This is a genomic window from Rhodovastum atsumiense (assembly GCF_937425535.1).
Lineage (GTDB): Bacteria > Pseudomonadota > Alphaproteobacteria > Acetobacterales > Acetobacteraceae > Rhodovastum > Rhodovastum atsumiense.
This window is the reverse complement of the sequence record NZ_OW485601.1, coordinates 912,461-1,367,228: the sequence shown is the minus strand read 5'-3', so window position 1 is coordinate 1,367,228 and position 454,768 is coordinate 912,461. Positions and strand designations below refer to the sequence as shown.

Annotated in this window: 409 protein-coding genes, 10 tRNA genes, 2 other RNA genes, 2 pseudogenes and 1 riboswitch (2 of these 424 cut by a window edge); of the genes and pseudogenes, 232 read left to right on the top strand and 191 right to left on the bottom strand. The window is 69.0% G+C overall.

What is annotated here, in order from left to right:
- A protein-coding gene (locus tag NBY65_RS06060) for a transglutaminase family protein (RefSeq protein WP_150038291.1) crosses the window boundary here: on the top strand, window positions 1-216 show its final stretch. It extends 612 nt beyond the left edge of the window; the window shows 216 of its 828 coding nt (coding positions 613-828); its start codon lies beyond the left edge, outside the window; its stop codon occupies window positions 214-216.
- A 153-nt stretch (window positions 217-369) separates the two neighbouring features.
- Here the strand turns inward: NBY65_RS06060 and NBY65_RS06055 are convergent, their stop codons facing one another.
- Window positions 370-2,043 (bottom strand): calcineurin-like phosphoesterase C-terminal domain-containing protein, encoded by a 1,674-nt coding sequence (locus NBY65_RS06055; RefSeq protein WP_150038293.1) that lies wholly within the window; start codon window positions 2,041-2,043, stop codon window positions 370-372.
- Between the two features lie 274 nt (window positions 2,044-2,317).
- On the opposite strand from NBY65_RS06055, the gene NBY65_RS06050 reads away from it, so the two are divergent.
- From NBY65_RS06050 to NBY65_RS06000, 11 genes are all read left to right on the top strand, one after another.
- Entirely contained in the window at window positions 2,318-3,295 is a 978-nt protein-coding gene (locus NBY65_RS06050) for an NADPH:quinone reductase (RefSeq protein ID WP_150038295.1), read from the top strand.
- 117 nt (window positions 3,296-3,412) lie between these two features.
- Window positions 3,413-3,622, top strand: coding sequence for a hypothetical protein (locus NBY65_RS06045; RefSeq protein WP_150038297.1), 210 nt, complete (start codon window positions 3,413-3,415; stop codon window positions 3,620-3,622).
- Between the two features lie 113 nt (window positions 3,623-3,735).
- Complete coding sequence (locus NBY65_RS06040; protein WP_239002609.1) at window positions 3,736-3,927, top strand: hypothetical protein; 192 nt, start codon at window positions 3,736-3,738, stop codon at window positions 3,925-3,927.
- Window positions 3,928-4,022: 95 nt separating this feature from the next.
- Entirely contained in the window at window positions 4,023-4,316 is a 294-nt protein-coding gene (locus NBY65_RS06035; RefSeq protein ID WP_150038301.1) for a type II toxin-antitoxin system HigB family toxin, read from the top strand.
- Window positions 4,316-4,708 (top strand): helix-turn-helix domain-containing protein, encoded by a 393-nt coding sequence (locus NBY65_RS06030; RefSeq protein WP_150038303.1) that lies wholly within the window; start codon window positions 4,316-4,318, stop codon window positions 4,706-4,708. The genes NBY65_RS06035 and NBY65_RS06030 overlap by 1 nt, the downstream gene beginning before the upstream one ends.
- Before the next feature lie 89 nt (window positions 4,709-4,797).
- On the top strand, window positions 4,798-4,941 hold the full coding sequence (locus NBY65_RS06025) for a hypothetical protein (protein ID WP_162530335.1): 144 nt from the start codon (window positions 4,798-4,800) through the stop codon (window positions 4,939-4,941).
- Between the two features lie 18 nt (window positions 4,942-4,959).
- Window positions 4,960-5,727, top strand: a complete 768-nt coding sequence (locus NBY65_RS06020) for a class I SAM-dependent methyltransferase (RefSeq protein WP_162530336.1) — start codon at window positions 4,960-4,962, stop codon at window positions 5,725-5,727.
- Between the two features lie 826 nt (window positions 5,728-6,553).
- Window positions 6,554-6,988 carry a hypothetical protein gene (locus NBY65_RS06015; RefSeq protein ID WP_150038307.1) on the top strand — a complete coding sequence of 145 codons (435 nt, stop codon included), beginning with the start codon at window positions 6,554-6,556 and terminating at the stop codon, window positions 6,986-6,988.
- 609 nt (window positions 6,989-7,597) lie between these two features.
- Window positions 7,598-7,759 carry a hypothetical protein gene (locus NBY65_RS06010; protein ID WP_162530337.1) on the top strand — a complete coding sequence of 54 codons (162 nt, stop codon included), beginning with the start codon at window positions 7,598-7,600 and terminating at the stop codon, window positions 7,757-7,759.
- Between the two features lie 227 nt (window positions 7,760-7,986).
- A complete protein-coding gene (locus NBY65_RS06005) occupies window positions 7,987-8,148 on the top strand; it encodes a hypothetical protein (protein WP_162530338.1) in 162 nt (53 codons plus the stop codon).
- A 119-nt stretch (window positions 8,149-8,267) separates the two neighbouring features.
- Window positions 8,268-8,339, top strand: a tRNA-Thr gene (locus NBY65_RS06000).
- A 585-nt stretch (window positions 8,340-8,924) separates the two neighbouring features.
- Here the strand turns inward: NBY65_RS06000 and NBY65_RS05995 are convergent.
- A tRNA-Tyr gene (locus NBY65_RS05995) sits at window positions 8,925-9,010 on the bottom strand.
- 432 nt (window positions 9,011-9,442) lie between these two features.
- Between NBY65_RS05995 and NBY65_RS05990 the strand changes: the two genes are divergently transcribed.
- Window positions 9,443-10,378, top strand: a complete 936-nt coding sequence (locus tag NBY65_RS05990) for a TrmH family RNA methyltransferase (RefSeq protein ID WP_408894677.1) — start codon at window positions 9,443-9,445, stop codon at window positions 10,376-10,378.
- 182 nt (window positions 10,379-10,560) lie between these two features.
- On the top strand, window positions 10,561-10,785 hold the full coding sequence (locus tag NBY65_RS05985) for a hypothetical protein (protein WP_150038309.1): 225 nt from the start codon (window positions 10,561-10,563) through the stop codon (window positions 10,783-10,785).
- A gap of 301 nt (window positions 10,786-11,086) precedes the next feature.
- On the opposite strand, the gene NBY65_RS05980 is transcribed toward NBY65_RS05985, so the two are convergent.
- The 4 genes from NBY65_RS05980 to NBY65_RS05965 form a co-directional block, all read right to left on the bottom strand.
- Complete coding sequence (locus tag NBY65_RS05980) at window positions 11,087-11,917, bottom strand: SH3 domain-containing protein (RefSeq protein ID WP_162530339.1); 831 nt, start codon at window positions 11,915-11,917, stop codon at window positions 11,087-11,089.
- 233 nt (window positions 11,918-12,150) lie between these two features.
- Window positions 12,151-12,243: transfer RNA gene (locus NBY65_RS05975), tRNA-Ser, on the bottom strand.
- Window positions 12,244-12,430: 187 nt separating this feature from the next.
- Complete coding sequence (locus NBY65_RS05970) at window positions 12,431-13,201, bottom strand: methyltransferase, TIGR04325 family (RefSeq protein ID WP_162530340.1); 771 nt, start codon at window positions 13,199-13,201, stop codon at window positions 12,431-12,433.
- A 351-nt stretch (window positions 13,202-13,552) separates the two neighbouring features.
- Entirely contained in the window at window positions 13,553-14,572 is a 1,020-nt protein-coding gene (locus NBY65_RS05965; RefSeq protein WP_150038314.1) for a LysR family transcriptional regulator, read from the bottom strand.
- 1,041 nt (window positions 14,573-15,613) lie between these two features.
- On the opposite strand from NBY65_RS05965, the gene NBY65_RS05960 reads away from it, so the two are divergent.
- A complete protein-coding gene (locus tag NBY65_RS05960; RefSeq protein ID WP_239002616.1) occupies window positions 15,614-16,522 on the top strand; it encodes a metallophosphoesterase in 909 nt (302 codons plus the stop codon).
- Window positions 16,523-16,553: 31 nt separating this feature from the next.
- On the opposite strand, the gene NBY65_RS05955 is transcribed toward NBY65_RS05960, so the two are convergent.
- The gene (locus tag NBY65_RS05955; RefSeq protein ID WP_150038316.1) at window positions 16,554-17,045 is read right to left on the bottom strand and encodes a CDP-archaeol synthase; all 492 of its coding nucleotides are present in this window, start codon (window positions 17,043-17,045) and stop codon (window positions 16,554-16,556) included.
- Window positions 17,046-17,166: 121 nt separating this feature from the next.
- Complete coding sequence (locus NBY65_RS05950; RefSeq protein ID WP_408894633.1) at window positions 17,167-18,234, bottom strand: polyprenyl synthetase family protein; 1,068 nt, start codon at window positions 18,232-18,234, stop codon at window positions 17,167-17,169.
- A 142-nt stretch (window positions 18,235-18,376) separates the two neighbouring features.
- Between NBY65_RS05950 and NBY65_RS05945 the strand changes: the two genes are divergently transcribed.
- Window positions 18,377-18,583: a putative signal transducing protein gene (locus NBY65_RS05945; protein ID WP_150038318.1), complete on the top strand. Its 207-nt coding sequence runs from the start codon at window positions 18,377-18,379 to the stop codon at window positions 18,581-18,583.
- Window positions 18,583-19,302, top strand: coding sequence for a tRNA1(Val) (adenine(37)-N6)-methyltransferase (locus NBY65_RS05940; protein ID WP_150038320.1), 720 nt, complete (start codon window positions 18,583-18,585; stop codon window positions 19,300-19,302). Before NBY65_RS05945 ends, NBY65_RS05940 begins: the two co-directional genes overlap by 1 nt.
- A gap of 88 nt (window positions 19,303-19,390) precedes the next feature.
- Here the strand turns inward: NBY65_RS05940 and NBY65_RS05935 are convergent, their stop codons facing one another.
- The 3 genes from NBY65_RS05935 to NBY65_RS05925 all read right to left on the bottom strand — a co-directional run bounded on the left by NBY65_RS05935 (window position 19,391) and on the right by NBY65_RS05925 (window position 20,860).
- Window positions 19,391-19,663 (bottom strand): hypothetical protein, encoded by a 273-nt coding sequence (locus NBY65_RS05935; RefSeq protein ID WP_150038322.1) that lies wholly within the window; start codon window positions 19,661-19,663, stop codon window positions 19,391-19,393.
- Window positions 19,664-19,710: 47 nt separating this feature from the next.
- Complete coding sequence (locus NBY65_RS05930) at window positions 19,711-20,334, bottom strand: SCO family protein (RefSeq protein ID WP_150038324.1); 624 nt, start codon at window positions 20,332-20,334, stop codon at window positions 19,711-19,713.
- Between the two features lie 292 nt (window positions 20,335-20,626).
- Window positions 20,627-20,860, bottom strand: a complete 234-nt coding sequence (locus NBY65_RS05925; RefSeq protein WP_150038326.1) for a hypothetical protein — start codon at window positions 20,858-20,860, stop codon at window positions 20,627-20,629.
- Window positions 20,861-21,208: 348 nt separating this feature from the next.
- Between NBY65_RS05925 and NBY65_RS05920 the strand changes: the two genes are divergently transcribed.
- On the top strand, window positions 21,209-21,673 hold the full coding sequence (locus NBY65_RS05920) for a CreA family protein (protein ID WP_150038328.1): 465 nt from the start codon (window positions 21,209-21,211) through the stop codon (window positions 21,671-21,673).
- Window positions 21,674-21,724: 51 nt separating this feature from the next.
- Here the strand turns inward: NBY65_RS05920 and NBY65_RS05915 are convergent, their stop codons facing one another.
- Window positions 21,725-22,528 carry a Crp/Fnr family transcriptional regulator gene (locus NBY65_RS05915; protein WP_150038330.1) on the bottom strand — a complete coding sequence of 268 codons (804 nt, stop codon included), beginning with the start codon at window positions 22,526-22,528 and terminating at the stop codon, window positions 21,725-21,727.
- Window positions 22,529-23,089: 561 nt separating this feature from the next.
- Here NBY65_RS05915 and NBY65_RS05910 point away from each other — a divergent pair.
- A complete protein-coding gene (locus tag NBY65_RS05910) occupies window positions 23,090-24,151 on the top strand; it encodes a hypothetical protein (protein ID WP_150038332.1) in 1,062 nt (353 codons plus the stop codon).
- 50 nt (window positions 24,152-24,201) lie between these two features.
- Window positions 24,202-24,420, top strand: coding sequence for a hypothetical protein (locus NBY65_RS05905; RefSeq protein ID WP_150038335.1), 219 nt, complete (start codon window positions 24,202-24,204; stop codon window positions 24,418-24,420).
- Here the strand turns inward: NBY65_RS05905 and NBY65_RS05900 are convergent, their stop codons facing one another.
- On the bottom strand, window positions 24,421-25,233 hold the full coding sequence (locus tag NBY65_RS05900; protein ID WP_150038337.1) for an energy transducer TonB: 813 nt from the start codon (window positions 25,231-25,233) through the stop codon (window positions 24,421-24,423). It lies immediately after the preceding gene.
- Window positions 25,234-25,437: 204 nt separating this feature from the next.
- The gene (locus tag NBY65_RS05895; RefSeq protein ID WP_150038339.1) at window positions 25,438-25,857 is read right to left on the bottom strand and encodes a DUF4260 domain-containing protein; all 420 of its coding nucleotides are present in this window, start codon (window positions 25,855-25,857) and stop codon (window positions 25,438-25,440) included.
- 103 nt (window positions 25,858-25,960) lie between these two features.
- On the opposite strand from NBY65_RS05895, the gene NBY65_RS05890 reads away from it, so the two are divergent.
- A complete protein-coding gene (locus NBY65_RS05890) occupies window positions 25,961-26,857 on the top strand; it encodes a LysR family transcriptional regulator (RefSeq protein ID WP_162530341.1) in 897 nt (298 codons plus the stop codon).
- Between the two features lie 187 nt (window positions 26,858-27,044).
- Here NBY65_RS05890 and guaA read toward each other — a convergent pair whose 3' ends face one another.
- The 7 genes from guaA to NBY65_RS05855 form a co-directional block, all read right to left on the bottom strand.
- The gene (gene guaA / locus NBY65_RS05885) at window positions 27,045-28,628 is read right to left on the bottom strand and encodes a glutamine-hydrolyzing GMP synthase (protein WP_150038343.1); all 1,584 of its coding nucleotides are present in this window, start codon (window positions 28,626-28,628) and stop codon (window positions 27,045-27,047) included.
- Between the two features lie 196 nt (window positions 28,629-28,824).
- Window positions 28,825-29,388: a GNAT family N-acetyltransferase gene (locus NBY65_RS05880; RefSeq protein ID WP_150038345.1), complete on the bottom strand. Its 564-nt coding sequence runs from the start codon at window positions 29,386-29,388 to the stop codon at window positions 28,825-28,827.
- On the bottom strand, window positions 29,385-30,680 hold the full coding sequence (locus NBY65_RS05875) for an RsmB/NOP family class I SAM-dependent RNA methyltransferase (protein WP_150038346.1): 1,296 nt from the start codon (window positions 30,678-30,680) through the stop codon (window positions 29,385-29,387). The genes NBY65_RS05880 and NBY65_RS05875 overlap by 4 nt, the downstream gene beginning before the upstream one ends.
- Before the next feature lie 112 nt (window positions 30,681-30,792).
- Window positions 30,793-31,467 carry a haloacid dehalogenase type II gene (locus NBY65_RS05870; RefSeq protein ID WP_150038348.1) on the bottom strand — a complete coding sequence of 225 codons (675 nt, stop codon included), beginning with the start codon at window positions 31,465-31,467 and terminating at the stop codon, window positions 30,793-30,795.
- Window positions 31,467-32,999, bottom strand: a complete 1,533-nt coding sequence (gene guaB, locus NBY65_RS05865) for an IMP dehydrogenase (protein WP_150038351.1) — start codon at window positions 32,997-32,999, stop codon at window positions 31,467-31,469. The genes NBY65_RS05870 and guaB overlap by 1 nt, the downstream gene beginning before the upstream one ends.
- 274 nt (window positions 33,000-33,273) lie before the next feature.
- A complete protein-coding gene (locus NBY65_RS05860) occupies window positions 33,274-33,963 on the bottom strand; it encodes an RlmE family RNA methyltransferase (protein ID WP_150038353.1) in 690 nt (229 codons plus the stop codon).
- Window position 33,964: 1 nt separating this feature from the next.
- On the bottom strand, window positions 33,965-34,975 hold the full coding sequence (locus NBY65_RS05855) for a Ppx/GppA phosphatase family protein (RefSeq protein ID WP_408894637.1): 1,011 nt from the start codon (window positions 34,973-34,975) through the stop codon (window positions 33,965-33,967).
- 220 nt (window positions 34,976-35,195) lie between these two features.
- On the opposite strand from NBY65_RS05855, the gene NBY65_RS05850 reads away from it, so the two are divergent.
- Window positions 35,196-35,269: transfer RNA gene (locus NBY65_RS05850), tRNA-Gln, on the top strand.
- Window positions 35,270-35,387: 118 nt separating this feature from the next.
- A pseudogene (locus NBY65_RS05845) lies at window positions 35,388-35,597 on the top strand (hypothetical protein); the annotation flags it as partial.
- Between the two features lie 519 nt (window positions 35,598-36,116).
- Here NBY65_RS05845 and NBY65_RS05840 read toward each other — a convergent pair.
- The 12 genes from NBY65_RS05840 to NBY65_RS05785 all read right to left on the bottom strand — a co-directional run bounded on the left by NBY65_RS05840 (window position 36,117) and on the right by NBY65_RS05785 (window position 55,247).
- On the bottom strand, window positions 36,117-39,152 hold the full coding sequence (locus NBY65_RS05840; protein ID WP_150038357.1) for an acetoacetate--CoA ligase: 3,036 nt from the start codon (window positions 39,150-39,152) through the stop codon (window positions 36,117-36,119).
- An 849-nt stretch (window positions 39,153-40,001) separates the two neighbouring features.
- Window positions 40,002-41,681, bottom strand: a complete 1,680-nt coding sequence (locus NBY65_RS05835; protein WP_150038359.1) for a GMC oxidoreductase — start codon at window positions 41,679-41,681, stop codon at window positions 40,002-40,004.
- A 123-nt stretch (window positions 41,682-41,804) separates the two neighbouring features.
- Entirely contained in the window at window positions 41,805-43,097 is a 1,293-nt protein-coding gene (locus NBY65_RS05830) for a glycoside hydrolase family 5 protein (RefSeq protein WP_150038361.1), read from the bottom strand.
- Window positions 43,094-44,542 (bottom strand): O-antigen ligase family protein, encoded by a 1,449-nt coding sequence (locus NBY65_RS05825; protein ID WP_150038363.1) that lies wholly within the window; start codon window positions 44,540-44,542, stop codon window positions 43,094-43,096. The genes NBY65_RS05830 and NBY65_RS05825 overlap by 4 nt, the downstream gene beginning before the upstream one ends.
- A 37-nt stretch (window positions 44,543-44,579) precedes the next feature.
- On the bottom strand, window positions 44,580-46,838 hold the full coding sequence (locus NBY65_RS05820) for a GumC family protein (protein WP_162530343.1): 2,259 nt from the start codon (window positions 46,836-46,838) through the stop codon (window positions 44,580-44,582).
- Window positions 46,839-46,923: 85 nt separating this feature from the next.
- Complete coding sequence (locus NBY65_RS05815; protein ID WP_150038367.1) at window positions 46,924-47,631, bottom strand: glycosyltransferase family 32 protein; 708 nt, start codon at window positions 47,629-47,631, stop codon at window positions 46,924-46,926.
- 1 nt (window position 47,632) lies between these two features.
- Complete coding sequence (locus NBY65_RS05810) at window positions 47,633-49,081, bottom strand: lipopolysaccharide biosynthesis protein (protein WP_275266201.1); 1,449 nt, start codon at window positions 49,079-49,081, stop codon at window positions 47,633-47,635.
- A gap of 173 nt (window positions 49,082-49,254) precedes the next feature.
- A complete protein-coding gene (locus tag NBY65_RS05805; RefSeq protein ID WP_150038371.1) occupies window positions 49,255-50,124 on the bottom strand; it encodes a WecB/TagA/CpsF family glycosyltransferase in 870 nt (289 codons plus the stop codon).
- 63 nt (window positions 50,125-50,187) lie between these two features.
- Window positions 50,188-50,766: a sugar transferase gene (locus NBY65_RS05800; protein WP_203330331.1), complete on the bottom strand. Its 579-nt coding sequence runs from the start codon at window positions 50,764-50,766 to the stop codon at window positions 50,188-50,190.
- A gap of 1,433 nt (window positions 50,767-52,199) precedes the next feature.
- Complete coding sequence (locus tag NBY65_RS05795) at window positions 52,200-52,454, bottom strand: hypothetical protein (protein WP_150038375.1); 255 nt, start codon at window positions 52,452-52,454, stop codon at window positions 52,200-52,202.
- Between the two features lie 517 nt (window positions 52,455-52,971).
- Window positions 52,972-54,474, bottom strand: coding sequence for a glucosamine inositolphosphorylceramide transferase family protein (locus NBY65_RS05790; RefSeq protein ID WP_150038377.1), 1,503 nt, complete (start codon window positions 54,472-54,474; stop codon window positions 52,972-52,974).
- 62 nt (window positions 54,475-54,536) lie between these two features.
- Window positions 54,537-55,247 (bottom strand): glycosyltransferase family 32 protein, encoded by a 711-nt coding sequence (locus tag NBY65_RS05785; RefSeq protein ID WP_348539822.1) that lies wholly within the window; start codon window positions 55,245-55,247, stop codon window positions 54,537-54,539.
- Window positions 55,248-56,471: 1,224 nt separating this feature from the next.
- Here NBY65_RS05785 and NBY65_RS05780 point away from each other — a divergent pair.
- Window positions 56,472-56,831: a VanZ family protein gene (locus tag NBY65_RS05780; RefSeq protein ID WP_150038381.1), complete on the top strand. Its 360-nt coding sequence runs from the start codon at window positions 56,472-56,474 to the stop codon at window positions 56,829-56,831.
- A gap of 181 nt (window positions 56,832-57,012) precedes the next feature.
- On the opposite strand, the gene NBY65_RS05775 is transcribed toward NBY65_RS05780, so the two are convergent.
- On the bottom strand, window positions 57,013-57,165 hold the full coding sequence (locus NBY65_RS05775; RefSeq protein WP_162530345.1) for a hypothetical protein: 153 nt from the start codon (window positions 57,163-57,165) through the stop codon (window positions 57,013-57,015).
- Between the two features lie 22 nt (window positions 57,166-57,187).
- On the opposite strand from NBY65_RS05775, the gene NBY65_RS05770 reads away from it, so the two are divergent.
- The 10 genes and pseudogenes from NBY65_RS05770 (at window position 57,188) to NBY65_RS05725 (ending at window position 66,917) form a co-directional block, all read left to right on the top strand.
- The gene (locus NBY65_RS05770) at window positions 57,188-58,531 is read left to right on the top strand and encodes a PAS domain-containing protein (RefSeq protein ID WP_162530346.1); all 1,344 of its coding nucleotides are present in this window, start codon (window positions 57,188-57,190) and stop codon (window positions 58,529-58,531) included.
- Window positions 58,528-59,052: an ATP-binding protein gene (locus tag NBY65_RS05765; protein ID WP_150038385.1), complete on the top strand. Its 525-nt coding sequence runs from the start codon at window positions 58,528-58,530 to the stop codon at window positions 59,050-59,052. The genes NBY65_RS05770 and NBY65_RS05765 overlap by 4 nt, the downstream gene beginning before the upstream one ends.
- Before the next feature lie 96 nt (window positions 59,053-59,148).
- Complete coding sequence (locus tag NBY65_RS05760) at window positions 59,149-59,415, top strand: response regulator (RefSeq protein ID WP_162530348.1); 267 nt, start codon at window positions 59,149-59,151, stop codon at window positions 59,413-59,415.
- Window positions 59,416-59,681: 266 nt separating this feature from the next.
- Entirely contained in the window at window positions 59,682-60,047 is a 366-nt protein-coding gene (locus NBY65_RS05755) for a hypothetical protein (protein ID WP_150038390.1), read from the top strand.
- Window positions 60,048-60,158: 111 nt separating this feature from the next.
- Window positions 60,159-62,345, top strand: a complete 2,187-nt coding sequence (locus NBY65_RS05750; protein WP_150038392.1) for a penicillin acylase family protein — start codon at window positions 60,159-60,161, stop codon at window positions 62,343-62,345.
- A complete protein-coding gene (locus NBY65_RS05745) occupies window positions 62,342-63,865 on the top strand; it encodes a GH3 family domain-containing protein (protein WP_150038394.1) in 1,524 nt (507 codons plus the stop codon). The genes NBY65_RS05750 and NBY65_RS05745 overlap by 4 nt, the downstream gene beginning before the upstream one ends.
- A gap of 106 nt (window positions 63,866-63,971) precedes the next feature.
- Window positions 63,972-64,625 carry an SPW repeat domain-containing protein gene (locus NBY65_RS05740; protein ID WP_250265640.1) on the top strand — a complete coding sequence of 218 codons (654 nt, stop codon included), beginning with the start codon at window positions 63,972-63,974 and terminating at the stop codon, window positions 64,623-64,625.
- Window positions 64,626-64,863: 238 nt separating this feature from the next.
- Window positions 64,864-65,736 (top strand): SDR family oxidoreductase, encoded by an 873-nt coding sequence (locus tag NBY65_RS05735; protein ID WP_150038396.1) that lies wholly within the window; start codon window positions 64,864-64,866, stop codon window positions 65,734-65,736.
- A gap of 133 nt (window positions 65,737-65,869) precedes the next feature.
- A pseudogene (locus NBY65_RS05730) lies at window positions 65,870-66,674 on the top strand (manganese catalase family protein).
- A 45-nt stretch (window positions 66,675-66,719) separates the two neighbouring features.
- Window positions 66,720-66,917 carry a hypothetical protein gene (locus NBY65_RS05725; RefSeq protein WP_150038398.1) on the top strand — a complete coding sequence of 66 codons (198 nt, stop codon included), beginning with the start codon at window positions 66,720-66,722 and terminating at the stop codon, window positions 66,915-66,917.
- Window positions 66,918-66,956: 39 nt separating this feature from the next.
- Here NBY65_RS05725 and NBY65_RS05720 read toward each other — a convergent pair whose 3' ends face one another.
- The gene (locus tag NBY65_RS05720; RefSeq protein WP_239002611.1) at window positions 66,957-67,499 is read right to left on the bottom strand and encodes a class I SAM-dependent methyltransferase; all 543 of its coding nucleotides are present in this window, start codon (window positions 67,497-67,499) and stop codon (window positions 66,957-66,959) included.
- 292 nt (window positions 67,500-67,791) lie between these two features.
- Between NBY65_RS05720 and NBY65_RS05715 the strand changes: the two genes are divergently transcribed.
- Window positions 67,792-69,162 (top strand): PleD family two-component system response regulator, encoded by a 1,371-nt coding sequence (locus NBY65_RS05715; protein WP_150038402.1) that lies wholly within the window; start codon window positions 67,792-67,794, stop codon window positions 69,160-69,162.
- Window positions 69,163-69,319: 157 nt separating this feature from the next.
- On the opposite strand, the gene rpmG is transcribed toward NBY65_RS05715, so the two are convergent.
- The 11 genes from rpmG to gltX all read right to left on the bottom strand — a co-directional run bounded on the left by rpmG (window position 69,320) and on the right by gltX (window position 83,924).
- Window positions 69,320-69,487: a 50S ribosomal protein L33 gene (rpmG, locus tag NBY65_RS05710; RefSeq protein ID WP_150038404.1), complete on the bottom strand. Its 168-nt coding sequence runs from the start codon at window positions 69,485-69,487 to the stop codon at window positions 69,320-69,322.
- 61 nt (window positions 69,488-69,548) lie between these two features.
- Entirely contained in the window at window positions 69,549-71,090 is a 1,542-nt protein-coding gene (locus NBY65_RS05705; protein ID WP_150038406.1) for a S41 family peptidase, read from the bottom strand.
- Entirely contained in the window at window positions 71,087-73,258 is a 2,172-nt protein-coding gene (gene rnr / locus NBY65_RS05700; RefSeq protein ID WP_150038408.1) for a ribonuclease R, read from the bottom strand. Before rnr ends, NBY65_RS05705 begins: the two co-directional genes overlap by 4 nt.
- 174 nt (window positions 73,259-73,432) lie before the next feature.
- Window positions 73,433-76,090 carry a type I DNA topoisomerase gene (gene topA / locus NBY65_RS05695; RefSeq protein WP_150038410.1) on the bottom strand — a complete coding sequence of 886 codons (2,658 nt, stop codon included), beginning with the start codon at window positions 76,088-76,090 and terminating at the stop codon, window positions 73,433-73,435.
- A gap of 39 nt (window positions 76,091-76,129) precedes the next feature.
- Window positions 76,130-77,269 (bottom strand): DNA-processing protein DprA, encoded by a 1,140-nt coding sequence (dprA, locus tag NBY65_RS05690; protein WP_150038412.1) that lies wholly within the window; start codon window positions 77,267-77,269, stop codon window positions 76,130-76,132.
- A 9-nt stretch (window positions 77,270-77,278) separates the two neighbouring features.
- Window positions 77,279-77,863, bottom strand: coding sequence for a glycerol-3-phosphate 1-O-acyltransferase PlsY (gene plsY / locus NBY65_RS05685; RefSeq protein ID WP_150038655.1), 585 nt, complete (start codon window positions 77,861-77,863; stop codon window positions 77,279-77,281).
- Window positions 77,864-77,865: 2 nt separating this feature from the next.
- Window positions 77,866-78,984: a hypothetical protein gene (locus NBY65_RS05680; RefSeq protein WP_150038414.1), complete on the bottom strand. Its 1,119-nt coding sequence runs from the start codon at window positions 78,982-78,984 to the stop codon at window positions 77,866-77,868.
- Window positions 78,981-80,264: a dihydroorotase gene (locus NBY65_RS05675; protein WP_150038416.1), complete on the bottom strand. Its 1,284-nt coding sequence runs from the start codon at window positions 80,262-80,264 to the stop codon at window positions 78,981-78,983. Before NBY65_RS05675 ends, NBY65_RS05680 begins: the two co-directional genes overlap by 4 nt.
- Window positions 80,257-81,192, bottom strand: coding sequence for an aspartate carbamoyltransferase catalytic subunit (locus NBY65_RS05670; RefSeq protein WP_150038418.1), 936 nt, complete (start codon window positions 81,190-81,192; stop codon window positions 80,257-80,259). Before NBY65_RS05670 ends, NBY65_RS05675 begins: the two co-directional genes overlap by 8 nt.
- A 136-nt stretch (window positions 81,193-81,328) precedes the next feature.
- Window positions 81,329-82,243, bottom strand: a complete 915-nt coding sequence (locus NBY65_RS05665; RefSeq protein ID WP_150038420.1) for a hypothetical protein — start codon at window positions 82,241-82,243, stop codon at window positions 81,329-81,331.
- Between the two features lie 286 nt (window positions 82,244-82,529).
- Window positions 82,530-83,924, bottom strand: a complete 1,395-nt coding sequence (gene gltX, locus NBY65_RS05660; RefSeq protein WP_150038422.1) for a glutamate--tRNA ligase — start codon at window positions 83,922-83,924, stop codon at window positions 82,530-82,532.
- 80 nt (window positions 83,925-84,004) lie between these two features.
- Here gltX and NBY65_RS05655 point away from each other — a divergent pair, with 80 nt between their 5' ends.
- Entirely contained in the window at window positions 84,005-86,131 is a 2,127-nt protein-coding gene (locus NBY65_RS05655) for a ComEC/Rec2 family competence protein (RefSeq protein WP_150038424.1), read from the top strand.
- Here the strand turns inward: NBY65_RS05655 and ybaL are convergent.
- From ybaL to NBY65_RS05620, 7 genes are all read right to left on the bottom strand, one after another.
- Entirely contained in the window at window positions 86,064-87,875 is a 1,812-nt protein-coding gene (ybaL, locus tag NBY65_RS05650) for a YbaL family putative K(+) efflux transporter (protein ID WP_150038426.1), read from the bottom strand. The two genes, NBY65_RS05655 and ybaL, sit on opposite strands and share 68 nt — an antisense overlap.
- Window positions 87,876-88,020: 145 nt before the next feature.
- The gene (gene lexA / locus NBY65_RS05645; protein ID WP_150038428.1) at window positions 88,021-88,740 is read right to left on the bottom strand and encodes a transcriptional repressor LexA; all 720 of its coding nucleotides are present in this window, start codon (window positions 88,738-88,740) and stop codon (window positions 88,021-88,023) included.
- A gap of 162 nt (window positions 88,741-88,902) precedes the next feature.
- Window positions 88,903-90,108: a molybdopterin molybdotransferase MoeA gene (locus NBY65_RS05640; RefSeq protein WP_150038657.1), complete on the bottom strand. Its 1,206-nt coding sequence runs from the start codon at window positions 90,106-90,108 to the stop codon at window positions 88,903-88,905.
- Window positions 90,109-90,119: 11 nt separating this feature from the next.
- Complete coding sequence (moaC, locus tag NBY65_RS05635; protein ID WP_150038430.1) at window positions 90,120-90,596, bottom strand: cyclic pyranopterin monophosphate synthase MoaC; 477 nt, start codon at window positions 90,594-90,596, stop codon at window positions 90,120-90,122.
- Window positions 90,593-91,408, bottom strand: coding sequence for an indole-3-glycerol phosphate synthase TrpC (gene trpC, locus NBY65_RS05630; protein ID WP_150038432.1), 816 nt, complete (start codon window positions 91,406-91,408; stop codon window positions 90,593-90,595). Before trpC ends, moaC begins: the two co-directional genes overlap by 4 nt.
- A complete protein-coding gene (gene trpD, locus NBY65_RS05625; protein WP_456311797.1) occupies window positions 91,405-92,409 on the bottom strand; it encodes an anthranilate phosphoribosyltransferase in 1,005 nt (334 codons plus the stop codon). The genes trpC and trpD overlap by 4 nt, the downstream gene beginning before the upstream one ends.
- A 23-nt stretch (window positions 92,410-92,432) precedes the next feature.
- Window positions 92,433-93,035 (bottom strand): anthranilate synthase component II, encoded by a 603-nt coding sequence (locus NBY65_RS05620; protein WP_150038436.1) that lies wholly within the window; start codon window positions 93,033-93,035, stop codon window positions 92,433-92,435.
- Window positions 93,036-93,341: 306 nt separating this feature from the next.
- Between NBY65_RS05620 and NBY65_RS05615 the strand changes: the two genes are divergently transcribed.
- On the top strand, window positions 93,342-94,292 hold the full coding sequence (locus tag NBY65_RS05615) for a divergent polysaccharide deacetylase family protein (RefSeq protein ID WP_162530349.1): 951 nt from the start codon (window positions 93,342-93,344) through the stop codon (window positions 94,290-94,292).
- A 247-nt stretch (window positions 94,293-94,539) separates the two neighbouring features.
- Here the strand turns inward: NBY65_RS05615 and trpE are convergent, their stop codons facing one another.
- Both trpE and NBY65_RS05605 read right to left on the bottom strand, forming a co-directional pair.
- Complete coding sequence (gene trpE / locus NBY65_RS05610; RefSeq protein ID WP_150038440.1) at window positions 94,540-96,054, bottom strand: anthranilate synthase component I; 1,515 nt, start codon at window positions 96,052-96,054, stop codon at window positions 94,540-94,542.
- Window positions 96,055-96,083: 29 nt separating this feature from the next.
- Window positions 96,084-97,979: a peptidylprolyl isomerase gene (locus tag NBY65_RS05605; protein WP_150038442.1), complete on the bottom strand. Its 1,896-nt coding sequence runs from the start codon at window positions 97,977-97,979 to the stop codon at window positions 96,084-96,086.
- A gap of 101 nt (window positions 97,980-98,080) precedes the next feature.
- On the opposite strand from NBY65_RS05605, the gene tpiA reads away from it, so the two are divergent.
- The 5 genes from tpiA (at window position 98,081) to eno (ending at window position 103,769) form a co-directional block, all read left to right on the top strand.
- On the top strand, window positions 98,081-98,818 hold the full coding sequence (gene tpiA / locus NBY65_RS05600) for a triose-phosphate isomerase (protein WP_150038444.1): 738 nt from the start codon (window positions 98,081-98,083) through the stop codon (window positions 98,816-98,818).
- Between the two features lie 146 nt (window positions 98,819-98,964).
- The gene (secG, locus tag NBY65_RS05595; protein WP_150038446.1) at window positions 98,965-99,393 is read left to right on the top strand and encodes a preprotein translocase subunit SecG; all 429 of its coding nucleotides are present in this window, start codon (window positions 98,965-98,967) and stop codon (window positions 99,391-99,393) included.
- A 424-nt stretch (window positions 99,394-99,817) separates the two neighbouring features.
- Complete coding sequence (locus NBY65_RS05590; protein WP_150038448.1) at window positions 99,818-101,464, top strand: CTP synthase; 1,647 nt, start codon at window positions 99,818-99,820, stop codon at window positions 101,462-101,464.
- Between the two features lie 103 nt (window positions 101,465-101,567).
- Window positions 101,568-102,392, top strand: coding sequence for a 3-deoxy-8-phosphooctulonate synthase (gene kdsA / locus NBY65_RS05585; RefSeq protein ID WP_150038450.1), 825 nt, complete (start codon window positions 101,568-101,570; stop codon window positions 102,390-102,392).
- Window positions 102,393-102,491: 99 nt separating this feature from the next.
- Window positions 102,492-103,769, top strand: coding sequence for a phosphopyruvate hydratase (gene eno, locus NBY65_RS05580; RefSeq protein WP_150038452.1), 1,278 nt, complete (start codon window positions 102,492-102,494; stop codon window positions 103,767-103,769).
- A gap of 57 nt (window positions 103,770-103,826) precedes the next feature.
- On the opposite strand, the gene NBY65_RS05575 is transcribed toward eno, so the two are convergent.
- Both NBY65_RS05575 and NBY65_RS05570 read right to left on the bottom strand, forming a co-directional pair.
- Entirely contained in the window at window positions 103,827-104,093 is a 267-nt protein-coding gene (locus NBY65_RS05575) for a hypothetical protein (RefSeq protein ID WP_150038454.1), read from the bottom strand.
- A 37-nt stretch (window positions 104,094-104,130) separates the two neighbouring features.
- Window positions 104,131-104,367 carry a hypothetical protein gene (locus tag NBY65_RS05570; RefSeq protein ID WP_150038456.1) on the bottom strand — a complete coding sequence of 79 codons (237 nt, stop codon included), beginning with the start codon at window positions 104,365-104,367 and terminating at the stop codon, window positions 104,131-104,133.
- Window positions 104,368-104,508: 141 nt separating this feature from the next.
- On the opposite strand from NBY65_RS05570, the gene NBY65_RS05565 reads away from it, so the two are divergent.
- From NBY65_RS05565 to NBY65_RS05510, 12 genes are all read left to right on the top strand, one after another.
- Complete coding sequence (locus tag NBY65_RS05565; protein ID WP_150038458.1) at window positions 104,509-104,838, top strand: FtsB family cell division protein; 330 nt, start codon at window positions 104,509-104,511, stop codon at window positions 104,836-104,838.
- Between the two features lie 403 nt (window positions 104,839-105,241).
- Window positions 105,242-106,249, top strand: a complete 1,008-nt coding sequence (pdhA, locus tag NBY65_RS05560; RefSeq protein ID WP_150038460.1) for a pyruvate dehydrogenase (acetyl-transferring) E1 component subunit alpha — start codon at window positions 105,242-105,244, stop codon at window positions 106,247-106,249.
- Between the two features lie 3 nt (window positions 106,250-106,252).
- Window positions 106,253-107,611 carry a pyruvate dehydrogenase complex E1 component subunit beta gene (locus NBY65_RS05555; RefSeq protein ID WP_150038462.1) on the top strand — a complete coding sequence of 453 codons (1,359 nt, stop codon included), beginning with the start codon at window positions 106,253-106,255 and terminating at the stop codon, window positions 107,609-107,611.
- A 27-nt stretch (window positions 107,612-107,638) separates the two neighbouring features.
- Window positions 107,639-108,940, top strand: a complete 1,302-nt coding sequence (locus NBY65_RS05550) for a pyruvate dehydrogenase complex dihydrolipoamide acetyltransferase (RefSeq protein WP_150038464.1) — start codon at window positions 107,639-107,641, stop codon at window positions 108,938-108,940.
- Complete coding sequence (locus NBY65_RS05545) at window positions 108,937-109,419, top strand: GNAT family N-acetyltransferase (protein WP_150038466.1); 483 nt, start codon at window positions 108,937-108,939, stop codon at window positions 109,417-109,419. Before NBY65_RS05550 ends, NBY65_RS05545 begins: the two co-directional genes overlap by 4 nt.
- Before the next feature lie 100 nt (window positions 109,420-109,519).
- Entirely contained in the window at window positions 109,520-110,917 is a 1,398-nt protein-coding gene (lpdA, locus tag NBY65_RS05540) for a dihydrolipoyl dehydrogenase (RefSeq protein WP_150038468.1), read from the top strand.
- Between the two features lie 148 nt (window positions 110,918-111,065).
- Window positions 111,066-112,040, top strand: a complete 975-nt coding sequence (lipA, locus tag NBY65_RS05535; protein WP_150038470.1) for a lipoyl synthase — start codon at window positions 111,066-111,068, stop codon at window positions 112,038-112,040.
- Window position 112,041: 1 nt separating this feature from the next.
- The gene (locus tag NBY65_RS05530) at window positions 112,042-112,527 is read left to right on the top strand and encodes a type II toxin-antitoxin system RatA family toxin (RefSeq protein WP_150038472.1); all 486 of its coding nucleotides are present in this window, start codon (window positions 112,042-112,044) and stop codon (window positions 112,525-112,527) included.
- A gap of 214 nt (window positions 112,528-112,741) precedes the next feature.
- Window positions 112,742-112,972: a hypothetical protein gene (locus NBY65_RS05525; protein WP_150038474.1), complete on the top strand. Its 231-nt coding sequence runs from the start codon at window positions 112,742-112,744 to the stop codon at window positions 112,970-112,972.
- A gap of 210 nt (window positions 112,973-113,182) precedes the next feature.
- Window positions 113,183-115,417 carry a PAS domain-containing protein gene (locus NBY65_RS05520; protein WP_150038476.1) on the top strand — a complete coding sequence of 745 codons (2,235 nt, stop codon included), beginning with the start codon at window positions 113,183-113,185 and terminating at the stop codon, window positions 115,415-115,417.
- Window positions 115,414-116,109 (top strand): response regulator transcription factor, encoded by a 696-nt coding sequence (locus NBY65_RS05515; protein ID WP_150038478.1) that lies wholly within the window; start codon window positions 115,414-115,416, stop codon window positions 116,107-116,109. Before NBY65_RS05520 ends, NBY65_RS05515 begins: the two co-directional genes overlap by 4 nt.
- Before the next feature lie 110 nt (window positions 116,110-116,219).
- A complete protein-coding gene (locus NBY65_RS05510; protein ID WP_150038480.1) occupies window positions 116,220-116,561 on the top strand; it encodes a hypothetical protein in 342 nt (113 codons plus the stop codon).
- Window positions 116,562-116,590: 29 nt separating this feature from the next.
- Here NBY65_RS05510 and NBY65_RS05505 read toward each other — a convergent pair whose 3' ends face one another.
- Together NBY65_RS05505 and NBY65_RS05500 are read right to left on the bottom strand one after the other, a co-directional pair.
- A complete protein-coding gene (locus tag NBY65_RS05505; protein WP_150038482.1) occupies window positions 116,591-117,607 on the bottom strand; it encodes a glycosyltransferase in 1,017 nt (338 codons plus the stop codon).
- Window positions 117,604-118,497: a glycosyltransferase family 9 protein gene (locus tag NBY65_RS05500; protein WP_150038484.1), complete on the bottom strand. Its 894-nt coding sequence runs from the start codon at window positions 118,495-118,497 to the stop codon at window positions 117,604-117,606. The genes NBY65_RS05505 and NBY65_RS05500 overlap by 4 nt, the downstream gene beginning before the upstream one ends.
- 60 nt (window positions 118,498-118,557) lie before the next feature.
- Here NBY65_RS05500 and asnB point away from each other — a divergent pair, with 60 nt between their 5' ends.
- Window positions 118,558-120,309, top strand: coding sequence for an asparagine synthase (glutamine-hydrolyzing) (gene asnB, locus NBY65_RS05495; protein ID WP_150038486.1), 1,752 nt, complete (start codon window positions 118,558-118,560; stop codon window positions 120,307-120,309).
- Between the two features lie 52 nt (window positions 120,310-120,361).
- Here the strand turns inward: asnB and NBY65_RS05490 are convergent, their stop codons facing one another.
- Complete coding sequence (locus tag NBY65_RS05490; RefSeq protein WP_162530350.1) at window positions 120,362-121,645, bottom strand: O-antigen ligase family protein; 1,284 nt, start codon at window positions 121,643-121,645, stop codon at window positions 120,362-120,364.
- Between the two features lie 128 nt (window positions 121,646-121,773).
- Here NBY65_RS05490 and NBY65_RS05485 point away from each other — a divergent pair, with 128 nt between their 5' ends.
- The 7 genes from NBY65_RS05485 (at window position 121,774) to bcsD (ending at window position 133,329) form a co-directional block, all read left to right on the top strand.
- Complete coding sequence (locus NBY65_RS05485) at window positions 121,774-121,968, top strand: hypothetical protein (RefSeq protein ID WP_150038490.1); 195 nt, start codon at window positions 121,774-121,776, stop codon at window positions 121,966-121,968.
- 383 nt (window positions 121,969-122,351) lie between these two features.
- Entirely contained in the window at window positions 122,352-123,449 is a 1,098-nt protein-coding gene (locus NBY65_RS05480; protein WP_150038492.1) for a glycosyl hydrolase family 8, read from the top strand.
- Window positions 123,446-123,916 (top strand): hypothetical protein, encoded by a 471-nt coding sequence (locus NBY65_RS05475; RefSeq protein WP_150038494.1) that lies wholly within the window; start codon window positions 123,446-123,448, stop codon window positions 123,914-123,916. The genes NBY65_RS05480 and NBY65_RS05475 overlap by 4 nt, the downstream gene beginning before the upstream one ends.
- 53 nt (window positions 123,917-123,969) lie before the next feature.
- Complete coding sequence (locus NBY65_RS05470; protein ID WP_150038496.1) at window positions 123,970-124,779, top strand: cellulose synthase operon protein YhjQ/BcsQ; 810 nt, start codon at window positions 123,970-123,972, stop codon at window positions 124,777-124,779.
- A complete protein-coding gene (gene bcsA / locus NBY65_RS05465) occupies window positions 124,776-129,308 on the top strand; it encodes a UDP-forming cellulose synthase catalytic subunit (RefSeq protein ID WP_150038498.1) in 4,533 nt (1,510 codons plus the stop codon). The genes NBY65_RS05470 and bcsA overlap by 4 nt, the downstream gene beginning before the upstream one ends.
- Window positions 129,309-129,319: 11 nt before the next feature.
- On the top strand, window positions 129,320-132,910 hold the full coding sequence (locus tag NBY65_RS05460; RefSeq protein WP_284347511.1) for a cellulose biosynthesis protein BcsC: 3,591 nt from the start codon (window positions 129,320-129,322) through the stop codon (window positions 132,908-132,910).
- Window positions 132,907-133,329: a cellulose biosynthesis protein BcsD gene (gene bcsD / locus NBY65_RS05455; protein WP_162530351.1), complete on the top strand. Its 423-nt coding sequence runs from the start codon at window positions 132,907-132,909 to the stop codon at window positions 133,327-133,329. Before NBY65_RS05460 ends, bcsD begins: the two co-directional genes overlap by 4 nt.
- 44 nt (window positions 133,330-133,373) lie before the next feature.
- Here bcsD and NBY65_RS05450 read toward each other — a convergent pair whose 3' ends face one another.
- A complete protein-coding gene (locus NBY65_RS05450; RefSeq protein WP_150038504.1) occupies window positions 133,374-133,577 on the bottom strand; it encodes a hypothetical protein in 204 nt (67 codons plus the stop codon).
- Between the two features lie 147 nt (window positions 133,578-133,724).
- Complete coding sequence (locus NBY65_RS05445) at window positions 133,725-134,669, bottom strand: NAD(P)H-dependent flavin oxidoreductase (protein ID WP_150038506.1); 945 nt, start codon at window positions 134,667-134,669, stop codon at window positions 133,725-133,727.
- A gap of 120 nt (window positions 134,670-134,789) precedes the next feature.
- Between NBY65_RS05445 and NBY65_RS05440 the strand changes: the two genes are divergently transcribed.
- The 3 genes from NBY65_RS05440 to NBY65_RS05430 all read left to right on the top strand — a co-directional run bounded on the left by NBY65_RS05440 (window position 134,790) and on the right by NBY65_RS05430 (window position 137,477).
- Window positions 134,790-135,737 carry a 3-hydroxyacyl-CoA dehydrogenase family protein gene (locus NBY65_RS05440; RefSeq protein WP_150038508.1) on the top strand — a complete coding sequence of 316 codons (948 nt, stop codon included), beginning with the start codon at window positions 134,790-134,792 and terminating at the stop codon, window positions 135,735-135,737.
- A 96-nt stretch (window positions 135,738-135,833) separates the two neighbouring features.
- The gene (locus NBY65_RS05435) at window positions 135,834-136,136 is read left to right on the top strand and encodes a YciI family protein (RefSeq protein WP_150038510.1); all 303 of its coding nucleotides are present in this window, start codon (window positions 135,834-135,836) and stop codon (window positions 136,134-136,136) included.
- A gap of 126 nt (window positions 136,137-136,262) precedes the next feature.
- Window positions 136,263-137,477 carry a YeeE/YedE family protein gene (locus tag NBY65_RS05430; RefSeq protein ID WP_150038512.1) on the top strand — a complete coding sequence of 405 codons (1,215 nt, stop codon included), beginning with the start codon at window positions 136,263-136,265 and terminating at the stop codon, window positions 137,475-137,477.
- A gap of 128 nt (window positions 137,478-137,605) precedes the next feature.
- On the opposite strand, the gene NBY65_RS05425 is transcribed toward NBY65_RS05430, so the two are convergent.
- The 3 genes from NBY65_RS05425 to NBY65_RS05415 all read right to left on the bottom strand — a co-directional run bounded on the left by NBY65_RS05425 (window position 137,606) and on the right by NBY65_RS05415 (window position 141,214).
- Complete coding sequence (locus tag NBY65_RS05425; protein WP_162530332.1) at window positions 137,606-138,325, bottom strand: hypothetical protein; 720 nt, start codon at window positions 138,323-138,325, stop codon at window positions 137,606-137,608.
- Between the two features lie 76 nt (window positions 138,326-138,401).
- Complete coding sequence (locus NBY65_RS05420; RefSeq protein WP_150038514.1) at window positions 138,402-139,781, bottom strand: sigma-54-dependent transcriptional regulator; 1,380 nt, start codon at window positions 139,779-139,781, stop codon at window positions 138,402-138,404.
- Window positions 139,766-141,214: a sensor histidine kinase gene (locus NBY65_RS05415; protein ID WP_150038516.1), complete on the bottom strand. Its 1,449-nt coding sequence runs from the start codon at window positions 141,212-141,214 to the stop codon at window positions 139,766-139,768. Before NBY65_RS05415 ends, NBY65_RS05420 begins: the two co-directional genes overlap by 16 nt.
- Window positions 141,215-141,337: 123 nt before the next feature.
- On the opposite strand from NBY65_RS05415, the gene NBY65_RS05410 reads away from it, so the two are divergent.
- The 4 genes from NBY65_RS05410 (at window position 141,338) to NBY65_RS05395 (ending at window position 145,208) form a co-directional block, all read left to right on the top strand.
- Window positions 141,338-142,240 carry a GGDEF domain-containing protein gene (locus NBY65_RS05410; protein ID WP_150038518.1) on the top strand — a complete coding sequence of 301 codons (903 nt, stop codon included), beginning with the start codon at window positions 141,338-141,340 and terminating at the stop codon, window positions 142,238-142,240.
- 81 nt (window positions 142,241-142,321) lie between these two features.
- Window positions 142,322-143,323 (top strand): NAD(P)H-quinone oxidoreductase, encoded by a 1,002-nt coding sequence (locus NBY65_RS05405; protein WP_150038520.1) that lies wholly within the window; start codon window positions 142,322-142,324, stop codon window positions 143,321-143,323.
- Window positions 143,320-144,105, top strand: coding sequence for an alpha/beta fold hydrolase (locus NBY65_RS05400; protein WP_150038522.1), 786 nt, complete (start codon window positions 143,320-143,322; stop codon window positions 144,103-144,105). Before NBY65_RS05405 ends, NBY65_RS05400 begins: the two co-directional genes overlap by 4 nt.
- 221 nt (window positions 144,106-144,326) lie before the next feature.
- Complete coding sequence (locus NBY65_RS05395; protein ID WP_150038524.1) at window positions 144,327-145,208, top strand: alpha/beta fold hydrolase; 882 nt, start codon at window positions 144,327-144,329, stop codon at window positions 145,206-145,208.
- A 27-nt stretch (window positions 145,209-145,235) separates the two neighbouring features.
- Here NBY65_RS05395 and NBY65_RS05390 read toward each other — a convergent pair whose 3' ends face one another.
- On the bottom strand, window positions 145,236-146,873 hold the full coding sequence (locus NBY65_RS05390; RefSeq protein ID WP_150038526.1) for a serine hydrolase domain-containing protein: 1,638 nt from the start codon (window positions 146,871-146,873) through the stop codon (window positions 145,236-145,238).
- A gap of 195 nt (window positions 146,874-147,068) precedes the next feature.
- Here NBY65_RS05390 and NBY65_RS05385 point away from each other — a divergent pair, with 195 nt between their 5' ends.
- From NBY65_RS05385 to NBY65_RS05340, 10 genes are all read left to right on the top strand, one after another.
- A complete protein-coding gene (locus tag NBY65_RS05385; protein ID WP_150038528.1) occupies window positions 147,069-147,947 on the top strand; it encodes a branched-chain amino acid ABC transporter permease in 879 nt (292 codons plus the stop codon).
- Window positions 147,944-148,876, top strand: a complete 933-nt coding sequence (locus NBY65_RS05380; RefSeq protein WP_150038530.1) for a branched-chain amino acid ABC transporter permease — start codon at window positions 147,944-147,946, stop codon at window positions 148,874-148,876. The genes NBY65_RS05385 and NBY65_RS05380 overlap by 4 nt, the downstream gene beginning before the upstream one ends.
- Window positions 148,873-149,616, top strand: coding sequence for an ABC transporter ATP-binding protein (locus NBY65_RS05375; protein ID WP_150038532.1), 744 nt, complete (start codon window positions 148,873-148,875; stop codon window positions 149,614-149,616). The genes NBY65_RS05380 and NBY65_RS05375 overlap by 4 nt, the downstream gene beginning before the upstream one ends.
- The gene (locus NBY65_RS05370) at window positions 149,606-150,334 is read left to right on the top strand and encodes an ABC transporter ATP-binding protein (RefSeq protein ID WP_203330333.1); all 729 of its coding nucleotides are present in this window, start codon (window positions 149,606-149,608) and stop codon (window positions 150,332-150,334) included. Before NBY65_RS05375 ends, NBY65_RS05370 begins: the two co-directional genes overlap by 11 nt.
- 87 nt (window positions 150,335-150,421) lie before the next feature.
- Window positions 150,422-151,570, top strand: coding sequence for an ABC transporter substrate-binding protein (locus NBY65_RS05365; RefSeq protein ID WP_150038537.1), 1,149 nt, complete (start codon window positions 150,422-150,424; stop codon window positions 151,568-151,570).
- A gap of 11 nt (window positions 151,571-151,581) precedes the next feature.
- The gene (locus tag NBY65_RS05360; protein WP_150038538.1) at window positions 151,582-152,427 is read left to right on the top strand and encodes a shikimate dehydrogenase; all 846 of its coding nucleotides are present in this window, start codon (window positions 151,582-151,584) and stop codon (window positions 152,425-152,427) included.
- A gap of 213 nt (window positions 152,428-152,640) precedes the next feature.
- A complete protein-coding gene (locus tag NBY65_RS05355) occupies window positions 152,641-153,855 on the top strand; it encodes a Zn-dependent hydrolase (protein WP_150038540.1) in 1,215 nt (404 codons plus the stop codon).
- 51 nt (window positions 153,856-153,906) lie between these two features.
- On the top strand, window positions 153,907-154,575 hold the full coding sequence (locus NBY65_RS05350; protein WP_150038542.1) for an MBL fold metallo-hydrolase: 669 nt from the start codon (window positions 153,907-153,909) through the stop codon (window positions 154,573-154,575).
- A gap of 37 nt (window positions 154,576-154,612) precedes the next feature.
- A complete protein-coding gene (locus NBY65_RS05345) occupies window positions 154,613-155,125 on the top strand; it encodes a hypothetical protein (RefSeq protein WP_150038544.1) in 513 nt (170 codons plus the stop codon).
- Entirely contained in the window at window positions 155,122-155,601 is a 480-nt protein-coding gene (locus tag NBY65_RS05340) for a hypothetical protein (protein WP_150038546.1), read from the top strand. Before NBY65_RS05345 ends, NBY65_RS05340 begins: the two co-directional genes overlap by 4 nt.
- A 30-nt stretch (window positions 155,602-155,631) precedes the next feature.
- On the opposite strand, the gene NBY65_RS05335 is transcribed toward NBY65_RS05340, so the two are convergent.
- From NBY65_RS05335 to NBY65_RS05325, 3 genes are all read right to left on the bottom strand, one after another.
- Window positions 155,632-155,706 (bottom strand) — tRNA-Val (locus NBY65_RS05335).
- Between the two features lie 243 nt (window positions 155,707-155,949).
- A complete protein-coding gene (locus NBY65_RS05330) occupies window positions 155,950-156,789 on the bottom strand; it encodes an EamA family transporter (RefSeq protein WP_239002612.1) in 840 nt (279 codons plus the stop codon).
- A gap of 23 nt (window positions 156,790-156,812) precedes the next feature.
- Window positions 156,813-157,442, bottom strand: coding sequence for a DNA-3-methyladenine glycosylase family protein (locus NBY65_RS05325; RefSeq protein WP_150038548.1), 630 nt, complete (start codon window positions 157,440-157,442; stop codon window positions 156,813-156,815).
- A 116-nt stretch (window positions 157,443-157,558) separates the two neighbouring features.
- On the opposite strand from NBY65_RS05325, the gene NBY65_RS05320 reads away from it, so the two are divergent.
- From NBY65_RS05320 to NBY65_RS05305, 4 genes are all read left to right on the top strand, one after another.
- Complete coding sequence (locus NBY65_RS05320; protein ID WP_150038550.1) at window positions 157,559-157,771, top strand: hypothetical protein; 213 nt, start codon at window positions 157,559-157,561, stop codon at window positions 157,769-157,771.
- Between the two features lie 72 nt (window positions 157,772-157,843).
- Window positions 157,844-158,536 (top strand): creatininase family protein, encoded by a 693-nt coding sequence (locus NBY65_RS05315; protein ID WP_150038552.1) that lies wholly within the window; start codon window positions 157,844-157,846, stop codon window positions 158,534-158,536.
- A 45-nt stretch (window positions 158,537-158,581) separates the two neighbouring features.
- Window positions 158,582-159,049 (top strand): methyltransferase family protein, encoded by a 468-nt coding sequence (locus NBY65_RS05310; protein ID WP_150038554.1) that lies wholly within the window; start codon window positions 158,582-158,584, stop codon window positions 159,047-159,049.
- Window position 159,050: 1 nt separating this feature from the next.
- Window positions 159,051-160,196: an aminotransferase class V-fold PLP-dependent enzyme gene (locus NBY65_RS05305; RefSeq protein WP_150038556.1), complete on the top strand. Its 1,146-nt coding sequence runs from the start codon at window positions 159,051-159,053 to the stop codon at window positions 160,194-160,196.
- Between the two features lie 95 nt (window positions 160,197-160,291).
- On the opposite strand, the gene mtnA is transcribed toward NBY65_RS05305, so the two are convergent.
- From mtnA to NBY65_RS05290, 3 genes are all read right to left on the bottom strand, one after another.
- Window positions 160,292-161,374, bottom strand: a complete 1,083-nt coding sequence (gene mtnA, locus NBY65_RS05300) for an S-methyl-5-thioribose-1-phosphate isomerase (protein WP_150038558.1) — start codon at window positions 161,372-161,374, stop codon at window positions 160,292-160,294.
- 15 nt (window positions 161,375-161,389) lie between these two features.
- Entirely contained in the window at window positions 161,390-161,902 is a 513-nt protein-coding gene (locus NBY65_RS05295; protein ID WP_150038560.1) for a UPF0262 family protein, read from the bottom strand.
- A 572-nt stretch (window positions 161,903-162,474) separates the two neighbouring features.
- The gene (locus tag NBY65_RS05290) at window positions 162,475-162,969 is read right to left on the bottom strand and encodes a hypothetical protein (RefSeq protein WP_150038562.1); all 495 of its coding nucleotides are present in this window, start codon (window positions 162,967-162,969) and stop codon (window positions 162,475-162,477) included.
- Window positions 162,970-163,822: 853 nt separating this feature from the next.
- Between NBY65_RS05290 and NBY65_RS05285 the strand changes: the two genes are divergently transcribed.
- The 3 genes from NBY65_RS05285 (at window position 163,823) to NBY65_RS05275 (ending at window position 167,520) form a co-directional block, all read left to right on the top strand.
- Entirely contained in the window at window positions 163,823-165,346 is a 1,524-nt protein-coding gene (locus NBY65_RS05285) for an MmgE/PrpD family protein (RefSeq protein ID WP_150038565.1), read from the top strand.
- A gap of 16 nt (window positions 165,347-165,362) precedes the next feature.
- Window positions 165,363-166,517 carry a bifunctional 2-methylcitrate synthase/citrate synthase gene (gene prpC, locus NBY65_RS05280; protein ID WP_150038567.1) on the top strand — a complete coding sequence of 385 codons (1,155 nt, stop codon included), beginning with the start codon at window positions 165,363-165,365 and terminating at the stop codon, window positions 166,515-166,517.
- 544 nt (window positions 166,518-167,061) lie between these two features.
- Entirely contained in the window at window positions 167,062-167,520 is a 459-nt protein-coding gene (locus NBY65_RS05275) for a hypothetical protein (RefSeq protein WP_203330334.1), read from the top strand.
- Window positions 167,521-167,637: 117 nt separating this feature from the next.
- Here the strand turns inward: NBY65_RS05275 and otnC are convergent, their stop codons facing one another.
- The 4 genes from otnC to NBY65_RS05255 are packed head-to-tail and all read right to left on the bottom strand — an operon-like array spanning window position 167,638 to window position 171,489.
- Window positions 167,638-168,273 carry a 3-oxo-tetronate 4-phosphate decarboxylase gene (otnC, locus tag NBY65_RS05270; RefSeq protein WP_150038569.1) on the bottom strand — a complete coding sequence of 212 codons (636 nt, stop codon included), beginning with the start codon at window positions 168,271-168,273 and terminating at the stop codon, window positions 167,638-167,640.
- On the bottom strand, window positions 168,270-169,550 hold the full coding sequence (otnK, locus tag NBY65_RS05265; protein WP_150038571.1) for a 3-oxo-tetronate kinase: 1,281 nt from the start codon (window positions 169,548-169,550) through the stop codon (window positions 168,270-168,272). The genes otnC and otnK overlap by 4 nt, the downstream gene beginning before the upstream one ends.
- 39 nt (window positions 169,551-169,589) lie before the next feature.
- Window positions 169,590-170,444, bottom strand: coding sequence for a class I SAM-dependent methyltransferase (locus tag NBY65_RS05260; RefSeq protein ID WP_150038573.1), 855 nt, complete (start codon window positions 170,442-170,444; stop codon window positions 169,590-169,592).
- A gap of 4 nt (window positions 170,445-170,448) precedes the next feature.
- The gene (locus NBY65_RS05255) at window positions 170,449-171,489 is read right to left on the bottom strand and encodes a glycosyltransferase family 4 protein (RefSeq protein WP_239002613.1); all 1,041 of its coding nucleotides are present in this window, start codon (window positions 171,487-171,489) and stop codon (window positions 170,449-170,451) included.
- A gap of 522 nt (window positions 171,490-172,011) precedes the next feature.
- Here NBY65_RS05255 and NBY65_RS05250 point away from each other — a divergent pair.
- Entirely contained in the window at window positions 172,012-172,779 is a 768-nt protein-coding gene (locus tag NBY65_RS05250; protein ID WP_239002620.1) for a class I SAM-dependent methyltransferase, read from the top strand.
- 99 nt (window positions 172,780-172,878) lie between these two features.
- Here NBY65_RS05250 and NBY65_RS05245 read toward each other — a convergent pair whose 3' ends face one another.
- The 3 genes from NBY65_RS05245 to NBY65_RS05235 are packed head-to-tail and all read right to left on the bottom strand — an operon-like array spanning window position 172,879 to window position 174,724.
- The gene (locus tag NBY65_RS05245) at window positions 172,879-173,280 is read right to left on the bottom strand and encodes a hypothetical protein (RefSeq protein ID WP_150038577.1); all 402 of its coding nucleotides are present in this window, start codon (window positions 173,278-173,280) and stop codon (window positions 172,879-172,881) included.
- On the bottom strand, window positions 173,277-173,600 hold the full coding sequence (locus NBY65_RS05240; RefSeq protein WP_150038579.1) for a rod-binding protein: 324 nt from the start codon (window positions 173,598-173,600) through the stop codon (window positions 173,277-173,279). The genes NBY65_RS05245 and NBY65_RS05240 overlap by 4 nt, the downstream gene beginning before the upstream one ends.
- Window positions 173,600-174,724 carry a flagellar basal body P-ring protein FlgI gene (locus tag NBY65_RS05235; protein ID WP_408894670.1) on the bottom strand — a complete coding sequence of 375 codons (1,125 nt, stop codon included), beginning with the start codon at window positions 174,722-174,724 and terminating at the stop codon, window positions 173,600-173,602. Before NBY65_RS05235 ends, NBY65_RS05240 begins: the two co-directional genes overlap by 1 nt.
- 177 nt (window positions 174,725-174,901) lie before the next feature.
- Here NBY65_RS05235 and NBY65_RS05230 point away from each other — a divergent pair, with 177 nt between their 5' ends.
- Together NBY65_RS05230 and dksA are read left to right on the top strand one after the other, a co-directional pair.
- Window positions 174,902-175,327, top strand: coding sequence for a flagellar assembly protein FliX (locus tag NBY65_RS05230; RefSeq protein ID WP_150038581.1), 426 nt, complete (start codon window positions 174,902-174,904; stop codon window positions 175,325-175,327).
- A 143-nt stretch (window positions 175,328-175,470) separates the two neighbouring features.
- Entirely contained in the window at window positions 175,471-175,884 is a 414-nt protein-coding gene (gene dksA, locus NBY65_RS05225; RefSeq protein ID WP_150038664.1) for an RNA polymerase-binding protein DksA, read from the top strand.
- Between the two features lie 354 nt (window positions 175,885-176,238).
- Here dksA and NBY65_RS05220 read toward each other — a convergent pair whose 3' ends face one another.
- Window positions 176,239-176,607, bottom strand: coding sequence for a MarR family winged helix-turn-helix transcriptional regulator (locus NBY65_RS05220; RefSeq protein WP_150038583.1), 369 nt, complete (start codon window positions 176,605-176,607; stop codon window positions 176,239-176,241).
- Window positions 176,608-177,037: 430 nt separating this feature from the next.
- Window positions 177,038-177,811, bottom strand: coding sequence for a sulfite exporter TauE/SafE family protein (locus tag NBY65_RS05215; protein WP_239002614.1), 774 nt, complete (start codon window positions 177,809-177,811; stop codon window positions 177,038-177,040).
- Between the two features lie 204 nt (window positions 177,812-178,015).
- Between NBY65_RS05215 and NBY65_RS05210 the strand changes: the two genes are divergently transcribed.
- The 12 genes from NBY65_RS05210 (at window position 178,016) to NBY65_RS05145 (ending at window position 192,160) form a co-directional block, all read left to right on the top strand.
- Window positions 178,016-178,219, top strand: a complete 204-nt coding sequence (locus NBY65_RS05210) for a hypothetical protein (RefSeq protein ID WP_150038585.1) — start codon at window positions 178,016-178,018, stop codon at window positions 178,217-178,219.
- Window positions 178,212-179,684, top strand: coding sequence for a cytochrome-c oxidase, cbb3-type subunit I (gene ccoN, locus NBY65_RS05205; protein WP_150038587.1), 1,473 nt, complete (start codon window positions 178,212-178,214; stop codon window positions 179,682-179,684). The genes NBY65_RS05210 and ccoN overlap by 8 nt, the downstream gene beginning before the upstream one ends.
- 6 nt (window positions 179,685-179,690) lie before the next feature.
- Window positions 179,691-180,434, top strand: coding sequence for a cytochrome-c oxidase, cbb3-type subunit II (gene ccoO, locus NBY65_RS05200; protein WP_150038589.1), 744 nt, complete (start codon window positions 179,691-179,693; stop codon window positions 180,432-180,434).
- A gap of 14 nt (window positions 180,435-180,448) precedes the next feature.
- Window positions 180,449-180,601, top strand: a complete 153-nt coding sequence (locus NBY65_RS05195; RefSeq protein ID WP_150038591.1) for a CcoQ/FixQ family Cbb3-type cytochrome c oxidase assembly chaperone — start codon at window positions 180,449-180,451, stop codon at window positions 180,599-180,601.
- Between the two features lie 12 nt (window positions 180,602-180,613).
- On the top strand, window positions 180,614-181,477 hold the full coding sequence (gene ccoP / locus NBY65_RS05190) for a cytochrome-c oxidase, cbb3-type subunit III (RefSeq protein WP_150038593.1): 864 nt from the start codon (window positions 180,614-180,616) through the stop codon (window positions 181,475-181,477).
- 56 nt (window positions 181,478-181,533) lie between these two features.
- Window positions 181,534-183,006: a cytochrome c oxidase accessory protein CcoG gene (gene ccoG, locus NBY65_RS05185; RefSeq protein ID WP_150038595.1), complete on the top strand. Its 1,473-nt coding sequence runs from the start codon at window positions 181,534-181,536 to the stop codon at window positions 183,004-183,006.
- A gap of 22 nt (window positions 183,007-183,028) precedes the next feature.
- Window positions 183,029-183,526, top strand: coding sequence for a FixH family protein (locus NBY65_RS05180; protein WP_150038597.1), 498 nt, complete (start codon window positions 183,029-183,031; stop codon window positions 183,524-183,526).
- Complete coding sequence (locus tag NBY65_RS05175) at window positions 183,523-185,910, top strand: heavy metal translocating P-type ATPase (protein ID WP_250265639.1); 2,388 nt, start codon at window positions 183,523-183,525, stop codon at window positions 185,908-185,910. Before NBY65_RS05180 ends, NBY65_RS05175 begins: the two co-directional genes overlap by 4 nt.
- Window positions 185,907-186,053: a cbb3-type cytochrome oxidase assembly protein CcoS gene (ccoS, locus tag NBY65_RS05170; RefSeq protein WP_150038601.1), complete on the top strand. Its 147-nt coding sequence runs from the start codon at window positions 185,907-185,909 to the stop codon at window positions 186,051-186,053. The genes NBY65_RS05175 and ccoS overlap by 4 nt, the downstream gene beginning before the upstream one ends.
- Before the next feature lie 284 nt (window positions 186,054-186,337).
- Window positions 186,338-188,335: an FAD-dependent oxidoreductase gene (locus NBY65_RS05165; RefSeq protein WP_150038603.1), complete on the top strand. Its 1,998-nt coding sequence runs from the start codon at window positions 186,338-186,340 to the stop codon at window positions 188,333-188,335.
- A gap of 2 nt (window positions 188,336-188,337) precedes the next feature.
- Window positions 188,338-190,185, top strand: a complete 1,848-nt coding sequence (locus NBY65_RS05150; RefSeq protein WP_150038605.1) for a [FeFe] hydrogenase, group A — start codon at window positions 188,338-188,340, stop codon at window positions 190,183-190,185.
- Between the two features lie 202 nt (window positions 190,186-190,387).
- A complete protein-coding gene (locus tag NBY65_RS05145; protein WP_275266198.1) occupies window positions 190,388-192,160 on the top strand; it encodes an ABC transporter transmembrane domain-containing protein in 1,773 nt (590 codons plus the stop codon).
- Window positions 192,161-192,163: 3 nt separating this feature from the next.
- On the opposite strand, the gene NBY65_RS05140 is transcribed toward NBY65_RS05145, so the two are convergent.
- Window positions 192,164-192,874 carry a response regulator transcription factor gene (locus NBY65_RS05140; RefSeq protein ID WP_150038607.1) on the bottom strand — a complete coding sequence of 237 codons (711 nt, stop codon included), beginning with the start codon at window positions 192,872-192,874 and terminating at the stop codon, window positions 192,164-192,166.
- Between the two features lie 608 nt (window positions 192,875-193,482).
- Here NBY65_RS05140 and NBY65_RS05135 point away from each other — a divergent pair.
- Window positions 193,483-195,171 (top strand): methyl-accepting chemotaxis protein, encoded by a 1,689-nt coding sequence (locus tag NBY65_RS05135; RefSeq protein ID WP_150038609.1) that lies wholly within the window; start codon window positions 193,483-193,485, stop codon window positions 195,169-195,171.
- A gap of 189 nt (window positions 195,172-195,360) precedes the next feature.
- Here the strand turns inward: NBY65_RS05135 and NBY65_RS05130 are convergent.
- The 10 genes from NBY65_RS05130 to NBY65_RS05085 form a co-directional block, all read right to left on the bottom strand.
- A tRNA-Phe gene (locus NBY65_RS05130) sits at window positions 195,361-195,436 on the bottom strand.
- 49 nt (window positions 195,437-195,485) lie between these two features.
- Complete coding sequence (locus NBY65_RS05125; protein ID WP_150038611.1) at window positions 195,486-195,704, bottom strand: DNA gyrase inhibitor YacG; 219 nt, start codon at window positions 195,702-195,704, stop codon at window positions 195,486-195,488.
- On the bottom strand, window positions 195,701-196,816 hold the full coding sequence (locus NBY65_RS05120; RefSeq protein ID WP_239002615.1) for a ribonuclease E/G: 1,116 nt from the start codon (window positions 196,814-196,816) through the stop codon (window positions 195,701-195,703). Before NBY65_RS05120 ends, NBY65_RS05125 begins: the two co-directional genes overlap by 4 nt.
- Complete coding sequence (locus NBY65_RS05115; RefSeq protein ID WP_150038613.1) at window positions 196,813-197,382, bottom strand: Maf family protein; 570 nt, start codon at window positions 197,380-197,382, stop codon at window positions 196,813-196,815. Before NBY65_RS05115 ends, NBY65_RS05120 begins: the two co-directional genes overlap by 4 nt.
- Before the next feature lie 19 nt (window positions 197,383-197,401).
- Window positions 197,402-197,620 (bottom strand): translation initiation factor IF-1, encoded by a 219-nt coding sequence (gene infA, locus NBY65_RS05110; protein ID WP_150038615.1) that lies wholly within the window; start codon window positions 197,618-197,620, stop codon window positions 197,402-197,404.
- Between the two features lie 168 nt (window positions 197,621-197,788).
- On the bottom strand, window positions 197,789-199,090 hold the full coding sequence (gene hisD / locus NBY65_RS05105) for a histidinol dehydrogenase (RefSeq protein WP_150038617.1): 1,302 nt from the start codon (window positions 199,088-199,090) through the stop codon (window positions 197,789-197,791).
- Window positions 199,087-199,797 (bottom strand): ATP phosphoribosyltransferase, encoded by a 711-nt coding sequence (gene hisG / locus NBY65_RS05100; protein WP_150038619.1) that lies wholly within the window; start codon window positions 199,795-199,797, stop codon window positions 199,087-199,089. The genes hisD and hisG overlap by 4 nt, the downstream gene beginning before the upstream one ends.
- 40 nt (window positions 199,798-199,837) lie before the next feature.
- Window positions 199,838-201,100, bottom strand: coding sequence for a UDP-N-acetylglucosamine 1-carboxyvinyltransferase (gene murA / locus NBY65_RS05095; protein WP_150038621.1), 1,263 nt, complete (start codon window positions 201,098-201,100; stop codon window positions 199,838-199,840).
- Window positions 201,101-201,119: 19 nt separating this feature from the next.
- Window positions 201,120-201,677, bottom strand: a complete 558-nt coding sequence (dcd, locus tag NBY65_RS05090; protein WP_150038623.1) for a dCTP deaminase — start codon at window positions 201,675-201,677, stop codon at window positions 201,120-201,122.
- A gap of 145 nt (window positions 201,678-201,822) precedes the next feature.
- The gene (locus NBY65_RS05085) at window positions 201,823-202,008 is read right to left on the bottom strand and encodes a hypothetical protein (protein ID WP_150038625.1); all 186 of its coding nucleotides are present in this window, start codon (window positions 202,006-202,008) and stop codon (window positions 201,823-201,825) included.
- Between the two features lie 122 nt (window positions 202,009-202,130).
- On the opposite strand from NBY65_RS05085, the gene NBY65_RS05080 reads away from it, so the two are divergent.
- From NBY65_RS05080 to NBY65_RS05070, 3 genes are all read left to right on the top strand, one after another.
- Window positions 202,131-202,205: transfer RNA gene (locus tag NBY65_RS05080), tRNA-Thr, on the top strand.
- Window positions 202,206-202,410: 205 nt separating this feature from the next.
- Window positions 202,411-202,572, top strand: coding sequence for a hypothetical protein (locus tag NBY65_RS05075; RefSeq protein WP_162530353.1), 162 nt, complete (start codon window positions 202,411-202,413; stop codon window positions 202,570-202,572).
- 383 nt (window positions 202,573-202,955) lie between these two features.
- Entirely contained in the window at window positions 202,956-203,471 is a 516-nt protein-coding gene (locus tag NBY65_RS05070; RefSeq protein ID WP_150038627.1) for a GNAT family N-acetyltransferase, read from the top strand.
- Between the two features lie 91 nt (window positions 203,472-203,562).
- Here NBY65_RS05070 and NBY65_RS05065 read toward each other — a convergent pair whose 3' ends face one another.
- Together NBY65_RS05065 and NBY65_RS05060 are read right to left on the bottom strand one after the other, a co-directional pair.
- A complete protein-coding gene (locus NBY65_RS05065; protein WP_203330335.1) occupies window positions 203,563-204,264 on the bottom strand; it encodes an alpha/beta fold hydrolase in 702 nt (233 codons plus the stop codon).
- A 64-nt stretch (window positions 204,265-204,328) separates the two neighbouring features.
- Entirely contained in the window at window positions 204,329-204,628 is a 300-nt protein-coding gene (locus NBY65_RS05060; protein WP_203330336.1) for an AfsR/SARP family transcriptional regulator, read from the bottom strand.
- Window positions 204,629-204,781: 153 nt separating this feature from the next.
- Between NBY65_RS05060 and NBY65_RS05055 the strand changes: the two genes are divergently transcribed.
- The 9 genes from NBY65_RS05055 (at window position 204,782) to NBY65_RS05015 (ending at window position 215,389) form a co-directional block, all read left to right on the top strand.
- Window positions 204,782-205,195 carry a DUF1127 domain-containing protein gene (locus tag NBY65_RS05055; protein ID WP_150038629.1) on the top strand — a complete coding sequence of 138 codons (414 nt, stop codon included), beginning with the start codon at window positions 204,782-204,784 and terminating at the stop codon, window positions 205,193-205,195.
- 326 nt (window positions 205,196-205,521) lie between these two features.
- Entirely contained in the window at window positions 205,522-206,706 is a 1,185-nt protein-coding gene (locus NBY65_RS05050; RefSeq protein WP_150038631.1) for a phosphoserine transaminase, read from the top strand.
- A gap of 5 nt (window positions 206,707-206,711) precedes the next feature.
- Window positions 206,712-208,298 (top strand): phosphoglycerate dehydrogenase, encoded by a 1,587-nt coding sequence (serA, locus tag NBY65_RS05045; protein WP_150038633.1) that lies wholly within the window; start codon window positions 206,712-206,714, stop codon window positions 208,296-208,298.
- 153 nt (window positions 208,299-208,451) lie between these two features.
- Window positions 208,452-209,057 carry a carbonic anhydrase gene (locus NBY65_RS05040; protein ID WP_150038635.1) on the top strand — a complete coding sequence of 202 codons (606 nt, stop codon included), beginning with the start codon at window positions 208,452-208,454 and terminating at the stop codon, window positions 209,055-209,057.
- Between the two features lie 53 nt (window positions 209,058-209,110).
- Complete coding sequence (locus NBY65_RS05035; protein WP_150038637.1) at window positions 209,111-210,262, top strand: ATP phosphoribosyltransferase regulatory subunit; 1,152 nt, start codon at window positions 209,111-209,113, stop codon at window positions 210,260-210,262.
- Window positions 210,263-210,271: 9 nt separating this feature from the next.
- Window positions 210,272-211,561 (top strand): adenylosuccinate synthase, encoded by a 1,290-nt coding sequence (locus NBY65_RS05030; RefSeq protein WP_150038639.1) that lies wholly within the window; start codon window positions 210,272-210,274, stop codon window positions 211,559-211,561.
- Window positions 211,562-211,790: 229 nt separating this feature from the next.
- On the top strand, window positions 211,791-212,714 hold the full coding sequence (locus NBY65_RS05025; RefSeq protein WP_408895628.1) for an IS110 family RNA-guided transposase: 924 nt from the start codon (window positions 211,791-211,793) through the stop codon (window positions 212,712-212,714).
- 223 nt (window positions 212,715-212,937) lie between these two features.
- Window positions 212,938-214,926 (top strand): protein kinase family protein, encoded by a 1,989-nt coding sequence (locus NBY65_RS05020; RefSeq protein ID WP_150045359.1) that lies wholly within the window; start codon window positions 212,938-212,940, stop codon window positions 214,924-214,926.
- A 10-nt stretch (window positions 214,927-214,936) separates the two neighbouring features.
- Window positions 214,937-215,389: a hypothetical protein gene (locus NBY65_RS05015; protein WP_150045358.1), complete on the top strand. Its 453-nt coding sequence runs from the start codon at window positions 214,937-214,939 to the stop codon at window positions 215,387-215,389.
- Window positions 215,390-215,567: 178 nt separating this feature from the next.
- On the opposite strand, the gene rpoH is transcribed toward NBY65_RS05015, so the two are convergent.
- The gene (gene rpoH, locus NBY65_RS05010) at window positions 215,568-216,389 is read right to left on the bottom strand and encodes an RNA polymerase sigma factor RpoH (protein ID WP_456313386.1); all 822 of its coding nucleotides are present in this window, start codon (window positions 216,387-216,389) and stop codon (window positions 215,568-215,570) included.
- A gap of 332 nt (window positions 216,390-216,721) precedes the next feature.
- Entirely contained in the window at window positions 216,722-217,738 is a 1,017-nt protein-coding gene (locus NBY65_RS05005; RefSeq protein WP_150045357.1) for an RluA family pseudouridine synthase, read from the bottom strand.
- Between the two features lie 45 nt (window positions 217,739-217,783).
- Here NBY65_RS05005 and NBY65_RS05000 point away from each other — a divergent pair, with 45 nt between their 5' ends.
- From NBY65_RS05000 to NBY65_RS04990, 3 genes are all read left to right on the top strand, one after another.
- Window positions 217,784-218,074, top strand: a complete 291-nt coding sequence (locus tag NBY65_RS05000) for a hypothetical protein (RefSeq protein ID WP_150045356.1) — start codon at window positions 217,784-217,786, stop codon at window positions 218,072-218,074.
- Window positions 218,075-218,220: 146 nt separating this feature from the next.
- Window positions 218,221-218,296, top strand: a tRNA-Glu gene (locus NBY65_RS04995).
- A 463-nt stretch (window positions 218,297-218,759) separates the two neighbouring features.
- Entirely contained in the window at window positions 218,760-219,296 is a 537-nt protein-coding gene (locus tag NBY65_RS04990) for a hypothetical protein (protein WP_150045355.1), read from the top strand.
- Between the two features lie 54 nt (window positions 219,297-219,350).
- Here the strand turns inward: NBY65_RS04990 and NBY65_RS04985 are convergent, their stop codons facing one another.
- Window positions 219,351-220,529: a M20 aminoacylase family protein gene (locus tag NBY65_RS04985; RefSeq protein ID WP_150045354.1), complete on the bottom strand. Its 1,179-nt coding sequence runs from the start codon at window positions 220,527-220,529 to the stop codon at window positions 219,351-219,353.
- Between the two features lie 137 nt (window positions 220,530-220,666).
- On the bottom strand, window positions 220,667-221,518 hold the full coding sequence (locus tag NBY65_RS04980) for an SDR family oxidoreductase (RefSeq protein ID WP_150045353.1): 852 nt from the start codon (window positions 221,516-221,518) through the stop codon (window positions 220,667-220,669).
- Between the two features lie 132 nt (window positions 221,519-221,650).
- Between NBY65_RS04980 and rplM the strand changes: the two genes are divergently transcribed.
- The 4 genes from rplM to NBY65_RS04960 all read left to right on the top strand — a co-directional run bounded on the left by rplM (window position 221,651) and on the right by NBY65_RS04960 (window position 224,255).
- Entirely contained in the window at window positions 221,651-222,115 is a 465-nt protein-coding gene (gene rplM / locus NBY65_RS04975; protein WP_150045352.1) for a 50S ribosomal protein L13, read from the top strand.
- A 4-nt stretch (window positions 222,116-222,119) separates the two neighbouring features.
- Window positions 222,120-222,611, top strand: a complete 492-nt coding sequence (rpsI, locus tag NBY65_RS04970) for a 30S ribosomal protein S9 (RefSeq protein ID WP_150045351.1) — start codon at window positions 222,120-222,122, stop codon at window positions 222,609-222,611.
- A 107-nt stretch (window positions 222,612-222,718) separates the two neighbouring features.
- Window positions 222,719-223,669 carry an N-acetyl-gamma-glutamyl-phosphate reductase gene (gene argC / locus NBY65_RS04965; protein WP_150045350.1) on the top strand — a complete coding sequence of 317 codons (951 nt, stop codon included), beginning with the start codon at window positions 222,719-222,721 and terminating at the stop codon, window positions 223,667-223,669.
- Window positions 223,662-224,255, top strand: coding sequence for a hypothetical protein (locus tag NBY65_RS04960; protein ID WP_150045349.1), 594 nt, complete (start codon window positions 223,662-223,664; stop codon window positions 224,253-224,255). Before argC ends, NBY65_RS04960 begins: the two co-directional genes overlap by 8 nt.
- A 184-nt stretch (window positions 224,256-224,439) precedes the next feature.
- Here NBY65_RS04960 and NBY65_RS04955 read toward each other — a convergent pair whose 3' ends face one another.
- Complete coding sequence (locus NBY65_RS04955) at window positions 224,440-226,242, bottom strand: PHA/PHB synthase family protein (RefSeq protein ID WP_150045348.1); 1,803 nt, start codon at window positions 226,240-226,242, stop codon at window positions 224,440-224,442.
- Window positions 226,243-226,490: 248 nt separating this feature from the next.
- Between NBY65_RS04955 and NBY65_RS04950 the strand changes: the two genes are divergently transcribed.
- From NBY65_RS04950 to NBY65_RS04920, 7 genes are all read left to right on the top strand, one after another.
- Window positions 226,491-227,324 carry an OmpA family protein gene (locus NBY65_RS04950; RefSeq protein ID WP_250265638.1) on the top strand — a complete coding sequence of 278 codons (834 nt, stop codon included), beginning with the start codon at window positions 226,491-226,493 and terminating at the stop codon, window positions 227,322-227,324.
- A 190-nt stretch (window positions 227,325-227,514) separates the two neighbouring features.
- Window positions 227,515-228,738: an LL-diaminopimelate aminotransferase gene (locus NBY65_RS04945; RefSeq protein ID WP_150045346.1), complete on the top strand. Its 1,224-nt coding sequence runs from the start codon at window positions 227,515-227,517 to the stop codon at window positions 228,736-228,738.
- Window positions 228,735-230,027 (top strand): homoserine dehydrogenase, encoded by a 1,293-nt coding sequence (locus tag NBY65_RS04940; protein ID WP_150045345.1) that lies wholly within the window; start codon window positions 228,735-228,737, stop codon window positions 230,025-230,027. Before NBY65_RS04945 ends, NBY65_RS04940 begins: the two co-directional genes overlap by 4 nt.
- A gap of 70 nt (window positions 230,028-230,097) precedes the next feature.
- Window positions 230,098-231,093 carry a class II fructose-bisphosphatase gene (gene glpX / locus NBY65_RS04935; protein ID WP_150045344.1) on the top strand — a complete coding sequence of 332 codons (996 nt, stop codon included), beginning with the start codon at window positions 230,098-230,100 and terminating at the stop codon, window positions 231,091-231,093.
- Window positions 231,090-232,883: a single-stranded-DNA-specific exonuclease RecJ gene (gene recJ / locus NBY65_RS04930; RefSeq protein WP_150045343.1), complete on the top strand. Its 1,794-nt coding sequence runs from the start codon at window positions 231,090-231,092 to the stop codon at window positions 232,881-232,883. Before glpX ends, recJ begins: the two co-directional genes overlap by 4 nt.
- A gap of 38 nt (window positions 232,884-232,921) precedes the next feature.
- Window positions 232,922-232,997 (top strand) — tRNA-Glu (locus NBY65_RS04925).
- A 491-nt stretch (window positions 232,998-233,488) separates the two neighbouring features.
- Complete coding sequence (locus NBY65_RS04920; protein WP_250265637.1) at window positions 233,489-236,851, top strand: hypothetical protein; 3,363 nt, start codon at window positions 233,489-233,491, stop codon at window positions 236,849-236,851.
- Window positions 236,852-237,096: 245 nt separating this feature from the next.
- On the opposite strand, the gene pta is transcribed toward NBY65_RS04920, so the two are convergent.
- From pta to NBY65_RS04905, 3 genes are all read right to left on the bottom strand, one after another.
- Window positions 237,097-239,238 carry a phosphate acetyltransferase gene (pta, locus tag NBY65_RS04915; RefSeq protein ID WP_150039474.1) on the bottom strand — a complete coding sequence of 714 codons (2,142 nt, stop codon included), beginning with the start codon at window positions 239,236-239,238 and terminating at the stop codon, window positions 237,097-237,099.
- 1 nt (window position 239,239) lies between these two features.
- A complete protein-coding gene (locus NBY65_RS04910) occupies window positions 239,240-240,472 on the bottom strand; it encodes an acetate/propionate family kinase (protein ID WP_150039473.1) in 1,233 nt (410 codons plus the stop codon).
- A gap of 912 nt (window positions 240,473-241,384) precedes the next feature.
- Window positions 241,385-242,008 (bottom strand): HAD family hydrolase, encoded by a 624-nt coding sequence (locus NBY65_RS04905; protein ID WP_150039472.1) that lies wholly within the window; start codon window positions 242,006-242,008, stop codon window positions 241,385-241,387.
- 440 nt (window positions 242,009-242,448) lie between these two features.
- Here NBY65_RS04905 and NBY65_RS04900 point away from each other — a divergent pair, with 440 nt between their 5' ends.
- The 3 genes from NBY65_RS04900 to NBY65_RS04890 are packed head-to-tail and all read left to right on the top strand — an operon-like array spanning window position 242,449 to window position 244,960.
- Entirely contained in the window at window positions 242,449-243,189 is a 741-nt protein-coding gene (locus tag NBY65_RS04900; RefSeq protein WP_150039471.1) for a TerC family protein, read from the top strand.
- Window positions 243,186-244,058, top strand: coding sequence for a lipid kinase (locus tag NBY65_RS04895; RefSeq protein ID WP_150039470.1), 873 nt, complete (start codon window positions 243,186-243,188; stop codon window positions 244,056-244,058). Before NBY65_RS04900 ends, NBY65_RS04895 begins: the two co-directional genes overlap by 4 nt.
- On the top strand, window positions 244,055-244,960 hold the full coding sequence (locus tag NBY65_RS04890; RefSeq protein ID WP_150039469.1) for a phosphatase PAP2 family protein: 906 nt from the start codon (window positions 244,055-244,057) through the stop codon (window positions 244,958-244,960). Before NBY65_RS04895 ends, NBY65_RS04890 begins: the two co-directional genes overlap by 4 nt.
- Before the next feature lie 92 nt (window positions 244,961-245,052).
- Here NBY65_RS04890 and pufA read toward each other — a convergent pair whose 3' ends face one another.
- The 3 genes from pufA to NBY65_RS04875 all read right to left on the bottom strand — a co-directional run bounded on the left by pufA (window position 245,053) and on the right by NBY65_RS04875 (window position 249,021).
- Window positions 245,053-245,226 carry a light-harvesting antenna LH1, alpha subunit gene (gene pufA / locus NBY65_RS04885; RefSeq protein WP_150039468.1) on the bottom strand — a complete coding sequence of 58 codons (174 nt, stop codon included), beginning with the start codon at window positions 245,224-245,226 and terminating at the stop codon, window positions 245,053-245,055.
- A 23-nt stretch (window positions 245,227-245,249) separates the two neighbouring features.
- On the bottom strand, window positions 245,250-245,387 hold the full coding sequence (gene pufB / locus NBY65_RS04880) for a light-harvesting antenna LH1, beta subunit (RefSeq protein ID WP_150039467.1): 138 nt from the start codon (window positions 245,385-245,387) through the stop codon (window positions 245,250-245,252).
- A 334-nt stretch (window positions 245,388-245,721) separates the two neighbouring features.
- Window positions 245,722-249,021, bottom strand: coding sequence for a YhdP family protein (locus NBY65_RS04875; protein ID WP_150039466.1), 3,300 nt, complete (start codon window positions 249,019-249,021; stop codon window positions 245,722-245,724).
- Window positions 249,022-249,038: 17 nt separating this feature from the next.
- Here NBY65_RS04875 and NBY65_RS04870 point away from each other — a divergent pair, with 17 nt between their 5' ends.
- The 3 genes from NBY65_RS04870 (at window position 249,039) to NBY65_RS04860 (ending at window position 253,889) form a co-directional block, all read left to right on the top strand.
- Window positions 249,039-252,038: a bifunctional [glutamine synthetase] adenylyltransferase/[glutamine synthetase]-adenylyl-L-tyrosine phosphorylase gene (locus NBY65_RS04870; RefSeq protein ID WP_150039465.1), complete on the top strand. Its 3,000-nt coding sequence runs from the start codon at window positions 249,039-249,041 to the stop codon at window positions 252,036-252,038.
- The gene (gene bcp, locus NBY65_RS04865) at window positions 252,035-252,499 is read left to right on the top strand and encodes a thioredoxin-dependent thiol peroxidase (protein ID WP_150039464.1); all 465 of its coding nucleotides are present in this window, start codon (window positions 252,035-252,037) and stop codon (window positions 252,497-252,499) included. The genes NBY65_RS04870 and bcp overlap by 4 nt, the downstream gene beginning before the upstream one ends.
- Window positions 252,500-253,565: 1,066 nt before the next feature.
- Complete coding sequence (locus NBY65_RS04860) at window positions 253,566-253,889, top strand: P-II family nitrogen regulator (protein ID WP_150039463.1); 324 nt, start codon at window positions 253,566-253,568, stop codon at window positions 253,887-253,889.
- A gap of 35 nt (window positions 253,890-253,924) precedes the next feature.
- Here NBY65_RS04860 and NBY65_RS04855 read toward each other — a convergent pair whose 3' ends face one another.
- Together NBY65_RS04855 and NBY65_RS04850 are read right to left on the bottom strand one after the other, a co-directional pair.
- Window positions 253,925-254,884, bottom strand: coding sequence for an aspartyl protease family protein (locus NBY65_RS04855; protein WP_150039462.1), 960 nt, complete (start codon window positions 254,882-254,884; stop codon window positions 253,925-253,927).
- A 68-nt stretch (window positions 254,885-254,952) separates the two neighbouring features.
- Window positions 254,953-255,411, bottom strand: a complete 459-nt coding sequence (locus NBY65_RS04850) for a MarR family winged helix-turn-helix transcriptional regulator (RefSeq protein ID WP_162530429.1) — start codon at window positions 255,409-255,411, stop codon at window positions 254,953-254,955.
- Window positions 255,412-255,780: 369 nt separating this feature from the next.
- On the opposite strand from NBY65_RS04850, the gene NBY65_RS04845 reads away from it, so the two are divergent.
- From NBY65_RS04845 to NBY65_RS04805, 9 genes are all read left to right on the top strand, one after another.
- Window positions 255,781-257,454 carry an FAD-dependent oxidoreductase gene (locus NBY65_RS04845; protein WP_150039460.1) on the top strand — a complete coding sequence of 558 codons (1,674 nt, stop codon included), beginning with the start codon at window positions 255,781-255,783 and terminating at the stop codon, window positions 257,452-257,454.
- On the top strand, window positions 257,451-257,657 hold the full coding sequence (locus NBY65_RS04840; RefSeq protein WP_150039459.1) for a DUF2783 domain-containing protein: 207 nt from the start codon (window positions 257,451-257,453) through the stop codon (window positions 257,655-257,657). Before NBY65_RS04845 ends, NBY65_RS04840 begins: the two co-directional genes overlap by 4 nt.
- 140 nt (window positions 257,658-257,797) lie before the next feature.
- A complete protein-coding gene (locus NBY65_RS04835) occupies window positions 257,798-258,772 on the top strand; it encodes an extracellular catalytic domain type 1 short-chain-length polyhydroxyalkanoate depolymerase (protein WP_150039458.1) in 975 nt (324 codons plus the stop codon).
- Window positions 258,773-258,853: 81 nt separating this feature from the next.
- The gene (locus tag NBY65_RS04830; RefSeq protein WP_150039457.1) at window positions 258,854-260,389 is read left to right on the top strand and encodes an ABC transporter substrate-binding protein; all 1,536 of its coding nucleotides are present in this window, start codon (window positions 258,854-258,856) and stop codon (window positions 260,387-260,389) included.
- 13 nt (window positions 260,390-260,402) lie between these two features.
- Window positions 260,403-261,323, top strand: a complete 921-nt coding sequence (locus tag NBY65_RS04825; RefSeq protein WP_150039456.1) for an ABC transporter permease — start codon at window positions 260,403-260,405, stop codon at window positions 261,321-261,323.
- A 166-nt stretch (window positions 261,324-261,489) separates the two neighbouring features.
- Window positions 261,490-262,320, top strand: coding sequence for an ABC transporter permease (locus NBY65_RS04820; protein WP_150039455.1), 831 nt, complete (start codon window positions 261,490-261,492; stop codon window positions 262,318-262,320).
- 58 nt (window positions 262,321-262,378) lie between these two features.
- Window positions 262,379-263,605 (top strand): cytochrome P450, encoded by a 1,227-nt coding sequence (locus NBY65_RS04815; RefSeq protein WP_150039454.1) that lies wholly within the window; start codon window positions 262,379-262,381, stop codon window positions 263,603-263,605.
- A gap of 315 nt (window positions 263,606-263,920) precedes the next feature.
- Window positions 263,921-265,228, top strand: coding sequence for a fumarylacetoacetase (fahA, locus tag NBY65_RS04810; RefSeq protein WP_150039453.1), 1,308 nt, complete (start codon window positions 263,921-263,923; stop codon window positions 265,226-265,228).
- A gap of 28 nt (window positions 265,229-265,256) precedes the next feature.
- Complete coding sequence (locus tag NBY65_RS04805; RefSeq protein ID WP_150039489.1) at window positions 265,257-266,456, top strand: ABC transporter substrate-binding protein; 1,200 nt, start codon at window positions 265,257-265,259, stop codon at window positions 266,454-266,456.
- A 23-nt stretch (window positions 266,457-266,479) separates the two neighbouring features.
- Here the strand turns inward: NBY65_RS04805 and NBY65_RS04800 are convergent, their stop codons facing one another.
- The 3 genes from NBY65_RS04800 to NBY65_RS04790 form a co-directional block, all read right to left on the bottom strand.
- On the bottom strand, window positions 266,480-269,635 hold the full coding sequence (locus NBY65_RS04800) for an efflux RND transporter permease subunit (RefSeq protein ID WP_150039452.1): 3,156 nt from the start codon (window positions 269,633-269,635) through the stop codon (window positions 266,480-266,482).
- Window positions 269,636-269,641: 6 nt separating this feature from the next.
- Window positions 269,642-270,733: an efflux RND transporter periplasmic adaptor subunit gene (locus tag NBY65_RS04795; protein WP_150039451.1), complete on the bottom strand. Its 1,092-nt coding sequence runs from the start codon at window positions 270,731-270,733 to the stop codon at window positions 269,642-269,644.
- 62 nt (window positions 270,734-270,795) lie between these two features.
- Window positions 270,796-271,404, bottom strand: coding sequence for a TetR/AcrR family transcriptional regulator (locus NBY65_RS04790; RefSeq protein ID WP_162530428.1), 609 nt, complete (start codon window positions 271,402-271,404; stop codon window positions 270,796-270,798).
- A gap of 377 nt (window positions 271,405-271,781) precedes the next feature.
- Between NBY65_RS04790 and NBY65_RS04785 the strand changes: the two genes are divergently transcribed.
- Complete coding sequence (locus NBY65_RS04785) at window positions 271,782-272,921, top strand: mandelate racemase/muconate lactonizing enzyme family protein (RefSeq protein WP_162530427.1); 1,140 nt, start codon at window positions 271,782-271,784, stop codon at window positions 272,919-272,921.
- 49 nt (window positions 272,922-272,970) lie between these two features.
- On the opposite strand, the gene greB is transcribed toward NBY65_RS04785, so the two are convergent.
- On the bottom strand, window positions 272,971-273,498 hold the full coding sequence (greB, locus tag NBY65_RS04780; protein WP_150039448.1) for a transcription elongation factor GreB: 528 nt from the start codon (window positions 273,496-273,498) through the stop codon (window positions 272,971-272,973).
- A 225-nt stretch (window positions 273,499-273,723) separates the two neighbouring features.
- Between greB and NBY65_RS04775 the strand changes: the two genes are divergently transcribed.
- On the top strand, window positions 273,724-276,549 hold the full coding sequence (locus tag NBY65_RS04775; RefSeq protein ID WP_239002686.1) for a phosphoenolpyruvate carboxylase: 2,826 nt from the start codon (window positions 273,724-273,726) through the stop codon (window positions 276,547-276,549).
- Between the two features lie 97 nt (window positions 276,550-276,646).
- On the top strand, window positions 276,647-277,438 hold the full coding sequence (locus tag NBY65_RS04770; RefSeq protein WP_150039447.1) for a DUF2189 domain-containing protein: 792 nt from the start codon (window positions 276,647-276,649) through the stop codon (window positions 277,436-277,438).
- 248 nt (window positions 277,439-277,686) lie between these two features.
- Here the strand turns inward: NBY65_RS04770 and NBY65_RS04765 are convergent, their stop codons facing one another.
- Together NBY65_RS04765 and NBY65_RS04760 are read right to left on the bottom strand one after the other, a co-directional pair.
- Complete coding sequence (locus NBY65_RS04765) at window positions 277,687-278,145, bottom strand: CBS domain-containing protein (RefSeq protein WP_150039446.1); 459 nt, start codon at window positions 278,143-278,145, stop codon at window positions 277,687-277,689.
- Window positions 278,146-278,353: 208 nt separating this feature from the next.
- Entirely contained in the window at window positions 278,354-279,169 is an 816-nt protein-coding gene (locus NBY65_RS04760; RefSeq protein ID WP_150039445.1) for an enoyl-CoA hydratase-related protein, read from the bottom strand.
- A gap of 303 nt (window positions 279,170-279,472) precedes the next feature.
- On the opposite strand from NBY65_RS04760, the gene NBY65_RS04755 reads away from it, so the two are divergent.
- The 7 genes from NBY65_RS04755 (at window position 279,473) to NBY65_RS04725 (ending at window position 284,087) form a co-directional block, all read left to right on the top strand.
- Complete coding sequence (locus tag NBY65_RS04755) at window positions 279,473-279,796, top strand: AtpZ/AtpI family protein (RefSeq protein ID WP_203330383.1); 324 nt, start codon at window positions 279,473-279,475, stop codon at window positions 279,794-279,796.
- 47 nt (window positions 279,797-279,843) lie between these two features.
- On the top strand, window positions 279,844-280,599 hold the full coding sequence (locus tag NBY65_RS04750; RefSeq protein ID WP_150039444.1) for a F0F1 ATP synthase subunit A: 756 nt from the start codon (window positions 279,844-279,846) through the stop codon (window positions 280,597-280,599).
- Between the two features lie 68 nt (window positions 280,600-280,667).
- A complete protein-coding gene (locus NBY65_RS04745) occupies window positions 280,668-280,892 on the top strand; it encodes an ATP synthase subunit C family protein (protein ID WP_150039443.1) in 225 nt (74 codons plus the stop codon).
- 17 nt (window positions 280,893-280,909) lie between these two features.
- The gene (locus NBY65_RS04740) at window positions 280,910-281,494 is read left to right on the top strand and encodes a F0F1 ATP synthase subunit B family protein (RefSeq protein WP_150039442.1); all 585 of its coding nucleotides are present in this window, start codon (window positions 280,910-280,912) and stop codon (window positions 281,492-281,494) included.
- Window positions 281,495-281,505: 11 nt separating this feature from the next.
- The gene (locus NBY65_RS04735; RefSeq protein ID WP_150039441.1) at window positions 281,506-282,015 is read left to right on the top strand and encodes a F0F1 ATP synthase subunit B family protein; all 510 of its coding nucleotides are present in this window, start codon (window positions 281,506-281,508) and stop codon (window positions 282,013-282,015) included.
- 642 nt (window positions 282,016-282,657) lie between these two features.
- On the top strand, window positions 282,658-283,725 hold the full coding sequence (locus NBY65_RS04730; RefSeq protein WP_150039440.1) for an SPOR domain-containing protein: 1,068 nt from the start codon (window positions 282,658-282,660) through the stop codon (window positions 283,723-283,725).
- A gap of 164 nt (window positions 283,726-283,889) precedes the next feature.
- Window positions 283,890-284,087, top strand: a complete 198-nt coding sequence (locus NBY65_RS04725) for a hypothetical protein (RefSeq protein WP_150039439.1) — start codon at window positions 283,890-283,892, stop codon at window positions 284,085-284,087.
- A gap of 86 nt (window positions 284,088-284,173) precedes the next feature.
- Here NBY65_RS04725 and gcvP read toward each other — a convergent pair whose 3' ends face one another.
- From gcvP to NBY65_RS04705, 4 genes are all read right to left on the bottom strand, one after another.
- Window positions 284,174-287,056: an aminomethyl-transferring glycine dehydrogenase gene (gene gcvP / locus NBY65_RS04720; protein ID WP_150039438.1), complete on the bottom strand. Its 2,883-nt coding sequence runs from the start codon at window positions 287,054-287,056 to the stop codon at window positions 284,174-284,176.
- The gene (gcvH, locus tag NBY65_RS04715) at window positions 287,053-287,427 is read right to left on the bottom strand and encodes a glycine cleavage system protein GcvH (RefSeq protein WP_150039437.1); all 375 of its coding nucleotides are present in this window, start codon (window positions 287,425-287,427) and stop codon (window positions 287,053-287,055) included. Before gcvH ends, gcvP begins: the two co-directional genes overlap by 4 nt.
- Before the next feature lie 13 nt (window positions 287,428-287,440).
- Entirely contained in the window at window positions 287,441-288,580 is a 1,140-nt protein-coding gene (gene gcvT / locus NBY65_RS04710; protein ID WP_275266240.1) for a glycine cleavage system aminomethyltransferase GcvT, read from the bottom strand.
- Window positions 288,581-288,773: 193 nt separating this feature from the next.
- Window positions 288,774-288,884: riboswitch (glycine riboswitch) on the bottom strand.
- A 106-nt stretch (window positions 288,885-288,990) separates the two neighbouring features.
- Window positions 288,991-289,536 carry a hypothetical protein gene (locus NBY65_RS04705; protein ID WP_150039436.1) on the bottom strand — a complete coding sequence of 182 codons (546 nt, stop codon included), beginning with the start codon at window positions 289,534-289,536 and terminating at the stop codon, window positions 288,991-288,993.
- A gap of 173 nt (window positions 289,537-289,709) precedes the next feature.
- On the opposite strand from NBY65_RS04705, the gene ispH reads away from it, so the two are divergent.
- The 6 genes from ispH (at window position 289,710) to NBY65_RS04675 (ending at window position 295,777) form a co-directional block, all read left to right on the top strand.
- Window positions 289,710-290,663 (top strand): 4-hydroxy-3-methylbut-2-enyl diphosphate reductase, encoded by a 954-nt coding sequence (gene ispH, locus NBY65_RS04700; protein ID WP_150039435.1) that lies wholly within the window; start codon window positions 289,710-289,712, stop codon window positions 290,661-290,663.
- Window positions 290,664-290,706: 43 nt separating this feature from the next.
- Entirely contained in the window at window positions 290,707-291,666 is a 960-nt protein-coding gene (locus NBY65_RS04695) for a homoserine kinase (RefSeq protein WP_150039434.1), read from the top strand.
- Window positions 291,650-292,129, top strand: a complete 480-nt coding sequence (gene rnhA, locus NBY65_RS04690) for a ribonuclease HI (protein ID WP_408894818.1) — start codon at window positions 291,650-291,652, stop codon at window positions 292,127-292,129. The genes NBY65_RS04695 and rnhA overlap by 17 nt, the downstream gene beginning before the upstream one ends.
- A 493-nt stretch (window positions 292,130-292,622) precedes the next feature.
- Window positions 292,623-293,090 (top strand): MarR family winged helix-turn-helix transcriptional regulator, encoded by a 468-nt coding sequence (locus NBY65_RS04685; protein WP_150039432.1) that lies wholly within the window; start codon window positions 292,623-292,625, stop codon window positions 293,088-293,090.
- On the top strand, window positions 293,090-294,193 hold the full coding sequence (locus NBY65_RS04680) for an HlyD family secretion protein (protein WP_150039431.1): 1,104 nt from the start codon (window positions 293,090-293,092) through the stop codon (window positions 294,191-294,193). Before NBY65_RS04685 ends, NBY65_RS04680 begins: the two co-directional genes overlap by 1 nt.
- 51 nt (window positions 294,194-294,244) lie before the next feature.
- On the top strand, window positions 294,245-295,777 hold the full coding sequence (locus NBY65_RS04675; RefSeq protein WP_150039430.1) for a DHA2 family efflux MFS transporter permease subunit: 1,533 nt from the start codon (window positions 294,245-294,247) through the stop codon (window positions 295,775-295,777).
- Between the two features lie 93 nt (window positions 295,778-295,870).
- Here NBY65_RS04675 and NBY65_RS04670 read toward each other — a convergent pair whose 3' ends face one another.
- Window positions 295,871-296,353 (bottom strand): MmcB family DNA repair protein, encoded by a 483-nt coding sequence (locus tag NBY65_RS04670; RefSeq protein WP_150039429.1) that lies wholly within the window; start codon window positions 296,351-296,353, stop codon window positions 295,871-295,873.
- Between the two features lie 69 nt (window positions 296,354-296,422).
- Between NBY65_RS04670 and NBY65_RS04665 the strand changes: the two genes are divergently transcribed.
- Both NBY65_RS04665 and NBY65_RS04660 read left to right on the top strand, forming a co-directional pair.
- Window positions 296,423-296,872, top strand: a complete 450-nt coding sequence (locus NBY65_RS04665) for an Rrf2 family transcriptional regulator (RefSeq protein ID WP_150039428.1) — start codon at window positions 296,423-296,425, stop codon at window positions 296,870-296,872.
- A 31-nt stretch (window positions 296,873-296,903) separates the two neighbouring features.
- The gene (locus NBY65_RS04660) at window positions 296,904-297,320 is read left to right on the top strand and encodes a metallopeptidase family protein (RefSeq protein ID WP_150039427.1); all 417 of its coding nucleotides are present in this window, start codon (window positions 296,904-296,906) and stop codon (window positions 297,318-297,320) included.
- Here NBY65_RS04660 and NBY65_RS04655 read toward each other — a convergent pair.
- Both NBY65_RS04655 and NBY65_RS04650 read right to left on the bottom strand, forming a co-directional pair.
- Complete coding sequence (locus tag NBY65_RS04655; protein ID WP_150039426.1) at window positions 297,317-297,922, bottom strand: uracil-DNA glycosylase family protein; 606 nt, start codon at window positions 297,920-297,922, stop codon at window positions 297,317-297,319. The genes NBY65_RS04660 and NBY65_RS04655 overlap by 4 nt on opposite strands.
- The gene (locus NBY65_RS04650; RefSeq protein ID WP_162530426.1) at window positions 297,919-298,824 is read right to left on the bottom strand and encodes a LysR substrate-binding domain-containing protein; all 906 of its coding nucleotides are present in this window, start codon (window positions 298,822-298,824) and stop codon (window positions 297,919-297,921) included. The genes NBY65_RS04655 and NBY65_RS04650 overlap by 4 nt, the downstream gene beginning before the upstream one ends.
- 180 nt (window positions 298,825-299,004) lie before the next feature.
- On the opposite strand from NBY65_RS04650, the gene NBY65_RS04645 reads away from it, so the two are divergent.
- Window positions 299,005-299,145: a DUF1127 domain-containing protein gene (locus tag NBY65_RS04645; protein ID WP_239002685.1), complete on the top strand. Its 141-nt coding sequence runs from the start codon at window positions 299,005-299,007 to the stop codon at window positions 299,143-299,145.
- Window positions 299,146-299,256: 111 nt separating this feature from the next.
- Here the strand turns inward: NBY65_RS04645 and NBY65_RS04640 are convergent, their stop codons facing one another.
- From NBY65_RS04640 to NBY65_RS04630, 3 genes are all read right to left on the bottom strand, one after another.
- Window positions 299,257-299,973, bottom strand: coding sequence for an NAD-dependent deacylase (locus NBY65_RS04640; protein ID WP_150039423.1), 717 nt, complete (start codon window positions 299,971-299,973; stop codon window positions 299,257-299,259).
- Complete coding sequence (gene thpR, locus NBY65_RS04635; protein ID WP_150039422.1) at window positions 299,960-300,493, bottom strand: RNA 2',3'-cyclic phosphodiesterase; 534 nt, start codon at window positions 300,491-300,493, stop codon at window positions 299,960-299,962. Before thpR ends, NBY65_RS04640 begins: the two co-directional genes overlap by 14 nt.
- A 134-nt stretch (window positions 300,494-300,627) precedes the next feature.
- Window positions 300,628-301,278, bottom strand: a complete 651-nt coding sequence (locus NBY65_RS04630; RefSeq protein WP_150039421.1) for an arylesterase — start codon at window positions 301,276-301,278, stop codon at window positions 300,628-300,630.
- Between NBY65_RS04630 and NBY65_RS04625 the strand changes: the two genes are divergently transcribed.
- The 3 genes from NBY65_RS04625 (at window position 301,277) to NBY65_RS04615 (ending at window position 305,456) form a co-directional block, all read left to right on the top strand.
- A complete protein-coding gene (locus NBY65_RS04625) occupies window positions 301,277-301,996 on the top strand; it encodes an ABC transporter ATP-binding protein (protein WP_150039420.1) in 720 nt (239 codons plus the stop codon). The two genes, NBY65_RS04630 and NBY65_RS04625, sit on opposite strands and share 2 nt — an antisense overlap.
- Window positions 301,997-302,096: 100 nt before the next feature.
- Window positions 302,097-304,586, top strand: coding sequence for an ABC transporter permease (locus NBY65_RS04620; protein ID WP_239002684.1), 2,490 nt, complete (start codon window positions 302,097-302,099; stop codon window positions 304,584-304,586).
- Window positions 304,587-304,679: 93 nt separating this feature from the next.
- Window positions 304,680-305,456: a Bax inhibitor-1/YccA family protein gene (locus tag NBY65_RS04615; RefSeq protein ID WP_150039418.1), complete on the top strand. Its 777-nt coding sequence runs from the start codon at window positions 304,680-304,682 to the stop codon at window positions 305,454-305,456.
- Window positions 305,457-305,523: 67 nt separating this feature from the next.
- Here NBY65_RS04615 and NBY65_RS04610 read toward each other — a convergent pair whose 3' ends face one another.
- The 4 genes from NBY65_RS04610 to NBY65_RS04595 form a co-directional block, all read right to left on the bottom strand.
- Window positions 305,524-306,099, bottom strand: coding sequence for a CarD family transcriptional regulator (locus tag NBY65_RS04610; protein ID WP_239002683.1), 576 nt, complete (start codon window positions 306,097-306,099; stop codon window positions 305,524-305,526).
- 623 nt (window positions 306,100-306,722) lie between these two features.
- Window positions 306,723-307,055: a ferredoxin FdxA gene (fdxA, locus tag NBY65_RS04605; RefSeq protein WP_150039417.1), complete on the bottom strand. Its 333-nt coding sequence runs from the start codon at window positions 307,053-307,055 to the stop codon at window positions 306,723-306,725.
- A complete protein-coding gene (locus NBY65_RS04600) occupies window positions 307,052-307,453 on the bottom strand; it encodes an RNA-binding S4 domain-containing protein (RefSeq protein ID WP_239002682.1) in 402 nt (133 codons plus the stop codon). Before NBY65_RS04600 ends, fdxA begins: the two co-directional genes overlap by 4 nt.
- A complete protein-coding gene (locus NBY65_RS04595; RefSeq protein ID WP_150039416.1) occupies window positions 307,453-309,972 on the bottom strand; it encodes a helicase-related protein in 2,520 nt (839 codons plus the stop codon). Before NBY65_RS04595 ends, NBY65_RS04600 begins: the two co-directional genes overlap by 1 nt.
- Window positions 309,973-310,153: 181 nt before the next feature.
- Between NBY65_RS04595 and htpG the strand changes: the two genes are divergently transcribed.
- From htpG to NBY65_RS04580, 3 genes are all read left to right on the top strand, one after another.
- Window positions 310,154-312,001: a molecular chaperone HtpG gene (htpG, locus tag NBY65_RS04590; protein ID WP_150039415.1), complete on the top strand. Its 1,848-nt coding sequence runs from the start codon at window positions 310,154-310,156 to the stop codon at window positions 311,999-312,001.
- 211 nt (window positions 312,002-312,212) lie between these two features.
- Entirely contained in the window at window positions 312,213-313,625 is a 1,413-nt protein-coding gene (locus NBY65_RS04585; RefSeq protein ID WP_150039414.1) for a leucyl aminopeptidase family protein, read from the top strand.
- Window positions 313,626-313,794: 169 nt separating this feature from the next.
- Complete coding sequence (locus NBY65_RS04580; RefSeq protein WP_150039413.1) at window positions 313,795-314,190, top strand: MarR family transcriptional regulator; 396 nt, start codon at window positions 313,795-313,797, stop codon at window positions 314,188-314,190.
- Between the two features lie 795 nt (window positions 314,191-314,985).
- On the opposite strand, the gene NBY65_RS04575 is transcribed toward NBY65_RS04580, so the two are convergent.
- Both NBY65_RS04575 and NBY65_RS04570 read right to left on the bottom strand, forming a co-directional pair.
- Window positions 314,986-315,597 (bottom strand): hypothetical protein, encoded by a 612-nt coding sequence (locus NBY65_RS04575; protein WP_150039412.1) that lies wholly within the window; start codon window positions 315,595-315,597, stop codon window positions 314,986-314,988.
- 47 nt (window positions 315,598-315,644) lie between these two features.
- Window positions 315,645-316,700 carry a glycosyltransferase family 4 protein gene (locus tag NBY65_RS04570; RefSeq protein ID WP_150039411.1) on the bottom strand — a complete coding sequence of 352 codons (1,056 nt, stop codon included), beginning with the start codon at window positions 316,698-316,700 and terminating at the stop codon, window positions 315,645-315,647.
- 94 nt (window positions 316,701-316,794) lie between these two features.
- On the opposite strand from NBY65_RS04570, the gene NBY65_RS04565 reads away from it, so the two are divergent.
- Both NBY65_RS04565 and NBY65_RS04560 read left to right on the top strand, forming a co-directional pair.
- Window positions 316,795-318,699: a polysaccharide biosynthesis protein gene (locus NBY65_RS04565; protein ID WP_150039410.1), complete on the top strand. Its 1,905-nt coding sequence runs from the start codon at window positions 316,795-316,797 to the stop codon at window positions 318,697-318,699.
- A 96-nt stretch (window positions 318,700-318,795) separates the two neighbouring features.
- Window positions 318,796-319,932: a DegT/DnrJ/EryC1/StrS family aminotransferase gene (locus tag NBY65_RS04560; protein ID WP_150039409.1), complete on the top strand. Its 1,137-nt coding sequence runs from the start codon at window positions 318,796-318,798 to the stop codon at window positions 319,930-319,932.
- Window positions 319,933-319,934: 2 nt separating this feature from the next.
- On the opposite strand, the gene NBY65_RS04555 is transcribed toward NBY65_RS04560, so the two are convergent.
- Together NBY65_RS04555 and NBY65_RS04550 are read right to left on the bottom strand one after the other, a co-directional pair.
- The gene (locus NBY65_RS04555; protein ID WP_150039408.1) at window positions 319,935-320,834 is read right to left on the bottom strand and encodes an SAM-dependent methyltransferase; all 900 of its coding nucleotides are present in this window, start codon (window positions 320,832-320,834) and stop codon (window positions 319,935-319,937) included.
- Window positions 320,831-321,208 (bottom strand): DUF423 domain-containing protein, encoded by a 378-nt coding sequence (locus tag NBY65_RS04550; RefSeq protein WP_239002681.1) that lies wholly within the window; start codon window positions 321,206-321,208, stop codon window positions 320,831-320,833. The genes NBY65_RS04555 and NBY65_RS04550 overlap by 4 nt, the downstream gene beginning before the upstream one ends.
- A gap of 112 nt (window positions 321,209-321,320) precedes the next feature.
- On the opposite strand from NBY65_RS04550, the gene pip reads away from it, so the two are divergent.
- Window positions 321,321-322,271 (top strand): prolyl aminopeptidase, encoded by a 951-nt coding sequence (gene pip, locus NBY65_RS04545; protein ID WP_150039407.1) that lies wholly within the window; start codon window positions 321,321-321,323, stop codon window positions 322,269-322,271.
- A 137-nt stretch (window positions 322,272-322,408) separates the two neighbouring features.
- On the opposite strand, the gene NBY65_RS04540 is transcribed toward pip, so the two are convergent.
- Genes NBY65_RS04540 through NBY65_RS04530 form a run of 3 tightly spaced genes read right to left on the bottom strand, consistent with a single transcriptional unit; the run spans window position 322,409 to window position 326,223 of the window.
- Window positions 322,409-323,479 carry an ABC transporter ATP-binding protein gene (locus NBY65_RS04540; RefSeq protein ID WP_150039406.1) on the bottom strand — a complete coding sequence of 357 codons (1,071 nt, stop codon included), beginning with the start codon at window positions 323,477-323,479 and terminating at the stop codon, window positions 322,409-322,411.
- Between the two features lie 13 nt (window positions 323,480-323,492).
- Window positions 323,493-325,157: an ABC transporter permease gene (locus NBY65_RS04535; protein WP_150039405.1), complete on the bottom strand. Its 1,665-nt coding sequence runs from the start codon at window positions 325,155-325,157 to the stop codon at window positions 323,493-323,495.
- A gap of 4 nt (window positions 325,158-325,161) precedes the next feature.
- Window positions 325,162-326,223, bottom strand: a complete 1,062-nt coding sequence (locus NBY65_RS04530) for an ABC transporter substrate-binding protein (protein WP_150039404.1) — start codon at window positions 326,221-326,223, stop codon at window positions 325,162-325,164.
- Between the two features lie 177 nt (window positions 326,224-326,400).
- On the opposite strand from NBY65_RS04530, the gene NBY65_RS04525 reads away from it, so the two are divergent.
- The 7 genes from NBY65_RS04525 (at window position 326,401) to NBY65_RS04495 (ending at window position 335,971) form a co-directional block, all read left to right on the top strand.
- The gene (locus NBY65_RS04525) at window positions 326,401-327,639 is read left to right on the top strand and encodes an RsmB/NOP family class I SAM-dependent RNA methyltransferase (protein ID WP_150039403.1); all 1,239 of its coding nucleotides are present in this window, start codon (window positions 326,401-326,403) and stop codon (window positions 327,637-327,639) included.
- Between the two features lie 169 nt (window positions 327,640-327,808).
- Window positions 327,809-329,338, top strand: coding sequence for a heparinase II/III family protein (locus NBY65_RS04520; protein WP_203330388.1), 1,530 nt, complete (start codon window positions 327,809-327,811; stop codon window positions 329,336-329,338).
- Window positions 329,339-329,429: 91 nt separating this feature from the next.
- A complete protein-coding gene (locus tag NBY65_RS04515; protein WP_150039402.1) occupies window positions 329,430-330,530 on the top strand; it encodes a glycosyltransferase family 4 protein in 1,101 nt (366 codons plus the stop codon).
- A 38-nt stretch (window positions 330,531-330,568) separates the two neighbouring features.
- Window positions 330,569-332,143 carry a bifunctional phosphoribosylaminoimidazolecarboxamide formyltransferase/IMP cyclohydrolase gene (purH, locus tag NBY65_RS04510; protein ID WP_150039401.1) on the top strand — a complete coding sequence of 525 codons (1,575 nt, stop codon included), beginning with the start codon at window positions 330,569-330,571 and terminating at the stop codon, window positions 332,141-332,143.
- A gap of 73 nt (window positions 332,144-332,216) precedes the next feature.
- Window positions 332,217-333,479, top strand: coding sequence for a D-amino acid dehydrogenase (locus tag NBY65_RS04505; protein WP_150039400.1), 1,263 nt, complete (start codon window positions 332,217-332,219; stop codon window positions 333,477-333,479).
- Window positions 333,480-333,587: 108 nt separating this feature from the next.
- The gene (gene mbfA, locus NBY65_RS04500) at window positions 333,588-334,544 is read left to right on the top strand and encodes an iron exporter MbfA (RefSeq protein ID WP_150039399.1); all 957 of its coding nucleotides are present in this window, start codon (window positions 333,588-333,590) and stop codon (window positions 334,542-334,544) included.
- Between the two features lie 143 nt (window positions 334,545-334,687).
- Window positions 334,688-335,971: an AmpG family muropeptide MFS transporter gene (locus NBY65_RS04495; RefSeq protein ID WP_239002680.1), complete on the top strand. Its 1,284-nt coding sequence runs from the start codon at window positions 334,688-334,690 to the stop codon at window positions 335,969-335,971.
- 1 nt (window position 335,972) lies between these two features.
- On the opposite strand, the gene trhA (NBY65_RS04490) is transcribed toward NBY65_RS04495, so the two are convergent.
- The 4 genes from trhA (NBY65_RS04490) to pepN form a co-directional block, all read right to left on the bottom strand.
- Window positions 335,973-336,632, bottom strand: a complete 660-nt coding sequence (gene trhA / locus NBY65_RS04490) for a PAQR family membrane homeostasis protein TrhA (protein ID WP_150039398.1) — start codon at window positions 336,630-336,632, stop codon at window positions 335,973-335,975.
- Window positions 336,633-336,767: 135 nt separating this feature from the next.
- Window positions 336,768-337,028, bottom strand: coding sequence for a hypothetical protein (locus tag NBY65_RS04485; RefSeq protein WP_150039397.1), 261 nt, complete (start codon window positions 337,026-337,028; stop codon window positions 336,768-336,770).
- A gap of 565 nt (window positions 337,029-337,593) precedes the next feature.
- On the bottom strand, window positions 337,594-338,262 hold the full coding sequence (gene trhA, locus NBY65_RS04480; RefSeq protein ID WP_150039396.1) for a PAQR family membrane homeostasis protein TrhA: 669 nt from the start codon (window positions 338,260-338,262) through the stop codon (window positions 337,594-337,596).
- A gap of 121 nt (window positions 338,263-338,383) precedes the next feature.
- On the bottom strand, window positions 338,384-341,017 hold the full coding sequence (gene pepN / locus NBY65_RS04475) for an aminopeptidase N (protein ID WP_150039395.1): 2,634 nt from the start codon (window positions 341,015-341,017) through the stop codon (window positions 338,384-338,386).
- 146 nt (window positions 341,018-341,163) lie between these two features.
- Between pepN and NBY65_RS04470 the strand changes: the two genes are divergently transcribed.
- The gene (locus NBY65_RS04470) at window positions 341,164-341,535 is read left to right on the top strand and encodes a hypothetical protein (RefSeq protein WP_150039394.1); all 372 of its coding nucleotides are present in this window, start codon (window positions 341,164-341,166) and stop codon (window positions 341,533-341,535) included.
- A 31-nt stretch (window positions 341,536-341,566) separates the two neighbouring features.
- Here the strand turns inward: NBY65_RS04470 and NBY65_RS04465 are convergent, their stop codons facing one another.
- The 3 genes from NBY65_RS04465 to NBY65_RS04455 form a co-directional block, all read right to left on the bottom strand.
- Window positions 341,567-343,273 carry a GMC family oxidoreductase gene (locus tag NBY65_RS04465; protein WP_150039393.1) on the bottom strand — a complete coding sequence of 569 codons (1,707 nt, stop codon included), beginning with the start codon at window positions 343,271-343,273 and terminating at the stop codon, window positions 341,567-341,569.
- A 273-nt stretch (window positions 343,274-343,546) separates the two neighbouring features.
- Window positions 343,547-344,908: an ATP-binding protein gene (locus NBY65_RS04460; protein WP_150039392.1), complete on the bottom strand. Its 1,362-nt coding sequence runs from the start codon at window positions 344,906-344,908 to the stop codon at window positions 343,547-343,549.
- 12 nt (window positions 344,909-344,920) lie between these two features.
- The gene (locus NBY65_RS04455; RefSeq protein WP_250265636.1) at window positions 344,921-346,066 is read right to left on the bottom strand and encodes a penicillin-binding protein activator; all 1,146 of its coding nucleotides are present in this window, start codon (window positions 346,064-346,066) and stop codon (window positions 344,921-344,923) included.
- 107 nt (window positions 346,067-346,173) lie between these two features.
- On the opposite strand from NBY65_RS04455, the gene rsmI reads away from it, so the two are divergent.
- On the top strand, window positions 346,174-347,097 hold the full coding sequence (rsmI, locus tag NBY65_RS04450) for a 16S rRNA (cytidine(1402)-2'-O)-methyltransferase (protein ID WP_239002679.1): 924 nt from the start codon (window positions 346,174-346,176) through the stop codon (window positions 347,095-347,097).
- A gap of 157 nt (window positions 347,098-347,254) precedes the next feature.
- Here the strand turns inward: rsmI and hemW are convergent, their stop codons facing one another.
- A complete protein-coding gene (hemW, locus tag NBY65_RS04445) occupies window positions 347,255-348,403 on the bottom strand; it encodes a radical SAM family heme chaperone HemW (protein WP_150039389.1) in 1,149 nt (382 codons plus the stop codon).
- A 98-nt stretch (window positions 348,404-348,501) separates the two neighbouring features.
- Between hemW and NBY65_RS04440 the strand changes: the two genes are divergently transcribed.
- Together NBY65_RS04440 and NBY65_RS04435 are read left to right on the top strand one after the other, a co-directional pair.
- Window positions 348,502-348,993, top strand: coding sequence for a YbaK/EbsC family protein (locus NBY65_RS04440; protein WP_150039388.1), 492 nt, complete (start codon window positions 348,502-348,504; stop codon window positions 348,991-348,993).
- The gene (locus NBY65_RS04435) at window positions 348,993-349,430 is read left to right on the top strand and encodes a hypothetical protein (protein WP_150039387.1); all 438 of its coding nucleotides are present in this window, start codon (window positions 348,993-348,995) and stop codon (window positions 349,428-349,430) included. The genes NBY65_RS04440 and NBY65_RS04435 overlap by 1 nt, the downstream gene beginning before the upstream one ends.
- Before the next feature lie 21 nt (window positions 349,431-349,451).
- Here the strand turns inward: NBY65_RS04435 and cowN are convergent, their stop codons facing one another.
- The gene (gene cowN, locus NBY65_RS04430) at window positions 349,452-349,727 is read right to left on the bottom strand and encodes a N(2)-fixation sustaining protein CowN (protein WP_150039386.1); all 276 of its coding nucleotides are present in this window, start codon (window positions 349,725-349,727) and stop codon (window positions 349,452-349,454) included.
- A gap of 31 nt (window positions 349,728-349,758) precedes the next feature.
- Window positions 349,759-350,481 (bottom strand): Crp/Fnr family transcriptional regulator, encoded by a 723-nt coding sequence (locus NBY65_RS04425; RefSeq protein WP_239002678.1) that lies wholly within the window; start codon window positions 350,479-350,481, stop codon window positions 349,759-349,761.
- A gap of 413 nt (window positions 350,482-350,894) precedes the next feature.
- On the opposite strand from NBY65_RS04425, the gene nifV reads away from it, so the two are divergent.
- Window positions 350,895-352,037 (top strand): homocitrate synthase, encoded by a 1,143-nt coding sequence (gene nifV, locus NBY65_RS04420; RefSeq protein WP_150039385.1) that lies wholly within the window; start codon window positions 350,895-350,897, stop codon window positions 352,035-352,037.
- 67 nt (window positions 352,038-352,104) lie between these two features.
- Complete coding sequence (locus tag NBY65_RS04415) at window positions 352,105-352,677, top strand: DUF2478 domain-containing protein (protein WP_150039384.1); 573 nt, start codon at window positions 352,105-352,107, stop codon at window positions 352,675-352,677.
- Between the two features lie 77 nt (window positions 352,678-352,754).
- Here NBY65_RS04415 and NBY65_RS04410 read toward each other — a convergent pair whose 3' ends face one another.
- Window positions 352,755-353,588 carry a hypothetical protein gene (locus tag NBY65_RS04410; RefSeq protein WP_150039383.1) on the bottom strand — a complete coding sequence of 278 codons (834 nt, stop codon included), beginning with the start codon at window positions 353,586-353,588 and terminating at the stop codon, window positions 352,755-352,757.
- Between the two features lie 335 nt (window positions 353,589-353,923).
- Here NBY65_RS04410 and nifA point away from each other — a divergent pair, with 335 nt between their 5' ends.
- The 24 genes from nifA to NBY65_RS04290 all read left to right on the top strand — a co-directional run bounded on the left by nifA (window position 353,924) and on the right by NBY65_RS04290 (window position 375,004).
- Window positions 353,924-355,627, top strand: a complete 1,704-nt coding sequence (gene nifA / locus NBY65_RS04405) for a nif-specific transcriptional activator NifA (protein WP_150039382.1) — start codon at window positions 353,924-353,926, stop codon at window positions 355,625-355,627.
- Window positions 355,628-355,891: 264 nt separating this feature from the next.
- The gene (nifB, locus tag NBY65_RS04400) at window positions 355,892-357,352 is read left to right on the top strand and encodes a nitrogenase cofactor biosynthesis protein NifB (RefSeq protein WP_150039381.1); all 1,461 of its coding nucleotides are present in this window, start codon (window positions 355,892-355,894) and stop codon (window positions 357,350-357,352) included.
- 34 nt (window positions 357,353-357,386) lie between these two features.
- On the top strand, window positions 357,387-357,581 hold the full coding sequence (locus tag NBY65_RS04395) for a 4Fe-4S binding protein (RefSeq protein ID WP_150039380.1): 195 nt from the start codon (window positions 357,387-357,389) through the stop codon (window positions 357,579-357,581).
- A gap of 37 nt (window positions 357,582-357,618) precedes the next feature.
- Window positions 357,619-357,897, top strand: a complete 279-nt coding sequence (locus NBY65_RS04390; protein WP_150039379.1) for a nitrogen fixation protein NifZ — start codon at window positions 357,619-357,621, stop codon at window positions 357,895-357,897.
- A 5-nt stretch (window positions 357,898-357,902) separates the two neighbouring features.
- On the top strand, window positions 357,903-358,109 hold the full coding sequence (gene nifT, locus NBY65_RS04385) for a putative nitrogen fixation protein NifT (RefSeq protein ID WP_456311988.1): 207 nt from the start codon (window positions 357,903-357,905) through the stop codon (window positions 358,107-358,109).
- 4 nt (window positions 358,110-358,113) lie between these two features.
- Window positions 358,114-358,944 (top strand): SIR2 family NAD-dependent protein deacylase, encoded by an 831-nt coding sequence (locus NBY65_RS04380; protein WP_239002677.1) that lies wholly within the window; start codon window positions 358,114-358,116, stop codon window positions 358,942-358,944.
- 363 nt (window positions 358,945-359,307) lie between these two features.
- Complete coding sequence (gene nifH / locus NBY65_RS04375; RefSeq protein WP_150039377.1) at window positions 359,308-360,204, top strand: nitrogenase iron protein; 897 nt, start codon at window positions 359,308-359,310, stop codon at window positions 360,202-360,204.
- A gap of 67 nt (window positions 360,205-360,271) precedes the next feature.
- Complete coding sequence (gene nifD, locus NBY65_RS04370) at window positions 360,272-361,765, top strand: nitrogenase molybdenum-iron protein alpha chain (protein WP_150039376.1); 1,494 nt, start codon at window positions 360,272-360,274, stop codon at window positions 361,763-361,765.
- A 28-nt stretch (window positions 361,766-361,793) separates the two neighbouring features.
- Window positions 361,794-363,329, top strand: a complete 1,536-nt coding sequence (gene nifK, locus NBY65_RS04365; RefSeq protein WP_150039375.1) for a nitrogenase molybdenum-iron protein subunit beta — start codon at window positions 361,794-361,796, stop codon at window positions 363,327-363,329.
- 54 nt (window positions 363,330-363,383) lie between these two features.
- On the top strand, window positions 363,384-364,826 hold the full coding sequence (gene nifE / locus NBY65_RS04360) for a nitrogenase iron-molybdenum cofactor biosynthesis protein NifE (protein ID WP_150039374.1): 1,443 nt from the start codon (window positions 363,384-363,386) through the stop codon (window positions 364,824-364,826).
- A gap of 9 nt (window positions 364,827-364,835) precedes the next feature.
- Window positions 364,836-366,236, top strand: coding sequence for a nitrogenase iron-molybdenum cofactor biosynthesis protein NifN (gene nifN, locus NBY65_RS04355; protein ID WP_150039373.1), 1,401 nt, complete (start codon window positions 364,836-364,838; stop codon window positions 366,234-366,236).
- Window positions 366,208-366,699, top strand: a complete 492-nt coding sequence (gene nifX, locus NBY65_RS04350) for a nitrogen fixation protein NifX (RefSeq protein ID WP_150039372.1) — start codon at window positions 366,208-366,210, stop codon at window positions 366,697-366,699. Before nifN ends, nifX begins: the two co-directional genes overlap by 29 nt.
- Window positions 366,700-366,701: 2 nt before the next feature.
- Complete coding sequence (locus tag NBY65_RS04345; protein ID WP_150039371.1) at window positions 366,702-367,160, top strand: NifX-associated nitrogen fixation protein; 459 nt, start codon at window positions 366,702-366,704, stop codon at window positions 367,158-367,160.
- Between the two features lie 29 nt (window positions 367,161-367,189).
- Window positions 367,190-367,390, top strand: coding sequence for a CCE_0567 family metalloprotein (locus tag NBY65_RS04340; protein WP_150039370.1), 201 nt, complete (start codon window positions 367,190-367,192; stop codon window positions 367,388-367,390).
- Between the two features lie 7 nt (window positions 367,391-367,397).
- A complete protein-coding gene (fdxB, locus tag NBY65_RS04335; protein ID WP_150039369.1) occupies window positions 367,398-367,685 on the top strand; it encodes a ferredoxin III, nif-specific in 288 nt (95 codons plus the stop codon).
- 25 nt (window positions 367,686-367,710) lie between these two features.
- A complete protein-coding gene (locus NBY65_RS04330) occupies window positions 367,711-368,328 on the top strand; it encodes a nitrogen fixation protein NifQ (protein WP_250265635.1) in 618 nt (205 codons plus the stop codon).
- 148 nt (window positions 368,329-368,476) lie between these two features.
- Complete coding sequence (locus NBY65_RS04325; RefSeq protein WP_150039367.1) at window positions 368,477-368,797, top strand: HesB/IscA family protein; 321 nt, start codon at window positions 368,477-368,479, stop codon at window positions 368,795-368,797.
- A 12-nt stretch (window positions 368,798-368,809) separates the two neighbouring features.
- The gene (gene nifU, locus NBY65_RS04320) at window positions 368,810-369,727 is read left to right on the top strand and encodes a Fe-S cluster assembly protein NifU (protein WP_150039366.1); all 918 of its coding nucleotides are present in this window, start codon (window positions 368,810-368,812) and stop codon (window positions 369,725-369,727) included.
- 16 nt (window positions 369,728-369,743) lie between these two features.
- Window positions 369,744-370,946, top strand: coding sequence for a cysteine desulfurase NifS (nifS, locus tag NBY65_RS04315; RefSeq protein ID WP_150039365.1), 1,203 nt, complete (start codon window positions 369,744-369,746; stop codon window positions 370,944-370,946).
- A 7-nt stretch (window positions 370,947-370,953) separates the two neighbouring features.
- Complete coding sequence (nifW, locus tag NBY65_RS04310; protein ID WP_203330382.1) at window positions 370,954-371,286, top strand: nitrogenase stabilizing/protective protein NifW; 333 nt, start codon at window positions 370,954-370,956, stop codon at window positions 371,284-371,286.
- Window positions 371,287-371,404: 118 nt separating this feature from the next.
- Window positions 371,405-372,259 carry an electron transfer flavoprotein subunit beta/FixA family protein gene (locus tag NBY65_RS04305; RefSeq protein ID WP_150039363.1) on the top strand — a complete coding sequence of 285 codons (855 nt, stop codon included), beginning with the start codon at window positions 371,405-371,407 and terminating at the stop codon, window positions 372,257-372,259.
- A gap of 14 nt (window positions 372,260-372,273) precedes the next feature.
- Window positions 372,274-373,371 (top strand): electron transfer flavoprotein subunit alpha/FixB family protein, encoded by a 1,098-nt coding sequence (locus NBY65_RS04300; protein WP_150039362.1) that lies wholly within the window; start codon window positions 372,274-372,276, stop codon window positions 373,369-373,371.
- 11 nt (window positions 373,372-373,382) lie between these two features.
- Entirely contained in the window at window positions 373,383-374,687 is a 1,305-nt protein-coding gene (locus NBY65_RS04295) for an FAD-dependent monooxygenase (protein ID WP_150039361.1), read from the top strand.
- Entirely contained in the window at window positions 374,684-375,004 is a 321-nt protein-coding gene (locus NBY65_RS04290; protein ID WP_150039360.1) for a ferredoxin family protein, read from the top strand. Before NBY65_RS04295 ends, NBY65_RS04290 begins: the two co-directional genes overlap by 4 nt.
- Window positions 375,005-375,090: 86 nt before the next feature.
- Here NBY65_RS04290 and NBY65_RS04285 read toward each other — a convergent pair whose 3' ends face one another.
- Both NBY65_RS04285 and NBY65_RS04280 read right to left on the bottom strand, forming a co-directional pair.
- Window positions 375,091-377,184, bottom strand: coding sequence for a sodium-translocating pyrophosphatase (locus NBY65_RS04285; protein WP_150039359.1), 2,094 nt, complete (start codon window positions 377,182-377,184; stop codon window positions 375,091-375,093).
- Window positions 377,185-377,378: 194 nt separating this feature from the next.
- Window positions 377,379-378,716, bottom strand: a complete 1,338-nt coding sequence (locus tag NBY65_RS04280) for an MFS transporter (protein WP_150039358.1) — start codon at window positions 378,714-378,716, stop codon at window positions 377,379-377,381.
- Between the two features lie 221 nt (window positions 378,717-378,937).
- On the opposite strand from NBY65_RS04280, the gene NBY65_RS04275 reads away from it, so the two are divergent.
- The 7 genes from NBY65_RS04275 to NBY65_RS04245 all read left to right on the top strand — a co-directional run bounded on the left by NBY65_RS04275 (window position 378,938) and on the right by NBY65_RS04245 (window position 384,534).
- A tRNA-Ile gene (locus tag NBY65_RS04275) sits at window positions 378,938-379,011 on the top strand.
- 104 nt (window positions 379,012-379,115) lie between these two features.
- Window positions 379,116-380,795, top strand: coding sequence for an energy-dependent translational throttle protein EttA (gene ettA / locus NBY65_RS04270; protein ID WP_150039357.1), 1,680 nt, complete (start codon window positions 379,116-379,118; stop codon window positions 380,793-380,795).
- Between the two features lie 197 nt (window positions 380,796-380,992).
- Window positions 380,993-381,502: a GNAT family N-acetyltransferase gene (locus NBY65_RS04265; protein ID WP_239002676.1), complete on the top strand. Its 510-nt coding sequence runs from the start codon at window positions 380,993-380,995 to the stop codon at window positions 381,500-381,502.
- Window positions 381,499-381,915, top strand: coding sequence for a DUF3293 domain-containing protein (locus NBY65_RS04260; RefSeq protein WP_162530425.1), 417 nt, complete (start codon window positions 381,499-381,501; stop codon window positions 381,913-381,915). Before NBY65_RS04265 ends, NBY65_RS04260 begins: the two co-directional genes overlap by 4 nt.
- Before the next feature lie 174 nt (window positions 381,916-382,089).
- Window positions 382,090-382,347 (top strand): hypothetical protein, encoded by a 258-nt coding sequence (locus NBY65_RS04255; protein ID WP_150039355.1) that lies wholly within the window; start codon window positions 382,090-382,092, stop codon window positions 382,345-382,347.
- Window positions 382,348-382,492: 145 nt separating this feature from the next.
- Window positions 382,493-383,962, top strand: a complete 1,470-nt coding sequence (locus NBY65_RS04250; RefSeq protein ID WP_150039354.1) for a trypsin-like peptidase domain-containing protein — start codon at window positions 382,493-382,495, stop codon at window positions 383,960-383,962.
- 62 nt (window positions 383,963-384,024) lie between these two features.
- Window positions 384,025-384,534 carry an SET domain-containing protein gene (locus NBY65_RS04245; protein ID WP_162530424.1) on the top strand — a complete coding sequence of 170 codons (510 nt, stop codon included), beginning with the start codon at window positions 384,025-384,027 and terminating at the stop codon, window positions 384,532-384,534.
- Here the strand turns inward: NBY65_RS04245 and NBY65_RS04240 are convergent.
- From NBY65_RS04240 to NBY65_RS04230, 3 genes are read right to left on the bottom strand one after another with little or no spacing between them, the layout of a single operon-like run.
- Entirely contained in the window at window positions 384,425-385,312 is an 888-nt protein-coding gene (locus NBY65_RS04240) for an alpha/beta fold hydrolase (protein ID WP_150039352.1), read from the bottom strand. The two genes, NBY65_RS04245 and NBY65_RS04240, sit on opposite strands and share 110 nt — an antisense overlap.
- Window positions 385,313-385,317: 5 nt before the next feature.
- Window positions 385,318-385,929 (bottom strand): MlaC/ttg2D family ABC transporter substrate-binding protein, encoded by a 612-nt coding sequence (locus NBY65_RS04235; protein ID WP_162530423.1) that lies wholly within the window; start codon window positions 385,927-385,929, stop codon window positions 385,318-385,320.
- A gap of 31 nt (window positions 385,930-385,960) precedes the next feature.
- The gene (locus tag NBY65_RS04230; RefSeq protein ID WP_162530422.1) at window positions 385,961-386,746 is read right to left on the bottom strand and encodes an MlaA family lipoprotein; all 786 of its coding nucleotides are present in this window, start codon (window positions 386,744-386,746) and stop codon (window positions 385,961-385,963) included.
- 264 nt (window positions 386,747-387,010) lie between these two features.
- Between NBY65_RS04230 and metF the strand changes: the two genes are divergently transcribed.
- Genes metF through NBY65_RS04215 form a run of 3 tightly spaced genes read left to right on the top strand, consistent with a single transcriptional unit; the run spans window position 387,011 to window position 391,129 of the window.
- A complete protein-coding gene (gene metF, locus NBY65_RS04225) occupies window positions 387,011-387,946 on the top strand; it encodes a methylenetetrahydrofolate reductase [NAD(P)H] (protein WP_150039349.1) in 936 nt (311 codons plus the stop codon).
- A gap of 40 nt (window positions 387,947-387,986) precedes the next feature.
- Complete coding sequence (locus NBY65_RS04220) at window positions 387,987-390,173, top strand: ATP-dependent helicase (protein ID WP_150039348.1); 2,187 nt, start codon at window positions 387,987-387,989, stop codon at window positions 390,171-390,173.
- Between the two features lie 59 nt (window positions 390,174-390,232).
- Complete coding sequence (locus NBY65_RS04215) at window positions 390,233-391,129, top strand: 50S ribosomal protein L11 methyltransferase (RefSeq protein WP_150039347.1); 897 nt, start codon at window positions 390,233-390,235, stop codon at window positions 391,127-391,129.
- Between the two features lie 109 nt (window positions 391,130-391,238).
- Here NBY65_RS04215 and NBY65_RS04210 read toward each other — a convergent pair whose 3' ends face one another.
- On the bottom strand, window positions 391,239-391,568 hold the full coding sequence (locus tag NBY65_RS04210; RefSeq protein WP_239002675.1) for a DUF1127 domain-containing protein: 330 nt from the start codon (window positions 391,566-391,568) through the stop codon (window positions 391,239-391,241).
- Between the two features lie 212 nt (window positions 391,569-391,780).
- Here NBY65_RS04210 and NBY65_RS04205 point away from each other — a divergent pair, with 212 nt between their 5' ends.
- Window positions 391,781-393,547: an aminopeptidase P family protein gene (locus NBY65_RS04205; protein WP_150039346.1), complete on the top strand. Its 1,767-nt coding sequence runs from the start codon at window positions 391,781-391,783 to the stop codon at window positions 393,545-393,547.
- Between the two features lie 234 nt (window positions 393,548-393,781).
- On the opposite strand, the gene NBY65_RS04200 is transcribed toward NBY65_RS04205, so the two are convergent.
- Both NBY65_RS04200 and ligA read right to left on the bottom strand, forming a co-directional pair.
- On the bottom strand, window positions 393,782-394,552 hold the full coding sequence (locus NBY65_RS04200; protein ID WP_150039345.1) for a response regulator transcription factor: 771 nt from the start codon (window positions 394,550-394,552) through the stop codon (window positions 393,782-393,784).
- Window positions 394,553-394,638: 86 nt separating this feature from the next.
- Complete coding sequence (gene ligA, locus NBY65_RS04195) at window positions 394,639-396,720, bottom strand: NAD-dependent DNA ligase LigA (RefSeq protein ID WP_150039344.1); 2,082 nt, start codon at window positions 396,718-396,720, stop codon at window positions 394,639-394,641.
- Between the two features lie 293 nt (window positions 396,721-397,013).
- Here ligA and NBY65_RS04190 point away from each other — a divergent pair, with 293 nt between their 5' ends.
- On the top strand, window positions 397,014-398,282 hold the full coding sequence (locus NBY65_RS04190; RefSeq protein ID WP_162530421.1) for a sensor domain-containing diguanylate cyclase: 1,269 nt from the start codon (window positions 397,014-397,016) through the stop codon (window positions 398,280-398,282).
- Between the two features lie 25 nt (window positions 398,283-398,307).
- Here NBY65_RS04190 and recN read toward each other — a convergent pair whose 3' ends face one another.
- From recN to NBY65_RS04080, 22 genes are all read right to left on the bottom strand, one after another.
- Window positions 398,308-399,999: a DNA repair protein RecN gene (gene recN, locus NBY65_RS04185; protein WP_150039342.1), complete on the bottom strand. Its 1,692-nt coding sequence runs from the start codon at window positions 399,997-399,999 to the stop codon at window positions 398,308-398,310.
- An 18-nt stretch (window positions 400,000-400,017) separates the two neighbouring features.
- The gene (locus tag NBY65_RS04180; RefSeq protein ID WP_150039341.1) at window positions 400,018-400,920 is read right to left on the bottom strand and encodes an outer membrane protein assembly factor BamD; all 903 of its coding nucleotides are present in this window, start codon (window positions 400,918-400,920) and stop codon (window positions 400,018-400,020) included.
- A 68-nt stretch (window positions 400,921-400,988) separates the two neighbouring features.
- On the bottom strand, window positions 400,989-401,978 hold the full coding sequence (gene lpxC / locus NBY65_RS04175; protein ID WP_150039340.1) for a UDP-3-O-acyl-N-acetylglucosamine deacetylase: 990 nt from the start codon (window positions 401,976-401,978) through the stop codon (window positions 400,989-400,991).
- A gap of 300 nt (window positions 401,979-402,278) precedes the next feature.
- Window positions 402,279-403,862 (bottom strand): cell division protein FtsZ, encoded by a 1,584-nt coding sequence (ftsZ, locus tag NBY65_RS04170; RefSeq protein ID WP_150039339.1) that lies wholly within the window; start codon window positions 403,860-403,862, stop codon window positions 402,279-402,281.
- Window positions 403,863-403,920: 58 nt separating this feature from the next.
- Window positions 403,921-405,222, bottom strand: coding sequence for a cell division protein FtsA (gene ftsA / locus NBY65_RS04165; RefSeq protein ID WP_150039338.1), 1,302 nt, complete (start codon window positions 405,220-405,222; stop codon window positions 403,921-403,923).
- Between the two features lie 25 nt (window positions 405,223-405,247).
- Window positions 405,248-406,135: a cell division protein FtsQ/DivIB gene (locus tag NBY65_RS04160; RefSeq protein WP_239002673.1), complete on the bottom strand. Its 888-nt coding sequence runs from the start codon at window positions 406,133-406,135 to the stop codon at window positions 405,248-405,250.
- Entirely contained in the window at window positions 406,123-407,040 is a 918-nt protein-coding gene (locus NBY65_RS04155) for a D-alanine--D-alanine ligase (protein WP_150039337.1), read from the bottom strand. Before NBY65_RS04155 ends, NBY65_RS04160 begins: the two co-directional genes overlap by 13 nt.
- Entirely contained in the window at window positions 407,037-407,996 is a 960-nt protein-coding gene (gene murB / locus NBY65_RS04150; RefSeq protein ID WP_456311946.1) for a UDP-N-acetylmuramate dehydrogenase, read from the bottom strand. Before murB ends, NBY65_RS04155 begins: the two co-directional genes overlap by 4 nt.
- Window positions 407,993-409,426 (bottom strand): UDP-N-acetylmuramate--L-alanine ligase, encoded by a 1,434-nt coding sequence (gene murC / locus NBY65_RS04145; RefSeq protein ID WP_150039335.1) that lies wholly within the window; start codon window positions 409,424-409,426, stop codon window positions 407,993-407,995. Before murC ends, murB begins: the two co-directional genes overlap by 4 nt.
- Window positions 409,423-410,538, bottom strand: coding sequence for an undecaprenyldiphospho-muramoylpentapeptide beta-N-acetylglucosaminyltransferase (murG, locus tag NBY65_RS04140; RefSeq protein ID WP_150039334.1), 1,116 nt, complete (start codon window positions 410,536-410,538; stop codon window positions 409,423-409,425). The genes murC and murG overlap by 4 nt, the downstream gene beginning before the upstream one ends.
- Complete coding sequence (locus NBY65_RS04135; protein ID WP_150039476.1) at window positions 410,535-411,656, bottom strand: FtsW/RodA/SpoVE family cell cycle protein; 1,122 nt, start codon at window positions 411,654-411,656, stop codon at window positions 410,535-410,537. The genes murG and NBY65_RS04135 overlap by 4 nt, the downstream gene beginning before the upstream one ends.
- Window positions 411,656-413,023, bottom strand: a complete 1,368-nt coding sequence (murD, locus tag NBY65_RS04130) for a UDP-N-acetylmuramoyl-L-alanine--D-glutamate ligase (protein ID WP_150039333.1) — start codon at window positions 413,021-413,023, stop codon at window positions 411,656-411,658. The genes NBY65_RS04135 and murD overlap by 1 nt, the downstream gene beginning before the upstream one ends.
- Entirely contained in the window at window positions 413,020-414,108 is a 1,089-nt protein-coding gene (gene mraY, locus NBY65_RS04125; protein ID WP_150039332.1) for a phospho-N-acetylmuramoyl-pentapeptide-transferase, read from the bottom strand. The genes murD and mraY overlap by 4 nt, the downstream gene beginning before the upstream one ends.
- Window positions 414,108-415,487, bottom strand: a complete 1,380-nt coding sequence (locus NBY65_RS04120; RefSeq protein ID WP_150039331.1) for a UDP-N-acetylmuramoyl-tripeptide--D-alanyl-D-alanine ligase — start codon at window positions 415,485-415,487, stop codon at window positions 414,108-414,110. The genes mraY and NBY65_RS04120 overlap by 1 nt, the downstream gene beginning before the upstream one ends.
- On the bottom strand, window positions 415,488-416,975 hold the full coding sequence (locus NBY65_RS04115) for a UDP-N-acetylmuramoyl-L-alanyl-D-glutamate--2,6-diaminopimelate ligase (RefSeq protein WP_150039330.1): 1,488 nt from the start codon (window positions 416,973-416,975) through the stop codon (window positions 415,488-415,490).
- Between the two features lie 4 nt (window positions 416,976-416,979).
- Entirely contained in the window at window positions 416,980-418,980 is a 2,001-nt protein-coding gene (locus NBY65_RS04110; protein ID WP_250265634.1) for a peptidoglycan D,D-transpeptidase FtsI family protein, read from the bottom strand.
- Window positions 418,977-419,948 carry a cell division protein FtsL gene (ftsL, locus tag NBY65_RS04105; protein ID WP_150039328.1) on the bottom strand — a complete coding sequence of 324 codons (972 nt, stop codon included), beginning with the start codon at window positions 419,946-419,948 and terminating at the stop codon, window positions 418,977-418,979. Before ftsL ends, NBY65_RS04110 begins: the two co-directional genes overlap by 4 nt.
- Entirely contained in the window at window positions 419,945-420,895 is a 951-nt protein-coding gene (gene rsmH, locus NBY65_RS04100) for a 16S rRNA (cytosine(1402)-N(4))-methyltransferase RsmH (RefSeq protein ID WP_150039327.1), read from the bottom strand. The genes ftsL and rsmH overlap by 4 nt, the downstream gene beginning before the upstream one ends.
- Window positions 420,892-421,347, bottom strand: coding sequence for a division/cell wall cluster transcriptional repressor MraZ (mraZ, locus tag NBY65_RS04095; protein WP_150039326.1), 456 nt, complete (start codon window positions 421,345-421,347; stop codon window positions 420,892-420,894). Before mraZ ends, rsmH begins: the two co-directional genes overlap by 4 nt.
- Before the next feature lie 340 nt (window positions 421,348-421,687).
- Window positions 421,688-422,086, bottom strand: an RNA gene (rnpB, locus tag NBY65_RS04090) — RNase P RNA component class A.
- A gap of 85 nt (window positions 422,087-422,171) precedes the next feature.
- Window positions 422,172-422,831 carry an N-acetylmuramoyl-L-alanine amidase gene (locus NBY65_RS04085; protein ID WP_203330385.1) on the bottom strand — a complete coding sequence of 220 codons (660 nt, stop codon included), beginning with the start codon at window positions 422,829-422,831 and terminating at the stop codon, window positions 422,172-422,174.
- Between the two features lie 65 nt (window positions 422,832-422,896).
- Window positions 422,897-423,664 (bottom strand): TerB family tellurite resistance protein, encoded by a 768-nt coding sequence (locus NBY65_RS04080; protein WP_150039325.1) that lies wholly within the window; start codon window positions 423,662-423,664, stop codon window positions 422,897-422,899.
- Window positions 423,665-423,846: 182 nt separating this feature from the next.
- Between NBY65_RS04080 and NBY65_RS04075 the strand changes: the two genes are divergently transcribed.
- Window positions 423,847-427,449: a hydantoinase B/oxoprolinase family protein gene (locus NBY65_RS04075; RefSeq protein ID WP_250265633.1), complete on the top strand. Its 3,603-nt coding sequence runs from the start codon at window positions 423,847-423,849 to the stop codon at window positions 427,447-427,449.
- Entirely contained in the window at window positions 427,449-430,361 is a 2,913-nt protein-coding gene (locus NBY65_RS04070) for an AsmA family protein (RefSeq protein ID WP_162530420.1), read from the top strand. Before NBY65_RS04075 ends, NBY65_RS04070 begins: the two co-directional genes overlap by 1 nt.
- Window positions 430,362-430,485: 124 nt before the next feature.
- Here NBY65_RS04070 and NBY65_RS04065 read toward each other — a convergent pair whose 3' ends face one another.
- The 12 genes from NBY65_RS04065 to NBY65_RS04010 form a co-directional block, all read right to left on the bottom strand.
- Window positions 430,486-431,409, bottom strand: coding sequence for an IS110 family RNA-guided transposase (locus tag NBY65_RS04065; protein ID WP_408895628.1), 924 nt, complete (start codon window positions 431,407-431,409; stop codon window positions 430,486-430,488).
- 235 nt (window positions 431,410-431,644) lie between these two features.
- Complete coding sequence (locus NBY65_RS04060; protein WP_162530744.1) at window positions 431,645-431,806, bottom strand: hypothetical protein; 162 nt, start codon at window positions 431,804-431,806, stop codon at window positions 431,645-431,647.
- Between the two features lie 107 nt (window positions 431,807-431,913).
- On the bottom strand, window positions 431,914-432,129 hold the full coding sequence (locus NBY65_RS04055; protein ID WP_150043116.1) for a ribbon-helix-helix domain-containing protein: 216 nt from the start codon (window positions 432,127-432,129) through the stop codon (window positions 431,914-431,916).
- Window positions 432,129-433,532, bottom strand: coding sequence for a class II fumarate hydratase (locus NBY65_RS04050; RefSeq protein WP_456313011.1), 1,404 nt, complete (start codon window positions 433,530-433,532; stop codon window positions 432,129-432,131). Before NBY65_RS04050 ends, NBY65_RS04055 begins: the two co-directional genes overlap by 1 nt.
- On the bottom strand, window positions 433,529-434,596 hold the full coding sequence (queG, locus tag NBY65_RS04045) for a tRNA epoxyqueuosine(34) reductase QueG (RefSeq protein WP_150043118.1): 1,068 nt from the start codon (window positions 434,594-434,596) through the stop codon (window positions 433,529-433,531). The genes NBY65_RS04050 and queG overlap by 4 nt, the downstream gene beginning before the upstream one ends.
- A complete protein-coding gene (queF, locus tag NBY65_RS04040) occupies window positions 434,583-435,044 on the bottom strand; it encodes a preQ(1) synthase (protein ID WP_150043119.1) in 462 nt (153 codons plus the stop codon). Before queF ends, queG begins: the two co-directional genes overlap by 14 nt.
- Window positions 435,041-436,162 carry a tRNA guanosine(34) transglycosylase Tgt gene (gene tgt, locus NBY65_RS04035; RefSeq protein ID WP_150043120.1) on the bottom strand — a complete coding sequence of 374 codons (1,122 nt, stop codon included), beginning with the start codon at window positions 436,160-436,162 and terminating at the stop codon, window positions 435,041-435,043. The genes queF and tgt overlap by 4 nt, the downstream gene beginning before the upstream one ends.
- The gene (gene queA / locus NBY65_RS04030) at window positions 436,159-437,190 is read right to left on the bottom strand and encodes a tRNA preQ1(34) S-adenosylmethionine ribosyltransferase-isomerase QueA (protein ID WP_150043121.1); all 1,032 of its coding nucleotides are present in this window, start codon (window positions 437,188-437,190) and stop codon (window positions 436,159-436,161) included. Before queA ends, tgt begins: the two co-directional genes overlap by 4 nt.
- Complete coding sequence (locus NBY65_RS04025) at window positions 437,190-437,747, bottom strand: VUT family protein (RefSeq protein ID WP_250265632.1); 558 nt, start codon at window positions 437,745-437,747, stop codon at window positions 437,190-437,192. The genes queA and NBY65_RS04025 overlap by 1 nt, the downstream gene beginning before the upstream one ends.
- A 114-nt stretch (window positions 437,748-437,861) precedes the next feature.
- Window positions 437,862-438,263 (bottom strand): VOC family protein, encoded by a 402-nt coding sequence (locus NBY65_RS04020; protein WP_150043122.1) that lies wholly within the window; start codon window positions 438,261-438,263, stop codon window positions 437,862-437,864.
- A 96-nt stretch (window positions 438,264-438,359) separates the two neighbouring features.
- Entirely contained in the window at window positions 438,360-440,006 is a 1,647-nt protein-coding gene (locus NBY65_RS04015) for a fumarate hydratase (protein WP_150043123.1), read from the bottom strand.
- A 16-nt stretch (window positions 440,007-440,022) separates the two neighbouring features.
- Window positions 440,023-440,562, bottom strand: a complete 540-nt coding sequence (locus NBY65_RS04010; protein ID WP_150043124.1) for an SspB family protein — start codon at window positions 440,560-440,562, stop codon at window positions 440,023-440,025.
- A gap of 172 nt (window positions 440,563-440,734) precedes the next feature.
- On the opposite strand from NBY65_RS04010, the gene NBY65_RS04005 reads away from it, so the two are divergent.
- Complete coding sequence (locus NBY65_RS04005; protein WP_150043125.1) at window positions 440,735-441,142, top strand: YsnF/AvaK domain-containing protein; 408 nt, start codon at window positions 440,735-440,737, stop codon at window positions 441,140-441,142.
- A complete protein-coding gene (locus tag NBY65_RS04000) occupies window positions 441,135-442,169 on the top strand; it encodes a YsnF/AvaK domain-containing protein (RefSeq protein WP_150043126.1) in 1,035 nt (344 codons plus the stop codon). Before NBY65_RS04005 ends, NBY65_RS04000 begins: the two co-directional genes overlap by 8 nt.
- Before the next feature lie 78 nt (window positions 442,170-442,247).
- On the opposite strand, the gene ssrA is transcribed toward NBY65_RS04000, so the two are convergent.
- Window positions 442,248-442,563, bottom strand: a transfer-messenger RNA (tmRNA) gene (gene ssrA, locus NBY65_RS03995).
- Window positions 442,564-442,570: 7 nt separating this feature from the next.
- On the opposite strand from ssrA, the gene thyX reads away from it, so the two are divergent.
- From thyX to NBY65_RS03980, 3 genes are all read left to right on the top strand, one after another.
- Entirely contained in the window at window positions 442,571-443,509 is a 939-nt protein-coding gene (thyX, locus tag NBY65_RS03990) for an FAD-dependent thymidylate synthase (protein ID WP_150043164.1), read from the top strand.
- 241 nt (window positions 443,510-443,750) lie between these two features.
- Complete coding sequence (locus NBY65_RS03985; RefSeq protein WP_162530745.1) at window positions 443,751-443,894, top strand: hypothetical protein; 144 nt, start codon at window positions 443,751-443,753, stop codon at window positions 443,892-443,894.
- A 182-nt stretch (window positions 443,895-444,076) separates the two neighbouring features.
- Window positions 444,077-445,573, top strand: coding sequence for a carotenoid oxygenase family protein (locus tag NBY65_RS03980; RefSeq protein ID WP_150043127.1), 1,497 nt, complete (start codon window positions 444,077-444,079; stop codon window positions 445,571-445,573).
- Window positions 445,574-445,685: 112 nt separating this feature from the next.
- Here NBY65_RS03980 and NBY65_RS03975 read toward each other — a convergent pair whose 3' ends face one another.
- The gene (locus tag NBY65_RS03975; protein ID WP_150043128.1) at window positions 445,686-446,801 is read right to left on the bottom strand and encodes an Mrp/NBP35 family ATP-binding protein; all 1,116 of its coding nucleotides are present in this window, start codon (window positions 446,799-446,801) and stop codon (window positions 445,686-445,688) included.
- A gap of 144 nt (window positions 446,802-446,945) precedes the next feature.
- Between NBY65_RS03975 and hflK the strand changes: the two genes are divergently transcribed.
- The 3 genes from hflK (at window position 446,946) to NBY65_RS03960 (ending at window position 450,713) form a co-directional block, all read left to right on the top strand.
- On the top strand, window positions 446,946-448,205 hold the full coding sequence (gene hflK / locus NBY65_RS03970) for an FtsH protease activity modulator HflK (RefSeq protein ID WP_150043129.1): 1,260 nt from the start codon (window positions 446,946-446,948) through the stop codon (window positions 448,203-448,205).
- Entirely contained in the window at window positions 448,202-449,095 is an 894-nt protein-coding gene (gene hflC / locus NBY65_RS03965) for a protease modulator HflC (protein WP_150043130.1), read from the top strand. The genes hflK and hflC overlap by 4 nt, the downstream gene beginning before the upstream one ends.
- A 76-nt stretch (window positions 449,096-449,171) precedes the next feature.
- Window positions 449,172-450,713: a DegQ family serine endoprotease gene (locus NBY65_RS03960; protein WP_150043131.1), complete on the top strand. Its 1,542-nt coding sequence runs from the start codon at window positions 449,172-449,174 to the stop codon at window positions 450,711-450,713.
- 261 nt (window positions 450,714-450,974) lie between these two features.
- On the opposite strand, the gene NBY65_RS03955 is transcribed toward NBY65_RS03960, so the two are convergent.
- Window positions 450,975-452,189: an MFS transporter gene (locus tag NBY65_RS03955; RefSeq protein ID WP_203330626.1), complete on the bottom strand. Its 1,215-nt coding sequence runs from the start codon at window positions 452,187-452,189 to the stop codon at window positions 450,975-450,977.
- A gap of 222 nt (window positions 452,190-452,411) precedes the next feature.
- Between NBY65_RS03955 and NBY65_RS03950 the strand changes: the two genes are divergently transcribed.
- Complete coding sequence (locus NBY65_RS03950) at window positions 452,412-452,738, top strand: FeoA family protein (RefSeq protein WP_150043133.1); 327 nt, start codon at window positions 452,412-452,414, stop codon at window positions 452,736-452,738.
- Window positions 452,735-454,624: a ferrous iron transport protein B gene (gene feoB, locus NBY65_RS03945; protein ID WP_203330627.1), complete on the top strand. Its 1,890-nt coding sequence runs from the start codon at window positions 452,735-452,737 to the stop codon at window positions 454,622-454,624. The genes NBY65_RS03950 and feoB overlap by 4 nt, the downstream gene beginning before the upstream one ends.
- Here the strand turns inward: feoB and NBY65_RS03940 are convergent.
- A protein-coding gene (locus tag NBY65_RS03940; RefSeq protein ID WP_150043134.1) for a LysR substrate-binding domain-containing protein crosses the window boundary here: on the bottom strand, window positions 454,570-454,768 show its 3' portion. Its footprint extends 779 nt past the window's final position; 199 of the gene's 978 nt are visible here — the last part of the coding sequence; its start codon lies off the right edge, out of view — the gene reads right to left on this strand; the stop codon is at window positions 454,570-454,572. The genes feoB and NBY65_RS03940 overlap by 55 nt on opposite strands.

The following is a 454,768-nucleotide window of genomic DNA, read 5'->3' as shown; positions in this document are numbered from 1 at the left end:
GATGGACGACGCCATCTGCATGCCTGGCCCGAGGTGTTTCTGCCGGGTCTCGGATGGCGTGGTTTCGATCCCACCCATGGCGTCGCGGTGGACGATGGCCACGTCGCCCTGTGCGCGGCCCCGGACCAGGCCGCGACTATGCCGGTCGAAGGCGCTTTCTACGGCAGCGACGTGACATCCACGATTGCCTATCACGTGGAGATCGTGGTCGGCTGAAGCCGCATTGGCGGGGTTTCACCCCGCACCCGACCAGGGCGCTGCCCTGGACCTGCCAAGGGCTTCGCCCTTGGAACCCATTCTTTGCCGCGCAGCGCACCCGGGGTGCAGGAGCCTTGTGGCCCCTGCTGGGTCCAGGGCAAAGCCCTGGCCTTATCCGACCACTTCCAGCACCATCCAGGCAACATGCGGGCGTCCGTACTCGTCGGTCGCCCGCACGGTGATGCGGTGGGTCCCCGCCGGCAGGTCGGTCGGCAGCCGTGCCTGCCACACATGCGTCGACTTCCCGGGTTCGACCCAGGATTTCTTCGTCGCCGCGTTGCGCGTATAGACATCGACGACGAAGGGATCGGTTCGCGGCACGCGGCGCATGGCGCCGAACTCCTGATCCCCCACCGCCATCTCCAGTTTCGAGCGTGGCCCACCGTCGAAGAAATTCACCAGCACCCGCGTGGACGCCACTGTCTCGCGGTCGATCGGTCCGCGCAGCAGCGTACCCTGGTGCGCATCGCGGATCGGACCGCGACGGCCGGCGTGCAACTGGTTGTCGAGCACGATGCGCATCTGGCCCCGGTTCGGGTCGTTCGCCGGCACCAGCCGCGTGGTGTAGCGCGTGCCGTCCACCGACAGCACGTGGAACCCGTTCGGGCTGCCGTCGCTTTCCAGCGCCACCGGAATTCCACGCTCGTCGAACGGCCCGCTCCACCAGCTACCGGAGACGGCGGCCAGCACGTGATGGTGGTGGGTGCCGCCCGAGAACCCGTCCTCTGCCCCCAGATACCAGTGCTCGTTGGTATGGGTGTGGCCGCTGAAGCTGACGCTGTTCGGGTGGGAGGAGATCGTCTCCAGGAAGGTGCGCGCGTCGGTTGCGATCAGTGAGGCGGCGTCGCCCTGCTGTGTCCGCAGCGGGATGTGGAAGGAGAACGCCACCAGGCTTTCGCGCGGCACATGGCCCAGCACGTTGCGGATGAAGGCAAGCTGGCGCTCGCCGAAGCGGCCACGGTATTTCCCCGCGCCGTCCTCGCCTTTCGGATCGGTGCCCAGGTAGTCCACGTCGTCGAGGATGAAGAAGGTTGCCCCGCCGTGCTGGAAGGCGTGCCAGCGGACACCGTAGACGCGCTTGAAGGTTTCTCGCGACAGCGTGTTGTCGGCCGCCTCGTAGTTCATGTCGTGGTTGCCGCAGCAATTGTACCAGGGCACGCCGATGCTGCCGACGATCCGGTTGTAGCGGTCGTAGTAGGAAAGGTCGTCGAACATCACGTCGCCATGGGTGATGCCGAACGCGGCGTCGATGCCGGAGGCCTGCGCCACCACGGCATCGCGGATGAAGCCGACCTCGGCGAGGCTTTCCGGCTGCGGATCGGTGAAGAGCAGGGCGTCGAAGCGGCCGGGTTCCTCCTGCCGGGTCAGCACGAAGTCGATGCTTTCCGGCAGCCGGCCGGTCGGCGCGAGCCCGGCGAAGCGGAATGCCTCGCCGCCGGGCGTGCCGGTGGGGGCGTACGCATAGGCGAAGGCCGGCAGATGCGTCGCCGGGTCGACCGGCAGCTTCCAGCCCGTGGGCTTGATCACGAACACCGACTCGCCAGGCGTGATCGGCAGGCTCCAGCGTCCGGCCGCATCGGTCAGCACGACATCCTGCCCGTTCGAGACCATCACCCCGGCCAGTGGCTGGCGTGTGCCGCCGCTTTCTCCCAGTACCGTTCCGCGCGCCGTCTCCGTCCCGCTGGGGGCCTGCGCCCGTGCGGAGCCGGTGGCGAGAGCGAGGCCGGTGGCGGCCGCGGCAGCCATGGCATGCCGGCGGGTCATCTGCAGCGTATCAAGGGTCATTGCTTTCTCCACGCCTGTCCGGTCGCGCTTAACGCGGTGTGGTTGCGTCCTGATGACAATAGCATTGCAGTTCCTTCACAGGCATCGCCGGAGAAGCCGTTGCGCCACAAGGGTGTGCGGTGGCCCCGCCGGCCCGATGCCGATGGCTGCCGGACCGCAGAGGAAACGGAGCTGCCAACGTCTGGGCGTGTTACCCTCTCGCCCTGTCCCGGTGGGTCATGGGCCGGATCTTGGGCCGAGTGGACCTGGACGGGAGCACAGAGGGAGGCGGACGATGCGCGCAGCCTGGTACGAGCGGACAGGGGCGGCCCGTGAGGTGCTCATCCTGGGCGAGCTGCCGACACCCTCGCCGGGGCCGGGCGAGGTGCTGGTCCGGCTCGTCACGTCGGGCGTGAATCCCTCTGATTGGAAGACGCGTGGCGGCAGCCGGCCCATGGTCGGGCCTCGCGTCATTCCGCACAGCGACGGGGCCGGCACGGTGGAGGCCGTGGGTGAGGGCGTGGACGCGGGCCGCATCGGCGAACGCGTCTGGATCTGGAACGGGCAATGGAAGCGTCCCTTCGGCACGGCCGCCGAGTTCATCGCGCTGCCTGCTGCCCAGGCGGTGCGTCTACCTGAGGCGACCGATTTCGAGGCCGGTGCCTGCCTCGGCATTCCGGCCCTGACCGCCTGGCGCGCGGTGCAGATCGATGGCGGCGTCGCCGGACAATCGGTGCTGGTCGCGGGCGGCGCCGGCGCGGTGGGGCACTACGCCATCCAGATGGCGAAGCTGCTGGGCGCGCGGCAGGTGCTCGCGACGGTGAGTTCGGCCGCGAAGGCGGCGCATGCGCGGGTGGCGGGCGCGGATGAAGTGATCGATTACCGGACGGAAGACGTGGCCTCCCGCGTGGCCATGCTGACAGGCGGCCGCGGCGTCGATCGTGTGGTGGAAGTGGACCTGGCCGCCAACGCGGCGCTGCTGCCGCAGGTGGTGGCGCGGGACGGGTGCTGCGTCTGCTACGGATCCGGCCGACCGGAGGTGGCGCTGCCTTTCGGCCCGATGATCCTGTCCGGCGCGGCGGTGCGCTTTTTCATTGTCTACGAATTGTCGCCGGCCGCGCGCGCCGAGGGGCTCGCCCGGCTCACGCACTGGCTGGAGGAGGGGCGGCTGCAGCACGCGATCGGTCGCGTCCTGCCGCTCTCCGAGATCGTCACGGCGCATGAACTCGTCGAGCGCGGGGAGGTGAGCGGGAACGTGGTGCTGCGTCCGTGACCCCGTGTGGTGGGAAGGGGCAGGGGGATTGGTCGAGAGGGAGGCGGGCGTGATGCGGCTGCTTCTGTCGTTCGCCTGGATTGGAAAGAACCCGCGCTTTCAGGCTATAGCCGGCGAATGACAGAGCCAGAAAACCCGATGGCCAATGCCATCGCCGCCGCAAAAGCGGCCTTCGAGGCCGACGCCGCCGTGCAGGGACTTCCCCCCGGCACGCCCGCGCGCCGCGAACGCATGCGCGAGATCATCCATGCCATTGCAGCGACCTGGGGGGTGGAGCGGGCGGATCTCACGATCGCGCTCACCTACGCCTCGGTTCGCCGCGGCTGAAACGCGGCATTGCTGCCGTCCCGGCGCACCGCGCGCCGCGATCGTAGAGGCGTGATTTTATCACGGAGCGGATTGCCCACCTGTCGGCGCGCTCTCATGCTGTCGGCATGTTCATGGTCTCTGCAGAAGATGCCGCCGCCATCCGGGAAGCCTATGAGAGGTCCGGCGAACTGGCGGCCGCCGCGGAACTGCGTCGCCGGTTCCGCGGGATCACCGATAACGGGAAGGCACGGGACTGCGTGCGGATCATCCTGGGATGGCGGCGCCCGGCCGATGACGGGCGCGAGGACGGGCCGCCGCAATAGCTGCCGGCGCTCACCATCCCGGCCACGGCTTGCGTCCGTTCGCTGCTCCGGAAATTTCCCTTTGTTCCCAAATTGGGAACGGGCTATGTTTTCGTATGCAGGTCATCGCCAGGCGCTTACTGACGCAGTTCTGGGGGCGTCATCGGCAGGCCACCGGGCCGCTCCGGGCCTGGTATGCCATGGTCAGCAAGGCAAGCTGGCAGGGGCCCGCGGATGTGAAGGTGCTGTTTCGCTTCGCCGACTTCGCCCCCGCTGACCGCATCATCTTCGCGATCGACGGCAACAGGTATCGGGTGGTGGCGCGGGTTTCCTATCGCCTGGGGAGCGTGTTCGTCATCTTCGTCGGCACCCGTGCCGAATACGATGCCCTTGATCCAGGAACGGTGTGATGGATATCCGGCCGCTCAAGACGGAAGCCGATTACGACTGGGCCTTGCAGGAGATCGAACGTTGCTTCGCGCATGCGCCCGACCCGGGCACGCCCGAGGCGGCGCGCTGCGAGGTGCTTACCGCGTTGATCGAACACTACGAGGCGCATCGCTGGCCCATCGAGGCGCCCGATCCGGTTGATGCCATCCGCTTCCGCATGGAGCAGGCCGGCTACACCCAGGCCGACCTGGCGGGGGTGCTGGGGTCACGCTCGCGCGCATCGGAGATCCTCTCGCGCAAGCGCGGCCTGACGATGGAGCAGGCCTTCCGGCTCCATCGCGAATGGCACATTCCGGCCGAGGCATTGATCCAGCCTTCCCGGCCTGAATTCTGGCCGCGCTTCCGGGTCTGACCTGCAGGCTGCCAGGAGGGGGCGACGCATATCCGCATCGGCGTCTGCCGTGTTCGTCAGGCGGCTTGCCGGTTCTCCCGGATGTGGCCATGGCCATGCTGCCACGCATGATCATGGGGCCGTTGCAACCATCACTGCCGGAGCGTACGTCGGCGGGGACGCCCGGCAAGATGGGCATTGTGCGGCAGCTTCGGTTGCTGCTGCAACAGAGGGAGCGCCGATCCGGCGCCTGACATCGAAAAGCCATGCAAATGCCGTGGAACCTGGCAGGACAGTTCAGCTTCTCGCATGCTGGATTTTGCCCCGGATGCGAAAAGAACGCGGTGTTCACGGCGACGGATCCCTATTTTCGTGACTTCCTCAAATGCGACCAGTGCGGCTCGATCCCGCGCCACCGGGTGGTCATGCATGTCCTGAGCCAGTTCAGGCCTGACTGGAGAGAGCTTGCGATCCACGAAGGCTCGCCGGGCTGGGACATCGTCAGCCGACGGCTCGCCGGAGAGTGCGCCAGCTATACGGCATCGCAGTATGACGTTTCCGTCCCCCCCGGCACGGTCGTGGAGGTGCCCGGGATGCCCTGTCGGTCGTACCGTGCCGAAAACCTGGAAAGCCAGACCTTTCCTGACGAATCATTCGATGTCGTCATTACCCAGGATGTGTTCGAGCACGTGTTTCATCCGGACAAGGCCATCAGGGAAATCGCCAGGACCCTCAGGCCTGGTGGCATCACCGTGATGACGACTCCCATCATCCGCGGCATCGGCGAAACTTCAAGGCGCCGCGCTGAGATTGTCGATGGCAGGATTCATCATCTGCTGGCGCCGGAATATCATGACAGCCCGATTGGTGAGGGCGGTTCGCTCGTAACCGTGGAGTGGGGATACGATATCGTGTGTTTCCTGCAGCGCCACTCGGGACTGAATTTCATGCTGCTGAAGATCGACAATATCGATCTGGGGCTGAGGGCTGATTACAATGAAGTTCTGATCGGGGTGAAGTCCCCACCTCTGCGGCTTTGATCGTCTGGATCAAGCGGAAGCACCGCATTCCATGGAGGATAACCGGTGTTTTGGCGTTTCCAGGTCGTTGCGCGTGCCGATTTCGATGCGAAGCCCAGCAAGGCACGACGGAAGGCGCGACCGATGCGGCGGACCATGGTCCTGTCGCCGTGGCTGCCAGGGCAAATGCGGTGCTGACGCCCCGGGTAAAGGCATCCGAGGTGGAATTCCGTTCAGCCCCCGCCGCATGTGAGCTGCCAGGTGGTGCCGGTGAGCATGGCAGTCCGGACGATACCCGGGGGAAGCACAGGCCGAAGCCGGCGGAGCCGGTCACAGCCATTGCTTCCGCGGCTGCAGCGGATGGGCGTTCATCGTGAATTCCGGATGATCGGAAATCTTCCCTGGCTGATGGCATGGCCTGTCACAACGGGCGAAACCGCCGGCAGAGAGGGCGTGCTGTGATGACCATTTCCACGCGAAGCCCTTCCGGGCGGCGTCGCCCGTGACGATCGACAGTCACGCCAGGTCGAGCATGGCCTGGTCGCGAAATTCGTAAGGGAATCAATATTGGGGGGCTGGTTGTGACATCACTTTCCAAGGAATGGGATAAGCCTGATAGACTGTATTAACAAAATTGTGGTTTCGCAAAAGTTAGCCTTCGTTTTACAATTGCTACCAAGAGCCGGGGCGTGGTTTCAAAAAAATTGTTATTGGTGAGTGGAGAGAGTTCCACTTGCGCCGCCACGTTCGGCCGAGAGGAAACGCCCTTCCCCTGAAGGGCAGCAGCTACACTCAACTCCTCCATGCTGCATCTTCGTGTTTTGCTGGACAGAACGGAAAGAGCAACATGCCAGATTCTGTAACATCTTCCGGCCCGGCCGAGCCGAACAGCTCTGCGGCCAACTTTTTGGGTGCGCTTTTCAATTTCAGTGCCAATCCGGCCCTGAAAGGCCAGGCGAGCGCATTCCTCAGGACTCAGGCCGATGTGTTGGATACGATTGAGCCGGTCCTGCTCGACTGGTTCCGCCGCCGCCGTGAATCCATTGCGGAAGCCAATCGGTTCGTGGCGGCCTTCGAGCAGTCGGGTAATTCCCCGGACTTGTTCAAGGCACAGCAGGAATGGGCTGCCGGCATCTTCCAACGGCTCGCGGCCGATGTGGCTGCATATCAGTCGACGGTGACACGGCTGTTCGAATCCGCCCGTATCACCGAACCCGCCGCCTCGCAGCCTGCCGAGGCGTCGCGCGGGGCGATCAAGCCGCTGGCTGCCAAAGCCAGCTAAGTAAAATTCTTGATGTTTGCGCGAGCTTCTTCCTCGTTTTTGTAACCGAACGCGCAAACCTGACTTGGGGCATCCTCCGACCGCAATGGGTGCGCGTGTCGGTGCGGGATGCTCGCCGGACTCAGGCCGGAGCATTCTTCGTCCCCGGTGCGGACGGGAAATGCTCCGGTATCCTGGTGTCGCGCTGTGAACCAGATGCAGCGACGGTATGCCTCCAGGTGCATGGGCGTGGCCGGTAAGCTGGGCCTGGTGAAGGCGGTCATGCCAAGGTGATATCGACGATGTTTTCCTCCGTCCGCCGTATCTCGCCCGAGGCGCACTATCGGTTTGTTCCTGTCTTGAGCATGATGGATCTGTGCCCGGTGCGGCTTCCAACACGGCGCAAAATCCGCCGGAAGGGACAGCCGGATCCCCGAACTGTGGTTTTGGGCGGGATAACCGCGGCCGATCGTGACTTTTGCTGATGGCGGCATGAATTCATTTCCGCCCCGATTGCCTGGAGGTTCACGACGCATGCCGGCGTCGATGGTCGCCATCTTCCATCAGCACCAGTGAATTGCCGTCAGGACGAAATGGAGTCAGGCTTTGTCGCCCCGCAGGGAGGCGCAGATGTACTCGACGCTGGTGGTCGTGGTTGCTCTGATGGTGACGGGCGGCTTGGTTGCATGGCTCTTCGATCGCGGTATTCGTGGATTATTCGCAAGACGGCGAGCGGCAGGCCCGGGGCAGAAGGCGCGCCGGGAACCGGTGGTTCCGATCCGGCCGCACTGATGTGATGTCCTGGCAGGGACGGTGCCTTCGCCGCCGAAGAGCCGTGCTACGAAGGAGGCTCCCGACATTGGGGGCATCTCATCCTTGTGGCGGCGCCGGCGCCGTTCCCGATAATCCATTCGATTATCAGGAAAGAAGCCGGGTTCTCTCGGCCTATGGAGCGTGGCAGAAGGGGCGTGCGTCGGATTGGCACAGCGGTCGTGCAGGATCGTGGCCCGGTGGGTGGGGTGAACCTGCCGACGCTGCAAGTCATCCTCGACCACAAGACCATCGCGATGACGATGCGCTCCTCCCGCCTGGCGACCGAGCATCTGCACCGCGCCATGAACAAATACGGGACAATGGCCGGCGGAAATCCCGGTACAGCCGAAGCGGCCAGTGACCGGTGACGCATCGGGAAAGGGGATAATCCTTGTGCGGCGCACGACGCCTTCTCTGATAACTCATTGAATTATCAAAAAAGAAGCCGGGTTCTCTCAGCCTGCAGGGCGTGGTAGAAGGGGTGTGCGCCGGGTTAGCACAGCGGTAGTGCAGCGGTTTTGTAAACCGAAGGTCGGGGGTTCAAATCCCTCACCCGGCATATGCCTGCCCACAGGCATTGGTCCGTCAGGGACTTAAGGATTTCCAAGATCTGGCAAGCAGCCCGGTGCTACACCGGGGCGCCACACTGCCGATGTCCGCTTTCGTAATCTTGTGGTCTGACTGGCATGCAAGAACCACCGCGTGCCGACAGTTGCGGCGATATCGGTTTGACTCTCGCGAGATGGCAGTCGATTGCCGAAACCGGCATGGGGCGGCAGTGGGCACAGCAAGGGGAAATGCCGGTGACATGGGCAGAGTTGGCGCGGTCTCCTGGCGACATCGTCTGAAATCCGCTGCAGGCAGACTTCATTGCCGCCAACCAGGACAACGCGACGGCAATGACCGCCCTCCTGGCAACTGCGGCGATGCGGTGGGCCGGAATGGCGGGGGCAACGAAAGCACGAGGATCCAGCCGAATTGGTCGCCGGCAAAGGGTGTCATGCGTTGAGCGCACTGACGGCGCAGGGCGACGGGCCAAACAGGCCCCGGCACCAGGCAGGGCGCCAAAAAAGCCAGCATATCCGACGCGGAGCCGGACGGCACGCCGACCGCAGGGACCGCAACAAATTTTTGAAAAGGCGGATGGTGGAGGGGGTTGGATTCGAACCAACGTAGGCGTGCGCCAACGGATTTACAGTCCGTCCCCTTTAGCCACTCGGGCACCCCTCCGGTGGAGGCGGGGACTAACCCCTTCCTGGCACTGTTGTCAACGCGGCATCCGCGCGGGCCGCCCCTGCTGTCGCCGGCGGCGCGGAAAGGCTATACCGGTCTGGCATGAAACCTCCCTTTTCCTCCCGCTCGGGATCCCGCGGTGCTGGTGGCGGTCCACGCCGCCCCGGCGGTCCAGGTCGCGGCCCAGGTGCGATCCGCCGGGGCGATTCGCATCCACAAGGCGGCTCCGCCGAGACTCCGCGCCACACCGGCCCGCGCGGCCGCGATGACCGGCCCGGTTCTCAGGAGCGCTCGCAGCGCAATCCTGGCAAACCGCAGCCGCGGCAGGATGTTTCGTTACAAAATCGGGAGGATCGGCGCGCGGGTGGGCAGGAACGCACCGCACGCAATCACGCCGAGGCAGGGCCTCGCCGGTTCGTCGACCGCCCGCTGCGCCCCGAGGAGACGCCGGCACAGGACAGGCCACGCCCCCGGCGTGATTCCCCCCAGGAGCGCACCAACCAGGACCGCGCCAACCAGGAGCGCGCCAATTTCAGGCCTCGTCCCGAAGGCCGTGCCGTCCGGACGCACGCGGACGACCAGGACGATGCGCCGCGGAGCGGGCATCGCGGCCAGGAGCATCGGCCATCCCTGCCGGAAGCGCCACGCGGTGCCGTCTGGCTGTATGGGCTGCATGCCGTTGCGGCGGCGCTTGCCAATCCGGCTCGCAGGATGCGCCGCCTGCTGGTGACCGATGAGGCCGAGGCTGCCTTGGCGGCGCGTCAGCAACAGCCCTGGCCGGTGTCGCCCGAACGGGTGGAGCGCAGCCGCCTTGAACATCTGCTCGGGCGCGATGTGGTGCACCAGGGGGTGGCGCTGCTCAGCGACGCGCTGACACCGCCGACGCTCGCGCAGGCACTCGAACACCCCGGTCCGGTGATCGTGCTCGACCAGGTGGCCGACCCGCGCAATGTCGGTGCGATTCTGCGCAGCGCGGCGGCATTCGGGGCGGCCGCGGTGGTGGTGCAGGAACGCAACGCGCCGGAGGAAACCGGCGCCCTGGCCAAGGCCGCTTCAGGGGCGCTGGAGACCGTGCCATTGCTGCGCGCCGTCAATATCGCGCGCACGCTGGTGGCGCTGAAGGCGGCGGGATGCTGGGTGATCGGGCTTGATGCCGGTGGCCTCCCGTTGTCGGGACCTGCGCTCGCGCAACGCCGCGTGGCCCTGGTGCTGGGCAGCGAAGGCGAGGGGCTGCGGCGGCTGACACGCGACACCTGTGACGAGGTGGTCGGCATTGCCATGCCGGGGGCAACCGGGCGGCTCGACAGCCTGAACGTTTCCGTGGCGGCGGCAGTGGCGCTCTACGAGCTGGCACGGCGCGAATGACCGGTACTCCCGTCCGGGGCGTTGCGGCGATGCCTCGGATGGGACGGCCCTCGTCACGCCCGGCCGATCATAAGCCCGGCCGGGCTTCAACCGCGAATTAACGGATCGCCGGCACAGTCAGCGTGGGACCGCGCGGATGATCCGCGGCGTCAATCGCCAGAATGGCGCTGAGGGTAGCTCCGATGTTTGCCAGCTGGGACCTGCTTTCGGACGATCTCCAGATCGCCCTGTCGCAGGAGGCTTTATGTCGTGCTGTCGATACCGTCGCCGGTCAGGCCGAAGTGCTGGCCCGGGAAATGGAGGCGGGCACGCTCGCTGACCGGGGGGGACCGGATGCACTGCGTCTGCTTGCCGCAATCCTGCGCATCGGCGGCTGTGATGGCCTGGCCGTCAGCGGAACCGCATGAATCCGACGCCCGGCATCGGTCCTGTGCTGCTGCCGCCGCTTTGCCGTGGATGATGCGTGCGATGCCTGCCGCTCCACATGATCCGGCAGCCGCTGGGGGGCAGGGGCGCTGGCTGAGGCAGCAGGACACGATGGGCCGCCCGATGCGCCAGCAAATCGGGCGGCGTGCCCGCCATGGCGATGGCAGGGCGGGCAAAACGCCGGCCCGCGGCGGGAAGGGCGGGATCCGTCCGGCCAGTTGAAATGACCATGCCCTTCCGTGGTGTCCTGGCGCCGTGGCCGGCGTGGGCCACCCGGTGGGGCTACGGAGTCTCGACCAGGCTTGAGTGAACCCAGCCCTCCGCCTCGGTCTCGCCGACCTGAAGCCAGCCGCCGGGGGCTTGCGCGAAGACTTTCAGCACGGCCCCTTTCGGCGCGACACGCACAAGCGGGCTGCCGCCCACCGGGGCGGTGCGGATGTTGCCGGCCTGCCGCATGGTCACATTCGGGCCCGATGCCGCTGTCGAGACCGGTGCTGCTTCCATCGGCCGGCCAGGGCCAGGCACCGGGACGGGCACTGGCACCGGTACCGGCGTCAGGCCGACCGGCCCGGCCACACCGGAACCGGTTCTTGAAGGCTGCGATGGCTGGATCTGATCAGGCAGGTCGCTCGGCAGGGGGGGCAGTGGCGGGATCACCTGGCGGGCTCCGATCTGCCAGGGGCCACCATTTTCACCGCAGCGCGATGTCATTTCGATATAGACACGGGTCGCTTCGGAATTTGATGTGCCGATATACTGCTCGATGTCGAAAGCGGGGGTGCCGGAGTCCGGGCGTCGTGTGTAGGTCACGACCGAAACGAACGGAATGAACGCCTGATCCTGCCGGCCCGATGGGTTGACCTGGCCACATACCGCGACGACCCGGTTGTCCGCCTGCTGATATATCTGCACGCCCCGGAACCGCGCTGTCTCCGGGGTGCGCAGGTTGGAGCGGATTTTCTCCTCCGCCACCCGGCGCGCATGCGCGACCGTGTCCGATGATGGCCCCTGCGCATTGGCCGGCGGACGCGGCTTTTCGTCACACCCACTCAGGAGACCCGCCGTGAGCAGGGCCACTCCCGAGAGAAATGCCGACTTACCGAAATGGCCCATCCGCTCCAGGTCTCCGAACTGACTTCCAGCCGTTGGCTCTATACCCTTTTGGCACATGGAGGATAAATCACCCCATCGGGCGGGAGCCTTGTCGGAACGTGGGGATGTGCCGATTGCATGAAACTGCTCCGCTGCGCGCCGCAGGGGATGCTCCCGCTAGATGGGTATCGCGGGGAATCGGCGGGCGAAGAGTCAAGGAAGCCCATTTCACGGCGTCGAACCTGAATGGAAGATGGCGGAGGGGATGGGATTCGAACCCACGGTACACCTTGACGGTGTACAACGGTTTAGCAAACCGCCGCCTTCAGCCGCTCGGCCACCCCTCCGCCGGGAGCCGCACACCGGGACACAGCCCGACACGACGTTTGCCGCGCCTCTTCTAAGCCCAACCAACAGGCGCGTCAAACGCTCTGAGGGCGTCGGTGGCAGCCATGCGTCGTAAATCCGACCGCAGCCGTACCGGATGCCGCGGACGCGCCGGAAGCAGCAGCGCTGCAAGGAGAGGGCAGGACCTCAGGGGCCGCTTCCGCCGGCTATCGCCGAACCGTCCCGGTGAGTGAGGAAAAATCCCGAATAGGCCCGCACCGAGTGCTCCGGATAACCGGGAATGTCGAGAGAGAGCTCGGGAACCTGCCATCTGTCCACCATCTCGTAGCCAAGCCGCTTGAAATCGCGGATCAGAGTCTGGCGGTTGTAGAGCATGCAGGCCACGCGGAATGCGCCCGCCTCCTGCACGGCCGCAACCGGCGGGCCATCGGTCAGTGGGGTCCGGTTGATCAGGATATGCCTGGGGCGAACCGGCAGCTCGGCCACCATCTCGGGCAACGGATGTTCGAAATAATGCAGTGACCCCGAGGCCAGCAGCAGGTCAGCCCCGCTGGCGTCCATCCAGGTTTCGGAAAACCGAAGCCGGTGCGCGTGACATTCTTTCGCAAGCGCCGCGCCGCGCAGCAAATTCGACGGCAGGTCATGTACCTGCCACTCAAGTTCCTGCGGCAATTCCAGGTATTTCGAGTAGCAATAGAATAAATTGCCGACATTGCCGCCCAGGTCAAAAACCCGGTGGAGCGCCGGCAACAGGGCACGGAGATGAAACAGCGCCGGATAGTCACTTGGACGGGCGGTCTGGCTCAGGTTGAGATGAAGCTCCGCATTGGCGGGGTTGTGATGTCCCTGGTTCGCGTAGGGCGCAACGGCCGCACTTGCCTCATGTAACGAGGCAAAGACCTGATGGTGGCCGACGAGCGCCCGGTAGAGCGGGGCGGTCAGGCGGCGCTGGCGCAAGTGCCGGATCAGGGAAAGACCGCCCCGCGTGCGGCTGAGCCGTCTGACACAGGCGGCGCCAATCCTGAACCGAAGCAAGGTCCATGAGTGATTGGCGACTCTCGCAGCCATGGGGGAATGCACGGGAGCGACTTCGGAGATGCCTGGATTCACTGGCCATTATCCTGGACAAGGCAGCCATTCCCGCCCTGACGCAAGACGATGCCCGGGCTGCGGATCAGTTCGGGGGCGGGATCAGTGCGGGAGAAGAGGGGCACGAAGACCTGATGGCAAGCCGCGACGATCCGCAATGTCGCACGTTCATGGTGTCGCAACACCGAACAGCGGAGCAGCGGGCTTGCGGACGGCCAGTCACGCCGAAGCGCGCAGGGCCACGTGGCTGACCACCTCGGAGACGGGGGATACGAGACCGATATCGGGTGGGTTGAGCAAACGCTCCTGCGCGGCGATCGCCTTGGCGGCCGCATCGATGACCTGGCGGACACGGGCCGAGCTGCGGGTTTCGCGGTGCACGCCGAGCCAGAGCTCCACATGTGGAGCGGGGGTCGGCGGCGTGAGCCGCACCAAAGCGGGATAGATCGTGCTTTCGGCAACGAAGCGGGGCAGGGCGGCGATGCCATAGCCGCTGGCGACGGCGCCCAGCAGGGTCTCGAAGCTGGCCGCCTTCAGGGCGATCGTGGCGCGTCCGGTCATTGCCTGCAGCCAGGCGGCTTCGGTTGGGCCGGACATGGTGTCACCCACGATCAGGCGATGGCCTTCGCAGGCGTCGTCGAAATTGGGATGACCGTGCGCGGCGAGATAACCCGCGCTTGCATACAGGCGAAAGCTGAGACGACCGAGCAGGCGCACGACAAGATCGGGTTGCTCGAACCGGCCGGCGCGGATCGAAAGATCGCACTCCTTGGCTGAAAAGCCCTGCCAGGCGCCGCTTTGCAGCAGTTCGATCGAGATTTTTGGAAAGCGCAGATTGAGGGCGGAGAACGCCGGCACCAGCAGGCGGCTGGCCACGAAATCGGGCGCTGCCACCCGCACGTTTCCTTCAAGCCGGCTGTCGTAACCTTGTACTGCGCGGACAAGCGCCAGGGTCTCGGCTTCGACGCGCTCGACATGCGAGAGGATCGCCTCGCCTGCCTCGGTCGGAACGTAGCCCTCGGTGGTGCGGTGCAGCAGGCGGGCGCCCATGGCCGCTTCCAGAGAGGCAATGCGACGTCCAACCGTGGATTGTGTCACCCGTAGGCTGCGGGCGGCGACCGAGAAACTGCCTGATCGCGCGACGGCAAGAAAGAAGCGAAGGTCGTCCCAGTCGACAAGACTCACCATAAAACCCAACCTTCGGTTTTGTCCGGCGCTGTGATGCGCCTTATCAAACAAGCAAATAAGCCGCTACAGCAAGGGTACAAAGATCTGCTATTTCGATTGTGAGGCGTGGCAAGAACGAAATGAATTCTAGAATCATGAAATCAAAACTCTGTGAAGTTTCCGAATTTATAAGTTAATGTGTTAAAAATATCGCATAGATGGAACTATGTTACTATTCTAACAGTTTCTATAACAATGACATTTATGGAGTTTTGTTGCAAGCAATAAAAATATGCAAGTTATTTTGCTAATGCTTTTAGAAACAATAAACAACAATCTGCAACATTATGTATAAATTTCCATATTAATGACAAATTTATCTAGCATAACTTGAAACTATCATATGGCAGATTTGAACATAAAAGATGCTATTAAGACAATTGCCAGAACAGTAAGAATTATGTGTTCAGTTTAGTTTGAAATCTATCTTCATCTCTGGCGCGATTTTTGTTGATTTTGTTCATGTCCTGATGAGGTGGCCCCTCTCATCAGACCGAATTGCAGCGGCCATGCGTGGTACATCAATCAAGGACCTGTTCGAAGTGCTCCTTCCAACGTCGCGCATTCAACACGGGATGGTTCATACCTGTTGGGTGTCCGGGTAAAAGGCGACACCGCCAAATGTCACGGCGAGCAAAACGTGCCCGGCCTTGTCCGGATGCAGGGCGACGATCCGGTTGGCTCAGGCGCTCTCGGCCGGTGATGATTGCTTGGTGTTGGCGAGGGGATGGGTCTGGGAGTGACACGGATCAGGGGAACAGTGTGGCCGCTGCCGGCCCCGGTCGGCATGGCCGCTTTCATGTGGCGGCATATGCCGATGTGATCTGCATATGCCGCATGCGCCTTCCTCCCGTTCCATCGGATGGCGCGGCGACCGATGGCTCGACCCCCGCGGTCGGCAGGGCTAGCTTGTCTTCTCCTTGCCGGTTCCTGTCCTGCCGCCGTGGCCGGGAGTTCCGGTGGCCAGGTATCCAGTCCCCCCGCATGCAATCACCCGACCTCACTGCCGACGAGAAAGCCAGGCTCGCGTGCCTGGAATCGCGGTTGGGCCGCGTGTACATCCGCCAGCGCCTCGGGCTGGAGCATGATTTCGAGACGCAGGTGTTCCGGCGAGGGACGCATTTCTTCCATCTGGAAAACTGGTATTCCATTCACGGCCTGATCCGGGGGACGTTGCGTCTGCTCGGGTTGCATGACCGCGGCCGGCGCAATGCGCAGCGGATCACGGTGCGTCGGCACGAGATCGCGTTGCCGAACCTGCCGCAGGCATTCGACGGTTGCACGCTGCTGCACCTGTCCGACCTGCATCTGGACATCAACGACACCTTCGTCGACACGTTGCTGGAGGCCATCGCACCGCTGCGATACGATATATGTGTCCTGACCGGCGATTACCGGGCGCGCACCTTCGGCCGTTTCGATCGGGTGCTTGCGGGACTGGTGCGCCTGCGTGCGCAGATCCGCGGCCCCGCTTTCGCCATCCTCGGCAACCATGACACGCTGCGCCTGGTGCCGGCCATGGAGGCGATGGGCTATCGCCTGCTGGTCAACGAGTTCACCTGTATCGCGCGGGGGGATGACCGGCTGTACCTCGCTGGCGTGGACGATGCGCATTTCTACCGGCTGGATAATTTCCACCGCGCCGCGGACGAAATTCCTGCCGATGCTGCTTCGGTGCTGCTGTGCCACACGCCCGAGGCGTATCGCCACGCGGCGCATGCCGGATTCGACCTGATGCTGTGCGGCCATACCCATGGTGGCCAGATCTGCCTGCCGGGTGGCATGCCGGTGCTGACCGACGCCGACAGCCCGCGACGCTTCGCCCGTGGCTTCTGGCGGCATCACGACATGATCGGCTACACCTCCGTGGGGGCAGGCACCTCGATCATCGACGTGCGGCTGAATTGTCCGCCGGAAGTCGCGCTGCATTGCCTGCGCAGCCCCGCAACCAGGCCGGCATAGGTCGGGCCGGCAACCCGTCGCGACCGGCGCATCAGTGCGGCCGATCCCGGATGCGCAGGTGAAACAGCGCCCGCGACAGCACGATCTGCAATGCGACGAACATCAGCGCGACCTCGGCGACATCCAGCCAGCTCAGCCCGAGTCGGAGGCGCAGGAGCAGCAGAGGCAGCAATGCTTCCGGAATCTGGTCGAGCCCGAAGACTTCGCCATGCAGGGGAATGGCGAGGCGGCGTTTCAGGAAGCTGGCGAACAGGTCCCCGGCCATGGCGGCGGCGGCCAGGGCGGCGCCGCTGATCCAGTCGAGCCCAACCGGCAGCGCCGCGACCGCGGTGGCCCCGATTGAGGCCGCCACGCCGCGAAAGGTCTTGGAGGCGCCGAACAAGGACCGTCCGTCCCGCCATCTCAGGCCCCGGTCGATGGGGGCGGCGAAGCGGCCTCCGACCAGCTTGCCGGCCAGGATCGGCGCGCCGTTGGCCACCATCAGCAGGAACAGGACGCTGAGCAGCAACAGGCGGTGATCCATCGCCCTCTCCGGCAGGCATCCATGAACCGGCGCGGCAAGGTCGGACCGGCTGGCGGCCCGGGAGAGGGCGCCGTCCTGTGGAAAGAGGGCGGGGACCGCCGCGGCGCGGCCCCCGCGGGGATTACCGCACGCGGCTTACGGTGTAGTCGGCAACCGCCATCAGGCTGGTCTTGAACGGACTATCGGGGAACAGGGAGAGCTTCGCCTGTGCCTCGGCGGCAAGATGAGCGGCACGATCGAGGGTGATGCGGATGGCATTGTGGTGCGCCATCAGATCCATGGCATGCGAAAGGTCCGCCTCGGTCTGCTGGCATTCCTCGATGGTTCGCTGCCAGAAGCTGCGTTCCTCGGCCGTGCCCTGGGTGTAGGCCACCAGCACCGGCAAGGTGATCTTGCCTTCGCGGAAATCGTCACCGACGGTCTTGCCGAGCTGCGCCTGGTCGGCGGCGTAGTCCAGGGCATCGTCCACCAGCTGGAAGGCGATGCCGATGTTCATCCCGTACTCGGCTAGCGCCATTTCCTCGGACAGGGGGCGATCGGCCACCACCGCCCCGATCTGGCAGGCGGCGGCGAACAGCGCCGCGGTCTTGCCCCGGATCACGTCGAGATAGCGTTCTTCGGAAGTGGACAGGTCGTTCTGGGTGACGAGCTGCAGCACCTCGCCTTCCGAGATGGTGGCGGAGGCGCGCGAGAGGATGCCGAGCACCTTCAGCGAGCCGTCGGCGACCATCAGTTCGAAGGCGCGGGCGAACAGGAAGTCGCCGACCAGGACGCTGGCCTTGTTGCCGAACACCGCGTTGGCGCTGGCCAGGCCGCGCCGCAGCGCGCTTTCATCCACCACGTCGTCATGCAGCAGCGTGGCGGTGTGGATGAACTCGACACAGGCGGCCAGGTTCACGTGGCGCACCCCGCCCGCATACCCGCACATGCGGGCGGCGGCGAGCGTGAGCAACGGGCGCAGCCGCTTGCCGCCGGCCGCCACGATATGGGCGGCGAGCTGCGGGATCAGCGCCACCGGGCTGTCCATGTTGGCGACGATGGTGCGATTGCAGACCTCGAGGTCCTCGCGCACCAGCCCGACGAGCGTGGTGAGCGCGTCCTCGCCGTCCGGCATCGCGGCGGGCAATGCCGACCCGGGCACGGGGGCCGTGGTCAAGGCAGAAGGTGGCAGGCTGGCGACGGCGCCCAACTGGATCTCCCGGCACGGTGACAGGATTGCGCATCCCGAAGAGACCGGCACCATATCGGCGTCACGGAAGCAGGGTCAAGGCAAGCTGATTCAAGGCTTTGCTCCCGTGAGTGTGGCCAGGTGGGCAATGGGTGGGTCGAACATGCGGGTCGTCATCGTCTCCAACGATCTCGTAAGGCTAAGTTTTCTCGGCGCGCTGCTGCGTGATGCGGGAATTGAAAGCGTGCTGCTGGACGGGCATGTGAGTGCGGTCGAAGGCAGTATCGGCGCGATTCCCCGCCGGCTCGCGGTGGCGGCGGAGGACGAGGGCGCAGCCCTGCGCATCCTGCGGGATGCAGGCGAGGCCTGATGGAGGTCACCGAAGGGCATCTGCTCAACCGACGCCTGCGCCATATCCAGCCGCGCCAGGGCCATCGCACCGGACTCGAGCCGGTGCTGCTCGCCGCGGCCGTGCCGGCGCGGCCGGGGGAGCGGGTGCTGGAAGGGGGCACGGGCAGCGGCGCGGGGCTGCTCTGCCTGGCCGCGCGCGTGCCGGACCTTCGCGGCGTCGGGTTGGAACGCTGCCCGGCCACGGCCGCCCTGGCGCGCGCCAATGCCGAGGCCAATGGTTTCGACCAGCTCAGCGTGCTCGCTGGCGACCTCGCCGAATTGCGCCCCGAGGGCGTGTTCGATCATGCCTTCGCCAACCCGCCCTGGCATGGCACTGGCACCGCCTCGCCCGACTCGGCGCGCGAGGCAGCGAAGCGGGCGGCGCCGGGGCTGTTCGGCCTCTGGGCCGCCCGGCTCGCGGCACCGCTGCGCCCGCGCGGCACGCTGACGCTGGTGGTGGCCGCCGCCGCCCTGCCGGCCTGCCTGCAGGCGCTGGCGGTGGCCGGTTGTGGCAGCGCGTCGGTGTTTCCGCTCTGGCCGAAGGCGGGGCGAGAGGCGAAGCTGATGCTGTTGCGTGGCATCAAGGGCGGCCGTGCGCCCTGCCGGCTGCTGCCGGGCCTGGTGCTGCACGAATCGGATGGCCGTTTCACCGCGGCGGCGGAGGCGGTGCTGCGCGATGGCATGGCCCTGGCCTTCTGAGCGGGGATGGACCGGCGGGGAGATTCGTCTTTTTAAGACACAGTCGCATCGCTGGACCGGCCGGTGTTCCGGCCAGGCCGGGGGCGATCTATTCGGTGCCGTCTTCCGGATGGCGCAGATGCCAGAGTCGCTCATGGGCGGCGACGAGGCTTTCGATGCTGCGCCGACGGTTGCCTTCCGGCGTGAACGGGCGACGGGTCAACATGTTCTCGAGGATGTGAAGAAGCTGTTCAGCGACCTCGAGATCGGCCTGGTCGCAGGCATGATGAAACGCGATCAGGATCTTGTCGGACAGGCGCCGGCTGTAGCGGGGCGCGCCACCGGTATTGTTTTCCCGCAGGGACTCGTCACTCTCGCTCACGGTTGCGTCCGTTCCTTACGTAGCCTGCCCGACGTGGTCCGAGGGGGTCAGCCGCCTGCTGTGATTCGCGCCCTGAGGGCTTCAGCCAGTTCCTGCGGTTTCGTTCCCATCCGGAAGAGGGCACGCAGCGTGCCGTCCGGTCCCATGAGATAGATGAACGACGAGTGATCCATCAGGTAGGTGGTCGAGTCCTTGGGGGTCGCCTTGGCGTAATACACCCTGTACGCCTTCGCCGCAGCGGCGATCTGAGCGGGCGTGCCGGTCAGGCCGATCAGCCGTTCATCAAACAGTTGCACGTATTCGGCCAGGTGCGCGGCGGTGTCCCGCTCGGGGTCGACGGTGATGAAGAGAGGCACCACCCTGCTGGCCAGCGGACCGAGTTCGCCGAGCGCGGTGACCATGGTCTGCAGTTCGGTCGGACAGATATCCGGGCAGAAGGTGTAGCCGAAATACACCAGCATCCAGCGTCCGCGGTAATCGGTGTCGGTGACCGGCTTGCCCGTGTGATCAACCAGTTGAAACGGACCACCGACCTGCACGGCCGAGGCCATGGTGCCAGCCGACTGCACGGCACCGTTGATGCCGTCACGGCCAAGCCAAAATGCGCCCCACGCGCCGAGGACGGCCAGGGTCAGGGCGACCGCAATCCAGCGAACGATGCGAAGTGACATGGTGCCTTGATAGCCTCGCACGCAGGCCACGGCAAATAGCATGTACATTTGTACGCGAACGGCCATCTGCCCGGTGCGATGCGAGGGCCCCGGCCATCAGCTTCGCAGGCGGAAGGGGCACCGAGGCGGTGGGCGAGGGCGAACGGTACCTGGGATGTCCATCGGGGTTCCAAGACCCCGGGAAAATGCTCTGATCAGATCGGCTGGCTGAATGACGTCGGAGGGGGCGTGGGACGGATGGCGACCGGCGGCATCCTGGGCCGGTCCTCCCTCCGACCCTCCACGCGGGCGCTCAGCGTTGGACGTGCCAGGATATGTCCTGCCACACCAGCGCGCGGCGGCGGGACAGGCACAGCCGTCGCACCACGATCACCGCGAGCGGAAGGCCGAGAACGCCGGCAAGGGCCACACCGAGTGGCAACACCAGGGCATCCTCCGCGGCGGCGGTACCGAGGCCGCAGAGCAGCCCAAGGGCCCAGACAGCCCACTCGCGATGGCCCATGTCGCGATCCCGTTGCTCGATCATTGGCTCTGTCTCCCTGTCCCATTGCCTGGGTCCCGATGAATGGAACATAAAGAGAACATGAATCCGGCGCAAGCGTCTTCGGCACCGTGGCGGCGCGATCATGCGACCGCGTGCCCCCCCCCGGGGACATGGGCGGGGACATGGTCGGTCGGCGAGCCCGGATCCCGTCGGGGTTCGGGTTTATCATGCCGGGGCACGGGGCGGTGTCGGTCCCGTCTGCCACGCCGTCCTTCGGCGCGTTACAATTCTTGGAGGAACACGAACCCTTCGGGGGCGGGGACGATCAGGCCGCAAAAGCCGCGTGTGCCCGCCCACGCCGCTGCCATCGCGAAAGGAATCGGTCAGACCATGCGCAGACTTTTCCTGCTCTCCAGCCTCGTCATCCTTGCCGCGGGCAGCGCCCGGGCCGAGGAGGTCGGATGCGTTTCCACCACGTTCCGTGGCCTGGGATTGCTGAACGACAAGATCTGTATCGACAGCTTCAAGGATCCCAAGGTGGATGGCGTGGTCTGCCATGTCAGCCGGGCGCGGACCGGGGGGATGAAGGGGGCGGTCGGCCTCGCCGAGGACACCTCGGATGCCGCGATCGCCTGCCGTCAGGTCGGCCCGATTTCGATCAACGGCCGGATCAGCGATGGCGAGGATGTCTTCAAGGAGAACCGGTCCTGGCTGTTCAAGACCCTGCAGGTGGTGCGTTTCTATGACAAGCCGAACAACACGCTGGTTTATTTGAGCTATTCTGACAAGGTCGTGGAAGGCTCGCCCAAGAACTCCATCTCGACGGTGCCGATCATGCCGTGGGCAGGGCGGTAGGCCGGCAAAGGGGCATGCCGCCGGTCGTGCCTTTGACGACGTATTCCGGATTCAGCGCCCTGCCGCCGGCATGACCTCGTCCTGCCCGAGCCAGTGCCGCGGCGGCTGCGCCATGCCGGTGAAGCCGGGGCGGGCAAGGTCCATCCCGGCTTCCGGGCGCAGGCCCTCGTCCAGGAAATAGGCCGGGTCGGTATCGAACTGTGCCACCCTGGCGAAGGCGGCCGGGTCGAGCACCTGTAACCGGTGGCGGATGAAATGCAGGACCTGCTGTTCCCGCAACTGCCGGACCATGCGGTTGACATGGACGGCCGTCAGCCCAGTCGCCTCGGCGATGTGTGACAGCGTCAGCGGGATCTCGATCGCTTCCCCGGGATGAAGCGGGGTGCGTCCGGTCACCCGGTAGAACAGTTCGAACAGCAGGCAGGCGATCCGTTCCCGGGCGGAGCGCCCGGTCGCACTGGCGAAATGGCTGGTGATGCGGCCTTCCCGGCAAGCCATCAGCTCGGTCAGCCGCCGGGCGATGCGCGGGTCGGCCGCGGCGGCGCCGTCGAGCGCCTCGCGCGAGACGATGCAGGCACTGACCGGGCCGAGGCAGCAGGCGGTGTGGCTCATGACGCTGTCCGGGCCCGGACAGGCGCCGAGCAGGCCTCCGCGCAGGGCGACGTCGGGCATGTGTCCCGAGCCGTTTTCCAGCACCACCCGCAGCCCGACCCAGCCATCGAGGACAATGAAGTAGCTCGGGCATTTCTCGCCCTGGACGTAAAGTTCGTGTCCGCCCGGGAAGTGGCGGTGCGCTTTCCTGAGGGCAGCGAATTCCGTGATCTCGTGGGTGCCGAGGCTGGCGCAGAATCCCACGTGCCGCGCCTCGCACGTGCTGCAGACTTCCCACGTCCTTAGGAACGAGCGTGTATCAACCACGACTCTCTCCAGGAAAAAACAAAAACAAACTACAGGTATTTGTGCGTCACTGCAAGATTAACCCTGCAACACAGCAAAGGTAACCTTGCAAATATCATTGAATTCTTCTGAAAAAAGCAGGGGTTGAGCTTGCCTTGTCTCGGAATTTCGTAGGAAATCCTGGTGTAATTCGGGGGAAAGCTCCTTCGTCCGGGGCTGCGAATAACGGAAAGGGCTCGTTGGCGACAATGCGTCCCTGGCCCTGCCCGGTAACGGTAGCCGAATAATCCCTTTCGAACGGAGGCGAAGCGCAGCTCTCGCGCCGAAAGACGACGCCTCGGACTCTGCCATCGTGCCTGTCGGGTGCGGCCGTCCGTGGCGCGAATGCGCACCGGGGCAAGATGATATCTGACATGCAAGAGAGTAAGTTGAAAAGTCGCGGTATCGTGATTTTTGTTGATGCAAAAAATAGAATGTGAGTATACTTCACGGGTTCGTGAGTAATGCATCGAGGCCGCAATGACTATCCAGGTCGCCGTCGTGAATGGCTACGGACTGGCCATGGCCAGCGACCGTCATGTCTTCCGTGGTCCCGATGCCCGCTCGACCGGCCAGGACGTGAAGATCATTCCGCTGCGCGGCGCGATTCCGGCGGCGATGATGGCTTCCGGCCCGTTCGCCGTGTTCGGCCTGCCGGTCTCGCGGCTGGCGCTGCGCATCGAGCGCGCGCTTGCCGCCGCCGCCGAGGGGCCGGAGCAACTGGCCGAGGCGGTGCTGATGGCGCTGCAGCAACCGCTCGAGGGCCCGCCGGCGCAGGATGAAGAGGTTCTGGCCGAGGTTGCCGAGCATGTGCTGGCACGGGCCTGCCATGATGGTCTCACGCCCGGCGAAGGGCTGCAGCGGCTGCTGGCCGAGATCGAGGCCGCCCCGGGCTGCCATGACGCCGAAGCGGTGACGGCCCGCGGCAGTGCTGCCTGGGCCATGGCGCTGCCTGTGCTCGCGGGCCGGCCGAAGCTGGAAGCGGTGCTGCGGGCGGCGCCGGAGTTGTGCGGCCGTGCGGTCACCGGCGCGCTGGCGCGGGACTGGCGGCATGCCGAGCTGTTCCTGACCGTCGGCCTGTGCTGCCCGGTCACCGGCGTGCCGACGTTGCTGGCCCTGCGGCTGTGGCGCGGCATCGGCAACCGGCTGCATTTCGCCTCCCGCCTGGGCGGTCCGTGGGAGACGGCCTGGAAAGCCGGGCGCACCGTCATCATCGCCCAGGGATCGGGACGGGCGATGGTGGAATCGATGATCGACGGGCTTGGGTCCGAGCACTGGGATACGCTGCCGGGCAAATCCCAGGACATGCTGCGTCCGGGGATGGATCGGCGCTGGGATGCCGCCCATAGCCGGCTCAGCGTGTCGAGCCCGCGCGAACTGCTCGCCGTGGCGGCCGGGCTGGTGCGCGGGGCGGAGGTGATCGGCTACCTGACACGCGAGGGCGAGGGCTGCGTGGCCGGGGTCGATGGGCTGATGCTGACGCCGCGGGGAGTGGAGAGCTACGTCCTCGAACCCGGACCGGCGCTGCGCGTCGCCGCCTGAGCGGCAACTCCTTCTCCTTCCCGAAGTTGGGGAAGCCGGAGGAGCCAGCCATGGACATTCCGGTTGAAGGCTATCCATTCTCGATCGAGGCGGTGACGACGTGGTTTCGCGACAGGCGCGGGCGTGATCCCTCGGAGATGGAGCTGAACATGATCCTCGCCGAAATGGCCGCCCGGGAGGCGACGTTTCCGCGCGAGGGACCAAACGTCGATCCCCGCGGCTGGCGCAGCGATCCCGCCGCGCCGTCGGCGACGAGACGCCGGGGGTGATCAGCGCCCCAGCATGTAGGCGATCGGTATCGTCACGCTGACCTGCGGTTGCGGCATCCCGTCCGGGAAGGGGGGCAGCCGCGCGCCCCGCAGCATCGTCATCACGGCATGGTCGAGCACGTCCGCGCCGGTCGCCTGCAGCAACGCGGCTTCCAGCACCGTGCCGTCGCGGCGGATGGTTATCCGCACTGTGGCGCGGCCTTCCTGGCCATTGCGGCGCGCTTCCTCCGGATAGGATTTATGCCGTTGCACCCAGGCCGCGACCGCGGCTGCCCAGATGCCGCTGATGGTTGCCGGCGCGAGGGCGGGGGAGGGGGGCGGCGGCTCTGTCGCGGTGGCTGCATCCGGGCCGGACACGGCGCTGCCCGGGGACATCGGTCGTGACGGCGGTGGTCCCGGTCGCGCCGCGGACGGGGCCGGCATGGGGCGTGGGGAAGGCGAGGGCCTGGGCGGCCGCGCGGGGGGCGGCGCCGGCTGTGCCTGTGGGGGCGCTGCCGGTGGGATCGCCATTGGCTGCGAGGGAGCCGCCAGCCCGGCGGCTCTGTCCGGCGCTTCCGTCGCCGGGCGGGGCGCCGCCTCGGGTGGCTGCCCGCGGGTGGTTGCATCTGCCGCGGCGTCGTCGGGCGGCACGCCATCCGCCACCGCAGGCAGCATGGCGAGTGTCACCGCCATCGGCGCCGGCCATGTGTGCCGCGGCGCGTCGCCCGGAAATGCGATCAGCGCCGCCAGGGTCGCGCCATGCAGCGCCACCGACGTGATCAGCCAACCAACCCGCCGCCCGCACCATGCGGCCCGATCGCTGTCGTCGTCCATTCGGTTGTCCAGGTCATGCACAACACGCCAGATATGCCGTTCAGAAATACACATCCGGACCATTGCGGGATCGGCTGCTGCCGTAATGCCGACGCGGAGGTGGTCCCTTCGACTGCTGGAGCATCCCATAACTCCGGCGGGAAGGACGGGCTGTCCACCATATCATTCCATGATCAAAAGATGGAATGAAGGAAATCGGCGTGTTCAGCTGTGCCGCTTGAGCTGTCCGAGATGGGTTGCGGCGAAGCTGGTCGTATATTTCAGTCCGAAGCCGAGCGCCCGATCGACGCCGATATGGGCGCCCCAGATCAGCGCGATTTGCAGCCACACGATGTTTCCGGCCGCCCAGCCCAGTGCGGCGAGCAAGGAGGGGGCGATATAGGTGTGCGCGAGATTGTAGCCGTGCGCGCCTGTCGCCGGGCCGGCGAGATAGCCGACCATGGAAAGATCGGGCAGCAAGAAGACAGCGGCAAACAGCCCCCACGTGCCGCCGGTTGCGCGGAAGGTCAGGACGGCCGCGACCGCCAGCGCAAGATTCTCAAGGCGCAGCAACACCAGCACACCGCCTGCCGATGCGTGCGAAGCGGCATCTGGTGACAAACGGGTCGAAACCGGTCGGGACATGGGAAATCCTCTGGTCGTGGCAGCACCATGTCCCGCCTCGAACTTGAACGAAATTAATTCATTTGGTTCATTTGCTGTACGAATTTTTATCAAGTGGACCACCATGGACTGGGGCCTCTACCGCAGTTTTCTGGAAATCGCCCGGAGCGGCAGCCTGTCGGCGGCGGCGCGGAGGCTCGCCATCACGCATCCGACAGCCCGTCGCCATTTGGAAGAACTGGAGCAACAGTTAGGAGGCCGGCTGTTCACACGATCGACCCGCGGGTTGATCCCGACGGCGCTCGCCGAACGGATATTGCCGGAGGTCGCCCGGATCGAAGCCTCGATCGGCGCCATTGCGCGTCTGGCGAGCGAGCGCGTGGGCAGCGTGCAGGGAACGGTTCGCCTGGCGGCGAGCGAGGTCATGGGAACCGAGGTGCTGCCCCCGATGCTGGCGCGCCTTCGCACCCTTCATCCCGGCCTGGCGTTCGAACTGATCCTGTCGGACAGCGAAACGGATATCCTCCGGCGCGACGCGGATCTCGCCATACGCATGGTGCGTCCACGGCAGAAAAGCCTTATCGCGCGGCGTGCCGGGACGATCAAAGTCGGCTTCTATGCTCATAAAAGCTGGATCGACCGGCACGGTGCTCCGTCCTCGCTGGAACACCTGCTCGATGCGCCGAACCTCATCGGTCAGGATCGTCGCCGGACCTTGGCTGACGCCCTGGAGATCGACGCGACACGCTTCAGCCGGAGCCTCGTTCTGGCGACCGACAGCGATGTGGCGCAAATCGCGGCCGTACGTGCGGGCCTGGGCGTTGGCATCGTGCAGGAGCCGCTCGCCGGGCGGGAGCCAGACCTCATCCGCGTGCTGCCTGGGCTCCACCACAAGATGGAGGTTTGGCTGGTCACGCATCCCGATCTCAGGTCGTCGGCCCTTGTGCAGGCTGCCATGACGGCGCTCTACGCCGAGCTGAAGCGCTATCTCCGGCCCATGCGCGGCAACACACGAAGCTGAACAACAGCGGGACGCTGGTTGGATGTCATTGTGTGGCAATCACGCGCACCGCCTTCGGGCGGGTCGCGCGTGCGATCATCAGCCGGTGACACTCATGCCGGCTGATGGTGTCGGGAACGGGCAGGATGATCGCCGCACCAACAGCCTGTTCGGGACAAATGGCCCCGAACAGGCTGGCAGGGTCATGTCATTCCCACTCGATGGTGCCGGGCGGCTTGCTGGTGATGTCGTAGGTGACGCGGTTGATGCCGCGCACCTCGTTGACGATGCGGTTGGCGACGCGGGTGAGGAAGCCCATGTCGAAGGGATAGACATCGGCCGTCATGCCGTCGGTGCTGGTGACCGCACGCAGCGCGCAGGCATGGTCGTAGGTCCGCCCGTCGCCCATCACCCCCACCGTGCGCACCGGCAGCAGCACCGCGAAGGCCTGCCAGATCGCGTCGTACAGCCCGGCGCTGCGGATCTCTTCCAGATAGATCGCATCGGCCCGGCGCAGCATCTCCAGCTTCTCGCGCGTGATCGCGCCGGGGATGCGGATGGCGAGCCCGGGGCCGGGGAAGGGGTGGCGGCCGACGATGTCGTCGGGCACGCCGAGCTCACGCCCGAGCGCGCGCACCTCGTCCTTGAACAGCTCGCGCAGCGGTTCCACCAGGCGCATGCGCATGCGCTCGGGCAGGCCGCCGACGTTGTGGTGGCTCTTGATGGTGACGCTCGGTCCGCCGGTGAAGCTGACGCTTTCGATCACGTCGGGGTAGAGCGTGCCCTGGGCCAGGAAATCCGCCCCGCCGAGCTTGTGCGCTTCCTCGTCGAACACGTCGATGAACAGCCGGCCGATGGTCTTGCGCTTGACCTCGGGGTCGGTGACGCCCTCGAGCGCCGAGAGGAACAGGTCGGAGGCGTCGCGGTGCACGAGGCGGATGTTGAAGCGGTCGCGGAAGGTGCGCGCGACCGCCTCGGCCTCGCCCGCGCGCAGCAGGCCGTGATCGACGAAGATGCAGGTGAGCTGCTCGCCGATCGCCTCGTGGATCAGCACCGCGGCGACCGAGGAATCGACGCCGCCGGACAGCCCGCAGATGACCCGGCCGTCGCCGACCTGCTCGCGGATGCGGCGGATCTGGCTGGCGCGGAACCCGGCCATGGTCCAGGTGCCGCTGCAGCCGGCGATCGAATGGGTGAAATTGCGCAGCAATTGCGCCCCGTGCGGGGTGTGCACGACCTCCGGATGGAACTGCACCCCATAGAAACGGCGGTGGTCGTCGGCGATGGCGGCGAAGGGAGCGCCTTCGCTGGTCGCAACCGCACGGAAGCCGGGCGGCAGGCGCGTCACCCGGTCGCCATGGCTCATCCACACCTGCTCGCGCGCGCCAGGCGACCAGATCCCGCGGAACAGCGCGCAGGGTTCCTTGACGTCGAGCCAGGCCCGGCCGAATTCGCGCAGATCGGAGCCCTGCACCTCGCCGCCGAGCTGGGTGCACATGAGCTGCTCGCCGTAGCAGATGCCCAGGATCGGCAGCCCGGCCTCGAATACCTCCTGCGGCGCACGCGGCGCGTTGCCGTCGGTGACGCTGGCGGGGCCACCGGAGAGGATGAACGCGCGCGGGTTGAAGCTGCGGATGCGCGCCGGATCGACGTTATAGGGTACGATCTCGCAATAGACGCCGCTTTCGCGCAGGCGGCGGGCGATCAACTGCGTCACCTGGCTGCCGAAATCCAGGATGAGAACGCGGTCCGCCGTGCTGGTCCCGTCGATCGTGGGGGCGGAGTCGGTCATGAGATGCACCTGTGGGTCACGGTGCGCGGCCTTGCAGCACGGACCGCGTCAAGACGCAAGGATTTGAGCGCAAGGCAGCTACGGGACAACCTCGACATAGCGCCGGGAACCCGCGCACGACCCGTGTTTTCCGGCCCGATCCATTGTCAGGCCAGGCCATGCCGGCCCACCCTCCGCCCCGGGCCAACAGGGGAGATCAGCTTGCCGAGGAGGCCGACTGTTCCAGTTTCTCGATCGAAGGCCACACATACGCCGTCTGCATCAGCGGGATGCCCGCGACCTGGATGGGGGCCTCCGCCGCGACGCGTCCGCCCAGCCTTTCGTAGAACCAGCGGCTGGGGTTGTCGCGCAGCACCCAGACGAAGGCTGAGCGGCAGCCCAGCGACACCAGATGCGCCGCCGCCGCCCGCACCAGCCGTCGCCCGAGCCCGCGATCGCGCCAGTCGTCCAGGACGTAGAGCGTCTCGATCTCGCCTTCGCCGAGCGTGGCGCCACCCTGCCGCGCATGCCCACCGGTGACGAAGCCGATCACCCGGGCCGGCCCCCCCGGCGGGATCGCATCCGTGCCCGAGGCGGTGCCGACATGCACCCCCAGGCCACCGCGGATGGCGGATTCGTAGTACGCGGCCTGCCGGCGGGCCGATAATCCGGCGAGATAGTCGTTGGGCAGGATGCCCGCATAGGCGCTCCGCCAGGCCGCGACGTGCACTGCGCCGATCGCGGCGGCATCAGCCACGCGCGCCCGGCGGACGGCGATCACGCCGTTCGCTCCAGCACGGCGGCGAAGAACCCGTCGGTCCCATGGCTGCGTGGCGTCAGCGCCAGATAAGGACCTGGCCCCGGCGGCGGTCCGGGCAGCGCCCAGGCGTCGGCCAGTGGAACGAGGGTGAAGTCGGAATGAGCGGACAGGAATGCGCGCAACTGTTCCTCGTTCTCCTCGGGCAACACCGAGCAGGTAGCGTAGACCAGCCGGCCGCCCTTGCGAACCAGACCGGCCGCCGTTGCCAGGATGGCGGCCTGTTTCGGGCGCAATTCCGCGAGATCGTTTTCCTGCAATCGCAACCGCGCATCCGGATTGCGGCGCCATGTGCCCGTGCCGGTGCAGGGCGCGTCCACCAGGACGCGATCGATGCTGCCGGCGCGGCGCTTGGCCCATTTGTCGCCCGGTTCGACGAGGTGGCGTTCCACGTTGTGCACGCCCGCCCGGCGCAGCCGCCGCACCGCCCCTTCGAGTCGGTGCGCCGAGACGTCGCAGGCCGTGACGTGGCCGCGGTTGTCCATGCTCATCGCCAGCGCCAGGGTCTTGCCGCCGGCGCCCGCGCACCAGTCGACCACCCGCATGCCCGGGGCGGCGCCGACCATCGCCGCCACCAACTGGCTGCCCTCGTCCTGGATCTCGACCAGCCCCCCCTGGAACGCCGGTCCGGTGGAGACCGGCCGCCGTCCGGCGATGCGCAGTCCCCAGGGCGAAAGGGGGGTCGGCTCCGCCTCGATGCCTTCGGCGGCCAGCGCCTGCCGTGCCGCGTCCCGCGTGCCCTTGAGCAGGTTGACGCGCAGGTCGAGGGGGGCCTCGCCCGCCATCGCCGCCAGTTCGGCGGCAAGGTCGTGGCCGAAGCGTTGCCGCAGATGGGGCAGGATCCAGTCCGGCACTTCCAGCCGCACCGCCTCCGGCATCTCCGGATGGTCGAGGGTGTGGCCTTCCAACGGGTGCAGCACCGCGCTCTCGGCGGCGATGAGCGGGGAGGGGGCGAACTGTCCGCCCGAGAAGCTCTGGGTCACGCCGCTGAAGGTCCAGCCTTCCAGCAGCAGCGAGGCCGCCACCAGCAGTCGCGGCGCCGGTCTCGCCCCGGCGCGGCGCAGCCACCATTCCAGGCGCCTGCGTGCGCGCAGCACGCGCCAGGCGCGGTCTGAGATGGTGCGGCGGTCGCTGCTGCCGATATAGCGGCGGCTGCGGAAGAAATCGTTGGCGACGGCATCGGCCGGCTTGCGCGGCGCCGCCTCGATTTCGGCCACCAGGTCGATGGCGGCGGCGATACGGGCTGCGGGCGTCACCGGGCGGGTACTTCCACGGAAACCGGGTTCCAAGGGCCTTCGGCCCTTGGTGGAGGTCCAGGAGGCAAAGCCTCCTGGCAGGGTCCGGGGCAGCGCCCCGGCACGTATCGTGTCACGTCAGCAATTTCTCCGGCAGCGCCGCAAGGTCGGGCAGTTCACAGACAGTGCCGCGCAGGCCGTACTCGTCGGGCTGGCCCGAGCGGTTGATCCAGAACACATGGAACCCGGCCGCCCGTGCCCCGAACGCGTCCCAGGCGTTGGACGAGGCAAATCCCATCGCCCCGGTGGGGTGGCCAAGCCGCTCGGCGGCAAGCCGATAGACACGGGGATCCGGCTTGAACACCCCGACGCTTTCCACGCTCAGCACGGCATCGAGCGCGCCGTCCAGCCCGGCGGCGCGCACGGCCTCGGCCAGCATGGCGGGGGTGCCGTTGGAGAGGATGGCGCGGCCGAGCCCCTTCGCCCGCAATGCCGCCAGGACCCCGGGCACTTCCGGATAAGCGGAGAGGCTGCGATAGGCTGCCCGCAGATCGGCAAGCAGCGCCGGGTCGTCGATGCCGTGGCGTGCGGCCACGAAATCCAGCGCCCTGTCGGTTGCCTGCGCGAAGTCCTGGTGGTGTGTGGGCCCGGCCAGGCTGCGCACCCAGGTATATTCAAGCTGCTTGCTGCGCCACTCCGCCGACAGTGCCTGCCACTGCGCACCCAGGCGTGGCGCGTGGCGCGCCATCGCCGAGTGCACGTCAAGCAGCGTACCGTAGGCGTCGAAGACGACGGCGCGCAGGCCCATCAGGTCTCCTGCCGGTAGTTCGGTGCCTCGCGGGTGATCGCGACGTCATGCACGTGGCTCTCGCGCAGGCCCGCGCCGGTGATGCGGCGGAAGCGGGCATTGCACTGCAGGTCGCCGACGCTGGCGCTGCCGGTATAGCCCATGCCCGCCCGCAGGCCGCCGACCATCTGGTGCAGCACCACCGAGACGGGGCCCTTGTAGGGCACGCGGCCTTCGATGCCTTCGGGCACCAGTTTCAACGAGTCCTTGATTTCCTGCTGGAAATAGCGGTCGGCCGAGCCGCGGGCCATGGCGCCGATCGATCCCATGCCCCGGTACGACTTGTAGGATCGCCCCTGGTAGAGGAAGACCTCGCCGGGGGCTTCGTCGGTGCCGGCAAGCATGCTGCCCACCATCACCGCGTCGGCGCCGGCGCCGATCGCCTTGACGATGTCGCCCGAGGTGCGGATGCCGCCATCGGCGATCGCGGGCACGTCGTGGGCGCGGCAGGCGGCGGAGGTTTCCAGCACGGCGGTGAACTGCGGCACGCCCACGCCGGCCACCACGCGGGTGGTGCAGATGCTGCCCGGGCCGATGCCGATCTTGATCGCGTCGGCGCCGGCCTCGATCAGGGCCAGCGCGCCTTCCGGCGTGGCGACGTTGCCGGCGACCACCTGCACGGAGTTGGAGAAATGCTTGATCCGCTCGACCGCGGCGAGCACGCCGGCGGAGTGGCCATGCGCGGTGTCGACCACGATCACGTCCACCTCGGCGGCGATCAGCGCGCGGGCGCGTTCGTAGCCGTCCTCGCCCACGCCGGTCGCGGCGGCGACGCGCAGCCGGCCCATCTCGTCCTTGTTGGAGAGCGGGTGGGCCTGCGCCTTGTCCATGTCCTTGACGGTGATCAGCCCGACGCAGCGATAGGCGTCGTCCACCACCAGCAATTTCTCGATGCGGTGCCGGTGCAGCAGGCGGCGGGCCTGCTCGGCGTCGGTGCCGTGGCTGACGGTGATCAGGTTCTCCCGCGTCATCAGCTCGTACACCTTGACCGCCGGGTCGGTGGCGAAGCGCACGTCGCGGTTGGTCAGGATGCCGACCAGCCGGCCGGTGCCGCGCTCGACCACGGGGATGCCGCTGATGCGGTGGTTCTCCATCAGGGCGCGAGCGTCGGCCAGGGTCTGGTCGGGGTGGATGGTGACGGGGTTCACCACCATGCCCGATTCATACTTCTTCACCCGGCGCACCTGGGCGGCCTGTTCCTCGATGTCGAGGTTCTTGTGGATCACGCCGATGCCGCCATGCTGCGCCATGGCGATGGCCATCCCGCCCTCGGTGACGGTGTCCATGGCCGAGGAGACCAGCGGGATGTTCAGGGAGATGTCGCGGGTGAACCGGGTGCGTGTATTGGTCGCCGAGGGCAGCACCTGGGAATAGGCCGGAACGACCAGCACGTCGTCGAAGGCGAGCGCCTCGGCGATTTTCAGGTGTGCCAGTTCCTGGCCATCAGGATGCGCAACGGATACCGCGCCGGAAGGGGAATCGGAGGGGGCCATGGCCGGACCTTTCGCAATGAGCGCCCGGAGATCCATCGGCACGTCCGATGTCGCGTGGGCGCGCGACCTTGGCGCTTCCACATAGACTGCGTGCCCAAGGGGCGCAAGCACACTGGCATGGCGTCTGATCGGGGCGACGACCGACCTGAGCGCATGCCTCCCCGCCCGTGGCGCGGATGCCCGAAGGGGAGCGCCCGGCCCAATCAGGGGTTTCCCTGAGGCCATGCCGCTGCGGCATGGCCTCAGGCGCTGTCCCGGCCCGGGGGGACGCCGTTCAGCCCCTGAAGCCGGTCGCCACCACGTAGAGCTCGCTGCTTTCCTTGCGACTGGCCGCCGGCTTGGCGTGCCGCACGGTCGCGAAGGCCTGTTTCATCGGCGCCAGCAACTGCTTCTCGGCACCGCCCTGGAACACCTTCGCGACGAACCCGCCGCCGGGCGCCAGCACCTGCAGCGCGAAGTCGAGCGCCAGTTCCGCCAGCGCCACGATGCGCAGGTGATCGGTGGCGGCATGTCCGGTGGTGTTGGGAGCCATGTCGGAGAGCACCAGGTCGGCCTGGCCCTCCAGCAGGGTCTGCAGCCGGGCCGGCATTTCCGGGTCGTTGAAGTCGCCGAGCAGGAAGCTGGCCCCGGGTACGGGGTCGATCGGCAGCAGGTCGAGCCCCATCACCGTGCCGGCGCCGCGTTGCACCGCCACCTGGCTCCATCCGCCAGGGGCCGCGCCGAGGTCGAGCACGCGCATGCCCTTGCGGATGAGGTGGAAGCGATCGTCGAGCTCGATCAGCTTGAAGGCCGCGCGCGAGCGCCAGCCCTGGGCCTTGGCCGCGGCGACATAGGGGTCGTTGAGCTGGCGTGCGAGCCAGTGCTGCGAGGCCGGGCTGCGCCCGCGCGCGGTGCGCAGGCGTACGGACAGGCCGCGCTGTCCGCCCCCTGTGGGGGAGGCCCCCTTTCCGGATTGTGCTGTCATGTCAGGCCCTGGCTTTTAAGGTGCCGCGCGGCGGGGGGAAAGGGGAGAGGCCGCCGCGGCAGGGGCGCGGTCCGCGCCCGCGTTCACCGCGGATCAGCCGCAGCAGCATGCCCTCGCGCAGCCCGCGATCGGCCACGACGATCTCGGGTGCCGGCCAGAGCGCATGGATGGCGGCGAAGATGGCGCAGCCGGGCAGCACGAAGTCGGCTCGTTCCGGCCCGACGCAGGGATGCGCGGCCAGCCCGGCGCGGCCGAGCGTGCGCAGCCGGTCGAGCGCGCTGGTGGCGGCGGCGCGCGAAAGCACGGCCCCGTCCACGGCGGGGCGGCTGTAGCGGGGGAGGTCGAGGGCGATGCCGGCGAGGGTGGTGACCGTGCCGGAGGTACCCAGGAAGCGCACCCCGCCCTGGCGGATCTCGTGGCCGATGCAATGCACTGATTCAAAAGGGCGCAGCCGGTCGGCGACATCGTCGACCATGGCGTGAAAGCAGGACGGGTCGTCGGCGCTGCCGGCGAAGCGTTCGGCCAGGGTCACCACGCCCACCGGCAGGGAGACATAGCCGATCAGTTCCGGGCGGCCGGAGTCGGGCAGGCGCACCCAGGCCAGTTCGGTCGAGCCGCCGCCGATGTCGAACAGCAGGGCGCGACGGCCGCCGCTGCGCAGCAGCGGGGAGCAACTTTCCAGCGCGAGTTCCGCTTCTTCCCGGCTGGTGATGACGTCGATGGCAAGTCCGGTTTCCTTGCGCACGCGGTCGAGGAACTCCGCCCCGTTATCGGCGCGGCGGCAGGCCTCGGTGGCGATGGCGCGGACAGCGCGGACGGGGCGGCGTGCGAGGCGGGCAGCGCAGCCATGCAGAGCGGCCATGGCGCGTTCCATCGCGTCGGGGCTGAGGCGGCCGGTACGGTGCAGTCCTTCGCCGAGGCGGACGATGCGGCTGAAGCTGTCGAGGACGCGAAACCCGTCGCCGGCGGGGGCCCCTACCAGGAGCCGGCAATTATTGGTGCCAAGATCCAACGCAGCGAAAACCGGGGAAGGTGTTCGCGCGATGCCAGCCAGGACGTGTGCGGATGTCTCGACCATACGCAGAGGGGCCTTCCGCATGCTCCGTCCCATTGTTCCCGCGCAAACCGCCCCGCTTCAAGCATGATTTCACACCGTTGATGCTCCGCAGGTGGCATTGATGGGGGTTTGACAGGCGCAGGCCGCCCCACTAGATAGGGGCCACCGCCGCCGTTGGGGGATCGTTCAACGGTAGGACAAACGACTCTGACTCGTTTTATCTAGGTTCGAATCCTAGTCCCCCAGCCATTCATGGCGTAACCTCCTGGCATCGCTGGATTTTTCTGGCTCCGGCTCGACTGGAGGCTGAAGCGTGCCTGCCACTGCTCCACAAGCACTCCACATCACGTGATCGGGAGCCTTATACCGGTACCGTCGTAGGCTCCCCCGCCCTCTCAAGGGGGAACTCGTGATGAGCCTTCTGACCCGGCATTTCCGGGAAGCCGAACATCGGGCGGGGCTGTTGGATCAGGCGTGGGAGCGAGCGTTGGCGACGAAGGTGGACATGGCGGACATCAAACAGGTTGTCCGGCTGTATCTCCAGGAGGCCCTTGCTGAGAATCTGCAGACCGCCTGACTGCTCCGTCGGTGGTCCTCCCCCGTATCTGATGAGGTGAGCCTGCGGCGGTTAATCATAATTGGGCAGAACGATCTGTATTCGGAACGTATTGCCTCATTGGAGAATGCTTCCAGCAAAGCAGTGCTTGTTGCGATCTAAACCGTTCCTTCCTCTTCAAGCCCCGTTCGATGCTGCGCCACGATCGCGCCGGGCTCCGGCGGCCAGTTCCCGGCAGTTCGAGGCTTGACCCAACTGGGCTGAGTCCGGCCTGCAGCATCGGCTGAGCAAAGCCTCAAGAGGTCTTCGGGCTGAGGCGGCGGTGGAAGTCGTATGCCACCGCCATGCCAGTCTGCTGTAGGCGCTACGCCATCTGACGTCGCCTACATCTACGCTACCGGTCGCTGCCGGGACCAACACTGTCAGGTCAGTGTCTTCGATCTCACCGATCGGTTGGCCTGCGGCGACCGGCACGTCATCGAGAAAGAGATGGTAGCGATACAAACCCCATGAATCTTTCGTGGTCAGCCAGCTCTGGAATTATGCTCCGGTTGCTTGGAGCTCATGAGAGGCATTCGATGCAACGGATTCTTCCGGAGCAATGGCTCCATCACGCAAGCAGACGTTGATTTCATTCGCAAGGGCGGCAACGTTAGGCTCTGTCATAATAGTCCAGTGCCCGGCCGGGATGTTGATCACACGCAAATCGGCCACACGTTGGCGCCAGGCCGGCAAAGGATCAGCGTAGCGCGGGCGGCGCTCCAGTGCGTAGAAAAGCACAACCTCTCCGGGATAATGCGGGGGGTCATATTTTGCCCATGCCTGGGCGCAGGCCACACGCACCCGGTGCAGGAGCGGCGGTAGTTCCAGTCCCTCTTTACCCGGCGGGCCATCCAGGGCAACGGGTGCCTGGATCAATCCATGCCGGACGCGCTGCCAAATTCTGCCGATTCCACCGGCTGCGTGCATCGCTGCTATTCTGGCGCCGATGTCGAGGAGTCGATCGCGACGGAACCGCCATTTTTCGGCGAATGGCAAAGCACCATCCTGCACGTCGGTGTCGATCAGCCCGACGAACTCCACTGTCTCACCCATCTTCAACAGTTGCAGCGCGATTTCATAGGCCAGCAGCCCGCCCATCGAAAAACCGAGCAGCGAGTAAGGACCCTTTTGCTGCCGGGCGCGAATCAAGGTCACATAATCTTCGGCCATCGCTTCGATGGAATCGCAAGGTGTAGCAGCTGGATTCAATCCGCGGGCCTGGATAGCCTCAATGGGCCTGTCGGACTTCAACCGCGCTACCAAAGGTTGCCATTCGAAGACGTTGCCGGACATGCTGTGCAGCAAGAACAGCGGGCGACCGGAGCCTTCACGCAGGGTCACCATTGGCGAGTCACCCTGCCAGACGATGCCTTCGTCAATCACCCGGGCAAGCGCGGCAATGGTGCTGGCACGCAGCAAGGTCCCGATCGGCACATCATAGCCGAAGACCTTTTCAATTCCCGTACAGACCTGCACGGCAAGCAATGAATCCCCGCCAAGATCGAAAAAGTCATCATTCAGACCGATGTCTTCCAGACCGAAGGCTCGCGACCAGATATCCTGAAGGGCTTCCTCCGTCGTCCGATCGCGACGGTCTTCCGGATTTCCGGCAAAGCTGGGGTGCAGGCGTGAATGGCCAGCGATTGCGTCAAGACACTCTGGATTGCGCAATGCCGCCCGATTGCGTGCCTGCCGCCCGTTGACCGCATCACGTGCCGCCGCTTCCGATGGCTTGCCGCTATGGGTCGTGGGCAGGCTGGCAACATCCAGGATCACCGCGGGGACAAAGGCAGCAGCGATGCGCTGAGCGATATGCCGACGGATCCGAAGCGAGAGATCGCTGGTGAGTGACGCTTCGGGCCGCAGCACGGCAAGGAGAACGATGCGGCTGCCAACCGTGGTATCGGGCATCTCCTGCTCGACGACCATGGTTTCGAGCAACTCGGGAATATCCTGCAGTGCTGAATAGATTTCCGCAGTGCCAAGGCGAAGGCCCCGCACGTTCAGCACGCCGTCACTGCGCCCGTGGAGGCGTGCGGAGCCGTGCGGCGTCAAAGAGATGCGATCACCATGAGTCCAAATGCCTGGATTCTGGCTGAAATAGGCATCATGGAAGCGGCTGCCGTCACTGTCACCGAAAAAGCCGAGCGGGCGCGATGGAAACGGCGTGCGGCAGACCAACTCCCCGACCTCGCCTGGTTCGGCGCCAGCCGCATCCACGGCCAGGGCCAGGCTGCGGCATTGTGCTTCACCGCGCCAGACCGGTAGATTGGGATTGCCCAACACGAAGCAGCCGATGATATCGGTGCCTCCGGAAATTGACTGCAACGGCACACGCTTCACGTGCTGCAGAACCCAATCAAATTGTACGTCGTGCAGAACGGCTCCGGTGCTGAGCACCGCGCGCAGCCTGTTCAACACGTGCCGTTCGATCGGCGACCATTCAGCGGATTGGCAAAGTCTGAGAAATGCAGGACTGGTACCAAAAACGTCGACATCGTGTTCGGCGACGATGCTCCACAGTGTCCTTGGATGGTCGACGGGTCCATCATACAGGACAATGGTGACGCGGCTTGCCAATGCCGTCAGCAGCCAGTTCCACATCATCCATGCGCAGGAAGTCTGGAAAAACATCCGCTCGCCTGCGCGCAGATCGCAATGCAGCCGATGTTCCTTCAAATGCTCAAGCAGGGTCCCTCCGGCGCCATGAATGATGCATTTCGGCGCTCCGGTGGTCCCGGATGAAAACATGATGAACAAAGGATGGTTGAAAGCGAATTTTTCCCAAGCTACGAGTGGTTCGCTGCATGCGATCAGATCAACCAAGCGGTAGACAGGGGAGTTGCCGAGCGATGGCGGTTCACTATCGCCAAGCGCGACCACGGCACGCAGCGACGGCAATCCGGCAACGACATCGGCCAAGGTTTCATTCAGACGGTTCCCCGGGCGTTGCTCGGTGTGAGCAAACAATACCACCGGTGCCAACTGGCCAAAGCGATTGAGTATTGCATGCGCCCCCATATCCGGGGCGGCGGCTGAAAACGTCGCGCCGAGCGTGGCGGCCGCGAGGCAGGCGATGACGGCATCCGCATCGTTGTAGGCAATTGCGACCACGCGGTCGCCAGCACCGACGCCAAGCTCGGAAAGTCCAGCGGCTGCACGTTGCACGCGTTGCCGCAAATCGCCACGGGTGATTCGCTCGGCTGGACGACCGGCATGGCAGGCGATGATGGCGAGGGCAGAATCCTCACCGGCCAACAGATTTTCTGCATAATTCAGTGCAAGTCGAGGGAAAAAGAGCGCATGTTCAATGTCATCTTCTGTGCAGACCGGCTCGGCCTCTCCGGCGATGAGGGGCGCCGACCAGGTGAGGAAGTTGTGCCAGAAGGCGCAGTAATCGTTCACGGCGAACCGATCGAAGTCCTGGTACGTGGCGAACTTCTGCCCGGTCGCCTTACTGCAGTGGCGGATGAAGGCCGTCAACTGCGAAGACCGTACGGCGGATTGGCTGGGGGAATAGCAGGGAACCGACATCGCTCTTGTCCTAAACGTATTGGATCAATCCCCGATAGTGCCGTTCAGAAATGGTCAGAGTGCCACGCGACGGTATCCTGGGGAGCATGCGCAATTTTGTGAAACGGCCGGATCAGACTGCCATTTTCCCAACGCCCAAGGCGTGTATAAAACTTGCCTGGTGTGCCTGCCATGGCTAGGGAACTTGTTGTTGTCTTTGATCTGGACACATCTGCCTTCTCATTTTGCGGAACCTTGTAATCTGCAGGCATATTTACAACAAAATGACATTTTTATATTTTTGCAGGAGCGTATTGAAAAATTCCAAGATGCCATCAGGCTGCATTGCTTGAATGCGGTGTTTAAGGGGCTGGTAGCCTACCGTATTACGATATACCTGATTTGACTCTCATTTGGTCTGCGATGCAGCGACCTCTGCGTTCAAATTCCTTGTTGCCTGCGTGGGTGTCCGTGCGAGATGTCCGATATTGTCGCTTGCATCTGCCATCATGTGTCGGCCTTTTTGGGGGCGGCATCGTCGCAGTTTCACCTGACCTTCCTGCGATGTGTATAAGATGGTGGAATGATTCCAAAGGTGGCGCCCTGGGAAAAATTATTGTTCGATCGTGACGGACTGGCCCGCCGCTGTGGCACGTTGCAGCGCCATCACCATCGCTTGCAGTCGCGTGCGAGGTGATGGAATGAATGATCTGTCCTTTCTGCCGAAGCTGTGGGAAGTTCTGGCAGGCAAAGCGACCGCCTCGGCTTGCCTGAATCAACCGGCGCCATTTCCGTAAACCCAGTACCAATATGGCGAAAGAACGTTCTGACGAGAGGTGCCGCATCAGGTCAGGCTGGCGTTGATTCCGACTACCTCATGGCAGGGGCGTCCTCGAGCAAGAGGCCGGCAGTCTGTGCCGTGGCCGGGGATCTTGACCAATGCGCTCCGCGGGAATGCGTCTTGAGGTGCTCAGCAAGCCTGAGGGCGAGCGCAACGATGGTCAAAGTCGGCATGTCCATGCCGCAGGTCGGAAACACCGAGCTTCCGGCAATATACAAGTTCGTCATGCCATGGACGCGGCAATCAGTGTCCACCACGCCACTGCGTGGATCGGTATGCATGCGGGCCGTGCCCATGTGGTGCCAGCAGCCCTTGAGCGACTCCGGCCAGGTGTCTTTTTCCTGGGGTGCCTCGAGGACTATTTGGCCAGCGCCGGATCTGGCCAATTCCTCACCGAGGATTTCCTGGGTCCGGCGGAAGGTTCGCTTCTCGACGTCTCCAAGACGCCAATCAACCCTGACTTGCGGCAACCCGAGGCGATCCCTCTGGGGCCCAAGCATCACACGACTCTCCGGCAGCGGTGTCGGCTCGACGACGGTTTCCAGTTCAAAGCCGCGGCCAAGAAATGGCAACTTGAAAGAGATGCCTGCTGCGAGCGCGGCGATATGAGGAAGATGGCTGATCATGTTCCAGATTTCGGACGCCCGGCGGTCACGCAACGAAGCGCGTCCCTTAAGCGCACGAAACAGCAGTTGGAGTGCTGCGCGGGTTTCCGGACTGTCACCGACAAAGCACGACTTCACATAGCATCGTGTGTTACCGATGCGCTCGGCTTGCTGCGTCTCCGGTGTCAGGCCGAAGAAGCCGGCCAGCTTGACCCCGCGCGCAGCGATTTTGCCGGCGAAGGTGATGTTGAAGTCGTAGAACATCCGTGTCGCTTCGGGATCACGGAAGACGATTTCTCCAGTGCGCAGCCGCGGGTGATCCATGAAGTAACGCCCGACGAGATCATGCTGGTTGCCGACGCCACAGGGTTGATGTCGATTGGAAGCAAGCAGCAGCCGCGGGGTCTCGATCCCTCCTGTGGCGAGGATATATGTATTGGCTACAGCGCGGAATGATCGGCCGTTCAGGACGCAGACCCGCAGGCCAGTGACTTGCGACCCGTTGCCAGGTGTCTCGATTTCGGTGACATTGGCATTAAGATACAAACTGATATTGCGCGATTGCGCGATCTCGTCCTTGTATTGCAGGCCGAAGCGGGTTGGTGCGCTGAGCTGGGCAACGAGGTTGACGGCCCGCTTACGGTCAAACCGTATGAGCCTGGCCTCAGACCGGTTGACCCAGTTTTCCCAGGTTGATGCCTCATAGTTGAACGGCCCAAGATGCATCATCGCCTGGGCCCGCCGGTAGTAGGGGACAAGGTCGTCCCGTTTTATCGGCCATCCGCTGTTGGGAATCCAATCGCGGACTTCGAAGTCGTGTTCGTCAAGGGGGCGGCAAAACCCTCCCCAGCAGTTTGAGCTTCCGCCCAGATAGCGTGAGCGGGTCTGATCGAGATCTTCATAATAGAGGCCGATATTTTCGCCTTTGTATAAACTTTGGCTTGCCCGGTCGTATTTGATGTCGCCGCCTTCGAGGAGCAGGACCCGGAACGGAGTCCCGTCAAACTCGCGCGCCAAGGTAATCCCTGCGGGTCCAGCGCCTATAATGCAGATATCTGCTTCAAGCGTGGTATTACTGTCTACAGTTCTGGCGTCGCTAATCATGAGGGTGCACTTCCTTGGGCGCAGCGGAGGATTGGAAATTTAATGGCATGCCGATCCATTATTGATTCGATCTGAATGGGCGGTCGGAACGCGCGGTTGCCCACTCAGATGGCTGTCGTTCATTCATGGCTTTCCGGATCGCGGCCGAAAGAGCATCTGGTCGGTAACGGCCAGTTGTTCCGGGCGATATCCGGCAGGTCCCCATGCCACCTGAAGCCCGTTCGGCTCATCGTGTTCCGAGCCAATGAGCCACCAACTGCCTCCGATCGGTTGCTGGTTGCCGACGAAGCGGGGGCCACCTTGTTCACTGTACTTACCGTTCATATAGTCCAGGAGCGTCATGGCCCATGCACGGGAGGTGGAGTTCTTCATTGAACTGCCCATTTCGCCGATCCAAACTGGAGCTATATTGTCTCTCACCAGGAAGCCCCAGGCCGTATTCATGCGCCGTACCGCCTCTGGTCCGGAATCGACACCATAGCCACCGATTTCGGATGGATAGATATGTACGGAGTATACGACTTTATTGGGCTGGCGCAGCTTCACGGGCCTGGAGGGCACATAGCGCAGATCTCCCTCCGGGGCGCCGCGATGATAGTCCAGAAATCCCGCGCAGATGATCAGGACATCCGGATTGACCGCCTGAATCGCGTTGCCGACCGTCTCGTACATCGCGTGGATATCCGTCGGGCCGCCACCGCCCCAATTGATCGGAGGTAGTCCTGGCCGTCCTTCCGTATGGGGCTCGTTCTTCAGATCGAAGCCGATGACGGTAGGATTTCCAGCAAAGGCCTTGGCAACATGCACCCAGGTCTTCAGAAAGCGCTCGGCTGTGACCGATCCGCGCCTGCCTGCTCCGTCCGTCCCGTCGCTGCCTGGTCCCAGATCAAACCACAGGCCATTGGCCTGCTGGCCGCCGCTGCCGTTGCTGTGGTGGTCCAGGATGATTTTCATTCCGATCTGGCCAGCGTAAGCCACGATCTTCTGGAAGATCTCCAGAGTTGTCAGGCCGCGAAGGTCGGAGTTATTTGAAAAATCAATGGTGCCGAGCTCGACCGTGTTGGCCGGGGCGGCGTCGATGTCGAGATCCGAGAATGGGATCCGCATGCAGTTGAACCCGGCTCCCTTGGCCGCGTCGACAATTGTCCGATAGCTGACGGACCAGAGACCGTGCAGAGAATTGCCTCGGGGCCCCCCGGTTCCGTTCCAACCAATGCAGGCGAGGCGCACCGGATTTCCGAATGAATCGACAATTTGGCTGCCCCGTGTGCTGAGAAAGCCTGGCGGAAGCAACCATCCTCCCCGCCCTGCCGGTGCCTGGGCGGCAATGTTGGTTTCAGCGGCGAGGGGGAGGGGGAGAACTGCGGCGATCCCGAGGATTGCCGCTGCGGTCACGAGGGCAGGCAGTGTCTTCATCTTTGAAACTCCCTCGATGATGCGCCCCCTGATCCGAGGCCCGGAAATGCACTGTGGCTTCCTGCTTGACCGGGCAGCATCTGCGAGGCGCCTGGAACTGGGGCGGGAGATGGGGCGGCCCTGATATTGGCGAACGATCGCCTGGTTGATGTAGAAAGTATTTTTATAACCAGAAAAGCAAAAGTCACTGAAAAAAATGATGTGGATCTCAAGAAGAAGGTTTCTGTAAAATTGATAGTGAACAGCAGAATAAGGGTGCCAATGGCCATCTCCAGTGTTGCCCGTTTTGGGGATGCCAGATCGGCTATTAATTTCAATCTGTATATGATGTGGAAAACGACAATGGAAAATAACGTCATCCCGATCAGGCCGGTTTCGACAATAATTGCCACATAACCGCTATGAAAATTATCCAGAACCCAGTTATGGCCAATAAGAAATCTATTGTAGATATCTGCATCTGTCCAAAAGCCGTTCAGGCCATAGCCAAGAAATGGCTTGGTTAGCCAGTATCCCAACGAATATTGCCAGATAAAGGTTCTGCTGGTTAGATCCGTCTGCAATCCGAAGATGTCGATGTAGGCATTGCCTGTGTAGGCCAGCCAAAAAATAGCCAGGTTCGCCAATGCGAGCTCGATGCCAACGACGCTAACCAGCACCGACATGACGATCCGGTATTTTCTCGCAGCAAACAGGCTGCACACCGATATGACAGCAATGACTGCGCCCCCACGTGATCCCGATGCCAGGAGGCAGAGCAGTCCAATCAACAGGGCGGCGCCATTGAACAGCGTCCACTTCCGCGTCAACCGCAGCAGTGAGAGAAAGACCAGGAATGCACAGGAGATGCCAAGGACCTGCTTTTGCGGGAATATGCCATTCCACTGGCCATCATGCTGCCAGTCGTGGGTGACGCCGATGTCGGGGACGAAAACTGCAAGGGCCGCCGACGCAAAAGCGAGCAGCGTCAGGCTGTGCAGCATGCAGTCGAAGAACTCCTCCGTTGTCACCATCAATGCAGCCCGCCACGCACCCAAGGCCACAATGAGGAACGCGGTCGATTTCATGAATCCAGCGGACGGATCGAAACTCCATAACGGTGACACAATGATATAGAGCAGCATGATGCCCGGCCAAAGCAGGCCGCCCGTGCGCTCTTTCGTCCGCAGCGCACCGGGAAACCACGAAAGGGCGATCAGAGCCAACCAGAGCGTCAGCGTCACGGCCTGCTGCATCAACTCCGAGTCAGACGGCATCAGCAACGGATGATAGTTGCCGATTGAAACGGTGGCGATCAGGAACAGGACGGTGCGGATGATGATGCGCAGCGGAGGCGTTTTGCCCGGCGTGCCGGAATTCCATTCCGGCACCATCCGTTGCGGACGGGGCATCTGCACCATCGGGCTGCCGGCAAGAGGAAACGGAGCTTCGTGCTCGCTTTTCACGTCGACGCTCCGCTCTGGCTGGGACGCTGCAGCATTTTCAATGCAGTCGAGGGCGACGGCGATTGTAGTAGTGCATCAATTCGTGTGAATATGCCAAGGAGTCGCCAAGCCCATAGCTTCCGTACTCCGCAGCAGAGACCATCGTCAGTACCGCGCCTGCAAGCGTGGCCCGTGCGCTCTGCAACTGGCTGACCGCGTATGCGACCGCGTCAGGTGCCGTTGAACGCCAACGGGTCAGCAGGACAGTGATCTCGGCAAAGCGAGCGAGATGCCAACTGTCCCCGCCCACGAGAACCGGAGGCGAGTCGATGATGACGAGATCGAATTGCGCGGTGAGCTGATTGAGGAGACCCTCCCATGCTCCCGATCCGAACAGGCGCATCGCTGCGTTCGGAAGCTGCTCGACCGGCAGGACGGAAACCCCCCAGCGCTCGTGCCACACGATGGCCTCGTTGGTGGACGTGCAGCTTCCCTGCAGCAGGTCGGCCAGGTTCGGGTGAGACACCCCTTCAGGGAACGCCATCGAGGTCAAAGCCTGGGATCGCATGTCGGCGTCCACCAGCAGCACGCGCATTCCCTGTTCCGCGGCGGCGCGCGCCAATGCGACGGCCGTCGTGGTCTTTCCTTCTCCGGGCAGGGTCGAAGTCACCAGCAGGCTGCGAGGCTTGGTGGCACCCGTCGGCAGCAAGGTCCGCGCGAGCACAAGAGACACCGACTCCTCGAACATCTGCCGAAGGAACTTGTTGCCTTTTGGCACGTAAGGCAGGAGTCCCAGGGACTGCAGGCCCGTGCCCTGCTCAAGGTCGTCCGGACTCCGGACTCCGGGACGAATGCGCTCAAGCACCAGGGTGGTGAAGGAGGCCGCACCAAACGAGAGGACAAAGCCGATCGGCAGGAACAGGCTCATTTTCGGAAACGACGGTGTGATCGGCGCCGCTGCTTCGGACAGGATCCGCACATTTCCAGCCCGGAACTTTGCCTCCTCGCCGGTTTCCCGCCACCGTGTCATGAAGTTGGCGTACATGTCCTGGTCGGTGGCCGCCTCCCGTTCAAGAGCGCGAAGCTGGGCCATATCGCTGTCGGCAGCTTCCGAACGCGATTTCAGATCGGCAAGGGTCCTGGACAGCGTTGTCTCGGTTGCTCTCGCCACTGCCAGACGGGATAGTGTCGTTTGCCGTAAGCGGTCACGTTCCTTCGCGATGGAGGCGTTGACATCCGCAAGTTGTGCCCTGGCCTGGTCGGCGGCAGCGTTCTCCGTACCGTAGCGGCGGGTGATTTCGGCGTAGCGCGCGGAGATCACAGACGACTGTTCACGCAGGCGGGCAAGCAACTGGTACGCGCCGGTCGGATCGCCAAGTTGCAGTTCGGGCAGGCCGGACGCGCGCATCTGCTCAACGGCGGCTTCCATCTCGGCGCGCTGGGTGCGGGCCCTCAGCAGCTCGGTGCTGACCTGGGAAATCTGCTCCTGGACAATGCTGGCGTCACGACCTTTGATGAGACCATGCTCGGCCCGGTACTTCTCGACGGCGGCTGCCGAGCGTGCAGAACGTTCGCGAAGCTCCGTCAGGCGCTGTGAGATCCATTCATGCGCCTCCCTGGTTCGGCGCGAGCTCCGCTCCACATTTTCAAGCGTATAGTGGTGGACAATCGCATTGACGACCTTGGATGCCGTCTCCGGATTTTGGGATGTGAATGTCACGCGGATCACATGCGACAGCCCGACAGGGGCGACCGCGAGCCTGTCCCGGATCGTGTCCAGGGTATCTTCCAGGATGCTCGCCTCTGAAGGCGGTGCCACATCATCCTTCGGAAGAGGAATTCCCCAGCCGCTCACAACCCTGACAGACCAGTCGACCACCTCAGACAGCATGCTCTTCAGCGCACCCGGCTGGAGATGCGGGTTGAACTCCGGATTCGCGGTGAGATTCAGGTCCTGAACAGTACGAAGCAGGACGACGCGGGAGCCAATGATCTCCACCTCGCTTGCCATCGTCCCGATTTCGATTGGCTGCTCCGGCACAAGCGGTCGCTCAAACCTGATGGTTTCAGGCTGACGGGAATCAACGATGACCGTCGCGGTGGCCTGATACTTCTTGGGCAGGAACGCGACTGTTGCAGTCCATGCCGCGGCGAGGATGACGCTGACCAGGGCGACCAAGCGCCAACGCCTGCGGATCGTCCTCAGGGCGTTGGCGAACAGCGCCCGTTCGATACCGGCGCGGGCAGTGGCGGTGCCCTGGGGAGCGACGTGGCTTACCGACCAATCATCATGGAGCGGAGCTGGAAGATGCCTCATGTCGGCCCTCCGACCGTGGTTGCACCTCCGCATTGCGGGCAACCGGTCCAGCGGCGCGGCACCGGGTCACCACCTGCGATGAATCTCATTGGGCATAGGCTCCCGCCAATCGCTTCCTGAAGGTCTTGGCCATCCGCAAATAGAATGGCAGGCTGGATTCCCATGAACTTTCCCAGAAATGGATGCCCAGCGTCTCTGGTCCCACGGCGGCCTCGGCGTAGGTCTCCCGCCAACTGAAGGGAAAGAACATCTGCTTGGGACAGACGAAGATGTCGCGGACATACACGCCGGTGGAATCGTACTGTTTCAGGCCGCGTTGCCGGAGCAGCCTGGTGACAAGTTTCGGGCCGGTGCGTGTCGGTCGCTCGAGCCCGAAGGGAACCGGCGGCAGGGCCAGGACGTGGTTCAGTGCCTCTTTGATGAACCAATGGTGCCGCTCTGCCCCGAACACGCAATTCGCCACCATGTCCGTCGGATGGCTCTCATGCTGGAAGGCGAAGAAGCAGGTGTGCTCAAGGAGAGGGTCGAGGCTCCCTCGCAGCAGGATGTCCGTATCGAGGTAGATGCCACCATGTTCGTAAATCGCCTGGAGCCTGACGATGTCGGCAATCTTGGACCAACGGCGCCGGCGGTAGGCGGAACGAAGCACAGGCATGGACAGGTCGATGTTATCTTCGTTCCACCGGACCACCTCGTAGTCGGGGTTCGTTGCGTGCCAACTGTCCAGATAACGGCGAAGGCGATCGGGAAGTGGTCCGCCAACCCAGACGTAATGGATCTTTTTCGGAATCATCTCAGACGCTCCGCTTCCGGAGGTTGAACGGGAGGGGAGCTGCACGCAGGGCAAGTTCAAGCATCCGCGTGACGTAGCCGCGCATAAAGATGGTCTCCATGGTTGTAAGATAGGTGGCTGCGCCGAGCAGGAGAGCCAGAAGAAGCGAGGTGACCTTGTCCAGGCCAAGCCAGCCGACGCCTGTCATCGCAATGGCCATGGTGGCACCGGCCAATGAAACTTTGACAGCATCGGTGACAAGTGCCTTCACCTCGAGGCCGCAAACCCGGTGCAACACCACCAGATGCAATGGCACCAGAAGGGTCATGAGGCTGGTCCAGGCAATGCCGACCGCCAGGATGCCGAACTGCGCAGCAACACCAAGGACGAGCACGGTGGTCACGAACCTTGCGGCATTGAGTTTGGCGTGCAGGTCGGGCCGGCCAAGGGCAAAAAGAGCAGGCCCCGTGAAGGCGGACAGTCCGGAGGCCAGTCCGACCAGACACATGACCTCCGTGACCGGGACGGCTGGTTCCCATTTGGTCCCGAAAGCCATGGGCAGCAGGATAGGGACAGTGGCTCCAAGAGCGGTCACGATGGGCATCCAGATCGAATGACCAAGGATGACGATCTCATGGTATTTCCTGCGGAAGTTTGCCAGGTCATTCGCCATGGGGCTCAGGGCCGGCATCACGAGCTGATAGATCGGGATCTGTGTGGCCATCGCGATGGCAGAGAGCAGCCGCAGGGCGAGCGCGTAGTAGGCCACCGCAGTAGTGTCCAGGAACAGGCCAATCACCAGCGTGTCGGCGCGCTCGGTCAGCGAACCGATGAGGCTGGCCGCCATGACGTGACGGCTGAAACCTGCCAGTTCCCGAAAGGCGGGGACCGAAAAGATCAGGCGCGGACGCCATGGGGTCGCGTTCCAAAGCACCAGAAGAGAAATGACACTCTGAACCAGCTGGCAGACCACAAGGGACCACACTCCAAACCCCGCCAGGGCCATTCCGATTGCTGTGATGCCACCCAGCACCCAGGCCGTTATCGATCGGATGGCGAATACCGCCATGTCCATCTCGCGTCGGCACAGCACTGTTTGCACGCTCACGAGTCCCTGGAGAAGGCACAGGAGCGCGAGCCACCATACGACGGGCGCCAGCTCTGGTTCGTGGAAGGCCGCGGCGATCAGCGGTGAGGCCAGTTGCAAGGCCAGGGTGATGGACGCGGAAATGGCGACATTCGTCCAGAACGTCGTGGAGATGTGCTCTTCCTTGAGATCGGTCAGCCGGATCAGCGAATCTGCGAAACCCTGGATCAGCAGGCAGTTCGCGATCGAGATCAGCGACATGCCGATTGCGAAACTGCCATACTGGCTTGGCCCCAAGATGCGGGCCACGACCATGTAAGTCAGAAAGGACAGGATCTGTCCGCCACCGATGTCGAGTGCCATCCATATCGCGGCACGGGCCATACGCTGTCCGACAGCCTGGGGCGGCCTGCGCACTGGCGTGTTGACTTCCGATGCGAGACTGGTGTCTCCTACATGAGAAGCTTCTTGCACGGCAGAGGCATTCATTCCATGTCCGGCCATTTCGATGTATGTCGCCATTCTGTGTTTGAGAAATGAAGGCGCCTCTCGCCGGTCTAGTTCACCAGTGGGCGGTTGGCATTCGGTTCAGTTGCCGGACCCTTCAACTGGCGCCGGAACTTGGCGGCCATGGCCCTGATGACCAGCGCCAGAAACACAGGATAGTCCATGCAGTAGCGCCGCCAGAGCCGCCCTGGCTCGCGATAGAGACGGTACGCCCACCGCAGATTGATGGCGTCCACCCAGGCAGGATAATAACGAAATCCGTCTGCCAACTGATCCAGATAGCCACCGCAGGTGAACCCGCTGCCCGTCCAGCCACTGGCGCGTAAGGCAAGCAGGAATTCTTCCTGGCGCCTGACCCCCATTCCACAGATGACAATGTCGGGGGACAGCTTCCGCAATGCCGCGATGGTGCTTCCAGGGGGCGTGTAGCCATCAAAGGTGCCGACGATGGCAAGATCCGGAAATGTATGACGCAGCACTTCGGCGGCCCGCCTGGCGACGCCAGGCCGGCCGCCCACGAGCGCAATGGTGTTTCCATCACGTTGCGCTGCCTCGAACACAATCGGTGCCAGGGACGTACTATCGAAGCTGACCCTGGCTACCGTAAGGCCATGCAGTCTTCGTACGGCCATGCAGGCGCCGATGCCGTCGGGCATCACAAGATCAAAAGAATCAAGTGTGGTCGCGAGCGTTGGATGCCTTTTCGCTTCCAGCAGGGATGCTGGATTGAGGAACGTGGCGATAAAGGCTACCCTGCCAATGGCGTCCTTCCGAGGAAGGGCATCGAGATAGCCATTTACCGTTTCGGCTGTGTCCAGTGGTACACCCAAGGTGCGGATTCTGGTGACCGTACGACGCGGCAGCTGCGCTTCGTCATCAGGCTCCAAGTTTCTGCTTGGGCTGTCTATCAACATATCCATTGCCAGCTCATCTCCCGCGTATCGCGGCCAGGTCGGGTAACTGGTGTATCGTGACCGGAAAGGTCAGTAGGCATCCGGATCCGCAACCACCAGAAGTGCTGTTCGCCAGAGAATCCAAAAATCAAGGGCAATGGACCAGGTATTGATATAACGAACGTCAAGCTGTACGCGGCGCTCCAGCTGCTCCAGAGTGGTGAGAGCCCCCCTCGCCCCACTCACCTGGGCCAGGCCTGTCATCCCTGGCTTGACGCGATGGCGGGAATGGTAGGTTGGGACGGCCGCTTCAAGCGGCACGCCGGCTACCTTCGTGGCGAGCGCATGTGGGCGGGGCCCGACAAGAGACATCGTGCCGCCCACGACGTTTAACAGCTGCGGCAGCTCGTCAAGGCTTGTCTTCCGGAGAAACCGTCCGACACGCGTGATGCGGTCATCATTCCTGCTTGTTTGCCGATCCGCTCCGATATCGCAAAGATGCGAATACATCGTTCGGAATTTCAGCATCATAAAAATTTCGTTGTCTTTGCCGGCGCGTGGCTGCCGGAACAGCACCGGCCCCGGCGTTTCCAGGCGAATGACGAGGGCAATTATCAGTAATATGGGCGAAATTATAACCAGGATTGCCAATCCAAGCCCAAGGTCCATGGCTCGTTTGAAGGCACGATGGCGCCTTGAGCTCAGGATTTTGCTCTGCCGCGCTGCTCCCCCATCTGCCGCTTCGGTATGGAGTGACATAAGGCCCGGAATGGGGGCTGGCCCATCATGGTGAGTCCGCTGATAGGCAAGTGCCGTGACAGGCACTGCCCGCTTCGCGATGTCAACAGCAGGCCTGAGCACCTTTCTCGCGGGGGCATGGACAGGCCTTGTGGCCTCCCTGCTTTCCAAGGCGATATGGTCGCGCTCTGGGTCGCCGGCTCTGGCTGGAAGTGTTCTCACCAGACGCTCGCGACGAAGCAGCGCGGCGGCCATTGTTCCAAGCAGGCTGCGGCAGTGGGCGGCCGCGGAGCGCAGATGGGGGAATTGGTTCGCATGTGAATGACGATAAGATGGCTGACGAGGGGGCGCGCTTCTGACAGCAAGCAAGGCATTTCGGCCTGGCATGAATCCATCCATTTGGCTCCTTGGGGCGATATGCCGAGCGAGCCGTTACCGGGTGATGCGGACGAACCATCCGTTGCCGAAAATAATGTCGAATTCGGAGCGTTGCGTCGACGTAAAATAGGTGGGCGCGCAAGTTTCGTTACGATAAAAAAATCAGCTATCTATTTTTGATGGCTTGCTGTTTTTTAATGTGGGCGGGGCAGGTTCTATATCAGATTTATACCGATTTGAATGTGTTGAATGAATTTACTGGAGAATTAATGGAAAATCCGAAGCCGGTACAAATCGTGGTGACGATCATTGGCGGCATAAATTTCTTTCAAAATCAATACTTTGTCTTGTTGTTTTGTTAGAGACCATCAACATGATCGCAGTTGTCACAAGCTGGTTGTCGCGCCAGGAGTAAGCGCATTCCGTATCAAAAGATCATTTTCGAAAGAATAACCTGATCCTCCGTCAATCACTCCGTCGGTTACACCTTCCGGGAAATGAGCGCCGACCCGCCCTGAACGGGGAAGGCGGAGCAATGCGGACAATGGTAAAGCATGGCGCCGTATGCACGCTGCAGTGCTGAAATGAGCTGCATGAAAAGGAAAATTGATATATACTTAGTGTAATTCTACTATAAATAATTAAACCTGTTGGCGATTCCCTCGCGAGGAGGCGCGTGACGGGTGTGTAGGAAGGCCCGGTAGTCGAAGCGGCACCACAGGAGCGAACGCAGGGCGTGGTGACAACGATCCGGTTGAATCCGGCCGAAAACGTCTTCCAGCTCGGCTGGGTTGAAGCTGCCGGGAAGAGGGTGGCGGCAGCGATGGTGGAGTGAAATGCTTTGCCGAATTGTCGCCCTGTCTCGCCGGTGCAGCAACGGAGACTGACGCAACCACGGAGGGGATCGCGGATCCGGTATGGATTCTGATTTCGTAATGAAAAACGGTCAGCAGATAGGGGAAGGGCTGCGGTGGAGTTGCGGCACTTCACCCGTGAGCCGGGACGGCCCGATGACCGGGGATGGATGACCGCTTGCCGAACCGCTGGCGGAGGCTGGAGACGATGATGTCCTGCGCGGCGTCGCCGAAGTGGTGATGCAGATGGCGATGAAGGCCGATGGAGAGTGACGGATCGGCGCCGGTGGTGCTGCGCGCGCAGCGGCGCCTGCACAGTTTTCCGCAATGGCTATTGCGCCGCAATCTTGAGCCGCCCCACTGCAGCAGAGCCGCCAGCCGCTCCACGGTGATCTGTCCTGGTGGTACTGCATCAGCACCGAGCGGTACAATTCCGGCTCGAATGCCGCAAATTCCCGCGGGGGCAAGATCTCGGGCAGCGGCGCCACGATCGTTTCGTTTCCCGGAGCCGGCCGGCATTCGTACTGATACCGCATCACTCGCGCAGTGAGCGCCGGATCCTGCATCTGATAGGGCGTCGCTCCTGAGATGCGACCCGCCGGATTCGCCACCCGGATCATCTGGGTTGCAACTGTCATCCATGGCGTCACGGTGTCGCGGTTACGACGTTTGCCATGCAGGCCGGCGCGTTTCGGTCCGGTCGCTGTCCCCATCATTGCCCGGCCTGATCACCGGCCGGCCTTTCAAGCCCTTCAATCGGACAATCTCGTCGCGCAGCGCCAGCGCCAACTGTTACAGGCCGGCTGCCTCGCCTGCGCGGATGGTTCGAGAGGCGTTGGCATAATGGCCGCGAATCATACCTTCATCGCCTGGATGAAAGCCCCAAAGCAGTCGCCGCCCGGGTTTATGCCCCGGTGACTGTTCCGGCCCTGGGGCGTGGGAGCCGGCGCCACAGTCGCTGCAGCACGACCTTGGGGGCGAACACCCACCGTTTCCCATCGATAAGGACGCCTCCAGCACACATTGAAAGCGTGTGCAGGCCATGCGGAAAGGAACCCTTGGGATCGGGCTCGATCCGGGCAACCGGCACTTCCTCGTAGGACAGAGGTGTGCAGGTCACGATGCGGTTAACGACAAGTGCGCCGCCATAAGTTGCAGAACAATCCTGGGCGGGACGATAGAGCGCGTCGCCGACATGAAAAGGCGTGCCACCGCAACGCGAGGACCTTATGTCAATCTTGACCGGATTGGCGCGGCAAGGCCGCCACGGTCCTTCCAGACAATCCGCATACATCAGGCAAAGATTGTCATGCAGGCCGAAAGCAGTGTCGGTATAGGCAATCCAAAATCGTCCATCGTGCCGAAACAGCGTTGCATCCGCCATCGCCACCCCTTCGACAATGACCGCGAACGGCGCAGGGGGTTTTCCTGGTGCAAGCTCGTACAGGATCTGCCGACGTGCGCCTGCCATCTCAGGCAGGCAGAATATCCGATCTCCCTCCTGCCATGTGGACGGATAAGATAAATGGCAGGTTTCACCGAGCATGATCGGTTCGGCGGTGATAATCCGGGTGCCATCGGTGGTCAGGGCCGTCAGGATCCCGCGCCCCGTACGGTGGTTGAACTCTTCACAGAGCACAACGTCGGGGCGTCCTGGCCAGGCAAAGGGATCTGCGAGGAACCCCTGGGACACCGGCATCCGAATCCAGTGGGACGGGCTGACTACCTGGTCGGTCAGCAGCGTTTCAGGTCGCTTGTCCAGGACGGCAATGGCCCATTCCTCGGCCATGAGCCGGTCACGCCACCGCGCGCCTGTTCCGGCCGCCCAGCGACGCAAGCGGGAAGGCCGGCCTGGCCTGGGGCGTGACAACGGCTGCCATGCCCGTCCCGCGCCTGCGGCGAGGCATGCCGGCCCGCGCAAGGCCCTGCCAATCAACCATGCGGAGCAGCGGCCGGCCACATCGAGCAGGTCGCGATAGTGATGCGCCGCCGAGGGAAACGCCTCGGCGAGCACATGCCACGAAAGCCCGCCGTCGCGGCTTTCAATCAGGAACATCGGCAGGAGCGCCGGTCGCCGCCAGCAATGATCGAGAGCGAAAAACGGCGCCAGGAGACAATGCCCGGAGCCATCGACAATTCGCCACAGCCGTCCCTGGTGGCAAGGCGTCAGGCCGTGCAGGTCCAGGATGATGTCATGCATGTTCTCCGCGCCATCCGGGGGGGCGGATTCGTCGGATGCGGTCTCGAACCATTGCAGGGCGGTCCCCGTTGCGGCGCGCCGCCATGAAGCTGCGTCTCTGGGCTGGTGGCCGGTGGCGGCCAGGTGCGCCCACTCGTCCAGCGACCGGCGAATGTGGCAGGCCAGTGGTGATGTCGGATGCAGGCCGACAGCACGGATCAGTGCCACCCGGGAAGGTGATGAGGGGAGGGAGCGTGTGAGCGTTGTCTCGGTATCAGTTTGCCCCATCATCACAGACGCGTCCCCGCGATCTGGTGTTTGATGGCTTTCGCCAGGCGAATATAACGCGGTAAATCTTTTTCCCAGGATTTCTCCCAAAAATGTATCCCTATGGTTTCCTTCCGGACGCAGGCCTCTGTGAACGTTTCTCCCAGGAAAAAGGGGAAGAACACTGGGACAGGACAGAGATAAATGTCCCGGACATAAACGCCATCAGGATGGTATGCCTTGAGACCGTTCTGCAATAACAGGGATGTGATCAGTTTTGGTCCGGTGCGGGTCGGACGCTCAAAGCCAAAAGGCAGGGCCCGGAGTCCAAGAATGCGGTCCAGCGCCTGCCTGATGAACCAGTGGCCAGGCGTCGCGCCAAATACCCCATTCGCAACCCAATCCGTTGGATGATCCACCCGTTGGAATGCGAAGAAACAATTATGCTTGAGCAGCAAGTCGAGGCTGCGGCGAATGGAGAAGTCAGTATCGAGATAGATTCCGCCCTGATCGAGAACCGCCATCAACCGGGCGATATCCGATACCTTCGACCATAGGCGGCGATTATAGGCGTTCTGAATTGCCGGTATGGAGAAATCAATATTTTCTTCATTCCAACGTATGATTTCGTAATCAGGGTTGGTGGCAGACCAGCTATCGATATAACGGCGAATCCTGTCAGGCTCGGGGCTGCCAACCCAGACATAGTGTATTTTTTTTGGTATCATTCTGATCTGACCGTGTTCCAGAGCGTGGTGTTGAAGTAACGATACTCGCTTGGCCGCAGGAGGCGTCAGGCGCCTACACCGGGCAAGCCGACACGCAGACGATTATTGAACATGGCGAGACTTTCACTTTAAGGCGCATAAGGCAGCTACGTGCTTGTCGTGAGATTGGCGATGACGCAGTGCGGAAGAATTTCCGAAGGGGGCTGACCTTTCTGACAAGGCAAAAGCCATGTCAGATGGTCTTCTTTGTCCTTTTTGCTGTCCGTGCCCCGGCCCTCCCGGCACGTCGTATCGATTGCAAATGATGCTTCCTCGGTTTCGCGTACGACCTTATTCTGGCAAATTCACTCCAATTCGATAAAGTCACTTTGACAGGAACGTACCTACCACAGACTGATGTCGCTCAATGTTACGAACGGATACGGGACTCAATGGTATTGCGTCTGCGGGAATGCCGTTGGTCGCTCCGGGTGACCGACGCTTCCTTGCTTTGTGCCTTGGTGACAGCGGGCATTTCAACATCTCGACGATGTTACGCAGTCTCAGCAGTGCCACGCTTGGCTGATGCACTGTCCGTGTCCGGCGATGAACGGCGCGGCCAGCATCGTCATGGTGATACAGACCCGCGGATGCACGAGGTTGATCCGTAACGGGCCGCGTGCGCTCTCGGGCAGGGGGCGGCACATCGAGGCGTCTGCACGGCCCCTCCGGTCAGACGGTGCGTTGCGGCCGAAGCGCCGGAGCCGCAGAGTGCAGACGGCACCGTGCCACCGCGGCGCCTCGTGCGCGCGGGCGCGAACGAAGGAGATCCGGAGCATCATCCGACCGCATGGGGGGCCGTGTCGGATAAGGATGCAGTGGCAGTCGATGAAGCCTGCAAATGCATCCGCGATGCGATCGACCAGGGCGGCATTCATCGGTGCGCAGGATTGCCTGATGACCCGAGGGTTCCACTCCGTTTTTCGGCCTGTGGAATCCGGAAGTTCCCTTGAGCCGACGTCCGATTCGCAGGTCGAGATCCAATGTGAGGTACCATCGGCGCGGCGCCTGCCTGAAAAAGCGAAGAGCGTGCCCGTCACGATGGTGTGGGATCGGGTGTGGCGGAGTTGGCCAGGCCAGGCACGCACGGGATTTTGCTTCCCCCATGGCCAGATGGGCGGCGGGTAGACCCTGGCCTCATCATCGGCATGCAGGTAGACATCACGCTTTCGTTAGAGGTTTGCAATAAAGATGAACGAAATCTGGCTGCTGCGTGGGATCAGGATTGCTGGATGGGCATGCATCGTGGTCATTGCAGTCTTGTCTTTGCTTCCGGCCGAAGAGATGGTCCGCACCAGCCTTGGTGGACTCATCGAGCATGCGTTGGCGTATGCGGGGACGACATTGCTCCTTGGTCTTTCATACCGGCGCCCATTCCGAATTTCTGCCGCAATGGTGGCTTATGCTGCAGTGCTGGAACCGCTGCAGGCCCTGTCACCGGGCCGAAATCCCGCAGTGGCAGACTGGGCTGCCAGTTCGGTGGGCGCCTTGATCGGCGCGGCTTGTGTCACGTTTATCCTGCAACAAATAACCCCACAGCCGCAAAGTTAACCGACCAACCATTTATTTGGCACGTGCTGCATTTTTGCGGTTTCCGGGGTCACGAATCCTCTTCCAAATGCTGCGACTGCGGCGAGGCGCCTTCAGAAGCGGCAAGCAGTCCCCGGGGGGACGCATTCTGGGGAATATTCTGTGATGATCATCAATTTTTGAGTTTCTGCCATCCGGTCGGTCAGTCGGCCCGGCAGAGGTCTGCGGTGTTGCGGTCCGGCATGTCCTTCGCGGTCACCCCGAAGGGCGCGACCGTGGCGAGATAGGCCGGCGCGCCGCGGATCCGGCGGATCTGTTGGTCCACCGCGTCGCGTAAGACGCCATCGGCCTTCATCGTCGATACCGACGGTCTGTTCGTGGCGCTGTCTGACTCGGAGACGCCGGCCGATCCGTGCGTGGGCGCGCCAGCCCCCTCTGTCTTCACCCATGCGCGTCCCGGCCTGGTGCGGGGGCAGGTGGCGGCGGCGGAGCTGGCGGTTGCCGCCGCCACTTCGGTGCTGACCGGGTGGCGGATCTTCGCGGCGGCGCCGGATGGCGTGGTGTTCGGTCCGTTGCGCCGCAACCAGAGGCTCCAGTGGGATGGCGACATCCTCGCATTGCTCGCGGCGACGGCGCTCGGGACGGCGATGCTCCGCATCCATGCGCGCGGCAAGCGGTCCCGGCGGCAGTTGGCGGTGACGCAGGCCACGCACGAGGCAGACCGGCGCTATCGCCTTCTGGCCGAAACCATCCCTCAGATCGTCTGGACCGCACGTCCCGATGGCGGCCTGGACTATCTCAACCCGCAATGGACGGAATTCACCGGCCTGTCGGTGGAGGCCGGGCTGGGGGATGGCTGGGCGACCTGCCTGCATCCGGATGACCGGGGGTGCATCGTTGCCGCCTGGGCCGAAGCGGTGCAGCGCGGCCATGTCTTCAAGGCCGAGTTCCGCGCCCGCAACGCCGCCGGCGCGTATCGCGCCCTCACTGGCCAGGCGAAGCCGTTGCGCGACGAGAGCGGCGGGATTCGCCTGTGGTTCGGCACCGCCACCGACATTTCCGAGATCGTCGCGGCGCGGGAGGTGCTGGCGCGGCAGCATGCGGAACTGGAGCGCCAGGTCGCCGATCGCACCGCCGCCCTGGTGGCCAGCGAGGCCCGTTTCCGCGCCATCTTCGAGAACGTTCCCGACATGGTCTTCGTCGTGCGGGTCGGTGGCGATGGCAAGGTCACCTACGAGGCGGTCAACCCGGCGGTCGAGCGCCTCGCCGGCCGCCCCGCCGCTGACATGCTGGGCCTGCGGGTGCAGGAGAACGTGCTGGCAGGCGAGGCGGGCGAGAGCCAGGTCGCCCGCTACCGTGCCTGTGCCGCCGGCCGCCAGGCCATGCGGTTCGACACCAGCTTTCCTTTTTCGGGCGGCACCCGCATTGCCGAAAGCATTCTGCAGCCGCTTGCCGGTGCGGACACGCAGGCGGTGCGTATCCTGGAGACGGCACAGGACATCACCGAACGGCGCCAACTGGAACGCCAGCTTGCCCAGGCGCAGAAAATGGTAGCGGTCGGCCAGCTGACCGGCGGCGTCGCGCATGATTTCAACAATCTGCTCCTGGTGGTGCTCGGCAGCCTGGAGCAGTTGGAACGCCGGCTCGCGCATGGCCGCGCCCCGGAGGCACCACCGGTGATCGCGCGCGCCAAGCATGCCATCGACCGGGGGCGAAGTTGACGCGCCAGTTGCTGGCCTTCTCGCGCCGGCAATCGCTGCATGCCGAGCGCCTTCTCTTCAGCCGCCTCGTCGGGGACCTGGCCGAGTTGCTGCAACGGGCCGTCGGCGAAAGCATCACGGTGCGCATGGATATCGCCGCAGAGCTGTGGCCGTGCCGGGCCGATCACGCCCAGTTCGAATCGGCGATCCTCAATCTCGTCATCAATGCGCGCGATGCCATGCCGTCCGGGGGGCAGGTGGTCCTCGCCATGGGCAACTGCGACATCGATGTCGCGGCGGGGCAGGCGCTGGAACTTGCGCCGGGGCAGTATGTGCGGGTCAGCGTCCGGGATAACGGCACGGGCATGCCGCCGGAGATCCTGGCGCATGTGTTCGAGCCGTTCTTCACCACCAAGGAGGTCGGCAAGGGGGGCTTGGGCTGGCCCAGGTGCACGGCTTCATGCACCAGTCCGGGGGGGGGCCGTTACCCTGGACAGCACGCCGGGCGTGGGCACCACCGTGTCACTGTATTTCCCCCGTGATCTCTCACCGGACGATGCCACGGAGGTACCCGCCTTCCCCGCAAGGCCGAGCGCCGCGATGTCCCTGCCGGTCGTCAAGGACGATCCCGGGCGCTGGTGGCGCTGCGCTCCGGCGAGCATTTCGATGTCCTCTTCTCCGACGTGGTGCTGCCGAGCGGCGTCAGCGGCATCACCGTGGCCCGGGAAGCGCAACGCCTGCAGCCGGAGCTGCGCATCCTGTTGACCTCTGGCTATGCCCGCGAGGTGCTGGCCGGCCACGGCGCCACCGAGGCCATGGAGGTGTTGTGCAAGCCCTATCACCATCAGCAGTTGCTCGAACGCGTGAACGCGCTTGCCGCCCGGCCTGTCTGCCGCGACGGCTGATTGGGCCCCGGTCGTGACGATCTGCGCGCTTGTGCGGATGTGCATTCATTTCAGCCCTGTGGCCGCGTTGCCGCAACAGGCGGGGAACCGTATGGCAGCGTAAGAAAAGCCAACAAGGATCACGCACGAAATGGCATGAAAGGGGGTGGCCCGGGAGCGGATCACTTGTGCGCGACAAGTCGATGGATCGTGTCCGAAAGTGAAACCGATTCCGGATGCAAACGAATGGTGACGTGAACATCAACCTCTCCTGAAGGCGCCTGCCCGTGCCCCTCGATGCTTCCCCTGCGGTTGCCCCGACTGCGAACGCCACTTTTCCCGACCATGATCTTGCCTTCGCCCATGCCTGGGCCGCGGTCGCGCCTGGTGGCTGGGCCCTGACCGCCGATCCGACCGATGCCGGCGAGTTGATCCGCATCTATCCCCCCGACAGCCAGCTTCCCGGCTTCACGATTCGCCTGGAAGCCGGCGTGGTGGTGACCCGCCGGCACCGTCCGGTGCAGGTGCGTGGCGGTGCGGTGGCGGTCGGCCAACATGCCAGCCTGCCGGAAGCGGTGCTGGCCCTGTGTCCGCTGACGCAGGCCCAGATGGACGAACTGCGACAGGTCATGCGCGACCGCTACGGCGTGTAGCCACCCGCGGGACCGTGGCGTTGCGGGAACCATGCCTGGGCGTGGTTCTTTCAGTCCCGCATCCCGCGCCAGCAGCCGACCGTCGGGAGGCCCACCGCAAGGAGGCATCCCATGCGCAGGCCAAACCTGGCAGGGCTGGCGCTGGTCGCCGGATTGATCTGGCGTGTGGTCCGCGCCGGCCGGCCCCCTCCCGTGACCACCGCCGCGCGCCTGCGCAACATCCCGTGCCAGGGGCTGCCGGTGCGCGAGCCCGTGCGGATCCATTGGGACGAGCATCAGGTTCCTGGCATCGAAGCCGCGAACGAGCCTGATCTCGCGGTCGGGCTGGGGGTCGTGCACGCGCATCTGCGGCTGGCGCAGATGGAGCTCATGCGCCGGCTCGCCACCGGGCGGGTTGCCGAGGTGATCGGCCGGGCCGGCATCGAACTGGACCACGCGCTGCGGCTGATGCGCCTCGATCGGGCGGTGCCCGGCATCGCGGCGATGCTGCTGCGCTCGACCCGGGTCTGGGCGGAAGGCTTCGTTGCCGGCGTCAATCACCATATCGCCCATGCTCCGGCCCTGCCGCCGGAATTCCGCCTGCTCGGCCTGACGCCGGGGCCCTGGACGCTCGCGGACCTGCTCGCAGTCGGCCGGCTGGCCGCGACCGATGTGTCCTGGCTGGTCTTTGCCCGGCTGCTGCACGGGCAGGCGAGGCTGTCGGGGGCTGAGTGGGAGACGCTCTGGCCGCTGATGCAGCAAGGCGACACGCTGCCCTGGCCGGCGCGGGAGGCCGAGGCGGTGCTGACGCTGGTCCGCGGCAGCAATTCCGCCGCCGTACCCGCTCGCCGCGGCCGTGATGGCGCGGGGATGATCGCGTCCGACCCGCATCTGGCGATCACCCTGCCGCCGCTATGGCTGATCGCCGGGCTGCATGCGCCGGGCCTTGATGTGGTCGGCCTGATGATCCCCGGTCTGCCGGTGGTGGCGCTGGGGCGCAATCGCTGGATCGCCTGGGGCGGGACCAACCTGCATGCCGCCAGCAGCGAACTCGTGGACGTTGCGGCCGAGCCCATGACCGTGCGGCAGGAGGTGATCCGGGTGAAGGGAGGCCGTCCGGTCACGCTGACGCTGCGGGAGACCCGGTTCGGCCCGGTGGTCAGCGACGGCATCCTGTTGTCCTCCCGTCGTCCCCTGGCGCTGCGCTGGGTCGGGCACCGGCCGAGCGACGAAATGACCGCGATGCTGGGGGTCATGCGGGCCCGCGATTTCGCGGGGTTCCGCACCGCCCTGGAGGGGTTCGCCGTTCCCGGCCAGACCATGCTGGCGGTGGAGGCGGGACCGTCCGGGCGGGCCGGGCGCGTCATTGCCGCCCATCTGCCGCGCCGCGCCGACGCGCCCCTGGCCGGGCCGGTCTGCCCGCCGCACCTGGCCTGGACGCTGGACGATCTGGTGCCGGGGACCGCCTTCGCCGGCGTCGGCGATATCCCGGTGGTTTCGGCCAATGACCGTCCCGAAGCGACCTCCGTGCCGGTTGGCTTCTTCTTCTCCCCGCCCGATCGGGTCCGGCGCCTGCGGTCCTTGCTGGAAGCGGCGGATCCGGTCACGCCGGAAGCGATGCGCGCCTTGCAGCAGGATGTGCGCCAGCCCGCGGCGCTCGGGCTGCGCGATGCCCTGTTGCCGCGGATCCCGCCGCCTTCGCCGCAGGACGCGGAAGCCCTGCGGGTGCTTGCCGCCTGGGACGGAGCCTATGACGCCTCCTCCCGCGGGGCGCTGGTGTTCGAGGTCTTCGTGGCGGCGCTCGCTCACCGGCTGGTTCCGGCCGAAAGCCTGGCCCTGCTCACGGCGATCTGGAGCGGGCGGGCGCTGATCGCGCGGCGGATCGCACAGGCCCCGCCTCGGGCGCTCGGTGCGGCCTTGCATGCGGCGGCCCGGGCGCTGCGCCGGCATGGCACCTGGGGGGCGGTGCACCGGCTGGCGTTGCGGCATCCGCTGGCGTCCCTGCCGCTGGTCGGCGGCCGCTACGCCGTGCCCGATTTTGCCGCCGCGGGCGGCAATGACACGCTGAACAAGACCGGGCACGGGCTGGTGCGCGGACGTCACCGGGTGACGTTCGGCGCCTGCGCCCGCCACGTCTCCGACCTTGCGGATCCGAATGCCAACGGCTTCGTGCTGCTGGGCGGGCAGGATGGCTGGCTTGGCTCCGCCAATGCCGCCGATCAGGTGCCGCTCTGGCGGGCGGGGTGCTATATTACCGTGCCGCTGCAGCCCGAGGCGGCACGTGCCTGGCCGCATCACACCCGGCTGCTGCCGCCATGATCGACGCCACCCCCTTGCTGCGCGCCTTCGCCGCCCGTCGCCGCGCGGTACTGGCGGGCATGGATCCGCTGCGGGCCCAGCGCGCCACGCTCGCGCGGCTGTTGCGCCGCGCCGCCGGCACCCGCTTCGGCCGCGATCACGACTTCGCCGAGATCCGCACGGTCGCGGACTACCAGGCACGCGTGAAGCTGCGCCGCTACGAGGCGTTCTGGCGCGAGTACTGGCAGCCCGCCTTTCCCGTGCTCCGTGACGTCACCTGGCCCGGCCTGATTCCCTGCTTTGCCCAGAGCAGCGGCACCACCGGCGGCCCGACCAAGCACATTCCCGTCAGTGCCGCGATGATGCGGTCCAATACCGGGGCGGCATTCGACTGCATGGCGTTCCATCTCGCCGCCCGGCCGGGGTCACGGGTGTTCGGCGGGCGGAATTTCCTGCTCGGCGGCAGCGTCGCGCTGGAACGGCTCGCCCCCGGGGTGCGGGCGGGGGATCTCAGCGGCATCGCTGCCGACCGCATGCCCGGGTGGGCCCGTGCCCGTGCCTTTCCGCCGCGCGAGCTGGCGCTGATCGGCGACTGGGAGGCGAAGGTGGCGGCGCTTGCCCCTGGCTCGCTGGCGCAGGACATCCGCAGCATCTCGGGCACGCCGAGCTGGATGCTGCTGTTCTTCGAGCAACTCGCGGCGTTGCGCCCGGGGCGTCCGCGCCGGCTGGTGGAGTACTGGCCGGATCTTGAATTGCTGGTGCATGGCGGCGTCGCCTTCACGCCCTATCGCGACGCCATGGCCGCCTGGCTGGAGGGCAGCCACGCCGAGACGCGCGAGGTGTACCCGGCCAGCGAGGGCTTCATCGCCGTCGCCGATCGCGGGCCGGGCGAAGGGCTGCGCCTGATGACGGACCGGGGGCTGTTCTTCGAATTCGTGCGGCCGGACGCGCTCGACCGGCCCGATCCGGACCGGCGCTGGCTGGGCACGGCGGAGCCGGGGGTGGAGTACGCCCTGGTGCTCACCACCAATGCCGGGCTGTGGTCCTATGTGCTCGGCGACACCGTGGTGCTGACGGACCGTGATCCACCCCGCCTGCTGGTGACCGGCCGTACGGCTTTCACCCTCTCGGCCTTTGGCGAGCACCTGATCGCGCAGGAGCTGGATGCGGCGGTCACCGAAGCCGCCCGGGCCTTCGCCGCGGGGGTGGCGGATTATGCCGCCGGCCCGCTGTTCCCGACTGCCGGCCAGCCGCGGGGTGGACACCTGTTCGTGGTGGAGCTGGCATCGCTGGTGCCGGACGACGCGGTCCCCTTCGCCAGGGTGCTCGACGCGGCGCTGGCACGGCTGAATGCCGATTACGCCGATCACCGGCGTGGTGATTTCGGCATGCTGCCGCCGCAGGTCCGGCTGGTGCCGCCCGGGACCTTTGCCGCCTGGATGCGCCGGCGCGGCAGGCTTGGCGGGCAGAACAAGGTGCCGCGGGTGATCAACGACCCGGCGCTGCTCGCCGATCTACGGGGGTTCATCGGGGAACGGTAGGCGCCTGCGCAGGGCCGCGTGGCGGTGCATGGCACCCCATGCCGGCGCGATGCGTTCTGGGCGGTGGCGCGACTGAGGCGCCCAGGCACGGCCGGAGGAGTGCAACATGCAACGGATTCCCACCCGCATCCATGGAATGCTCGACTACGCCCTCGGCATTCTGCTGCTGGCGTCCCCCTACCTGTTCGGCTTCGCCGACGGCGGTGCCGCGGAATGGGTGCCCACCCTCGTTGGCATTGTCATCATCGTCCAGAGCCTGATGACCGATTACGAGCGCGGAATAGCGCGCATCCTGCCCATGCCGGTGCATCTGGGCATGGATGCCGTGGCCGGGGTGTTCCTGGCGGCCTCGCCCTGGCTGTTCGGCTTCGCCGAGCAGGTGTGGCTGCCGCATCTGCTGCTCGGGCTTGTGGCAGCCGGGATCGCGGCTACGACGCGCATTGTGCCGGATGACCGCGCAGCGGACAGCACGCCACTGGTCCGCATGGCATCCATGGCCGAGACGCTCGGCAAGCCGCCGGCGGACCATCCGCGGTCGAGCGATCTGCGGCCGGCCACGGCCCTGCATGCCGGGAAGGCGGAGAATGCCGACCAGCTCCGTCGGGCGATCGACAGCGGCGCGACCCGTGACAAGGTGGCCGTGGTGGACCCGGCGGCAGCCCCCCTGGGCACGGACGCGGAATCCGGCGCGCCGCACGACGAGGAGGGACTGAAGCTCGCCCGCAGCCAGGGACAGTCCTCGGCGCCGCCGCCGAGCTAAGCATGCAGGAGCGCGGGGGACTGCCGGACGGGTCATCCCCGCGCATCCCGGTTCATCAGGCGGCAAATCCGCAGCAGACAAGAGGATGTCTGCCGATTCGCGTGGTTTCGTGATCGGCGCGCCGCCGGCACGTCCCGGAACCACCGGGGGGGCAAGCCTGTATCCCTTCCTGGCGCCCGCCATCGCAGGCATTGCGGGGCCGCTGCGCCAGATCCCAGCCCCAACCGGGAAAACCGCCATGACCCAGGATCCGCAACTGGCCCATCCCCAGCCGCCTTTCCCGAAGCAGCAGCAGGCTCCTTCCGGCCGGACGGAAGAGATGCAACCGACGCCCGACCATGGCGAACACAGCTACAAGGGATCAGGACGGCTCGCGGGCAAGGCCGCCATCATCACCGGCGGCGACAGCGGCATCGGCCGGGCGGTGGCGATCGCCTTCGCCCGCGAGGGCGCCGATGTCCTGATCTCGTATCTCGAGCAGCACGAGGATGCCCGCGAAACCGCGCGCTGGGTGGAGCAGGCCGGGCGGCGCGTCGAGCTGATCGCCGGTGACATTGCCGATCAGGGTCATTGCCGTGGCATCGTGGAGCGGGCGCTGCAGGCCTTCGGGCGTCTCGACATCCTGGTCAACAACGCGGCGATGCAGCGCACCCACCAGGCTCTCGAGGAGATCAGCGCGGAGGAATGGGACCATACCTTCCGCATCAACATCTATGCGATATTCTATCTGTGCCAGGCGGCCGTGCCGCACATGCCGCCGGGTAGCGCGATCGTGAACACCACGTCCATCAACGCCAAGACCCCATCGCCACAATTGCTGGCCTATGCCACCACCAAGGGCGCCATCGCCAATTTCACCGCGGGGCTGGCGCAACTGATCGCCGGGCGCGGCATTCGCGTGAACTGCGTGGCGCCGGGCCCGATCTGGACGCCGCTCATTCCGTCCACCATGCCGGTGGAAAAGGTCGCGAACTTCGGCAAGGACACGCCGCTCGGCCGTGCGGGACAGCCGGCGGAACTTGCCCCCGCCTATGTCCTGCTGGCATCCGGCGAAGCCAGCTACATCACCGGTGCCTTGCTGCCGGTGACGGGCGGGCGGCCGATGCTGTAGCGGTCCGGTCTATCCCGGACCCGCGCACGATGCCGGGAACATAGAACTGCCGGAAGTCGATCCTGTTTGCTGCTCGGTGGCACCGTCCGCCGATGCACGGGCACGGCAAAAACAAAAAGACCCAGGATCATTCATGTATTTTCACGACCGGCGCCTGCAATGTCCCGTCCGCGTGGACACCCCGGATCCGCTGTTCGCCAGGCAACTGCAGCAGGCCATCGGCGGGATCGAGGGCGAGATCCGCGTCTGCCTGCAGTACTTCTTCCAGGCCTGGGGCGCCCGCGGGCCGACGAACAAATACCGCGACATGCTGCTGCATACCGCGACCGAGGAGATCGGGCACGTCGAGATGCTGGCGACCGCCGTCGCGCTGAATCTCGAGAATGCGCCGACGACCTTGCAGGAAAGCGCGGCGGGCGCCAGGTCCCTCGTCGGCGCCGTGCTCGGCGGTGGCGAACGGCCGCGCCATATGGTGGAAGGCATGCGTCTATGCCAGCGGCAACCTCGCCGCTGACATGTTCGCCAACGTCACGGCGGAGGCAACCGGCCGCCTGCTGGCGGTGCGCCTCTACAATGCGACCCATGATGCCGGCATGCGGGACATGCTGAGCTTCCTGATCGCGCGCGACACCATGCACCAGCAGCAATGGCTGGCGGTGGTGGAGGAACCGGGCGGTCCCGGTGCCCTGCCGATCCCCAACAGCTTCGACCAGAGCAAGGAAAAGCAGGAATTCAGCTATGTCTTCCTGGGTACCGGCAAGGACGGCACGCCACCGCCCTCCGGCCGCTTCACCGAAGGCGCGTCGCTGGATGGCCGCGGACACTTCAGCGTCCGCCAGAATGTCGCGCTCGGCGCGGAACCGGTGCTGGGGCCGGCCCGCCCGGACAGCGGGGCGCAGGTCGAGCAGATCGACACCACCGCGTCGCCGCCGGCGTAGCGATCGGTCACGCCGCCAGGGCTTTTCCTCAAGGGAAGCACAGCCATGTCCAGGACCGACTCTCGATCCGGCAACGACACCCCATCCACCCCGGCCACCAGCCCCGCCTCAAGCGAAATGGACAGGGCGCATGAAGCGGCCGGTGATGGTGTCCTTCCCGGCTCGGTGCCGGCCGGTCTCACGGTGAAGGAACTCGAGGACCGGGCACGTGCGCCGGCGAAGGATGTTCCTGCGACCGACTGACCGCAATCCCGGCCGCGCTGGCCGGCGGGGCAGGCGGCCTCAGCCGGCCGGGGTGTAGCGCCACACGCTCGCGGGCGGGAAATTCAGCGGGGTCCAGGCTTCACGTCTGGCCTCCAGTCCGTGCCGGCTGGCCGGCAGGGGCGAGGTGACACAGTAGCTGTAGTGCAGGAAGCCGCGGCCGGGGGCGACCGCCGTCATCGCGTCGATGAAACGGCGTTGCTCGGCCAGTGGCAGCAGCACCAGCGGAATGCCGCAGATGACCGTGCCGACGTGTCCGTGCCAGTGTGCGGGCAGCAGGTCGGGCAGGGCGCGGGCATCGCCTTCGATCACCGTCGCGCCCGGCAGCACACGGCGCAGGTGGTTCGCCATGTCCGGCACGATCTCCACCACGACCAGTTTTTCGGCCCGCAGGCCGGAGGCGAGCAGCGCCCGGCTGACCACGCCCGTTCCGGCACCGAGTTCCACGACCACCTCGTCAGCGGTGCAACGCACCTGGGCGGCGACGCGCCGGCACAATGCCGGGGCGGATGGAATCACCGACCCCATCTGCAGCGGATTGGCCAGCCAGCGCCGCAAGAACATGCCAGTATTGTTTGTGACAGTTCTGTGACGGTATTCAGCGGTTTCTGCCGCCATGGTTCTCACGTTCGGCATATCCCTCATGGAACACTGCACTTCGCTGTTGGGGATTATCATTACGTCCCGGAACTGCTACAGCATGGCATGCGGGGCCGCAAGGCGGCGCCGTTCCGCCAGGAAACCGGCCGTCATCCGGCGTCTCGCCGGAGCCGCGAGCCCTTGCTTTCGTGCTTCGCCTGCAACCTGATATGGTCGCCGGTCGACACCCATTGCCCCCGAAGGTCGATTCGGCGCGATGACTGCACGCATCCTCATCGTCGACGACGTGCCGCTGAACCGGTGGCTGCTAGAGGCGAAGTTGTCCGCCGAATATTACCAGGTGGCGACTGCCGCGGATGGGGCGGAGGCGCTGCGCCTTGCGCGGGCCTGGCAGCCGGATCTGGTGCTGCTCGATGTCATGATGCCGGAAATGGACGGCTACGAGACCTGTCGCCGGCTGAAGGACGATATCAGCACCGTTCACATTCCGGTGGTGATGGTCACGGCCCTCGGGGCGCCGGAGGAACGGCTGCGTGGCCTTGAGGCAGGGGCGGATGATTTCCTCACCAAGCCGGTCGAGTACGACACGCTGCTCGCGCGGGTGAAGTCGCTGGTGCGGCTGAAGCGCCTGCTCGACGAATGGCGGTTGCGCGGCGAGACCGCGCGCGTGCTCGGACTGGTTGACGATACGATGGCGCAGCCCGCGATCGCCGGTGCCCGCGCGCTGGTGGTGGATGATTGGGATCCGGGCGCGCAGATCGTGCAGGATGCGTTGTCGCGGGAGGGGGTCCTGGCGGGCCGCGCCGCGTCGGAAGCCGAGGCCCTGGCGCTCGTCGCGACCGTTCCGTTCGATCTGGTCGTGCTCAGCCTGTCGATGACGGAGCAGGATCCGCTGCGCCTGGCCTCGCGTCTGCGCGCCACCGATGCCACCCAGGACATTCCGCTGCTGCTGGTCGCCGAACCCGAACAGAAGGGGCGCCTGCTGCGCGGCTTCGATCTCGGTGCCAATGACTGGGTGCTGCGCCCGATCGACGGAAACGAGTTGCGGGCGCGGGCGCGCAACCAGATCCGCCGCAAATTCTACCAGGACCGGTTACGCGCCGATCTCGGCCATGCGCTGGAAATGGCCCTGACCGACCCGCTGACCGGCTTCTACAACCAGCGTTACCTGCTGCCGCACCTGCGCGGGTTGCTGGCCTCGTACCATGCCGGCGGGCTGGCGGTCATGATGGTGGATGTGGACCATTTCAAGCAGATCAATGACCGCTTCGGCCACGCCGTTGGCGATCGCGCCCTGAGGGAGGTGGCGGACACGCTGCGCAGCCGTACCCGCGTGTTCGACAGCATCGCCCGTTACGGTGGCGAGGAGTTCGTGGTGGTGATGCCGGGGGCCGGCCCGCAGGAGGCGATGGTGGCGGCCGAACGACTGCGCCTGTCCGTCGAGGAACTGGCGTTCCAGCCGGAACGGGGCGTGGTCCATTCCCTGACCGTCAGCATCGGCGTTGCCTTCAGCCACGCCGGTGTCCAAAGCGCGGAGCTGCTGCTGCAGGCGGCCGACCAAGCGATGTACCGCGCCAAGAATGGCGGCCGCAACCGGGTGGAAACCGCAGGAACGGAGTGGTGCTGACCGGGAACGGTCCGCCCTGGCCTGTTACCATCCCGGCGAGAGGGAGGGGGCCGATCGTTCCGCGAGTGGTCAACGCAACGCAAAAACGCGCCCGGCCGTCACCGGCGGGCGGGCGAGTCTGCAGATGAGAGCGGCCGGCCTGACTGGCCGGCCGGGCTCACTTGATCTTGGCTTCCTTGAACAGGACGTGCTTGCGCGCGACCGGATCGTATTTGCGGAACTCGAGCTTGCCCGTCTGGGCGCGCGCGTTCTTCTTCGTGACGTAGAAGTACCCGGTGTCGGCGGTCGACACCAGCTTGATCTGGACAGTGTTCGTCTTCGCCATGGCAGATAACCCCTCGAAGGACGGGCCTCATGGCGCAACAGGCGTGGCGCGTCAAGCGGCTTTAGGGTCCGGCCTGGGGCCTGGCCGGGGGCGGGCCGATCAGCGCCGCGCCATAGGCGCTCGGGGTTTCGATCAGGAACCGTGCGGCGGAGAGGTCGGCATCGCGGCCCTCGGCGGCCGGGCAGGCATTGCGGATCTCCAGGATTTCCGGGGCGGGCAGCGGCGCGCGGGCGGCGCGGTGGCGGTGCAGGGGCCGCGCCATCATCTGCCGGCCTTGCGCCAGTTCCGCCAGTTGCTGGTCCAGCGCTTCCCCGCCCAGGCTGGTACAGACCTGCGGCAGCACGCCCAGCCCCTGGATCGGCCAGCCCAGCGGGGCCAGCACGCGGCTCCAGGTCACCAGCAACTCGCCGCCATCGGGCAACGGCGCGATCGTCTGCACCAGGCCCTTGCCGAGGGTGGAACTGCCCACCACCACCGCCCGCCTCTGGTCGGCCAGCGCCGCCGCCAGGATTTCGGCGGCACTCGCCGAGCGTCCGTCAACCATCACCACCACCGGCACGCCTGACGCGAGATCCGGCCCATCGGCGCGGAATTCATGATCGGCGTCGGGATCCCGGCCGAGGGTCATCGTCACCACGCCCTCGGGGATCAGCGTGTCGGCCGCCGCCACGGCCTGCCGCAGCAGCCCGCCCCGGTTGCCGCGCAGGTCGACCACCACGCCGCGCGGCGGGCGATTGGCGGCCAGGCCGCGCTCCAGCTCATGGGCGAGGCGCAGGCCGGTGTCGCCGGCGAAGGCGGAGATGCGCAGCACCAGCAGCTCGCCGATGCGGGTGGGCACCACCGTTTCCGGCGGCACCAGGGCGCGTTCCAGATCGACGCGGCGGCGGCGCCCGTCATGGCCGCGCAGCAGCAGGCTCACCCGGGTGCCTTCCGGCCCGTTCAGCAAGGCCGTCACCGCGTCCGGGCTGGCCGCGTTCGTGTTCTGGCCATCCACCGCCAGGATGCGGTCTCCCGGCCGCACCCCGGCCCGTGCCGCGGGGCCGTCGGTGGCCACGTCCTGCACGACGATCTGGCGGTTGCGGCGCGCCAACTGCACGCCGATGCCGGCGCGGCCGGTGCGCCGGGCCCGTTCCGCGTCCGCCTCTGCCGGGGCGGCGTAGCGGGAATAGGGGTCGAGATGGTTGAACAACTCGTCGAAGAAGCTGCGGATGATGCCCTGGGTGCCGGCCTGGCGCACCGCCTCGGAGCGGTCCCAGGCGGCCCGTACCATCTGGGCCACCGCTTCGCCCCAGCCCTCCGCGTCGTCATCGGGGGGCGAGGGGCGCAGCAACAGGCCCTGGCCGTCACTGGCCAGCCTGAGCGTGTTGTCGCGCAGCTCGGCCGACAGCCGCGGATCAAGCGAGGTCAGGCCGCGCAGTCCCCAGACCGCCAGTTGGCTGACCGGCACCGGATCGAGCGTGCGTGGCGCGATGAAGTCCAGCGCCGTGGCCGAGACCTGGGCCACAAGTCCCGCATTCAGCCCCTGGCCGGGCAGGAACGGCTCGGCCAGGGCGGCCGGGCCGCCGAACAGCAGGGGCAGCAGCAGCAGCCAGGCGGTTCTCACCTTCGCCGTGGCCGTCCCCTTTCGCGCGCCGCCCCCGGCCCGGCGCCCTGCAGCACATGGAACACCAGCCCGCCGGTCACCGGGCTCGCTTCGCTCAGCATCACGTCCACCTCCTGGGCCAGGCGGAACTCGATGCGTGTCCGTCGTCCCGAGAGGGTCTGCGTCGCTTCGTCATGAAACCAGAAATCATCGGGCAGCGTGGAAACCGGCACGAGTCCGCTCGCGCCACTGTCCGCAACTGTGACGAAAAGACCGAACCGGGTCACGCCGGAAATGCGCGCGGCGAACACCGTGCCGACCTTGTCGGCCATGAAGGCGGCCAGATAGCGGTCGATGGCGTCGCGTTCGGCCAGGGCTGCCCGGCGTTCGGTTGCAGTGATATGCTCGGCGGTGTCGGCCAGTTGCGCCGGCTCGTCGTCGTCGAGCCCGCCCGGCCCGAGCCGCAGCCCGCGCACCAGGGCGCGGTGCACCAGCAGGTCGGCATAGCGGCGGATCGGGCTGGTGAAATGGGCGTAGCGGGCCAGTGCCAGACCGAAATGACCGATATTCTCCGTTGCATAGGCGGCCTGGGACTGGCTGCGCAGCATCACCTCGTTGATCAACGCCGCCTGCTCGCTGCCGCCGACCTGGCGCAGCACCCGGTCGAGGTCGCGCGGATGCAACTGGTTGCCGGGTGGCAGGGAGATATCCAGCGTGCGCAGGAAGCTCCGCAGCGCCTCCAGCTTCTCTTCCGAGGGCGGGGCATGCACGCGGTAGACGCATGGCTGGTGCAGCCGCTCCAGTTCCTCGGCGGCGGCGACATTGGCCAGCACCATGAATTCCTCGATCAGCCGGTGGCTGTCCAGCCGCGGCCGCGGCGTGACCGAGACCACCCGGCCGGCATCGTCGAGCACCACCTTGCGCTCGGGCAGGTCGAGGTCGAGCGTGCCGCGCGCTTCCCGCGCCGCCAGCAACAGCCGGTAGGCGGCATACAGCGCCGGAACCGGCAGGCCGAGGTCCCGGCCGGAGTCCCGCGCTTCCTGGACCTCGGTATAGGTCAGGCGGGCGGCGCTGCGCATCAGGCCGCGGCCGAAGCGATGCGACTGCTTCCGCCCGGCGGCGTCGATGCGCATCTCGACGAACAGGCAGCCGCGATCCTCGTTCGGGCGCAGGCTGCACCAGCCGTTGGACAGCGCCTCCGGCAGCATCGGCACGACGCGGTCGGGGAAATAGCAGGAATTGCCGCGCAGACGGGCGGCGCGGTCGAGCGGTGAGCCCGGCCACACGTAATGCGCGACATCGGCGATCGCCACCAGCAGGCGGAAGCCCTCGCCATCCGGTTCAGCGAACACCGCGTCGTCGAAATCGCGCGCATCCTCGCCGTCGATCGTCACCAGCGGCACGTCGCGCAGGTCGGTGCGCCCGTCCGCGCCGACGCTCCGGGCCTTCTCCGCCTGTTCCAGGGCGGCGGCGGGGAAGTCGTTCGGGATCTCGTGGGTGTGGATGACGATCAGGCTGACCGACCGCGCGTCGCCCACATTGCCCAGGCGCTCGACCACCCGGGCGGGCTTCAGGCCATAGCCGGTCGAGGGCAGGGGGGTCGCCAGCACGATCTCGCCGGGCTGCGCCGCGCCGTCCTCGCCCGGTGGAACCCGCCATTCCGCGCGGGAGCGTCGGTCGGTGGGCACAATGCGCCCGCCGCCCTGCGGAGTCGGCTGGTAGACCCCGAGCACGCGGCCCGGCTCGTCGGTCAGGCGCCGGAGCGTGCGGCCTTCGTATTTGTTGCCGACGATCTGGCGCAGCCGTGCCAGCACGCGCTCGCCCGGGGCCAGCGCCGGAACGCCGCGCGGCTCGGGGCGCATCAGGATCATCGGCGGCGGGCCATCGCCCTCCCACTCGACCGGCCGGGCGATGGGGTCGCCATCCGGATCGGTGCCGGTGACCTGCACCACCATCGCCTCGGGCAGACGGCCGGGGGCGCGGAACCGGCGGTGGCCGGCAGGCGCGACCTCGCCCTCGCGGGCGAGGTCCTTCAGCAGATCACGCAACTCCACGCGCTGGGAGGCGTCCAGGCCGAATTCGCGGGCGATCTCCCGCTTGCCGACACGGCCGGGGGATTCGCGGATGAAACGACGGATCGCCTCGCGGCTGGGCAGGGCCGGGGGCGGGGCGTTGGGCTTGCGGGCCATGTCAGGCAGTGGCGGGGCGTTGCCCCGCGCCCCACCAGGGCTCCGCCCTGGACCTGCCAAGGGCTTCGCCCTTGGAACCCATGATTTCTGTGCCGCGCAGCGCGAGTGGGGTGCAGGGGTCCCCTGACCCCTGCCGGGTCCAGGGCAGAGCCCTGGCCTTCCTTAAAAAATCCCTCATCCAGCCTTTCGCGCCGCCGCCTTCGGCTTCGCCGCGGCTTTCTTCGGTGCCGCCGCTTTCTTCGGCGCGGCCTTCTTCGGCGCCTCCGGCGCGGCGGCCTCTTTCTTCGGCGCCGCCTTGCGTGCCTTGGCGCCGCGCGGCTTCAGCAGCTTGCCCTTCTCGGCCAGCAGTGCCACCGCCTGTTCCAGGGTGACGTCGTCCATCGCGACGTCGCGCGGCAGCGTCGCTACCTTGTTGCCGTGCTGCGCGTACGGCCCGAACCGTCCCTTGCGCACCAGCACCGGCTCGCGGTCGGACGGGTGCGGGCCGAGCGTGCGCACGCTCGCCAGCTTGCGTGCCAGCAGGTCGACCGCCCGGTTCAGCCCGACTGCCAGCACGTCGTCGTCGCGGTCGAGCGAGGCGAACACCCCGCCCATCTTCACGTAGGGCCCGAACCGCCCGAGGCCCGCCTCGATCGGCTCGTTCGTCTCCGGATGGATGCCGACGATGCGCGGCAGCGACAGCAGCGCCACCGCCTGTTCCAGGGTGATGCTGTCGCCGTCCACCCCGCGCGGCAGGCTGGTGCGCCGGGGCTTGACCTTGCTGCCCTCGACCTGCTCGCCCTGCTGCACGTAGACGCCGTAGGGGCCGCGGCGGACGGTGATTTCCTCGCCGGTGTCGGGATGCGGCCCGAGCACCCGCATGCCTTCCTTCAGCGTGTCGCCCGCGTCCTCGCCGCTGTCGATGGCGAGCCGCCGCGTGTACTGGCAGTTCGGGTAGTTCGAGCAGCCGATGAAGCTGCCATGCCGGCCCAGCTTGAGCCCGAGCCGCCCCTCGTTGCAGGCCGGGCAGGTGCGCGGGTCGGTGCCGTCCTCGCGCGCGGGGAAGAAATGCGGCCCCAGGTCGCGGTCCAGCGCCGAGATCACGTCGCTGATCTTCAGGTCCCGGGTCTGCTCCACCGCGCGGGAGAATTCCTCCCAGAAGGCGCGCATGATGGCACGCCAGTCGGCCTTGCCGTCGGAGATTTCGTCGAGCTGCTCCTCCAGCCCGGCGGTGAAGCCGGTATCGACGTAGCGCTCGAAGAAGCTGGTCAGGAAGGCCGTGACCAGTCGCCCGCGGTCCTCGGGGATGAAGCGCTTGCGGTCCAGCCGGACATATTTGCGGTCCTGCAGCACCGACAGGATCGAGGCATAGGTCGAGGGCCGGCCGATGCCCAGCTCCTCCAGCTTCTTGACCAGGCTCGCTTCCGAATAGCGCGGCGGCGGCTGGGTGAAGTGCTGCTCGGCGCTGGCTTTGTCGTGGCCGAGCCGGTCGCGCTCGGCCATCGGCGGCAGCATGCGGCCTTCCTCGTCGGCGCCCGCCTCGCCCGGGGCGTCGTCCTGGTCCTCGCGGTAGAGCTTGAGGAAGCCGTCGAAGGCCATGATCGAGCCGGTGGCGCGCAGGCGCGGGCCGTTCGGCTTCGCATCGGCGGCATCGACGCTGACCTGGTCGAACTCGGCGGACTGCATCTGGCTGGCGACGGCGCGCTTCCAGATCAGCTCATACAGGCGGAACTGCTCGGCGTTGAGGTAGGCGGCCACGCTCTGCGGCACGCGGCCGATCTCGGTCGGGCGGATCGCCTCGTGGGCTTCCTGGGCGTTCTTGGCGCGGCTGGTGTATTCGCGCGGGGCGGCCGGCACGTAGGTGGGGCCGTACTCGGCCTGCACATGCTCGCGGATGCTCAGCATCGCCTCGCGGGCCATCTGCACGCCGTCGGTTCGCATATACGTGATCAGGCCGACGGTATCGCCCTCGATGTCGACGCCCTCGTACAGTTGCTGGGCGAGCCGCATCGTCTGCTGCGCGCCAAAGCCCAGCTTGCGCGAGGCTTCCTGCTGCAGGGTCGAGGTGGTGAAGGGCGGGGGCGGGTTGCGCTTGACCCGCTTCCGCTCGATCGTGGCGACCGAGAAGCTGCCGGCCTCGACCGCCGCCTTGGCGCGCAGCCCGGCGGCCTCGTTGGGCAGGTCGAACTGCTCGAGCTTGCGCCCGTCCAGATGGGTCAGCCGGGCGGTGAAGCTGGCGCCCTCGGGGGTGGTGAACACCGCCTCGACGGTCCAGTACTCGCGCGGGCGGAACGACTCGATCTCGGCTTCGCGCTCGCAGATCAGGCGCAGCGCCACCGACTGCACCCGTCCGGCGCTGCGGCTGCCCGGCAGCTTGCGCCAGAGCACCGGCGAGAGGGTGAAGCCGACCAGGTAGTCCAGCGCGCGGCGGGCCAGATAGGCCTCGATCAGCGGCAGGTCGAGGTCGCGCGGGTGCTCGATCGCGTGGCGGATGGCGTTGCGCGTGATCTCGTTGAAGGTGATGCGGCGGACCGCCACGCCGTTCAGGGCGCGCTTCTCGTCCAGCATCGCCCGCACGTGCCAGGAGATGGCCTCGCCCTCGCGATCCGGGTCGGTGGCGAGATAGAGCGTGCTGGCGCCCTTGAGTGCCTTGGCGATGGCCGCGACCTGCCGGGCGCCGCGATCATCGGCCTCCCAGTCCATGGCGAAGTCCTGATCGGGACGCACGCTGCCGTCCTTGGGGGGAAGGTCGCGTACATGCCCCAGGCTCGCCAGCACGGTGTATTTGCTGCCGAGGTACTTGTTGATGGTCTTCGCCTTCGCAGGCGATTCGACGACGACGACGTCCGTCATGCTGTCCTGATCTTTGGGTCGGCGACGTTCGGGCCGCGCCTAATGACCGGGTTCGGCGAGCAATGCAACCATGTTCCCCGGGAAGGTCTGCAACCGGCCGGCGACTTCCAGTTCCAGCAGGGCCCCGAGCACGGCAGCCGGCGAAAAGTGGGAGCGGCGGATCAGCTCGTCAACCGATGTCGGCGAAGGGCCCAGCAGATCAGCCAGTTGCGCCCTGGCAAGGGCGACCTCGGCGGAGTCGCCGGGGGGCGTGGCAACGGGTTCGGGCGGGGGTTCGCGCAACCTGTCCGGGCAGGAAAATCCTGGCAGCAGGCCGAGTCCCTCGCCCGGTGCGCAGGGCAGATCGGCAAGCACGTCGGACGCGGTCTCCACCAGCCGGGCCCCCTGGCGGATCAGGCCGTTGGCGCCACGGCAGCGCGGGTCGAGCGGCGAGCCCGGCACGGCGAACACCTCCCGCCCGGCCTCCAGCCCGCGGCGCGCCGTCACCAGGGCGCCGGAGCGCTGCGCGGCCTCCACCACCACGACCCCGAGGGCCAGGCCGGCGATGACGCGGTTGCGGCGGATGAACAGCCGCCCCAGCGGGGCGGTGCCGGGGGGAGCCTCGCTGACCACGGCGCCGCCGGCGGCGATGCGGGCCTGCAGCCCGGCATGCTCGGGCGGGTAGGGGACGTCGATGCCCCCGGCGACGCAGGCCACCGTCCGCCCGCCACGCAGCGCCCCCGCATGCGCGGCGGCGTCGATGCCACGGGCGAGGCCGGAGACCACCACCAGCCCCTCCCGGGCCATCTCCTCGGCCATGGTCTCGGCGATGCGCTGGCCGTTCGCCGAGGCGTTGCGGCTGCCGACGATGGCGATCCCACGGCCGGTCAGGGCGGTCGGATGGCCCTGCACGGCGATCACCGGCGGGGCGTCCTCCAGCAGGGCCAGCAGCGGCGGATAGGCGGGGCTGCCGAGGAAGATCAGGGTGGCGCGGGCGCGGGCGGCCAGGTCGAACTCACGCTCGGCCTCGGCGCGGCTGGGCACGGTGGGCGGGGTGGGGCGCCCGCCGTTGCGGGCGAGCCCCGGCACGGCCTCGAGCGCCGCTGCCGCGCTGCCGAAGCGGCGCAGCAGCCGGCGATAGAGGATGGGGCCAACGCCTTCGGTCCGCGCGAGACGAAGACGGTCGAGGTCTTCGTTCATGCCAGGGGCCTACTTGCCCTGGCCGATCCGCGGCTCGGTGCCGGCGAGCAGGCGGCGGATATTGGCGTGGTGGCGGGCGATGATCAGGCCGGAACTGGCGAGCACCAGCAGTTCGACCGGCCAGGGGTCGCCGGCGAGCAGGCCGATCACCGGGGCGGCGGCGCAGGCGGCGAGCGCGCCGGCCGAGGAGATGCGGGTGGCGAAGGCGGTGCCGGCCCAGACCAGCACGGCCCCGAGCCCCGCTACCGGCGCCGCGGCCAGCAGCACGCCCGCGCCGGTGGCGACCCCCTTGCCGCCCTTGAACTTCAGCCAGACCGGGAACAGGTGCCCGAGCACGGCGGCCAGCCCCGCGACCAGGATCCCCGCCTCGCCGGCGAGCGCGCCCCCGGCCAGCACGGCCACGGCGCCTTTGAAGGCATCCAGCGCCAGCGTCGCCGCGGCCAGGCCCTTGCGGCCGGTACGCAGCACGTTGGTGGCGCCGATATTGCCCGAGCCGATGGCACGGATGTCGCCAAGCCCGGCTGTGCTGGTCAGCACCAGGCCGAACGGGATGGACCCCAGCAGGTAACCCAGGGCCGCGACGGGAAGGAGCATGATCATAGCGGAGCCGTTCCTGATGATCGGGCCAGGCCGAAGGCCGCGCCGGCTTCCGGCTCGCGGGCCGAGCCCAGGCGGGCGGCGATCACGGTTGCGGCCGGGCCGACGAAGAGAGGGGCGGCATGCATGACGATCCGGCCGACCTGGAAGAACTGGGTCAGCACCAACGCGACCACGACCAGGGCCGGGATGACCATCAGGTCCGCGGCCACGATGCGGCGTCGGTGGCCTGGGGCTCCCGGGAAGCGATGGCCGAGCAGCGCCAGCCCGGCCAGCACCAGCAGCGGCAGCACATTGAGCACCAGGCCGCGCCCGCTGGCCCAGGCAGCGAGATTGGTCCGTATCGTGGCGAAATATCCTGCCGTATCAAGCTGATACTCGTTGCCTGGCAGATGCACCAGCATGACCATGGCCAGATAGAGGCCGCCTGCCAGCAGCGTTGCCAGCCAGGCCCGGCCCAGGCGCTGTCGTTCGCTGGCGGAGACGATGCAACGCAGGCTCAACCAAACAGCGAATACGATGATGATTTTTTCATTGGTCAGAGGGGCCAGCAACATCACCGCCGCGAACCAGCCCGGACGTGGCAGCAGCCACAGCAGCAGGGCGATGACCAGGATGGCCAGCGGGTCGAGCGCGAAGAACTGGCTGTACCAGCACAGGACGAACAGCAGCAGGCCGGCCAGCGCCGCCGTCGCCGGCGGCAATCCCTCGCGCGTGCGCGCCGTGGCGAAGGCGACGAATCCGGCCAGGATCATTGCCAGGTAGGAAACGAAGGCCAGGGCCTCGGTCGCCCGCAGGCTCGGCAGCGGCAGGTCGGGGGGCAGGTTGGTCAGCGGCAGGCTGGGCAACAGGTAATAGAACGGCGCCGCCACCAGCACGGAGAGCAGGCGGTAGCCATAGGGGGATTCCGGCATGGCGCCGCCCGGCTCGCCCAGCAGCGCCAGCAGGAACGGCGCATAGTCGTCGCGGGGGACGGTGCCGAACGCCATCAGGCGGAAGATCACGAAGTAGAACGGCGACAGCGCCACGGCCACCAGCGCGAACAGGGCGATGCGGCGGGCCAGCACCACGGCGGTGCCGGGGCCATGGCTCGCCGTATGGTCCGGACTGGGGGTCACGCGGTGGCTCCGAACACGCGGCGTCCCGCTTTCCAGGTTCCGATCACCTGCCCTTCCAGCGCGCGGTTGTCGAAGGGCGTGTTCTGCGCCTTGCCGGGCAGGGCGCCGGCCTGGACCCGCCAGACATGCTCGGGATGGAACAGGCAGAGATCCGCCGCCGCGCCCTTGGCCAGCGTGCCGGCGCCGACCCCGAGCAGGCGCGCCGGCCCGACGGTGAGCAGCGCGACCGCCTCGGCGAGCCCCAGCGCCCCGCCATGCACCTGGGCCAGCGTCACCGCCAGCAGCGTCACCAGCCCCGCGCCGCCGGCGGAGGCCTGGGCGAAGGGCAGGCGCTTGTCGTCGGCGTCGCGCGGCTGGTGGTCGGAGGCGATCGCGTCGATGGTGCCATCGGCCAACGCCGCCACCACTGCCCGCCGGTCGGCCTCCGCCCGCAGCGGCGGCGAGAGCTTGGCATAGCTGCGGAAATTGCCGATCGCCCCTTCGTTCAGGTCGAAATAGGGCGGGGCGGTATCGCAGGTGACGCGCAGCCCCTCGTCCTTGGCCCGGCGGATCAGCGCCAGCGCCTCGGCGGTCGAGACATGGGCGAAATGCACCGCGCCCCCGGTCATGCGCGCAAGCCGGATGTCGCGCGCCACCATGATCGCCTCGGCCTCGGCCGGGATCGCCGGCAGGCCGAGCCGGGTCGCCAGTTCCCCGCGCGTGGCGGCGCCGCCGGCGGCGAGCGAGGGCTCTTCCGGGTGCTGCACGATCATCGCGCCGAAGCCGCGCGCGTAGGTCAGCGCCAGCGCCATCTGCCGGGCGCCGCCGATGGCGCGGGCGCCGTCGGTGAAGGCGATCGCCCCGGCCTCGTGCAGCAGGCCGAGCTCGGCCATTTCCTCGCCGCGACAGCCCTTGGTCACGGCCCCGTAGGGCAGGATGGTCAGGCTGCCGGTGGCGGCGCCGCGGGCCAGCAGCAGATGGACCAGCGCCGGGTCGTCGATCGCCGGCTGGGTGTCGGGCAGGGCCGCGAGCGTGGTGATGCCGCCCGCCGCCGCCGCCTCGGCGGCCGAGGCGATGGTCTCGCGGTATTCGAAGCCCGGCTCGCCGAGGGCGGCGCGCATGTCGACCAGGCCGGGGCAGAGCACCGCCCCGTCGCCCTCGATCACGGTGACGCCGTCGGGCCGGCCGAGCCCGGTGCCGAGATCGGCGATCAGCCCGTCGCGGATCAGCAATTCGCCGGCCTGGTCGAGCCCGGCAGCGGGATCGAGCAGGCGGACGCCGGTGATGAGCGTGTCAGTCATTGCGTGCCGCCCGGCGGGAGAGGGTGTCCAGCACCGCCATGCGGACGGCGACCCCCATTTCCACCTGTTCCTTGATGACGCTGCGGTGCGGGTCGTCGGCGACCTCGCTGTCGATTTCCACGCCCCGGTTCATCGGGCCGGGATGCATGACCAGCGCGTCCGGCTTGGCCCAGGCGAGCTTGGCGGCGTCGATGCCCCAGAAGCGGAAATACTCGCGCGCGCTCGGCACCAGGCCGCGCGCCATGCGCTCGCGCTGCAGGCGCAGCATCATGACGATGTCGGCGCCATCCAGCCCCGCCTTCATGTCGTGGAAGACGGTCACGCCGAGTCGCTCGACCTCGGCCGGCAGCAGCGTCGGCGGGCCGATCAGCCGTACCCGGCTGCCCATGGTGGTGAGCAGGTGGATGTTCGACCGCGCCACCCGGCTGTGCAGCACGTCGCCGCAGATGGCGACGGTCAGGCTTTCCAGCCGCCCCTTGCGCCGGCGGATGGTCAGCGCGTCCAGCAGCGCCTGGGTCGGGTGCTCGTGCGTGCCGTCGCCGGCATTGATGACCGCGGCGTCCACCTTCTGCGCCAGCAGCGCCGGCGCGCCGGACTGGTCGTGGCGCACCACCAGCAGGTCGCAATGCATGGCGTTCAGCGTGGCGGCGGTGTCCAGCAGCGTCTCGCCCTTGTTCACGCTGCTGGTCGAGACCGACATGTTGATCACGTCGGCGCCGAGTCGCTTCCCGGCCAGTTCGAAGCTCGTGCGCGTGCGCGTCGAATCCTCGAAGAACAGGTTGATCAGGGTGCGGCCACGCAGCAGGTCCCGCTGGGTCTTGCCGGAGCGGTTGAGCAGCACGTAGCTCTCGGCGAGATCCAGCATGGCGCCGATCTGGGGCGGATGCAGGCCCTCGATTTGCAGCAGGTGGGGGATGGGGGGAAGCAAGGCAGGAATCCCGGCGACGTTCGGCGCCGGACGTTACAGGCGAGTTTGCGTGGATGCCAGCGCCTGCGGATGCGGGGAATGACGGGGATGGCCCGCCATGCCGGGGCGGCAGGGCGCAGCGCCCCGCCTGGTGCGCTTATGCGCGCAGGGTAATCGTGGTGGCGTCGACCAGGCTGGTGCCGGTGCTCAGTTGGCTGTGCGTCAGTTGGAAGGCGTCGGCGGCGTAGCTGCCGGCGAAGCGCAGCCGCCCGGCGGTGGCGCCGTTCTCGGTCAGGGTCAGCACGCCGTTGGCGAAGCGGGCCGCGGTGATGTTGTGGCCGAGCAGGTCGATGTGATCCTGCGCGTGGAACACCGAGGTGGCGGAGAAGCCGCTGATCAGGCCGTGGAAGTCCCGCAGGTTGCCGATCCGCAGGTCGTCGCCGCCGAGGAAGCGGATGGTCTGCCCGCTGCCGACCGCGCCCGTCGTGGTCAGGTTGGGGGTGGCGACGAAGCCGTGCAGCGGGGTGGCCTGCTGGAAGCGGATGGTGCCGGTGCCGATGACGGAGGCGTCGATGGTCGCATGGCCGCCGACATCGATGACCCCGTTATTGGCCAGCCGCGCGCCCGTAGCGGCGGCGTGGACGGTGATGTCGCCCATCCGGCCGCTGGTGATGGTGCCGCGATTGGTGAACTGCCCGCCAGCCGCGGCAATGTCGATGCGCAACTGGCCAGCGCGCTGGAAATCCGTGCTGTCGGCGCGGATGGTGCCGAGATTGGTGTTCTGCCCGCTCGCCCGGAGGGTGCCGGCGAACACGTACTGGGTCGGCACGTAGCTGTAGTTGGTGGCGCCGACGCTGGTGTTGCGCGCCAGGGTCACGCCGGAGATAGCGAGCGTGGGCGGCGCCGTCTCCGTGCCGACGAGCTGCACCGTGGTGCCGGACAGCGTGGTGTTGCGGAAGGTCACGGTGCCACTGGACACCACCAGCGTGCCATCCGGGCGTGTTTGTGCCGTGGTGTGGGCCATCGCCGTGGTGAGTGCGGTCTGGCCGCCGGTGCGGGGCTGTACGGGCATCGTGGTATCTCCTAAAGATAGAAATGCTCGACAGACAAATGCTGGCAGATTGATCCCAAAATATGAACCGTTAATCACCTCCAAGAACCGGTAAGGTGATCAAGAAAATGCGAGAGTTTTGCTTAAAGTTTTATTTTGGAATTTAAATAAGAATTTGAACTGAAATACAGGTTGAGGCGAATGCGTCGTGTTTTCTACCGGCGCAATGCGTTTTTGTTAAAAACGACATCGCCCGACACGTCGGTAGACGTGTCGGGCGATCAGGCGGCGATGAAAAAGCGAGGGATCAGGCCGCGGCGGCGGCGATCCGCGCCAGCGCTTCCTCGCGGCCGAGGGCGGTCAGCACCGCGTCGATCCCCGGGCTGACGGTGCTGCCGGTCAGTGCCGCGCGCAGCGGCTGCGCCACCGCGCCGAGCTTGCGCCCGCTGCGCTCGGCATAGGCGCGCAGCGCCGCGTCGATCGCGGCGGTTGAGAAATCGGTGTCGGCGAGGGCGGCGCCGACCTCGCGCAGCATCAGGCGGTTCTCGGCCGAGAGCAGGGCGGCCGCCTTCGGCTCCAGCGGCAGCGGCAAGGGGCGGGCGAGGAAGGCGGCGGCATCGGCCAGCTCGACCAACGTGCGCGCCCGTTCCTTCAGATGCGGCATCAGGGCGGCAACCCGGTGCGCGGCATCGGTGCCCAGCGCGAGGTCGGTGCGCCGGGCGAGCAGCCGCAGCACCTCGGCGGTCAGCCGCTCATCCGCCGCGGCGCGGATCCAGACCCCGTTCACATGCTGCAGCTTGGCATAGTCCATCCGGCTCGCCGCGCGGCCGACGCCGTCGATGTCGAACAGCCGGATGGCGTCCTCGCGGGAGACGATCTCCACGTCGCCATGCCCCCAGCCGAGCCGCAGCAGGTAGTTGCACAGCGCTTCCGGCAGGTAGCCCATCTCGCGGAATTCGGTGACCGACTGCGCGCCGTGCCGCTTCGACAGCTTGGCGCCATCGGCGCCGTGGATCAGCGGTACATGGCCGAAGCGCGGCCGCTCCCAGCCCATCGCGTCATAGATCTGCGCCTGGCGGAAGGTGTTGGTCAGGTGGTCGTCGCCGCGGATGACATGGGTGATGCCCATGTCATGGTCGTCCACCACCACCGCGTGCTGGTAGGTCGGCGTGCCGTCGCTGCGCAGGATGATCATGTCATCGAGCTCGGCATTGGCGACCCGCACCTCGCCCTGCACCAGGTCGTGCACCACGGTCTCGCCTTCGCGGGGCGCGCGCAGGCGGATGGCGAAGGGGGCGCCCGGCGGGGCCTCGGCGGGGTCGCGGTCACGCCAGGGGCTGACGATGCGGCCGCGGCCCTCGGCCTTGGCCTGCTCGCGCATGGCTTCCAGCTCGGCGGCGGTGAGATAGCAGCGATAGGCCCGGCCCTTCGCCAGCAATTCCTGCGCGACCTCGGCGTGGCGCGCCTGCCGGGTGGACTGGAACACCGGCGGCTCGTCGGCCTCCAGGCCGAGCCAGGCCAGACCTTCGAGGATCACGTCGACCGCCTGCTGCGTGCTGCGCTCGCGGTCGGTGTCCTCGATGCGCAGCAGGAAGGTGCCGCCATGGTGACGTGCGTACAGATAGTTGAACAGCGCGGTGCGGGCACCACCGATGTGCAGCAGGCCGGTGGGCGAGGGGGCGAAGCGGGTACGGACGGTCATGACGGCATCCACGGCTGAGGCGGCGCTTCTAGCATGGGGATGCATGACGGGAAGAGCAGGGCCGGCGTAGCGTATCGGCCATGCAACGAGTCGCCATCGCAACCGCGCGGGCCTGGCATGAGGCGCTTGGCGCGGCGCGGCAGCGCCTCGCGTCCTGGGCGGAGGCCGAGTCCGGGCGGTTCGCCCTGTGGCTGCCGGTGCTGATGCTCGCGGGGGCGGTGACGTTCTTCAGCCTGCGGGCCGAGCCGCCACGCTGGCTCGCCCCGGCGCTGCTGGCCGGTGGCGGCGCGCTGCTGTGGGGCGGGCGGCGGTCGCTGGATGCGCGCGCAGCGGGGGCCGCGGCCCTGGCCGCTGCCCTCGGCTTCGGCGCCGCGCAGTTCGCCACCTGGCGGGCCGTGCCGCTCGCCGACGTGCCGACCCGTGCCAGCATGGCCGAAGGCACCGTCCAGGCGGTCGAGCCGCTGCCGCAGGGCCGGCGGGTGACCCTGGAGGGGGTGACCCTCGATGGTGTGGCGTTCCCACGAACCGTCCGTCTGCGTTTGCGCGCCGATGATACCGGGCCGGTCGAGGCGGGGGACCGCCTGCGCGTACGGGCGCTGCTCCTGCGCCCGGCCGCTCCCGCCTATCCCGGGGGCTGGGACCTGCAGCGTGACGCTTTTTTCAGTGGCCTCGGTGCCTTTGGCAACGCCCTTGGGCCGATGGTGCGGCTCTCCCGCCCGGGCGCCACCGGTGTGTCGGGCCGCATCGAAGCCTTGCGCGAGGCGATCAACGCCCGCCTGATGGCCGCCTTGCCCGGCAGCCCCGGTCCGATCGCGGTTGCCATGCTGACCGGCAGCATGAGCGGTATCACCGAGGCGGATCGCCTCGCCTTCCGTGATTCCGGGCTGTTCCATCTCCTGTCGATCTCGGGCCTGCACATCGCCACCGTGGTGGCGATTTTCTTCGGTGTGGCGCGGCTTGGCCTGGCGCTGTCGGAATGGGTGGCGCTGCACTGGCCGATCAAGCAGGTGGCGGCGCTGGCCGCGCTCGCGGGGGCCGGTTTCTACACCGTGCTGAGCGGCGTGCAGGTGCCGGTGCTGCGCTGCCTTGCCATGGCGGCCCTGGTCACGCTGGGCCTGCTGGTCGGGCGCCGCGCGCTCACGTTGCGGGGGCTCGGCTTCGCCATGGCGCTGCTGGTGCTCGCCGTGCCCAGCCAGGTCATGGGGCCTTCCTTCCAGATGAGCTTCGCCGCGGTGCTGGCGCTGATCGCGGGCTTCGAGAAGCTGCGGCCGGCCTTCCTGCGGCTGCGCGGCGAAGGCAGCCGGGGCCGCCGCGCCCTGGCCTATGTCGTCGGGCTGATGGCCAGTTCGATGCTGGCGGGATCGGCCTCGGCACCGTTCGCCGCCTACCATTTCGGACAGGCGCAGGTGTACCAGGTGGCGGCGAACCTGATCGCGGTGCCGCTGACCGAGATGGTGGTGATGCCGCTGGGGGTGGCCGGCCTGTTCCTGATGCCCTTCGGCGCCGAGGCACTGGCGCTGGTGCCGATGGGCTGGGGGCTGGAGGCGGTGCTGTGGGTGGGGCGCGCCGTGGCCGCCTGGCCGGGGGCCACCATCCGCGTGCCGCACATGCCGTCCTGGGGGCTCGCGCTGTTTGCCTTCGGCCTGGTCTGGATGGGGCTGTGGCGGACGCGGATCTGGCTGGCGGGGGGGCTGGCGGTGGCGCTCGGCCTTGCCTCCCCGGCCTTCGAGCGCCCGCCGGACCTGCTGCTTTCGGCCGACGGGCGGATGATCGGGCTGCGTGCCGAGGACGGCATGTTCGTGCAGCCGTGGAATGGCCCGCGCATCACCCAGGAGGCATGGCAGGGGCTGTGGCAGGCGCGGCTGGCCGGGCCGCTCGGCTGCGGGCTGGCCCCCTGCTGGCTGCGGGCCCGGCCGGACGGGCCCGCAGCCGTGCTGGTGCGTGGCGAACCGCCGGCGACGGTCTGCGCCGCCGCCGTGGTGGTCTCGCTCGAACCGGTGCGGCTCGGCTGCCGTGTCCCGGTGGTGGACCGCTTCTCCGTCTGGCGCGAGGGCGCCCACGCCATCTGGCTCGATCCGGGCGGCGCGCGCGTGCTCTCGGACCGGCAGTACCGGGGCGAGCGGATCTGGATGCCGCGGCCTACGACGCGATCGCGGCTGCCGCCGGGACTGGTGCCGGCGCTGCCGGAGGAACTGCCAGAGGAGTGACCGCGCCGCGGTGGAGCACGGCGGTGATCATGCCGCGGGCGATCTCCCGCTCACCCATGATGGCGTGGGTGGCGCCATGGGAGGTCAGGTGCTCGACCTCGGCATCCGAATGGGCGCGGGCGAGGATGAGCAGGTCGGCGCGGATGGCGCGGGCCTGCTCGGCCGCCTGGCCGGCTTCGAAGGCTTCGGGGATGGTAACGCAAAGTACGCGGGCGGTGGGGAGGTCGAGCGCCTGCAGCACCCGCGCATCGGCGGCATTGCCCACGATCACCCGCAGGCCGGCGGCGCGTGCGGCCTCGGCCCCGTCCGGTTCGGATTCCACCACCACCACGTCGACTCCGGCCCTGGCGAAGGCTTCGCAGACCAGGCGGCCGACGCGCCCGTAGCCGATCACCGCCGCATGGTCGCGCAGGCCGACCGGGGCGATCTCCGGTGCGGTGGGCGGCGTCGGGGGCAGGGCACTGGCCGGCGCCGTGGCCGGGCGTCGCGGCTCGGCCTGGGTCCGCGCCTCGGGCAGGCGCGGGGCTTCCGGCACGCGGCGGCGTTCGGCCAGGGCGAAGGCCAGCGGGTTGATCAGGATCGAGAGAATGGCCGCGGCCAGGATCAGGTCGCGCCCTTCCGGCGGCAGCAATCCGATCCCGACGCCGAGCCCGGCCAGGATGAACGAGAACTCGCCGATCTGCGCGAGGCTCGCCGAGATGGTCAGGGCGGTGCCGTGCGGATGGCCGAACAAGCGGACGATGGCGTACGCCGCGAGCGACTTGCCCAGCACGATGATGCCGAGGGTGACCAGCAGCGGGACCGGCTGGTTGAGCAGGATGGCCGGGTCGAACAGCATGCCGACCGAGACGAAGAACAGCACCGCGAAGGCGTCGCGCAGCGGCAACGATTCCTGGGCGGCGCGATGGCTGAGCTCGGACTCGCTCAGCACCATGCCGGCGAAGAAGGCCCCGAGCGCGAAGGAGACCCCGAACAGCGCCGCCGCGCCGAAGGCGATGCCGAGCGCGATCGCCAGCACGCCGAGCCGGAACAGCTCGCGCGAGCCGGTATGGGCGATCATGTGCAGCAAAGCGGGGATCAGCCGGCGCCCGACCACCAGCATCAGCGCCGCGAACAGCACCACCTTGCCCAGGGTGATCAGCACCACGCCGGCGGTGCCGGAGCCCAGGGCCCCGGCGATCCAGGCGGCCAGCCCGGTGGTGCGCGGCGCCTCGCCCGCGAGCAGGCCGGGCAGGGTCGGCAGCAGCACCAGCGCCAGCACCATGGCGATATCCTCGACGATCAGCCAGCCGACGGCGATGCGGCCGCGCCCGGTGTCGAGGATGCGGTACTCCTGCAGCGCGCGCAGCAGCACCACGGTGCTGGCGACCGAGAGCGCGAGGCCGAAGATGAAGCCCGCGGCGAGCGACCAGCCCAGCCAGGCCGACAGCCCCATGCCCAGCACCGTTGCGCAGGCGATCTGCACAACCGCGCCGGGCACGGCGATGGCGCCCACCGAAATCAGGTCCTTGAGCGAGAAATGCAGCCCGACGCCGAACATCAGCAGAATGATGCCGAGTTCGGACAGTTCGTTGGCGAGGCCGAGATCGGCGACGTAGCCCGGGGTGAACGGGCCGATGGCAAGCCCGGCCAGCAGGTAGCCCACGATCGGCGACACCCGCAGCCGCTGCGCGATCACGCCAAGTGCGGCAGCCCCGACAAGGGCGGTGACGATGGTCGCGATGAGTGGGGTCTGATGTTCCATGTTGCTCCGCCGGCCAGGGACTTCGGAAAGGCCCTGCTGATGAAGGGCCGGCGGGGGGCAACGTCAATAAGGACCAGGGTGGTAAAGTGTTGCCACGGCCGGGTTTTTGGCCACCGGCGCGGTGACGGTGGCCCGGCCGTGCCGGTCAGTAGCGCCGGAACAGCGCCACCAGGCGCCCCTGCAGCTTCACCCGGTCGGACGGGAAGATCCGCGTCTCGTAGGCGGCATTCGCCGGCTCGAGCGCGATCGAGTTGCCGCGCCGGCGCAGTCGCTTGAGCGTCACTTCCTGGTCGTCGATCAGCGCCACCACGATCTGCCCGGTCTCGGCGATGTCGCCGCGGCGGATGATGACGGTGTCGCCATCGAGGATGCCGGCCTCGACCATCGAATCCCCCGACACGTCGAGGGCGAAATGTTCGCCGCTGCCGAGCAGCGCCATCGGCACCTCGATCTGCGGGCCGTCGTCGCGCAGGGCCTCGATGGGCGAGCCCGCGGCGATGCGGCCGAGCACCGGCAGGGCCACCGCGCCCGCCTCGCTGGCCGCCCGCACGCCAACAAGGCGCTGGGTGAAGTCGCCGCGGATGACGTTCGGGGCGAATCCGGGATCGGTGCGCGGCGCTTCCAGCGACACCATCGTCCGCGGCGTCAGCGCTTCCGGCAGGCGCACCACCTCCAGGGCCCGGGCCCGGTGGTGGCGGCGGCGCAGGAAGCCACGCTCCTCAAGCGCCGAAATCAGCCGGTGGATGCCGGATTTCGACTTGAGCTGCAACGCTTCCTTCATTTCCTCGAAGCTAGGTGAAAAGCCGGTCGTCTTGAGGTGGCGATCGATGAAGATCAGCAGTTCGTGCTGCTTGCGAGTCAACATGACGGAACTCCCCTGGCGTCTGTTCCACCGGTCGGGGAGTGGAACAAATCAGCAACTGGGGCGATGTTCTAGATAAGTTCCCCTCGTTCCGTCAAGCCCGAGATCGCAACCTTTTCATGACGAGCTTTCCGATCGTCGCGCCTCGCTCACAAACCCGGCGTCTCACAGGCCCAGCGTGTCGAGGCGGATCACCTGGACGGTGGCCCCGGCGGGCAAAGCGGGGGCCTGCGGTTCGCGCAGGATCAGGGCATCGGCCTGGGCCAGCAGGCGCAGCATCGACGAATCCTGGGCCGGGAAGGCGGTCACGACCAGCGTGCCGTCGGGCTCCGTCGCCAGGGTGGCGCGCAGGTGGTCGAAGCGCCGGTCATTGGCCGGCAGCGCCGCGCCCAGCACCGCCTGGGTGACCGGCAGGGGCGCGCCCTCCAGCCCGGCCAGGCGCTGCACCGCGGGCAGCAGGAACACGATGCCGCAGACCATGGCGGAGACGGGGTTGCCGGGCAGGCCGATCATCGGCACCTCGCCCAGCCGGCCATGGATCAGCGGCTTGCCCGGACGGATCGCCACCGTCCAGAAATCGATCTCGAGCCCGCGTTCGCCCAGGGCGGAGCGCACCAGGTCATGGTCGCCGACACTGGCGCCGCCGCTGGTGACCAGCAGGTCCATCCCCCGTGCCGCATCCGCCGCCGCCGCCAGCGTCGCCCGGTCGTCCGGGGCGATCGGCAACACCACCGGCTCGCCCCCGGCGGCGCGCACCAGGGCGGCGAGGGCATGGGCGTTGGAAGAAACGATGCCGCCGGGCGGGATCGGGTCGCCGGGCAGCGCGATCTCGTCGCCGGTCGCCAGGATGGCCACGCGCGGGCGGCGATGCACCTGCAGCCAGGGATGGTTCCCGGCAGCAAGCAGGCCGATGTCGCGCGCGCCGAGCCGCCGGCCGGCCGGCACCAGCACCTGGTCCGTGGCGAAATCCTGCCCGGCCTGGCGGATCCAGCGTCCCGCCTGCACCGCCTCGCGCAGCGTGACGGTGTCGCCCTCGGCGGTGGCGTCTTCCTGCAGCAGGATGGCGTCGGCGCCTTCGGGGATCACGCTGCCGGTGAACAGCCGCACCGCCTCGCCGGGCCCGACCCGCCCGTCCCAGGGATGGCCGGCGGGGGCACGGCCGACCACCCGCAGCGTCGTGCCCTGGGTTCCGTCGGCGGCCCGCAGCGCATAGCCGTCCATGGCCGAGAGCGCGCGCGGCGGCTGCGTCAGGCGGGCGAGGACGGGGGCGGCGGTGACGCGCTGCCAGCCTTCGGCGAGCGGCACCACCTCGGCGGGGGTGGCGCGCAGCGGCGCCAGGATGCGGGCGCGGGCCTCGGCGACCGAGAGCATCGTCATGCGGATCAGTCCTGTCGGAACGTACCCGATTTGCCGCCGGACTTGGCGACCACGCGCAGGCCTTCGATGCGCATGCCGCGATCGACCGCCTTGCACATGTCATAGACGGTCAGTGCCGTCACGCTCGCCGCGGTCAGCGCCTCCATCTCGACGCCGGTGCGGCCGGTGGTCTTCACCGTCGCCGAGATCTCCACGCTGTCCTCGCCCTCCGGGGTCAGCTCGACCCGCACCGAGGTGATCGGCAGGGGATGGCAGAGCGGGATCAGGTCGGCGGTGCGTTTGGCCCCCATGATGCCGGCGAGCCGTGCCGTGCCGAGCACATCGCCCTTGCTGGCAGTGCCACCGCGGATCATGGCCAGCGTCTCCGGGCGCATCACCACGCGCACCCGCGCGGTGGCCTCGCGTTCGGTTTCCGCCTTGCCGCCCACGTCCACCATGATGGCGCGGCCGGCCTCGTCGAAATGGGTGAACTGCTCGCTCACGCCGTCAGCCCCAGCAGCTTGCGGGTGGCGGCGGTGAGGTCGTCCTGGCGCATCAGGTGCTCGCCCACCAGGAATCCTCCCACTCCCATGTCGCACAGGCGCCGCAGGTCGTCATGCTCGCGCAGGCCGCTCTCGGCGATCACGAAGCGGTCGGGTGGCACGTGCGGCACCAGCTCGATCGTGGTCTCGAGGTCGGTCTTGAGGGTCTTGAGGTTGCGGTTGTTGATGCCGATCAGCTTGGTCTGCAGCCCGAGCGCGCGGTCCAGCTCGCGGCGGTCATGCACCTCGGCCAGCACGTCCATGTCGAGGTCGCGGGCGATGCCTTCCAGTTCCACCGCCTGCTCGTCGGTCAGTGCCGCCAGGATCAGCAGGATGCAGTCGGCGCCGATGGCCCGGCTCTCGTAGACCTGCCAGGGGTCGAGGATGAAGTCCTTGCGCAGCACCGGCAGCCGCACCGCGGCGCGGGCGGCGATCAGGTCGTCCTTGCTGCCCTGGAAGAACGGGCCATCGGTCAGCACCGAGAGGCAGGTGGCCCCGCCTTCCTGGTAGGCCCGCGCGAGCTCCGGCGGGTCGAATTCCGGGCGGATCAGGCCGCCGGAGGGGGAGGCCTTCTTGATCTCGGCGATCAGGCTGTAGCGGCCGGCGGCGGCGGTCTGCATCAGAGCGCTGCCGAAGCCGCGCGGCGGGCGCACGGCGGTGGCGCGGCCGCGCATCGTCTCCAGGTTGGTCAGCGCCTTGCGGCGCGCCACTTCCGCGCGGGTTTCGGCGCAGATTCGGCCGAGCGCGTCGGTTTCGGTATCGGGGGCAGTCATGCCGTCTCCCGTCGCAGGGTTTCGAGCGCTTCCAGGGCGGCGCCGCTATCAAGGGCGGAGGCGGCGAGGGAGGCGCCTTCCCGCAGGTCGCCGACCCGTCCGGCCACGATCAGCGCGGCCGCGGCATTCAGCAGCACCGTGTCGCGGTAAGCCCCGGGGGCGCCCCGCAACAACGCGCCGAGCGCCGCGGCGTTCACCGTGGCATCCCCTCCCTGGATGGCGCTGATCGGGGCGCGTTCGAGGCCGGCATCCTCGGGCAGCACGGTGAAGCTGCGAATGGCGCCGTCCTTCAGTTCCACCACCCGGTTCTCGCCGGCGATGGTCAGCTCGTCGAGGCCCTGGCCATGCACCAGCCAGCACGCCTCGGTGCCGAGGGAGGCCAGCGCCTCGACCATCGGACGGGCCCAGCCCGGATCGAACACGCCGGTGAGCTGGCGCGTGACCCCGGCCGGATTGGCCATCGGCCCGAGCAGGTTGAACAACGTGCGGGTGCCGAGCTCGACGCGCGGGCCGGCGGCATGGCGCAGCGCCGCGTGATGGCGCGGCGCGAACAGGAAGGCGCAGTTGGCGGTGCGCAGGATGGCGGGCAGGCGCTCGACCGGCACATCCACGTTCACGCCGAGCGCGCCCAGCACGTCGGCCCCGCCGGTGCGCGAGGACAGCGCCCGGTTGCCGTGCTTGGCCACCGGCACGCCCAGCCCGGCCAGGACGAAGGTCACGGCGGTGGAGACGTTCAGCGTGCCGGCGCCGTCGCCGCCGGTGCCGCAGACATCGATGGCGCCGGGGGGCGCCTCGACGCGGACCATGCGCGCGCGCATGGCCCGCACGGCGCCGGTCATTTCGGGGACGGTTTCCCCGCGCACCCGCATGGCCATGAGGATGCCGGCGATCTGGGCCGGCGTGGCCTCGCCGGACATGATGACGCCGAAGGTGGCCTCGGCGTCATCGGCCGAAAGCGTCTCGCCCGCGGCGAGGCGGGCGATGACGGCTTTGAGGTTGATGGACAAGGTGGGCTCCGATGGACTCAGGCGGCGCGCGCCGATCCCGGCACGTTGCTGCCGCGCGCGATCGCGAGGAAGTTGCCGAGAATGCGGTGGCCGTGCTGGCTGGCGATGCTTTCGGGGTGGAACTGCACGCCGAAGATCGGCAGGCTGCGATGGCGCAGGCCCATGATCAGTCCGTCGGCGGTGCGTGCGGTTTCCACCAGGTCCGGGGGGAGGGTGTCGCGCCTGACGATCAGGCTGTGATAGCGCGTCGCCTCGAACGGGCTTGGCAGGCCCGAAAAGATGTCGGTGCCATCGTGCAGCACCGGCGAGAGCTTGCCATGCATCGGCACTGGCGCGCGGACCACCTCGCCACCGAAGACCTGGCCGATCGACTGGTGGCCGAGGCAGACGCCGAGGATCGGGATGCGGCCGGCGGCGGCGGCGATCAGATCGAGGCAGATGCCGGCCTCGTTGGGGGTGCAGGGGCCGGGCGAAAGCACGATGGCTTCCGGCGCCAGCGCCAGCGCCTCTTCGACGGTGAGGGCATCGTTGCGCCGGACGTCACAGCTGGCGCCCACATCGCCCAGGAAATGAACGAGGTTGAAGGTGAAGCTGTCGTAGTTGTCGATCAACAGGATCATGGCAACATCCTGCGCGGCGGGGGTACATGAAGGTCCGACGGCCCGCGCGGCCGGGTGGGGCCCGCATGGTGCCTTGATGGCACGGGTATCGCCGAGGCAGAAGCGGAAAAATCACGCACCGCACCGCCGCGCGCGGTGGATCCGCCGTGACGCGGCCCGTCCCGCCTGCCGCCGGTTCCGCCCCGTTCGGGCCAATTTCGATTGACTTTCCGGAACTTGCGGGGCATCCGCAGATCAGCCCCAGCGGACGTTGAAATGCCGAAATCGGAATTCCACCTCCCTGCCGCGTCGCCTCGGACGGTCCGGGTGGTGAAGGTCTTGTCGGCCGTGCTGGTCCTCGGCCTTGGGGGGGCGGCGATCCCCTTCTTCCTCGGCGGCGATCCCGCCCCGCCGGTCCCCGCGCCAGCCCCGCTTGCAGTGGCCCCGGTCCGGCCGGGCGCCGCCATCATCCCAGCCGGCATCGCCGTGCCGTCCCCCGCCGCCGGGCAGCCACAACCGTCCACCACCGGCAAGCTGCCGGTCTGGCAGCGCCTGGGCGTGCCCGCGACCCCCGCCGAGGGCCGCCCGACCATCGCCATCATGATCGACGACATGGGCGTCAACCGTGTGCAGTCCGACCGGGCGGTGCGGCTGCCGGCCCCGCTGACCCTGTCCTGGCTGCCCTACGCGGCCAACGTGACCGACCAGGCGGCGATCGGCGCCGCCAACGGCCACGAAACCATGCTGCACATGCCCATGGAACCGCTCGGCCGCACCGATCCGGGGCCGAACGCCCTGCGCACCTGGCTGCCGGCGGAAACCAACCTCGCCAATCTCCGCACCGCGCTGGACAAGCTGCCGAATGCCGTCGGGCTGAACCAGCACGAGGGCAGCGTCGCCTCGCTCTCGGTGCCGCTGATGGACATGGTCATGGGCGAACTGAAGGCGCGCGACCTGCTGTTCGTCGACAGCCTGACCATCCCGCACAGCGTGGCGCTGCGCCGCGCCGAGGCGGCCGGAGTGGCGGCGATCCCGCGCAACGTGTTCCTCGACAACAGCCCGGACCCGAACGCGATCCGCGCCCAGATCGCCGAACTGGAAGCGGTCGCGCGCCGCAAGGGCTACGCGATCGCCATCGGCCATCCCCGCCAGACCACCATCGACGTGCTGGAGAAATACCTGCCGACCCTGGCTTCGCGCGGCTTCGTGCTGTGGCCGGTCAGCGCCACGCTGGCGACACGGCGGAATGTCGTGATGCTCCAGCAGCCGGAGGAATAGCCGGGGCGCTGCCCCGGACCCGCCAGGAGGCTCCGCCTCCTGGACCTCCGCCAAGGGCCAGAGGCCCTTGGATCCCATTCCTTATGTAGGGCGGACGTAGTCCGCCATCGCAAGCCAACGACCGTGCAGCGCCTGGTGATGGCGGATGACGCTGCGCTTATCCGCCCTACGCTTGCTGTGCCGCGCAGCGCTTATGGGGTGCAGGGGCCTTGTGGCCCCTGCCGGGTCAAGGGCAGAGCCCTTGCCTTCAGCCGCCCTTGCCGGCGGCGAAGCGGACCGCTTCCTCCGCCGCCCGCAGCAGCGACTGTGCCTTCTGCCGCGTCTCCTCGTATTCCGCCGCCGGGTCGGAATCCGCGACGATGCCGGCGCCGGCCTGGATGTGCATGGTCCCGTCCTTCACCACGGCGGTACGCAGGCCGATGCAGGTATCCATGGTGCCGTTGGCGGCGAAGTAGCCGATGCAGCCGGCGTAGATGCCGCGCCGTGTCGGTTCCAGCTCCTCGATGATCTCCATCGCCCGCACCTTCGGCGCGCCGGTCAGCGTGCCGGCCGGGAAGCCGGCCACCAGGGCGTCGACCGCGTCCAGCCCGTCCCGCAGCGTGCCCTGCACGTCGGACATGATGTGCATGACGTGGCTGAAGCGCTGGATGGCGAAGCTTTCGGTGACGCGCACCGTGCCGATCTCCGACACCCGCCCGACATCGTTGCGGCCGAGGTCGAGCAGCATCAGGTGCTCGGCGCGCTCCTTCGGGTCGGCGAGCAGTTCCTTTTCCAGGATCTGGTCCTCGGCATGGGTGGCGCCGCGCCGGCGCGTGCCGGCGAGCGGGCGGATGGTGACGACGTTGTCGCGCAGCCGCACCATGATCTCGGGGCTGCTGCCGACCACGGCGAAGCCGCCGAAGTCGAGGAAGAACAGGAACGGCGCCGGGCTGATCCGCCGCAGCGCGCGATACAGCGCGAAGGGCGGCAGAGCGAAGGGCACCGAGAAGCGCTGGCTCGGCACGATCTGGAAGGCGTCACCTGCACGGATGTACTCCTTCGCCTTCTCCACCGCCGCCATGAAGCCGTCGCGGGTGAAGTTGGAGGAGGGCTCGGGCAGCGGCGGCAGGGCGACCGGCGGGGCGGCGAGCGGCAGCGGCCGTGCCAGCGCCGCCTCGGCCTGGTCGAGCCGCGCCTGCGCGGCGGCCCAGGCGGCCTCGGCGGTCTCGCCCGTATGCGGATAGACCGGCGCGGCGAGGGTCAGCAGGTCGGTGACGGTGTCGAAGATGGCGAACAGCGTCGGCCGGGCGAGCAGCGCTTCCGGCACGTCGATGCTCGGCTGGTTCTTCTCCGGCAGGCGTTCCATCAGCCGGACCATGTCGTAGCCGAGATAGCCGATCAGCCCGCCGCACATCGGCGGCAGGTTGTCCGGCACCTCCATCCGCGTCTCGGCCAGCACCGCGCGCAGGCTGTCGAGCGCGGGGCGGTCATCGACGGCGAAGGCGTAGGGGGCGGAGAGGGCGTGGCGGTTGAGCTCCGCCCGGCCGCCGCGGCAGCGCCAGATCAGGTCGGGCTCGAGCCCGATGATGGAATAGCGCCCGCGGCTGGCGCCGCCTTCCACGCTTTCCAGCAGGAATGTGTTGGGCTTGCCATGCGCGAGCTTGAGAAAGGCGGCGACCGGCGTGTCCAGGTCGGCAACGGCGCGTCGCCAGACCAGATGGCCGTGCCCCCGCTCATAGTCCTGCCGGAAGGCGGCGAAACCGGGGGCGGGCGCGGCATCCATGGATTGAGGCTCCTGGTTGGGACGTCGGATCACTCGGGTTGGGCGACGGAATCGAGCATGGCGCGGTTGACGCGGGGGGCCGCGCGGTCACGCAGGGCGGTGGCGAACACCGCCTCCATGTCATTGCCGATCGAACGGGCCAGGGCGTCGCGCACCTGGCCGTAGCCGATCGGATCGTCCTTGGGATCGGGGCTGGTGATTTCGCGCAGCACCGCCACGACGAAGCCGTCCGGGGTCTCGGCCATGGTCGGCTCGCCGGCTTTGATGCTGAACAGTGGCATCACCAGTTGTGTCGGCACGCCCTCGGCGGGGCTGGCGCGGCCGACCGGCGGCAGATGGCGGATGGTCAGGCCGGGGGCGGCGGCTTCCAGCGACTGGCCCCCCTTCACCGCGGCGAGGATCTTCGCCGCCGCTTCTTCCTGGGTGCGGCGCACGGTATCGCGGGTCCAGTCGGTGCGCACGGCGTCCTGCACCTCGGCCAGCGGCTTCGGGGCGGGCGGGGTGATGCCGTCGACCTCGACCGCATAGAAGGTCTGGGCGCCGTCCGGCGCCTGCGTCAGCCGCGCCGGATCGCCCTGCTTCATCTGGAACGCCGCCTGCACGATCGCCGCGCGCAGCGCGTCGGGGCCGGGGATCGGCACGGGCACGCCCTCGGCGGTGTTGCCCTGGGCGTCGAGCGTGCCGGTCAGGGCGGCGAGGCCGAGATCGGCGGGCAGCGCCTCCAGCGTGACGCCGCCGGAGAGCAGGTCGTCCACCTTGTTGGCCCGGTCGTAGATCAGGTCGGCGGCCTTGTCGGCGGCGACGCGGGCGCGCAGGTCCTCGCGCGCGTCCTCGAAGCTGCGGCTCGTGGCGGGGGTGATCTTCGTCACCTTCAGCGCGTACCAGCCAAGCGCGGTCTTCACCGGCGGCCCGACCACGTCCGGGGTGGCGGTGAACACGGCCTCGGCCAGTTCAGGAGCGGGGATTTCCGCGCGGGTCGCATCGGTCAGTTCGACCGGCGAGCCACCCTTCTTGCTGGCCTCGGCCTGGATGGCGGCCCAGTCCGCCCCGGCCAGCCACTGCGCGGCGATCGCCGCGGCGCCGGCCTCGTCGGGCAGCAGCGCGATCTCGGCGCTGCGCTTCTCCGGCGCCTCGAAGCCGGCACGGGCCTGTTCCCAGACGGCGCGCAGGTCGTCGTCGGAAACCTGCACGTCCTTGGCCACCGTCTCCGGGGAGAGCACCACCACCTTGATGTGGCGCAGTTCCGGGGTGGAATACTGGTCCTTGTGGTTCTCGTACCAGCGGGTGAGCTGGGCCTCGGTCGGGGCGTCCGGGGCGGGCGCGGCGGCGAAGGGCAGGTCGACCGCGTCGGCGGTTCGCTTTTCCTGCTGGAAGGCGTGCACCTCGCGGGTCAGCACATCCGGCGAAACCGCGCCGGCGCGCACCGCCTCCAGCAACTGGCGCTGCAGGATGTCGAGGCGCAGCAAGGCGAGAAAACGCGGCTCGCTCAGGTTGTTGTTGCGCAATGCCTGCTCGAACATCGAACGGTCGAACTTGCCATCGCTGCCGCGAAAGGCGGGGATGGTGAAAACCGCCTGGCGCAGCGCCTCGTCGGGCACGGCGAGGCCCAGCGTCCCGGCGGCGTCGGTCAGCGCGGCCTGGGTGATGAGGCGGGCCAGCGTCTGCTCGGCGATGCCGCGGCGGATTTCCGGGGTGGTCTCGGTGCGGCCGCCGAACATGCGCTGCACCTGGGCGAGCTGGCGCCGGTAGGCGTCCTGCAACTCCGTGATTTCGATGCGACGGCCGGCGACGGTCGCGACCGCGGTGTCACGGCCGACGGTGTTGATCATGTCCCCCACGCCCCAGATCACGAAGATCCCGACGAGGAAGAAGAAGAACAGGCGTGCCGGCCAGGTGCTCAGGCCGCGGCGAAACGTTGCGAGCATACGGGAATCCCAGCGAGAAGCGCCGCACCATAGGTCCGCGACCCTTGGTTTGCCAGCCTCCCTGCGGTAGTAACGAGGGGAACAAAGGGAAGGGGAGAGGAATGCGCCAGCTCATTGCCGGCAACTGGAAGATGAACGGCCTGGTTGCCGATTCACTGTCGCTTGCCCGCGCGGTGGCCGACGCTGCGCCCGGCCTGGCCTGCGACCTGCTGGTCTGCCCACCTGCCACCGTGATCCGTCCGGTGGCCGAGGCGCTGGCGGGCAGCGTGGTGGCGGTGGGGGGGCAGGATTGCCACACCCACGCGAATGGCGCCCATACCGGGGACGTTTCGGCTGCGATGCTGCGCGATGCCGGGGCGGCCTGGGTAATCCTGGGCCATTCCGAGCGGCGCACCGACCATGGCGAGACCGATACGCTGGTCCGGGCCAAGGTGGCGGCGGCGGTCGGGGCGGGGCTCACGCCCATCGTCTGCGTGGGCGAACTGGAGGCCGAGCGGCTGGCCGGGCGCGAGCAGGAGGTGGTCGGCCGGCAGATCCGCGGCTCGCTGCCGGAGGATTTCGCCGGGGTGGTGGCCTATGAGCCGGTCTGGGCGATCGGCACCGGGCGCACGCCCACCGAGGCCGACGTGGCCGCCATGCACGGTTTCATCCGTGCCGAGCTGGTCGCGCACCTGGGCGAGCGGGGGCAGTCGGTGCGCATCCTTTACGGTGGGTCGGTGAAGCCGTCCAACGCGGCCGCGCTGATGGCGGTGCCGGAGGTGGGCGGGGCGCTGGTGGGCGGCGCGAGCCTGGTGGCCGCCGATTTCCTCGCCATCGCCAGGGCGACCCACGGGGGCTAGGGCCGGGCGGGCCGGCGCCCTCCTCCGGGGGCGGCGCCGGTCCCTCAACCGCCTGACGATATGACCTGCGGGGCGCCGATATCGCCCATGCTTTCCTTCCGGCGCCATTGCCGCTAGAAGGCGCCGCCGCCTTTCCGGGGACCACCATGACCACCGTGCTGCTGCTGATCCATCTGTTCGTCACCATCGCGCTCATCGGCGTGGTGCTGATCCAGCGCAGCGAGGGCGGAGGGCTCGGGGTAGGCACCTCGCAGGGCATGGGCGCGTTCATGAGCGGACGCGGCACGGCCAACCTGCTGACCCGCACCACCGCCATCCTGGCGACCATCTTCTTCGTTCTCTCGCTGGTGCTGGCGCTGCTGAACAAGGGCACCACGGTGCGCCGGTCGATCCTCGACACGCCGCCGGCCACGGCGCCCGCCCCGGGCGGCGCCCCCGCGCTGCCGGCCCCCGGCACCGCCCCGGCAACCCCCGGCGCCACCGCTCCCGCCCCGGCGACCCCCGGCGCGCCGGCTCCGGCCCCCGTCGCCCCCGCGACCAAGGCACCGGCCGGGCCCGCCGTCCCGACCAACTGACATTCGCCTCTCCCGTCCCGGACTGCCGGGGCGGCGGCAGGATTCGTAACGAAACCGAATCGGCGTCGGATACGGATATTCGCAGGCGTATCCGGCGTTTTACGGAGGCAGGGAGCCGGTTTCGCCGGCTCCATGTCGTTTTGTAACGGCGGCGTGGCGACGCATCGGGGCTCGCGGACTCGTGACGAGCGGGGGAGCCGCCGCGTGGCGCCGCACGGCCCGGCCAGCCGCCGCTTTCGCCGTCACCTCGCAAAGCATGGAGTTCCGCCGTTTGCCGGCCTGTTCATCGCGCGCCTTCCGCAATGATCCCGCCAGGGGCATCGCCCTGCTGACATACCCGTGCACGGCGCGCACGCCTCCCATCCAAGCCCAACCGCAACGCGCGGTTTCCGTCGACTCGATGGCACCGGTATACTGACCTCCCATGACCCGGTTCGTCTTCATCACCGGCGGCGTGGTTTCCTCGCTTGGCAAAGGTATCGCATCGGCCGCCCTCGGCGCGCTGCTGCAAGCCCGTGGATACTCCGTTCGCCTGCGCAAACTCGATCCTTATCTCAACGTCGACCCGGGCACGATGAGCCCGCTGCAGCACGGCGAGGTGTTCGTAACCGATGACGGGGCGGAAACCGACCTCGACCTCGGTCATTACGAGCGCTTCACCGGCGTGCACGCCAAGCGGTCGGACAACGCCACCACCGGACGCATCTACTCCGAGGTGATCGCGCGCGAGCGTCGCGGCGATTATCTCGGCGCGACCGTGCAGGTGATTCCGCACATCACCGATGCCATCAAGGAGGCGATCACCCGCGACGCCTTCGACGATGCGGGCAATCCGGTCGATTTCGCCCTGATCGAGATCGGCGGCACCGTCGGTGACATCGAAAGCCTGCCGTTCCTGGAAGCCATCCGCCAGCTCGGCAACGAACTCGGCCCGCAGGGGGTGATGTTCGTGCACCTGACCCTGGTGCCCTACATCCCCTCGGCCGGCGAGTTGAAGACCAAGCCCACCCAGCATTCGGTCAAGGAATTGCTGAACGTGGGCATCCAGGCGAACATGCTGATCTGCCGCTGCGACCGGCCCATCCCGGCGAACGAGCGGCGCAAGATCGCGCTGTTCTGCAACCTTCGTCCCGAAGCGGTGATCGCCGCGCTCGACGTCGACACCATCTACCAGGTGCCGATCAGCTACCATGCCGAGGGCATCGACCGGGAAGTGCTGCGGCATTTCGGCCTGCCCTTCGACACCGAGCCCGATGTCTCGCGCTGGCAGCGCATCGTCGACACCGTCCGTGCGCCGGAAGGCGAGGTGAAGATCGCGGTCGTCGGCAAGTACACGAACCTGCTCGACAGCTACAAATCCCTCGCCGAGGCACTCGCGCATGGCGGCATCGCCAATCGCGTGCGGGTGAAGCTCGACTGGATGGACAGCCAGATCTTCGAGAAGCCCGATGCGGTGGCGCGGCTGGAAGGGGTGCACGGCATCCTGGTTCCCGGCGGCTTCGGCGAGCGCGGCACCGAGGGCAAGATCGAGGCGGTGCGTTTTGCCCGCGAGCACCGCGTGCCGTTCCTGGGCATCTGCTTCGGCATGCAGATGGCGGTGATCGAGTGTGCCCGTCACCTCGCCGGCTTCCCGCACGCTTCCTCCACCGAGTTCGGTCCCTGTGACGAGCCGGTGGTCGGGTTGCTGACCGAATGGGCGCGCGGCAACCAGATCGAGCGCCGCGCCGCCGATACGGACCTGGGCGGCACGATGCGGCTCGGCGCCTATCCCGCCGTGCTCGCGCCGGGTTCGCTGGTAAGCCGCACCTATGGTGACGCCACCGAGATCTTCGAGCGCCATCGTCACCGCTACGAGGTGAACGTGCGCTACCGGGAATACCTCGAGGCGGCGGGCCTGCGTTTCTCCGGTATGTCGCCGGATGCGGTATTGCCGGAGATCGTCGAGTATCCGTCGCATCCCTGGTTCATCGGCGTGCAGTTCCACCCGGAACTGAAATCCAAGCCCTTCGACCCGCACCCGCTGTTCCGAGGCTTCATCGCCGCCGCCGTACGACAGGCAAGGCTCGTCTAAGAAGAATGGGTTCCAAGGGCCTTCGGCCCTTGGTGGAGGTCCAGGAGGCAAAGCCTCCTGGCGGGGGCGGGGCAGCGCCCCGCCAACTCAGCAGGAGTCGCGTATGTCCCGCATTGTCCGCGTCGGTGGCATCGAGATCGGCAATGACCTGCCGTTCGTGCTGATTGCCGGCCCCTGCCAGATCGAAAGCCTCGACCATGCCATGGAGGTGGCTGCCGCGCTGGACGAGATCTGCGGCGGGCTGGGCATTTCCTGGATCTACAAAAGCAGCTTCGACAAGGCGAACCGCACCAGTGCCGCGGCCGCGCGGGGCGTCGGCAGTGCCCGTGGCCTGGACATCCTGGCCCAGGTGCGGGCGCGCTATCGCTGTCCGGTGCTGACGGATGTGCACGAGGCGTCGCAATGCGCGCCGGTGGCCGAGGTGGTGGATGTGCTGCAGATCCCGGCCTTCCTCTGCCGCCAGACCGACCTGTTGATCGCTGCCGGCCGGACCGGGCGGCCGGTCAACGTCAAGAAGGGGCAATTCCTCGCGCCCTGGGACATGGCCAACGTCGCCGCCAAGATCGCGTCCACCGGCAACGAGAACATCCTGCTGTGCGAGCGCGGCACGAGCTTCGGCTACAACACGCTCGTCAGCGATTTCCGTGCCCTGCCGATCATGGCGCGCACCGGCTACCCGGTGGTGTTCGATGCGACGCATTCGGTGCAGCAGCCGGGCGGGCAGGGCACTGCCTCGGGCGGCCAGCGGGAATTCGCGCCGGTGCTCGCGCGGGCTGCGCTGGCGGTCGGGGTGGCGGCGCTGTTCATCGAGACGCACGAGGATCCCGATCATGCGCCGAGCGACGGGCCGAACATGATCCCGTTGCGCGACATGGCGTCGCTGCTTGTCCGGCTGCAGGCATTCGATCGCGTGGCCAAGAGCGGCTGAGCGGGGAACGACGGGCGGCGGCGCACGCGCGAGCGTTGGCAGGCGCCCCGCCCCGGTGCTACCCACCCGGCGCCCGCAACAACGCAGGGACGGAGCACCATGAGCGCCATCGCCGACATCACCGCACGCGAAATCCTCGACTCCCGCGGCAATCCGACCGTGGAGGTTGACGTCCTGCTCGAGAGCGGGGCGAGCGGCCGTGCGGCCGTGCCTTCCGGCGCCTCCACCGGCGCGCACGAAGCCGTGGAACTGCGCGACGGCGACAAGGACCGCTTCGGCGGCAAGGGCGTCCGCCAGGCGGTCGCCAACATCGAAGGCGAGATCATCGAGGCGATCGGCGGCATCGACGCCTCCGAGCAGATCGCCATCGACACCGCGATGATCGAGCTCGACGGCACCCCCAACAAGGCGCGACTCGGGGCGAATGCCATCCTCGCGGTTTCGCTCGCGGTGGCGAAGGCGGCGGCGGCCGAGCTGCAGGTTCCGCTGTATCGCTATGTCGGCGGCGTGTTCGCGCGCACCCTGCCGGTGCCGATGATGAACATCGTCAATGGCGGGCAGCATGCCGACAATCCGATCGACATCCAGGAGTTCATGATCCAGCCGCTGTCGGCCGGGACGGTGGCGGATGCGGTGCGGATGGGCGCCGAGATCTTCGCGGCGCTGAAGAAGCAACTGCACGATGCCGGCCACAACACCAATGTCGGCGACGAGGGCGGGTTCGCCCCCAACCTGAAGTCGGCCGAGGAGGCGCTGGCCTTCATCACCCGTGCCTGCGAGAAGGCCGGCTATCGTCCGGGCGAGGACGTGACCTTCGCGCTGGATTGCGCCTCCACCGAGTTCTTCAAGGACGGCCGTTACGTGCTGGAAGGTGAGGGCCGCAACTTCGACGCCGAGGGCATGGTCCGCTACCTCGCCGATCTGGCGGATCGCTTCCCGATCGCCTCGATCGAGGATGGGTGCGCCGAGGACGACTGGGAAGGGTGGAAGCTGCTGACCGACACGCTCGGCGACCGCCTGCAACTGGTCGGCGACGACCTGTTCGTCACCAATCCGGAGCGGCTTGCCCGCGGCATCGAGGCCGGCACCGCCAACGCGATCCTGGTGAAGGTGAACCAGATCGGCACGCTGACCGAGACGCTGGAGGCGGTGGAGATGGCGCACCGCGCCGGCTATGCCGCGGTGATGAGCCACCGGTCCGGCGAGACCGAGGACTCCACCATCGCCGACCTCGCGGTTGCCACCAATTGCGGCCAGATCAAGACCGGCAGCCTGGCCCGCAGCGACCGCACGGCGAAGTACAACCAGCTGATCCGCATCGAGGAACTGCTGGGCGACGCGGCGCGCTACGCCGGCCGGTCGATCCTGCGCGGCTGACGACCTGCCGCGGCTGCGACGGCCCAGGTCGTCGCAGCCGCGGTATCTGCCCCTGCCTTACCAGCCACGGCCGTAATAGGGCGGTGGCGGCGGGCGATGCCAGTGCCGGGGCGGCCCGTAATACCCGTAATGGGGCGGCGGCCGGTAATAGGGACCATAGTGGGGCCCCCAGTGTGGCGGGGGCGGCGGTGGGCGCCACCCGTAATGCGGCGGCGGCGGCCCGCGCCAGCCTCCCCATTGCGCCTGGGCGGGGCCCGGAGCCACCGCGATCGCCACGGTGGCGAGCACGCCGAGCACGGCGGCGACGATGCGGTGCCGGATCATTGGGATCCTTCCTGCACGAGATGGATGAAACGGTCGGTCAACGCATCGGGTAGGGCGGCCTGGACGGCGGTACCTGGGCGTAGGGGTGGGCCGGCGGACGCCAGTGCTGCGAGCGCCAATGCGGCGGCGGCGGTGGCGGGGGACGGTGCCAGTGATGATGGCGCGGCGGCTCCCGCCACTGGTAGCGCTGGGCCTGGGCGGTGCCGGGAGTGGCCGCGACAGCCAGGACGGCGAGGGCGCCGAGCAGCGCGGCAATGATGGGGCGGGTAACCATTGGGATCCTCTTGCTTCACGGCGCGACCGGCCGCTGATGGGAGTCAACGGTTCGGTTGTGGCAAAACACAGGCAGGATCTTGCCGATTCTGTTGCACGATGCTGTATTGTCCGACCGTCCTCTGCAGCGGGAGCGCGCGGCGTGTTGGTCTTGCGTGAAATCAGGCGACGGGTCCGCGCGGCGGTGCCGCCCTTCGTGTTTCTGGCGATCGCCGGCTATTTCGTCTGGAACGCCACCCAGGGGGATCGCGGGCTGCGCGCCTATGCGCTGCGGCAGGAAGACCTCAAGGCAGCCCTGGCCGATCTCGCCCGCGCCGAATCGGATCTGGCGACCTGGGAGCGGCGGGTGCAGGGATTGCGCTCCAATCGCCTCGACCGCGACGCCCTGGATGAACGGGCGCGGCAGATGCTGAACCTGTCCGATCCGACCGACGTGGTCATGCCGTACGGGCAGGGCAAGCGACTCTTCTGACGTATCGGGCCGCGTCGGCGGGAGCAGTCAGCTGACGTAGGGCGGACGTAGTCCGCCAACGCAAGCCGGCCATCTTTTTGCAGGGTGGGGCGAAGCGTTGCGATGGCGGATGGTGCTGCGCTTATCCGCCCTACGCGTGCTGGCCTGTGTACGGCGGCGCCGCTCGCAACGCTGCTGCGAATGTATGCCTGTGCGCGCAATCTCCTTGCCGATCCCCGGGGGGTGTCCGCAATCCCGGTATCGCTGCGCGGGCGCAAGGCTGCGTCCCTCAAACGGTTAACCATTATTCGGTTAATCGACGTTATTGCATTGCACAAAAAGGATATTCCAGAGGTCGTCCGCTTGCCGGATCGTGATCGGGTCGCTAGGTGTCGCTGGCAGCGAACCGGCGGGGGAAAAAGCCATGGCGCAGGCAGCCGAGGCGAAGAAGCGCGGCAAGGGACGCGGCGGATTTTCGAAGGAGGAGCTGTTGCGGGCCTACCGCGACATGCTGCTGATCCGCCGCTTTGAGGAGAAGGCCGGCCAGCTCTATGGCATGGGCCTGATCGGTGGCTTCTGCCATCTCTATATCGGCCAGGAAGCCGTGGTGGTCGGGTTGCAGATGGCGCTCAAGCCAGGCGACCAGGTCATCACCTCCTATCGCGATCACGGCCACATGCTGGCGACCGGCATGGAAGCGCGCGGGGTGATGGCGGAGCTGACCGGGCGATCGGGCGGCTATTCCCGCGGCAAGGGCGGGTCGATGCACATGTTCAGCAAGGAGAAGGCGTTCTTCGGCGGGCACGGCATCGTCGGCGCGCAGGTCTCGATCGGCACCGGTCTCGCTTTCTCCAATTGGTACCGTGGCAACGACAATGTCTGCCTGACCTATTTCGGCGAAGGCGCCTCCAACCAGGGCCAGGTCTATGAGAGCTTCAATCTCGCGGCGCTGATGAAGCTGCCGGTGATCTTCGTCATCGAGAACAACAAGTACGGAATGGGCACCAGCGTCGAGCGGGCCTCCGCCTCGCGAGATCTCTCGAAGAACGGCTCGCCCTGGGGCATTCCCGGCGCGCAGGTCGACGGGATGGATGTCGAGGCGGTGCACGAGGCCGGCCTCGCCGCGGTCGCGCATTGCCGCACCGGCAAGGGCCCGTTCCTGCTGGAGATGAAGACCTACCGTTATCGCGGCCATTCCATGTCCGACCCGGCGAAGTACCGCACCCGCGAGGAAGTGCAGAAGATGCGCAGCGAGCGCGACTGCATTGAAGGCGCGCGCACGAAGCTGCTCGGGCTGGGCGTGGAGGAGACGGAGATCAAGGCCATCGACGAGGAGGTGAAGCGGATCGTGCAGGACTCGGCCGATTTCGCCCAGTCGAGTCCGGAGCCCGATCCGAAGGAGCTGTGGACCGACGTGTTGGTGGAGGGCTGAGCGATGTCGACGCAGATCCTGATGCCGGCGCTGTCGCCGACCATGACCGAAGGCAAGCTGGCGCGCTGGCTCAAGAAGGTCGGCGACGAGGTGCGGGCGGGCGACGTGATCGCCGAGATCGAGACCGACAAGGCCACCATGGAAGTCGAGGCGGTCGACGAGGGCAAGATCGCCCGCATCCTGGTGGACGAAGGCACCGAGGGGGTGGCGGTGAACACCCCGATTGCGGTGCTCGGCGCCGATGGCGAGGACGCCGCCGCCGCCGCTCCGCCGCCGCCGCGGCAGGAGACACCGGCCGCGCCGCCGCCGGCCGCACGCGCCGAGGCGGCACCGCAGCATCCGCCGGCGAGCGCCGTGGCGCCCGCGCCGGAGAAGGACTGGGGTCCGACGCAATCGATCACCGTGCGCGAGGCGTTGCGCGACGCCATGGCGGCCGAGCTGCGCGCCGATGAGCGCGTCTTCCTGATGGGCGAGGAGGTCGCCCAGTACCAGGGCGCCTACAAGATCAGCCAGGGCCTGCTCGACGAGTTCGGCCCCCGGCGCGTCATCGACACGCCGATCACCGAGCACGGCTTCACCGGCCTGGCCGTGGGCGCCGCGATGAACGGGCTGCGGCCGATCGTCGAGTTCATGACCTTCAACTTCGCCATGCAGGCGATCGACCAGATCATCAACTCGGCGGCCAAGACGCTGTACATGTCGGGCGGGCAGATGGGCTGCCCGATCGTCTTCCGTGGCCCCAACGGCGCGGCCAGCCGCGTCGGCGCGCAGCACAGCCAGTGCTATGCAAGCTGGTACGCGCACTGCCCCGGCCTGAAGGTGGTGGCGCCGTGGTCGGCGGCGGATGCGAAGGGGCTGCTGCGCGCGGCCATTCGCGATCCGAATCCGGTGATCTTCCTGGAAAACGAGATCCTCTACGGCCAGCATTTCGACTGCCCGACCGATCCGGATTTCGTGCTGCCGATCGGCCGCGCCAAGGTCGAGCGCACGGGCAGCGACGTCACCCTGGTCGCCTTCTCCATCATGGTGGGGGTGGCCATGCAGGCGGCGGAAGCACTGGCCGAACAGGGCATCTCGGCCGAGGTGATCAACCTGCGCTCGCTGCGTCCGCTCGACATCGACACGGTGGCGGCGAGCGTGAAGAAGACCAGCCGCATCGTCACGGTCGAGGAAGGCTGGCCCTTCGCGGGGATCGGCGCGGAGGTGAACATGCAGGTGATCGAGCACTGCTTCGACTGGCTGGACGCGCCGCCCGCGCGCGTGGCCGGGGCGGACGTGCCGCTGCCTTATGCCGCCAATCTCGAGAAACTCGCGCTGCCGCAACCCGGATGGGTGGTGGATGCCGTGAAGAAGATGTTCTGATCGGGCGCGAGAAGGAGAGGGACCCGGATGGCCACCAATATCCTGATGCCGGCACTCAGCCCGACCATGACCGAGGGCACGCTGGCGCGCTGGCTGAAGAAGGAAGGCGACAGCATCAAGGCCGGCGACGTCATCGCCGAGATCGAGACCGACAAGGCCACCATGGAGGTCGAGGCGGTCGACGAGGGCGTGCTCGGCCGGATCCTGGTTGGTGACGGCACTGCCGGGGTCAAGGTGAACGATCCCATCGCCGTCCTGGTCGAGGCCGGCGAGGAGGTGCCCGCCGCCGGCGCGGCGCCGGCGAAACCTTCCGCACCCAGTCCGGATGTGGCGAAGCCCGAGGCGACGACGCCGGCTTCCGTGGCCGCGCCCGTGCCGGCGCCGCAGCGCAACGGCCATGATGCGAACCAGCGGGTGTTCGCCTCGCCGCTGGCGCGGCGGATGGCGAAGCAGGCAGGGATCGACCTGTCGCGCCTGACGGGCTCGGGCCCGAACGGACGCATCGTCCGCGCCGACATCGAGGCCGCGAGCAAGGGCGGTGTGCCGGCAGCCGCACCGCAGGCCGCGCCCGCCACTGCGGCGGTGCCTGAAGCGGCACCGGCCGCGAAGCCGGCGGCGCCGGTCCTCACCGCGCCGCACCGGCTGGTGCCGCACAGCACCATGCGCAAGGTCATCGCCCGGCGGCTGACCGAGGCCAAGCAGACCGTCCCGCATTTCTACGTTTCCATGGACATCACCCTCGATGCGTTGCTGAAGCTGCGCGCCGAGCTGAATGCCAAAAGCGCCAAGGACGGGCCTGCCGCCTTCAAGCTGTCGGTGAACGACCTGCTGATCAAGGCGGCGGCGATCACGCTGCGCCGCATCCCGCGGGTGAACGCCGCCTGGACCGATGACGGCGTCGCGCTGTTCGACGATGTCGACATCTCGGTGGCGGTGTCGATCCCGGACGGGCTGATCACGCCGATCATCCGCCGCGCCGACCAGAAGGGGCTCGCCGCCATCAGCACCGAGATGAAGGATCTCGGCGCACGGGCGAAGGCCGGCAAGTTGAAGCCCGAGGAGTTCCAGGGCGGCGGCTTCTCGATCTCCAACATGGGGATGTACGGCGTCAGCGAATTCGCTGCCATCATCAACCCGCCGCAGGCCGCGATCCTGGCGGTTGCCGCGGGCGAGCAGCGGCCGGTGGTGCGCGACGGGCAGCTTGCCATCGCCACCGTCATGACCTGCACGCTCAGCGTCGATCACCGGGTGGTGGATGGCGCGCTCGGGGCGGAGTGGCTGGCGGAGTTCCGGCGCGTGGTCGAGGATCCGCTGAGCCTGATGCTGTGAGCGATACGATCGTCCTGCGCGCGGCGGTGCCCGGCGACGAGGCACTGGTCGCGCGCTTCGTCCGGGATCTCGCCGAGTATGAGCACCTCACCCACGAGGTGCTCGGCACCGAGGCGGATTACCGGCGGGCGCTGTTCGGCACGCCGCAGCGACTCTGGGCGTTGTTCGCCTGTCGTGGCGACGAACCGGTCGGCTTCGCGCTGTGGTTCTACACCTTCTCCACCTTCGCCGGGCGGCCCAGCCTCTATGTCGAGGATGTGTTCGTGCGGCCGGAGCAGCGCGGTCGGGGCATCGGCCGGATGATCTTCCGCCATCTGGCCGGGCTGGCGCTGCAGGAAGGCTGCGCGCGCATGGAATGGACGGTGCTGGACTGGAACGCGCCGGCCATCGGCTTCTATCGCGCGATCGGCGCCCGTCCGCGGGATGAGTGGACGATCCAGCGCCTGGACGGCGAGGCGTTGCGGGCCTTCGCGCAGTAGCGCCAGGCCCGCCTGATTTCATCGGAGGCGCCGGGGCGCGCCGGACCTCCCCTCCGGCGGAGGGGAAACAGGCCCTCCGCGGAGGGCGACAGGGGGACCAATGGCCGAGCAATCCTTCGATCTGGTCGTGGTGGGCGGCGGGCCCGGCGGGTACGTGGCGGCCATCCGCGCGGCCCAGCTCGGCATGAAGACCGCCTGCGTCGAGCGCGCGCATCTGGGCGGCATCTGCCTGAACTGGGGCTGCATCCCCACCAAGGCGCTGCTGCGCTCCTCCGAGATCAATCACCTGCTGCACCATCTCGATGAGTTCGGCTTCGCCGCCGACAATGTCCGCTTCGACCTCGCCGCGGTGGTGAAGCGCTCGCGGGGGGTGGCGAAGCAGCTCTCCTCCGGCGTCGCGCACCTGCTGAAGAAGAACAAGGTCACCGTCATCGACGGCCAGGGCCGGCTGGCCGGCAAGGGCACGCTGGCGGTGGAGAAGGACGGCAAGCCGGTCGCCACGCTGAAGGCGCCGCATATCGTGCTCGCCACCGGGGCGCGGGCCCGCCAGCTTCCCGGGCTGGAGGCCGACGGCAAGCTGATCTGGACCTACAAGGAAGCGATGGTGCCCACCGCCCTGCCGAAATCCCTGCTGGTGGTCGGCTCGGGCGCGATCGGCATCGAGTTCGCGAGCTTCTATCGCAACCTGGGCAGCGAGGTGACGGTGGTGGAAGTGCTCGACCGCATCCTGCCGGTCGAGGACGCCGAGATCTCTGCCTTCGCCCGCAAGGCGTTCGAGAAGCAGGGAATGAAGATCCTGACCTCGGCCAGCGTGAAGGCGGCGAAGAAGCAGGCCGACAGCGTGACCGTCACCATCGAGGCGGGCGGCAAGACCAGCGAGATCACCGTGGACCGGGTGATCTCGGCGGTCGGCATCGTCGGCAACGTGGAGAATCTGGGCCTTGAGGGCACCGGGGTGGTGGTGGACCGCACCCATGTCGTGATCGACGCCTATTGCCGCACCGGCGAGCCGGGCGTCTATGCGATCGGCGACCTCGCCGGCCCGCCCTGGCTTGCCCACAAGGCCAGCCACGAGGGCGTGGTCTGCGTCGAGGCGATCGCCGGCCTTGATCCGCATCCGCTCGACGCGGCCAATATTCCCGGCTGCACCTATTGCCGGCCGCAGGTCGCTTCGGTCGGGCTGACCGAGGCCCGCGCCCGCGAGGCCGGCCGCGAGGTGCGGGTAGGAAAATTTCCCTTCATCGGCAACGGCAAGGCCATTGCCATGGGCGAGCCGGACGGCCTGGTGAAGACCGTGTTCGATGCGAAAACCGGCGAGCTGCTGGGCGCGCACATGGTCGGGGCCGAGGTCACGGAAATGATCCAGGGCTATGCCATCGCCCGCACGCTGGAGACGACCGAGGCCGACCTGATGCACACCGTGTTCCCGCATCCGACGGTCAGCGAGACCATGCACGAGGCGGTGCTTGACGCGTACGGCCGCGCCATCCACTTCTAGTGCTGTGGCCGCGGCGGAAACTGCCGTCGCGGTCCCGCACGAGTTCCAGGTCCGGCGTTCCGATCGACCCGGTGGGCGGGCGCACCCGCCGCGGTCGGGTGCCGGGGCCGGACGGATCGCCCGCGACGCCGACACCAAGGACCTTCGCATGCCCACCCGCCTCGTGATCGACCACAGTGCCGGCACTCCCGCCCTGCGCCACCCCGAGAAGGCCCATCGGCCGGACAACCCGATCCAGCGCAAGCCCGCCTGGATCCGGGTGAAGGCGCCGACCCATCCGGTCTACAATGAGACGCGCGACCTGATGCGCGGCAACCGGCTGCACACGGTCTGCGAGGAGGCGGCCTGCCCGAACATCGGCGAGTGCTGGAGCCAGCGCCACGCCACCATGATGATCATGGGGGACACCTGTACCCGCGCCTGCAGCTTCTGCAACGTGCGCACCGGCCAGCCCGGCCCGCTCGATGCCGGGGAGCCGCAGCGCGTGGCCGATGCGGTGGCCCGGCTCGGGCTGCGGCATGTGGTGATCACCTCGGTCGATCGTGACGACCTCGAGGATGGCGGGGCGGCGCATTTCGCCGCGGTGATCCGCGCCGTCCGCGCCGCCGCCCCGGACACCACCATCGAGGTGCTGACCCCCGACTTCCTGCGCAAGCCCGGCGCGGTCGAGGTGGTGGTCGAGGCTCGCCCCGACGTGTTCAATCACAACCTGGAGACGGTGCCGCGGCTTTATCCTTCGATCCGGCCCGGCGCCCGTTACTTCCAGTCGCTGCGCCTGCTCGACACGGTGAAGCGGCTGGATCCGACCATCTTCACCAAGTCCGGCCTGATGGTCGGGCTGGGGGAGGGGAAGGCCGAGATCCTGCAGGTGATGGACGACCTGCGCGTCGCGGACGTGGACTTCCTGACGCTGGGGCAGTATCTGCAACCGACAGTGAAACATGCTGCCGTGGCCGAGTTCGTGACCCCCGACGCTTTCGCCGAGTATGCAAGCCTGGCCCGGGCAAAGGGCTTCCTGCTGGTGTCGGCGACGCCGCTGACCCGCAGTTCCTATCATGCCGATGCCGATTTCGCGGCGTTGCGGGCCGCGCGCGAGGCGAAGTCAGGCCGGACCGCGGCCTGACATGCCGACGCACGCGGAATCCCGGATCATCCCGTATCGGCAGGAACAGCTTTATGACCTGGTGGCGGATGTCGAACGCTACCCGCAGTTCCTGCCATGGTGTGTGGGCGCCCGTCTGCGGGTGAACACCGCGACTGAGCAGCTCGCCGACATGACCATCGGCTTCGGCCCGTTTCGCGAGAGCTTCACCAGTCGCAACGCCTTGAAACGGCCTGATTTCATTTGTGTCCGATACGAACGCGGACCGTTCCATTATCTCAACAACAAATGGACCTTCGCGCCGGATCCGCGCGGCTGCAGGGTCGATTTCTGGGTGGATTTCGAGTTCCGCAGCCGCATCCTGCAGGCCGCCATCGGCGTGGTTTTCACCGAGGCGACGCGGCGGATGGTGAACGCCTTCCTCAAGCGGGCCCGGGACGTCTACGGCCCGCCGGTCTCCGGTTCCCCCGCCGTTCCCACGACGACGCCGAAACCATCCCGCGCCTGACCCGTCCGGCCACGCCGCCGGTTTTCGCGTCGACAGCCAGGGTCAGGGCAAGGGCCGGAGACGCCCCGGTTTCGCCCTCGCGGCCCGGGTCATCGCCCTGCCGCGTAATTCGCGTTCACGCATCTGTTCCCGCCACGCCCCTGCCAGCGCCGCAGATCTGCCGCAAGCTCCGGCCAAAGTGGTTTCCGGACACTCACCAGCAGGAGCTCCCGGCATGCATCGTCGCACGCCCCCCGATGATGTCCGACGCATCCTTGCCGAACTGACCGAGGTTCCACCCGAGGCCACCGCCGCCGAGCGACAGGAGGCGCTGCAATGGTGCCTGCGGACCCTGATCCTGCCGCCCGAGAGCCGGGCGGCGCTGGAAGCGCGGCTCGCCGCCCTGCGCGCCCCGCCCCAGGAGGCCGGTGCCCTGCAACGCGGGCCGGAGGCACGCCGCCGGTGAGGCCGGCGCCGCCGCGCCAGCCAGGGGCGAGTACATTAGCGTGGCCATGGCCGAGGGTGGTTCCCTCGTCCGTCCACGCATGAGATAATCCCCTTAGGACCATTTGCTGTCCTGGAGAACGTCATTCTCGGCTCGGCCCCCCCCTGGCGTCCGCTGGACATGACCGGTCGATCCATGGGTGGGTCGGCCAGCGCTCGCGTACATATCAGCGTGAGCCTGCGGAGCTGCCTGCTTGGCCTGGCGCTTGCCATCCTCCTGCCCGCCGCCCTGATCAGCTTCGTCGATCTGGCCGACGACGTCGCAATGCAGCGGGCCGAACAGGAACGTGGCCTCGAAGCCGCCGCAAGGGGAGTGGCGCTGACCATCGACCGTGACATTGCCGGTCTGGCGCTGGCGCTGGCGGCGCTGGGGCCCGGTCCCGATCTGGAGGGGCCCGATCGCCAGGCCGCCTATCGTGCGCGGGCCGCCGATCTGGCGCGTTCGATCGATGCCCGCCTGGTGTTGCGGGGGCCCAACGGCACCGCGCGGGTGCAGGCCCGCCCGGCGAGTGCGCCGGCCGAGGCGCCGCTCTGCACCGCCGCCGATGCCGCACCGGGCGGGACGGGCGGGACGGGCGACATGCCGGCCTCGCTGCGGGCCGGGCTGGTCAACGTGACGGCACGGAATGCCGTGCAGTCCGCCGCCGCGCTGGCCGTCCCGGTGCTGCGCGACGGCAGCATCGTCGGCGTGATCGATACCCTGCTGACCGAACCCCGGCTGCTGCAGATGATCGAGCGCCAGGGCCTGGCGGCGGATGTCGCGGTCGATGTGCTCGATGCGGCCGGAACTGTGGCGGCGCGTCGCCCGGTCGCGGATGGGCCGGACCTGGGACACCCGCTGGGGCTGCTGGCCGCCGCCAATGGCCGTGTCACCGGCCATGCGGAGGGGGCCGCCGCGGACGGCACCCCCATGGTGCATGCCTTCGCGCGCATCGCCGTCGCCCCGGACTGGCTCGTAGTGGTCAGCCAGAAGCTGCCGGACACCCGCGTCATCTGGTCGCAGCCGCTGCTGCACCACGCCGGCGCCTTCGCGCTGGTCGCGGCCTTCGCCGTCTGCCTGGCGCTCTGGCTGGCGGCGCGGCTGGTGCAGCCGATCACCCTGCTCGGCACCCGGGCCCAGGCGATCACCGCCGGCATCGATCCGCCGGCCGCGACGCGGCCGTTTCTCGTGGCCGAGCTCGAGGCCCTGCGCGCGGCCCAGCTCCGCGCCGAATCGATGCTGCGCCGCCGCCAGGAAACCGAGCGGATCGCCCTGCGGGAGGCCCGCACCGGCGCCGAGCTGCTCGCCTCGGTGGTCAACGGGACGGCGGATATCATTCATGTGACCGATCGCACCGGCCGCTACGTGCTGGTCAACCGCGCCGGCCTCGCCGCACACGGCATGGGCGAGGACGAGTGGCGGGTGCTCGGGCGGCATCCCGCCGAGCTGTTCCCCGCCGAGCTGGCCGCGCAGATGGAACAGGCGGATCGCGAGGTGCTGGCCACGGCCACCCCGGTGACCATCGAGGCACCGTGGACGCCCGCCGATGGCGGGCAGCGCAGTTTCTCGATCACCAAATCGCCCTGGCGCGGTCCGCGCGGCGAGGTGAGCGGCGTCGTTTCGGTGATGCGCGACGTGGCCGACCAGCGTGCCGCCGAGGCGCGGTTGCGCGCTGCCCAGGCCGAATTGCTGCGGGTCACCCGGCTCTCGGCGATGGGGGCGATGGCCAGCGGGCTCGCGCACGAGCTGAACCAGCCGCTGGCCGCGGCCAGCAACTTCATGGCGGCGATCCGGCGGATGCTCGCGCATGGCACGCCCTCGGCCGAGCTGCAGGAGACGGTGCCGGCGGCGCTGGGCGAGGCCGGCACCCAGGTGCAGCGCGCCGGCGAGATCGTCCGGCGCCTGCGCGAGTTCGTCAGCCGGGGCGAGGCGGAACTGCGGCTGGTCGAGCTGGGCGAACTGCTCGGCGAGGCCGAGGACCTGGTGCATGCCAGCGCCATTCTCGGCCCCATCCGGCTGGTGGTGCACCGGCCCGATGGCCCGCTCTGGGCCATGGCCGACCGCACCCAGATCCAGCAGGTCCTGCTCAATCTCGTCCGCAACGCCGCCGAGGCGATCCGGGGACAGCCGGAGGCCGGGGGCGGTGACAAGGCCGGGGGAAGCATCGTGCTTTCCGCCGCCACCGCGGCGCAGGGTGAGGTCGAGATCGCTGTCGTCGACAATGGCCCCGGCCTGCCGGTGGAAGTGCGCGCCCGCCTGTTCGAACCCTTCGTCAGCACCAAGCCCGATGGCATGGGCATTGGACTGGCGATCTGCAGCACCATCATCGAGGGCCATGGCGGCCGCCTCTGCGCAGAGACCGGGCCGGACGGCACCGTGTTCCGCATCGTGCTGCCGCCCGCCCGTCAGCCTGGAGCAATCGGATGAGCAGATCACAAGGAGAATCGGGGGGGGCTCCGGCCGGCGCCGACACCGTGGCGGGTGACGCCGGCAAGCCCGCCTATGTGGTGCACGTGGTGGACGACGACGAGGCAGTGCGGCGCTCGCTCGCCCTGCTGCTCACCTCGTTCGGCTATGTCAGCACGACCTACGCTTCGGCCGAGGCGCTGCTGGCCGCGGCCGACCGACTCGCGCCGGGCTGCCTGATCGTGGATGTGCGCATGCCCGGCATGGACGGGCTGGCCTTGCAGGCCGAGCTCGCCGCGCGTGGCGTGCCGCATCCGGTGATCGTGGTGACCGGCCATGCCGACGTGCCGCTGGCGGTGCGCGCCATGAAGGCCGGGGCGGTCGACCTGATCGAGAAACCCTATTCGGGGGAGGACATCATGCGGGCGGTGCGCGCGGCGCTCACCCGCATGGAGGACGTGCGCCAGCAGCAATCGACCGCCGAGGCCGCCTCTGCCCGGATCGCGGCGCTGACCCCGCGCGAACACGACGTCCTGCTGCTGCTGGTCGAGGGGCGGCCCAACAAGGCGATCGCACACGAACTGGGGATCAGTCCACGCACCGTGGAGATCCATCGCGCCAACGTCATGGAAAAGCTGGCCTGCCACAGCCTCGCCGAAGTGGTTCGCATCGCGCTGGCTGCAGGTATCGTCCCGAAAGTTCCCCTTGGGTGATAACTTCCGCGTGAAGATACAAATGTTTGCCTTTGCCGCCCCCGGCACGCGTGCAACAGTTTGGAACTATCAACCATAAGGCGTTGTGCCTGTGGCCGAGGGACCAGACCGTGCTTCAGGATGTGCAATTCCCGCCGGTGACGGCTGACGCGGCTGCGGTGGCACCGGCAGCGGCCGGTTCGCCGGAGGCGGCGGGAAGCGAGATGCTGGCGATGACGGTGCTGGCGGCCCTGACCGAGATGGCGCTGCGCAGCCGTCACGGCCAGGCCGATGTGGAGGCGGCGTTGCGCCGTGCCCGGATTACCAGTGAACCGGCCCGCGTCGCCGCGGCGATTGATCTGCTGCAGCAACGCGGGATGGTGTCGAAGATCATCGAACTCAGTGACGGTGGCGTCCTGCTGACGGTGACCGGCCTGGCCTTGCAGCGCACGCGGTTGCGGCACCGCGGCTGATCACGGCGACGTCCGGCGGGCTCGCGGTATCAGTTTCCGACCTCCGCCAGGAAGCGCTGCCAACGTGCGACCACCGGGGTGAGCGCGAACTCCGCCTCGAAACGCGCCCGTCCGGTTTGCGCCAGGGCCGCGCGCCGGGCCGGGCTTTCCAGCAGGGCGCCGATCGCCTCGGCCAGGGCCAGCGGGTCCTCGCTGCCGACCAGCAGCCCGTCCTCGCCATCGCGCACCAGTTCGGCCGGGCCCGCCGCCGCGGCGGCCACCAGCGGGCAGCCGGCCGACCAGGCCTCGATCACCATGTTGCCGAGCGGCTCGATGCGGCTCGAGCAGACGAACAGGTCGGCGGCCTTGAGCAATGCCCCGGCATCGTGGCGCCAGCCCAGGAAGCGCACGCGCTGGGCCACGCCCTCGCGCCGGGCCAGGGTCTGCAGCGCCCGCAGTTCCGGCCCCTCGCCGGCGATGGCCAGCACCGCGCCGGGCACATGCGGCAGCGCCCGGATGGCGACGTCGAATCCCTTGTCGGTGTGCAGCCGCCCGAGCCCGAGCAGCAGCGGCCGCCCGGACGGGAGGTCCGCGGCCGGGGGTGTCGCGGCGAAATCGGTGACGAAATTCGGCAGGTAATGGGTGCGCGCCTCGGTCCAGCCCTGGCGGCGCAGCCAGGCCACGATGCCGCGGGTGTTGCCGACCAGGTGATCGCAGCGCCGGTAGTAGCGCAGATCGTAATACCCCCCCAGCCGTCCCACCGACACCCAGTCGCCGCGCGGCGTGTGCAGGTTGGCGCGGTTCATCCAGCTCACCACCACGCGCGGGGCGAAGCCGCGCAGGGCGCGGCCGAGGCGCAGCCGGGTCAGCAGATCCAGCGGGGTGCCGAAAGGGAATTGCGCCGGCTCCAGCCCGCCCGCGCGCAGCCGGGCCGCCCGGACGGTGTCGGTGCGGATGACCGGCAGCACCTGATCGCCGGCGGCATGCAGGGCGAGGCACAGCCGCTCGAAGAACAGCTCGGCGCCGCCGTTGCGGGCGCCGGCCATGACGTGGGCCACGCGGGTCATGCCGGGACCGCCGTGGCGATCAGGCTTTGCGCCGCCGTCAGCGCGGCGGCAACGGACAGGTCTTGCATGGCGGGACCTTGCGCGCGTGCGATCGCGGTATGGCGGCCGGCGGGGCTGTATTCCTCGGCCGGGGTGGGGCCGAACAGGCCGAGTGTCGGGGTCCCCGCGGCCGCGGCCAGGTGCATCAGGCCGGAATCGTTGCCCACGAACAGCCCGCTTCCGGTCAGCACCGCGGCCGCTTCCGGCAAGGACAGGCGGCCGCACAGGTCGACCGCGTCGGGCAGGGCGGCCAGCACCGGCGCCGCCAGCGCGCGTTCCTGCTCGCCCGGCCCGGCCAGGATCACCGGGCGGGCACCGCGCAGCGGGCCGTCGGCACTGAGCGCGCGATGCAGCGCCACGAAACGGTCCGCCGGCCAGACCTTGCCGGTCCAGTTGGCGGTCGGGCCCAGCGCGACCAGCGGTCCCGGCGGCAGCAGGGCGGCGGCGCGGGCCCGGTCCTCGGGGGCGGTCCAGGTGACCGGCAAGGGCGGCGGGTCGAGCCCCAGGATCGCGCCAAGCTGCGCGATCTTGTGCCCGGGCGAGCGCCGCATCACCGCGCGCCGGCGGGTCGGCACCATCCAGGACAGGCCGGAGCCACGGATGTCCACCACCAGGTCCCAGACCCGGCTGGCGGCATGGGCCCAGAGCGGCAGCCAGTGCCGGCCCCAGGGTCGTTTCTCCATCACGATCAGGCGTTCGAGCCTGGGCATGCGGATGAACACGCCCTCGGCCACCGGACCGCAGGCGACGGTGAAGCGGGCCTCCGGGCAGGTCCGCAGCAGGTGATCGAGCAGTCCGGTCGAGAGTACCGCGTCGCCGATCCGGTTGGACGTCACGAACAGGATTCGCATGAATGCCGGCGATAGCACGTTGCTGGCGCGCGTGCGCGGGGCGTTGTAAGCCCCGTTGCCATGTGCGGAATCGCGGGCGTGATGACGCGGGATGGGGCCGGGCCCGATTCCGTGCTGCTGGACCGGCTGGAACAGGCCCTGGCCCATCGTGGCCCGGACGGGCGCGGGCGGTTGCTGCGCGACGGGGTGGCCTTGTTGCACAACCGGCTCGCCATCATCGACCTGCAGACCGGCGACCAGCCCTTGTTCGCGCCCGGCGGGGCGGCGCTGGTGGCCAACGGGGAAATCTACAACAACATCGAATTGCGGGCGGCCATGGCCGGCACGCCGTTCCGCACCCGGTCCGACTGCGAGCCGGCCGTGTTCCTCTACGAGCGCGATGGCATCGGCTTCGCCGAGGCGCTGCGCGGCATGTACGCGATCGCCATCCACGATCCGCGCCGGCGGCGGCTGGTGCTGGCGCGCGATCCGTTCGGCATCAAGCCGTTATATTACCTGCAGACCTCGTTGCTGTTCGCCTTCGCCTCGGAGCCGCAGGCGCTGTGCGCGGCGGGACTGGTGCCGGCCACGGTCGATCCGCTGCGCCGGGCCGAGCTGCTGCAGCTCAAGTTCACCACCGGTGCCGACACCATCTTTCCGGGGGTGCGGCGGGTGCTGCCGGGCGAGACGCTGGTGATCGAGGGCGGGGAGGTGGTGGAACGCCGCCGGCGCGCCGCGCTGCCCGATGGCCCCCCGGTCGCGATCGGCCGCGGCGCCGCCCTCGCGGAGCTGGAGCGGGTGTTGCTGGACAGCACCGCGGTGCATCTGCGCTCGGACGTGCCGTATGGGCTGTTCCTGTCCGGCGGGATCGATTCCTCGGCGTTGCTGGCGCTGATGACGCGCGCCGCGGGGACGCGCATCCGCGTCCTGACCTGTGGCTGGGAGGGGGGGGGCGCGGTCGACGAAAGCCGCGAGGCCGAGCGGCTGGCGACCGCGATGGGCGCCGAATGCCATCGGCTGGAAATGAGCCGGCGCGACTTCACGGCCTTCGCGCCGCGGATCGCGGCGGCGATCGATGATCCGACGGCGGATGCGGCGGTGTTGCCGACCTGGATGCTCGGGCGGGCGGCGCGGGCGGATGGGTTGAAGGTGACGCTGTGCGGAGAGGGCGCGGACGAGTTGTTCGGCGGCTATTCCCGCTATCGCAAGCGGCGGGCGCCGCTGCGCTGGCTGACCCGGCCGCCGCGTACGAAGGGCCTGTTCGGCGAGGCGCGGGAACTGGCCGGCTGGCGGGAAGGGCTGGTGGAGGCGGAAGCGGCCGCCGGGACGGGGGACCGGTCGCCGCTGCAGGTGACGCAGGCGATCGACATTGCGGAATGGCTGCCCAACGACCTGCTGGGCAAGCTGGATCGTTGCCTGATGGTGCATGGGGTGGAAGGCCGCACGCCGTTCCTGGATCCGGTGGTGGCCGGCTTCGCTTTCCGGTTGCCCGATTCCCGGAAGGGGGGCCTGCGCTTCGGCAAGGTGCTGCTGCGCGCCTGGCTGGCCCGCGCCTTCCCCGAAGCGGGGGCCTGGGCGCGCAAGAAGGGATTCAAGCCGCCGGTCGGTGCGTGGATGGCGGCTGATGCGGCGATGCTGGGTGAACTGGTGGCGGCGCAGCCGGGGATCGCCGAAGTGGTGCCAGCGGAACGGGTGCGGGCCGCGTTCGCTTCGGCTGAGGCTGCGCCGCAGCCGGCCTGGAGTCTGTTGTTCTATGCGCTCTGGCACAGCCGCCACGTGCTCGGCATTGATCCCGGCGGTGATATCGGTGAGGTACTGTCGGCTGCTCGTTAGGCTTTGCCGCGCAGCGCGAATGGGATCCAAGGGCCTTGTGGCCCTTGGCGGGTCAAGGGCGGAGCCCTTGCCTTTTTTCTGATGCTTTCCCGGCGGCCCGTGCCTCGGCGAGTCCCAGCCCCAGCATGACGTACATGAACCCCATCAGTTCGGTCGCATAGAAGCTGCTGGTCGAGGCGATCGGCCACAGTTCCAGCAGCACGCCCACGAACAGGCCGACGCGCAACGGCGCCGGATCGGGGCCGAGGCGGCGCAGCATCCCGATCAACCAGGCCGTCACCAGTGCGCAGAACAGCGCCAGCCCCGGCAGCCCCGCATCAGTCACCATCTGCAGGTAATGATTATGCGGATGGATGTTGCAGGGAGCGGTGCCGCCGCCGTCCGCGGCATTCTGTGTCGCCGCCGACCATCCTTTCCAGGTCCGTGGATCCGGGCAGGCGTTGCGGAACCCGTCGAAGCCCTGTCCGAACAGCGGGTGCTGGCTGGCGATGACGACGGCGCGTGCGGCGATCAGGCCGTACTCGCTGTCGGGAAAGGTCTGCATCTGGTACGAGAATTTCGTCACCAGCCGGTACCAGGTCGGTGGCGAGATCACCGCGGTGGCGCCGAGCAGTGCGGTGCCGGCGACCAGGCAGACCAGCACCACCGGCCTCAGCCGCCGCAGCAGCAGCCCGGAGACCAGTAGGCCGAGCAGGGTCAGCATCAGCGGCATGCGCTGCCCGATCAGCACGATGGTGCCGACCCCCGCGACGGCCAGTGCTCCGCCGGCGATGGCCCGGCCGCGCCCTTCTCCGAGCAGGCGCATGACCGGTGGCAGGATCGCCGGGAACAGCAGGCGCGAGAGCGGTGCGCCGGCGCGCGGCTTCTGGAACGGGCCGGACAGCGAGCCGTCGGCATAGCGTGGCCAGCCCCAGAGATTCCGTCCCGCCACGAACTGCAGCAGGGCGTTGGCGGCGATGTAGAGCGCCGCCGCGCTCAGCACGCCCTGCAGCCAGCGCCGTGGCGCCGGCTCGACCAGCAGCCACTGTTCCAGCGCCGCCACCAGCAGCAGGAAGCGCACGGCCGCGAGGGCCTGGGCAAAACTGTGCCAGCCGCCGATGCCGAGTCCCGGCAGCGAGCAGATCACCAGCCAGAGCCACCAGATGGCGCCGATCGGCACCCAGCCGCGTCGCAGCCAGCCCCAGTCCCGCTGCCGGGCGCAGTGGCCGAGGAAGGCGAGGTCGAGCAAGGCGATGCCGATCTCGGCGCCGGCCCTGGCGTGCATGAACAGCAGCGGCAGCAGCAGCAGGATGGCCAGTGCGGCCCGCGCGAGGGCGCGTTCGCTGGAAAAGGGCATCCGGGCTCCACCGAAAGTTGCCGGAAGGGGCATATCCGGGCCGGGCGGGAGAGGCAAATCGGCCGGCAACCATTACCGCCACGCCCGCGTTTTGGTAAGAATTGCCTTGTTCGGAAGGGAGTCTCGTCATGGAAACGCCCGTTTCGTCACATGATCCGATCCAGACCGCCCGGTCACTGCTGGATCGCTACGGCCTGCGGGCCTCGGCGTTTGCGCAGGAGCGGGCCGCGGAGGCGCAGGCCGCCGGACAGGCCGCACAATACGACCACTGGTGCAGTGTCGCCGCCGCCGTCGCCGAGCTGGGACGGACCAAGCCGCACTAAGCAACAGCGACGTCGTCGCCGCGCTGAAACGGACCGGTCCCCAGGCGGGGGCCGGTCCGTATTTTGTTGCATTCCCCTCTGGCCTGCACTGCGGTGGGTGCATGGGTGGAAAGTGCCACGGCCGTCCAGGCAGGGCTGAAGCCGTTCCGGAAGGCGCAGAAGTCGCGCGGTAAATCTCGTGTATAAGTTGAAAAACCTATCTTCATTCCCGTGTGTTCATTGCAGAAATCACGCATTAGTTGCTTATCTTCGTGGGATCATGGTAGTCTTTGGCATCATAAATATGTGAATTTGCGTAAATTTGTGCTGTGCGTCGCTTCGTGGCGGGGAAGTGGGGCGGCCTGCTGCGGAATGACGTCCGCTTCTGAAATGGCTGGTGAGGCATGCAGCAAACCGAGGTTCTTCCTGACACCCGTCGTGTCCCTGGCCCGGGGCGGCGCAGGGTCCTGACGCGGGCCGTCGCGTCGCTGGTGGCGCCGGTCATCCTGCCGTGCCGGTCGCAGGCGGCGGAGGCAGACGACCTGGCGGAATGGAACCGGTTCCGATCCCGTTTCCTCAGCCGGGACGGACGCATCCTGGATACCGGCAACGACGGCGTCTCGCATTCCGAGGGCCAGGGCTGGGGATTGTTCCTGGCGGCCACCCTGGGGGACCGGGGGGCCTTCGATCGCATTCTCGGCTGGACCACCCGGGCGTTGCGCCGGCGGGATGACGCCCTGCATGCCTGGCGTTATGTGCCGCAGGCCGATGTGAAGGTGGCCGATCCGAACAACGCCACCGATGGCGACCTGTTCATCGCCGCCGCCCTGGCACGGGCGGCCCGGCGCTGGGGCAATCCGGCGCATGCCGAGGCGGCCACGGCGATCGCGCGCGACGTACTGCGGCTGCTGGTCTCTGAGGTGGATGGGCGCAGCGTGCTGCTGCCCGGCCTGAGCGGCTTCGAGACCCCGGCATCGGTTGTGGTGAATCCATCCTATTACGCATTCCCGGCCCTGGCCGAGCTGGCCTTGCTGGTGCCTTCGCCGCGCTGGGCGCAACTGCGCCGGGATGCGGTGGCATTGCTGCAGGCCGGGCGGTTCGGCCGTTGGCGGCTGCCGCCGGACTGGCTGCAGGTGCCGCGCACGGCGGAGACTGGGCTGGTCCCGGCGCCGGGATGGCCGGCACGGTTTTCCTTCGATGCGATCCGGGTGCCGCTCTATCTCGCCTGGGGGGGCGTGGAGGCGCCGGAGTTGATGGCGTCCTTCGGCGCCTACTGGTCGTCGTTCCCGGCCGGGGCCCCGGCCTGGATCGACCTGACCAATGATGCGACTGCCCCGTACGGCGCCAATCCCGGCATGGCGGCGATCGCGCAACTGGTCATGACCACCGATCGCACGCCCGATGGCGCGGCCGCTCTGCCGCGGATCGCCGCGACGCAGGACTATTACGGTGCAGCCCTGGTGATGCTCTCCCGCATCGCCTGGCGGGAGAGTGCGACGTGACGGGCGCGCGGGACGCAGATATCGGGCGGGCGCTGTCATCGATCGACGCGCCGGCGATGCCGTACCGAAGCTTTGCCCACAACCGGGTGCGCCTGGAGCCACAGGCGGTGCCAGCCGATCCAGACCCTTCGCTGCGGTTTCCATTGCTGAGGGAAGCATTACCGGAATTCAGGCTGACGACGCCCCTCCCGCAGGGCGAGGCGGACGTCGTGGCGGCCGCCCCGGCGCCGGCCGCATCCGTATCGGCGCCGGCGACCCAGGGCACCGCTTCCCCCCCGGCTGTCGCCGCGCCGCCACCGGCCGCTTCCCCGGTGCCCACGCCGTCGCCTCCGCCCTCGCCCGCAACCGGGCCCGCCGCCGCCACGGGAACCCTGACGCCGCTGGATCACGTGTTCCGCGTGTTGCGCGGCCAGGCCGCGCCGGCCACGGCGGAAGCCGGGCTGCACGACCTGTTCCGACGCCTTTAGGATCCGATGCGGTCCGATCCCACCCTGGCCGTCGCGGGCGCCGGAGCACCGGCATGCCGCTGATCTGTTTCGCCTCCCCGAAAGGTGGCGTGGGCAAGACCACGCTCGCGGCCAACGTCGCCTGCGAACTGGTGCGGACGGGGCGGGAAGTGGTGGCGATCGACATCGACCCGCAGAATGCGTTGCGGCTGACCTTCGGCGTGCCGCTCGACGATGCCATGGCCTTTACCAGCCGGCTGGCGGCACGGCCGGACTGGCGACGCTGCGCGCGGATGACGGCCCCGGGCGTGTGCCTGCTCGCGCACGGGCCGTGCAGCCATGGCGCCGCCCTGGCGCTGGCGGCCGCCATCGCCGCTGATCCCGGACTGCTCGTGGATCCGCTGCGGGAAATGCTGGTAGCGCATCCGCAGTTGCACGTGGTCGTGGACACCATGTCGGGCCCGACCCCGCAACTCGGCGCGGTGACGAAGCTCGCCGACCTGACGGTGGCGGTGCTGCTGGCGGATGCCGCCTCGGCCGCGTTGATCCCGGCGATCGAGCGAGGGGACCTGTTGGGGGGGCAGGCGCCGGAGCGCGTGGTGTTCGCGTTGAACCAGTTCGATCCGCGCCCCCGGCTCGCGCCCGCGATTGCCGAGGTGATGTCGCGGCAGCTCGGCGACAGGCTGCTCGGGTGCGTCTATCGCGACGAGAACGTGGGAGAGGCGATCGCGGCGCAGCTTCCGGTGGCGGAGTACGCCCCGGGCGCGAAGGCGGCGCAGGATCTCGCGCAACTGGCGGCGGCGATTGCCGGGCGGCTGTCGGTGCCGGCCACGACACCAGGGCAGGGGGCGGAGGCGGCCTCCCTTGGGGGAGTGCCGGCATGACCCCTGCGCCCGAGCGCCCGATCCTCGCGGGCGGCGGCCGCGTGAGCTGGCCGGAATGGGTCATGCTCGGTCTGCTCGGGCCGGTTGGCCTGGTGCTGCTGTGGACGACGGCGACGGTGGCGCTCGATCCGGAGCATCAGGCGGCCCTCGCCGGGGGCACCATGCTGCTGTTCCTGCTGTGCAACCGCGTGGCGGGGCGGCCGATGACGCTGTTCCTGATGGTGCTCTCGGCGGCGATGTCGCTGCGCTACATCCTGTGGCGCTTCACCGAGACGCTGGAGTTCACCACCACGCTGCAATGGCTGCTCGGGGCCGGCCTGGCGACCGCCGAGCTCTACGCCATCCTGGTGCTGGCGCTCGGCTACATGCAGATGATCTGGCCGCTGGAGCGCAAGCCGGTGCCGCTGCCGGACGATCCGGCGCAATGGCCGACGGTCGATGTCTACATCCCCACCTACAACGAGGACCTTTCGGTGGTGCGGGCCACCGTGCTGGCGGCCATGAACATGGACTGGCCGCGCGAGAAGATGCAGGTCTGGATCCTCGATGACGGGCGGCGGCGGGACTTCCGCGATTTTGCCGAAGAGTGCGGCTGCGGCTACATCATCCGCCCCGACAACAGCCATGCCAAGGCGGGCAACCTCAATCACGCGATGCGGCTGACCGATGGCGCGTTCATCGCCATCTTCGACTGCGACCACGTGCCGACCCGCGCCTTCCTGCAACTGACCATGGGCTGGATGCTGCGCGATCCGGGGCTCGCCCTGATCCAGACGCCGCATTACTTCTATTCGCCCGATCCGTTCCAGCGCAACCTTGCCGCCGGCACGCGCGTCCCCGCCGAGAGCAACCTGTTCTACGGCATCATCCAGGACGGCAACGATTTCTGGGATGCCACGTTCTTCTGCGGCTCCTGCGCGGTGATGCGCCGCGCCGCGCTGGACAGCGTCGGCGGGGTGGCGGTCGAGACGGTGACCGAGGATGCCCATACCGCGCTGAAGATGCACCGGCGCGGCTGGCGCTCGGCCTATCTGCGCATCCCGCTCGCGGCCGGGCTCGCCACCGAGCGGCTGATCCTGCATATCGGCCAGCGCATGCGCTGGGCGCGCGGCAACCTGCAGATCCTGCGCATCGACAACCCGCTGTTCGGGCCGGGGCTGAGCCTGGGCCAGCGGCTTTGCTATTTCAGCGCGACGATCCACTGGCTGTTTGCCCTGCCGCGGCTGGTGTTCCTGACCGCGCCGCTGGCCTTCCTGCTGCTGGGCCAGAGCATCATTGCCGCCTCGCCGCTGGCCATCGTGGCCTATGCGTTGCCGCACATCTTCCATTCGGTGGCGACCAGCGCGCGCATCCAGGGACGCTGGCGGCATTCCTACTGGAGCGAAATCTACGAGACCGTGCTGGCGCTGTTCCTGGTGCGGGTGACGCTGCAGACCCTGCTGTCGCCGCGCAAGGGCAAGTTCAACGTCACCGACAAGGGAGGGCTGCTCGGCAGCGGCTATTTCGACATGCGGGCGGTGTACCCGAACCTGCTGCTGGCGCTGGTGCTCGCGGCCGGGCTGGCGCGCGGCCTCTGGGGGTTGCTGTTCGGGCATCCCGACACGCTCGCGTTCCAGGCGCTGCTGCTGAACTCGATCTGGGTGAGCTTCAGCCTGGTGGTGGTCATGGCGGCGCTGGCGGTCGGGCGGGAGACGCGGCAGATCCGTCGCAACGCCCGTGTGCGCGCCCGGCTGCCGGTGACGCTGCTGCTGCCGGATGGCCGTGCCGCGCAGGGCCATTCCTACAATCTCTCGCTCAGCGGCGGGGCCATGCGCATGGACATGGTCGATGACGTGCCGGCGGGCACGCCGGTCGATCTCGAGTTCAGCGTGGGCGCGGAGCGGATCCTGATCCCCGCCACGGCGCAGCGGTGGGACAACCAGACGCTGCAGGTGTTCTGGCGCATCGACGACATCGCCGTGGAAAGCCGCATCGTGCAGGTCGTGTTCGGCCGGGCCGATGCGTGGCTCGAATGGGATCGCTACGAGAAGGACCGGCCGCTGCTCAGCCTGTGGCGCGTGCTGGTGAGCATCCGCGGGCTGTTCCGCCCGCGCGGGCAGTTCCTCGCGCCGTCGGATCCGCCGCCCCCGCCCCCGGCGCTCGCCCGGTCAGGGGCGGGCGGCACGCTGAGCCGGCAGAGCTACATGCTGCCCCCGCGTGGCCGTCCTGCCCTGCGCCGGGCCATCACCGTGGCGTTGCTGGTGGCATTGCCGTCGGTGGCCCGGGCGCAGCCGCAGCCGCCTGTGACTGCACCGGTGATCCGACCCTATGCGGCGCCGGTGCCGGCCCTGCCATCGCCGTTTCCCGCCGCGCCGCCGCCTGTCGCAGCCACGGCCTTGCCGCCGCTCGGGCCCGACATGCGGCGGGTGGTGCTGAGCCTGCACGATCTCGGCGTGGAGCAGCCGATGATGATGCGCGGCACCAGCGCGCTGCAGGGGGTGCTGTTTGGCATCCGTGGCGACGAGGTGGTGACCGATGCGCGGCTGTCGCTGGCCGGCGCGACCTCGCCCGCGCTGGTCCCGGAGCAGTCCGCGATCACCGTGACGCTGAACGAACAATATGTCGGCACCATCCAGCCCGATCGCGACCGCCCGCAGTTCGGGCCGGTGGAAATGGTCGTCAACCCGGTCTTCTTCCAGGATCGCAACCGGCTGAACTTCCGCTTCGCCGGTCGCACCGCGGCGCCCTGCGACGATCCGCTGAGCGGGCTGCTGTGGGCGATCGTGTCGGATCGCGCCACGCTGACGCTGACCCTGGCGCGGCTGCCGGCGCAACGCGATCTCGCGCGCCTGCCGCTGCCCTTCTTCGACCGCAACCTGCGCACGAAGCTGGTGCTGCCCTTCGTGGTGGCGGAAGGCGCGTCCAACGAGACGTTGCAGGCCGCGGCCATCGTTGCGTCCTGGCTTGGCGTGCTCGCCGATTATCGCGGCACCTCCTTTCCCGTGGGCACCGAGGCCCCGGCCGAAGGCAACGCCATCCTGGTCACCACCCCGCGTGATGCCAATGGACAGGGCGGCGGGCTGGCGCTGCCCCCGCTCAACGGACCGACGCTCGCCTTGCTGCCCAATCCCAACGACCCGCTCGGGACGCTGCTGGTGGTGGCCGGCCGCACCGGGGCGGAGACGATGGCGGCGGCGAGCGCGCTCGCCCTCGGCGGCCCGTTCCTGGGCGGATCCATCGCGACGGTGCAGCCGCCGGCGACGGCACCGCGCCTGCCCTTCGATGCCCCGCGCTGGCTGCCGACCGACCGTCCGGTGCGGTTCGGCGAACTGGTGGAGGCCACCGAGCTGCAGGGCACCGGCTACGCGCCCGGCACCTTCCGGGTGCCGTTCCGCGTCCCGCCGGATCTCTATACGTGGCGCCGCCGTCCGTTCCGGGCGGACATCGCCTTCCGCGCCCCACCCGGGCCGGTGGTGGACCTTGCCGTCTCGCGCCTGGATGTGTCGATCAACGGGCTCTATCTGCGCAGCTTTCCGCTGGCATCGCGCGCCGGCCCGTGGGACTGGGGCCTGCGGCAGCTTGGCTTCGGCGTGCCGCAGCTCGGCGGCATCGCCGCGATCCCGCCCTGGATGGTGTTCGGCAGCAACCAGCTCGAACTGTCCTTCGATGCGCGGCCGCTGCGGCGCGGCGAGTGCGTGGCGATCCCCGATGAGCTGCGCCTGGCGGTGGATGCCGACAGCACGCTCGACCTGTCGAACGCCTATCATTTCGCCTCCCTGCCGGACCTGGCGGCCTTCGCCGGCGCGGGCTTCCCGTTCACCCGCATGGCGGATCTGGCGGAGACGGTGGTGATCCTGCCGGACCAGCCGGGCACGGTCGAGGTCTCGGCCTTCCTGGGATTGATGGGGCGGATGGGGACCGTCACCGGTCTCCCGGCGCTGCGCCTGAGCGTGCTGCGCCCCGCCGGGGCGGCGGCGGTGGCGGGCAAGGACGTGCTGATGCTGGGGACGCTGTCGCACATGGCGGCGGCGGCCGGGATGCTGCAGGCGAGCCCGTTCCGGCTGGACGGCGGCAGCCTGCAGGTGACGCTGCCCGATGCGCTGCCGGGACTGCGGCGGCTGTTCGGCGACCCCACCGGGGACGCGCGCCGTGCCGCGGCGACCGCGCTCGCCACCCCGCTTGGCAGCGGCAAGGCGGTGATGCTGGGGGCGGCCGCGCCCGCGGGCGGCGGACGGTCGCTGGTGGCGCTGCTGGCCGGCGAGCCGCAGGGCGTCGACGCCATGGTGCAGGCGCTGGCCGATCCCAGGATGCTGGCCGGGATCCAGGGGGACCTTTCCTTGCTCTCGGCGGGGCAGGTCACCTCGTGGCGTGCCGGCCCGGGCTACACGGTGGGCGAGTTGCCGCCCTGGCTGTGGCCCGACTGGCTGCTGCGCGACAGTCCCGCCTGGCTGCTCGGGCTGACACTGGCCGCCGCGGCGGTGCTGAGCTTCGTGCTGCTGCGCGTGCTGCTGTGGAGTGCCGCGCGTCGGCTGCGCCGGCGGGCAGGGTAGGTGCCATGGCGATGGTTCGACGCATCCTGCCGGTGGCGCTGGCGATCCTGACTGCGGCACCGCCCGCGGCGGCGCAGACGGAACGCCCGGCGGCGGCCCGGGTGCTGCTGGACCAGGCGTCCTATTGGCTGCAGCAGGCCCAGTACGAACCGGCGCAGCGCGCGCTGGACCAGTTGTTGCGGCTGGAGCCACGCAGCCCCGACGCCCTGGCGTTGCAGGCACAATTGCAGGCGGCGCGGGGCAATCGCCGCGCGGCCCTGGAAAGCCTGGCGGCCCTGCGCGAGGCGCGGCCGGACGACCCGCGCCTGGCCACGATCGAGCAAACCCTGCGCGTCGGCACGATCGACCCGGCCGCGCTCGAGGAGGCGCGCCGGCTCGGGCGCGAGGGACGCGCGGCGGAGGCGGTGGCGCGCTACCAGCGCCTGTTCCAGGGGCCGCCGCCGGGTCCGCTCGCGGTCGAGTACTACCAGACCCTGGCCGGCACCGATGGCGGCTGGGAGCAGGCCCGCGATGGCCTGGCCCGCCTCGCGGCCAATCCGCAGGATCGGCGGGCGCAACTGGCCTATGCCGAGCTGCTGACCTACCGGCCGCAGACGCGTCAGGACGGCATCGGCCGGCTGGCGGGGCTGGCGCAGGATCCGGCCACCGCGGCCCGGGCGCAGCGGGCCTGGCGACAGGCGCTGGAATGGCTGCCCCTCGATGCCTCCGCCATCCCCGCCTACGAGGCGTACCTGGCGCGGCGGGCCGATGACGCGATCGCGCAACGGCTGCAGACCGCGCGCAACCCGCCGCTCAGCGCGGCGGACGTGGCGGGGAAGCAACGTCAGGCGGGCTTCGCGGCGCTGGAAGCCGGCAGGCTGCAGGAGGCGGAGGCGGCTTTCCGCGCCGTGCTGGCCGCGAATGAAAACGACGCCGACGCGCTCGGCGGCCTGGGGTTGGTGCGGTTGCGGCAGAACCAGACGGCGTCCGGCCGCGACCTGCTGGCACGAGCGATCGCCGCTGATCCGGCGCACAGGTCCCGCTGGGACGGCGCGCTCGCCGGGGCCGGCGTGGGCGACGAATACGAACGCGCCGGCAGCCTGATGCGGCGCGGCCGGCTGGCCGAGGCCGAGCAGGTGCTGCGTGGCCTGATCGCGCGTGGCGGCAATACCGCGGGGGCGCAGGCCATGCTGGCCGATGTGCTGGCCCGCCGTGGCGACCTGGCCGGGGCGGAGGCCCTGCTCGACCGGGCCGGCGCCGCCGGCAGCCCGGCCGCCGGGCGGGTCCGGGCGGAGGGGTTGCGCCAGCGCGCCGCGACGCTGTCGGATCCGGCGCAGAAGGTCGGGCTGCTGCGGGCCGCCGCCGCGGCGGCTCCGGCCGATCCCTGGATCCGGCTGGATCTCGCGCGGGCGCTCACCGCGTCGGGGCAGAAGGCGGAGGCGCGCGCCGAAATGGCGGGGCTCGCCGAGGGACGTGCCTCGGCCGAGGCGCTGCGGGCCGCGGCGCTGTTCGCGATCGAGGACGACCGGCCGGAGGATGCCGTGGCGCTGGCGACGCGCCTGTCGCCGGCGGCGCGCGGGCCGGAGTTGCAGGCGCTGCTGGCGCAGGCCCAGGCACGGGCCGAGATCCGCGATGCCGTGGCGCTGGGCGCGACCAGCCGGATGGCGGCACGGCAGAAGCTGCTGGCGCTGGCGGCGGCGCCCGATCCGGATGGCGGGCGCGGCGTCGCCATCGCGCGCGGCTTCATGGCGTTGCACGATCCGGCCGGCGCGCGCGAGGCCCTGGCGATCGCCCAGGCGGGCACGCGCACGCCCACGCCGGCGCAGCGCCTTGCCTATGCCGGCGCGCTGCTCTCGGCCGGTGACGATGCCGGCGCGCGGGCGTTGCTGGCCTCGCTGCCGGCCACGGGCGCGCTGACCCCGGCCCAGCAACAGGCGTTGCAGGGGCTGCGCAACGGCCTTGCCGTACGGGCCGCCGATGCGCTGGGCACGCAGGGCCGGCCGGCCGACGCCTATGACCAGTTGGCGCCGGCGCTGGCGGCGTCCCCCGATGATCCGGGGCTGAACCTGGCGCTGGCGCGGCTGTACCGGGGCACCGACGATGCAAGGCGGGCGCTCGAGATCAGCCTCGCGGTGCTGGCGCGCGATCCCGCCGACATGGCGACGCGGCGCGCGGCGGTGCAGGCCGCGATCGCCGCGCGCGACTGGGAGCGGGCCGAAGCCCTGGCGCGCGAAGGCACGCAGGTGGCGCCGAACGATCCGGTGGCATGGCTGGCCGCGGCCGAGCTGGCGCGGGCCCGTGGCAATGCGCGGCGGGCATTGCAGGATCTGCGCACCGCCCGCAGCCTGCGCGAGCAGCAGGTCGGTATCGATGGCGCGGGCGGCCTGTCGCGCGCACTGCCGTCGGGCTTTCCCCCGGCGGTGCCGGCGGCCAATCCCTTCCGCGCCGGCGCGACGGTGGTGGCAAGCGCCACGCCAGGGGCGGGCGACGCGACGCTCGGGGAGATTGACGGCCAGATCGGCACACTTCGCCAGGAGCTGGCGCCGAAGCTCTCGCTCGGGCCATCATTGCGCGTGCGCAGTGGTTCGGCGGGCCTCGACCGGCTCAGCGAGACCACCGTGCCGCTGGAAATGCTGGTCATGCCGCTCGGACGGGGGCGGGCGAGCATCGGTGCCACGCCGACCTTCCTCGATGCCGGGCAACTGGCGTCGGGCACGACGAGCCAGGCGCAGTTCGGCACGGCGGCCTTCGGATCCAAGCCGCTGGCTCCCAGCCAGCATGCCGAGGGCGTCGGGTTGAGCGCCGCCTACGAACTCGGCTGGCTGAAGGCCGATATCGGCAGCACCCCGCTCGGCTTCCCGCTGCAGGCCCTGGTCGGCGGGGTGGAAGTGTCGCCGGCCCTCAATGAGAGGATGCGGTTGCGCCTGCGCGGCGAGCGGCGGGCGGTGACCGATTCGGTGCTGTCCTATGCCGGGACGCACGACACCACCAACAACACGCTCTGGGGGGGGGTGACCCGGCTCGGCGGGCATGCGCAGATGGAGCTGAGCCTCGGGGATGCGCTGCTGTACGGCGGTGGCGGCGGCGCGCGGCTGACCGGCCGGGGGGTCGCGCCCAATACCATGCTCGAATTCGGCGCGGGCGGCTCCACGGCGGTGTGGCGCCAGGGCGGCGAGGAAGTGCGGCTGGGGCTCGATCTGGTCTATTTCGGCTATGGCAGGAACCTGCGTTATTTCTCGCTCGGGCAGGGCGGGTATTTCAGCCCGCAGAGCTACATGGCGGCGATGGTGCCGGTTACTTACACCTCGCGCGGCGAGGGGCTGACCTGGTCGGTGGGCGGCGCGGTCGGCTACCAGACCTATCGCGAATCCGCCTCGCCGGTATTTCCGAACGATGCCCGTCTGCAATGGACTTTGCAGAACCAGGCTGCGTCGGACACGGTGACGACCTATCCCGGCCGCAGCGCCTCGGGCCTGGCGGGCAATCTGCGCGGCAATATCGAATATCGCATCAGTCCGTCGCTTACCCTCGGCGGTCGGGCAGGCTATCAGGCCACCGGCAACTGGAACGAGTTCGCGGCCTCGTTGTACGCGCGCTACATCTTCAATGGAGACACATGGTGAGCCTGTTTCTGCGGGCATTCGCGGCTGAGATCGACGCGCAGGCCGGGGTGGCCGGACGGGATGCGCTGTTGCGCACGGTGGGGCGGAAGATGGCGCAACTGGCGCCGCTGGCGCCGGTGAGTTCGCTGGAGGCGCTGGAGGCGGAAATGAACGGGGTGCTGGCCGGCATCCGCTGGGGACGCACGCGGGTGACGCTGCACGAGGCAGAGCGCGCGGTGATCTTCACCCATGCCGGGCTGCCCGGCGTGGGCGGGGCCGGGGAGCCGCCGGGGATGTGGCTGGCCGCCGCGCTGGAGGGCCTGTACGAGACCTGGATGGGGTCGCAACCGGGGGCCGATCCCGCCATGAAGGCGCGGCGGGTCACCGGCGGCACCGCCGATGGGCTGGTGATCCGCTACACGCGCGGGTCGGCCGGATAGCCGCAGCGAGGCCAGGGCGGCCGCTCTGGCCTCGCTGCGTCCTTTCAGTAATGGCGACGATGCCGCGGGTGATGGCGGTGATGCGGGCGGTGCCAGCGCGCCTGCTCGATGGCTGTTTCCGTGCCGGTCGTTGCCGCTTCGATCGTGGCGGCGGCGACGGGCGCGCGCGCCGCGGCGGCCGCCGGCGTGGCATGGGTCGCAAAGGCGAGCATGGCGCTGGCGAAGATGCCAGCCATGAGAATACGCATGATGGGGCCTTCAGGATTGGGACTGCGGGGCCGGTCGTGAACCGGCCCCGCGCCGACCATAGCCGCTGATTCGGCAGCCTGGTCAACGTCGTCGCCATCCGGGCAGACACGCAGCAAACTCGTAACGGCAGCGTGCCAGAAATCCGATCAGGGCGCCAAGCGCAGCCGGGCCGCCGCGTATTCGCGCCGCAGCCGTGCCACCAGTTCCGCCGCCGGCACGACCGCCTTGATGGCACCGATGCCCTGGCCCGAGCCCCAGATGTCCTTCCAGGCCTTCGCCGCGCCGAAATCCATCCGCGACGGGTCCGATCCCGGCAGGGTGTCGGGGTCGAGTCCGGCCTGGATCAGGCTCGGCTTCAGGTAGTTGCCGTGTACGCCGGTGATCAGGTCAGTGTAGACGATATCCGCCGCGTTGCCCGCCACGACCATCTGCTTGTAGGCGTCCACGGCCCGCGCCTCGGTGGTGGCGATGAAGGCCGATCCGACATAGGCGAGGTCGGCCCCCAACGCCTGGGCCGCCAGCACCGCCCCGCCGGTGGCGATGGCGCCGGCCAGCACCAGCGGCCCGTCGAACCAGTCCCGGATTTCCTGCACCAGCGCGAAGGGCGAGGTGGTGCCGGCATGGCCACCGGCGCCGGCGGCCACCGCGATCAGCCCGTCCGCGCCTTTCTCGATCGCCTTGCGGGCGAAGCGGTCGCTGATGACGTCGTGCAGCACGATGCCGCCATAGGAATGCGCGGCCTGGTACACCTCCTCGCGGGCGCCGAGCGAGGTGATCATGATCGGCACGCGGTGCGCGACGCAGATCTCTAGGTCCTGCTGCAGCCGCGCATTGGAGCGGTGCACGATCTGGTTCACCGCGAAGGGCGCGGCCTTGCGGTCCGGATATTTCGCGTCGTGCTCGGCCAGTTCGCCGGTGATGCGGCGCAGCCATTCGTCCAGCATCTCCGGTGGGCGCGCGTTCAGGGCGGGGAAGCTGCCGACGATGCCGGCCTTGCATTGCGCGATCACCAGTTCCGGGCCGGAGACGATGAACATCGGCGAGCCGATCACCGGCAGCGGCAGGCCCTGCAGGATGGGGGGAAGCGCCATGTCGTGGATTCCTGGACTGTGTTGTTGGGCCATGGGGCGAGGCAGTTGACGTCGCATCTTCCGCATCGCCAAACTGCGGTCAAACCGCCCGGAACGGGCATGTCCAGGGGAGAAACGTGCATGCAGGTCGCCGTGATCGGGGCGGGCCATATGGGCCACGCCCTTGCCCTTGTCTTCGCGCTGGGCGGCCATGCCGTCCGCCTCACCGATACCAGTGCCGAGGTGCTGGCCCGGGCCGGGGCGCTGATGGAAGCCGCGCTGGCGACGCTGCGCGAGGCCGGGGAGGTGGATGCGGCCTGGACCGCCGCGCGGCTGCATGCGGTGGTCACGCGCTGCCCGACGCTCGCGGAGGCGGTCTCCGGCGCGGAGCTGATCGTCGAGGCGATCGTCGAAAAACCCGAAGCCAAGCGCGAGCTGTTCGCCGAAATCGACCTGGCCGCGCGCGATGACGCCATCATCGCGAGCAACACCAGCTATCTCGACATCTTCCCGTTGGTGCCGCGGCGGCGGCTGCCGCGCACGCTGATCGCGCACTGGTACACGCCGCCCTATCTGGTGGATCTCTGCGACATCGTCGGCGGCGACGGCACCGACCCCGCCGTGGTCGCCACGGTTCGCGACCTCGTCGCCGCCATGGGCAAGGTGCCGGTGGTGATGCGGCGCTTCATTCCCGGCTACATCGCCAACCGCATCCAGTCGGCGATCGCGCTGGAAGTGAACCACCTGCTCGACGAGGGCTACGCCACGCCGAGCGAGATCGACGATGCGATCATCCACGGCCTCGCCCTGCGCATGCCCGTGCTCGGCCATCTCGCCAAGACCGACTTCACCGGGCTGGTGCTGGCCCGGGCCGCGCTCGCCAACGGCACCTACGCGCCGCCGCCGGCCCGCGGGCGCAGCGAAACGCTCGACCTGCTGGTGGAGCAGGGCCGCACCGGCGTGATGTCCGGCCGCGGCTATTTCGACTGGGGCGGCCGGACGCCGGCGGAACTGTTGCGCGATCGCGATCGCAGGTTACTCGCGCTCCGGCAGGCGCTGCGTGCGATCGGGCCGTTGCGGGGCGACTGAGGCCTGTCCCCGGGATCGGCTCTGTTGCACGGCCCGACACCGTGCGAATGTCTGTCATTCCACGTTGCCACCGGGGCGTGGCGGGAGGTTGATGCGATGCCGCAATACGTCGTCATTGCCTGGGACGGCACCGATGCCGGGGCGCCGGCGCGCCGGTTGGCCGCGCGTCCGGCGCATCTCGACAATGTCGCGCCGATGGTCGAGGCCGGCCGGCTCAAGATCGGCGGTGCGATCGTCGACGAGGCGGGGGGGATGATCGGCTCGGTCTGCATCCTCGACGTCGCCAGCCGGGAGGAACTGGATCACTGGCTCGCCACCGATCCCTATGTCACCGGCAAGGTCTGGCAGAAGATCGAGGTGCATCCCATGCGCATCGCCGTTCAGGCCCGGCACGGATAGGGGGGCGGACAGCCCGGCGGATTCCGCCGGGCAGGAATTCCACGCACAAAAATTGTATTACATAGCCAATTCGTTGAATTAATTCCCGGCCGGCCTCATGTGCCGCTCTCGAACACGGAGCAGCGCATGTCAGGCAGTGTCTTTCCCTCCCGGATCCTCGCGATCCCCTCGGCCCAGCCACTCGTCGCCGCGGCGGCGGTCCTCGGCTTCGCCGCCCTGTCCCTGGCCATCGCCCAGGTCGCGACGCCGCGCATGGTCGCCTTGCTGCTGATCGGTGGCCTGCTCGGCATGGCGCTGTACCATGCCTCGTTCGGCTTCACCTCGGCCTATCGCGGCTTTCTCGCCGAGCGTCGCAGCGCCGGATTGCGCGCGCAGTTCGTCATGCTGGCGCTGGCGACGCTGCTGTTCTTCCCCGTGCTCGCGCAGGGCAGCCTGTTCGGTCAGCCCGTCATCGGCAACGTGGCGCCGCTCGGCCCCTCGGTCGTGATCGGCGCCTTCCTGTTCGGCGTGGGCATGCAACTCGGTGCGGGCTGTGCGTCCGGGACCCTGTTCACGGTGGGGGGCGGCAACCTGCGCATGGTGGTCACGCTCGCCTTCTTCATCCTGGGCTCGGTGGTCGGCGTCGCGCATATCGGCTGGTGGCAGGCTTTGCCCGGATTGCCGGCGGTTTCCCTGGTGAGCGCGTTCGGCTGGCCGGTGGCGCTGGCCGTCAATCTCGCCGTGTTCGCCGCCCTGTTCCTGCTGGTGCAGGCTGCGGAATATCGCCGCCATGGAACCGTCGCACCGATCGGCGGGACCATGTCGGCGCGCCGCTTCCTGGTCGGGCCCTGGCCGATCCTGCTCGGTGGCATCGCGCTGGCGCTGCTGAACTTCGCCACCCTGGCTGTTGCCGGCAAGCCCTGGGGCATTACCTCGGCCTTCGGCATCTGGGGGGCGAAGCTGCTGGCACCGCTCGGTCTCGACGTGTCGCACTGGGGATCCTGGGCCGAGCCGGCCTATCAGCGGGCGTTGTCGCGCCCGGTGCTGGCGGACGTCACGTCGGTGATGGATTTCGGCATCATGCTGGGGGCGCTGCTCGCGGCGGGCCTGGCCGGCCGGTTCGCGCCGAGCCTGCGCATTCCCGCCCGCCACCTGCTGGCCTCGGTGATCGGCGGGCTGCTGATGGGGTACGGCGCGCGGCTCGCCTATGGCTGCAACATCGGCGCCTTCTTCAGCGGCATTGCTTCCGGCAGCCTGCATGGCTGGCTGTGGATCGCCCTGGCGATCGCGGGCAGCGCGGTGGGGATCCGTCTGCGGCCGGTCTTCGGCATGGACCCGCCACGCCGCAACGCCGCCTGCTGAGGCAGGGGCGCCCTGGGGGGCAGGATTCCCCAGGGCGCCTGCCGTTCCGGAACGTTTCCCGACTGACCGTGTGCGGTCAGAACGCTCCGGACGGAGGGGGGCCGATCCGGCGTGCCGCGGTCAGAGGCTCACGGCCGCGGCGGGGGCGGCGCATCGGCCGGGCCCATCGGCCCCGGGCCGCCAGGTCCGCCCATCATCGGGCCATGCGGGCGGTCATGCGGGCCGGGACCGGGACGCGGCCCGGCGACCGGCTGGGTATGCTCCTTGTCCGCGCCGATCGCCTGGGCGGAGACCACCGTCCCGAGCGGGGTGGTGCCGCCGACGCCGCGGGCGAACAGCGTCTTGCCCGGCTCCAGCAATGCCGTCAGGCGCTGCGCTTCCGGCGGCGGCAGGCGCACGATCGCGCCGTTCTCGAGCAGCACGCCGTCCACGTCGCCGCGCGGCGTGTGCAACTGCGCCTTCACCTGGCCTTCCACCTCGATGGGGGTGGTGCCGTGCGGGCTACGCCAGCCCTCGACCGTGGTGCCGGTCGCGTCGTTCGTGACCGAGCCGGCCATGATCATCGGCACGGCCTTGGCCTTCAGGCCGTGGATGGTCACCGCATCGCCGGGCTTGACCGTGAACACCAGCGCGTCGGAGAGGCGGGGCGCTACATGCACTTCGGTGCCGTCGGCCAGCAGGAACCCGTTCACGTCGCCGCGCGGCCCGAGCAGATACTGCGCCACCTTGCCTTTCACCGCGGGCAATTGCGCCGGATCGTACACTGGCCCTCGCTGTGCCCAGGCCCCCGCGCTGGTGGCGGCGATCAGCAGGCTGGCCGCGAGCAACGTTGTTCTCAGCTTCGGCATCGTCTTCTCCGTCGGGGCCAGGATGGCCCGTTGCATGCCTCACCGCAACCCGCGTGCCAACGCATAATATATTGATTTATCTATATTTTTCTTCGGTTTCGGCAGGCGTTCCGTCCGGAGTTCCGACGCCATCTGTCCGTATTCCGGACGGATCCAGCCCGAGGCGCCGCATCTTTTCGTACAGCAACTGGCGATGGATCCCCAGCCGCCGCGCTGCCTCGGCACGGTTGCCGCCGCAGGAGGCCAGTGCCCGCCGGATCATCTCCGCTTCCAGCCTGGCCACCGCGCCCGGCAGGTCGCCGGCCAGCCAGTCGGGGGCGGCGGCCTCGGTGCCGTCGAGGAAGCCGAAATCGGCGGCGGTCAGCACCGGCAGCGGGGCCAGCACGGCGGCCCGCTCGATGGCGTTGCGCAACTCGCGCACGTTGCCCGGCCAGGGATAGGCCAGCAGCCGGGCGGCCGCCTCCGCCGAGAGCCGCTTCGCCGATCCGGCGAGGGCGAGGAAATGCTCGGCGAGCGGCAGGATGTCGGAGAGCCGTTCGCGCAGCGGCGGCAGTTGCACCGGCACCACGCCGATGCGGTAGAACAGGTCCTCGCGGAACGATCCCTTGGCCACCATCGTCCTCAGGTCGCGATGCGTCGCCGCCAGGATGCGCACATCGACCGGCACGGGCCGCCCGCCCACCGGCACCACCACCCGGTCCTGCAGCACGCGCAGCAGCTTGGCCTGCATCGCCAGGTCCATGTCGCCGATCTCGTCGAGGAACAGCGTGCCGCCATCGGCGTCGCGGAAGCTGCCGGCGCGGTCGGCGGTGGCGCCGGTGAAGGCGCCGCGGGCATGGCCGAACAACTGGCTTTCCAGCAACGTGGCCGGGATGGCGGCGCAGTTGAGCGCGACGAAGGCCCGCCCGGAGCGCCGCCCGTGCCGGTGGATGGCGCGCGCGACCACTTCCTTGCCGGTGCCGGTCTCGCCGGTGATCAGCACCGTCGCCTCGCTGTCGGCGAGCCGCCCGATCGCCTTCTGCACCTCCCGCATCGGCGCCGAGGAGCCCACCAGCTCGTCGGCCTCCGCCGGCGGCGGGGCCGGCCGCGCCGGGGCAGGGGGCGGCAGCATGCGCGCGACCAGCCCGGCCAGGTCGGCGCGGCCCACCGGCTTGGCGAGATGGTCCACCGCCCCCAGCCGCATGGCCTCGATGGTGTTGGCTGCGGTCGGCACCGCCGTCAGCACGGCGACCGCCGGGGGGGCGGGCAGGGCCCGGATGCGGCGCAGCACCTCGATGCCGTCGAGCCCGGGCATGCGCAGGTCGAGCAGCACCGCGTCGATCCCGCCCGCCCGGATGCGGTCAAGCCCTGCCATCCCGTCCGCCGCCTGCTCCGGCTCGTGGCCGAGATCGCCAAGCGTCTCGGCGATGCTTTCGCGCAGGGCGTCGTCGTCGTCGATGATCAGGATGCGGGACATGACGGTTCCAGGGTGTGCGGTTCCGGGGCGGGCAGTTCCAGCAGGAAGGTGGCGCCGCGCCCCTCGCCGCCCGGATCGGCCAGGAGCAGCGTGCCACCTTGCGCCTCGGCCAGCTCGCGGGCGATCGCGAGCCCGAGCCCGGTGCCGTCGGCGCGCCCGGTGACGAAGGGTTCGAACAGGGTGGCCCGCAGCGCCGCCGGCACGCCCGGTCCGTCATCGGCAACCGTGATCCGCGTCATCCTTCCGCTCACCTCCCCGTGCAACCGCACCGTGGCCCCCGCGGGCGAAAGCTGCCGCGCATTCGCCAGCAGCGAATCGAGCGCCCGCCGCGTCAGCGCCGGGTCGAGCACCGCCCGTGTCCCGGCCGGCGCCATCGCCGCCACCCGCGGGTGATCGGCCGCGCAGGCCGCCAGGAACCCGGGCAGGTCCACTGCTTCCGGCGCTGGCGTGCGCCGCTGCGTCATGGCCAGCAATTCCCCGATCAGCCGGTCGAGCCGGGCGATCTGCGCCAGGATCGCCTCCAGCGCCGCCCGTCGGCGCGCCTCGTCGCCCGCCAGCGCGTTCTCCGCCTTCAGCCGCATCGCCGCGATCGGGTTGCGGATCTCGTGTGCCACCCCCGCCGCCACGCGTCCCAGCGCCGCCAGCCGCTCCGACAACGCCACCCGCGCCGCCAGTTCCTCCGAGCGCTGCCGCGCCTCGGCCAGCCGCGTCCGGGCGAGATCGAGGGCGGCGACGATGCGGTCCAGCTCGCGTTCGCCGGTGGGGGCGAGCCGCGGCAGCTCGCCGCTTTCCGGCGCGGCCAGCGCCGCCGCGATGCCGCGCACATGCCGCGCCCAGGTCCGTTGCAGCCAGGTGATCAGCGCCGCCATCGCCAGCATCAGCGCGAGCAGGACCGCCAGCCCCGCCTGCAGCACCCGCGGCCCTTCGGCCTCCGGCACCGTGACGGCGACATAGGCCACCAGGTTCGCCACCGGCCCGGCCAGCGGGCAGGCCGCGATCCCGACCGGGCCGAGCAGGCTGTCCTGCCGGCGCAGGGCCTGACGCTCCTCGCTCACGGCTTCACCGACCGTGGCGAGCACCGCGGCATCCGGCGGGCCCAGGGCCGTGCCACGGCGCGCCAGCATGCCTTCGCCCTCCCGCCAGATGCCGGCCTCGAGCGCCGGGCTGAGCGGCACCGCCCCGGCGAGCAGGGCGGAGAGATCGTGCCGGAACGAGGCATCCCCTTCCGGAGGCGCCGGTCCGGCCCAGCCCGCGGCGTAGAAACCCCAGCGGTCGTCGATCACGTCGCAGATCCGCGTCGCCACCGCCTCGGCCCGCGCCGCCTGGGCCATCGCCGAGGCGCGGTACAGCGAGACCAGCATGGCGCCGACCGCCAGCGAGGCGGCGAGCGACAGGGCCCAGAGCAAGGCGAGGCGGGAGCGCAGCGAACGCATCCGGCGATCTAAGCCGAGCCGGCCCCGCGCCGCCATATCGGGCGGAGGCCGGATGACGCATGAAGGTGGCGGGACCCCCCGCACAAGCTCGTTGCGGTTGCAGTCCGATGATTGCAATTTGTCATGCAACTGATTGAGGTCGGCATGCTCGACGAGGATCTTGCCTATCTGGCGACGCGCTTCGTGGTGGCGGCCCTGGCGGTGCTGGCGGCCGGCACCACGCTGGCCTATGTGCTGCGGATACGGCGGCAGGGTCGGCCGGTCGGGGTGGCTTTGTCCGGCAGCACGATCCTCGGGATCGCCGCCGGCATGTCGATCCATGACGCACTCGACACGGTGCGGTTGCTGCCGTCCACGCCGGTCGCCCTGAACAGTTGGATGTGGCTGTCCTGCTTCGACTTCCTGCTGCCGTTCTGGGGCTTCCTGCTGGTACGCGCCTGGCGCGCCCGCGACCGGGCCGAGGCGGAACTGGCGGAACTGGCGATGACGGATCCGCTCACGGGCGTGCTCAATCGCCGTGGCCTGATGACGCGCAGCGTGGTCGAGCTGATCCGGCAGCGTCGCCTGGGCGGTGCCGCCACGGTGGTGACGTTCGACCTCGATCGCTTCAAGGCGATCAATGACCGGCATGGCCATGACGCGGGCGACCGGGTGCTGTGCCGCTTCGCCGCCGTGCTCGCGAGCGGGCTGCGCGCGGGCGATCTGCTGGCGCGCACCGGCGGCGAGGAATTCGCGCTGCTGCTCGCGGGCAGCGATGCGGCCCAGGCGGCGGCCATCGTCGAACGGCTGCGCGAGCGTGTACGGGCCGAGGTGGCGCATCCTGCCGGTGTGGGAGGCGTGATTACCGCCAGCGCGGGCATCGCCGGGGTGGACGTGGCCGCCGCGCCTGAGATGGCGCTGGTCGGGGCGCTCGGTGCGGCCGACCGGGCGCTCTACCAGGCCAAGCATGACGGCCGCGACCGGGCCGTGCTGGCCGCGCCGCTGCCGGATGTCGCCGTCGCGGTGGCCTGTCCCTCCATGCCTTGACGCACACGCCTTGACGCACATGCCTTGACGGGGGCGCCCCGGCGGCGAAGCTTCGGCCGCATCGCTGATGGAGGCGTCCGCATGCCTGTCCCTGCCACCATGACCTTCATCGAGGCCGCCGGATCGGGCGGACCGGAGGTGCTGCGCCCGGCCACCGGCCCGGTGCCGCAGCCCAGGGCCGACGAGGTGCTGATCCGGGTGATGGCGGCCGGCGTCAACCGTCCCGACGTGCAGCAACGCCGCGGCGCCTATCCGCCGCCCCCCGGCGCGAGCCCGATCCTCGGCCTGGAGATCGCCGGCGAGGTGGTCGCCACCGGTGCCGAAGTGACGCAGTACCGCCCGGGCGACCGGGTCTGCGCGCTTGCCAATGGCGGCGGCTATGCCGAGTACTGCACGGCGCCGGCCGCGCAGACGCTGCCCTGGCCCGCCGGGTTCGACGCGCTGCGCGCCGCCGCCCTGCCGGAAACCTATTTCACCGTCTGGGCCAACGTGTTCATGCTGGGCCGGCTGGCGCCCGGGGAATCGCTGCTGGTGCATGGCGGCACCTCGGGCATCGGCGTGACCGCGATCCAGCTCGCCCGCGCCTTCGGCGCTACCGTCTATGCCACTGCCGGCTCGGACGAGAAGGTCGCCGCCTGCGAGCGGCTCGGTGCCGTCGGCATCAATTACCGCAGCGCCGACTTCCTGGCGGAGATCCAGCGCCTGACCGACAGGCGGGGCGTGGACGTGGTGCTCGACATGGTCGGTGCCAGCTATTTCCCGCGCAACCTGCGCTGCCTCGCCACCGACGGGCGGCTGGTGATCATCGCCTTCCTCGGCGGCTCGAAGCTTGAGGCGCTGGACCTGATGCCGATCATGACGCGGCGGCTGACCGTGACCGGATCGACCATGCGCCCGCGCAGCACCGCGCAGAAGGGGGCGATCGCGGCGGCACTGCGCGAACGCGTCTGGCCGCTGCTGGAAGCCGGGCAATGCGGCCCGGTGATCCACCAGGTCTTCCCGCTGGCCGAGGCGGCGGCGGCGCATGCGCTGATGGAGAGCAGTGCCCATATCGGCAAGATCATGCTGACCGTCGCCGCATGATCCTGCACGCCGCCGAGTCCGGCGAGGGACCGCCGCTGGTGCTGCTGCACGGCCTGTTCGGGCAGGCCGCGAATTTTGGCACGGTGCAGCGCCTGCTGGCGGCGAAGGCGCGGGTGATCGCGCTCGACCTGCGCAACCATGGTGCCAGCCCGCATGCGCCCGGCATGTCCTATGCCGAGATGGCGGCCGACGTGCTGGAGACGCTGCGGGCGCGCGACGCGTTGCCCTGCACCCTGGCCGGGCATTCCATGGGCGGCAAGGTGGCGATGCGGACGGCGCTGCAGGCGCCGGAGGCGATTTCGCGCCTGCTGGTCTCCGACATCGCGCCGGTGCGCTATCCGCCGGCCTTCCGTTCCTATGCCGAGGCGATGGCGGCGATTCCGTTGCGTCCGGGCCTGAGCCGTGCCGAGGCCGACGCGGCGCTCGCCGCCGTGGTGGAGGCACCGGGCGTGCGCGCCTTCCTGCTGCAGAACCTGCGCTTCGGTGTGACCCCCGCTTGGCGCATCGACCTCGCCGCGATCACCGTTGCCCTGTCCGGGATCGAGGACTGGCCGCCCGCCGAGGGCTTGTCCTATCCGGGGCCGGCCCTGTTCGTCTCGGGCGCGCGTTCCGACTACATCCGCCCGGAGCACCGCCCGGCGATCCGCGCGCTGTTCCCGGCTGCCCGCTTCCTGGCCGTCAAGGCGGCGGGGCACTGGGTCCATGCGGACAATCCGACCGGGTTCGCGGCCGTGATGGAGGCGTTTCTGCACGTGGGTCCCACGGCCAGCACGCAAGGATAGCCGGCTTCCCGGTCCGGTGCGGGACTATCGCGAAGGGCGATCAGGTAACGCTTGTCACGCGCCATGATCTCTGCGTGCATGGTTGGTGTGGCCGTCGTCCTTCCGGATTGAATGTCCGGTCGGTGCAACGGCGCCGGAGGGCCTGCGTCATCCTGGCCATGCCGCCGAGGCCCGCAGTGACGTGACGTCCTGGCCTATGTTCGCACGACCGGGGAGGACGAATGTTTTTCGAAGGGTTCACGCTGACCGAGAGTCCCGTTGATGGCGGCCGTATCCGGGTGCGCCATGGCGGGTCCGGTCCGCCGCTGCTGCTGCTGCACGGCAATCCGCAGACCCACGCCATGTGGCACAAGGTGGCACCGGTGCTGGCGCGGCGCTTCAGCGTGGTCTGCCCGGACCTGCGTGGCTATGGCGGCAGTTTCAGGCCGCCGGCGACCCCTGACCATGCGCCCTACGCCAAGCGGGCCATGGCCGCGGACATGGTCGCGCTGATGCAGGCGCTCGGGCATGACCGTTTCCTGCTGGCCGGGCATGATCGCGGGGCCCGGGTCGCGCACCGGCTCGCGCTCGACCACGCCGATCGCGTCGAGAAACTGGCAGTGCTCGACATCGTGCCGACGCTCGAGCATTTCGAGCGCGCCAACATGGACTTCGCGCTGGGCTACTATCACTGGTTCTGGCTCGCCCAGCCCGCTCCCTTCCCCGAGGATCTGATCAGCCGCGACCCCGAACTGTGGTGGCGCCATCATACCAGCCGCGAACCGAAGCAAGACGGCTTCTTCGCCCCCGAGGCGCTGGCCGACTACATGGCGGCGATCCACGATCCCGCGATGATCCGCGGCATGTGCGAGGACTATCGGGCCGCCGCCACGATCGACCTCGAGCACGACCGCGCCAGCCGCACCGCCGGCATCCGGATCCGCTGCCCGCTGCTGGTGCTGTGGGGCGACCACGGCAAAATCGGCCAGTGGTACGATCCGCTGGCGATCTGGCGCGGCTACGGCACCGGCGCGGTGGCCGGCGAGCCGGTGCCCGCGGGCCACTATCTCGCCGAGGAAGCGCCGGAAGCGGTGCTGGCAGCCTTCGAACGCTTCTTCGGTTGATCCGGCGGCATCGGCAGGGGGGCGCGATCAGGCCCGCGCCCCATCCTCCTGCCGCGGATAGCACAGCCGTCGCGCACGGTTGCCGGCCACGCACAATCCGCTGACCCGCCCGCCGGCGCGCAGCACGCGCACATCCAGCCACATCCGGAACAGCAGGCCGGGCATCCAGATGCGGATGATGTCGCCATCGACGGGTTCCACCAGCCAGGGACCGCGGCGGCTGGCCAGCGGGCCGCTGACCCGCAGCTCCGCGCTCCGGCCCGTGCCGGTGCCCGTCTCGGTGATGGTCCAGGTGGCGCCGATCTCGGCATTGGCGTAGCTGCCGGCGAGCCCCTCCGGCAGCGTGGGCGGCGGCACGGCGCGGCAATAGGTGGCACGCACCCCGGCATCCAGTTCCACCGCCAGCGCGCCGTCGGCGGCCAGCGCGCAGGTGAAGTCGCGGGCGGCGCGGCTGGCTTCCAGCCGGCCATCCTCGGTCGCGCGGAGGCGGAACGGCACGCCATGGGTGCTGCCCATCGGGTGCCCCGCCGCGTCGAGGCTGATATCGACGGTGGCGGCGTTGTCGCGGTCGACCCAGCGCCCGACCAGTTCTTCCAGCGCGGGGCGCGGCGGCAGGGCGTGCACCGGATGCACCTCGGGCATGCCGTCGAGCACCGCGTCCAGCACGTCATGCGCGAGATGATACGGATCCGAGGCCCCCTGGTTGGTCACGCAGATCACCGTGACCTCGCGCTCGGGTGCGCGCAGATATTCGGTGCGGTAGCCCGGCCACAGCCCGCCATGACCGACCGTGCGCACGCCGCGATGGTGGCGCACCAGCAGGCCGCGGGCATAGGGATTCACGCCGCCGCCGCTGAACTCGATCTGCCGCGTCAGCGCGGTCTCCAGCTCCGGGCCGCCGACGCGATGGGTGGTGAAGTTGCGGTCCCACAGCGCCAGGTCCTCGACGCAGGATACCAGCCCGCCTTCGCCGCCGAGCGGGAAGGCATGCGCCGCGCGCACGAAGCCGCCGCCCTGGCGTGGCAGGTAGCCGGTGGCCAGGCCCGGCGCCGGATCCTGCAGGCTTGGCGTCAGCCGCGTGCGGTTCATACCGAGTGGCGCGAAGATCCGGCGTTCGAGGAACGATCCCAGGCTTTCGCCGGCGACCCGCTCGACGATCATCCCGAGCAGGAGGAAGCCGGTGTTGCTGTAGAGATAGCGGCTGCCGGGGGCGAAGTTCAGCGTGCGCTGGCGGCAGATGCCGGCCAGCAGTTCCTCGGGCGTGACCGGCATGTCGAGATCGGTGCCGCCCTGGCGCATGATCTCCAGCATGTCGCGGATGCCGCTGACATTGTGCATCAGGTGGGCGAGCGTGATGCGCGCGGCGAAATCCGGCAGTTCCGGCAGGTAGTGGCGCGCTTCCTGGTCGATGTCGAGCCGGCCTTCCTGTGCCAGCATCAGCACGGCGGCACAGGTGAAGTGCTTGCTGACCGAGGCGATGCGGAACGTTGTCGCGGGGCCGACCGGAACCTCCAGTTCCAGGCTGGCGAGCCCGGCGCAGCGATGCACCGCCAGTTCGCCTTCGTACAGCACGCCGACCGCGACCCCCGGCGATCCCGGTGCTTCCCAGGGACGAACCAGCTGGTCGACGCGACGGCGCAGCAAGGCTGTGTCGAGGTCGTTCATGACTTGTTTCCTCCCTGTCGTCCTACGGGCGGCTGCAACCTACCGATGCCGGCGCCTGTCCGCCAGCCGGGCGAAGATGTTGCACAAGCCGTTCAAGGCGCGCGGCAGGGTCGCCGGCGCGTGACCCTCGCGGCAAGTTGACCCGTCGCGACGGCGTACCTATACGGTCGCAGCCTCGGGAAACGACAGGCAAACGTGACCGACTTCCTGCAACTCGTCGTCTCCGGCACGGCAACCGGAGCATGCTACGCGCTGGCGGCGCTGGCTTTCACCCTGCTCTGGCAGGCTTCCGGAACGATCAATTTCGCGCTCGGCGAAATGGTCATGCTTCCGGCCTTCCTGATGCTGTTCTGCCTCCGCACCCTCGACCTGCCCTTGGCACCGGCATTCCTGCTGACCTGCATTGCATCGATGCTGGTGCTGGGCTGGGGCTTCAAGAAGGCGGTGGCTGATCCGCTGATCCGCCACGGGGTCGTTCCGCTGGTGATCGCCACGCTCGGTTTGTCGACCGCGCTGAAACAGACGGTGCGGGCCGGCTATTCCGCCGACGTGTTCACCTTTCCCTCGATCTTTCCGGACACGCTGCTCTCGATCGGCGGGGCGAAGCTGTCGGTGGCGGAACTGGGCACGCTGCTGGTGGCCGGGGGCGTGGTGCTGGCGCTGCAGCTATTCCTCTCGCGCACCCTCACCGGACGGTCGATGCAGGCGGTGGCGCAGAACCGCGACGCCGCCGCGGTGCTCGGCATCAATGTCGAGCGCATGGTGCTCTATGCCTTCCTTGTCACCGCGCTGCTCGCCGCGACCAGCGCGCTGCTGATCGCCCCGACCAGTCTCGCCAAGTTCGACATGGGCGACACGCTGGGGCTGAAGGCGTTCTATGCCGCCATCATCGGCGGCTTCAACCAGAGCCGTGGCGCGCTGCTCGGCGGCGTGCTGGTGGGGGTGCTGGAGAACCTGGTCGGCGCGTACATCTCTCCCGGCTACAAGGACGGCGTGGCGCTGGCCCTGTTCCTGGCGGTGATCCTGTTCCGCCCGCAGGGTTTGCTGGGTACCGCGGAGGAACGCCGGGTATGACGCGCTGGCGCTGGGCGGCGCTGGCCGCCGCAATCGTGGCGTTGTGGCTGCTGCCCTACGGGTTGAAGCAGTACGGCATCTATCTGCTGACAAGTTGGTGCGTCTGGACGATCGCCGGGCTGGGGCTGAACCTGACGGTCGGCTATGCCGGCCAGATCTCGCTGGCGCAGGCCGCCTTCCTCGGCATCGGCGCCTATGCCAATGCCCTGCTGCTGCAGGCCGGGGTGGCGTTCTTCGCCGCCTTGCCGGTCTCCGCGCTGATCTGCTTCGGGGTCGGCCTGGCCCTGGGCTTCCCGGCGCTGCGGGTGCGGCACCATTATCTCGCCTTCGCCACGCTCGGCTTCAACGTGCTGGTGTTCCTGCTGGCGCGCAACGAGGACTGGCTGACCGGCGGCAGCCTCGGCCTCAACAACATTCCCCGCCCGACGCTGCTGGGCTGGCGCTTCACCACCGCGCTCGATTTCTACCACGTCACGCTGGTCGCGCTGCTGGTGGTGGCCGGGCTGATGGCGCTGCTGCTGCGCTCGCCCTGGGGCCGTGCCTTCGCCGCCCTGCGCGACAATCCGATCCGCGCCGAGAGCGTGGGCATCGACACCACCTTCTACACGCTGATGGCCTTCGCCATCGGTGCGGCCTGCGGCGGCGTGGCCGGCGCCTTCTTCGCCTCGATGGTCCGCTTCATCGATCCCACGCCGTTCGGGCTGGCCAATTCGCTCGCCATGCTGCTGATGGTGGTGGTGGGCGGGCAGGGCCGCTTCTTCGGTCCGGCGCTCGGAGCCGTGGTGGTCGTGCTGCTGCCGGAGTGGCTGCGCTTTGCCGCCGACTGGTACCTTGCCCTGTTCGGCTTCCTGGTCGTGGCCATGATGATCTGGCTGCCGGGCGGGCTGCTGTCGCTGCCCGGACGCTTCACCCGTGGGGCGCGCCGATGAGCGCGTTGCTGGCCGTGCGCGACCTGCGCCGGAACTACGGCGCCATCCGCGCCGTCGACGGCGTCAGCTTCACCGTCGCCCCGGGCGAGATCCTGGGCGTGATCGGTCCCAACGGCAGCGGCAAGACCACGCTGTTCAACGCCATTCTCGGCCAGGTGCGGCCGAGCGCGGGGCAGGTGCTGTTCGATGGCCGCGACGTCACCGGGTTCGGGCCGGTGCGGCTGGCGCGGCTGGGCATCGGCCGGACCTTCCAGACCCTGCAGGTCTTCGCCAGCCTCTCGGTCCGCGACAACCTGATCGCCGCGGCGCAGGAATTCGCGGGCTCTCCCGGCCGGCGCCTGTTCGCCCGGCCCGATGCCGGGCTCGCGGCGCGGGCAGAGGAAATGATCGAGCTGTTCCGCCTCGGCCATGTCGCCCACCGCCCGGCCGGCACGTTGTCCTATGGCCAGCAGAAGCTGGTCGACATCGCCATGGCGTTCATGCCGGCGCCGCGGCTGGTGCTGCTCGACGAGCCCTGCGCCGGCGTCAACCCGACGCTGATCGCGCAACTGGCCGATCTGTTGCGCCGGCTCAACCGTGAGCATCGCGCCAGCTTCGTGCTGATCGAGCACAACATGGATTTCGTAATGACCCTGTGCGAGCGGGTGATCTGCCTCGCCCAGGGCCGTCTGCTCGCCGATGGCAGCCCGGCGCAGGTGCAGTCCGACCGGGCGGTGCTGGAGGCCTATCTTGGCGCCTGACCTGATCCGCTTCGAGGATGTCTCGGCCGGCTATGGCGCGCTCACCATCCTCGACCACCTGAGCGCCACGGTGCGCGCGGGCGAGATCACCCTGCTGATCGGGCCCAACGGCGCCGGCAAGTCGACGGTGCTGAAGACCTTCTTCGGCCTGGTGAAGCCGAGCGCGGGCCGCATCCTTTTCCAGGACGAGGAGGTGGGCGGCCTGTCCCCGGCCGCGCTGCTGCGCCGTGGCATCGCCTTCGTCCCGCAGGGGCGCAACCTGTTCCCTTCGCTCAGCGTGGCGCACAACCTGGAACTCGGCGCGGTGACATTGCCGCGGGCGCTGCGGGCCGAGCGCTGCGCCGAGGCGCTCGCCCGCTTCCCCGGTTTCGCCGAGCGGATCCGCAACCAGGCTTCCACGTTGTCCGGGGGCGAGCAGAAGCAGCTCGAAATCGCGCGCGCCCTGCTGCTGCGGCCCGAGGTGCTGCTGATCGACGAGCCGTCGATCGGGCTGTCGCCGATCGTCAGTCGCGACGTGTTCCGCCTGCTGCGCAGCCTCGCCGATGCCGGCACCACCGTGCTGATGGTCGAGCAGAACGTGCGCAGCGCCCTGGCCATCGCCGACCGGGTGCTGCTGCTGGAAGGTGGGCGCGTGGTGCTGGACAGCCCCGCCGCGGCGCTGCTGGATGATCCCGACCTCAACCGCGTCTTCCTCGGCCGGGCCGTCGGCGCCGGCTGACCTCGTTGGCTTCGCGCGGTGTCCGTGCGAAGCATCGCAATTGCGATAAAAGCCACGCCTGCGGGCGTGGCCAGAAGGAGGCAGGCCATGATCGAGCGCAGGACCATGCTGGTGCTGGGCAGTGCCTTCGCGGCAGGTGCCGCGGGGCGCCGCGCGGCGGCGGCGGACGAGGTGAAGCTGTTCCTGAACATCGAGCTTTCGGGTGTCGGCGTCGCCTCCGGCAGCATGTTCCAGCGCGGGGTGGATCTCGCGGTGCGGGAGATCAATGCGGCAGGCGGCATCCTCGGGCGCCGGATCGCGCTGACCACGCAGGACAACCAGAGCCAGCCGCAGATCGCCAAGGCGGTGGCGATGCGCGCGGTGGACCAGGAACCCTATGCGATGCTCGGCCCGGTCTATTCGGGCAGCATCAACGTCACCCTCCCGCTGATCGAGGAAGCGGAGATTCCGACCTTCGTCGCCGGCGAGGCGGCGATGCTGACGCAGCAGGGCGCGCGCTACCTGTTCCGCACCTCGTTCAACCAGGCCGTGGCGATGCCCAAGCTCGCCGCTCACCTGCAGAAATCCGGTGTGCGGTCGGTGGCGGTGGTGTGGATCGCCAACGATCTCGGCAAGGGTGGCCGTGACGCGATGGTGAAGGAACTGCAGGCGCGCGGCATCAAGGTGGCGGCCGACATCTCCACTGATCCTGGCCAAATGGACTATTCCGCCGCGGTCGTCACCGCCGCCCGCGCGCCGGCCGACGCGCTGTTCGTCTATCTTAATGAAGAAGAGAGCGCGCGCTTCCTGATCGCGCTGCGCAAGATCGGCTATGATCGGCCCGTCTATGGCGAATCCACTCTGGTCGGCCAGCGCGTGCTCGACCTTGCCGGCCCGGCGGCGAATGGGGTGAGAGGACATGTCGGGCTCAGCGTGGATGCCCCAAGCCCGCTGGTGCAGGCTTTCGGTGCCCGGTTCCGCGAGGCGTGGGGCGTCACCAGCGACCATAACGGCCTCAAGGGCTATATCGGCGTGCAACTGATTAAGGTGGTGACCGAGCGCGTGGGCAGCTTCGATCGCCAACGCTTCGCCCGAACCCTGCACGGTGCCAGTTTCTCCGCCAGCCAGTATCCCGGCCTGCTGATGGACGTCGCCTATGACGACAAGGGCGATCTCGATCGCGAAAGCTACCTGGTCGAGGTGCGGGACGGGCGGCAGGTGATCACCGAAGTGCTGCCGCCGCTCGGCCGGGTCTGAGGGGACGGTCGATGAGCGATCCGAAGCCGTTCCGTGCCGCCGGCCTGATCGGCTGGCCGGTGCACCAGTCCCGTTCGCCGATGCTGCACCAGTGGTGGCTGCGCCAGTACGGCATCGCTGGTACTTATATCCCGATGCCGGTGCGGCCGGGCGAGGTGGAGACCGCGTTGCGTGGCCTCGCGGCGCTGGGCTTCGCCGGCTGCAACGTCACCCTGCCGCACAAGGAAGCGGCCGCGCGCGCCGTCGACCGCGTCGATGCCGTCGGCCGGCGCATGGGCGCGATCAATCTGGTGGTGGTGGAAGCCGACGGCTCGCTCAGCGGCTATAACAAGGATGGGTACGGTTTCCTCGAAAGCCTGCGCGAGGCCAAGGCGGACTGGCGCGCCGAGTCCGGCCCGGCGGTGGTGCTCGGCGCGGGGGGCGGCGCCCGCAGCGTGGTCGTCAGCCTGCTTGACTCCGGCGCACCCGAAGTGCGCCTGCTCAACCGCACCCGCGCGCGCGCCGAGGAACTCGCGGCGGCGTTCGGCGGCGCGGTGCACGTGGTGGACTGGGATGAACGCGAGGCCGCGCTTGCCGGTGCTGCGCTGCTGGTCAACACCACGAAGCTTGGCATGATCGGCGAGGCACCGCTCGACCTGCGGCTCGATGAGCTGCCGCAATCGGCACTGGTCTGCGACATCGTCTACAATCCGCTGCAGACGCCCCTGCTGGCGGCGGCACGGGCACGCGGCAATCCGGCAGTGGGCGGGCTCGGGATGTTGCTGCACCAGGCACGCCCCGCCTTCGAGGTATGGTTCGGCGTGGCACCGGAGATCTCGCCGGAACTGCGGGCCGCGGTGGAGGCGACGATCGTTTAAGGCAAGGGCTCCGCCCTTGACCCGCCAAGGGCCACAAGGCCCTTGGATCCCAGTCTCGCTGCGCGGCACAGAGTATCGGGTTCCAAGGGCGAAGCCCTTGGTCGGTCCAGGGCGAAGCCCTGGTGGGGCGCGGGGCAACGCCCCGCTTCTCCGGCTCGACGCGTGACCTGGGAGCGGGCAGCATCGCACTCCTGATTTCTCCGGAGCGACCCCATGCCCCTTTCTCCCCCAGCCATCGACGGCGCCCGCCTGCTTGCGGATCTGCACCGGTTGCGGGCGTTCGGGGCGTACCGCACGGGCGTGCACCGTCCGACCTTCTCGCCCGTGGACATGGAAGCCCGGCACTGGCTGGCCGGGCGGATGCGCGAAGCCGGACTGGCCGTGGAGATCGACGGCATCGGCAACGTCATCGGCCGCGCGTCCGGCGACGGGCCACGCCTGCTGCTCGGCAGCCATATCGAGACGCAGCCGCAGGCCGGCTGGCTCGATGGCGCGCTCGGCGTCATCATCGGCCTCGAGATCGCCCGTGCCCTCGGCGGCGGTGTCGATGTCGCCGCCTGGGCCGACGAGGAAGGCCATTACGGCAGCTTCCTCGGCAGCCGGTCTTTCATCGGCGACGTCACCGAGGCCGACATCGATGCCGCGCGCAATCGCTACGACGGCATCCCGCTGCGCGAGGCGCTGGCCGCCGCCGGGCTTGCCGGCCGTCCCCGTGCTGCCGTCGAACCCGGACGGTACCTCGGCTATCTCGAGGCGCATATCGAGCAGGGCGACGAGCTGGAAGCGAAGGGACTGCGCATCGGCGTGGTCACCAGCATCGTCGGCATCTGGCAATACCGCGTCACCTTCGAAGGCCAGCAGAACCATGCCGGCACCACCCGCATGGCGATCCGTCGCGATGCCGGGGCGGCGCTGGTGCGGCTGGCCGCCGCGATCGAGCGTGACTTTCCCGGGATCTGCGATCCCCGCTCGGTCTGGACGGTCGGGCGCATCACGCTCGATCCGGGGGCGGCCAGCATCATTCCCGGCGGCGCGGAGATGCTGTTCCAGTTCCGCGACGCCGATCCCGAGGTGCTGGCCCGGTTGGAACGCCGGCTGCAGGAGCTGGTCGCCGACGCCAATGCCGGTCCCTGCCGCGCCGTCCTGCACACGATCTCGCGCTCGATCCCCAAGGTGATGGAGCCGCGCTTCCAGGACGCGCTGGAAGGCGCGGCCACGCGGCTGGCACCCGCCCTGCACCAGCGCATGCCGAGCGGCGCCGGGCACGACGCGCAGCAACTCGCCCGGGTGATGCCGGCGGGGATGCTGTTCGTTCCCTCGATCGGCGGCATCAGCCATCACTGGTCCGAGGACACGGCCGAGCCCGATATCGTGCTCGGCTGCCAGGTGATGGCGCATGCCGTGGCGGACTTGCTTGACGCTGGCTAGAGCAAGGCCGGCCGGCTAGGAGAGGGGGGATCGCAAGCGAAGGATCCCCCCATGCCCGGCTTCCGCATCGCCATCGTCCCGGTCACCGCCTTCCAGCAGAACTGCACCGTTTTGTTCGAGGAAGCGTCGCGGCGCGCCGTGGTGTTCGATCCGGGCGGGGAGCCCGGCCGCATCCTGGATCTGCTGTCCGGTCAAGGCCTGCAGGTCGAGCGCATCCTGCTCACCCACGGCCATCTCGACCACGCCGGTGGCGCGGCCGCGCTCAAGGGTGCGCTGGCCGCGCAGCCGGGTGCCGACGAGAAGCCGCCCGTCGAGATTTGGGGGCCGCACGAGGCGGATCGCCCCCTGCTCGAATCGATCGAGACGCAGCAGCAGATGTTCGGCCTCACCGGCATGGCCAACGTCACGCCCGACCGGTGGCTGGCCGATGGGGACGTGGTGGAATTCGGGTCGCTGCGCTTCGACGTCCTGCACTGTCCCGGCCACTCGCCCGGCAGCGTGGTCTATGTCGAGAAGACCGCGCGCGTCGCCCTGGTCGGCGATGTGCTGTTCCGCGGCTCGATCGGGCGCACCGATTTCCCGTATGGCGATCATGCGACGCTGATCGCCTCGATCCGGGAAAAGCTGCTCCCGCTTGGCGACGACATTTCCTTCATCAGCGGCCACGGCCAGGGCTCGACCTTCGGGGAAGAACGCCGCGGCAACCCGTTCCTGCAATAGCTCCGGAACCGATGCGCCGGCCCCGCGTCATTCCGGCATGATGCGGGGCGGGATCATCCTGCTGTTGCTGGCCTGCATGGCCCTGCCGGGGTGTCGCGCGCTGCTGACCGAAGGTACCGCGGATGCCGCGGGCATCGCCGGCGCGGGCATTGCCGGGGCGGTGACCGATGACGCGACGCTCGGCGCGGCGATCGGCCTGGGGGTCCGCTCGGTGGCCGATGCGGGCCTGGGATATGTCCAGCGCAAGGTGCATGCCGCCGCGCAGCAGCGGATTGCCACGGCGGCGGGGGCCCTGAAGCCGGGGGATGTCGGCGTCTGGTCGATCGCGCACGATATCCCGATCGAGGACGATGAACGCGGCCAGGTCACGGTCGCCCGGGATTTCGGCGGACCCGGCTTCGCCTGCCGCGAGATCGTCTTCTCGGTCGATGGCGGCACGGCGGCGAAGCCGAGCCGCGCTTTCTATACGGCGACGGTCTGCCGTGACGGCGAGACCTGGCGCTGGGCCACCGCCGAACCAGCGACCGAGCGCTGGGGCGCCTTGCAGTGAGGCTGGCCGGGCCGGCTGCCCTGCTGCTCCTGCTGGCCGGCTGCAACACGGTTGCCGATATCTCGGCCCTGGTCGGCGGCGGCGCGGCGGGGGCGGCGACGGCCAATCCGGCGGTGGGCTATATCGTCGGCATCTCTACCCGGGCGGCGCTGGGGGTGGGGCTGAAATACGGCTCCCGACGCTGGCACCGGGACGAGCAGGACGCGATCGCGCAGGCTGCCGCCGACCTGCCGGAGGGAGGCAGCGGCCCCTGGCAAGTACACCAGGGCATCCCCTTCGCCGGCGCGCACGGCGAGGTGCGGGTGGTACGCGCGATCATGACGCCGCTGGCGGCCTGCCGGGAAATCGTCTTCGCGGCGGCCGCGGACCCGTCGACGCCGCCGACATGGTTCAGCACCACGATCTGTCGCCAGGAGCAGGGCTGGAAATGGGCGCTGGCGGAACCTGCGGTGCCACGCTGGGGCGCGCTGCAGTGACCGAGGCGTCGGAGGAGGGAAGGGGAAGGATGGTGGGCGATAGTGGGATTGAACCACTGACCTCCCCCGTGTCAGGGGGGCGCTCTCCCGCTGAGCTAATCGCCCATCCGCGACCGCCGTGTAGGACAGGAACGGCCCGGCGGCAAGCCCGTCCCGCAACGCCCACCGTGATCGCGCTTCCGAGGAAAACGCCGGCACGATGACGCGCCATCCGGTGGATGTCCGCATTTCCTAGGGTTTCGCGGCCGTCCGTGCAACCCGAAATCGGCATCGCGACCGGGCTTCGGTGCAAGGCAGCCGTGCCCACCGCCTCCCTTGCCTGCGGCCGGCATCCGGTGCTCGGGCGTGTCAGGCCAGACGCAGCAACGCCGCGCCGGCGGCGATCGTGCCCGCGGCCAGCCAGCGCCGCCGGCCCGGCCGCTCGCCCAGCACCAGCCGGGCCAGCACCAGGCCGAACAGCATCGCCGTCTCCCGCAGCGCCGCTACCGGGGCCATCGGTGCCCGCGTCATCGCCCACAGCGCCAGGCCGTAGCTGCCGATCGTGCAGCCCCCGCCGCCGAGCGCCCGCAGCATCGCCCGCGGCGAGGGGCGCCAGCGCAGCAGGCCGACCGGCCCCAGCAGCATCACCAGGCTCGGGCCGGCGGCGAGCAGGAACAGCCACAAGGTATAGGCCAGCGCATGGCCCGAGCGCCGGACGCCCATGCCGTCGGCCAGGGTGTAGGCGGCGATGATGGCCGCGTTCGCCAAAGCGAGCCGTACCGCCGCGTGTTCGGTGACGGCGGCGGCCCCCCGGGCCATCAGCAGCACGCCCGCGGAGACCGCCAGCACCCCAATCCATCCCAGCGGTGGCAGCGCCTCGCCCAGCAGCAGCCATGCCGCCAGTGCCGTCAGCGCCGGCGCAGCCCCGCGCATCAGCGGATAGGCCAGGGTCACGCTTGCGCGATCGTACGCCGCCGCGACCAGGGCGAAATACCCGACATTCAGGACCGCCGACACCGCCAGGAACGGCCATGCGCCCGCCTGTGGCAGGGGCAGGAACGGCAGCATGGCGGCGGACAGCACCGCCGCCCCCGCGACCACGAGGGCGGTTTCCTGCCGCCGGTCGCGCGCGGCCCGCACGCCCACGTTCCAGGCCGCGTGCAGCGCGCCGCCGAGCAGCACCGCCAGCAGCACGGAGGGCGGCAACATTCCGCCGGCGTCCACCGTCCCGCTCACGTCGTGACCGGCCGGCCCTTCGCCGCGTCCGAGGCCCGCCACAGGTACCAGGCGGCAAAGCTGCGGAACGGTGCCCAGCTTTCCCCGATCGCCGCCAGCGCCTTCGGCTTCGGCGCCTCCGCCAGCCCGTGCAGCACGCGGTAGCCGTCGCGCACGCCGTAATCGTCCACCGGCAGCACATCCGGCCGCCCGAGCGTGAAGATCAGCAGCATCTCCACGGTCCAGCGCCCGACGCCGCGGATCGTGGTCAGGCGTTCGATCAGCGCGGCGTCGCTCAGCCGGACGGCACTGCGCCGGTTCGGCACGACACCCGCTTCGGCCTTGGCCGCGATGTCACGGATCGCGGCGATCTTCGCCGCGGAAAAGCCGACGCCCCGCAGCGTCGCCTCGCTGGTGGCCAGCACCATCGCCGGGGTCGGGAAGGGCATGTCGGGATACAGCGCCACGAAGCGGGCGAGGATGCTGCGCGCCGCCATGCCGTGCAACTGCTGGAAGGCGATCGCCCGGACCAGCGCCTCGTAGGGCTCCTGGCGCCTCTGCACGGTCAGGCGGCATCGCCCGACGCGCTCGATCAGCCCGGCCATGGCCGGATCACAGGAACGCAGGTGCTGGGTGGCCGCGCGCATGCCGACAGCCTCTCACCCGAACGGCACCCGCACCAGTCCGATTTCGCGCCTCCCTGGCTTGCCTCGTCCCCCCTGACCCGCGCTAAAACCCTGTTGGGGACAGCAGGACGGCAGCAATGCCCGGCACGGATCGACTCGGGTTCAACCGGGACGAGGAGCAGCAGGAAGCCGACCGGCAGACCAGCAGCCTCGCGGGTCTGGCCGTGGCCCTGCTCATCGTGGTGGTCAGCCTGCTCGTGGTGCAGCGCCTCGCCACCAAGGCCGCCATCGAGGACTGCCTGATCGCCGGCCGGGCCAATTGCGACCTCATGCTGACCGGGGAGAGGTGACGGCGCGGCTGCGGCCTTCCCTGCAGCCGATGCTCTGTGGCAGCGTGACGGTGCCTTTACGGGGGGTCACCAATGCGCGTCGCCAACATGGACTGGCGGATGATCGACGACTGGGTGCGGCAGGACGACCGTGCCGTCCTGCCCCTCGGCAGCACCGAGCAGCATGCCGGCCTGTCGCTGCTGACGGATGCGATCCTGTCCGAGCGTCTTGCCTTCGAAGCGGCCGATCCGCTCGGCGTGCCGGTGTTTCCGGTGGTGCCGTTCGGGGTCGCGCCGCATTTCCAGGCCTTCCCCGGCAGCATCACGCTGCGGGTGGAGACGCTGTGCGCGGTGGTGCGCGACGTGCTCGACAGCCTCAAGCGCTCCGGTTTCCGCCGCATCCTGATCGTCAGCGGCCATATCGGCAACGCCGCCGCGTCCTGCCTGGCGCAGGAATGGATGATGGACAATCCCGACTGTCGCGTGCGCTTCCACGACTGGCGCCGGGCTCCGCGCACCCTGGCCCAGTTGCAGGCCACCGACCCCGTCGGCAGCCATGGCAGCTGGGCCGAGAACTTCCCCTGGACCCGCCTGGACAGCACGCCCGCCGACGAGGCCAAGGATACGGTCGATTTCGACCGGCTGGGGACGCTGCCGCCCTTCGAGGTCCGCACCCTGCTCGAGGACGGCAGCTTCGGTGGCCGCACCCAGCGCGCCGACGAGGAGATGCTGGCGATCTGGCGCATCGCCGTGCAGGAGACGCGTGAGATGCTCGACGCCTGGTGAGCGGTCCGGCCGGGATCGCCAGGAAACCCCGGGCAGGAGAAACCCATGTCCTCGCGTGCCGATACGGCCGGCGTCATCGCGCCGCCCCCTCTTATCATGGCCGCCGCGCTGCTGGGCGGCTGGCTGCTGGGCCTGGTCCTGCCGGTGCCCTCGCTGCCGCGGCCGCTGGCCGGCTGGATCGGGAGCGGCGCCATCCTGCTGGCCTTCGCCCTTGCCGGCGCGGCGGTGCTGACGATGCGTCGTGCCGGCACCCATGTCGACCCGTATCACCCGAGCACCGCCCTGGTGCGCAGCGGGCCGTTCGCTGTCAGCCGCAATCCGATCTACCTCGCCCTGATCCTGCTGAGCCTCGGGATCGCGGTGCTGCTCGACCTGGCCTGGGGCGTGCTGCTGCTGATTCCCGCCGTGCTGGTCCTGCGCTTCGGCGTGATTGCCCGTGAGGAAGCCTACCTGGAACGGATCTTCGGCGACGCCTATCGCGACTACCGCAGCGCCGTGCGCCGCTGGATCTGACATGACCGCGCCTGCGCCCGGTTCGGCGTGCCGGGAGGCGTTCGCGCTCGATCCCGGATTCCTCACGGTCAATCACGGTTCCTTCGGCGCCACGCCGCGCGCGGTGCTGGCCGCCCAGGATCATTGGCGCGCCCGCATGGAGGCACAGCCGACCCGCTTCATGTCGCGGGTCCTGCCGGGGGCGCTGCGCCACGCCGCCGCCCGTCTCGCCGGCTTCCTCGGGGCACGGGCGGATGACATCGTCTTCACCGAGAACGCCACCACCGCCGTCAACGCGGTGTTGCGTTCCGTGCCGCTGCGGCCGATGGACGAGATCGTGGTCCTCGACCATGTCTATGGCGCGGTGGGCAAGGCGGTCGATCATGTTGCGCGCACGGCCGGCGCGCGCGTCGTCAGGGCGCGACTGCCATTTCCCGATCCGACCGAAGCCGGGGTGCTCGCGGCCCTGGCGGCGGCGCTGACGGGGCGCACGCGGCTGGCCGTGCTCGATCACATCACCTCGGCCAGTGCGCTGGTATTGCCGGTCGCGGCCATGGTGTCGCTGTGCCACGCCCACGGGGTGCCGGTCCTGGTGGACGGCGCCCATGCTCCCGGCCAGGTCCCGCTTGATCTGACGGCGCTCGGTGCGGACTGGTACACCGGCAATTGCCACAAATGGCTGTTCGCCCCGAAAGGCGCCGCGTTTCTCTGGGCGGCGTCCGGGCGCCAGGCGGGCCTGCATCCGCTCGCCATCTCGCATGGGTATGGCCAGGGCTTCCTGGCCGAGTTCGACTGGACGGGCACGCGCGATCCCAGTGCTGCGCTTGCCGTGCCGGATGGTATCGATTTCCATGCGGCGCTTGGTGGCGAGGCGCTGATGGCGCGCAATGCCGCGCTTGCCTGCGAGGCGACCGAGTTGCTTGCGGCCCGGTTCGGCGCGGCCCGTGGTGCCGGGGATGGCTTCATGGCGGCCATGGGGGTGGTGCGATTGCCCGTCGAAGCCAGCATGGCGCGGGCCGCAGCCTTGCGTGAGGCATTGTTGGATGCCGGCACTGACGCGCCGGTGCATGTGCTCGGCGATGCTGTGTGGCTACGCCTGTCAGCCCAGGCCTACAACGACTCCGCCGATTACGAGCGGCTTGCGGAGGTGGTGAAGAAGGTGCTGTAGCCGCCGGCTTTTCCTGCCGCGCAGCGCTTATGGGGTGCAGGGGCCATGTGGCCCCTGCCGGGTCGAGGGCGGAGCCCTCGCCTTCCTTTTCCTGCTTACGTCCGTTCCGGAAACAGCGACAGCAAGCCATCGGTGGTTGCCGGGCAGCATCCCCGTTCGGTGATCAGCCCGGTGACCAGGCGGGCCGGGGTCACGTCGAAAGCCGGGTTGGCTGCCTCGGATGGCGTGACCCGGACGGTGGCGATGGTGCCGTCGGCCATGCGGCCGGTGACATCGGTGACTTCGGCGCCGCTGCGTTCCTCGATCGGGATTTCCGCGAGGCCGTCGGCGACGGTCCAGTCGATCGTCGAGGACGGGCAGGCGACCCAGAACGGCACGTCGTTGTCGCGTGCCGCCAGCGCCTTCAGATAGGTGCCGATCTTGTTGGCGACGTCGCCCTGGCGCGTGACCCGGTCGGTGCCGACGATGACCAGGTCCACCTCGCCGTGCTGCATCAGGTGGCCGCCGGCGTTATCGGCGACGACGGTGTGCGGCACGCCGTGGCTGCGCAGCTCCCATGCGGTGAGCGCCGCGCCCTGGTTGCGCGGGCGGGTCTCGTCCACCCAGACATGCAGGTCGATGCCGCGTTCATGCGCCATATAGATGGGGGCCAGCGCGGTGCCCCAGTCGACGGTGGCGAGCCAGCCGGCGTTGCAATGGGTCAGCACGTTCACGCGGCGGCCCTGGCCGGCCTTCGCCGCGATCAGCTCGACGCCGTGCCGCCCGATCGCCTCGCACTGGGCGGCGTCCTCGTCGGCGATGCGGCCGGCTTCCGCGTAGGCGGCGGCCACCCGGTCGGCGGGGGCGGTGTCGCGCAGCCGGGCCAGCATCCGCGCGATCGCCCAGCGCAGGTTGATGGCGGTTGGCCGTGTCTCCCCGAGCATGGCGCAGTCGCGTTCCATGGCCTCGGTCGAGGCGTCCGCGCGCAGGGCAAGGCAGACGCCGTAGGCGGCGACAGCCCCGATCAGGGGGGCGCCGCGCACCTGCATGGAGCGGATGGCGTGGGCGGCCTCGTCCACCGTGGTGAGGCGAAGCACCTCCAGCCGCCAGGGGAGCCTGGTCTGGTCGAAGATGCGGACGGACCAGCCGTCCTCGGGGTCCACCCAGACACTGCGGTACGGGGTGCCGTCGATCTTCATGGGTCTCTCGTGCCTTCAGATGCGCTGGTGCAGCACGCAGAGCAGGGTGAACAGCCGCCGGGCGGTGGCGAAATCCATCTCCACCTTGCCCGCGAGCCGCTCGACCATGAGCTGCGCGCCCTCGTTGTGCAATCCGCGGCGTCCCATGTCGATGGCCTGGATGCGGGCCTCGCGGCCTTCTTCGATGGCCATGATGTGGCTGTCGACGAGCAGCTGGTAATCCTTGATCAGGCTGCGGAAGGGGCCGAGCGCCAGCACGATGGCGGTCAGCGGGCTGTCGTCGGTCCGGCGGATGTCGAAGACCAGCCGCCCTTCCTGGATCGACAGGCGCAGGGCGTAGGGCCCGGGATCGCGGGCCGCCTGGCCACCCTTGGGGGCGAAGCGGTTCTCGGCCTCCAGGTCGGCCACCGCCTGGGCGCGGTCGGCTTCCAGGATCGGCGAGAGCCGGGTGAGCGCCTCTCCGTCGAGGGTGACGCGAACCAGCCGGGGTGCCGCGGGGGGGATCCGGGCCTGCGCGGTCTGGGCCATGCCTACCGCCCGTCCGGCAGCGGGCGCACGGCGGCGCTCGGGCTTGGGGGCATCGGCAGGGGACGGGGGTTTCGGAGGCCGTCTGGCAGTGGGCATGAGAGGGGCGTCACGAACAGGGGGGCTTTCCTGCTTCACTGCGGCTAACTTGGTCGCCCGTGCGCACGCGATCAAGCATTGCCACAGGTCGCGTATCCTGATCGGGAACGGGGCGGCCAGCAAGAGCCGGCGGCACCGCGATCGGGATGTGGCGCTTCCGAGGGTAACGGTTCGCTGGGCGATCAGTGCGGCATCGGTCCGGGCGGCCACCCTGGCGCCGGCGGCGTCCGGCGCCAGGGTGGCCGAAACCCGAAACAGAGTGCGCCAAGGTTGCTCCTGCCTTGACCGGAGGGGCATCGGGGGCGCTGTCCGCGGACGCAACGGCGCATCTTTGCGCGGCGATGCGACGGTTTTCCCACGGGCGGGGCTGCCTGCCTGCGTAACGGATTACGACCGGGCCGGCCGCGCATCCGGCGCCCGCGGGAAATGATGATCATGTGCACCGATCGGCACGTCTGCCGCCCAGGGGGGCGGGCTTATTTTTCCGCCGGGTCGGCACCCGCGGGCGCGGCGGGGTGGGCGATGTTCATCTGCATGGACTGTTGCGGCTCGCAGCGGAAGCGCAGCGTGATGGCGGTGGGACCGGTGATCGCCTGCTGGATCGCCGAGCCGTTTGCCACCACGCCAACCGGCGTCAGCGCAAGTCCGCGCGTGCGGCAGAACGTGGCGGCACGGTCCAGCGCCGCGCGGCTGGCGGCATCGGAGCCGCCGCGCAGCGGCGAGGCGGGCTCGGTGAGCTGGTGATTGTCGGATTCGGGCAGATCGGTGATGTCGCCGGCGGTGCCTGCGCAACTTGTCAGGGCCAGGACGAGGCCGGGAAGCAGCCGGCGCAGCTGGTGCTTCCGCGCGGCTTGTATCGGTTTCATGAGCATTGCGGCGCGACGACCATCGTCACCGATGCAGGCCGTCGCTGCATCGGATGGCGCGCCTCCGGTGGTCCGGTATCGGTGCGTATCGGATGATGCGGTCATGCGGAATCCTGAAAACGCCACGGTTCTTGTTGCTGATGAAGCGACCCTGTGGGCCGCGGCATGCCGGCGCGCGCAGGACCACGCGATCCACGATGCATCTGTTCGCTCTCCGGCTGGCTGGCGTTCCCGCCCGTCATGCGGCGGGAACGCCACAGACACAGCCTGTGCAGTCCGGTCGGCGCAACACCATGACGATATTCCGCTGCCGTTCTCGCGCAGGAGTGAACGCCGGTCCTGCGCAGCCGACGCGATTCTCCGATCGGTTCCGGCGGGACGCCAGCATGGCATCGCGGCGCAACTTCGCTTTTCCGGAGAGGGCGAATCCGAACTTCTCCCGTGCTGCGTCTTCGCGTGCGCCAGCGAGGGGGCGACATCCGCCGTGCAATGACGTCCTCCGGCTGTTGCCTGCGACATTCCGGCGGTCGGTGCGTCGTGCTGCGGCTTGCCGCGGGCAGGGTCCGGCAAGGTTGGCGCAGGCAGCGATCATCTTGCGGGTGTCGCCGCTTCGCGCAGGTTGCCGGCGGCATCGTCATCGTCACGCCGTCCAGGTGGCGAGGTGGACGGAAACGGCCGTCGCCCGTCCCGTGTTGCCGGGCATGGTTGCACGGCCCTGACTCGCAGGATCACGACATTGCCCGGTAAAGCGGGTTGGGGTGCTGTCGACATCTATATAGTGTGCGCCCGCCGAAAGATTCCTGCGTGCACGCATTCGCGGCCGGCTTGCCGTTGCAACCTCGGGACACTACGAAGGGCCGCGTCCCGCGGAGACACCCGGGAACCCACGTTAGACCGCGCGCACCGGAACGCCTTTGCCCCTGCGTCTCCCCGCCGCGCTGCCCGACAGGAGTGACGCATGAAGCTGCACGACGTGAAGGTGTACCCGTCCAGGGACAGGCTGGCGCGTCAGGATCAGCTGGCCTGGAAGATCGCCGGCGTCGCCGTGGACAAGGTCGCGGTCCAGAAGGACGTGGCCGAGATGATCATCAACCGCGTCATCGACAACGCCGCGGTCGCGATCGCGGCCATCAACCGCCGACCCGTCGTCTCTGCCCGGGACATGGCGCTGGGGCATCCTCGCAAGGATGGCGCCACGGTGTTCGGCGTGGCTTCAGGCAAGCGCGTGAGCCCGGAATGGGCGGCCTGGGCGAACGGCACCGCGGTGCGCGAGCTCGACATGCACGACACTTTCCTTGCCGCCGACTATTCGCATCCGGCCGACAACATCCCGCCGATCCTGGCGGTGGCCCAGGCGATGGGACGGTCGGGCAGGGACCTGGTGCGCGGCATCGCCACCGGCTACGAGATTCACATCGACCTGGTGCGCGCGATCTGCCTGCACGAGCACAAGATCGACCACATCGCGCATCTTTGCCCCGCCCAGGCCGCCGGCATCGGCGCGCTGCTCGGCCTGAAGCAGGAGGTGATCTACCAGGCGGTGCAGCAGGCGCTGCATGTCAGCATCACCACCCGCCAGTCGCGCAAGGGCGAGATCAGCTCCTGGAAGGCCTACGCCCCCGCCCATGCCGGCAAGCTCGCCGTCGAGGCGGTCGATCGCGCGATGCGCGGCGAGGGTGCGCCGAGCCCGATCTACGAGGGTGAGGATTCCGTCATCGCCTGGATCCTCTCGGGGCGCACCGCCCGCGACAAGGGGCTGGCGGAGGCGGTCTACACCGTGCCGCTGCCCGAGCCGGGCGAACCCAGGCGCGCCATCCTGGACAGCTACACCAAGGAGCACAGCGGCGAGTACCAGAGCCAGGCGCTGATCGACCTGGCGTTCCGGATGCGCGAGCAGATCCCGGACCTGGGCATGATCGAGAAGATCGTCCTGCACACCAGCCACCACACCCACTACGTGATCGGCAGCGGTGCCAACGACCCGCAGAAGATGGATCCCAAGGCCAGCCGCGAGACGCTGGACCACTCCATCATGTACATTTTTGCGGTGGCGCTGCAGGACGGCAGGTGGCACCACGTCGACAGCTACGCGCCGAAGCGGGCCGCCCGCAAGGACACGGTCGAGCTCTGGCACAGGATCGAGACCAAGGAAGACCCGGAGTGGACGCGCCGTTACCACTCCAGGGACCCCAACGAACTGGCCTTCGGCGGTCGTGTGGAGGTGTTCCTGAAGGACGGCACCCGGCTGGTGGACGAGCTGGCCGTGGCCAACGCCCACCCGCTCGGGGCCCGGCCGTTCGGGCGCGAGGACTACATCCGCAAGTTCCGCATCCTGACCGATGGCATCATCTCCGCACGTGAGGCGAACCGCTTCATCGAGGTGGTGCAAGACCTGCCGCGGCTGGGTGCGGGTGACCTGCATCTGCTGAACGTGGCCCTGCCGGCCGGCACGCTCGATGCCGGCAAGCCGGGCATCTTCTGACCAAGGAGGGAGACGCATGAACGAGACGGCAATCACCACCGGCCCCAAGCCGAAGAAGTCCGTGGCGCTGTCCGGCGTGCCCGCCGGCAACACGGCGTTGTGCACTGTCGGGCGCACCGGGAACGACCTGAGCTACCGTGGCTACGACATCCTCGATATCGCCGAGGTGTGCGAGTTCGAGGAGATCGCCCATCTGCTGATCCATGGCTGGCTGCCCAACGTGGCCGAGCTGCGGGCCTACAAGAAGAAGCTGAAGGCCGCGCGGGGCCTGCCGGCCGCGGTGCAGGACGCGCTGCGGACGCTGCCCGCCTCGGCGCATCCGATGGATGTGATGCGCACCGGCGTCTCCGTGCTGGGCTGCGTGCTGCCCGAGAAGGAGGACCACAACGTCCCGGGCTCCCGCGACATCGCCGACCGGCTGATCGCCTGCCTCGGCTCGATGTTGCTCTACTGGTATCACTGGTCGCACAACGGCCGGGAGATCGACGTCGAGACCGACGACGACAGCATCGGCGGGCATTTCCTGCACCTGCTGCACGGGGCACCGCCCCAGGCCGATTGGGTGCGGGCGATGCACACCTCGCTGAACCTCTATGCCGAGCATGAGTTCAACGCCTCCACCTTTACCTGCCGGGTGGTGGCGGGCACGGGCAGCGACCTCTACTCGGCGGTCTGCGGCGGCATCAGCGCGCTGCGCGGGCCCAAGCATGGTGGCGCCAACGAGTTCTCCTTCGAAATCCAGAAGCGCTACGCCTCTCCCGACGAGGCCGAGGCGGACATCCTCCGGCGCATGGAGGCGAAGGAGGTCATCATCGGCTTCGGCCATCCCGTCTACACGATCGCCGATCCGCGCAACCAGGTGATCAAGGGCGTGGCCAGGCGCCTGTCCGAAGCCTCCGGGTCGGTGAAGATGTTCGCCGTCGCCGAGCGCATCGAGCAGGTGATGATGCAGGCGAAGCGCATGTTCCCGAATCTCGACTGGTACAGCGCGGTCTCCTATCACGAGCTTGGCGTGCCGACGGCGATGTTCACCCCGCTGTTCGTGATCTCGCGCACCACCGGCTGGTGCGCGCACGTGATCGAGCAGCGCCTCGACGGCAAGATCATCCGCCCGACTGCGAATTATGTGGGACCGGATCACGTGCCGTTCGTGCCGCTCGCCCAGCGCTGAGACGCATAGCGCAGGCGCTCTCCTTGCGTGCGCCACGGCAGTGATGTCGTGGCGCATGTTTTTTTTCAGCAGTGGCGCCAAGTAACGGTCGGTTTTCATTGACATGCGCGCGCGAGACGCGGATAGCGGAATCAGCGCGCGCTTGACCGATTCGCGAACCGACAAGCAAGACTCGGCAGGCACGTGCGACAGGGAAGGTACGGGCGATGGGCCGTCGACTAGTCCGTGCAGAGCGCAGCCGAACGCGCCGCAATGCCGGAGAGAAACGTGCCCTGAACGTACCGGAGGCATCGATGCGCACGCCATCCGCATGGGCAGTGCTCGCGACCGAAGGGGGCGCATCGAAGCCGGCGGTACACCGGGGCGTATGCAAGGTCGCCATGCGGCGGACGCAATCGCGTCGCAGCGTGGATGCCGGGCACTTGCGGATATTCCGGTCCGTCGCCGTCCTGCCAAGCGGCGCCTGGGCGTTCGGAACCGGCTGCGCAAGCGGTCGTTCGGGTCGCCGGCGTCCCCCACCACGGCAATGAAGGAGTTCCTCGAGGTGACCATCGACGTCAAAGAAACCCGCCCGAGCGCAATGGCGCTGGCGGTGCGGGCCGCCACCAAGAAGGCCGCGGCCAAGAAGGCCGCCCCGAAGAAGGCGGTGAAGAAGGCTGCGCCGAAGAAGGCCACCACGAAGGCGGCCGCCGCCAAGTCGGCGACCAAGACCGCCCCGAAGAAGGCCGTCGCGAAGAAGGCTGTGGCCAAGAAGACCACGACCCGCGCGGCCGCGCCGAAGAAGGCGGCCCCGAAGAAGGCGGCGCCGAAGAAGGTCGCGCCGAAGAAGGCGGCGCCGAAGAAGGCGGTGGCCAAGAAGGCCACGACCCGCGCAGCCGCGCCGAAGAAGGCAGCCCCGAAGAAGGCCGCCGCCAAGCGCGCCAGCGCGCCGCGCCGCAAGAAGGCCGAAGCCGCGGCCCCGCCGCCCGTCGAAAGCCCGGCGCCCTCCGACACCAATTCCTGACCCTCGGCGGATGACGCGAATGAAAGGCGCCCCGGCCCCGGGGCGCCTTTTCTTGTCTCTGCCTGCTTTTGTTTCCGCCTGCCCGGGCCGTGCCGCCTGCGTCCCTGTGGGGCGGCGTCAGCCGAAGGTGGCGAGCAACTCGTCCACCTGTGCCGGCGTCAGCAGGCGTGGCGAGGCGCCGCGCAGCAGCAGGAACAGCCTGGCGGCTTCTTCCAGTTCCTCCGCGGCATGCACGGCGTCCAGCAACGTCCTGCCGGACACCACCGGTCCATGGTTGGCCAGCAGCACCGCCGGCGCGGCGCGGGCAGCGTCGCGGATGGCCGGCGCCATCGCCGCATCCCCGGGCCGGTAATACGGCAGCAGCGGCAGCGATCGTCCGACCCGCATGACGAAGTAGGGGGTGAGCGGCGGAATGGCCGTGGCGGCGTCCAGGTCGGGCAGGCAGGCCACCGCGGTGGCCATGGTGGAGTGCAGGTGCACCACGGCCCCGCAGGCCGCTCCGCGCGCCTCGTAGAAGGCGCGGTGCATGAACACTTCCTTCGATGGCCTGTCCCCCCCGACATGCCGGAAGGCGGCATCCAGCCGCGCGATCCGCTCCGGCTGCAGCCGCCCGAGCGAGGAATTGGTCGGGGTGATCAGGTAGCCGTCGTCGATGCGCGCACTGATGTTGCCGGCGCTGCCCACCGAATAGCCGCGGCGGAACAACGAAGCGGCGAGCTCGACCAGCAGCGCGCTGGTTTCCTCCGCGTTCATGCCGGCTGCTCCCCGGCCGGGGCGAAGGCCTTCAGGAAGAAATCGGGCGCACCGAAATTGCCGCTCTTGAGGGCGAGCCGCAGGGGAACCGCGCCGCCTTCGGCATAGGTCCAGGGCACGCCGGGGTCGATCTCCGGCCCGATGCGCAGGGACCGCAGACCGAGCCGCGTCACCACGGCGCCCGCGGTCTCGCCGCCTGCTACCACCAGCCGGCGCACGCCCCGCTCCACCAGGCCCTGGGCGATGCCGGCGATCGCGTGCTCGACCAGCGCGCCGGCGGCATCGCGGCCAAGCCGTGCCTGCAGCGCCGCCACGCGCTCGGGCGGGGCGGAGGCGGCGATCACCACCGGCCGGTCCCCCAGTTTCGTCGCCGCCCAGTCCATGGCCTGCCGCACCAGCGCGGCCGCGTCCGGGGTGGCCAGGGGATCAAGCTCAAGCGTCGGCACCTGCCCGCGCGCCATGCCGATCTGCAGCAGCGTCGTGCGCGAGCAGGATCCCGCGACCACCGCCGCCGCGCCGTCGGCTGTGGGCAGGGCAGCGGGATCGGCGATCGCCGCCAGCAGGCCGCGGGCGCGGAAGGTCTCCGGCAGGCCGAGGGCCACGCCGGAGCCGCCGGTGACAAGGGCATGCGCCGCCGCCGCTTCGCCGATTGCGCGCAGATGCGCATCGGTCACGGCATCGACGATTGCCCAACGCCGTCCTTGTTCCTTCAGCGCCGTCATGGCGCGCCGGATCGCCGCCGCCCCTTGCTCGACGATCGCGAAGGGTACCAGCCCGACCGTCCCGCGCGACTGCCGGCCGAGCACGCGCACCAGGTTGGCATCCGTCATCGGCGTGAGCGGATGCTTCTCCATGCCGCTCTCGTTCAGCAGGGCCGTGCCGACGAACAGATGCCCCTGGTAGACGGTGCGGCCGTTGGTGGGGAAGGCCGGGCAGGCCAGCGCGAAGCCGCTGCCCAGGGCGTCGATCAGCGCATCGCCCACCGGCCCGATATTGCCGTCCTCGGTGCTGTCGAAGGTCGAGCAGTACTTGAAGAAGAACTGCCGGCAACCGGCGTGGCGCAGCCATGCCAGTGCCGCCAGGCTGTCGGCGACCGCCTGTTCCACCGGGGCCGTGCGCGACTTCAGCGCGACGACGATCGCATCCGCATCGGGGACCGTGCTGCCCTCTGCCGGCACGCCGATGAGCTGGACCGTGCGCATGCCGTTGCGCACGAGCATGGAGGCGAGGTCGGTCGCTCCGGTGAAGTCGTCGGCGATGCAGCCGAGCAAGGGCATGATCGGTGTCCTCCCGCGCCGGTGCGCCGACAGGTCGGATCAGCGCGGCGGCAGGGCAAGACTGTCGCGGTGGCCGCTGCAAATGGCAAGACGCGCCGCGAGCGCCTGACGGATGCGTGCACGCCGCCATGCTTCGATCGCGTCGGACCGTATCGGCTGCCAGGCCGCGGCATCCTCGGCACAGGCTTCCACCACGGCCCGCAGCGTCGCGGGCGCGGTGCGCGGGACATGCCAGTCGGTCGGTGCCGATGTCACGGCAAAGCCGCGTGCCGACAGCACCCGCCACAGCGTCATGCCGGCCCGTGCGCCGAGGGCCGGTCCCAGTCCGCTGTCCTGGGCCTGCGCGCGCCACAGCCCGGCCCGCAGCACGGCATCCGCGGGATGAAGCGGCAGGAACGACATCGGTCCCCGCGCCATCAGGCACGCCAGCAACGGTGTGCGCAGGAGGCTGGCGAGGCGTTCGATCCAGCCGCGCGACGCCCGATCGAGCAGCGCGCTGCAGACCACGGCATCCACGCGGGTGAACGGAAGGGCCGGCAGGTCGGCAAGATCACCGATCAACGCTTCCACCCGCCAGGCACCGCGTGGCGTGTGCACCAGCAGCGCCCGCCCGGGCCGGGTGACGGTCCATTCGCGCGCGTCCGCCCAGGCCTCGATCGCGTCGAAGGCGGCCTCGATGCGATCCGCCTCGTCGTCCACGAGCGTCCATGCCTGGGCCCGCCCGAGCATCGGCGCGAGCCAGCGGAACAGGGCGCCCGTGCCCGCGCCGAGGTCCAGCAGACGTGGCCGTGCCGGCAACGAGGCCGCCAGCCGTGCCGCCAGCAGCGGACTTCGTGCCGCCGCATCCAGCGGCTCCCGCAAGGCGAGCCATTCCGGAGTGAAGTGCGCAGTCATTGCCTCACGGGGCGATGGCGGTGGCGAAGGCGCGGCTCTGCGCGGTCCAGTCGGGCAGGGCGCGGCCTACCTCCCAGGCGGTGGCGGCGACGGTGTGGCGGAGCCGGACATCGAAGATCAGGCGGCGCAGCGACTTCGACAACGTGGCCTCGTCTTCCACGGCGCACACCACGCCGCTCTGCGGCGTCACCCGCTGGCCAGCAGCCCCGCCCGCGGTGATGGCAACGGGCAGGCCGCGGCGCAGGGCTTCGGCGATCGCCATGCCATGGCCGTCGCGGCGCGTCGCCAGCGCGAACAGATCCGCCCCCTGCCACAGCGCTTCCAGGGCCTCGGCGCCGGGCTCGCCGGCGAAGCTGACCCGTGCGGCGATGCCAAGCTGTTCGGCGAGTGCCGCCAGCGCGCGTGCATGGGCCGGGTCCTGCCCGGTGGCGCCGACGATGGTCAGGCGCCACTCCAGGTCAGGCAGACGGGACAGCGCGCGCAGCAGCACATCATGGCCCTTGCGCGGAACCAGGGCGCCCACCGAGAGGATCTCGCAGCCTGGCCCGCCGGAGCCGGTGCTGCGGGCGGCGTCGGGCGTGCCGGGCACCACCACGTGCAGCCGCGCCGCATCGATCCCGAACCCGGCGGGCAGACGATCGGCGATGGCCTCGCTGGTGACGACCACGCGGGCGAAGCGGGGCAGCAGGTCGCGCGCGGCGTCCTGCAGTCGCGCCCGTGTCGCGGTGTCGTCTTCGGCCGGAGGCGCGGTGGGATGATGGAGCAGCGCCACGGCGTGGCGCCCGGGCAGCGCCTCGGCGCGGGCATGGAAGGCGGGGAGGCAGCGCCCATCGATCACCGGCAGCACGTCCGCGGCCAGCCCATCCCAGGCCGCCATGGCCGAGGCGATGGCGGCGGCATCGGGCAAGGGGTGGCAACCGGCCAGCTCGATCACCTGCACGTCGTGGCCGAGCGCGCGCAGTCCGGCGATGATGGCACGGTCATAGGCATGACCGCCCGATGCGGTCTGCAAGGCGCCGGGAAGCAGCATGGCAAGGCGCATCATGCGATCGGCCCCGCATCGGCAACGCGTCGGCCGGACGCGGCAGCGGTGAGGCCGCAGGTGATCATGACGGGGTACGCCCGGTCGGGCTTGCGATGCGGCATTCCCGCGGCTGGGGTTCTGGAAGGTGATGACATCGCGGTCCGCCGGAAGGCCCTTTTGAATCGTGTCTGTGACTCCAGAAGTGCGTCATGGGGGGCATTCGTCAACAGGCCAGGCGTTCGTCATGCGGATCCTGTCCATGGCTGGTGATGGCATTCCACGCAAGGCACTGCGGAACCATGACCGGGACGCCGGGGGATCTCGCCATCGGCCGCCCCATGCCACGAGCGGCATGTTCGCCTGCATCGGCCTGGCAGATGAGTATTTGCTGCGGCTTTGATTGTCTTCTTGTCGTGGCTTGCCGGGAATGCCTGTAAAAACACAAATTTTTGATACTGCTATATATTGCAGAATAAATATAATATTGATATGGCATTATCCTGTTGATTCGCCTGAAAGAATATCGGTAGAATATTGAAGATAATGGATTGTTTGCTACAAGATCCAGCTTTGAATACATCAGCGGCCGGATATATGGAACTGGCATGGAATGAACGCGCCCGGCAGCCGGCGTTCGTCGACGCTGATGCCGGCAACCGGGATGGCGAAGAGGCATGGCTTTTCGCGCAGGGCGAGCAACGCGCCCGGATGGTGATCGATCCCGTGCTCGAGGCCTATGACATTGCGGCGCGGCAGTGCCTTGCCCTCGATCATGGCTGCGGACATGGCTGCCTCACGCGTGCCCTGGCCCGGCGGTTCGATGAGGTGGTCGGGATAGATGTCTCCCCGGGGCTGATTGCGCAGGCGCGACATCTGAATCGCACGATCGGGAATGCCGGCTTCGTCGCGGCTGACGGCGCATCGGTCCCGGCCGTGAACGGGTGCGTGCATTTCCTGTTTTCGGACCAGGCATTCCGGCACATGCCGTCATTGGTGGCGATCCAGGCAAATCTCCGCGATCTGGCACGGGTTCTCGTCGCCGATGGATATGGCCTGATCCGCTTCGCGGTGCTGCGGGACAGTGCGGCGCCGGTCCCGGTGCCACCGGAGATATCTGCTGCGCCCCGGCCGAAGTCGCAGATGCGGACGAGCCATCCCGACTGGCGCTGTGTCGAGCCGCTGGGCAAGGACGAGATCGCACGGCTGTGTCGTGGGGCGGGATTCGATGTCCTCGAATTCCGGGATGATCCGACCGATCCCGGCGATCGCGGTCCCTTGGCCGTCCTGCGGCGTGGTCCGGACCCTGCCTGACCTGCTTGCGCGGGCCTGCAGTTCCGTCGTGCGGCCGGCGACGATGCGCCGGCACGATCGCGACGGCTGAACGGATGTCGTCCTGCCTTTACCCCGGGCCTAGACCGCGGCCGAGATGGCCAGCGGTGCTGCCGTGCGTGCGCCGGCAACGATGCCCGATGCACGATAGCTGCCCGTGGTGGCGTGCTGGATCCGTGCGGCCTGTGCGACCACCTCGATCACCCGCGCCTGTGCGGTGATGCCACGCCCGAGCAGCCGGCGGTTTTCGATGGCAAGCCCCCGCAGCCGGGTCGTGAGGTCGGCGATGGTCCTGCGCAACTCCGGCGGCAGGTCGGTGTCCTGTCGGGCGCAGGCCTGGGCCGCGTTGAAGGCGGTGATGGCCCGACGTTTCTCCGGCAGCAGCGCCGCGGCCCGTGCCAGATCAAGCAGCATCAGCGCCTGGTTCTCGCGTTCCAGCGTTCCGGCAAGAGCGGTCGCCGCCTCGATCAGATTGCGGATCATGCCGGGTCCTCCTGGCTGTCGGGTGATTGCAGGTTCTCCTGCAGGTGCAGCATCTGGCGCCAGATCGGGACGGCGAGGCCGAACCCACCCGAGCTTGCCATGCGCTGCGCGATCCCCTCGATCAGGAACGGCTTCCAGGCGGTTTCGCCGACGCCGCCACCGAACATGCCGTTCGCGGTGTCCACCGTGTCGAACATCGGCTCGATCAGGCGTGCGATCGCCATCGCCTCGAAGTCCTGGGCCGCACGCCAGGCGCGCGCCGCCTGCGGGGTGGCGAGATCGGTCGCGCCGGGCGCGCCGAGGGTAGGAAAGGAGCTCATCAGCGCACCTGCAATTCCGCCTGCAGGGCACCGGCCGCCTTGATCGCCTGCAGGATGGTGATCATGTCGCGCGGCCCCATGCCGAGCGCGTTCAGCCCGCCAACCAGGTCGCGCAGGGTGATGTTGGCGGGCAGGATGCCAAGGCGCTTGTCCTGGCCGTCATCGGCCTGGATGGTGGTGCGCGGCACCACCACCGTGCTGCCGCCCGAAAGTGGGCCGGGCTGGCTGACTTCCGGCGTCTCCGTCACGCGGATGGTCAGGTTGCCCTGCGCGATGGCGACGGTGCTGACGCGGACATTGGCCCCCATCACGATCGTGCCGCTGGCCTCGTCGATGACGACGATGGCCGGACTGTCCGGCTCCACCCGCAGGTCTTCGATGCGGCCCAGCGCATCCACCACGTCCCGGCCGCCGAGGCTGAGGGCCACGCTGCGCGGATCGGTTGCGCGGGCGATGCCGCCGCCCAGCGCCCGGTTGATCGCATCGGCGATGCGGCGTGCCGTGGTGAGATCGGGGTTGCGCAGGCCCAGCCGCAATTCCGGCCGGCTGCCCAGGCGATAGCCGATTTCCCGTTCGACGCTGGCGCCGTTGGCGATGCGGCCGGCGGTCGGCACGCCCCGTGTCACCGAGGCGGCGATGCCGCGCGCCGCAATGGCGCCGGTGGCGAGGGCGCCCTGCGCGACCGCGTAGACCTCGCCGTCGGCGGCGAGCAGCGGCGTGACCAGCAGCGTTCCGCCGGTCAGGTCCTTGGCATCGCCGAGCGCCGAGACCGCGACATCGATCCGGCTTCCAGGCCGGGCAAAGGCGGGCAGGGCGGCGGTGACCATCACCGCGGCAACATTCTTGGTGCGCAGCCGCGCTTCCTGGTCGCGCGTGTTGACACCCAGCCGTTCCAGCATGCCGATCAGCGATTGCCGGGTGAACACCGCGGCATCGAGCCGGTCGCCGGTGCCGTTCAGCCCGACCACCAGGCCGTAGCCGACCAACTGGTTCTCGCGCACGCCCTCGACATCGGCGATGTCCTTGATGCGCACCTGCGCCGCCGCCGGGGCGGTGGCCAGGGACAGCAGGCTGGCAGCCAGGATGAGAAGGCGCAGCAGGGAGACGGAGGAGGTTTCAGGCAAGGTACATTCCCTCGGACCGGCAAGGGTCGGTTTACGCGGAAGATGTAAAGGAATGACTGCCGGCTCCCCGGATGGTTGGTCCCGTTCCCTTGCGCCGCGGCGTGGGACGCGGGGGAACCCCCCGGCAGGTCCTGCCGGTGGCGGCGCGGCCCGGTCTGGTGAGGCAAGGAACTGCAGATGGTATCAATCGAAGGCATCGGTACGGCTGCCCCCGTGCGCCCGGCGGCGCGATCCTCTTCCCGCCGGGAGGGGTTCCGCATTGCCGGCGGCCTGGCGGAGCCGGCGGCCGATCTCGGCGGCACCGCCGGGATCGCCCTCGAAACCATGCTGGCGTTGCAGGAGGCCGAGGGCGCGGCGAGCCGGGACCGGCAGGCCAGGCGCCACGCCCAGGACATCCTGGCGGAACTGGCCGCGCTGCAACGGGGCCTGCTCGGGGCCGGCCAGGGCGGCGGGCCCGATCCCGGCGCCCTGCGGCGACTCGCGGCGCTGGCCGGCCAGGTGCCGCTGGCGGCCGATCCCGCGCTGCGTGACATCGTGGCCGCAGTGACGCTGCGGGCGCGCGTGGAGCTGGCCCGTCGTCACGCCAACGTCATTAGCGCCTGACATCGTTATCACGGACGCATCGGCATGTCCTCTTGGCGGTCCTGACCCGCGTGGTTATAAGCCGCCCGACTCACGCCGAGGTTGCGCTTCCGCCTTGAGCGCGACCCGGAGGCCGAGAAACGCCCCAGGAACCTGCGCCGATGATGGTCACCCTGCCTCCTGACTACCGCCCGTCGGATGACGAGGAGTTCATGAATCCTCTGCAGGTCGAGTATTTCCGCCAGAAATTATTGAGATGGCGGGCAGACCTGCTGCGCGAGGCCGATGGCACGCTGGCCAGCCTCTCCCAGGGTGGGATCCACGAAGCCGACATCACCGATCGTGCCAGTGTCGAAACGGACCGTGCGCTGGAGCTGCGCACCCGCGATCGTGCCCGCAAGCTGATCGCCAAGATCGACCAGGCACTCGCCCGCGTCGAGAACGGAAGCTATGGCTTCTGCGAGGAAACCGGCGAGCCGATCGGCCTCAAGCGGCTCGAGGCGCGGCCGATCGCCACCCTGTCGATCGAGGCGCAGGAACGGCACGAGCGCATGGAACGGGTGCACCGCGACGATTGATCCGGGGGAACGGCGGTGATGACGATGGCATCACCGCCGACGGTTGCCAGCCCGCGTGGTCCCGGCAGGGCGAGGGGGCGAAGCCTCCACAGGCGTTCGGATAAGCCTTTTGGCGGGGCTTCGCCCCGCACCCGACCAGGGCTTCGCCCTGGACCGACCAAGGGCTTCGCCCTTGGAACCCATGATTTTCTGTACCGCGCAGCGCGAATGGGCTTGGGCCGCGCAGCGGACCAAGGGGCCTTGTGGCCCTTGGCAGGTCCAGGGCGGAGCCCTGGCCTTCCGCGGGGCTGCAACAGCGCCGCGGAAGGGGCAGCTATCTTGTCCGGAACGCCTGGTTCCGGCAGCCGTGTGGGCTCAGGCGGCCTGCTCGGAAGAGCCCGCGGAGTTCTTCATCGCGATCTGGCTGATCGACTTCAGCTCGTTCATCAGGGCGATGCCGGCCGGCGTGCTGTCCACCAGCACGCTGCGACGGTCGGTCGGATCGGGCCGCCGCTTGGCCAGGTCCAGTTCACCGAGCTTGTCGAGCGCCCGCGTGATGACGGATTTGGAGACGTTCAACTCCGCCGCGAGGCCGCGGACGGTATGGTCCCCATCCTTCAGGTAGCAGGTCAGGTAGACGCCCAGTTGGTGCGTCGAGAGCGCCGGTCCGTCCTTGCGGACCAGCGCGACGATGATCTCGCGAAGGATTCCCACGGCAAGGTCGGGGGAGAGTTTTTGGGCCATGGGGCGGCATGTCCTTTCGTTCGGCAAAGCGGCGATCGCAGGGCCCCTGCCGCCACTTGGGGCGAGCCCTGCCGACGCCAGGTTCGGCAAAATGGAGCGGAGGAGGGGATCGCATTCGGTGCGATACCCGGACGGCTCCGGAGTCAGCGTGCGCGTCGTGCGCCGCAAGTCACGCGCTGTTTCGTCATGATTTGTCGAGCGGTTGCAACAATCTGATCCGGGGACGGCCCGGTGGCGCCCTTGAAGCGCAGGCCGGTGCACCTGTCCAGATACCGGTTTCATGTTTTCATGTGCCCGGGAGAGGGGGGTGTCGAAAAATCGTGATTTTTCAATCGATGCGATTCTGCGACTACGCAACTCGACTGATATGGGATGGGATCGGGAACGATACGTAATCACCGCAATTCCGGGGTGCGGGGCGGCGGCCGGGTCAGGCCAGGGCGGCGAAGCGTTGCCAGGCCAGCACGCCGAGGATGATGGCGTTGAGCAACATCACCACCGGGGCTGCGGCGGTGATGCCGCGGCGCCAGGCATATCCCGCCGCCTGGCCGGCGATGCCGACGGCCAGCAGACTCGGAACGGTGCCGACTCCGAAGGCCAGCATGGCCAGCGCGCCGCCCGCGGCATTGCCCGCCGCCGCCGCCGCCGCGAGGGCTGCGTACAGGAAGCCGCAGGGCAGGAAGCCGAGCGCCACGCCCAGCAGGTAGCCTCCGAGTGGCCGGGTCCGGTCGATGCCTGATGTCAGGCGGGCGATGCCGCGCACCCAGGCCGCCGGGGCCCGGTCGCTTGCCGGGATCAGCGGCCGCAGCCGGGGAACAAGGCGGCCGGCGGCATGGCCGAGGAACAGCAGCGCCCCGAGCAGCAGCAGCAGCGCGGGCAGCATGCCGAGCGGCGCCGCGCTGGCGAGGATGTCGCCGGAGGTCGCCGCCAGCATTCCCAGGGCGGCATAGGTGCTCAGGCGTCCCAGATGGTAGGGCAGCAGCAAGGCGCTCGACAGCCGTGCGGATTCGCATAATCTTGCCGCCGGAATGCGTGCGAGCCGGTCGGACACCTGTCCGAGCACGAAGGGCCCGCACATCGGCGCGCAGTGCATGACACTGCCGGCCGCGCCTGCCGTCAGCAGGCCAAGCAACAAGGCTGTCCCGGTGCCGACGCTGCCGTCGGCGCTGCAGAGTGTGACGAGCGCAAGTATATATTGTTTCAATGCTATATTTCTTCTGAAACTATTTTATCGGCCAACTGTATTTTGCAATACGATCAGACTGATCCGTTTATGTCTGCTTGCTGTTGATCTGTGTCAATGCCACTTGTATGGGCGGGGCGCAGCTTGCCATGGGGTCGGCTGTCCATGGCCGCGCCCTAAACGGTGCGTTACAATCGCACGGTCAAACACAATGTGGGGTATGTAATGAGTTTCGGCGATATCGTTGTGGGTGTATCCGTGGCGTTGCTGGGGCTCCTTGGCCTGTTGCTGGTTTCGGGTGCGCTTGACTCGGGAATGTATGTTTTCGGATTGTCGCTGTTCGGCTTTGCGGTTTTATTCGATTTCGGCCTGATCAAGAAGTATTTCGACCTGAAAGAGGCGGCGGCCAAGGCGGGTGTCCATGGCTGACACGGCACTTGCGGACGTGGCGGTCCGCCCGGTGGTTTACAACGAGGATGTCATCAAGAAGTTCACCATTGCCTCCATGTTCTGGGCGGTGGTGGCATTCCTGGCCGGCGTCTACATTGCCACCGAACTGTGCTGGCCCGGTTTCAATCTGGGTCTGTCCTTCCTCAATTTTGGCCGGCTGCGGCCGGTGCACACGTCTGCGGCCATTTTTGCCTTCGGCGGCAATGCGCTGTTCGCGACCTCTCTTTACGTGGTCCAGCGCACCTGCCGGGCCCGGCTGGTCGGCCCCGATGCGCTGCACGATTTCATCTTCTGGGGCTACCAGTTCTTCATCGTGATGGCGGCCCTCAGCTACGTCATGGGCTATTCGCGCGGCCAGGAATACTCCGAGCCCGAATGGCACATTACGCTCTTCCTGGTGCTGGTCTGGGTGCTCTACGCCGCCGTCTACATCGGCACCCTGCTGAAGCGGCAGGAACCGCACATCTACGTCGCCAACTGGTTCTACCTGGCATTCATCCTGACCGTGGCGATCCTGGTGCTGGTCAACAACGCCGCGCTGCCGGTCTCGTTCTTCGCCGCCAAGGGCTATGTCGCCTATTCCGGCGTGCAGAACGCCATGGTGCAATGGTGGTACGGCCACAACGCGGTCGGCTTCTTCCTGACCGCCGCCTTCCTCGGCATGATGTACTACTTCATTCCGAAGCAGGCCAACCGGCCGGTCTATTCCTACCGGCTCTCCATCGTGCATTTCTGGTCGCTGATCTTCCTGTACATGTGGGCGGGTCCGCACCACCTGCACTACACCTCGCTGCCCGACTGGACGCAGACGCTCGGCATGGCGTTCTCCGTCATGCTGTGGATGCCCTCCTGGGGCGGCATGATCAACGGCCTGATGACGCTCTCGGGCGCCTGGGACAAGCTGCGCACCGACCCCGCTTTGCGCTTCTCGGTGACCGCGGTCGGCTTCTACGGCATGTCCACCTTCGAAGGCCCGCTGATGTCGATCCGCGAGGTCAACTCGCTCAGCCACTACACCGACTGGACCGTCGGCCACGTGCATTCCGGCGCGCTCGGCTGGGTGGCGTTCATCAGCTTCGGTGCCATCTATTATCTGGTGCCGGCGCTGTGGAAGCGCAGCAGCCTCTATTCCACCAAGCTGGTGGCCTGGCACTACTGGGTCGCGACCCTGGGCATCGTCTTCTACATCAGCGCGATGTGGGTGGCGGGCATCATGCAGGGCCTGATGTGGCGCGCCTATGACCGGTTCGGCTTCCTGCAGTACTCGTTCTCGGAATCGGTCAACGCCGTGCACCCCTACTACGTGATCCGCATGCTCGGCGGCCTGATGTTCCTGATCGGCGGCCTGATCATGTGCTACAACCTGATCAAGACCGTGCGCAGCCCGTCCACCGAACCCCGTGGGGCGGTCCTGCCGGCCGGCCTCGCCGTGGCAGGGGAGTGAGCCACCATGGCAACATCCGGCCTCCGTCGCTTCCTGATCCCGCACGCGCTGATCGAGAAGAATACTTTCCTGTTGCTGGTGCTCACGGTCATCGTGGTCGCCATTGGCGGCATCGTCGAGATCGTGCCGCTCTTCACCATCGAAACCACGGTCGAGCACGTGAAAGGCGTGCGGCCGTACTCGCCGCTGGAACTCGCCGGCCGCAACATCTATGTCCGCGAGGGCTGCTACGTCTGCCATAGCCAGCAGATCCGCACCCTCAAGGACGAGGTCGAGCGCTACGGCCATTACAGCCTCGCCGCCGAGAGCATGTATGATCGGCCGTTCCAGTGGGGCAGCAAGCGCATCGGCCCCGACCTCGCCCGCGTCGGCGGCAAATACTCCAACGACTGGCACTACGGGCACCTGAAGAACCCGCAGGCGCTGGTGCCGGAAAGCCTGATGCCGCGCTACGCCTTCCTCGCCGACGCGCCGCTCAACTACGACCTGATCGCCGAGCACATGCGCACCAACCGCGTCCTCGGCGTGCCCTATACCGACGAGCAGATCGCCAACGCCAAGGCCGACCTGGTGGCGCAGGCGAGCCCGCAATCGGAAGGGCTGGAAGCGGTGCAGAAGCGCTACCCGAAGGCGGTCGCCGCCTCCGGTCACGGCCGGGTCACCGAGCTGGACGCGCTGGTGGCCTATCTCCAGGTGCTCGGCACCATGGTGGACTTCGCCGATCTCGGCGTCGAGAAGCTGCAGCAATAAAGGGAGGCCACCCCATGGATGTCCTCTCTTTGCTGCAGTGGATGCAGCATCACTGGGTCGTGCCCGCTCTCGTTGTCTTCGTGCTGGTGGTGGTGTCCGCCTACCTCCCCAGCCGCAGGCAGGAGATGGAGCACAACGCCCGTATCCCGCTGGCCGACGACCGATAAGGAGCCCCTGAAGTGCCTACCAAGATCGAAAAGGACGCGCTCACCGGTCGCGAGACGACCGGGCATGAGTGGGACGGGCTGAAGGAACTGAACACGCCGCTGCCGAAGTGGTGGCTCTACACCTTCTTCGTCTGCTGCATCGTCGCCTTCATCATGTTCGCGCTGCTGCCTTCCATTCCGTACGGCCCCGGCTATTTCCGCGGCCTGCTCGGCGCATCTTCCCGCGACCGGGTGGCGGAGGACGTCGCCGCGATGACGGAACAGCGCGCGGTGTTCATGGACAAGATCCGCTCGCTGCCGATCGAGCAGGTGAAGAACGACCCGCAACTGCTCGCGGTGGCCACCACCGCCGGCCGTATCACCTTCGCCACCAATTGCCAGCCCTGCCACGGGGCGGGCGGCGAAGGCCAGGTCGGCTATCCCTCGCTTGCCGACGACACCTGGCTGTGGGGCGGCAAGCTTGCCGACATCCAGCAGACCATCACCCACGGCATCCGCAGCGGTGACGAGAATGCGCGCAACAGCGTCATGCCGGCCTTCGGCAGCATGCTGAAGCCGGACCAGATCGGCGCGATCGCCGATTTCGTTGCCAGCGAATTCTTCGGCGCCGGAGAAGGCGGCGAGATCGCCAAGGGCAAGGCGCTCTATGCCGAGAACTGTGCCGTCTGCCATGGCGCCAACGGCGAGGGCAGCCGGATGATGGGCGCGCCGCCGCTGAAATCCGCGGTGCATCTCTTCGCCGGCACGCGCGAGGCGGTGGTGGCGCAGGTGACCAGCCCGAAGATGGGCGTCATGCCGAACTGGAATACCCGTCTCGACGAGGCCACTATCAAAAGCGTTGCGATCTACGTCCACGCGCTTGGCGGAGGAGAGTAAGAAGGGCGGCAAGCCCGGAGGGCGCCAAGCCCAGGGGAAGGGGAAAGAACGCGCAAATGACATCCATTGACAAGGCCAGACGGGCCGACGAGCCCAAGCTGTCGCCGACTGGTCTCTACGCGGGCCACACCAAGGTCTATCCGAAGGCCGTCACGGGTCCGGCCCGCGCGGTGAAATGGGGCATCCTGGCGTTCTGCCTCTCTGTCTACTACCTGCTGCCCTGGGTCCGCTGGGATCGCGGCCCGGGGCGGGTCTCCCAGGCGGTTCTGCTCGACCTGCCGAACCGCCGCTTCTATTTCTTCGACCTCGTGTTCTGGTCGGAGGACATCTACTACCTCACCGGCCTGATGATCCTGGGGGCGGTCGGGCTGTTCCTGGTGACCAGCCTGGCCGGCCGCGTCTGGTGCGGCTACGCCTGCCCGCAGACCGTCTGGACCGACCTGTTCATGTGGATCGAACGGTTGGTGCAGGGCGACCGCAACGCCCGCATGCGCCTCGACCAGGGGCCCAACACGGCCGACAGGATCCGGCGCAAGGCCCTGACCCATGCGATCTGGCTTGGCATCGCCTTCTGGACCGGCGGCGCCTGGATCATGTACTTCGTCGACGCGCCGACGCTGACCGTCCAGTTCTGGACCGGGCAGGCCGCCGCCGAAGCCTATTTCTTCATCTTCCTGTTCACCGCCACCACCTATCTGCTGGCCGGCTGGGCACGCGAGCAGGTCTGCACCTATATGTGCCCGTGGCCGCGCTTCCAGGCCGCCATGCTGGACGAGCAGAGCCTGATCGTCACCTACCAGGCCTGGCGCGGCGAGCCGCGCGGCCATGGCAAGCGTGACGGCGGTGCCGCCGTCGCCGGGCTGGGAAGCTGCATCGATTGCCAGGCCTGCGTGCATGCCTGCCCGACCGGGATCGACATCCGCGACGGCGTGCAGCTCGAATGCATCAATTGCGGGCTGTGCGTGGATGCCTGCAACGAGATGATGGTGAAGACCGGCCAGCCGAAATGGCTGGTCACCTGGGACACGCTGGCCGGCCAGAAGGCGAAGGTCGCCGGCCGGCACGAGAAATTCCATCTGCTGCGGCCGCGCACGCTGATCTACCTCGCCGCCCTGGTGGTCGCCATCGGCGTGATGGGCGTGGCGCTGGCGACGCGGCCGCATATCGGGCTTTCGGTGCAGCGCGACCGGGCCCCGCTGTTCGTTCTGGTCCGCGACGGCAACATCCGCAACGGCTACACCCTCAAGGTGTCCAACAAGACCCAGGACGAGGCCGCGTTCACCCTGACGCTCGACCGTCTGCCCGGCGCGCTGATGACCATCGCCGAGGAAAGCGAGGAACGCATCCCCACGGTGACGCTGACGGTCGCGCCGGACAGCATCGGCACCTTCCGCGTGCTGGTGTTCGGGCGGCCGCGGCAGCTCGAGGACGGTTCGCAGAAGATCGACTTCCTGTTGCGCAACAACGCCACCGGGGAGGCGACCAGCTACACGTCGGCATTTATGGGGCCCCGCGGCGCCGGCCGCTGAGGCAAACCAGGGGGATCGGACAATGAACTTCATCGGCAGCATCGAACCCATGCGCCAGCCGGCGCGGCGCAGCGCCTGGCGGTTCTTCCCGTGGTTCGTCGTGGCCGCCTTCGGGGTGGTGACCGCGGTCAACGGCACCATGACCTATCTCGCCGTGCAGAGCTTTCCCGGGCTGGCGGTGACCCACGCCTTCTCCCGCAGCAACGGCTATGACCGGGTGATCGCGGCGGCCGAACGGCAGGCGGCGCTCGGCTGGAATGTGGAGACCGGGCTCGACGGGGCCCGGCCGGTGCTCACCCTCGCCGGGCCCGACGGCGCGCCGCTGCAGGGGGCGCAGATCACCGCGGTGGTGCAGCGCCCCGTCGGCCCGCCCGAGCGCGCCGAACTGTCCCTGCGCGCCACCGCGCCGGGCCGCTACGAGGCAGCGGCGCCGCTCGCTTTCGGCAAGTGGGACATCGACCTGGTGATCTCGGCGGAGGGCGGGCAGTTCCATTCCATCCGCCGCCTGGTCGTGAAGTGAGCGCCACGGTCGCGGCGGTCGATTCCCCCGCGCCGGCGACGACAGCGGATGCGGCCTGTGTCCATTGCGGACAGGCGGTGCCGTCGGGGCGGCGTTTCTGCTGCCCCGGCTGCGCCGCGGCCTTCGAGACCATCCAGGGGCTTGGCCTGGGCCGTTATTACCAGCAGCGCGTGCTCGATCCCGCCGGCCGCGCCCCGCGCCCCGAGGCCGGCGAACGCTGGGACCTCGCGCGCCACATCGTCACCGAACCGGATGGCGGGCACACGCTGACGCTCGCGGTGGACGGGCTGCAATGCGGCGCCTGTGTCTGGCTGATCGAATCGGTGCTCGCCCGCCAGCCCGGCCTGCGCCAGGGCCGGGTGAACATGACCACGCGGCGCCTGCGCCTCGCCTGGCAGGGGGCGCCGGAACAGGCCGAGCGTTTCGTCGCCGCGGTCGAGAAGCTGGGCTACCGGCTGGTCCCGTTCAACATGGCCTACCTCGCCGCCGCCGATGACCGCACCGGGCGGATGCTGATCCGCGCGTTGGGGGTGGCGGCCTTCGCCTCGCTCAACGTGATGACCAACTCGCTCGCGGTCTGGTCGGGCTTCGACGAGGGCATGGGACCGGCCACCCGCAGCCTGCTCTACTGGGTGTCGGCGCTGATCGCCATGCCGGCGGTGCTCTATGCCGGCATGCCGTTCTTCCGCTCCGCCTTCGCGGCGCTGCGGGCGGGGCGGACCAACATGGACGTGCCGATCAGCCTCGGCGTGCTGCTGGTCACCGCCCTGAGTCTGTCCGAAACCCTGCGGGGCGGGCTGCATACCTATTTCGATTCCGCCGTCTCGCTGCTGTTCTTCCTGCTGATCGGCCGCGTGCTCGACCATCGCGCCCGGGGCCAGGCGCGGGCCACCGCCGAGCAGTTGCTGGCCCTGCGCGCCACCGACGTCGCGGTGCTGGCCGGCGACGGCAGCATCGTCCGCCGGGCGCAGGAGAGCATCGCGCCGGGCGAGCGCGTGCTGGTCGGCATGGGCGAGCGCATCGGCGTGGACGGCGTGATCGCCGAGGGCAGCGCCCCGCTCGATGCCAGTCTGGTCACCGGCGAGAGCCTGCCGGTCGCCGCCAGCCCCGGCACCGCCGTCTTCGCCGGCACGCTGAACCTGGGCGGGCGGCTGGTGGTGCGGGCCACCGCCACCGGACAGGCGACGCTGCTCGCCGAATGCGTGCGGCTGATCGAGGCGGCGGAGGCGCGGCGCGGCCGGTTCGTCGTGCTCGCCGACCGGGTCGCGCGGCTCTACACGCCGGTGGTGCATCTCTGCGCCGCCGCCACCTTTCTTGGCTGGTGGCTGCTCGGCGGCATGGCGGCGGCGGAAGCGCTGCTGATCGCCTGCGCGGTGCTGATCATCACCTGCCCCTGTGCCCTGGCGCTGGCGGTGCCGGCGGTGCAGGTGATTGCCACCGGCACGCTGTTCCGGGCCGGCATGCTGCTGAAATCGGCGACGGCGCTGGAGCGCCTGGCCAGGGTCGACACCGTCGTGTTCGACAAGACCGGCACGCTGACCGAGCCCGTGCTGGCCCTCACCGAGGATCCCACCCGTGATCCCGCCGCCCTGCGCGAGGCCGCGTCGCTGGCCGCGGTCAGCCGCCATCCGCTGGCGCGGTCCCTGCTCGCCGCCGCGGGTAGCGTTCCGGCCGCGGCCGCGGTCGAGGAGATCCCGGGCGAAGGATTGCGTGCTTCCACCCCGGATGGTGACATCCGCCTGGGCAGTCGGAGCTTCGCCGGCGATCCCGCGGCTCCGCCGGGCGATGGCCCCGAGCTGTGGCTCGCACGCCCCGGTCAGGCCCCGGTCGCCTTCCGCTTCCACGAGCAACTGCGCCCCGATGCCGCCGAAACCATCGCCTGGCTGCACCGCGCGGGCCTGACCGTGCGGCTCGCCTCCGGCGATCGCGCCGGCGCCGTGGCACGCGTGGCCGAGGCACTCGGCATCGCGCAGTGGCGCGCCGAGGTGACGCCGGTCGACAAGGTGGCGCTGGTCGAAGCCCTGCGCGCCGAAGGGCGGCATGTGCTGATGGTCGGCGACGGCCTCAACGACGGCCCGTCGCTGGCGGCCGCGAGCGTGTCGATGTCGCCCTCCACGGCGGCCGATATCAGCCAGACCGTGGCCGACGTGGTGTTCCAGGGCCACCACCTCGCCCCGGTGGTGACGGTGCTGCGCACCGCCCGCCGCGCGCGCGCGGTGATGCAGGAGAACCTCGGGCTGTCGCTGGTCTATAATGTGTTCATGCTGCCGCTGGCCGCCACGGGCTTCGTCACGCCCTGGCTCGCGGCGGTGGCGATGTCGAGCTCGTCGCTGCTGGTGATGGCCAACAGCTTTCGCGTGCGTGTGAAGGGAGGGGCCACATGACCATCATGCTCTACCTGCTCGGGGTCAGCCTGGTGATGGGCGGGGTCGGCCTGGTGTTCTTCCTCTGGTGCCTGCGCACCGGCCAGTACGAGGACCTCGAGGGGGCTGCCAACCGGATCCTGTTCGACGATCCGCCGCAGTAAAGGACAGGAAGGCGAGGGCTCCGCCCTCGACCCGGCAGGGGTCAGGGGACCCCTGCACCCCAGTCTCGCTGCGCGGCAAAGCCTCCGCCGTGATGGACATGCCTCCGGCAACCGTCTATATTGTTGTTGCACCAACATAAGTAGCCGGGCTGCGCGGGTTTCGCGCACCTGGTCGTGCCCCCCCGCCGGACCGCCCGTCTCGTCGCCTTCGTGTCGACCATCGCGGCTCACCGGACGGTGTTCCTGGGAGGCGGCTGCGACAACCGGCAGGAGGCGAAACGCCCATGGCACGAGTCCATTACGGCGTCTGGAATGGTGTGGTCCATGACCACCGACAGGGCGGAACACCGGAAACCGGCGACCTTGCCGAACTGCGCGATTTCGATGCCTTCAATGAAGGCAACGCCATTCGCGCCTTCCTCGGCGATCGCGGGTTCTTCGTCTTCGATCCCCATGTCAGCCTGATCGATGCGCTGTGGCGCTACATGGACAAGGCCGCAGAGCAGTCCTGCGGCAAGTGCACGCCCTGCCGCATGGGCACGCAACTTGTGCGCGATGCGCTCGACGGCATGCGCCGCGGCGTGCCGGGTGGCCTCGGCCTGGACGACATCACTGCCCTGGCGGCGCAGATGGACACCACCTCGCTCTGCGGCCTGGGCCAGACCTGCGCCAAGGCCCTGCTGGCGGCGCTCGCGCATTTCCGCGACCAGATCGAGGCGGAAATCGCCGCGGCGCCGCTGCCCGACCAGTACGGCATGACCTACATGACCGCGCCCTGCATCGAGGCCTGCCCGTCCAAGGTCAACGTGCCGCGCTACATCGACTACATCCGCGACGGCAAGCCGGCGCATTCGCTCGGCGTGATCCTGCAGAAATACCCGATGGCCGCCACCTGCGGTCGGGTCTGCGTGCGCTTCTGCGAGATGGCGTGCCGGCGCAACCTGGTGGACGAGGCGGTCGGCATCAAGACGCTCAAGCGCTATGTCGCCGACCAGCAGCAGGGCGCGAACGCGCTGATGTTCACCCGCGACATGATCGCCGAGCCGCTCGGCCCGGACATGCGGGTCGCCGTGATCGGCGCCGGGCCGGCCGGCATTTCCTGCGCCTATCACCTGCTGCTGCACGGCTATCACGTGGATATCCTGGAGGCGATGGACGAGGCCGGCGGCATGGCCGCGATCGGCATCCCCAGCTACCGCCTGCCCAAGGACGTGCTGCACAAGGAAACCGACATCATCACTGCCCTCGGCGGGCACCTGCTGTTCGGCCAGGCGCTGGGCCGCGATTTCTCGATCGACGAGCTGTTCGAGCGCGGTTACCGCGCGGTGTTCCTTTCCATCGGCTGCCAGCAGGGCTCGGTGCTGGGCGTCGAGGGCGAGGACCCGGAGATGCTGGGCTACGAGACCGGCATCGGCTTCCTGCTGAAGGTGCACGACCACGTTGCCGGGCTGCAGCCCATGCCGCTGTCCGGGGAGGTCGTGGTGGTCGGCGGCGGCAACGTCGCCATGGACTGCGTGCGCTCCGCCCTGCGCATGGGGGCGGAGAAGGTGCATCTGGTCTATCGCCGCACCCGCGAGGACATGCCCGCCGACCGCGAGGAAATCGAGGCCGCCGAGGCCGAGGGCGTGATCTTCCACTACCTGACCAACCCGACGCGCGTCCTGGCCGAAAACGGCCGGGTCGCCGGCATCGAGCTGACCGGGATGCGCCAGGGCGAGCCCGACGCGAAGGGCCGGCGCAATGTGGTGGCGGTGCCGGACAGTGGCTGGACGCTCCGCTGCAACACCCTGATCGCGGCCATCGGCCAGCAGGTGAGCCAGACCTCGCTGCGGCCCGAGGACGGCATCGCGTTCGACCGCTGGAACTGCGTGAAGGTCAATTCCTCCTCGCTCGCCACCTCCCGTCCCGGTGTGTTCGCGGGGGGGGACTGCGCGTCCGGCCCGTCGACGCTGGTGCATGCCATGTCCAACGGGCTGAAGGCTGCGCGCAACATCGACGACTGGATCCGGCTCGGCCATGTCCGCTTCGCGCCGCGCTCGCGCATGCGCCACCTGCTGGCCGACCACCACCTGCTCGCCGTCGACAGCGTCGAGTTCCCGGTCAAGCACCTCTACCGGGTGCACCACCCCGAACTCGATCCCGAGCTGCGGCGCCAGATGTTCGAGGAGGTCGAGCAGACCATCAGCCAGGCCGACGCCTATCGCGAGGCGAAGCGCTGCCTGCGCTGCTATCGCATCTATTCCGTCATCACCGACCTGCCGATTCCCGAAGGAGCGGCGTGACCATGCAGCCGGACCCCCAAGCCCCCGCCGCCGCGCCGACCAGCCTGCGGGCGACGCTCGACGGTGCCGCCGTCATCGCCGGAGCCGACGAGACCATCCTGACCTGCGCCCGCCGCCACGGCGTGCACATCCCCACCCTGTGCGAGCTGCACGACATCGACCACACGCCCGGCACCTGCCGCGTCTGCCTGGTCGAGATCCGCATGCCCGGCCAGGAGCGGACCCAGATCGTCACCGCCTGCACCACGCCGATGCAGGAAGGGATCGAGGTGATGACGCGCAGCAAGCAGGTGCGCGAGATGCAGCGCCTGCAGGTCGAGCTGCTGCTCGCCGACCATGACCAGGATTGTGCGACCTGCACGCGCCACGGCAATTGCGAGTTGCAGGACGTCGCCCAGTTCGTCGGCCTGCGCAGCAACCGCTTCTTCGACCATGACCGCGTCGCCGCCCGCCCGATCGATTTTTCCTCGCCGGCGCTGATCCGCGACATGACCAAATGCGTGCGCTGCCAGCGCTGCATCGCCATCTGCCGGGACGGGCAGGGGGTGGACGCGCTGGTGGTCGCGGGCACCGGGCAGGAAACCTCGGTCGGCCTGCGCTACGGCCTGTCGCAGGCGGAATCCACCTGTGTCACCTGTGGCCAATGCGTGCTGGTCTGCCCCACCGGCGCGCTCGGCGAGCGCGACGAGACCGAGCGGGTGATCGATTACCTGAACGATCCCGAGGTGATCACCGTCTTCCAGTTCGCCCCGGCGCTGCGCGTGGGCTTCGGCGAGGAATTCGGCCTGCCGTCCGGCACCAATGTCGAGGGCCAGATCATCGCCGCGTTGCGCCGGCTGCGCGCCGACATCGTGCTCGACACCAATTTCGCCGCCGACGTGGTGATCATGGAGGAGGGCACCGAGCTGCTGCGGCGCCTGAGTGAAGCGCGACGGCCCACCTTCACCTCCTGCTGCCCGGCCTGGATCAATTTCGCCGAGGAACACTATCCGGACATCCTGCCGCTGCTCTCTTCCACCAAATCGCCGCAGCAGGTGCTCGGTACCATCGCCAAGACCTACCTGCCCGAGCGCATGGGCATCGATCCCGCCCGCATCCGCGTGATCTCGCTCATGCCCTGCACGGCCAAGAAGGACGAGGCAGTGCGGCCGCAGTTCATCCACGACGGCGTGCCCGAGGTCGACGTGGTGCTGACCACGCGCGAATTCGCCCGCCTGCTCAAGCGCGAGGGCATCGACCTGCGCGCGCTCGCCCCGTCCGCCTTCGACAATCCCTACATGAGCGAATATTCCGGCGCGGGCGCCATCTTCGGCACCACCGGCGGGGTGATGGAAGCGGCGGTGCGCACCATGTTCTACGTGGTGAACGGGCGCGAACTGGAAACCATCGAATTGCAGCAACTGCGCGGCTTCGAAGGGGTGCGCACCGCACAGGTCGAGCTGGGCGGGGCCATCGGCTCGGTGAGGGTGGCGATGTGCCACGGCCTGAAGCCGACGCGCCAGATCGTGGAGGCGGTGCGTGCCGGCACGGCTGAATTCGATTTCATCGAGGTCATGGCCTGCCCCGGCGGCTGCGTGGACGGCGGCGGCACGTTGCGGTCCAAGAAGACCTACCTGCGCGACGCGCTGAAGCGGCGCGAGACGCTGTTCGGCATCGACCGCACCCGCAAGGCCCGGCAGTCGCACAACAATGCGCAGGTTCAGGCGTTGTACCGGGATTATCTGGAGCACCCGTATTCGGAGAAGGCACACCACCTGCTGCACACCTACTATACCGACCGCAAGGTGCAGATGGTGCGCACGGTCAGCCAGATCTGGGACGAAATCACCATGAGCACCATGGTCTACTGAACGTCAGGGAAGGCCAGGGCTCTGCCCTGGACCTGCCGTCGTGCGCAGGCACGCATTCGCGTGACGGCCACAAGGCCCTTGGATCCCATTCGCGCTGCGCGGCACAGAAAATCGGGTTCCAAGGGCGAAGCCCTTGGTCGGTCCAGGGCGAAGCCCTGGTGGGGCGCGGGGCAACGCCCCGCCAACCACGGGAGCATCTTGTTTGGCGTTTCCTGACATTGCCGCGCTGCGCATGCTGGTGCCCTTCCTGTGGCCCTATCGCGGGCGCGTGCTCGCGGCGGTGGTGGCATTGCTGCTGGCCGCCGGTCTGGTGCTGCTGCTTGGCCAGGGACTGCGCCACCTGATCGATGACGGTTTCGCCACCGCCGCGTCCCCGGCGCTGGCCATGGCGCGCCTGAACCGTGCCGCCGCGGTCATGGCCCTGGTGATCGGCGCATTGGCGGTGGCGACCGCCGGGCGCTTCTACCTGGTTTCCTGGCTTGGCGAGCGTGTCGCCGGCGACCTGCGCCGGGCGGTGTTCGATCGCCTGATCTCGCTCTCGCCCGCTTTCTTCGAAACCGCGCGTACCGGCGATCTGCTGTCGCGCCTGACCGCCGACACCTCGCTGATCCAGGCCCTGGTGGGCTCGGCGATCTCGCAATGGCTGCGGGGCCTGCTGATGCTGCTGGGTGCCTTCGCCATGCTGCTGGCGACCAGCCCGTCGCTGACCGCCGTGGTGCTGGCCGTGGTGCCGCTGGTCGTGGTGCCGTTGATCCTGTTCGGGCGGCGCGAGAAGCGGCAGTCACGCATCTCGCAGGACCGCGTCGCCGATCTCGGTGCCTTCGCCGAGGAGACGCTGAACGCGTTGCGCACCGTGCAGGCCTTCGTGCACGAGCCGCTCGATCGCGCCGGCTTCGCGGCCCGCGTGCAGCGCTCGGTCGCCGCGGCGTTGCGGCGGGTGCGCACCCGGGCCTTGCTGATCCTGGTGGTGATTCTGCTGGGTTTCGGTGCGATCACCCTCAGCCTCTGGCTCGGCGGCCGGGAGGTCGTCGCCGGCCGCATGACCGGCGGCGAGTTGTCCGCTTTCGTGTTCTACGCGGTCTTGTTGGCGACCTCGTTGTCGGGGGTCAGCGAGCTGTGGGGCGAGCTGCAGCGGGCCGCCGGTGCTGCCGAACGACTGATGGAACTGCTGGCCGAGCGCCCCGCGATCGCCGCGCCGGCCCGGCCGGTTGCCCTGCCGCGTCCGGCGCGTGGCCATGTCGCCTTTCAAGGCGTGACCTTCTTCTATCCCGCTCGCCCCGACCGGCCGGCCTTGCGTGACTTCGGGCTCGAGGTCGCGCAGGGGGAGACGGTGGCGCTGGTGGGGCCGTCCGGCAGTGGCAAGACCACCGTCTTTCAGTTGCTGCTGCGCTTCTACGATCCGCAGGCCGGATGCGTGCGCGTCGATGACATCGACATTGCCACCACCGATCCGGCCGAGTTGCGCGGACGCATCGGCCTGGTGGCGCAGGAGCCGGTGATCTTCTCGGCCGATGCCTGGACCAATATCCGCTATGGCCGGCCCGACGCCACCGATGCCGAGGTGCGTGCCGCCGCCCGGGCCGCCGCCGCCGATTTCCTCGACGACCTGCCGGAGGGCTACGACACCCATCTCGGAGAGAAGGGCGTACGCCTCTCCGGTGGCCAGCGTCAGCGCATCGCCATTGCCCGGGCGATCCTGCGCGATCCGGCGATCCTGTTGCTGGACGAGGCCACCAGCGCCCTCGACGCGGCATCGGAACAGGCGGTGCAGCAGGCGCTGGCGCGGCTGTCGAACGGGCGCACCACCCTCGTCATTGCCCATCGTCTCGCGACGGTGCGACGGGCCGACCGGATCGTCGTACTGCAGGACGGGCAGGTGGTGGCCACCGGCACGCACGAGATGCTGGTGCAGGCGAACGGGCTGTACGCGCGCCTTGCCGCCTTGCAGTTCGACGACCGGCGCGCCGCAGGCTGACGGTCAGGCGGCGGCCGAGACGCCGATGTCGAGACGATAGCCACCACTTTCGGTGATCAGCAGCCGGGCCCGGCCGGGCTCGGGCTCGATCTTCTGGCGCAGGCGATAGATATGCGTCTCCAGGGTATGGGTGTCGACGTCCGCGCCATATCCCCAAACTTCGTGCAGCAAGGTCTCGCGGTCGGTGACGTTGTTGGTGCGGCACAGGTATTTCAGCAATGCCACTTCCTTGCGGGTCAGGCGGATGCGGCGGTTGGTCGTGCTGTCCACCAGCAGCTTGTCGGCTGGCTTGAAGGTGTACGGACCCAGTGGCAGCACCGCGGTTTCCGAGTTGTCGGCCAGGCGGAGTTGGGCGCGCAGGCGGGCCAGCAGCACGGGCAGCCTGACGGGCTTGGTGATGTAGTCATTGGCGCCGGCATCCAGGCCACTGACCACGTCGTCGAGTTCCCCCGCGCCGGTCAGCATGATGATGGGCAGGTAGACGAGCGACCGGCGCAGGCGCAGGCAGAGATCGCAACCGTCGCCGTCGGGCAGCTTGCGATCGAGGATGATGGCATCGATGCGGCGGTCGGGGGCGGTGGCGGCCTGGGCGACGGCGGCACAGGTGCTGACGCCGATCGCCGTGAATTCGTCAGTTTGGGCGAAAGCATCGATAAGCATGGCAAGCAGGTCGGCGTCATCCTCGGCAATCAGGATCGGTCGCTTTTCGGTCATCCCGCGGATCCAATAGCTGATAGTGAAACCACGCCTCATCTTCCAGCGGCGTGGTCTGGCCCGTCGGGGCCATATTCGATACGCATAGCCTAGCATTTGGATCGCGTAATGCGATGGTGCCGAGGCAAAACATTTTGTGAGCATCAGCGATACAATCACTGATACATATCAAATTACTACTATCAACTTTTCAGGGTAGTGCCATAATGTGATCAGATGTGATCGCACGTGCTTGTGACGTCACATCACCACAATGAGATTGATTGCTGCGATCGCTTGCATGCTCGCGGCAAGGAGAAGGGCGCAGGGCGTCCCCGGGCGAGGCCTCGACAGAATGACCGACCCGCGCGGTAATCGGTTCCGTGGTAACGGCCAGAATAGCTCCTGATTTCACTCAAATGAGCAAGAAACAAGACCTTCGGAAAGAGGGTTGTTTAATTAAAGTAGAGTCGTTGCCTGCCAAGAAGACGTTCTTGGTGTGGTGCCGGTTTGTGTGTCAATTTATAATTTCTTCCACAAAATCCATATCTATTTGGAAATGTGAATATCGTTGAATTTCAGCGTTAGTCATGACTATTTATGGGATAGATCTGTCGAAAACATAATGGATGCGTGTGGACACCATGTCTATTAGCCGAAAGATTGCAGCAGCGTTCGCCGCCATGCTTTTTATTGTCGGTCTGATAGGGTTTCTATCATTGCATACTTTCTCGCGTTTTAATGATACCGTCAACGAAATTACCGATAACTACATGCTTGGTATCGGGTATGTTTCGGAATTGCAATCATCCATTGCCGCCACACGCATCGCGTTGCTCTGGGGCATCATCGATCCGTCGGACAAGGCGGGCCGGGGGCCGATCCGTGAGCAGGTTGAGCATCTGCGCCGCCAGTACGACGCCACGGCGGCCAAGTACGAACCCACGGTCACGACCGACGAGGAGCGGCGCATCTATGGAGAGATCAAGCCGCTCGGGACGGCCTTCTTTGCCATGGCGGACCGGGTTGCCGGCCAGCTTGCGGCAGGTGAGACAGAGACTGGCCGGGAAACCTATCGGCGCGAATCGGTGCCGATCACGCGGCCGCTGACGGCCGCGCTGCGTCGCGACATCGAATACAATATCCGTGAGGGCAATCGCTGGGGTGAAACCGCCGATACGGATTATGCCTTTGGCCGTGTCCTGGTGATCGGCGGCATGGTGTTGGGGGTGCTGGCGGCCCTGCTCGTGGGATGGGTGCTGGTGCGCGGCATCGCGACGCCACTGCGTGCGATGACCGAGGCCATGCGCCGGATGGCCGAGAAGGATTTCACCGTATCGGTCACCGGCACGGACCGCACCGACGAGGTCGGGCAGATGGCCGCGGCGCTGGTGGTGTTCCGCGACCGCATGGCGGACGGCGAGCGGCTGGCGACGGCGCAATCCACGGAGCAGGCGGCGCGTCAGGAGAAGGCGCGGCAACTGGAAGGGTTCGTGCGTAGCTTCCAGGACCGCGCGACCGCGCTGACGGCGCCGCTTTCGGCCGCGTCGGCGCAGTTGGAGGCGACCGCGCGATCGATGTCGACCAATGCGACGCGGTCCGGCCAGCAGGCCGAAAGCGTGGCCACGGCCGCCTCCGAGGCGAGTTCCGGCGTGCAGGCCATCGCCGCCGTTTCCGAGGAGCTGTCGAGTTCCATCAACGAGATCAGCCGCCAGGTCGCGCAATCCACCAGCGTGGCCGGCCGTGCGGTCGAGGACGCGCAGCGGACCGATGCGACCGTGCGGGCCCTTGCGGAGGCGGCTGGCAAGATCGGTCAGGTGGTCGAGCTGATCAGCAGCATCGCCGGCCAGACCAATCTGCTCGCCCTCAATGCCACCATCGAGGCAGCCCGTGCCGGCGAGGCCGGGAAGGGCTTTGCCGTGGTGGCTTCCGAAGTGAAGAGCCTGGCGCAGCAGACCACCAGGGCGACCGGCGAGATCGCGGCGCAGATCTCGCAGATCCAGGAGGCGACCGAGCGGGCGGTCAGTGCCATCAGCGCCATCAAGGCCACCATCGAGGAGGTGAGCGGCATTTCCTCCGCGATCGCCGCCGCGGTGGAAGAGCAGGGTTCCGCGACGGCGGAGATCGCCCGGAGCGTGAGCCAGACGGCCCGGCGCACCCAGGACGTCACCAGCAGCATCGCCGATGTCAGCCGGGCGACCAAGGATACCGGTGCCTCGGCGAACGAGGTGCTGGGGGCCGCCGGCCAGCTCGCGCGCAACGCAGCGGAGTTGCAGAGCGAGATCCAGGCGTTCGCGAGCAAGGTACGGGCCGGCTGAGGCAGGGCGCTGGCCGGGAGGGGCGATTCCGTCAGGGATCGCATTGCTCCATCCCGGCCCGCCTGGGGCCTCGCCTCATGCCGCCGGATCAGGACGCGGGTGTCCCGGTCCGTTGCGGCGTTGCGGATCAGTCCTGCGAAGGCGGGAAATGGGGACAGGTCACCGGCTGATGCCGGAGCGGCTGCAAGATGGTGCCCAGGGGCGGAATCGAACCACCGACACTGCGATTTTCAGTCGCATGCTCTACCAACTGAGCTACCTGGGCAGGCCGGAGCCGTTGGAGGCCGGGGAAATAGCCCAGCCTCGCGCCATGATCAACCCGGCAAATCGCTACTTTCGTCACGCTCTTCGGATGGCTCCTGCGCGGGGATGCGATAGCTCTCGTTGAACCAGCGGCCGAGGTCGATATCGGCGCAGCGGGCGCTGCAGAACGGCCGGAACTTCGGCTGGGCGGGTTTGCCGCAGAGGGGGCAGGGCGATGCCACGCCCTGGGCCGGACCGACGGAGGAGCGGGAAAACGGTGGCTCGGTCATGGCGATTCCTCGAGAACCCAGGCCAGCGCGGGCAGTGACGGGTCGGGACGCAGGGAGATGGGGGCGCCCGCGCGGCGGCGCCAGTCGTCCAATGCGACGCCGTCGGCCTGCAGGGCGCCAGCGATCGCCGGCGTGCACCGCAGCGCGGGGGCCCGTTGCCCGGGATGGGCAAGCAACGCTTCCAGGGCCGTGCGCAGGGCCGCAAGTCCGGCGGCGTGCGGGCCGGCCAGCAATTCGTGCAGCGGAGGGTGCACCCGTGGGCGCAGGATCTCGGCCAGGCCCAGGGCGGTGAAGCCGAGCAGGCGTGGTCGCGCCGGATCGGCGGCGAGCGCGGCCGCGAGATCGGGCGCGAGTTTGGCCCGGCGCGCGGCCGCCATTCCGCCGAGATCGACCAGGATCGCGCCCGAGAGGTTGCGCAGCCGGATCTGCCGGGCCAGTGCCGGCAACAGGCCCCGGTTGGCGGCCATCTGCGCGCGCCCCTTCGCCGCCTGCGCTGCGCTGGCCGATCCGAGATCGACATCGATCGCGGTCAGGGCAGGGGTGGGATGCACCGACAACCGTGCGCCGCCGGGCAGGTCGACGACCGGTTCGGCCAGTGCCGCCACCTCGGCGGCGACGGCATCGTCGAAGGCGGCCGCCACCAGGGCGATGCGATCGCCGAGCGCCGGGCGCAGCCGGGCGGCCATGCCCGGATCGTCGAGCAGGACCGGTGCCTCGGGGTGCAGCGCGGCCAGCCGTTCCACCGTGCCCGGGCCGCGGCGCAGCAAAGCGGGCTTGCCGGTGCCGATCAGGTCGCGTTCGGCATCGGACAGTCGGGCGGTCAGGCGCGGTCCCTTGCCGCCCTGGGCCGCGCGGGAGATGCGGACGCCGAGCCCGCTGCCTTCCGGCAGGCCGGCGCCGCCTTCGCTGTCGGGCAGGAAACCGTCGGTGCCGGAGTCGAGTCGGACGAAGGCGCCGGCCATGGCCGGCACGCGGGCGGCGATGCGCCCGCGATGCAGGTCGCCGACGCCATCCGGCGCGCCCGGTCGCCAGAGCGCGAAATCGACGAGGCCGGTGCCGTCATGGGCCGCGACCCGCACCTCGCCTGGGCTGCAGGCAGCGAGCAGCTTCACGGCAGCGGATAGCCGAGCCCGCGCAGCAATTGTGCCGTTTCGAACAGCGGCAGGCCCACCACGTTCGAATGGCTGCCCGAGAGAAAGCTGATATGGGCGGCGGCGCGGCCCTGGATGGCGTAGCCGCCGGCCTTGCCCTGCCATTCGCCGCTGTCGAGATAGGCGCGTTTCTGCGGGTCGGTCAGGCGGGCGAAGGCGACGATGCTGGTCACCAGCCTTTCGCCGCGGCGCCCGTCGGGGCCGAGCAGCACCACGCCGGTGATCACCCGGTGGCGGCGGCCGGAGAGCAGGTCGAGGCAGGCGCGGGCCTCGGCCTCGGTTTCCGGTTTCGGCAGCACGCGCCGGCCGCAGGCCACCACCGTGTCGGCGGCCAGGACGTAGGTGTCCGGGGTTGCGGCGGCGTCGGCCTTGGCGTGGGCAAGGCGTTGCGCGACCGCGCGGGGCAATTCGCGCGGGCGGGGGGTTTCGTCGATGTCGGTGGGCGCGATGGTGTCGGGGGTGACACCGATCTGGGCCAACAGGGCGAGCCGTCGGGGGCTCGCCGAGGCGAGAATCAGCGTGGGCAGGGGCGTGGACCCGGCCTGATCACTTGAATCGGAAGGTGATGCGGCCCTTGGTCAGGTCGTACGGCGTCATCTCGACGTTGACGCGGTCGCCGGCCAGGACGCGGATGCGGTTCTTGCGCATTTTGCCGCTGGTATGGGCGAGAATGACGTGGTCGTTGTCGAGTTTCACCCGGAACATGGCGTTCGGAAGCAGTTCCGTCACCGTTCCGCTGAACTCGATCATGTCTTCTTTTGACATGCGTTGCCTTCAGCATGGTTGCAAAGCGGGGCGCACCATGCGCATGGCGCCCCCCTGGGTCAAGGCGAGGGCCGACAGGGCCGGTGCCGCCAAAATGGGGTGCAGGGGCCTTCTGGCCCCTGCTGGGTCCAGGGCGAAGCCCTGGTGGGTGCGGGGCAACGCCCCGCGTCAGTCTGCCGGTCCGTTCCCCAATCGCACGGCGATGCTGCGTCCGTGTGCCTGAAGCCCTTCCGCCTCGGCCAGTGCCACGGCGGCCGGCCCGACGCGTTCCAGGGCGGCCTGGTCGGCGGCGATCCAGGTGGTACGCTTGAGGAAGTCGAACACCGACAGCCCGGAGGCGAAGCGTGCGGTGCGTCCGGTGGGCAGCACGTGGTTCGGCCCGGCGACGTAATCGCCCACGGCTTCCGGGCAGAAGGGGCCCAGAAACGCGGCCCCCGCATGGCGGACCTGCGCGAAGAACGCGGCGGGGTCCGGGGTGAGGACTTCCAGGTGCTCGGGGGCAAGCCGGTCGGTGAGGGAGGCTGCTTCGTCCCAGTTGCGCACCAGGATGATGGCCCCATGGTGGTCCCAGGACGCTCCCGCGATGGCCGCGCGGGGCAAAGTGGGGATCTCGGCGGTGACGGCTTCTGCCACCGCATCGGCGAAGCCGGCGTCGTCGGTGATCAGGATCGACTGGGCGGCTTCGTCGTGTTCGGCCTGGGCGAGCAGGTCGATGGCGACGCGGCGCGGGTCGTTGGCGGCGCCGGCGACCACGACGACCTCGGACGGGCCGGCGATGGAATCGATGCCGACGCGGCCGAACACCTGTCGCTTGGCCGCGGCGACGTAGGCGTTGCCGGGCCCGACGATGCGGTCGACCGGAGCGATGCTGGCGGTGCCCCAGGCCAGGGCGGCGACGGCCTGGGCGCCGCCGACGCGATAGATCTCGGTCACGCCGGCGCGGCGGGCGGCGGCCAGCACCAGCGGGTTGAGCACCCCGCCGGGGGTGGGCACGCACATGGCGATCCGGCCGACCCCGGCCGCGCGGGCGGGGATGGCGTTCATTAATACAGAGGAGGGATAGGCCGCCTTGCCGCCGGGCACGTAGATCCCGACCGCGTCCAGCGGGGTCCAGCGCATGCCGAGCGTCAGCCCCTCGGCGTCGGTCAGCTTCAGGTCGGTGGGAAGCTGGGCGGTGTGGAACGCCTCGATGCGGCGGGCGGCGAGGTCGAGGGCCTCGTGCAGCGCGGCCGGCACGGCGGCGACCGCGGCGTCGATTTCTTCCGGAGCGATGCGCAACTGCCCGGGGGTGACGTCCATGCGGTCGAAGCGCGCGGTGAATTCGCACAGGGCTGCATCGCCGCGTGCGCGCACCGCGGCGATGATGGCGGCGACCGCGTCGTCCACCTGTTCGGTGGTCTCGCGGGCCTGGTGCAGCAGCGCCTGGAAGGCGGGCTCGAAATCGGGGGCGGCGGTGGAGAGGCGGATCATGGCGCGTCCGTGCCTGCGGCTGCCAGCGCCGCGCGGAACCGGGCGATCCAGGTGCCGATCTCCTCGGGACGGGTCTTGAGCGCGGTGCGGTTGACGATCAGGCGGCTGGTGACGTGGGCGATCACCTCGGTTTCCACCAGGCCGTTGGCGCGCAGGGTGGAGCCGGTGGCGACCAGGTCCAGGATCAGCCGGGTCAGCCCGAGGCCGGGGGCCAGTTCCATGGCGCCGTTGAGATGCACCACGTCGGCGTTGATGCCGCGGGCGGCGTAGTGGCGGCGGGCGATGTTGGGATACTTGGTTGCCACCCGCACCCGGCTCCAGGTGCGCGGGTCGTCGGTGCCGGCGGTGGCCTTGGGCTCGGCGATCGAGACGCGGCAGGCGCCGATGCCAAGATCGAGCGGGGCGTAGATTTCCGGATAGTCGAATTCCATCAGCACGTCGGCGCCGCAGATGCCGATCTGGGCGGCGCCGAGGGCGACGAAGGTCGCCACGTCGAAGCTGCGCACCCGCACCACGTCCAGGTTCGGGTCATCGGTGGGGAAGCGCAGGGAACGGCTGCTCTCGTCGGCGTAGTCCGGGCGTGGATGGATGCCCGCGCGTTCCAGCAGCGGGACGCATTCTTCAAGGATGCGTCCCTTGGGCAGGGCCAGGATGATGGGCCCGGCGGCTTCCGGTTCGAGGGCGACGGACGGGAATTCAGCTGTCATGCCCGCGCCTCCTACACTGCCCCGGCCCCTGCCGGAAGCCTCAGTCGCGTAACCGTTCAATGTCGGCGCCGCAGGCCCCGAGCTTCTGCTCGACCGATTCATAGCCGCGATCGAGGTGGTAGACGCGGTTGATCACGGTTTCCCCGCGCGCGGCGAGGCCGGCCAGCACCAGGCTGAGCGAGGCGCGCAGGTCGGTCGCCATCACCGGGGCGCCGGAGAGCGCCGGCACGCCGCGCACGATGGCGCTGGCGCCGTGCACGTTGATGCGCGCGCCCATGCGGACCAGTTCCGGCACGTGCATGAAGCGGTTCTCGAAGATGCTTTCGGTGACCATGGCCGCCCCGTCGGAGACGCACATCAGCGCCACGAACTGGGCCTGCATGTCGGTCGGGAAGCCCGGATAGGGCTCGGTCATGACATCGACGCCGTGCAGCCCGTTGAGGCGCCGGACGGTCAGGCCGCCATCCTGGGCGATGACCTCCACCCCGGCCTCGCCGAGGATGCGGATGACGGCGCCGAGATGGTCAGCGCGGGCATGGCGCAGGTGCAGCGACCCGCCGGTGATGGCGGCGGCGCAGGCATAGGAGCCGGTTTCGATCCGGTCGGGGATGATGGCGTGGGTGGCGCCGTGCAGGGAGCGGACCCCGTCGATGGTCAGGCGGTCGGTGCCGCGGCCCTCGATGCGGGCGCCCATCGCGGTCAGGCAGTCCACCAGGTCGGTGATTTCCGGCTCGCGGGCGGCATTGACCAGCACGGTGCGGCCTTCGGCGAGGGAGGCCGCCATCAGCAGGTTCTCGGTGGCGCCGACCGAGACGAAGGGGAAGACGAAGGTGGCGCCGTGCAGGCCGCGCGGGGCGGCGGCGTGGACGTAGCCGCCGTCCAGCCGGATCTCGGCGCCCATCTGCTCCAGGCCCTTGAGGTGCAGGTCGACCGGGCGCGTGCCGATGGCGCAGCCGCCCGGCAGCGACACCCGGGCCTCGCCGGCGCGGGCGACCAGCGGCCCGAGCACCAGGACCGAGGCGCGCATCTTGCGCACGATGTCGTAGGGGGCCTCGGTGCTGGTGATGGCGCCGCCGATCGACAGCGACCGCCCGTCCGGCGTGGCGCGGTCCACCGCGATCCCGTGCTGGGCCAGCAACTGGGTCATGGTGGCGATGTCCGCGAGCTGCGGCACGTTGGTCAGCACCAGGCGCTCGTCGGTGAGCAGCCCCGCCGCCATGAGCGGCAGGGCCGCGTTCTTGGCGCCGCCGATGGCGATCTCGCCGGAGAGCGGCCGGCCGCCGCGGATACGAATCCTGTCCATGGCCGGGATCTAGCGGAGCTCAGCCGAGCCGGGGAAGGGAAACCCCGCGCTGGCGCATATACTTGCCGGACTTGTCTGCGTAGCTGGTTTCACAGGGCTCGTTGCCCTGGATGAAGAGGAACTGGCAGATGCCCTCGTTGGCGTAGATCTTGGCCGGGAGCGGGGTGGTGTTGCTGATCTCGATGGTGACCTGGCCTTCCCATTCCGGTTCCAGCGGGGTGACGTTCACGATGATGCCGCAGCGGGCATAGGTGGACTTGCCGAGGCAGATCACCAGGACGTCGCGCGGGATGCGGAAGTATTCGACGGTGTGGGCCAGCGCGAAACTGTTGGGCGGGATGATGCAGACCGGGCCGTGGCGGTCGACGAAGGAGGACGGGTTGAAGTCCTTGGGATCGACCACGGCGGAGTCGACATTGGTGAAGACCTTGAAGTCTTCGGAGACGCGGGCGTCGTAGCCGTAGCTGGACAGGCCGTAGCTGATCACGCCATCGCGTTTCTGGGTTTCGACGAAGGGCTCGATCATGCCGTGCTCGGTGGCCATCTGGCGGATCCAGCGGTCGGACATCACGGGCATAGCGCGGCTGCTCCAGAGGGGGGCGAAAGGCGGGGATCTAGCCCGGCTGGCCCGGCGGGGGCAAACGCAGGACGCGCCGGGCCGGTCTGCTTCGGCGCGTTGTGGGCGCGGTCGGAACGACCGGGAGGTGCCGGCCGGGGATGTGTCAGGACCTGGGGGGCGGGGGAGTGGGTTGGTCGGCCTCGGCGCGGGCGCGCGTCTGTTGCTTGCGCCGCTGCAGATTGGCGCGGAGCGCGGCTGCCTGGCGGGCGCGGCGGGCTTCCTGTTCGGCCTGCGTGGCGGGCAGGCAGGTGGGGCGGGCCGGTGGGCGGGACGGAGTGGGTTCGCTCATGGGCGGGAGAGTGGCGCGGGCGTGGTCCAGGTCAAGCGGGGGAGGATTTGCGTTCCGGTGCGGTGAAGGGGTTGCACGCTCGCCTCCGAGCGTCTAGGAAGGCGCCCGCCCACCGGCCCGGCGCTGTTGTAGCTCAGTGGTAGAGCACCCCCTTGGTAAGGGGGAGGTCGAGAGTTCAATCCTCTCCAACAGCACCATTCCGACTGGTGAATGCCTCCGAAAATGGGAATCCACCGACCACCGCGCGGCTGCTTGCGCGGCTGGACTGTCGTGTTGGCCCGGTCCCGATTCCTGCTACGTGCACCGAGGGGCGCTGCTTTCCAGCCCCGAATGGGGTGATGCCTCATTCCGGGGATGCATGTGCGCCGCAGACGTGCGGGTCACTGCGACGAGCGGCCTGATGTGCCGTTCCTGCTCTTCGCGGGCGGCTTCCTCGTAGGCATGCGCCGTATCGAGCAAAGCCTCATGTACGAAGGGATCCCCGGCATTGCCTGCCATCCTGCGCAACCGTTCCGCCTTGGCCAGGAAATCGGAAACCCGATGGCGGCGGCAATAGGAAGATGACATTTGGTCAATCATCCAGATTAATTGCTTTTTAACATATTCTGTCAGTGCCGGTTGACAGTCCAGAAGACGTCCAACACGATTCCGCGACTAATAGTGTGTGGATGTTGGTTGTTTTTGAAACTGAACGATGTGCGGACAGTTTTTGTCTATACAAGGCGCGATTGCCACAGCTTGTGGTTGTCTGTGCTACTGCGCCAACTGGGCTGATTGCACCCGGGCTGTTTCTGCATCCGTGAGTTCCTGATCTGCGGCGCCGTATTTGCCTGCCAGGATCGACGGGCGAGCCGTGAGGTGGGGAACCGGGCCGGTCCCGTGGGGTGATCTCTCTTGCCGTGCATGATGATCGCGCGGACAGTGCATGCCCGCATGTGGGGCAAGCCATGCCTGATCTTGTAACGATCCGCCACGTGACGGAGACCGATGTTGACGCGCTGGTCCGCGGCAATCGCGCCAGCCGTGGCCTGCACATGCACTGGGTGGAGCCTTTCACCGATCGCGAGGGGTTTCATCGGTGGTTTGCCGGTACGCTCACGGGGCGAAAGGTTGCCCTGCTCGCCGAGCGCGATGGGGACATCGCCGGGGTGGTGACCTTCAGCGAGATCGTCATGGACAGCTTCTGCAGTGCCTATCTCGGCTACTACGCCATGGCCGGGATGCAGGGGCGGGGGCTGATGACGCGCGCGGTGGAACTGGCGGTGCTGCATGGCTTCAATGAAATCGGCTTGCATCGCATCGAGGTGAACATACAGCCGGACAATCTGCGCTCGCGTGCGCTGGTGAAGCGCCTCGGCTTCCGGCTGGAGGGCTATTCGCCGCGTTACCTGCGCATCGCCGGGTTGTGGCGGGATCACGAACGTTGGGCGAAGCTCGCCGACGACGAGCCGCGTCCCCGTTGATCATGCTGCGCACCCACTGCACCGCTGCGTCGTCGATCGCTCGCGGCCCTCGTTCAGCGGGCATCGGCGTCGAGAAAACCGCGCACCTCGCTCAGAAATCGCAGCCAGGCGGGTTCTTCTTCCAGCGGAAGATGATTGCGGCTTTCAAGCGGGACGAAGCGCGCCCCGGGATTCCAGAAGCCAGCAAGCGCTCCTGCTCGAACGGCACGACGCAGTCGTGGCGGCTGTGCAGCACCAGGGTCGGGGCCTGCACCTCTGCGAGCAGCGGGCGGATCTCGATGCCGCTGAACACATGCTGCAGCCGGAACGCGTTTTCGGGTGAGACGGTCACGCCCTGCAGGTCGTTGAACCACTGCATCTGCTCCGGCCTCGCGTCGGGAATGAACAGCGAGGTGAAGACCTGCCGGAAAGCCGGATTGTCCTGGCCCCGGCCATGCCGGGTCAGGGTCGCGAGCGCCGTTCGCTTGCTCGCCTCCTCCGGCGTGCCGCCCGTGGCCCAGCCCGCCGCGTAGCTGCCGCACAGCACGAGATGGCTGACGCGGTCCGGATGGCGCACCGTATAGGCGACCGCGCAGCCCTGCGAGATCCCGAGCAGCGGGAAGTGCCGCAATCCGGTCGCCGCGACCACGGCATCGAGGTCACGGGCCAGTGCCTCGAAGGAAACGTCGTCCACCTCCCAATCGGACAGGCCATTGGCTCGCTCGTCATGGCGGATCAGGCAGAAGTCGCGTGACAGACTGCGGATCCAGTGGCGCCAGACCGGACTTTCCCAATCATGTTCCAGATGCGTCATCCACGTCGCCGGGCGCAGCAAGGATGGTCCGTGCCCGACGGTGGCATAGGCGATCCGCACGGCATCAGCGGTGTTGCAGAAGCGGATTTCCTGTCGCCATGCCGGATCGGCGATTTCGCCCGGACGCGGCAGCCCGGGAGGGTTCGTCGACCAGCATACGCAACTTGCTCAGGCTCCAGCGCAGGGCCCCGTGCGGATCATCGGGCACGTCCCACAGCAGCGTGCAGAGTCGTTCCCGCCGAGGCGATCGTCCGGTCACGACGAGATACCCAAGCAGGGCCCGCGTCTTCCACGGCTGCGGCAGCGCGAGTGGCGCCGTGTCGCGCAACACCTGCATCTCGCCGAGCAATTTGACAGTCAGCATGTCGTAACCTCGCCGAACGGGCAGCGCCGGTCCGGTCGCGTTTCCCCATCTTGTCGCAGGCCCGCAGGCCAACGGCGGTCTGTTGCCGGCGGAAAGATAACCGGCCACATCTCACCTCGCCACGTTTCCACGGCTGTACACACGATCGTTCACATGTGCCCACCGCATCGTCCCGCTCCGAGAGAACGCAAGGAGGACGAGACTCATGCAAATGGGATTATCGACGGCGATGGGATTGGGATGAGGGGCATTCTTTTCCTGGACCGATTGCACCTGAGCCTGCGGCGCCACCGCATGGCGCGAACCCTGGAGGAACTCAGCGACGCAACGCTGAAGGATATCGGTGTGGCGCGATGCGAGATCACCCATCTGGCGCAAACAGCCTGGACCGACAGCGGCGAGGCGATGGCATTATCACCCGCTTTGCATCAGGGGCTGGTCTTTTCACCCTTCGCCTGGTTGCGGCATGTCCCGTTCGATCCCGTTGGTTCTATGTCCTTCCCGTCGTGTTGGCGCTGGGCTTCGGTGCCTTGCCAGCGTGGGCCGATGGCGGCGACTGCGTGGTGACGAGCGAGACGAAAACAGCCGCTGCCGTGCCGGAGGGGCGAAGTTTTCCGCCAGTAAAAAATAGTCATGGTTGAAAAAGTGGGACTCTGACGAAAAGGTCCTGGCAAGGGCGGCCCGGGCAGAAAGACAACAGGTGGCCGTCAGCCGTGCGGGAACGCCCATCACGTTCCTGCACGGCAGCATTGCAATGGATGCGGCAGCTTCGGGGGCCGGTGCCGACCCGTAACGACAATCGGATCGTTGCACCTCGCAAGCAGCTGCGCTAGGAACGCGGCCGGGTCACGTCCCCCCACCGGGACGCTTCTCTTCTGGAAGGGAGAGCCGCAATGGCACTCGCCGCCGCCAAGCCGGACACACGTCCGGCCAATCCGCAGTTTTCATCCGGTCCTTGCGCGAAGCGTCCTGGTTGGACGGTCGCCGCGCTCGAAAGCGCGCTGCTCGGCCGCAGCCACCGCGCCAAGAACCCCAAGGCCCGCCTCGCCGAAGTGATCGACCGCTCTCGCGCCATTCTCGGCATTCCCGCCGACTGGCGGCTCGGCATCGTGCCGGCCTCCGATACCGGCGCGGTGGAGATGGCGCTCTGGTCGCTGCTCGGTGCCCGCCCGGTGGACGTGCTGGCCTTCGAGAGTTTCTCCCAGACCTGGGCGACCGATATCGTCAAGCAGCTCAAGCTGGCCGATGCGCGCGTGCTGACCGCGCCGTATGGCAAGCTGCCGAACCTCGCCGATGTCGATTTCACCCATGACGTCGTGCTGGCCTGGAACGGCACCACCTCGGGTGTGCGCATTCCCAATGGCGACTGGATCCCCGCGCAGCGCGAGGGGCTGGTGATCGCGGACGCGACTTCGGCCGCCTTCGCCATGGACCTGCCCTGGGACAAGCTCGATGTCGTCACCTGGTCCTGGCAGAAAGTGCTGGGCGGCGAGGCGGCGCACGGCATGCTGGCGCTCTCGCCCCGCGCGGTCGAGCGCCTGACCACCTACAAGCCGGCCTGGCCGCTGCCGAAGATCTTCCGCCTGACCAGCGGCGGCAAGCTGACCGAGGGTGTTTTCAAAGGCGAAACCATCAACACCCCGAGCATGCTCTGCGTCGAGGACGCGGTTGATGGCCTGCGCTGGGCGGAAGGGATCGGCGGCCTGAAGGCGCTGATCGGCCGCAGCGAGGCGAGCCTGGCCGCCATCGCCGCCTGGGTCGCCAAGACCGATTGGGCCGACTTCCTGGCCGAGGCTCCGGCGACGCGCTCCTGCACCTCGATCTGCCTGAAGATCACCGCGCCCTGGTTCACCGCCCTGGCGCCGGAAGCGCAGGCGGAAGCAGCGAAGAAGCTCGCCTCGTTGCTCGAGAAGGAAGGTGTCGCCTACGACATCGGCAGCTATCGCGACGCGCCGCCGGGCCTGCGCATCTGGGCCGGCGCCACGGTCGAGACCGCGGATGTCGCCGCCCTGTTGCCGTGGCTCGACTGGGCCTATGCCCAGGTCGCCGCTTCCTACACCACCCAGGCCGCGGAGTAGTCCCGATGCCGAAGGTTCTCATTTCCGACAAGCTCTCCCCGGCCGCCGTCGAGATCTTCCGCGCGCGCGGCGTCGAGGTTGACGTCAAGACCGGCCTTTCCGCCGCCGATCTGCGGGCCATCATCGGCGAATATGACGGTTTGGCCATCCGCTCCGCCACCAAGGTGACGAAGGAAGTGCTCGAGACGGCCACCAACCTCAAGGTGGTTGGCCGCGCCGGCATCGGCGTCGACAACGTCGATATCAAGTCGGCCACCGCGCGCGGCGTGGTGGTGATGAACACGCCGAACGGCAATGCCATCACCACCGCCGAGCACGCCATCGCCATGATGTTCGCGCTGGCCCGCCAGATCCCCGAGGCCTCGGCCTCGACCAAGGCCGGCAAGTGGGAAAAGAACCGCTTCATGGGCGTCGAGCTGACCGGCAAGGTGCTCGGCGTGATCGGTTGCGGCAATATCGGCTCGATCGTCGCCGACCGCGCCATCGGCCTGAAGATGCGGGTGGTCGCCTACGACCCGTACCTGACCGACAAGCGCGCCCGCGACATCGGCGTGGAGAAGATCGAACTCGCCGACCTGATCGCGCGCGCCGACATCATCACGCTGCACACGCCGCTGACCGACCAGACCCGCAACATCATCTCGCGTGACGCGCTGGCGCGCGCCAAGAAGGGCGTGCGCATCATCAACTGCGCCCGCGGCGGACTGGTCGACGAGGCGGCGCTGGCCGAGGCGCTGAAGTCGGGCCATGTCGCCGGTGCCGCGCTGGACGTGTTCGAGGTAGAGCCCGCCAAGGAAAGCCCGCTCTTCGCGCTGGAGAACGTGGTCTGCACCCCGCATCTCGGCGCCTCCACCACGGAAGCGCAGGAGAACGTGGCGCTGCAGATCGCCGAGCAGATGAGCGATTTCCTGCTGACCGGCGCGGTGTCGAACGCGATCAACATGCCGTCGGTCTCGGCCGAGGACGCGCCGCGCCTGAAGCCCTACATGGAACTGTGCCGCTCGCTCGGCGCCTTCGCCGGGCAGCTCACCACGGCCCAGCACTCCGCCATCAAGGCCGTCACCATCGAGTACGAGGGGGCCGCCGCCGGGCTGAACACCAAGCCGCTGACCGCGGCCGCGCTCGCCGGGCTGATGGGGCCGATGATGGAAGGCGCCAACATGGTCAACGCCCCGGTGCTCGCGCATGATCGCGGCATCGAGGTCAGCGAAACCATCCATGACCGCCCGAGCGAGTACCAGACCCTGGTGCGCATCAGCGTGGTCACGGACACGCAGACCCGCGGCGTGGCCGGCACGCTGTTCGCCGGCAGCCGTCCGCGCATCGTCGAGATCAAGGGCATCCCGGTCGAGGCCGATTTCGCCCGGCACATGCTCTATGTCACCAACCAGGACAAGCCGGGCTTCATCGGCCGGTTCGGTGCGGTGCTGTCCGAGGCGGGCATCAACATCGCCACCTTCCATCTCGGCCGCGCCGAGGCGGGCGGGGATGCGATCTGCCTGGTCAGCATCGACGAGGAACCTTCCGAGGAGGTGTTGAAGGCAGTCCGCGCCCTGCCGCTGGTGGTGCAGGCGGCGCCGCTGAGCTTCTGACCAACCGGAATGGGCAGGCTTTGCCCACCGGTCCGCGCCGCGGACCGATCCACCAGGGGCCGTATGGCCCCTGGTTCTTTTTGGGGGACAGTCTGTCCCGACCGGTGGGCGAGGTGCTTTCCTCGCCCATCTGCCTTGCGCTACACGCACCGCATGCAGGATCTCATCGACGGCTACCAGCGCTTCCGCGAATCCGCCTGGCCGGAGCGGAAGAAGGTGTTCGAACAACTGGCCGACCGTGGCCAGCGCCCGCAGACCATGGTGATCGCGTGCTCCGACAGCCGCGTCGATCCGGCTATGATCTTCGATGCCGGTCCCGGCCAGATCTTCGTCGTGCGCAACGTCGCCAACCTGGTGCCGCCGTTCCAGCCGGACGGCACCTATCACGGCACCAGCGCCGCCCTCGAGTTCGGGGTGCTGGCCCTGCAGGTGCGCCACCTGATCGTGCTGGGCCACGGCATGTGCGGGGGCGTCCGCGCCCTGCTCGAAGGGGTGCCGGCTCCGCTCGGTGATTTCGTCGGCCCCTGGATCAATCTTGCCGGGCGTGCCCGCGACCGCGTGCTGGCCTGCGATCCGGCCGACCGGCAACTGGCCTGCGAGCATGCGACGGTGCAGCTTTCGCTGGAAAACCTCATGACCTTCCCCTGGATCCGCGATGCGGTGGAAGCGGGGCGGCTGCGCCTGCACGGCGCGCATTTCGACATCCGCACCGGCGTGCTCGCCCTGTTGCAGCCCGACGGCAGCTTCAGCCCCGCCTGAGCGGAGCCGGATTGCTTTCGTGTCGGGGATGCGGGTGCTAGAACGGGCCCAGCATGACCGACGATCGCCCCCTCAATCCCGCCCTGCTTCCCGCCGGGTTGCGCGACCTGTTGCCGCCCGAGGCCGAAACCGAGGCCACCTCGGTGGAAGCGATCATGGACGCCTTTGCCGCACATGGTTACCAGCGGGTCAAGCCGCCGCTGCTCGAATTCGAGGAAAGCCTGCTCGGCGCCGCCGGCGCGGCCGTGGCCGACCAGACCTTCCGGCTGATGGACCCCGACAGCCACCACATGATGGGGGTGCGGGCGGACATGACGCCGCAGGTGGCGCGCATCGCCACCACGCGCCTGTCGCATGCCCCGCGTCCGCTGCGCCTGTCCTATGCCGGGCAGTGCCTGCGGGTGCGCAGCGCCGGGCTGGCCACCGAGCGGCAGGTGGCGCAGGCCGGGATCGAGCTGATCGGCCCCGACAGCCCCGATGCGGATGCCGAGATCGCCGCGGTCGGCGCCGAGGCGCTCGCCGCCGTCGGGCTGACCCGGGTGTCGTTCGACCTGACCCTGCCGCCTTTCGTGCCGACCCTGCTGGACGAGGCCGGCTTCACCGCTGAGGCGGGCGCGAGCCTCGGCCGGGCGCTCGACCGCAAGGATGCTGCTGCCGTCACCGAGCTGGGCGGTTCGCTCGCGGGCACGCTGACCGATCTGCTGCTGGCCGCCGGGCCGGCCGAGCGGGCCCTGGCCGCGCTGGAGGCGGCGGCGCTGCCGCCGGGCGCGCGGGCCCTGGCCAAGCGCCTGGCCGCGACCGTCGCCGCCATCCGTGCCCGCGCGCCCGGGCTGCGGCTGACCATCGACCCCGTCGAATTCCGAGGCTTCCGCTACCATACCGGCGTGACGCTGACCGTGTATGCGCCCGGCCGGCACGAGGAACTCGGGCGCGGCGGCCGCTACCTGTGCGGCGACACCGAGCCGGCGACCGGGCTGACGCTCTATCCCGATGCGGTGTTGCGCGCCGCCCCGCCGCGCGCGCCCAAGCCGCGCGTCTATGTGCCCGTCGAGGCCGATGCCACCCGTGCGGCCGCGCTGCGCGCCGAGGGCTACGCCACCGTCGCCGGGCTTGAAGCCGTGGCCGATCCGGCCGCGGAGGCGCGGCGGCTTGCCTGCACCCATGTCCTGATCGCGGGTGGCCTTACTGCCCTCGCTGCGGAGTAGAACAAGAAAATGGCCAATGTCGCGGTGATCGGCGCCCAATGGGGCGACGAGGGCAAGGGCAAGGTGGTCGACTGGCTGGCCAGTCGCGCCGACATCGTCGTGCGGTTCCAGGGCGGCCACAATGCCGGCCATACCCTGGTGGTGGGCGGGCAGACCTACAAGCTGTCGCTGCTGCCCTCGGGCGTGGTGCGCGGCAAGCTCGGCGTGATCGGCAACGGCGTGGTGATCGACCCGGAGGCGCTGCTCTCCGAAATCGCCAAGGTCGAGGCGCAGGGCCTGAAGGTCACGCCGGACAGCCTGCGCATCGCCGAGAACGCGGCGCTGATCCTGCCGCTGCACGCTGCCCTCGACCGTGCCCGCGAAACCGCGCGCGGTGACCGCAAGATCGGCACCACCGGCCGCGGCATCGGCCCGGCCTACGAGGACAAGGTGGCGCGCCGCGCCATCCGCGCCTGCGACCTGGCCGAGCCGGAAACACTGGCCAGCAAGCTCGACGAGCTGCTGCTGCACCACAACACGCTGCTGGCGGGGCTGGGCGCCGAGACCTTCGAGAAGCAGGCGCTGCTCGACCGGCTGCTGGCGCTGGCGCCGAAGCTGCTGCCCTTCGTGGAGCCGGTGTGGGAACGCCTCGACGAGGCCCGGCGGGCCGGGCGGCGCATCCTGTTCGAAGGCGCCCAGGCGGTGATGCTGGACGTCGATCACGGCACCTATCCCTTCGTCACCAGCAGCAACACGGTGGCCGCGACCGCGGCCTCGGGCTCCGGCATCGGCCCGGCGTCGGTGGGATTCGTCCTGGGTATCGCCAAGGCTTACTGCACGCGGGTGGGATCAGGCCCGTTCCCGACGGAGCTGCATGACGCCACCGGCACGCTGCTCGGCGATCGCGGGCACGAGTTCGGCACCGTCACCGGGCGGCGGCGCCGCTGCGGCTGGTTCGATGCGGTGCTGGTGCGCCAGGCGGTGAAGGTGGGCGGCATCCAGGGCCTGGCACTGACCAAGCTGGACGTGCTGGATGGCCTGCCGACGCTGAAGGTCTGCGTCGGCTACCGCATCGGCGACGAGACCTACCGGCATTTCCCGGCGGGCATGCGCGCCCAGGCGGCGGCCGAGCCGATCTACGAGGAACTGGAGGGCTGGTCGGCCTCGACGGCGGGGGCGCGTAGCTGGGCGGACCTGCCGGCTGCCGCCATCAAGTATGTCCGGCGCATCGAGGAACTGGTCGAGGCGCCGGTGACGCTGCTTTCCACCAGCCCGGAACGCGACGACACCATCCTGGTGCGGGATCCCTTCGAGGACTGAAGAAAGGCCAGGGCTTTGCCCTTGTATCTCAACAGGCACCCGAGCGCGTAGGGTAACGCGCTCGGGAGCGGAAGGGAGCCCGCCTTGCCCTGGGGTGATCGAGCCCGTGGTCCAGCACGGTGCCCCTTCCGCGGCTATGTCCGTAAGCCCGAACAGTCGCCAGGGACGGCGCAAGTCGATCCCGCATACGCAAGGACGGGTGATGGACCAGACGGCTCAAGAGCAATCGATGTTTGTTGGCATCGACGTTGCCAAGAAGCATCTTGATGTGCATGTGCTACCGGCGGCGACCAGTTTTCGTGTCGATCGGGACGGTGCCGGCCTGGATGATTTACGCGATCGGCTGCAGGGCTTGTCGCCTGCGCTGATCATTCTGGAGGCGACCGGAGGATACGAAAAGGTGGTGCTGGCCACTCTGGCTGGCGCTGGCCTGCCGGTGCTGGCGGTCAATCCCCGCCAGATCCGCGACTTCGCTCGCGCCTGCGGCCGGCTGGCCAAGACCGATCAGCTCGATGCCGCGGTGATCGCCCGCTTCGCCGAACGTATCCGTCCAGAGTTGCGGCCGTTGCCGGATGCCGCAACCCAGATGTTGGGCGAGATCGCCGCGCGGCGCCGCCAGATCATCGACATGATCTCCGCCGAAAGCATGCGCCTCAAGCAGGCCACCGCCCGCAAGCTGCAGCGCGGCATCAACGCCCACCTCGCCTGGTTACAGCAGGAACTCACTGACATCGATACGGATCTTGATAGCGCCATTCGCGAGAGTGACGTGTGGTCACGCAATGAGGCGTTGCTCGACTCGGTGCCAGGCGTTGGCAAGACAACCGCCCGCACCCTGCTGGCCGAACTCCCTGAACTGGGGACGCTCGACCGACGACATATCTCCGCTCTCGCCGGCCTCGCTCCGTTCAACCACGACAGCGGAACCCATCGCGGCAAACGCAGCATTCGCGGCGGACGCACCGTGGTGCGCTCCGCCCTCTTCATGGCTGCCTGGGTCGCCACACGCCGCAACCCCATCCTCAAGTCGGTCTACGAGCGTCTGATCGCCGCGGGCAAAGCACACATGGTCGCCCTCGTCGCCTGCATGCGCAAACTTCTCACAATCCTCAATGCCATCATCCGGGACCAGCAACCGTGGCAAGCCGCTTGACACGCAAGACAGTCGCTGGACCCAGCAGGGGCCACAAGGCCCCTGCACCCCATTCTCGCTGCGCGGCAAAGAATGGGATCCAAGGGCCTATGGCCCTTGGCGGAGGTCCAGGAGGCAGAGCCTCCTGGCGGGGGCGGGGCAGCGCCCCGCAATCGTTCCCATGTTGGCATTCCGGTAACCAGACCCGGGCGAGACTGGCGGTGGAGGTCCCCGCCGTCCCGCCATGGTCAAGTCACTCCCTTCCGATACCGCTCCCGCGCAGGATCTGATCGCCGGCATCTATGCCGTGGATTTCGCGCGCCCCCTGGCGGCTGCCGGCGCTGGCTTGCCGGCTTTCGCCGCGACCGATCGCAGCCGCGGCGCGGGCCAGGTGATGGCCCTGCAGGTCGCGCCGGGCGCGCCGCCCAGGGCCGATGCGCTGCAGGCGCTGGCCGGGTGGTCGGAAGGCGGCCTGCTGGCGCCGCTCGCGCATGGGCCGGCCATGACGCCGGGGGGCCAGCCGGCCTGGTTCGTGATCTGCTCGTCCCCGCCCGGGCTGCCGGTTTCGGCGGGATTGCGGCCCTGGTCAGAGGCGGAGCTGCTGTCCTGCGTGCTGCGGCCGGTCGCTTCGGTGCTGGCTGCGCTGGAAGCCCGTCGCGTCACCCATCGGGCGATTTGCCCGGACAACCTGTTCCGGGCCGGCGCGGGGGAGACGGTGGTGTTGGGGGCGGGGTGGGCGGCGCCGCCGGCCAGCCTGCAGCCTTCCCTGTTCGAACCCCCTTATTCCGCCATGTGCCTGGCAGCCGGTCGCGGTGAGGGCAGTATTGCCGACGATGTCTATGCGCTCGGGGTCACGCTGCTGGTGCTTGCCTTGGGGCGGGTGCCGCTGCAGGGGCTCGACGACACGGCGATCCTGCGGCGCAAGCTGGCGCTTGGCAGTTTCGCCGCGCTGACTGGTGAGGAGAAGCTGTCCCCGGTCATCGCCGACCTGGTGCGGGGCATGTTGGCGGAGGATCCCGAGCACCGGCCGCCTCCGGTGCTGCTGACCGATCCCGTGGCGGCACGCGGCCGGCGGGTGGCGGCACGTCCCCCGCGCCGGGCGCAACGTCCGCTCGAGGATGGCGCGGGCGCGATCTGGGATGCGCGGAGCCTCGCGCATGCGATCGCCACCGCTCCCGAGGCGGGGGTCAGGCTGTTGTGCGGGGGGGCAGTGGATCGTTGGCTGCGGCGCAGCTTCGGTGATTCCGGCCTGGCCGCGCGGATGGATGATTTGGTACGGCTGCGCGCCGCCGACGCCGTGGCCGGTGATACCCATGCGGATGGCTTGCTGGCGATGCGCGCCGTGGCCTTGCTGGATCCCCTGGCGCCGTTGTGCTGGCGTGGCATCGCGATCTGGCCGGATGGGCTGGGGCCGGCGTTGGCGGCGCAAGCGCCGGCCGAAGTCACCGATCGCCTCCTCGAGATCGTCGCCACCGAGGCCGCGAGCAGTTGGGCGGCGCTACGGGCAGAGCGCTGCGATGGTGCCGCGCTGCGACTGCAGGCACGGCAGCACCGCATGCTGTTGCGGCTGCGGGGCTGGGGCGGCGGATTGCCGCGGCTGCGCTATGCCCTCAATTCGTTGCTGCCCTGTGCGAGCCCCTTGCTGGCGGGGCGGCTGGTCGTCCAGGTGACGGAGCTGCTGCTGGCCCTGGAGACGGTGGCCGCCCGGCCGGAGGCGCGCGGACAGTCACCGATCGATCGTGACATCGCGGCGTTCCTGGCAACCCGTCAGGACCAGCGTATCGAGGGAGAACTGGCGGAGCTCGCGGAAGGACCGCCGGCGCGCGTCGCCATCGCGGAGCTGCGCGTCCTGGCGGACCTGCAGTGGCGGCTGGGGGGACGCAGCCTGCCGCGTCTTGCCGCGTGGCTGGCCGAACGGCTCGGGCCGGCCCTGGACACCTGGCGCAACCGTGCGCGCCGGCAGGAGCGCGGCCGGGCCCTGGCCGCCGCGGCGGCGACCGGACGGCTCGGGGCGATGCTGGACATGCTTGAAGACGGGCCGGCGCGGCTGGCCGACCAGCGTGGGGCGGAGGCCGCGGAAGACGCGGTCCGGCGAATCGATGCGGAGCTCGCGACGCTGGTGGCGGGGAGTTCCTCGCGTGCCGAAACCGCGCGGCGGCTGGGGCAGGAGCTGGCCCTGGGAATGGCGACGATGGTGATCACGGTGGCCCTGGTCGCGGCGGTGCTGTCATGAAGGGACGTGCATGAGCGGGCATGCGGACATCCAGGGGCGAGCCCCGGGCACGGCGATCTGGTTGGGCGGATTGGCCTGTGGCGCGGTGGTGGCCCTGGCCACGCCCTGTGCCGTGCTGGTCTCGTTGTTGCTGGCGCCAGGGTTGGTGGCCATCCTGCTGGATCGTGACGCCGGGCGGAAGCCGGCGCGCACTGTCTTGCTATGTGGCGGGGCCCTGGTGATCGACCCGCTGGTCACGCTCTGGCAGAGCGGGCAGGGGGTCGGGGCGGCACTGGGCATGGCAGCGGACCCGGCGATCCTGGCCGCATGCTGGGCCGCGCAGGCCGGTGCCTGGCTGTTCGCCCAGATCCTGCCGATCGTGGTGCGTCTGGTGCTGGATGCGGCGGTGGCGGCGCGGGCGGCACGGCTGCGGGCCGAGCGGGGGCGCTACGAGACGGAGTGGGGCGTGCCCGCCGCGGAATAGCACGGGCCAGAGGCCGGGCCTGCGACACCGGACCGGTGGCATCGCGGCAGCGGGGGGTATGTACAAAAAAACGGGGCGCCGCTGAACTTCTGGCGGCATCCCCGTCCTGGCCGGGCCGGCGAGGCCGGTGATGTCCGGGACAGGCCCGGACCCACCGCACCGGCGTGTCGCCGACCGGTCAGGCGGCGCGTTCGACCAAAGCCTGGCGGCGCTGCTCGGCGACGCGGTTGTGCATCGCCTTCTGCAGCTTCTCGAACGCCCGCACCTCGATCTGCCGCACCCGCTCGCGCGAGATCCCGTATTGCTGCGACAGTTCCTCAAGGGTCGTCGGATTATCCTTCAGGCGGCGCTCGATGAGGATGTGACGCTCGCGCTCGTTCAGCGTCTTCAACGCGCCCGAGAGCAGTGCCTTGCGGCCGCTCAGCTCCTCGTGCTCGGCGATCGTGGTTTCCTGGCTTTCGGATTCGTCCACCAGCCAGTCCTGCCACTCTCCTTCCGAATCCGCCCGGACGGGCGAGTTCAGGCTGTGGTCGGGCGCCGAAAGCCGGCGGTTCATGCTGATCACGTCCTGCTCGGGCACGTCGAGCACGCGGGCGATCTTGGCTACCTGCTCGGGCTGCAGGTCGCCGTCGTCGATCGCCTGCATCTGGCCCTTCAGCCGGCGCAGGTTGAAGAACAGCTTCTTCTGGGCAGCGGTGGTGCCCATCTTCACCAGCGACCAGGAATGCAGGATGTATTCCTGGATCGCGGCGCGGATCCACCACATGGCATAGGTTGCCAGACGGAAGCCGCGGTCCGGGTCGAACCGCTTGACCGCCTGCATCATGCCGACGTTGCCTTCGCTGATCAGCTCGCCCAGGGGCAGGCCGTAGCCGCGGTAGCCCATGGCGATCTTGGCAACTAAACGAAGATGTGATGTGACCAGCTTATGTGCCGCCGCCATGTCCTCATGGTCGCGCCACCGCCGGGAGAGTTCCAGCTCTTCCTCGGGGGTCAGCATCGGGTATTTGCGGATCTCCTGGAGATACCGCGACAGGTTGCCCTCGGGGGCGATGGGGGTGACGGCAGAGACCACGGTCAGGACTCCTTTCGTCCGGTCGGCTTTCGCGTCCTGCCCTTTACGGCGCAGGCGGTCGGCCGGTTGCGAAGTACGCCGACTTCCGGTGAAGCCGGGGGATGTCGGGAAGACTCATCGGCCTCGGTGCGTGCCCCATTCTGCGGCAGCGTCGCACCACCCGGTCGCACGACACTGACATCCTCCGCGTGTCGCGTGCGGCAATCTATACCGGACAGGAGCGGTCCGGTCAATAATCCGGACTGGTTAAGTCGGGATTAAGTTTCCGTCAGAGCCACGAGTCCGAGCCGGTCGAGCAGGGCCTGCATGTCCGCGGGCGGGGGGGTCACGAAGCTGAGCGGCGCCCCGGTGCGGGGATGGCGGAAGCCCAGCCGGGTCGCGTGCAGGGCCTGGCGGGGGAAGTCGAGCAAGGCGGCGCGGGTCGGCGCGTCCAGCAGGCGCGCCGCCGCGGGGATGCGACGAAGGTAAAGTGGATCCCCGACCACCGGATGGCCGCGATGCGAGAGATGCACGCGGATCTGGTGGGTGCGGCCGGTGGCGAGCCTCACCTCCAGCAGCGTCACGGCCGAGTCGCGATGTCCCAGGGTGCGGTACCGGGTCAGCGCCGGCTTGCCGCCCCGGCTGACCACGGCCATGCGCTTGCGCTCGCGCGGGTCGCGGCCGATCGGGCCCTCGATCTCGCCCGTGGCCGGGTTGGGCAATCCCCAGCACAGGGCCAGGTAGGCACGGTCGAGGTCGCGGCTGGCGAAGGCGGCCGAGAGCGTGGCCAGGGCCTGCTCGGTCTTCGCCACCACCATGACCCCGGAGGTGTCCTTGTCGAGCCGGTGCACGATGCCCGGCCGCTTCTCCCCGCCGATGCCCGGCAGGTCATTGCCGCAATGGGCGAGCAGGGCATTGACCAGGGTGCCTTCCTCATTGCCCGGGGCGGGATGGACAACCAGGCCGGGCGGCTTGTCGAGCACCAGCAGGTCGCGGTCCTCGTACAGGATGGGGAAGGGGATCCGCTCGGGCTGCGGCACCGCGGGGGCGGGCGGCGGCACGTCGAGCCGGTAGACCGCGCCGGGCCGCACCGGCTCGGCGGGCTCGCGCAGGCGGATGCCGTCGCGGCTGACCTGCCCGGCCTCGATCAACCCTTTCACGCGCGAGCGCGACAGGGCGGGAATGTGATCGGCAAGAAAACGGTCGGTGCGCTGGCCGGCATGCTCGGGCAGGGCGGCGACACTGTGCAGCTCGGCGCCGTTGCCGATTGCCTCGGGCGCGATTTCGTCGGACATGGCCGCGGGATACTCCGGATGCGGAGCCGCGACGAGAGGAATGGGATGGCGAACGGGTTGCCGATGGGCGCGCTGAAGGTGGCGGTGGTGGCGATGGGCGTGCTGATCGTTGCCGGGGTGCTGACCATCGCGGTGGTGATCGCGGGGCGGATGTCGCAGATGCCGGCGGCCACCAGCGCGGTGGTGCTGGACGAGCCGGCGGGCACGCGCATCGTGGGGGTCTCGGCCTTGCCGGACCGGCTGGCGTTGCAATTGCAAGGGGGTGGCCCGGACCGGGTGGTGATGGTCGACATCCGCACCGGCCGGGTCGTCGCCCGGGCCGCGCTGGCGCACTGAGCGGCGGTCCCGGTCCCCGGCGGGGCGGCAGTGCCGGTTCCGGCGGGCCCGTCCGGCGCACGCGTGGGAGCCATGCATCACCCCGGATCGGCCAGAACACGGCTTGATGTCGGCGCGGGAAGGCCGTAGAAGCCGCCCCAGACGCGGTCCCGTTCGTCTAGAGGCCTAGGACACCGCCCTCTCACGGCGGTAACAGGGGTTCGAATCCCCTACGGGACGCCATTTTCCTTCGGCCATTCGATTTTTTTCCAGCCCGCAGCGGTTGCGCTGCGCGGGGCGTTCAGCCCTGTGTCCGGTGCTGGTCCGGACCCATTCCCTGCAAGTTGTCCCCCGCTGCGATCGACCGTCGCATAGCGGCGATTTTGGCTGGAATCCCTCGGGTTCCGGGACTCGTCACGGAAAAGAGACTGTTTGGAACAGTGCTCTAGGCGATTGCCGTCTTTTCGGGCAATTCGATCATGTGCTTGAAGACATTGGTTGCGAACGCAGTGTCCAAGAGTTCCCCACAGAGTTTTCCACAGAAGCCGTGGATATCCTGTAACGGGAATTCCCCACGATGGTACGCGTGCCCCTCTTGAGGGCAGGCAACCGTATTTCGTGAAGCAAAAGCAACGAACTGGCCCCTCTTGACCGGCTTCCCGGCCGTGGGTTTGGTCCCCGGCCCACACCGGGCTAGCATCACCGGATGCACCCTGGACCGCGACGGTTGCCGCCGGAGCCATGGCCCGATCCGGGCGACGATCCTGGTGACCTTCCCGCTGCCGCCGCGCAGGCCCTGCGCGCGGCCGGCGCGGCCTGGGATGACGAGGCGACGGCCGAACGCCATGTCCGGGACGCGCTTGCGCTCGCGCCGGGGCATCTCGCCGTGCAGATCGGCGCCTACAAGTTCTTTCTCTATCGCCATCGTCTGGCCGAAGCCCTGCCGCTGGCCGAGGCCTGCCTGGCCGGCGCGCTGCGCCGGACCAACCTGCCGGCCGACTGGCGCGATCTGAGGCCGGACCAGGCGGCGTTCGGAAGCTTCGAACCTGCTCCGCGGCTGGTGCTGTTCGCGCTGTTCGCCTGTGGCTACCTGCTGGCCCGGCTCGATCGGCAGGACGAAAGCCGGGAGGTGCTCATGAAGGTCGCGGAACTGGATCCGCCGGATCGCATGGGCGCGCGCCGCCTGCTGGCGGTGCTCGATCGTGGCGGGCGCGACGAGGACGGGCGCGACGAAGAGGCGTGAGCACGCCCCCTCAGCGGATCCGGCCGGGCTGTCGCCTGCCCGGCCGGGGATGCCTCAGCCGCGATCCTTGCGCGGCAGCAGTTGCTCGGCCAGGGTCACCCAGTAGCTCGCCCCAACCGCCAGCACCTCGTCATTGAAGTCGTATTGCGGATGGTGCGGCATGGGACAGTCGCCTTCTCCCGCGCCGAGCATGATGTAGCTGCCCTGCTTGGCGTTCAGCATGAAGGCGAAATCCTCGCCGCCCATGGTCGGCTTGGCCATTTCGCTGACGCGTGCCGGGCCGGCCACTGCCTCGGCGGCGCGGATGGTCAGGTCGGTGGCGTCCGCGTCGTTCACGGTGGGGGGGTAGGCGCGGTCGAACACCACGTCCGCCTGAGCGCCGAAGCTTTCGGCGATGCCGGTGGCGAGCCGCCGCACCCCGTCTTCCAGCCGGTCGCCGATATGCGGGGCGAACCAGCGGGCGGTGCCGAGCATGCGCACCGATTCGGGAATGACGTTGTAGATATGGCCGCCGCTGATATGGCCGATGGTGACCACGCCGCTCTCCACCGGCTCGATCGAGCGCGCCACGATGGTCTGCAGCGCGCTGACGATCTGCGCCGCCACCACGATCGGGTCGATGCTGCGATGCGGATGGGCGCCATGGGCGCCACGGCCGGTGATGGTGATCTCGATATTGGCGACCGCCGCCATCATCGGCCCCTTGCGCCACAGGAAGGTGCCTGCCGGGGCGGCCGGCCAGTTGTGCATGCCGAAGACCAGGTCCATCGGGCAGCGCTCGAACAGGCCTTCCTTCACCATCAGCTCGCCGCCGGCCAGGTTCTCCTCGGCCGGCTGGAAGATCACGTAGACGGTGCCGTCGAAATTCCGGGTCTCGGCGAGGTATTTCGCCGCACCCAGCAGCATGGCGGTGTGGCCGTCATGGCCGCAGGCATGCATCACGCCCGGAGTGACGCTCGCATAGGGCTTGCCGGTCTGTTCGTGGATCGGCAGGGCATCCATGTCGGCGCGCAGCCCGATCGCACCGCCCGGGCCGCGGCCCCGGATCACCCCGATCACGCCGGTCCGCGCGAGGCCGGTGATGACCTCGTCCACCCCGAAGCTGCGCAGCTTTTCCTGCACCAGGGCGCTGGTCCGCACTTCCTGCAGGGAGAGTTCCGGGTGACGATGCAGATCCTGCCGCCATTCCATCATCTCGGCATGGAATTCGGCGACGCGGTTGATCAGGGGCATGAACGCGCTTTCCGGTGACAGGGTGAAAATCCAAGCCTGCCCATCCACCTGGCGCTCGGGAAGTGTGGTGATGCGCCGGCCCGCTCATGGCAGGTCCCCCGCTCCATCATGAGGAGCCGGGGATGCGCGGTGTGTCCTTATGCGGCCGGAAAGGTTCGTTGCAGGCCGGCCTCGAGCGGCACCGGCATGACCCCGAGCGTCCCTTGCATGTCATCGATGCGGAACGCCTTGTCTTCCAGCAGGCGGCGGATTTCATCGGCCCGGATGCGCGGCAGGAAGGGCAGGGCGGTCAGCGGCGAGGCGGCGATCAGCGCCCAGGCCGGCACCGGCACGATGCGCGGCGCGGCGAGGCCGGCGGCCCGGGCGACCGCCCGGACGAAATCGGCGTAGGGCATCGCCGCGGGCCCCGCGATCACCAGCGCCCGTGGCGTGCCCCATGCCACTGCCAGCGCCGCCATCACGCAGCGCGTCACGTCGTCCTGATGGATCGGCTGCACCAGCGCCTGCCCGCCGCCCGGCAGCGGCACCAGGGGCAGGCGGCGGAGCAGGGCGGCGAGGCGCTGCACGTTGTCCTCGCCCTGTGCGCCGTAGATCATGGTCGGATGCAGCATCACCCCGTCGCGGCCGGAGGCGAGCAGCGCCGCCTCGCCGGCCTGCACGCCCAGCCCGTGCGCGTCGGGCCAGCGGGTGAAGCGGCGCGTGCTGCCGAGCAGGACCAGCCGCGCCGGCCGGGGCGCCGCCTCCAGGATTGCCGGGGTATGTCGTGCATGGGCGCATGAGACGATGCGCGCGGCATCGCCGAGCGCCGCCCTGAGCGCAACGGAATCGGTCAGGTCGGCCACGCGCGCGGGCGCCGTTCCGCCGCCGGCGCGCCATTTCGCCGCGTCGCGCACCACCGGCACGGCGGTCACGTTCGCGGCGGCGAGGGCGCGGCACAGCGCCAGGCCGGAACGGCCGGAGGCGCCGATGACATGGACCGGACTGGACATGGGCCTTCTCTAACGGGCCGCGATGCCGGCCCGCAATCTGTGGTATTATAATACCACAAGCGCGAAACCTTGACGCAGCCTGGGTTCGCCGGCATAAGCCGCGCCTCGAATTCCCCTGAGGACACCGGACCCATGAAGACTACCCTCTCGCTGAAGCCCGCGGAGGTGAAGAAGGACTGGGTGCTGATCGATGCTGAGGGCCTGGTGCTGGGCCGTCTCGCCGCGATCATCGCCAACCGGCTTCGCGGCAAGCACAAGGCGCAGTTCACCCCGCATGTCGATTGCGGTGACAATGTCGTCGTCATCAATGCGGCCAAGGTGAAGGTCACCGGCCACAAGCTCGACCAGTCGGTGTTCTACTGGCACACCGGCTATCCCGGCGGCGTCAAGGGCCGCACCATGCGCCAGCGCCTCGACAGCGCCCATCCCGAGCGCGTGCTGGAAAAGGCGGTCGAGCGCATGATCACGCGCGGCCCGCTGCAGCGCAAGCAGATGAAGCACCTGTACGTCTACGGCGGGACCAGCCATCCGCACGAGGGCCAGCAGCCCCGCCCGCTCGACATCGCCGCTCTCAACCGCAAGAACAAGGGGGTCTGAGACGATGTCCGGCACCCAGCCCACCCGTACCCTCGCCGATCTGAAGGATCTGGCGGTCGCCGCCGCCACCGAGGCGGACCAGCCCAAGCGTGAGCCCAAGCGCGACGCGCTCGGCCGCAGCTACGCGACCGGCCGCCGCAAGGACGCGGTGGCGCGCGTGTGGATCAAGCCCGGCAAGGGCGAGATCCAGGTGAACGGCAAGCGCGTCGGCCAGTATTTCGCCCGGCCGGTGCTGCGCATGCTGATCACCCAGCCCTTCCTGGTGGCCGATCGCTACAACCAGTTCGACGTGTACTGCACGGTCACCGGCGGTGGCCTTTCCGGCCAGGCCGGCGCGGTGCGCCATGGCATCAGCCGCGCGCTGACCCATTACGAGCCGGAGCTGCGCCCGATCCTGAAGATGGCCGGCTTCCTCACCCGCGACCCGCGCGTCGTCGAGCGCAAGAAGTACGGCCGCGCCAAGGCCCGCCGCAGCTTCCAGTTCAGCAAGCGCTGAGCCGCTCCCGCTTTCACGATGCGACAGGGGGGCTGGCCCGGCGGGCCAGCCCCCCTTACTTTTTCGGCGACCGCAAGACGACGATACCGTCGACAAGGAGACGGCACATGGCGAAGGCCAGGATCTTCATCGATGGCGAGGCCGGCACCACGGGCCTGGGCATCCGCGAGCGACTGCGCGACGAGGCCACGGTGGAACTGCTCAGCCTGGCCCCCGAGCATCGCAAGGATCCGGCGGCGCGACGCGAGGCCATGGAAGCGGCCGATCTCGTGGTGCTTTGCCTGCCGGATGCCGCAGCCAGGGAATCCGTCGCCCTGGCGGAAGATCTCGGCGCAGCGGCGCCGAAGCTGCTGGATGCCAGCAGTGCCCACCGGGTCGCTCCGGGCTGGGTCTATGGCTTCCCCGAACTGCAACCGGGGCAGGCACAGGTGGTGGCGCAGGCGCACAAGGTCACCAATCCGGGCTGCTATCCGACCGGTGCCATCGCCCTGCTGCGCCCACTGGTCGATGCCGGCCTGCTGCCGGCGGATTTTCCTGTCACCATCAACGCGGTGTCGGGTTACTCCGGTGGCGGCAAGGGGCTGATCGAGGCGCATGAGGCGGATGGCGGCCCGGCTTTCGAGCTGTACGGCCTCGGCCTCGAGCACAAGCACGTGCCCGAGCTGCAGCTTTATGCTGGCCTGACCCGCCGGCCGTTGTTCGTGCCGTCGGTCGGGCATTACCGGCAGGGCATGCTGGTGTCCGTGCCGCTGCACCTGGATGTGCTGCCCGGCACGCTGCAGGGGGCCGATCTGCAGGCGGTGCTGGAAGCGTATTACCGCGGCTCCCCGGACGTGTCGGTCCCGCCGCCCACCGCCGATGGCAAGCTGGAGCCGGAGGCGCTGAACGATACCAACCGCCTGGAACTGCGCGTTTTCGCCAACGAGGCGCGGCGGCAGGCGGTGCTGGTGGCGCGGCTCGACAATCTGGGCAAGGGGGCCTCGGGCGCGGCGCTGCGGAACATCCGCCTGATGCTGGGACTGGACGAGGCGGCGCGGCAGGAACGCGCCGATGCCTGATCCGGGCCCGGCGCGGTTGCTGCCGCGCCGGGTCGTCGCGTTGGCGGCGGGGCTGCTGCTCACGGCCTGCGGGGCGGTCACGTCCGGCACGGTCGATACGCCTTTCGTGCCGCCCGCGGCGCTCGGCACCAATCTCGACGCCGACCAAGCGGCGGCGGGCATCGCCGGCTGGGCCTTCGCCAGCCCGGCCAACACGCGCGGCCGCCCCGTCGAGGCGGCGCGGGCGGTGATCGCGATGGAATACCTGTCCGGACTGCTGTCCGGCTCCGCCCCTTATCCGAACGTCTCCCCGCTGGTGCAGCAGCAATTGCTGGCAGGACGGCAGGAGGTGCGGCGGACGCTCGGCGTGCCGCCGGACGCGCCGTCACAGGCGGTGGTGGATGCCATGATCAGGGTCCAGAACGGGCTGTTCACGGGCGATCTGGCGGCGGCGACGATGGCGCTGCAGCCGCCGCTGTTCGGCTTCGGGCCGCAGGCCACGCTGCAGATCCTCGCCAACCTGCCGCCGCTGCCACAGGCCAATGTGGCGACCCAGCGGGCGCAGTTCGACCTGCAGCCGGGCGGGGGCCGGTGCTGGGGGTGCTGAATTGAAGGCCAGGGCTCTGCCCTGGACCTGGCAGGGGCCACAAGGCCCCTGCACCCCATAAGCGCTGCGCGGCACAGAATATCGGGTTCCAAGGGCGAAGCCCTTGGTGGAGGTCCAGGAGGCGAAGCCTCGTCACGCGAAGGCGTGCCTTCGCACGACGTCGGGTGCGGGGCGAAGCCCCGCCTCAGGTCAGCAGCACCTTCACGTAGCTGCCGGGCGCGTCTTCCAGCACGGGCAGCTTGCCGTCACCGGGAACCCGGGCCTTCACCTGCCGCTTGTCGAGGGCGGTCACCCAGCGCTGCCAGTCCGGCCACCACGATCCGGCGATCTCGGTGGCGCCCTTGAACCAGTCCTCGGGCTGCTCCGGCAGATCCGTGTTGATCCAGTGGCTGTATTTGCCGCCTTCCGGCGGGTTGACCACGCCGGCGATATGGCCGGAGGCCGCCAGTACGAAGCGGTTTTCGCCCTGCAGCAGGTGGGTGCCGTAATAGGTGCTGCGCCACGGCGCGATGTGGTCCTCGCGGGTGGAGATGAAGTAGGCGGGCACCTTGACCTGGCGCAGGTCGATCGGGGTATCGGCCAGGGAGATGCCGCCGGGTTCGCGCAGCCGGTTCTCCTGGTACATGTTGCGCAGGTAGAAGCTGTGCATCCGCGCCGGCATGCGGGTGGAATCGCTGTTCCAGTAGAGCAGGTCGAACGGGAACGGGTCGTTGCCGAGCAGGTAATTGTTCACCACGAACGACCAGATCAGGTCGTTGGCGCGCAACATGTTGAAGGTGGTCGCCATCTCGCTGCCATCGAGATAGCCGCGGCGGTTCATCTTGTCCTCGAGCATCTTGAGCTGTTCTTCGTCGATGAAGACGCCGAGCTCGCCGCACTCGCGGAAATCCATCAGGGTGACGAAGAAGGTGGCGCTTTTGATGCGCTGGTCGCCATGGGCGGTCATCCAGGCCTGGCTGGAGGCGAGCAGCGTGCCGCCGAGGCAGTAGCCGATCGCGTTGACGCCGTCCTCGCCGGTGGCCGCCTCGATCGCGCTCAAGGCCTCGAGGATGCCTTCTTTCATGTAGTCCTCGAAGCCCTTCTGGGCGAGCCGCTCGTCGGGGTTCACCCAGGAGATGATGAACACCGTATGTCCCTGGGCGACCGCCCAGCGGACGAAGCTGTTCTTCGGGCGCAGGTCCAGGATGTAGAACTTGTTGATCCAGGGCGGCACGATCAGCAGCGGCCGCTTGAGCGCCTTCTCGGTGGTCGGCGTGTACTGGATGAGCTGCATCAGCTCGTTCTGGTACACCACCTTGCCCGGGGTGACGGCGATGTTCTCGCCGATCCGGAAGGCGTCCATGTCGGTCATCTTGATGCGCAGCTCGCCCTTGCCGCGCTCCAGGTCACCGAGCAGGTTCTTCAACCCTTTCAGCAGGTTCTCGCCGCCGGTCTCGACGGTCTTGCGCAGAACCTCGGGGTTGGTGAGCAGGAAGTTGGAAGGGCTCATCGCGTCGACGAACTGCCGCGCGTAGAAATCCACCTTCTGGGCGGTGTGGGGCTCGAGGCCATCGGCCTGCTTGACCACATCCTGGATGAAGCGGGCCGAGAGCAGGTAGGACTGCCGGATGAAGTCGAAGACCTCGTTTTCTTTCCAGGCGTCGTCCTTGAAGCGACGGTCCTTCGGGTCGCCCTCGATCACCGGCGCGCCGTCCATGCCGAGCAGCCGGCGCGCGGTGTTCTGCCAGAGCGACATGTAGTCCTGCCAGAAGCCGAGCTGCGCCTGCATCAGCTTGGTGGGATTGGACATCAGCTTCGCCGTCATTTCCATGAAGGCGCCCCCGATGTTCAGGGGGTCGGGGCTCTGCAGCCCGCTTTCGGTCTGCCGGCGCAGCCATTCCGCCACAATGCGCTGCGAACGCTCGGCGATGTCGGCCATGGAGCGTCCGAATTCGGTGGGGTCGGGCAGCTTGAAGGCGCCGGCTTCCGGCTTGGTCGGCTCGGCCATGCGGCTATCCTTTCCGTAGGTCGGCTCGCGCGCTACATCTCGTGTGCCGGAAATGCGGCAGCAGTCTGGAGCACTCCGACCCTTTTATGTCAGATGGACGTGTGTACGAACTTGATAGAGTGCGCTCCCTGACCGTTCAAGTGCGACCGGCGCAGGGCTTGCATACCAGCCAAAATCCAGCGAGGTGTGCTGTCGTTCTCTTGACGGCCGGGTTGCTGGCAGGCTGTGCCTCTGGCTCGGTCAGTCCGGTGGATTGGTGGCATTCGCTGGAGGGCGGGCGCATCGCCGAGCAGCGGCCGCCGCCGCCCAATGCGGACGCGCCCTATCCCAGCCTGGGCACGGTGCCGGCGCGGCCGGTGGTGACCGACCATGCCACCCGTGGCCGGATTGCCAGCGGGCTCACGGAGGAGCGGCGGAACGCGGAATACGCGATCTCTTCCCCGGCCGAACCCTATCAGCCGCCCAGGGTGCCCCCGGCCGCGGCCGCTTCCCAGGACGCTCCTTCCGCCTCGTTGCAGGCGGCGAGCGCGCCGCCGGCGCCTGCTCCGGCCGCCCGGCCGGCGCCGCCGCCGCAGGAAGCGCCCGCAGCCCCGGTGACCGCCGATCCGGCGGCCCCTGCCGCGTCGGCCCCTTCCGCCCCGGCCGGTGCCGCCATGGCGGAACTGCCGGCCATCCCGGCGGCGCCGCCGCCGGCGCCGCGCATCCCGGGGGTGCCGGTGCCCGCCGTGACTGCCCCGACGCCGCCGCCGGTCGCACCACCCCCACCCGCGCCGGCGCCCCCGCCCGCGCCGGCCGGCACCGTGCTGGTGCCGTTCAGCACCGGTGGAACGGCGATCGCCCCGGAGACGGAAACGGCGCTGCGGGCGCTCGCGGCCAGGCGCGGCACGGCCGCCATCGTCGTGACCGGCTATGGCGAGGCGCTGGGCAGCGATCCCGACGCCCAGGCTGCGTCCCTGCCACTGGCCCTGGCCCGCGCCCGCGCGGTCGCGGCGGTGATGATGGCTGCCGGCGTGCCTGCATCGCACCTGCGGCTGACTGCGCGGGCGGAGGGGCGCGGTGGCGCCGCCCGTATCGCCAACTGAAGGATTGTGAAAGAATAGGTGTTGCCCCCGGATCCCGCCGGGATCATGCCGCCCCTCCGGGCCGGCACGGTCCCGCCGGCCTGCGCGACCAGCACGTCTCGACCTTCTTCACTTGCTCCAGACTTGGTGGGCGGGGCATTCCGGCCTGTCCCACCAAAGCCCCACTGACCCCAGGTTTCGGATTGCCGCCATGACCGATGAGTTCCACCGCATCCGCCGTCTGCCGCCCTACGTCTTCGCCGAGGTCAACAAGGCCAAGGCGGCGGCGCGAGCCGCCGGCGAGGACATCATCGACCTCGGCATGGGCAATCCCGACAGCCCGACTCCGCCGCACATCGTCGCCAAGCTGGTCGAGGCGGTGCAGGATCCCCGCACGCACCGGTATTCCGTCAGCAAGGGCATCCCTGGTCTGCGCCGGGCGCTGGCTGGCTATTACCGCCGCCGCTTCGATGTCGATCTCGATCCCGAAACCGAAGTGGTCGCGACGCTCGGCTCGAAGGAAGGCCTGGCCAACCTGGCCTCGGCGATCACCAGCCCGGGCGACACCATCCTGGTGCCCAACCCCTCCTATCCGATCCACCAGTTCGGCTTCATCATCGCCGGCGCCGGCGTGCGCAGCATCCCGGCCTCCCCGGACGAGGAGATGCTGCGCGCGCTCGATCGGGCGGTGAAGCATTCGGTGCCCAAGCCGACGGCGCTGATCGTCAATTTCCCGTCCAACCCGACCGCCTATCTGGCCGACCTGGATTTCTACCGTGAGGTGGTGAGCTTCTGCCGCCAGCACGACATCTGGATCATGTCGGACCTTGCGTATGCCGAGATCTATTTCGGCGAAAAGGTGCCGCCCTCGATCCTGCAGGTACCAGGGGCCAAGGACATCGCCGTCGAGTTCACCAGCATGTCCAAGACCTACTCGATGGCGGGCTGGCGGATGGGCTTCGCCGCCGGCAACCAGAAGCTGATCAATGCCCTGACCCGCATGAAGTCGTATCTGGACTACGGCGCCTTCACGCCGGTCCAGGTGGCGGCGGCCGCGGCGCTCACCGGGCCGCAGGACTGCGTGCAGGAGATGCGCGACCTCTATCGCGAGCGGCGCGACGTGCTGATCCGCGGCCTGCACGCGGCCGGCTGGGACGTGCCGAGCCCGGACGGCTCGATGTTCGCCTGGGCGCCGATCCCGCCGCGCTATGCGCATCTCGGCAGTCTGGAGTTCAGCAAGTTGCTGCTGGCGCGGGCGAAGGTGGCGGTGGCGCCGGGCATCGGCTTCGGCGAGCACGGCGACACCCATGTCCGCATCGCCCTGGTCGAGAACACCCATCGCCTGCGCCAGGCGCTGCGCAACATCCGCAGCTTCCTGCAGAGCGAGAGCAACGAGGCGCCGCGGGAGGCCGTTCCCAGCGGCCACGCGGCATGAGCCGGCCGCTTTCGGTCGGCGTCGCCGGCCTGGGTACGGTCGGCGCGGGCGTGCTGAAGCTGCTGCGCGAGAACGCCGGGATCGTCACCGCCCGGGCCGGGCGGCCGATCGCGGTCACCGCCGTCTCGGCGCGTGACCGCACGCGCGACCGTGGCGTCGATCTCGGCGGGCTGCGCTGGTACGAGGATGCCGTGGCGCTGGCCGCGGATCCGGGCGTGGATGTGATCGTCGAGCTGATCGGCGGTGCCAACGGCCCGGCGCGGCAACTGGTGCAGGCGGGGCTGGCCGCCGGCAAGCCGGTGGTCACCGCCAACAAGGCGCTGCTGGCCGTGCACGGCGCCGCCCTGGGGGCCCAGGCCGAACAGGCCGGCGTGACCCTGGCCTTCGAGGCAGCGGTCGCGGGCGGCATCCCGGTGATCAAGGCCCTGCGCGAGGGGCTGGCCGGCAACCGCATCAGCAAGGTCGCCGGCATCCTGAACGGCACCTGCAACTACATCCTGACGGTGATGCGCGAGCGCGGGCGGGAATTCGCCGAAGTGCTCGCCGAGGCGCAGAAGCTCGGCTACGCCGAGGCCGACCCGTCCTTCGACATCGACGGCGTCGACGCCGCGCACAAGCTGGCGATCCTCGCGGCGCTGGCCTTCGGCCGGCCGGTGGCCTTCGACGAGGTGCATGTCGAGGGCATCCGCCATGTCTCGGCGCTCGACATCGCCTTCGCCCGCGAACTGGGCTACCGCATCAAGCTGCTCGGCCTGGCGCGGCGCACCGAGGCCGGGATCGCCGCGCGCGTGCATCCCTGCATGGTGCCCGAAGCCGCGCCGATCGCGCGGGTGGACGGCGTGTTCAACGCGGTGGTGGCGGAAGGCGATTTCGTCGGGCGGATCATGCTGGAGGGCCGCGGCGCCGGCGCCGGCCCGACCGCCTCGGCGGTGGTTGCCGACCTGATCGACATTGCCCGCGGGCGGTCGACCCCGGTCTGGGGCGCGGCCTCGGGCCATCTCTCCGATGCGCCCTCGGTGCCGATCGGGGCGCATGTCGGCTGCTACTACCTGCGCCTGATGGTGGTGGACCGTCCCGGCGTGATCGCCGACGTGACGGCGGTGCTGCGCGACCAGGGCATCTCGCTCGAGAGCATGCTGCAGCGTGGCCGCAGTCCGGGCGAGGCGGTGCCGGTGGTGCTGGTGACGCACGAGACCCGCGAATCCGCCATGCGGGCGGCGCTGGATCGCATCGCCGGCCTGGACGCCGTGTTGGAAGCGCCGACGCTGATCCGCATCGAGCCCGCATAAGCGCGGTGCATCGGCGATCGGACTTTCCCGTCAGGACGAAAGAATAATGACAGAGCAGAGGAGTGACGCGATGCTGAAGGACGATCAGTTCCAATCGGCACATACCAGCGACCGCAACCTGGCGCTGGATCTGGTGCGCGTCACTGAGTCAGCCGCGCTGGCGGCGAGCCGCTGGATGGGGCTCGGCAAGAAGAACGAGGCCGACGGCGCCGCGGTGACGGCGATGCGCAAGGCCTTCGACGTGGTGCAGATCGCCGGCACCGTCGTGATCGGCGAGGGCGAGATGGACGAGGCGCCGATGCTCTACATCGGCGAGAAGGTGGGGGCCGGCGGCCCGGCGATGGACATCGCGGTGGACCCGCTGGAGGGCACCAACCTGTGCGCCAAGGGCGGCCCGAACGCGATGGCGGTGATCGCGCTGGCCGAGCGCGGCAATTTCCTGCACGCCCCCGACATCTACATGGACAAGATCGCGGTGGGCGGCCACCTGCCGGCGGACGTGGTGGATCTGGACGCCCCGGTGGAGGAGAACCTGCGCAACCTCGCGCGGGCCAAGAAATGCGCGGTCTCTGACCTGGTGGCCTGCATCCTGGACCGTGAGCGCCACGCCGAGATCATCGGCCGCACCCGCGCCGCCGGGGCGCGCATCATGCTGATCAGCGACGGCGACGTCGCCGGCGTGATCGCCACTGTCCAGCCCGAGAGCGGCGTTGACATCTATCTCGGCATCGGCGGCGCGCCCGAGGGGGTGCTCTCGGCCGCGGCGCTGCGTTGTGCCGACGGGCAGATGCAGGGGCGGCTGATCTTCGAGAACGACGAGCAGATCGCGCGGGCCCGGCAGATGGGCATCACCGATCCGAACCACAAGTTCGACATCCTGGAGATGGCGCGGGGCGACGTGATGTTCGCGGCGACCGGCGTGACCGGCGGGGCGATGCTGCGTGGCGTGCGCCGCTTCGGCCATGGTGCGTCGACGCACTCGCTGGTGATGCGCAGCAAGTCGGGGACGATGCGGTACATCGAGGCCCACCACAACTACGCGACGAAGCCCTGGGCATCGAATTGACCGAAACTGCCGGCGGCGTGGCGCCCGTCCTGGGCGTCACCCGCAGCCTGACCAACCGCCGCTGGGTCTGGCGCCAGGGCGAGGACCGCGTCGGCCTGGGGATTGCCCAGCGGTTGGGGGTGCCTGAAGTCGTAGGGCGGTTGCTCGCGGCCCGTGGTGTCGGGCTGGAAGCGGCGGCGACCTTCCTGGAGCCGACGCTGCGGGCCCTGCTGCCCGATCCCTCGGTCCTGCGCGACATGGACGCAGCGGTGGCCCGCCTGGCCGCGGCGGTGTGCCGGGGCGAGACGGTCGGCGTCTTCGGCGACTACGACGTGGACGGAGCCTGCAGCGGCGCGCTGATGGTCACCTTCCTGCGTTCGCTCGGCTGCACCGTCATGCCGTACGTGCCCGACCGCATGACCGAGGGCTACGGGCCGAACGTGCCGGCGCTGCAGGGGCTGGCTGGGCGGGGTGCGACGCTGCTGGTCTGCGTCGATTGCGGCACTGCCGCGGGCGAGACGCTTGCCTCCTTGCAGGGACAGGCCGACGTGATCGTGCTGGACCACCATAAATCGGAGGTCCTGCCGGCCGGGGTGGTGGCGACGGTGAACCCGAACCGGGTCGATTGCGGCTCGGGGCTGGGGACGCTGTGCGCGGCGGCGATCGCCTTCCTGACCGCGGTCGGCACCGTGCGGGAACTGCGTCGCGGCGGGTTTTTCGCCCAACGTCCCGAACCGGATCTGCTGTCCCTGCTGGACATCGTGGCGCTGGCGACGGTGTGCGACGTGATGCCGCTGACCGGGCTCAACCGCGCCCTGGTCACGCAGGGGCTGAAGGTGATGGCACGGCGGGCCCGGCCCGGGATCGCGGCGCTGCTGGAAGTGGCGCAGGTCAAGGACCGGCCCAGCGCGGCGACGCTGGGCTTCGCGTTGGGGCCGCGCATCAACGCCGCCGGCCGGATCAGCGAATCCGACCTGGGCCTGCGTCTCTTGCTCTGCGAGGATCCGGTCGAGGCCCGTACCCTGGCCGCCACGCTGGACGCGGTGAACCGGCAGCGCCAGGTGGTCGAGGCCAGCATGCTGGACGCTGCGATGGCGGCGGCCGAGGCGCAGATCGCGGCGGGGCATGCCACCTTGCTGGTCTCGGGCCAGGAATGGCATCCGGGCGTGGTGGGCATCGTCGCCGGGCGGATCAAGGAGCGGTTCAACCGCCCGGCCTGCGTGGCGGCGCTGGCCGACGGCATGGCCAAGGGCAGCGGGCGGTCGGTGGCCGGGCTCGACCTGGGGGCGGCGGTGATCGCGGCGCGCCAGTCCGGCATCCTGGTGACCGGGGGCGGTCATGCCATGGCGGCGGGGTTCTCGCTGCCCGAGGACCGGCTGGCGGCCTTCCATGCCCTGCTGGACGAGCGTCTGGCCGCGGCGGCGACCTTGCCCTCGGCGGCGGATCTGCCGGTGGAAGGGGCGGTGGCGGTGCCGGGCTGCACCACGGAACTTGCACGCCATCTCGGGCGGCTGGCGCCGTTCGGCAACGGCAACGAGGAGCCGGTGCTGATCCTGCCGCGGGTTCGCGTCATGCGCGCCGATCGCGTCGGTCGCGAGGGCAACACCATCCGGGCCTTCGTGGAAGGCGAGGGGGGTGGGGGGCGCCTGCGCACGGTGCTGTTTCGTGCCCGCGAGGGGGCCTTGGCCGATGCCTTGCTGAGCCGTGGCGGCGAGCCGCTGCACATCGCGGGCCATCTTCGGGCCGAGGAATGGAACGGCATGGTGAATGCGGGCTTCGTCATTACCGATGCGGCGTCGGTGGTCCCTTGACCATGACCGTCTGGTTCGCTACCCAGCGCAGGCGCCTCGTCCCGTTCGTCTAGAGGCCTAGGACACCGCCCTTTCACGGCGGTAACAGGGGTTCGAATCCCCTACGGGACGCCAAAAGCCGCCTGCTGACGCGGCTTCATGCCGGGCTTCGCCGTGAGCCCGCCTGACCGACTATTTCCCAGGGTGGCGATTGTCGGTCTCCCAACCGTCTCATTGCCATGATGTTGCCTTTGCGGGCCGCTTTTCGCCGATGCCTGCCATGCAGGCTGCGCGGCTGTCCGGGCGTCCGCACGCGACCTGGCCTGCCGGTCCGACCTGCCGGCGGTCTGTCTGAAACCGTCCCCGACAAGCCAGCCTGAGGTGTGGCCAGCGCGAATCCACGTGTTGCCTGCGCGATGTATAAATTATACGCAAATGAAAAATCGATCACGGAATAATATCGAATTCTTATAAGAATTGATACTCGAATTTCTGATTTATTCTTAAAGGTGCCCGTGAACTTGTAATGTACTTGCATTGATGGAATTCTTTTTGTTATCGGATCAAGGACTGATCCGCGGGCTGTTTTTCATGCGACGTGCGGGCGGCGCAACGGAGCGAGTGACATGGAGACCGGCGAGACCGTGGACGACCGGAGGGTCCTTAGGACGATGCAGGGACATGTCATGGACGAACGGTGCTCCAGCCAGCTCATGGACACCGACGATAAGGAGGTTGTGCCAGGCTGCGGAGTTGCTCCGGTCCCGCCCCGAAAGCTCCGGGACGCCATTACCTGTGCGTTCTGGCTGGTGGACAATGTCGCCCCCCGCCAAGGCAAGCGTCGTGGTGCCAGTGTGGCGGCCCCAAATGGTATCTATACCGAAAGTAGCCGTGCCGTCGTTGCGGATGTGCTGCGCGATGTTTTCCTGAAGGGGGGAGATAGCTATCTGGCAGCCGCTCAGGCGGAACTTCGTGCGCTTGGTTATAAGGGGCAGCTTGCCGAGAATTGTCTCAGCGGAATTGCGCTGGAGTTCGCACTTCATGCCGAAACGACGGCTGTTGCTTTCGATGCCCCGGTTCCGGCATGGGCGACTGCGATCCTTGATGCGCGGCTTGGTGTCAGCAAGGGCGATTCCACCCATGGCAGGCGTTTGGCCGGAGAACCCTTGCGCAAGGCTTCAGACGCATCAAAGGCGGTCATGGAGCCGGCCGACGTTGGTGCTGCCCAGGTAGCAGCGGTGGCTGAGCCGGTCGTGGAGCCGGCCGACGCTGGTGCTGCCGAGGTGTCAGCGGTGGCTGAACCGGCTGTGGAGTCGGCCGAGGCCGGTGATGCCGAGGTAGCGGCGGTGGCTGAACCGGCTGTGGAGCCGGTCGACGCTGGTGATGCCGAGGTGTCGGCGGTGGCTGAACCGGCTGTGGAGCCGGTCGACGCTGGTGATGTCGAGGTAGCGGCGGTGGCTGAACCGGTCGTGGAGCCGGTCGACGCTGCTGCTGCCGAGGTGTCGGCGGTGGCTGAACCGGTCGCGGAGCCGGTCGACGCTGGTGCTGCTGAGGTGTCGGCAGTGGCTGAACCAGCTGTGGAGCCGGCCGAGGCTGGTGATGCCGAGGTAGCGGCGGTGGCTGAACCGGTCGTGGAGCCGGCCGAGGCTGGTGCTGCCGAGGTAGCGGCGGTGGCTGAACCGGTCGTGGAGCCGGCCGAGGCTGGTGATGCCGAGGTAGCGGCGGTGGCTGAACCGGCCGTGGAGCCGGCCGAGGCTGGTGCTGCCGAGGTGTCGGCGGTGGCTGAACCGGCTGTGGAGCCGGTCGACGCTGGTGCTGCCGAGGTGTCGGCGGTGGCTGAACCGGCTGTGGAGCCGGTCGACGCTGGTGATGCCGAGGTAGCGGTGGTGGCTGAACCGGCTGTGGAGTCGGCCGAGGCTGGTGCTGCCGAGGTGTCGGCGGTGGCTGAACCGGCTGTGGAGCCGGTCGACGCTGGTGCTGCCGAGGTGTCGGCGGTGGCTGAACCGGCTGTGGAGCCGGTCGACGCTGGTGCTGCCGAGGTGTCGGCGGTGGCTGAACCGGCTGTGGAGCCGGTCGAGGCTGGTGCTGCCGAGGTGTCGGCGGTGGCTGAGCCGGCCGTGGAGCCGGTCGACGCTGGTGCTGCCGAGGTGTCGGCGGTGGCTGAACCGGCCGTGGAGCCGGTCGACGCTGGTGCCGCCGAGGTGTCGGCGGTGGCTGAACCGGCCGTGGAGCCGGTCGACGCTGGTGCCGCCGAGGTGTCGGCGGTGGCTGAACCGGCCGTGGAGCCGGCCGAGGCTGGTGATGTCGAGGTGTCGGCGGTGGCTGAACCGGCCGTGGAGCCGATCGACGCTGGTGCTGCCGAGGTGTCGGCGGTGGCTGAACCGGCCGTGGAGCCGGCCGACGCTGGTGATGCCGAGGTGTCGGCGGCGACTGAACCGGCTGTGGAGCCGGTCGACACTGGTGATGCCGAGGTGTTGGCGGCGGCTGAGCCGGTCGTGGAGCCGGCCGACGCTGGTGATGCCGAGGTGTCGGCGGCGACTGAACCGGCTGTGGAGCCGGTCGACACTGGTGATGCCGAGGTGTCGGCGGCGACTGAACCGGCTGTGGAGCCGGTCGATGCCGGTGATGCCGAGGTGTCGGCGGTGGTTGAACCGGTCGTGGAGTCGGTCGACGCTGGTGGTGATGCCGAGGTGTCGGCGGCGGCTGAACCGGTCGTGGAGTCGGTCGACGCTGGTGGTGATGCCGAGGCGTTGGCGTCGACTGAACCGGCTGTGGAGTCGGTCGACGCTGGTGGTGATGCCGAGGTGTCGGCGGCGGCTGAACCGGTCGTGGAACCGGCCGACGCTGGTGATGCCGAGGCGTTGGCGTCGACTGAACCGGCTGTGGAGCCGGTCGACGCTGGTGCTGCCGAGGTGTCGGCGGCGACTGAACCGGCTGTGGAGCCGGTCGACGCTGGTGCTGCCGAGGTGTCGGCGGTGGCTGAACCGGCTGTGGAGCCGGTCGATACTGGTGATGCCGAGGCGTTGGCAGCGACTGAACCGGTCGTGGAGCCGGTCGACACTGGTGATGCCGAGGTGTCGGCGGTGGCTGAACCGGTCGTGGAACCGGTCGACGCTGGTGCTGCCGAGGTGTCGGCGGCGACTGAACCGGCTGTGGAGCCGGTCGATGCCGGTGATGCCGAGGTCTCAGCGGTGGCTGAGCCGATCGTGGAGCCGGTCGACGCTGGTGCTGTCGAGGTGTCGGCGGTGGCTGAACCGGCTGTGGAGCCGGTCGATACTGGTGATGCCGAGGTGTCGGCGGTGGCTGAACCGGTCGTGGAGCCGGTCGACGCTGGTGCTGCCGAGGTGTCGGCGGTGGTTGAACCGGCTGTGGAGCCGGCCGGTGCTGATGATGCCGAGGTGTCGGCGGTGGCTGAGCCGGCTGTGGCGCCGGCCGCTGCTGGTGCTGCCGAGGCCTCGGCGGAGGCTGAACCGACCTGGGATCTGGTGGGGTTTGCGTCTCCGGTGCAACCAGGTGCCCCTGGTGTTCCCGAATGTCCGGATGGGGATCTGGCAGAGGCCATTCGCGAGGCGGCCTGGCTCGTCCGGGATGCCACCGAGGCAGAACGGCGGCTTCGGTACCTTGGGCTGGTGGATTTCCTGGTCCTGGATGCGAATGAGCGGGCGATGGCCACCAACATGCTTCGCCTGGTCTATATCAGCGCGGCCGACGGCCATTTTCAGCGCGCATTGGATCGGGCCAAGCTTGCTTGCGATATCGTCAACCGGAATATCGTCAGCCTGAATCTTGAAGAAGAACTGGAACTGGCGACCCTGGCATTCGCCCGCCATGCAGACATCGTTGCCCGGATCATTGGTGGAGTGGCCCCGCAATGGGCGACCGAAATCCTGGCCGCGAAACAGACGGTGGATCTCCACAAGGCGGCCGTTGCCGAGGCGCAGCGTCTCTATCTTGCCAGGCTTCTGGCGCCCCGGAGCGGTGGTTTCTAGGAATCGCACGTGGGGCCGGCGCCATCCGGTGATGTTGGCGTTCGATGCATGAAGGAGGGGCGTGCCGGCTGTTGACGTTCAGCGAGGGCACGCTCGTCTGGTCCGGTTCCGGGGGGCCGCCACGATGCGCCCCAAAGGGGGCGGGGTGGGTCTACCGTCGGCCCGCCGCCGACGACATCAACAAACAAAAAGAGCCGGGCCGATGAACCCGGCCCGGCTCTTTCCGTCAGCCTTCTCGGCCGCGTCTAGTCCGCCGCCGCCGTGAGCGCCGCCTGCTGCGCCGCCGCCGCGGCCCGCTTGGCGTTGGCCTGCTGCGCCTGGATGGCTGTCAGCGCGATGGTGTAGACGATGTCGTCCACCAGCGCCCCGCGCGAGAGGTCGTTCACCGGCTTGCGCAGGCCCTGCAGCATCGGGCCGATGCTGACCACGTGGGCCGAGCGCTGCACCGCCTTGTAGGTGGTGTTGCCGGTGTTCAGGTCGGGGAAGACGAACACGTTGGCGCGGCCGGCGACCACGCTGTCCGGGGCCTTCTGCCGGCCGACGCTGGCGACGCTCGCCGCGTCGTACTGCAGCGGCCCGTCGATCAGCAGGTCCGGGCGCTTGCCGCGCGCGATTTCAAGCGCGCGCCGCACCTTGTCCACATCCGCGCCGCTGCCCGAGCTGCCGGTCGAGTAGGAGATCATCGCCACCCGCGGGTCGATGCCGAAGGCAACGGCCGAATCCGCCGACTGGATGGCGATGTCGGCCAGTTCCTCGGCGGTCGGGTCGGGATTGACCGCGCAGTCGCCGTACACCAGTACCTCGTTCGGCATCAGCATGAAGAACACGCTGGAGACGATCGAGGATCCCGGGGCGGTGCGGATCAACTGCAGCGCCGGCCGGATCGTGTTGGCGGTGGTGTGCACCGCGCCGGACACCAGCCCGTCCACGTCGTCCTGCGCCAGCATCATGGTGCCCAGCACCACGGTGTCCTCAAGCTGGTGCTCCGCCTGCACGGCGGTCAGGCCCTTGCTGCGGCGCAGCTCGCACATCGGCGCCACGTACTGGCCGCGCACCGCCATCGGATCGATGATCTCGATGTCGGGCGGCAGCACCACGCCCTGCGTCTCGGCCACCTGGCGGATGTGGTCGGGGTTGCCGAGCAGCACGCATTGCGCGATGCCCTTGCGCTGGCAGATCGCCGCTGCCTGCAGCGTGCGCGGCTCGTCACCCTCGGGCAGCACGATCCGCTTCGCCGCCTCGCGCGCCGCCTGCACCAGGCGGTGGCGGAACGCCGGCGGGGGCATGCGCAGCCGCCCGGGCCGCCCGAGCTGGGAGCGCAGCGAGCCGGTGTCGATGTGCTCGGCCGTGTGCGCGATCGACTGCTCCATCCGCTCGGTGTCGTCGCGGCGCACATGCCGCGACAGCCCGGCGAGCAGCGCACCAGAGGCGAAGGTGTCCTCATGCGTGGTCAGGATCGGCAGCCCGGCGAGCTGCGGCGCCCGCAGCATGGAAGCCACCTGCGGCGACAGCCGCGTGCCGCAGGTCAGCAGCAGGCCGGCGAGCGGCATGCCCTGCATGTGCGCAAGCGCCGTCGCCAGGATGATGTCGCTGCGCTCGCCCGCCGCCACCACCAGCGTGCCCGGCCGCAGCCGGTCGATCACGCCATCGACGCCGCGCCCGGCGGTGACGAAATGCTGCACCCGCGCCCGCGCGAGATTGCCTTCCTGCTCGATGCCGAGGCTGAGCGCCTCGACCACGTCCTGCAGCCGCGGCGCGGTCAGCTTCGGCTCGAACGGCACGTCGCCCAGCACCGGCACGCGGCCACCGCTGCCGGGCAGGTACTCGCCGAGCGCGCCGGCCATCGGGCCCGCCTTCAGCCGGTTGACCAGCACGCCGGCGACCGGCGGCGGTTCCTCGCCGTCGGCGAACTGGCGGACAGTCAGGTCGACCACGGCGCCGAGCGCCTCGGCGTTCTGGCCGGTCCCGGAGAGCACCGGCACCAGGCTGGCGGCGAAGCTGCGCGCCATGGCGGCGTTGAGCTGGCTCGCGACCTGCAGGTCGGCAAAGGGGATCAGGCCCTGGATCACGACGGCGTCGCAGCCGGCCCCGGCCGCCTCCACCATCGCCACCAGGTCTTCCATCAGCGCGTCCAGGCCGCCGTTGCGCACGCTGGCCTCGGCCTGCGCGTACGCGATCGGCTCCGGTGTTTCCAGATGCAGGACGTTGCGGGCGAAGTAGGGGGCGAGGTCGGCGACGCCCCGTGTGTCTGGCTGCAGGATCGGCTTGATGAAACCGACCGCGACATGGTCGCGGCGCAGCGCCTGCACCAGGCCGAGCGCCATCGAAGTCAGTCCCACGTCATCCGAGACGGGAGCCAGAAAGAATGTCTGGCGCGGCCGGTCCATGTCAGGCGATCTCCTTCAGCGAATCCTGCTCTTCCGCGCCGGCACGGGCCAGGGCGGCTGTGTCGCAGGCAATCATCCATTCCTCGTTGGTGTTCACCACCAGCGCCGCCGGCTTGTTGCCGGTGCTGATCAGGCCGGGGGTGCCACCGACACAGCGGCGGTTCGCCTCGGCATCCAGCTCGATCCCGAGCGGCGCGAGGCGTTGCAGCGTCATTTCGCGGATGCGCGCGGCGTTCTCGCCGATGCCGCCGGTGAACACCACCGCATCCAGGCGTCGCAGCGACATCGCCAGCCCGCCGATATGCCGTGCCAGCCGGTGCACGAACACATCGAGCGCCAGGTTGGCGCCCTCGTGGCCTTCGGCGGCGGCGTTGCCCAGTTCGCGGCAGTCATTCGACAGCTCGGACAGCCCGAGCAGGCCGCATTGCTTGTTCAGCATCGCGTCCATCTCGTCGACGGTCCAGCCGGTGCGGCGCATCAGGTAGATCAGGGCGCCGGGATCCACATCGCCTGGGCGGGTGCCCATCACCAGGCCTTCCAGCGGGGTCATGCCCATCGTGGTATCGACGCTGCGCCCGTCCTGCACCGCCGTTGCCGAGGAGCCGTTGCCCAGATGGGCGATGACCAGGCCATGGTCGGCGGGATCGAGGTCGAGCATCTGCACGGCTTCCTGCGCCACGAAGCGGTGGCTGGTGCCGTGGAAGCCGTAGCGGCGCACGCCATGGTCGCGATAGACCCACATCGGCAGCGCGTACATGTAGGCCCGGGGCGGCATCGTCTGGTGGAAGGCGGTGTCGAGCACGGCGACATGCGGGATCGTCGGCAGCCGCTCGATCGCGACGCGTATGCCCAGCAGCGCCGGCGGGTTGTGTAGCGGTGCCAGATGGCTGCAGGACTCGATGTCGGCGATGACCTGCGGGGTGATGACCACCGAGGCGGCGAAGCGCTCGCCGCCATGCACCACGCGGTGGCCGATCGCGGTCAGGCGATCCAGCCAGCCATGGCGGGTGAGCTCGGCCAGCACCGCGTCCAGCGCCGCGGTATGGGTGGCGGCCGGCAGCGCGTGCGTCGCCTTCCGGTCGGCTTCCTTGAAGGTGATGGTCGGCTGTGCGGCGCCGAGGCGCTCGGCAAGGCCGGACAACAGGGCTGTCCGCGCGCCGGTCTCGTGGACGGCGAATTTGAGCGAGGACGACCCGCTGTTCAGGACCAGGATCAGGGAGGTTTCAGTGCTCACGGCGGTCTCCTCCTCGCCGGCACGTTTGACCGGCGATTTCATATATCCGTCCGGCCGCGCGCGGCGTACCGCGCCTGCACGGCAGCGACCAGGTCGGTGTCGGGTGGCGGGGCGGCAAGAAAGCAGTCAGGGCCCAGGGCCGCCCGGTTGAGTGCGACCTGGCAGAGGGCGGGATCCCGACGCGTCGGCCCTTGGACCAGCCGATACGGCGAGCTCCGCCGGCCAGGTGATGTCCTCCCCGGCACCAGCCCAGCTTGGTATCAGCAGGTAACGTATCCAAGGGCCGTTGCCAAGCGGGAGCAATCGCTCCCGGGCCCGGTTGCCACGGTGCGCCCGCGCCCGTTTTCCGCAAAAAGGTGAGCAGCAGAGAAGCACGCATCGCGATGCGTCCGGCTTATGCCTTGTCGCGGGCCACGTTCTGCCGCCGTGCGCCGATGCCGTCCGGCATCCCTGCGGCAGCCGCCAAGGGCGAGAGGATCATGCGCCATCTCCTTGGTCTGGTGACCGGCGACATGCCGGAGCGAAGTTCGCAGATGCACAAATAATTCAACTGAGGGAAGCGAAGGTTTGACCTGGGTCAATCCGAATGGAAATTTTGAAACCGGTTTCAGAACGAAATATTCACCACATCTGATTACAAATTAGAACCAGTTGCGCAGGAAACTTCCACCCGGTGCTGGTGAAAGCCCGAAGAGTAAAGAGATGTTGCCGAACGGCTCTGGGCGTTCCTGTGCCACCGACCAAGCACGGATCATTCAAGCGATGCAAGTCAGGAATCGACCGTGGGCAATTCTGCCGTAGCTCATTGAAAGCGGCTGCAAAATCATTCCCCATTGGTCCGCCCCTGCAGCCCCGCGACCGCCGCGAAGCCGCCCCGCCATCAGGGGATCGGTGCCAGGCCGCCGGCGCTTCTTAATGCCCGGCCAGCAGCCCCAGCTCTCCAAGATTTGCACGCAGCGCCGGCGCGGTGGTGAAGTGGATGGGGTGCATGCCGAGCCGGCCCGCCGCCTCGGCATTGGCAGGGTTGTCGTCGATATAGACAACATCCCCGGCGGCGAGCCCATGGCGGTCCAGCAGGATCCGGAAGAGCCGCGGGTCCGGCTTGACCAGACGTTCCCGTCCGGAAACCACGATGCCTTCGAACCAGCCGAGGAAGTCGTAAAGCCGAAGCGCGATCGCGAAGGTTTCGTCGGACCAGTTGGTGAGCGCGTACAGGGGCGTCCCGGATTGCCGCAATTCGTCGAGGATGGCGACGCTGCCGGCGATCGGCCCACCCAGCATCTCGGGCCAGCGCTGGTGGTAGGCCGTGATCAACGCCGCCTGTTCCGGGTGCTGCGCCACCAGCTCGGCGATCGCCTCTGCCCAGTCGCGCCCGGCATCCAGCGTCAGGTTCCAGGCCGGCGAACACACCTGCGCGAGGAAGCGCTCCATGCCCGCCTCATCGCCCGCGAAAAGCTTGCGATAGAGATGGCGTGGGTTCCAGTCGATCAGCACGCCGCCGAGATCGAAGACGACGACAGGACGGCGTGGGGCCACGGGCTGCTCCCGGCAAAACCGATGAAGGAGGGCGAAACGACGTGGGCAGCCGATAAGGACCTCCGGTCCGGCTGTCCAGCGAAGATACCGCGACCTTTTCCCTTGTCGGTAGGCGTGGCGATGCCGACCGGGCCGTGGTGGAGGATCACGTGTCCGGGCAGTCTCCGGGTTGCGCGAACCCACCGGCGTACGATCTGTTGGCCTGCAAACACGGTCCGGGCCCCTCTGGCAGGGACGTCGGCTTGCGCCGGCCAACCCTGCGATGTCGGATCACCGCGCGCTTCGCGGCGAAGCCGGTGCCGTTGCGGATCCGATCGCCGTGTCGCGCGTGTTCTCCACCATGACCCGATGGAGCATCACGCGATGATCGTCTTTTCCGTCCCTACCCGGTGGCGGCCCCTGGGCCGGCCATGTTTCGCCGTACCAGGCCGGGGGATGTGATGGACTGGCTGACCGACCCACAGATCTGGGCGAGCCTGCTGACCCTGACGGCGCTCGAGATCGTCCTTGGCATCGACAACCTGATTTTCCTGAGCATCATCGCTGGCCGCCTGCCACCGGCGCAGCAGGCTGCCGGGCGACGGATCGGCCTGACCCTGGCGCTCGGGCTGCGACTCGCGCTGCTGGCCACGATCAGTTGGATCATGCACCTGACCGCGCCGGTGTTCGCGGTGGCGGGAAACAGTTTTTCCTGGCGTGACCTGATCCTGATCGGCGGCGGGTTGTTCCTGGTCTACAAGGGCACCGTGGAGATCCACGCCCGCATCGAGGGCGAGGGCGAGCACGGCACCGCCGGCACGGCAAGGATCGGCTTCGCTTCCGCCATCGTCCAGATCGCGGCGCTAGACCTGGTGTTCTCGCTCGACAGCGTCATCACTGCGGTGGGCATGGCCAACGAGCTGTGGGTGATGGTCACGGCGGTGTGCATTTCGATCGCGATCATGATGCTCGCCGCCGGTCCGGTCGCGGGCTTTGTCGATCGCCATCCGACGGTGAAGATGCTGGCGCTCTCGTTCCTGCTGCTGATCGGCATGACCCTGGTCGCCGATGGCTTCGGCGCGCATGTGCCGAAGGGCTACATCTACGCCGCGATCGGCTTCTCTGCCCTGGTCGAGACGCTGAACCAAATGGCCGGCCGCCGGCGCCGCCGCCTGGCCCGGCCCGAGGGGGGCGGCGCATGACGCGGCGCCCGGCGCTGCTGATCGTCAACCCGCACAGCCGCAGCGGGGCCGGGGCGCGGGACACGGTCACCCGCGTGCTGCAGCAGGCGGGGGAGGAAGTGCTCTGCCGCGACTGCCAGCGGGCCGGGGATCTGTCGGATCTGATCCGCGGCCTGGCCGGCGAGGTCGATCGCGTGATCATCGGCGGCGGCGACGGCACGATGAATGCCGCCGCCCCCGGGCTGCTGGACACCGGGCTGCCGCTCGGCATCATCCCGCTCGGCACCGCCAACGACCTCGCCCGCACGCTCGGGATCCCGGCCGACCCGGAGGCGGCGGCGCGGATCATCGCCGCCGGCAAGGTGCATCGCATCGACCTCGGCGAGGTCAACGGGCATCCGTTCTTCAACGTCGCCAGCATCGGCTTCGGCGTGGACCTGACCCGGGCGCTGAGTCGCGACGCCAAGCGCCGCTTCGGTCCGCTCGGCTATGCCATTGCCGGCGCGCGCGTGCTCTCGCGGCTGCGCCCGTTCCATGCGGAAATCATCCATGGTCCCACTGTCGAGGTTTCGCGCACGGTGCATGTGGCGGTCGGCAACGGCCGCCACTACGGCGGCGGCATGACCGTCTCGGAGCATGCGCGCATCGATGACGGGCAACTGCACATCTACAGCCTGGAGATCTCCAGCTTCTGGCGCCTGCTGCGCCTGTTGCCGGCGCTGCGCAGCGGCCGCCTCGACACCTGGTCGGAGATCCGCACCCTGGAAGGCGAGCAGATCGAGATCCGCACCCGCCGTCCCCGCTCGGTGAACACGGACGGGGAGATCACCACCAAGACCCCGGCGCGGTTTCGCGTGCGCCGCCGTGCCATCGGGGTCTTCGTGCCATGACCCCGGAGGTGGGCGCGGGCGCGGAAGGGGCAGGGACCGTGCTGCTGCTGGCGATCATCCTGCTTGTCGTTGCCGCGCTGCTGCTGGTCCGGCGGCTGGCCTGGCTGGCGCTGGGGCAGGCGCTGGCGTTGGCGCCACGCTGGGCGGTGCGGCTGCGCCGGTCGGGGGCCTGGGTCCGCACCCGGCCGTTGCGGGCCTGGCTGGAGGCCAGGTATCCCCGCCTGCACGCGGCCCTGGCGGCGAGGCTCACGCCGCGGCGCTTCTCCGGCCTGCCGGCGCTGCTGCTGATCCTTGCCGCCTTGTACGCGGCGGCGTTGTTCGGCGGACTGGCCGAAGTGGTGGTCAGCGGCGAGGCGACCGCCCCCTTCGATGATCGCATCAATGCCGCGCTCGCACCCTATCGTGCCCCCTGGCTGCTGCGTGGTTTCGTCTGGGTGACCACGCTCGGCGAAAGCGCAGCGCTCGGGGCGGTCGCGGTGACCGCGACCGGCTTCCTCTGGGCGAGCCGCCGGTTCTGGCTGATCATGCCGCTCTGGCTCACCCTGGTCGGCGCGCAGATGACGACCTGGATCGGCAAGTTCGCCATCGCCCGGCCCCGGCCGGAATTCCTGGACGGCGTGGCGACGGCGCTCTCGCCGTCCTTCCCGAGCGCCCATGCCACGGGGGCCATGGCGACCTTCGGCTTCGTCGCCTATGCGATCCTGCGCGACCTGCCCAACCCGCGGCGGCGTTTCGATATCGCCTACTGGACCGGGGTTGCCATCATCCTGGTCGGCTTCAGCCGGATTTTCCTCAGCGTGCACCACACGACCGATGTTGCCAGCGGCTTCCTGGTCGGTGGGTTCTGGCTGCTGGTGGGCTTCACCGTCGCGGAATGGCGCCGCCCCGCGGAACCGGGTTAACGGCGGAAGGCCCGTAACAATAAAATAACGGACAGAGCCATCCGGCCCTGTCCGCTATCACGCCAATAAAATGAAGCGATAAATCGCTTATTTTACTTCGTCGCCGCAACCGGCGCCGGGCCACCGATCCAGTTGAACTTCGGCTGGGACACGACGGCGAGGTGAACCGCGATCGCGACCACGAGCGCGGCGATCCAGATCACCGGCAGCCAGGTCTTCGGGTTCAGAACCAGCCAGATCTTCCAATCGTCCTGCGGGTTAGCCATGAGATTATCCTCCTCAGCTCAGCTTAGAACCAGGGCTTCCAGATCCACACCAGCAGGTGCGCGACCGCGGCGACGCCGAGGAAGGCCGAGAAGGTGGTCTTGAACTGGTTGTGGAATTCCTGGGCTTCGTCGTCGGTCAGGCCCGACAGGCTGTTCGCCATGACTAACTCTCCAACTAGGAGGATTGACACGTTTCTCCGCGATGCCCCGCGGCAGGGTCGTCATCGGAACGTGTTGCCCGACAAAGTCATCACCTGATGGCAGTGGCTGCCACCCAGCTCGTGAACACGGATGGAGAATAAATTGCCGCGCTGTAATGTGTCAACGGCCCTTTACGTTGGTTTCGTCATTTTCTTTGGACGGTCATGAAAGGCGAGGGCCGGACGCGGCAAAGAATGGGTTCCAAGGGCGAAGCCCTTGGCAGGTCCAGGGCAGCGCCCTGGTCGGGTGCGGGGTGAAACCCCGCCAACGTGGCCAGGCGCCTGGGGCCGCTGGTCAGTTCTGCGGCCCGCCCCCGTTCGGCAGGTCGAACAGCCCGAACAGCCCGCGCAGGAAGCCCGGCGTCAGCGCGGCCAGGGCGTTGATCGTGACCGTGGGATCATCGAGCTTCCCGCGCACCGCATAGGTGGCGGCGAACAGGCCGCCGCCGCGCTCGGGACTGAACAGCCGGCCCACCAGCGGCACCTTGCCGAGCAGCGTGTTGAAGAAATAGGCCGGCACGATGGTGCCTTCCACCGCGGCCGTCCGCCGGGCGAGATCGATCCGTCCCTTCGCGGTCATGCCGAGCGAGGCGTTGAACACCCGTGCATCGGTCAGTTCCAGCTCGTCCCCGGTCAACCGGAACGGGGCGATCAGCCGGTCAAAGCCCAGCCCCGGCCCCTGCAGCGCCTCGACCAGCCCGTACAGCGTCATCACCTGCAGCAGCTTGGCGAGGCTCGGGGTGTTGCGCATGCGGAAATCGACGATCTCCGCCGTGCCCGAAAGCGGGTGGCCGGCCCGGCTGTCGTCATAACGGCCAGTCACCGTCATGTGCCCGCCCTGCATGTCGTCCACCACGTCGAGCGCCCGCAACAACCCGCCGGCATCCTCGGCACTGCCGTTCAGCGTCCGTCCGCCCGGCTGCGGCGTGATTTCGATGCGGAAGCCCTTGTTGGTGGAGGTGCGGCCTTCCAGCAGGCCGCGCCGGATCACTTCCCCATCGTTTTCCGCGCGTGCCATGACGCTGCGCATCAGCCGGCCTTCCGGGCCGAGCACGACGCGCTCGAAGCGCATGTCCACCTTCCAGGGGGGACCTGGCCGGTCGGCGTCGTCGCGCTTCTCGCGCTTCGAGGTGCTGTCGCGGCCGAACTCGGCGGAGGCATCGAGGCTCGGACCGGACAGCGTCGCCACCCAAGGCTCGCCTGGCGCCTGGGGGATGCGCAGTTCGCCGCTGGCATCGGTGGCCGGGCCGAGCATCACCCGGTCGAATTGCAGGCGTTGCGCGCGCCCGCCGGCGAAGCCGACCCGGCCGGCCAGGAGCACGCCCTCACCATCGATGCGCAGGCGATCGATGCTCGTCACCTGGTCGCGCTCGAGCAGGACATGCGCCTCTCCGGTCGCGGGCCGTCCGGCCGGCTTGCGGAAATTGAGTTGCGGCAACTGCAGCACCGTCCGGCCGAGATCGGCGCGCAGGCTGACCTCGCCGCGACCGTTGCGGCGGGTTTGCCAGGTCGCCTGCAATCCGGTGGTGCCATCCAGCAGCCCGGCGCTGTCCAGCCCGGCGGCGGCGAGCTGGCGCGCTTCGGCATTGCCGGAGACCGTGATCTTCTGCAGGACCTGCGTGGGCGGGCCGGAGCGGAAATCCATCTCGACCTGCAACTGTGTCGGGATCTCGGCGAGCGTCGCCGAGCCGCGCAGCTTCAGCCCTTCGGTCCCGGCCTCGAAATCCAGCGTGCCGCGATCGAGGTCGTGGCCGGCGGCAATGCCGCCGAGATGCAGCTTCGTCAGCTTGCCGACCGACTGGATGCGGATGTCCTCGACCGGGAGATCGTCCTTGAGCGGCAGCCGCGTCAGGGTGAGCTTGCCGGCGATGGTCCCCGCGGCATCCTGGATCGGGATCGGGCGCCGGTCGAGCAGGCGCAGCCGGGGATGCTTCAGCACCGCGAGCAGGTCGGGGACCGGGCCGGCGAGGTCGGTCTCCAGGCTCAGGAACTGGTCATGGCCGGCGATGCCCAGGATGGTCACCCGCCCCGATTGCACGGCGATGCCGCCTTGCGTGCCGCCGGCCTGCCGCCCCGAGGTGACCGCGATCTCGATCTCGTCGCGCGAGACGAAGCTGAGGCGGGCATTGCCATGTTCGAGCGGCGGCACCGGCCGCAGCCAGTGCAGCGTCAGGTCCTCGCCGTCCAGGCCGCCGGACAGCGCGGTGACATCGGCGTCCGAGAAATCCTCGGCGGCCATCAGGGTCAGCGCGATGCGGGCGTTGCGGGCGCTGCCGGCGGTGATGTTGCGGGTGATCCAGGGCCGCGTGCCCGGCCCGCCCACGCCGGCGGGCCAGAGCGCGGGCAGGTCGGCGAAGGCCACCTGGTCGAGTGCCACGGTGATGTCGGCGCTCAGGCGCCCATGCGCCCGGCGCAGCGCCGCGCTGGCCTGGATCACGCTGCGCGGACCCTCCGGCCGGGGGGCCAGCTCGAGCCGGGTCAGGCGCAGCTCGGCCTGCGAGGGGGTGCCGTCGAATTCGGCCGTGGCGCCGAGCAGCGGCGCGCTGCCTTCGCCCAGGAAGATGCGGCCGGCGCCGATACGGGTGCGCAGGCTGAAGCGCTGGGGGGCAAAATCGTCGCTCAGCTCCGCCGTTCCCCCCAGCGTCACCGTCGCGTCGAGGGCGGCGAGCGGGGCCAGGGCGGGGGCGAGTTTGGCCAGGCGGGCCGGGTTGACCGGGCTGAGCTGCAGCGCCACCGTCGTCGTCTGGCTGCCGGCCTGCAGGATCGCCTCGGCGGAGGCGCGCACGACCTGGTCACCGAGCCCGAGCGCCAGTTCCGCCTTGCCGATGGCCCCGCCTTCCGGGCGCCGCCGGATGTCGAGCATCACCTCCGAGGCCCGCCAGGTGGTGCCGAGCTGGCGATCCTCCACCGTCAGCGCCGCGTCGCGGACGCGGACCCGGCGCAACTGTGACCAGCGCGAGCCGAGCACCCCGGCATCCGAGGTCGCCGGCCGCGCGAGATCGCGCACCAGATCGGCGACGAAGTCCTGCCCCCGCGCCCGGGAGTCCTGTGGTTGCGTCGCAGGGGGCGCATCACCCGAGGCCGCATCGCCCGCCCGGCCGGCTTCGCCGGCGCCCGTCTGCCCGGCTTCGCCGGAGGGGCCGAGATCGACGGCGACGCTACCGTCCTCGCTCCGACGCGCACGCAGGCGTATACCTTCGATGTCCAGCGCCCGCGGCACGATGCGCCCGGCCAGCAGCGAGGCCGCCGAGAGCGACACGTCCGCTTCCGGTACCTCGGCGACGCGGTTTCCCGCCGCATCGGTGGCGACGATGCCGGTGAGCCGGATATCCAGGGGCATGTCGACGCCCTGGCTGAAGCCTTCCCAGGCCAGCCCGGCACTGTCGAGGCTGACGCGGATCGGGCTGCCTTCGGGATTGGCGGCGGCTTCGATGCGCCGCGCGAGCCAGCCGAGTTCGATCGGGCCCTGCGCCAGGCGCCAGGCCAGCACGCCGGCGGAAGCGGTGAGCAGGATCACCAGGGCCAGCGCGATCTGCAGGAACCGGTGCACCTGTCGGCCGGTGCTGCGGGCGGCTTGACCGAGAGGCTTGCTCACGCCCAGCCTGCGCGCTGATGAATACGACGCCCTCCCCGACATGTGGTCCCGGCGGCTTCGCGCTGCCCGCGCACTGGCCCGCGCCGGCCGATGCAGCCGCCGCGGACCGCCTGATCGAACGTTTCTCCGCCCTCGGCGAGGCCGAGGCGGCGCTCGCCGGTCACCCTCCAGTGGCCGGGATGCTGCGCGCGCTTGGCGGCAACAGCCCGTATCTGGCTGACCTGGCGGTGCGCGAGGCCCTCGCGCTCGGCCTGCTGGTGCAGGCCGGGCCGGAGGAGCCGGTGCGGCGCGCCATGGCAGCGATCGCCGCGATGGCGCCGGATGCCCCGCGGGCGCAGCTCGCGGCGACGCTGCGGGCGGCCAAGCGTGCGGTCGCGCTGACCACCGCCGTCGCCGATATCGGTGGCATCTGGGATCTCGATCGGGTCACCGCCGCCCTCTCCGATCTGGCCGAGGCCGCGCTGCGGGCCTCGGTCGCCCATCTGCTGCGGGCCGGCCATGCCAGCGGGGACCTGCGCCTGCCCGATCCGGAACAGCCTGAGCTGGGCAGCGGCTTCGTGGTGCTCGGCATGGGCAAGCTCGGCGCGCGCGAGCTGAACTATTCCAGCGATGTCGACCTCGTCCTTCTGCAGGATCCCGACTCCGGTATTTACCACGGCGATGCGGCAGGTGCCTTCTACACCCGTCTGGCACGCGGCCTCGTGTCCCTGATGGAAGCGCGGGATGCGAACGGCTACGTGTTCCGCACCGACCTGCGGCTGCGGCCCGACCCGGCCGCCACCCCGCCCTGCATCGCCCTGCCGGCGGCCATCGCCTATTACGAGAGCATGGGCCAGAACTGGGAACGGGCGGCCATGCTGAAGGCCCGCCCGGTCGCCGGGGACCTCGCCTGCGGCGCCGCCTTCCTCGAGGCGATCCGGCCCTTCGTCTGGCGCCGCCATCTCGATTTCGCGGCGCTGGCCGACATCCATGCCATGAAGCGGCGAATCGACGCGCACAAGGGCACCGGCCTGGGCGCGCAGCCGGATCCGGTGGCGCGGATCGCCGGGCACAACGTGAAGCTCGGCGAAGGCGGCATCCGCGAGATCGAGTTCGTGGCGCAGACGCTGCAACTGGTCTGGGGCGGGCGCAACCCGGAGCTGCGGCAATCCCGCACGCTGACCGCGCTGGCGCTGCTGGCCCGTGCCGGCCACATCTCTGCGCGCACCACCGGCGAGCTGGGGGCCGCCTATCGCTTCCTGCGCCGGGTCGAGCACCGGCTGCAGATGGTGCAGGACCGGCAGACCCATTCGCTGCCCGAGAAGCCGGAGCAGTTGGACGCCTTCGCCGTCTTCATGGGCTTCCCCGACGCCGCCGCCTTTGCCGGCGCGCTGCTGCGTCACCTGGAGCGGGTGCAGTCGCGCTATCTGGAGGTGTTCGCCGCCGTGCCCGATCCGACCGAAGGCAGGGGCGCGGAGTCGCTCGATTTCAGCGGCACCGGCGAGGCGCCGCCCGCCACCGCGGCCGCGTTGAAGGCGATGGGGTACACCGAGACCGATCGGATCGTCGAGGCGGTGCGCAGTTGGCTCGCGGGCCGGCTGCGGGCGCTGCGCTCGCAGCGGGCGCGGGAGCTGATGCGCACGGTGTTGCCGGGGCTGCTGCAGGCCCTGGCGCGCCAGCCGCAGCCCGACGCCGCCTTCAACCGCTTCGACGCCTTCCTCGGCCATCTGCCGGCGGGGGTGCAACTGCTCTCGCTGTTCCAGCACAACCCGGCTTTGCTCGACCGGGTGGCGGCGATGCTCGGCGCCGCGCCGTCGCTGGCCGACTACATCGCCCGCACGCCCGGCGCGCTGGAGGGCCTGCTCTCGCCGGCCGAGGGCGGCGACGTCGCCCGCACGCTGCGCACCCGGCTGGCGGATGCACGAGGGCTGGAAGAGGCGATCGGCATCATCCGCTCGACCGTGCGGGCCGAGGATTTCTCCATCTCGGTCGCCACCATGGAGGGGCGCATCGACGCCGACCGGGCCGGGGAGGCGCGGTCGGGCATGGTGGATGCGGTGCTGCAGGTGCTGCTGCCCCTGGTGCTGGATGATTTTGCCATCCGCTTCGGCCGCGTCCGCGGCGGGGAGATGGCGGTGGTCGTGCTGGGCAAGGCCGGTTCGCGGGAGATGATGGCCGGCTCGGATCTCGACCTGCTGTTCGTCTACGACCATCCCGAGCAGGCCAGCGAGAGCGATGGCCCCCGCGTGCTGGCGGCGAGCCAGTGGTTCATCCGCGCCGTGCATGCCTATGTCGCCGCGCTGACCGCCCCGGATGCGGTGGGGCCGATGTTCGCCGTCGACATGCGGCTGCGTCCTTCGGGCAACAAGGGGCCGGTGGCGGTGTCGCTGGGTGCCTTCGAGCGCTACCACGCGGCCGGGCTCGAGCATAACGGCGCCTGGACCTGGGAGCGGATGGCGATGACCCGGGCGCGGGTGGTGGCAGGGCCGCCGGGGTTGCGGGCCCGCGTCGAGGCGGCGATCCGCACGGCGATCAGCAATGCCGGCCCGGCCGAGCGCATCCGCGCGGATGCCGCGGCGATGCGGGCCCGCATGCTGCGCGAACTGCCGGGCGGCGGCGCCTGGGACGTGAAGCTCCGGCCCGGCGGGCAGATCGAGGTGGAGTTCATCGCCCAGGCCCTGCAGCTCGTCCACGCCGCCGCTCATCCCGCGCTGGCGCATCCGACGACGCGGGTGGCGCTGGCGCGGCTCTGCGATGCCGGGTTGCTACCGGCGGAGGATGCCGGGGTGCTGATCCGCGCCGACCGGGTCTGGCGGAGCGTGCAGGGGCTGTTGCGCATTTCCTACGGGCGGGCACCCGGCGCGAAGCTGGCGGAGGCGACCGCGGCGGCACTGCTGGCGGCGACCACGGCGGCGGGGCTCGATCCGGCGCCGGTTGACTTGGCCGGGCTGCGCGCCACCTTGGATACGCTTGCGCATCAGGTGCGGGCGGCATTCTTGCGCCACATTGGCCCCATCGGGGGAGAGACCGAGACATGAGCGTTCAGGAGGGCGATCCCGCGCCCGCGTTTTCCATGCCCGCGAGCGCGGGCAGGGAGGTCAGCACGGCGAAGCTGAAAGGGCGTCCCTACATCCTCTATTTCTACCCGAAGGCAGATACCTCCGGTTGCACCAAGGAAGCCTGTGCCTTCCAGGAAGCGCTGACGCAATTCGTGAAGATCGGCATCGAGGTGATCGGGGTGTCGCCGGATCCGCTGCCACGGATCGAGAAGTTCGCGCTGAAGTACAACCTGGTTTTCCCGCTCGCTTCCGATCAGTCCACCGAGGTGGCGCAGGCCTATGGCGTGTGGGTGGAAAAATCCATGTACGGCCGGAAATACATGGGCATCGAGCGGTCCACTTTCCTGATCGACGGAGCCGGCAAGATCGCCAGGGTCTGGCGCAAGGTGAAGGTAGAGGGGCACGCGAAGGACGTCATGGCGGCTGCCCGGGCACTTTGATCCGGAGATCGGTGCCGGGGGTCGTGTACCCCGGCCCGATGGTCACGGGGCAAATAAAAACGGCCCGGCGATTTCTCGCCAGGCCGCGCCCACACGTGGTGAGGCTCAGTTGGGCGTTCCTTGCCGGCACGAATGCCGGGGGATCGCCTGGGGGAAACCCATCCCGCGTGGCAACAAAGCCAACACGGGACAACCTGACAGGCACGGCTTACAGCCACATCCACTGCTCGGACCGAGGAGGCAATACGGATACTGCCATTTCTCAGTCGGTGGCCGTCATGCCTGACCCGGACAAAACAGGGCGCTCAAAGCTGCCACTTTCTCTATTTGTCGGGGGTTGCTGTCAGGAAAAACCTATTTCTGATCCCCTTTGAACCGGATTGTTGTTGCCGGCCTCTTTTGCAACGTATTTGCGTCATTCGCCCGCAGTTGGCCAGCGCCACTTCCTGTCCCGCAATCTTCCTTTCTTTAGTGCTTGCTTTGGCGAACTGCACATCACTCAACGACACCGACATTGCAACACTCAGCCCGAGCTACGCTTTGATCGAGATCAAACCCCGTGACTCAAAAATGTATCAGTTTCAAAATGAAACGATATGGCAAGATCATGTCATCCGTGCCTGGCTTTCCACAAAATCAAATGAAAACTTCATATAAACGTATTCAAATATAGAATTATAAATACATAATAAAGTATTATCTAAAATATAAATTAATAAACATCATTATTATATTACACTAATACTATAAAATAGGAGAAAATTTATGCAATTTTGCTTATTTTTTATCGAAATCAGCAACATTATGCGAAATTATTGTGCATATTTCTGCTTTGCTTCAGATCGACCGGGATGGTCGGCGCCGGATCGATGTCCCGCATCTGTCAGAAAAGATTTACGTCAAGTCAGCTTGACATTGGGCGCATGGCAGCCCGGCTGCCGGGCGCGGATCGCAAGGGAGATGTCGACAGGTCTCGCTCGCCATCCCGTTTCGGTCCAATCTGTCTCCGGGTCAGCCGTTGCCCCTCCGGCGCCGACCTGAAGGACCGTTTTGCGAGGTTGCGGCAATGCAGACCACCTCCATCAAATTGCTCACCGTCGTCACTGAATCGGTGCTGGCCGAGCGGCTCACGCGTGCCATCAAGGCCGCCGGGGCCACCGGCTATACTGTCACGCCGGCCAAGGGGTGTGGCTCGCGGAACCAGCGTTCCAGTTCGATCGGTGGTGACAACGTGCAGATCGAGGTGCTGGCCACCGAAGATCTGGCGGCGCATCTCCTGGACATGCTGGTACGGGACTGGTTCCCGCACTACGCCCTGGTCGCCTGGCTGACCACGGTCGAGGTGGTGCGCGGGGAAAAATATGCCGGCTCTCTCCCGGCGCATCCCTGATCAGGGGCCGGGCCGGCGGCGGCCGGTGCCCTGCCTTAGCGTGGGGTGTCGCCGCGCTCTTGAAACAGCCGGTTTGCCGCGCGGCTGATCCAGATGCGGCGCCCGGCCAGCCAGTCTGCCCCCAGCAGCATGTCGACGCCCTCGAGTGGCAAGGGGGCGATGCTCATGACCATGTCGCGCGCGACGCTGGCGCCCACCCGGACCTCGTTGAAGCGGTGCTGCCGGAACGCCAGCCGGGCCCCGCCCAGGCCGCGGCCAGTTACCACCGGATCCCGCGCCAGCGCGGCCTCCGTGACCCCGGCCTGCGACGCCGCGCGCGGCGTGATCAGGCTGCCGCGCGCCCCCGTGTCCAGCAGGGCCCGCATCCGCCTGCCCTCGACCTCCACCGAAAGGAACAGCAATCCGCTGCGGGTGCGGGACAGCGGGTGTCCGTTACCGGAGCGGTACCCCGGGGGGATGAACCCCGGACAAGGCGACACCGCATGCAGGCGCATTGCCTGGCCGGGAACATCGATCTCGATATCGTAGGCGTCGAGCACGTCCGCCCCGAGCAACCCGGCGACCGGCCTGCCGCGGCCGCCCAGCGAGGGGAGGGAGCCGACATCAAGGGTGAGCGCGACGTGTCGCAGGGGCCCCAGGTCCATGTGCCGCACCCGGACCGAACCGCCCTGCACGGTGCCGCCGACGCCCACGATGGTGCGGCCGGTGCGCTGCCAGGCCAGCCCGAGCGTGCGGGCCGCCTCGGGGGTCACCGTGCTGGCCTCGGCGCCGGTGTCCACCAGCATCAGCGTCCGTCCCCCGTCCAGCGCGGCCGGGACCAGCAGGAAGTTGCGCTGCACCGTCACCGGCAACTCTGCCCGTGTCTCGGCCCGGCAGGCCGTGTCGCGGGCCAGGGGGCTGCCGCCCGCGGCCGGGGCGGCACTGAGGCCCAGCGCCACCAACCCTATGGCGAGGGGACGGGCGGAGCGGCATGGCAAACCCGGAATGGCGATCACGCACCTCTTCCGCTTTGGCGGCGTGGCGCTGCCACGCCGGCCAGGGGCGGGATGTGGTCTCTGAGGCGTCAGGCGTCCGGGGCTCGTCCCATGCCCGGCACGCGCCGCTGCGGCGACTGCGGCAACTCGTTCGATTCAAGCGTGCGGATATGGTCCTGCAGCCGCCGCAGGCAGGTTCGCAGCATGGCCCATTCCTGCTCGGTCAGTCCCGCGGCGATCTGTGCCTCGAGCGACATGGCCAGCGGAATGATGCCGTCATGCACCGCTCGTCCCTTGCGCGTCAGCCGCAACAGACGGGCGCGCCCGTCATGCGGTGCCGGTCCCTGCTCGAGCAGGTTGGCGGCGACGAGGCTCGCGGTGGCACGGCTGACCTTCACCTTGTCCATGTCGGTTCGCTCCGCCACCGCGCTGGGCGTGATGGTGCCGAAGCGGCCGACCACGGCCAGCACGCGCCATTCGGCGATGCTGAGGCCGAACGCGGCCTCGTAGCGCCGCGCGAACAATCGTGACGTGCGACTTGCCGTCACGGATAGTTCGTATGGGAGGAATTCCTCGAGGAGGAAGACCTCTCGGCTGCGAGAGACGTCGGCCCCGGACAGTTCCGAAGCCGCGTCGATTTGGGTGTCCCCGGTTGTTTTCATGTGCAATCACCCATCAGTCCGATTCTTTTAGCATATCCTGCCGAATCGGTTGAAAGGAAATAGCCGGGTTGCGCGTAACAATCTGGAACATGGCCGATGCGAGCTCTGCCATGGTCTCCGATCGCGCGCCCCGGCGGGACGGATTCGGTGCGAACCGGCGGGCGGCGCATGCGGGTGATGGCGGAACAGGAGGGCGCACAATCCCGCAAGATGGAGTAGACGAGAGACCTCACGGTGGGGACCGGGGGGTACCGCATGCAGAACACCCATGTCTATCCGCGCTATGACTACCATCCGGCGACCGATCCCGGTGCCCGTCATCCGGTGGTGATCGTCGGCGGCGGCGTCGTCGGGCTGACCGCGGCGCTCGACCTGGCCACGCGCGGACAGCGCGTGGTGCTGCTCGATGACGACGACACGGTCAGCGTCGGCTCGCGCGCGATCTGCTTCGCCAAGCGCACGCTGGAGATCTACGCCCGGCTCGGGCTGGCCGAGCGGATGGTGGCCAAGGGCGTCACCTGGCATGCCGGGCGGGTGTTTCGCGGCCAGCGGGAAGTCTACGCCTTCGATCTGCTGGAAGAGGCCGGCAACCAGCACCCGGCCTTCGTCAACCTTCAGCAATATTATCTGGAAGAATGGCTGGTCGAGGCCTGCCAGGCCTCCGGGCTGGTGGATCTGCGCTGGAAGAGCCGGATCGTCAGCGTCATGAACGCGCCGCAGGAGGTCGTTCTCACGGTCGAGACGCCGGACGGCTCGTACGAACTGACCGCAGACTGGGTGCTGGCCTGTGACGGCGCCCGCAGCTTCCTGCGCGACAGCCTGGGATTGCCCTTCGTCGGCCAGACCTTCCGCGATCATTTCCTGGTCGCCGACGTGGTGATGCAGGCGGGCTTCCCGGACGAGCGGTTGTTCTGGTTCGATCCGCCCTTCCATCCCGACGGCTCGGTGCTGCTGCAGCGCCAGGCCGACAATGTCTGGCGCATCGACTTCCAGCTTGGCTGGGATGCCGATCCGGAACTGGAGTGCAGCCCGGAGAGGGTGCGGGCCCGGGTTGGCGCGATGCTGGGGCCGGCCGTCACCTTCGAACTGGACTGGGTCAGCATCTACACCTTCCATTGCCGCCGGCTGCAGCGCTTCCGCCATGGCCGGATCCTGTTCCTGGGCGATTCCGCCCACCAGGTGAGCCCGTTCGGGGCGCGTGGCGGCAATGCCGGCGTGCAGGACGTCGATAATCTTGCCTGGAAGCTGGTGGCGGTGCTGCGCGGGGATTCGCCGGAGAGCCTGCTCGACAGCTACGAGGCCGAGCGCATCCCGGCGGCCGACGAGAACATCCTGCATTCGACCCGCAGCACCGATTTCATCACGCCGCGCGACGATGCGTCGCGCGCCTACCGTGATGCGGTGCTCGATCTGGCCGAGCATCACGCCTTTGCCCGGCCGCTGGTCAATTCGGGGCGGCTGTCCTGCGCGGCGGTGCTGCACGAGAGCCCCCTGAGCACGCCGGATTCCGATATCTGGAACGGTGGCCTGCCGCCCGGGGCCGTGGCGGCCGACGCACCGGTGCTGCGCGACGGCCACCCCGACTGGCTGCTGCGCCGTCTGGGCGGGGAGGCCTTCACCTTGCTGCTGTTCGGCAGCCCCGACGAGGTGCCGGCGGCGGCCCTGCCCGGCCCGGCCGGCCGCGGCCGGCACGGGAACTGGCCGGTTCGGACCGTGTTCGTCAGTCCGGTCGAAGCGGACGGCGTGCTGTGGGACCATGACGGTGTCGCGGCGTCGCGCTACGACGCGCAGCCGGGGACCGCCGTGCTGATCCGTCCCGATCAGCACGTGGCGGCACGCTGGCGGCGTTTCGATCCCGCCCTGGTCGCGGCGGCGCGACGCCGGGCGCTGGGCATCACCAGCGAGGAAAGGCAACGCATCCCGGCATGAGCACACTCGATCTCTCTCCCCGGCTCGACGATCCCGACGGGCTGTTCGAGGCCCTGGCGGAGGCGCATCGTGGCCTGGACACCAGCGCCTCCCGTCGGCTCGATGCCAGGCTGGTGCTCATTCTCGCCAACCACATCGGCGATGTCGGCGTGGTGCGGCAGGCGATCGCCGAGGCACTCCGCTCGGCGCCGGCGAGGTCATGACGCTCTCCACCCGGTTTCGTTCCCCGGCCGCCGGGCACCGGCGGTTCCCCCCCTCGCCGCGGGCCGAGGCGGCCGCGACGGCATGTCCTTCCTTCGTCGCGGCAGCGCCAGCCGCGCAACCGGACACTGCGTGACCTGAAATGCTTGATGCGCTGCTCGGCCAGGTCCCTGGCCTGCGCCAGGTCCTGGATGCGGTCGGCCTGATGCCGGACCTCGACGCCGACCGCCCGGACCAGGGGGGCAGTGGACGCAGCGAGACGCTCAGCGGGTTCGGGTCCAATCCCGGCGGGCTCGGGGCGCGGGTGCACCTGCCCGCGGCGGGGCCGCGCCAGGGGGCTCCCTTGCTGGTGCTGCTGCATGGCTGTGGCCAGGCGCCCGGCCGCTTCGCCCGCGAGGCCGGCTGGATCGCGCTCGCCGACCGGCTGGGCGCGCCGCTGCTGCTGCCCGAGCAGAGCCCGTCCAACAATGGCGGCCGCTGCTTCAACTGGTTCGAGCCCGAGGACATCGCGCGCGAGCGGGGCGAGGCGGCCTCCATCCGCCAGATGGTCGGGGCGGTGGTGGCGGCGTTCAGCTGTGATCCCGGCCGGGTCTTCGTGGCCGGGCTGTCCGCCGGGGGCGCCTTGGCGGTGGGGGCGCTGGCCGCCTATCCCGAGGTGTTCGCGGCCGGCGCGGTGGCGGCGGCCCTGCCGGCCGGCTGCGCGCGGGACATGTCCCAGGCGATGACGCGCATGTCCCGGGCCGGGGATGACAGCGACGGCCCGAGCTGGGAGGCGCGGGCGCGGGCGCTTGCGCCGGCCGGCTATGGCGGGGCGTGGCCGCGCCTGTCGATCTGGCACGGCGAGGCCGACCTGACGGTCGATCCGGCGAACGCGGCCAACCTGGCGAAGCAATGGACGGCGCTGCACGGCACGGGGGGGGCGCCGACGCTGGATCTCTCGCCCCGGCCGGGGCTGCGACGGCGGGTCTGGCACGAGGCGGTCGAGGTCTGGACGGTCGCGGGAATGTCGCATGGCTTCCCGGCGGCCGGGCCCGCCTCGGACCGCTTCGTGATCGATATCGGCCTGCCGGCGGTCGAGGAGATCGCCCGTTTCTGGGGCCTGCTGCCCTCCGCCTGAGCCGGTTCCGATCGCGTGACGCGGCGGAACGGTCGTGGTTGGATGGCGTTCGGACCATGTGGGGCCGGAGGAGGGACGCGCATGCGACTGCATCGCAGGACGCTGCTGGGCAGCGGCATGGCCGCATTCCTGTCCGCCCCGGTGTTGGCGCAGTCGCGCGACGAGATCACGCTCGCGATTGCCCGCGACATCCAGGGCGCGCTCGATCCGGCGACCCGGCTTTCCTCGCTCGAGGCGAACATCCTGCGGGCGGTCTGCCCGGGGCTGATCGCGTTCCGCCCGGGCAGCTTCGCCTGGGAACCGGCGCTGGCGCGCGCCATTCGCCAGGACAGCCCGACGGTGATCTCCTTCGAGCTGCATCCGGGGCGGCACTTCCAGGACGGCTTCGGCGAGGTCACGGCGGAGGACGTGAAATTCTCCTTCGAGCGGTTCCGCGAGCCCGGCCCGGACGGCAAGCCGCCCAGCTACGCCGCGGACTGGGAGGCGCTCGATCATGTCGAGGTCACCGGGCCGCATGCCGGCCGCATCCTGCTGCGCACGCCGGCGCCGATGCTCTGGAGCACGGTGCTGCCGGACGCCTCCGGCTGCATCATCTCCCGCCGCGCCTTCGCCCAGGGAGCCTATCGCACCGATCGCCAGCCGGTCCGCGTGATCGGCGCCGGCCCGTATACTTTCGCGCAATGGGAGCCGAACCGGGCCGTGGTGCTGCGGGCCGATCCGTCCTGGCCGGGCCCGAAGCCGGCTTTCGCCCGCATCACCCTGCGGCCGATGCGCGACGCCCGCACCGCCGAACTGGCCTTGCGCGGCGACGAACTGCAGTTCGCCGCGATCGATCCGCAGAACGTCGCCACCATCGGCCGCGTCGCCCGGACCCGGGTGATGAAGCAGGACGGCATCAACATGGTCTGGCTCGGCCTGAACGTGGAGCGTCCGCCACTCGATGATCCGCGGGTGCGCCAGGCGATCCGCGCCGCGATCGACGTGCCATCGGTGGTCGAGGGTGGCTGGGGCGGAGCGGCCTCGGTGGCCCACGCGCCGATCGCGCCCGGCCTGCTCGGGCATTGGGAAGCGGCGCCGCGGCGCGGGCGCGACCTGGCCGCGGCGCGGCGGATGCTGGCGGAGGCGGGGGCGCAGCGCCTGCGATTGCGCCTGACCCTGCTCAACCAGCCCACGTATCAGAATGCCGGGGTGGTGCTGCAGGCGCTGCTCGCCGAGGCCGGCATCACCATCGACCTCGACGTGCGCGACGGCGGCGCCTTCTGGTCGGCCGGCAGCGGCGAGGCGGGAAAGTCGCTGGAACTGGTGCTGCAGCGCTTCGCCGGCAAGGCCGACCCCGCCTTCAACCTGCAATGGTTCACCGCCGCGCAGGTCGGCGAATGGAACTGGCAGCGCTGGCGTGATCCCGAATTCGACCGCCTCGTCGCGGACGCCGCGCGGACCGACGATGCGGCGGTGCGGACGAAGCAGTACATCGCCGCGCAGCAGCGCATGGACGAGTCCGCCGCCTTCATCTGGCTGACCCACGAAGTGCACGCCTTCGGCTACCGCGACTGGTTGGTCCCCGCCGTGCTGCCGAACGGCGACGACATGTCCTTCGACCGTTTCGCCCGGGCCTGAGGGCGGCGCCCCGATGCCCCGGATGGTGCTGCTGCGCATCGGGGCGACCGGGGTGGTGCTGCTGGGGGCGGCCCTGCTGCTGTTCGCCCTGACGCTCGCGATCCCCGGCAATCCGGCGCAGGTGCTGCTTGGTCCGCGCGCTACCCCGGAGGCGGTGGCGGCCTTCTCCGCAGCGATGGGGCTCGACCGGCCATTGCCGGTGCGGCTCGGCACCTTCCTGCTGCACCTGCTGCGCGGCGATCTCGGCACCGACGTGATCAGCGGCCGCAGCGTGCTGGCCATGGTGCTGGACGTGCTGCCGTACACGCTGACCCTGACCGCCGCGGCGATGGGGCTGGCGCTCCTGCTCGGCGTGCCGCTCGGCTGTCTCGCGGCCACGCGGCCGGGCAGCCTTCCCGACCGGGTGCTGGCAGTGGCGAGCGTGTCCTGCATCGCCATCCCGAATTTCGTGGTGGCGGTCCTGCTGCTGCTGGTGTTCTCCACCTGGCTCGGCTGGCTGCCGGTGACGGGGCAGGGGGATGACCCGTTGGCCCTGGTGCTGCCGGCGGTGGCGCTGGCGCTCGGCTGGGTGGGTTACATCGCCCGGCTGCTGCGCAGTTCCCTGCTGGAGGTGCTGGCGGCGGGGCATGTGCGGACCTTGCGGGCCTATGGCGTGCCCGGACGGCGGGTGGTGGGGCGCTACGCGCTGCGGCTGGCGGCGATCCCGGTGGTCGCGGTGCTCGGGCTGGGCATCGGCCGGTTGCTCGGGGGCGCCATCCTGGTGGAGATCGTGTTCGCCCGGCCGGGCCTCGGCACCCTGGTGTTCGACGCCATCGGCAGCCGCAACTATCCCGTCGTGCAGGGCAGCGTGTTCGTGGCGGTCACGCTGTTCGCCCTTGCCAACCTTGTGGTAGATCTGCTGCTGCTCCGGCTCGATCCGCGGATCGCCGCATGAGCGTTCGGAAAGGCAAGGGCTTCGCCCTTGACCCACCAAGGGCCACAAGGCCCTTGGATCCCATTCTCGCTGCGCGGCACAGAAAATCGGGTTCCAAGGGCGAAGCCCTTGGTGGAGGTCCAGGAGGCGAAGCCTCTTGGTCGGGTGCGGGGCAACGCCCCGCCGCATGAGGGCATTGCGCGGCATCTGGGCCAGCCCGACCGGCCGGCCGGGGATGATCCTGGTGGTCCTGGTGGTCGGTTTCGCGGTGCTGGGACCGCCCTTGCTCGCCGATCCGGCGGCGTTGCACATCCCGGACCGTTTCGCCTCCCCCGGCTGGGCGCATTGGGCGGGCACGGATTCGCTCGGGCGCGACATGCTCGCCCGGTTGGCAGCGGGGGGGCGGATCGCGCTGGGGGTGTCACTCGCGGCGATCGTGCTGGCGCTGGCGATCGGCGTTCCCCTCGGCATGCTGGCGGCACGGGCCCGGCCGGTGGTCGCCTCCTCGGTGCTGGTGCTGTTCGATGTGGTTGCGGCCTTCCCCAGCCTGCTGTTCGCGCTGGCGGCGGTGGCGTTGCTCGGTCCGGGCCTGGAGCGGCTGGTGATCCTGGTGGCGCTGACGCTGGCGCCGGGGTTCGGGCGGGTGGCGCGGGCGCAGGTGCTGGCGTTGTCCTCGGCCACCTATCTCGAAGCCGCCAGGGCCATCGGCGTCGGTCCCGCGCGGCTGTGGGCACGGCATGTCCTGCCCAATATCGCCGGCACCCTGCTGGTGCTGGCCAGCATGGACATCCCCACCGTGATCGCCATCGAGGCGGGCCTTTCCTTCATGGGTGTGGGCGTGCCGCCGCCCTCGGCGTCCTGGGGGGCGCTGCTGTACGACGGCTATGTGCACCTGGACCAATCGGTCTGGCCGCTGCTGGGCGCGGCCACCATGCTGGTGCTGGCGACGCTGGGCTTCACCCTTGCCGGCGAAGCGTTGCGCGATGCCATCGACCCAACGCTGCATCGCGCCCCCTGACATTGACGCCCCCCCGGGGCGCACCTAGCCTCCCGCGCAACGACGCCGGGAGGGGCGGATGAGAACGGACGCGACACCCGAGGATCTGGCGCGTGGTTTCGACCTGCAGTCGCTGCCCCCCGCCTTCATCGAAAATCCCTATCCGACCTACCATGCGCTGCGGAATTTCGATCCGGTGCGGCGCATGCCGGACGGCTCGCTGTTCCTGACCCGCTATGCCGACATGGTCACGGTCTACCGCGACCCCCGACTGTACAGCAGCGACAAGAAGGTCGAGTTCGGACGGAAATTCGGGGTCGGCTCGCCGCTCTATCGTCACCACACCGGGTCGCTGGTGTTCAACGATCCACCTTTGCATACACGCGTGCGCCGGTTGCTCACCGGGGCCTTGTCGCAACGGGCGCTCAACGACACCGAACCGGACATCGTCGCCCTGGTCGACCGCCTGCTCGACCGGGCCGGGGCCATGGGCCGGTTCGACCTGATCGAGGATTTCGCCGCGCTGATCCCGGTCGAGGTGATCGGCAACCTGCTCGGCGTGCCGCCGGAGCGGCGCGGGCCGTTGCGGGAATGGTCGCTCGCGATCCTGGGCGCGCTGGAGCCGGTGCTGACGCCGGAGCGCGAGCGGCGCGGCACCGAGGCGCTGCTGGCCTTTCGTCCCTTCCTGCAGGAGCTGATCACCGAGCGCCGGGCGGCGCCGCGCGATCCCTGGCGCGACGTGCTGACCCGGCTGATCGTGGGGGAGGGCGCCGACCGGTTGAGCGAGGACGAACTGATCGAGAACTGCACTTTCCTGCTCAATGCCGGCCACGAGACGACCACGAACCTGATCGGCAACGCGCTGGTCTGCCTGCTGGACTGGCCCGACCAGCGCGAGCGGCTGCTCGCCGATCCCGAGCTGATCCGGATGGGGATCGAGGAACTCCTGCGCTTCGAGAGCAGCACCCAGCTCGGCAACCGCATCAGCACCGCCGCCGGGCAGATCGGCGGCGTGGCCTTCGAGCGGGGCACGCCGATCACGCTCTGCATCGGGGCCGCCAACCGCGATCCGGCGGCCTTCGAGGATCCGGACCGGCTCGATCTCGGGCGCTGGCCGAACCGGCATCTCGCGTTCGGATTCGGCACCCATCTCTGTGCGGGACTGTCGCTGGCGCGGCTGGAGGGGCGCATCGCCATCGGGCGGTTCCTGCAGCGCTTCCCCCGCTACCGGGCGGCCGGGCCCAGGCTGCATGGCGGGCGCGCACGCTTCCGCGGCTGGCTCAGCGTGCCGGTAGCGGCAGACTGATCAGTGTTGTAGCGTTTCCTCCAAAATCATCTCCACTGGGGAGCAGGAGGAACGAAAATGAAAGCAGCCGTCTGGACCGTCCCCATTTCGGGACTTTGCCTTCGCAGCCCATCAGGTCGCGCCATGCGCGCGCCGCGAGAAAGCCTGTTACTTTCTCGCTCCGGCCTGAGACTGGCCGACCTGAGACTGGGCTGCTTTTCCTGACGACGCGCGGGCCCGGTCGGGCCTGAGCGCATCGGACGGTCCGCGGCAGGCAGCCGGGGCCGGTATTGGCGCGAACGTACCGCAGAAGCATTCGAGCGCTGGAAACATCCAATGACCAATCATACCCATGACGTGCGGCGGCGGAGCTGGGTTGCCTCCGCCAACGGCCATCCCGATTTCCCCGTGCAGAACCTGCCCTTCGGCGTGTTTAGTCCGCATGGGGAGATGCCGCGCGGTGGGGTCGCGATCGGCGACAGCATCCTCGACCTGCCGGCGGCGCTGGAGGTCGGGCTGTTCGGCGGCGTGGTGCAGGACGTCGCCGCGGCAGCGGCGGAGCCGCAGCTCAACCGGCTGCTTAACTTCGATGCCGGCGGGCGGGAAGCGTTGCGCGACCGCCTGTTCGAGATCCTCAGCGACGAGGCCACCGCCTCGGTGCGCGCGCTCGAACCCCGGCTGCTGCATCGCGCCGCCGACTGCACCCTGCATGTGCCGGCGCAGATCGGCGACTACACCGATTTCTATGCCGGCATTCATCACGCCAACAATGTCGGGCGCCTGTTGCGGCCGGACACGCCGCTGTCGCCCAATTACAAATACGTGCCGATCGCCTATCACGGGCGCGCCTCGTCGATCCAGCCCTCGGGCACCCCGGTGCACCGGCCGGAGGGCCAGCGCAAGCCAGGCAGCGAGACGGTGCCGAGCTTCGGCCCCTCGCGCAGCCTCGACTACGAGATCGAACTGGGTATCTGGATCGGCCCGGGCAACAAGCTGGGCGAGCCGATCCCGATCGCCGCGGCGCATGCCCATGCCGCGGGATTCTGCCTGCTCAACGACTGGTCGGCCCGTGACCTGCAGGGCTGGGAATACCAGCCGCTCGGCCCGCTGTTGTCGAAGAACTTCCTGACCACGATCTCGCCCTGGATCGTGACGGCGGAAGCGCTGCGGCCGTTCCGGGTGCCGCAGAAGCCGCGGCCGGAAGGCGATCCGGCGCCGCTGCACCACCTGTGGTGCGAGTTCGACCAGACCCACGGGGCGCTGGCGATCGAGCTCGAGGTGCTGCTGACCACCAGGGTGACGCGCGCGCGCGGCATGGACCCGCATGTGCTTTCGGTCAGCAGCACCCGCCATCTCTACTGGACCTTCGCGCAGATGATCGCGCACCACACCAGCAATGGCTGCAATCTCCGCCCCGGCGACCTGTTCGGCTCGGGCACGATTTCCGCCCCCGGGATCGAAGGCTGGGGCTCGCTGCTGGAGATCACCGAGGGCGGGCGCAATCCCATCCATCTCGCCTCCGGCGAGACACGCCGCTTCCTTGAGGACGGCGACGAGATCATATTCCGGGCAAGGGCCGTCCGGGACGGGTTTGCGTCACTTGGCTTCGGGGAGTGCCGCGGCACCGTGGTCTCGACGCCCTAGAAATAAACAGGGAGGGACACAGGTGGCGATGACGACGAACGGCCTGGGCCGGCGTGTGCTGCTGGGGGTCGCTGCCGCGGCCCCGGTGATCGGGCGCGCGCGGGCCGAGGCGCCGGTACGGATCGGCGTGCTGACCGACGAAACCGGGCCATACCAGGACAGCGGTGGCCCCGGCTCGGTGCTGGCGGCGCAGATGGCGGTCGCCGATTTCGGCGGCAGCGTGCTGGGCCGGCCCGTGCAGGTCCTGCACGCCGATCACCAGAACAAACCGGACGTTGCTGGTACCATCGCACGCCGCTGGTACGAGTATGACGGGGTCGACGCGATCGTCGACCTTCCGGTCACCGCCATCGCCTTCGCGGTCCAGCAGGCGGCGCGTGAGCGCGGCAGGACGGTGATGATCACCGCTGCCGCCACCGCCGACCTCACCACCCGATCCTGCTTCCCCACCAGCACCCACTGGGCCGACGACACCCATGCCCTGGCCGCGGGCACGGCACGGGCGGTCATCGAAGGCGGCGGCACGAGCTGGTTCTTCATCACCGTGGACCACACCTTCGGCCGCGCCCTGCAGGAGGAGGCCACCCACACCATCACCGCCGCCGGCGGGCGGGTGCTGGGCGCGGTGCGCCACCCGATCGGCGAGACCGACTACGGCTCGCTGCTGCTGCAGGCGCAGAATTCGGGGGCGAAGGTGGTCGGCTTCGCCTCGGTGGGCACCGACCTGGTGAACGCCGTCAAGCAGGCGCACGAATTCGGGCTGGCCCGCAAGACCGGGCAGACCCTGGCCACGTTCCTGACCTACATCACCGAGATCCACGCGCTCGGTCTGCCAACGGCCCAGGGCCTGACCTTCCCGGCCAGCTTTTACTGGAACCAGAACGACGAGTCCCGGGCCTGGGCGCGGCGCTTCTTCGCCGAGCGCCGCGCCATGCCGACCAAGAACCAGGCGCTGGTCTACACCAGCACGCTGCACTTCCTGAAAGGCATGAAGGAAGCCGGCACCGCCGACCCGGTCGCGGTCAACCGGGCGATGAAGGCCCTGCCGGTGGCCTATTTCGGGCGCCCCGGCAGCATTCGCCAGGACGGGCGGGTGTTGTTCGACCTGACCCTGTTTCGGGTCCGCAAGCCGGGCGAGAGCGATGTCGCCTGGGATTATTATGAATCCATCCGCAGCATTCCCGCGGCCGAGGCGTTCCTTCCCATGAACGCAAGCTGCGGGGCGTGACGCGCCGGGGCGTTGCCCCGGACTTATCCGCGCCCCGGAAACATGGGATCCAAGGGCCCTGGGCCCTTGGTGGAGGTCCAGGAGGCGAAGCCTCCTGGCGGGGCCGGGGCAGCGCCCCGGATCGGTGCCGACCGCACCAGCATCGCGGTCAGCGCAGGCAGATAAAGCAACGTCAGCACGGTCGCACCGATGAGTCCGCCGATCATTGCCAGCGCCATCGGCCCCCAGAACACGTTCAGTGTCAGTGGCACGAAGGCCAGGGCGGATGCCAGGGCCGTCAGCACCACCGGCCGGGTGCGTCGCACCGTGCTCTCGACGATAGCGTCCGCCAGGCTCGCCCCGGCTTCCAGGTCCTGCCGCACCTGGTCCACCAGGATGACGGAGTTGCGCATCACCATGCCGCTGAGCGAGATCAGCCCGAGCAAGGCGACGAACCCAAAGGGCGCATCGGCCAGCAGCAACGCCGCGACGGCGCCGATGATACCCAGCGGCGCCGTCGCCAGCACCAGCAGCACGCGGCGGAGGTCCTGCAACTGGATCATCAGCAGCAGCACCATCGCGCCGACCATCAGCGGGAAGACGGCGTAGAGCGCGCCGTTGGCCTTGGTGGCTTCCTCGGTGGCGCCGCCAGTTTCGATGCGCACGCCCGGCGGCAGCGGGACCGCCGCGAGGCGCGGCAGCGCGGCGGCGGTGACGTCCGGGGCCTGTAGCCCGTCCTGGATGTCGGCCTGCACGGTCAGGTAGGGCTCGCGGTCGCGCCGCCACAGGATCGGATCCTCGGTGGTCGGCACCAGCCGCGCCACCTGCGACAGCGCCACCGGCCCGGCGGAGGTCGGCAGCATGAAGTCGGGCAGGTGGTCGAGGTCGAGCCGCTCGCCCGGCACCGCCCGCAGCACCACGTCCACCAGTTTGGTGCCGTCGCGCAACTGGGTCGCGTTGAGGCCGGAAAGCAGGGTGGACAGGGCCCGCGCGATTTCGGCGGGGGCGAGGCCGAGTTCGCGCACGCGGGCCTGGTCGAGTTCCAGCCGGACCGAGGGGGCGCGTTCGCCCCAGGCAAGCTGCACGTCGCGGGTGCCGGGGGTGGCGCGCAGGGCTGCCATCACCGCATCGGCGCTTTTCCGCACGGCATCGAGATCGGTGCCGACCACCCGGAACTGCACCGGGAACCCGACCGGGGGGCCGAGTTCGAGCCGCGAGACCCGCAACCGGGCCGACGGCACCTCCTCGCGCGCCGCCAAGGCCTGCAGGCGGGCGCGCACGCGCTCGCGGGCGGTGGGGTCACGGGTGGTCAGCACGATGGTGGCGAGGGCGTCGTTCGGCAGGGCCGGATTGTAGGCCAGGAAGAAGCGGGGCGGACCGGCGCCGATATAGCTGGTGTACCAGAGGACATCGTCATCGGCCGCCAGGGCCTGTTCCACCTGGTGTACTGTTGCCTCGGTCGCGGCGTGCGAGGCGCCCTGGCGCAGCTTCACGTCGATCAGCAGCTCGGTGCGCGCGGAGTTCGGGAAGAATTGCTTCTTGACCAATGACATGCCGCCGCCCGCGACCAGCAGCAGCAGGACGGTGCCGGTCACCATCCAGCCGCGGTGCCGCACGGCCAGCCGCACCGCCCGGCGCAACAGCCGATAGGCACGGGTGTCATAAAGCGCGGCGTGATCGTGGTGCGCGCCGGGCCGGGGCGAGGGCAGCAGCAGCACGCCCAGGAAGGGCGTGAACAGCACGGCGACCACCCAGCTTGCCAGCAGTGCCAGCCCGACCACCCAGAAGATGCCGCCGGCATATTCCCCGGTGGTGGATTGCGCGATACCCACCGGCAGGAAGCCGGCCGCCGTCACCAGCGTCCCGGTCAGCATCGGGAAGGCGGTGGAGGTCCAGGCGAAGCTGGCGGCGCGCACGCGGTCCCAGCCTTCCTCCAGCTTCACCACCATGGTCTCGATGGAGATGATGGCGTCGTCCACCAGCAGGCCGAGCGAGAGGATCAGCGCGCCGAGCGAGATGCGCTGCAACTCGATGCCCAGCTCGTCCATGACGATGAACACGATCGACAGGGTCAGCGGCACTGCCAGCGCCACCACGATCCCCGAGCGCCAGCCGAGCGAGAGGAAGGAGACCACCAGCACCACGCCCAGGGCGGCGACGAACTTCAACAGGAATTCGCCGACCGCCTCGGCGATCACGGCAGGCTGGTCGGCGGCCTGCTGCAGGGCGAAGCCGAGCGGCAGCCCGGCGCGGATGCGGTCGGCTTCCGCCCGCAGCGTCGCGCCGAAGACCTGGCCGTCGGTGCCTTTCTGCGACGACACCGCGATCACCACGGCGGGCCGACCATTGTGGCGGACGCTGAAATCGGGCGGGTCGGCATGGCCGGGGGTGATGGTGGCGAGGTCGGACAGCCGCACCGAGCGGCCGCCGGCGGCGACCGGCACGGCGGCGAGTGCCGTGGCGCCGTCCACCGCGCCGTCCACCCGGACCGGGATGCGCGTGGTGCCGGTCTCGACCAGCCCTGCCGGGGCCAGCCCGTTCTGGCGCGCGATCGCATCGGCCACGTCGCCCACGGTGACCCCGAGCGTGGCCAGGCGGGCATGGCTGAACTCGACGAACAGGGTGCGCTGGATCTCGCCGAGGATGGTGACCTTCTCCGCGCCCGGCAGCCGGCGCAGCCGGTCACGGATGGACTCGGCCTGGCGGATCAGCTCGGTGTTGTCGGGGCCGGCGGTACCTTCCGCCTCGGTGCCAAAGAGGGCGAACACCGCGCCGTAGACGTCGGCGTATTCGTCGTTGACGAAAGGCCCGCGCAGGCCGGCGGGCAGCGACGGGCGCAGGTCCTCGAGCTTCTTGCGGGTCTGATAGAACAGGTCCGGCACCTGCGCGGGCGGGGTGTTGTCGCGGAAGCTGACCAGCGTCGCCGAGACGCCGGGCCGGACGAAGGTGTCGAGATGATCGAGCCAGGCGAGGTCCTGCAGCTTGCGCTCGATCCGCTCGGCCACCTGCTCCTGCATCTCCTGCGCGGTCGCCCCAGGCCACTGCGCGGTGACCACCGCCAGCTTGACGGTGAAGGAGGGGTCCTCGGCTCGGCCCAGCTTCGTGTAGGAGCGGGCGCCGGCGGCGAACAGCAGGACGATCAGGAAACCGACCAGGGCGCGATGCGCGACCGCCCAGGCAGAGAGGTTGAAGCGTTCCACCGCGGTCTACTCCGGTGCCCGCCGGATCTCGGCCACGCGTACGCGTGCATCTGGATCGAGCTTCTGCACACCGAGCCCGACCACCAGCTCGCCGTCCCGCAGCCCGCCCACCAGCGCCCGGTCGCTGCCGAGGCGGCGCAACGTGACCGGGCGGGGATCGAGCCGGCCGTTCGCCACATCGACCACCCAGACGATCGGGCCGGCGCCGCGATCGGCCAGGGCGGCGGCGGGGACCACCGCCAGCGGCGGGCCGGCTTCCTGCGCGAGGCGCACGGTCGCGGTCATGCCGTAGGCGAGCCAGTCAGGCGGTTCGGCGATGGCGTAGCGGGCGGTGAAGGTGCGCAGCTTCGGGTCGGCGGTGGGGGCAAGCTCGCGCAGCCGCGCCGCCAACGTCTCCTGCGGGCGTGCCCAGAGCGTCACCCGGGCCGGCGCCTCGCCGGCGGCGGCGAGGGCCGCTTCGGGCAGGGCCACCTCGACTTCCAGCGTCCCGGCCTCGGCGAGGCGCAGCACCGGGGTGCCCTCGGCGACCACCGTGCCGGGATCGGCGAGGATCGCGGTCACTACCCCGGAAGCCGGGGCGCGCAGCTCGGCATAGTCGCGGCGGTTGCGTGCCAGTTGCACGGCGGCGCGGGCGGCGACGACGCGTTCGCGCGTGGTGCGCGCGGCGGCCTGCCGGGCGTCGTCGGTGGCCGCCGGGATCCAGCCGCCGGCGAGCAGCCGGGTGCTGCGGGAACCGTCGGCGCGGGCCTGTGCCGCCTGGGCCTCGGCGGCGGCGAGATCGGCCTCGGCCGAGCGCAGCGCCAAAGCGAGGTCGGTGGGGTCGAGCCGGGCCAGCACCTGTCCCGCCTGCACCCGCGCGCCGAGATCGACCTCGCGCGCGACGATGCGGCCGCCGGCGCGGAACCCGAGATCGGCTTCGCGGCGGGCGCGGATGGTGCCGGTGAAGCTGCGGATGTCCTCGGCCGGGCGCAGCGCCACGCGCACGGCCTGGACCGGGCGTGTGGTGGTTTCCACCGCTGGTGTCGCGCGTTCGCGACAGGCGCCGAGCACGATCGGCAGGGCGAGCATGCAAAGGGCACGACGAACGTGATCGGTCATGGCCTGGGGTCCCGGCTTCGGGCCGGGAAGCTGTCAGCTCGACTGACGAATGTCAATATTCATCAGTTCTCCGGACGCAGGGACCGCAGCACCAGCTCCGCCATGTCGGCCGCCAGACCGGGCAGGTCGTCGTCGATCCATTCCTGCACCAGGGTCGGATGGACGAAGCCGATCATGGTGCAATGCATCAGCCGCGACGTGCGGTCGGCGTCGCAGGGGGCGAACACGCCCGCGGCGATGCCGTCCATGAGGATGTGGCGCAGCGCCTTGTCGAAGCTCTCGACATAGGCGCGGATGACGCCCCAGTGCTCCTCCATGGCGGCGGCGACCATGTCGTGCATCCGCTTGTCGTGGAAAAACAAGGTCATGGTCTGCCGCTGCATGGTCCGGAACAGCAGGCGCAGGCGGTCGGGCGCCGGTTCCGGGCCACGGGCGATCGACCAGGCCAGGCGATCGAAGCCGTCGAGGATGCGCGCGCAGATCGCCTCGTTGATCGCCGCCTTGCTCGGGAAGAAGCGGTAGACATTGGCCGGGGACATCCGCAATTCACGGGCGATGTCGGCCACCGTCGTCTTCTGGTAGCCAAGCGAGCGGAACAGCCGCTCGGCCGTCTCGACGATCGCGGTCCGGGTTGCCTCTGCCCTGGGGACGGGCGGGGGAGAGCGGGTCATGTCCATGATCCCTGGTGATATGACGAATGATGGAATTTGTCATTCGTCCAATATCTGTGCGTTCTCCCGCATCGATCGTCCCCCGGTCCGTTGTCGCCGGGTTGTGACCCCCGGCCTCTCACATCCGGCCCCGGCGCTGCGCATTGTCACTGCAGGCAGGGGGGGGCCGAATGACGATCCGGATGACGATGGTGCATATCGACCGCGGTGGCTGAACCGGGGCCGGGCTCCGCCCGATCGCGTCGAACGGGAATGATCTGGCCAAAAATCAACCATGACGGTGGGGTGGTAGCATGTTACGCGCGCATCTGCCCGATGCTGCCTCGCCCTTGTCATATGAGACGGTCACAGCCATGGTCGCTCCAGGAGGGTATCGCTTGGAGATCGCTGAGGTCGCCGCCTATGAGTTCCGCCGCACGCTCGACGGACGACATTTTGGACCGAACGCCCGCTGGACCGAGCGGCGGATTCCGATCGTACGCATCACCACGCGCGACGGTCAGACCGGCATGGGCGAAGGCTGGTGCGAGCAGGAGGCGATCAGCCTGTTCTTCGACCAGTTGCGGTCCCTGGCCCCCTATCTGCTCGGAGGGGATGCGCGGCTGATCGAGCAGCACTGGCAGACCGCATGGTCGCTGCAGTCCGCGGAGACGCCGGACTGGATTCCCCCCGCTGTCACCAGCGCGGTCGATATCGCCCTCTGGGACCTGCGCGCCCGTGGATTCGGGGCCAGCGTGCACGAATTGCTCGGCCCGCAGCGCGACGCGGTGCCGGTCTATGCGAGCGGCGGGCTGTACGCCAACGGCAAGGGGCCGGCTGAACTCGCCGCCGAGATGCAGGGCCTGGTCGAGCGCGGCTTCTATGCCGTCAAGCTGAAGATCGGTCGCATGGAGCGCGATGCCGACCTCGCCCGCGTCGCCGCGGTGCGCGAGGCGGTGGGGCCGCAGGTCGAGATCCTGGTCGATGCCGGGGAGTGCCTGACCACCGGCGAGGCCCCGGCCATGATCCGCCGCCTCGCCGAGCTGGGGGTCACCGCGATCCAGGCGCCGTTGCCGGTCACCGACGTGCCGGGCCTGCTGATGCTCAACCGCACCGGCCGGCTGCGCGTGCTGGTGGGGGAGAGCGAGTGGCGAGTCGCCCGATTCCGGGAATTGCTGCGCGCCGGCGCGGTCGGCGTGCTGCAGCTCAATCCCGGGCTGTGCGGCGGCATCACCCAGACGCTGAAGCTCGCGGCACTGGCCGAGGCGCATGACGTGCCGGTCTGCCTGCAGAATCATTCGACGGCGGTGCTGCTGGCGGCCTGCCTGCAGATCGGCGCCGCGCGCGGCGCGGTGGCCGCGGTCGAGGTGCACGGCTTCCACGACCATCTGCACGAGCTGCTGCCCACGCAGATGCTGCAGCCGCGCGATGGCTGCCTCGCCCCTGACGCGCCCGGGCTCGGCCTGCCGGAGCGGATGCAGGCAAGCCGGGGCGATATCCGCCTGATCTGGCGCCTGCGCGCCGGCGAGGCAGGCTGACCCGCTCCCTGCCTGCGTGAACAGCAGGCAGGTGGCGCATCCATGGGCATCAGGACGGGGTCGGATAGCGGATCGCCAGTACCTCGACGTCCTCCACGCCCCGTGGCGTGTGCATCTTCACCACATCGCCCACGCGCGCGCGCAGCAGGGCACGGGCGATCGGGGAATACAGGCTGACCTCACCGCGGGTGATGTCGGCCTCGTCGGCCCCCAGGATGGTGACGGTGCGTTCGGTGTCATCCTCGGTGGCGTAGGTCACGGTGGCGCCGAAGAAGATCCGGTCGCGCTGGGGCTGGCAGGCGGGGTCCACCACCTCGGCGATGTCCAGCCGCTTGGTCAGCCAGCGCACGCGACGGTCGATTTCCCGCAGTCGCTTCTTGCCGTACAGGTAATCGCCGTTTTCCGAACGGTCGCCGTTGCCGGCCGCCCAGGAGACGATTTCCACCACCTTGGGCCGCTCGACCCGCAGCAACGTCTGCAGTTCCGCCCGCAGCCGGGCGTTGCCCGCGGGCGTCATGTAGTTCTTGGTCCCGGGCGGCAGCCTCGGGCCTTCTTCCTCGTCATCCTCGTCGGTCATCTGCGTTCCGCCTTCTCGCCGCCGCGCGACGGCATCAGGGCTGCGTCATGCCATGGCAGCCCGCTCGCTGGCCATGCCCGCCGGGCCGCCGCCCTGGCCTGCCGCGCGCCTGCCCTGCGTGGCCGTGCTTGTCATGCGGGGCCGGATGGCGCGAGAAACATCGGCCCCTGGACCGCGGCTTGCATCGCGCTGGCCGCCGCATGGCGGTGAGAAGGCGGAGCGCACATGAACGACGACGGCACGAGCGTGGCGGACATGCCCCCGCCGGCGGAACAAGGCATCGGTGCCACGGCGGAGGATCTGCTGAGGCTGCTGGTCCGCGCCCAGGCGGGGACCGTCCAGGATCCGTTCGGCAACCCGGTGCTTTCGGTGGCGCTGTCGATTGCCCGGCAGGTGGATGACGGCCGGCTCGACGAGGCTTCGCTCTGGGCGCTGGTGCGGCATCTGCGCGACGCCGCCTTCGCCGACCGGGCCCGGCGGCTGGCCGATTATGTCGGCGGCACCGACCGCGCCACCAACGAGGCGGCCCTGGTCAAGGCGGCGGGCCATGTGCTGCGCCCCGACCCCGCCGACAGCCCGGTGCCCTGGGCGCGCTTCCGTGCCCAGGTGGAGCGCACCCGCTATGCCGCGGTGTTCACCGCGCATCCGACCTTCGCGATGCCGGCCGAGGTCGCCCAGGCCCTGGCCGAGATGGCCTGCGGCGGCCCGCTGGTCAGCTTTGAATCGCATCGTCCGCGCTCGATCTCGCTCGAAGACGAATTCACCCAGGCCCGCGCGGCGATCCTGCGCGGCCGCACGGCGCTGGATGCGCTCTGCGCCGCGCTGCTGCGGGCGGCCCGCGATACCTGGCCGGATCGCTGGACCGAGCTGATGCCGCGGCCGATCGTGCTGTCTTCCTGGGTCGGCTACGACACCGACGGGCGCACTGATATCGGCTGGTGGGATACGCTGCGCCTGCGCCTGCGCATGAAGCGCCTGCAGCTCGAGCGCCTGGCCAAACAGGTCGAGGGCCTGGAGCATGCCGACGCCCTGTCCGCCCGCATCGCCGAGGCGGTGGCGGCGGTCACGAAGCAGATCGAGTCCTGCCCGATCCAGCCGCAGCCCAGGGCCGTCGCCACCTTCGCCCACGCCCTGGTGGACCATGCCGATACCGCCCTGCGCACGCCCACGCCGCTGCTCGACCTGTTCGCCACGGCGATCGCCGCGGCCGAGGGCGAGGACAAGCTGCAGCTCTGCATCGCCCGGGCCGGGCTGGTGACGCACGGGCTGTCGCTGGCCCACACCCATGTCCGGCTGAACGCGGCGCAGATCCACAACGTGGTGCGCCAGCGGCTCGACATCGCCGATCCGCCGGAAGATCCGGCGCGGCGGCGGGCGCTGCTCGCCGCCATCAACGCCGCCCTCGATGCGGTGCAGCCGGTGCCGGTGGATTTCGGCGCGCTGCTCGCCGACCAGGCCTCGGCGGCGCGGCTGATGATGACGGTCGCGCAGATGGTCAAGCACATCGACGGCTCGGTGCCGGTGCGCTTCCTGATCGCCGAGACCGAGACCGGCTACACCCTGCTCGCGGCGCTCTGGCTGGCCCGGCTGTTCGGCATCGCCGACCAGGTGGAGATCAGCCCGCTGTTCGAGACCGCCGAGGCGCTCGGCCGCGGCGCCGAGGTGCTGGACGAGGCGCTGCGCAGTCCGCATTACCGCACCTACCTGCAGCGCACCGGGCGGCTGGCGCTGCAGTTCGGTTATTCCGATTCCGGCCGCTATGTCGGCCAGATCGCCGCCACCTACCTGATCGAGCGGCTGCGCCTGAAGATCGCGGCGACGCTGGCCAAGCACGGCGTCACCGGTGTCGAGGTGATCCTGTTCGACACCCATGGCGAGAGCGTCGGCCGCGGTGCCCATCCCGGCTCGCTGGCCGACCGGCTGCGCTATCTCTCGCCGACCGTCAGCCGCCATGCCCTCAGCCACGACAACCTGCCGGTGCGCGAGGAAAGCGCCTTCCAGGGCGGCGACGGCTACCTGCTGTTCGGCACCGACGACCTGGCGCTGGCCAGCATCGCCCGCATCGCCGAGCACGCCTTCCATCCCGGCGCCGGCCCGGTCGAGGATCCGGTCTATGCCGATCCCGACTTCTCCGCCGATTTCTTCGCCACCGTCCGCGCCGGCATGGAGGGGCTGGTCGAGGATGCCGGCTATGGCGCGCTGCTCGGCGCCTTCGGTCCTTCCTTGCTGGACCGCACCGGATCCCGCCCGCCGGCACGCCAGAGCGACGGCATGGGCACCGCCACCCGCATCCGCCACCCGCGCGAGCTGCGGGCGATCCTGAACAACGCCATCCTCCAGCAGCTCGGCTGGATGGCGAACACGCTGCAGGGCCTGGGCAGTGCCGCCTCGCGCCACCCGGAGACCTTCCCGGAGCTGCGACGCAGCAGCCGCCGCTTCCGCCGCGCCCTGGATCTGGCGTCGCATGCGCTGGCGCATTCCGATCTGGACGTGCTGCGGGCGGTGGTCGGATCGCTCGATCCCGGTTCCTGGCTCGACCGTGCCGCCCATACCACCAGGCCGGGGCGGCGCGAGGAATTGATGGCGGTGGCGCAGGCGCTGGAGCGACTGGACCTGTGGGCGGTGGCGCAGTCGATGTTCCGTCGCGTGCAGGCCGACCATCTGGCGCTGCGTGCCGCCTGGCCGGACGCGCCGTCGATGGCGCCGCGCGAGATGCTGCTGCACGCGCTGCGGCTGGCGGTGATCGGCCGGATCTGGTTGCTGGCGACGCATATCCCCGAATTCTCGCCGCGCCACGGCTTCACCCGCCGCGACATGGAGGCGGCGATCCTGCGGCTGGAGATCCCGGCGGCGGTGTCGCTGCTGGCCGAGATCTTTCCCGAAGCCCCCGATGCCTCGGCCGAGAGCGACTATGCCGAGCCGCCAGGGCCACGCGCCTGGCAGGCCTATGGTCGCGAGCATGCGGAGGTGTTCGCGCCGATGCGCCGGCTGTTCGACCTGATCCGGGAAATCGCGACCGCCGTGACCCACGAGGTCGGGGCGTTCGGGTAATCGGCGCCACTGCGCCGGGTGGGTCATCGGCGCAGTGGCACCGGCGGGTCTGACTCGGCTAGGCTCCCCCCACAATCCGCGCCTCTGGGGGGAGCGCATGTCCGAGAACGAGACGAAGGCGCCGGCATCCCTGTTGCCGTTCGCCGAACGAGTCCGTCTGGTGCACACCGATGCACCATTCCGCTGGCTGGCGGCCGGGTGGTCCGATTTCCGCCACGGCCGCGGCATCAGTGCCGCCTACAGCCTGGTCTTCGTCGTCGGCGGCTTCGTGCTGACGGCGGGACTGGTGATGGCGGACCTGGACTACCTGATCGCGCCGCTCACGACCGGTTTCATGCTGGTGGGCCCGGCGCTGACCGTCGGTTTCTACGCCATCAGCCGTGACCTGGAGGCCGGCCGCGAGCCGTCCCTGTCGCGCGCCTTCTCCGCCTGGCTGGACAATCCCGGGCCGTTATTCGCCATGGGGCTGGCGCTGGTCGTCTTCCTGGTGGTCTGGCTGCGCTTCGCCGCCCTGGTGTTCGCCCTGTCCTTCCCCGATGTCGGCTTCGACTGGGAGAGGGCGGTGACGGCCACGCTGTTCACCGCCAACGGGTTGACATTCCTGCTGCTCGGCACCGCGGTCGGGGGGGTGATGGCCACCTTCGCCTTCGTCGCCGGGGCCTTTTCGCTGCCCTTGATGCTGGATCGCCGGATCGGGCTGCTGGAGGCGCTGGTGACCAGCGCCACCGCGGTGGTGCTGAACCCGCGCGCCATGGCGGTCTGGGCCGGCCTGATCCTGCTGTTCACCGCGGCCGGCCTTGCATCCTGGTATCTGGGGCTATGCGTGACGCTGCCGTTGATCGGGCATGCCACCTGGCATGCCTATCGCGGGGTGATCCGGCCGCTTTGAGACAACGGGCGCTCAGGTCCGGGGGGGCGAAAGCGGCGGCAGGTCCGGTCCTGGCATTGGGGGCGGTGTCTGTCCGGGCGGCACCTGCACGTCCGGCCATGGATCGGGCGGGACCGGCGGGCGCGGTTCGGGGATCTCCGGATCCAAAGGGGGCTCGGGCTGGGTCATCGCGATGGCTCCATGGCTTTTCATCGGGCCAGGCGGCGCGACCGCCAGGACACCATGGTCCTGGCGGTCGGCCTGTTTCCCTACCTGCTATGGGCGGAGCCGGTTCCCCCGGTCTGCGAGCGCGCCCCGCCTGGACGCGACACGCCCGACAGTGCCTCGCCCGCGGGCTGCGGCCCCTCGCCGAAGGCAATGTCGCCGAGCGAGAGAATCCCAACGAGCCGCTTCTCGCGGTTCATCACCGGCAGGCGCCGCACCTGCTGTTGTCCCATGTTGCTGGCGACCTGATCGAGATCGTCGTCCTCGAAACAATACTTGATGTCCTGGGTCATCACCTCGCTGACGCGGGTGTCGACCCCTTTGCCCTGCGCCACCGCGCGCACCGCGATGTCGCGATCGGTCACCATGCCGACCAGCCGGTCGTCCTTGCCCACCGGAAGCGCGCCGGCATCGCTTTCGGCCATCGCGCTGGCCGCGTGCTGGATGGTGTCGTCGGGACTGGCGATGCGCACGGTGCGGGTCATCTTCTCGCTGACCTTCATGGCTTGTTTCCTCGTTTTTTTGATGCTTCGGCGCAGGTGGCCGCGACCGGGTGGGGGCAGTCGAGGCCGGAGGCGAGGCATCGGCATCAGGCCATTGCGGTTGCGGTCCGTCTGGTCACGTCCACCAGGCCGTGCAGTGAACGCACCCTGGCAGCAGCCGGTTCACCCCGGCGCCTTCAGCGTCGAGGCCGGCCGGGCAGGGGACGCGTCACCGTCCCAGGAAGGTCGGGGGGCGCTTTTCCAGGAAGGCGCTGACCGCCTCGAGATGGTCGGCGGTGTTGTGGCACATGCCCTGCACCACGGCGCAGAGTTCCAGATGGTCGCGGAACTCCAGGCGCTGGGCCTGGCGCAGCAGTCGCTTGGTCAACCGCACCGCCTGCGGTGGCTTGGCGGCGAAGCTCGCGGCGAGTTCGCGGGCGCGGGCGTGCAGGTCGTCGGGCTCGACCACCTCGAGCACGATCCCCAGATCACGGGCTTCCCCGGCCTCCACCATCCGTCCCGAGAAGCTCAATTCCGCGGCACGCTGGTAGCCGACGAGGCGCTGCAGCAGCCAGCCGCCGCCATCGCCCGGGATCAATCCTAAGTTAAGGAAGCTCTCGGCGAACCGGGCCCGGGTGGAGGCGATCCGCACATCGCACATCAGGGCGAGGTCAAAGCCCGCGCCGATTGCCGGGCCATTCACCGCCGCGATGGCGGGCACCTCCAGCCCGTGCATCGCCACGGCCATCCGCTGGATGCCGCGCCGGTACTTCGCCTGCACCTCGTAGACGTCGCCGCCGAAGCTGCCCTGGTCGCGCTCCAGCATGTGCTTGACGTTGCCACCGGCCGAAAAGGCCGGGCCATCGGCGGTGATCACCAGGACGGAGACCCGCTCGTCGCGGCTGCACCACTCCGCGACTTCGGTGATTTCGGCGGCGAGCCTGGTGCCGGTCAGCTCGTTGCGGACCTCCGGGCGGTTCAGTGTCAGCATGGCAACCCGGCCTTCCATGGCCAGGGTCGCATCCTGCAGAGCCGGCGGCGCCATCGACGTTCCCATTATTCAAGTGCTTCCGGTGCAGACATACATCAATTTGTCACATCCCCCAATCGGCCTGCCTGCCAGCTCGTTGTCTCTTCGTGCCGGGTCGCCCGGCTTCGTTCCCGCGCCGAGTCGCGGCAGGGGACGCGGGCGAGGGGGACGGGACGCCAGGGCGGCAGCCATTCGTTTCGGCGGGCGCTGTGGTGCGATGGGGGAATTGTCACACGGCAACCGTTCTTGACACCCTTCGCCCCCACCGCTAGCAAGCCGTCGCCTTCCGGCAAGGCGACTTGCGCAGGGGCGGACGAAATGAGCGGAACCGACGGCGGCGGCAAATCCTTCGAGGAACGGCTGCAGGCTGCGCGGCGCAGGCAGGGGATGGATGCCCCGCCGCCGGGTCAAACCGGTGGGCCGGCGAAGGGGGCACCAACAGCCCTCGGCATTGGCCTGCGCGTCGGCGTGGAGCTGGTGTCGGCGATGGTGGTGTCGGTCGTCATCGGCTGGTGGTTGGACCGCTGGCTGGGGACGCGTCCGATCCTGCTCGCAGTTTTCGTCCTGCTGGGGGGTGCGGCCGGTGTGGCCAATGTCTGGCGCCTGATCGGCCCCGGACGGCAGCCGCCCGGGGGGACATGAAACTGACCTGACCGCCTTGGCGGTCCATATGGGACGAGGACGAAACAGTGGCTGCCGAAGGACACTCGATCGACGCCCTGGGGCAGTTCAAGCTCCACACCGTAGGTTCGGTATTCGGCTCCTCCGTCAACTTCACCCAGTCGAACCTGATGATGCTGGTGGCCGGGGCGCTGATCCTGGCCCTGCTTTATTTCGGTGCGCGACCGAAGGCGGTGGTTCCGGGACGGCTGCAGGCTGCGGCCGAGCTGGCCTACGACTTCATCCACAGCATGTGCACCGACCAGATCGGTGAGGAAGGGCGTCGCTTCTTTCCCTTCGTCTTCACGCTGTTCTTCTTCATCCTGTTCGGCAATCTGCTCGGCCTGCTGCCGTTCAGCTTCACCTACACCAGCCATATCGCGGTCACCGCGACCCTGGCCCTGACGGTCATCGTGCTGGTCACGGTGGTGGCGCTGCGCATCCACGGGCTGCACTTCTTCAGCTACTTCTTCCCCTCCGGGGCGCCGAAGTGGCTCGCGCCGATCATCATCCCGATCGAGATCATCTCCTACCTCTCGCGGCCGGTCAGCCTGTCGATCCGACTTTTCGCCAACATGGTCGCCGGCCACGTGATGTTCGAGGTGTTCGCCAGCTTCATGCTGATGATGGCGGCCGCCGGGATCTTCGGTTACGTCGGTGCGGTCGGGCCGCTGGTGCTGAACGTGGCGCTGATGGGCTTCGAACTGCTGGTGGCCGTGCTGCAGGCCTATGTGTTCGCCATCCTGACCTGCATCTACCTGCACGACGCGGTGCACCTGCACTGACCGTCGCCCTCTCTGCCTCCCCCCCGGGGCAGGCCTGCCCCAACCTGAACGAAAAGGGACTGACCATCATGGATCCTGTCGCCGCGAAGGCTCTCGGAGCCGGTATCGCCGTGATTGCGCTGGCCGGCGTCGGCGTTGGCATCGGCAACATCTTCTCCTCGCTGGTGAACAGCATCGCCCGCAACCCGTCTTCGCGCGACCAGGTGTTCGGCATCGGCATCCTGGGCTTCGCGCTCACGGAAGCGGTGGCGCTGTTCGCCCTGCTGATCGCGTTCCTGATCCTCTTCACATAAGAGACGGAGACGCCGCGGTGCGTCGCCTCGCTCCGTTCGCTGCGGCAGGGATCTGCCTCCTGTCCTCGGCCGCCTTCGCGGCCGAGCAAAAGGAAGGCATGCCGCAGCTCGATTTCGGCAATCCGCTGACCATCAGCCAGATCGTCTGGCTGGCGGTCATCTTCTACGTCCTGTACCGGCTGCTCTCGGGTTGGGCTCTGCCGCAGGTCGCCGAGGTGCTGGAGAATCGGGCTGCCATCATCAGCCGCGATCTCGAAGCCGCTCGCCAGGCCAAGGTGGAGGCCGATGCGGCGGTGGCTGATCTCACCCAGGCGACGCAGAAGGCGCATGCCGCCGCCCAGGCCGAGATCGCCGGTGCCGTCGATGCCGCGAAGAAGGCCGCCGCCGCCCAGGCTGCTGCGCTGAACGAGCGGCTGGATGCCCAGCTTGCCGCCGCCGAGCAGCGCATCGATGCGGCCCGCACCGCCGCCATGGGCGCGCTGCGCCAGGTGGCGACCGAGACGACCAAGGTGGTGGTCACCCGCCTGACCGGCCGTACGCCCAAGGATGCGTTGGTCGATACGGCGGTCGGCACCGCGCTTGCCGCACGCGGCCAGGCCTGAAGGAGACCCGCATGCACGGAGAAAGCTTCTTCTCTGACCCACGTAGCTGGATCGCGGTCGCCTTCGTCATCTTCTTCGTCCTGTTCGGGGGCAAGATCTGGGCGGCGCTGGCGTCCTTGCTGGACAAGCGCGCCGCGGCGATCCGTGCCGAGCTCGCCGAGGCGCAGCGCCTGCGCAGCGAGGCAGAAGCCTTGCTGCGCGACGCGAGTGCGCGCCGCGACGAGGCCGTGGCCGAGGCCAAGGCCCTGCTCGAAGGCGCCAAGGCAGAGGCGGCCCGCCTGGCCGTCGCCGCCGAGGCCGAGGCGAAGAGCGCTGCCAACCGGCGGGAGCGCATGGCGCTGGATCGCATCACCGCTGCCGAAAAGGCGGCGCTCGATGAGGTCCGGCGTGCAGCCGCCGATGTTGCTTCCACTGCGGCCGAAGCGGTGATCCGTGAGGAAGTCACCGTCGACGCCGATGCAAAGCTGGTCGACCGGGCGATCGCGGGCCTGCCGACGGCCCTGGGCCGCCGCGCCGCCTGAGCCTTCCATCAGGCTGGGAATGCAGGAAAGGGCAGCCGCAAGGCTGCCCTTTCTGTTTGTCAAAACGGCCAGGGCGCTGCCCCGTAATAGGGCGTCAGGAAAGACCAGGGCTCCGCCCTGGACCTGCCGTCATGCGCACGCACGCGGTCGCGTGACGGCCACAAGGCCCTTGGATCCCGGTCTCGCTGCGCGGCACAGAAAAATAACGGGTTCCAAGGGCGAAGCCCTTGGTCGGTCCAGGGCGAAGCCCTGGTGGGGTGCGGGGCAACGCCCCGCCAGCGTCGTGACATACCTGAACGAATCAGCATTACGCTCAAATAATCAAAGCAGACTATAATATTTTCTTAGCAGAAATTATTCCCCAATAAGTTTACTGGTAAAGCAGCTCACATGGACTTCCAAGCGAAAGCTGAATCAAGATCGCCTGACCGGCTGATTCGGTGTTGGCAAATCGCGCTGCATATCTTTCATGCGGCTTGGACGATCCGAAAGGATGTGAAGCTGAGCGGACGGCATCCCGGTTTTTCCGCAGTGCCTCGCCCACGCCCCCCTGGTTTCCGGGACCGCAGCGAGTGGTGGTATCGGATCCTGCGGTGGCTTGCTTACGGCATGCTCGGGCTGGTTGGCGCGGCGGCCGTGTTGATGAGCATCGCGTTGATGGCCCGGCCCCGGTCCACGCCGCCGCGATCGCCCTCGCCCGAGGCTGCCCTGCTGGCGCCGGCTGCTCCGGTGCCGGACCGGCCGGGCGTGCCCGCGCCCGAATGGACGCCGCCGGCCGGGATGTCGGATGCACGGCTGCGTGCCTTGAACACGCAGGTGCAGGTGGAAACCTCGGTGCTGGCGGCGTTGCGGGAACAGACTGATCAGACGCGCCGGGAACTTGTGGACCTGCAGGATCAGCAACAGGCAGCCCGCGCCGCGCTGGCCGATGTGCAGCATCGCCTGGAGGTGGTCCGTGGCGAGATTGCCGGCCAGCAGCGCCAGCAACAGGAGGAATCGCGGGCGCTCGTGGTCAGGCCGGAAACGGCGCGGCCGGCGCCGTCCCGTCCGGCGGCCTCATCGTCCGCTGAACCGGCTGCCGCGGAGGCGCCGCGTCCGGTGCCGCCCCCGTCGACTGCCGCACTCAGCCGGGTGTTGAATCGGTTGCGTCAGCCGCCACAGCCCGGTGCCGAGGAAGAGAGTGCGGCGTCGGCGCAGCGCAGCCCTCCACCCGGATTCCTGGGTCAACTGGCGGTGCCCGCGGCCAGGCCGGAGCCGCCCCAGCCGGCGAAGCCGGAACCCACTCCTGCCCCTGCGGCGAAGCCGGAACCCGCTCCCGCCCCTGTGGCGAAACCGGAACCCGTTCCCGCGCCTGCGGCGAAGCCGGAGCCCGCTTCCACGCCGGCGGCGAAGCCGGAGACGGTCGCCGTCGCGACCGTTCGGCCGAAAGTGATCTTCTACTATCGAACCGGCTCGCCGCACGGGCAGGAGAACGCGAGCGACCTGGCGCGACGCCTGCTGTTCTCCGATTTTGCCTATGCCGAAACCCGGGTCGCATCCTCGGGACCGATCGTTGCGGCCATCCGCTTCTTCCATCGCGCCGACGCCGATGCGGCCCAGCGCCTGGCCAATCTGTTGCGGGGCGCCGGTACCGAGTTCTGGGTGCAGGATGGCACCGGCATGCAGAGCGGTGCTGCCCCCGGCACGCTCGAGGTCTGGCTTCCTTTGTGAGTGATGACCCTCCGTGAGTGATGACCGGGCATGCCCCGTGCACGGTGAAGTCACGCTGCATTCATGACGGCATGCGAGACTCGACGCCTTGATCGTGATGGACCGGCCGGGAGCGGCAGCTCCGGCTGATGACGGGGCAGCGTCAATGCCCAGGGAAAAAACGAATGGCCATGCAGGATGGATCCGCTGCCGTCGCGCGCGACATGGCACCTCCCTTTCCGGTTCCCGTTGCGTTTCCCGACGTGGACGCACGGGTCCTTGCCGAGGAAGTCGCGGGCGAGCGGTGGGACCAACTGCCGCAATGGCTGCGCCGCGGCTGGGCGGGCGGTCGGGCCCGGCCTGTCCTGCTGGCGGTTTGCTGACGTCGGGCAAGGAAAACGGGACGTTCCGATCGTGACGGGGACGCAGCCTTCGTCATGACCGGAACGTCAATGCCGGTCCGGCAGGACTATTCCGCGGCCCGGGCGTAGGCGTCCAGCGGCGCGCAGGTGCAGACCAGGTTGCGATCGCCGTAGACGTTGTCGACCCGCTTGACCGGGGGCCAGTATTTCGCCGCCGCCACCCAGGGCAGCGGGAAGGCCGCCTGTTGCCGCGGATACGCATGCGGCCACGCCTCGGCCATCACTTCGGCGGCGGTATGCGGCGCGTGCTTGAGCGGATTGTCGGCGCGATCGAGCCGGCCGGCGGCGATGTCGGCGATCTCGTGGCGGATCGCGATCATCGCGTCGCAGAATCGATCGAGCTCGGCCTGCGACTCGCTTTCGGTCGGCTCGATCATCAGCGTGCCCGGCACCGGCCAGGACATGGTCGGCGCATGGAAGCCGAAATCCTGCAGCCGCTTGGCGATGTCCTCCACCATCACGCCGGCCTCGGCCTGGAAGGCGCGGCAGTCGATGATGCATTCATGCGCCACCATGCCGTTCCGGCCGGTGTAGAGCACCGGAAAATGCGGCCGCAGCCGGGCGGCGACGTAGTTGGCGTTCAGGATCGCGACCTCGGTGGCCCGGGTCAGGCCCCGCGGCCCCATCATGCGGATATAGGCGTACGAGATCGGCAGGATCAGCGCGCTGCCGAAGGGCGCGGCCGCCACCGGGCCGTAGCCGGTGGCGGGGCCGGCATCCGGGCGCAGCGGATGGTTGGGCAAATGCGGGAGCAGATGCGCCGCCACGCCGATCGGCCCCACGCCGGGGCCGCCGCCGCCGTGCGGGATGCAGAAGGTCTTGTGCAGGTTCAGGTGGCACACATCCGCGCCGATGCGCCCCGGGCTGGTCAGCCCGACCTGCGCGTTCATGTTGGCGCCGTCCATGTAGACCTGCCCGCCATGCGCATGCACGATCCGGCAGATCTCCATCACCTGCTCCTCGAACACGCCATGCGTGCTGGGATAGGTGATCATCAGGCAGGCCAGCCGGTCCTCGTGCTGCCGCGCCTTGGCCGCGAGGTCGGCGAGATCGACATTGCCCTCGCGGTCGCAGCCCACCACCACCACGCGCAGCCCGGCCATCGCGGCCGAGGCCGGGTTGGTGCCATGCGCGCTGGAGGGGATCAGGCAGATGTCCCGATGCGCCTGCCCGTTCGCCTCATGGTAGGCCCGGATCGCCAGCAGCCCGGCATATTCGCCCTGGCTGCCGGCATTGGGCTGCAGCGACACGCCGGCGAAGCCGGTCGCCTGGGCGAGCCAGCCCGCGAGGCGGTCGATCAGCGCCTTGAAGCCCTCGGTCTGGTCGGCGGGGGCGAAGGGGTGCAGGTCGGCGAAGCCCGGCAGGGTGATCGGGATCATCTCCGCCGTCGCGTTCAGCTTCATCGTGCAGGAACCGAGCGGGATCATGCTGCGGTTCAGCGCGATGTCCTTGTCCTCGAGCCGCCGCAGGTAGCGCAGCATCTCGTGCTCGGCGTGATGGGCGGAGAACACCGCCTGGCCGAGGAAGCGCGAGCGCCGCGCGAGCGCGGGCGGGATCGAGCCGGGCGCGGCCCCGAGCCCGGCGCCGAGTACCTCGGCCAGCCGCACCAGCTCGGCGCGGGTGACGGTCTCGTCGAGGGCGATGCCGATGCCGGTGGCATCGAGGCGGCGCAGGTTGAAGCCGGCGGCGAGGGCGGCCTGCATGATCGCCTCGGCGCGCGCCGGGTCCGGCCCCACGTCGATGGCGATGGTGTCGAAGAAGGCGTCGTGGCGCAGCGTGTGGCCCCGGCGCCGGGCGCAGTCGGCCAGCAGCCGCGCCTGCAGGTTCACCCGGCGCGCGATCCGGGTCAGCCCCTCCGGGCCGTGCCAGACCGCGTACAGCCCGGCGATCACCGCCAGCAGCACCTGCGCGGTGCAGATATTGGACGTGGCTTTCTCGCGGCGGATGTGCTGCTCGCGCGTCTGCAGCGCCAGCCGCATGGCCGGCGTGCCGGCGGCGTCCTGGCTGACGCCCACCAGCCGCCCGGGCATGTGCCGCTTGAAGGCGTCGCGCGTGGCCATGTAGCCGGCATGCGGCCCGCCGAAGCCCATCGGCACGCCGAAGCGCTGCGCCGAGCCGACCACCACGTCCGCGCCCATCTCGCCGGGCGGGGTGAGCAGGGCTAGGCCGAGCAGGTCGGCCGCCACCACCGCCAGCGCCGACACCTCGTGCGCCGCGGCGATCTCGGCCGAGAGGTCGCGCACCGCGCCGGTGCTGCCGGGATACTGCAGCAGCAGCGCGAAGGGCTTCGCCGCCCGGATCGCCGCCACGTCGCCCAGCGCGACATCCACCAGGGTGAAGCCCAGCGGCTTCGCCCGCGTCGCCACCACCGCGCGGGTCTGCGGGTGCAGGTCGGTGGCGACGGCGACGACGTTGCTTTTCGCGCGGGCAATGGCATGCGCCATCGACACCGCCTCGGCCGCCGCGGTGGCCTCGTCCAGCAGCGAGGCGTTGGCGATCTCCATCGCCGTCAGCTCGCAGACCATGGTCTGGAAGGTCAGCAGCGCTTCCAGCCGTCCCTGCGCGATCTCGGCCTGGTACGGAGTGTAGGCGGTGTACCAGCCAGGGTTCTCCAGCACGTTGCGCAGGATCACCGGCGGGGTGTGGGTGCCGTGGTAGCCAAGGCCGATCAGCGATTTCCGCGTGCCGTTGCGGGCGGCCAGCGCGCGCAGCTCGGCCAGCGCCGCCGCCTCGTCGACGGGCGGCGGCAGGTCCATGGCCTGCTGCGTGCGGATCGCCTGCGGCACGGTCCGTGCCGCCATCTCCTCAAGCGTGGCCGCGCCCACCATGCGCAGCATCGCCGCGATCTCGTCCGCGGAGGGCCCGATATGCCGACCGATGAACGAATCCTCGGCTTCCAGCGCGGCCAGCTCGGCCAGCACGTCCATCATTCGGTCTCCAGGAAGGCCTGGTAGTCGGCCTCGCTCAGCAGCGCGTCGAAGGCCGCCGTGTCGGCGAGCGCCAGCTTGAAGAACCAGCCGCCGCCGGTCGGTTCGCGGTTCACCAGGGCCGGATCATCGACGATCGCCTGGTTGCTCTCGGTGACGCGCCCGGCGAGCGGCGAATAGACATCCGACGCCGCCTTGACGCTCTCCACCACCGCGCAGGCCTCGCCCTCGCCGACCTCGCGGCCGGGCTCGGGCAGCTCCACGAACACCACGTCGCCGAGCGCTTCCTGCGCATGGTCGGTGATGCCGACGACGGCGATGCCGTCCTCCAGCCGGATCCATTCATGGTCCTTGGTGAAGCGGGTCTCGGACATGGGCAGCGGTCCTTCAGCGGACATAACGATGGGAAACGAAAGGCAGGGGCACGACCTGGGCGGGCAGGGGCCTGCCGCGCACCAGCAACTGGATCGGGGTGCCCGGGGCGGCGAGGTCGCGGCGCACATAGCCCATGGCGACCGGCGCCCCGAGGCTGGGGCCGAAGCCGCCGGAGGTGACGCTGCCGCCTGCCGTGCCGTCGGGGGCGACCACGTTGGTGCCGGCGCGCGCCGGGGCGCGCCCGTCCGGGCGCAGGCCCACCCGCAGCCGGGTGCAGCCATGCGCGAGCTGGTCGCAGATCGCCTCGCCGCCGGGGAAGCGCCAGTCGGCGCGCCGGCGCTTGCCGATCGCCCAGGCAAGCCCGGCCTCCACCGGGGTGGTGAGCTCGTCGATGTCGTTGCCATAGAGCGGCAGCCCCGCTTCCAGCCGCAGGCTGTCGCGCGCGCCCAGGCCCGCCGGCTTCACCTCCGGCGCGTCGAGCAGCCGGCGCGCCAGCGCCTCCGCCGCCTCGGCCGGCACCGAGATCTCGAAGCCGTCTTCCCCCGTATAGCCCGAGCGGGAGACCAGGCAGGGCAGGCCGTCGATGCGCACGGCGGCGACGCCCATGAAGGGCAGGGTGGCGGTTTCCGGCGCCAGCCGTCCCAGCACGGTGGCGGCCGCCGGGCCCTGCAGCGCCAGCAGGGCGCGGTCGTCATGCCGCTCAAGCCGCACGCCCTCGGGCAGGTGGGCGGCGATATGGCCGAAATCGACTTCCTTGCGGCTGGCATTGACCACCAGGAACAGCCGCTCGCCGCCGAGATTGGCGACCATCAGGTCGTCGATGATGCCGCCGGCCTCGTTGGTCAGCAGCGTGTAGCGCTGCCGCCCGGGCTTCAGCCCGGCGATGTCGCCGGGCACCAGCGATTCCAGCAGCGTGGGCGCGAGCGCCCCGTGCAGGCTGCCCTGGCCCATGTGGGAGACGTCGAACAGCGCCGCCCCGCCCTCGGCGCGGCAATGCAGGTGCTCGGCCAGCACCCCGGCGGGGTATTGCACCGGCATGGAATAGCCCGCGAAGGGCACCATGCGGGCGCCCAGCGTGCGATGCAGCGAATCCAGGGGCGTGGTCTTCAACGGGGCTGGTTCAGCCCCTTCCGGTCCGATTTCGATGGGCACGGCATGGCTCCGCTCTCGGGTCGTCCCTCCGGCCCGATGCCGGAGGTCGGGCTGCTCCGGATTTGCCCGGTTGCCACCCTCCGACCCCCCTCTGTCGCGGAACCTGAGAGATTCGGGCGCCCGGAAGTTGCCGGCGCGTCCTTACTCCGTCGGTGCGGATCGGCATGGCGCCGCCCGGCTTTCCAGAGACCCGTATTATCCTGCGGTCCTTCTGCCTGAGCGTTTCCGGGGGCCGGTTGCGCCTTCGGCGACGATTGCCGGCGCCGCAAGGCTCTGGCGAATCGCTCTCTCCCGCAGGGAGATCCGAGTCCGGTCACCATGGCGGATCGCCCGCGCGAGTTCAAGCAAGCATGACTGCGGGGGGTGGGCCCCCCGCGCACGCTTCGGCGACGGTCCGGCCCCGGTCGGGGTTACCGGCTGCGGCGGTTATAGGCGAGTTCCTCCGGCGTGAGCTGGAAGCTCACCCAGATCTGGTAGGCGGCCGCCGATTTCTCGGCCGAGACCGGGAAGATCAGCGAGACCTCCGGGCTGACCTGGTCCATCCGGTCGGTGTTGGGCGGGAATTGCGCGCGCATCGCGTATTCCTGCCGGTCGAGCACCCGGCCGTTCTCGGTGACGGCGATGAAATAGGGCACCGTGACGTCCCGGCCCTGCATCGCCGGCCCGCGGGCCACCGACATGGCGACCTTGAGCTTCGCCTCCACCTTCCTGCCGGCCTTGTCGGCATTGTGGCAGTTGGCCGGCACCGCGGTCAGGTGCGCGTCGATCACCAGGTCGGTCACGTCCCGCCCGGTGCCGCGGAAGCGGGTCAGGTCCGCGCCTTCCGGCAACAGCGTCAGTTGCGGGCAGGCCGGCGCGAACGCGTCCGGCCGTGTGCATCCGGCCAGGCCGCCGGCCGCCAGCAGCAGCAGCGCAGCCGTGCACAGGAACGGGATTGCGGGCCGGTGCCGGCTCATCTCTGTCTGGCTGGTGCGCGTTTTCACTCTCTCTGGCATAACCATAATGATGTTCCGCGATCGCAGACCGGCAGGCGTGGTCAAGGGCATCCGCAACTCCGAGAACGAGGGCCGAGCATTTGTCCAGTGAATCGACCGTGGCCATAGTGAGCCGCCCCAGCGCCGGGGACAACATGCCGGAAATTTCTTCTACCCGGCCCCCTCTGCGCATCCTGCTCGCCGCCCCCCGCGGCTTCTGCGCGGGCGTGGACCGTGCGATCCGCGTAGTCGAGGAAGCGCTGCGCCAGTACGGCGCGCCTGTCTACGTGCGTCACGAAATCGTTCACAACCGCACGGTGGTTGAGCAGCTCGAGGCCAAGGGCGCGGTCTTCGTCGACGAGCTCGATGCGGTGCCCGATGGCGGGCATGTCGTCTTCTCCGCCCATGGCGTGCCCAAGGCGGTGCCGGCCGAGGCGCGGCGCCGCTCGTTGCTGTACCTGGACGCCACCTGCCCGCTGGTCTCGAAGGTGCACCGGGAAGCCGAGCGCCATTTCGCCGCGGGCCGCCACATCCTGATGATCGGGCATGCCGGGCACCCGGAAGTCGAAGGCACCATGGGGCAGCTCCCGCCCGGGGCGATGACGCTGGTGCAGAGCGCCGACGAGGCGGGCACGGTGTCCCCGCCGGAAGGCGACCTGGCCTTCATCACCCAGACCACGCTCTCGGTCGACGACACGGCGGAAATCGTGGCGACGCTGCGCCAGCGCTTCCCCACCATCGGCGGCCCCAAGCGCGAGGACATCTGCTACGCCACCACCAACCGGCAGGCGGCGGTGAAGGCGATCGCCCCCGGCGCCGACCTGGTGCTGGTGATCGGCAGCCCGAATTCCTCCAACTCGCAGCGCCTGCGCGAAGTGGCCGAGCGGGCCGGCGCCGCCCGGGCGCTGCTGCTGCCCCGGCCGGAGATGCTCGACTGGGCGGACCTCGACGGGGTCGCGGTGCTGGGCGTCAGTGCCGGCGCCTCCGCGCCTGAGGAACTGGTCGAGGCCCTGCTGGAGCGGCTGGGCACCCGCTATGCGCTTTCGGTGGAGGAGCGGCGCGTCACCGAGGAAGATGTGGTGTTCCGGTTGCCTGCGCCCCTGGGGTGAGGTAGGCCGGGCCGGTTTTCCTGCCCGGACTCAGCTTCTCCCCATGGCCGTCTACACCGAGGTATCCGACGAGGCGCTCGACGCCTTCCTGGACGATTACGATATCGGGGAACTGGTTGCGTTCCGCGGCATCGCCGAAGGCGTCGAGAACAGCAATTTCTCGCTGCGGACCACGCGCGGGGATTACATCCTCACTTTGTACGAAAAGCGCGTCGATCCGGCCGAACTGCCGTGGTTCCTCGGCCTGATGGAGCATCTGGCGACGCACGGCCTGACCTGCCCGCTGCCGGTGCATGGCAGGGACGGGCAGGCGCTGCGGCAGCTCTGCGGGCGGCACGCGGCCATCACCACCTTCCTGCCCGGCGTCTGGCCGCGGCACGTGCGGCTTGCGCATTGCGGCCCGGTGGGGGAGGCGCTGGCGCGGCTGCATCTCGCCGGGGCCGGCTACGCCCCCACCCGCCGCAACGCGCTGGGGCCGCAGGGCTGGAGCCCGCTGCTCGAGCGCAGCCTGCCGGGCGCGGACGAGGTGCAGCCGGGGCTCGGCACGGAACTGCGGCAGGCGCTGGACGGCATCCTGGCGCAGTGGCCACAGAACCTGCCGGTCGGGCATATCCATGCCGACCTGTTCCCCGACAACGTCTTCTTTCTCGACCAGCGGCTCTCCGGGCTGATCGACTTCTATTTCGCCGCGACCGACATCCTTGCCTACGATCTGGCGGTGTGCCTGAACGCCTGGTGCTTCGAGCCGGACCTGTCGTTCAATGTCACCAAGGCCCGTGCCATGGGCCATGCCTACGCGGCGGTGCGGGAATTGTCGGCGGCCGAGCGGGCGGCGCTGCCGGTGTTGTGCCAGGGGGCGGCGATCCGCTTCGCGCTCACCCGCCTCTATGACTGGATCAACACCCCGCCCGGGGCGCTGGTCACGCGCAAGGACCCGGTCGAATACATCCGTCGCCTGCGCTTCCATCTCGCCGCCCGCGACGAGCATGCCTATGGACTCTGACCCGCCCGCGCCGGCGGAGGCCGGGGAAGAACCGGTCAGGATCTGGACCGATGGCGGCTGCAAGCCCAATCCGGGGCCAGGGGGCTGGGGGGCGATCCTGTGCTATCGGGGTCGCGAGCGTGAATTATCGGGCGCGGAACCGGCCACCACCAACAACCGGATGGAACTGACGGCGGCGGCCATGGCGCTGGAAGCGCTGACCCGACCGTGCCGGGTGGTGCTGCACACCGACAGCGAATACGTGCGCAACGGCGTGACCCGGTGGCATACCGGCTGGGTCCGGCGCAACTGGCGCAATGCCGCCGGCGACCCCGTTGCCAACGTCGACCTGTGGCAACGCCTGCTGGCGGCCGAGAAGCGCCATCAGGTGGAATGGCGCTGGGTGCGCGGCCATGCCGGCGACCCGATGAACGAACGCGCCGACCAGCTTGCGACCAGCGCGAGGGAAAACCTGCGCCGCTGAGCCGTGGCCTCGATCGCTTTCCCGCGACCCAGGCGGCGAGGGCGTTTACTTGCCGCGGCGAACCCGGACCGGAATGGGCTGCAGAGTCGCCGACGGGGCACAGGCCACCGCGGCGGCGGCGGCGGCAACGGCGAGAACGGTCAGCGACAGATTCAGCATTGTCCAAATCTCCTTCGTGCCCAGCGTATACGGGCGGACCGGCCGCGCGAAAGCGTGATCACGACAAGGATGTGTGATCTGGGCCGGGTCATTCAAGTGAATCGTGACTTCATTGCGGGGCGCATTTCACTGCCATGGCACACACAACAACCTTGCCTCCGCAAAGATTGCCCGAGCGGTAACATGTTCCGCAACTGAGCCCGGCCACACCGCCGGCGATGTCACGCCCGGCCGGCACCGAGCTTGGTTCCATGCTCTGTTGCATGACTGCCCATTGGTTCGCGCAGAAGGGGTGGTTCTTCACCTTAAGATAACGCTGCTTATTATATACCCCGTGCCCAATCAGACCGACCCCCTGTTCCTGATCCATGACCTCGCCCGGCAGTTGCGGCTCGACGCCGACCGCCGGGCCGGTTGCCACGGGCTCACCCGCGCGCAGTGGGTGATCCTGTTCTGGCTCGACCGTCAGCCCGGCCTGTCCCAGAAGGAACTGGCCGAGCTGGTCGAGGTCGAGCCGATCACGATCGCACGCCTGGTTGACCGGCTGGAGGCGCATGGCTTCGTCGAACGCCGCGGTGATCCGGGCGACCGGCGGGTCTGGCGCCTGCACCTGCTGCCGCCGGCCGCCCCGGTGCTGGCCGCATTGCATGCCGAACGCACCGCCATGCTGGCCAATCTCACGCGCGGACTGCCGCCGGAGACCCTCGCCATCGTCGCCGACGCCCTGGTCCGGATGAAGGCCAACGTGGTCGCCGGCCTGCGCCCCCGTGATCCGGTGCTCGCGCCGCAGGAGATCGCCTGATGTCGGACGCCACCCTCTCCGATGTGCCGCAGGCCCGTCGTGACGTCCTCGATACCCCGTTGCGGCGCCGCGCCCGCCTGCGCCTGCTGCGTCCCCTGCTGATGCTGGGCGGCATCGCCGCGGTCGCGATGGGATCGCTAACCTGGTGGCTGCAGGGCGGCCGCATCGTCTCGGTCGACAACGCCTATGTGCGGGCGGCCAAGCTCGCCGTCGCCACCGACGTCTCCGGGCTGGTGCAGGAGGTGACGGTCCGGGAAGGCAGCCTCGTGCGCGAGGGCGAGGTGCTGTTCCGTCTCGATCCACGGCAGTTCCGGATCGCGCTTGATGGCGCGCAGGCCAACCTCGCCCAGGTCGCCCTGCAAATGGAGGCGGCCAAGCGTGATTATCAGCGCATGCTGCGCGACATCGCCGCGAAGCAGGCCCAGGTGCAGTCCGACCAGGCCAGCTTCGATCGGTACGCCAGCCTGGTGCAGACCGCCGCCGTGGCCCGGGCCCAGTATGACGATGCGCGCTTCCGCCTCGCCGCCGACAAGGCCGCGCTGGAGAGCCTGCAGGTCCAGGCCCAGGTGCAACTGGCCAAACTCGGCGGCTCCGCCGATATCGAAGTCGAACGGACCCCCGAGTATCTCAGGGCCCTTTCCCAGGTGGACGAAGCCCGGCGCCAGCTCGATCACACCATCGTCCGCGCGCCCTTCGCCGCGATTGCGACCCAGGTCGAGCAGGTCCAGCCGGGCATGTATCTCACCGCCGCCACCGCCGCCTTCGGGCTGGTGTCGACCGAGCGTCTATGGGTCGAGGCGAACCCCAAGGAAACCGAGCTGACCCACGTCAAGCCCGGCGATCCCGTGCAGGTCACCGTCGATACCTATCCCGGCCGGGTCTGGCAGGGGCGGGTCGAGAGCATCGCCCCCAACAGCGGCTCCGAGTTCTCCATTCTTCCGGCGCAGAACGCCTCGGGCAACTGGGTGAAGGTGGTGCAGCGCATCCCGGTGCGCGTCCAGGTGGAGCGCCGGCCGGGCGACCCGCCGCTGCGCGCCGGCATGAGCGTGGAAGTGGCGATCGACACCGGCCACCTGCGCCATCTGGCCGATCTGATTCCGTAATAAAATCAAGGCCCCACTCCCGGCGCGGGAGGGGGCAACGGCCCCCGCAGCATGTCCGACGATCCCATCCCGCATCGTGGCCTGATCACCGCCTGCACGATGGTGGCCACGCTGATGCAGGCGCTGGATTCCACCATCGCCAACGTGGCGCTACCCTACATGCAGGGCAGCCTGGCCGCGACCAGCGACCAGATCACCTGGGTGCTCACGTCCTACGTGATCGCCGCGGCGATCATGACCGCGCCGGTCGGCTGGCTCGCCGCCCGGTTCGGCCGCAAGAACCTGTTCATCATCTGCCTCGCCGGCTTCACCCTGGCCTCCATGCTGTGCGGCGCGGCGCAGTCGCTCGGGCAGATGGTGCTGTTCCGCCTGCTGCAGGGCGTGTTCGGCGCGGCACTGGTGCCGCTCTCGCAATCGACCATGCTGGACATCTACCCGGCCGAGCGCCGCGCCGCGGCCATGGCGCTGTGGGGCATGGGCGTGATGGTGGGGCCGATCCTTGGCCCGACGCTCGGCGGCTACCTCACCGAGTACTATAACTGGCGGTGGGTGTTCTACGTGAACCTGCCCTTCGGCCTGATCGCCATCGCCGGGCTGGTGCTGTTCATGCCGAAGGACCGCGTGAACGCGGAGATGCGCTTCGACTGGACCGGCTTCGCCGTGCTCGCGCTCGGGATCGGTGCGTTCCAGCTCATGCTCGACCGCGGCCAGGACCAGGACTGGTTCGGCTCCCCCGAGATCATCACCGAGGCCGTGCTGGCAGGGCTGGGACTCTACCTGTTCGTCACGCACATGCTGACGGCGGAGAAGCCGTTCCTGCCGCCCAGGGTGTTCCGCGACCGCAATTTCATCGCGGCGCTGGTGATGATGTTCGCGATCGGCCTGGTGCTGCTGGCCAGTTCCGCCCTGCTCGCGCCCTATCTGCAGAAACTGGCGGATTATCCGGTGGAGCAGGCGGGGCTGGTGATGGCGCCACGCGGGATCGGCACCATGGCGGCCATGATGATCGCCGGACGCATCGGCGCCCGCGTCGACCAGCGCAAGCTGATGGGGCTGGGCCTGCTGCTGCTGTCCTGGTCGCTCTACGACATGAGCCTGTGGACGCCCGACATCGCCCAAAGCCGGCTGATCCTCACCATCGTCATCCAGGGCTTCGCGATGGGCATCATCTTCAATCCCCTTTCGGTGCTCGCCTTTGCCACCCTTGCGCCCGCCCTGCGCGGGGATGGCGCCGCCTTGCTCAGCCTGTTCCGCAATATCGGCATGGCAGTGGGCGTCTCCGTGACCTCGTTCTCGCTCGCCCAGCTGACCCAGGTCTCACATGCCGACCTTGCGGCGCACATCACTCCGTTCAACCGGGTGCTGCAGGCCGGCGACGCCGCAAGCCAGTGGCTCGACCCGACCACACCGGCCGGCGCCGGCCTGCTGGACACGATGATCAACCGACAGGCACAGATCATTGCCTATACCGACGATTACCGGCTGATGATGCTGGCAACCCTGCTGCCGCTGCTGTTCATCCCGCTGATGCGGCGGGTCCGGCGCTCCAAAGAAGTCACCGGGACACACGCGGCGATGGATTAAGGCAAGGGCTTCGCCCTTGACCCACGTCGTGCGCACGCACGCGGTCGCGTGACGGCCACAAGGCCCTTGGATCCCATTCGCGCTGCGCGGCATTCATTCAGGCCGCAGCGCCGTGCGCAGGGCGACAGCCGCCCCGGGGTCCTCGCAGAGCACGAGGCGCGAGGCGGCGAGAGTGGCAAAGCGCTGCAGCAGGCTGCGGCGACGGGACGCGGCCAGGGGATGCGCCGGGGCGTCGCGGATCACCTCCGCGGTCAGGTCGGCCGCGACCACGAGGCCAGTGTCGGCGGGCAGCAGGTCCAGCGGGAAATCGCTGTCCACCGCGAAGTAAAGCGCGTCGCAAAACGCCCGATAATCCTGCCATTTCTGGTCCGACAGAAAATCACGACTGCCGGATTTGACCTCGATGCAGGCAAAGCCGCCATCCGGCCGCAACGCCAGGATGTCGGCGCGCCGCCCGTTGGGCAACGGCACCTCGTGCAGCGGCGCCCAGCCCAACAGCAGGCAAAGCCGCGTGGCGGCGCGGCGCACCGCCTGGGCACGCTCCGCAAAAGTGATCCCTGAAACGGGTCCGGTCATCAGGAACTTAATGGCAATTGTGGTGGCGCGGTGGAAGCGTGTCGCCGGCTCCATTTTTCCGCGCTGGTAATGATCGCTACTCGTTTCGCGGTCGCGGTGCACATCCTGCTATTGCTCGCGCTCGCAGGAGAGGGTGCAACCGTGACCAGTCTCCGTCTGGCCGGACGTCTGCGGACGAACCCGGTCGTCATTCGTCGCATCACGGCCCAACTGGCCCGCGCCGAGCTGCTGCGCATCCGTCGCGGCCCGGGCGGGGCCGGCCTTGCCCGCCCGGCCGCTGCGGTCACGCTCGCCGACATATGGCATGCGGTGGATGCCGGCAGCGTGCGGCCGCTGATCCCGATGCACGCCGGCGGCGGCGACGCCGAGGGGCGGCGCATCCATGCCACGCTCTCCCATGCCTTTGCGACCACCGAGAAGGCGTTCCAGGCGGCACTTGCCGACGTCACGCTGGCCGATCTCCTGCAGCGCATGCAACAGGAGACCGGCGCCCCCGCGCTGCCCGCATCCCGCTCTTGACCGTCCGCCGCGGGCATGCGGCACTGTTGCCATGACGCAGGCCGAGCAGGCTCCGGGTTTCACCACCCCTCCCGACGCCGGGCATATCGTGGCACTGGCCGAGCGCGCGCTCGCCGCCATTCCCGCCCGGCTGCGCCGCCACGTGGCCGGCGTCGGCATCCACGTCGAGGAATTGCCCGACGACGAGACGCTGGATGAGCTCGAACTGGAATCCGCCTGGGAGCTGACCGGGCTTTACCGAGGCACGCCGCTGCACCAGCGCAGCGTCGACGACATCGCCCGCATGCCCGACCTGATCCTGCTCTATCGCCAGCCGATCCTGCTGGAGTGGATCGAAACCGGCGTGGATCTCTATGATCTGGTCCGCAACGTACTGGTGCATGAGGTGGCGCACCATTTCGGCTTCTCCGATGCCGAGATCGAGGCACTGGAACGGGAGATGGATTAACCCGCCGCGCCGCCGCCCGGATCCTGCCCGACCAGCCTGCCGACGCGCTTGCGCAGCACCGGCAGCACTTCGGCGGTGAACCACGGGTTGCGGCGCTCCCATGCGGTGGTCCGCCAGGACGGGTGGGGCAGGGGGAAATGGCGTGGCAGCCAGTCGCGGAAATTCCGGACCCGGCCCGTAACCTCGCCAGGCCCCGCGACGAGGGCCTGGGCGTAGGAGCCCACCAGCAGCGTCAGCCCGACCGCCGGCATCAGCGGCAGCAGGCGGGCATGCCAGGTGGGGGCGCAGATTGGCTTCGGCGGCGCATCGCCCCCGCCGGGCAGCCGTCCCGGATAGCAAAGCCCCGTCGGCACGATGGCGATCCGGCCGGCGTCGTAGAACGTGTCGCGGTCCATCCCCAGCCAGCTTCGAAGCCGGTCACCGGAGTGGTCGTTCCAGGGAATGCCGGTCTCGTGCACCTTCGTCCCCGGCGCCTGCCCGATGATCAGCAGCCGTGCGGTCGGCGAGACCCGGAAGACCGGCCGCGGCCCGAGCGGCAGGTCGTTGCAGCGCGTGCAGGCCCGCGCCTCGGCGGCAACCGCCGCCAGCCGCTCACCGGTCACGCCGCGGCGAGGCCGTTGCCGGTGCGGCGCGTCTCGGCCCGGAAGGTCTCGATGATGTGCGTCTCCAGCACATCCGTCACCGGCTGGCGCGCTTCCCGCCCCTTCAGCAACAGGATCGCCGTTTCCGGCAGTTCCGGCAGCCGCTCGCCATGGGGCACGACGCGCAGCCCTTCCGGCACCCAGTCGATGGCCGAGACGGTGACGGCGAGCCCGGCCACCACCGGGGCATGCGTGCCGGCCAGGGTTGCCGAGGTATAGGCGACCCGATAACGAATTCCCGCCCGTTCCAGCGATCCCAGGGCGGCCTGCCGCCAACTGCACTGCATCCGCGCCAGCGCCACCGGCAGCGGATCGAGCCGGTGCGGCGCATGCCGCGACGACGTCACCCAGCGCAGCGGCCCGCGCCAGAGCTCGGCCGCCTTCCAGGCCTTCGGTTCATTGCCCTCCGTGCACAGCGTCAGGTCGAGCTCGCCCGCGCGCAGCCGTTCCCCCAGTTCGTTGGACGGCGCGCACAGCACTTCCACATCCACCGCCGGATGGCTGTCGGCGAAGCGCTTCAGCACCTGGGGCAGGTAGCGCAACGCATAATCGTCCGGCGTGCCCAGCCGCACCGTGCCCTGCACGTGCGGGGCCCGGAACGCCGCCCAGATCTCGTCGTTCACCGCCAGGAAGTCACGCGCGCGCTCGAGCAGGTAGTGGCCATGCGGCGTGAGCGTGACCGCCCCGCCCTTGCCGCGCAGCAGGAGCTTCTGGCCCAGCAGCGCCTCCAGGCGCTGCACCTGCATCGACACCGCCGATTGCGTCCGCCCGACACGCTCGGCGGCGCGGGTGAAGCTGCCTTCCTCCGCGATGAAGGCGAAGGCACGCAGCAGATCGGGGTCCAGCCCGGGGGGGAGCGACATGGGTATCAAGATATCTGATGGAATCCATCCAGACAATTCATTTCCGTTATCCGGTGGCGTTCCCCATTCTGGTGTCATCAGAGGATTCGAAAGACACCGGAGGACGCTGCAATGTCGATCATCACGCTGTCGTGGTCGCTGCCCCGGCCACGTCTGCGAGGCGCGGCAGTATCGTCATGGATGACGTCAAAGTTTGCCATCGCCTGGCGCAATTACGTCACGCGCCGGCAGTTGGAGGAACTTGACGATCGCATGCTGAAGGACCTTGGCATTTCCCGTGCCCAGGCGCAGTTCGAGGCATCCCGTCCGATCTGGCGATGACCGGTCCCGGACCACCTCTCCCCATCGCCCGATCCATGCGCCGGATCGGGGGTGGGGAGGGCGCCTTGCCCGCAGGGGAATGGTGCGAAAAGGAAACCTGATTCTGAACTGCTAGCGCCAGCGCGCCAGCAGCCCGGCGACGAATTCCGGCACCAGTTCGGTGGCGGGGCCTTGCCGGACCTCGTCGAAGAGGCTGGCGCCCTTGCTCGGCTCGAGATTGAGCTCGACGGTGCGGGCCCGGCCCTGGACTTCCGCCACGAACCCGGCCGCCGGGTAGACATGTCCGGAGGTGCCGATCGAGAGGAACAGCTCGCACTGGCCGAGCGCGGCATAGATCCGTTCAAGCTGCTGGGGCATTTCGCCGAACCAGACGATGTCCGGTCGCATGATGCCGACCTCGCCGCAGGCGGGGCAGCGGCTGTCCAGCGTCGTGTTGCCTTCCCAGGGCGACACCGCCTCGCAGCCCAGGCAGCGCGCGCGGCGCAGCGAGCCGTGCATGTTGACCAGCCGGCGGCTGCCGGCGCGTTCATGCAGGTCGTCGACATTCTGCGTGATCAGCAGGAAATCGCCCGGCCAGTGCCGGTCCAGCTCCGCCAGCGCCAGGTGCGCCGCATTCGGCGTGACCTCGGCCAGTTGGGCGCGGCGCGCGTTGTAGAAATCGTGGACACGTTGCGGATTGCGGCTGAAGCCTTCCGGCGTGGCCACGTCCTCGATCCGCACCTGCTGCCAGGCGCCGCCCTCGCAGCGAAACGTGGCGAGACCCGATTCCTTGCTGATGCCGGCCCCCGTCAGCACCACGATCGCGGGGGCCGCGTCAGTGGAGACCATATTCCACCTCCGGCGTGTAGACGGATGCTTCCTTGCCCAGGCGGGAGCTGAACAGCACGAAGCGGTCCACTTCCAGGGGACCGACCCGCAGCAGGTTGTGGCTCTGCACAAATCCGGCGAGCTTCGCCTCCGCCGCGTCGCGCAGCCGCGCCAGGGTGACGTGCGGCGAGAAGCGGCGCCGTTCCGGTTCCAGTCCGGCCCGTTGCAGGGCCGTCTCGATCTTGCTGCGCAGGGCTTCGAGCTGGGGGTTCTTCTCCACCCCCACCCAGAGCGCGTTTTCCTGCCCGCCCTTGGCGAAGGTGCCGATGCCGGCCAGGCTCATGGGAAAGGAGCGCGCCCGCAACCCGGCCAGGGCCTCGTCGATTTCCTCGGCCCGGTGCGCGGGCACCTCGCCGATGAAGCGCAAGGTCAGATGATAGTTCTCCACCGGGACCCAGCGCGCACCCGGCACGCCACCTGCCAATGCCGCAAGTTGCTGCTTCACGTCCCAGGGAAAATCGAGTCCGACAAACAACCTCATGGCCTGCGACCTGGTGCTGCAACCACGGCGGGGCGCGCCGTCACGGCCGCAGCACGAACCTTTTACTATGGTGTTTCGATTCACGCGATGCTGCGGATCGAACTGACACGATCGCACCACTAGCATGAAACCATTCAGGACGCCCGCGCCTCCGCCAGCAGCCGTTCGATCTGCGGCAGCAGGCGGGCGACGATGCGGCGCACGCCCTCCGGGTTGGGATGGATGCCGTCCGGCTGGTTCAGGGCGGGATCGCGCGCCACGCCCTGCAGGAAGAACGGATCATAGATCACCTCCTTGCGGGCCCCCAGCCGCTCGAACGTCGCATGGAAGGCCTGGCCGTACTCGGGCCCGAGATTGGGGGGCGCCAGCATTCCGCAGAGCAGCACGGGAATCCGTTTCGCTGCCAGCGTGTCCAGGATCGCCGTCAGATTCGCCTCGGTCGCCGACGGGTCGATCCCGCGCAGCCCGTCATTGCCGCCCAGTTCCACCAGCGCCGCGTCGGCGCCGTCGGCAAGCGCCCAGTCGAGCCGCGCCCGTCCGCCCGCGGTGGTGTCGCCGGAGACGGCGCCGTCCAGGATCGTCACCGCGTGCCCGCGCGCCTGCAGCGCCGCCGCCAGTTGGGCCTGGAAGCCCTCGGCCCGCGCCAGGCCGTAGCCCGCGCCGAGTGAATCCCCGAGCACCAGCAGCCGCAGCGTGCGTGCCCGGGCGGTTCGCGCAAAAACCAGGGTCGTTGCCGCCGCCACCGCTTTCAGGACGTGGCGGCGGGAGCCATATCGTCGTGCCATGGATGCCATCGCCCCTTCCCACCCCGCCCCGGACCTGGGTCCGAACGCCAGTTCCCCGCTCGTCGAGGTGCGGGACCTGCGCCTGACCGTGCAATCCAGCGCCGGTCCGGTCAACATCCTGCAGGGCATCGACCTGCAGGTCGCCGCCGGCGAGGCGGTCGGGATCGTCGGTCCGTCGGGTTCCGGCAAGACCAGTCTGCTGATGGTGCTGGCTGGCCTGGAACGCGCGACCGGCGGCCGTGTCCAGGTGGACGGAAACGATCTCACTGCGATGTCGGAGGATGCGCTGGCCCGGTTCCGCCGCCAGTCGGTCGGCATCGTGTTCCAGGCCTTCCATCTGATCCCCACCATGACGGCGCTGGAGAACGTGGCCATTCCGCTGGAGCTCGCGGGCGTGGCCGCGGCGTTCGCGCAGGCCGAGGCGAGCCTGCGCGCGGTCGGGCTCGGGCACCGGCTGACCCATCGCCCGGGCCAGTTGTCCGGCGGCGAACAGCAGCGTGTGGCCCTGGCGAGGGCCTTCGCCGCGGCGCCGCGGCTGCTGTTGGCTGACGAGCCCACCGGAAACCTGGATCGTGCCACCGGCGATGCGGTGATGGACCTGTTGTTCAGCCTGCAGGCGGAGCGGGGCAGTACGTTGATGCTGATTACCCACGACCCGGCGCTCGCGCATCGTTGCAGCCGCATCGTCCACGTGGCCGACGGCCGGATCGCATCGTGATCGGGACCGGGATCCAAGGGCTTCGCCCTTGGCGGAGGTCCAGGAGGCGGAGCCTCCTGGTCGGGTGCGGGGTGAAACCCCGCATTGGATGCATCAAACCATGTGGTTGATCTTTCGCCTCGCGCGCCGCGACCTGCGCGGTGGCGTCAGGGGCCTGCGCATCGTGCTCGCCTGTCTCGCCCTGGGTGTGGCGGCGATTGCGGCGGTCGGAACGCTGCGGGAAGGGATCGAGCGTGGCCTGGCGCGTGACGGGGCGCGCCTGCTCGGTGGTGACCTGGCGGTCCAGGGCGGGGCCGACCCGTTGCCGCAGGACCTGCGGGACTGGCTTGCGGCAAGGGGGGCGCGGGTTTCCGAGGTAGTAACCATGCGCTCCATGCTGGTGGCGCCCTCGGGGGAGCGGCTGTTGGTCGAGCTGAAGGCGGTGGATGCCGCCTGGCCGCTGATCGGCGAGGCCGGTTCGGATCCGCAAGGTGCCGGGTTGGCCGGCGGTTTCTGGGCCGAGCCATTGGTGATCGAGCGCCTGCGGCTGCAGCCGGGTGATCCGGTGCGGGTGGGGACTGCGGTCCTGCCGCTGCGGGCGGCGCTGACGGCCGAGCCCGACCGGGTCTCGACCTCCTCGTTGTTCGGGCCGCGCGTGCTGATCGCGCTTGCCGACCTGCCGGCGACCGGCCTGCTGGCGCCCGGGGCCATTGCCGAGCACGCGCTGCGGGCAGTGCTGCCGCCGGGGACGGATGTGGCAACGACGATCACCGACCTGCGGGCCGCTTTCCCCGGAACCGGCTGGCGCATCCGGGACGCGACGGCGGCCGCGCCGGGGGTGAACCGTTTCATCGACCGCACCAGCCTGTTCATGACCCTGGTCGGGCTGACCAGCCTGCTGGTCGGCGGCATTGGCGTGGCCAACGGGGTCTCCGCCTGGATCGAGGCGCGGGCGCGCAGCATCGCGACCTTGCGCTGCCTGGGGGCGGCGCCGGTCCTGGTGTTCGCGATCTGCCTCGTGCAGGTGCTGGCGCTGGCCGGGCTTGGCGTGCTGGCCGGGCTGGCGGTCGGGGCGGTGCTGCCGCCGCTGGCCGGGTGGGCGCTGTCGGGGGTGCTGCCGGTGGCGCCGGATCCGGGACCCTTCCTGCAACCGCTGGCGCTCGCGGCCGGGTATGGCCTGCTGACCGCCGCCACCTTTGCCTTGTGGCCGCTGGCGCGGGCGATGCGCATTTCCGGCGCGGCATTGTTCCGCGATGCCCTGCAGCCCGAGCGGGTGCGTCCGCCGGGCTGGCTGATCGCGGCCAATCTCGGCCTGGTGCTGGCCCTGGTCGGCCTGACCGTGGCGACGGCGCAGGAGCGGCTGTTCGCGGCGTGGTTCTGCCTGGCGGCCCTGGTGACGCTGTTGCTGTTCCGCGCGGGGGCATGGGGGGTGATGCGGCTGGCGCGCCGGCTGCCGGCGCCGCCCTGGCCGTGGGCGCGGCTGGGGCTTTCCAATCTGCACCGGCCGGGGGCGCCGACACCGCTGATGCTGGTCTCCGTCGGCATCGGCCTGTCCACGCTGGCGGCGGTGGCGCTGATCGAAGGGAATCTGCGCCGGCAGGTCGCCGAGCAACTGCCTGAGCGGGCGCCGAGCTTCTTCTTCATCGACATCCAGAACGACCAGATGCCGGAATTCCGGCGCATCGTCGGCGGCATGCCCAGCGTGCAGGATCTGCGCGAGGTGCCCAGCCTGCGCGCGCGCATCGTCGCCGTGAACGGCGTGCCGGCCGAGCAGGTGCAGGCCACGCCGGAGACGACCTGGGCGCTGCGGGGCGACCGTGGCCTGACCTATGCGGCGGCGATGCCGGAGGGCACGCGGCTGGTCGCCGGATCCTGGTGGCCCGCCGATTACGATGGCCGGCCGCTGGTTTCCTTCGACGCCGCCCTGGCCCGGGGCTGGGGGATAGGGCTCGGCGACGTCATCCGGGTCAACGTGCTCGGTCGCGACATCGACCTGCAGGTGGCCAGCCTGCGCGACATCGCCTGGCGCAGCCTCGACATCAACTTCACCCTGGTGGCGAGCCCCGGCCTGCTGGCACGCGCGCCGCACACGCATATCGCGACGGTCCGCGCCGCCCCGGAGGCGCAGGCGGCGTTGTTAAAAAGAGTGACGGACGCCCTGCCCAATGTTTCGGGAATCCGGGTGGCCGACGTGCTGGCGACGGTCGCCGCGCTGCTCGGACAGATCGGCGCGGCCCTTTCGGTGACCGGCGCGGTGACGTTGGTGGCCGGTGCGCTGGTGCTGGCGGGGGCGGTCGCGGCGGGGCAGAGGCGCCGCATCCAGGAGGCGGTCATCCTCAAAAGCCTTGGTGCCACGCGGTCCCAGGTGCGTGCGGCCTGGCTGGTAGAGTTTGGAATCCTTGGCCTTGCCGCGGGCCTGATCGCCGCCCTGGTCGGCACGCTGGCAAGCTGGGCGGTGGTACGCGGCGTGATGGGGGCGGACTGGTCATTCCTGCCGGAGCGGCTTGGATTGACCGTGCTGGGCTGTGTGGCGCTGATGCTGGGTTTCGGCTATGCCGGAACGGCCGCCGCGCTGCGCGCGCGGGCCGCTCCGCTGTTGCGGAACGAGTAGGGAACGTATTACGTCGATTTCGCTTGATCGGCGGCCCTGCGGACCCAAAATGATCGCCGAGAGGCATCCCGCCTGATAAGGAAAACACAGACCATGGCTTTCAGTCCCGACTATCGGACCTACACGGGGGCGACCCGCGCAGCCGAGACGGCGGCAGTACTGGACGCAGGCCTGCGCGCCTATATGCTTCGCGTCTACAACTGGATGGCATCCGGCCTGGTGCTCACCGGCATCGTGGCCTTTGCCATCGCCAATACCAGCCTGCTCGAGGTTTTCTACCCGCTCACCATGACCCCGAGCGGCCGGATGGTGCACGCGCCGGGCGTCCTTGCCTGGATCAGCATCTTCGCGCCGCTGGCCTTCATCCTGGTTCTGAACTTCGGTGTGAACCGGCTTTCCGCCACCGCGGTGCAGGGGCTCTATTGGGCTTTCTGCCTGGCGATGGGCGCGAGCCTGACGAATATCTTCCTGATCTACACCGGCGCTTCCGTCGCCCGGGTGTTCTTCATCACGGCCGGCACCTTCGCCGCGATGAGCATCTTCGGCTATGCCACGCGTCGCGACCTGACCAAGCTCGGCAGCTTCCTGATCATGGGGCTGTTCGGCATCGTGCTGGCCAGCCTGGTGAATATCTTCCTGGGCAGTGCCGGCCTGCAGTTCGTGATCAGCATCATCGGCGTGCTGGTGTTCACCGGCCTGACCGCCTACGACACCCAGCGGATCAAGTCGGATTTCGTCGAGTTCGCCTATGCCTATGGCCCGGACGAGGCCGCCAAGCGGAGCGTGTTCGACGCACTCGGCCTGTATCTGAACTTCATCAACCTGTTCCAGATGCTGCTGATGCTGCTCGGCAACCGCAACAGCGACTGACGCCGCGCCGCCGGCACGGCTTCCGGCGAGGGGCTCCAGCCAGAAGGGCTGGGGCCCCTTTGCTTTGTCAGATCGACTTCAGGAAGTTCGCCAGCTTGATCGCGGCACTGGCCTTGTCGGTGCGGTCCAGCGCCGCCAGCTCGGCGGCCAGGCGATCCATCGCCGATTCATAGATATGGCGTTCGGAGAAGCTCTGGTCGGGTTGGCCGGCGTTGCGGTGCAGGTCGCGCACCACCTCGGCGATGGCGATGGGGTCGCCGGAATTGATCTTGGCCTCGTATTCCTGAGCCCGGCGCGACCACATCGTCCGCTTGACCCTGGCCCGGCCTTTCAGCACGGCGAGCGCCTCGTCGAACTTGGTTTGCGTGGCGAGCCTGCGCAGTCCGGCGCTGCGGGCCTTGGCGACCGGCACCCGCAGCGTCATGCGATTTTCCTCGAAGGTGATGTGGATCAGATCCAGGCGGTGCCCGGCGATCTCCTCGATGGCGATCTTGTCGATCTTGCCGACGCCGTGGGTTGGATAGACCACGTAGTCGCCTTCGGCGAAGCTCTCTTCCCTGGCAAGGGGGCGGAGAACGGGATCCGAATGGCTGGCCGGTGTCGGAGGGCCGGGGGGGACAATGTTCGCTTCCGCAGTTTTCACGTCCGGATTCTTCGCATCCTGAGGTCGAGGGGAGAGTGGACGGGCGGGAGAGGGGGCGCTGGTCCGATGTTGCGGCGTCATGGCCTTCGAAGGGGCGTTTCCGCCGGTGTTGCCGGGGTGCCCCACCGGCGGGAAGGCGGCCAGACGATCCGGTTTCGACAGATCGGCGCGAGGCGGCTGCGCCCTGGCCGTCCGGGTGACTGCACTACGCTCACTGGCTGCGGACGCCTTCATGGCGAACCTCGTGCTCCAGAAACGTCACTGCCCGATTACGGTGCTGAGTGGCCGGCACGAGGGATCGCCGACAAACCCGAGGATCCTGGCCGCCGGACCGGCGCCGCAGATATTCCTTCACGAGCGAAGGCGTGACCGCCACACCGCGGGCACCAAACCATCGGGTGCCCCGCAGGGCGGATTCTTCCGTTCCCTGAGAATATCATATGCAGATCTGGGGAGCCGATCAAAGCGGTGCAAGGGACCGCAACCCCCTCAACCCGCACATTTTTTGTGGGGTGGTTCGGCCACCGGGGGAGATCAGGAGGCGCCGGGCGCGCAACGAAATGCCCGGCCCTCGTCGTCCCTGGGCGTAACGAACCACGCCCAGGGACGGCAGTACGGCAGGATCAGGGAACGCCCGGTTCGGGCGAGAACAGCTTGGCCTTGTCTTCCTTGGTCTTCCACTCGTCGGCGTCGGCTGGCGGCTCGCCCTTGCGGGTGATGTTCGGCCACAGCGCCGAGTAGGTGCGGTTGGTTTCCGCCCAGGCGGCAGCCCGGTCGTCGCTGTCCGGCGCGATCGCCTCGGCCGGGCATTCCGGTTCGCAGACGCCGCAATCAATGCATTCGTCCGGATGGATCACCAACATATTCTCGCCGACGTAGAAGCAGTCCACAGGGCAGACTTCCACGCAGTCCATGTACTTGCAGCGGATGCAGTTTTCCGTGACCACGTAGGTCATTGCGGACTCCTGGTCGGAATAGGGTCAGGCGCGGGGTATGCCGCCGTTTCGTCACTACCGCAAGTGTGGGGCGGGGCCGCATCGACCTCGGCCGGGGCAATTTCGTGGTATAGCAGCCGCGCTTCCGTGGCGGGGCCGCGACGGATGGCGAGGGCGCGCACCGCGACGACCAGCACCCGCCCGCGCAACGGCAAGGTCAGCACGTCGCCCACCCGCAGCCGGGCATGCGCTTTGTCGGTCGGCTGGCGGTTGATGCGCACCATGCCTTCGCCGACCAGGCGGGCGCAATCGGACCGCGCCTTCATGAAGCGCGCGCACCACAGCCATTTGTCCAGGCGCTGCCAGTCGCGGTCTTCCGTGCCGCCCGCCGTCGATGGGTCGGGGCGCCCGGCCGCCATCACACCCGCAGTGCCGCCAGCGCGGCGAAGGGACCGTCGGCCGGCAGGGGGCGCCGCTGCCGGGGGGCAGGCCCGGACGGGGGCCGGCGGCGCAGCGGCGCCACCAGGGTGGGCAGCGGCGGCCCCAGCTGCCCCTCGGCCAGAGGCGGGGGAGGCAACAGCCGGAAGCCCAGCCGCCGCATCACCAAAGGCACGGCATCGGTCTTCACCCCGAGGCGGGGAAGCAGGTCGGTGGGCAAGGGGGCGGGGTGGGTGCGGGCGATGAAGGCCAGCTCCGCTGCGACCCGCTCGGCGACGTCGAGGCGCAGCAGCAGGGGGCCGACATCGACCCAGCCCATGGCGGCGGCGAAGCCGGGGGGCCAGTCCTGGGGCGGGGCCACGCAGACGAGGCTGGGGGCGGGCAGTTCCGGGGTGGGGGCGCCGTGCCAGAGCGCCCACAGCCGCGCCCGCACCTGGGTCGCCCGGGGCTTGAGCAGGGCGGGCAGGAACAGGGCGAAGCGGCCGGCCCGCACCCCCAGCGGCTTCAGACGTCCGCGCAGGCCGGAGGGGATGTCGTCTTCGGTCGCGCCCGGCACGACGCCCAGGCGCTCGACCAGCCGGTGCAGGGGGCCGCGCAGGGTGCCTTCCCCTGCCGCCGCCTCCGCCGCCGCCAGCAAGGGCGCCACCGCGAGGCGGATCTCGGTATCCAGGAAATGCTGCAGGCGGGCGCGCACCCGCTCGCGCTGGGCGCCGTCGAGGAACTCGCTGTCGAGCACCTCCACCAGCGGCCGCATCGGCGCGGGGCCCCGGCGCAGGCGGCCGACCGCCGCCCCTTCCCAGATCAGGCGGTGGGTGTCGGTCCAGGTGAAGGCGGCATCCGCGGCCGCCTCCAGCCGCAGCACCCGCCGCGGCATCTCCTCGCGCAGCGCGCGCCGGGCCGCGCGCAGCACCAGGCGCCGCTCGTCCCCTTCGCAGGACGGGTCGGGGACGAAGCCGAACCCCTCGATCAGGCCGACCGGATGTCCTTCCACCACCACCTCGCCCCGGCGCGTGACCGCCGATAGCAGATCTTCCTGTTCGCCCGCTTCCAGTCGCCGCATGAGATGCGCCGCCCGGCGGTCGACGAAACGGGCGATCAGCCGCTCATGCAGCGCGTCGGAGACCAGGTCCTCGACCTCGCGCGCCCGGCCCTGCCAGTGCGCCGCGTCAGCGACCCAGTCCGGGCGGGCCGCGATATAAGTCCAGACGCGCACGCCGGCCAGCCGTTGCATCAGGGTGTCGATATCGCCGTCCGCGCGCGCCAGCGCCGCGATCTGGCCGGCGATCCAGTCGGTGGGGATGCGGCCGTCACGGGCGACGTGAGTGAACACTCGTGCGCACAAACGTATGTGGCTATCGTCGGCCAGCTTGCGGAAATCGGGGATCTGGCAGGCGTCCCACAGCAGGCGCACCCGGCCCCGTCCACGGGCGAGGCCGCGCATCTCCGGCTCGCGGGCCAGGGCGGCCAGGGTCTCGAGGTCGGTCGCATCGTTGCCGCGCACCAGTCCCGGTCCGGGGGGCGGGGCCAGCAACGTGTCCAGCAATGCGTCGACATGGGTGAAATCGAGCTCGCTGCTGCGCCAGCAGAGCTGGGTCAGCGGCTCGAAGCTGTGCGCCTCGACCTGGGCGGCCAGTTCGGGTTCCAAAGGCGGGCAGTCGGCGGTGCTGCCGAAAGTGCCGTCGCGCATGCCCCGCCCGGCGCGCCCGGCGATCTGGGCGACCTCGGCGGCGCTCAGCCCGCGCGGCCGGTGGCCGTCGAACTTGGTCAGCCCGGCGAAGGCGACATGGTCGACGTCCATGTTCAGGCCCATGCCGATCGCATCGGTCGCCACCAGGAAATCGACCTCCTTTTCCTGGTAGAGCGCCACCTGGGCGTTGCGCGTGCGCGGGCTCAGCCGTCCCATCACCACCGCGCAGCCACCGCGGCGGCGGCGGATCAGCTCGGCGATGGCGTAGACCTCGGCGGCGCTGAAGGCGACCACGGCGCTGCGGGGCGGCAGGCGGGTGAGCTTGACCGGGCCGGCATGGCTGAGCTGCGACAGCCGCGGCCGCGTCTGCACCTCGGCCTGCGGCACCAGCCGCTGCAGCAGCGGGCGGATGGTCTCGGCGCCGAGGAACATCGTCTCCACCAGGCCGCGGGCGTGCAGCAGGCGGTCGGTGAAGACATGGCCCCGGTCCGGATCGGCGCAGAGCTGGATCTCGTCGACCGCCAGGAATTCCACCGGCCGATCGAGCGGCATCGCCTCGACGGTGCAGGAGAACCAGCGCGCATCGGGGGGAATGATCTTTTCCTCCCCGGTGATCAGCGCGACGTGGCGGGCGCCCTTGCGAGCCACCATCCGGTCGTAGTTCTCCCGCGCCAGCAGACGCAGCGGGAAGCCGATGATGCCCGACGCATGGGCCAGCAGACGCTCGATCGCCAGATGCGTCTTGCCCGTGTTGGTCGGGCCGAGCACGGCCCGCACGCGGGCGGGAAGGTCGCCGATTCCGAAAGCCGACATGCCCGGATGGTTGGGTGTGATGCCCCGGAACGCAAGGGGCGGGTGGTCATCGGGCGGGGGGAGCGGCCGAATGCCGCGCCGGGCGGCGCTTCCGGGCGGAATGGCCGCCCGGCGGAGGAACGCATTGAAAGTCCTTGCGCAGCGCCGCATATGCGCGCCCGCGAACAACCGGAGTTGCGATATGACCGAGACAGCCACGCAGGTCGAACGGCATGGATTCGGGGCCGAGGTCGGGCGACTGCTCGACCTGGTGGTCCATTCGCTCTATTCGGAACGCGAGATATTCCTGCGCGAGCTGGTGGCCAATGCCGCCGATGCGATCGACCGGCGCCGTTTCGAGAGCCTGACCCATCCCGCCCTGGCGCTGCCCGAGGCGGGGACGATCCGGATCCTGCCGCACAAGCCCGACCGCACCCTCACCATCGCCGATTGCGGCCTCGGCATGTCGCGCGAGGAGCTGGTCGATCATCTGGGTACCATCGCCCGGTCCGGCACCCGCGCCTTCGGCCAGAAGCTCGCCGATGCGAAGCCCGAGGAGCGGCCGAGCCTGATCGGCCAGTTCGGCGTCGGCTTCTATTCGGCCTTCATGGTGGCCGATCGCGTCGAGGTGACCTCGCGCAAGGTCGGCAGCGACGAGGCCTGGACCTGGGCATCCGCCGGCGAGGGCGAGTTCACCATCGCCCCGGCCAGCCGCGAGGAGCCGGGCACCGACGTGGTGCTGCACATCAAGGCCGATGCCGAGGAGTACCTCGATCCGCTGCGGCTGGAGACGATCGTCCGCAAATGGGCCGACCACATCACCATTCCGATCACCATCGAGCGTGATGGCAAGGACGTGCCGGCCAACGAAGGCACGGCGCTGTGGCGCAAGTCCCGCGGCGAGGTCACGGAGGCCGCCTACCAGGAATTCTACCGCCATCTCGGCCATCTCTTCGACAGCCCCTGGGCGACCATCCACTGGCACGCCGAAGGGGCGCTCGAGTTCTCCGCCCTGCTGTTCATTCCCGGCAGCCGGCCATTCGAGCCGGTGGATCATGACCGGGCGTCCAAGGTGCGGCTGCATGTGCGGCGCATGTTCATCACCGACGAGGCCGAGTTGCTGCCCTCCTGGCTGCGCTTCGTGCAGGGCGTGGTCGACACCGAGGACCTGCCGCTGAACGTCTCGCGCGAGATGCTGCAGGCGACCCCGGTGCTGGCGCGGATCCGTCGCACCGTCACCAACCGGGTGCTGACCGAGCTCAGGACGCGCGCGAAGGAAGCCGAGGCCTACGCGGGCTTCTGGGAGAATTTCGGCGCCGTGCTGAAGGAAGGCGTGTGGGAGGACAGCGAGCACCGCAAGGATCTCGCGCCGCTGCTGCGCTTCCGTTCCTCGGCGGTGGAGGGCTGGACTTCGCTCGAGGACTACATCGGTCGCATGAAGGACGGGCAGGAGGCGATCTACATCCTGGCCGGCGACGATACGGCCGCGCTCGCCCGGTCCGCCCAGCTCGAGGGCTTCCGGGCCCGTGGCATCGAGGTGCTGCTGCTCGCCGATCCGATCGATGCCTTCTGGCCGGAACGGCTGGAGGAGTTCGATGGCAAGCCGATCCGCAGCATCACCCAGGGCGCCGCGGACCTCTCGAAGCTGCCGGCGGGCGAAACCCCTGCCGGGGAGCCGGCCGACGTCACCGCGCTGGTGGCGGCGCTGAAGACGGCGCTCGACAAGGACGTGAGCGAGGTGCGTGCAACCGACCGGCTGGTCGAGAGCGCGGTGGTGCTGGCGGCCGGCACGGCCGGCCCCGACCTGCAGATGCAGCGCCTGCTGCGGCGCGCCGGCCGGGCGGGCTTCGTGGCGCCGCCGGTGCTGGAAATCAATCCGCGGCATCCCCTGATCGTGACTTTGGCGGAAAAGCTGGCCGCCGGGGGCGATGTCGCCGGGGCGGGCGAGCTGCTGCTCGATCTGGCGCGCATCCAGGACGGCGAGTTGCCGCGCGATCCCGCCGGCTTCGCCCGGCGGATCGAAGCCGCATTGTCCGGCGCGGCCGGATAAGGCAGGTGGTCACAACACTTCGTTAGAGAAGACAAGCACGGAAAAATTGCCGTTTCGTCGTAATTCTTCGCGTTACCGGCGAAACGGCACTGTCCACCCTGGCAGCCGGAAAATCTTTCATGATCTAGGTGTTGTGGCGGAGTTGCGGGAATGCCGGTGAACGCACATCGTTTCGTTCACCGTTTGCACGCCTTCACGAGGGATACCGCGCTTGCCCGACCGGCCTCTGCCCGTCACCACCGTCGATCCGACGACCCGTCCTGTTCACGCGGTGCGTCCAGGAACGCTCGATGCCTTCCTGGCCACCCGTCCGCCCGCCGAAGCGGCCTGGCTGCGGGGATGCGGCTTCACCGGGCGGGCGCAGGAGCTCGTGCTGCTGCCGGGCGAGAGCGGGGTTGTCGGTGCCGTGCTCGGCCTGGGCGGCGATCACTCCCCGTTCGCGTTCGGCGACCTGGCCAACCGGCTGCCGGCCGACGCGGGCGGGTGGCGGATCGAGCCGGGTGATTTCGACCCCGAGGCGGCCACGCTCGGCTTCCTGCTCGGGGCCTATCGCTACGACCGGCTGCGCCCGGTGCGGCGGGAGCCGGCGCAGCTTGCGGTGACGGGGCACGAGCGGGCGCTGCGCGAGGCCGCGGCAACCTGGATGGTGCGCGATCTCGTCAACACGCCCGCGAACCTGCTGGGTCCGGGAGAACTGGCGCAGGCGGCGCTCGACCTCGGCGCACGCCACGGGGCCAGTCCGATCCACGTGAGCGGGGCGGCGCTGGAAGACGGCTATCCCGCCATCGCCGCCGTTGGTCGCGGATCCGATCGTTCGCCCGTCGTCGCCGGGTTCACCTGGCAGGGCAGCGGCGCCACCGCGGCGAGCCCGCTGGTCTCGTTGTGCGGCAAGGGGGTCTGTTTCGACAGCGGCGGCTACGATATCAAGCCGTCCTCCGCCATGCTGCGGATGAAGAAGGATATGGGCGGGGCCGCCAGCGTCCTCGGCCTTGCCCGTCTTTTGATGGAAGCGGACCTGCCGATCCGCCTCGCGGTGCGCATCGGCTGCGTGGAGAACGCGGTGTCCGGCCGGGCGATGCGGCCGCTGGACGTGATCCGCACGCGCCGCGGCCTGACGGTCGAGATCGGCAATACCGATGCCGAGGGCAGGCTCGTGCTGTGCGACCTGCTGGCCGAGGCCTCCGACGAGCGGCCCGACCTGTTGCTCGACTGTGCCACGCTGACCGGTGCCGCGCGGGTGGCGCTGGGGCCGGATGTGCCGGCCCTGTTCGCCACCGATGACGGCTGGGCGGAGACGCTGCTGGCGGCTGGTTCACGTCACCATGATCCGCTGTGGCGGCTGCCGCTCTGGGACGGTTACGACGACTGGTTGGACAGTAGCACTGCGGAAGTTAACAACGTCTCGGCGAAACCTTACGCCGGTGCGGTCGTTGCTGCGTTGTTCATGCGGCGATTCCTTGCTCCTGGTACGCCCTGGGTTCACCTGGATCTCTATGCGTGGAATGATTCCACGCGCCCCGGTAAACCGGAAGGCGGAGAGGCACAGTCGATCCGTGCAATTAATCGCGGGATCGAAAATAGAATCGTTGTAATGAGTGCCGAAAGAAACACGACGGTAACGTGATCGAGATTACCATGCAACCTTTATGGTGTCGTAGCCTGTAGATGAGGAGGCTTCACATGATTCGAGCCGCCCAGGCTGGTCGCAGTTGCCGGCCGGTAAGTCGATCGGCAGCATAGCGACAACAACAACAGGCGGTTATGCCGCCGGGGAACAAGAAGGACAGACACCCATGGCAACTTCGCCATCTGCCGACCAGCTTGTCGGCATCCTGAGAGATACGGTCGTGGCCTTGGTTCGCCGCGACGGGCCCGATTTGTCGGCGCGGCAACTCGGCGTATTCCTGACCTGTTACCTGCAGGACGGGGCACACACCGTGCGTGGGCTCGCGGCCGATCTGAATGTCTCGAAGCCGGCGATCACCCGGGCGCTGGATCGCCTCGGGGAATTGGATCTCGCGCGTCGCAAGGTCGATCCGATGGACCGGCGCAGCGTGCTGGTGCAGCGTACCCTCAAGGGCACGGCCTTCCTGCGTGACCTGCGCGGGATCATGACCGACGCCGCGAACACGGCGAAAAAGTCCGGCGCCGAAGCGCCTGCTTCTTCGCGGAAGGTCGCCAGCGCCTGACTGTCGGACGGCTCCGACGGCCGTCAGTCCTGAGACGTCAAGCTGCACGGCGCGGTCGCAAGACCGCGCTCGCGCCGGGTTCGAGCAGGCGCTCCCTTTGCTGGCCTCTGGCCGGCGATGATCTGCCGCATCAGCAAGGTCGCGGACCCATCGCGCAGCGGCGCGGATGCCTGTGTCCCCGCTTTCCCCTCTGACCCCAGGCCCCTCTGATCCCAGGTCGCCACCAGGATGGCCCCATGGCGTGGCCGCATGGCGTGGCAATGATCGTCCCGGGAGTTCGGCCCCTTCAGCTTCCCTGTCCCATGTGGCGTGGCCGTGTGAGTAAGACAGGCGCGGGCCTCTGTCGCGATGCCGGGTGAAGCCGTATCCTGCGGCCCTGTTGCGCGGGTGTGATCACCCCGGCGCTGCCCCTGACCTTGCCATGGCGTCGCCGGCAGCATTATTAGATCATATCAATTGTTACTATATAGTAACATTGCGAAAGTGTATAAGCGCAATAATTGCATTTATTGCCAATCTGGGCGCCCCGGCCTGCTTGCTGATTACGATGACTGTGAATGAAGGTTTTCCGCCCGTGGCGGGGTGGTCAGCCCACGACCGGCATCGCGCAGCCGGATCGACCCGGCCGCCGCCGCCGCGGCGGCAGCGGCGCATGCTGCACCGCAATAAAATGCCGGATCATCGTTGCGTCAGGGGGGCATCAGCCGGCTGTGCCGATTCGTGTCGAGAGCAGCAGGTTGCGCCGAACCGCAGCCCTGGCGCCGGTTCTTCGCGCCAGGGCTGGCAAGGCCTGCGTCAGCGGACGCCCTGCACGGGCGAGCGGCAAAGATCCGCACCGTTCTTCGTGCGAACCTGGCCGTCCGCGAACTTCACACGCAGGTCGAACACGCAGGCGTTGCCGGGCAATTCAAACCGCCCTTCGGCGCCCGCGGCGATGGTGCTGCCCTGGGTGAGGTTCGTGACCGGCTGCCCGTTGCCGCCGACCGGCCGCACCAGTGCCTCGGTGATCGGGCTGGTGCTCTCGTTCTTCAGCGTCAGGCCACGGCCGGCCGGGGCGGTTGCGCCGGCGGTCGCCTGGCCGACGGAAACGGTCTCGATCTTGCAAGCGTTGACGCCGCGCTGTTCTTCCGAACGCCCATCCGCGAACACGACGCGCAGGTCGTAGATGCAGTTCCCGTCGGCCGGCAGGCGAACCGGGAAGCTGGCGCCCGCGGCCAGTCCCTTGCCGTCCAGCCGGTCACGTCCCCAGTTGGCGCGCCCCGCCGGGGTGGCGAAGAACTCCTTGACCGCGCCGGAGGCCCGGTTGGCCAGGTTGAAGGACGGATTGGGATTCTGGGATTGCTGGGCCCAGGCGCCAGCGGGGATCATCAGCAGCGTGGCCAGCACGAGACGGCGCAGGATCATCATCCGGTACTCCGAAAAACCGGCGCCGATATGGGGGCGCCGCTCCCGTCTCACCAGCGCCCGAGCCCCGCGCGCCGCGCCCGCGCGGCGACATAGGTGGCCCAGGCGATCTGCGGGATCAGCAACAGCAACGGCACCAGTGGCTTGACCGGGCCGGGGGCGGCCATGAAGCCCAGGCAGGCCAGCCCGCCCAGGGCGGCGAATCCCCAATGCGTCGCGGCAACCAGCCGCGCATCCATCCCCGATCGCTGTGCCACCTGATAGAGATGGCCGCGATGCGCCTGGGTCAGCCGCTCCCCGGCCAGGGCCCGGCGCAGCAGCGTGAACGCCACGTCGAACAGCACGCCCGAGAGCAGCATCGGCACCAGCAGGAACGACAGTTCCACCTTGTCGAACCGGCTGGCGGCGATGCCGAGCACGGCCAGCACGAAGCCGCAGAACTGGCTGCCGACATCGCCCATGAAGATGCGGGCACGGGGGAAGTTGAAGGGCAGGAAGCCGGCCACCCCGGCGGCCAGCAGCACGCTGGCGAAATAGACGAACCAGCCGCCCTGGCCGGCGGCGATCGCGGCGAGGCAGAGGCTGGCGACCAGGGTGGTGCCGGCGGCCAGCCCGTTCAGGCCGTCGATGAAGTTCATGGCGTTGGTGGCGAACAGGATCCAGCCCACCGTGATCGCCGCCCCGGCGAGCCAGCCGATATCGACCGGGCCGAGCACGGGGATGCGAAACACCTGCAGGAAAAGGCCGCTGCCCACCGCGGCCAGCGCCGCCAGCAACTGGGCGGCCAGCTTCACCGAAAACGGCCAGTCGCGCAGGTCGTCGATGAAGCCGACCACCGCGATGACGATGGCGGCCATGATCACGCCGCGGAAGTAAGGATCGGCCAGCCGGGCGAACGAGGCGAAGCCGTACAGGAAGCCGATTCCCAGCAGGAAGGCCACGACAATGCCCATGCCGCCGCCCCTGGGCGTCGGTACGGTGTGGGAACTGCGGTCATTCGGCAGGTCCATCACCCGGGCGTTGATCATGGCACGGACCACCACCGCGGAGACCAGGGCAAGGCCGCCGGCAAAAGCGAGGTGGCGCAGGATCGCAACGAGCGTCATGGCGCCCGTTTACCCGCCCACCCCCGCGTCGGGAAACCCCACCCTGCGCCCTGCGCCAGTGACCGGCCCCCGGCGATGCGCTATGAGCCCCGCCATGGCCACGCGCACCGCCCTCTTTCGCATCGGGCTCAATGTCGGGGTGGACGCCTTGTTGGCGGGTGCCGCCGTGCCGCTCGCCCATTGGCTTGCCAACCCCCTGGCGGGGGAGGTCGGGCCGCTCTGGACGGTGCCGTGGGGGGCCATGGCCCTGCTGCTGGCCGGGCTGCCGTTCCGCCTGCCGACCCAGTACTGGCGCTTCGCCGGGGCAGGGGACCTGCTCGGCGTGGCGGCCGCCTCGATCGCCGCCGCCGCCATCTACCCCATCGCCCTGCACGAGGCGGGGCTGCCCTTCCCGAGCCCGGCTTTCCCCGCGCTGCACGCCATGACGCTGATGGTGCTGCTCAGCGTGCCGCGGGTCGGCTACCGCCTGATGCGCGAAAGCCCGGACGGCAACACGGGGCCGGCCCTGCCGGTCCTGCTGGTGGGGGCAGGCGAGAGTGCCGCCCTGTTCATCCGTGCGCTCGCCGCCGACCGCAGCCAGCCCTACCGCGTCACTGGCCTGCTGTCGCTGGGCAAGGCGCAGACCGGGCGACGGATCGACGGCTATCCCATCCTCGGCGCGCTGACCGATGCGCCGGCCGTGCTGGCCCGGCTGCGCGCGGGCGGCCGCCTGCCGACCACGCTGGTGGTCACCGAGGCCGACATCACCGGCGACGAGTTGACCGGGCTGATGGAAGCCGCCGACCGCGAGGGGCTGCGGGTCGCTCGCGCGCCGCGGCTGACCGCGCTCGATCCCGCCGGGGCAGGGGCGCAGCGGCTGGAACTGCGTCCGCTGGCGCTCGAGGACCTGCTGAACCGTCCGCAGGTGCCGCTCGACCGGGAAGGCATGGCGCGGCTGGTGCAGGGGCGGCGGGTGCTGGTGACCGGGGCCGGCGGTACCATCGGTTCGGAGCTGGCCCGCCAGGTTGCCGCCCTCGGGCCGGAACTGCTGATCCTGCTCGACAATGGCGAGTTCGCGCTCTGGCAGATCGAGGTCGAGCTGGCCGAGAGCCATCCCGGTGTGGCGCGGCGCACCGTGCTGGCGGATGTTCGCGACGAGGCCCGCATCCGTGGCCTGATGGAGGCGTTGCGGCCGGAGCTGGTGTTCCATGCCGCCGCGCTCAAGCACGTGCCGATGGTCGAGTCGCATCCGCTGGAAGGGTTGCTGACCAATGCCGCCGGCACCCGCAACGTCGCCGATGCCGCGCGTGCGGTCGGCGTACGGGCCATGGTGCTGATTTCCACCGACAAGGCGGTCAATCCGTCCTCGGTGATGGGGGCGTCCAAGCGGCTGGCCGAGATGTACTGCCAGGGGCTCGACATCGCCGCGCGCGGCCCGGCCGGTGGCATGCGCTGCGTGACCGTGCGGTTCGGCAATGTGCTGGGCTCGACGGGCAGTGTGGTGCCGCTGTTCCAGCGCCAGTTGGCGCGGGGCGGGCCGCTGACCGTGACCCATCCCGACATGCGTCGTTACTTCATGACGGTGCGCGAGGCGGTAGGGCTGGTGCTGCAGGCGAGCGTGGTCGGCACCACGGCGCCCGATCTGCGTGATGGCGGAATTTTCGTCCTCGACATGGGGGCGCCGGTGAAGATTGTCGATCTCGCCCGGCAGATGATTCGCCTCGCCGGGCTCCGTCCGGAGGTCGATGTTGAAATTCGTTTCACCGGCCTGCGTCCCGGCGAGAAGTTGTTCGAGGAGTTGTTCCACGGCAAGGAGCCGGCCACGCAGACCGGGTACCCGGGTCTGTTGATGGCGCTGCCGCGCACCGCCGATCCGGCGATCGTTGGCCGGACCATCGACGAGATCGCCGCCGCCTGTCGGGCCGGCAATCACCGGACGGCGCTGGCGGTGTTGGGCCGTGTCATCCCGGAATTCGAGCACAATGCCGAAGGCCAGGTCCTGGCCGGAGGGCAAGCCTGAAGGGTTCCAAGGGCTTCGCCCTTGGTGGAGGTCCAGGAGGCGAAGCCTCCTGGCAGGGTCCGGGGCAGCGCCCCGGGCGTGAGCAGGATCGTTGTCATGACCGAAGCCCCCCCCATCCCGTTTCTCGATCTCAAGGCGCAGCAGGCCCGCATCGCCGTTGACTTACGCAAGCGGCTGGACGCGGTGCTGGCGCATTGCCAGTTCATCCTCGGCCCGGAGGTCGTGGAACTGGAGCAGCGGTTGGCGGCCTTCTGTGGCGCCGCGCATTGCGTGTCGGTCTCGTCCGGGACTGATGCCCTGCAGATTGCCCTGATGGCCGAGGGGATTGGCGCAGGGGACGCGGTATTCCTTCCCGCCTTCACCTACACCGCGACGGCCGAGGTGCCGTTGGTGCTGGGGGCCACGCCGGTCTTCGTCGACGTCGATCCCCGTACCTTCCAGATCGACCCCGCGCATCTGGCCCTGCGGGTGGCGGAGACCCGCCGTTCGGGCCGCCTGCGCCCCAGGGCGTTGATCGGCGTTGATTTGTTCGGCCAGCCTGCCGACTGGCCGGCATTGCGGGCCGTTGCCGCCGCCGAGGGATTGTTCACCCTGGACGATTGCGCCCAGAGCTTTGGTGCCACGCTGGGGGGTGTGCCGCTCGGCACCGCCGCCGATGCGACGGCTACCAGTTTCTTCCCCTCCAAGCCGCTCGGCGGCTATGGCGATGGTGGCGCGCTGTTCACCGAGAGCGCGGAGCGGGCGGCGCTGTATCGCAGCCTGCGCACGCATGGCGAGGGCACGACCCGGTACGAGGTCCTGCGCACCGGCATGAACGGCCGGCTGGACACGTTGCAGGCGGCGGTGCTGCTGAGCAAGCTGACGGTCTTCGCCGAGGAACTGCAGGCGAGGGCCCGCATCGCTGCTGCTTATGACGCAGGCCTCGCCGGTGTGGTCGGCATCCCCGCCCGGGTGCCCGGGAGCACCAGTGCCTGGGCGATCTATGCCGTGCTGCTGCCCGATACCGCCGCGCGGGAGCGCCTGCAGGCTGGCTTGCGGGCCGCCGGCGTGCCGACTGCCATCTACTATCCCCGGCCGTTGCATGCGCAGCCCGCCTATCGCGCCGCGCATGACGGCACCGCGCTGCCGGTTTCGGAGGATCTGGCCACCCGCATCCTGGCGCTGCCGATCCATCCCGACCTCACCGAGGCGGATGTGGCGCGGATCTGCGCGGCGGTGCGCGCGAACGTCTGAGTTCAGGCCGACCAGGCGAAGGTCAGCTCGTGCTTGTTGTGGTACAGGTGGAACAGCCGACCACCCGGCAGCGCCGCGAAGGCGGCGGCGGCCTCGTGGTCGGTGGCGCCCTGGAACTTGACGGTGCAGACGATGCGCCGCGCCGCCCCGGCCTCGATCCAACGGTTGACCAACCCCAGCAGGCGCGCCGGATAGGCGATCACGTCGCTGAACAGCCAGTCCACCGGCTCGGGCGACAGGCCGAAGGCGCTTTCCCGCCGCAGCTCCACCCCCGGCATGGCGGCGACGCGCGGATCGAGATCCGCCTTGTCGATGGCGATGACGGTGGCGCCGAGCCGCGCGATCGCCCAGGTCCAGCCGCCGGGGGAAGCGCCGAGATCGATGCAGCGCTCGCCCGGCTGCGGCCAGGCGCCCAGCCGGGTGCAGGCTTCCCATAACTTCAGATAGGCCCGGCTCGGCGGTCCTTCGCGGTCCTCCTCGAAGCGGCATTCGCCGTTGACGAAGGGGCTGGTCTTGGTCGGGCTCGCCAGCATCTGGTCGGGCGCGAGCAGGGTCCAGGCGCCGAGATGCCCGGTCGGTGCCGCTTCGGGGAAGTTCAGGGGGCGTGCCTTCACCGGCGGCAGGCGCTCCTCGATCAGCGCGCTGCGCCGGTGGTGCGCGACGGCGTACAGCGCCCAGTTGCGCTGGATCGCCCGCAGCGCATCCGCGCCGGCCTTCACCGAGGGGACCGCGATCTCCCGCGGCGCGGTCCAGACATCCAGCGCCCAGGCCGAGGCGACCGGCGGGTCGGAAGACAGCGCCAGCCGGCCATGCCAGGCCGCCACCTGGACCCCGGCGCGATCGAGTTCCTCGGCGAGGGTCGCTTCCAGCCCCTCGGGGGCCAGATAGGCCGCGGCGATCACCGCGCCCGCAGCGCCGACAGCCCGAGCAGCGCCCAGCCCGTCATCAGCAGGATGCCCCCGGTGGGCGCGAGCAGGCCGAACGAGACGCCCCGCAAGGCCAGCGAATAGACCGAGCCGCAAAACAGCAGCGTGCCCAGCGCAAAGGCCGCGCCGGCGAGGTGCGCCGTCGGCCCGGCGCGTTCGGCCCAGATCCCGGCAATCACCAGCGCCGGGGCATGCCAGCCCTGCATCTGCACCGCCCGCTCCACCATGCGCAGCGCCGCCGGGTCGAGCCAGGACAGCCCATGCGCCGCCATCGCCGCCATCGCCACCCCGCTCAGCCCCACGACCGCGCCCAGCACGATCCACACCCTGTCAAGCCATCCCGTCATCATCGTCCGACCCCCAGCCGGCCGGTGCCGGTCTCGTTCACATCCTCATCGCCGCAGGCCTGCTTACTGCGCGGGCGGCTGTTCCGCCATCCGTCCCGCCCGGTATAATCACCCAATGCCACGCGGCGACCTGTTTCCTGAAATCGGACCCTTCGAGACCGGCTACCTGCCGCTCTCGGAGGGACATGTCATGTACTGGGAGCAGGTCGGATCCCCCCGCGGGACACCGGCCCTGTTCCTGCACGGCGGCCCCGGCGCCGGCGCCGGCGCGGTCCACCGCCGCTTCTTCGATCCGTCGCACTGGCGGACGATCATCTTCGACCAGCGCGGGGCCGGCCGCTCACGCCCGCTGGGCGGGCTCGAGGCGAACACCACTCCCCACCTGGTGGAAGACATCGAGGCCCTGCGCCGCCATCTCGGCATCCAGCGCTGGCTGCTGTTCGGCGGGTCCTGGGGCTCCACCCTCGCGCTCGCCTATGCACAGGCCCATCCCGACCGTGTCATCGGCTGCGTCCTGCGCGGGGTGTTCCTGGGCCGCAAGGCCGAGGTGGAGTGGTTCCTGCACGGGCTCGCCGCCGTGTTCCCCGACGCCCATGCCGCCTTCACCGGCCACCTGCCCGAACCCGAACGCGCCGACGTGCTCGGCAACTACCTGCGGCGCCTAACCGACCCCGACCCGGCGGTCCACATGCCGGCGGCCCGCGCCTGGTCGGTGTACGAAGGCTCCTGCAGCACCCTGCTGCCCAGCCCCGATACCGTCGCCAGCTTCGCCCAGGATCGCACCGCCCTGGGGCTTGCCCGCATCGAGGCGTTCTACTTTGCCAACGACCTGTTCCTGCCCGACGCGGGCCTGCTCGCGGGCATGCAGCACATCGCCCATATCCCGGCGGAGATCGTGCAGGGACGCTACGACATGGTCTGCCCGGCCCGCACCGCCTTCGAACTGGCCTCCGCCTGGCCGGCCGCACGGCTGACAATCATTCCCGATGCGGGGCACTCGGCGCTGGAGCCTGGGGTCAGGCGCGCGCTGGTCGCGGCCGTGGAGCGGTTTCGGGGACGCGCATAAGGAGAAGGCAAGGGCTCCGCCCTTGACCCGGCAGGGGCCACAAGGCCCCTGCACCCCATTCGCGCTGCGCGGCACAGCACGTGTAGGGCGGATAAGCGCAGCGCCATCCGCCATTGCAACGCTCGCGTGCTGCGCAGTCAGAAAATCCACAAAGCCTCAGCCGGTAACGAAAGCCATTGCTGCCCGGCCCCCGCCGGTCCGGCAGCGAAGGCACGCAACTCGACCTCCCCGGCACGCCAGATGTGCTCGAAACGATCACCCAGATAGACCGAGGTCTCCAACTCGGCGGCAATCCTGTTATCGCCGCCCGCCTCCGCCAGCGCGACACGCTCCAGCCGGATCACCGCCGTCGCCTGCTCGCCGGGACGACGTCCGCCACGGTTGTGGCCCCAAAGCGGGATCCCCGCCACCGAGACACGGGCGAAATCATCGCGAACCTCCTCGACCACCGTGGGCCAGAGATTGTTGCTGCCCATGAACTCGGCGGCGAATAACGACGCGGGTTGCTGGTACAGCACCTGCGGCGGACCGTCCTGGACGATGCGGCCCTGCTCCAGCAACACAATGCGGTCGGCGATCGCCATCGCCTCGACCTGGTCATGGGTGACGAACACCGCCGTCAGGCCAAGCCGCTTGATCAGGCTGCGGATCCAGATGCGCGCCTCCTCGCGCAGCTTGGCATCGAGGTTCGACAGCGGCTCGTCCAGCAGGATGACCGGCGGCTCGTAGACCAGCGCACGCGCGAGCGCGACACGCTGCTGCTGGCCGCCGGAAAGCTGGCTCGGATAGCGGCCGCCGAGCGCGCCCAGGCCGACACCTTCCAGCGCCTCGGCGACGCGCCGTTCGATTTCCGCGCGCGGACGGCCCCGCAGGCGCAGCCCATAGGCGACGTTCTCGGCGACGGTGCGGTGCGGCCACAACGCATAGGACTGGAACACCAGCCCCAGGCCGCGCGCCTCCGGTGGCAGGTTCACCCGCGCGGCGGCATCGAAGATCGGCCTTCCGTCCAGACGGATCGCGCCGGAACCGGGCTGCTCCAGCCCGGCGATCGCACGCAGCAGCGTGGTCTTGCCCGACCCCGAGCGGCCCAGCAGGCACACCACCTCGCCTTCGGTGAAACGGGCGTCGATGCCCTTCAGCACCTCCACCGGCCCGTAGCGCAGATGCAGGTCGGCGATTTCCAGCTTGTCGCGGACATCGGTCTTCATCGGGGCGCCCCCTTCATGGTCGTTGGCGCACGAACAGGGCCATCAGCAGCAGGCCGCAGCCGAGCATGGCAATGTTGACGGTGGCGAGCGCGGTGACGATGTCGATCGCGCCAGTGCCCCAGAGCGAGACCATCAGCGAGCCGATCACCTCGGTGCCCGGGGCGAGCAGATAGACGCCGGTCGAGTATTCGCGGACGAAGGTGATGAACACCAGCACCCAGCTCGACAACAGGCCCGCGCGGATCAGTGGCAGGGTGATGTCGCGGCTGACCCGGCCGGGCCGCGCGCCGGTGACGCGCCCGGCTTCTTCCAGTTCCGGCGCGATCTGCAGCATCGCCGCGGAGACCAGCCGCATGCCATAGGCGAGCCAGACCACCGTGTAGGCAAGCCAGAGCGAGACCAGCGTCGCCCGCAACGGCCGCAGCGGCGGGGTGAACAGGAACACCCAGAATACCGCGAGACCTGCCACCAGCCCCGGCATCGCCCGCGGCAACAGCACGATGTAGTCGAGCAGCCACACCCAGGCGGAGCGCCAGCGATGCGCCGCCAGATTGACCAGCGCGTACAACGCCACCGAGGCGGCGCCGCCGACCGCGCCGATCAGCAGCGTGTTGGTGATGCCGCGCACCAGGTTCGGATAGGCCATCAGCTCGTGGAAATGCTGCAGCGTCAGCGCGCCGGCAATGGAAACGCCCTCGCCCCAGCTTGAGAGGAAGGACCGCAGCACGATGCCGGCGACCGGAACGATGACGGTGACACCAAGCCAGCCCAGGATCAGCAGCAGCGCCGGCCAGCGCCAACGGCCGATGCGCACCGGCATCTGCGCGCCCGCCTTGCCCTTCACCGCCACGTAGCGGTTGGCGCTTTTCAGCAGGGTTCGCTGCAGCCAGACCAGCGGCAGCGAGATGCCGATGATCACCACCACCACCACCGCCATCAACTGGTACGACGGCGTGCCGAGCTTGTTGGTCAACTTGTACAGATACGTCGACAGCACCAGGATGCCGTTGGGATCGCCCAGCACCAGCGGCAGGCCGAACAGCTCGAAGCCGAGGAAGAAGACCAGCACGGCACTGTAGAGCAGGCTCGGCGCCACCATCGGCAGGCTGACGGTCAGCGCCACCCGCAACGGCCCGGCCCCGCTGACGCGGGCGGCTTCCTCGACATCGGAGCCGAGGCTGCGCAGCGCCGAGGACACATAGAGGAAGACATGTGGCACATGGGTCAGCCCGGCGATCGCTACCAGCGTGCCGAAGGCATAGAGATCCCAGGGCACGACGCCGATTCCCTGCTTCACCCACAGGCTGACGATGCCCACCGGGCCGAGCGCCACGACGAAGCCGAAGGCCAGCACCACCGACGAGATGAACATCGGCACCAGCACCAGCGGCTCCAGCCAGCGTCGGCCGGGCAGGTCGGTGCGCACCAGCAGGAAGGCGAGCAGCGCACCGACCGGCACCGCGATCGCGGTCGTGCCCACGGCGATGAGGGCGGTGTTTTGCAGCGCCGCGAAGAAATCCTCGTCGGTGAAGACGAAATCGTAGGAATCGAGGCCGAGGCTGGTGCCCGCCTCGAAGAACGGGCCGTCGAGGAAACTCTGGTAGACGACCAGCCCCACCGGCGCGAGGACGGTGACCGCCAGGATGGCGATCACCGCGATGCGCAGCCCGCGTGTCATCGGGTCAGCCGTTCCGCAGCGCGGTCTGCCATTCCTTGAGGAAGCGCAGGCGCTTCGTCGCGTTCAACGTGTCCAGCAGCTCGGGGCCGACCGGAATCGGCCGCAGCGCCCCGGCGGGAAGATCGCCGGAGAGCTTCTGCGTCACCTCCTGCATGTCGGTGCGCACCGGCGGCATCGACCGTTCGGCCAGCGCCTGCTGTCCCGGCCGCGACAACAGGAAATCGAGGAACAGCTTCGCCGCGTTGGGGCTGCGTGCCGCCTTCGGGATCAGGGCGACGCGTGACATCACCAGGGTGTGGTCGGTGGGCAGCACCACGCCGAGCGAGGGATCCTTCTTGCGGCGTTCCCAGGCATAGGAGGCCAGCAGGTTGAAGCCGATCAGGTGCTCGCCCGAGGCGATGCGCTCGAGCATGGCGCCCGACGAGGTGTAGAGCCTGGCCTGTGCCCGGCCGATCGCGCGCGCCAGCGCCCAGGTGCCTTTTTCATCGGCCTTGGCGTCCTGGGTGATGAACAGGTAGCCCACCCCGGAGCGCTCGGGGTCGTAGGAGGTCAGCTTGCCGCGATAGGCATCGAGCTTCTCGGTCGCCAGCCGGGTCAGGGCCGCATGGGTGCGGGGCACGTCCGCCTCGGCCACCAGCCGGGTGTTGTAGACGAAGCCGACCGGCTCGGCCGTCGTGCCATAGGCGAGGTTGCGGAAATTCGCCCAGGCCGGCAGCGCCTCGGTCTGGGTGGACCGGTATTCCAGCGCATGGCCGTCCTGGACCAGCTTGAGCTGCAGGTCCATCGCCGAGCTCCAGAGGAAGTCGGCACTGCCGCCCCCGGCCGCCGCCTCGCTGATGAAGCGGTTGTAGAGCTCGGTCGAGTTCTGGTCGGCATATTCGACGGCAATGCCGGGATAGGTGGCCCGGAAGGCATCGAGCAGCCCGGCCGCCTCGGCGGCGTCGGTGGTGGCGTAGATGGACAGGCGGCCTTCCTTGCGCGCGGCCGCGATCAGGTCGGCGGCGGGCTGGGCCTGGGCAACCGCCGGCAGCGCAGCGGTGAGCAGCAGGAAATGACGGCGTTTCATGGGGTTCCCTCCGGGGCCTTGGGCAATCGTGCCAGGGTTGAAGGCGAGCCGAAGCAATCCATTCCGTCAAGCCCCCGGAACGTCCCCGCTGCGGCCCGGCTGCTGGCCATGGCACCCATAACGCCGGAGGGGGCGGGCCGCTCTTGGCCGCGGCGCCGGATGGCGGCATGAAGCCGCATGACCGACCCGACCCGCGCTGCTGCCTTCGACCTGCTCTCCGCCGTGCTCGACCGCCATCGCCCGCTGGAAGAGGCGCTGGTGGCCTTGCCCCCCATGGAGGCCCGCGACCGCGCGGCCGGGCACCGGCTGGCGGCTTCGGTGCTGCGGCGCATGGGCTCGCTGGACGCGGCGCTGGAACCCTACCTCAAGAAATCCCCGCCCATTCCGGTGCGGCACGTGCTGCGAATCGGCGCCGCCGGGCTGCTGCTGCTGGGCACGCCGGCCCATGCGGCGGTGGCGACGGCGGTGGCCCTGGCGCGGACGCGCGGGCTGGTGCCCTTCGCCGGCCTGGTGAACGCCGTGTTGCGGCGGCTGGCCGAGGCAGGGCCGGCGCTGCTGGAGACGCTGGACGGGCCGCGGCTGGATACGCCCGCCTGGCTTTGGACCGCCTGGGGCCCCCAGGCGCGGGCGATCGCCGAGTCGCATCAACATGAGGCCCCGCTCGACCTGACGGTGCGACCCGGGGCGGAACCCCCGCCCGGCGGGGAGGCCCTGCCGACCGGGTCCTGGCGCTTCGCCCCCGGTACCCGCGTGATGGAACTGGCGGGCTATGACCAGGGCGCGTTCTGGGTGCAGGACGCCGCGGCGGCGCTGCCGGCCCTGCTGCTGCGCGTCCAGGCGGGGGAGCTTGTGGCCGATCTCTGCGCCGCCCCCGGCGGCAAGGCGGCGCAGCTCGCCGCCGCCGGTGCCCGGCTGGTGGCGGTGGAACGCGATCCGGCGCGGATGCAACGCCTGCGCGACAATTTCACCCGACTGCGCCTGGAGGTGGAAGCGGTGACGGCGGATGCGGCGGAATTCCAGCCGGCCGCGCCGCTCGATGCCGTGCTGCTGGATGCGCCGTGCAGCGCCACCGGCACGATCCGGCGGCACCCGGACGTGCCTTATCTGAAGCGCCCGCGTGACATCGCCGCCCTTGCCGAGCAACAGGACCGGCTGCTCGACGCCGCCTGCGCCATGCTGCGGCCGGGCGGACGGCTGGTTTATGCGGTATGTTCGCTGCAGCCGGAGGAGGGGCCGGCCCGGATCGCGGCGGCGCTGTCGCGGCTGCCCCTGCGACGCGACCCGGTGCGGCCGGAGGAACTGCCGGAGCTGGCGGAGGCCCTGACCCCGGCCGGTGAGGTGCGAACCACCCCGGCCCTGTGGGTGGCGCTTGGTGGAATGGACGGATTTTTCATTTCGAGGCTGGTACGCACCTGACGCCGGCTTGTGCAGACCGGAGTCGGATGTCTAGAAACTATCCAATGGTCAACGGCCTCTTCACATTGTCGCGCGCCGCCCTGGCCCGCCTCTGCCAGCAACGGGGGAGGGCGTGAGTCGCTGGCTGCGCGGCGTGCGTCGCCGGATCGCCCGGCTGCCGAGCCTGCGCATGGCCCGGGTGCCGGATGCGCCAGCGCTGCCCGTTCGCGATCCCTGGCCGGGTGACCCGGTACGAGGGGCTGAATTGCTGAAGGGCGTGCTGTCGCTGGGCGGTGGCAGCACGGTGATGCGGCTGGGCAGCTTCCCCGACATCAAGGGGACGCCGGGGCTGCGGGCGGCGGCGCATGGCTTCACCTGGCTGCGCGACCTGCGGGCGCTGGGCACCGATGCCGCGCGGATGCGCGCGCGCGGTCTGGTTGCCGACTGGATCGCCAGCCCGGTGGCCGACGAGATCGCCGAGCGGCCGGACGTGGCCGGGGCGCGCATCGCCGCCTGGCTCGGCCATTATGATTTCTTCGCCGCCTCGGCCGATGACGCGTTCCGCCAGAAGCTCATGGCGCGGCTGGTGGCGGATGCGCGGGCGCTGGCGGCCACCCTGCCGCCGGAAGAGCTGGACGCGCGGGCCCTGACCGCGCTCAAGGGGCTGATCGCGGCGGCGGTGGCCTTGCCGGATCACGCCGCCTTCCTGACCCGGGCGTTGCGGGTGTTGCCGCAGGAACTCGCCCGTCAGGTGCTTCCCGATGGCGGCCATGTCGAACGCAGCCCGGCGCAACTGATGGCGGCGCTGCAGGATCTGACGGAGATCCGGGCGCTGCTGCAGGCCGCCCAGGCCCAGCCGCCGCAGGTGCTGAGCGTGGCGATCGAGCGCATGGCCCCGGCGCTGCGCAGCCTGCGCCATGGCGATGGCGGCCTGGCGTTGTTCAACGGCACCGTGGAGGAGCTGTCCGGCCTGGTCGATCTGGTGCTGGCCCAGGCCGGGCGGAGCGGGCGGGCGCCCTCGGCGTTGACCGAGACCGGATTCCACCGGTTGCAGGCCGGCCGGTCGGTATTGATCGTCGATTGCGGGGTGCCACCGCCGCCGAAGCTCGATCGTTTCGCCCATGCCGGCACGCTGAGCTTCGAGCTGTCGATCGGGCGCGACCGCATGATCGTCAATTGCGGCGCCGCCCCGGCGGCGGGCCCGGAGTGGCGTGACGCCACCCGGGCGACCGCGGCGCATTCCACGCTGGTGATTGCCGACACCAGTTCCTCCGAGCTGAAGCCGGAGGGGCTGGGCCGGCGGCCCGCGCATGTCGAGGCGCAGCGCCAGGAGGCGGCCGGGGCGCACTGGCTGGAAGCCAGCCATGACGGCTATCGCCGTCCGTTCGGCGCGGTGCACCGGCGTCGCCTGTACATGGCGGAAAGCGGCGAGGACATTCGCGGCGAGGATTTGGTGGAGGCGGAATCCCCGCAGCCTTTCGTGCTGCGGTTCCATCTGCATCCCGATGTCGAAGGGGCCCTGCAGCAGGATGGCGAGGCGGTGCTGTTGCGTCTGCTGGGCGGCAGCACCTGGCGCCTGCGCGCTGATGGCGCCCGCCTGACGCTGGAGGAAAGCATCTACCTGGGTGGCCCGGAGCCGCGGCGGACCGAGCAGGTGGTCCTGAGCACCTCGCAGGATGGTCCGCAGACGGTCAAGTGGGCGATCACCAAGGTAGCATGATGAAAGAATTGGGGTGCGGGGGCCTTGTGGCCCCTGCCGGGTCCAGGGCAGAGCCCTGGCCAGGGCACGGGGGCGGAGCCCCCGTCACCGCGTGAAGGTCCTCGAGGTCATCAACGTCGATTTCTCGCTGCGGCATTTTCTGGTGCCGCTGATGCGCGGCGCCCGTGCGCGCGGCCACGAGGTGGTCGGTGTCTGTGCCGAAGGTCCCTTGTTGCAGTCCGTGCGTGCCGAGGGCTTCCGCATCGAGACGGTGCCGATGGCGCGCAGCTATTCGCCTCTGGCGCAATGGCGTGCCTACCGGGCGTTGCGTGCGTTGCTGCAGCGCGAGAAGCCCGACCTTGTCCACGGCCACATGCCGATCAGCGGCTTTCTCGCGCGCGTGGCGGCGCGGGCGGCCGGTGTGCCGCGTGTGGCCTATACTTGCCATGGCTTCCTGTTCAACCAGCCCGGCCCGTTGTGGCGCCGTGGCCTGGCGCTGGCGATGGAGTGGCTCGGCGGCCGGCTGACCGACGTGCACATGACCGTCTCCGAGGAGGAAGCGCGGGACGCAAGGCGCCTGCGCATCCACCCCGACTCGGTCGCCATCCGCAACGGACGCGATCCGGCCCGCTTCCGCCCCGATCCGGACGCGCGCGCACGCATCCGCGCCGAGCTCGGCGTGCCGGAGGACCGGGTGGTGGTGATCGTGGTCTCGCGGCTGGTGCGCCACAAGGGCCATCCCGAGCTGCTGGCGGCGATGCGGGAGGTCGATGCCGAGCTATGGGTGGTCGGCAACCGGCTGGCGAGCGACCATGGCGAGGACCTGGAGCCCTGTTTCGCCGCCAGCGGCCTGGGGGCGCGGCTGCGCCGGCTGGGCTACCGCGAGGACATCCCGGCGCTGCTGGCCGCCGCCGACATCTTCGCGCTGCCGAGTCATTTCGAAGGCCTGCCGATGTCGGTGATCGAGGCCATGCTGACCGGGCTGCCGGTGGTGGCGACCGATGTGCGCGGGCCGCGCGAGCAGGTGGTGGAGGGGCGGACCGGGTTTCTGGTGCCGCCGCGCCACGTTACCGCGCTGGCCACGGCGCTGCAGCAACTGGCCAACAACTCGGTGCAGCGCGTGCACATGGGGCTGGCCGGGCGGGAGCGGGCGGTGGCGCTCTATGACGAGGCCAGGGTTGTGGCACGCACCCTGGATTTGCTCGGTCTGTAGGGCTATGCGGGCCGCGTCCCGCTGCCCGGAGGCCGTAAATGACCGAAATCGTTCCGATCCGCCGTGCCCTGATCTCTGTCTCGGACAAGACGGGCCTGGTGGCCTTCGCGCAGGCGCTTGCCGCCCGCGGGGTGGAGATCCTGTCCACCGGCGGCTCGGCCCGCGCGCTGCGCGACGCTGGCATCGCCGTGACCGAGGTGTCCGCGCACACCGGCTTCCCGGAGATCCTGGACGGGCGGGTGAAGACGCTGGTGCCGCAGATCCATGGCGGCATCCTGGGCCGGCGCGACCTGCCCGAGCATCTGGCGCAGATGCAGCAGCACGGGATCGCGCCGATCGACCTGGTGGCGGTGAACCTCTATCCGTTCGAGGCCACCGTGGCGAAGGGCGCCCCCTTCGACGACTGCGTCGAGAACATCGACATCGGCGGCCCGGCGCTGATCCGCGCCGCGGCGAAGAACCATGATTTCGTGGTGGTGCTGACCGAGGCGGCGCAGTACGCGGACGTGCTGGCCGAGATGGAAGCCCAGGGCGGCACCACGCTCGCGCTGCGGCGGCGGCTGGCCGGCGCGGCCTATGCGCGCACGGCGGCCTATGACTCGGCGATCGCGGCGTGGTTCGCCGACCAGCGCGGCGAGGCGTTCCCGCCCCGGCTGGCGGTCGCCGGCACGCTGCGCCAGGGGCTGCGCTACGGCGAGAACCCGCACCAGCAGGCGGCCTTCTACGTGACCGGCGCCCGTCCCGGCGTCGCCACCGCGCGGCAGGCGCAGGGCAAGGAGCTGTCGTACAACAACCTCAACGACACCGACGCCGCCTTCGAGGCCGTGGCGGAGTTCGAGGCGCCGACCGTGGTCATCGTCAAGCACGCCAACCCCTGTGGCGTGGCCAGCGCCGATACGCTGGCCGCTGCCTGGGAACAGGCGCTGCGCTGCGACCCGGTCTCGGCCTTCGGCGGCATCGTCGCGGCCAACCGCATTCTTGACGAAGCCGCGGCCGAGCGCATCGCCGCGATCTTCACCGAGGTGATCGTGGCCCCCGACGCGACCGAGGGGGCGAAGGCGATCCTGGCGAAGAAGAAGAACCTGCGCCTGCTGCTGACCGGCGGCCTGCCCGACCCGGCCGAGCCCGGCCTGGTGTTCCGCAGCCTCTCCGGCGGGTTCCTCGCCCAGGGCCGCGACGCCGGCCGGGTGAGCCGGGAGACGCTGAAGGTGGTGACGAAGCGCGCCCCCAGCGAAGCCGAGCTCGATGACCTGCTGTTCGCCTTCCGGGTCTGCAAGCACGTCAAGTCGAACGCCATCGTCTATGCCAAGGGCGGTGCCACGGTGGGCATCGGCGCGGGGCAGATGAGCCGCGTCGATTCCGCGCGCATCGCCGCCTGGAAGAGCGAGGAGGCGGCGAAGGCCGCGGGCCTCACCGGACGGCTGACCGAGGGCAGCGTGGTGGCGTCGGACGCGTTCTTCCCCTTCGCCGACGGGCTGCAGGCGGCGGTGGCGGCGGGGGCGACGGCGGTGATCCAGCCCGGTGGCTCGATCCGCGACGAGGAGGTGATCGCTGCGGCGGATGACGCCGGCATCGCCATGGTCTTCACCGGGATGCGCCATTTCCGGCACTGACGTTCATCCATTCCGGTTGTCGGGCGGAGCGCGCCATGCCCTGATGCGCGCTCCTGCCGTCGGAGCCTTCTGCATGCGCATCATCGTCGTCGGAGCCGGAATCGTCGGGCTCGCCAGTGCCTATTTCCTGGCGCGCGACGGACATGCGGTGACGGTGATCGACCAGGAGACCAAGGTCGGCCGCGGCACCAGCTTCGCCAATGGCGGGCAGCTTTCCTACAGCTACGTGGCGCCGATGGCCGCCCCTTCGGTGCTGCGCAGCCTGCCGAAATACCTGCTGCAGCGCGACAGCCCGGTCTGCTTCCAGCCTTCGGCCGATCCCGGCCAATGGGCCTGGCTGCTGCGCTTCCTGCGGGCCTGCAACGCCGAGGCCGGCGCGCTCGCCACCGCGAAGCTGCTGGCGCTGTCGTTCCACAGCCGTGACATGCTGCACGCGCTGATCGCCGAGACCGGGGTGCGCTTCCTGCATGCGCGCAACGGCAAGCTGGTGGTGCAGTCCTCGCGCGAGAGCCAGGAGGAAGCCGAGCTGCAGATGCGGCTGCAGGCCACGCTGGGCTGCGAGCAGCAGGCGCTGACCGCCGAGGAATGCCTGGCGCTCGAACCGGGGCTCGCCTCGATCCGCGACCGGCTGGTGGGCGGCATCTACACCCCCTCGGAAGAGGTGGGGGATTGCCGGACGCTGTGCCAGGAACTGGAGCGCGTGCTGTCGGCGCCGTCCTTCGGCGTCACCTTCGCGCTTGGCACGATCGTGCAGCGCATCGAGGTCGTGGACGGGCGCGTCGCCCTGCTGCAGACCTCGCTCGGGCCGATGCAGGCCGATCTCTATGTGCTGGCCGCCGGCGCGGGCAGCCGGGCGCTCGGCCGCAGCGCCGGGGTGCGGCTGGCGGTGCAGCCGATCCGCGGCTACTCGATCTCGGCGCGCATCCGCGACGGCAACCGCGCCCCGGTGCGCAGCATCACCGACACCGCGCGCAAGACCGTCTACGCGCCGATCGGCGACAAGCTGCGGGCCGCCGGTTTCGCCGAGGTCACGTCCGACCGTTCAGAGCTGCGCCCGAGGCGGATTTCCACCCTGCTGGATGATCTGCAGAAGACCTTCCCCGGCGCCTGCGAACTGGAGGACGTGGAGCCATGGTCGGGCCTGCGTCCGGCCACGCCCACCGGGCTTCCGGTGATCGGTCCCTCGCCGACCGCCAACCTGCTGCTCAATGTCGGCCAGGGCTCGCTTGGTTTCACCCTTGCCGCCGGCAGTGGCAAGCTGCTGGCGGACATCGTCGCCGGCCGCACCCCGGCGATCCGGGCCGCGGATTACGCCATGCCAGGCACCCACCATTAGACGGCGCGGCTCCACCACCTTGCCGGTCCGGCGCCGGGCCCGCATAGTTTCAGATGCGGCGTCCGTCCGGCGTGCCGCTTTCCCCTCTGTTGCCGAGGTTTCCGGCGCATGCGCAATTTCGACGAGCTGACCGAACGCGAGATCCTCGCGCTGGCGATCTCCTCCGAGGAGGAGGACGGGCGCATCTATCTCGATTTCGCCGAAGGGCTGCGGGCCGACTATCCGGCGACCGCGAAGATGTTCACCGAGATGGCGGGCGAGGAGGATCTGCACCGGCGCTGGCTGATCGAGATCTACCGCGAGAAGTTCGGCGAGCATATTCCGCTGATCAAGCGCGAGCATGTGCGCGGCTTCTACCAGCGCAAGCCGATCTGGTTGCTGCAGCCGCTGAACCTGGCCGCGGTGCGGCGCCAGGCCGAGGAGATGGAGTACGACTCGGCGCGCTTCTACCGCCAGGCCGCCGGCCGCTCGACCGATGCCTCGATCCGCAAGCTGCTCGGCGACCTTGCCGCCGCCGAGGTGAAGCACGAGCATGCCGCGGAGCGGATCAAGCAGGAAACCCTGACGGAAACCGCGCTGGCCGAGGAGAAGGAAGCCGCCCAGCGGATGCTGGTGCTGCGCTTCATCCAGCCGGGACTGGCCGGGCTGATGGACGGCTCGGTGTCCACGCTGGCGCCGCTGTTCGCCGCGGCCTTCGCCACCGGCAATTCCTGGGATGCCTTCGTGGTCGGGCTGGCCGCCTCGATCGGGGCGGGGATCTCGATGGGCTTCGCCGAGGCGTTGTCGGACAATGGCAGCCTGACCGGGCGCGGTGCGCCGCTGCTGCGGGGGGTGATCTGCGGCCTGATGACCACGCTCGGCGGCATCGGCCATACGTTGCCCTACCTGATCCCGGATTTCTTCACCGCAACGATCCTGGCCGTCGCCGTGGTGATCGCCGAACTCGCCGCGATCTCGTGGGTGCGCTGGAAATACATGGACACCCCGCCGGTCTCGGCGGCGATGCAGGTTGGCTTCGGCGGGGCGCTGGTCTTCGCCACCGGCATCCTGATCGGCAGCAGCTAGGACCGGTCGTCCCGTTCCATCATAGTAATATATAGTACTTCCTATCGCGTGCCGGCGGCCCTTCGCTTCCTCCCGTGCGCGTGATGCTTGACGCGACACGGCGACGGGACGCAGGAGAGCCCGGTCGGACAGAAGGCAAACCCATGGCAGAGATGGCAGCCGCGGCAGCCGAGGCGCGCGTATCGATTCTGGCCGATCGGCGCCTGTGGCTGATGGCGGCGTTCGGCGTGGCGGCGGGGCTGCCGCTGGCCCTGTCCGGGTTCACCCTGCGCCAATGGCTGACCGAACGGCAGATCTCGCTGGAGGCGCTTGGGCTGACCGCGAATATCGGGCTGGCCTATACGCTGAAATTCCTCTGGGCGCCGGCGCTGGATCAGGTGGCGCCGCCGTTCGGGCTGGCCCGCTTCGGCCGGCGGCGCGGTTGGCTGCTGGCGATCCAGCCGGCGCTGGTGGCGATGGTGGTGCTGCTGGCCTTGTCCGGCACCGGGCCGCTCTGGACGACGGTGGCCGCGGCGGCGCTGGTCGCCTTCCTCTCGGCGACACAGGACATCGCCATCGACGCCTGGCGCATCGAGACCTTCCCGCAGCGCCTGCAGGGGGCGGCGATGGCGGCCTATGTGTGGGGCTATCGCGTGGCGATGCTGCTGTCCGGTGCCGGCGCGATCGCCGCGGCGGGTTGGCTCGGCTGGAGCGGGTCGCTGCTGATGGTCGCCGCCCTGCTCGCGCTGGTCCTGCCGGTGACGCTGGTCGCGCATGAACCGGTGGCGGCCCCCCGCCCGGTGGTCGCGACCGGTCTGCGGGCGCGGGCGCGCGCTGCGGTGGTCGAGCCGCTGCGGGAATTCCTCGGCCGTCCCGGTGCCGGGCTGATCATCGCCTATGTGGCGCTGTTCAACCTCGGCGAGGCGATGGCCGGGGTGATGCTGGCGCCGTTCTATCGCTCGCTTGGCTTCGATCGCGCCGCGGTGGCGGCGGCGACGGGCGTGCCCGGGCTTGTGTGTACGATGGCAGGCATAGCCGTGGGCGGCTGGCTGGTGGCGCGGATCGGGCTGGCGCGGGCGCTGATCTCGACCGGGCTCACGCAGATGGCGGCGATGGGCATGTATGTGTGGCTCGCCTATTCGCATGGCGACCATGCCGTGCTGTTCGCCACGGTGATGACCGAGGCCTTCGTGCAGGCCCTGGCGACGGCGGGCTTCATCACCTACCTGTCCGGGCTGTGCTCGACCGCCTTCACCGCGACGCAATATGCGCTGCTGACCTCGCTCGCGGCGCTTGCCTCGCACACGATCGGCGGGTTCTCGGGCTTTCTTGCCGCCGCGGTGGGATGGCCGGTGTTCTACATGCTGGCCATGGCCTGCGCGCTGCCAGGCATGATGATGATGCTGATCATCCTCAGGCGCTTCCCCCCCGAGCCGGCGCGCCGGTAGGTCAGGCGCCCGGCAGGAAGGCGGTGGTCAGGGCGGTCAGGTGCAGCCCCGCCCCGATCAGCACCAGCACGTGCCACGCGGCATTGTGGAAGCGCAGGCGGCGGCGGGTATAGATCACCGCGCCGATCGAGTAGGCGATGCCGCCGCCGACCAGCAGGGCGAAGGCAGGGCCGGGCAGGCGGTCGATGAGGCTCGGGATCATGCTGAGCACCAGCCAGCCCATGCCGAGATACAGCACGAGCGACATGCGCTCGAACCGGCGCGGGAACAGCAGCTTCATGGTGACGCCGAAGACGGCGAGCGACCACACCACCGCGCAGAGCACCACGCCATCGGGTGAATCGAGCGCGTTGAGGGTGAACGGTGTGTAGCTGCCGGCAATCATGACGAAGATCATGGCGTGGTCGGCGCGCCGCAGGATCTCCTTCAGCCGTCCGGGGGGGCTGAGGTGATAGGCGGCCGAGGCCGTCAGCATGCCGACCAGCCCGGCGGAATAGATCGACATCGTGACGATCAGGCGGGTACTATCGGTATGGCTGACGGCCACGATCAGCCAGATGGCGGCGATGACCGCCGTCGGGACGCCGATCAGGTGAACAATGCGGTCGGCGGTGATCTCGGCGCGGCTGTAGCTCGGGAAATTATGGGGAGCCTGTGGCATGGAGCACCTTGCGCGGGTCGCAAAGGGATCGTGTCGACAACAGATCCTGTGCCGGGGCCTCGTCCCGGGCAAGTCCCGGGCAGGTGTCAGGTCATCATCTCACCGTGGGGAGCAATGCGTCGGCCGGGGACTGCTTCAGCGTCGGGACTTTGCCGGCGCGGCCGGCCTGGGCGGCGGCGTGGGCACCCACAGCCCGCTGCCGGCGGCGAGCTGGCTTTCCGCGATGATGCGTTCGTGTCCGTCGTTGACATTCTTGACCCGGTAGGCATAGCCGCTCGACTCGAGCGGCAGTTGCCGGACGATCCTGTAGGTGCCGCGTGGCACGTTGAAGTCGCTGGCACTCGGCAGGAAACTGACCTCCTGGCCGACCGTGAACTTGTGGTGTTGCTGTGGCATGATCCTCTCCGGTGGGCGCCGGTGCCGCCCCGGGGCGGCACCACGACTTCTGGGCCCGACCCGGCAGCGCCGGGATGCGGGCCAGGCAATGGGTCAGGCGAAGGGCAGGCAGTCGGACTGGATGAAGCCGTAACACTCCCTGGTACTGGCCCGGGCAGCGGGCCATTTCACTGCGGTGAAAGCCATCGACGACACTCCAGGCACCCGGCAAATCGCGCCATTCAGGCTGGATGACTTCCCGTGCGGAGGAGCATCACTGCGCGGCAGCGTGCATGGCACTGTCACGCGCGGCGAGCGGCCCGGCGGGAAAGCGTTGCCTGCCCTATGTGGTCCCGCACCCGGCCGTTTGCGAGGGAAAATTGCGCAGCCGGATTCATTCCGGGCGGGAGCGTTGCCCCGCCCGGCACGCCACTGCCGGTCGGGGTTGCGGAAGTTGCATGACCGGCGGGCCGCACAGCCGGTCCTTGTGACGGTTCCGCGGCGCCCCCCGTCGCGGCGGCTCTTGTCGCGATGCCGAGGTGAGACCGCATACGCCCGCCGATGACCTCGCGGCGCCGGCGAGGGGCTAACCACCGATATTGCCGGTCAGGAATGCTGCCCGAACAGCCTGCACATGCAGCCCGGCCCCGATCAGGACGAGGACGTGCCATGCGGCGTTGTGATAGGGCAACCTCTCGCGCGTGTGGACGAACGCGCCCACCGACAGGACCAGCCCGCCGGCCAGCAGCAGGATGAGGGCGTCCTCCGGCAGGCGCTCGATGAAGGTCCGGATCAGACCGATGATCAGCCATCCCATGCCGAGATACAGGCCGATCATGGTGTTTTCGTATCGATAGGGCTTGGTCAGTTTCACGAAGATCCCGCCCAGCGCGAGCAGCCAGACCACGGCGCACAGGGCTATGCCGTCCTCGGCGTCGAGCGTGTTCAGGGCGAAGGGCGTGTAGGTGGCGGCGATCATCGCGAAGATCATGGCGTGATCGGCGCGCCGGAGGATTTCCTTGCGCCGGCAGGGCGGGCAGAGATTGTAGGCCGCGGAGAGGCTCAGGGTGGCGATCAGCGCGACGCCGTAGAGCGAGATGGTGACGATCAGGCGGGGATCGCCGGTCTCGTCGGCCCGCGCGAACAGCAGCACGGCGGACACCACGGCGGCGGGCACGCCGACGAAATGAACCACCCGGTCGGCGGCCAGTTCGGAGTCGGTGTAAGAGGGGAAACGGAATTCAGAGGGGCTCACGGTCTATGGTGGGGCAGGGGGCACTGGGACTTCCCTGCAACGCCGAGACGTGGCCTTCGGATGCGAACCCCGCCCCGCCGGACCGGCGGGACGGGGTCAAGACCGGGTGAGGGCGGCCGGATCAGGCCAGTGCCTTCGAGGCCTTTTCAAAGGTCAGCCGCGACAGTTTCGGCGTTGCCAGCACCCGCTCCAGCTCGGCGCGCATCAGCGCGCCGCGGGCGGCATCCTGCCGGCGCCACATGCCCAGCGGATTGATCAGCCGCGACGCGATCTGCCCGTTCATCGGATCGAGTGCGATCACCGTATCGGCCAGGAAGCGATACCCCGCGCCGCTGGCGTCGTGGAACCGCACCTGGTTGCCGGCCGAGAAGGCGCCGACCAGGGCGCGCACGCGGTTGGGGTTGCGCAGGTCGAAATCAGGATGGCGATACAGCCTGCGCACGTCCTCGACCGTCTGCGGCCGCGGCGAGGTCGCCTGGATGCTGAACCACTTGTCCAGCACCAGCTCGTCGCCGCGCCAGCGCGCATGGAAGGCGGCAAGGGCGTCGTCGCGCTCGGGGGTGTTGGTCGCCGCCAGCACCACCAGCGCCGCCAGCGCATCGGTCATGTTGCGCGCCGCGTCGAACTGCGCCTTGGCCAGCGCGATCCCGTCCTGCCCGGCCAGGGCCAGATAGGCGAGGCAGGTGTTGCGCAGGGCCCGCTGCCCGCTGGCGCGGCCATCGATCCGATACGGTCCCGTATCCGTCAGGCGTTCATAGGTGGCGCGGAAGCGCGCGGCGAGGCGCCGCCCGAGACCGCGCCGCAGCAATTGCCGCACCGCATGGATCGCCTCGGGATCGACCACTTTCATCTGGTCGGCCACGTAGGATTCGGATGGCAGGGCCAGTGCCTCGGCGGCGAATTCCGGGTCGGCATCCGCACCTTCGAGCAGCGAGGCCATGGCCGCCACCAGGCCCTCGTCGGGTTCGGCGTCGTGCGCGCGGCCGGCGATCAGCTCCAGCATCAGCGCGGTCGCGTAGTGCTGGCCCGCATCCCAGCGGACGAAGGGATCGGTGTCGTGGGTGGCGAGGAAGCGCAGCCGCTCGCGGGAGATGCCACCGAGCCGGACCGGGGCGGAGAAGCCGCGCAACAACGACGGCACCGGCGGGGCGGGGAGGTCTTCGAAGACGAAGTCCTGCTCGGCTTCGGTCAGCAGCAGCATGCGCGTGCCGGGCCGGGCCTCGGTCTCGCCGGCGAGCCGGGTGGGAAGCTCCGTCCCGTCCTGCCCGAGCAGGCCCATGGCGATGGGTATCGGCAGCGGCTGCTTTTCCGCCTGCCCGGGCGTGGGGCGGGTGAACTGGCGCAGCGTCAGTGTCCAGCGTCCCGTGGCGGGATCATGGGTTTCGGAAATCGTCAGCTCTGGCGTGCCGGCTTGTGAATACCACCGCATAAACAAGGTGAGGTCCATGCCGCCGCCATCAGAGATGGCGCGGACGAAATCCTCGATGGTGACCGCCTGGTTGTCGTGGCGGCCAATGTAAGTGTCCATGCCGCGGCGGAAGCGATCCGGGCCGAGCATGCGATAGAGCATGCGGCAGATCTCGGCGCCTTTCTCGTAGACGGTCGGGGTGTAGAAATTGTCGATGGCGAGATAGCTGTCCGGCCGGACAGGGTGGGCGAGCGGGCCGTCATCCTCGGGGAACTGGGCGGCCCGCAGGCGCCGCACGTCGACGATGCGCTTCACCGCGGCGCTGCCCATGTCGGCGCCGAACTGCTGGTCGCGGAAGACCGTGAGCCCTTCCTTCAGCGAGAGCTGGAACCAGTCGCGGCAGGTGACGCGGTTGCCGGTCCAGTTGTGGAAATACTCATGCGCGATCACGCGCTGGATCCCGTCGTAATCGGCATCCGTCGCGGTTTCCGGCCTGGCCAGGACGTATTTCGTGTTGAAGACGTTCAGGCCCTTGTTTTCCATCGCGCCCATGTTGAAGTCGGACACGGCGGCGATGTTGAATTCATCAAGGTCGTATTCGAGGCCGAACACCCGTTCGTCCCAGGCCATCGATTGCTTCAGCGACTGCATGGCGTGGTCGCAGCTGGTCTCGTCGCCACGCCGCACCCAGATGGCCAGCGCGACCTGTCGGCCAGAGCGGGTGGTGAAGCTGTCGCGCACGGCCAGCAGGTCGCCGGCGACCAGGGCGAACAGGTATGACGGCTTGGGATGCGGATCGACCCAGGTGGCGAAATGGCGCCCGTCGGGCAGCGTGCCGGCGTCCGTCCGGTTGCCGTTGGAGAGCAGCACCGGACATCTCGCCCGGTCGGCGACCACGGTGGTGGTGTAGCGCGCCATCACGTCCGGCCGGTCCGGGAAATAGGTGATGCGCCGGAACCCTTCGGCCTCGCACTGGGTGAAGAACGCCCCACCGGACGTATAGAGACCGGACAGCTCGGTATTCGCCTCCGGTGCGATACGGGTCTCGACCTCCAGGACGCAGGCATCGGGAAGGTCGGGCAGCACCAGGCTCCCATCCGTTTCCAGCGCGTAGCGATTGGCGCCCAGCGCCTTGCCGTCCAGCCTCAGGCCGAGCAGCACCAGCGCCTCGCCATCAAGCCGCAATGGTGCCGTCGCATCGCCCTGCGGGTTGCGCCGCAGCGTCAGCCGCGACCGGACCACCGTTGCCTGTGGGTCGAGCTCGAAGCGCAGGGCAACCGTATCCACCAGGAAGGCGGGGGGACGGTAATCGGTCCGGCGGGTTTCGCGTGGGGTCTGTTCGGTCATGACGGCATCCAGGATTTGTTGGGCTGACTATACCGGCCCGGCTGGCGCGGGTGACCAGGCCCTCGCACCCTTTGCCGGGCCGGGGTGATGGCTGCGGCCTGGTGGACGGGTGAATGCATGCGGCCGAAGTCACGGGATCTTGATTCATGGCCGGCCCGGGGAGCGGAGGGAAAGGCCATCTTCCTGATGATTTCTCCGCGGCCTCCTGCCTGAATGCAGCTTCGACCAGACGGGCGCGGACCGGCGGTGGGCTGGTGGCGAGCGTGTTCGGCGTATCCGGCCCGGATGGTGTGCAGCGCAGGGTGGGGGCCATGCATGACTGGTTTCATTCCATGGTCAGCAGACACGTGATTGCCGACGTCCCGGAAGAGATGGATCTTTGCCTCGATTGCGGAAGCCTTTCCTGCCGCGACGCCGACTACCAACGCTGCATGCGGCGGCTGGCGCATGCAGCGACCCTGCGGGTCATCCGCCGGCTCGCTGAAATCGGCCGCCCGGGCCTGGAGGACCGGTATTGAACCGGCGGCCCGGTTTCTTGTCCCCGCCAGCTCAGGGCTGGCGCCATCTCGGATTGAAGGCGAAGCGAAAAAGGCCGGCTGGACTGGCATCGCTCAGTTCCGCCGCCGGCATCCGGGCCGGCCGGACCGCATGATCCGCTTCCCCGGGAAACGGCTGCGCCGGCATGCGGATAAGGTCGCTGCCCCGTTCGGCAATCATGATCGTCGGAACATTGGTATTGGCGCTGACGATCTGCGGCATCACTGAGCTGTCGCAGACCCGCAGGCCCTCGATCCCGTGGACGTGCAGCTCGGGATCCACCACGGCCAGCGCGTCGCTGCCCATGCGGCAGGTGCCGACCGGATGGCAGGCGCCATGCCCGCGCTGGCGCACGAAGGCTTCCAGTTCGGCATCTGAGCGCGCAGCCGCGCCGGGGCCGCATTCACGGCGGATGAACCGCCGCAAGGCGGGCTGCGCCATGATGTCGCGCATCAGCTTCACCCCGCCCACCGCCATGCCGAGATCCCGTGGATCGGCGAGGTAATTGGGATCGATCACAGGCGGGTCGCGCGGGTCCGCGCTGCGCAGGGTGAGGCTGCCGCGGCTGAACGGCCGCAACTGATAGGCATTCAGCCGGCACCCGCTGCCCGCTGGCACCGCCCGGACGCCGTCTTCCATGCCGGAGGCAGCGACGAAGTGCAGTTGTGTGTCGGGCTGCGTCGAATCCGGGTCAACCTGCCAGAAGGCGCCGCCTTCCACGACGTTGGAGGCGGCCGGCCCGGTGCGGAACAGGGCGTATTGCAGGCCGGCCAGCAGCATCCAGTGCCGGCGGGTGTAGCGGTCGAAGCTCCACGGCCCGGTCAGCTCGTAAACCGTATCTGTTGCGTAATGATCATGCAGGTTCCGGCCAACACCGGGCAGGTCGTGCATCACCTCCACGCCGACCCGCCGCAGATGGTCGGCCGGCCCGATTCCGGAGAGCAGCAGCAGTTTCGGTGAACCGATCGCTCCGGCGGCGACCACCACTTCGCGCACGGCCCGCACCCTGTGCAGGCGGCCGTTCTGCGTGTACTCGACGCCGACCGCCCGGCCGTGTTCCATCAGGATGCGCCGGCTGTGGCAATTGAGCCGGATCTCGAGATTGGGGCGGTCGCGGGCCGGGGCAAGATAGGCGACGGCGGCCGAGCACCGCCGCACATGGCGTGTCGTGGTCTGGTAAAATCCCGCGCCGGCCTGCTGTGCCCCGTTGAAGTCGTCCGTATAGGGAATGCCGGCCTGTTCGCATGCCTCGACGAAAGCGCGCGTGAGCTTCTGCGGCGACTGGGTCGAGATGCCGACCGGACCGTTGCTGCCGTGGTACTGCCCGCCCAGGGTGTCGTTGTCCTCGAGGCGCAGGAACCACGGCCGCAGTTCGGCGAAGGACCAGCCGCTGCAGCCAAGGTCATGGGCCCAGCTATCGTAATCCTGCTTGCAGCCGCGCGTGAACACTTCGGCGTTGATCGAGCTGCCGCCGCCGATGATGCGCGCCTGCTGAATGGGGATCTCCCGTCCGGCCGCGTGAGGTTGCGGTGCCGTCCGGTAGCCCCAGGTGACCCGATCGATGTTCAGGCGAAAAAAGCCGCCCGGCCACTGGATGTAGCGACTCGAATCACCGCGGCCGGCTTCCAGCAGCAAGATCCGGGCATCCGGGTTCTCTGAAAGCCGTGCAGCGAGCACGCAGCCGGCACTGCCGCCTCCCACGATGACGTAGTCGTACACTCTCACCTGCCGCAACAAAGTTAGTCGCCATCGCGCCTTTACCGGAACGGGCGTCGCCCGATGCGCTCCAATGAACCCTCAACCGCTGCGGCCCTGAAGCGGAGTCAAGATTCCGTAGGTATGCCCACGCCACCACTCAAGGCGGAGTGAGAAATGGTCCGGAAACTTCACGATGGAACAATCTGTTCGCGGCGGCATTTCATCCGACCATGCCGGCCGGCATGCACCCCCCGCGCTATCCGATCGGCGCAGCCGTACGATTGAACTGATGCTTCAGCTATCTGCCGCAACCGGCAGCCAGACCGAAAAACTTGAACCCCGGCCCAGTTCGCTTTCGATCAGGAACTGCCCCCGGTGGCGGTTGACGACGTGCTTGACGATGGCGAGCCCAAGGCCGGTGCCGCCGGCCCGGCGCGATCGCCCGGTATCCACCCGGTAGAAGCGCTCGGTCAGGCGGGGAATGTGTTGGTGCGGGATGCCCGGGCCGTCATCAACCACCGACAGCACCACGCCCTGGCGGGCCGGCCAGCGACCGCCAGGGGCGACGGCTGCCAGCCGTACCTCCACCTTGCCGCCGTCGCGCCCGTATTTCACGGCATTGTCCACCAGGTTCTGCACCACCTGCGTCATCTGGTCGGTATCCGCGATCACGGCGGGCAGATCGCTCCCGGCCGTCAGCGCGAGCGTGACCGAGCGGGACGCAAGCGTGGGCTCGAAGCCGGCCACCACGCGTTCGGCCAGCGTCACCAGGTTCACCCGCTCCGCCGGCGGCTGGTGCTCGGTCAGCTCGATGCGCGAAAGGCTGAGCAGGTCATCGATCAGCCGGTTCATCCGCTGCGCCTGCTCGGCCATGATGCCGAGGAAGCGCTGCTGCGCCTGCGGATCGTCAGCCGCCGGGCCGCGCAAGGTGTCGATGAAGCCGATCAGGCTGGCGAGCGGCGTGCGCAGTTCATGGCTGGCATTGGCGACGAAATCGGCACGCGTGCGTTCGACCGCGCGTTCGCGCGTCCGGTCGGACAGCACCACCATGGCCCGCGCGCTGTTGGCGAGGGGCACTTCCATCTTGATGACCGTCGCATGCACTTCCCGCGTCACCGGCACGGGCAGGGTCAGTTCGACGCTTTGCTGGGTTCCGCTCGTCAGGGCCCGGTCGATGGCGGCCCGCACGCCCGGATGGCGCAGCACCGCCGGCATGTCGGTGCCATAGGCCAGGCGCGCGGCGGCGTTGGCACGCTTCATCTTGCCGTCCCCGTCCAGCACCACCAGCGGGTCGGGCAGGCTCTCGATGATGGTCTCGTTGGCGCGCAGCAACTGCCCCACCTGCGTCGCGCGCGCCGCGCGTGTGCGGACCAGGCGTTCGATGCCGCGGGCCAGGTTTTCCAGGGGCGGCAGGCCCGGATCGGGGCAGCGCCGGCCGCTTTCCTCGGGCTCCGCGGCCTCGGCGAGGAAGCCGGTCAGCCGCTCCAGGTCACGGGCGACCAGGAAGCCGAGCCCGGCGGCGGCGGCGAGCGTCGCCAGCAAGGCCAGCATCGCCGGCCCCGGTGCCGCCGCGCCGCTGAGGATCAGCACCAGCAGGGCGAAGCCGGGGACGGCGGCAATCGCGCCGGCGGCGCCGATCAGCACGCCAACGCGCATGATTCGCGGGCCTCAGATGCCAGGGGCCGTCACCGAGTTCGGGGCAGGCTCGATCCTGGTCGGCCCGCCACGGTCGACCTGGAACAGCGCCAGCCCGCGGCGCACCGTCCCGTCGGGTTGCAGCGCCAGCAGCCCGTCCACGCCGGCGAATCCGTCCGGCCGGCACAGCGCGGCGACCGAATAGCCGCCTTCCTGGGCCAGCACCCGGCCGATCGCGGCGGCATCGAAGGCCAGGTCGGCGAGGCTGGGCGGCGCGGCGCCGAACTTGGCCGCATAGGCGGCTTCGAAACTAGCGCGCGCATCCGGGTCGGGCGCCGCGTACCACGCGCCGTTGAGGTCGGCCCCCCCGCGCACCGCCGGCGCCGCCCAGAGCGCCGGCCCCATCACCTGCACCGCCGGGCGCTCGATGTCGTAATAGGCGAGGAAGCTGGTCAGCCAGGCCAGGCGCTCGCCGGTCTCGGCCAGCAGCAGCGCGTCGAAGGGCGGCGGCGGCACCGATTCGCGGGAGAGTTCGGCTGCCTGGCGGCGTCCCTCGGCCGAGCGCTCCGCCAGCGCCGCGCGCCGCTTCGCTTCCAGCGGCGCGCGGCGGCTGTTGTAGGCCGACAGGTCGCGAATCGCGCTGGAGATGCCGGAATTGGTCGGTTCATACATACGGATGTCAGCCGGGACGCCGGCGCTGGCCGCCGCCTGGGTGAGCGCCGCCGCCATCGACTGGCCGAACTGGTTGTTCGGCAGGGCGGCGGCGAACCGATGCTTGCCTTGCGCGGTTCCGGCCCCCACCAACCGGCGAACCTGCTGCACCGGTGTGATGCCGAGCGTCCACACGCCCGGCTGCGCCTGCGCGGGATCATTGGTGAAGGCCAGCACCGCGACGCCGGCCGGGCGGGCCACCGGTGCCACGGCGGCGGCTTCGGGGCTGGTCAGGGGGCCGATGATCAGCCCCGCGCCGGCGGCCAGCGCCTGGGTGGCCGCCGCGGCGGCGCCTTCGGCGGTGCCGCCGGTATCGCGCACGTCGAGCGGCGGCGCGCCGGGGGCGTCGAGCGCCAGCCTGGCCGCGTTCACCATGGCCTGGCCGCGCTCGGCATTGGGGCCGGACAGCGGGGCGAGCAGGGCGATGCCGCGGCCGGATGGGGCCACGGGGGAGGGGGCCGGGGTCACTGGCGTGGGCACCGGCGTGCCGAGCGCCGAGGGGACAGGACGCGATGGAGGAGCGAAGCCGGTCGCACCGCATGCAGCCAATGCTAGAGTGGCGGCGAGGAGAACGAATGCCCGACGAACCATGCGACAATCCTTCCGATGAGCCGACCGTCGGAACTGCTGCGCCTGCGGTCGGCCTGCCCGACGGTCTTGTGCTGGTTTCGACGCCGATCGGCAACCTCGCCGACTTCTCGCCGCGCGCCGTCGCGGTGCTGCGGGCGGCCGACACGGTGCTGTGCGAGGATACCCGCGTCACCGCGCGGCTGTGCACGGCCCATGCGGTGACGGCGCCGTTGCTGGCGCTGCACGAGCACAACGAGGACGCGCGTATCCCGCAGGTGCTGCGCATGCTGCGCGAAGGCCGGCGCGTGGCGCTGGTCTCCGATGCAGGTACGCCCTTGGTCTCCGACCCGGGGTACCGGCTGGTCCGGGCGGCCCTGGCCGAGGGGCTGCCGGTCGGCGCCGTGCCCGGGGCCAACGCGGCGCTGCTCGGCCTGACCCTGTCGGGGCTGCCGCCGCATCCCTTCCTGTTCCTGGGCTTCCTGCCGCCGAAGCAGGCGGCGCGCCGGGCCGCGCTCGCCCGGCTGCGCGCGGCCGAACGGGCGGGGCTGGGGGCGACGCTGCTGCTGTACGAAGCCCCGCACCGACTCGCCGAGACACTCGCCGACCTGGCCGAACAATTGGGACCACGGCCCGCTGCCGTGGCCCGGGAACTCACCAAACGCTTCGAGGAAGTGCGGCGCGGCACGCTTGCCGAACTGGCGGCCCATTACGCGACCGAACCGGCACGCGGCGAGATCACCGTCGCCATCGGACCGGCACCGGAGGAAGACGCGCCCGCCGGGGAAGACCTCGATGCGCGGCTGCGCGCCGTGCTCGCCACGCACAGCCTGAAGGAAGCGGTAGCGGCGGTGACCGCGGAAACCGGACTCGCGCGGCGGGTGGTCTATGCACGGGCGCTGGCGCTGGGGCGGGAGACCGAGTCGGGGTAGGGAAGGCAAGGGCTTCGCCCTTGACCCACCAAGGGCCACAAGGCCCTTGGATCCCATTCGCGCTGCGCGGCACAGAGTATTGGGTTCCAAGGGCTTTGCCCTTGGTGGAGGTCCAGGAGGCGAAGCCTCCTGGTCGGGTGCGGGGTGAAACCCCGCCTTACATCACCAGCGCCGCCAGCAGGGCATCCAGCCGCTTGCGGCCTTCCGCGGTGGGGCGCAGCCGTGATCCTTCCCAGACAAGGTAATCTTCCTCCACGGCCTGCGCGAGCGTGTCGGGATCCAGGGCCGCGTTGAACGGGACGCCGGTGCGGGCGGCGAAGCGGGCCGGGTCGATGCCTTCCGAGAGCCGCAGCCCCATCAGCAGCGCCTCGCGGGCGCGGTCGGCGGCGGCGACCGGGGTCTGTTCAGTGCTGCCGTGGCCGTCGCGTTCCACCCGTTCGGCCCAGGCGTCCGGGGCGCGATGGCGGCGGGTGGCCAGCAATTCGCCTTCCAGCGTCAGCCTGCCATGCGCGCCGGGGCCGATGCCGACATAGTCGCCATAGCGCCAGTATTGCAGGTTATGGCGGCTTTCGCCGCCGGGACGGGCGTAGTTGGAGACCTCGTAGGGGCGCAGGCCGAAGCGCGCGGCTTCCTCGGCGGTGGCGTCGTAGAGCGCTGCCCCGGTGTCCGGGTCCGGCAGCACCAGCTCGCCGCGGCGATGCAGCACCTCGAAGCCGGTCCCCGGCTCGATGGTGAGCTGGTAGAGCGAGAGATGGTCGGCCGCGAGCGTCAGGGCCTGCCGCAGCTCCGCGCGCCATGCCGGCAGGGTCTGGCCGGGTCGCGCGTAGATCAGGTCGAAGGAGAGCCGCGGGAAGGTGTGGCGGGCGATCTCCAGCGCGGCGATCGCCTGGGCGGCGGAATGCCGGCGGCCGAGGGCCTGCAGGGCGGGCTCTTCCAGGCTCTGTACGCCCAGCGAGACCCGGTTGACGCCGGCAGCGCGGAAGGAGGCCAGTTTCTCTGCCTCGACGCTGGTGGGATTGGCCTCCAGGGTGATTTCCAGATCCGCGGCCGGGTCGAACAGCCGGGTGGCGTCGTCGATCAGGGCGGCGACGGTGGCCGGGGCCATCAGGCTCGGCGTGCCGCCGCCGAAGAAGACGGAGACCAGCGGGCGCCGGCCGAGTCGGGCCGCTTCCCAGGCCAGTTCGGCGCGCAGGGCGGCGGCGAAGCGGGTCTGGTCGATGTCGGCGCGCACATGGCTGTTGAAGTCGCAGTAAGGGCACTTGGCCAAGCAGAAAGGCCAATGGATATAGAGGGCGAGTGGTTCCATTGGCGGGGATATAAGGCGTCTCGTCGCCCCGTGCCCGGGCCATTCATCGCCGGCGGTATCCGTGCGGGGTCCGGCTCCCGCATTTTCCTGGAGCGTGCATGTCTTCGACCTTGTCTTCCCCCCGGTCCTCCATCGAGCGCGTGCGCGCGGCCCTGGTGGCGGCGGGTCATCCCGATTCGATCACCGAATTCCCCGCCGGCACCCGGACCGCCGCCGATGCCGCCGCTGCGGTGGGGTGCACGGTGGCGCAGATCGCCAAGTCGATCGTCTTCCGCGCCGGCGACCGTGCCGTGGTGGTGATCGCCTCCGGCGCGAACCGGGTGGATACCAAGAAGGTGGAAGCTGCCCTGGGCGTGTCGGTCCGGCGCGCCGACGCCGATTTCGTGCGCGAGCGGACCGGATTCGCGATCGGCGGGGTGGCGCCGGTCGGGCATCTGGCACCGCCGCTGCTGGTCTTCGACCGCGACCTGCTGGCGCTGCATCCGATCTGGGCGGCGGCCGGATCGCCGAGCCATGTCTTCCCGACCGAGGCGGAGACGCTGGTGCGCATCACCGGCGCCGTGGTCGCCGATATCCGACAGGAGGGCTGATGGAGGACGCGGAGGCGCTGCGCGAACGGCTGCGCAAGATCGAGGCCCTGTTCGCCGGGGCGGGCACGGCGGGTGAGCGTGACGCCGCCGCCGCCGCCGCGGCGCGCATCCGCGCCCGCCTGGCGACGGCCGCGCGCAGCGAGAAGCCGGTGGAGATCCGGCTTTCGGTGCCTGACCAATGGGCGCGGCAATTGCTGATCGCGCTCTGCCGTCGCTATGGGCTGGAGCCGTTCCGCTACCGGCGCATGCACCGCCAGACGCTGGTGGTGCGCGCCCCGCAGCGTTTCGTCGAGGACTTGCTGTGGCCGGAGTTCCAGGAGCTGTCCGCCGCCCTGACCGAGTATCTGCAACAGGTCACCTCGCGGGTGATCCGCGAGGAGGTGCACGGCGACCTGCGCGATGCCGAGGAGCGGGAGGAAACGCGGCGGATCGGATAGGGTGGCCGATCGCCACCGCTGCTACATGCAGGTGACTTCCAGGTCCTCCAGCAGCGCCAGTGTTGTCTCGTCGTCGAGGTCAATGAGCAGTTCGCGCAGCGTGGGCAGGTAATTGTGCAGCACGCGCAGGTCGTCGAAGCCCATGGCATGGGCCTGGGCGCGCTGCTTCTGGAAATAGGGCCAGAACGGGTTGTCCTCGGCATCGATGTGCTGCTGGATCCGTTCCATCACGCGTTCCGACTTGCCGACGCAGTCGATGTTCCTGAAGGTGATGTAGCGCTCGAGGGCTTCTGTCATGGCTTCCGTTCCCGATGGCAGGGACCGGACCCTATACGGGATCGGCGGCGCCGTCTGTCAGCCATCCGACAGCATCGCCTTCCGCCCAGCCGCGTAGCCGGGCGTGATCACACAGCAGCAGGTGCCGGCGGTCCGGGCGCTGGATCGCGCCGCAGCGGATCATGGCGTTGAGTTCGGTGGAAACGCTTTGGCGCGTCGTGCCCAGCAGGGTGGCGATTTCCTCCATGGGCATGTCGAAGCGGATGCGCGGGCCCTGCGGCGTCGTCTCGCCGCGGCGGGCGGCGGTGCGCAGCAGGTAGCGGGCGAGCCGGCCGCGCACGGTGTGGAAGGCCAGGTCCTCGATCAGAGTGATCGCGCGCCCGAGCACGCGGGCGAGCACGCGCAGCACCGAAGCCTGCAACGCCGGCTGGCCGAGCAGCTCGCGTTCGATGATGCGCCGGTCGGCGAGCAGCAGCGTGGTCGGTTCCACTGCGATGATGCGGGCGCGGGTGTGGGTGCTGAACACGTCGCCGGGCTCGAGATAGGCGAGGCTGAGTTCGCGTTCGCTGGTGGCCAGGAAGATGCGCAGGCGTCCGCGCGTCACCACGAATACGCTGTCCCGCTCGGGATCGGCGGTGTCGAGCAGGGTTCCGCCGCCGAGCACGCGCTCGCGGAACCGCGCCCGCAGGGGAGCCGCTTCCTCGCTGGCAAGAATATGCAGGAAGGACGGGTCGCTCCGCATTGCCAGGACGATAGCGGCTGGCTGGCGGAACATGAAGCCGGGTTCGCGGCGCCGTTGCCACACGTGACATGTGACATGTCGGGTTTGCGACAGGTGCTGTTTGTGTCGGATGTGGCCGGGAAGGAGGGGATGGAAATCGAAACGAAGTCAGAAATATAAGGCAAAATTTAATATATTTTCAGATTTTGGATGATCCATCTGAATGAGTTAAAATAATATGTCAATAACAAAGCCGGATTAATGTAAAAATTCAAATTATCCATGAAAAATTCATGGCATGATTTTAGCGTTGTACGTTTTCGTGCGATTGGCTTGTTCGTTCCATTTCAGCCGAAGGGCGGGTTGGCATTTCTCGACGTGCTGCTTGTGTTGGGGATGGTTCTGGCAATGACTGGCATGGCATTTGCACGCGCCTGCTGGTCGTTCGCGACGAACCGGAGCGTGCCATGCATCCCGTTTTTCCCCGGCCCTGCGCCATCAACGACACCACGTTGCGCGATGGTGAGCAGGCTCCTGGCGTCGCCTTCTCGCTCGCCGAGAAAACCGCCATCGCGGCGGCGCTGGATCGGGCCGGCGTCGATGAGATCGAGGCCGGCACCCCGGCCATGGGCGAGGAGGAGATCGCGAGCATCAATGCCGTGGTCGCCGCCGCGCCGCGCGCCCGGGTGGCTGCCTGGTGCCGTATGGCCGAAGCCGATGTCGATGCTGCGCTGCGTGCCGGCGTGCGCCATGCCAACCTCTCGGTGCCCACCTCGGAACGCCAGATCGGCGCCAAGATGCGGGGCGGCCGGGCGGAAGTGCTGGAGCGCATCCGGCGCGTGGTGCCCTATGCGCTCGATCGCGGCCTGAGGGTGTCGGTCGGCGGCGAGGATTCCAGCCGCGCCGATCCCGATTTCCTCGCCCGCGTGGTGGAGGTCGCCGAAGCCGCCGGGGCCTGGCGGTTCCGTTACGCCGACACGCTGGGCGTGCTTGATCCCTTCGCCACCGAGGTCGCCCTGCGGCGCCTGCGCGCGGTCACCGGCCTGGCGCTGGAATTCCATGGCCATGACGACATCGGCCTGGCCACCGCCAATACCCTGGCGGCCCTGCGCGGCGGCGCCACGGATGCGAGCGTCTGCGTGCTCGGCCTGGGCGAGCGTGCCGGCAATGCGGCGCTGGAGCAGGTGGCGGCGGCCTGCGCGCGGCTCGGCCTGGCCGCGACGCGGATCGACCTCGCCCGGCTGGCGTCGCTCGCTGATCTGGTGGCGCGCGCGGCCTGCCGGGCCATTCCGCCGGCCCAGCCGATCGTCGGGGACCTGGCGTTCACCCATGAATCCGGCATCCATGTCAGTGGCCTGTTGCGCGATCCCGCCACCTACGAGGCGATGGATCCGGCGCTGTTCGGCCGCGAGCGTCGCATCGTGCTCGGCAAGCATTCCGGTTCGGCCGCGGTGCGGGATGCGCTGGAAGCGGCCGGGGTGGCGCCCGAGGAGGACAAGCTGCGGGACCTGATCGCGCGGTTGCGCGACCATGCCGGGCGGGTGAAGCGCCCCGTGACGGCGCGGGAACTGCTGGCCCTGGCCGATGCGGCCGGGGTATCGGCGCGATAGTCGTCTCCCTTTGGTCGCGCCGCAAGAAAGCGCACGAAGGGCGGGCGATCTGGAGTAGGATGCATCCATGTCCGAAGATGCCAAAGCCGGCGCCAACGCGCCTGGCCGGGTTGCAGCCGTGGTCTTCTCTGCTTCCGATGATGTCGATGCGGTGCTTCACGCCGCTGTCGCGGCATTGCGCGGGCAGGGCCTGCGGGTCGGCGGCCTGTTGCAGCGGCTCGGCGCGGAGATCCGGCCGCGCAAGCATGAAATGCTGCTGGAGGTGCTGGAAACCGGCGAAAGCATCCGTCTGGATGCGCCGCGCGGCACCCAGACGCGGGCCTGCACCCTGGACACCGATGCGCTGGCGCGGGCGGCCATGAGCCTGCGTGCCGCGCTGCAGGGGCGCCCGGATGTGCTGGTGGTCAGTCGCTTCGGCAAGCAGGAGGCAACGGGCAGCGGCATGCGCGACGAGATCGCCGAAGCGGTGCTCTCGGACATCGCCGTGCTGGTCGCCGTCAGCGACGCGTTGCTTGCGGACTGGGAAGCGTTCCTCGGTGGCGGCGGCTGCGTGCTGCCGGCCGATGGCGATGCGATCCTGCAATGGGCGAAGTCGGCAGTGGCGCCGGCCCATGTCCCCGAGGGCTGTTCGCCGGTGTAGGGCCCGGTCTGCCAGGGCCGGTCGGACGCCCTGCGACGGCGGGCGGAAGGGCGCGCGTGGGGCGACGCGCGGAGTGGTCAGGGCAGGCGGCGCGACATCCGGCCCGCGTTGCCGCGGCTGGACGTGATCACGGCCCGGACTTCGATTTCACGCAAAGCCTGCAAGGTTGCCGCGGCAATGCGCGCGGGGCGTGGGGGGATCCCGTCCCACTGTCCGGCCGCGCCGCGCGGATCGACTTCCAGCAGCTTGACCCCCGCGGTCACCTCGATGCCGCTGCGCACGAGACCGCGCAGGCAGCCCGCCAGCGGGGCCCGCACCGCCACTTCGCCGCAGGTGCCGATCACCTCGCCGGCCTGCACCGCCGCGCCGATGGCGTGCGACGTGGTCCAGCATCCTGGCATGGGGGCGCGGGTGAAGCGCTCGCGGCCGATCCCGGCGATGGGGTCCGAGCGGCCATGCGCCGCCAGGGTCGGGCCCGCGCGCACGATCTCGCCGGCGGATTCGGGGGCGGTTTCCACGGCGATATGCACGTTGCCACCGGCCTCGAAGCCCGGTCCAAGCCCGATCGCGAAGCCCGCGAGCGGCCGCAAATCGGCCTTCGGTTGATGGCGGCGCATCCGCGCATCGATGACCCCGCGCACCAGGCCCAGGCAGAGCAGGTCATCCGGCGGCAGGGCCGTCACCGGCAGGAAGCGGCCGTCCTGCAGCAGCCGGGCCAGCGCCAGCGTGTCGAGGGCCGCGCGGGCATGCACCCCGGCGAGTTCGATCGCGCCGAATTCGAGCGCGTCGTCAAACGACATCGCCCGGCGCAGTACCGGCACGGCCGCGTCGCGGGCCAGGACCGTCGGATACCCGGCCGTGACCAGGGCATGCGCGACCGCCGAGGCGATGTCGTCCGTGCCCAGGATCAAGACCGGACAGGCTGGAACCGGCGGCGTCGATTTGCGCGAAACGTGCATTCTGACCTCGGGTCACCCTGTGCGTTCGCATGTGCTTGCAAGCGGCAGGCCAACGCTGCGCTGCCGTCATAATCGGATCGGAGTGCCGCGAAAATCGGCATTTTTGTCGCCAATACGACAAGATGTCCGGCTCATGCCACATTTGAGGCAGGTTTCTGCGGAAAGCAGTTGCCCCGCCCGCCACCTGATCGCTATCGTTCCGGTGTCTGGCTTCATGTCTTATATCTGACTTGATGTCGTACGTGGGGTGGGCATTCCTCCGCCCTGAATATCGTCGGGTTCGTTGCATGGGCTCCCTGCACACCGCATCTGTCGTCGACAGCCGTGACCGGCCGCCCGGTCGGGCCGAACTGGCTCTGTATGGGATCTACGAGATCTCGAAGATCCTCTGTGGCCCCGGCAGCCTGCCGGATGTGCTGACCGGCACGTTGCAGGTCCTGCACAGCTTCCTGGACATGGCCAACGGGGTGATCGCGCTGCTCGACGAGGCGGGCGAGCCGGAGACGGTGGTCTCGGCCGCGCTCGATCGCGAGGGGGCGCGCCTGTATTTCAAGGCCTTGCCGGAAAAGGTGGTGGGCCAACTGGTCGTCACCGAGATGCCCGTGGTGGTGGAGAACGTCACCCGCGACCCTGCCTTCGCCGAATGCGACCGCAGTCTCTGGGGCAAGGGGCAGAACGTCGCCTTCATCGGCGTGCCGATCCGCGACCGCAGCCGCGTGATCGGTGCCATCGCGATCGACCGGGCCTGGGCCAATCTCGCGGACATGCGCACCGACGAGGATGTGCGCTTCCTGAAGATGGCCGCCAACCTGATCGGCCAGACCGCGCGGCTGCACCGGCTGGTGATGCGCGATCGCGAGCGGATGCTGGAGGATCAGCGCCGCATCGAAAAGGAACGCGAGGATCTCGCCGCGCAGTTGCGTCGTGGCGGTGCCCCGGCCATCGTGGGCCAAAGCCCCGCTTTGCGCGACGTGCTGGAAAAGGTTCAACTGGTCGCACGCAGCCAGTCCCCGGTGCTGCTGCGCGGCGAGTCCGGCACCGGCAAGGAACTGTTCGCCCACGCGATCCATGAATGCTCGCCGCGCCGCACCGGGCCATTCATCAAGCTGAACTGCGCGGCGCTGCCCGAAAGCGTCCTGGAATCCGAGCTGTTCGGCCATGAAAAGGGCGCCTTCACCGGCGCCATGACCCAGCGCAAGGGCCGTTTCGAGCTGGCCGATAACGGCACGCTCTTCCTCGACGAGATCGGCGAGATCTCCGCCGCCTTCCAGGCCAAGCTGCTGCGCGTGCTGCAGGAAGGCGAGTTCGAGCGGGTCGGCGGCACGCGCACGCTGAAGGTGAACGTGCGCATCGTCAGCGCCACCAACCGCAACCTCGAGGAAGCGGTGGCGAAAAGCGCGTTCCGGGCCGATCTCTACTATCGTCTGTCGGTGGTGCCGATCCACCTGCCGCCGCTGCGTGACCGGCGCGGCGACATCCCGCTGCTGGCCGAGGAATTCCTGCGGCGCTTCAACGCCGACAACAAGACCCGCATCTCCTTCTCGCCGGCCGCGCTGAAGGTGATGCAGGAATGTTATTTCCCCGGCAACGTGCGCGAACTGGAGAACTGCGTGCGTCGCGCCGCCACGCTGGTGCGTGGCGACACCATCATCGACAAGGACTTCGCCTGCCGCAACGATGGCTGCCTGTCATCGGTGCTGTGGCGTGGCACGCAGGTGCAGCAGCCACAACTCCCCGTCGTGCCGGCGCCCGCCGTGCCCGTGGCGGCTCCGGTGGCTCCGGCGGAAGCCTGCGAGGGGGAGGCGACCTGTCCGTCCGCCGCCACCTGCCGGGTGCCGCGTGCCGGCACGCGGTCCGAATACGAACAACTGCTGGAAGCGATGGAGAAGTCCGGCTGGGTCCAGGCCAAGGCGGCCCGCCTGCTGAACCAGACCCCGCGCCAGATCGGCTACGCCCTGCGCAAGCACGGGATTCCGATCAAGAAATTCTAGTGTTGCGGTCGCGACAGGGCGGCGCCCTGTCGCGGGCACCCGACAATCCCTGCAAAATCACATCCGATGGCTGCGGGCCTGCCTTCATCGGTTCGGTCCGGCACAGGTTCCGACCAGGACCGTCTATGTCGGAAACCGCACGTGGTGTTCGTCCCCTGACAACGCCGTCGGCCTCCGAACCGCGGATTCCGGCGGCTTTCCGGGACTGATCCAGTTGGCACGCGGTTTGCGGTGCTCCTTGACCAAGCGGAGAAGGAGCACGACGTGGCGCAGCTCATCACTCTTGATAGCCTGCTTGCCCCGGGGAGCGCCGAAGCAACCCCTGCCGGTGGCTGCGCGTCCTCGGCCTGTGGATCCAGCGCCGGCCCGGCGGACCTGCCACCGGAGGTGTGGGAGAAGGTCAAGGACCATCCCTGCTATGCCGAGGAGGCCCATCACTACTTCGCCCGCATGCATGTGGCCGTGGCCCCCGCCTGCAACATCCAGTGCCACTACTGCAACCGCAAATACGATTGCGCCAATGAAAGCCGCCCCGGCGTCGTCTCCGAGCGCCTGACGCCGGAGCAGGCGCTGCGCAAGGTGGTCGCGGTGGCGAGCGAAGTGCCGCAGCTCTCCGTGCTGGGCATCGCCGGCCCTGGCGACGCCGTCTATGACTGGCGCCATACCAAGGCGACCTTCGACCAGGTGCGCGAGGCGATTCCCGACCTGCGCCTGTGTCTGTCCACCAACGGGCTCGCGCTGCCTGATCATGTTGACGAGATCGCGGCGATGGGCATCGACCATGTCACCATCACCATCAACATGGTCGATCCCGAGATCGGCGCGAAGATCTATCCCTGGATCTTCTTCAACCACCAGCGCCTGACCGGCATCGAGGCGTCCCGCGTGTTGCACGAGCGGCAGATGCTCGGCCTGGACATGCTGGTCGCGCGCGGTGTGTTGGTGAAGGTGAACTCGGTGATGATTCCGGGCATCAACGACGAGCATCTCGTCGAGGTGAACCGCGTCGTCACCGCCAAGGGCGCCTTCCTGCACAACGTCATGCCGCTGATCTCCGATCCCGCGCACGGCACGCATTTTGGCCTGACCGGGCAGCGCGGCCCCTCGGCCGCGGAGCTGAAGGCGCTGCAGGACAAGCTGCAGGGCGGGGCCAAGCTGATGCGCCATTGCCGCCAGTGCCGCGCCGATGCGGTGGGCCTGCTCGGGGAAGATCGCGGCCAGGAATTCACGCTCGACCGCCTGCCCGAGGAGGTCAGCTACGACCCGGCCCAGCGCAGCGCCTATCGCGCCTTCGTGGCGGAGACTCGCGGCGAGCACGCGGCGCATCGCGAGGCCGCGCAGGAAGAGGTCGCCGCGGTCGAGGCGCCGTCGGTGCTGGTGGCGGTCGCCACCAAGGGCGGCGGGCGCATCAACCAGCATTTCGGCCATGCCAACGAGTTCCTGGTCTTCGAGGTCTCGTCGGCGGGCATCACCTTCACCGGTCATCGTCGCGTCGAGAAATACTGCCAGGGCGGTTGGGGCGAGGACGCGACGCTGGACAGCGTGATCGCGGCACTGGAAGGCGTTTCCTGTGTGCTGGTCGCCAAGATCGGCGACTGCCCGAAGCAGAGCCTTGCGGAAGCGGGCATTGAGGCGGTGCAGGACCACGCTTATGACTGGATCGAATCCGGCATCGCCGCCTGGTATGCGGCACGTCATGCCACCGCGGTCCGCCGGATTGCCTGAGCCCTGACCACCCCAGCGAGAGAGAGAAACCGAAATGGCTTACAAGATCGTCGCTTCCCAGTGCACCGCCTGCGGCGCCTGTGAATTCGAATGCCCCTCGGGCGCCATCGGCACCAAGCGCGGCACCTACGTGATCGATGCCGCCAAGTGCACCGAATGCGAGGGCAACTTCCCCGCGCCGCAGTGCAACAGCGTGTGTCCGGTTCCCGGCACCTGCGTCCCGGCCTGATGATCTGACCAGCCATCGCACCGGACGGAGACGAGACATGGCCGAGCCTCGTGACGACGATATCGACGTGTTCGAGCCACCCCGCTTCCGTCCGGGCGCGAAGGTGCGGGCGATCAGGCATATTCGCAATGACGGCACCTTTCCGGGCCGGGAAATCGGTGAGTTCCTGGTGCGGAAAGGTGACGAAGGCTATGTGCGCGATATCGGCACTTTCCTGCAGCGCTACTGGATCTATGCGGTCGATTTCATCGATCGCGGCGCGGTGGTAGGCATGCGGGCGCGTGAACTGAGGTCAGTGGAGGAAGCCGCGCCGTGAAAGTCATGATCCGGCGGACCGACAAGGGTGACCTGTCGGCCTATGTGCCCAAGAAGGATCTTGAAGAACCCATCGTCGAGATCGAGCGTGAATCGATCTGGGGCGGATGGGTGAAGCTGAAGAACGGCTGGATCTTCGATCTGCCGGAAATGGAGACCGAGCCGCGCCTGCCGATCACCGTGAACGCGCGCAAGCGCGGCGGCGAGGACTGAGGCCGTGCTGCAGGCGGCCGGCTCCGTCGAGGCGATCGCCGAACGCCTGCGCGCGGGATCGCTGATGCCTTATCTTGGCCCGGGGCTGCTGGAACTCGCCGCCGCCCCGGTGCCGACCACGCCCGAGGATCTCGCCGCCTGGCTGGGCCGCCAGGTGGCATTGCCCAAGCGGGCCCGCGGCAATTGCTGGGCGGCCGCGCAATACATCGAGACCAGCCGTCATCGCAGCACCCTCGACAAGCTGATGGCGACCGCCTTCGCGCCCCCCGTGCCGCCCACGCCGTTGCACCGCGCGCTGGCCGCGGCCGCGCCGCCGATGATCGTCGATACCTGGTACGACGGTGCCATGCGCGCGGCCCTGGCCGGGCAGCAGGGCTGGGGCGAGATCCAGGGCTGTCCGCATGCCAAGATCGGCGAGATGCGCTGGTACCGCGCCTGGGACGCGGCCGGGCAGGAATGCCCGCCGGAGCAGGCGGCCGAATGGCGGACGCTGCTCTACAAGCCGCATGGCGGCGTGGTGCCGGCCGCCAATTTCCTGCTTGCCGATTCCGACTATGTCGAGGTGTTGACGGAAATCGACATCCAGACGCCGATCCCCGAGGACGTACGACGGCGCCGGGCCGGCGGCGGCTTCCTGTTCCTCGGATGTCGCTTCCACGACCAGCTGTTGCGCTCCTATGCGCGACAGATCCTGAAGCGCTCGGGCGGTGGCCATCTCGCCGTCATGGGCGGCATCGAGATGACCCGCAACGAGCGGGCCTTCCTGGAAGAGATGCAGATCGCGGTGATCGACCAGGACCTGCCGGCTTTCGTGACGGCCCTGGCGGCTTCCTGACGATCTGATCCGGACGGGCTGATCGCGGCGCGGAAGGCAACTTCCGCGCCGCTGCTTTTTGGTCTGCCCCGTGCCGCGCCGGGAGGAATTTTCCCCCGACATGATGTCCGACAGCGCGTGGCGCTACCCGCCATGGCGCGTCGTGCCCCGGACATGTCGTGTGCGTCGGATGGCCGAACACACCGATGTCGGACTTCGGACACGTCTGTCGTCTGTGCCGCTGCGCGATGAAGCCGGAAAATCCAGGCATTTCCTTGCATTTGCCACATCCGCGCCGTTGGCACGGCGCTTGCGGAGACATGCTCTGCTTGATCCCGGCGTCGGGCCTCCTGCCCGCCGCGCTCATCCGCAGAGGACACAGACATGGCCGGACTTCGTCAGATCGCATTCTACGGGAAGGGGGGCATCGGTAAGTCCACCACCTCTCAGAATACGCTCGCCGCGCTGGTCGAGCTCGACCAGAAGATCCTGATCGTCGGCTGCGACCCGAAGGCCGACAGCACCCGTCTGATCCTGAACACCAAGATGCAGGACACCGTGCTGAGCCTGGCCGCCGAGGCGGGGTCGGTCGAGGATCTCGAACTCGAGGACGTGCTGAAGATCGGCTACAAGGGCATCAAGTGCGCCGAGTCCGGTGGTCCCGAGCCGGGCGTGGGCTGCGCCGGCCGCGGCGTCATCACCGCCATCAACTTCCTCGAGGAAAACGGCGCCTATGACGACGTCGACTACGTCTCCTACGACGTGCTCGGCGACGTGGTGTGTGGCGGCTTCGCCATGCCGATCCGTGAGAACAAGGCGCAGGAAATCTACATCGTCATGTCCGGCGAGATGATGGCGCTGTTCGCCGCCAACAACATCGCCAAGGGCATTCTGAAGTACGCGCATTCCGGCGGCGTGCGCCTCGGCGGCCTGATCTGCAACGAGCGCAAGACCGACCGCGAATACGACCTGGCCGATGCGCTGGCGAAGAAGATCAACACCAAGCTGATCCACTTCGTGCCGCGCTCCAACGCGGTGCAGCACGCCGAGCTGCGCAAGCAGACCGTGATCCAGTACTCCCCGGATTCGGCCCAGGCGCATGAATACCGCGCGCTCGCCCGCAAGATCCATGAGAACTCCGGCAAGGGCACCGTCCCGACCCCGATCACCATGGAAGAGCTCGAGGACATGCTGCTCGAGTTCGGCATCATGAAGACCGAGGAGCAGGAGCTCGCCGAGCTGCAGGCGAAGGAAGCGGCTGCGGCGGCTGCGACGGCCTGAGCATTCCGAGCTGGCCGCGGGCACTTCCCGCGGCCGCCCCCCCGATGCGGCGATGAGGAGAGATCCGATGCCCCTCGACGACTACACCAACAACGCCGAGCTTCACGAGCGCCTCATTGCCGAAGTGCTCGCGGCCTATCCCGACAAGTCGCGCAAGCGTCGCCAGAAGCACCTGGCCGTGGCCAAGCCGATCCAGGGCGAGGCCGAGGCCGACGCCGAGGCCGGCTCGGCCACCGAATGTGCGGTCAAGTCGAACATCAAGTCGGTCCCCGGCGTGATGACGATCCGTGGCTGCGCCTATGCCGGCTCGAAGGGCGTGGTCTGGGGCCCGATCAAGGACATGGTGCATATCAGCCATGGCCCGGTCGGGTGCGGCCATTATTCCTGGTCGCAGCGCCGCAACTACTACACCGGCACCACCGGCGTGGACAGCTTCGTGACGATGCAGTTCACCTCCGACTTCCAGGAGCGTGACATCGTCTTCGGCGGCGACAAGAAGCTCGAGAAGCTCATCGACGAAATCGACACTCTTTTCCCGCTCTCCAAGGGCATCTCGATCCAGTCGGAATGCCCGATCGGCCTGATCGGCGACGACATCGAAGCGGTGTCGCGCAAGAAGAACAAGGAGACCGGCAAGACCATCGTTCCGGTCCGCTGCGAAGGCTTCCGCGGCGTTTCCCAGTCGCTCGGCCACCACATCGCCAATGACTGCATCCGCGACTGGGTGCTGGACAAGAAGGACAACGACTTCGAGGCCGGCCCCTACGACGTCAACGTCATCGGCGACTACAACATCGGTGGCGATGCCTGGGCCTCCCGCCGGCTGCTCGAGGAAATCGGGCTGCGCGTGGTCGGCAACTGGTCGGGCGACGCGACGCTGGCCGAGATCGAGCGTTCGCCGAAGGCCAAGCTGAACCTTATCCACTGCTACCGGTCGATGAACTACATCTGCCGGCACATGGAAGAGAAGTACGGCGTCGCCTGGATGGAGTACAACTTCTTCGGCCCGTCGCAGATCGCCGCCAGCCTGCGCGCGATTGCCGCGCGGTTCGACCAGACCATCCAGGACAACGCCGAGCGCGTCATCGCCAGCTACCAGCCGATGGTCGATGCCGTGCTCGCGCGCTACAAGCCGCGGCTCGAGGGCAAGACGGTCATGCTCTATGTCGGCGGCCTGCGCCCACGCCACGTGGTGACGGCCTACGAGGATCTGGGCATGCAGATCGTCGGCGCCGGCTACGAATTCGCCCATAACGACGATTATCAGCGCACCGGCCACTACGTGAAGGAAGGCACGCTGATCTATGACGACGTGACCGGCTACGAGCTGGAGCGCTTCATCGAGGGCGTCCGTCCCGACCTCGTGGGTTCCGGCATCAAGGAGAAGTACCCGACGCAGAAGCTGGGCGTTCCGTTCCGGCAGATGCATTCCTGGGACTACTCGGGCCCGTATCACGGCTACGACGGCTTCGCCATCTTCGCCCGCGACATGGATCTCGCGATCAACAACCCGGTCTGGGGTCTCTTCAAGGCACCCTGGAAGAAGGAAAAGGCCGCCTGAGGCGCGCCGGAACGAGAGGAGAGCACCCATGCCGCAGTCGGCCGAGAAGATCCTGGACCACGCCACGCTGTTCCGGGAGCCCGAATACAAAGAGTTGTTCGCGCGCAAGCGTGCCCTGGAAGGCACGCCCTGCAGCGAGGAAGTGACGAAGATCGCGGACTGGACCAAGTCCTGGGAGTACCGCGAGAAGAACTTCGCCCGCGAGGCGCTGACCATCAACCCGGCCAAGGCGTGCCAGCCGCTCGGCGCGGTGTTCGTCGCCGCCGGGTTCGAGCGGACCCTGAGCTTCGTGCACGGCAGCCAGGGCTGCGTCGCCTATTACCGCAGCCACCTGTCGCGGCACTTCAAGGAGCCGTGCTCGGCGGTGTCCTCCTCGATGACCGAGGACGCGGCGGTGTTCGGCGGCCTGCAGAACATGATCGACGGCCTGGCGAACGCCTACGCGCTCTACAGCCCGAAGATGATCGCCGTCTCCACCACCTGCATGGCCGAGGTGATCGGCGACGACCTGCAGGCCTTCATCGCCACGTCGAAGCAGAAGGGCTCCGTCCCGGCTGATTTCGACGTGCCCTACGCCCACACCCCGGCCTTCGTCGGCAGCCACACCACCGGCTACGACAACATGCTCAAGGGCATCCTGGAGCATTTCTGGAAGGGCCGTACCCGCACGCCGAACCAGACCATCAACATCATCCCGGGCTTCGATGGCTACGCGGTCGCCAACAACCGCGAGATCAAGCGCATCCTGGACCTGATGGGGGTGGAGTACACCTTCCTGTCCGACGTCTCCGACCAGTTCGACACCCCGTCGGACGGCGAATACCGGATGTATGACGGCGGCACCACGCTGGAGGCGGCGAAGGCCGCGCAGGACGCCGCGGCGACCATCTCGCTGCAGGAATACTGCACGCCGAAGACGCTGGAATACATCGCCGCGCAGGGCCAGCAGGTTCTCGCCGTTAACTACCCGCTGGGCGTCAGCGCCACCGACGAGCTGCTGGAGAAGATCTCGGCGCTGACCGGCAAGCCGATCCCGGAGGCGCTGGAGAAGGAGCGCGGCCGTTTCGTCGACGCCATCGCCGACAGCCAGGCCTATCTGCACGGCAAGACCTACGCGATCTATGGCGATCCCGACTTCGTCTACGCCATGGCCCGCTTTGTGCTGGAAACTGGCGGCGAGCCGAAGCACTGCCTGTGCACCAACGCCAACAACGCCTGGGCCGAGAAGATGCAGGCGCTGTTCGATACCTCGCCCTTCGGCGTCGGTTGCAAGGCCTGGGCGGGCAAGGACCTCTGGCACCTGCGCTCGCTGCTGGCGACCGAGCCGGTGGACCTGCTGATCGGCAATTCCTACGGCAAGTACCTCGAGCGTGACGTGAAGGTGCCGCTGGTGCGCCTGACCTTCCCGATCTTCGATCGCCACCACCACCACCGCTTCCCGGTCTGGGGCTACCAGGGCGGCCTGCGCGTGCTGGTCTCGGTGCTCGACAAGATCTTCGACAAGCTCGACAACGACGGCAGCGAGGCCGGTGTCAACGACATCTCCTTCGACCTGACCCGCTGAGACCGACCGCCGGGCGGCCCGCAACGGCCGCCCGGTCTATTTCCGGAGGGGCGTATGAGCAGCGACGCATTGAAAGCCCGGATCGCCGAGGTCTTCAACGAGCCCGCCTGTCCTACCAACCAGGCCAAGGACGAGAAGCAGCGCAAGAAGGGCTGCTCCAAGCCGCTCACCCCCGGGGCCGCCGCCGGCGGCTGCGCCTTCGACGGCGCCAAGATCGCGCTGCAGCCCATCACCGACGCCGTGCATCTGGTGCATGGCCCGCTGGCCTGCGAGGGCAATGGCTGGGACAACCGCCATTCCGGCAGTTCCGGCCCGCAGACCTACCGGCTTGGCTTCACCACCGACCTGTCCGAGATGGACATCGTCCTGGGCAATGGCGAGAAGCGCCTCTATCGCGCCATCAAGGAAGCGATCGCCCGCCACAACCCGCCCGCGGTCTTCGTCTACGCCACCTGCGTGCCGGCGATGATCGGCGACGATATCGAGGCGGTGTGCCGCCATGCCTCCGCCAAACTCGGCACCCCCTGCATTCCCGTCAACGCCCCCGGTTTCGCCGGCAGCAAGAATCTGGGCAACCGGCTCGCCGGCGAGACCCTGCTTGCCCATGTCATCGGCACCCAGGAACCCGAGGTCACCACGCCGACCGACGTGAACATCCTCGGCGAATACAATGTGTCCGGGGAGCTGTGGCAGGTGCGGCCGCTGCTCGATGCGCTGGGCATCCGCATCCAGGCCTGCATCACCGGCGATTCGCGCTATCGCGATATCGCTTCCTGCCACCGGGCGCAGCTCAACATGATGGTCTGCTCCAGCGCCCTGATCAACGTCGCCCGCAAGATAAAGGAGCGCTGGGGCATCCCCTATTTCGAGGGATCCTTCTACGGCATCTCCGACACCTCGGAATCGCTGCGTTCGCTTGCGCGCCTGCTGGTCGCCCGCGGCGCCGACGCCGCGCTGCAGGACCGCACCGAGGCGCTGATCGCGGCGGAGGAGGCGCGGGCCTGGGCGCGCATGGAGCCGTACCGCGCCGCGCTGCAGGGCAAGCGGGTGCTGCTGTACACCGGTGGCGTGAAATCCTGGTCGATCGTCTCCGCGTTGCAGGAGATCGGCATGACCATCACCCATACCTCGGTGCGCAAATCCACTGACGAGGACAAGAGCCGCATTCGCACGCTGATGGGAACGGATGCGCACATGGTCGACAGCATCCCGCCACGCGAGATGTACGCGCAGCTCGCCCGTGGCGAGGCCGACATCATGCTGTCCGGCGGGCGGTCGCAGTTCGTGGCGCTGAAGGCCCGTACCCCCTGGATCGACATCAACCAGGAACGGCATCTCGGCTATGCCGGCTATGACGGCATGGTGGCTCTGGTCCGTGAATTGCATCGCTCCTTGACCAATCCGGTCTGGCAGGAAGTGCGCCGTCCCGCACCATGGGAGCGCACCCCGGCTTCCGGCAGCATCGGCGGCGCGTCCGCCATCGCGGCAGAGGGGTGAGTGGGTGCCATGGCCGAGATCGTGCAAGCGCGTAAGAACCTGACCACCAACCCGCTGAAGTCGTCCGCCCCGCTGGGGGCCGCGCTTGCCTATCTCGGCATCGAAGGGGCGGTGCCGCTGCTGCACGGCGCCCAGGGCTGCACGTCCTTTGCGCTGGTGCTGACCGTCCGCCATACCCGCGAGGCGATCCCGCTGCAGACCACGGCCCTGGACGAGATCGCCACCGTCATGGGCGGTGCCGACAATCTGGAACAGGCGCTGCTGAACCTGACCAAGCGCATGAAGCCGCGCTTCATCGGCATCGCCACCACCGCGCTGACGGAAACCCGTGGCGAGGAAATGGATGGCGACCTGCGCCTGATCCTGGGACGCCGGCCGGAACTTTCCGGGGTGCGCGTGGTGCTGGCGCATACGCCGGATTTCGCCGGCGGGCTGGAAGACGGCTGGGCACGGGCCGTCAGCGCCATCATCGACGCCATGGTGGAACCGGCCGACGGCACCGCCGCCGTGCCGCCACAGGTCAACCTGCTGCCCGGGGTGCACCAGACGGCGGCTGATATCGAGTGGATGGTGGAGACGGCCGAAGCCTTCGGCCTGACCGCGGTGGTGCTGCCGGATGTCTCCGGTTCGCTCGACGGCACCGTGCCCGAGCAGTACACCGCCACCAGCTATGGCGGCACCCGGCTGGAGAGCATCGCCCATATGGGGCGGGCCCGCCACACCATCGCCATTGGCGAGCATATGCGCGCGCCGGCCGAGCGGCTGGCCGCGCGCACCGGCGTGCCGGTGACGGTGTTGCCCACGCTCACCGGGCTTGGCCCGGCCGATGCGTTCGTGGCGCTGCTGGCGGATATCTCCGGGCGGCCGGTGCCGCCGCGGCTGCGGCGCCAGCGCAGCCAGTTGGTGGATGCGATGCTGGACGGGCATTTCCAGTTCGGCGGGCGGCGCGTCGCCATCGCCGCCGATCCCGACCTGCTCTGCTCGCTTGCCGGGTTCTTCGCTTCGATGGGGGCGGAGGTGATGGCCGCGGTGGCCTCCACCGCCAATGCGCCGCATCTGGACGCGGTTCCCACCGCGCGGGTCGTGGTCGGCGACCTGATGGATTTCGAGGACCTCGCCCGCGACAGCGAGGCCGAGCTGCTGGTCACCCACAGCCATGGACGCCAGGCCGCCGACCGGCTGGGCGTGCCGCTGCTGCGTGTCGGCTATCCTATGTTCGACCGTCTGGGCGCCCTGCATCGTTGCACCGCGGGCTACCGCGGCACGCGTGATTTCATCTTCGAGATATCGAACATCGTCCTTGCCGGCCTGCACGCGCACGGGCCGGATGATTTCCCAGGCGCCGTCCCCCCAATGCCCGCCACCATCGAGGAGATCCGCCATGCTGGCGCGCCGTCTCACGCTCATTGACCCCGAGCCAGCCATGCCGCTGACGCCGTCGACACCGCATCTGCGGGTCGCCATTGCCACCAACGACCTGAAGTCGCTGAACGCGCATTTCGGGTCGGCCCGTCGTTTCGCCATCTATGACGTGACGCCGAAGGAGACCCGGTTCATCGAGGCCGTCAGCTTCGACGACGTGTCCGACGAATCCGGTGCCCATGTGCCGGAAGGAATGGACCGCATCGGCCCGAAGGTCGCCGCCCTGACCGGCTGCCACCTGCTGTTCGTGCTCGCCATCGGCGGGCCGGCCGCGGCCAAGGTTGTTGGTGCCCGCATCCATCCGGTGAAGCTGGCCACGCCGGAAACGATCGAGAGCATCCTCGGGCGCGTGCAGGGCATGATGACCGGCAACCCGCCGCCATGGCTGCGCAAGGTGATGGCGCTGCAGGGGCCGCCGCGCTCCATGGACTTCCTGGACGAGGAGTCCTGAGCATGAGCGAGGCTGCCGCCGCCGACCCGATGGCGACCCCGTTCCTGCAGTGCCTGGTGTCGCGCATCCGCGCCGAGGACACCTTCGGCGCCTGGGAGAACAAGCCGGACACCGCCCTGCTCGCCGACTACATCGTGACCAAGGAAGAACGGCGCGCCATCCCGATCATCGGTGATCCGGATCCCGACACGCTGGGGCGGCTGGAGAAGTTCTACCAGGCGATCGGCCTCGCGGTGGAGCGGCAGACCGGTATCATCGCCTCGCCGATGATGAAGGTCACGCATGAGGGCTTCGGCCGCGTGGTGCTGATCGCCGGCAAGCTGGTGGTCTATGCGCGCACCCTGCGCGACGTGCATCGCTTCGGCTTCAACGACCTGGGCGCCCTCGCCGCCGACGGGATGAAGGCGGTCGACCAGGCCGTTGCCATGATCGAGGCCCACCCCGAGCTGGCCCGCGCCTGAGCCCACCGCGCCTCTGAAGGAGACTGGGGATGAGCGACGTCGAGCAGATCAAGGCGGAGATCAAGCGCCTTTCCGCCCGGGCCACCGCGGCCAAGATGGAACTGCACGATTTCTCCGAGGAACTGCCGAAGGACTGGGACAAGATCCCCGAAGTGGCGGCCCGCGTGCACGCCGTCTTCGCCGACCTCGCGGCGCGCCGCGCCGAACTGAAACGCCTCGAAACAACGTGAGCAAGCCATGCCACTCGTGACCCGTGACGGCCGTTCCTGGGAGCCGAAATACCTTCTGTCCATCGATGCGACCGTCTGTATCGGCTGCGGCCGCTGCTTCAAGGTCTGCAGCCGCGACGTGATGACGCTGAAGGGCGTCGACGAGGACGGCAACTTCATCAATCTCGATGACGAAGACGATGACGGCGAGATCGAGCGCAAGGTCATGGTGATGGTGGATGCCGGCGGCTGCATCGGCTGCAGCGCCTGCGCCCGGGTCTGCCCGACCAACGCCCAGGCGCACGGAGCCGCCTGACCTATCCAAACCGGAGGACGCGAGCATGCAGCCCGCCGACATCTATGCCTGGATCGCCGGTCCCACCCGGCCCGGCTGCGACGGTTTCGACGCACACGTCGTCGCCTGCATCCTCGCCCTCTCCGCCTGGGAGGCGGAGACCGGCGCGGGCCGCATCCAGGACCTGGTGGGCCTGGATGGCGACGTGATCGCCGACCTTGCCGCGGAGATGTTCCCCCACACCGCGGCGGTGTTCGCCCGGCTGCGCGGCCAGACCTGCTCGCCGCGGGCCGGTGACGAGGCCTGCCTGCAGGACCTGCTGCGCCGGAGCGTCACCGACGGCACGGTGTTGCAGTTGCGGCTTGCGGACATGATTGCGCGGCGCTGCCTGCGGCCGAACCATCTGTGGCAGGATCTCGGTCTGCGCAACCGCCGCGAACTGGGCTGGATGCTGAACCGGCATTTCGAGCCACTGGCCGCGCGCAACAAGTCCGACATGAAGTGGAAGAAGTTCTTCTACCGGACGATCTGCCGCGACGACGGCTATATGCTCTGCTCGGCGCCGAGCTGTGCCGAATGCGATGATTTCGAGACCTGCTTCGGCGACGAGAGCGGCGAAAGCCTGCTCGCCCGCACGCGCTGCGCTTCCGACCTGGCTGCATGACTGCTATGTCGCACATCCGACAACGTCGGATGTGCGACGCGGACTTTCTGTCCGCTTTGGCGCAAGGCGCCGAAATTCCTTAGGTTTCCGGCTGGCATGAAGCTTGCCTCTCCCTGCTGCATCCGGGCAGCACGAAGGAGAGGCCGTGATGATCCATCTGACCGACAGCGCCGTCGAGGCCGCGCGCACCGCGCTCGCGCGGGCGGGGGAGCAGGTGCAGGGACTGCGCATTGCCGTCAAGACAGGCGGCTGCGCCGGCTTCAAATACGCCATGGGCCTGGTGTCGGAGGCTGGTCCCGACGACATCATGATCGAGCATGAAGGCGTGCGGCTGTTCGTGGACGCGGAGAGCAGCCCGCATCTGGACGGCACCACGATCGATTTCGTGGACAGCACGAAGGGCGCCGGCTTCACCTTCGACAATCCCAATGCGACGTCGCGCTGCTCCTGCAGCAAGTCATTCTGCTGAAGGGCGGGCGCCATGTGGGAATACAGTGAGAAGGTCAAGGAGTATTTCTACAATCCTCGCAACGCCGGTGTCCTGGAGGACGCCAACGCGGTCGGGGATGTCGGTGCGATTTCCTGCGGTGACGCGCTGCGGCTGATGATCAAGGTCGACCCGGAGACCGAGGTGATCACGGCCGCGAAGTTCCAGACCTTCGGCTGCGGCTCGGCGATCGCCTCGTCCTCGGCCCTGACCGAGCTGATCATCGGCCGCACCATCGCCGAGGCGATGACGCTGACCAACCAGGATATCGCCGATTTCCTCGGCGGCCTGCCGCCCGAGAAGATGCATTGCTCGGTGATGGGCTACGAGGCCCTGCGTGCCGCCATCGCCAATTACCGCGGCGAGGAATGGCATGACGACCACGAGGAAGGCGCGCTGCTCTGCAAGTGCTTCGGCGTGGACGAGGGCATGGTCGAGCGCGCCATCCGCGTCAACCGCCTGACCTCGGTGGAGCAGGTGACGCATTTCACCAAGGCGGCGGGCAGTTGCGGCACCTGCCTTGAAGGCATCGAGGAAGTGCTGACCCGGGTCAATGCCGACATGGTGGCGGCAGGCGAGCTTGATCCGGCGCTTGCCTTCGATCCTGCCTCGGGCGTGAAGCCGCGGGCGCGGGCCAAGACCTCGCCGCTGGCGGCCAAGCCGCAGCAGATGACCACGCTGCAGCGCATCCGTGCCATCGAGACGGCGATCGAGGAAATCCGGCCGTATCTGCGCGCCGATGGCGGCGATTGCGAACTGGTCGACGTGGACGGGGACCGCGTGCTCGTGCGCCTCTCCGGCGCCTGTGTCGGCTGCCAGTCGGCAACTGTCACCATCAACGGCATCCAGGAGCGGCTGGCGACGAAGCTTGGCCGTGGGCTGCGCGTCATCCCGGTTCCGGCCGGGCACTGAACAAGGGGGTGTGACGATGCGACCGGTCTATCTCGACAACAATGCCACCACCCGCGTCGATCCGCTCGTGGTCGAGGCGATGCTGCCCTTCTTCACCGAGCAGTTCGGCAACGCGTCGTCCATGCATGCTTTCGGCGCCGATGTCGGCACGGCGCTGCGGCGCGCGCGCGGCCAGGTGCAGGCGCTGCTGGGGGCGGAATTCGACCACGAGATCGTCTTCACCGGCAGTGGTACGGAATCCGACAATACCGCGATCCTGTCGGCCCTGGAGACGCAGACCGGCCGCAACGAGGTGGTCACCTCGGCGGTGGAGCACCCCGCGGTGCTGGCGCTGTGCCAGTGGCTGCAGAAGAGCCGCGGCGTCAAGGTGCATGTGGTTCCTGTGGATTCGCGCGGCCGGCTGGATGTCGATGCCTACCGTCAGGCGCTCGGGCCGAAGACGGCCATTGCCTCGATCATGTGGGCCAACAACGAGACCGGGACGATCTTTCCGGTCGAGCGCCTTGCCACTCTCGCCCACGAGGCCGGTGCGCTGTTCCATACCGATGCGGTGCAGGCTGTCGGCAAGGTGCCGATCGATCTGAAGCAGACCGAGATCGACATGCTGTCGCTCTCCGGACATAAGTTGCACGCGCCGAAAGGAATCGGGGCGCTGTACGTGCGGCGTGGCGTGAAGCTGCGGCCGCTGCTGCGTGGCGGCCACCAGGAGCGCGGACGCCGTGCCTCCACCGAGAACGCGCCGGGGATCGTGGCGCTCGGCCGCGCGGCGGAACTGGCCATGGCGCACATGGCGGACGAGCAGACCCGGGTCCGTTCCCTGCGCGACCGGCTGGAGAAGGGGCTGGTGCAGCGCGTCAGCAATACCCTGGTCACCGGCGATCCCGACAACCGCCTGCCCAACACCACCAATATCGCTTTCGAATTCATCGAGGGCGAAGGCATCCTGCTGCTGATGAACAAGGAGGGAATCGCCGCGTCCTCCGGTTCGGCCTGCACCTCCGGCTCGCTGGAGCCATCGCATGTGCTGCGGGCGATGAAGGTGCCCTACACCGCGGCCCATGGTGCCATCCGGTTCTCGTTCTCGCGCGAGAACACCGACGAGGACGTTGACCGCGTGCTGGAGGTGCTGCCGCCCATCATCGAGCGGCTGCGCCAGTTATCGCCGTTCTGGAAAGACGGGCGCGCGGCGGCGGCCCAGTTCACCCCGACCTATGCGTGAGGATATCATGACCACGCTGCTCATGCGCATGCGCGGCCTTTCGGCGGCCGAGGAGTTCTTCAGCCTTCTCCGCGTGCCCTACGAGCCGCAGGTGCTGAATGTCGCCCGTCTGCACATCCTGCGGCGGATGGCGGAATACCTGGCGGATTCGGCGCTGGAATCGATGACGGACGATGCCGCCGAGGAAGCCTGCCGGGCGGCGCTGACCCACGCCTATGCCGATTTCGTCGCGTCCCCGCCGATCGAGCAGCGGACCTTCAAGGTGCTCAAGCAGGCCGTGGCGCCGCGCAGCCAGGGTTTCGTGCCGCTTTCCGCCCTGGTCGCAGAGAGCGAAACCTGACCCTCCTGTCCGCTTCTCGACAGGCCACGTCGCACGCTGTCGTGGCCTTTTGGCGGAATTCCTGGATTTCGGCACTGGCACGCGGATTGCGGTGAAGAGCGCAGAGAAGGAGGCAGGCATGCACATCGTCGTCTGCATCAAGCAGGTTCCGGACAGCGCGCAGATCCGCGTGCATCCGGTCACCAACACCATCATGCGCCAGGGCGTGCCCACCATCATCAACCCGTACGATTTGTTCGCGGTCGAAGAGGCGCTCCGCCTGCGCGACAAGTTCGGCGGCGAGGTGACGGTCCTCACCATGGGGCCCCCGATGGCCGAGGACTCGCTGCGCAAGGCGCTCGGCTTCGGTGCCAATCGCGCCGTGCTGCTGACCGACCGTTTCTTCGCCGGTTCGGATACGCTGGCGACCAGCTACGCGCTGTCGCAGGCGGTGAAGAAGATCGGCGAGACCTGGGGCGAGGCGCAGATCGTGTTCACCGGCAAGCAGACCATCGACGGCGATACCGCCCAGGTGGGTCCCGGCATTGCCCGCCGTCTGGGGCTGAATCAGCTCACCTATGTCTCGGCGATCCACGATCTCGACCTCGCGGGCGGCACCATCCGCGTGTCCCGCCGTGCCGAGGGCGGCGTGCAGGAGCTGACCACGAAGCTGCCCGCGCTGATCACGATGCTGGAAGGCACCAACGAGATCCGGCGCGGCACCGTGCAGGACGTGTTGCGCGCCTCCCGCGCCGAGGTCACCGTCTGGAACGCTGCCCAGGCCGGCATCGCCGACGTCACCAATTGCGGCCTGCGCGGCTCCCCCACCGTGGTCAAGCGCGTGTTTGCCCCGCAGGCCCGCGCCGTCAAGGCCGATCAGATCGAGGTCAAGGACCGCAAGCCCGAGGCCGTCGCCGCCGACCTGATCGAAAAGATCTTCGCCACGCAGCCGGCCCTCGAAGCCGAGCTCGTGCGCACCGCCGCGCAGTACTGAGGCTGGAGGGACCGATGAGCGACGCACCGAAGCCGGCTGCGGCCCCCGCCAGCCGGGCGGCCATGAAGAAGGAACTGCCCGAGCGGTTCCGCAGCTACAAGAATGTCTGGGTCTTCATCGAGATCGAGCACGGGGAGATCCACCCGGTTTCGCTCGAGCTGCTCGGCGAGGGCCGCAAGCTCGCCGACAAGCTGGGCGTGGAACTCGCCGGCGTGCTGATCGGCGGCGAACGCGCGCCACTGGCCGAGGCCTCCACCGAAGTGTGGGAGCACGGCGCCGACGCGGTCTATATCGCCACCCATGCGGCGCTCGAGCATTACCGCAACGACCCGTACAGCCGTGTCCTGACCGACATGGTCAACGAGTTCAAGCCGGAGATCCTGCTGCTCGGCGCGACGGTGCTCGGCCGTGACCTCGCCGGCTCGGTGGCCACCACGCTGCTGACCGGCCTGACCGCCGACTGCACCGAACTGGCCATCGACGACGATCGCTGCCTCGCGGCCACTCGCCCGACCTTCGGTGGTTCGTTGCTCTGCACCATCTACACGCTGAACACGCGTCCGCAGATGGCCACCGTCCGGCCGCGCGTGATGTCGATGCCGCCACGCCAGCCCGGTCGCAAGGGCCGCACGGTGCCGTTCCGGGTGTCCCTGCGCGAAGACGACATCGTCACCAAGGTGCTGCGCTTCCTGCCCGACCGCGATTCCAACAAGGCGCAGCTTGCTTACGCGGACATCGTGGTGGCCGGCGGGCTGGGCCTGAAGTCGCCCGAGAACATGCAGCATGTCCGTGCCCTGGCCTCGGTGCTGGGCGGCGACTGGGGCGGGTCGCGCCCGCTGGTGCAGAAGGGCTGGATGCCGGCTGACCGGCAGATCGGCCAGACCGGCAAGACGATCCGGCCGAAGCTGTATATCGCCGCCGGCATTTCCGGCGCGATCCAGCATCGCGTCGGGGTCGAGGGTGCCGACCTGATCGTGGCGATCAACACCGATCCGCAGGCGCCGATCTTCGATTTTGCGCATGTCGGCGTCGTCGCCGACGCGATCGAACTGCTTCCTGCCCTGACCGAGGCGTTCCGCAAGCGCCTCGCCGTCAATCGCCTGGCCGGCTGAAGGAGGTTCGCATGGCTGACGAACGTTTCGACGCCATCGTCGTGGGGGCCGGCCCGGCCGGCAACTCGGCCGCCTACACGCTCGCGAAGGGCGGCCTCAATGTGCTGCAGATCGAGCGCGGCGAGTATTCGGGCGCCAAGAACGTGCAGGGCGCCATCCTGTACGCGGACGCGCTGGAGAAGGTCATCCCCGATTTCCGCGAGGATGCACCGCTCGAACGCCACATCATCGAGCAGCGCATCTGGATGATGGACGACACGTCCCATACCGGGATGCATTACCGGTCCGACGACTTCAACGAGGAGAAGCCGAACCGCTACACCATCATCCGCAGCCAGTTCGACCGCTGGTTCAATTCGCGGGTGCGGGACGCGGGCGCCACCGTGCTGACCGAGACCACGGTCACCGAACTGCTGCGCGACAGCAAGGGGCGGGTGATCGGGGTGCTGACCGACCGCCAGGGCGGGCCGATCCTGGCGAACGTGGTGGTGTTGGCCGAAGGCGTGAACGGGCTGGTCGGCCAGCGCGCCGGGCTGCGCGAGGAGTTGAAGCCCAAGGCGGTCGCGCTGGCGGTGAAGGAAATGCACTTCCTGCCGCAGGAGACGGTGGAAAGCCGCTTCAACATCTCCGGCGATTCCGGCGTGGTCATCGAGGCGATGGGCACCATCACCAAGGGGATGACGGGCACCGGCTTCATCTACACCAACCGTGAGTCGATCGCGATCGGCATTGGCTGCATCGTCGAGGACCTGGCCAGGAGCGGCATGACGCCGTACGCCCTGCTGGATGCCTTCAAGCGGCATCCCTCGGTGGCGCCGCTGATCGCCGGATCCGAGGTGAAGGAATATGCCGCGCACCTGATCCCCGAGGGCGGCTTCAACGCCATGCCGGAGATCCTGGGCGATGGCTGGGTCGTGGTGGGCGACGCCGCGCATCTGGTGAATGCCGTGCACCGCGAGGGCTCCAACCTGGCGATGGCCTCGGGCCGCATCGCCGCCGAGACCATCGTGTGGCTGAAGCGCCGCCGCGAGGACACCACGGCGGAGAACCTGGCCGAGTACCGGCGCCGGCTGGAGGACAGCTTTGTCCTGAAGGACCTGCGCAAGTACAAGAAGATTCCGGATCTGCTGCACAACAACCCGCAGCTCCTGGACCTGTATCCGCGCGTGCTCAGCAAGGCGGCGCAGACCTGGTTCCGCGTGGACGGCGTCGAGAAGAAGGCGAAGGAGGCGGAGATCGTCAAAAGCCTGCGCCGTGAACGCGGCCTGGGCGGGTTGATCGGGGATGCCATGAAATTTGCGAGGGCGTGGCGATGAGTGCAAAAGACACCAAGGGGAAGAAGGCGGCACCGGCTCCACGAATCGAGGAGAAGCTCTACCAGAACCGCTATCTGGTCGATGCCGGCCGCCCGCATGTGAAGATCAAGAACCAGGGCGAGCCGACGCCGGAGCTCAAGACGCTGGTCAATGTCTGTCCGGCCGGGTGCTATGCCATCACCGAGCAGGGCAAGGTCGAGGTGGTGCCGGACGGCTGCATGGAATGCGGCACCTGCCGCGTGCTGACCGCCGAGACCGGCGATCTGGAATGGAACTATCCGCGCGGTGGCTACGGCGTCGCGTTCAAGTTCGGCTGACGTCCCGCCGTCCGCCTGAAGAAACGGCCCCGGAGATCGCTCTCCGGGGCCGTTCCGTTATCCACGAGGTGGCTTTTCAGCCGTTCTCAGTAGGCCAGCGAGGCCAGCACCGCGAGCAGCAGCAGCGCCACGATGTTGGTGATCTTGATCATCGGGTTCACCGCGGGTCCCGCGGTGTCCTTGTACGGATCGCCAACGGTGTCGCCGGTCACGGCCGCCTTGTGCGCGTCCGAGCCCTTGCCGCCGTGATTGCCTTCCTCGATGTACTTCTTGGCGTTGTCCCAGGCGCCGCCGCCGGAGGTCATCGAGATCGCCACGAACAGGCCGGTCACGATGGTGCCGAGCAGCATGGCGCCGACCGCCGCGAAGGCCGCGGAGCGTCCACCCACCGCGTCGACGGCGAAGAACAGCACGATCGGCGCGAGCACCGGCAGCAGCGACGGCAGGATCATCTCCTTGATCGCGGCCTTGGTCAGCATGTCGACAGCGCGGCCGTAGTCAGGCTTGGCGCGGCCTTCCATGATGCCGGGGATTTCCTTGAACTGCCGGCGAACCTCGATCACCACCGAGCCGGCGGCGCGGCCGACCGCGGTCATGCCCAGGGCGCCGAACAGGTAGGGCAGCAGGCCGCCGATGAACAGGCCGACCACCACGTACGGATTCTGCAGCGCGAAGTCGACCTTCACGCCCGGGAAGTAGCGCGTCAGATCCTCGGTGTAGGCGGCGAACAGCACCAGCGAGGCGAGGCCCGCCGAGCCGATGGCGTAGCCCTTGGTCACGGCCTTGGTGGTGTTGCCGACCGCGTCGAGCGCGTCGGTGAACCGGCGCACTTCCTTTGGCAGTTCCGCCATCTCGGCGATGCCGCCGGCGTTGTCGGTCACCGGGCCATAGGCGTCCAGCGCCACGATCATGCCGGCCAGCGAGAGCATGGTCGTCGCCGCGATGGAGATGCCATAGAGGCCCGCCACCAGGTAGGACGCCACGATGCCGATGGAGATCACCAGCACCGGCAGGGCGGTGGCTTCCATCGAGATGGCCAGGCCCTGGATCACGTTGGTGCCGTGGCCGGTGGTCGAGGACCGCGCGATGCTGCGGACCGGGCGGTATTCGGTGGAGGTGTAGTATTCGGTGATCCACACCAGCAGGCCGGTCACGACCAGGCCGATGATGGCGCACTCGAACAGCCCGAACCCGGTGATGGCGGCGCCGGTCGTGCCGATGGCGATCGGCCTGGTGATGCCGCACAGGATGGCGATGATCACGGCGATGCCGACCACCGACAGCGCCCCGGTGACGATCAGGCCCTTGTAGAGGGCGCGCATGATGTTGTTGTCGGCGCCCAGCTTGACGAAGCGGGTGCCCACCACCGAGGTCAGGATGCAGACGCCGCCGATCAGCAGCGGCAGCAGCAGCATGACGTCCTTGTCGGCCGCGGCGAAGTAGATGTTGCCCAGCAGCATGGTGGCGACGATCGTGACCGCGTAGGTCTCGAACAGGTCGGCGGCCATGCCGGCGCAGTCGCCCACGTTGTCGCCCACGTTGTCGGCGATCACGGCGGGGTTGCGGGGGTCGTCCTCGGGAATGCCGGCCTCGACCTTGCCCACCAGGTCCGCACCCACGTCCGCGCCCTTGGTGAAGATGCCGCCGCCGAGACGGGCGAAGATGGAGATCAGCGAGCCGCCGAAGGACAGCGCGACCATCGCCTCCATCACGGAGTTCAGGTCGACGCCGGCCGTGCGCAGGATCGCGTAGTAGCCGGCCACGCCGAGCAGGCCAAGCCCGACCACCAGCATGCCGGTGATGGCGCCCGCCTTGAAGGCGATGTCCAGGCCCGCCGCCAGACCGGTCCGCGCGGCCTGTGCCGTGCGCACATTGGCCCGCACGGACACGTTCATGCCGACATAGCCGGCCGCACCCGACAGCAGGGCGCCGATCAGGAAGCCGATGCCCACGTGGATGCCCAGCGTGAACGCCAGCAGAACAAGAATGACCACGCCGACGATGGCGATGGTGGTGTATTGTCGGTTCAGGTAGGCGCGGGCGCCTTCCTGAACCGCGCCCGCGATCTCCTGCATACGCGAGGATCCCGCGTCGGCGGCCAGAACCTGCCGGCTGGTGCTGTACCCATAGTACAGCGCTACCGCTCCGCAGGCGATGACCAGGAGGTAGGCGAGAAACATCACTGCAGCGTCTCCCACACGTTGTCCGGCCGAGCCGTTTGCGCGCGGGACCGCCCGCCGCTCCCCCGGGCCCGGTCGGCGCCGGGATATGACAGATCATCAATGGGCAGGCAACCGACCGGGAACCCACCCGCGCGTAGGGTACGTTCCCGGTCCGTTCCGAGTTGTTCCGGGTGCCGGTCCCGATCCGATCCCTATTCGGCGATGGCGGCCTGCGAGGGAATCCGCTCCAGCCGGCGATCATGGCCAAGCGAGACCAGCACGATCGCCGAGACCACCGGGGCGGCGGCGAGGCAGAGCAGGGCAATCGTGTCGCTCGCGGTGGCGTCCCTGACCAGACCGAAGGCGTAAGGGCCGACAAATCCGCCGAGATTGCCGACCGAATTGATCAGCGCGATCCCCCCTGCCGCCGCGGTGCCGGACAGCAGCGCCGTGGGCATCGACCAGAAGGTCGGCGCGATGCTTTGCTGGCCCATCGCGGCCAGGATCAGGGCGACCATCATCAAAGCGGGCCGCTCGAAGCCGATGAAGACGCAGGCTGCCAGACCGGCCGCGCAAAGCAGGCAGGCGCCGGCGACGTGATAGGTGCGCTCGCCGGTCCGGTCGGAATGCCACCCCCAGTAGAGCATCGCCACGGCTGCGAACACAAAGGGGAGGGCGCTGAGCACCCCGGTCATCGTGGTGGAGACGCCGAAGGACTTCACAATTTGCGGCAGGAAGATCAGCAGGCCGTAATTGGAGACGTTCTGGCCGAAATAGACCAGGGTCAGCCACCATACGCGCGGGTTGCGCAACGCTTCGCCAAGTTCGTAGCGGTGGATCGATTCGCGCTGCGCCCGCTCGGCCTGCAGCCGCCCATCCAGCCAGTCGCGCTGGTCCGGTCGCAGCCAGGTCGCGTGTCGCGGCCGGTCGGTCAGCAGCAGCAGCGTCACCACGCACATGACCAGAGGCGGCACGGCCTCGGCCAGGAACAGCCATTGCCAGCCATGCAGGCCGGAGACCCCGTCGAGCTTCAGCAATTCCGCCGAGATGATCGGCCCGATGATGAGCGAGATCACGCTGGCCGACTGGAACAGCGCCATCATTCGTGTCCGGTAGGACGAGGGGAACCACCAGGTGAGATACAGCACCACGCCCGGGTAGAAGCCCGCCTCGGCCACGCCGACCAGGAAGCGGACGATATAGAAGCTCCAGGCGTCCCAGACGAAGGCGGTCAGGCCGGACAGGATGCCCCAGGTGAACAGGATGCGCGCGATCCAGACCCGCGCGCCGACCCGGTTGAGGATCAGGTTGCTCGGCAATTCGGCCAGGAAGTAGCCGATGAAGAAGATGCCGGCGCCGAAGCCGAAGACCGTGGCGGAGAAGCCGAGGTCCCGGTTCATCGTCAGCCCGGCGAAGCCGACATTCACCCGGTCCAGGTAGGCGCAGAAATACCCCAGCATCAGCAAGGGGATCAGCCGCCAGGCGATGCGATGGATGGTCTCGCGTTCCAGCGGCTCGACGGGATGGCGCAGGGCCGGGGACTCAGCCATGGCGCGCCTCCGCGGTCACGGTGGAGAAAAGCTGTAAGTCCTCGACGGAAAATCGAAATTGTACTTCCTGCATGACAAATGCATCCCCCCATTGGCCGAGTTTCCGGCCAGTTAAAGGGCAGCATAGGTGTCGCCGCGGAGCGGCGGCAAGGGGAGGGGGCTGCCCGGCGCGCTCTCCTGGTTGCGCAACGCGCGCGGCTGGTCGATGATACGCGGGCCGCGCGCCTGTAGCTCAGTTGGTCAGAGCGGGCCGCTCATAACGGCTTGGTCGCAGGTTCGAGCCCTGCCGGGCGCAGGCGGCCGCTTCCCGTCCGCGGCATTTGCACAGCGGCCTCACGCCCCCTAGAACATCGGCCAGATCCCCCAACGTCCAAAGCCCGCCCGGAAGGGAGCCAGCCGATGGCCAGCTACCAGTACGTCTATGTGATGAAAGACCTGACCAAGGCCTTCCCCGGCGGCCGGGAGGTCTTCAAGGGCATCACCCTTTCGTTCCTGCCCGGCGTGAAGATCGGCGTGCTCGGCGTCAACGGCGCCGGCAAGTCCACCCTGCTCAAGATCATGGCCGGGATCGAGACCGAATTCGGCGGCGAGGCCTGGGCCGCGGAAGGGGCGCGGGTCGGCTACCTGCCGCAGGAACCGCGGCTCGACCCGGACAAGACCGTCGCCGAAAACGTCCTGGAGGCGTTCGGGTCGCTCAAGGCGGCCATCGAGCGGTTCAACGAGATCTCCAACCGCTTCGCCGAGCCGATGAGCGACGAGGAGATGAACACCCTGCTGGCCGAGCAGGCCGAGCTGCAGGAGAAGATCGACCACGAGGACGGCTGGGAGCTCGACCGCCGCATCGAGATCGCGCTGGACGCGCTGCGCTGCCCGGCGCCCGACACCAAGGTCACCAATCTCTCGGGCGGCGAGCGCCGCCGGGTCGCGCTCTGCCGCCTGTTGCTGGAAAAGCCCGACCTGCTGCTGCTCGACGAGCCGACCAACCACCTCGACGCCGAATCGGTCGCGTGGCTGGAAAAGACGCTGCGCGAGTATGCGGGCACCGTGCTGGTGGTCACCCATGACCGCTACTTCCTCGAGAACGTCACCAACTGGATCCTCGAGATCGAGCGCGGCCGCGGTTATCCGTTCGAGGGCAACTACTCTTCCTGGCTCGACCAGAAGCGCAAGCGCCTCGCCCAGGAGGAGAAGGAGGAAACCGCGCGCATGCGGGCCCTGGCCGCCGAGCAGGAGTGGATCGGCACCTCCGCGCGGGCCCGCCAGACCAAGAACCGCGCCCGCATCCAGCGCTACGAGGAATTGCTGCAGCAGAGCCAGGAGCAGGCCGCCGGCGTCGCCGAGATCGTCATCACGCCGGGCCCCCGGCTGGGCAACGTGGTCATCGAGGCCGAGGACCTGGCCAAGGGCTATAACGACCGCATGCTCATCGACGGCCTGTCCTTCAAGCTGCCGCCCGGCGGCATCGTCGGCGTGATCGGGCCGAACGGCGCCGGCAAGACCACGCTGTTCCGCATGATCACCGGCCAGGAGCAGCCCGATGCCGGGTCGCTGCGCATCGGCGAGACGGTCCGGCTCGGCTATGTCGACCAGTCGCGTGACAGTCTCGATGCCAACAAGACCGTCTGGGAGGAGATCAGCGGCGGCACCGACGTGATCTACCTGGGCAAGCGGGCGGTGCCGTCGCGCGCCTATGTCGGGGCGTTCAACTTCAAGGGCTCCGACCAGCAGAAGAAGGTCGGCATCCTTTCGGGTGGCGAGCGCAACCGCGTGCACCTGGCCAAGATGCTGAAGGCCGAGCACAACGTCATCCTGCTCGACGAGCCGACCAACGACCTGGACGTGGACACGCTGCGTGCGCTCGAGGATGCGCTGACCGAGTTCGCCGGCTGTGCCGTGATCATCAGCCACGATCGCTGGTTCCTCGATCGCCTGGCGACGCATATCCTGGCCTTCGAGGGCGACAGCCACGTCGAATGGTTCGAGGGCAATTTCCAGGCCTATGAGGAAGATAAGCGCCGCCGTCTCGGGGCCGATGCCACCGAGCCCCATCGCATCAAGTACCGTCCGCTGCAGCGTTAGGCCTGACGTTCGGAAAACGAACGGGATCCAAGGGCCTTATGGCCCTTGGTGGAGGTCCAGGAGGCGAAGCCTCCTGGCGAGCGGCCCGCGAAGCGGGCCGAATGATGGTCTGAGCGGGGTGCCGCCCCTCCCGTGACGTTGCTGCATCGAAATATGACGCAAGGCCACCGCAGCGCGTGCCTTTGCCGGTCCCTCTCATGAACCCGGCCTGGATCGTCCGCACCGGCCGTCTGGTGATGCGCCCCGTTGCCTTGCCGGACCTGCCCGCCCTGCAGGCGCTGAAGGGCGATCCGCGCGTGTTTGCGGTGATGCTGGGGGGCGTGCGCACGCCGCAGCGCACCACCGAGGAACTGGGTGAGGAGATCGTCTTCTGGGGCCGCTGCGGTGTCGGCATCTGGGCGGTGCGTCATGCGGTCAGCGGTGCTTTCCTGGGCATCACCGGATTCATGGATCGCCCGGACGGGCGGGGGATTGCGCTGCGCTTCGCCTTCTTCGCGCACGAGCAGGGCAACGGCTATGCCGCCGAGGCGGCCGGGGCGGCGCTGCGGTTCGCCCATGACCGGGCGGGGCTGCGCCGCATCGTGGCGGTGGCGCGCGCCGACAATATCGGGTCCCGCCAGGTGCTGGGCAGCATCGGCATGCGCCAGTGCGAAAGCTTCGACCGGGCCGGGGTGCCGATGCTGGTGTTCGAGAGCGTGCAGGAGTGACGCGGTTCGTCGCCACGAGGTCGCTGCGCGCGGCCTACGAGGCGACCGCCTATGTCGTGTTCCTGCGGGGGCGTGAGCGGGTGCTGCGAATCGGCGCCCGCCCGCCCGCGCTTCCCTGGGGCGTGCATCGGCAGGCGGCTTTCATTACGGCCTGGAATCCATTCGGTCGCCTGCGGCCGGCCCGGATCAATGATCGCGCTCATCGGCGTTTGGCAGCCGATCTTCGCAAAGCAGGATTGCGGAGTTTCCCGGCCGAGGGGCGGGGCGATGCCGGCGACTGGCCCCCGGAGCGCAGCCTGCTGGTGTTCGGGTGCGGCGGGAAGGCCGCGGCGGCCTGGGGCCGGCGGCTGCGGCAGAATGCCATTCTCTGGATCGTGCGGGAAAGGCCGGTGCGACTCGTGGCACTAAGGTGAAACCCGCACGGGTGTGGCTTGCGCGAGTGCTTTGCAAGTAACTGTAACAGGATGTATCCGTCTGAATCGGTCCCCTCTCGAAGGACGAGTCGGGGGAGCAGGCCGGGCGGCGAGGCGCCGGGTCCCTGTTGTCGCATGACACCGACTCAAGAGAACCAACTGGAGATACCCCATATGAGACTCGGCACTCTCTCCCTGGCGTCGATTCTGTTTCTCGGCCTGTCGCTGCCGGGCTTTGCGGCCTCGCCGGCCGCGGGCACGCTGATGGCGCAGGCTGCTGCTCCCACGCAGGACCTCGGCAGCTCGGCCGCTCCGGCCGCCGGCGCCCAGGACACCCAGGCCGCGCCGGCCAAGAAGAAGGCCCACAAGAGCAAGGCCACCCGCACCAAGGCGAAGAGCCACAAGACCACCCCCGCGCCCGTGCAGCACTGAGCGGCGCGTCGGTGGATGAAGGAGCGCCCGGCGGGCGCTCCTTTCGTTTTGACCCCCGCCCGAAACGGCGCCGGGGGTGTCGGAATTGCTGCCCCTCGCCCGAAGACGCATCGTAGGCGCTCCAAAAAAGCCGAGGGGAGCCACGATGTCCGGCGATCTGGCGAAGGCCGACGCAAGCACCACTCCTGCCAAGGACATGGCCGGCACCGGCCGGCGCGGCGCCCCCTGGCGGAGTTTCGGCATGGCGCTGCTGTTCCTCCTGTCGCCGGCCGCCTTCGCCGCGCCGGGCGATCCGGGCAACCGGCCGCCGGACCTTCCCGACATCATCGCTCCGCTGCTGCCCGCCGTGGTCAGCATCTCCGTGCTCAAGCAGCCCGCTTCCCCGGGGGGGCATGTCGCCCAGGGCGCCGAGGCGATGGCCCGGCCGGTCCGGGAATTCGGCTCGGGGTTCATCATCGACCCGGCCGGCCATGTCGTCACCAACCGGCATGTCGTGGCGGGGGCCTACAAGGTCACGGTGACGCTGATCGATGCCACGCCCCTGGATGCGACGGTGCTCGCCACCAGCGAGCGTCCCGACCTGGCGCTGCTGAAGATCGAGGCCGGGCGGGAGCTGGGCTTCGTCCGCTTCGGCGACAGCGACGCGATCCGCACCGGCGAGACGGTGGTGGCGATCGGCAATCCGCTCGACCTGTCGGACACGGTGACCGTGGGCGTGGTCAGCGCGGTCAACCGTGACGTCAACAAGACCATGATCGACGACTTCATCCAGACCGACGCGGCGATCAATCACGGCAATTCCGGCGGCCCGCTGTTCAATCTGCGCGGCGAGGTGATCGGGGTGAACTGGGCCCTGGTCTCGCCGCCGTCGGTGGGGGCCTCGATCGGGCTCGGCCTGGCCATTCCCGCCAATGACGCCGCCTTCGTGATCGACCAGATGCGTCGCTTCGGCCGCTGGCAGGTCGGCTGGGTGGGCGTGCGGGTGCAGCAACTGACGCCGCCCTTGGCGGCGGCGCTCGGCCTCGGCGGCACCGAGGGGGGCATCGTCACCTCCGTCTGGCCCGGCGGCCCCGCCGCCCGGGCCGGCGTGCAGGAAGGTGACGTGATCCTGCAGTTCGGCCCGCGCCCGAGCCGGGATGTGCGCGCCCTGTTGCGCGCCATCAGCCGCACTGCGCCGGGCAGTTCCGCGACGGTGCGGCTCTGGCGGGCCGGCCAGGTCCGCTCCTTCGACATCGCTGTCGCGTCCTGGCCCGCCGAGGTGCCCTTCGACCCTGCCGGTCCGCCTGCCGGCGTCGATCGTGGCCCGCGCATGCATGCGTCCGATCTCGGCCTGAGGTTCGCGGTGCGGGATCCGGCGGCCGTGGCCGCCGGGCCGCCGACCATGGCCGGCAAGGGCGTGCTGGTCACCGCCGTCGCCGCCAACAGCGTCGCCGCGGATGCCGGGATTGCCGCGGGCGACGTGATCCTGCGGGTGGGGGATCAGCCGGTGACGACGCCCGACGAGGTCCGGGCCCGGCTCGACGGGCTGCGCGGGGCCGGGCGGCGGGAAGCGCTGCTGCTGGTGCGAAGCGGCGACCGGCCGCAATGGGTGGTCGTGCCGATCGAGCATCCTTGATCGCCTGATGCGGGCGTGCCGACATGCCCCGGAGCGAATCCGCAGCACGAGTCTCCGCCCGCATGACCCCGCCGACCGACAAGACCGCGAAATTCCGCCGTGGACGCACCCGTGCCGGGCTCGGCCTGTTTGCCACGGTTCCGTTCGCCCGGGGCAGCCGGGTCATCGAGTACACCGGCGAGTTCATCACCCCCGACGAGGCCGATCGCCGTGGCGGACGCTACCTGTTCCAGGTCGATGAGCGGCGGGTGATCGACGCCAAGGGGCGGGAGAACCTGGCCCGCTACATCAACCACGCCTGCCGCCCGAACTGCGAGGCCCGGCAGGTCGGGCGGCGCATCTTCATCTTCGCCAGACGCGCCATCGCTCCGGGCGAGGAGCTCACCTACCACTACGGCAAGGTGTATTTCCGCGCCTTCATCGCGCCGCATGGCTGTCGCTGCGCCAGTTGCATGCCGCCCGTCATCCCGCCGCGCCCAGCGACCCGACCGCCGCCACCACCGCCTCCGGTGCCTCGCGCGGCAGGAAATGGCCGACCCGCGGCAACACCTCGCGGCGGTAGGACGCGGTGAACATCGGCGCGTGCCGGTCCTCGGCCGTCGGCGGCATGGCGCCGTCGGCCGCGCCTTCCAGCACCACGGTGGGGACGGTGATGCGGGGCCGCGCCGCGAGGCGGCGCTCGATGGGCGCCAGCGCGGGATCGCCGTCGGCCGCGCCGTAGCGGTGACGATAGGAGTGCACCGAGACCGCAACGAAATCCGGGTTGTCCCAGCTTGCCGCCGTGCGGGCGAGGGTGGGCTCGTCGAAGGCCCAGTTGGGCGACCACATCCGCCACAGCAGGCGCCCGATTTCCCGGCGGTTGGCCGTGAGCCCGGCTTCGCCCCGAGGGGTGTTCAGGTACCACTGGTACCAGTAGCGCAGTTCCTGGGTTGGCAGTGCCGGTTCGTTGGCGCGGGCGATGTCCTGGATGTTGTAGCCGCCGATCGTCACCAGGCCGCGCACCCGTTCAGGCCACAGGGCGGCGACGATGCAGCAGGCGCGACCGCCCCAGTCATAGCCGGCCAGGGTGGCCGAGCTGATCTCCAGGGCGTCCAGGAAGCCCAGCAGGTCCGCCGCCAGGGCCGCCTGCTGCCCGGAGCGGGGCGTTGCCGGGTTGCGGAACCGGGTCGGGCCATAGCCCCGTAGCCAGGGCACCAGCACGCGATATCCCGCCGCCGCCAGCGCCGGCACGACCTGCTCGTAATCATGCACGTCGCTCGGGAAGCCGTGCATCAGCACCACCGGCGCGCCGTCCGATGGTCCTTGTTCGAGGGCGGCGATCTCCAGCACCGGGGTGCGGACGAGCCGCATCCCGGTCAGCCCTGCTGGCTGGCCTGCTGGCGCAGCGCGTCGATCAGGGCCTTCACGCTGTTGTTGTTGCGGGCGAGATAGGCGGCGTAGTCGCTGCGCTGGGTGAGCCGCAGGCTGGTGCCCTCGGCGATCACGTCGACGATCTTGGGATTGCTCGAGTCGGTGTTGACCAGCCAGTCGACCTTGCTCGGTGCGTTGCCCGGCCGGTTGACGGTGCTGCTCACCGCGACCGCGCCCTCGCGCGGCATCGCCTTGCCGACGACGACCGAGACACCCTGGTACTCGCCGATCTTGCCGGTGATGTTGAGCATCAGCACGCGGCGGAACAGCCCCAGGTACTCGGCCTGCTGCTCGGGGGTGGCGGTACGCCAGAAGCGGCCGAGGCAAAACCGGGCCACTTCGTTCACGTCGACCGTGCGGTCGACGATTGCCTGCAGCTTCGCCTGTTTCTCGGCCTGACTGCCGGGGCCATTCACCACGGTCTGCAGCTCGGCCGCGGTCCGCTCGATGAAGGCGGTGGCGCGATCCGGGCTTTGGGCCCCGGCCTGTCGGGGGGGAAGGGCCAGGGCCGCGGTGGCGGCCATGGCAGAGAGAATCAAGGTGCGTCGCATCAGCATGGAAGGGGCCCCGTTCTGCGGTCCGGTGGACTTACTGCTTGGACGGTTGCTGGAACCAGGCCGGCACGGTGGCCCGCTCGTCCGCGCGCGCGTCCTCGATCTGGGATTGCCGGTGCTGCCGGTAAAGGCTGCGGAAGGTCGCATAGGGATCGAGGGCCTGGGCCTTGATCTTGTCGAGATCATCCAGCACCGACGCCCGGGTGTCGATCGCGTTCAGCGAGAACCGCGTCCAGCCGAGCGCGGTGACGACGTCGCCCCGGCCGACCCAGAAGGTGGGATCCATCACCAGGTCGGCGCCGAAGCCCGTCGCGTCGCGCGGGCTCGACGGCCCGAGCACCGGCAGGAACAGGAAGGGGCCCTCCGGCAGACCCCACATCGCCAGCGTCATGCCGGCGTCGGAGTCGTGCGCCGGCCAGCCCCAGTCGGTTGCGACATCGAACACGCCGCCCACGCCGGCGGTCGTGTTCACCAGGAAGCGCATCAGCGTGTCGCCGGCCCGCCGCGGCCTGGCCTGCAACATGTCGTTGAACAGGGTCACCGGGGAGCTGATGTTGGACAGCACGTTGCGGGTATGGGTGCGGACCACCTCGGGCACGACATAGCGGTAGCCCAGGGCGAGCGGGCGCAGGATCACGGTGTCGAGGCCGTTGTTCACCGCGTAGAAGACGCGGTTGGTCGGCTCCAGCGGATCATTGGTCTCGTTGAATTCCGCCACCGCTTCGGGATCGTCGGCCGGGGGCTTCTGGGCGCAACCGGCCAGCAGCCCGCCCGACAGGATCACTGCGGCCAGAAGGGACAGGTGGGGAAGGGCGCGCATTGGGCTCCTCGAAGGGGGGGTCGCCTGGGCGACAGACCAGGGAGATAAGGTACTTCCACACATACGCTCCGCCCGGCCCGGGGGTCCAGCCGCAGAACGGCGCTGCTTGCTCCCGCGGAACACGGTTGGCAAAACGGTCCCCGCAGAAGCGATTCCTACCAGCGCCTCTCGGTTACGCAACCATTCAGCGGCGGCAACGGCGATGTAAACCGAAAGTTGCTCCGGCCGCTTTCTGTGCCACTCCGCAGCCCGGCAAGGACGGACATGAACGATACCCCGGCCCCCCTCGAGCGCTGGCTCACCGGTCCCCGATTCAGCGCCTTGCCGGCGCGCGATGGCAGCCAGCCCGCCCCGGCCCTGTCCTTCGAATTCTTCCCCCCCCGCACCGAGGCGCTGGAGCAGCAGCTCTGGGCCTGCATCCGCCGGCTGGAGCCGCTGGCGCCGCGCTTCGTCTCGGTTACCTACGGCGCCGGCGGCTCGACGCAGGAACGCACCCACGCCACCGTGGCGCGCATCGTGCGGGAGACCAGCCTGACCCCCGCCGCGCACCTGACCTGCGTGGGCGCCTCCCGCGGCGAGGTGGACGACGTGGCCCGCGCCTACTGGGATGCGGGAATCCGCCATATCGTGGCGCTGCGTGGCGACGTGCCGGGCGGCGGCGCCTACCAGCCGCATCCGCAGGGCTATGCCTACGCCGCCGACCTGGTGGCCGGGCTGAAGCGCATCGCCGATTTCGAGATCTCGGTGGCGGCCTATCCCGAGATGCATCCGGCCGCCGCCTCGCCGCAGGCGGACCTGGACAACCTCCGGCGCAAGCTGGACGCGGGGGCGAACCGCGCCATCACGCAGTATTTTTTCGAGGCGGAGACCTATCTGCGCTTCATCGACCGCTGCCTCGCCGCCGGCATCACCGCGCCGATCGTGCCCGGCATCATGCCGGTGTCCAACTTCGCCCAGGCCGTGAAATTCTCGGCCATGTGCGGCGCCAGGGTGCCGGCCTGGCTCGGCCATCTGTTCGCGGGGCTGGAGGAGGATGCGGAGACCCGTCGCATGGTCGCGGTAGTGGTGGCGGCCGAGCTGGTGCGGCTGCTGCAGGCCAACGGCGTGGACGAGTTCCATTTCTACACGCTGAACCGTCCCGACCTGGTCTACGCCATCGCCCATATCCTGGGCGCGCACGCCCGGCCGGCCGCCGGGTGAGCCGGTTGGCCGGGGTCTCCCCCCGTTCTATACCCGACGCATGACCGACTACCTCACCCGCCTCAATCCCGAGCAGCGCGAGGCCGTGGAGACGGTCGACGGGCCGCTGCTGGTGCTGGCCGGCGCCGGCACCGGCAAGACCCGCGTGCTGACCACGCGGTTCGCCCATATCCTGCTGACCGGGCGCGCTTTTCCCGGGCAGGTGCTGGCCGTCACCTTCACCAACAAGGCCGCCCGCGAGATGCGCGAGCGCGTCTCCGCCATGCTCGGCCGCCCCGCCGAGGGGTTGTGGCTCGGCACCTTCCATGCCCTGTGCGCGCGCATGCTGCGCCGGCACGCCGAACTGGTCGGGCTGACCTCCAGCTTCAACATCCTCGACGCCGACGACCAGTTGCGGCTGCTCAAGCAGGTGATGGAGGCCGGGCGCATCGACACCAAGCGCTGGGCGCCGCCGGCCCTGATGGCGATGATCCAGCGCTGGAAGGACAAGGGCCTGCCGCCCGCCCGCGTGACCGCGGCCGAGGACACCGATTTCGCCAATGGCCGGGCCCGCGCGCTCTATGTCGCCTACCAGGAGCGGCTGCGCACGCTGAACGCCGCCGATTTCGGCGACCTGCTGCTGCATGTGACCGAGATCCTGCGCGGCCATCCCGAGGTGCTGGCGCAGTACCACCGGGCCTTCCGCTACATCCTGGTCGACGAGTACCAGGACACCAATCTCGTGCAGTATTTGTGGCTGCGGCTGCTGGCGCAGGGCCACCGCAACATCTGCTGCGTGGGGGATGACGACCAGTCGATCTATTCCTGGCGTGGCGCCGAGGTGGAGAACATCCTCCGCTTCGAGAAGGATTTCCCCGGCGCCCGCATCGTGCGGCTGGAAAGCAATTACCGCTCCACCGCGCCGATCCTTGCCGCCGCCTCGGCGCTGATCGCCCATAACGAGGATCGCCTCGGCAAGACGCTGCGCCCCGGCCGCGCCGAGGCCGGCGGCGAGCGCATCAGCATCGTCAGCCTGTGGGATTCCGACGAAGAGGCCCGCATGGTCGGCGACCGCATCGAGAAGCTGCGCCGCGCCGGCGACTCGCCGGCCGAGATGGCGGTGCTGGTGCGCGCGGGCTTCCAGACCCGCGCCTTCGAGGAACGCCTGATCACGCTCGGCGTGCCCTATCGCGTCGTGGGCGGCCTGCGCTTCTACGAGCGCCAGGAGATTCGCGACGCCATCGCCTATATGCGGGTGCTGCACCAGCCGGCCGACGACCTGGCCTTCGAGCGCATCGTCAACGTGCCGCGCCGTGGCCTCGGCGAGCAGGCGCTGCGGGCCCTGCACGAGATCGCGCGCGGGCAGCAGGTGCCGCTCTCCGTCGCCGCCTCGCTTGCCGCCGAGGGGGGCCAGTTGCGCGGCAAGGCCCGCGACTCGGTGCGCGAGCTGCTGCAGGGCTTCGCCCGCTGGCGCGAGAAGCTGGAGCGGGAAGGCCACGTCGTCACGCTCGCGACCATGCTGGACGAGAGCGGCTACACTGAGATGTGGAAGCAGGACAAGTCGCCCGAGGCGCCGGGACGGCTGGAGAACTTGAAGGAACTGGTCCGCGCGCTCGCCGATTTCGAGACGCTCGCCGGCTTCCTCGACCATGTCTCGCTGGTGATGGAGAACGAGGAGAACGCCGAGGGCGAGCGCGTCAGCCTGATGACGCTGCATGCCGCCAAGGGGCTGGAATTCGACACCGTGTTCCTGCCGGGCTGGGAGGAAGGGCTGTTCCCGAGCCAGCGCACCATGGACGAGAACGGCGCCAAGGGGCTCGAGGAGGAGCGGCGGCTCGCCTATGTCGGCATCACCCGCGCCCGCCGCCGCGCCATCATCAGCCACGCCGCCAACCGCCGCATCTACGCCAACTGGCAGAGCAGCATTCCCAGCCGCTTCATCGAGGAACTGCCCGACAGCGAGGTGGAGCGGGTCGGCTCGGCGGCGCTGCAGCGCGAACGCCGCCTGACCGCGCCCCCCGCCTTCGCCGGTCCGTCCCCCATGGTGGCCCGCCGCCCGCGCACCATCGAGGTCTGGGAACAGCCCGCCCGCCCGGCGCGCACCGACGCGATCACGGTGGGCATGCGCGTCTTCCACCAGAAATTCGGCTACGGCACGGTGACCCGGGCGGAGGACGACAAGCTTGATGTCGCCTTCGACAAGGCGGGCGCCAAGCGCATTCTCGACCGCTTCGTCGAAAAGGCATGATCCTTGCCCCCGCCCCGGCGGGGGGAGGGACCTGCCGCCCAAAGGAAACCACACGCCCCATGTCTTCCCGCCGTCACGCCACCGCGCTCGAAACCGTCTCCGTCACCGTGCCGCCGGAAGCACTGGAGGCCTACGAGGCCGCCCTCGCCGAGGCCTGCGGTACCATCGGCTTCTTCCATGACGAGGAGGCCAACCTGTGGACGGTCGAGGGCGTGAAGGACCAGGGGGCGCATGAGGCGGAACTCGCCGCTGCCCTGGCCCTGGCGGCGCTGGTCACCGGCGTCACCGTGCAGCCGGTCCGCCGCGCCACCGAAGCCGAGGGCTGGCTGGAACGCACCCGCGAGGCCTTCCCCGAGCAACCGGTCGGCCGCCGCTTCGCCGTGCGCGGCACCCATGTCCGCACCCCGCCCTTGCCCGGGCGGCTGACCATCCTGCTCGACGCCTCGGTGGCCTTCGGCTCCGGCGAGCACGGCTCCACCCGTGGCTGCCTGCGGGCGCTGGAGGCCATTGCCCATCGCCGCCCCCGCCGCATCCTCGATCTCGGCACCGGCTCGGGCATCCTGGCCATGGCCGCGGCGAAGCTGCTGCACCGCAAGGTGCGCGGCACCGACATCGACCCGTGGAGCGTGCGGACCGCCCGCGCCAATGCCCGGCTCAACCGCCTTGGCGACCGGGCGCGCTTCGTCCGCGCCGATGGCTGGTCTTCCCCCGCGGTGACCGCGTCCGGACCCTATGACCTGGTGTTCGCCAATATCCTGGCGCGCCCGCTTTGCCGCATGGCCGGCGACCTCGCCCGCCATCTCGCGCCGGGCGGCACCGCCATCCTCGCCGGACTGCTGGTATCGCAGGCGCGTTGGGTGCTCGCCGCGCATCGCCGCCATGGCCTGGTGCTGGAGGCGACGCTGCGCGAGGGGCCATGGTGCACGCTGGTGCTGCGCCGGCGGGGCGCGGCCTGAGGCGGGCCCGGCGGCGATGCGGGCGCGCCGGGCAGCGGCCGAAACAAAAACGGGGCCTGCCGCCCGCAAGCGGCAAGCCCCCTTGTTGAGGCCGGTACCGGCGCCCGGATCAGAAGGCGGAGGTCAATCCGTGCTGCAGCCGGGCGGAGTCACGCTGCGCCGCACGCTCGGCGGCGAAGCCGGGATCGAAGACGCGCGGCAGTTCCGCGCGGGTCAGGCCGATATCAGCAAGCTCGTGGTCGGAGAGCATGTTCAGCTCGTCCATGACGGCACGACGCTTCGGCATTTCGGCGATCCAGCGCAGGGCCTGTCCAAGGCGCTCGAACAGACCAGGACGCACCTCCTCGACCGGAACGATCTCCGGTTCGTCACGGAAGTAGTGCGACATGGTCTGGGGCAGTACGTAGGACAGATCCTGCCTGGCGACGCGGGCGTTCATCGGAGAAAGTTCCAGGTGATCACACTGCGGCGGGCGTTGTGCCTTTCTGCACTTCGTCACGCAGCTTCTTCTGCACTTACATACAACTTCCCGCGATCGCCATTACTGCCAAGTACCCGAGCCAGCCATGCAACTCCTGCGGTGCTGCGGCGGGAGCCATGAGTTTTTGTTGAGCTTGCTTAAACTTTCTTTCCTGCGCTGAAGAGCCCCTCATGTCCGCATCCCCGCTCTCCGACCTCCGCGCCGAGCTCGCCCGCCAGGGCCTCGACGGCTTCATCGTCCCCCGTGCCGACGAACACCTGGGCGAATACGTACCGGCCTCCGCCGAGCGCCTGGCCTGGCTCACCGGCTTCACCGGCAGCGCCGGGCTGGCCGCCATCCTGCCCGACCGCGCCGCGGTGTTCAGCGACGGCCGCTACACCCTGCAGCTTGAGGTGCAGACGGATCCCGCGCTGTGGGAGCGCCGCCATCTGCTCGACGAGCCGCCCTTCACCTGGCTGGCCAGCCATGCCGGCAAGGGCGCCCGCATCGGCTACGACCCGCTGCTGATCAGCGAGGAGGGGCTGCAGCGCTACAGCGACGCCGGCCTGACCATGGTGGCGGTGACCCGCAACCCGGTCGACGCGGTCTGGACCGACCGGCCGGCGCCGCCGGCCGCCCCTGCCGTGCCGCATCCGCTCGGCCATGCCGGCCGCGACAGCGCCGAAAAACGCGCCGGCATCGCCGAAACCCTGCGCAGCGCGCAACAGGACGCCGCCATCCTCACCGATCCGGCCGCCATCGCCTGGCTGCTGAACATCCGCGGCGCCGACGTGCCCTACACCCCCTTCGCGCTCGGCTTCGCCATCCTCCACGCCGATGCCGGGTGCGAGCTGTTCATGGATCCCCGGAAACTGCCGGAGGCGACCCGTGCCCATCTCGGCAACGCCGTCTCGGTCGCCGATCGCGCCGCCCTGCCGGCAGCCCTCGGGCGGCTCGCCGGGCGGCGCGTGCGGGTTGATCCGGCCACCGCGCCGGTCTGGTTCGCCCAGACCCTGCGCGCTTCCGGCGCCGAGGTGATCCCCGGCATGGATCCCTGCCTGCTGCCGAAGGCCTGCAAGAACCCGACCGAGCAGCAGGGCGCGCGCGACGCCCATCATCGCGATGCCATCGCCGTCTGCCGCTTCCTGCACTGGCTCGACACCGCCGCCGGACGGGAAACCGAGATCTCCGCCGCCGAACGCCTGCTTGCCTTCCGCGCCGGGAATCCGGCCTTCCGCGGCGAGAGCTTCCCGGCTATCTCCGGCGCCGGCGAGCACGGCGCCATCATCCATTACCGGGTCACCCCCGCGACCGACCGGCCGATCCGGCCCGACGAACCCTACCTGATCGATTCCGGCGCCCAGTACGCGGACGGCACCACCGATATCACCCGCACCGTCTGGACCGGGCCCGGAACCCCGCCGGCGGAACTGCGCGACCGCGTCACCCGCGTGCTGAAGGGCCATATCGCCCTCGCCACCCTGGTGTTCCCCCAGGGGGTGGCCGGCCCCCATCTCGACGCCTTCGCCCGCAGCGCCCTCTGGCGCGCCGGCCTCGATTACGACCACGGGACCGGCCATGGCGTCGGCAGCTATCTCTCGGTGCACGAAGGACCGGTCAGTATTTCCCGCGCGGCGAAGCCGGTGGCGATCGCGGCCGGCATGATCCTGTCCAACGAACCCGGGTTCTACGCGCCCGGCGAATACGGCATCCGGCTGGAGAACCTGGTACTGGTGCAGCCGGCCGAGCTGCCGGGGGCGAAGAAACCCTTCCTGCGCTTCGAGACGCTGACCCTCGCGCCCTTCGACCGCCGCCTTATTGATCGTGATCTGCTGACAGCCGAGGAGATCCTCTGGCTGGACACCTATCACGCCTACGTCGTCGCCACGGTGGGACCGCATCTCGATCCGGCGCCACGGGCCTGGCTCCAGGCGGCCTGCGCGGCACTGGCCGGATAGCCGGGGGCGTTGCCCCCGACCCCACCAGGAGGCTTCGCCTCCTGGACCTCCACCAAGGGCCGAAGGCCCTTGGATCCCAATTCGGTTCCTGGGAGGGGGGCGAACCGGTACGGACCCGTCACCGGCGAGGACGGCCCCCCTCCCAGGAACCGAATAAGTGGGGTGCAGGGGCCTTCGGCCCCTGCCGGAGTCCAGAGGCGGAGCCTCTGGCGGGGGCGGGGCAGCGCCCCGCGCTTATCCGATCCGTGGCGGCAGGATGCGGAACTGGGCGGGGTCGGGGATGACGTAGCCGTGGCGTCGGGCCGACAGGATGGTCCGGTCGGAGGCACCCGCCGAGGCCACCTTGCGCCGCAGTTTCAGCACCAGTTGGTCGACGCTGCGGTCATCGGCGTGCAGCGAGCGTTTCAGTGCCGTCTGGCTCAGCCATTCGCGGGAGACGCTGCCCCCGTCGGCGTCCAGCAGGGCTTCCAGCGCCGCCGTTTCCGCTTCCGTGAGGGCGATGTTTTCCTCGTTGGGGCCGCTCAGCAGGCGGCGGGCGCAATCGAGCGTCACCAGCGGGCCGCGCGGGGCGGCCGGGTCCGGTTCGGGATCGGGGCGAGAGAGGCGCCGGTGCACCGCCCGGATGCGGGCGGCCAGTTCGCGCAGCGGGGCCGGCTTGACGATGTAGTCGTCCGCACCGGTTTCGAGCCCGGTGATCCGCGCCTGTTCAGCTCCGTCGACGGTGACGACGATGATGCCGCAATCCGCATCCTGGGCGAAGCGCGCCACCAGTTCCAGGCCGTTGACATCGGGCAGTTCCAGGTCGAGCAGCGCGACATCCGGCCGGAACACCGATTTTTCCGCGATCGCCGCGGCGCCGCTGGCCACGACATGCGTCTCCATCCCGGCATCGCGCAACGCCGCGGCGATCGCGGTCGAGACCGTTGGGCTGTCTTCGACGATCAGCACGCGCAACACCACGCTCCGTGGCTGTCTGCAGCCGTGCTCGCGCTCTGGGCTGTTCATCTCGCGTGACGGGTCCCGACTCACGGTTGTATGGCAATCTGACACGCCGTTGACTTTACGTCACGCACGATAACGTCATTATACAGTTACGAACTGGCAGCAACAAGTTCGCGCCATTCCGCCTCGGTCAAGATGCGCACGCCCAGTTCCGCGGCGCGGCGGGCCTTGGATCCGGCATCCGCGCCGACCACGACCAGGTCGGTTTTCCTGGACACGCTGTCGGTGACCCGTGCCCCCAGTTTCTCGGCCATGGCTTTGGCTTCCGGCCGGGTCAGGGTTTCCAGCGTGCCGGTGAACACGATGACCTTGCCCACCAGTTCGCCGGCGGCGTTCGCCGGCGCGGCGTCGGTGATGGTCAGCACCGCGGCGAGCGCGTCCACCGTGGCGACGTTGCGCGGTTCGGCGAAGAAATCCGCCAGTTCCTCGGCGATGGCGGGGCCGATGCCGACGATGCTGCCGAGGTCGCTGCGGGCCTCGGAGCCGATCTGCACGGCGTCCTGCATCTGCGCGCGCCAGGTGGCGAAGCTGCCGTAGTGCCGGGCGAGCAGCTTGGCGTTCGCCTCGCCGATGCGGCGGATGCCGAGCGCGTAGATGAAGCGGGCCAGCGGGATGGTCTGCCGCTCGCGGATGGCGCGGGAGAGATTGCGCGCCGACACCTCGCCCCAGCCCTCGCGGCGGGCGATCTTCGCTTCGTGGTCGGGCAGGGCGAAGATGTCGACCGGGCCGGCGATCAGGCCGTCGGCGTGGAATTCGCGGATGGTCTTCTCGCCGAGTCCCTCGATGTCGAAGGCGGGGCGGGAGACGAAGTGGATCAGTCGTTCCTCCAGTTGGGCCTGGCAGGTCAGGCCGCCGGTGCAGCGCCGCACCACCTCGCCGGGCGGGCGCAGGGCGAGGCTGCCGCAGACCGGGCAGTGATCGGGGAAGACATAGGGGACGGCGCCGGCCGGTCGCTTCTCCGCCACCACCGCGACGATCTGCGGGATGACGTCGCCGGCGCGCTGCAGCACCACCGTGTCGCCGATGCGTACGTCCTTGCGGGCGATTTCGTCCTCGTTGTGGAGGGTGGCGTTGCGCACCAGCACGCCGCCGACATTGACCGGCTGCAGCCGCGCCACCGGGGTCAGCGCGCCGGTGCGCCCGAGCTGGATGTCGATGCCTTCCAGCACCGTGGTCGCCTGTTCGGCCGGGAATTTCCAGGCGATCGCCCAGCGCGGCGCGCGACCGACGAAGCCCAGGCGACGTTGCAGGGCGAGATCGTCGACCTTGTACACCACCCCGTCGATGTCATAGGGCAGGGCGGCGCGCTGCGCGCCGATCCCGGCCTGGAACTCCGCTGCGTCGGCGGCGTCGGTAAGTTGTTTCGATAAGGGATTGACGGTGAAGCCCCATTCCTGCAGCCGCTCCAGCCAGTGCCAGTGGGTATCGACCGGCACCTCGCTGGCCTCGCCCAGCGCATAGGCGAACATCGACAGCTTGCGGTTGGCGGTGATGCGCGCATCCAACTGGCGCAGGCTGCCGGCGGCGGCGTTGCGGGGATTGGCGAAGATCTTCTGCCCGGCCTGCTCCTGCGCGGCATTGAGCGCGAGGAAATCGGCCTTGGTCATGAACACCTCGCCGCGGATTTCGATGCGGTCCGGCACGCCTGCGCCTTTCAGCCGCAGCGGGATGCTGGCCAGGGTGCGCACATTGGCGGTGACGTCCTCGCCTTCGTTGCCGTCGCCCCGCGTCGCCCCGCGCACCAGCCGTCCGCCCGCGTAGGTCAGCGACACCGACAGGCCGTCGATCTTCGGTTCGCCCACGAAGGCCAGGCGCTCGTCCTTCAACCCGAGGAAGCGTCGCGCCCGTTCGCAGAATTCGGCGAAGTCGTCCGGGCTGAAGGCATTGTCGAGGGAGAGCATCGGCACGCCATGGCGGGCCTTGGCAAAGCCGCCGGCCGGCGCCGCACCGACCCGGTGCTGTGGCGAATCCGCCCGCACCAGGGCGGGGAAGCGCGCCTCGATGGCGGCGTTGCGCCGGCGCAGCGCATCGTACTCGGCATCGGTGATCTCTGGCGCGTCGCGCTCGTGATAGGCGCGGTCGTGGCGCGCGATCTCGGCGGCGAGGCGGGCGAGCTCATCCCGGGCATCGGCCTCGGTCAGATCTTCAACTGAAATAAGTTGCGCATTCATAAGTTTTTCGTGCCGCTTATTGTTTATATGGATATGTAAATCAATGAATGCCGTGACGGCACCGAGGGATATTGCAAAGGAAGATAACATTCATATTTAGTATACTCCTTCGTTGACTTGGGTTGGCGTTGGGTGGCTTGTGGTGGATCGAACGCCGATCATGCAGGCGGGGGCGGTGACCGCGATGTTGCCTGGTGGATTTGAATCCTGTTGCGAACTTTGGTCATGGCGTTGGCGTGGGAACGTGTCGCGCCGGAACCGCTGAGGCAACCACTGAGATGGAGGCTCGGACCATGGTCGACGCGTCCGGGAACCTGCTGCAGCACGCGGGCTCCTATGAGGACCTGCTCGAATTCCTGAACGCCACCCCGATCGGCATCATCCGCCTGCGGTCCGATGGGGAGATCCTGCTGGCCAATTCCATGGCCATGCAGTTGCTGGCCCCGCTTGCCCCGGACGGGGAGTGCGGGGATCTCTTCCGCATGCTCGGTGGCCTCTTCCCCGATCTGCCGGACCGCGTGGCCGCCCACCCGCAGGCCGGTCCGATCTGCGCGCAGGCGCAATTGTCGCTGCCTGGCACGCGCCGTGTGCTCAGTTTCGGCCTCGACCGGGTGAATGCCGATACCCTGATGGCGGTGGTGCAGGATGTCACCGCGCAGGTCGAGCAGAACCGGCGCATCCATGCCGATGAAGAGCGGTTCCGGGCCATCTTCGACAATCTGCGCGACTGCGCGATCTGCACGGTGGATCGCGAGGGGCGCATCGAGGCGTGGAACCGCTCGCTCGAGCGTCTCGGCGGCTGGCAGCCGGAAGACGTGGTGGGGGCGTCGATCTCGATCCTGTTCACCCCCGGCCGCATCGGCGCGCACCGGGCATCGTCCCTGCTCGCCAAGGCCCGGCAGAACGGGGCGGCGGAATTCGAGGGGTGGGGGCAGCGCAAGAACACCGATCTCTTCTGGTGCAGCACCGCCGCGACGGCGCTGCCGGCGGAGGATGGAGAGGTTGGCGGCTATGTGCTGGTGACGCGCGACCTGACCGGGCGCAAGGAGGCGGAAGCCAAGCTGATGACGCTGGCGACCACCGATCCGCTGACCGGGGCCAATAATCGCCGCACCGGCGAGAAGCGGCTGAACGAGGAGTTCCGGCGCTGGCAGCATTACGGGCGCAATTTCGCGGTGCTGCTGGTCGATTGCGACCATTTCAAGAAGGTCAACGATCAGTATGGCCATGAAACCGGCGACGCGGTGCTGTGCATGCTGGTGTGGCTCTGTCGCGAAAGGACCCGCGAGGCGGATGTCACGGTCCGCTGGGGCGGCGAGGAGTTCCTGGTGCTGCTGGCCGATACCGATGCCGATAAATCCCTGATGATCGCCGAGCGGCTGCGCGAGTCGATCGAAAGCAGGCTGGTGGAGAACGCAGGCCAGACCGTGCGCGTGACCGTCAGCATCGGCCTCGCCTTGCCCAACTCGGGTGACAACCGTCCCGATGATGTCGTGCGCCGCGCCGATGTCGCGCTCTATGAAGCCAAGCGTACCGGGCGCAACCGGGTGGTCGTCGCCTGATCCCCGGCGGCCGGCCGGCCGCGTTTCAGCCGACGCCGACCAGCAGGCTGTCGGCCGCCGCCCGTGCCGCCTCGGTGACGGTCTCGCCGGCCAGCATGCGCGCGATCTCTTCCCGCCGGGCCGGACCTTGCAGCTTTTCCACCAGCGTCTGCGCACGCCCCTTCGCCACTTCCTTGGCCACCCGCAGATGCGCAAGGCCGCGCGCCGCCACCTGCGGGCTGTGCGTCACCAGCAGCACCTGCACCTGCTCCGCCACCCGCGCGAGCCGTTCCCCCACGGCCGCGGCGGTGGCGCCGCCGATGCCGGAATCGACCTCATCGAATACCAACGTAGGCACTGGCGAAGCACCGGCCAGCACCACCTTCAGGGCCAGCATCAGCCGTGACAGCTCGCCGCCGGAGGCGATGCGGGCCAGCGGCCCCGGGGTCTGGCCGGGATTGGTGGCGATCAGGAACTGCACCGATTCGGCCCCCGCGGCGCCCCAGCCGGATTCCTCCAGCGGGGTCAGGCCGGTGACGAAGCGCGCCTTGTCGAGCCTGAGCGGCGGCAGCTCGCGCGCGACCGCCTGGTCGAGCCGCGTCGCCGCGGCGCGGCGGGCCGCCGAGAGGCGCTCGCAGGCGGTGACATAGGTCGCGCGCGCCGCCACCGCGGCTGCTTCCAGCTCCGCCACCCGCGCCGTTCCGGTCTCCAGCGCCGCCAGCCGGGCGGTGAGGGACTCGCGCAGGCCCGGCAGCTCCGCCACCGTCACCTGGTGCTTGCGCGCCGCCGCGCGCAGCGCGAACAGCCGCTCCTCGGTGGCTTCCAGCCGGCGCGGATCGGCATCGGCATCGGCGGCCAGCCGGGCCAGCAGCATTTCCGCCTCGGCCAGCGCTTCCTCGGCGCGCTCCAGCGCGGCCAGGGCCGGGGCGGCCGGGTTCTCGCCGCTGGCGGTGCCGGCGGGGGTCAGCCGCTGCAGCGCCCGTCCGGCCGCCCGCAGCGCCGCGGCCGGTCCGGCGCTGCGGCGGTCACGCGGCGTCAGCTCGGCCAGGGCGGCGGCGATCGCCTCGGCGCGTTTTTCCCCCTGCTGCAGCGCCTGGCGTTCGGTGGCGAGTTGCTCTTCCTCGCCGGCCTCGGGCTGCAGCGCGGCGAGTTCCTCGACGGCGTGGCGCAGCCAGTCCTCGTCACGCTGGGCCGTTGCCATTGCCTCGCGCGCCTCGGCCAGGGCGGTGGTCGCCGCGCGCCAGCGCCGCCATGCCTCGGCGACGCCCGTGCGCAGCGCCGGCGGCACGGCGAAGGCGTCCAGCAAGGCCGCATGGCCGGCCGGGTCGGCCAGCCCCATCTGGTCGTGCTGGCCCTGCACCTCGACCAGCAACCCGCCAAGCCGGCGCAGCAGGGCCGCCCCGACCGGTTGATCGTTCACGAAGGCCCGCGAGCGCCCGTCGCGGCTGAGCACCCGGCGCAGTACCAGCTCGTCCTCGGCCGCGAGACCCTGCTCGGCCAGCAACGCATAGGCCGGATGGCCGGGCGGCGGCTGGAAGGCGGCGCTGACCGAGGCCTGTTCGGCCCCGTGGCGCACCAGCCCCGACTCGGCCCGCGCCCCGAGGGCGAGGCCCAGGCTGTCGAGCAGGATCGACTTGCCGGCACCGGTTTCGCCGGTCAGCACCGTCAGCCCGGCGCCGAAGCCGAGATCAAGGCGCTCGATCAGGACAACGTCGCGGATCGAGAGCGCGGTCAGCACGGGCCGGTCCCGTTGCGGTCAGAACGTGGTGCCGAACACGCGCCCGAAGAAGCCCGGCTTGGACTGGGGCGCGGTGGTCGGGTTGCCGGCCTGGTCGACCTCGCCGCTGCGGGTGAGGTCGTTGTAGCTGTCCTCGTACCACTCGCTGCCCGGATAGTTGTGGCCGAGCACGGCGGCGGTCTTGCGGGCCTGGTCCACCAATCCAAGGGTCAGGTAGATCTCGGTCAGCCGGTGCAGCGCCTCCGGGACGTGGTTGGTGGTCTGGAAATCATCGACCACGCGCTGGAACCGTCCGATGGCGGCGGTATAGAGCCGCTGCCGCTGGTAATAGCGTCCGACTTCCATTTCCTTGCCCGCGAGGTGATCGCGCGCGAGGTCGATCTTGAGCCGGGCATCGCGGGCATAGGCGCTGTCGGGGAAGCGGTTCACCACTTCCTGCAACGCGCCCATGGCTTCCTGCGTGGCCTTCTGGTCGCGCCGGATATCGGCGATCTGCTCGTAATAGCAGAGCGCGCGCAGATAATACGCATAGGCGATGTCGCGGTGGGCCGGGTGCAACTGGATGAAGCGGTCGAGCACGCCGATCGCGTCGGTGTAGTGGTTGCGCAGATACTCGGCATAGCCCTGCATGAGCTGCGCGTTCACCGTCCAGGTCGAATAGGGGTAGTTCTGTTCGATCTGGTCGAATTGCTGAACCGCTGTGCCGTAGTTCTGGCGGTTCAGGGCGTCGATCCCACGGTTGTACAGCTCTTCCACCGGGATGGTGGAGGGATCCTGCTTGACCTCGAGTTCCTCCGGCTTGCCGGACCAGGGATTGAGCGCATCGAGAGTGGAACAGGCCCCGAGCGGGACGGCGAGGGCGGCCAGCAGGACGACGGAGCGAGAAAGCGGGGCCGCGCGGCGGGGCGTCTTCAAGTGCATCACCGAAGCTGTGAAACCGCGCGCTTATAGCATGCCGGCGCCACGGGCGAAGCCGGCAGCGCCCGCGATCAGACCGGCGCCGCCGCGGCGGGGAGGCCGGCGTGCCAGCTCGCGAGCGGCTCAGGCTGCGGGGCGAAGCGCCAGTTGGCGGCATCGGCGAACAACGCGTGCAGCAGGCGGTTGTTCAGCGCATGGCCGGGGCGGTGCGCCAGCAGGCGCGCGCGCAGCGGCGCGCCGGCCAGCGACAGGTCGCCGACCACGTCGAGCAGCTTGTGGCGGACGAATTCGTCCTGCATGCGCAGGCCGGCCGGGTTCAGCACCTGGGCGCCGTCCACCACCACGGCGTTGTCGAGGCTGCCGCCGCGCGCGAGGCCGGCGGCCCGCAGGCTGTCGATTTCGGCGGCCAGGGCGAAGGTGCGCGCCCGTGCCAGGTCGGTGCGGAAGCTGGTCTCGGACAGGCGCAGGGTCAGCGCCTGTCGCCCGATCGCCTCGGCCTCGAAGGCGATGGAGCCGGCGATGTCGAACCCATGCACGCCCGGGCGCAATTCGGCGTAGGCGTCGCCCTGGCTGACCCGCACCGGCCGCAGCACCTCGATCGCCCGCAGCGGCTGGTCCTGTTCGACGATGCCGGCGCAGTCGATCAGGAACACGAAGGCCGCCGCCGAGCCGTCGAGGATGGGCATCTCCGGCGCATCGACTTCCAGCACGGCGTTATGCACGCCGCACCCGGCGAGCGCGGCCAGCACATGCTCGACCGTGCCGACCCGGTGCGCCGGCTGGCCCGGCAGGCCGAGCACGGTGCACAGGCGGGTGTCGACGACGTTGTCCCAGCGCGCCGGGATGTCGATGCCGAGGTCGGTGCGGCGCACCACGATGCCGGTATCGGCGGGCGCGGGGCGCAAAGAGAGCGATACCTTGCGGCCGGAATGCAGCCCGACGCCGACGCAGGAGATGGCATTGCGGAGCGTGCGCTGCATGCCGAAGCCGAGTCCCGCCAGGCGCGGCGCGGCGCCGAAGGCGGCGGTCTCCAGGCGAAATGTCTGCGGCAGCCCATCCATCGTGTCGGTCTTTCCCGTCGGTCCCCGCCCGTCCGCAAGGCAGGCCCGGAGGGCCGCTCCTGCATGGGGCTTTGCAGTCAGGCCGGCGCCTGCTGCGCCGTGACGGGGAAGCTAGGGGGGACGGATGGACCGTTCCAGTCAATGATTATTGCTGAATATTTCACCGCAACCACCTGATCTTACAGCAATTATGGCGCGGATATGGCGGGGTGGTGCTGCAATGCGAAAGAGCGGAAATGAAACCCCCGGGATGCGAGGGCTTCGCATCCCGGGGGGAAGGGCAGGCGGTTGGCCGGGTGGTCAGGAAGACTGGCGGCGCAGGAAGGCGGGGATGTCGATGCCCATTTCCTCGCCGGCTGCCTGCCGGACATTGGCCCGGACCGGTGCTTCGCGCGGGGCTTCGTGCAGCGAGGGGTCGGTGCGCTGGCTGGTGGCCGGAGCGGCCCCCGGTTGCGCCGGCAGGCTGCCGCGGATCGCGCCGGTGACGATGCCGAACAGGCTCTTGCGCGGCGGCTGCGCCGCTTCCGCCTCGCCATAGGCCGGGCGTGGCGCCGCCGCGCGGGGCTGCGGCACCACGTGCGGCCGGGCCGGGGCAGCCGGCTCGGCCTCTTCCTCGTAGCCATGCGCGGCGGCCACCGGCTCGGCTTCCGCCGCCATCACCGGTGCGGCATGGGCGGTGGCCACGGCCGCGCCGCCGGCCAGGCGCGGGCCCGGACCGGCGGCGATGACCGGCCGCGAGGGCTGCAGGCGGGCCTGTGGCGAGGCGCCGGGGACGCCCGGGCGCGGAGAGACGGGCGGGGCGGCCATGACGCCGAGCGGCGCGCCATTGGCCCCGGCCGAGGCGCTCGCGACCGCGCTCGCCGCGCCGCCGGCCACCGCCACCAGCTTCGGCTTCTCCGCCACCTTCTGCGACGGGGTGTCGATGCCGGTCGCCACCACCGAGACGCGGATCTTGCCGTTCAGCGTGTCGTCCACCGCCGAGCCGAAGATGATGTTGGCTTCCTCGTCGACTTCCTCGCGGATGCGGTTCGCGGCCTGGTCGACCTCGAACAGCGTCATGTCCTCGCCGCCGGTGATGTTGATCAGCAGGCCGCGCGCGCCGGCCATGCTGGTGTCCTCGAGCAGCGGGTTGCTGATCGCGGCCTCGGCGGCGCGGATGGCGCGGTTCTCGCCCTCGGCCTCGCCGGTGCCCATCATCGCCTTGCCCATCTCCGCCATCACGGTGCGGATATCGGCGAAGTCGAGATTGACCAGGCCAGGGGCGACCATCAGGTCGGTGACGCCGCGCACGCCCATGTAGAGGACGTTGTCGGCCATCTTGAAGGCTTCCTTCCAGCCGGTGCGCTCGTTGGCCAGTCGGAACAGGTTCTGGTTGGGGATGACGATCAGCGTGTCGACGTATTGCTGCAGCTCGTTGATGCCTTCGTCGGCGGCGCGCGCGCGGCGCTGACCCTCGAAGGTGAAGGGCTTGGTCACCACGCCGACCGTGAGGATGTTCTTCTCACGGGCCATGCGCGCGATCACCGGTGCCGCCCCGGTGCCGGTGCCACCGCCCATGCCGGCGGTGATGAACACCATGTGCGCCCCGTCGAGATGGCGGTACAGCTCGTCAGCGGCTTCCTCGGCGGCGGCGCGGCCGATCTCCGGCTTGGCGCCGGCGCCAAGCCCCTGCGTGATGTGCGGGCCGAGCTGAACGCGCCGGTTGGCGGTCGAATGCAGCAATTGCTGTGCATCCGTGTTGGCCACCACGAACTCCACGCCCTGAAGGTTCATGGCGATCATGTTGTCCACGGCGTTCGTGCCACCACCGCCCACCCCGATCACGGTGATGCGCGGGGTGAAGTCGGTGTGCAGGTTCTGCGGGATCGTCAGGTTCAGGGTCATCCGTTCTCCCCCCTTCTTGGGGTTCCGATTGCAAATGTGAGCTCGATTCGCGCCTTCGTCACAGTCGTTCTCGCAGGAAATCGACGACACGGCGCATCCACCCGCCCTGTCGTTCGGCTTCCAGATCGATGCCGTGCAGCGTGCGGCCCTCACCCGCTGCCCAGGCCAGCAGTCCAACGGCCGTCGCGAAGGCCGGCCCCGCTGCCGAATCGGGCAGGTCGCGTACCGAGGTCGGGCGCCCCAGTCGCACCTGCCGTCCGAGGATGCGTGCCGCCATCTCGCGCGCACCCGAAAGCTGGCTTGCCCCGCCGGTCAGCACCACGCGCGTTCCGGCAACCCTCCCCAGGCCCGAGCCATCCAGCCGCTCCTTCACCATTTCGAACGTTTCTTCCAGCCGAGGCCGGATGATGTTCACCACCATGCTGCGTGGGACCTTGGCGATCTGATGTTCCTCCTCGCCGACCAGCGGCACGGGCAGCATCTCACGCTCGTCGTCGGGAGAAATCTGCGCGCTCCCGTACAACGTCTTCAATCGCTCGGCATGAGCCACCGGGGTGGAGAGGATGCGGGCGATGTCGTTGGTGACGTGCACGCCGCCCACCGGCAGTTGCGCGGTGTGCAGCAACTGCCCCTCGGCGAACACCGCCATCCCGGTGGTGCCCCCGCCCATGTCGAGCACGGTGGCGCCGAGCTGCTTCTCGTCCTCGACCAGGGTCGCCATGCCCGCCGCCATCGGCGCGGAGACCAGCTCCGCCACATCCAGGTCGCAGCGTGCCATCGCCGCCCCGAGCGTGCGCAGCGCGGTGGAGACGGCATCGACCACGTGCAGCCGGGTGCTCAGGGTCTCGCAGTGCAGGCCGCGCGGATCGGCGACCCCCTGCATGTCGTCGGCGGTGAAGGCGAGCGGCAGGGCGTGGATGATCTCGCGCCCCTCGCACAGCGCCCGGGCGCGGCCTTCCAGCAGCACGCGGCGGATGTCGCTGTCGGTGACGGCGCGCCCGCCCACCGGCCATTGCACGTTGAACAGCCGGCTCTCGGGCTGGCCGCAGGAGAGGTTGGCGGTGACCGCGCGCAGCCGCGTGCCCGCCATCTCCTCCGCCTGGCCGACCGCGGCGCGGATGGCGCGCTCGGCTTCCTCGATGTCGGTGATGCCGCCGCCGCGTACGCCGCGGCCCTTCTGCCAGCCGAAGCCCAGCACGCGCAGGGTGAAATCCGATTCCACCCGGCCGATGATGCAGACGATCTTGGTGGTGCCGATGTCGAGCACGCCGAAGGCGCCGGACGGGCGCGGCCGGTTGCGCGCCGGCGGTTCGGGCGGATCGAGGGCCGGCGGTGGCACGCGCCGTGACATGTCGTTCATGTCGCGCCTTTCATGCCATGCTGCATCATGTCGACTTCCGCACGGGCTTGCCGTCCTTGGGGTCGGTGCGGTCGGGTTGCGGCTGGGGACGCACCACCAGCCGGTCGGCCAGGCGCAGATCCACCACCTGCAGCGGCCGGTCGAGCAAGGCGAGGTTGGCGTGCATCTCGGCAAGCTTGGCCAGGGCCGGCGCCTCCGCCCCTTCCGGCAGCAGCACGTCGGCGCCGTTGTTCATCCGCAGGTTCCAGCGCCGCTCGCCCACCCGCACCGCGGCGACCATGCGCGACATGATCTCCGGATAGACGGCGAGCGCGTCGATCAGCGCCGCCGCCGCGGCCGGGGCGCCCGGGCCCACCACCAGCGGCACGTCGCGGGCGAAGGAGGCCACGTCGGAATCGGTCACCACCTCGCCGCCGCGGTCGACCAGGGTGAACTTGCCGTGCAACTGCCACACGGCGAAGGGGCGCCGCTCCTGCAGTTGCACGCGGATCGTGCCGGGCAGGCGCCGTTCCACGGTGACGCTCTGCACCCAGTTGATGCGCTCGATGCGCGCGCGCGCGGCGTCGATGGAATAGCCGAGGATCGGTTCGCCGGTGCGCACGCCCAGCGCCGCCCACAGCAACGGCTCGGGGGTCTTCTGGCGGCCCTCGATCGTCACCTGCTGCACGCGCAGGCCCAGATGCGCCGTGGCATGGCCGAACCGTTCACGGAAGCTCTCGCCCTGGCCGATCGACTGCACCGCGACGTAGCCGCCGCCGCCGATCGCGGCGAGCCCGAGCAGCGCCAGTCCCGGCCGCACCAGCCAGCGTTGCCGCTTCCACAGCAGGCGCCACCAGCCGGGCCGGTCCGGCATGCGCGAAGCCGGGTAGGCGGTACCCGGCCTGGTGCGGGGGGCGGGTTTCACGCGCGACATGCGGCGTTCTCCACCATCCAGGCGCAAAGCTGCGGGAAGCTCATGCCGCGATAGGCAGCCTGCTCGGGCAACAGCGAGGTCGGCGTCATGCCAGGTTGGGTGTTGACTTCCAGCAGCACCAGCCGGCCGGGTTCGCCCGCGGTGTCATCATAGCGGAAATCCGCCCGGCTTGCGCCACGGCAGCCAAGAGCACGATGGGCTGCAACGGCCACCTCCAGCGCGCGCGCCGTGGTTTCAGGGGGAATCGCGGCCGGGACGACATGGCGCGAGCCGCCATCCGCATATTTCGATTCGTAATCGTAAAAACTGTGGCTGGCAAGAATCTCGGTCACCGCCAGCGCCTGTTCGCCCATTACGCCCACCGTCAGCTCGCGGCCGGGGATGTATTCCTCCACCATCGCCTGCGCTCCCCAGTGCCATCCCGACGCAACGGAAGCACGGCGGTTGTCCCCTTCACGCAGGATCGTGACCCCGACCGAGGATCCTTCGTTCAATGGTTTGACGACATAGGGCAGGGGCATCGGATCGGCGTGCTCCAGGGCGGCGACATCGACCACCCGGCCGCGCGGCACCGGCAGCCCGGCGGCGGCGAACACCGCCTTGGCGGCGCCCTTGTCCATCGCCAGCGCCGAGGCCCGCACCCCGGAATGGGTGTAGGGGATGCCAAGCCAGTCGAGCACGCCCTGGATCGCGCCATCCTCGCCGAACCGCCCGTGCAGGGCGTTGAACACCACGTCCGGCCGTGGATCGAGCGCCGCGATCACCGCGCGCAGGTCATCGCCCACCTCGACCGGCACGACCTCGTAGCCGGCTTCGCGCAGCGCCCGCGCCACCTGCTGTCCCGAAGCCAGCGAGACCTCGCGTTCGGTCGAGATGCCGCCGTAGAGAACCGCGACCCGGGTCATGTCTCGTTCTCCTTGTGCGGGAGCGTGGCCGGACCGGCGGGGGCGCCCGGCACCCCGATCCGCCTGATTTCCCATTCCAGCTCCACGCCGCTGGCCTCGCGCACGCGGCGACGGACCTCCTCGCCCAGCCCCTCGATGTCGGAGGCGGTGGCACCGCCGGTGTTGATCAGGAAGTTGCAGTGCTTCGTCGACACCTGCGCCCCGCCGCGCGCCAGGCCGCGGCAGCCGGCGGCCTCGATCAGCTCCCACGCCTTCATTCCGGGCGGGTTGCGGAAGGTCGATCCGCCGGTGCGGGCGCGCACCGGCTGGGTGGCCTCGCGATGCGCGCGGATCTCGGCGATGCGGGTGGCGATCGTCGCGGGATCGCCGGGCTGGGCGCGGAAGCGGGCCCGCACCACCACCCCGCCGGGCGGCAGGGAGGAATGGCGGTAGCTCAGCCCGAGCTCGTGCACGCCGCAGCGCCGCTTCTCGCCCGACCGTGTCACGATCTCGGCCCAGTCGAGCGTGCCGGCGACATCGCTGCCAAAGGCGCCGGCGTTCATCGCCACCGCGCCGCCGATGGTGCCCGGGATGCCGGACAGGAATTCGAGCCCGGCGAGCCCCGCCGCCGCGGCGTGCTCGGCCACGGTCACGTCCAGCGCCGCCGCGCCGGCCACGATGCCGTCCGCCTCGAGGCGGATCTCGCCGAAGCCGCGGGCGAGCTTCACCACCACCCCCGGCACGCCGCCGTCGCGCACGATCAGGTTGGAGGCGGCACCGATCGGCAGCACCGGCAGGCCCGGCGGCAGGGCTGCCAGGAAGGCGCAGAGGTCGTCGTCGTCGGCCGGCCGCACCAGTACCTCGGCCGGGCCGCCGACGCGGAACCAGGTGGTCGGCGCGAGCATCGCATCGGCATGGGCGCGGCCGCGCAACTGCGGCAGTTGGTCGATCAGATGGGTGAGGGCTGCCCCCGTCACGATGCCGCCCGCCGCGTCTGGCCGCCCTGCAGCTCCGTAAGCTGCGCGGGCAGGGAAGCCGCCCATTGGGTGATGTTGCCCGCCCCCAGGCAGACCACGAAGTCGCCGGAACGGGCGATGGCATGCACCATTTCGGCGAGGTGCTCGGGCCCGGGCAGCGGCACCACGCTGCGATGGCCGTGCGCGCGCAGCCCCTCGACCAGCGCGTCGCGGTTCACCCCCGGGATCGGTTGTTCTCCCGCGGCATAGACATCGGCGACGATCACCGTGCCGGCGTCGTTCATGCAGGTGCAGAACTGCTCGAACAGGGTCTGCAGGCGCGAATAGCGGTGCGGCTGCATCACCGCCACCACGTCGCGCGCGCCGGCCTGCCGCGCCGCTTTCAGCACCGCGGCGATCTCCACCGGATGATGGCCGTAATCGTCGATCACGGTGATGCCGCCGGCCTCGCCGGTCTTGGTGAAGCGCCGCTTCACCCCGCGGAAGGAGGCGAAGGCACTGCGCAGGGTGGCGTCGTCGATTTCCATCTCGGAGGCGATGGCGACCGCGGCCAGCGCGTTCTGAACGTTGTGGTTGCCCAGCATCGGCAGGCGGAACGGCCCCATCTTGCGGGTGCGGTTGCGGGCGCGGTCGGCCACCGTCACCTCGAAGGTGGCACCCAGCTTGTCGGCCACCACGCGCTCGGCGCGGATATCGGCCTGCGGCGACAGGCCGTAGGTGATGATGCGCCGGTCGGACAGGCGCGGGATCATCTGCTGCACCGCCGGGTGGTCGATGCACAGTACGGCGAAGCCATAGAACGGAATATTCTGCACGAAGTGCTCGTAGCCCGCGATCATGGCCTCGCCGGTGCCCCAGTGGTCGAGGTGCTCGGCATCCATGTTGGTGACCACCGCGATCACCGCGGGCAGGCGCAGGAAGCTGCCGTCGCTCTCGTCGGCCTCCACCACCATCCACTCGCCCGAGCCGAGCCGCGTGTTGGTGCCGTAGGCGTTGATGATGCCGCCGTTGATGACGGTGGGGTCGAGCCGCGCCGCTTCCAGCACGGTGGCGATCAGGCTGGTCGTGGTGGTCTTGCCATGCGTGCCGCCGACCGCGATCGACCATCGCAGCCGCATCAGCTCGGCCAGCATCTCGGCGCGCCGCACCACCGGGATCATCCGCGCCCGCGCCGCCTGCACTTCCGGGTTGTCCGGCTTCACCGCGGTGGAGACGACCACCACCTGCGCCTCGCCCAGGTTGCGCGCGTCATGCCCGACCGCGACGGCGATGCCGGTCTCGCGCAGCCGGCGGACATTCGCGCTCTCGGCGAGGTCGCTGCCCTGGACCGCATAGCCGAGATTGTGCAGGACCTCGGCGATGCCGGACATGCCGATGCCGCCGATGCCGACGAAATGAATGGTGCCAATGGACAGCGGCAGGGCTCTCATGAAACGGAATCCTGTGCGATGGTCTGTTCCACGAGATCGGCCAGACGCGATGCCGCGTCCGCAATGCCACAGCCCGCGGCAGCCTGCGCCGCCCTGGAGAGAATAGCCGGAGCGGCCAGAAGAGTTTCGATACGTTGCGCCAGTGTTTCGGCGCCGAATTCGGATTGCGGCATCATCCAGGCGCCGCCGGCCGCAACCAGGGCGCGTGCGTTTTCCGTCTGATGGTCGTCGATCGCGCCGGGCAGCGGCACCAGCACCGCCGGACGGCCGATCACCCCCAGCTCCGCGATAGTTGATGCTCCCGCACGGGCAACGACCAGGTGCGCCTGCGAAAGAAGCCCGGCAATATCGGCAAAGAACGGTTGCAGATCAAAAACAATGCCGATACTGTTGTATACAGCGCGCACCCGATCAAGGTCCTCGCTGCGGCACTGCTGCGTCACATGCAGCCGCGCGCGCGTCGTTGCCGGCAGCGCACGGAGGGCGGCGGGTACGATGTCGCTGAACACCCGTGCCCCCAGCGATCCGCCGATCACAACCAGGCGGAACACCCCCTCGGGCGCGGCATAGGGATGGCCGGCCAGCGCCGCCACCGCCGGGCGCACCGGGTTGCCCGTAAGCGTGGTGCGAACCCCCCGCGGCAGGCGCGAGGTCGGGGCATGGCTCAGCGCCAGCCCGTCGGCCAGCCGCGCCAGCACCCGGTTCGCCCGCCCGAGCACGGCGTTCTGCTCGTGCAGCAGCACGCGCGGGCGCCGGCGCAGCAGGCGCGCCGCCAGCACCGGGGCGACCGCCGGATAGCCGCCGAAGCCGACCACCGCCGCGGCATCGAGGCGGGCGAGGATGCCGCGCGCCTGCAAGGTGCCGGCGGCGAGCTGCCCCACCGCCTGCAGCCCGCGCCACGCCCCGCGCCCGGCGATGCCGGCGCCGCGCAGCACGAAGCGCTCGCCTCCGGCGAAGCTTGGCGAGTCCAGGCCGCCGGAGCGCGCATCCGTCATCAGCGCGATGCGGTGGCCGCGCCCGGACAGGGCGGCCGCCAGCGCCTCGGCCGGAAAGAAATGTCCGCCGGTGCCGCCGGCGGCGATCACGATCAGGCGCGGCGCCGGGCCTCTCATAGCAATTCCCCGTTGTGGCGCTTGCGCGTGAGCGCGAGCAGCATGCCCATCCCCAGCGCCACCGCCAGCACCGAGGACCCGCCATAGGAAACGAAGGGCAGGGTCATGCCCTTGGTCGGGATCAGGTGCAGCGTCGAGGCCATGTTGACGAAGGCCTGCAGGCCGAAGCTGGTCACCAGCCCGGTGGCCGCCAGGACCACGTACATGTCGTTCTCGGCCAGCAGGCGCAGCAGGCCGCGCAGCACGATGAAGGCGAACAGGCCGAGGATCACCAGGCACAGGATCATGCCGAATTCCTCGCCCACCACGGCGAACACCGTGTCGGCATGGGCATCGGGCAGCACGTCCTTGACCCGGCCCTCGCCGGGGCCGCGCCCCCACAGCCCGCCCGAGCCGAACGCCTCCAGCGAGCGCATCACCTGGTAGTTGTCGCCGCTCGAGGGGTCGAGGAAGCGGGTCACGCGGCTGCGCACATGCGGGAAGAAGCTGTAGGCGGCGACTGCGGCGCCGGCCATGCCGGCCAGCCCGAAGCCGACGAAGACGATGTTGAGCCCGCCCACGAACAACTGCACGAAGAACACGCCCGAGATCACCGCGAGCATGCCCACGTCCGGCTGCGACTTCAGCAGCACCGCGATGACGCCGAAGACGCAGAAGGCGAGCAGCGTGCCCGGGAAGCGGCGCACCGTCCTGGCCTCGGCGATCAGCCAGGCCGCGATCACCGCGAAGCAGGGCTTGAGGAACTCGCTGGGCTGCAGCGACAGGCCGGGGATGGAGATCCAGCGCCGCGCGCCCTTGATCTCCACGCCCGCCACCAGGGTCATGGCGGTCAGCACCAGGGCGATGAAGCAGCCCCCCAGCGCCAGGCGACGGATGCCGCGCGGGCTCAGCAGCGACACCACCACCACGATGGCCCCGGCGAAGCTGAGGAAGAACACCTGCTTGAGGATGAAGATGTCGCGGGACTGCTTGATGCGCTCCGCGACCGCCGGGCTCGCCGCCAGCATCATCACGTAGCCGAAGCCGATCAGCGTCACGATCGCGAACAGGGTCCAGCGATCCACCGTCCACCACCAGCGGCCCAGCAGCGAGGTGTCGGCGCGGGAGAGCGGTGGCATCATGCGCTGCTCTCCGCCAGGGCCTGCGCCAGCGCGCGGAAGCGGTCGCCGCGTGCATCGAAGCCGGTGAACTGGTCCCAGGACGCACAGGCCGGCGAGAGCAGCACCACCGGCGCGGTGCCGGCACGCGCTTCCTGCCAGGCCGCCGCCACCGCCGCATCCAGCGTGCCGACATCGCGATGCGGCACGCCGTGCGCGGCCAGGGTCTGCGCCAGCACCGGGGCGTCGCGCCCGATCAGCAACGCCAGCGCGATGCGCGGGAAGAATGGCACCAGGCTGTCGATGCCGCCCGCCTTGGCCATGCCGCCGGCGATCCAGATGAGGCGATCGTAGCAACCGAGCGCGCGCGCCGCGGAATCGGCATTGGTCGCCTTGCTGTCGTTGACGAACACCACGCCGGCGGCCTCGGCCACGCGTTCCTGCCGGTGCGGCAGGCCCGGATAGCTGAGAATACCTTCGGCGACCTGTGTCCGCGTCACGCCGAGGGAAAGCGCCATCGCCGCGGCGGCGGCGGCATTCTGGGCGTTGTGGCTGCCCGGCAGGGCGCGGGCCCGCGCGAGATCCACGATCGGCCCGTCGGCGTCGCGCAGCACGCTCCCCTCGGGTCCCAGATCGGCCGGTCCTTCGCCGGAAATCGTCATCAGGCGCGCCGGCCCCGCGCGCAGCGCCGCCGCCATCGCGCGCCCGTCGGCGTCGTCGATGCCCACCACCGCCGTGTCGGCGCCGGTCTGGCGGTCGAAGATGGACCGCTTGGCCCGCGCATAGCCCGCCATGTCGCCATGCCGGTCCAGGTGGTCCGGGCTGAGGTTGAGCATGGTCGCGATGTCGAAACGAAGTGCCGCGAGTCGTTCCAGCATGTAGGACGACATCTCGAGCACGTACACGCCATCGTGATCGAGCCGGGGCAAGGCCAGTGCCGCCGTGCCGAGATTGCCCCCCGCCGCCACCGGGCGGCCGGTCCGTTCCAGGATGTGGGCGAGCAGGGCGGTGGTGGTGGACTTGCCGTTGGTGCCGGTGATGCCAGCGAAGCGGGCGCGCGAGCCACTGGCCCGCACGGCCTGGTACAGCAGGTCGGCATCGGACAGGATCGGCACCCCCGCCGCCCGCGCGCGCGCGGCCAGCGGGTGCGGCGCGGGCAGGGTGTGCGGGATCCCCGGCGAGAGCACCAGCGCGTCCAGCCCCGCCATGTCCGGCTCGCGCACCGCCAGCCCTTCGGCCTCGGCCTGCGCGCGCGCCGGCGCCTTGTCGTCCCACGTGACCACCTCCGCGCCCATGGCCCGCAGCGTCCGCGCCGCGGGCAGGCCGTTGCGGCCCAGCCCGACGACGGCGAAGCGGCGTCCCGCGAAGAGGTGCGAGGGGAAGGTCATCGGATCTTCAGGGTCCCGAGCCCGAGCAGCGCCAGGATCACCGCGATGATCCAGAAGCGGATGACGACGGTCGGTTCCTTCCAGCCCTTCTTCTCGAAATGATGGTGCAGCGGCGCCATCAGGAAGACGCGGCGTCCGGTTCGCTTGAACCAGAACACCTGCACGATGACGCTGACTGTTTCCATGACGAACAGGCCGCCGACGATGCCCAGCACCACTTCGTGCTTGGTGGCGACGGCGACCGCGCCGAGCGCGCCGCCGAGTGCGAGCGCGCCGGTGTCGCCCATGAACACCGCCGCCGGCGGGGCGTTGAACCACAGGAAGCCGAGGCCGGCGCCGATCAGTGCCGAGCAGAACACGGCCAGCTCGCCCACGCCGGGGACGAAGTTGAGCTGCAGGTAATTGGCGAAGATGCTGTTGCCGACGAGATAGGCGATCAGCGCGAACACGCCGGCGGCGATGATGGTCGGCACCGTTGCCAGCCCGTCGAGCCCGTCGGTGAGGTTCACCGCGTTGGAGAAGCCCACCATCACCAGCATCGCCATCAGCGGGAATGCGAAGCCGAGCGGGATCAGCACTTCCTTCATCACCGGGATCGCCAGGCCGCTGGCCAGCGGCTCGCGCGTCATCAGCATGAAGGCGATGCCGGCGATCAGGCCGATCGTGCTCTGCAGCACCAGCTTGCCGCGGGCCGACAGGCCGCGGAAATTCGCCTTCGACAGCTTGATGTAGTCGTCGATGAAGCCGATCGCGCCATAGCCCAGCGTGACCAGCAGCACCGCCCACACATAGCCGTTGCGCAGGTTGGCCCAGAGCAGCGTCGACACGGCGAGGCTGGAGAGGATCAGCATGCCGCCCATGGTGGGCGTGCCCTTCTTCTCCAGCAGGTGCCGCTCCGGCCCGTCCGGCCGGATCGGCTGGCCCTGGCGCTGCACGCGCTTCAGCGCGCGGATGAAGGCGGGGCCGAAGGCCAGGCTCAGGACCAGCGCGGTGATGCAGGCCGCCCCCGACCGGAAGGTCAGGTAGCGGAACAGGTTGAAGGCGATGAACTGGTCCGCGAACGGAGCCACGAGATTGTAGAGCATCAGACTGGCTCCGGCGCGACCGGTTCGATCGCTTGAACGATTGTCTTCATGCGGCTGCCGAGGCTGCCCTTGACCAGGACGGCGTCACCGCCGCGCAGGGAAGCCGCAACCAGTGGCGCGAGCATGGCCGCGTTCGCCGCATGGGCGCCACGTTTGCCGGCCGGCAGCGCCGCGTGCAGCAGCGCCATCTGCGGGCCGCAGGTGAATACGATGTCGGCGCTGGCGGCGACATCGGCGGCAAGCCCCTCGTGTTCCGCCGGCCCGTGCTCGCCGAGTTCGAGCATGTCGCCCAGCACCGCGACGCGGCGGGCCGCATCCTGCAGGGCCAGCACGGACAGCGCCGCGCGCACCGCCGCCGGCGAGGCGTTGTAGCTTTCGTCCAGCAGCAGGGCGGAGCCTCCGGTCACGACGATGCGTCGGCGCGCGCCACGGCCGGCGACCGGGGCGAAGCCTGTCAGCGCCGCCGCGGCCCGGCCGGGGGGGGCGCCAAGCGCGACAGCAGCCAGCAGGGCCGCCGTCGCGTTCATGGCCATGTGCCGTCCCGCTGCGGCGATTCGCAACGGCAGATCCTGTCCATCAATTCGAATGCGCAACGATGTTCCTTCGGCATCCGCTGCCACCTGCAGCAGACGGGCGTCCGCGGCCGCGCTGGTGCCGAAGCTGCGCACGCGGGCATCGCCGGCGCGGGCCAGCAGGCGCGGCAGCAGGGGATTGTCGGCGGGCAGCACCGCAGTGCTGCCCGGTTCCAGCCCCGCCATGATCTCCGCCTTCTCGTCGGCGATCGCCGCCATGCTGCCGAGATGGCCGAGATGCGCGCCCTCGACGCTGACGATCAGCGCCACGTGCGGGCGGGCCAGCCGGGCCAGCGGCGCGATCTCGCCGGCATGGTTCATGCCGATCTCGACCACGCAGTACGCGGCATCCGCCGGCAGGCGCGCCAGTGTCAGCGGCACGCCCCAGTGATTGTTGTACGAGGCCTCGGCGGCATGGGTCGGTGCCTCGGCCGCGAGCATGCGGCGCAGCATTTCCTTGGTGGTGGTCTTGCCGACCGAGCCTGTCACCGCCACCAGCCGTCCGCGAAAGCGCGCGCGGGCGAATTGCCCGAGCGCACGCAGCCCTTCCAGCGTGTCGCCCACCACCAGCAACGGCGCCGTCGCTTCCACGCCGGCGGGCACATGCGTCACCAGCGCGCCGGCGGCACCGCGTGCCAGCGCCTCGGCGACGAAGCCGTGCCCGTCGCGCGCCTCGCCCTGCAGGGCGACGAACAGGTCGCCCGGGCGCAGCGAGCGCGTGTCGATCGACACGCCGGTGGCGGTGAACGGGGTTCGGAGGATCCCGCCCGTGGCCGTGGCGAGATCCGCTGCCTGCCAAAGCGCCATCTACGCTTCCTCCTGGCCACGCGGGGAAGCAGTTCCAAGCAGGTGCCGCACCGTTTCGGCGTCGTCGAAGGGCAGGGTCATGCCGGCGATGGTCTGGCCCTGCTCATGGCCCTTGCCGGCCACCACCAGCACATCGTCCGGCCCGAGATCGGACAGGGCCGAGGCGATCGCCGCCCGGCGCTCGCCGCCATCGCGTCCGCGCCCGTTGCCCGCCGCGCGGCAGCCGGCCAGCACCTCGGCGCGAATGGTGGCGGGATCCTCGCTGCGCGGATTGTCGTCGGTGACGACGGCGACATCGGCCAGCCGGGCCGCGGCTTCGCCCATCAATGGCCGCTTGCCGCGGTCACGGTCGCCGCCGGCACCGAACACCACGTGCAGGCGCGCATGGGTGTGCGGACGCAGCGCGCTCAGCAGCCGTTCCAGTGCATCCGGCGTGTGTGCGTAATCGACATAGACCGCGGCGCCGTTCGCCAGCCGCGCGGCCAGTTCCATCCGTCCGCGCACGCCGGTCAGGCGCGGCAGCACGGCCAGCACGTCGCGCGTGCCGGTGGCCTGTGCCAGCGCCGCCGCCACCAGCACGTTGTCGGTCTGGAACCGACCCGGCAGCGCCAGGGTGATCTCGTGCCGCGCGCCGCTCGTTTCGATTTCGATCACCTGCCCGTCCGGCAGCGGCACGGTGCGCAGCAGCCGGATCGAATCGCCGCCTTCGCCCACCACCTGCAATCCGAGCCGCCGGGCTGCGGCGATCTCGCGCAGCGCCGCCAGCGTGGCGGCATCGAGCGTGCCGCTTGCCACCGCGGGCGCGCCCGGTGCCAGCAAGTCACGGAACAGCCGCAGCTTGGCGGCGCGATAGGCGTCCAGCGTGCCGTGGTAGTCGAGGTGGTCGCGGGTGAGGTTGGTGAAGGCCCCGGCGGCCAGGTGCACCCCGTCGAGGCGGAACTGATCCAGCCCGTGCGAGGAGGCTTCCATCGCGGCGTGCTGCACGCCGGCGCGGGCGAGCCGGGCGAGGGTGTCGGCCAGCGTTTCCGGATCGGGCGTGGTCAGGCCCGGACCGGGCGGAAAGCCCGGCGCATGCAGCCCCAACGTGCCCAGGCTGGCTGCCTGCTGCCCGGATGCCGCCCAGATCTGGCGCAGGAATTCCACCGTGCTGGTCTTGCCGTTGGTGCCGGTGACGGCCACCACCAGATCGGGCTGGGCGCCGGCCAGTGCCGCGGCGATCTGCGCCAGCCGCCGGCGTGGTTCGGGGTCGAGAATGAGCGGGCGCGCCGGCACCGTGTCGGGCCAGGCGGTGCCCTCGGGGGCGAGCACGGCCGCGGCGCCACGGGCGACCGCATCCGCAATGAAAAGCCGCCCGTCTGCCCGGCTGCCGGGCAGGGCGGCAAAAAGATATCCGTCCTTCACGCGCCGGCTGTCGGCCGTGACGCCGGCGAAATCCAGCCCCGCCGCGTCATGCCAGTCCCGCGCCGGCAGGTCCGGAATGGCTCGCATGAGGTCAGCGCACCGCAAGCGCGGACGGGCCCGGGGCAGGAACGGTGGCGCGCGCCTCGTGCCGCAGGTCACGCGGCGCCGGCATGACGGGCGGGGCGGCGGCGGGCACCGAGCCGGGGGCGGGGCGCGGCGCCGTGGCGACCGGCGGCGCCGGGCGAGGGGCGGGGGTGGTGGCGACCGGGGCGCCGGCCGGCTTCGCGCCGCCCGGTCGCGGCGGCTGCAGCGGGATGGCGAGCTGGGCGGAGATCGTGGCGGCGCTCTCGATCTGCGGCAGCAGGCCGAGCATCGGCGCGGCGCGCGCGATCACGCGGCCCGCGGCCGGCGCGCTCACCCAGCCCGCGGTGGCGTAGCCATAGGTGGCCTTGGTGGCGTGCGGCTCGTCGAGCATCATGTAGACGGCGTAACGGGGCGCGTTCATCGGGAAGGCACCCATGAAGGCGGCGACGCGCGAGTGCCGGTTGTAGCCCCGGCCGGCGATCTTCTCGGCGGTGCCGGTCTTGCCGCCGACATAGTAGCCGGGCACCTCGGCGTTCTTGCCGAAGCCGTCGGTCACCACCAGGCGCATCAGCCGGCGCATGGTGTCGGAGGTCGATTGCTGCATCACCCGCCGGCCTTCGCGGGTGGTGCCGGATTCCGCCGCCACCACGGTCGGGCGCATGTAGACGCCGCCATTGGCGATCGCCGCGGTGCCGGCGACGACATGCAGCGGCGAGACCGCGATGCCGTGGCCGAAGGCGATGGTCAGGGTGGAGACTTCCTTCCAGTTGGCCGCGGGCGGGGCCATCGGCGCGGCGGCCTCGGGCAGTTCCACGCCCAGCCGGCGCAGCATGCCCATCTTCTCCATCCACGCCCGCTGCAGCGTCGGGCCGGCGGCCTCGGCCATCCTGGCCGCGCCGATATTGGACGAATAGGCCAGGATCTCCGGCACGTAGAGGAACCGGTGCTTGCCTTCGAAGTCGTTGATGGTGAACCGGCCGATGCGGATCGCGTGGCTGGCGTCGAAGCCGTTCCAGAGATTGACCACGTTGTTGTCGAGCGCCATCGACGCAGTCTGCAGCTTGAAGGTGCTGCCGGGCTCGTATACGCCGGTGACGCAACGATTGAACCGGTCATCCGCCGGCGACTGGCCGAACGTGTTGGCGTCGTAGTCGGGCAGGCTGGCCATCGCCACGATCTCGCCCGTGCGCACGTCCATGACGATGCCGCATGCGCCGATGGCGCTGAATTCCTCCATCGCCCGTGACAGCTCGTCGCGCACCACCGCCTGCACGCGCACATCGATCGACAGGCGCAACGGCGCCGGGTCGTCGCGCAGGCGCTGCTCGAAGAACCGTTCGACGCCGGCGACACCGTTGCCGTCCACGTCGACACCCCCGAGCACCTGGGCGGCGACGCGGCCCATCGGGTAGCGGCGCCGCTCGGTCGATTCGAAATAGACGCCGGGAATGCCGAGGGCGTTGATCTGCAACTGCTCGCGCGGCGTGATCTGGCGGGCGAGGTAGACGAACTGCTTGTCGCCGGACAGCCGCTCCAGCACCACGTCCTCGTCGAGCCGGGGCAGGACCGACTTCAGTTTGCGCGCCGTCTCGGCCGGATCGATCATTTCGCGCGGATTGGCGTAGACCGCCGCGGTGGGCAGCGAGATGGCCAGGATCTCGCCGTTGCGGTCGGTGATCATGGCACGCTGGGCGCGCAGCATCAGATCGGAGGCGCTGCCATCCGCGGGCGGCTCGGGCGGCTTCACCCGCTGCTCGACCAGGCGCGGCATCCGCGGGTCGAAGATGCTGGCATCCGCCAGCTTGACCACCAGCGCCGCGAACAGCAGCGCGAACCCGCCCGCTGCCAGCACCAGCCGCTCGCGCGTGCGCTCCAGCGCGGCACGGCGTTGCAGGTCGGGCGCGGTGATCCGCACTGTCTCCATGCGCGGCACCGCCGCCTCGCGCGGCGCGCCGAACCGGCGGGCCGGGCTGGACGGCGAGGGGGCGGCGAGCGGGCCCTCGGTCATCGGTTACCTGCCGGCTGGCCCCCGCCAGCCTGCCAGTAGGAGGCGGCATTGGCGGCACTGACCGGCGAGGCCGCGCTGAGCGAGCGCGCCATGCCGAGCGCCGATGCCACCGCCGGAACCGAGGGATCGACGGCCCCGCCCCGGGCCGCGCGCGCCACCGCTTCGGCGGGGCTGCCCGGGGGCGGGGCATAGGCTTGCGTGCCGGCCGCCTGCATCGAGAGCGGGCGCGGCGGCGGCGAGGAGGGGCGGTTGCCCAGGGCGCTGGCCCATTGGTGGGTCGGCGGCGGCGAGGCCGGCTGCACCGCGGCGGTCGGCACCACCGCGGCCTGCGCCGGCGCGCGCGTGCGCTGGCGCGCATGCGCGGCGGGCGAGCCGAGGGTTTCGGTCAGCACGATCGGGCGCGACGGGGCGGTGCGCTGGGGGGCAGGCTGCGGCGAGGATTGCTGCGCCTGCGCCTGCGCCGTCGCCTGCGCCGGGCGCGGGGCGGTGGCGGCGGCAACGGCGGCGGGTTCGGCGGCCGGGCGGTGGGCGATTGCCGGGCGTGCCGGCTCGGTCTTCTCAGGCCGGTCGGGCTTTGCCTCGGGCAGCCTGGCCACCGGCAGGTCGACCGGCTTCGGTTCCGGCAGCTTCGCCCCCGGCGCGTCGGGTTCGACCGGCGCGGGCTCGGCCGGCGGCTCGCCCACCGGCGGCAACCGCTTCTCGAACTCCGCCACCGTGGTGAACTGGCCGGGCTGGGTGGTCTTCAGCCCCGGCAGATGCTGCCCGGCGAGTTCGGACAGGCGCGAGGGATCATTCAGCAGCGTGTATTCGGCGCGCAGCACGGCCATGCGCTCGCGCGCCCCGTCGGCCTGGCGGACCACCCGCGCGATCTCGCGGTCGAGCAACTGCGAGGTGTGCTTGGCCTGGTAGAGATAGAGGCCCGCACCGCCGGCCAGCACCATGCAGACAAAGGTGAATGGCCGGATCATGCTGCAACCCCTTCGGTGGCGCTCGCCACCCGTTCAATCGCCCGCAGCCGCGCGCTGCGCGCCCGCGGGTTGGCGGTGGTTTCGCTCTCCCCCGGGCGAAGCGCCCGTGGGGTGAGCAGGCGGAACCGGGCGGCATCGCGGGGCACCAGGCCGCCGGGATGGTGCCGCGAGGGCGCCGGTGCGCGGCCGGCCGCCTCGGTCATGAAGCGCTTCACCAGCCGGTCTTCGAGCGAGTGGAAGGACACCACCACCAGCCGGCCGCCGGGGGCGAGCAGCGTGGCCGCGCCGGCCAGCGCGCGGGTGATCTCGCCCAGTTCATCGTTCACGCGGATGCGCAGGGCCTGGAAGCTGCGGGTGGCGGGATCGATACCAGAACGATCCGGCGGCACCACGCCACGGATGATGGCGGCCAGCCGCGCGGTGGTCTCGATCGGGGTCTCGGCGCGCGCGGCGACGATGGCGCGGGCGATGCGCCGCGACAGCCGTTCCTCGCCGAACTGGAACAGCGTGTCGGCCAGTTCCTGCTCGGGCAGGCGGTTGACCAGGTCGGCGGCGGTCGGGCCCTGCCGTCCCATGCGCATGTCGAGCGGCCCGTCGCCGCGGAAGGAAAAGCCGCGGTCGGGGTCGTCGAGCTGGAAGGAGGAAACGCCGAGATCGAGCACGACGCCGTCGAGGCGGTCGACGCCGCGGTCGCGCAGCAATTCGGCCAGGTCGCCGAAGCAGCCCTCGATCAGGTGCAGCCGGCCCGGATGGCGGGCGGCCAGCGAGGCGCCCCGCGCGATCGCGGCCGGGTCGCGGTCGATCGCCCACAGCGTGCCGACGCCGCGCTCGAGAATGGCGCCGCTGTAGCCGCCGCCGCCGAAGGTGCCGTCGAGGCAGGCCGCGCCAGGGCGGGGGGCCAGCATCTCCAGCACCTCGGCCAGCATCACCGGCAGGTGCCCGCTCATGCGGCCGTTCCCGGCAGCGTGAGGCCACGTGCGCGCACCCGCTCGCGCGCCTCGGCGCGGCGCCGCTCGGCGGCCTTGGGTTCCCAGATCTGGAAGGTGCGGCCAAGCCCCATGAACAGCACGGCTTCGGTCAGGCTGGCATGGTCCTTCAGGCTTTCGGGAAGCACGATGCGGCCTTCCTTGTCGGCCTCGACCGGATAGGCCTCGGCGAACAGGACAGCGGCAAGATCGTCCTGTTCCTCGCTGAACATGTCGAATTTCTGCAGCGGCGCGGACAGCGCCTCGAACATCGCGGGCGGCCAGCCTTCGATGCAGGCATAGGTGTGCGAGGGCCGCAGGATCAGGCTGGTAACTCCGTCCGCGTTCTTCAGGGCGTTGCGAAAGGGCGCCGGGATCGAGACACGGCCCTTGGCGTCCAGCCTGTTCTGATGAGTGCCCACAAACTGGGTCATCCGGCCGGGTACGCCCTTTCCCGCGTGTTTCCGCCTGCCTCATGTCACGGTGCCTGCTTTGTTCCCGATACGGCTGGTCGGTGTTCCGCCCGGGCCCCCGCTTGGGCGCGCCGCCTCTTGCCTTGGGGGCTTATGGGATACCATGGGCCTATATGGGCGTCAAAAGGAAACTCCGTTCGGAGGGGTTCCCATGACGCGATTTTGTAATGACAGTTCAAGGCGTTAGGACATGGTTTTCGAGTATCTTCTTCGTGTATTTTCCTGAATTGACTGTTGCGTAAATGATACAGATCACACATTCCCCCAGGGGGATGGTTACGCAACGTCCTACGTTGGAAGGGGTGCCAGACGGCCTGTAAGCCGGGTTCTGTCCAGCCTTGCGGCTGGGACGGCCATTCCTCTGGGACATGTCTCGCGACATGCCTCACGCGACCAACCCGGGCGACGGGGCGGGAATGCCCCTGCGGCGCGGCCCTGCGGACCGCCCACGGTCGCCCCTATTCGGTCTTGCTCCCGGTGGGGTTTGCCGTGCCGCCCCCGTTGCCGGGGGCGCGGGGCGCTCTTACCGCCCCGTTTCACCCTTGCCCGCGGGACGTCGCCGTCTTGCGCGGGCGGTCTGTTCTCTGTGGCACTTTCCCTGAGGTCGCCCCCGCCGGCCGTTAGCCGGCACCGTATTCCCGTGGAGCCCGGACTTTCCTCCACCGGGGTTGCCCCCGGCAGCGGCCGTCCGGCCGTCTGGCCCGCTGCAGATGCGCGTTCACACGCGAGGGGTCAACGCCTCTTGCGTCAGATCGCCCATGCCGGGCCGTGCCGGGGCCCCTGGTTCAGCCGCAGCTTCCCGCCACGGCCAGCAGCCGCGCTTGCGTCCCGGCATCCGCCTGCCCGGTGACCGCTTCCGGCCGCCAGTGGCGCTGGAAGGCGCGCAGGACGGTGGCCAGGGCGGGATCGAACGGCCCTTCCGCCGCCACTTCGTAGCCGATTCGTGCCAGCGCCGCCCGGACCGCGCGCAGGTCCTGCGCATCCGCCAACGCCCCGTCGGTGCCCAGGTCGGGCACGCCCTCGGGCCACAGGCCGATGCCCTCGCGCGCCAGTCCCGCCCAGTCGAACCGCTCGCCGGGGTCTTCCTTGCGGTCCGGCGCCACGTCGCTGTGCGCCACGACATTGCGAGCCGGCACCGCGTGGCGGCCCAGGATCTCCCGGCAGAGCCGGCTGACGGCCCGCATCTGCGGCGCCGGGAAGTCGCGGTAGCCGAAGGCGTGGCCCGGATTGACGATCTCGATGCCGACCGACCGCCCGTTCAGCACCCGATGGCCGCGCCAATAGGAGATCCCGGCGTGCCAGGCGCGTCGTTCCTCGGGCACCAGGCGCCAGATGGTCCCGTCTTCCTCCACCACGTAATGGCTGGAGACCCGGGCCTCCGGGTCGCGCAGCCGGTCGATCGCTTCCTGCGCGCTTTGCATCCCGGTGTAGTGCAGGATGAGCATGTCGACCGGGGTATCGGCCGGCCGCTCGTCATGGTTCGGGCTCGGCAGGTCGCGGATGCCGGGGCTCACAGGCCGCGCTCGCGCTTGATGCGGTCCCAGGCGGCGTTGATGCGCGCCACCTTGTCGCTGGCGCGGGCGATGAACTCCGGCGGCACGCCGCGGCTGGCCAGGCTGTCGGGATGGTTCTCCCGCATCAGCCGCTTCCAGGTCGCCCGCACCTGTGCGTCGGTGGTGCCGCGCGCGAGGCCGAGCACGGCATAGGGGTCTTCCTCGGCCTGGGCGGCGGCGCTGGTGGTGCGCGCGCGGGCCCCGCTGGCCCGTTCCCATGCTGCCTCGTCCAGCCCGAAGCCCACATGCACGCGGCGCAGGAACGCCTGCTCGGCCAGGGTCAGCGGCTTGTCGGCGCGCGCGATCAGGAACAGCGCCGCCAACACGTCCTCGAGCATCCCGCGATTGTCAGCGAAGGTGCCGCCGAGTTGTTTTGCGTAGCCTTCGTAGCCGTCCGACTGCTCGCGCGCCTGGTCGAACAGGCGCCCGACCTGCGGCAGCGAGGCCGGGGGGATGCGGAAGACGCGCTTGAAGGCGTCGATCTCCTCGCGGTTCACCGGCCCGTCGCATTTCGACAGCTTGGCCGCCAGCACGACCACGCTGATGGCGAACACCTGGTCGCGCTGGCCGAGCAGCGCCGCCAGCCGTGCCGGGCCGAAATTATCCATCCCCGGGAACGAGAACCGGGGCGGGTTGATCTGTCCCATCCCGCCCGATTCCGCGGCATGGCCGAGCGCCGCGCCCACCACGGCCCCGAACGGGCCGCCCATGGCGAAGCCGGCCATCCCACCAATGATCTTGCCCCACACGCGCGCGCGAGCCCTGTCGATGCTGCAATGCCTCTACCATGCGGCGGCCGGCGGGGGCAAAAGAGTGGTTTCGTGCCGCTCGTCTTTTCGCCTTGAATCCCCATTCTTGACCGTCAGCCGAAACGACCCTCCTGCATTACGTTTGCATCGGACCTCCCATGGCAGCCTGGCAATTCTGGATCGACCGCGGCGGCACCTTCACCGACATCGTCGCCCGCGACCCGCAGGGCCGGCTGTCCACCCACAAGTTGCTCTCGGAGAACCCGGGCCGGTATCGCGACGCCGCCCTGGCCGGGATCCGCGCCGTGCTGGGCCTGGCGCCCGATGCCCCGATCCCGCCCGGTGCGATCGAGGCGGTGAAGATGGGCACCACCGTCGCCACCAACGCGCTGCTCGAGCGCAAGGGCGAGCGCACACTGCTGGTGGTGAACCGCGGCTTCGCCGACGCGCTGCGCATCGGCAACCAGGCGCGTCCCCGCCTGTTCGACCTGCGCATCACCCTGCCCGGACTGCTTTACGAGGCGGTGGTGGAAATCCCCGGCCGCGTCGATGCCGGGGGGACGGAGCTGGAGGCCCTGGACGAAGACGCCGCCCGGACGGAATTCGCCGCCGCCCGGGCCCGCGGCATCGAGGCGGTCGCCATCGTGCTGATGCATGCCTGGAAGCACCCCGCGCACGAGCGGCGCCTCGCCGCGCTGGCGCGCGAGGCCGGCTTCGCCCAGGTCTCGGCCAGCCACGAGGTCAGCCCGCTGCTGCGGCTGGTGCCGCGCGGCGACACCACGGTGGTGGATGCCTATCTCTCGCCGATCCTGCGCCGCTACGTGGATCAGGTGGCGTCCGAGCTGGACGGGGTGCGGCTCTATTTCATGCAGTCCAATGGCGGGCTGGCCGAGGCGCATCGCTTCCAGGGCAAAGACGCCATCCTGTCCGGGCCGGCGGGGGGCATCGTCGGCGCCGCCCGTACCGCTGCCATGGCCGGGCTCGACCGCATCATCGGCTTCGACATGGGCGGCACCTCGACCGACGTGGCGCTCTATGCCGGCGGTTTCGAGCGCGCCTTCGAGACCGAGGTCGCCGGCGTGCGCATGCGCGCGCCGATGATGGCGATCAACACGGTCGCGGCGGGCGGCGGCTCGATCCTGCATTTCGACGGGGCCCGGTTCCGGGTCGGCCCGGATTCCGCCGGTGCCGATCCTGGTCCCGCCTGTTACCGCCGTGGCGGCCCGCTGACCGTCACCGACGCCAATCTCTGCGTGGGCAAGATCCAGCCCGCGCATTTCCCGGCGATCTTCGGCCCGGAGGGGAACGCGCCGCTGGATGACGCGGCGGTGCGGGAGGGCTTTTCCCGCCTTGCCGCCGAGATCGCCGCCGCCACCGGCACGCCGCGTGACCCGCGCGACGTCGCCGAGGGCTTCCTGCGCATCGCGGTCGCCAACATGGCCAACGCCATCAAGCAGGTATCGGTGCAGAAGGGGCACGACGCCACCCGCTTCGCCCTGCAATGCTTCGGCGGCGCCGGCGGCCAGCATGCCTGCCTGGTCGCCGACGAGCTGGGCATGACCACGGTGTTCATCCATCCCTTCGCCGGCGTGCTGTCGGCCTATGGCATGGGGCTCGCCGACCAGACGGCGATGCGCGAGCAGGCGGTGGAGTGCCCGCTCTCGGCCGAGGCGATGCCCGGGCTGGAGGCGCTGGCGGCGCGGCTGGCCGGGGAGGCGGCGCAGGCGCTGCGTGCCCAGGGCGCCGATCCCGCCCGCATCACCGTCGCCTGCCGCCTGCATGTCCGCTACGCCGGCACCGAGGCGGCGCTGGTGGTCGATCTCGCCCCGGCCGGGGCAGTCGAGACCGCGTTCACCGCGGCACATCGCGCCCGGTTCGGCTTCGCCACGCCCGGCCGCGGGCTGGTGGTGGAAGCGGTGGCGGTGGAAGCGACCGCCGCCGGCGAACCGGTGATCGAGGCGACCATTCCCGCCCGCGCCGGCGGCGCCCCGGCGCCGATCGACCAGGTGGAGATGTGGAGCGGCGGCCGCGCCCACCCGACCCCGGTGTTCGAGCGCACGGAGCTGCGCGCGGGCGACCATGTCGCCGGCCCCGCGCTGATCCGCGAGGCCAATGCCACCACCGTGGTCGAGCCCGGCTGGACCGCCGAGGTCACCGAACGCGACCACATGCTGCTGCGGCGCACCGAGGCGCGGCAGATCCGCATCGCCGCGGGCACCGACCGTGCCGACCCGGTGCTGCTGGAGCTGTTCAACAACCTGTTCATGAACGTCGCCGAGCAGACCGGGGCGGTGCTGCAGAACACCTCGCAGAGCGTCAACATCAAGGAGCGCCTGGATTTCTCCTGCGCCATCTTCGACGCCGGCGGCGGGCTGGTCGCCAATGCGCCGCACGTGCCGGTGCATCTCGGCGCCATGGGCGAGAGCGTGCGCACCGTCATCGCCCGCCGCGGCGCAACCCTGGCTCCGAGCGACGTGGTCGCGTTGAACAATCCCTATAATGGCGGCACCCACCTGCCCGACATCACCGTCATCACCCCGGTGTTCGACGCGGCGGGGCGGGAGATCCTGTTCTTCGTCGGCAGCCGCGGCCACCACGCCGATATCGGCGGCATCACCCCGGGCTCCACGCCGCCCGCGTCACGCACGCTGGAGGAAGAGGGCGTGGTGATCGACGATTTCCTGCTGGTCTCGCGCGGGCAGTTCCGCGAAGCGGAATTCCGCGCGCTGCTGGCCGGGGCGCGCTGGCCGGCGCGCAGCCCGGACGTGAACGTGGCCGACATCAAGGCGCAGGTCGCGGCCAACGAGAAGGGCGTCGCCGAGCTGCGTCGCGTCGTCGCCCAGTACGGCTGGGAGGTGGTGCGCGCCTATATGCGCCACGTCATGGACAATGCCGAGGAGAGCGTCCGCCGGGTGATCGACCGCATCGGCGACGGCGCTTTCCGCTATGTCATGGACAACGGCGCGCCGCTCTGCGTGCGGGTCGCGGTCGACCGGGCCGCGCGCAGCGCGCTGGTCGACTTCACCGGCACCGGCCCGCAGAACCCGGGCAACTTCAACGCCCCGCCGGCGGTGACGCGCGCCGCCGTGCTCTATGTCTTCCGCTGCCTCGTCGGCGACGACATCCCGCTCAACGATGGCTGCCTGGTGCCGATCACCATCCACATCCCGCCCGGCACCTTCCTCTCGCCCGCGCCGGGGGCGGCGGTGGTCGCCGGCAACACCGAGGTCAGCCAGGCCACCTGCAACGCGCTGTTCGGTGCGCTCGGCGCGCTCGCCTGCAGCCAGGGCACCATGAACAACTTTCTCTTCGGCGACGCGACGCGCCAGTACTACGAGACCATCTGCGGCGGCACCGGCGCGGGGCCGGGCTTCGACGGGACCAGCGCGGTGCAGACCCACATGACCAATACCCGCATGACCGATCCCGAGGTGCTGGAGCTGCGCTACCCGGTGCTGGTCGAGGAATTCGCCATTCGCCGCGGCTCCGGTGGGGCCGGGCGCTGGCGCGGCGGCGACGGCGCACGCCGGCGCCTGCGCTTCCGCGAGAAGATGACCGCGGTGATCGTCGCCTCCCGCCGCGCCGTCGCCCCGTTCGGGCTGGCAGGCGGCGCCGACGGGACCGCCGGCCGGCAATGGGTGGAGCGGGCCGGCGGCGGCGTCCAGGTGCTGGCCGGCACCGACCGGGTCGAGTTGGGCGCGGGCGATGCCATCGTCATCGAGACGCCGGGTGGTGGCGGCTACGGCCCCGCGGCGGGCTAGTGCGCGCGCTGCGCCTCCTGCTGGGCGGCTTCGCGCTGCTGCTGCTCCTGGCGGTGGCGGCGGTCTGGCTGTTGCCGCCGCTGCTGGATTGGGACCGTTACCGCGACTCGATCGCCACCCTGGCCTCCGAGCAACTCGGGCGCGACGTGCGCATCGCCGGTCCCATCAGCCTGGCGCTGTTGCCGACACCGCAACTGACCGCCGCCGGGGTCAGCGTCACCGAGGGCGGTGACGGCATCACCATCCGCGCCGATCAGTTGAACCTGCGCGTCGGGCTGGCGGCGCTGGCCGCGGGACGGATCGATGCCCGGGAACTGGTGCTGCGTGGCGCGGAGATGCGGGTGCCCTGGCCGCTGCAGCCGGTGCAGATCTCCGCCGCTGCCCCGGAGTGGTTCGCCACCACCTCGGTGCAGATCGAGGATGGGCAGCTCGTGGTCGGCCGGGTGGCGATCACCGGCATTCGCGCCCGCCTGACCACGGATGCCTTCACCGGCAGCTACACCGCCGCCGGCAACGGCCAGATCTCGGGACGGCCCTGGCACTTCACCGGCCGGCTGACCCGCGCCGGCGACGACGGGGCGGCCGGGCTCGACATCACCGTCGACGGGCATGGCCCGGTGCAGGACACCGGCGCCACGCTGACCGGCCAGTTGCACCCCGACGGCAGCTTCGTCGGCCGCATCGCCGGGCGCGGTCCGGACCTGTCGCAATTGCTGCCGGCGCCGGCGGTGCCGTTCCGCGCCGAGGGACGGGTCAGCATCTCGGGCGGTCTCGCCGCGGCCGACGATCTCGTGGGAGAGATCGGCGGGTCGGCGGCCAAGGGCGCGGTCGCGTTGCGGGTGCTGCCGCAGTTGCGGCTGGATGTCGCGCTGGCCGCCAACCGGCTCGATCTCGATGGCTGGGCCCCGGCACTGCTGCGCGGCCGCGCGCCGGCCTTTCCCACCGGCATCGACCTCTCGGCCGAGGCGGCGCAACTGGCCGGCGGCACCTTGCGGCGGCTGCGCGGCGCCTTCGACATCGAGGGCGGCACGGTAGCGGTGCGCGAGTTGAAGATGGTGCTGCCCGGAGATGCGGCCCTCGCCGTCACCGGGCAGGTACTGCCGCGCGAGGGCGGGGCGCAGGTGCCGCGCTTCGAAGGCGATGTGACGCTGTCCGCGCCGGCCTTGCGCACCACCTTCGCCTGGCTCGACGCCGCCGGCGTCGCTCCGTTCTCCGCGCTGCCGCCCGGCGTGCTGCGCAGCGCCGAGATGGCCGGCCATGCGGTGCTGCAGCCCGGCCAACTGGCGCTGTCGCGACTGGACGGCACGCTGGACGGCATTCGCGTGAGCGGCCTGCTCGGCCTGCGCACCGGCGAGCGGCCGGGGCTCGCGGCGACGCTGCGCATGGATCGGTGCGATCTGGATCCGTGGCTGCCCGCCGCCCTGCCGCCGCTTGCCGGTATTCCCGCGCGGCTCGCCCGCATGGATGCCGATCTGCGGCTGACCGCGCAGCAGGCTTTCCTGCGTGGCACCGCCTTCGGTCCGGTGGCACTGGATGCCGCGGTCGAGGGCGGTGCGTTGACGTTGCGCCGTCTCGACGTGACTGCCTCGGACATGCGCGCCACCCTGTCCGGCGCCCTGCGGGAAGGCGGGCGGATCGCTGACGGCCGGCTCGACCTGCAGGCGCCGTCGGCCGCGCCGCTGGCCGGGCTGTTGCCGCCGGCGCTGGCCCCGCTGGCCCGGGCGCGCACGTTCTGGCTGGCGCCGCTGATGCTGCAGGCGACCGCCTCCGGCGCGCCCGAGGCGCTCGGCCTGCGCATCTCCGGCGAGCTCGGCGACCTGCGGCTGGAGGCACAGCCGACGCTCGACCTGTCGGGGCGCAGTGCCGCGGGGGTGTTGACGCTGCGCCATCCGGGGGCGCCGCGGCTTTTGGAATCACTGGGGATCGGCGGCACCGCGTCCTGGCTTGGCGATGGCTCGCTCGGGCTGGTGGCGCGGCTGTCGGGGCAATTCGCCGTCGGCCGTCCGGCGCGATGGGCGGCGGACAGTTTCGATCTCTCCGCCGGCGGGCTGCATGCGAACGGCACGCTGGCCCTGGAAGCCGACGGCACGGCGCCGCCATTGCTGAGCGGGCGGATCGTCGCCGAGACCTTGCCGCTGCCGGTGCCGCATCCCCGGTCGCCGGAGCCGTTGCCGATCGCTGCCCTGGCCGGCTGGCGCGCCAATCTGCGGCTGGAAGCGGGGCGGGTGCTCGACGGGCTCACCCCGGTGCTGGAACAGGCCGCGGCCACGCTGTCCCTGGCCGAGGGGAAGCTGCGTCTCGAGGGCGGCACGGCGCGGCTCGATGGCGGGACGCTCGGGGGCAGTGCCAGCCTCGATGTCGGGGGGACGGTGCCGGCGCTGGCCGTGCAGGCCACCCTGACCGGCGCGACGGTGGATGGGCCGTTGTTCGGCCTGCCGGTCGATCTGGTCACCGGCCGGGTCGATGCCGGCCTGTCGCTGGAGGCGTCCGGCTATTCCCCCGCGGCCTTGCTGGCAACCTTGTCCGGCGAGGCGAGGGTGACGGCGATGGACGGCACGCTGACCGGGTTCTCGCTGGCCAGTGCCACTGGCGGCCTGCCGGAGGCGGCGCTGCGGACGGCGTTGTCGGGCGGCACCACCGCGTTCACGCGGCTCGATCTGGCCTTGCGGGCCCGGCGTGGCGTTATGGAAGTCACCGAGGCGCGGATGACCGGGGCCTCCGGGGCGGTGACCCTGGGTGGCAGTGTCGACCTGGGCGGCAGCACCGCTGACCTGCGTTTCGGCCTGCTGCCGGCGGTGGCGGATCCGCCCGTGGTTGGCTTGCGCCTGAACGGTCCGCTCGATCAGTTGAAGCGTTCGGCGGAGATGGCGGCGGTGGTCCGCTGGCGCGCCGAGCACGCCGCGCGGCCTTGATTGCGGAGCGTTGCGATGGCGGATGGCGCTGCGCTTATCCGCCCTACACGTGCCGTGCCGCGCAGCGCGAATTGGGGTGCAGGGGTCCCCTGACCCCTGCTGGGTCCAGCGACTGTCTTGCGTGTCAAGCGGCTTGCCACGGTTGCTGGTCCCGGATGATGGCATTGAGGATTGTGAGAAGTTTGCGCATGCAGGCGACGAGGGCGACCATGTGTGCTTTGCCCGCGGCGATCAGACGCTCGTAGACCGACTTGAGGATGGGGTTGCGGCGTGTGGCGACCCAGGCAGCCATGAAGAGGGCGGAGCGCACCACGGTGCGTCCGCCGCGAATGCTGCGTTTGCCGCGATGGGTTCCGCTGTCGTGGTTGAACGGAGCGAGGCCGGCGAGAGCGGAGATATGTCGTCGGTCGAGCGTCCCCAGTTCAGGGAGTTCGGCCAGCAGGGTGCGGGCGGTTGTCTTGCCAACGCCTGGCACCGAGTCGAGCAACGCCTCATTGCGTGACCACACGTCACTCTCGCGAATGGCGCTATCAAGATCCGTATCGATGTCAGTGAGTTCCTGCTGTAACCAGGCGAGGTGGGCGTTGATGCCGCGCTGCAGCTTGCGGGCGGTGGCCTGCTTGAGGCGCATGCTTTCGGCGGAGATCATGTCGATGATCTGGCGGCGCCGCGCGGCGATCTCGCCCAACATCTGGGTTGCGGCATCCGGCAACGGCCGCAACTCTGGACGGATACGTTCGGCGAAGCGGGCGATCACCGCGGCATCGAGCTGATCGGTCTTGGCCAGCCGGCCGCAGGCGCGAGCGAAGTCGCGGATCTGGCGGGGATTGACCGCCAGCACCGGCAGGCCAGCGCCAGCCAGAGTGGCCAGCACCACCTTTTCGTATCCTCCGGTCGCCTCCAGAATGATCAGCGCAGGCGACAAGCCCTGCAGCCGATCGCGTAAATCATCCAGGCCGGCACCGTCCCGATCGACACGAAAACTGGTCGCCGCCGGTAGCACATGCACATCAAGATGCTTCTTGGCAACGTCGATGCCAACAAACATCGATTGCTCTTGAGCCGTCTGGTCCATCACCCGTCCTTGCGTATGCGGGATCGACTTGCGCCGTCCCTGGCGACTGTTCGGGCTTACGGACATAGCCGCGGAAGGGGCACCGTGCTGGACCACGGGCTCGATCACCCCAGGGCAAGGCGGGCTCCCTTCCGCTCCCGAGCGCGTTACCCTACGCGCTCGGGTGCCTGTTGAGATACAAGGGCGAAGCCCTGGCCTTTCCTGACGCTTATGCTTCCGCCCGCTGTTCATCGAATACCTCGTGCGCGAGGTGCAGCAGGTGCTCGGCGGTGATGGCGAAGCCGGCGCGGTCGGCGTCCTGTGCCAGGGCCAGCAGGCGATCGCAGAGCACCAGGGGGCTGGGGGGCGGCGGCGTGACGAGCTGGCGCATGATCAGGGATCCCTGGCTTCAGTCGGATGAAACGATACGATGTCGAGCCTTTGCCTCGGCGGCATTACCGTTTCGAACCGATTTGATCGCGTTTGGTTTCCACACTCTTAATGCGATTGCAGCAGCGCGTGTACACGTAACGCGGAGGCAAGGGGGCGCTCCGGTCCTCGTGATGCGTCCACTTCGGCGACCAGCGCCGACAGGGTGATCGCCCGCGTGCCTGCCAGCGCGATCAGCGCGTCCCAGAATTCCTGCTCCAACGCGACGCTGGTGCGATGGCCGGCGAGGGTGAAGCTGCGTTTGACCAGCACGCCGACGGCCATCAGGCGCCACCTTCCAGGTTCGCCCCCGGCTGGACCATTTCTTCGGGCCTGACCCAGAGGTCGAATTCCTCGGGCGTCACGAAGCCCAGCTTTGCTGCCGCTTCTTTCAGCGTGATGTTTTCCGCCAGCGCCATCTTGCCGATCCGTACCGCCTTGTCGTAGCCGATCCGCGGGTTCAACGCGGTGACCAGCATCAGCGATTTCGCCAGGTTCTCGGCGATGCGCTCGTGATTGGGTTCGAGCCGCGCCACCATGTTGTGCGCGAAGCTTTCGGCGGCATCGCCGAGCAGCCGCGCCGAGCCCAGCACGTTGTGAATGATCAGCGGCTTGAAGACGTTGAGCTCGAGGAAGCTCTGTGCCGCGCCCATGGTCACGGCGACATGGTTGCCGATGACCTGGGCGCAGACCATGGTCAGGGCCTCGCTCTGGGTCGGGTTGGTCTTGCCCGGCATGATCGAGGAGGACAGGCCGTCTGCCGGGATGATCAGTTCCGACAGCCCCGCGCGCGGTCCGGAGCCGAGCAGGCGGATGTCGTTGCCGAGCTTGTTCAGCGACACCGCGATCACATTCAGCATGCCGGACAGCTCGACGAAGGCGTCGTGCGCGCCCATGCCCTCGAACTTGTTGGGGCTGGGCGTGAAGGGGAGTCCGGTCAGGGCCGCGAGGCGGTCGCAGAAGACGCGGTCGAACTCGGGATGGCGGTTGAGCCCGGTGCCGACCGCGGTGCCGCCCTGCGGCAGCGGCAGCAGCCGGGGCATCACGTCGCGCAGCCGCGCCATGCCAAGCTCGACCTGCCGGGCCCAGGCGGCGAATTCCTGGCCGAGCGTGACCGGCACCGCGTCCATCATGTGGGTGCGCCCCACCTTGACGATGCTCTCCCATGCCGCGGCGCGGATGGCGAGGGCGTGGTGCAGCGTTTCCAGCCGCGGCAGCAACGCCTGCACCGCCTCGGCGGCAGCGATGTGCATGGCGGTGGGGAAGGAATCGTTGGAGGACTGGCCGCGATTGACGTGATCGTTGGGATGCACCGGCCGGCGCGTGCCCTTCGGCTGGCCGAGGGCGGCGTTGGCGCGGTTGGCGATCACCTCGTTGGCGTTCATGTTGGTCTGGGTGCCGGAGCCGGTCTGCCAGACCGGCAGGGGGAACTCGGCATCCAGCCGGCCCGCCGCGATCTCGGCGGCGGCGGCGGCGATCGGGCGGGCGATCTCTTCCGGCAACTCCCCCAGTGCGAGATTGGCCTCGGCGGCGGCCTGCTTCTGCAGCCCGACCGCGCGGATCAGGCCACGTGGGAAGCGTTCCTCGCCGATCCGGAACAGGCGCCGGGCGCGCTCGGTCTGGGGGCCCCACCAGCGGTCGTCGTCGATCTCGATGCTGCCGAGGCTGTCGGTTTCCGTTCGGGTCATGGGCATCCTCCCCCTGCGGCGTGCAAACGCGCCAGTGCCCAGGCGGCTGCGTCGGCTACCACAGGGTCCGGATCGGCGAGCCGGGCGGCCGCGGCGGGGATCAGCGCGGCATCGCCGGCATTTCCGATGGCGATGAGGACATTGCGCAGGAAGCGGCCATGGCCGATGCGCTTGACCGGGGAACCGGCGAAGCGGGCGCGGAACCCGGCATCGTCCAATGCGGCGAGTTCGGCGAGCGGCGGGGCGAGCAGGTCCGGCCGGGCCTGCAGCTTCGCCTCGCGCGTGGCGGTGGCGAAGCGGTTCCACGGGCAGGCGGCCAGGCAGTCGTCGCAGCCATAGATGCGGTTGCCCATTGCCGGCCGCAGTGCCTCGGGGATCGGCCCGGGATGCTCGATGGTCAGGTAGGAGAGGCAGCGTGTCGCATCGAGTTGGTACGGCGCCGGGAAGGCGCCGGTGGGGCAGGCGGCGAGGCAGCGCGTGCAATTGCCGCAGCGATCCGCGTGTGGCGGATCGGGCGGGATTGCCAGGGTGGTGTAGACCTCGCCCAGGAACAGCCAGGAGCCATGGCGGCGCGAGACGAGGTTGGTGTGCTTGCCCTGCCAGCCGAGTCCGGCCTGCTGGCCCAGCGGCTTTTCCATCACCGGGGCGGTGTCCACGAACACCTTCACCTCGGGCCCGTAGCGGGAGACCAGGAACTGCCCGAGATGCTTGAGTCGTCCCTTCACGATGTCGTGGTAATCGCGATGGCGGGCATAGACCGAGACATTCCCCCGGTCGGGGCGGCCGAGCGTGGCACGCGGGTCCTCGGCCGGTGCATAGGACAGGCCGAGGCAGATCACTGTGCGCGCCTCCGGCCACAGCGCCTGCGGGTGGCTGCGCTGCCCGGTCCGTTCGGCCAGCCAGCCCATGGCCCCGTGCCGGCCGGCCTGCAGGAATTCCAGCAACCGTGCCCGGGCCTCGGGGCCGAGGGAGGCGGGAGCGAAGCCGACCGCGTCGAAGCCCAGCGCGAGCGCCTTCGCCCGGATCGCGGCGGCGGTTACCGGGACGCTGTCATCCGCGCCCACGATACGGGGCCACGCCCTGGTCGGGCACCCATACTCCCGCGGGCGGGGCGCCGGTCTGCCAGAATACGTCGATCGGGATGCCGCCGCGCGGGAACCAGTAGCCGCCGATGCGCAGCCACAGCGGGTCCAGCAGCGCCACCAGACGCTGCGCGATGTCCATCGTACAGGCCTCGTGGAAGGCGCCGTGATTGCGGAAGGACGCCAGATAGAGCTTCAGCGACTTGCTCTCGACGATCCAGCCATCCGGCACGTAGTCGATGACGATGTGCGCGAAATCCGGCTGGCCGGTGATCGGGCACAGCGAGGTGAATTCCGGGCAGGTGAAGCGGACCAGATAGGCGGTGCCGGCATGCGGGTTCGGCACGCGCTCCAGCACCGCCTGTTCCGGCGTCGCCGGCTGGGCGCTGGCATGGCCGAGCTGGGTGAGGCCCTGGTAGGTTTCGCTCATCGCGGGTCGTCGCCCGCCGCCCAGCGCGCCCGCACCGCCTGGGCATGCGCCGCCAGGCCCCCGGCCAGGATGGCCTTGCGCATCCCCCGCATCAGGTCCTGGTAATACTGGATATTGTGCCAGGTCAGCAGCATCGGCCCGAGCATCTCCTCGCAGCGGAACAGGTGGTGGAGATAGGCACGCGCATGGCGCGTGCACAGCGGGCAGCCGCAATCGGGGTCGAGCGGGCGGGGATCGTCGGCGAAGCGGGCGTTGCGCAGGTTGAACACGCCGCGCGAGGTGAAGGCGCGCGCGGTGCGCCCCGCCCGCGTCGGCATGACGCAATCGAACATGTCGATGCCCCGCGCGACCGCGCCCAGCAGGTCGTCGGGCGTGCCCACCCCCATCAGGTAGCGCGGCCGGTCGGCGGGCAGGGCGGGGGCGGTGTAGTCCAGCACCTCGAACATCGTCTCCTGGCCCTCGCCGACGGCGAGCCCGCCGACCGCGTAGCCCTCGAAGCCGATCGCGGTCAGCGCCGCCACCGAAGCCAGGCGCAGGTCACGATAGACGCTGCCCTGGACGATGCCGAACAGGCCGTAGCCCGGCCGGGGGACGAAGGCGGTGCGCGACCGCGCGGCCCAGCGCATCGACATCTCCATCGAGCGCCGGGCTTCCTCCTCGGTCGCCGGGTGTGGGGTGCATTCGTCCAGCACCATGGTGATGGTGGCGTCCAGCTTGTGCTGGATATCGACCGAGCTTTCCGGGGTCAGGCGATACGGGGTGCCGTCGATATGCGAGCGGAAGGTGACGCCGTCCGCATCCAGCTTGCGCAGCCCGGCCAGCGACATGACCTGGAAGCCGCCGGAATCGGTCAGGATCGGGGCGGGCCAGTCCATCATCCGGTGCAGCCCGCCCAGCGCCGCCACCCGCTCCGCGCCGGGGCGCAGCATCAGGTGATAGGTATTGCCCAGGATCAGCCGGGCGCCGGTGGACCGGACAGCGTCGGCCGTCATCGCTTTCACCGTGCCGGCGGTGCCGACCGGCATGAACACCGGGGTCTCGACCGCGCCATGCGCGGTCTGCAGCACGCCGGCGCGGGCCGCGCCGTCGGTGGCGGTGGCAGTCCAGGACAGGCTCATGCGCGTTCCAGCAGGGTGGCGTCGCCGTAGGAATAGAAGCGGTAGCCCGAGGCGATGGCATGGGCATAGGCGGCGCGCATGCGTTCGGTGCCGGCAAAGGCGCAGACCAGCATGAACAGCGTCGAGCGCGGCAGGTGGAAATTGCTCATCAGCAGCTCCGCCGAGCGGAAGCGGTGGCCCGGGCGGATGAAGATGTCGGTCTCGCCGGCGAAGGGACGCAGCGTGCCGGACTCGTCGGTGGCGCTTTCCAGCAGCCGCAGCGTGGTGGTGCCCACGGCGACGATGCGCCCGCCCGCCGCCCGCGCGGCGTTGACCGCGGCGGCGACCCCGGCGCTGACCTCGCCCCGCTCGGCATGCAGCCGGTGCGCGTCGATGTTTTCCTCCCGCAACGGCAGGAAGGTGCCGGCGCCGACATGCAGGGTCAGCGTGACGCGACGCACCCCCGCCGCTTCCAGGCCGGCGAGCAGGGCCGGGGTGAAATGCAGGCCCGCCGTGGGGGCCGCGACCGCCCCTTCCCGGGCGGCGAAGATGGTCTGGTAATCCTGGGCATCCTGCGGGCCGGGGCCATCGGGACGGGCGATGTAGGGCGGCAGCGCCAGCGCCCCGGTCGCGCGCAGCGCGGCGGTGAAGGCCTCGCCCTCCAGGTTGAAGCGCAGCGCCACGCCGCCGTCCGGGTCACGCCGCTCGACGCGGGCCACCAAAGGCGCGGCGAAATCCACCGTGTCGCCCGGCCGCAGCCGTCGCGCATTGCGCGCCAGCGCGTGCCAGGTGCCGTCGGCCAGCGGCCGGTCCAGCGTGATGCCGACCCGCGCCGCCCCGCGCCGTCCTTCCAACTGGGCCGGGATCACCCGCGTGTCGTTGGCCACCAGGATGTCACCCGCCCGCAGCAGCCCCGGCAGGTCACGCACCTGCCGGTCCTGCCAGCCGGCGCCTCCCACCTGCAGCAGCCGCGCCGCGTCGCGCGGGCGGGCCGGATGCTGGGCGATGCGCTCGGGCGGCAGCGCGAAATCGAAATCGGCGGCACGCATCACGCAGGCTGCGGCCCCAGCCGCCGCGCCAGCCGCACCAGCGGCACGCTGATCGCCACCGCCCAGGCCTTGCCGATCACCTGACCGGCCAGGAAATCCAGGCTGCCGAAGGCAACGGAGAGGAACACCACCGAATCGACCACCAGCCCCGCCAGGGACGAAGCGACCACCGCCAGCACCAGCCCACGCCGCTGCAACGGCGTGTAGACGGCGAAATCCGTCAGCTCGCTGAGCAGGAACGCCAGGCCGGACGCCAGCACCACATGCGGATCAGCCAGCGCCACCGACGCCACGCTGCCGGCCAGCACCGCACCGAGACCCCAGCCAGTGCCCAGGCAACGCTGCACCATGTCGCGCAGGACCAGGGCGAAACCGATGATCAGCACGCCCGAGGGCGCCATCAGCCCTGGCGCCACCGGGACAAGACACGGCCCCTGCGGCAGGCAAACCAGGCCAACATGCCCGATCATCCAATTGGCGAGCGGGATACAGGCCAGGAACAGCACGAAAGCCACCAGGCCAATGCGGGTGGCCGGCAGCACGCGGCGAGGGGGCACGAAAAACACCGAGGTTCCTAATGTACGACCAGTCGGGGCGTTGCCCCGAACCCGACCAGGAGGCTTCGCCTCCTGGACCTCCACCAAGGGCCAAAAGGCCCTTGGATCCCGGTTTCAGCCTCGCAGATAGCTGGCGATTTCCACCAGGTTGCCGTCAGGGTCACGGCAATAGACCGAGGTCATGGGACCGAGCGCGCCCTGCCGTTCCACCGGGCCGAACTCGACGACAACGCCACACGTGTGCAGGTGATCCACCACGTCGGCACTGGCGACGGCAGTGACGAAGCACAGGTCGTTCGCCCCCGCGACCGGGGCGCGCGCGGTGATCCAGGCATGCGCATCGGCTTCGACCGGCCGCAGGTTGATCTTCTGGCCGCCGAACTTCAGCGCCGTCCGGTTCTCGCGCCCGAAGGTCTCTACTTCCATGCCCAGCACGCGCTGATACCAGGACGCCGCGATCTCGACGTCCTTTACGTTCAGTACGAGATGGTCCAGCCGGTCCACGCAGAAACGCATTCCTTCACTCCAGCCCGCCAGAAACAATGCCGCCCGTGTAGCCGGAACCCCGGTCCGGCGGAACAAAGGAAAACGGGCGGCGCCATCCCGGCGCCTTCAATCGAGCCCGTCGTAGAAATCGTTGCCCTTGTCATCGATCACGATGAAGGCCGGGAAATCCTCGACCTCGATGCGCCAGACCGCCTCCATGCCGAGTTCCGGGTATTCCAGCACCTCGACCTTGCGGATGCAGTCCTGCGCCAGCCGCGCGGCCGGGCCGCCGACACTGCCAAGGTAGAAGCCGCCATGGGCCTTGCAGGCATCCTTCACCGCCTTGCTGCGGTTGCCCTTGGCCAGCATGACGAAGCTGCCGCCGGCCTGCTGGAACTCCGCGACATAGCTGTCCATGCGCCCGGCAGTGGTCGGGCCGAAGCTGCCGGTCGGCATGCCCTTCGGCGTCTTGGCCGGGCCGGCATAGTACACCGGATGGTCCTTGATGTACTGGGGCAGGCCGCCCCCGGCGTCGAGCCGCTCCTTCAGCTTCGCATGGGCGATATCACGTGCCACCACCATGGTGCCGGACAGCGACAGCCGGGTCTTGACCGGGTATTGCGACAACTGCCGCCGGATCTCCTCCATCGGGCGGTTCAGGTCCACCCGCACCACCTCGCCGCCCAGGATGTCCTGGGTCATTTCCGGCAGGTACTGCGCCGGATCGGTCTCGAGCTGCTCGAGGAACACGCCTTCCGGGGTGATCTTGGCCTTGATCTGGCGGTCGGCGCTGCAGGAGACGCCGATGCCGATCGGCAGGCTGGCGCCATGGCGCGGCAGCCGCACCACGCGCACGTCGTGGCAGAAATACTTGCCGCCGAACTGCGCACCGATACCCAGGGCGCGGGTCAGCTCCAGCACCTTCTGCTCCATCTCGGTGTCGCGGAAGGCGTGGCCGGTCTTGCTGCCCTCCGTCGGCAGGGTGTCGAGCCACTTGGTGGAGGCCAGCTTGACGGTCTTGAGCGTGGTCTCGGCGCTGGTGCCGCCGATCACGATCGCCAGGTGGTAGGGCGGACAGGCCGAGGTGCCGAGCGTGCGGATCTTGGTTTCCAGGAATTTCAGCAGCTTCTCCGGGCTGAGCACCGCCCGGGTTTCCTGGAACAGGAAGGTCTTGTTGGCGCTGCCGCCGCCCTTGGCGACGAACATCAGGTGGAATTCGTCGGCGTGATGCTCGCCGGGGGCGGCGTAGATGTCGAACTGCACCGGCAGGTTGGTGCCGGTGTTGACTTCCTCGAACATCGACAGCGGCGCCATCTGCGAATAGCGCAGGTTGGTCTCGGTGTAGGTGCGGTGCACGCCCAGGCTGAGCGCCTCTTCCTCGTCGCCCTCCACCCAGACGCGCTGGCCCTTCTTGCCGAACACGATGGCGGTGCCGGTGTCCTGGCACATCGGCAGCACCCCGCCGGCGGCGATGGCGGCGTTCTTGAGCAGGTCGAGCGCCACGAACCGGTCGTTGGCCGAGGCTTCGTTGTCCGACAGGATCGCCCGCAACTGCGCCAGATGGGCCGGCCGGAGCAGGTGGGAGACGTCGTGGAACGCCTGGAAGGCCAGCTCCGACAGCGCCTCCGGGGCCACTTTCAGCACCTTGCGCCCGTCGCAGGTGAGGGTGGTGACGCCGGCGACGTCGAGCTTGCGCCAGGGGGTGGCATCCGGCCCGAGCGGGAAGAGGGGGGCGTACTGGAAGTTGGACGGCCTCGCCAGCGGGGCGTTCATCGGCGGATCTCCCGAATCAGCTTTCTTTGGGCGGCGTGCGGCGGCGGAAGGCGTCCAGGCTGACGACCTGCGGCGTCGCCGGCGGCTCTTCCGGGGCTGCTTCCGGCGCGGCTTCGGCCTGCGGCTCGGCGGGGGCGGCGGGTTCCGGCTCCGGCAGCTCGGTGGCATGGAAGCGCAGGCCGAAGCGGACTTCCGGATCGGCGAAGGCGGTGATGGCGGCAAGCGGGATGCGCAGCGTCGCCGGCACCCCGCCGAAGGACAGCCCGACGGTCATCAGCCCGTCCGGCTCGTCGACCGCGAGGTCCCAGAACTGGTGCTGCAGGACAATGGTCATTTCCTGCGGGTACTGCGCCTTCAACCGCGCCGGAATGGCGACGCGCGGATGGTCGGTGCGGAATGTCAGGTAGAAGTGGTGCCCGCCCGGCAGGCCGTTCACGGCCGCATACTGAAGGGCCCGCACCATCACCTGACGGAGGGCCTGTTCGGTCCACTCCTCGTAAGGAAGCAGGCTCTCCGGGCGCTGCTCCCCATCCTGCCCGGTCGGATCGTCATCCATAGGAATGCCTCACGCGTAAGGGGTTCCCATTAGCGAAAGGGGGCGGGCGGGGGAAGGGCGTGCTGTCCGCCGCCGTTGCGCGGGCGTGAACACGTGCAGTTCAACACCCAAAGAACAACACCCCGCCTGCGGGGGCGTTCGCTCTGGTGACCGCAGGGAGGCAGCAAGCACCATGCCTGGTGACGAGGAGATACTGCCCCTTGCCGCCGAGGAGGTGCGGATAACCACCCGCACCATAGAGACGGGACGGGTGCGCGTCGACATCAATACCGTCCCGCACACCGAGCAGGTCACGGTGAACCTGGCCGAAACCCGGGCTTCGGTCGAGCACGTGCCGGTTGGGCGCTTCGTCGAGACGGCGCCGCCGACACGACAGGAGGGTGAGGTCACCATCATCCCGGTCCTCGAGGAAAGGGCGGTTGTGACGATTCGCCTCTATCTGCGGGAGGAGCTGCACGTACGCAGCCGCACCGTCCATCGCCTGCAGAGGCATGATGTCACGTTGCGCCGCCAGCAGGCCACGGTTGCCCGTACGGGCGCCAATACAGAAACGACGGAAGGAAGGAAGCGAGATGAGTGATCCCCTGATCGGACCAGGCGCAGGCGTTCCCGGCCTGCAGACCGGTTCCGTGGCCGGAACGGAAGCGGTGGACGGACCCCGTACGGGGGGGGCGGCCTGGCGGACATTGGCCTGCCTTTTCGCCACCCGTGCCCGTGCCGAGGAAGCGCGCCAGGCCCTGATCGATGCCGCAACCCCGGCCAGCGAGATCCGGATTACCTCCCAGGACGCTCCGGCCACCAGCAGCACGACCACCGAGAGCGGCGGCATCTGGGAGTCGCTCAAGCGGCTGTTCACCGGGGAGGATCTGGAAAGCTACCGCGAGGGCGTCAACCGCGGGCAAACCCTGCTCACGGTCCGCGTGCACAGCGAGGCCGATGCCGACCGGGTGGGATCCATCCTGGAGGGCTATGATCCGGTGGATCTCGATGAGCAGGAAACCGAATGGCGCTCGCATGGCTGGACCGGCCCGCACCCGGCCGCGGCGAGCGGGACGGCGGTTGCCTATGGCACGGCGGGTGAGCGTGACGACACGCTTGGTACCGGCACGGCCAAGCCGGCTGCCCCCTCGGTGGCCACCACCGCATCGGATCTGTCCGGCCGCGCCGCCGTCCCGCCCGGCCGGCGCGCCGAGGGCGAGGAGGTGATCCCGATCGTCGAGGAGCAGCTCGCGGTCGGCAAGCGCAACACCGGTCGTGGCTCGGTGCGGGTGCGCAGTTACGTTGTGGAAACGCCGGTGGAGGAGGATGTCCGCCTGCGGGAGGAGCGGGTGCAGGTCGAGCGCCGCCCGGTCAGCCGCGAGCTTGGTGCCGATTCCGCCGCCTTCCAGGACCGCACGGTCGAGATGACCGAATCCCGCGAGGAGGCGGTGGTGCAGAAGACCGCGCGGGTCACCGAGGAGGTGGTGGTGCGCAAGGATGTCGGGGAGCGTACCGAACATGTCTCCGACACGGTCCGGCACACCGAGGTCGAGGTGGACGACCAGACCACCAGCCCCCGTACGGCCGGGGAGGCGCCGCGCCCGCGGACCGACAAGCCACTGAAATAGCGGACTGACCGCACGTCGTGAGCTGACAGGGGGCTCCTTCCCGGACGGGGAGGGGCCTTTCCTGTGCGGGAAGGGAAGAGTTGGGGGGCTTCTGTTGCCCGGTGCCCCCCGGACCGCGCTTACCGCTTATGCAGCGGCAGCGAGCGCCACGTTGTCGTTGGCACTTGTGAATTGGCCCGATGACGGCGGAACCATGCCGGGCAAAAGATGGGTCTTTACCACGCGTGTCGATCCTGTTTCGCCCCCCTAGCCACGACTCGGGTTCACCGGGTCCATGGTGGAGGCGCCGGGCACTGCCCCCGGGTCCACAACGCTTATTCCACGCACCGTTTATCGCCATAGCCGGCAAGCCGGCAGGACGAATATAGGGTGGTGTGGCGCCGGATTGAAGGGTGAAACGGATGATTCTGACCGAACAGCAGCAGGCCGACATCGCGGCCCAGCGGGCGCAGGCCGCGCCCACGCGCCGCGCCACCGTGCCGGCACTCGAGGAGCTGCTGTACAGCCCGATCCCGGTGCTCGACCATGGCTTCGTGCGGGTGGTGGACTACATGGGCGATGACGGCGCCGTGGTGCAGGCCGCCCGTGTCTCCTACGGCCGCGGCACCCGCAAGGTGTCGGAGGACGCCGCGCTGATCCGCTACCTGATGCGCCACCGGCACACCACGCCCTTCGAGATGTGCGAGATCAAGTACCACGTGAAGCTGCCGATCTTCGTGGCGCGCCAGTGGATCCGCCATCGCACCGCGAACGTGAACGAGTATTCCGCCCGCTATTCGATCCTGGACCGGGAATTCTACATCCCGGCCCCCGAACAGCTCGCCGCCCAGTCCGCGGTCAACCGCCAGGGCCGCGGCGAGGTGCTCACCGGCGACGAGGCGGCCGAGGTGCTGGACATCCTGCGCAGCGACGCGGCCCGCTGCCATGACCATTACGTGGACATGCTCAACGAGGACGCGGCAGGCAACCCGGCCGATCCGGCGAAGCAGGGGCTGGCGCGCGAACTCGCCCGCATGAACCTGACCCTGAACACCTACACACAATGGTATTGGAAGACGGATCTGCACAACCTGTTGCATTTCCTCTCTTTGCGGGCTGACCCGCATGCCCAGTACGAGATCCGGGTCTATGCCGAGGCCATGCTGAAGACGGTCGAGGCCTGGGTGCCCGCCACCTTTGCCGCCTTCCGCGACTACCGGCTCGGCGCGGTCACCTTCTCCGCGGCGATGCTGGCGGTGGTGAAGCGCCTGCTGGCCGGCGAGGCCGTCGAGGCGGCCGGAAGCGGCTTGTCCAAACGCGAATGGGCGGAACTGATGGCGGCGCTCGGCCGGGAGGGCTGATCCCGGTCGTGTGATGGCCGCCGCCTTCGATAGTGGCGGCGGTTTTCGCCAAGGCAGGAAATCGAAACGGTTCTCGTGGGGTGATCTCACAAATATGTGAGACTTTTTCCGGGCAACACGCTAAGACGTGCCTGTTGACCCCAGCGATCGAGCCAATGAAATGCGCCCGTACTTGCTATGGCTGGATGAGCTTTCCGCTCGCCTTGATGAGGTAAATCGCCGCCGTCTTCTCATGGTTTCGATGGCGGGATTGACCTTGTTCGCCGGGACGACGGCGGCAGCGATCAGTGCGGGCGATCCGGCCGACATCGTTGCCGGGGTGATCCTGCTGCTGCTCTGTGCCGCCGGCTCGGCCATCGCCTGCAGCGCCCGCAACAAGTCCTGATCCCCGCTTCCGCCTGATATCGGCGGTCCGTTGTCCCGATCGTGACGGATGCCTGCGCATCCGTTGCGTGCCCACGGGTGCGGCGCCGCCTTGGCCCGATTGCCAGTGCACATCCGCGCGGTATTCCGATCCGTTGCGGTTGCGCCGCGTTGCTGCCGGCGACAGCAACAAAGGATCGAGCCATGAGCTTGCTTCGGCGCGCAATGCTGCGCGCCTCGGCCGAAACGGTGCGAAGCGGTGGGCTGTTGGCCCTGTATCTCGCCTTGCATGGTCATGCCTGGCCCAATCGCCTGCCCAATCCCTTTCTCAAAGGTGGGTTCGCCCCGGTCCGCGACGAACTGACCGTGGAGGCGCTGCCGGTGCGCGGCGAACTGCCGAAGGATCTCGCCGGGGTCTATCTGCGCAACGGGCCCAATCCGGAATTCAAGCCGCTTTCCTACACGTTCCCGTTCGACGGCGATGGCATGGTGCATGCCCTGGCCTTGCAGGAGGGCCGCGCCTCCTACCGCAACCGCTTCGTGCTCACCCCGGGGCTGCGGGCGGAGCAGCGTGCAGGCCGGGCGCTCTATGGCGGCATGCTGACGCCGAGATGGCCCGATCCGGCGCTGATCGGCCCGGATGGCGATCCCAGTCCCTTCAAGAACACCGCCAACACCAATGTCATCCACCATGGCGGCCGCACCCTGGCGCTGTGGGAAGGCGGGCTGCCGATCGAGCTTGGTCCCGATCTGCGGACCATCGGGCCATGCGACTTCAACGGGCAGGTGCGGACGGCCTTCACCGCCCATCCGCAGACCGATCCGCACACCGGCGAACTGCTTGCCTTCCGCTATGTGCCGACGCCTCCGTATCTTTTTCTGATCGTGATCGATCCCACCGGGCAGCACGCAAGGGAAATCCCGATCGATGTCGCGGCCCCCTTCATGGTGCATGATTTCACCGTCACGCCGCGCTACGCCATCTTCTTCCTCTGCCCCACCCTGATCGATCCGGCCAGCGCGATCAGGGGCCGGCGCCTGCTGTCCTGGGAACCCGAACGCGGCACCTGCATCGCCCTGGTGCCGCGTGACGGCTGCGGACCGGTGCGGTGGTTCCGGACCGATCCGTTCTTCGTTTTCCACTTCATGAACGCCTTCGAGCAGGCGGAGCGGATCGCCGTGGATTACGTGCAGCATGCCTCCTTCGGCGGCGGCATGAGCACGGCGATGCCATCGCTGTGGCGGATGGAACTCGATCCCGCCACCGGCCTGGCGCGGCGGAGCCAGCTCTGCGACCACATCGCCGAGTTCCCCCGCATCGACCGGCAGGTGGCGGGACGGCGCAACCGTTATGGCTGGATGCCTTTGGCGGGTCGGCATCGCGGGCCCGCCAGCACCTTCAGCGCGGTCGCCCGCTATGATTTCCTGCGCGGCGACGTGGCCGTGCACGATTTCGGCCAGGGCCAGGAAATGGGTGAGCCGGTGTTCATTCCCCGCCCCGGTGCGGATCCGTCCCGGCGGGCGGAGGGCGACGGCTGGATCGGTGCCTATGTCTACGATCTGGCCGCCGATGCCACGCGGTTCGTGTTGCTGGACGCGGTGGACATCGTCGCCCCGCCGCTGGCCGAGATCATGCTGCCGCGGCGGGTGCCGCACGGCTTCCACGGCAACTGGATCGAAGGCGCGGCCCTGGCGGCCTGATCACGGTGCCTGTCGAGGGCAAAAATGATGTTAAAAAGCGTATCCGTGTGGGTCGGAACCAGTCGGAATGAAACACCGGAGGCCGCCATGATGGCCCCCGGCGGCTGGTGAGTCAGCTCACGACGATCCGTGGTCCGGCGGCCTGCGTGCCAACGGGCAACTTCTGGCGCAGCCGCGCGGCGATCGCCGCGAAGGCCTGCGCCGCGGGACTTTCCGGTGCCGCGGCCACGATCGGCGTGCCGGCATCGGCCGTGGTGCGGATGTCGAGCAGCAGCGGCACCTCGCCGAGGAAGTCGATGCCCAGCCGCGCCGCTTCCTGCCGTGCCCCGCCATGGCCGAACAGCTCGGTGCGGTGATTGCAGTTCGGGCAGCAGAAATAGCTCATGTTCTCGACCAGCCCGAGCACGGGCACGCTGGTGCGTTCGAACATGCGCACGCCGCGCCTGGCATCGAGCAGGGCGATGTCCTGGGGCGTCGAGACGATGACGGCCCCGGCCAGCCGCACCCGCTGCGCCATGGTCAACTGCGCATCCCCGGTGCCCGGCGGCATGTCCACCACCATCACGTCGAGCGGGCCCCACGCCACCTGGCCCATCATCTGCTCGAGCGCGCCCATTACCATGGGGCCACGCCAGATCATCGGCGTTTCTTCCTCGACCAGGTAGCCGATCGACATGGTCGAGAGCCCCCAGGCAGGGATCGGCTTCATCAGATCGCCCTGCAGGTCGGGTTTGCGGCTGAGCCCCATCATGCGCGGCAGGCTCGGGCCATAGATGTCGGCATCGAGCAGCCCGACCCGGAGCCCCTGCTGCGCCAGCGCCACCGCGAGGTTCACCGCGACGGTGGACTTGCCCACGCCCCCCTTGCCGGAGGCCACGGCGACGATGGCGCCCACCTCGGGCAGCAGCATCGGGCGCTGGCCGGCGCCGTGCGCGTGCGCGCCCGCGGCCGGTTGGGTGGCGGGGCCGGATGGCGCGGCACGATGCGCCGTCAGCACCGCCGCGACATTGAGCACGCCCGGTTCGCGGGCGAGCAATTGCTCGATCTGCCGGCACACCGCCTCCATCGCCGCGGCGTGTGCCCGGTCGGTCAGCAGGGTCACCTGCACCAATCCCCCGCGGACCTGCACGCTCTCCACCAGCCCGGCGGAGACGATGTCGCGACCGGTTGCAGGATCACTGATCCGGCGCAGTGTTTCAGTGAGTGTTTCAGGGGTCGGTTCGGGCATCCGCTTGAAAACCTTCCGTAGCCGGTCAATATGCAGCCGCGCCATGGGCTCCCGATATGGCCCGCGCATCCCGAGATGCCAATGGTATTTCGGCAATCGGCCGCCCCGGTGCGGCCATGTCCAGACAGGAGCGACCTCACTCTCATGCCTTGGAACAACGGCGGTCCCGGCGACGGCTCGAATGGAGGGTCCGGCGGGCCGAGCCCGTGGGGAAGTCCCGGCGACGGGCGGCGATCCGGCGGACGGCCGGGCGGCCCGCAGGGACCCTGGGGCCAGGGGCCACGCGGCCCCGGCGGTCCTCCCCCACCTGATCTCGACGAGGTGATCGCCCGCCTCCAGGCCTTCGTCCGCGGCTTGCTGCCCCCGGGCCTGGGCGGAGGCCGCGGCACCCGTCCCCCCGGTTTCTTCAGCGGCGGCAAGGGGTTCGCCCTGGTGGCGGCCCTCGTCGTCGCCGTGTGGCTGTTTTCCGGCTTTTACCGTGTCCAGCCGGATGAGCAGGGCGTGGTGCTGCGCTTTGGCGCCTATAATCGTACTACGCTGCCCGGCCTGAACTATCGCCTGCCCTGGCCGATCGAGAGCGTGGTTCGTCCGGCGGTCACCCGCATCAACCGCATCGAGATCGGCTACCGCTCGGCGCCGGAGACCATCCGTGCCTCGGCCCGCGGCGAAAGCGGCTCCGACGTGCTGGCGGAAAGCCTGATGCTGACCGGCGACGAGAACATCGTCGATATCGATTTCGCCGTGTTCTGGCGCATCCGCGATGCCGGTGCCTTCCTCTTCAACACCCGCAATCCCGCCTACACGGTGAAGTCCGCGTCCGAAAGCGTGATGCGCGAGGTGATCGGCCGCACGCCGATCCAGCCCGCCCTCACCGATGCCCGCGCCCAGATCGAGGTGGCGGTGAAGAGCGGCGTGCAGGCGATCATGGATGCCTATGGCTCGGGTGTGGAGATCACCCAGATCCAGTTGCAGAAGGTGGACCCGCCGGCGGCGGTGATCGACAGCTTCCGCGACGTGCAGCGCGCCAATACCGACGCCGAGCGCATGCGCAACGAGGCCGAGGGCTACCGCAACGACATCGTGCCGCGCGCCCGCGGCGACGCCGCCAGCGTCACCGCCGAGGCCGAAGCGGCCCGGCAGGCCGGAATTGCCGCCGCCACCGGCCAGGCACAACGCTTCCTCTCGGTGCTGAAGGCCTATGACGCCGCCAAGGACGTCACCCTGCAGCGCCTGTACCTGGAGACCATGCAGGACATCCTGACCAAGACCCCGACGATCGTGCTCGACGAAAGGCTGCAGGGCGTGCTGCCGCTGCTCCCGCTCGGGGATGCCGCCCGTCTGCCGGGCGCGCCCGCGTCTCCTTCGCCGGCCCAGCCGGCCCAGCCGCGGGGGGCCACCCGATGAACCGCACCTCGATCATCGCCGCCGCGGCGGCCGCCGTGGTGGTGCTCGCCGTCATCGGCGTGTCCAGCCTCTTTGTCGTGCAGCAGACCGAACAGGTGCTGATCACCCAGTTCGGCCAGCCGATCCGGGTGATCACCAAGCCGGGCCTGCACGCCAAGGTGCCGCTGATCCAGGCCGCGATCAGCTTCGACCGCCGCCTGCTCGATTACGAAGTGCCGCCCGAGGAGGTGATCCTCGGCGACCAGCGCCGCCTGATCGTCGACACCTTCACCCGGTTCCGCATCACCGACCCGCTGCGCTACTACCAGGCGGTCGGGCCGACGGAAGAAGGCATCCGGGCGCGGCTGACCTCGGTGGTCTCTTCCTCGCTGCGCCGCGTGCTCGGCAACGAACAGTTGCTGAACGTCCTGTCTTCCCAGCGCGGGCGGATCATGGGGCTGATCCGCGGCCAGGTGAACGACGAGATGCGCTCCTTCGGCATTTCCATCGAGGATGTGCGCATCCGCCGCGCCGACCTGCCGGAGGAAAACACCCAGGCGATTCTCTCGCGCATGAACTCCGAGCGTGAGCGCGTCGCCCGCCAGGCCCGTGCGGAGGGCGCCGAGGCGTCGGCCCGCATCCGCGCCGACGCCGACCGGGAGCGCACGATCATCCTGGCCGAGGCCCGCGCCAAGGCCGACCAGTTGCGCGGCGAGGGCGAGGGGCAGGCGATCGCGATCTACGCCGACGCGTTCCAGCGGGATGCGCATTTCTTCTCGGTCTGGCGCACGCTGCAGGCATATCGGGAGGCCTTCGCGTCCGGCACGTCGCGACTCGTGCTTTCGCCCTCGGATGACTTCCTGCAACTGCTGCGTCACGCGCCGAAGCCTGAGGCGAAAGCCGCACCCTGACCGGGTCCCCCCCTGCGCGCTTGTCGCCAGGGGGGGATACCCCCACTCTGAGCAGGACCCCTGGGAGTCTTCCCCCATGTTCGCTTCCCATCCCCTTGCCGTGATCCGCGCCGCGTCGTTGCGGCGCATGCTGGCCGCTGCCGCCCTGGCCACCGCGCTCACCTTGCCGGTGGCCTTGCCCGCGTCCGCCCAGGCCCGCGCCGTACCCGACAGCTTCGCCGATCTTGCCGAGCGTCTGCTGCCCGGCGTGGTGAACATCTCCTCCAGCCAGACCCTGGCGGCGCGCAACGACCGGCAGGGGCCGGAAGTGCCGATGTTCCCGCCGGGCTCGCCCTTCGAGCAATTTTTCCGCGACTTCCTCGACCGCAACCGGCCGCCGGGCCAGCAGCGCGGGCCGCAGGCACCGCCGCGGCGCATGCAGAGCCTCGGTTCCGGCTTCATCATCGACCCGTCCGGCATCGTGGTGACCAACAACCACGTCATCGAAGGCGCGGACGAAGTCACCGTCACCCTGCAGGACAACACCACCCTGAAGGCCACCATCCTCGGCCGCGACGAGCGTACCGACATCGCCGTGCTGAAGGTGACATCCGACAAGCCGCTGGCGGCGGTGCCTTTCGGGGATTCCGACAAGATACGGGTGGGCGACTGGGTGCTCGCGATCGGCAATCCCTTCGGCCTCGGCGGCACCGTCACCGCCGGCATCGTCAGTGCCCGCGGGCGTGACATCCAGCAGGGGCCGTACGACAACTTCATCCAGACCGACGCCGCCATCAACCAGGGCAATTCCGGCGGTCCGCTGTTCAACCTCAATGGTGAGGTGATCGGCATCAACACCGCCATCTACTCGCGCTCCGGCGGGTCGATCGGCATCGGCTTCTCGATTCCCTCCACGCTCGCCAAGACGGTGGTGGCGCAGCTGCGCGACTACGGACGGGCCAAGCGCGGCTGGCTCGGGGTGAAGATCCAGCAGGTCACGCCCGAGATCGCCGACAGCATGGGGATGAAGGAAGCCACCGGCGCACTGGTGGCGAGCGTCGAGGACGGCGGGCCTGCCGCCAGCGCGAAGATCCGCGGCGGCGACATCATCACGAAGTTCAACGGCCAGGACATCAAGGAGATGCGCAACCTGCCGCGCATCGTGGCCGAAACCGAGATCGGCAAGACCGTGCCGGTGACGATCTGGCGCGACGGGCACGAACTCAACCTGAATACGACAGTCGGTGAGCTGCCGGACGACCAGAAGCTGGCCGCGGCCAGCCCCGACCGTCCCGCCCCGCTGGCCGGCCGTCCGGTCGAGGTGGCCGGGCTGGGCCTGAAACTGACGCCGATCACGCCCGAGGCCCGCGAGCGGTTCTCGATCGGACCGGACCAGAAAGGCGTGCTGGTCACCGAGGTCGCCCCGAACTCACCCGCCGCCGATCGCGGGCTGAAGGCCGGCGACGTCATCGTCGAGGTGCAGCAGCAGGAAGTCGCCTCGCCGGGGGACGTGGTCGATCGGGTGGACCGGGCCCGCAAGTCCAACCGGCGCTCCGTGCTGATGCTGATCCAGGGAACGGACGGGCCGCGCTGGGTGCCGCTGTCCATCGCGCCCGACAACAAGCGGCAGCCGGGCTGAAGGGAAGGCCAGGGCTCTGCCCTGGACCCGGCAGGGGCCACAAGGCCCCTGCACCCCAGTCTCGCTGCGCGGCACAGAGTCAGCAGGCGTAGGGCGGATCAGCGCAGCGCAATCCGCCATCGCAAGGCGCCGCAGGATTGCCGGCTTGTGTTGGCGGACTGCGTCCGCCCTACATCGAATGGGGTTCCAAGGGCGAAGCCCTTGGTGGAGGTCCAGGAGGCAAGGCCTCCTGGTCAGGTGCGGGGCGAAGCCCCGCCGCGTTCAGGCGAGGCGCCGGCTGCCCTCGATATCCGGCAGGAACCAGGTCAGCAGGCCGAGCACCGGCAGCCAGGCGCAGATCCGGTAGACCAGGTCGATCGAGGTCATGTCGGCCAGTTCGCCGAGCAGGGCGGCGCCCAGGCCGCCGAGCCCGAAGGCGAGGCCGAAGAACACGCCTGACACCAGTCCGACCCGTCCCGGCACCAGCTCCTGCGCATAGACCAGGATCGCCGAGAAGGCCGACGACATGATGAAGCCGATCGGGATGGCCAGCGCGACGGTCCAGAACAGGCCAACATGCGGCAGCATCAGCGTGAAGGGCAGGGGGCCGAGGATCGACGCCCAGATCACGTAGCGCCGGCCGAAGCGGTCGCCGATCGATCCGCCGATCAGGGTGCCCAGGGCGGAGGCGGCGAGGAAGACGAACAGATAGATCTGTGCCGTCCGCACCGGCACGGCGAAGTGCTGGATCAGGTAGAAGGTGAAGAACGTGCTGATGCCGGCGGTGTAGAAGCTTTTCGAGAACATCAGCGTCGCCAGCACGGCGATGCCGCGGACCACCACGGCGCGGGGGTGCGACATCACGTCAGTGCTGGCGCGGCCATGGGGGCCGGCCCCTGCCGCGCGGCGGCGGCGGTACCAGGTGCCGACCTGGGTCAGCACAATGATTGCGGTCAGGGCGGCGAGCGAGAACCAGGCCAGGCTGCCTTGTCCCCCCGGCACCACGATGAAGGCCGCGAGCAGCGGGCCCAGCGCCTGTCCGGTATTGCCGCCCACCTGGAACAGCGACTGCGCGAAGCCGTAGCGCCCGCCCGAGGCCAGCCGCGCCATGCGCGATGATTCCGGATGGAAGACCGAGGATCCGGTGCCCACCAGCGCGGCGCCGGCAAGCAGGGCGCCGAAGCTGCCCGCGCGCGAGAGCACCAGCAGGCCGACCAGGGTGAAGCCCATCCCGATTGCCAGCGAATAAGGCTGCGGCCGCCGGTCCGTGTACATCCCGACCACCGGCTGCAGCAGCGACGCCGTCAACTGGAAGGTCAGCGTGAGCAGCCCGATCTGTCCGAAATCCAGAAGGTAGGCGTCCTTGAGGATGGGGTAGATCGCCGACAGCAACGATTGCTGCATGTCGTTCAGCATGTGGCAGAAGCTGAGCGCGACCAGCACCCCCAGCGATGTCGAGGCGGCGGCGGTCCGCGCGGGCGCGGCGGTCACGGACATGTGGCTGAATTCCCGGGACGGCTGACAAAGTGAAAGTATGGTCATACCCCCCGGATGGCCCAATCCCTGATACCGGGCATCAGGATTGCATGGCTCTTCGCGCCAATCGCCTGCGGGCGGGCCGGGGTGGCTGATCCTGCATTGCTGCCCCGCACGTTCATGTGAAGCTTGCCGTTGCAAACAATTCGCAAGAAAATGTGCCGGCCAACCAGGGACGATACGATGCCCGACACCATTGCCGCCGATTTGCTGCCGCCCGGCCCTGCCTCGCAGGATCGTGCGTCGTTGCCGCTCGGAAAGGCGCCGCTGCGGTTCCGGGGACGGATCCGGGCGCTCGATGCTTCCGCGGTCGGCGGCAGCCTCGCCTCGGACGAGCTGGAACGCCGGCTGCTGGAGATGGGCTTCGTGGAAGGCGCGACGGTGGAGATCCGCCACCAGGGCCTGTTCCGCCGTGACCCGATCGCGGTGCGGGTCGATGCCTCCACCATCGCGCTGCGGCGGCGCGAGGCGAATGCGGTGCTGGTGGAGCCACTGGACGAAGCCGCGTGACCGAAATCGGCGCCACCACCCGGGCGGTGCGCATCGCGCTGGTGGGCAATCCGAACTGCGGCAAGACCGCGCTGTTCAATGCCCTGACCGGCAGCCGCCAGAAAGTTGCCAACTACGCCGGTGTGACCGTCGAGCGCAAGGAAGGCCGGTTCGTTACCCCGGCAGGCCGCCCGGTGCGGCTGCTCGATCTGCCGGGGACCTATTCCCTGCGCGCCCGCAGCCCCGACGAGGAGATCACCCGCGAGGCGGTGCTCGGGCGGCTGGCCGGGGAGGTGCCGCCGGAACTGCTGCTGTGCGTCGTCGACGCCACCAATCTGCGCCTGGCGATCCGGCTGGTGCTGGAACTGCGCCAGGTCGGCCGGCCGATGGTGCTGGCCGTCAACATGTTCGACATCGCCCGCCATCGCGGCGTCGCGATCGACCTCGACCGCCTGTCGGCCGAGCTCGGCATCCCGGTGGTGACCTCGGTCGCGGTGCGGCGGGGCGGCACCCAGGACTTGCTGGCCCGGCTCGATGCCGCGATCGCGGCGCTGCCCGCCGGCGCGCAGGCGCCGATGCAATGGGCGCCGCATGACCGTCGCGGCCTGCGCGCCCTGCAGCGCGAGGCCGACCGCATCATCGCCGCCGCGGTGCGGCCGCCGACACGGCCCGATACCGCGACCTCGCGGCTCGATGCGGTGCTGCTGCACCCGGTGGCCGGCACGCTGATCCTGCTGCTGCTGCTGTTCCTGATGTTCCAGGCGGTGTTTTCCTGGGCTGCCCCGCCGATGGAGGCGATCAAGGCCGGGTTCGACGCCCTGGCCGGGCTCGCGGGGTCGGTGTTGCCGGAAGGGCTGCTGCGCAGCTTCGTGCGCGACGGGCTGATCGGCGGCGTCGGCGCGGTGCTGGTGTTCCTGCCGCAGATCCTGATCCTGTTCCTGTTCATCCTGCTGCTCGAGGATTTCGGCTACATGGCCCGGGCAGCGTTCCTGATGGACCGCATCATGGGGGGCGCGGGGCTGCACGGGCGCGCCTTCATCCCGCTGCTCTCCAGCTTCGCTTGCGCCATTCCCGGCATCATGGCGACACGGGTGATCGACAGCCGGCGCGACCGGCTTGCCACGATCCTGGTGGCGCCGCTGATGACCTGCTCGGCGCGCATTCCGGTGTACACGCTGATCATCGCCGCCTTCATCCCCAACCGCGAGGTCTGGGGCGGGCTGGAACTGCAGGGGCTGGTGATGTTCGGGCTCTATGCCATGGGCATCCTGAGCGCGCTCGGCGTTTCCTTCGTGCTCAAGCGCGTGGTCTGGCGCGGCGTGCCGCCCGAGCCCTTCATGCTGGAACTGCCCGACTACAAGCGGCCGAGCGCGCGCAACGTGCTGTATGGCCTGTGGCAGCGGGCCAAGGCATTCCTGCGCCGGGCCGGCACCACCATCCTGGCGATGATGGTGGTGATCTGGTTCCTGGCTTCGGTGCCGCGTCCGCCGGAGGGGGCGACCGATCCCGCCATCACCTACAGCTTCGCCGCCAAGATCGGCCGTTTCATGGAGCCGGTGCTGTCACCGATCGGCTTCAACTGGCAGATCAACGTTGCCCTGGTGCCCGGCATGGCGGCGCGCGAGGTCGCGGTGGCTTCGCTCGGCACGGTCTATTCCATCGAGGCGAATGACGAATCCGCCGCGGAGCTGGGCCACGCGCTGGCGGGAAGCTGGAGCCTTGCCACCGCGCTGGCGCTGCTGGCCTGGTATGTCTTCGCCCCGCAATGCGCCTCGACGCTGGCCACGGTGCGCCGCGAGACCGGGTCGTGGCGATGGCCCGCCTTCCTGTTCGCCTACATGCTGGCGCTGGCCTATGCGGCGGCGTTCGTCACCTTCCGCGTGGCGGTGGCGCTGGGGGGCGGCTGAGGCGGCAGGCCGTCGCCGCAGCCGGCCGCCTCCCGTAGCACCCAGTCCCGGAACGCAAGGGCGGCCGGCGGCCGGCCAGGCCCCGGACGGGTGAGCACGTAGTAGGCAAAACGCGACGGCCAGGGCAGATCCAGCGCGACCGCC

Excerpts from the sequence above, each read along its gene's own strand:
- gltX (WP_150038422.1), bottom strand. The coding sequence starts at position 83,924 with ATGACCGTCCGTACCCGCTTCGCCCCCTCGCCCACCGGCCTGCTGCAC.
- NBY65_RS04895 (WP_150039470.1), top strand. The coding sequence starts at position 243,186 with ATGACGCGGCGCCCGGCGCTGCTGATCGTCAACCCGCACAGCCGCAGC.
- tpiA (WP_150038444.1), top strand. The coding sequence starts at position 98,081 with ATGCGCCAGCTCATTGCCGGCAACTGGAAGATGAACGGCCTGGTTGCC.
- NBY65_RS04160 (WP_239002673.1), bottom strand. The coding sequence starts at position 406,135 with ATGTCGCGCGTGAAACCCGCCCCCCGCACCAGGCCGGGTACCGCCTAC.
- NBY65_RS04820 (WP_150039455.1), top strand. The coding sequence starts at position 261,490 with ATGAGGGCATTGCGCGGCATCTGGGCCAGCCCGACCGGCCGGCCGGGG.
- NBY65_RS06025 (WP_162530335.1), top strand. The coding sequence starts at position 4,798 with ATGGCCATGCTGCCACGCATGATCATGGGGCCGTTGCAACCATCACTG.
- NBY65_RS05060 (WP_203330336.1), bottom strand. The coding sequence starts at position 204,628 with ATGCTGACTGTCAAATTGCTCGGCGAGATGCAGGTGTTGCGCGACACG.
- lipA (WP_150038470.1), top strand. The coding sequence starts at position 111,066 with ATGCCCACCCGCCTCGTGATCGACCACAGTGCCGGCACTCCCGCCCTG.
- NBY65_RS05955 (WP_150038316.1), bottom strand. The coding sequence starts at position 17,045 with ATGGATCACCGCCTGTTGCTGCTCAGCGTCCTGTTCCTGCTGATGGTG.
- gcvH (WP_150039437.1), bottom strand. The coding sequence starts at position 287,427 with ATGTCCGAGACCCGCTTCACCAAGGACCATGAATGGATCCGGCTGGAG.
- htpG (WP_150039415.1), top strand. The coding sequence starts at position 310,154 with ATGACCGAGACAGCCACGCAGGTCGAACGGCATGGATTCGGGGCCGAG.
- NBY65_RS04575 (WP_150039412.1), bottom strand. The coding sequence starts at position 315,597 with ATGATGATCCTGCGCCGTCTCGTGCTGGCCACGCTGCTGATGATCCCC.
- rnhA (WP_408894818.1), top strand. The coding sequence starts at position 291,650 with ATGCCTATGGACTCTGACCCGCCCGCGCCGGCGGAGGCCGGGGAAGAA.
- NBY65_RS04615 (WP_150039418.1), top strand. The coding sequence starts at position 304,680 with ATGGCTTTCAGTCCCGACTATCGGACCTACACGGGGGCGACCCGCGCA.
- NBY65_RS05815 (WP_150038367.1), bottom strand. The coding sequence starts at position 47,631 with ATGATTCCGAAAAAGATCCATTACGTCTGGGTTGGCGGACCACTTCCC.
- NBY65_RS04495 (WP_239002680.1), top strand. The coding sequence starts at position 334,688 with ATGGCAGAGATGGCAGCCGCGGCAGCCGAGGCGCGCGTATCGATTCTG.
- NBY65_RS04220 (WP_150039348.1), top strand. The coding sequence starts at position 387,987 with ATGACCGACTACCTCACCCGCCTCAATCCCGAGCAGCGCGAGGCCGTG.
- NBY65_RS05720 (WP_239002611.1), bottom strand. The coding sequence starts at position 67,499 with ATGTTCTTGCGGCGCTGGCTGGCCAATCCGCTGCAGATGGGGTCGGTG.
- NBY65_RS05445 (WP_150038506.1), bottom strand. The coding sequence starts at position 134,669 with ATGGCGCTTCCCCCCATCCTGCAGGGCCTGCCGCTGCCGGTGATCGGC.
- nifW (WP_203330382.1), top strand. The coding sequence starts at position 370,954 with ATGACCACGCTGCTCATGCGCATGCGCGGCCTTTCGGCGGCCGAGGAG.
- NBY65_RS04060 (WP_162530744.1), bottom strand. The coding sequence starts at position 431,806 with ATGCGCCAGCTCGTCACGCCGCCGCCCCCCAGCCCCCTGGTGCTCTGC.
- infA (WP_150038615.1), bottom strand. The coding sequence starts at position 197,620 with ATGTCAAAAGAAGACATGATCGAGTTCAGCGGAACGGTGACGGAACTG.
- rpmG (WP_150038404.1), bottom strand. The coding sequence starts at position 69,487 with ATGGCGAAGACGAACACTGTCCAGATCAAGCTGGTGTCGACCGCCGAC.
- NBY65_RS04485 (WP_150039397.1), bottom strand. The coding sequence starts at position 337,028 with ATGCCACAGCAACACCACAAGTTCACGGTCGGCCAGGAGGTCAGTTTC.
- NBY65_RS04755 (WP_203330383.1), top strand. The coding sequence starts at position 279,473 with ATGAGCGGAACCGACGGCGGCGGCAAATCCTTCGAGGAACGGCTGCAG.
- fahA (WP_150039453.1), top strand. The coding sequence starts at position 263,921 with ATGACCAATCATACCCATGACGTGCGGCGGCGGAGCTGGGTTGCCTCC.
- pta (WP_150039474.1), bottom strand. The coding sequence starts at position 239,238 with ATGGACCGGCCGCGCCAGACATTCTTTCTGGCTCCCGTCTCGGATGAC.
- NBY65_RS04525 (WP_150039403.1), top strand. The coding sequence starts at position 326,401 with ATGACCGACCCGACCCGCGCTGCTGCCTTCGACCTGCTCTCCGCCGTG.
- murA (WP_150038621.1), bottom strand. The coding sequence starts at position 201,100 with ATGGACAGGATTCGTATCCGCGGCGGCCGGCCGCTCTCCGGCGAGATC.
- NBY65_RS04395 (WP_150039380.1), top strand. The coding sequence starts at position 357,387 with ATGGCTTACAAGATCGTCGCTTCCCAGTGCACCGCCTGCGGCGCCTGT.
- NBY65_RS05890 (WP_162530341.1), top strand. The coding sequence starts at position 25,961 with ATGGACTGGGGCCTCTACCGCAGTTTTCTGGAAATCGCCCGGAGCGGC.
- NBY65_RS05450 (WP_150038504.1), bottom strand. The coding sequence starts at position 133,577 with ATGCGTATTCTCATGGCTGGCATCTTCGCCAGCGCCATGCTCGCCTTT.
- NBY65_RS05350 (WP_150038542.1), top strand. The coding sequence starts at position 153,907 with ATGCCCGGCTTCCGCATCGCCATCGTCCCGGTCACCGCCTTCCAGCAG.
- NBY65_RS05260 (WP_150038573.1), bottom strand. The coding sequence starts at position 170,444 with ATGACTGCGCACTTCACTCCGGAATGGCTCGCCTTGCGGGAGCCGCTG.
- NBY65_RS05570 (WP_150038456.1), bottom strand. The coding sequence starts at position 104,367 with ATGGTTACCCGCCCCATCATTGCCGCGCTGCTCGGCGCCCTCGCCGTC.
- NBY65_RS04770 (WP_150039447.1), top strand. The coding sequence starts at position 276,647 with ATGTCCGAGAACGAGACGAAGGCGCCGGCATCCCTGTTGCCGTTCGCC.
- trhA (WP_150039398.1), bottom strand. The coding sequence starts at position 336,632 with ATGCCACAGGCTCCCCATAATTTCCCGAGCTACAGCCGCGCCGAGATC.
- NBY65_RS05135 (WP_150038609.1), top strand. The coding sequence starts at position 193,483 with ATGCGTGTGGACACCATGTCTATTAGCCGAAAGATTGCAGCAGCGTTC.
- asnB (WP_150038486.1), top strand. The coding sequence starts at position 118,558 with ATGTGCGGAATCGCGGGCGTGATGACGCGGGATGGGGCCGGGCCCGAT.
- ftsL (WP_150039328.1), bottom strand. The coding sequence starts at position 419,948 with ATGATCCGGCCATTCACCTTTGTCTGCATGGTGCTGGCCGGCGGTGCG.
- NBY65_RS05360 (WP_150038538.1), top strand. The coding sequence starts at position 151,582 with ATGAGCGATCCGAAGCCGTTCCGTGCCGCCGGCCTGATCGGCTGGCCG.
- NBY65_RS04300 (WP_150039362.1), top strand. The coding sequence starts at position 372,274 with ATGAGCGACGCACCGAAGCCGGCTGCGGCCCCCGCCAGCCGGGCGGCC.
- NBY65_RS05480 (WP_150038492.1), top strand. The coding sequence starts at position 122,352 with ATGCAGCAAACCGAGGTTCTTCCTGACACCCGTCGTGTCCCTGGCCCG.
- pip (WP_150039407.1), top strand. The coding sequence starts at position 321,321 with ATGCCACGCGGCGACCTGTTTCCTGAAATCGGACCCTTCGAGACCGGC.
- NBY65_RS05550 (WP_150038464.1), top strand. The coding sequence starts at position 107,639 with ATGGCCACCAATATCCTGATGCCGGCACTCAGCCCGACCATGACCGAG.
- NBY65_RS04425 (WP_239002678.1), bottom strand. The coding sequence starts at position 350,481 with ATGTTCCGCCAGCCAGCCGCTATCGTCCTGGCAATGCGGAGCGACCCG.
- NBY65_RS04900 (WP_150039471.1), top strand. The coding sequence starts at position 242,449 with ATGGACTGGCTGACCGACCCACAGATCTGGGCGAGCCTGCTGACCCTG.
- purH (WP_150039401.1), top strand. The coding sequence starts at position 330,569 with ATGACCGAAATCGTTCCGATCCGCCGTGCCCTGATCTCTGTCTCGGAC.
- NBY65_RS04155 (WP_150039337.1), bottom strand. The coding sequence starts at position 407,040 with ATGACCCGGGTCGCGGTTCTCTACGGCGGCATCTCGACCGAACGCGAG.
- mraY (WP_150039332.1), bottom strand. The coding sequence starts at position 414,108 with ATGCTCTACAATCTCGTGGCTCCGTTCGCGGACCAGTTCATCGCCTTC.
- NBY65_RS05910 (WP_150038332.1), top strand. The coding sequence starts at position 23,090 with ATGACTATCCAGGTCGCCGTCGTGAATGGCTACGGACTGGCCATGGCC.
- ccoG (WP_150038595.1), top strand. The coding sequence starts at position 181,534 with ATGACATCCATTGACAAGGCCAGACGGGCCGACGAGCCCAAGCTGTCG.
- NBY65_RS04065 (WP_408895628.1), bottom strand. The coding sequence starts at position 431,409 with ATGTTTGTTGGCATCGACGTTGCCAAGAAGCATCTTGATGTGCATGTG.
- rnr (WP_150038408.1), bottom strand. The coding sequence starts at position 73,258 with ATGGCCCGCAAGCCCAACGCCCCGCCCCCGGCCCTGCCCAGCCGCGAG.
- pepN (WP_150039395.1), bottom strand. The coding sequence starts at position 341,017 with ATGACCGAACAGACCCCACGCGAAACCCGCCGGACCGATTACCGTCCC.
- thyX (WP_150043164.1), top strand. The coding sequence starts at position 442,571 with ATGATTCTGACCGAACAGCAGCAGGCCGACATCGCGGCCCAGCGGGCG.
- NBY65_RS04825 (WP_150039456.1), top strand. The coding sequence starts at position 260,403 with ATGCCCCGGATGGTGCTGCTGCGCATCGGGGCGACCGGGGTGGTGCTG.
- NBY65_RS03950 (WP_150043133.1), top strand. The coding sequence starts at position 452,412 with ATGCCCGACACCATTGCCGCCGATTTGCTGCCGCCCGGCCCTGCCTCG.
- queF (WP_150043119.1), bottom strand. The coding sequence starts at position 435,044 with ATGAGCGAAACCTACCAGGGCCTCACCCAGCTCGGCCATGCCAGCGCC.
- NBY65_RS04135 (WP_150039476.1), bottom strand. The coding sequence starts at position 411,656 with ATGCCACCGCTCTCCCGCGCCGACACCTCGCTGCTGGGCCGCTGGTGG.
- nifU (WP_150039366.1), top strand. The coding sequence starts at position 368,810 with ATGTGGGAATACAGTGAGAAGGTCAAGGAGTATTTCTACAATCCTCGC.
- NBY65_RS05800 (WP_203330331.1), bottom strand. The coding sequence starts at position 50,766 with ATGGACCTTGGGCTTGGATTGGCAATCCTGGTTATAATTTCGCCCATA.
- NBY65_RS04435 (WP_150039387.1), top strand. The coding sequence starts at position 348,993 with ATGGAGGACGCGGAGGCGCTGCGCGAACGGCTGCGCAAGATCGAGGCC.
- NBY65_RS06010 (WP_162530337.1), top strand. The coding sequence starts at position 7,598 with ATGTACTCGACGCTGGTGGTCGTGGTTGCTCTGATGGTGACGGGCGGC.
- NBY65_RS05620 (WP_150038436.1), bottom strand. The coding sequence starts at position 93,035 with ATGATCCTGTTGATCGACAACTACGACAGCTTCACCTTCAACCTCGTT.
- mtnA (WP_150038558.1), bottom strand. The coding sequence starts at position 161,374 with ATGAAGATCGACGGCACCCCGTACCGCAGTGTCTGGGTGGACCCCGAG.
- hemW (WP_150039389.1), bottom strand. The coding sequence starts at position 348,403 with ATGGAACCACTCGCCCTCTATATCCATTGGCCTTTCTGCTTGGCCAAG.
- NBY65_RS04860 (WP_150039463.1), top strand. The coding sequence starts at position 253,566 with ATGCAGACCACCTCCATCAAATTGCTCACCGTCGTCACTGAATCGGTG.
- NBY65_RS06040 (WP_239002609.1), top strand. The coding sequence starts at position 3,736 with ATGGTCTCTGCAGAAGATGCCGCCGCCATCCGGGAAGCCTATGAGAGG.
- NBY65_RS05325 (WP_150038548.1), bottom strand. The coding sequence starts at position 157,442 with ATGCGCGCGGCCACCCAGCACCTGCGTTCCTGTGATCCGGCCATGGCC.
- NBY65_RS05025 (WP_408895628.1), top strand. The coding sequence starts at position 211,791 with ATGTTTGTTGGCATCGACGTTGCCAAGAAGCATCTTGATGTGCATGTG.
- NBY65_RS04830 (WP_150039457.1), top strand. The coding sequence starts at position 258,854 with ATGCGACTGCATCGCAGGACGCTGCTGGGCAGCGGCATGGCCGCATTC.
- NBY65_RS05050 (WP_150038631.1), top strand. The coding sequence starts at position 205,522 with ATGGCACTCGCCGCCGCCAAGCCGGACACACGTCCGGCCAATCCGCAG.
- NBY65_RS04505 (WP_150039400.1), top strand. The coding sequence starts at position 332,217 with ATGCGCATCATCGTCGTCGGAGCCGGAATCGTCGGGCTCGCCAGTGCC.
- NBY65_RS05305 (WP_150038556.1), top strand. The coding sequence starts at position 159,051 with ATGACCGCGCCTGCGCCCGGTTCGGCGTGCCGGGAGGCGTTCGCGCTC.
- NBY65_RS05945 (WP_150038318.1), top strand. The coding sequence starts at position 18,377 with ATGCGGGTCGTCATCGTCTCCAACGATCTCGTAAGGCTAAGTTTTCTC.
- NBY65_RS04645 (WP_239002685.1), top strand. The coding sequence starts at position 299,005 with ATGACGTCAAAGTTTGCCATCGCCTGGCGCAATTACGTCACGCGCCGG.
- NBY65_RS04085 (WP_203330385.1), bottom strand. The coding sequence starts at position 422,831 with ATGCTCATCCTGCACTACACCGGGATGCAAAGCGCGCAGGAAGCGATC.
- lexA (WP_150038428.1), bottom strand. The coding sequence starts at position 88,740 with ATGTTGACTCGCAAGCAGCACGAACTGCTGATCTTCATCGATCGCCAC.
- NBY65_RS05835 (WP_150038359.1), bottom strand. The coding sequence starts at position 41,681 with ATGATTAGCGACGCCAGAACTGTAGACAGTAATACCACGCTTGAAGCA.
- NBY65_RS05735 (WP_150038396.1), top strand. The coding sequence starts at position 64,864 with ATGACCCAGGATCCGCAACTGGCCCATCCCCAGCCGCCTTTCCCGAAG.
- kdsA (WP_150038450.1), top strand. The coding sequence starts at position 101,568 with ATGTCCCGCATTGTCCGCGTCGGTGGCATCGAGATCGGCAATGACCTG.
- NBY65_RS05440 (WP_150038508.1), top strand. The coding sequence starts at position 134,790 with ATGCAGGTCGCCGTGATCGGGGCGGGCCATATGGGCCACGCCCTTGCC.
- NBY65_RS05015 (WP_150045358.1), top strand. The coding sequence starts at position 214,937 with ATGAGCGGGCATGCGGACATCCAGGGGCGAGCCCCGGGCACGGCGATC.
- rsmH (WP_150039327.1), bottom strand. The coding sequence starts at position 420,895 with ATGAGCGGGCACCTGCCGGTGATGCTGGCCGAGGTGCTGGAGATGCTG.
- NBY65_RS03955 (WP_203330626.1), bottom strand. The coding sequence starts at position 452,189 with ATGTCCGTGACCGCCGCGCCCGCGCGGACCGCCGCCGCCTCGACATCG.
- NBY65_RS04835 (WP_150039458.1), top strand. The coding sequence starts at position 257,798 with ATGCTTGATGCGCTGCTCGGCCAGGTCCCTGGCCTGCGCCAGGTCCTG.
- NBY65_RS05640 (WP_150038657.1), bottom strand. The coding sequence starts at position 90,108 with ATGCTCTCGGTCGCCGAGGCCCGCGCCCGCATCCTGGCGCCGCTGCGC.
- NBY65_RS05745 (WP_150038394.1), top strand. The coding sequence starts at position 62,342 with ATGATCGACGCCACCCCCTTGCTGCGCGCCTTCGCCGCCCGTCGCCGC.
- serA (WP_150038633.1), top strand. The coding sequence starts at position 206,712 with ATGCCGAAGGTTCTCATTTCCGACAAGCTCTCCCCGGCCGCCGTCGAG.
- ccoS (WP_150038601.1), top strand. The coding sequence starts at position 185,907 with ATGACCATCATGCTCTACCTGCTCGGGGTCAGCCTGGTGATGGGCGGG.
- NBY65_RS05460 (WP_284347511.1), top strand. The coding sequence starts at position 129,320 with ATGGTTCGACGCATCCTGCCGGTGGCGCTGGCGATCCTGACTGCGGCA.
- NBY65_RS04845 (WP_150039460.1), top strand. The coding sequence starts at position 255,781 with ATGCAGAACACCCATGTCTATCCGCGCTATGACTACCATCCGGCGACC.
- NBY65_RS04650 (WP_162530426.1), bottom strand. The coding sequence starts at position 298,824 with ATGTCGCTCCCCCCCGGGCTGGACCCCGATCTGCTGCGTGCCTTCGCC.
- NBY65_RS05330 (WP_239002612.1), bottom strand. The coding sequence starts at position 156,789 with ATGTTGCCGCCCTCCGTGCTGCTGGCGGTGCTGCTCGGCGGCGCGCTG.
- NBY65_RS05870 (WP_150038348.1), bottom strand. The coding sequence starts at position 31,467 with ATGGGCCTGCGCGCCGTCGTCTTCGACGCCTACGGTACGCTGCTTGAC.
- NBY65_RS05900 (WP_150038337.1), bottom strand. The coding sequence starts at position 25,233 with ATGGACGACGACAGCGATCGGGCCGCATGGTGCGGGCGGCGGGTTGGT.
- NBY65_RS05400 (WP_150038522.1), top strand. The coding sequence starts at position 143,320 with ATGATCCTGCACGCCGCCGAGTCCGGCGAGGGACCGCCGCTGGTGCTG.
- NBY65_RS04265 (WP_239002676.1), top strand. The coding sequence starts at position 380,993 with ATGAACCCGGCCTGGATCGTCCGCACCGGCCGTCTGGTGATGCGCCCC.
- NBY65_RS05355 (WP_150038540.1), top strand. The coding sequence starts at position 152,641 with ATGCCCCTTTCTCCCCCAGCCATCGACGGCGCCCGCCTGCTTGCGGAT.
- NBY65_RS05245 (WP_150038577.1), bottom strand. The coding sequence starts at position 173,280 with ATGATCCGCAATCTGATCGAGGCGGCGACCGCTCTTGCCGGAACGCTG.
- NBY65_RS04520 (WP_203330388.1), top strand. The coding sequence starts at position 327,809 with ATGGCCCGGGTGCCGGATGCGCCAGCGCTGCCCGTTCGCGATCCCTGG.
- murC (WP_150039335.1), bottom strand. The coding sequence starts at position 409,426 with ATGAGAGCCCTGCCGCTGTCCATTGGCACCATTCATTTCGTCGGCATC.
- NBY65_RS05180 (WP_150038597.1), top strand. The coding sequence starts at position 183,029 with ATGAACTTCATCGGCAGCATCGAACCCATGCGCCAGCCGGCGCGGCGC.
- NBY65_RS04940 (WP_150045345.1), top strand. The coding sequence starts at position 228,735 with ATGAGCCGGCCGCTTTCGGTCGGCGTCGCCGGCCTGGGTACGGTCGGC.
- NBY65_RS05555 (WP_150038462.1), top strand. The coding sequence starts at position 106,253 with ATGTCGACGCAGATCCTGATGCCGGCGCTGTCGCCGACCATGACCGAA.
- NBY65_RS04345 (WP_150039371.1), top strand. The coding sequence starts at position 366,702 with ATGAGCGAGGCTGCCGCCGCCGACCCGATGGCGACCCCGTTCCTGCAG.
- NBY65_RS04570 (WP_150039411.1), bottom strand. The coding sequence starts at position 316,700 with ATGACGCTCGTTGCGATCCTGCGCCACCTCGCTTTTGCCGGCGGCCTT.
- ettA (WP_150039357.1), top strand. The coding sequence starts at position 379,116 with ATGGCCAGCTACCAGTACGTCTATGTGATGAAAGACCTGACCAAGGCC.
- NBY65_RS05575 (WP_150038454.1), bottom strand. The coding sequence starts at position 104,093 with ATGATCCGGCACCGCATCGTCGCCGCCGTGCTCGGCGTGCTCGCCACC.
- NBY65_RS04180 (WP_150039341.1), bottom strand. The coding sequence starts at position 400,920 with ATGCACTTGAAGACGCCCCGCCGCGCGGCCCCGCTTTCTCGCTCCGTC.
- NBY65_RS05905 (WP_150038335.1), top strand. The coding sequence starts at position 24,202 with ATGGACATTCCGGTTGAAGGCTATCCATTCTCGATCGAGGCGGTGACG.
- NBY65_RS05810 (WP_275266201.1), bottom strand. The coding sequence starts at position 49,081 with ATGGCCCGTGCCGCGATATGGATGGCACTCGACATCGGTGGCGGACAG.
- NBY65_RS04390 (WP_150039379.1), top strand. The coding sequence starts at position 357,619 with ATGGCCGAGCCTCGTGACGACGATATCGACGTGTTCGAGCCACCCCGC.
- NBY65_RS05940 (WP_150038320.1), top strand. The coding sequence starts at position 18,583 with ATGGAGGTCACCGAAGGGCATCTGCTCAACCGACGCCTGCGCCATATC.
- NBY65_RS05150 (WP_150038605.1), top strand. The coding sequence starts at position 188,338 with ATGCAGCCGGACCCCCAAGCCCCCGCCGCCGCGCCGACCAGCCTGCGG.
- NBY65_RS04120 (WP_150039331.1), bottom strand. The coding sequence starts at position 415,487 with ATGGCGCTTTGGCAGGCAGCGGATCTCGCCACGGCCACGGGCGGGATC.
- NBY65_RS04215 (WP_150039347.1), top strand. The coding sequence starts at position 390,233 with ATGTCTTCCCGCCGTCACGCCACCGCGCTCGAAACCGTCTCCGTCACC.
- NBY65_RS04080 (WP_150039325.1), bottom strand. The coding sequence starts at position 423,664 with ATGGCCGGCTTCGCCATGGGCGGCCCGTTCGGGGCCGTGGTGGGCGCG.
- NBY65_RS05085 (WP_150038625.1), bottom strand. The coding sequence starts at position 202,008 with ATGAGCGAACCCACTCCGTCCCGCCCACCGGCCCGCCCCACCTGCCTG.
- NBY65_RS05490 (WP_162530350.1), bottom strand. The coding sequence starts at position 121,645 with ATGCCCTTTTCCAGCGAACGCGCCCTCGCGCGGGCCGCACTGGCCATC.
- NBY65_RS04290 (WP_150039360.1), top strand. The coding sequence starts at position 374,684 with ATGAGTGCAAAAGACACCAAGGGGAAGAAGGCGGCACCGGCTCCACGA.
- guaA (WP_150038343.1), bottom strand. The coding sequence starts at position 28,628 with ATGACCGACTCCGCCCCCACGATCGACGGGACCAGCACGGCGGACCGC.
- NBY65_RS05590 (WP_150038448.1), top strand. The coding sequence starts at position 99,818 with ATGACCCGGTTCGTCTTCATCACCGGCGGCGTGGTTTCCTCGCTTGGC.
- NBY65_RS04340 (WP_150039370.1), top strand. The coding sequence starts at position 367,190 with ATGAGCGACGTCGAGCAGATCAAGGCGGAGATCAAGCGCCTTTCCGCC.
- NBY65_RS05860 (WP_150038353.1), bottom strand. The coding sequence starts at position 33,963 with ATGACAGCACAATCCGGAAAGGGGGCCTCCCCCACAGGGGGCGGACAG.
- NBY65_RS04595 (WP_150039416.1), bottom strand. The coding sequence starts at position 309,972 with ATGTCGGCTTTCGGAATCGGCGACCTTCCCGCCCGCGTGCGGGCCGTG.
- prpC (WP_150038567.1), top strand. The coding sequence starts at position 165,363 with ATGAACGAGACGGCAATCACCACCGGCCCCAAGCCGAAGAAGTCCGTG.
- NBY65_RS04625 (WP_150039420.1), top strand. The coding sequence starts at position 301,277 with ATGGATGCCATCGCCCCTTCCCACCCCGCCCCGGACCTGGGTCCGAAC.
- NBY65_RS05665 (WP_150038420.1), bottom strand. The coding sequence starts at position 82,243 with ATGCCCGTACAGCCCCGCACCGGCGGCCAGACCGCACTCACCACGGCG.
- NBY65_RS05530 (WP_150038472.1), top strand. The coding sequence starts at position 112,042 with ATGCCGACGCACGCGGAATCCCGGATCATCCCGTATCGGCAGGAACAG.
- secG (WP_150038446.1), top strand. The coding sequence starts at position 98,965 with ATGACCACCGTGCTGCTGCTGATCCATCTGTTCGTCACCATCGCGCTC.
- NBY65_RS05780 (WP_150038381.1), top strand. The coding sequence starts at position 56,472 with ATGAACGAAATCTGGCTGCTGCGTGGGATCAGGATTGCTGGATGGGCA.
- NBY65_RS05165 (WP_150038603.1), top strand. The coding sequence starts at position 186,338 with ATGGCACGAGTCCATTACGGCGTCTGGAATGGTGTGGTCCATGACCAC.
- NBY65_RS05055 (WP_150038629.1), top strand. The coding sequence starts at position 204,782 with ATGTGCCCACCGCATCGTCCCGCTCCGAGAGAACGCAAGGAGGACGAG.
- NBY65_RS05470 (WP_150038496.1), top strand. The coding sequence starts at position 123,970 with ATGCCGCTGATCTGTTTCGCCTCCCCGAAAGGTGGCGTGGGCAAGACC.
- NBY65_RS03980 (WP_150043127.1), top strand. The coding sequence starts at position 444,077 with ATGAGCTTGCTTCGGCGCGCAATGCTGCGCGCCTCGGCCGAAACGGTG.
- NBY65_RS04110 (WP_250265634.1), bottom strand. The coding sequence starts at position 418,980 with ATGACCGAGGGCCCGCTCGCCGCCCCCTCGCCGTCCAGCCCGGCCCGC.
- NBY65_RS04920 (WP_250265637.1), top strand. The coding sequence starts at position 233,489 with ATGGAGACCGGCGAGACCGTGGACGACCGGAGGGTCCTTAGGACGATG.
- NBY65_RS04295 (WP_150039361.1), top strand. The coding sequence starts at position 373,383 with ATGGCTGACGAACGTTTCGACGCCATCGTCGTGGGGGCCGGCCCGGCC.
- NBY65_RS04235 (WP_162530423.1), bottom strand. The coding sequence starts at position 385,929 with ATGCTGATGCGACGCACCTTGATTCTCTCTGCCATGGCCGCCACCGCG.
- NBY65_RS05980 (WP_162530339.1), bottom strand. The coding sequence starts at position 11,917 with ATGGGCCATTTCGGTAAGTCGGCATTTCTCTCGGGAGTGGCCCTGCTC.
- hisD (WP_150038617.1), bottom strand. The coding sequence starts at position 199,090 with ATGATCCGCCTCTCCACCGCCGCCCCCGATTTCGAGCCCGCCTTCCAG.
- greB (WP_150039448.1), bottom strand. The coding sequence starts at position 273,498 with ATGACCGACGAGGATGACGAGGAAGAAGGCCCGAGGCTGCCGCCCGGG.
- NBY65_RS04550 (WP_239002681.1), bottom strand. The coding sequence starts at position 321,208 with ATGATGACGGGATGGCTTGACAGGGTGTGGATCGTGCTGGGCGCGGTC.
- NBY65_RS04695 (WP_150039434.1), top strand. The coding sequence starts at position 290,707 with ATGGCCGTCTACACCGAGGTATCCGACGAGGCGCTCGACGCCTTCCTG.
- NBY65_RS04530 (WP_150039404.1), bottom strand. The coding sequence starts at position 326,223 with ATGAAACGCCGTCATTTCCTGCTGCTCACCGCTGCGCTGCCGGCGGTT.
- NBY65_RS04790 (WP_162530428.1), bottom strand. The coding sequence starts at position 271,404 with ATGACCCGCTCTCCCCCGCCCGTCCCCAGGGCAGAGGCAACCCGGACC.
- NBY65_RS04675 (WP_150039430.1), top strand. The coding sequence starts at position 294,245 with ATGTCCGACGATCCCATCCCGCATCGTGGCCTGATCACCGCCTGCACG.
- NBY65_RS05030 (WP_150038639.1), top strand. The coding sequence starts at position 210,272 with ATGGCCAATGTCGCGGTGATCGGCGCCCAATGGGGCGACGAGGGCAAG.
- NBY65_RS04000 (WP_150043126.1), top strand. The coding sequence starts at position 441,135 with ATGAGTGATCCCCTGATCGGACCAGGCGCAGGCGTTCCCGGCCTGCAG.
- NBY65_RS05750 (WP_150038392.1), top strand. The coding sequence starts at position 60,159 with ATGCGCAGGCCAAACCTGGCAGGGCTGGCGCTGGTCGCCGGATTGATC.
- NBY65_RS05410 (WP_150038518.1), top strand. The coding sequence starts at position 141,338 with ATGCAACTGATTGAGGTCGGCATGCTCGACGAGGATCTTGCCTATCTG.
- NBY65_RS03985 (WP_162530745.1), top strand. The coding sequence starts at position 443,751 with ATGGCGGGATTGACCTTGTTCGCCGGGACGACGGCGGCAGCGATCAGT.
- argC (WP_150045350.1), top strand. The coding sequence starts at position 222,719 with ATGGCGAAGGCCAGGATCTTCATCGATGGCGAGGCCGGCACCACGGGC.
- NBY65_RS05290 (WP_150038562.1), bottom strand. The coding sequence starts at position 162,969 with ATGACCGCATCATCCGATACGCACCGATACCGGACCACCGGAGGCGCG.
- NBY65_RS05395 (WP_150038524.1), top strand. The coding sequence starts at position 144,327 with ATGTTTTTCGAAGGGTTCACGCTGACCGAGAGTCCCGTTGATGGCGGC.
- otnK (WP_150038571.1), bottom strand. The coding sequence starts at position 169,550 with ATGCCCTTGCTCGGCTGCATCGCCGACGACTTCACCGGAGCGACCGAC.
- NBY65_RS04620 (WP_239002684.1), top strand. The coding sequence starts at position 302,097 with ATGTGGTTGATCTTTCGCCTCGCGCGCCGCGACCTGCGCGGTGGCGTC.
- NBY65_RS05220 (WP_150038583.1), bottom strand. The coding sequence starts at position 176,607 with ATGGCCCAAAAACTCTCCCCCGACCTTGCCGTGGGAATCCTTCGCGAG.
- guaB (WP_150038351.1), bottom strand. The coding sequence starts at position 32,999 with ATGGCCCCCTCCGATTCCCCTTCCGGCGCGGTATCCGTTGCGCATCCT.
- NBY65_RS04210 (WP_239002675.1), bottom strand. The coding sequence starts at position 391,568 with ATGAACGCCCGCGTCGCCAGGCAGGATCTGTCCTACGTACTGCCCCAG.
- NBY65_RS05725 (WP_150038398.1), top strand. The coding sequence starts at position 66,720 with ATGTCCAGGACCGACTCTCGATCCGGCAACGACACCCCATCCACCCCG.
- trpC (WP_150038432.1), bottom strand. The coding sequence starts at position 91,408 with ATGACTGCCCCCGATACCGAAACCGACGCGCTCGGCCGAATCTGCGCC.
- NBY65_RS05315 (WP_150038552.1), top strand. The coding sequence starts at position 157,844 with ATGCGCGTCGCCAACATGGACTGGCGGATGATCGACGACTGGGTGCGG.
- dprA (WP_150038412.1), bottom strand. The coding sequence starts at position 77,269 with ATGAACGAAGACCTCGACCGTCTTCGTCTCGCGCGGACCGAAGGCGTT.
- NBY65_RS04285 (WP_150039359.1), bottom strand. The coding sequence starts at position 377,184 with ATGTTTCTCGCCTACCTCCTGGTCATCGCCTGCGGAGCGGTAGCGCTG.
- NBY65_RS04745 (WP_150039443.1), top strand. The coding sequence starts at position 280,668 with ATGGATCCTGTCGCCGCGAAGGCTCTCGGAGCCGGTATCGCCGTGATT.
- hflK (WP_150043129.1), top strand. The coding sequence starts at position 446,946 with ATGCCTTGGAACAACGGCGGTCCCGGCGACGGCTCGAATGGAGGGTCC.
- NBY65_RS04305 (WP_150039363.1), top strand. The coding sequence starts at position 371,405 with ATGCACATCGTCGTCTGCATCAAGCAGGTTCCGGACAGCGCGCAGATC.
- NBY65_RS05020 (WP_150045359.1), top strand. The coding sequence starts at position 212,938 with ATGGTCAAGTCACTCCCTTCCGATACCGCTCCCGCGCAGGATCTGATC.
- ftsA (WP_150039338.1), bottom strand. The coding sequence starts at position 405,222 with ATGAACGACATGTCACGGCGCGTGCCACCGCCGGCCCTCGATCCGCCC.
- NBY65_RS05125 (WP_150038611.1), bottom strand. The coding sequence starts at position 195,704 with ATGACCGAGCCACCGTTTTCCCGCTCCTCCGTCGGTCCGGCCCAGGGC.
- NBY65_RS04055 (WP_150043116.1), bottom strand. The coding sequence starts at position 432,129 with ATGGCCGTCGGCGTGCTGGTCAAACGCAGCTTCACCCTCGCCGGCCAT.
- NBY65_RS05805 (WP_150038371.1), bottom strand. The coding sequence starts at position 50,124 with ATGGATATGTTGATAGACAGCCCAAGCAGAAACTTGGAGCCTGATGAC.
- ftsZ (WP_150039339.1), bottom strand. The coding sequence starts at position 403,862 with ATGACCCTGAACCTGACGATCCCGCAGAACCTGCACACCGACTTCACC.
- NBY65_RS04660 (WP_150039427.1), top strand. The coding sequence starts at position 296,904 with ATGACGCAGGCCGAGCAGGCTCCGGGTTTCACCACCCCTCCCGACGCC.
- NBY65_RS04805 (WP_150039489.1), top strand. The coding sequence starts at position 265,257 with ATGACGACGAACGGCCTGGGCCGGCGTGTGCTGCTGGGGGTCGCTGCC.
- NBY65_RS05500 (WP_150038484.1), bottom strand. The coding sequence starts at position 118,497 with ATGCGAATCCTGTTCGTGACGTCCAACCGGATCGGCGACGCGGTACTC.
- NBY65_RS06055 (WP_150038293.1), bottom strand. The coding sequence starts at position 2,043 with ATGACCCTTGATACGCTGCAGATGACCCGCCGGCATGCCATGGCTGCC.
- nifX (WP_150039372.1), top strand. The coding sequence starts at position 366,208 with ATGCTGGCGCGCCGTCTCACGCTCATTGACCCCGAGCCAGCCATGCCG.
- NBY65_RS04775 (WP_239002686.1), top strand. The coding sequence starts at position 273,724 with ATGAACGACGACGGCACGAGCGTGGCGGACATGCCCCCGCCGGCGGAA.
- NBY65_RS04630 (WP_150039421.1), bottom strand. The coding sequence starts at position 301,278 with ATGGCACGACGATATGGCTCCCGCCGCCACGTCCTGAAAGCGGTGGCG.
- NBY65_RS05920 (WP_150038328.1), top strand. The coding sequence starts at position 21,209 with ATGCGCAGACTTTTCCTGCTCTCCAGCCTCGTCATCCTTGCCGCGGGC.
- NBY65_RS05255 (WP_239002613.1), bottom strand. The coding sequence starts at position 171,489 with ATGATGCGCCTTGCCATGCTGCTTCCCGGCGCCTTGCAGACCGCATCG.
- NBY65_RS05430 (WP_150038512.1), top strand. The coding sequence starts at position 136,263 with ATGTCAGGCAGTGTCTTTCCCTCCCGGATCCTCGCGATCCCCTCGGCC.
- NBY65_RS05320 (WP_150038550.1), top strand. The coding sequence starts at position 157,559 with ATGCCCGGCACGGATCGACTCGGGTTCAACCGGGACGAGGAGCAGCAG.
- fdxA (WP_150039417.1), bottom strand. The coding sequence starts at position 307,055 with ATGACCTACGTGGTCACGGAAAACTGCATCCGCTGCAAGTACATGGAC.
- NBY65_RS04245 (WP_162530424.1), top strand. The coding sequence starts at position 384,025 with ATGACCCCGCCGACCGACAAGACCGCGAAATTCCGCCGTGGACGCACC.
- NBY65_RS04565 (WP_150039410.1), top strand. The coding sequence starts at position 316,795 with ATGGCCACGCGCACCGCCCTCTTTCGCATCGGGCTCAATGTCGGGGTG.
- NBY65_RS04075 (WP_250265633.1), top strand. The coding sequence starts at position 423,847 with ATGGCAGCCTGGCAATTCTGGATCGACCGCGGCGGCACCTTCACCGAC.
- NBY65_RS05250 (WP_239002620.1), top strand. The coding sequence starts at position 172,012 with ATGGATTGTTTGCTACAAGATCCAGCTTTGAATACATCAGCGGCCGGA.
- rplM (WP_150045352.1), top strand. The coding sequence starts at position 221,651 with ATGAAGACTACCCTCTCGCTGAAGCCCGCGGAGGTGAAGAAGGACTGG.
- hisG (WP_150038619.1), bottom strand. The coding sequence starts at position 199,797 with ATGACAGCTGAATTCCCGTCCGTCGCCCTCGAACCGGAAGCCGCCGGG.
- NBY65_RS04765 (WP_150039446.1), bottom strand. The coding sequence starts at position 278,145 with ATGAAGGTCAGCGAGAAGATGACCCGCACCGTGCGCATCGCCAGTCCC.
- NBY65_RS04115 (WP_150039330.1), bottom strand. The coding sequence starts at position 416,975 with ATGCGAGCCATTCCGGACCTGCCGGCGCGGGACTGGCATGACGCGGCG.
- nifE (WP_150039374.1), top strand. The coding sequence starts at position 363,384 with ATGAGCAGCGACGCATTGAAAGCCCGGATCGCCGAGGTCTTCAACGAG.
- NBY65_RS05740 (WP_250265640.1), top strand. The coding sequence starts at position 63,972 with ATGCAACGGATTCCCACCCGCATCCATGGAATGCTCGACTACGCCCTC.
- NBY65_RS04415 (WP_150039384.1), top strand. The coding sequence starts at position 352,105 with ATGTCCGAAGATGCCAAAGCCGGCGCCAACGCGCCTGGCCGGGTTGCA.
- NBY65_RS05895 (WP_150038339.1), bottom strand. The coding sequence starts at position 25,857 with ATGTCCCGACCGGTTTCGACCCGTTTGTCACCAGATGCCGCTTCGCAC.
- NBY65_RS05285 (WP_150038565.1), top strand. The coding sequence starts at position 163,823 with ATGAAGCTGCACGACGTGAAGGTGTACCCGTCCAGGGACAGGCTGGCG.
- NBY65_RS04050 (WP_456313011.1), bottom strand. The coding sequence starts at position 433,532 with ATGACCCGAACGGAAACCGACAGCCTCGGCAGCATCGAGATCGACGAC.
- NBY65_RS04815 (WP_150039454.1), top strand. The coding sequence starts at position 262,379 with ATGAGAACGGACGCGACACCCGAGGATCTGGCGCGTGGTTTCGACCTG.
- NBY65_RS05985 (WP_150038309.1), top strand. The coding sequence starts at position 10,561 with ATGTTTGCCAGCTGGGACCTGCTTTCGGACGATCTCCAGATCGCCCTG.
- NBY65_RS04980 (WP_150045353.1), bottom strand. The coding sequence starts at position 221,518 with ATGTCCAGTCCGGTCCATGTCATCGGCGCCTCCGGCCGTTCCGGCCTG.
- NBY65_RS05675 (WP_150038416.1), bottom strand. The coding sequence starts at position 80,264 with ATGACTGACACGCTCATCACCGGCGTCCGCCTGCTCGATCCCGCTGCC.
- NBY65_RS04325 (WP_150039367.1), top strand. The coding sequence starts at position 368,477 with ATGATCCATCTGACCGACAGCGCCGTCGAGGCCGCGCGCACCGCGCTC.
- rpsI (WP_150045351.1), top strand. The coding sequence starts at position 222,120 with ATGTCCGGCACCCAGCCCACCCGTACCCTCGCCGATCTGAAGGATCTG.
- NBY65_RS04945 (WP_150045346.1), top strand. The coding sequence starts at position 227,515 with ATGACCGATGAGTTCCACCGCATCCGCCGTCTGCCGCCCTACGTCTTC.
- NBY65_RS04680 (WP_150039431.1), top strand. The coding sequence starts at position 293,090 with ATGTCGGACGCCACCCTCTCCGATGTGCCGCAGGCCCGTCGTGACGTC.
- NBY65_RS05375 (WP_150038532.1), top strand. The coding sequence starts at position 148,873 with ATGAGCGCGTTGCTGGCCGTGCGCGACCTGCGCCGGAACTACGGCGCC.
- dksA (WP_150038664.1), top strand. The coding sequence starts at position 175,471 with ATGGTCACCCTGCCTCCTGACTACCGCCCGTCGGATGACGAGGAGTTC.
- ybaL (WP_150038426.1), bottom strand. The coding sequence starts at position 87,875 with ATGGAACATCAGACCCCACTCATCGCGACCATCGTCACCGCCCTTGTC.
- NBY65_RS06030 (WP_150038303.1), top strand. The coding sequence starts at position 4,316 with ATGGATATCCGGCCGCTCAAGACGGAAGCCGATTACGACTGGGCCTTG.
- murD (WP_150039333.1), bottom strand. The coding sequence starts at position 413,023 with ATGACCTTCCCCTCGCACCTCTTCGCGGGACGCCGCTTCGCCGTCGTC.
- NBY65_RS04280 (WP_150039358.1), bottom strand. The coding sequence starts at position 378,716 with ATGGCTGAGTCCCCGGCCCTGCGCCATCCCGTCGAGCCGCTGGAACGC.
- NBY65_RS03975 (WP_150043128.1), bottom strand. The coding sequence starts at position 446,801 with ATGCCCGAACCGACCCCTGAAACACTCACTGAAACACTGCGCCGGATC.
- nifA (WP_150039382.1), top strand. The coding sequence starts at position 353,924 with ATGGGCTCCCTGCACACCGCATCTGTCGTCGACAGCCGTGACCGGCCG.
- NBY65_RS04705 (WP_150039436.1), bottom strand. The coding sequence starts at position 289,536 with ATGAGCCGGCACCGGCCCGCAATCCCGTTCCTGTGCACGGCTGCGCTG.
- NBY65_RS05485 (WP_150038490.1), top strand. The coding sequence starts at position 121,774 with ATGGAAACGCCCGTTTCGTCACATGATCCGATCCAGACCGCCCGGTCA.
- NBY65_RS04600 (WP_239002682.1), bottom strand. The coding sequence starts at position 307,453 with ATGGCGGCCGGGCGCCCCGACCCATCGACGGCGGGCGGCACGGAAGAC.
- NBY65_RS04255 (WP_150039355.1), top strand. The coding sequence starts at position 382,090 with ATGAGACTCGGCACTCTCTCCCTGGCGTCGATTCTGTTTCTCGGCCTG.
- NBY65_RS05065 (WP_203330335.1), bottom strand. The coding sequence starts at position 204,264 with ATGACGCATCTGGAACATGATTGGGAAAGTCCGGTCTGGCGCCACTGG.
- NBY65_RS04985 (WP_150045354.1), bottom strand. The coding sequence starts at position 220,529 with ATGCCCCTGATCAACCGCGTCGCCGAATTCCATGCCGAGATGATGGAA.
- NBY65_RS05040 (WP_150038635.1), top strand. The coding sequence starts at position 208,452 with ATGCAGGATCTCATCGACGGCTACCAGCGCTTCCGCGAATCCGCCTGG.
- NBY65_RS05420 (WP_150038514.1), bottom strand. The coding sequence starts at position 139,781 with ATGTCCCGCATCCTGATCATCGACGACGACGACGCCCTGCGCGAAAGC.
- NBY65_RS05195 (WP_150038591.1), top strand. The coding sequence starts at position 180,449 with ATGGATGTCCTCTCTTTGCTGCAGTGGATGCAGCATCACTGGGTCGTG.
- NBY65_RS05210 (WP_150038585.1), top strand. The coding sequence starts at position 178,016 with ATGAGTTTCGGCGATATCGTTGTGGGTGTATCCGTGGCGTTGCTGGGG.
- NBY65_RS06050 (WP_150038295.1), top strand. The coding sequence starts at position 2,318 with ATGCGCGCAGCCTGGTACGAGCGGACAGGGGCGGCCCGTGAGGTGCTC.
- NBY65_RS05715 (WP_150038402.1), top strand. The coding sequence starts at position 67,792 with ATGACTGCACGCATCCTCATCGTCGACGACGTGCCGCTGAACCGGTGG.
- NBY65_RS04955 (WP_150045348.1), bottom strand. The coding sequence starts at position 226,242 with ATGGCCGAGCCGACCAAGCCGGAAGCCGGCGCCTTCAAGCTGCCCGAC.
- NBY65_RS05930 (WP_150038324.1), bottom strand. The coding sequence starts at position 20,334 with ATGTCACTTCGCATCGTTCGCTGGATTGCGGTCGCCCTGACCCTGGCC.
- tgt (WP_150043120.1), bottom strand. The coding sequence starts at position 436,162 with ATGAGCCTGTCCTGGACTGCCACCGCCACCGACGGCGCGGCCCGCGCC.
- hflC (WP_150043130.1), top strand. The coding sequence starts at position 448,202 with ATGAACCGCACCTCGATCATCGCCGCCGCGGCGGCCGCCGTGGTGGTG.
- NBY65_RS04200 (WP_150039345.1), bottom strand. The coding sequence starts at position 394,552 with ATGAACAGCCCAGAGCGCGAGCACGGCTGCAGACAGCCACGGAGCGTG.
- NBY65_RS04230 (WP_162530422.1), bottom strand. The coding sequence starts at position 386,746 with ATGCGCGCCCTTCCCCACCTGTCCCTTCTGGCCGCAGTGATCCTGTCG.
- NBY65_RS05435 (WP_150038510.1), top strand. The coding sequence starts at position 135,834 with ATGCCGCAATACGTCGTCATTGCCTGGGACGGCACCGATGCCGGGGCG.
- ccoN (WP_150038587.1), top strand. The coding sequence starts at position 178,212 with ATGGCTGACACGGCACTTGCGGACGTGGCGGTCCGCCCGGTGGTTTAC.
- pufB (WP_150039467.1), bottom strand. The coding sequence starts at position 245,387 with ATGGCGAACAGCCTGTCGGGCCTGACCGACGACGAAGCCCAGGAATTC.
- NBY65_RS05005 (WP_150045357.1), bottom strand. The coding sequence starts at position 217,738 with ATGTCCGACGAAATCGCGCCCGAGGCAATCGGCAACGGCGCCGAGCTG.
- NBY65_RS05820 (WP_162530343.1), bottom strand. The coding sequence starts at position 46,838 with ATGAGGCATCTTCCAGCTCCGCTCCATGATGATTGGTCGGTAAGCCAC.
- ligA (WP_150039344.1), bottom strand. The coding sequence starts at position 396,720 with ATGAATGCGCAACTTATTTCAGTTGAAGATCTGACCGAGGCCGATGCC.
- gcvP (WP_150039438.1), bottom strand. The coding sequence starts at position 287,056 with ATGATGGACGTGCTGGCCGAGCTGGCCGCGCTGGAAGCCGAGGATTCG.
- NBY65_RS04535 (WP_150039405.1), bottom strand. The coding sequence starts at position 325,157 with ATGACACGCGGGCTGCGCATCGCGGTGATCGCCATCCTGGCGGTCACC.
- NBY65_RS05415 (WP_150038516.1), bottom strand. The coding sequence starts at position 141,214 with ATGCGTTCGCTGCGCTCCCGCCTCGCCTTGCTCTGGGCCCTGTCGCTC.
- NBY65_RS05380 (WP_150038530.1), top strand. The coding sequence starts at position 147,944 with ATGACGCGCTGGCGCTGGGCGGCGCTGGCCGCCGCAATCGTGGCGTTG.
- NBY65_RS04795 (WP_150039451.1), bottom strand. The coding sequence starts at position 270,733 with ATGACCGATCACGTTCGTCGTGCCCTTTGCATGCTCGCCCTGCCGATC.
- NBY65_RS05425 (WP_162530332.1), bottom strand. The coding sequence starts at position 138,325 with ATGCCGAAGCTGAGAACAACGTTGCTCGCGGCCAGCCTGCTGATCGCC.
- NBY65_RS04560 (WP_150039409.1), top strand. The coding sequence starts at position 318,796 with ATGACCGAAGCCCCCCCCATCCCGTTTCTCGATCTCAAGGCGCAGCAG.
- NBY65_RS04840 (WP_150039459.1), top strand. The coding sequence starts at position 257,451 with ATGAGCACACTCGATCTCTCTCCCCGGCTCGACGATCCCGACGGGCTG.
- NBY65_RS05310 (WP_150038554.1), top strand. The coding sequence starts at position 158,582 with ATGTCCTCGCGTGCCGATACGGCCGGCGTCATCGCGCCGCCCCCTCTT.
- NBY65_RS04005 (WP_150043125.1), top strand. The coding sequence starts at position 440,735 with ATGCCTGGTGACGAGGAGATACTGCCCCTTGCCGCCGAGGAGGTGCGG.
- NBY65_RS04725 (WP_150039439.1), top strand. The coding sequence starts at position 283,890 with ATGGCCATGCAGGATGGATCCGCTGCCGTCGCGCGCGACATGGCACCT.
- ccoO (WP_150038589.1), top strand. The coding sequence starts at position 179,691 with ATGGCAACATCCGGCCTCCGTCGCTTCCTGATCCCGCACGCGCTGATC.
- NBY65_RS04440 (WP_150039388.1), top strand. The coding sequence starts at position 348,502 with ATGTCTTCGACCTTGTCTTCCCCCCGGTCCTCCATCGAGCGCGTGCGC.
- nifS (WP_150039365.1), top strand. The coding sequence starts at position 369,744 with ATGCGACCGGTCTATCTCGACAACAATGCCACCACCCGCGTCGATCCG.
- NBY65_RS04640 (WP_150039423.1), bottom strand. The coding sequence starts at position 299,973 with ATGGTCTCCACTGACGCGGCCCCCGCGATCGTGGTGCTGACGGGGGCC.
- pdhA (WP_150038460.1), top strand. The coding sequence starts at position 105,242 with ATGGCGCAGGCAGCCGAGGCGAAGAAGCGCGGCAAGGGACGCGGCGGA.
- NBY65_RS04960 (WP_150045349.1), top strand. The coding sequence starts at position 223,662 with ATGCCTGATCCGGGCCCGGCGCGGTTGCTGCCGCGCCGGGTCGTCGCG.
- NBY65_RS05830 (WP_150038361.1), bottom strand. The coding sequence starts at position 43,097 with ATGAAGACACTGCCTGCCCTCGTGACCGCAGCGGCAATCCTCGGGATC.
- nifH (WP_150039377.1), top strand. The coding sequence starts at position 359,308 with ATGGCCGGACTTCGTCAGATCGCATTCTACGGGAAGGGGGGCATCGGT.
- rpoH (WP_456313386.1), bottom strand. The coding sequence starts at position 216,389 with ATGCTGACCCCCGAGGAAGAGCTGGAACTCTCCCGGCGGTGGCGCGAC.
- lpxC (WP_150039340.1), bottom strand. The coding sequence starts at position 401,978 with ATGGATGGGCTGCCGCAGACATTTCGCCTGGAGACCGCCGCCTTCGGC.
- NBY65_RS04240 (WP_150039352.1), bottom strand. The coding sequence starts at position 385,312 with ATGCGGCTCGTCCGCACCCCGGTGCTGGAGATCGCCGCCCTCGAACAA.
- NBY65_RS05925 (WP_150038326.1), bottom strand. The coding sequence starts at position 20,860 with ATGATCGAGCAACGGGATCGCGACATGGGCCATCGCGAGTGGGCTGTC.
- NBY65_RS04760 (WP_150039445.1), bottom strand. The coding sequence starts at position 279,169 with ATGGCGCCGCCGGCTCTGCAGGATGCGACCCTGGCCATGGAAGGCCGG.
- eno (WP_150038452.1), top strand. The coding sequence starts at position 102,492 with ATGAGCGCCATCGCCGACATCACCGCACGCGAAATCCTCGACTCCCGC.
- NBY65_RS04730 (WP_150039440.1), top strand. The coding sequence starts at position 282,658 with ATGAGCATCGCGTTGATGGCCCGGCCCCGGTCCACGCCGCCGCGATCG.
- NBY65_RS04205 (WP_150039346.1), top strand. The coding sequence starts at position 391,781 with ATGTCCGCATCCCCGCTCTCCGACCTCCGCGCCGAGCTCGCCCGCCAG.
- nifV (WP_150039385.1), top strand. The coding sequence starts at position 350,895 with ATGCATCCCGTTTTTCCCCGGCCCTGCGCCATCAACGACACCACGTTG.
- NBY65_RS05775 (WP_162530345.1), bottom strand. The coding sequence starts at position 57,165 with ATGAAGGCCGATGGCGTCTTACGCGACGCGGTGGACCAACAGATCCGC.
- NBY65_RS05840 (WP_150038357.1), bottom strand. The coding sequence starts at position 39,152 with ATGTCGGTTCCCTGCTATTCCCCCAGCCAATCCGCCGTACGGTCTTCG.
- cowN (WP_150039386.1), bottom strand. The coding sequence starts at position 349,727 with ATGACAGAAGCCCTCGAGCGCTACATCACCTTCAGGAACATCGACTGC.
- NBY65_RS05295 (WP_150038560.1), bottom strand. The coding sequence starts at position 161,902 with ATGGCCCAGACCGCGCAGGCCCGGATCCCCCCCGCGGCACCCCGGCTG.
- otnC (WP_150038569.1), bottom strand. The coding sequence starts at position 168,273 with ATGAACGCGGAGGAAACCAGCGCGCTGCTGGTCGAGCTCGCCGCTTCG.
- fdxB (WP_150039369.1), top strand. The coding sequence starts at position 367,398 with ATGCCACTCGTGACCCGTGACGGCCGTTCCTGGGAGCCGAAATACCTT.
- NBY65_RS06035 (WP_150038301.1), top strand. The coding sequence starts at position 4,023 with ATGCAGGTCATCGCCAGGCGCTTACTGACGCAGTTCTGGGGGCGTCAT.
- murG (WP_150039334.1), bottom strand. The coding sequence starts at position 410,538 with ATGAGAGGCCCGGCGCCGCGCCTGATCGTGATCGCCGCCGGCGGCACC.
- NBY65_RS04540 (WP_150039406.1), bottom strand. The coding sequence starts at position 323,479 with ATGAAGACCGATGTCCGCGACAAGCTGGAAATCGCCGACCTGCATCTG.
- lpdA (WP_150038468.1), top strand. The coding sequence starts at position 109,520 with ATGGCCGAGCAATCCTTCGATCTGGTCGTGGTGGGCGGCGGGCCCGGC.
- nifT (WP_456311988.1), top strand. The coding sequence starts at position 357,903 with ATGATCCGGCGGACCGACAAGGGTGACCTGTCGGCCTATGTGCCCAAG.
- NBY65_RS04190 (WP_162530421.1), top strand. The coding sequence starts at position 397,014 with ATGGTCGACGCGTCCGGGAACCTGCTGCAGCACGCGGGCTCCTATGAG.
- NBY65_RS04330 (WP_250265635.1), top strand. The coding sequence starts at position 367,711 with ATGCAGCCCGCCGACATCTATGCCTGGATCGCCGGTCCCACCCGGCCC.
- NBY65_RS05505 (WP_150038482.1), bottom strand. The coding sequence starts at position 117,607 with ATGACCCGCGTGGCCCACGTCATGGCCGGCGCCCGCAACGGCGGCGCC.
- NBY65_RS04870 (WP_150039465.1), top strand. The coding sequence starts at position 249,039 with ATGAATACGACGCCCTCCCCGACATGTGGTCCCGGCGGCTTCGCGCTG.
- NBY65_RS05515 (WP_150038478.1), top strand. The coding sequence starts at position 115,414 with ATGAGCAGATCACAAGGAGAATCGGGGGGGGCTCCGGCCGGCGCCGAC.
- NBY65_RS05070 (WP_150038627.1), top strand. The coding sequence starts at position 202,956 with ATGCCTGATCTTGTAACGATCCGCCACGTGACGGAGACCGATGTTGAC.
- rsmI (WP_239002679.1), top strand. The coding sequence starts at position 346,174 with ATGCCCGACGAACCATGCGACAATCCTTCCGATGAGCCGACCGTCGGA.
- bcsA (WP_150038498.1), top strand. The coding sequence starts at position 124,776 with ATGACCCCTGCGCCCGAGCGCCCGATCCTCGCGGGCGGCGGCCGCGTG.
- mbfA (WP_150039399.1), top strand. The coding sequence starts at position 333,588 with ATGCGCAATTTCGACGAGCTGACCGAACGCGAGATCCTCGCGCTGGCG.
- NBY65_RS06020 (WP_162530336.1), top strand. The coding sequence starts at position 4,960 with ATGCCGTGGAACCTGGCAGGACAGTTCAGCTTCTCGCATGCTGGATTT.
- NBY65_RS05240 (WP_150038579.1), bottom strand. The coding sequence starts at position 173,600 with ATGAGCTCCTTTCCTACCCTCGGCGCGCCCGGCGCGACCGATCTCGCC.
- metF (WP_150039349.1), top strand. The coding sequence starts at position 387,011 with ATGAACGATACCCCGGCCCCCCTCGAGCGCTGGCTCACCGGTCCCCGA.
- NBY65_RS03960 (WP_150043131.1), top strand. The coding sequence starts at position 449,172 with ATGTTCGCTTCCCATCCCCTTGCCGTGATCCGCGCCGCGTCGTTGCGG.
- NBY65_RS05035 (WP_150038637.1), top strand. The coding sequence starts at position 209,111 with ATGACCGACGATCGCCCCCTCAATCCCGCCCTGCTTCCCGCCGGGTTG.
- NBY65_RS05000 (WP_150045356.1), top strand. The coding sequence starts at position 217,784 with ATGGCGAACGGGTTGCCGATGGGCGCGCTGAAGGTGGCGGTGGTGGCG.
- plsY (WP_150038655.1), bottom strand. The coding sequence starts at position 77,863 with ATGCTCCTTCCCGTCGCGGCCCTGGGTTACCTGCTGGGGTCCATCCCG.
- NBY65_RS06045 (WP_150038297.1), top strand. The coding sequence starts at position 3,413 with ATGACAGAGCCAGAAAACCCGATGGCCAATGCCATCGCCGCCGCAAAA.
- nifN (WP_150039373.1), top strand. The coding sequence starts at position 364,836 with ATGGCCGAGATCGTGCAAGCGCGTAAGAACCTGACCACCAACCCGCTG.
- NBY65_RS05345 (WP_150038544.1), top strand. The coding sequence starts at position 154,613 with ATGATGCGGGGCGGGATCATCCTGCTGTTGCTGGCCTGCATGGCCCTG.
- NBY65_RS05405 (WP_150038520.1), top strand. The coding sequence starts at position 142,322 with ATGCCTGTCCCTGCCACCATGACCTTCATCGAGGCCGCCGGATCGGGC.
- NBY65_RS04250 (WP_150039354.1), top strand. The coding sequence starts at position 382,493 with ATGTCCGGCGATCTGGCGAAGGCCGACGCAAGCACCACTCCTGCCAAG.
- NBY65_RS04460 (WP_150039392.1), bottom strand. The coding sequence starts at position 344,908 with ATGCGCGTTGGCGTGCTGATCGGCGCCGCCGGCGCGATTGCCGCCGTC.
- bcp (WP_150039464.1), top strand. The coding sequence starts at position 252,035 with ATGAGCGTTCAGGAGGGCGATCCCGCGCCCGCGTTTTCCATGCCCGCG.
- NBY65_RS04580 (WP_150039413.1), top strand. The coding sequence starts at position 313,795 with ATGGCAACTTCGCCATCTGCCGACCAGCTTGTCGGCATCCTGAGAGAT.
- NBY65_RS05655 (WP_150038424.1), top strand. The coding sequence starts at position 84,005 with ATGCAACGAGTCGCCATCGCAACCGCGCGGGCCTGGCATGAGGCGCTT.
- trpE (WP_150038440.1), bottom strand. The coding sequence starts at position 96,054 with ATGGATGCCGCGCCCGCCCCCGGTTTCGCCGCCTTCCGGCAGGACTAT.
- NBY65_RS05605 (WP_150038442.1), bottom strand. The coding sequence starts at position 97,979 with ATGCTCGCAACGTTTCGCCGCGGCCTGAGCACCTGGCCGGCACGCCTG.
- NBY65_RS04020 (WP_150043122.1), bottom strand. The coding sequence starts at position 438,263 with ATGCGTTTCTGCGTGGACCGGCTGGACCATCTCGTACTGAACGTAAAG.
- dcd (WP_150038623.1), bottom strand. The coding sequence starts at position 201,677 with ATGCCCGTGATGTCCGACCGCTGGATCCGCCAGATGGCCACCGAGCAC.
- NBY65_RS06015 (WP_150038307.1), top strand. The coding sequence starts at position 6,554 with ATGCCAGATTCTGTAACATCTTCCGGCCCGGCCGAGCCGAACAGCTCT.
- nifK (WP_150039375.1), top strand. The coding sequence starts at position 361,794 with ATGCCGCAGTCGGCCGAGAAGATCCTGGACCACGCCACGCTGTTCCGG.
- NBY65_RS04890 (WP_150039469.1), top strand. The coding sequence starts at position 244,055 with ATGACCCCGGAGGTGGGCGCGGGCGCGGAAGGGGCAGGGACCGTGCTG.
- topA (WP_150038410.1), bottom strand. The coding sequence starts at position 76,090 with ATGACGGACGTCGTCGTCGTCGAATCGCCTGCGAAGGCGAAGACCATC.
- thpR (WP_150039422.1), bottom strand. The coding sequence starts at position 300,493 with ATGAGGTTGTTTGTCGGACTCGATTTTCCCTGGGACGTGAAGCAGCAA.
- NBY65_RS04470 (WP_150039394.1), top strand. The coding sequence starts at position 341,164 with ATGGCCGGCCCGGGGAGCGGAGGGAAAGGCCATCTTCCTGATGATTTC.
- glpX (WP_150045344.1), top strand. The coding sequence starts at position 230,098 with ATGCTGAAGGACGATCAGTTCCAATCGGCACATACCAGCGACCGCAAC.
- ispH (WP_150039435.1), top strand. The coding sequence starts at position 289,710 with ATGCCGGAAATTTCTTCTACCCGGCCCCCTCTGCGCATCCTGCTCGCC.
- NBY65_RS05525 (WP_150038474.1), top strand. The coding sequence starts at position 112,742 with ATGCATCGTCGCACGCCCCCCGATGATGTCCGACGCATCCTTGCCGAA.
- NBY65_RS04015 (WP_150043123.1), bottom strand. The coding sequence starts at position 440,006 with ATGAACGCCCCGCTGGCGAGGCCGTCCAACTTCCAGTACGCCCCCCTC.
- NBY65_RS04735 (WP_150039441.1), top strand. The coding sequence starts at position 281,506 with ATGCACGGAGAAAGCTTCTTCTCTGACCCACGTAGCTGGATCGCGGTC.
- NBY65_RS04010 (WP_150043124.1), bottom strand. The coding sequence starts at position 440,562 with ATGGATGACGATCCGACCGGGCAGGATGGGGAGCAGCGCCCGGAGAGC.
- mraZ (WP_150039326.1), bottom strand. The coding sequence starts at position 421,347 with ATGACCCAGTTTGTGGGCACTCATCAGAACAGGCTGGACGCCAAGGGC.
- NBY65_RS05230 (WP_150038581.1), top strand. The coding sequence starts at position 174,902 with ATGGTATCAATCGAAGGCATCGGTACGGCTGCCCCCGTGCGCCCGGCG.
- NBY65_RS05140 (WP_150038607.1), bottom strand. The coding sequence starts at position 192,874 with ATGACCGAAAAGCGACCGATCCTGATTGCCGAGGATGACGCCGACCTG.
- pufA (WP_150039468.1), bottom strand. The coding sequence starts at position 245,226 with ATGGCTAACCCGCAGGACGATTGGAAGATCTGGCTGGTTCTGAACCCG.
- queA (WP_150043121.1), bottom strand. The coding sequence starts at position 437,190 with ATGCGTGCCGCCGATTTCGATTTCGCGCTGCCGCCCGAGCGCATCGCC.
- NBY65_RS04665 (WP_150039428.1), top strand. The coding sequence starts at position 296,423 with ATGATCGCTACTCGTTTCGCGGTCGCGGTGCACATCCTGCTATTGCTC.
- NBY65_RS05390 (WP_150038526.1), bottom strand. The coding sequence starts at position 146,873 with ATGAACGACCTCGACACAGCCTTGCTGCGCCGTCGCGTCGACCAGCTG.
- NBY65_RS05365 (WP_150038537.1), top strand. The coding sequence starts at position 150,422 with ATGATCGAGCGCAGGACCATGCTGGTGCTGGGCAGTGCCTTCGCGGCA.
- NBY65_RS04990 (WP_150045355.1), top strand. The coding sequence starts at position 218,760 with ATGCACCCTGGACCGCGACGGTTGCCGCCGGAGCCATGGCCCGATCCG.
- NBY65_RS04670 (WP_150039429.1), bottom strand. The coding sequence starts at position 296,353 with ATGACCGGACCCGTTTCAGGGATCACTTTTGCGGAGCGTGCCCAGGCG.
- nifD (WP_150039376.1), top strand. The coding sequence starts at position 360,272 with ATGCCCCTCGACGACTACACCAACAACGCCGAGCTTCACGAGCGCCTC.